Annotated in this window: 434 protein-coding genes, 7 tRNA genes, 7 pseudogenes and 1 riboswitch (2 of these 449 cut by a window edge); of the genes and pseudogenes, 202 read left to right on the top strand and 246 right to left on the bottom strand. The window is 66.2% G+C overall.

Annotated elements, in window-relative coordinates:
- On the bottom strand, positions 1–432 hold the 5' portion of the coding sequence (locus tag ABDC78_RS21315) for a TetR/AcrR family transcriptional regulator (RefSeq protein ID WP_347133183.1). It extends 63 nt beyond the left edge of the window; only the first 432 of its 495 coding nucleotides appear in the window; the start codon lies at positions 430–432; its stop codon lies beyond the left edge, outside the window.
- Between the two features lie 457 nt (positions 433–889).
- Between ABDC78_RS21315 and ABDC78_RS21310 the strand changes: the two genes are divergently transcribed.
- From ABDC78_RS21310 to ABDC78_RS21300, 3 genes are all read left to right on the top strand, one after another.
- Positions 890–2,002, top strand: a complete 1,113-nt coding sequence (locus tag ABDC78_RS21310) for a cupin domain-containing protein (protein WP_178361839.1) — start codon at positions 890–892, stop codon at positions 2,000–2,002.
- Between the two features lie 2 nt (positions 2,003–2,004).
- A complete protein-coding gene (locus ABDC78_RS21305; protein WP_347133528.1) occupies positions 2,005–2,970 on the top strand; it encodes a dihydrodipicolinate synthase family protein in 966 nt (321 codons plus the stop codon).
- Positions 2,971–3,242: 272 nt separating this feature from the next.
- The gene (locus tag ABDC78_RS21300; RefSeq protein ID WP_178361837.1) at positions 3,243–3,683 is read left to right on the top strand and encodes a hypothetical protein; all 441 of its coding nucleotides are present in this window, start codon (positions 3,243–3,245) and stop codon (positions 3,681–3,683) included.
- 87 nt (positions 3,684–3,770) lie between these two features.
- Here ABDC78_RS21300 and ABDC78_RS21295 read toward each other — a convergent pair whose 3' ends face one another.
- The 5 genes from ABDC78_RS21295 to ABDC78_RS21275 are packed head-to-tail and all read right to left on the bottom strand — an operon-like array spanning position 3,771 to position 7,932.
- A complete protein-coding gene (locus ABDC78_RS21295) occupies positions 3,771–5,231 on the bottom strand; it encodes an aldehyde dehydrogenase (RefSeq protein WP_178361836.1) in 1,461 nt (486 codons plus the stop codon).
- The gene (locus ABDC78_RS21290) at positions 5,228–5,425 is read right to left on the bottom strand and encodes a 4-oxalocrotonate tautomerase family protein (RefSeq protein WP_178361835.1); all 198 of its coding nucleotides are present in this window, start codon (positions 5,423–5,425) and stop codon (positions 5,228–5,230) included. Before ABDC78_RS21290 ends, ABDC78_RS21295 begins: the two co-directional genes overlap by 4 nt.
- A 4-nt stretch (positions 5,426–5,429) precedes the next feature.
- Entirely contained in the window at positions 5,430–6,215 is a 786-nt protein-coding gene (locus tag ABDC78_RS21285) for a fumarylacetoacetate hydrolase family protein (RefSeq protein ID WP_178361834.1), read from the bottom strand.
- Complete coding sequence (locus tag ABDC78_RS21280) at positions 6,212–7,006, bottom strand: 2-keto-4-pentenoate hydratase (protein ID WP_178361833.1); 795 nt, start codon at positions 7,004–7,006, stop codon at positions 6,212–6,214. The genes ABDC78_RS21285 and ABDC78_RS21280 overlap by 4 nt, the downstream gene beginning before the upstream one ends.
- Positions 7,006–7,932, bottom strand: a complete 927-nt coding sequence (locus tag ABDC78_RS21275; RefSeq protein WP_178361832.1) for a VOC family protein — start codon at positions 7,930–7,932, stop codon at positions 7,006–7,008. The genes ABDC78_RS21280 and ABDC78_RS21275 overlap by 1 nt, the downstream gene beginning before the upstream one ends.
- A gap of 351 nt (positions 7,933–8,283) precedes the next feature.
- Between ABDC78_RS21275 and ABDC78_RS21270 the strand changes: the two genes are divergently transcribed.
- The 3 genes from ABDC78_RS21270 (at position 8,284) to ABDC78_RS21260 (ending at position 11,458) form a co-directional block, all read left to right on the top strand.
- Entirely contained in the window at positions 8,284–9,777 is a 1,494-nt protein-coding gene (locus tag ABDC78_RS21270; RefSeq protein WP_178361831.1) for an aldehyde dehydrogenase family protein, read from the top strand.
- 96 nt (positions 9,778–9,873) lie between these two features.
- A complete protein-coding gene (locus tag ABDC78_RS21265; protein WP_178361958.1) occupies positions 9,874–10,449 on the top strand; it encodes a MarR family transcriptional regulator in 576 nt (191 codons plus the stop codon).
- Positions 10,394–11,458, top strand: coding sequence for an amidohydrolase family protein (locus ABDC78_RS21260; RefSeq protein WP_256736434.1), 1,065 nt, complete (start codon positions 10,394–10,396; stop codon positions 11,456–11,458). The genes ABDC78_RS21265 and ABDC78_RS21260 overlap by 56 nt, the downstream gene beginning before the upstream one ends.
- A 23-nt stretch (positions 11,459–11,481) precedes the next feature.
- On the opposite strand, the gene ABDC78_RS21255 is transcribed toward ABDC78_RS21260, so the two are convergent.
- The 9 genes from ABDC78_RS21255 to ABDC78_RS21215 all read right to left on the bottom strand — a co-directional run bounded on the left by ABDC78_RS21255 (position 11,482) and on the right by ABDC78_RS21215 (position 18,640).
- Positions 11,482–12,480 (bottom strand): 4,5-dihydroxyphthalate decarboxylase, encoded by a 999-nt coding sequence (locus ABDC78_RS21255; RefSeq protein WP_256736433.1) that lies wholly within the window; start codon positions 12,478–12,480, stop codon positions 11,482–11,484.
- Positions 12,477–13,262, bottom strand: coding sequence for an IclR family transcriptional regulator (locus ABDC78_RS21250; protein WP_178361829.1), 786 nt, complete (start codon positions 13,260–13,262; stop codon positions 12,477–12,479). Before ABDC78_RS21250 ends, ABDC78_RS21255 begins: the two co-directional genes overlap by 4 nt.
- Positions 13,263–13,269: 7 nt before the next feature.
- Positions 13,270–14,514: an FAD-dependent oxidoreductase gene (locus ABDC78_RS21245; protein WP_178361828.1), complete on the bottom strand. Its 1,245-nt coding sequence runs from the start codon at positions 14,512–14,514 to the stop codon at positions 13,270–13,272.
- Complete coding sequence (locus ABDC78_RS21240; protein ID WP_178361827.1) at positions 14,514–14,711, bottom strand: ferredoxin; 198 nt, start codon at positions 14,709–14,711, stop codon at positions 14,514–14,516. Before ABDC78_RS21240 ends, ABDC78_RS21245 begins: the two co-directional genes overlap by 1 nt.
- A 30-nt stretch (positions 14,712–14,741) precedes the next feature.
- Positions 14,742–15,548: a 3-(cis-5,6-dihydroxycyclohexa-1,3-dien-1-yl)propanoate dehydrogenase gene (gene hcaB / locus ABDC78_RS21235; protein WP_178361826.1), complete on the bottom strand. Its 807-nt coding sequence runs from the start codon at positions 15,546–15,548 to the stop codon at positions 14,742–14,744.
- Positions 15,545–15,856, bottom strand: a complete 312-nt coding sequence (locus ABDC78_RS21230) for a hypothetical protein (RefSeq protein ID WP_178361825.1) — start codon at positions 15,854–15,856, stop codon at positions 15,545–15,547. Before ABDC78_RS21230 ends, hcaB begins: the two co-directional genes overlap by 4 nt.
- A complete protein-coding gene (locus ABDC78_RS21225; RefSeq protein ID WP_178361824.1) occupies positions 15,853–16,440 on the bottom strand; it encodes a 3-phenylpropionate/cinnamic acid dioxygenase subunit beta in 588 nt (195 codons plus the stop codon). Before ABDC78_RS21225 ends, ABDC78_RS21230 begins: the two co-directional genes overlap by 4 nt.
- Complete coding sequence (locus ABDC78_RS21220) at positions 16,437–17,840, bottom strand: aromatic ring-hydroxylating dioxygenase subunit alpha (protein WP_178361823.1); 1,404 nt, start codon at positions 17,838–17,840, stop codon at positions 16,437–16,439. The genes ABDC78_RS21225 and ABDC78_RS21220 overlap by 4 nt, the downstream gene beginning before the upstream one ends.
- Before the next feature lie 293 nt (positions 17,841–18,133).
- Entirely contained in the window at positions 18,134–18,640 is a 507-nt protein-coding gene (locus ABDC78_RS21215; protein ID WP_178361822.1) for an Lrp/AsnC family transcriptional regulator, read from the bottom strand.
- 157 nt (positions 18,641–18,797) lie between these two features.
- Between ABDC78_RS21215 and ABDC78_RS21210 the strand changes: the two genes are divergently transcribed.
- The 3 genes from ABDC78_RS21210 to dmpG (ABDC78_RS21200) all read left to right on the top strand — a co-directional run bounded on the left by ABDC78_RS21210 (position 18,798) and on the right by dmpG (ABDC78_RS21200) (position 24,453).
- Positions 18,798–22,262 carry an indolepyruvate ferredoxin oxidoreductase family protein gene (locus ABDC78_RS21210; RefSeq protein ID WP_178361821.1) on the top strand — a complete coding sequence of 1,155 codons (3,465 nt, stop codon included), beginning with the start codon at positions 18,798–18,800 and terminating at the stop codon, positions 22,260–22,262.
- Between the two features lie 188 nt (positions 22,263–22,450).
- Positions 22,451–23,398, top strand: a complete 948-nt coding sequence (locus ABDC78_RS21205) for an acetaldehyde dehydrogenase (acetylating) (RefSeq protein ID WP_178361820.1) — start codon at positions 22,451–22,453, stop codon at positions 23,396–23,398.
- Positions 23,395–24,453: a 4-hydroxy-2-oxovalerate aldolase gene (gene dmpG, locus ABDC78_RS21200; protein WP_178361819.1), complete on the top strand. Its 1,059-nt coding sequence runs from the start codon at positions 23,395–23,397 to the stop codon at positions 24,451–24,453. The genes ABDC78_RS21205 and dmpG (ABDC78_RS21200) overlap by 4 nt, the downstream gene beginning before the upstream one ends.
- Before the next feature lie 255 nt (positions 24,454–24,708).
- Here dmpG (ABDC78_RS21200) and ABDC78_RS21195 read toward each other — a convergent pair.
- The 3 genes from ABDC78_RS21195 to ABDC78_RS21185 form a co-directional block, all read right to left on the bottom strand.
- A tRNA-Phe gene (locus ABDC78_RS21195) sits at positions 24,709–24,782 on the bottom strand.
- Between the two features lie 42 nt (positions 24,783–24,824).
- Positions 24,825–24,901 (bottom strand) — tRNA-Asp (locus ABDC78_RS21190).
- Positions 24,902–24,939: 38 nt separating this feature from the next.
- Positions 24,940–25,012, bottom strand: a tRNA-Glu gene (locus tag ABDC78_RS21185).
- Between the two features lie 135 nt (positions 25,013–25,147).
- Between ABDC78_RS21185 and ABDC78_RS21180 the strand changes: the two genes are divergently transcribed.
- Positions 25,148–25,220: transfer RNA gene (locus ABDC78_RS21180), tRNA-Lys, on the top strand.
- A gap of 26 nt (positions 25,221–25,246) precedes the next feature.
- Here the strand turns inward: ABDC78_RS21180 and ABDC78_RS21175 are convergent.
- Entirely contained in the window at positions 25,247–25,939 is a 693-nt protein-coding gene (locus ABDC78_RS21175; protein WP_347133182.1) for a hypothetical protein, read from the bottom strand.
- A 163-nt stretch (positions 25,940–26,102) separates the two neighbouring features.
- Positions 26,103–27,020, bottom strand: a complete 918-nt coding sequence (locus ABDC78_RS21170; protein ID WP_178361817.1) for a serine/threonine-protein kinase — start codon at positions 27,018–27,020, stop codon at positions 26,103–26,105.
- Positions 27,021–27,108: 88 nt separating this feature from the next.
- Between ABDC78_RS21170 and ABDC78_RS21165 the strand changes: the two genes are divergently transcribed.
- Entirely contained in the window at positions 27,109–27,486 is a 378-nt protein-coding gene (locus tag ABDC78_RS21165; protein ID WP_178361816.1) for a DUF2510 domain-containing protein, read from the top strand.
- A 7-nt stretch (positions 27,487–27,493) separates the two neighbouring features.
- Here ABDC78_RS21165 and ABDC78_RS21160 read toward each other — a convergent pair whose 3' ends face one another.
- Positions 27,494–28,150 (bottom strand): L,D-transpeptidase family protein, encoded by a 657-nt coding sequence (locus ABDC78_RS21160; RefSeq protein ID WP_347133180.1) that lies wholly within the window; start codon positions 28,148–28,150, stop codon positions 27,494–27,496.
- A gap of 14 nt (positions 28,151–28,164) precedes the next feature.
- Positions 28,165–29,190, bottom strand: a complete 1,026-nt coding sequence (locus tag ABDC78_RS21155; protein ID WP_178361815.1) for an oxygenase MpaB family protein — start codon at positions 29,188–29,190, stop codon at positions 28,165–28,167.
- A gap of 80 nt (positions 29,191–29,270) precedes the next feature.
- Here ABDC78_RS21155 and ABDC78_RS21150 point away from each other — a divergent pair, with 80 nt between their 5' ends.
- From ABDC78_RS21150 to phoU, 5 genes are all read left to right on the top strand, one after another.
- Positions 29,271–29,894, top strand: coding sequence for a TetR/AcrR family transcriptional regulator (locus tag ABDC78_RS21150; RefSeq protein WP_178361814.1), 624 nt, complete (start codon positions 29,271–29,273; stop codon positions 29,892–29,894).
- A 63-nt stretch (positions 29,895–29,957) separates the two neighbouring features.
- The gene (locus tag ABDC78_RS21145; RefSeq protein ID WP_178361813.1) at positions 29,958–30,965 is read left to right on the top strand and encodes an acyl-ACP desaturase; all 1,008 of its coding nucleotides are present in this window, start codon (positions 29,958–29,960) and stop codon (positions 30,963–30,965) included.
- 77 nt (positions 30,966–31,042) lie between these two features.
- Positions 31,043–32,128, top strand: coding sequence for a tRNA dihydrouridine synthase DusB (gene dusB / locus ABDC78_RS21140; protein WP_347133179.1), 1,086 nt, complete (start codon positions 31,043–31,045; stop codon positions 32,126–32,128).
- A 226-nt stretch (positions 32,129–32,354) separates the two neighbouring features.
- On the top strand, positions 32,355–34,385 hold the full coding sequence (locus ABDC78_RS21135; RefSeq protein WP_178361811.1) for an LCP family protein: 2,031 nt from the start codon (positions 32,355–32,357) through the stop codon (positions 34,383–34,385).
- Positions 34,386–34,474: 89 nt separating this feature from the next.
- A complete protein-coding gene (gene phoU, locus ABDC78_RS21130; protein ID WP_178361810.1) occupies positions 34,475–35,143 on the top strand; it encodes a phosphate signaling complex protein PhoU in 669 nt (222 codons plus the stop codon).
- A gap of 66 nt (positions 35,144–35,209) precedes the next feature.
- Here phoU and pstB read toward each other — a convergent pair whose 3' ends face one another.
- From pstB to pstS, 4 genes are all read right to left on the bottom strand, one after another.
- Positions 35,210–35,980 (bottom strand): phosphate ABC transporter ATP-binding protein PstB, encoded by a 771-nt coding sequence (pstB, locus tag ABDC78_RS21125; RefSeq protein WP_178361809.1) that lies wholly within the window; start codon positions 35,978–35,980, stop codon positions 35,210–35,212.
- A 7-nt stretch (positions 35,981–35,987) separates the two neighbouring features.
- Entirely contained in the window at positions 35,988–36,890 is a 903-nt protein-coding gene (gene pstA / locus ABDC78_RS21120; RefSeq protein WP_178361808.1) for a phosphate ABC transporter permease PstA, read from the bottom strand.
- Complete coding sequence (gene pstC, locus ABDC78_RS21115) at positions 36,887–37,855, bottom strand: phosphate ABC transporter permease subunit PstC (protein ID WP_178361807.1); 969 nt, start codon at positions 37,853–37,855, stop codon at positions 36,887–36,889. Before pstC ends, pstA begins: the two co-directional genes overlap by 4 nt.
- Before the next feature lie 91 nt (positions 37,856–37,946).
- Entirely contained in the window at positions 37,947–39,077 is a 1,131-nt protein-coding gene (pstS, locus tag ABDC78_RS21110; RefSeq protein WP_178361806.1) for a phosphate ABC transporter substrate-binding protein PstS, read from the bottom strand.
- Positions 39,078–39,277: 200 nt separating this feature from the next.
- Between pstS and ABDC78_RS21105 the strand changes: the two genes are divergently transcribed.
- The 7 genes and pseudogenes from ABDC78_RS21105 (at position 39,278) to arsA (ending at position 44,745) form a co-directional block, all read left to right on the top strand.
- A complete protein-coding gene (locus ABDC78_RS21105; protein WP_178361805.1) occupies positions 39,278–39,955 on the top strand; it encodes a helix-turn-helix domain-containing protein in 678 nt (225 codons plus the stop codon).
- Positions 39,956–39,968: 13 nt separating this feature from the next.
- Complete coding sequence (locus ABDC78_RS21100; protein ID WP_178361804.1) at positions 39,969–40,646, top strand: arsenate reductase ArsC; 678 nt, start codon at positions 39,969–39,971, stop codon at positions 40,644–40,646.
- Positions 40,647–40,670: 24 nt separating this feature from the next.
- A complete protein-coding gene (locus ABDC78_RS21095; protein ID WP_178361803.1) occupies positions 40,671–41,054 on the top strand; it encodes a metalloregulator ArsR/SmtB family transcription factor in 384 nt (127 codons plus the stop codon).
- Positions 41,051–42,207, top strand: a pseudogene (gene arsB / locus ABDC78_RS21090) (ACR3 family arsenite efflux transporter); the annotation flags it as partial. The gene ABDC78_RS21095 and the pseudogene arsB, both read left to right, overlap by 4 nt.
- Positions 42,199–42,585, top strand: a complete 387-nt coding sequence (locus ABDC78_RS21085) for a low molecular weight phosphatase family protein (protein ID WP_218621465.1) — start codon at positions 42,199–42,201, stop codon at positions 42,583–42,585. The pseudogene arsB and the gene ABDC78_RS21085, both read left to right, overlap by 9 nt.
- Complete coding sequence (gene arsD / locus ABDC78_RS21080; protein WP_178361801.1) at positions 42,582–42,974, top strand: arsenite efflux transporter metallochaperone ArsD; 393 nt, start codon at positions 42,582–42,584, stop codon at positions 42,972–42,974. Before ABDC78_RS21085 ends, arsD begins: the two co-directional genes overlap by 4 nt.
- Positions 42,965–44,745, top strand: a pseudogene (arsA, locus tag ABDC78_RS21075) (arsenical pump-driving ATPase). The gene arsD and the pseudogene arsA overlap by 10 nt, the downstream one beginning before the upstream one ends.
- Before the next feature lie 54 nt (positions 44,746–44,799).
- On the opposite strand, the gene ABDC78_RS21070 reads toward arsA, so the two are convergent.
- Positions 44,800–45,174 carry a metalloregulator ArsR/SmtB family transcription factor gene (locus ABDC78_RS21070; RefSeq protein WP_347133178.1) on the bottom strand — a complete coding sequence of 125 codons (375 nt, stop codon included), beginning with the start codon at positions 45,172–45,174 and terminating at the stop codon, positions 44,800–44,802.
- Positions 45,175–45,242: 68 nt separating this feature from the next.
- Between ABDC78_RS21070 and ABDC78_RS21065 the strand changes: the two genes are divergently transcribed.
- Together ABDC78_RS21065 and ABDC78_RS21060 are read left to right on the top strand one after the other, a co-directional pair.
- On the top strand, positions 45,243–46,580 hold the full coding sequence (locus ABDC78_RS21065) for an NAD(P)-binding domain-containing protein (RefSeq protein ID WP_178361799.1): 1,338 nt from the start codon (positions 45,243–45,245) through the stop codon (positions 46,578–46,580).
- Positions 46,577–47,791: an MFS transporter gene (locus ABDC78_RS21060; RefSeq protein WP_178361798.1), complete on the top strand. Its 1,215-nt coding sequence runs from the start codon at positions 46,577–46,579 to the stop codon at positions 47,789–47,791. Before ABDC78_RS21065 ends, ABDC78_RS21060 begins: the two co-directional genes overlap by 4 nt.
- Positions 47,792–47,812: 21 nt before the next feature.
- On the opposite strand, the gene mshD is transcribed toward ABDC78_RS21060, so the two are convergent.
- Entirely contained in the window at positions 47,813–48,706 is an 894-nt protein-coding gene (gene mshD / locus ABDC78_RS21055) for a mycothiol synthase (RefSeq protein WP_178361797.1), read from the bottom strand.
- A complete protein-coding gene (locus ABDC78_RS21050) occupies positions 48,703–49,485 on the bottom strand; it encodes a response regulator transcription factor (RefSeq protein WP_178361796.1) in 783 nt (260 codons plus the stop codon). Before ABDC78_RS21050 ends, mshD begins: the two co-directional genes overlap by 4 nt.
- 160 nt (positions 49,486–49,645) lie before the next feature.
- Here ABDC78_RS21050 and lmeA point away from each other — a divergent pair, with 160 nt between their 5' ends.
- From lmeA to ABDC78_RS21010, 8 genes are all read left to right on the top strand, one after another.
- The gene (gene lmeA / locus ABDC78_RS21045) at positions 49,646–50,455 is read left to right on the top strand and encodes a mannan chain length control protein LmeA (RefSeq protein ID WP_347133176.1); all 810 of its coding nucleotides are present in this window, start codon (positions 49,646–49,648) and stop codon (positions 50,453–50,455) included.
- A complete protein-coding gene (locus ABDC78_RS21040) occupies positions 50,452–50,874 on the top strand; it encodes a thioredoxin family protein (protein WP_178361794.1) in 423 nt (140 codons plus the stop codon). The genes lmeA and ABDC78_RS21040 overlap by 4 nt, the downstream gene beginning before the upstream one ends.
- A gap of 209 nt (positions 50,875–51,083) precedes the next feature.
- Positions 51,084–51,557 (top strand): DUF4395 domain-containing protein, encoded by a 474-nt coding sequence (locus ABDC78_RS21035; protein ID WP_178361793.1) that lies wholly within the window; start codon positions 51,084–51,086, stop codon positions 51,555–51,557.
- 19 nt (positions 51,558–51,576) lie between these two features.
- Positions 51,577–52,410, top strand: a complete 834-nt coding sequence (locus ABDC78_RS21030) for a sulfurtransferase (protein WP_178361792.1) — start codon at positions 51,577–51,579, stop codon at positions 52,408–52,410.
- 1 nt (position 52,411) lies between these two features.
- Positions 52,412–52,714: a DUF1416 domain-containing protein gene (locus ABDC78_RS21025; protein ID WP_178361791.1), complete on the top strand. Its 303-nt coding sequence runs from the start codon at positions 52,412–52,414 to the stop codon at positions 52,712–52,714.
- A 217-nt stretch (positions 52,715–52,931) separates the two neighbouring features.
- On the top strand, positions 52,932–53,258 hold the full coding sequence (locus tag ABDC78_RS21020) for a DUF732 domain-containing protein (RefSeq protein ID WP_178361790.1): 327 nt from the start codon (positions 52,932–52,934) through the stop codon (positions 53,256–53,258).
- A gap of 160 nt (positions 53,259–53,418) precedes the next feature.
- A complete protein-coding gene (locus ABDC78_RS21015; protein ID WP_178361789.1) occupies positions 53,419–54,048 on the top strand; it encodes an FABP family protein in 630 nt (209 codons plus the stop codon).
- On the top strand, positions 54,048–54,353 hold the full coding sequence (locus ABDC78_RS21010; RefSeq protein ID WP_178361788.1) for a hypothetical protein: 306 nt from the start codon (positions 54,048–54,050) through the stop codon (positions 54,351–54,353). The genes ABDC78_RS21015 and ABDC78_RS21010 overlap by 1 nt, the downstream gene beginning before the upstream one ends.
- Before the next feature lie 256 nt (positions 54,354–54,609).
- On the opposite strand, the gene ABDC78_RS21005 is transcribed toward ABDC78_RS21010, so the two are convergent.
- Positions 54,610–55,485, bottom strand: a complete 876-nt coding sequence (locus ABDC78_RS21005; protein ID WP_178361787.1) for an aminodeoxychorismate lyase — start codon at positions 55,483–55,485, stop codon at positions 54,610–54,612.
- 51 nt (positions 55,486–55,536) lie between these two features.
- Between ABDC78_RS21005 and ABDC78_RS21000 the strand changes: the two genes are divergently transcribed.
- Positions 55,537–56,622 carry a folate-binding protein YgfZ gene (locus ABDC78_RS21000; protein ID WP_178361786.1) on the top strand — a complete coding sequence of 362 codons (1,086 nt, stop codon included), beginning with the start codon at positions 55,537–55,539 and terminating at the stop codon, positions 56,620–56,622.
- 131 nt (positions 56,623–56,753) lie between these two features.
- On the top strand, positions 56,754–56,939 hold the full coding sequence (locus ABDC78_RS20995) for a DUF3073 domain-containing protein (RefSeq protein ID WP_178361785.1): 186 nt from the start codon (positions 56,754–56,756) through the stop codon (positions 56,937–56,939).
- 15 nt (positions 56,940–56,954) lie between these two features.
- On the opposite strand, the gene purM is transcribed toward ABDC78_RS20995, so the two are convergent.
- Positions 56,955–58,028 (bottom strand): phosphoribosylformylglycinamidine cyclo-ligase, encoded by a 1,074-nt coding sequence (purM, locus tag ABDC78_RS20990; protein WP_178361784.1) that lies wholly within the window; start codon positions 58,026–58,028, stop codon positions 56,955–56,957.
- 162 nt (positions 58,029–58,190) lie between these two features.
- Between purM and ABDC78_RS20985 the strand changes: the two genes are divergently transcribed.
- Entirely contained in the window at positions 58,191–59,165 is a 975-nt protein-coding gene (locus ABDC78_RS20985) for an NAD(P)H-binding protein (RefSeq protein WP_178361783.1), read from the top strand.
- Positions 59,166–59,180: 15 nt separating this feature from the next.
- Here ABDC78_RS20985 and purF read toward each other — a convergent pair whose 3' ends face one another.
- Positions 59,181–60,713: an amidophosphoribosyltransferase gene (gene purF, locus ABDC78_RS20980; RefSeq protein WP_178361782.1), complete on the bottom strand. Its 1,533-nt coding sequence runs from the start codon at positions 60,711–60,713 to the stop codon at positions 59,181–59,183.
- Between the two features lie 135 nt (positions 60,714–60,848).
- On the opposite strand from purF, the gene ABDC78_RS20975 reads away from it, so the two are divergent.
- Positions 60,849–62,168 (top strand): DoxX family protein, encoded by a 1,320-nt coding sequence (locus tag ABDC78_RS20975; RefSeq protein ID WP_178361781.1) that lies wholly within the window; start codon positions 60,849–60,851, stop codon positions 62,166–62,168.
- Positions 62,169–62,181: 13 nt separating this feature from the next.
- On the opposite strand, the gene ABDC78_RS20970 is transcribed toward ABDC78_RS20975, so the two are convergent.
- Positions 62,182–62,574 carry a sterol carrier family protein gene (locus ABDC78_RS20970; RefSeq protein WP_178361780.1) on the bottom strand — a complete coding sequence of 131 codons (393 nt, stop codon included), beginning with the start codon at positions 62,572–62,574 and terminating at the stop codon, positions 62,182–62,184.
- Positions 62,575–62,590: 16 nt separating this feature from the next.
- Between ABDC78_RS20970 and ABDC78_RS20965 the strand changes: the two genes are divergently transcribed.
- The gene (locus ABDC78_RS20965) at positions 62,591–63,796 is read left to right on the top strand and encodes an MCE family protein (protein ID WP_178361779.1); all 1,206 of its coding nucleotides are present in this window, start codon (positions 62,591–62,593) and stop codon (positions 63,794–63,796) included.
- 41 nt (positions 63,797–63,837) lie between these two features.
- Positions 63,838–64,266, top strand: a complete 429-nt coding sequence (locus ABDC78_RS20960; protein ID WP_178361778.1) for a PPOX class F420-dependent oxidoreductase — start codon at positions 63,838–63,840, stop codon at positions 64,264–64,266.
- On the opposite strand, the gene ABDC78_RS20955 is transcribed toward ABDC78_RS20960, so the two are convergent.
- The 5 genes from ABDC78_RS20955 to ABDC78_RS20935 are packed head-to-tail and all read right to left on the bottom strand — an operon-like array spanning position 64,196 to position 70,555.
- Positions 64,196–64,888 (bottom strand): CPBP family intramembrane glutamic endopeptidase, encoded by a 693-nt coding sequence (locus tag ABDC78_RS20955; protein ID WP_178361777.1) that lies wholly within the window; start codon positions 64,886–64,888, stop codon positions 64,196–64,198. The two genes, ABDC78_RS20960 and ABDC78_RS20955, sit on opposite strands and share 71 nt — an antisense overlap.
- Positions 64,888–66,600 (bottom strand): alpha/beta hydrolase, encoded by a 1,713-nt coding sequence (locus ABDC78_RS20950; protein ID WP_178361776.1) that lies wholly within the window; start codon positions 66,598–66,600, stop codon positions 64,888–64,890. The genes ABDC78_RS20955 and ABDC78_RS20950 overlap by 1 nt, the downstream gene beginning before the upstream one ends.
- Entirely contained in the window at positions 66,597–68,909 is a 2,313-nt protein-coding gene (purL, locus tag ABDC78_RS20945) for a phosphoribosylformylglycinamidine synthase subunit PurL (protein WP_178361775.1), read from the bottom strand. The genes ABDC78_RS20950 and purL overlap by 4 nt, the downstream gene beginning before the upstream one ends.
- 26 nt (positions 68,910–68,935) lie before the next feature.
- Positions 68,936–69,283 (bottom strand): VOC family protein, encoded by a 348-nt coding sequence (locus tag ABDC78_RS20940; protein ID WP_178361774.1) that lies wholly within the window; start codon positions 69,281–69,283, stop codon positions 68,936–68,938.
- Between the two features lie 15 nt (positions 69,284–69,298).
- On the bottom strand, positions 69,299–70,555 hold the full coding sequence (locus tag ABDC78_RS20935) for a M18 family aminopeptidase (protein ID WP_178361773.1): 1,257 nt from the start codon (positions 70,553–70,555) through the stop codon (positions 69,299–69,301).
- Positions 70,556–70,605: 50 nt separating this feature from the next.
- Here ABDC78_RS20935 and ABDC78_RS20930 point away from each other — a divergent pair, with 50 nt between their 5' ends.
- Entirely contained in the window at positions 70,606–71,634 is a 1,029-nt protein-coding gene (locus ABDC78_RS20930; RefSeq protein WP_178361772.1) for a Dyp-type peroxidase, read from the top strand.
- On the top strand, positions 71,631–72,428 hold the full coding sequence (locus ABDC78_RS20925; RefSeq protein WP_178361771.1) for a family 1 encapsulin nanocompartment shell protein: 798 nt from the start codon (positions 71,631–71,633) through the stop codon (positions 72,426–72,428). Before ABDC78_RS20930 ends, ABDC78_RS20925 begins: the two co-directional genes overlap by 4 nt.
- A gap of 173 nt (positions 72,429–72,601) precedes the next feature.
- On the opposite strand, the gene purQ is transcribed toward ABDC78_RS20925, so the two are convergent.
- From purQ to ABDC78_RS20910, 3 genes are read right to left on the bottom strand one after another with little or no spacing between them, the layout of a single operon-like run.
- Positions 72,602–73,276: a phosphoribosylformylglycinamidine synthase subunit PurQ gene (purQ, locus tag ABDC78_RS20920; protein WP_178361770.1), complete on the bottom strand. Its 675-nt coding sequence runs from the start codon at positions 73,274–73,276 to the stop codon at positions 72,602–72,604.
- Positions 73,273–73,524 carry a phosphoribosylformylglycinamidine synthase subunit PurS gene (purS, locus tag ABDC78_RS20915; RefSeq protein ID WP_178361769.1) on the bottom strand — a complete coding sequence of 84 codons (252 nt, stop codon included), beginning with the start codon at positions 73,522–73,524 and terminating at the stop codon, positions 73,273–73,275. Before purS ends, purQ begins: the two co-directional genes overlap by 4 nt.
- A gap of 35 nt (positions 73,525–73,559) precedes the next feature.
- Positions 73,560–74,222 carry an ATPase gene (locus ABDC78_RS20910; protein WP_178361768.1) on the bottom strand — a complete coding sequence of 221 codons (663 nt, stop codon included), beginning with the start codon at positions 74,220–74,222 and terminating at the stop codon, positions 73,560–73,562.
- A 34-nt stretch (positions 74,223–74,256) separates the two neighbouring features.
- Between ABDC78_RS20910 and ABDC78_RS20905 the strand changes: the two genes are divergently transcribed.
- The gene (locus tag ABDC78_RS20905; RefSeq protein WP_178361767.1) at positions 74,257–74,922 is read left to right on the top strand and encodes an MBL fold metallo-hydrolase; all 666 of its coding nucleotides are present in this window, start codon (positions 74,257–74,259) and stop codon (positions 74,920–74,922) included.
- Between the two features lie 4 nt (positions 74,923–74,926).
- Here the strand turns inward: ABDC78_RS20905 and ABDC78_RS20900 are convergent, their stop codons facing one another.
- From ABDC78_RS20900 to ABDC78_RS20880, 5 genes are all read right to left on the bottom strand, one after another.
- A complete protein-coding gene (locus ABDC78_RS20900) occupies positions 74,927–76,558 on the bottom strand; it encodes an FAD-binding dehydrogenase (protein WP_178361766.1) in 1,632 nt (543 codons plus the stop codon).
- 25 nt (positions 76,559–76,583) lie between these two features.
- Complete coding sequence (locus ABDC78_RS20895; protein ID WP_178361765.1) at positions 76,584–77,288, bottom strand: DUF2334 domain-containing protein; 705 nt, start codon at positions 77,286–77,288, stop codon at positions 76,584–76,586.
- Between the two features lie 67 nt (positions 77,289–77,355).
- Entirely contained in the window at positions 77,356–77,853 is a 498-nt protein-coding gene (locus tag ABDC78_RS20890; protein ID WP_178361764.1) for a glutathione peroxidase, read from the bottom strand.
- Between the two features lie 49 nt (positions 77,854–77,902).
- Entirely contained in the window at positions 77,903–80,011 is a 2,109-nt protein-coding gene (locus ABDC78_RS20885; RefSeq protein ID WP_178361763.1) for a S9 family peptidase, read from the bottom strand.
- Complete coding sequence (locus ABDC78_RS20880) at positions 80,008–80,901, bottom strand: phosphoribosylaminoimidazolesuccinocarboxamide synthase (RefSeq protein WP_178361762.1); 894 nt, start codon at positions 80,899–80,901, stop codon at positions 80,008–80,010. Before ABDC78_RS20880 ends, ABDC78_RS20885 begins: the two co-directional genes overlap by 4 nt.
- A gap of 40 nt (positions 80,902–80,941) precedes the next feature.
- Here ABDC78_RS20880 and ABDC78_RS20875 point away from each other — a divergent pair, with 40 nt between their 5' ends.
- Positions 80,942–81,574: a hypothetical protein gene (locus ABDC78_RS20875; RefSeq protein WP_178361761.1), complete on the top strand. Its 633-nt coding sequence runs from the start codon at positions 80,942–80,944 to the stop codon at positions 81,572–81,574.
- An 83-nt stretch (positions 81,575–81,657) separates the two neighbouring features.
- On the opposite strand, the gene ABDC78_RS20870 is transcribed toward ABDC78_RS20875, so the two are convergent.
- The 3 genes from ABDC78_RS20870 to purB are packed head-to-tail and all read right to left on the bottom strand — an operon-like array spanning position 81,658 to position 84,892.
- A complete protein-coding gene (locus ABDC78_RS20870) occupies positions 81,658–82,230 on the bottom strand; it encodes a DUF1707 domain-containing protein (protein ID WP_178361760.1) in 573 nt (190 codons plus the stop codon).
- A 20-nt stretch (positions 82,231–82,250) separates the two neighbouring features.
- The gene (locus ABDC78_RS20865) at positions 82,251–83,477 is read right to left on the bottom strand and encodes a cytochrome P450 (protein ID WP_178361759.1); all 1,227 of its coding nucleotides are present in this window, start codon (positions 83,475–83,477) and stop codon (positions 82,251–82,253) included.
- Positions 83,474–84,892 carry an adenylosuccinate lyase gene (gene purB, locus ABDC78_RS20860; protein WP_178361758.1) on the bottom strand — a complete coding sequence of 473 codons (1,419 nt, stop codon included), beginning with the start codon at positions 84,890–84,892 and terminating at the stop codon, positions 83,474–83,476. Before purB ends, ABDC78_RS20865 begins: the two co-directional genes overlap by 4 nt.
- A gap of 53 nt (positions 84,893–84,945) precedes the next feature.
- On the opposite strand from purB, the gene relZ reads away from it, so the two are divergent.
- Complete coding sequence (relZ, locus tag ABDC78_RS20855) at positions 84,946–86,670, top strand: bifunctional ribonuclease/(p)ppGpp synthase (protein ID WP_178361757.1); 1,725 nt, start codon at positions 84,946–84,948, stop codon at positions 86,668–86,670.
- On the opposite strand, the gene ABDC78_RS20850 is transcribed toward relZ, so the two are convergent.
- From ABDC78_RS20850 to ABDC78_RS20840, 3 genes are read right to left on the bottom strand one after another with little or no spacing between them, the layout of a single operon-like run.
- Complete coding sequence (locus ABDC78_RS20850) at positions 86,667–88,109, bottom strand: APC family permease (RefSeq protein ID WP_178361756.1); 1,443 nt, start codon at positions 88,107–88,109, stop codon at positions 86,667–86,669. The genes relZ and ABDC78_RS20850 overlap by 4 nt on opposite strands.
- Positions 88,110–88,150: 41 nt before the next feature.
- A complete protein-coding gene (locus ABDC78_RS20845) occupies positions 88,151–89,143 on the bottom strand; it encodes an SDR family NAD(P)-dependent oxidoreductase (protein ID WP_347133174.1) in 993 nt (330 codons plus the stop codon).
- A gap of 34 nt (positions 89,144–89,177) precedes the next feature.
- The gene (locus tag ABDC78_RS20840) at positions 89,178–89,786 is read right to left on the bottom strand and encodes a TetR family transcriptional regulator (RefSeq protein WP_178361755.1); all 609 of its coding nucleotides are present in this window, start codon (positions 89,784–89,786) and stop codon (positions 89,178–89,180) included.
- A 75-nt stretch (positions 89,787–89,861) separates the two neighbouring features.
- On the opposite strand from ABDC78_RS20840, the gene ABDC78_RS20835 reads away from it, so the two are divergent.
- Complete coding sequence (locus ABDC78_RS20835) at positions 89,862–90,716, top strand: alpha/beta hydrolase (protein ID WP_306172953.1); 855 nt, start codon at positions 89,862–89,864, stop codon at positions 90,714–90,716.
- Here ABDC78_RS20835 and purD read toward each other — a convergent pair.
- On the bottom strand, positions 90,713–91,981 hold the full coding sequence (gene purD, locus ABDC78_RS20830) for a phosphoribosylamine--glycine ligase (protein WP_178361753.1): 1,269 nt from the start codon (positions 91,979–91,981) through the stop codon (positions 90,713–90,715). The genes ABDC78_RS20835 and purD overlap by 4 nt on opposite strands.
- Positions 91,982–92,097: 116 nt before the next feature.
- Here purD and ABDC78_RS20825 point away from each other — a divergent pair, with 116 nt between their 5' ends.
- Together ABDC78_RS20825 and ABDC78_RS20820 are read left to right on the top strand one after the other, a co-directional pair.
- On the top strand, positions 92,098–93,330 hold the full coding sequence (locus ABDC78_RS20825; protein WP_178361752.1) for a cytochrome P450: 1,233 nt from the start codon (positions 92,098–92,100) through the stop codon (positions 93,328–93,330).
- Between the two features lie 29 nt (positions 93,331–93,359).
- Positions 93,360–93,953 (top strand): TetR/AcrR family transcriptional regulator, encoded by a 594-nt coding sequence (locus ABDC78_RS20820; RefSeq protein ID WP_178361751.1) that lies wholly within the window; start codon positions 93,360–93,362, stop codon positions 93,951–93,953.
- A gap of 78 nt (positions 93,954–94,031) precedes the next feature.
- Here ABDC78_RS20820 and ABDC78_RS20815 read toward each other — a convergent pair whose 3' ends face one another.
- The 5 genes from ABDC78_RS20815 to ABDC78_RS20795 are packed head-to-tail and all read right to left on the bottom strand — an operon-like array spanning position 94,032 to position 98,818.
- The gene (locus ABDC78_RS20815) at positions 94,032–95,258 is read right to left on the bottom strand and encodes a hypothetical protein (protein ID WP_178361750.1); all 1,227 of its coding nucleotides are present in this window, start codon (positions 95,256–95,258) and stop codon (positions 94,032–94,034) included.
- Positions 95,248–95,688, bottom strand: a complete 441-nt coding sequence (locus ABDC78_RS20810) for a carboxymuconolactone decarboxylase family protein (RefSeq protein WP_178361749.1) — start codon at positions 95,686–95,688, stop codon at positions 95,248–95,250. The genes ABDC78_RS20815 and ABDC78_RS20810 overlap by 11 nt, the downstream gene beginning before the upstream one ends.
- 14 nt (positions 95,689–95,702) lie before the next feature.
- Positions 95,703–96,572: an NAD(P)-dependent oxidoreductase gene (locus tag ABDC78_RS20805; RefSeq protein ID WP_178361748.1), complete on the bottom strand. Its 870-nt coding sequence runs from the start codon at positions 96,570–96,572 to the stop codon at positions 95,703–95,705.
- Between the two features lie 2 nt (positions 96,573–96,574).
- On the bottom strand, positions 96,575–97,336 hold the full coding sequence (locus ABDC78_RS20800) for an SDR family oxidoreductase (RefSeq protein WP_178361747.1): 762 nt from the start codon (positions 97,334–97,336) through the stop codon (positions 96,575–96,577).
- Positions 97,337–97,348: 12 nt separating this feature from the next.
- A complete protein-coding gene (locus tag ABDC78_RS20795) occupies positions 97,349–98,818 on the bottom strand; it encodes an aldehyde dehydrogenase (RefSeq protein ID WP_178361746.1) in 1,470 nt (489 codons plus the stop codon).
- Positions 98,819–98,992: 174 nt separating this feature from the next.
- Here ABDC78_RS20795 and ABDC78_RS20790 point away from each other — a divergent pair, with 174 nt between their 5' ends.
- The 9 genes from ABDC78_RS20790 to ABDC78_RS20750 all read left to right on the top strand — a co-directional run bounded on the left by ABDC78_RS20790 (position 98,993) and on the right by ABDC78_RS20750 (position 106,374).
- The gene (locus ABDC78_RS20790; protein ID WP_178361745.1) at positions 98,993–99,589 is read left to right on the top strand and encodes a TetR/AcrR family transcriptional regulator; all 597 of its coding nucleotides are present in this window, start codon (positions 98,993–98,995) and stop codon (positions 99,587–99,589) included.
- Positions 99,586–100,806, top strand: coding sequence for a cytochrome P450 (locus ABDC78_RS20785; RefSeq protein WP_178361744.1), 1,221 nt, complete (start codon positions 99,586–99,588; stop codon positions 100,804–100,806). Before ABDC78_RS20790 ends, ABDC78_RS20785 begins: the two co-directional genes overlap by 4 nt.
- Positions 100,807–100,816: 10 nt before the next feature.
- Positions 100,817–101,641 (top strand): SDR family oxidoreductase, encoded by an 825-nt coding sequence (locus ABDC78_RS20780; RefSeq protein ID WP_178361743.1) that lies wholly within the window; start codon positions 100,817–100,819, stop codon positions 101,639–101,641.
- Positions 101,641–103,002: a cytochrome P450 gene (locus ABDC78_RS20775; protein WP_178361742.1), complete on the top strand. Its 1,362-nt coding sequence runs from the start codon at positions 101,641–101,643 to the stop codon at positions 103,000–103,002. The genes ABDC78_RS20780 and ABDC78_RS20775 overlap by 1 nt, the downstream gene beginning before the upstream one ends.
- Positions 103,003–103,007: 5 nt before the next feature.
- Complete coding sequence (locus tag ABDC78_RS20770) at positions 103,008–103,217, top strand: ferredoxin (protein WP_178361741.1); 210 nt, start codon at positions 103,008–103,010, stop codon at positions 103,215–103,217.
- A 2-nt stretch (positions 103,218–103,219) separates the two neighbouring features.
- Positions 103,220–103,759, top strand: coding sequence for a nuclear transport factor 2 family protein (locus tag ABDC78_RS20765; protein WP_178361740.1), 540 nt, complete (start codon positions 103,220–103,222; stop codon positions 103,757–103,759).
- Positions 103,760–103,850: 91 nt separating this feature from the next.
- Positions 103,851–104,978, top strand: coding sequence for an NDMA-dependent alcohol dehydrogenase (locus ABDC78_RS20760; RefSeq protein ID WP_178361739.1), 1,128 nt, complete (start codon positions 103,851–103,853; stop codon positions 104,976–104,978).
- A gap of 90 nt (positions 104,979–105,068) precedes the next feature.
- A complete protein-coding gene (locus tag ABDC78_RS20755; RefSeq protein WP_178361738.1) occupies positions 105,069–105,500 on the top strand; it encodes a nuclear transport factor 2 family protein in 432 nt (143 codons plus the stop codon).
- A 67-nt stretch (positions 105,501–105,567) separates the two neighbouring features.
- Positions 105,568–106,374 carry an SDR family oxidoreductase gene (locus tag ABDC78_RS20750; protein ID WP_218621396.1) on the top strand — a complete coding sequence of 269 codons (807 nt, stop codon included), beginning with the start codon at positions 105,568–105,570 and terminating at the stop codon, positions 106,372–106,374.
- Here the strand turns inward: ABDC78_RS20750 and ABDC78_RS20745 are convergent.
- Positions 106,355–107,275 carry a TIGR03619 family F420-dependent LLM class oxidoreductase gene (locus ABDC78_RS20745; protein ID WP_178361737.1) on the bottom strand — a complete coding sequence of 307 codons (921 nt, stop codon included), beginning with the start codon at positions 107,273–107,275 and terminating at the stop codon, positions 106,355–106,357. The two genes, ABDC78_RS20750 and ABDC78_RS20745, sit on opposite strands and share 20 nt — an antisense overlap.
- Before the next feature lie 94 nt (positions 107,276–107,369).
- Between ABDC78_RS20745 and ABDC78_RS20740 the strand changes: the two genes are divergently transcribed.
- Complete coding sequence (locus ABDC78_RS20740; RefSeq protein WP_178361736.1) at positions 107,370–108,017, top strand: TetR/AcrR family transcriptional regulator; 648 nt, start codon at positions 107,370–107,372, stop codon at positions 108,015–108,017.
- A 129-nt stretch (positions 108,018–108,146) separates the two neighbouring features.
- Positions 108,147–109,631 carry an aldehyde dehydrogenase family protein gene (locus ABDC78_RS20735; RefSeq protein ID WP_178361735.1) on the top strand — a complete coding sequence of 495 codons (1,485 nt, stop codon included), beginning with the start codon at positions 108,147–108,149 and terminating at the stop codon, positions 109,629–109,631.
- A 22-nt stretch (positions 109,632–109,653) separates the two neighbouring features.
- Here ABDC78_RS20735 and ABDC78_RS20730 read toward each other — a convergent pair whose 3' ends face one another.
- A complete protein-coding gene (locus ABDC78_RS20730; RefSeq protein WP_178361734.1) occupies positions 109,654–111,312 on the bottom strand; it encodes a long-chain-fatty-acid--CoA ligase in 1,659 nt (552 codons plus the stop codon).
- A 188-nt stretch (positions 111,313–111,500) separates the two neighbouring features.
- Here ABDC78_RS20730 and ABDC78_RS20725 point away from each other — a divergent pair, with 188 nt between their 5' ends.
- Both ABDC78_RS20725 and ABDC78_RS20720 read left to right on the top strand, forming a co-directional pair.
- Positions 111,501–111,791 (top strand): hypothetical protein, encoded by a 291-nt coding sequence (locus ABDC78_RS20725; RefSeq protein WP_178361733.1) that lies wholly within the window; start codon positions 111,501–111,503, stop codon positions 111,789–111,791.
- Positions 111,792–111,818: 27 nt separating this feature from the next.
- Positions 111,819–112,223 (top strand): HIT family protein, encoded by a 405-nt coding sequence (locus ABDC78_RS20720; RefSeq protein WP_178361732.1) that lies wholly within the window; start codon positions 111,819–111,821, stop codon positions 112,221–112,223.
- Here ABDC78_RS20720 and ABDC78_RS20715 read toward each other — a convergent pair.
- Positions 112,195–113,661, bottom strand: a complete 1,467-nt coding sequence (locus ABDC78_RS20715) for a HAMP domain-containing sensor histidine kinase (RefSeq protein WP_178361731.1) — start codon at positions 113,659–113,661, stop codon at positions 112,195–112,197. The genes ABDC78_RS20720 and ABDC78_RS20715 overlap by 29 nt on opposite strands.
- A 33-nt stretch (positions 113,662–113,694) precedes the next feature.
- Positions 113,695–114,411 (bottom strand): response regulator transcription factor, encoded by a 717-nt coding sequence (locus tag ABDC78_RS20710; protein ID WP_178361730.1) that lies wholly within the window; start codon positions 114,409–114,411, stop codon positions 113,695–113,697.
- A gap of 96 nt (positions 114,412–114,507) precedes the next feature.
- Between ABDC78_RS20710 and ABDC78_RS20705 the strand changes: the two genes are divergently transcribed.
- The 6 genes from ABDC78_RS20705 (at position 114,508) to ABDC78_RS20680 (ending at position 119,221) form a co-directional block, all read left to right on the top strand.
- Positions 114,508–115,254 carry a hypothetical protein gene (locus tag ABDC78_RS20705; protein WP_178361729.1) on the top strand — a complete coding sequence of 249 codons (747 nt, stop codon included), beginning with the start codon at positions 114,508–114,510 and terminating at the stop codon, positions 115,252–115,254.
- 10 nt (positions 115,255–115,264) lie between these two features.
- Positions 115,265–115,339, top strand: a tRNA-Thr gene (locus ABDC78_RS20700).
- Positions 115,340–115,387: 48 nt separating this feature from the next.
- Positions 115,388–115,792, top strand: a complete 405-nt coding sequence (locus ABDC78_RS20695) for an HNH endonuclease (protein WP_178361728.1) — start codon at positions 115,388–115,390, stop codon at positions 115,790–115,792.
- Between the two features lie 121 nt (positions 115,793–115,913).
- Positions 115,914–116,507 carry a PE-PPE domain-containing protein gene (locus ABDC78_RS20690; RefSeq protein WP_178361727.1) on the top strand — a complete coding sequence of 198 codons (594 nt, stop codon included), beginning with the start codon at positions 115,914–115,916 and terminating at the stop codon, positions 116,505–116,507.
- Between the two features lie 22 nt (positions 116,508–116,529).
- Positions 116,530–116,889 (top strand): hypothetical protein, encoded by a 360-nt coding sequence (locus ABDC78_RS20685; RefSeq protein WP_178361726.1) that lies wholly within the window; start codon positions 116,530–116,532, stop codon positions 116,887–116,889.
- A gap of 175 nt (positions 116,890–117,064) precedes the next feature.
- Entirely contained in the window at positions 117,065–119,221 is a 2,157-nt protein-coding gene (locus ABDC78_RS20680) for a DUF4185 domain-containing protein (protein ID WP_178361725.1), read from the top strand.
- Positions 119,222–119,248: 27 nt separating this feature from the next.
- Here the strand turns inward: ABDC78_RS20680 and ABDC78_RS20675 are convergent, their stop codons facing one another.
- Positions 119,249–119,911 carry a M15 family metallopeptidase gene (locus tag ABDC78_RS20675; protein WP_178361724.1) on the bottom strand — a complete coding sequence of 221 codons (663 nt, stop codon included), beginning with the start codon at positions 119,909–119,911 and terminating at the stop codon, positions 119,249–119,251.
- A gap of 50 nt (positions 119,912–119,961) precedes the next feature.
- Here ABDC78_RS20675 and ABDC78_RS20670 point away from each other — a divergent pair, with 50 nt between their 5' ends.
- From ABDC78_RS20670 to ABDC78_RS20650, 5 genes are all read left to right on the top strand, one after another.
- Positions 119,962–121,083 carry an XdhC family protein gene (locus ABDC78_RS20670; protein WP_178361723.1) on the top strand — a complete coding sequence of 374 codons (1,122 nt, stop codon included), beginning with the start codon at positions 119,962–119,964 and terminating at the stop codon, positions 121,081–121,083.
- Between the two features lie 103 nt (positions 121,084–121,186).
- A complete protein-coding gene (locus ABDC78_RS20665) occupies positions 121,187–123,511 on the top strand; it encodes a xanthine dehydrogenase family protein molybdopterin-binding subunit (protein ID WP_178361722.1) in 2,325 nt (774 codons plus the stop codon).
- Positions 123,512–123,513: 2 nt separating this feature from the next.
- Positions 123,514–124,212 (top strand): SRPBCC family protein, encoded by a 699-nt coding sequence (locus tag ABDC78_RS20660; RefSeq protein ID WP_178361721.1) that lies wholly within the window; start codon positions 123,514–123,516, stop codon positions 124,210–124,212.
- A gap of 10 nt (positions 124,213–124,222) precedes the next feature.
- On the top strand, positions 124,223–125,098 hold the full coding sequence (locus tag ABDC78_RS20655; RefSeq protein WP_178361720.1) for a xanthine dehydrogenase family protein subunit M: 876 nt from the start codon (positions 124,223–124,225) through the stop codon (positions 125,096–125,098).
- Positions 125,091–125,573 (top strand): (2Fe-2S)-binding protein, encoded by a 483-nt coding sequence (locus ABDC78_RS20650; protein ID WP_178361719.1) that lies wholly within the window; start codon positions 125,091–125,093, stop codon positions 125,571–125,573. Before ABDC78_RS20655 ends, ABDC78_RS20650 begins: the two co-directional genes overlap by 8 nt.
- A 26-nt stretch (positions 125,574–125,599) precedes the next feature.
- Here ABDC78_RS20650 and ABDC78_RS20645 read toward each other — a convergent pair whose 3' ends face one another.
- The 3 genes from ABDC78_RS20645 to ABDC78_RS20635 form a co-directional block, all read right to left on the bottom strand.
- A complete protein-coding gene (locus ABDC78_RS20645; protein WP_178361718.1) occupies positions 125,600–127,294 on the bottom strand; it encodes an HNH endonuclease signature motif containing protein in 1,695 nt (564 codons plus the stop codon).
- Between the two features lie 115 nt (positions 127,295–127,409).
- Entirely contained in the window at positions 127,410–128,252 is an 843-nt protein-coding gene (locus ABDC78_RS20640) for an SDR family oxidoreductase (protein ID WP_178361717.1), read from the bottom strand.
- 53 nt (positions 128,253–128,305) lie between these two features.
- Positions 128,306–129,202, bottom strand: a complete 897-nt coding sequence (locus tag ABDC78_RS20635; RefSeq protein WP_178361716.1) for an enoyl-CoA hydratase — start codon at positions 129,200–129,202, stop codon at positions 128,306–128,308.
- Between the two features lie 78 nt (positions 129,203–129,280).
- Between ABDC78_RS20635 and ABDC78_RS20630 the strand changes: the two genes are divergently transcribed.
- Positions 129,281–129,448 carry a hypothetical protein gene (locus tag ABDC78_RS20630; protein ID WP_178361715.1) on the top strand — a complete coding sequence of 56 codons (168 nt, stop codon included), beginning with the start codon at positions 129,281–129,283 and terminating at the stop codon, positions 129,446–129,448.
- Positions 129,448–130,932 carry a trehalose-6-phosphate synthase gene (locus ABDC78_RS20625; RefSeq protein WP_178361714.1) on the top strand — a complete coding sequence of 495 codons (1,485 nt, stop codon included), beginning with the start codon at positions 129,448–129,450 and terminating at the stop codon, positions 130,930–130,932. The genes ABDC78_RS20630 and ABDC78_RS20625 overlap by 1 nt, the downstream gene beginning before the upstream one ends.
- 7 nt (positions 130,933–130,939) lie before the next feature.
- On the opposite strand, the gene ABDC78_RS20620 is transcribed toward ABDC78_RS20625, so the two are convergent.
- From ABDC78_RS20620 to ABDC78_RS20565, 12 genes are all read right to left on the bottom strand, one after another.
- Complete coding sequence (locus ABDC78_RS20620; protein WP_178361713.1) at positions 130,940–131,428, bottom strand: mammalian cell entry protein; 489 nt, start codon at positions 131,426–131,428, stop codon at positions 130,940–130,942.
- A complete protein-coding gene (locus ABDC78_RS20615; protein ID WP_178361712.1) occupies positions 131,428–132,105 on the bottom strand; it encodes a mammalian cell entry protein in 678 nt (225 codons plus the stop codon). The genes ABDC78_RS20620 and ABDC78_RS20615 overlap by 1 nt, the downstream gene beginning before the upstream one ends.
- A complete protein-coding gene (locus ABDC78_RS20610; protein ID WP_178361711.1) occupies positions 132,105–133,823 on the bottom strand; it encodes an MCE family protein in 1,719 nt (572 codons plus the stop codon). The genes ABDC78_RS20615 and ABDC78_RS20610 overlap by 1 nt, the downstream gene beginning before the upstream one ends.
- Positions 133,823–135,019 (bottom strand): MCE family protein, encoded by a 1,197-nt coding sequence (locus tag ABDC78_RS20605; protein WP_178361710.1) that lies wholly within the window; start codon positions 135,017–135,019, stop codon positions 133,823–133,825. Before ABDC78_RS20605 ends, ABDC78_RS20610 begins: the two co-directional genes overlap by 1 nt.
- The gene (locus ABDC78_RS20600; RefSeq protein ID WP_178361709.1) at positions 135,016–136,461 is read right to left on the bottom strand and encodes an MCE family protein; all 1,446 of its coding nucleotides are present in this window, start codon (positions 136,459–136,461) and stop codon (positions 135,016–135,018) included. The genes ABDC78_RS20605 and ABDC78_RS20600 overlap by 4 nt, the downstream gene beginning before the upstream one ends.
- The gene (locus ABDC78_RS20595; protein WP_178361708.1) at positions 136,458–137,504 is read right to left on the bottom strand and encodes an MCE family protein; all 1,047 of its coding nucleotides are present in this window, start codon (positions 137,502–137,504) and stop codon (positions 136,458–136,460) included. The genes ABDC78_RS20600 and ABDC78_RS20595 overlap by 4 nt, the downstream gene beginning before the upstream one ends.
- Positions 137,497–138,531, bottom strand: coding sequence for an MCE family protein (locus ABDC78_RS20590; RefSeq protein WP_178361707.1), 1,035 nt, complete (start codon positions 138,529–138,531; stop codon positions 137,497–137,499). Before ABDC78_RS20590 ends, ABDC78_RS20595 begins: the two co-directional genes overlap by 8 nt.
- Positions 138,531–139,721, bottom strand: coding sequence for an MCE family protein (locus ABDC78_RS20585; protein WP_347133172.1), 1,191 nt, complete (start codon positions 139,719–139,721; stop codon positions 138,531–138,533). The genes ABDC78_RS20590 and ABDC78_RS20585 overlap by 1 nt, the downstream gene beginning before the upstream one ends.
- Positions 139,722–139,734: 13 nt before the next feature.
- Positions 139,735–140,589 (bottom strand): ABC transporter permease, encoded by an 855-nt coding sequence (locus tag ABDC78_RS20580; RefSeq protein ID WP_178361705.1) that lies wholly within the window; start codon positions 140,587–140,589, stop codon positions 139,735–139,737.
- Positions 140,589–141,350: an ABC transporter permease gene (locus tag ABDC78_RS20575; protein WP_178361704.1), complete on the bottom strand. Its 762-nt coding sequence runs from the start codon at positions 141,348–141,350 to the stop codon at positions 140,589–140,591. Before ABDC78_RS20575 ends, ABDC78_RS20580 begins: the two co-directional genes overlap by 1 nt.
- A 263-nt stretch (positions 141,351–141,613) precedes the next feature.
- Positions 141,614–142,546 (bottom strand): 3-oxoacyl-ACP reductase, encoded by a 933-nt coding sequence (locus ABDC78_RS20570; RefSeq protein ID WP_178361703.1) that lies wholly within the window; start codon positions 142,544–142,546, stop codon positions 141,614–141,616.
- 13 nt (positions 142,547–142,559) lie between these two features.
- Positions 142,560–142,751, bottom strand: a complete 192-nt coding sequence (locus ABDC78_RS20565) for a ferredoxin (RefSeq protein WP_178361702.1) — start codon at positions 142,749–142,751, stop codon at positions 142,560–142,562.
- A gap of 126 nt (positions 142,752–142,877) precedes the next feature.
- Between ABDC78_RS20565 and ABDC78_RS20560 the strand changes: the two genes are divergently transcribed.
- The 7 genes from ABDC78_RS20560 (at position 142,878) to ABDC78_RS20530 (ending at position 151,973) form a co-directional block, all read left to right on the top strand.
- Positions 142,878–144,056, top strand: a complete 1,179-nt coding sequence (locus ABDC78_RS20560) for an acyl-CoA dehydrogenase family protein (RefSeq protein WP_178361701.1) — start codon at positions 142,878–142,880, stop codon at positions 144,054–144,056.
- 19 nt (positions 144,057–144,075) lie between these two features.
- A complete protein-coding gene (locus ABDC78_RS20555) occupies positions 144,076–145,179 on the top strand; it encodes an acyl-CoA dehydrogenase family protein (protein WP_178361700.1) in 1,104 nt (367 codons plus the stop codon).
- A 14-nt stretch (positions 145,180–145,193) separates the two neighbouring features.
- Entirely contained in the window at positions 145,194–146,723 is a 1,530-nt protein-coding gene (gene fadD17 / locus ABDC78_RS20550; RefSeq protein ID WP_178361699.1) for a long-chain-fatty-acid--CoA ligase FadD17, read from the top strand.
- A 20-nt stretch (positions 146,724–146,743) separates the two neighbouring features.
- Positions 146,744–148,384: an AMP-binding protein gene (locus tag ABDC78_RS20545; RefSeq protein WP_218621441.1), complete on the top strand. Its 1,641-nt coding sequence runs from the start codon at positions 146,744–146,746 to the stop codon at positions 148,382–148,384.
- The gene (locus tag ABDC78_RS20540; protein ID WP_178361697.1) at positions 148,377–150,029 is read left to right on the top strand and encodes an FAD-binding protein; all 1,653 of its coding nucleotides are present in this window, start codon (positions 148,377–148,379) and stop codon (positions 150,027–150,029) included. Before ABDC78_RS20545 ends, ABDC78_RS20540 begins: the two co-directional genes overlap by 8 nt.
- A gap of 43 nt (positions 150,030–150,072) precedes the next feature.
- A complete protein-coding gene (locus ABDC78_RS20535) occupies positions 150,073–151,161 on the top strand; it encodes a Rieske 2Fe-2S domain-containing protein (protein ID WP_178361952.1) in 1,089 nt (362 codons plus the stop codon).
- 83 nt (positions 151,162–151,244) lie between these two features.
- Complete coding sequence (locus ABDC78_RS20530; RefSeq protein ID WP_178361696.1) at positions 151,245–151,973, top strand: LpqN/LpqT family lipoprotein; 729 nt, start codon at positions 151,245–151,247, stop codon at positions 151,971–151,973.
- A gap of 12 nt (positions 151,974–151,985) precedes the next feature.
- On the opposite strand, the gene ABDC78_RS20525 is transcribed toward ABDC78_RS20530, so the two are convergent.
- Positions 151,986–153,542, bottom strand: coding sequence for an acetolactate synthase large subunit (locus tag ABDC78_RS20525; RefSeq protein WP_178361695.1), 1,557 nt, complete (start codon positions 153,540–153,542; stop codon positions 151,986–151,988).
- A gap of 49 nt (positions 153,543–153,591) precedes the next feature.
- Between ABDC78_RS20525 and ABDC78_RS20520 the strand changes: the two genes are divergently transcribed.
- Positions 153,592–154,701 (top strand): DNA alkylation repair protein, encoded by a 1,110-nt coding sequence (locus ABDC78_RS20520; RefSeq protein WP_178361694.1) that lies wholly within the window; start codon positions 153,592–153,594, stop codon positions 154,699–154,701.
- Here the strand turns inward: ABDC78_RS20520 and ABDC78_RS20515 are convergent.
- Positions 154,698–155,819: a nitronate monooxygenase family protein gene (locus ABDC78_RS20515; RefSeq protein ID WP_178361693.1), complete on the bottom strand. Its 1,122-nt coding sequence runs from the start codon at positions 155,817–155,819 to the stop codon at positions 154,698–154,700. The two genes, ABDC78_RS20520 and ABDC78_RS20515, sit on opposite strands and share 4 nt — an antisense overlap.
- Before the next feature lie 3 nt (positions 155,820–155,822).
- Positions 155,823–157,481, bottom strand: a complete 1,659-nt coding sequence (locus ABDC78_RS20510; RefSeq protein ID WP_178361692.1) for an acyl-CoA synthetase — start codon at positions 157,479–157,481, stop codon at positions 155,823–155,825.
- 68 nt (positions 157,482–157,549) lie between these two features.
- Between ABDC78_RS20510 and ABDC78_RS20505 the strand changes: the two genes are divergently transcribed.
- Positions 157,550–158,350, top strand: a complete 801-nt coding sequence (locus ABDC78_RS20505) for a crotonase/enoyl-CoA hydratase family protein (protein WP_178361691.1) — start codon at positions 157,550–157,552, stop codon at positions 158,348–158,350.
- Between the two features lie 73 nt (positions 158,351–158,423).
- Here ABDC78_RS20505 and ABDC78_RS20500 read toward each other — a convergent pair whose 3' ends face one another.
- The 3 genes from ABDC78_RS20500 to ABDC78_RS20490 all read right to left on the bottom strand — a co-directional run bounded on the left by ABDC78_RS20500 (position 158,424) and on the right by ABDC78_RS20490 (position 161,480).
- Positions 158,424–159,656, bottom strand: a complete 1,233-nt coding sequence (locus ABDC78_RS20500) for a cytochrome P450 (RefSeq protein ID WP_178361690.1) — start codon at positions 159,654–159,656, stop codon at positions 158,424–158,426.
- 20 nt (positions 159,657–159,676) lie between these two features.
- Positions 159,677–160,360, bottom strand: a complete 684-nt coding sequence (locus ABDC78_RS20495; protein WP_178361951.1) for an acetoacetate decarboxylase family protein — start codon at positions 160,358–160,360, stop codon at positions 159,677–159,679.
- An 88-nt stretch (positions 160,361–160,448) separates the two neighbouring features.
- Positions 160,449–161,480, bottom strand: a complete 1,032-nt coding sequence (locus tag ABDC78_RS20490) for an LLM class F420-dependent oxidoreductase (protein WP_178361689.1) — start codon at positions 161,478–161,480, stop codon at positions 160,449–160,451.
- Between the two features lie 70 nt (positions 161,481–161,550).
- Between ABDC78_RS20490 and ABDC78_RS20485 the strand changes: the two genes are divergently transcribed.
- The 4 genes from ABDC78_RS20485 to ABDC78_RS20470 are packed head-to-tail and all read left to right on the top strand — an operon-like array spanning position 161,551 to position 165,700.
- A complete protein-coding gene (locus tag ABDC78_RS20485) occupies positions 161,551–162,543 on the top strand; it encodes an OB-fold nucleic acid binding domain-containing protein (protein WP_178361688.1) in 993 nt (330 codons plus the stop codon).
- Between the two features lie 15 nt (positions 162,544–162,558).
- Positions 162,559–163,623, top strand: coding sequence for a thiolase domain-containing protein (locus tag ABDC78_RS20480; protein ID WP_178361687.1), 1,065 nt, complete (start codon positions 162,559–162,561; stop codon positions 163,621–163,623).
- Positions 163,624–163,625: 2 nt separating this feature from the next.
- Positions 163,626–164,819, top strand: a complete 1,194-nt coding sequence (locus ABDC78_RS20475) for a thiolase domain-containing protein (protein ID WP_178361686.1) — start codon at positions 163,626–163,628, stop codon at positions 164,817–164,819.
- Positions 164,819–165,700: a TIGR03619 family F420-dependent LLM class oxidoreductase gene (locus ABDC78_RS20470; RefSeq protein WP_178361950.1), complete on the top strand. Its 882-nt coding sequence runs from the start codon at positions 164,819–164,821 to the stop codon at positions 165,698–165,700. Before ABDC78_RS20475 ends, ABDC78_RS20470 begins: the two co-directional genes overlap by 1 nt.
- Here ABDC78_RS20470 and ABDC78_RS20465 read toward each other — a convergent pair.
- Entirely contained in the window at positions 165,697–166,296 is a 600-nt protein-coding gene (locus ABDC78_RS20465) for a TetR/AcrR family transcriptional regulator (RefSeq protein WP_178361685.1), read from the bottom strand. The two genes, ABDC78_RS20470 and ABDC78_RS20465, sit on opposite strands and share 4 nt — an antisense overlap.
- 92 nt (positions 166,297–166,388) lie before the next feature.
- Between ABDC78_RS20465 and ABDC78_RS20460 the strand changes: the two genes are divergently transcribed.
- Positions 166,389–167,393 (top strand): SDR family NAD(P)-dependent oxidoreductase, encoded by a 1,005-nt coding sequence (locus ABDC78_RS20460; protein WP_178361684.1) that lies wholly within the window; start codon positions 166,389–166,391, stop codon positions 167,391–167,393.
- 71 nt (positions 167,394–167,464) lie between these two features.
- Here the strand turns inward: ABDC78_RS20460 and ABDC78_RS20455 are convergent, their stop codons facing one another.
- Positions 167,465–168,064: a TetR/AcrR family transcriptional regulator gene (locus ABDC78_RS20455; protein ID WP_178361683.1), complete on the bottom strand. Its 600-nt coding sequence runs from the start codon at positions 168,062–168,064 to the stop codon at positions 167,465–167,467.
- 4 nt (positions 168,065–168,068) lie between these two features.
- Positions 168,069–169,301, bottom strand: a complete 1,233-nt coding sequence (locus ABDC78_RS20450) for an MFS transporter (RefSeq protein WP_256736461.1) — start codon at positions 169,299–169,301, stop codon at positions 168,069–168,071.
- 251 nt (positions 169,302–169,552) lie between these two features.
- Here ABDC78_RS20450 and ABDC78_RS20445 point away from each other — a divergent pair, with 251 nt between their 5' ends.
- The 3 genes from ABDC78_RS20445 to ABDC78_RS20435 all read left to right on the top strand — a co-directional run bounded on the left by ABDC78_RS20445 (position 169,553) and on the right by ABDC78_RS20435 (position 172,469).
- Entirely contained in the window at positions 169,553–170,728 is a 1,176-nt protein-coding gene (locus ABDC78_RS20445) for a 3-ketosteroid-9-alpha-hydroxylase subunit A (protein WP_178361682.1), read from the top strand.
- Position 170,729: 1 nt separating this feature from the next.
- Positions 170,730–171,197 carry a hypothetical protein gene (locus tag ABDC78_RS20440; protein ID WP_178361681.1) on the top strand — a complete coding sequence of 156 codons (468 nt, stop codon included), beginning with the start codon at positions 170,730–170,732 and terminating at the stop codon, positions 171,195–171,197.
- Between the two features lie 75 nt (positions 171,198–171,272).
- Positions 171,273–172,469 (top strand): serine/threonine-protein kinase, encoded by a 1,197-nt coding sequence (locus tag ABDC78_RS20435; protein ID WP_347133170.1) that lies wholly within the window; start codon positions 171,273–171,275, stop codon positions 172,467–172,469.
- An 11-nt stretch (positions 172,470–172,480) separates the two neighbouring features.
- Here the strand turns inward: ABDC78_RS20435 and ABDC78_RS20430 are convergent, their stop codons facing one another.
- Genes ABDC78_RS20430 through ABDC78_RS20420 form a run of 3 tightly spaced genes read right to left on the bottom strand, consistent with a single transcriptional unit; the run spans position 172,481 to position 175,532 of the window.
- A complete protein-coding gene (locus ABDC78_RS20430) occupies positions 172,481–173,623 on the bottom strand; it encodes a sulfotransferase (protein WP_178361680.1) in 1,143 nt (380 codons plus the stop codon).
- Positions 173,620–174,402: an SDR family oxidoreductase gene (locus tag ABDC78_RS20425; RefSeq protein ID WP_178361679.1), complete on the bottom strand. Its 783-nt coding sequence runs from the start codon at positions 174,400–174,402 to the stop codon at positions 173,620–173,622. Before ABDC78_RS20425 ends, ABDC78_RS20430 begins: the two co-directional genes overlap by 4 nt.
- A gap of 2 nt (positions 174,403–174,404) precedes the next feature.
- Positions 174,405–175,532 carry a hypothetical protein gene (locus ABDC78_RS20420; RefSeq protein WP_178361678.1) on the bottom strand — a complete coding sequence of 376 codons (1,128 nt, stop codon included), beginning with the start codon at positions 175,530–175,532 and terminating at the stop codon, positions 174,405–174,407.
- Positions 175,533–175,615: 83 nt separating this feature from the next.
- On the opposite strand from ABDC78_RS20420, the gene ABDC78_RS20415 reads away from it, so the two are divergent.
- Positions 175,616–176,539: a helix-turn-helix domain-containing protein gene (locus ABDC78_RS20415; RefSeq protein WP_178361677.1), complete on the top strand. Its 924-nt coding sequence runs from the start codon at positions 175,616–175,618 to the stop codon at positions 176,537–176,539.
- 14 nt (positions 176,540–176,553) lie between these two features.
- Here ABDC78_RS20415 and ABDC78_RS20410 read toward each other — a convergent pair whose 3' ends face one another.
- The 5 genes from ABDC78_RS20410 to ABDC78_RS20390 form a co-directional block, all read right to left on the bottom strand.
- On the bottom strand, positions 176,554–178,644 hold the full coding sequence (locus tag ABDC78_RS20410; protein WP_178361676.1) for a RecQ family ATP-dependent DNA helicase: 2,091 nt from the start codon (positions 178,642–178,644) through the stop codon (positions 176,554–176,556).
- A gap of 118 nt (positions 178,645–178,762) precedes the next feature.
- Entirely contained in the window at positions 178,763–180,367 is a 1,605-nt protein-coding gene (locus ABDC78_RS20405; RefSeq protein ID WP_178361675.1) for an AMP-dependent synthetase/ligase, read from the bottom strand.
- A gap of 62 nt (positions 180,368–180,429) precedes the next feature.
- Positions 180,430–181,491, bottom strand: a complete 1,062-nt coding sequence (gene dmpG / locus ABDC78_RS20400; RefSeq protein ID WP_178361674.1) for a 4-hydroxy-2-oxovalerate aldolase — start codon at positions 181,489–181,491, stop codon at positions 180,430–180,432.
- The gene (locus tag ABDC78_RS20395; protein WP_178361673.1) at positions 181,488–182,408 is read right to left on the bottom strand and encodes an acetaldehyde dehydrogenase (acetylating); all 921 of its coding nucleotides are present in this window, start codon (positions 182,406–182,408) and stop codon (positions 181,488–181,490) included. Before ABDC78_RS20395 ends, dmpG (ABDC78_RS20400) begins: the two co-directional genes overlap by 4 nt.
- Positions 182,409–182,432: 24 nt before the next feature.
- A complete protein-coding gene (locus ABDC78_RS20390) occupies positions 182,433–183,218 on the bottom strand; it encodes a 2-keto-4-pentenoate hydratase (RefSeq protein WP_178361672.1) in 786 nt (261 codons plus the stop codon).
- A gap of 84 nt (positions 183,219–183,302) precedes the next feature.
- Between ABDC78_RS20390 and kstD the strand changes: the two genes are divergently transcribed.
- Positions 183,303–185,015: a 3-oxosteroid 1-dehydrogenase gene (kstD, locus tag ABDC78_RS20385; protein WP_178361671.1), complete on the top strand. Its 1,713-nt coding sequence runs from the start codon at positions 183,303–183,305 to the stop codon at positions 185,013–185,015.
- Positions 185,016–185,018: 3 nt separating this feature from the next.
- Complete coding sequence (locus tag ABDC78_RS20380; RefSeq protein ID WP_178361670.1) at positions 185,019–185,891, top strand: MaoC family dehydratase; 873 nt, start codon at positions 185,019–185,021, stop codon at positions 185,889–185,891.
- Positions 185,892–185,922: 31 nt separating this feature from the next.
- Here ABDC78_RS20380 and ABDC78_RS20375 read toward each other — a convergent pair whose 3' ends face one another.
- From ABDC78_RS20375 to ABDC78_RS20345, 7 genes are all read right to left on the bottom strand, one after another.
- The gene (locus ABDC78_RS20375) at positions 185,923–187,170 is read right to left on the bottom strand and encodes a hypothetical protein (RefSeq protein ID WP_178361669.1); all 1,248 of its coding nucleotides are present in this window, start codon (positions 187,168–187,170) and stop codon (positions 185,923–185,925) included.
- A gap of 637 nt (positions 187,171–187,807) precedes the next feature.
- Positions 187,808–188,749, bottom strand: a complete 942-nt coding sequence (locus ABDC78_RS20370) for an NAD-dependent epimerase/dehydratase family protein (RefSeq protein ID WP_178361668.1) — start codon at positions 188,747–188,749, stop codon at positions 187,808–187,810.
- Positions 188,750–188,956: 207 nt separating this feature from the next.
- Positions 188,957–189,610, bottom strand: a complete 654-nt coding sequence (locus tag ABDC78_RS20365; protein WP_178361667.1) for a GNAT family N-acetyltransferase — start codon at positions 189,608–189,610, stop codon at positions 188,957–188,959.
- 132 nt (positions 189,611–189,742) lie between these two features.
- Entirely contained in the window at positions 189,743–190,906 is a 1,164-nt protein-coding gene (locus tag ABDC78_RS20360) for a glycosyltransferase family 4 protein (protein WP_178361666.1), read from the bottom strand.
- 9 nt (positions 190,907–190,915) lie between these two features.
- Complete coding sequence (locus ABDC78_RS20355; protein WP_178361665.1) at positions 190,916–191,926, bottom strand: ATP-grasp domain-containing protein; 1,011 nt, start codon at positions 191,924–191,926, stop codon at positions 190,916–190,918.
- Positions 191,927–191,938: 12 nt separating this feature from the next.
- Positions 191,939–193,228, bottom strand: coding sequence for a hypothetical protein (locus ABDC78_RS20350; protein ID WP_178361664.1), 1,290 nt, complete (start codon positions 193,226–193,228; stop codon positions 191,939–191,941).
- A gap of 20 nt (positions 193,229–193,248) precedes the next feature.
- Positions 193,249–193,881: a sugar transferase gene (locus ABDC78_RS20345; protein WP_178361663.1), complete on the bottom strand. Its 633-nt coding sequence runs from the start codon at positions 193,879–193,881 to the stop codon at positions 193,249–193,251.
- A 370-nt stretch (positions 193,882–194,251) separates the two neighbouring features.
- Between ABDC78_RS20345 and ABDC78_RS20340 the strand changes: the two genes are divergently transcribed.
- The 4 genes from ABDC78_RS20340 (at position 194,252) to ABDC78_RS20325 (ending at position 198,864) form a co-directional block, all read left to right on the top strand.
- The gene (locus ABDC78_RS20340) at positions 194,252–194,851 is read left to right on the top strand and encodes a VanZ family protein (protein ID WP_178361662.1); all 600 of its coding nucleotides are present in this window, start codon (positions 194,252–194,254) and stop codon (positions 194,849–194,851) included.
- Between the two features lie 126 nt (positions 194,852–194,977).
- Positions 194,978–196,063, top strand: a complete 1,086-nt coding sequence (locus ABDC78_RS20335; protein WP_178361661.1) for a GNAT family N-acetyltransferase — start codon at positions 194,978–194,980, stop codon at positions 196,061–196,063.
- Between the two features lie 407 nt (positions 196,064–196,470).
- Entirely contained in the window at positions 196,471–198,033 is a 1,563-nt protein-coding gene (locus ABDC78_RS20330) for a polysaccharide biosynthesis tyrosine autokinase (RefSeq protein WP_178361660.1), read from the top strand.
- Positions 198,034–198,063: 30 nt separating this feature from the next.
- Positions 198,064–198,864, top strand: a complete 801-nt coding sequence (locus ABDC78_RS20325; protein ID WP_178361659.1) for a PIG-L family deacetylase — start codon at positions 198,064–198,066, stop codon at positions 198,862–198,864.
- Between the two features lies 1 nt (position 198,865).
- On the opposite strand, the gene ABDC78_RS20320 is transcribed toward ABDC78_RS20325, so the two are convergent.
- The 12 genes from ABDC78_RS20320 to ABDC78_RS20265 form a co-directional block, all read right to left on the bottom strand.
- Positions 198,866–200,050, bottom strand: a complete 1,185-nt coding sequence (locus ABDC78_RS20320) for a hypothetical protein (RefSeq protein ID WP_347133169.1) — start codon at positions 200,048–200,050, stop codon at positions 198,866–198,868.
- A gap of 944 nt (positions 200,051–200,994) precedes the next feature.
- On the bottom strand, positions 200,995–201,864 hold the full coding sequence (locus tag ABDC78_RS20315; protein ID WP_178361657.1) for a glycosyltransferase family A protein: 870 nt from the start codon (positions 201,862–201,864) through the stop codon (positions 200,995–200,997).
- Positions 201,865–201,871: 7 nt separating this feature from the next.
- Positions 201,872–202,903 (bottom strand): glycosyltransferase family 4 protein, encoded by a 1,032-nt coding sequence (locus tag ABDC78_RS20310; RefSeq protein ID WP_178361656.1) that lies wholly within the window; start codon positions 202,901–202,903, stop codon positions 201,872–201,874.
- Positions 202,900–204,342, bottom strand: coding sequence for an O-antigen polymerase (locus tag ABDC78_RS20305; protein WP_178361655.1), 1,443 nt, complete (start codon positions 204,340–204,342; stop codon positions 202,900–202,902). The genes ABDC78_RS20310 and ABDC78_RS20305 overlap by 4 nt, the downstream gene beginning before the upstream one ends.
- Before the next feature lie 5 nt (positions 204,343–204,347).
- The gene (locus ABDC78_RS20300) at positions 204,348–205,676 is read right to left on the bottom strand and encodes an oligosaccharide flippase family protein (protein ID WP_178361654.1); all 1,329 of its coding nucleotides are present in this window, start codon (positions 205,674–205,676) and stop codon (positions 204,348–204,350) included.
- Positions 205,677–205,695: 19 nt separating this feature from the next.
- The gene (locus tag ABDC78_RS20295) at positions 205,696–206,829 is read right to left on the bottom strand and encodes a glycosyltransferase family 4 protein (protein ID WP_178361653.1); all 1,134 of its coding nucleotides are present in this window, start codon (positions 206,827–206,829) and stop codon (positions 205,696–205,698) included.
- A gap of 4 nt (positions 206,830–206,833) precedes the next feature.
- Positions 206,834–207,985 carry an aminotransferase class I/II-fold pyridoxal phosphate-dependent enzyme gene (locus tag ABDC78_RS20290; RefSeq protein ID WP_178361652.1) on the bottom strand — a complete coding sequence of 384 codons (1,152 nt, stop codon included), beginning with the start codon at positions 207,983–207,985 and terminating at the stop codon, positions 206,834–206,836.
- Positions 207,985–209,886, bottom strand: a complete 1,902-nt coding sequence (locus ABDC78_RS20285) for a nucleoside-diphosphate sugar epimerase/dehydratase (RefSeq protein ID WP_178361651.1) — start codon at positions 209,884–209,886, stop codon at positions 207,985–207,987. The genes ABDC78_RS20290 and ABDC78_RS20285 overlap by 1 nt, the downstream gene beginning before the upstream one ends.
- Before the next feature lie 190 nt (positions 209,887–210,076).
- Entirely contained in the window at positions 210,077–211,066 is a 990-nt protein-coding gene (locus ABDC78_RS20280; RefSeq protein ID WP_178361650.1) for an NAD-dependent epimerase/dehydratase family protein, read from the bottom strand.
- Positions 211,067–211,093: 27 nt separating this feature from the next.
- Positions 211,094–212,878 (bottom strand): glutamine--fructose-6-phosphate transaminase (isomerizing), encoded by a 1,785-nt coding sequence (gene glmS / locus ABDC78_RS20275; protein ID WP_178361649.1) that lies wholly within the window; start codon positions 212,876–212,878, stop codon positions 211,094–211,096.
- Positions 212,879–213,485: 607 nt separating this feature from the next.
- Positions 213,486–213,956: a hypothetical protein gene (locus tag ABDC78_RS20270; RefSeq protein WP_178361648.1), complete on the bottom strand. Its 471-nt coding sequence runs from the start codon at positions 213,954–213,956 to the stop codon at positions 213,486–213,488.
- Between the two features lie 142 nt (positions 213,957–214,098).
- On the bottom strand, positions 214,099–215,391 hold the full coding sequence (locus tag ABDC78_RS20265; RefSeq protein ID WP_347133168.1) for a hypothetical protein: 1,293 nt from the start codon (positions 215,389–215,391) through the stop codon (positions 214,099–214,101).
- Positions 215,392–215,754: 363 nt separating this feature from the next.
- On the opposite strand from ABDC78_RS20265, the gene ABDC78_RS20260 reads away from it, so the two are divergent.
- The gene (locus ABDC78_RS20260) at positions 215,755–217,128 is read left to right on the top strand and encodes a glutamate-1-semialdehyde 2,1-aminomutase (protein WP_178361947.1); all 1,374 of its coding nucleotides are present in this window, start codon (positions 215,755–215,757) and stop codon (positions 217,126–217,128) included.
- Here the strand turns inward: ABDC78_RS20260 and ABDC78_RS20255 are convergent.
- On the bottom strand, positions 217,088–218,197 hold the full coding sequence (locus ABDC78_RS20255) for a transferase (protein ID WP_178361646.1): 1,110 nt from the start codon (positions 218,195–218,197) through the stop codon (positions 217,088–217,090). The genes ABDC78_RS20260 and ABDC78_RS20255 overlap by 41 nt on opposite strands.
- Before the next feature lie 14 nt (positions 218,198–218,211).
- Between ABDC78_RS20255 and rfbC the strand changes: the two genes are divergently transcribed.
- Entirely contained in the window at positions 218,212–218,763 is a 552-nt protein-coding gene (gene rfbC, locus ABDC78_RS20250) for a dTDP-4-dehydrorhamnose 3,5-epimerase (protein WP_178361645.1), read from the top strand.
- A gap of 16 nt (positions 218,764–218,779) precedes the next feature.
- Here rfbC and ABDC78_RS20245 read toward each other — a convergent pair whose 3' ends face one another.
- From ABDC78_RS20245 to ABDC78_RS20230, 4 genes are read right to left on the bottom strand one after another with little or no spacing between them, the layout of a single operon-like run.
- Positions 218,780–220,006 (bottom strand): class I SAM-dependent methyltransferase, encoded by a 1,227-nt coding sequence (locus ABDC78_RS20245; protein ID WP_178361946.1) that lies wholly within the window; start codon positions 220,004–220,006, stop codon positions 218,780–218,782.
- A 7-nt stretch (positions 220,007–220,013) separates the two neighbouring features.
- Positions 220,014–221,081 (bottom strand): SDR family oxidoreductase, encoded by a 1,068-nt coding sequence (locus ABDC78_RS20240; RefSeq protein WP_178361644.1) that lies wholly within the window; start codon positions 221,079–221,081, stop codon positions 220,014–220,016.
- 10 nt (positions 221,082–221,091) lie between these two features.
- Positions 221,092–221,721 carry a PIG-L family deacetylase gene (locus ABDC78_RS20235; RefSeq protein WP_178361945.1) on the bottom strand — a complete coding sequence of 210 codons (630 nt, stop codon included), beginning with the start codon at positions 221,719–221,721 and terminating at the stop codon, positions 221,092–221,094.
- Between the two features lie 14 nt (positions 221,722–221,735).
- Entirely contained in the window at positions 221,736–222,524 is a 789-nt protein-coding gene (locus ABDC78_RS20230; protein ID WP_178361643.1) for a glucose-1-phosphate cytidylyltransferase, read from the bottom strand.
- A 566-nt stretch (positions 222,525–223,090) separates the two neighbouring features.
- Between ABDC78_RS20230 and ABDC78_RS20225 the strand changes: the two genes are divergently transcribed.
- Positions 223,091–223,978 carry an MPT63 family protein gene (locus tag ABDC78_RS20225; RefSeq protein WP_178361642.1) on the top strand — a complete coding sequence of 296 codons (888 nt, stop codon included), beginning with the start codon at positions 223,091–223,093 and terminating at the stop codon, positions 223,976–223,978.
- 12 nt (positions 223,979–223,990) lie between these two features.
- Here the strand turns inward: ABDC78_RS20225 and ABDC78_RS20220 are convergent, their stop codons facing one another.
- The 8 genes from ABDC78_RS20220 to ABDC78_RS20185 form a co-directional block, all read right to left on the bottom strand.
- Positions 223,991–224,125: a hypothetical protein gene (locus tag ABDC78_RS20220; RefSeq protein ID WP_256736428.1), complete on the bottom strand. Its 135-nt coding sequence runs from the start codon at positions 224,123–224,125 to the stop codon at positions 223,991–223,993.
- 383 nt (positions 224,126–224,508) lie between these two features.
- Positions 224,509–224,637: a hypothetical protein gene (locus tag ABDC78_RS20215; protein ID WP_256736427.1), complete on the bottom strand. Its 129-nt coding sequence runs from the start codon at positions 224,635–224,637 to the stop codon at positions 224,509–224,511.
- Between the two features lie 54 nt (positions 224,638–224,691).
- Positions 224,692–224,937 carry a hypothetical protein gene (locus ABDC78_RS20210; protein WP_256736426.1) on the bottom strand — a complete coding sequence of 82 codons (246 nt, stop codon included), beginning with the start codon at positions 224,935–224,937 and terminating at the stop codon, positions 224,692–224,694.
- A gap of 239 nt (positions 224,938–225,176) precedes the next feature.
- A complete protein-coding gene (locus ABDC78_RS20205) occupies positions 225,177–225,608 on the bottom strand; it encodes a nitroreductase family deazaflavin-dependent oxidoreductase (RefSeq protein ID WP_178361944.1) in 432 nt (143 codons plus the stop codon).
- Positions 225,609–225,736: 128 nt separating this feature from the next.
- Complete coding sequence (locus ABDC78_RS20200; RefSeq protein WP_256736425.1) at positions 225,737–225,868, bottom strand: hypothetical protein; 132 nt, start codon at positions 225,866–225,868, stop codon at positions 225,737–225,739.
- A 77-nt stretch (positions 225,869–225,945) separates the two neighbouring features.
- Positions 225,946–226,998, bottom strand: coding sequence for a trypsin-like peptidase domain-containing protein (locus ABDC78_RS20195; RefSeq protein ID WP_178361640.1), 1,053 nt, complete (start codon positions 226,996–226,998; stop codon positions 225,946–225,948).
- Positions 226,995–227,516, bottom strand: a complete 522-nt coding sequence (locus tag ABDC78_RS20190) for a general stress protein (protein ID WP_178361639.1) — start codon at positions 227,514–227,516, stop codon at positions 226,995–226,997. The genes ABDC78_RS20195 and ABDC78_RS20190 overlap by 4 nt, the downstream gene beginning before the upstream one ends.
- A 435-nt stretch (positions 227,517–227,951) precedes the next feature.
- Complete coding sequence (locus ABDC78_RS20185; protein WP_178361638.1) at positions 227,952–228,569, bottom strand: DUF2254 family protein; 618 nt, start codon at positions 228,567–228,569, stop codon at positions 227,952–227,954.
- A 451-nt stretch (positions 228,570–229,020) separates the two neighbouring features.
- Between ABDC78_RS20185 and ABDC78_RS20180 the strand changes: the two are divergent.
- The 7 genes and pseudogenes from ABDC78_RS20180 to narI all read left to right on the top strand — a co-directional run.
- Positions 229,021–229,306: pseudogene (locus ABDC78_RS20180) on the top strand (transposase); the annotation flags it as partial.
- A gap of 217 nt (positions 229,307–229,523) precedes the next feature.
- A complete protein-coding gene (locus tag ABDC78_RS20175) occupies positions 229,524–231,173 on the top strand; it encodes a GAF domain-containing protein (RefSeq protein WP_178361637.1) in 1,650 nt (549 codons plus the stop codon).
- Between the two features lie 472 nt (positions 231,174–231,645).
- Entirely contained in the window at positions 231,646–232,830 is a 1,185-nt protein-coding gene (locus tag ABDC78_RS20170; protein ID WP_347133527.1) for a nitrate/nitrite transporter, read from the top strand.
- Positions 232,827–236,525: a nitrate reductase subunit alpha gene (locus ABDC78_RS20165; RefSeq protein WP_178361636.1), complete on the top strand. Its 3,699-nt coding sequence runs from the start codon at positions 232,827–232,829 to the stop codon at positions 236,523–236,525. Before ABDC78_RS20170 ends, ABDC78_RS20165 begins: the two co-directional genes overlap by 4 nt.
- Positions 236,525–238,168: a nitrate reductase subunit beta gene (gene narH, locus ABDC78_RS20160; RefSeq protein ID WP_178361635.1), complete on the top strand. Its 1,644-nt coding sequence runs from the start codon at positions 236,525–236,527 to the stop codon at positions 238,166–238,168. The genes ABDC78_RS20165 and narH overlap by 1 nt, the downstream gene beginning before the upstream one ends.
- The gene (gene narJ, locus ABDC78_RS20155; RefSeq protein ID WP_178361634.1) at positions 238,165–238,827 is read left to right on the top strand and encodes a nitrate reductase molybdenum cofactor assembly chaperone; all 663 of its coding nucleotides are present in this window, start codon (positions 238,165–238,167) and stop codon (positions 238,825–238,827) included. Before narH ends, narJ begins: the two co-directional genes overlap by 4 nt.
- Positions 238,823–239,560 (top strand): annotated as a pseudogene (gene narI / locus ABDC78_RS20150) (respiratory nitrate reductase subunit gamma); the annotation flags it as partial. The gene narJ and the pseudogene narI, both read left to right, overlap by 5 nt.
- A gap of 222 nt (positions 239,561–239,782) precedes the next feature.
- On the opposite strand, the pseudogene ABDC78_RS20145 reads toward narI, so the two are convergent.
- Both ABDC78_RS20145 and ABDC78_RS20140 read right to left on the bottom strand, forming a co-directional pair.
- Positions 239,783–239,970, bottom strand: a pseudogene (locus tag ABDC78_RS20145) (hypothetical protein); the annotation flags it as partial.
- A 122-nt stretch (positions 239,971–240,092) separates the two neighbouring features.
- Positions 240,093–240,479 (bottom strand): annotated as a pseudogene (locus ABDC78_RS20140) (group III truncated hemoglobin); the annotation flags it as partial.
- A gap of 200 nt (positions 240,480–240,679) precedes the next feature.
- On the opposite strand from ABDC78_RS20140, the gene fdxA reads away from it, so the two are divergent.
- The 4 genes from fdxA to ABDC78_RS20120 are packed head-to-tail and all read left to right on the top strand — an operon-like array spanning position 240,680 to position 242,436.
- Positions 240,680–241,024 carry a ferredoxin gene (fdxA, locus tag ABDC78_RS20135; protein ID WP_178361632.1) on the top strand — a complete coding sequence of 115 codons (345 nt, stop codon included), beginning with the start codon at positions 240,680–240,682 and terminating at the stop codon, positions 241,022–241,024.
- Positions 241,021–241,653, top strand: coding sequence for a helix-turn-helix domain-containing protein (locus tag ABDC78_RS20130; protein ID WP_178361631.1), 633 nt, complete (start codon positions 241,021–241,023; stop codon positions 241,651–241,653). The genes fdxA and ABDC78_RS20130 overlap by 4 nt, the downstream gene beginning before the upstream one ends.
- Positions 241,650–242,075 (top strand): hypothetical protein, encoded by a 426-nt coding sequence (locus tag ABDC78_RS20125; protein ID WP_178361630.1) that lies wholly within the window; start codon positions 241,650–241,652, stop codon positions 242,073–242,075. Before ABDC78_RS20130 ends, ABDC78_RS20125 begins: the two co-directional genes overlap by 4 nt.
- Positions 242,076–242,094: 19 nt before the next feature.
- The gene (locus ABDC78_RS20120; RefSeq protein ID WP_178361629.1) at positions 242,095–242,436 is read left to right on the top strand and encodes a cupin domain-containing protein; all 342 of its coding nucleotides are present in this window, start codon (positions 242,095–242,097) and stop codon (positions 242,434–242,436) included.
- A gap of 46 nt (positions 242,437–242,482) precedes the next feature.
- Here ABDC78_RS20120 and ABDC78_RS20115 read toward each other — a convergent pair whose 3' ends face one another.
- The 17 genes from ABDC78_RS20115 to ABDC78_RS20035 all read right to left on the bottom strand — a co-directional run bounded on the left by ABDC78_RS20115 (position 242,483) and on the right by ABDC78_RS20035 (position 262,009).
- Positions 242,483–242,926, bottom strand: a complete 444-nt coding sequence (locus ABDC78_RS20115) for a hemerythrin domain-containing protein (RefSeq protein ID WP_256736424.1) — start codon at positions 242,924–242,926, stop codon at positions 242,483–242,485.
- A gap of 1,173 nt (positions 242,927–244,099) precedes the next feature.
- Positions 244,100–244,498 carry a hypothetical protein gene (locus ABDC78_RS20110; protein ID WP_256736423.1) on the bottom strand — a complete coding sequence of 133 codons (399 nt, stop codon included), beginning with the start codon at positions 244,496–244,498 and terminating at the stop codon, positions 244,100–244,102.
- A 5-nt stretch (positions 244,499–244,503) separates the two neighbouring features.
- Positions 244,504–244,869: a hypothetical protein gene (locus ABDC78_RS20105; protein WP_256736422.1), complete on the bottom strand. Its 366-nt coding sequence runs from the start codon at positions 244,867–244,869 to the stop codon at positions 244,504–244,506.
- Between the two features lie 163 nt (positions 244,870–245,032).
- Positions 245,033–246,649, bottom strand: coding sequence for a site-specific integrase (locus tag ABDC78_RS20100; protein WP_256736421.1), 1,617 nt, complete (start codon positions 246,647–246,649; stop codon positions 245,033–245,035).
- Positions 246,646–248,361: a hypothetical protein gene (locus ABDC78_RS20095; RefSeq protein ID WP_347133167.1), complete on the bottom strand. Its 1,716-nt coding sequence runs from the start codon at positions 248,359–248,361 to the stop codon at positions 246,646–246,648. Before ABDC78_RS20095 ends, ABDC78_RS20100 begins: the two co-directional genes overlap by 4 nt.
- A 65-nt stretch (positions 248,362–248,426) precedes the next feature.
- A complete protein-coding gene (locus ABDC78_RS20090; RefSeq protein ID WP_178361626.1) occupies positions 248,427–249,935 on the bottom strand; it encodes a site-specific integrase in 1,509 nt (502 codons plus the stop codon).
- A gap of 39 nt (positions 249,936–249,974) precedes the next feature.
- Positions 249,975–250,550 (bottom strand): hypothetical protein, encoded by a 576-nt coding sequence (locus ABDC78_RS20085; RefSeq protein ID WP_178361625.1) that lies wholly within the window; start codon positions 250,548–250,550, stop codon positions 249,975–249,977.
- Positions 250,551–250,812: 262 nt separating this feature from the next.
- Positions 250,813–251,631 (bottom strand): glycosyltransferase, encoded by an 819-nt coding sequence (locus ABDC78_RS20080; RefSeq protein ID WP_178361624.1) that lies wholly within the window; start codon positions 251,629–251,631, stop codon positions 250,813–250,815.
- Positions 251,628–253,055, bottom strand: a complete 1,428-nt coding sequence (locus tag ABDC78_RS20075; RefSeq protein ID WP_178361623.1) for a glycosyltransferase family 2 protein — start codon at positions 253,053–253,055, stop codon at positions 251,628–251,630. Before ABDC78_RS20075 ends, ABDC78_RS20080 begins: the two co-directional genes overlap by 4 nt.
- 170 nt (positions 253,056–253,225) lie before the next feature.
- On the bottom strand, positions 253,226–253,981 hold the full coding sequence (locus tag ABDC78_RS20070) for a response regulator transcription factor (RefSeq protein WP_347133166.1): 756 nt from the start codon (positions 253,979–253,981) through the stop codon (positions 253,226–253,228).
- 508 nt (positions 253,982–254,489) lie between these two features.
- The gene (locus ABDC78_RS20065) at positions 254,490–255,008 is read right to left on the bottom strand and encodes a response regulator transcription factor (RefSeq protein ID WP_347133165.1); all 519 of its coding nucleotides are present in this window, start codon (positions 255,006–255,008) and stop codon (positions 254,490–254,492) included.
- A gap of 969 nt (positions 255,009–255,977) precedes the next feature.
- Positions 255,978–257,144: a lipid-transfer protein gene (locus ABDC78_RS20060; protein WP_178361622.1), complete on the bottom strand. Its 1,167-nt coding sequence runs from the start codon at positions 257,142–257,144 to the stop codon at positions 255,978–255,980.
- Positions 257,141–257,548: a MaoC family dehydratase gene (locus ABDC78_RS20055; RefSeq protein WP_178361621.1), complete on the bottom strand. Its 408-nt coding sequence runs from the start codon at positions 257,546–257,548 to the stop codon at positions 257,141–257,143. Before ABDC78_RS20055 ends, ABDC78_RS20060 begins: the two co-directional genes overlap by 4 nt.
- On the bottom strand, positions 257,545–258,519 hold the full coding sequence (locus tag ABDC78_RS20050; protein WP_178361620.1) for a bifunctional MaoC family dehydratase N-terminal/OB-fold nucleic acid binding domain-containing protein: 975 nt from the start codon (positions 258,517–258,519) through the stop codon (positions 257,545–257,547). Before ABDC78_RS20050 ends, ABDC78_RS20055 begins: the two co-directional genes overlap by 4 nt.
- Positions 258,520–258,547: 28 nt before the next feature.
- Positions 258,548–259,711 (bottom strand): acyl-CoA dehydrogenase FadE29, encoded by a 1,164-nt coding sequence (gene fadE29, locus ABDC78_RS20045; RefSeq protein WP_178361619.1) that lies wholly within the window; start codon positions 259,709–259,711, stop codon positions 258,548–258,550.
- Between the two features lie 29 nt (positions 259,712–259,740).
- Complete coding sequence (locus ABDC78_RS20040) at positions 259,741–260,742, bottom strand: acyl-CoA dehydrogenase family protein (RefSeq protein WP_178361618.1); 1,002 nt, start codon at positions 260,740–260,742, stop codon at positions 259,741–259,743.
- A 37-nt stretch (positions 260,743–260,779) separates the two neighbouring features.
- On the bottom strand, positions 260,780–262,009 hold the full coding sequence (locus ABDC78_RS20035; RefSeq protein WP_178361617.1) for a cytochrome P450: 1,230 nt from the start codon (positions 262,007–262,009) through the stop codon (positions 260,780–260,782).
- A gap of 141 nt (positions 262,010–262,150) precedes the next feature.
- Between ABDC78_RS20035 and ABDC78_RS20030 the strand changes: the two genes are divergently transcribed.
- From ABDC78_RS20030 to ABDC78_RS20010, 5 genes are read left to right on the top strand one after another with little or no spacing between them, the layout of a single operon-like run.
- Positions 262,151–263,314: a steroid 3-ketoacyl-CoA thiolase gene (locus ABDC78_RS20030; protein WP_178361616.1), complete on the top strand. Its 1,164-nt coding sequence runs from the start codon at positions 262,151–262,153 to the stop codon at positions 263,312–263,314.
- The gene (locus ABDC78_RS20025; protein ID WP_178361615.1) at positions 263,314–263,712 is read left to right on the top strand and encodes a hypothetical protein; all 399 of its coding nucleotides are present in this window, start codon (positions 263,314–263,316) and stop codon (positions 263,710–263,712) included. Before ABDC78_RS20030 ends, ABDC78_RS20025 begins: the two co-directional genes overlap by 1 nt.
- A gap of 9 nt (positions 263,713–263,721) precedes the next feature.
- Positions 263,722–264,222 carry a nitroreductase family deazaflavin-dependent oxidoreductase gene (locus ABDC78_RS20020; RefSeq protein WP_178361614.1) on the top strand — a complete coding sequence of 167 codons (501 nt, stop codon included), beginning with the start codon at positions 263,722–263,724 and terminating at the stop codon, positions 264,220–264,222.
- A gap of 54 nt (positions 264,223–264,276) precedes the next feature.
- On the top strand, positions 264,277–264,735 hold the full coding sequence (locus tag ABDC78_RS20015) for a nitroreductase family deazaflavin-dependent oxidoreductase (RefSeq protein ID WP_178361613.1): 459 nt from the start codon (positions 264,277–264,279) through the stop codon (positions 264,733–264,735).
- 59 nt (positions 264,736–264,794) lie between these two features.
- Positions 264,795–265,466: a hypothetical protein gene (locus ABDC78_RS20010; RefSeq protein WP_178361939.1), complete on the top strand. Its 672-nt coding sequence runs from the start codon at positions 264,795–264,797 to the stop codon at positions 265,464–265,466.
- 20 nt (positions 265,467–265,486) lie between these two features.
- Here the strand turns inward: ABDC78_RS20010 and ABDC78_RS20005 are convergent, their stop codons facing one another.
- Together ABDC78_RS20005 and ABDC78_RS20000 are read right to left on the bottom strand one after the other, a co-directional pair.
- Positions 265,487–266,392 (bottom strand): SDR family oxidoreductase, encoded by a 906-nt coding sequence (locus tag ABDC78_RS20005; protein WP_178361612.1) that lies wholly within the window; start codon positions 266,390–266,392, stop codon positions 265,487–265,489.
- A 29-nt stretch (positions 266,393–266,421) separates the two neighbouring features.
- Positions 266,422–267,210, bottom strand: coding sequence for an SDR family oxidoreductase (locus ABDC78_RS20000; RefSeq protein WP_178361611.1), 789 nt, complete (start codon positions 267,208–267,210; stop codon positions 266,422–266,424).
- Positions 267,211–267,277: 67 nt separating this feature from the next.
- Between ABDC78_RS20000 and echA20 the strand changes: the two genes are divergently transcribed.
- From echA20 to ABDC78_RS19975, 5 genes are read left to right on the top strand one after another with little or no spacing between them, the layout of a single operon-like run.
- Entirely contained in the window at positions 267,278–268,033 is a 756-nt protein-coding gene (gene echA20, locus ABDC78_RS19995; RefSeq protein ID WP_178361610.1) for a (7aS)-7a-methyl-1,5-dioxo-2,3,5,6,7,7a-hexahydro-1H-indene-carboxyl-CoA hydrolase, read from the top strand.
- A gap of 1 nt (position 268,034) precedes the next feature.
- Positions 268,035–268,934 (top strand): cholesterol ring-cleaving hydrolase subunit IpdA, encoded by a 900-nt coding sequence (ipdA, locus tag ABDC78_RS19990; RefSeq protein WP_178361609.1) that lies wholly within the window; start codon positions 268,035–268,037, stop codon positions 268,932–268,934.
- Positions 268,931–269,695, top strand: a complete 765-nt coding sequence (gene ipdB, locus ABDC78_RS19985; protein ID WP_178361608.1) for a cholesterol ring-cleaving hydrolase subunit IpdB — start codon at positions 268,931–268,933, stop codon at positions 269,693–269,695. The genes ipdA and ipdB overlap by 4 nt, the downstream gene beginning before the upstream one ends.
- Positions 269,692–270,762, top strand: coding sequence for a (3aS,4S,5R,7aS)-5-hydroxy-7a-methyl-1-oxo-octahydro-1H-indene-4-carboxyl-CoA dehydrogenase (gene ipdC, locus ABDC78_RS19980; protein WP_178361607.1), 1,071 nt, complete (start codon positions 269,692–269,694; stop codon positions 270,760–270,762). Before ipdB ends, ipdC begins: the two co-directional genes overlap by 4 nt.
- A 45-nt stretch (positions 270,763–270,807) precedes the next feature.
- Positions 270,808–271,920, top strand: a complete 1,113-nt coding sequence (locus ABDC78_RS19975) for an NDMA-dependent alcohol dehydrogenase (RefSeq protein ID WP_178361606.1) — start codon at positions 270,808–270,810, stop codon at positions 271,918–271,920.
- A 72-nt stretch (positions 271,921–271,992) separates the two neighbouring features.
- Here ABDC78_RS19975 and fadA6 read toward each other — a convergent pair whose 3' ends face one another.
- From fadA6 to ipdE1, 4 genes are read right to left on the bottom strand one after another with little or no spacing between them, the layout of a single operon-like run.
- The gene (gene fadA6, locus ABDC78_RS19970) at positions 271,993–273,147 is read right to left on the bottom strand and encodes a steroid 3-ketoacyl-CoA thiolase FadA6 (RefSeq protein WP_178361605.1); all 1,155 of its coding nucleotides are present in this window, start codon (positions 273,145–273,147) and stop codon (positions 271,993–271,995) included.
- A gap of 2 nt (positions 273,148–273,149) precedes the next feature.
- Positions 273,150–273,758, bottom strand: a complete 609-nt coding sequence (gene kstR2 / locus ABDC78_RS19965) for a TetR family transcriptional regulator KstR2 (protein WP_178361604.1) — start codon at positions 273,756–273,758, stop codon at positions 273,150–273,152.
- Entirely contained in the window at positions 273,755–274,543 is a 789-nt protein-coding gene (gene ipdF / locus ABDC78_RS19960; RefSeq protein WP_178361603.1) for a (5R,7aS)-5-hydroxy-7a-methyl-1-oxo-2,3,5,6,7,7a-hexahydro-1H-indene-carboxyl-CoA reductase, read from the bottom strand. The genes kstR2 and ipdF overlap by 4 nt, the downstream gene beginning before the upstream one ends.
- Positions 274,540–275,691: an acyl-CoA dehydrogenase IpdE1 gene (ipdE1, locus tag ABDC78_RS19955; RefSeq protein WP_178361602.1), complete on the bottom strand. Its 1,152-nt coding sequence runs from the start codon at positions 275,689–275,691 to the stop codon at positions 274,540–274,542. Before ipdE1 ends, ipdF begins: the two co-directional genes overlap by 4 nt.
- Positions 275,692–275,739: 48 nt before the next feature.
- On the opposite strand from ipdE1, the gene fadD3 reads away from it, so the two are divergent.
- Genes fadD3 through ABDC78_RS19930 form a run of 5 tightly spaced genes read left to right on the top strand, consistent with a single transcriptional unit; the run spans position 275,740 to position 281,517 of the window.
- Positions 275,740–277,287 carry a 3-((3aS,4S,7aS)-7a-methyl-1,5-dioxo-octahydro-1H-inden-4-yl)propanoate--CoA ligase FadD3 gene (gene fadD3 / locus ABDC78_RS19950; protein WP_178361601.1) on the top strand — a complete coding sequence of 516 codons (1,548 nt, stop codon included), beginning with the start codon at positions 275,740–275,742 and terminating at the stop codon, positions 277,285–277,287.
- A 1-nt stretch (position 277,288) separates the two neighbouring features.
- On the top strand, positions 277,289–278,413 hold the full coding sequence (locus tag ABDC78_RS19945; protein ID WP_178361600.1) for an acyl-CoA dehydrogenase family protein: 1,125 nt from the start codon (positions 277,289–277,291) through the stop codon (positions 278,411–278,413).
- A 7-nt stretch (positions 278,414–278,420) separates the two neighbouring features.
- Positions 278,421–279,380 (top strand): acyl-CoA dehydrogenase family protein, encoded by a 960-nt coding sequence (locus ABDC78_RS19940; RefSeq protein WP_178361599.1) that lies wholly within the window; start codon positions 278,421–278,423, stop codon positions 279,378–279,380.
- 31 nt (positions 279,381–279,411) lie between these two features.
- A complete protein-coding gene (locus ABDC78_RS19935) occupies positions 279,412–280,353 on the top strand; it encodes an acyl-CoA dehydrogenase family protein (protein ID WP_178361598.1) in 942 nt (313 codons plus the stop codon).
- A gap of 51 nt (positions 280,354–280,404) precedes the next feature.
- A complete protein-coding gene (locus ABDC78_RS19930) occupies positions 280,405–281,517 on the top strand; it encodes a pyridoxal phosphate-dependent aminotransferase (RefSeq protein WP_218621419.1) in 1,113 nt (370 codons plus the stop codon).
- Positions 281,518–281,525: 8 nt separating this feature from the next.
- Here the strand turns inward: ABDC78_RS19930 and ABDC78_RS19925 are convergent, their stop codons facing one another.
- The 4 genes from ABDC78_RS19925 to xylA form a co-directional block, all read right to left on the bottom strand.
- Complete coding sequence (locus ABDC78_RS19925) at positions 281,526–282,821, bottom strand: ABC transporter permease (RefSeq protein WP_178361596.1); 1,296 nt, start codon at positions 282,819–282,821, stop codon at positions 281,526–281,528.
- Positions 282,822–282,841: 20 nt separating this feature from the next.
- The gene (locus tag ABDC78_RS19920) at positions 282,842–283,627 is read right to left on the bottom strand and encodes an ATP-binding cassette domain-containing protein (protein WP_178361595.1); all 786 of its coding nucleotides are present in this window, start codon (positions 283,625–283,627) and stop codon (positions 282,842–282,844) included.
- Positions 283,628–283,632: 5 nt separating this feature from the next.
- Complete coding sequence (locus ABDC78_RS19915) at positions 283,633–284,712, bottom strand: substrate-binding domain-containing protein (protein ID WP_178361594.1); 1,080 nt, start codon at positions 284,710–284,712, stop codon at positions 283,633–283,635.
- A gap of 118 nt (positions 284,713–284,830) precedes the next feature.
- The gene (gene xylA / locus ABDC78_RS19910; protein ID WP_178361593.1) at positions 284,831–286,054 is read right to left on the bottom strand and encodes a xylose isomerase; all 1,224 of its coding nucleotides are present in this window, start codon (positions 286,052–286,054) and stop codon (positions 284,831–284,833) included.
- Positions 286,055–286,224: 170 nt separating this feature from the next.
- On the opposite strand from xylA, the gene ABDC78_RS19905 reads away from it, so the two are divergent.
- Genes ABDC78_RS19905 through ABDC78_RS19895 form a run of 3 tightly spaced genes read left to right on the top strand, consistent with a single transcriptional unit; the run spans position 286,225 to position 290,077 of the window.
- Positions 286,225–287,364, top strand: coding sequence for an ROK family transcriptional regulator (locus ABDC78_RS19905; RefSeq protein ID WP_347133162.1), 1,140 nt, complete (start codon positions 286,225–286,227; stop codon positions 287,362–287,364).
- A 1-nt stretch (position 287,365) separates the two neighbouring features.
- A complete protein-coding gene (locus ABDC78_RS19900; protein WP_178361591.1) occupies positions 287,366–288,760 on the top strand; it encodes an FGGY family carbohydrate kinase in 1,395 nt (464 codons plus the stop codon).
- A 33-nt stretch (positions 288,761–288,793) separates the two neighbouring features.
- Positions 288,794–290,077 carry a DUF222 domain-containing protein gene (locus tag ABDC78_RS19895; RefSeq protein ID WP_178361590.1) on the top strand — a complete coding sequence of 428 codons (1,284 nt, stop codon included), beginning with the start codon at positions 288,794–288,796 and terminating at the stop codon, positions 290,075–290,077.
- On the opposite strand, the gene ABDC78_RS19890 is transcribed toward ABDC78_RS19895, so the two are convergent.
- Genes ABDC78_RS19890 through ABDC78_RS19880 form a run of 3 tightly spaced genes read right to left on the bottom strand, consistent with a single transcriptional unit; the run spans position 290,058 to position 294,092 of the window.
- The gene (locus tag ABDC78_RS19890; protein ID WP_347133161.1) at positions 290,058–291,950 is read right to left on the bottom strand and encodes an acetoacetate--CoA ligase; all 1,893 of its coding nucleotides are present in this window, start codon (positions 291,948–291,950) and stop codon (positions 290,058–290,060) included. The genes ABDC78_RS19895 and ABDC78_RS19890 overlap by 20 nt on opposite strands.
- Before the next feature lie 28 nt (positions 291,951–291,978).
- Complete coding sequence (locus ABDC78_RS19885; protein WP_178361588.1) at positions 291,979–292,725, bottom strand: 3-hydroxybutyrate dehydrogenase; 747 nt, start codon at positions 292,723–292,725, stop codon at positions 291,979–291,981.
- Positions 292,722–294,092 (bottom strand): MFS transporter, encoded by a 1,371-nt coding sequence (locus ABDC78_RS19880; RefSeq protein ID WP_347133160.1) that lies wholly within the window; start codon positions 294,090–294,092, stop codon positions 292,722–292,724. The genes ABDC78_RS19885 and ABDC78_RS19880 overlap by 4 nt, the downstream gene beginning before the upstream one ends.
- 106 nt (positions 294,093–294,198) lie before the next feature.
- Here ABDC78_RS19880 and ABDC78_RS19875 point away from each other — a divergent pair, with 106 nt between their 5' ends.
- Positions 294,199–295,110, top strand: coding sequence for a LysR family transcriptional regulator (locus tag ABDC78_RS19875; protein ID WP_256736413.1), 912 nt, complete (start codon positions 294,199–294,201; stop codon positions 295,108–295,110).
- 38 nt (positions 295,111–295,148) lie between these two features.
- A complete protein-coding gene (locus tag ABDC78_RS19870) occupies positions 295,149–295,916 on the top strand; it encodes an alpha/beta fold hydrolase (RefSeq protein ID WP_178361585.1) in 768 nt (255 codons plus the stop codon).
- Here the strand turns inward: ABDC78_RS19870 and hsaB are convergent.
- The 4 genes from hsaB to hsaA all read right to left on the bottom strand — a co-directional run bounded on the left by hsaB (position 295,911) and on the right by hsaA (position 299,510).
- Entirely contained in the window at positions 295,911–296,435 is a 525-nt protein-coding gene (gene hsaB / locus ABDC78_RS19865; RefSeq protein ID WP_178361938.1) for a 3-hydroxy-9,10-secoandrosta-1,3,5(10)-triene-9,17-dione monooxygenase reductase subunit, read from the bottom strand. The two genes, ABDC78_RS19870 and hsaB, sit on opposite strands and share 6 nt — an antisense overlap.
- 76 nt (positions 296,436–296,511) lie before the next feature.
- The gene (gene hsaC, locus ABDC78_RS19860; protein ID WP_178361584.1) at positions 296,512–297,411 is read right to left on the bottom strand and encodes an iron-dependent extradiol dioxygenase HsaC; all 900 of its coding nucleotides are present in this window, start codon (positions 297,409–297,411) and stop codon (positions 296,512–296,514) included.
- The gene (gene hsaD / locus ABDC78_RS19855) at positions 297,408–298,313 is read right to left on the bottom strand and encodes a 4,5:9,10-diseco-3-hydroxy-5,9,17-trioxoandrosta-1(10),2-diene-4-oate hydrolase (RefSeq protein WP_178361583.1); all 906 of its coding nucleotides are present in this window, start codon (positions 298,311–298,313) and stop codon (positions 297,408–297,410) included. Before hsaD ends, hsaC begins: the two co-directional genes overlap by 4 nt.
- A gap of 12 nt (positions 298,314–298,325) precedes the next feature.
- Positions 298,326–299,510 carry a 3-hydroxy-9,10-secoandrosta-1,3,5(10)-triene-9,17-dione monooxygenase oxygenase subunit gene (gene hsaA / locus ABDC78_RS19850; protein WP_178361582.1) on the bottom strand — a complete coding sequence of 395 codons (1,185 nt, stop codon included), beginning with the start codon at positions 299,508–299,510 and terminating at the stop codon, positions 298,326–298,328.
- A gap of 180 nt (positions 299,511–299,690) precedes the next feature.
- On the opposite strand from hsaA, the gene ABDC78_RS19845 reads away from it, so the two are divergent.
- Positions 299,691–300,749 carry a ferredoxin--NADP reductase gene (locus ABDC78_RS19845; protein WP_178361581.1) on the top strand — a complete coding sequence of 353 codons (1,059 nt, stop codon included), beginning with the start codon at positions 299,691–299,693 and terminating at the stop codon, positions 300,747–300,749.
- 36 nt (positions 300,750–300,785) lie between these two features.
- Positions 300,786–301,331, top strand: coding sequence for a hypothetical protein (locus ABDC78_RS19840; protein WP_178361580.1), 546 nt, complete (start codon positions 300,786–300,788; stop codon positions 301,329–301,331).
- A 10-nt stretch (positions 301,332–301,341) separates the two neighbouring features.
- On the opposite strand, the gene ABDC78_RS19835 is transcribed toward ABDC78_RS19840, so the two are convergent.
- Positions 301,342–303,465 (bottom strand): acyl-CoA dehydrogenase, encoded by a 2,124-nt coding sequence (locus ABDC78_RS19835; RefSeq protein WP_178361579.1) that lies wholly within the window; start codon positions 303,463–303,465, stop codon positions 301,342–301,344.
- A 290-nt stretch (positions 303,466–303,755) separates the two neighbouring features.
- On the opposite strand from ABDC78_RS19835, the gene kstR reads away from it, so the two are divergent.
- Positions 303,756–304,370: a cholesterol catabolism transcriptional regulator KstR gene (gene kstR / locus ABDC78_RS19830; RefSeq protein ID WP_347133526.1), complete on the top strand. Its 615-nt coding sequence runs from the start codon at positions 303,756–303,758 to the stop codon at positions 304,368–304,370.
- Between the two features lie 3 nt (positions 304,371–304,373).
- Entirely contained in the window at positions 304,374–305,138 is a 765-nt protein-coding gene (gene otsB / locus ABDC78_RS19825; protein WP_178361577.1) for a trehalose-phosphatase, read from the top strand.
- 25 nt (positions 305,139–305,163) lie between these two features.
- Here otsB and ABDC78_RS19820 read toward each other — a convergent pair whose 3' ends face one another.
- Genes ABDC78_RS19820 through ABDC78_RS19805 form a run of 4 tightly spaced genes read right to left on the bottom strand, consistent with a single transcriptional unit; the run spans position 305,164 to position 308,950 of the window.
- Positions 305,164–306,264: a LacI family DNA-binding transcriptional regulator gene (locus ABDC78_RS19820; protein WP_178361576.1), complete on the bottom strand. Its 1,101-nt coding sequence runs from the start codon at positions 306,262–306,264 to the stop codon at positions 305,164–305,166.
- Positions 306,209–307,153 (bottom strand): metal ABC transporter permease, encoded by a 945-nt coding sequence (locus ABDC78_RS19815; protein WP_178361575.1) that lies wholly within the window; start codon positions 307,151–307,153, stop codon positions 306,209–306,211. Before ABDC78_RS19815 ends, ABDC78_RS19820 begins: the two co-directional genes overlap by 56 nt.
- On the bottom strand, positions 307,153–307,935 hold the full coding sequence (locus ABDC78_RS19810; protein ID WP_178361574.1) for an ABC transporter ATP-binding protein: 783 nt from the start codon (positions 307,933–307,935) through the stop codon (positions 307,153–307,155). The genes ABDC78_RS19815 and ABDC78_RS19810 overlap by 1 nt, the downstream gene beginning before the upstream one ends.
- Positions 307,922–308,950: a zinc ABC transporter substrate-binding protein gene (locus ABDC78_RS19805; RefSeq protein ID WP_347133159.1), complete on the bottom strand. Its 1,029-nt coding sequence runs from the start codon at positions 308,948–308,950 to the stop codon at positions 307,922–307,924. The genes ABDC78_RS19810 and ABDC78_RS19805 overlap by 14 nt, the downstream gene beginning before the upstream one ends.
- A gap of 87 nt (positions 308,951–309,037) precedes the next feature.
- Here ABDC78_RS19805 and ABDC78_RS19800 point away from each other — a divergent pair, with 87 nt between their 5' ends.
- Positions 309,038–310,183 carry a GTP-binding protein gene (locus tag ABDC78_RS19800; RefSeq protein WP_178361573.1) on the top strand — a complete coding sequence of 382 codons (1,146 nt, stop codon included), beginning with the start codon at positions 309,038–309,040 and terminating at the stop codon, positions 310,181–310,183.
- Between the two features lie 468 nt (positions 310,184–310,651).
- Here the strand turns inward: ABDC78_RS19800 and aztD are convergent, their stop codons facing one another.
- From aztD to aztB, 3 genes are read right to left on the bottom strand one after another with little or no spacing between them, the layout of a single operon-like run.
- Complete coding sequence (gene aztD, locus ABDC78_RS19795; RefSeq protein ID WP_178361572.1) at positions 310,652–311,854, bottom strand: zinc metallochaperone AztD; 1,203 nt, start codon at positions 311,852–311,854, stop codon at positions 310,652–310,654.
- Between the two features lie 37 nt (positions 311,855–311,891).
- Positions 311,892–312,755 carry a zinc ABC transporter substrate-binding protein AztC gene (aztC, locus tag ABDC78_RS19790; RefSeq protein WP_347133525.1) on the bottom strand — a complete coding sequence of 288 codons (864 nt, stop codon included), beginning with the start codon at positions 312,753–312,755 and terminating at the stop codon, positions 311,892–311,894.
- Between the two features lie 38 nt (positions 312,756–312,793).
- Positions 312,794–314,788: a zinc ABC transporter permease AztB gene (aztB, locus tag ABDC78_RS19785; protein ID WP_256736412.1), complete on the bottom strand. Its 1,995-nt coding sequence runs from the start codon at positions 314,786–314,788 to the stop codon at positions 312,794–312,796.
- A 20-nt stretch (positions 314,789–314,808) separates the two neighbouring features.
- On the opposite strand from aztB, the gene aztA reads away from it, so the two are divergent.
- A complete protein-coding gene (gene aztA, locus ABDC78_RS19780; protein WP_178361570.1) occupies positions 314,809–315,477 on the top strand; it encodes a zinc ABC transporter ATP-binding protein AztA in 669 nt (222 codons plus the stop codon).
- Here the strand turns inward: aztA and ABDC78_RS19775 are convergent.
- Positions 315,470–315,829, bottom strand: coding sequence for a hypothetical protein (locus ABDC78_RS19775; RefSeq protein ID WP_178361569.1), 360 nt, complete (start codon positions 315,827–315,829; stop codon positions 315,470–315,472). The genes aztA and ABDC78_RS19775 overlap by 8 nt on opposite strands.
- Positions 315,830–315,890: 61 nt before the next feature.
- Between ABDC78_RS19775 and ABDC78_RS19770 the strand changes: the two genes are divergently transcribed.
- Positions 315,891–316,658: a 5-oxoprolinase subunit PxpA gene (locus ABDC78_RS19770; protein ID WP_178361568.1), complete on the top strand. Its 768-nt coding sequence runs from the start codon at positions 315,891–315,893 to the stop codon at positions 316,656–316,658.
- A gap of 14 nt (positions 316,659–316,672) precedes the next feature.
- On the opposite strand, the gene ABDC78_RS19765 is transcribed toward ABDC78_RS19770, so the two are convergent.
- Complete coding sequence (locus ABDC78_RS19765) at positions 316,673–317,005, bottom strand: ArsR family transcriptional regulator (RefSeq protein ID WP_178361567.1); 333 nt, start codon at positions 317,003–317,005, stop codon at positions 316,673–316,675.
- A gap of 103 nt (positions 317,006–317,108) precedes the next feature.
- On the opposite strand from ABDC78_RS19765, the gene ABDC78_RS19760 reads away from it, so the two are divergent.
- From ABDC78_RS19760 to ABDC78_RS19750, 3 genes are read left to right on the top strand one after another with little or no spacing between them, the layout of a single operon-like run.
- Positions 317,109–318,311, top strand: coding sequence for an MFS transporter (locus ABDC78_RS19760; protein WP_178361566.1), 1,203 nt, complete (start codon positions 317,109–317,111; stop codon positions 318,309–318,311).
- Positions 318,312–318,320: 9 nt separating this feature from the next.
- Positions 318,321–319,235, top strand: a complete 915-nt coding sequence (locus ABDC78_RS19755) for an MBL fold metallo-hydrolase (RefSeq protein ID WP_178361565.1) — start codon at positions 318,321–318,323, stop codon at positions 319,233–319,235.
- The gene (locus tag ABDC78_RS19750) at positions 319,226–320,476 is read left to right on the top strand and encodes an SLC13 family permease (RefSeq protein ID WP_178361564.1); all 1,251 of its coding nucleotides are present in this window, start codon (positions 319,226–319,228) and stop codon (positions 320,474–320,476) included. The genes ABDC78_RS19755 and ABDC78_RS19750 overlap by 10 nt, the downstream gene beginning before the upstream one ends.
- On the opposite strand, the gene rlmB is transcribed toward ABDC78_RS19750, so the two are convergent.
- From rlmB to ABDC78_RS19730, 4 genes are read right to left on the bottom strand one after another with little or no spacing between them, the layout of a single operon-like run.
- Complete coding sequence (gene rlmB, locus ABDC78_RS19745) at positions 320,473–321,414, bottom strand: 23S rRNA (guanosine(2251)-2'-O)-methyltransferase RlmB (protein ID WP_178361563.1); 942 nt, start codon at positions 321,412–321,414, stop codon at positions 320,473–320,475. The two genes, ABDC78_RS19750 and rlmB, sit on opposite strands and share 4 nt — an antisense overlap.
- A complete protein-coding gene (cysS, locus tag ABDC78_RS19740) occupies positions 321,414–322,829 on the bottom strand; it encodes a cysteine--tRNA ligase (RefSeq protein ID WP_347133156.1) in 1,416 nt (471 codons plus the stop codon). The genes rlmB and cysS overlap by 1 nt, the downstream gene beginning before the upstream one ends.
- A 23-nt stretch (positions 322,830–322,852) precedes the next feature.
- Positions 322,853–323,353 carry a 2-C-methyl-D-erythritol 2,4-cyclodiphosphate synthase gene (gene ispF / locus ABDC78_RS19735; protein WP_256736411.1) on the bottom strand — a complete coding sequence of 167 codons (501 nt, stop codon included), beginning with the start codon at positions 323,351–323,353 and terminating at the stop codon, positions 322,853–322,855.
- Positions 323,354–323,358: 5 nt separating this feature from the next.
- Complete coding sequence (locus tag ABDC78_RS19730; RefSeq protein WP_178361561.1) at positions 323,359–323,847, bottom strand: CarD family transcriptional regulator; 489 nt, start codon at positions 323,845–323,847, stop codon at positions 323,359–323,361.
- A gap of 305 nt (positions 323,848–324,152) precedes the next feature.
- Here ABDC78_RS19730 and ABDC78_RS19725 point away from each other — a divergent pair, with 305 nt between their 5' ends.
- The 3 genes from ABDC78_RS19725 (at position 324,153) to disA (ending at position 327,381) form a co-directional block, all read left to right on the top strand.
- Positions 324,153–324,755: a hypothetical protein gene (locus ABDC78_RS19725; protein WP_347133155.1), complete on the top strand. Its 603-nt coding sequence runs from the start codon at positions 324,153–324,155 to the stop codon at positions 324,753–324,755.
- A 77-nt stretch (positions 324,756–324,832) separates the two neighbouring features.
- A complete protein-coding gene (gene radA / locus ABDC78_RS19720; RefSeq protein ID WP_178361560.1) occupies positions 324,833–326,221 on the top strand; it encodes a DNA repair protein RadA in 1,389 nt (462 codons plus the stop codon).
- A 77-nt stretch (positions 326,222–326,298) separates the two neighbouring features.
- Positions 326,299–327,381, top strand: a complete 1,083-nt coding sequence (gene disA, locus ABDC78_RS19715) for a DNA integrity scanning diadenylate cyclase DisA (protein ID WP_347133524.1) — start codon at positions 326,299–326,301, stop codon at positions 327,379–327,381.
- Positions 327,382–327,390: 9 nt separating this feature from the next.
- On the opposite strand, the gene ABDC78_RS19710 is transcribed toward disA, so the two are convergent.
- Together ABDC78_RS19710 and ABDC78_RS19705 are read right to left on the bottom strand one after the other, a co-directional pair.
- Positions 327,391–328,164 (bottom strand): hypothetical protein, encoded by a 774-nt coding sequence (locus tag ABDC78_RS19710; protein ID WP_347133154.1) that lies wholly within the window; start codon positions 328,162–328,164, stop codon positions 327,391–327,393.
- Positions 328,165–328,223: 59 nt separating this feature from the next.
- Positions 328,224–328,844 carry a carbonic anhydrase gene (locus ABDC78_RS19705; protein WP_178361557.1) on the bottom strand — a complete coding sequence of 207 codons (621 nt, stop codon included), beginning with the start codon at positions 328,842–328,844 and terminating at the stop codon, positions 328,224–328,226.
- On the opposite strand from ABDC78_RS19705, the gene ABDC78_RS19700 reads away from it, so the two are divergent.
- Entirely contained in the window at positions 328,843–329,742 is a 900-nt protein-coding gene (locus ABDC78_RS19700; protein ID WP_347133153.1) for an A/G-specific adenine glycosylase, read from the top strand. The two genes, ABDC78_RS19705 and ABDC78_RS19700, sit on opposite strands and share 2 nt — an antisense overlap.
- A 99-nt stretch (positions 329,743–329,841) precedes the next feature.
- On the opposite strand, the gene ABDC78_RS19695 is transcribed toward ABDC78_RS19700, so the two are convergent.
- Positions 329,842–330,825 carry a helix-turn-helix domain-containing protein gene (locus ABDC78_RS19695; protein WP_178361556.1) on the bottom strand — a complete coding sequence of 328 codons (984 nt, stop codon included), beginning with the start codon at positions 330,823–330,825 and terminating at the stop codon, positions 329,842–329,844.
- 72 nt (positions 330,826–330,897) lie between these two features.
- Between ABDC78_RS19695 and ABDC78_RS19690 the strand changes: the two genes are divergently transcribed.
- The gene (locus tag ABDC78_RS19690; protein WP_178361555.1) at positions 330,898–331,149 is read left to right on the top strand and encodes a hypothetical protein; all 252 of its coding nucleotides are present in this window, start codon (positions 330,898–330,900) and stop codon (positions 331,147–331,149) included.
- On the opposite strand, the gene ABDC78_RS19685 is transcribed toward ABDC78_RS19690, so the two are convergent.
- A complete protein-coding gene (locus ABDC78_RS19685; RefSeq protein ID WP_178361554.1) occupies positions 331,123–331,902 on the bottom strand; it encodes an alpha/beta hydrolase in 780 nt (259 codons plus the stop codon). The genes ABDC78_RS19690 and ABDC78_RS19685 overlap by 27 nt on opposite strands.
- A 9-nt stretch (positions 331,903–331,911) precedes the next feature.
- Between ABDC78_RS19685 and mhuD the strand changes: the two genes are divergently transcribed.
- The 6 genes from mhuD to ABDC78_RS19655 all read left to right on the top strand — a co-directional run bounded on the left by mhuD (position 331,912) and on the right by ABDC78_RS19655 (position 336,548).
- A complete protein-coding gene (gene mhuD, locus ABDC78_RS19680; protein WP_178361553.1) occupies positions 331,912–332,271 on the top strand; it encodes a mycobilin-forming heme oxygenase MhuD in 360 nt (119 codons plus the stop codon).
- Positions 332,246–333,613: a serine hydrolase gene (locus ABDC78_RS19675; protein WP_178361932.1), complete on the top strand. Its 1,368-nt coding sequence runs from the start codon at positions 332,246–332,248 to the stop codon at positions 333,611–333,613. The genes mhuD and ABDC78_RS19675 overlap by 26 nt, the downstream gene beginning before the upstream one ends.
- 31 nt (positions 333,614–333,644) lie before the next feature.
- Positions 333,645–333,848, top strand: a riboswitch (cobalamin riboswitch).
- Between the two features lie 39 nt (positions 333,849–333,887).
- A complete protein-coding gene (locus ABDC78_RS19670; RefSeq protein WP_178361552.1) occupies positions 333,888–334,601 on the top strand; it encodes an energy-coupling factor ABC transporter permease in 714 nt (237 codons plus the stop codon).
- A 1-nt stretch (position 334,602) separates the two neighbouring features.
- On the top strand, positions 334,603–335,004 hold the full coding sequence (locus tag ABDC78_RS19665) for an energy-coupling factor ABC transporter substrate-binding protein (protein ID WP_178361551.1): 402 nt from the start codon (positions 334,603–334,605) through the stop codon (positions 335,002–335,004).
- 9 nt (positions 335,005–335,013) lie between these two features.
- Positions 335,014–335,760: a CbiQ family ECF transporter T component gene (locus ABDC78_RS19660; RefSeq protein WP_178361550.1), complete on the top strand. Its 747-nt coding sequence runs from the start codon at positions 335,014–335,016 to the stop codon at positions 335,758–335,760.
- Positions 335,757–336,548 carry an ABC transporter ATP-binding protein gene (locus ABDC78_RS19655; protein WP_178361549.1) on the top strand — a complete coding sequence of 264 codons (792 nt, stop codon included), beginning with the start codon at positions 335,757–335,759 and terminating at the stop codon, positions 336,546–336,548. Before ABDC78_RS19660 ends, ABDC78_RS19655 begins: the two co-directional genes overlap by 4 nt.
- A 79-nt stretch (positions 336,549–336,627) precedes the next feature.
- Here the strand turns inward: ABDC78_RS19655 and clpC1 are convergent, their stop codons facing one another.
- The 3 genes from clpC1 to lysS all read right to left on the bottom strand — a co-directional run bounded on the left by clpC1 (position 336,628) and on the right by lysS (position 341,397).
- On the bottom strand, positions 336,628–339,165 hold the full coding sequence (clpC1, locus tag ABDC78_RS19650; protein ID WP_178361548.1) for an ATP-dependent protease ATP-binding subunit ClpC: 2,538 nt from the start codon (positions 339,163–339,165) through the stop codon (positions 336,628–336,630).
- A gap of 287 nt (positions 339,166–339,452) precedes the next feature.
- Positions 339,453–339,794 (bottom strand): histone-like nucleoid-structuring protein Lsr2, encoded by a 342-nt coding sequence (gene lsr2, locus ABDC78_RS19645; protein WP_178361547.1) that lies wholly within the window; start codon positions 339,792–339,794, stop codon positions 339,453–339,455.
- A gap of 112 nt (positions 339,795–339,906) precedes the next feature.
- Positions 339,907–341,397, bottom strand: coding sequence for a lysine--tRNA ligase (gene lysS / locus ABDC78_RS19640; protein WP_178361931.1), 1,491 nt, complete (start codon positions 341,395–341,397; stop codon positions 339,907–339,909).
- Between the two features lie 71 nt (positions 341,398–341,468).
- Here lysS and ABDC78_RS19635 point away from each other — a divergent pair, with 71 nt between their 5' ends.
- Positions 341,469–342,731: an alanine racemase gene (locus ABDC78_RS19635; protein WP_178361546.1), complete on the top strand. Its 1,263-nt coding sequence runs from the start codon at positions 341,469–341,471 to the stop codon at positions 342,729–342,731.
- Between the two features lie 13 nt (positions 342,732–342,744).
- Here ABDC78_RS19635 and ABDC78_RS19630 read toward each other — a convergent pair whose 3' ends face one another.
- The 11 genes from ABDC78_RS19630 to ftsH all read right to left on the bottom strand — a co-directional run bounded on the left by ABDC78_RS19630 (position 342,745) and on the right by ftsH (position 352,573).
- Positions 342,745–343,563 carry a type III pantothenate kinase gene (locus ABDC78_RS19630; RefSeq protein WP_178361545.1) on the bottom strand — a complete coding sequence of 273 codons (819 nt, stop codon included), beginning with the start codon at positions 343,561–343,563 and terminating at the stop codon, positions 342,745–342,747.
- 4 nt (positions 343,564–343,567) lie between these two features.
- Entirely contained in the window at positions 343,568–343,975 is a 408-nt protein-coding gene (gene panD, locus ABDC78_RS19625) for an aspartate 1-decarboxylase (protein WP_178361544.1), read from the bottom strand.
- The gene (gene panC, locus ABDC78_RS19620; RefSeq protein ID WP_178361543.1) at positions 343,975–344,919 is read right to left on the bottom strand and encodes a pantoate--beta-alanine ligase; all 945 of its coding nucleotides are present in this window, start codon (positions 344,917–344,919) and stop codon (positions 343,975–343,977) included. Before panC ends, panD begins: the two co-directional genes overlap by 1 nt.
- Positions 344,913–345,863, bottom strand: a complete 951-nt coding sequence (locus ABDC78_RS19615) for a DUF2520 domain-containing protein (RefSeq protein WP_178361542.1) — start codon at positions 345,861–345,863, stop codon at positions 344,913–344,915. Before ABDC78_RS19615 ends, panC begins: the two co-directional genes overlap by 7 nt.
- A gap of 77 nt (positions 345,864–345,940) precedes the next feature.
- The gene (locus ABDC78_RS19610; protein ID WP_347133152.1) at positions 345,941–347,218 is read right to left on the bottom strand and encodes a DUF6779 domain-containing protein; all 1,278 of its coding nucleotides are present in this window, start codon (positions 347,216–347,218) and stop codon (positions 345,941–345,943) included.
- A gap of 78 nt (positions 347,219–347,296) precedes the next feature.
- Positions 347,297–347,773, bottom strand: coding sequence for a DUF3180 domain-containing protein (locus tag ABDC78_RS19605; RefSeq protein WP_178359409.1), 477 nt, complete (start codon positions 347,771–347,773; stop codon positions 347,297–347,299).
- Between the two features lie 7 nt (positions 347,774–347,780).
- Positions 347,781–348,308, bottom strand: a complete 528-nt coding sequence (folK, locus tag ABDC78_RS19600) for a 2-amino-4-hydroxy-6-hydroxymethyldihydropteridine diphosphokinase (protein ID WP_178359410.1) — start codon at positions 348,306–348,308, stop codon at positions 347,781–347,783.
- The gene (gene folB, locus ABDC78_RS19595) at positions 348,305–348,685 is read right to left on the bottom strand and encodes a dihydroneopterin aldolase (RefSeq protein WP_178359411.1); all 381 of its coding nucleotides are present in this window, start codon (positions 348,683–348,685) and stop codon (positions 348,305–348,307) included. The genes folK and folB overlap by 4 nt, the downstream gene beginning before the upstream one ends.
- Before the next feature lie 3 nt (positions 348,686–348,688).
- Positions 348,689–349,492 (bottom strand): dihydropteroate synthase, encoded by an 804-nt coding sequence (gene folP, locus ABDC78_RS19590; RefSeq protein WP_178359456.1) that lies wholly within the window; start codon positions 349,490–349,492, stop codon positions 348,689–348,691.
- Between the two features lie 74 nt (positions 349,493–349,566).
- A complete protein-coding gene (folE, locus tag ABDC78_RS19585) occupies positions 349,567–350,178 on the bottom strand; it encodes a GTP cyclohydrolase I FolE (RefSeq protein WP_178359412.1) in 612 nt (203 codons plus the stop codon).
- 31 nt (positions 350,179–350,209) lie between these two features.
- A complete protein-coding gene (gene ftsH, locus ABDC78_RS19580; RefSeq protein WP_178359413.1) occupies positions 350,210–352,573 on the bottom strand; it encodes an ATP-dependent zinc metalloprotease FtsH in 2,364 nt (787 codons plus the stop codon).
- A 232-nt stretch (positions 352,574–352,805) separates the two neighbouring features.
- Here ftsH and ABDC78_RS19575 point away from each other — a divergent pair, with 232 nt between their 5' ends.
- On the top strand, positions 352,806–353,738 hold the full coding sequence (locus ABDC78_RS19575; RefSeq protein ID WP_178359457.1) for an alpha/beta hydrolase: 933 nt from the start codon (positions 352,806–352,808) through the stop codon (positions 353,736–353,738).
- 57 nt (positions 353,739–353,795) lie between these two features.
- Positions 353,796–354,494, top strand: coding sequence for an SIMPL domain-containing protein (locus ABDC78_RS19570; protein ID WP_178359458.1), 699 nt, complete (start codon positions 353,796–353,798; stop codon positions 354,492–354,494).
- 7 nt (positions 354,495–354,501) lie between these two features.
- Here the strand turns inward: ABDC78_RS19570 and ABDC78_RS19565 are convergent, their stop codons facing one another.
- The 5 genes from ABDC78_RS19565 to dacB are packed head-to-tail and all read right to left on the bottom strand — an operon-like array spanning position 354,502 to position 360,771.
- Complete coding sequence (locus ABDC78_RS19565; RefSeq protein ID WP_178359414.1) at positions 354,502–356,727, bottom strand: molybdopterin-dependent oxidoreductase; 2,226 nt, start codon at positions 356,725–356,727, stop codon at positions 354,502–354,504.
- A gap of 18 nt (positions 356,728–356,745) precedes the next feature.
- Positions 356,746–357,372 (bottom strand): hypoxanthine phosphoribosyltransferase, encoded by a 627-nt coding sequence (hpt, locus tag ABDC78_RS19560; protein WP_178359459.1) that lies wholly within the window; start codon positions 357,370–357,372, stop codon positions 356,746–356,748.
- Entirely contained in the window at positions 357,369–358,355 is a 987-nt protein-coding gene (tilS, locus tag ABDC78_RS19555) for a tRNA lysidine(34) synthetase TilS (RefSeq protein ID WP_178359415.1), read from the bottom strand. The genes hpt and tilS overlap by 4 nt, the downstream gene beginning before the upstream one ends.
- Positions 358,334–359,401 (bottom strand): zinc-dependent metalloprotease, encoded by a 1,068-nt coding sequence (locus tag ABDC78_RS19550; protein WP_178359416.1) that lies wholly within the window; start codon positions 359,399–359,401, stop codon positions 358,334–358,336. Before ABDC78_RS19550 ends, tilS begins: the two co-directional genes overlap by 22 nt.
- Positions 359,398–360,771: a D-alanyl-D-alanine carboxypeptidase/D-alanyl-D-alanine-endopeptidase gene (gene dacB / locus ABDC78_RS19545; RefSeq protein ID WP_178359417.1), complete on the bottom strand. Its 1,374-nt coding sequence runs from the start codon at positions 360,769–360,771 to the stop codon at positions 359,398–359,400. The genes ABDC78_RS19550 and dacB overlap by 4 nt, the downstream gene beginning before the upstream one ends.
- A gap of 112 nt (positions 360,772–360,883) precedes the next feature.
- On the opposite strand from dacB, the gene ABDC78_RS19540 reads away from it, so the two are divergent.
- The 4 genes from ABDC78_RS19540 to ABDC78_RS19525 all read left to right on the top strand — a co-directional run bounded on the left by ABDC78_RS19540 (position 360,884) and on the right by ABDC78_RS19525 (position 364,219).
- Entirely contained in the window at positions 360,884–361,369 is a 486-nt protein-coding gene (locus ABDC78_RS19540) for an inorganic diphosphatase (protein WP_178359418.1), read from the top strand.
- Between the two features lie 93 nt (positions 361,370–361,462).
- Positions 361,463–361,984 carry a 2-oxo-4-hydroxy-4-carboxy-5-ureidoimidazoline decarboxylase gene (locus ABDC78_RS19535; RefSeq protein ID WP_178359419.1) on the top strand — a complete coding sequence of 174 codons (522 nt, stop codon included), beginning with the start codon at positions 361,463–361,465 and terminating at the stop codon, positions 361,982–361,984.
- A 25-nt stretch (positions 361,985–362,009) separates the two neighbouring features.
- Entirely contained in the window at positions 362,010–363,053 is a 1,044-nt protein-coding gene (alc, locus tag ABDC78_RS19530; protein WP_178359420.1) for an allantoicase, read from the top strand.
- Positions 363,050–364,219 carry a serine hydrolase domain-containing protein gene (locus ABDC78_RS19525; RefSeq protein WP_178359421.1) on the top strand — a complete coding sequence of 390 codons (1,170 nt, stop codon included), beginning with the start codon at positions 363,050–363,052 and terminating at the stop codon, positions 364,217–364,219. Before alc ends, ABDC78_RS19525 begins: the two co-directional genes overlap by 4 nt.
- 6 nt (positions 364,220–364,225) lie before the next feature.
- Here ABDC78_RS19525 and ABDC78_RS19520 read toward each other — a convergent pair whose 3' ends face one another.
- A complete protein-coding gene (locus tag ABDC78_RS19520) occupies positions 364,226–365,263 on the bottom strand; it encodes a TerC family protein (RefSeq protein WP_178359422.1) in 1,038 nt (345 codons plus the stop codon).
- Between the two features lie 229 nt (positions 365,264–365,492).
- On the opposite strand from ABDC78_RS19520, the gene ABDC78_RS19515 reads away from it, so the two are divergent.
- Genes ABDC78_RS19515 through ABDC78_RS19490 form a run of 6 tightly spaced genes read left to right on the top strand, consistent with a single transcriptional unit; the run spans position 365,493 to position 375,209 of the window.
- Positions 365,493–369,431, top strand: coding sequence for a Pls/PosA family non-ribosomal peptide synthetase (locus ABDC78_RS19515; protein WP_178359423.1), 3,939 nt, complete (start codon positions 365,493–365,495; stop codon positions 369,429–369,431).
- Complete coding sequence (locus ABDC78_RS19510; RefSeq protein WP_178359424.1) at positions 369,428–370,774, top strand: M1 family metallopeptidase; 1,347 nt, start codon at positions 369,428–369,430, stop codon at positions 370,772–370,774. The genes ABDC78_RS19515 and ABDC78_RS19510 overlap by 4 nt, the downstream gene beginning before the upstream one ends.
- Positions 370,771–372,021, top strand: coding sequence for a hypothetical protein (locus ABDC78_RS19505; RefSeq protein ID WP_178359425.1), 1,251 nt, complete (start codon positions 370,771–370,773; stop codon positions 372,019–372,021). Before ABDC78_RS19510 ends, ABDC78_RS19505 begins: the two co-directional genes overlap by 4 nt.
- Before the next feature lie 45 nt (positions 372,022–372,066).
- A complete protein-coding gene (gene galE, locus ABDC78_RS19500; RefSeq protein WP_178359426.1) occupies positions 372,067–373,047 on the top strand; it encodes a UDP-glucose 4-epimerase GalE in 981 nt (326 codons plus the stop codon).
- The gene (locus ABDC78_RS19495) at positions 373,044–374,810 is read left to right on the top strand and encodes a hypothetical protein (protein WP_178359427.1); all 1,767 of its coding nucleotides are present in this window, start codon (positions 373,044–373,046) and stop codon (positions 374,808–374,810) included. The genes galE and ABDC78_RS19495 overlap by 4 nt, the downstream gene beginning before the upstream one ends.
- Positions 374,811–374,837: 27 nt before the next feature.
- Positions 374,838–375,209 carry a carboxymuconolactone decarboxylase family protein gene (locus tag ABDC78_RS19490; RefSeq protein ID WP_178359428.1) on the top strand — a complete coding sequence of 124 codons (372 nt, stop codon included), beginning with the start codon at positions 374,838–374,840 and terminating at the stop codon, positions 375,207–375,209.
- 23 nt (positions 375,210–375,232) lie between these two features.
- Here ABDC78_RS19490 and ABDC78_RS19485 read toward each other — a convergent pair.
- Together ABDC78_RS19485 and ABDC78_RS19480 are read right to left on the bottom strand one after the other, a co-directional pair.
- A tRNA-Thr gene (locus tag ABDC78_RS19485) sits at positions 375,233–375,305 on the bottom strand.
- A gap of 76 nt (positions 375,306–375,381) precedes the next feature.
- Complete coding sequence (locus ABDC78_RS19480; protein ID WP_178359429.1) at positions 375,382–376,608, bottom strand: DNA polymerase III subunit delta'; 1,227 nt, start codon at positions 376,606–376,608, stop codon at positions 375,382–375,384.
- 82 nt (positions 376,609–376,690) lie between these two features.
- On the opposite strand from ABDC78_RS19480, the gene ABDC78_RS19475 reads away from it, so the two are divergent.
- Entirely contained in the window at positions 376,691–378,274 is a 1,584-nt protein-coding gene (locus tag ABDC78_RS19475) for an adenylate/guanylate cyclase domain-containing protein (protein ID WP_178359430.1), read from the top strand.
- On the opposite strand, the gene topA is transcribed toward ABDC78_RS19475, so the two are convergent.
- The 3 genes from topA to ABDC78_RS19460 all read right to left on the bottom strand — a co-directional run bounded on the left by topA (position 378,271) and on the right by ABDC78_RS19460 (position 382,124).
- On the bottom strand, positions 378,271–381,099 hold the full coding sequence (gene topA / locus ABDC78_RS19470) for a type I DNA topoisomerase (RefSeq protein ID WP_178359431.1): 2,829 nt from the start codon (positions 381,097–381,099) through the stop codon (positions 378,271–378,273). The genes ABDC78_RS19475 and topA overlap by 4 nt on opposite strands.
- Positions 381,100–381,232: 133 nt before the next feature.
- Positions 381,233–381,823, bottom strand: coding sequence for a hypothetical protein (locus tag ABDC78_RS19465; protein ID WP_178359432.1), 591 nt, complete (start codon positions 381,821–381,823; stop codon positions 381,233–381,235).
- A 97-nt stretch (positions 381,824–381,920) separates the two neighbouring features.
- On the bottom strand, positions 381,921–382,124 hold the full coding sequence (locus ABDC78_RS19460) for a cold-shock protein (protein ID WP_006243848.1): 204 nt from the start codon (positions 382,122–382,124) through the stop codon (positions 381,921–381,923).
- 308 nt (positions 382,125–382,432) lie between these two features.
- Between ABDC78_RS19460 and ABDC78_RS19455 the strand changes: the two genes are divergently transcribed.
- Together ABDC78_RS19455 and ABDC78_RS19450 are read left to right on the top strand one after the other, a co-directional pair.
- Positions 382,433–384,769, top strand: coding sequence for a DEAD/DEAH box helicase (locus tag ABDC78_RS19455; RefSeq protein WP_347133523.1), 2,337 nt, complete (start codon positions 382,433–382,435; stop codon positions 384,767–384,769).
- A gap of 291 nt (positions 384,770–385,060) precedes the next feature.
- The gene (locus ABDC78_RS19450) at positions 385,061–386,140 is read left to right on the top strand and encodes a PAS domain-containing protein (RefSeq protein ID WP_178359434.1); all 1,080 of its coding nucleotides are present in this window, start codon (positions 385,061–385,063) and stop codon (positions 386,138–386,140) included.
- Here the strand turns inward: ABDC78_RS19450 and ABDC78_RS19445 are convergent.
- From ABDC78_RS19445 to ssd, 7 genes are read right to left on the bottom strand one after another with little or no spacing between them, the layout of a single operon-like run.
- Positions 386,137–386,472, bottom strand: a complete 336-nt coding sequence (locus ABDC78_RS19445) for an Rv3654c family TadE-like protein (protein ID WP_347133151.1) — start codon at positions 386,470–386,472, stop codon at positions 386,137–386,139. The genes ABDC78_RS19450 and ABDC78_RS19445 overlap by 4 nt on opposite strands.
- A 19-nt stretch (positions 386,473–386,491) precedes the next feature.
- The gene (locus ABDC78_RS19440) at positions 386,492–386,806 is read right to left on the bottom strand and encodes a TadE family type IV pilus minor pilin (protein ID WP_178359436.1); all 315 of its coding nucleotides are present in this window, start codon (positions 386,804–386,806) and stop codon (positions 386,492–386,494) included.
- Positions 386,807–386,820: 14 nt separating this feature from the next.
- A complete protein-coding gene (locus tag ABDC78_RS19435; RefSeq protein ID WP_178359437.1) occupies positions 386,821–387,024 on the bottom strand; it encodes a DUF4244 domain-containing protein in 204 nt (67 codons plus the stop codon).
- A 22-nt stretch (positions 387,025–387,046) separates the two neighbouring features.
- On the bottom strand, positions 387,047–387,619 hold the full coding sequence (locus ABDC78_RS19430) for a type II secretion system F family protein (protein ID WP_178359438.1): 573 nt from the start codon (positions 387,617–387,619) through the stop codon (positions 387,047–387,049).
- Positions 387,616–388,401, bottom strand: coding sequence for a type II secretion system F family protein (locus ABDC78_RS19425; RefSeq protein WP_178359439.1), 786 nt, complete (start codon positions 388,399–388,401; stop codon positions 387,616–387,618). The genes ABDC78_RS19430 and ABDC78_RS19425 overlap by 4 nt, the downstream gene beginning before the upstream one ends.
- On the bottom strand, positions 388,398–389,576 hold the full coding sequence (locus tag ABDC78_RS19420) for a TadA family conjugal transfer-associated ATPase (RefSeq protein WP_178359440.1): 1,179 nt from the start codon (positions 389,574–389,576) through the stop codon (positions 388,398–388,400). Before ABDC78_RS19420 ends, ABDC78_RS19425 begins: the two co-directional genes overlap by 4 nt.
- Positions 389,573–390,670, bottom strand: a complete 1,098-nt coding sequence (gene ssd, locus ABDC78_RS19415) for a septum site-determining protein Ssd (protein ID WP_218620852.1) — start codon at positions 390,668–390,670, stop codon at positions 389,573–389,575. The genes ABDC78_RS19420 and ssd overlap by 4 nt, the downstream gene beginning before the upstream one ends.
- Positions 390,671–391,159: 489 nt before the next feature.
- Here ssd and ABDC78_RS19410 point away from each other — a divergent pair, with 489 nt between their 5' ends.
- Positions 391,160–391,948: an HAD-IB family hydrolase gene (locus ABDC78_RS19410; protein ID WP_347133522.1), complete on the top strand. Its 789-nt coding sequence runs from the start codon at positions 391,160–391,162 to the stop codon at positions 391,946–391,948.
- Positions 391,949–392,389: 441 nt separating this feature from the next.
- Here the strand turns inward: ABDC78_RS19410 and ABDC78_RS19405 are convergent, their stop codons facing one another.
- Positions 392,390–393,172, bottom strand: coding sequence for an oxidoreductase (locus ABDC78_RS19405; RefSeq protein WP_178359442.1), 783 nt, complete (start codon positions 393,170–393,172; stop codon positions 392,390–392,392).
- Positions 393,173–393,312: 140 nt separating this feature from the next.
- Here ABDC78_RS19405 and acs point away from each other — a divergent pair, with 140 nt between their 5' ends.
- The gene (gene acs, locus ABDC78_RS19400; RefSeq protein ID WP_178359443.1) at positions 393,313–395,274 is read left to right on the top strand and encodes an acetate--CoA ligase; all 1,962 of its coding nucleotides are present in this window, start codon (positions 393,313–393,315) and stop codon (positions 395,272–395,274) included.
- A gap of 22 nt (positions 395,275–395,296) precedes the next feature.
- On the opposite strand, the gene ABDC78_RS19395 is transcribed toward acs, so the two are convergent.
- On the bottom strand, positions 395,297–395,965 hold the full coding sequence (locus ABDC78_RS19395) for a S1 family peptidase (protein WP_178359461.1): 669 nt from the start codon (positions 395,963–395,965) through the stop codon (positions 395,297–395,299).
- 178 nt (positions 395,966–396,143) lie between these two features.
- On the opposite strand from ABDC78_RS19395, the gene ABDC78_RS19390 reads away from it, so the two are divergent.
- Both ABDC78_RS19390 and ABDC78_RS19385 read left to right on the top strand, forming a co-directional pair.
- A complete protein-coding gene (locus ABDC78_RS19390) occupies positions 396,144–396,674 on the top strand; it encodes a phage holin family protein (protein ID WP_178359444.1) in 531 nt (176 codons plus the stop codon).
- Positions 396,674–397,633, top strand: coding sequence for an alpha/beta hydrolase (locus ABDC78_RS19385; RefSeq protein WP_178359445.1), 960 nt, complete (start codon positions 396,674–396,676; stop codon positions 397,631–397,633). Before ABDC78_RS19390 ends, ABDC78_RS19385 begins: the two co-directional genes overlap by 1 nt.
- Here ABDC78_RS19385 and marP read toward each other — a convergent pair.
- From marP to nth, 4 genes are read right to left on the bottom strand one after another with little or no spacing between them, the layout of a single operon-like run.
- On the bottom strand, positions 397,630–398,817 hold the full coding sequence (gene marP, locus ABDC78_RS19380; protein ID WP_178359446.1) for an acid resistance serine protease MarP: 1,188 nt from the start codon (positions 398,815–398,817) through the stop codon (positions 397,630–397,632). The two genes, ABDC78_RS19385 and marP, sit on opposite strands and share 4 nt — an antisense overlap.
- Positions 398,814–399,614, bottom strand: a complete 801-nt coding sequence (locus ABDC78_RS19375; RefSeq protein ID WP_178359447.1) for a CoA pyrophosphatase — start codon at positions 399,612–399,614, stop codon at positions 398,814–398,816. The genes marP and ABDC78_RS19375 overlap by 4 nt, the downstream gene beginning before the upstream one ends.
- 2 nt (positions 399,615–399,616) lie before the next feature.
- Entirely contained in the window at positions 399,617–400,273 is a 657-nt protein-coding gene (locus ABDC78_RS19370) for a TlpA disulfide reductase family protein (protein WP_178359448.1), read from the bottom strand.
- A gap of 19 nt (positions 400,274–400,292) precedes the next feature.
- Positions 400,293–400,973 carry an endonuclease III gene (gene nth / locus ABDC78_RS19365; RefSeq protein WP_347133521.1) on the bottom strand — a complete coding sequence of 227 codons (681 nt, stop codon included), beginning with the start codon at positions 400,971–400,973 and terminating at the stop codon, positions 400,293–400,295.
- 294 nt (positions 400,974–401,267) lie between these two features.
- Between nth and ABDC78_RS19360 the strand changes: the two genes are divergently transcribed.
- Together ABDC78_RS19360 and crp are read left to right on the top strand one after the other, a co-directional pair.
- On the top strand, positions 401,268–401,561 hold the full coding sequence (locus ABDC78_RS19360; protein ID WP_218620866.1) for a hypothetical protein: 294 nt from the start codon (positions 401,268–401,270) through the stop codon (positions 401,559–401,561).
- Between the two features lie 103 nt (positions 401,562–401,664).
- Positions 401,665–402,339, top strand: a complete 675-nt coding sequence (gene crp / locus ABDC78_RS19355) for a cAMP-activated global transcriptional regulator CRP (protein WP_003931718.1) — start codon at positions 401,665–401,667, stop codon at positions 402,337–402,339.
- A 37-nt stretch (positions 402,340–402,376) separates the two neighbouring features.
- On the opposite strand, the gene ABDC78_RS19350 is transcribed toward crp, so the two are convergent.
- The 3 genes from ABDC78_RS19350 to ABDC78_RS19340 are packed head-to-tail and all read right to left on the bottom strand — an operon-like array spanning position 402,377 to position 403,825.
- Positions 402,377–403,189, bottom strand: a complete 813-nt coding sequence (locus tag ABDC78_RS19350; protein WP_178359450.1) for an MBL fold metallo-hydrolase — start codon at positions 403,187–403,189, stop codon at positions 402,377–402,379.
- A gap of 19 nt (positions 403,190–403,208) precedes the next feature.
- Positions 403,209–403,667 (bottom strand): RidA family protein, encoded by a 459-nt coding sequence (locus ABDC78_RS19345; RefSeq protein WP_178359451.1) that lies wholly within the window; start codon positions 403,665–403,667, stop codon positions 403,209–403,211.
- Positions 403,664–403,825: a DUF4177 domain-containing protein gene (locus tag ABDC78_RS19340; protein ID WP_014817956.1), complete on the bottom strand. Its 162-nt coding sequence runs from the start codon at positions 403,823–403,825 to the stop codon at positions 403,664–403,666. The genes ABDC78_RS19345 and ABDC78_RS19340 overlap by 4 nt, the downstream gene beginning before the upstream one ends.
- 45 nt (positions 403,826–403,870) lie before the next feature.
- Here ABDC78_RS19340 and ABDC78_RS19335 point away from each other — a divergent pair, with 45 nt between their 5' ends.
- Positions 403,871–404,914, top strand: a complete 1,044-nt coding sequence (locus ABDC78_RS19335; RefSeq protein ID WP_218620869.1) for an ArsA family ATPase — start codon at positions 403,871–403,873, stop codon at positions 404,912–404,914.
- A 16-nt stretch (positions 404,915–404,930) separates the two neighbouring features.
- Positions 404,931–406,061 (top strand): ArsA family ATPase, encoded by a 1,131-nt coding sequence (locus ABDC78_RS19330; RefSeq protein ID WP_178359453.1) that lies wholly within the window; start codon positions 404,931–404,933, stop codon positions 406,059–406,061.
- Positions 406,062–406,083: 22 nt separating this feature from the next.
- On the opposite strand, the gene ABDC78_RS19325 is transcribed toward ABDC78_RS19330, so the two are convergent.
- Positions 406,084–406,440, bottom strand: coding sequence for a WhiB family transcriptional regulator (locus ABDC78_RS19325; RefSeq protein WP_178359454.1), 357 nt, complete (start codon positions 406,438–406,440; stop codon positions 406,084–406,086).
- Between the two features lie 300 nt (positions 406,441–406,740).
- Here ABDC78_RS19325 and ponA2 point away from each other — a divergent pair, with 300 nt between their 5' ends.
- From ponA2 to ABDC78_RS19305, 4 genes are all read left to right on the top strand, one after another.
- Complete coding sequence (ponA2, locus tag ABDC78_RS19320; protein ID WP_347133150.1) at positions 406,741–409,197, top strand: transglycosylase/D,D-transpeptidase PonA2; 2,457 nt, start codon at positions 406,741–406,743, stop codon at positions 409,195–409,197.
- A 61-nt stretch (positions 409,198–409,258) separates the two neighbouring features.
- A complete protein-coding gene (locus ABDC78_RS19315; protein WP_178357489.1) occupies positions 409,259–410,233 on the top strand; it encodes a metallophosphoesterase in 975 nt (324 codons plus the stop codon).
- Positions 410,230–411,333, top strand: a complete 1,104-nt coding sequence (locus ABDC78_RS19310; protein ID WP_178357488.1) for a PLP-dependent cysteine synthase family protein — start codon at positions 410,230–410,232, stop codon at positions 411,331–411,333. Before ABDC78_RS19315 ends, ABDC78_RS19310 begins: the two co-directional genes overlap by 4 nt.
- 243 nt (positions 411,334–411,576) lie before the next feature.
- A tRNA-Pro gene (locus ABDC78_RS19305) sits at positions 411,577–411,650 on the top strand.
- A gap of 52 nt (positions 411,651–411,702) precedes the next feature.
- Here ABDC78_RS19305 and ABDC78_RS19300 read toward each other — a convergent pair.
- Positions 411,703–412,872, bottom strand: a complete 1,170-nt coding sequence (locus tag ABDC78_RS19300; RefSeq protein ID WP_067992226.1) for a site-specific integrase — start codon at positions 412,870–412,872, stop codon at positions 411,703–411,705.
- A gap of 168 nt (positions 412,873–413,040) precedes the next feature.
- Here ABDC78_RS19300 and ABDC78_RS19295 point away from each other — a divergent pair, with 168 nt between their 5' ends.
- The 6 genes from ABDC78_RS19295 (at position 413,041) to ABDC78_RS19270 (ending at position 418,174) form a co-directional block, all read left to right on the top strand.
- The gene (locus ABDC78_RS19295) at positions 413,041–413,238 is read left to right on the top strand and encodes a helix-turn-helix domain-containing protein (protein WP_062657835.1); all 198 of its coding nucleotides are present in this window, start codon (positions 413,041–413,043) and stop codon (positions 413,236–413,238) included.
- A 133-nt stretch (positions 413,239–413,371) separates the two neighbouring features.
- Positions 413,372–414,955 carry an ATP-binding protein gene (locus tag ABDC78_RS19290; protein WP_067992223.1) on the top strand — a complete coding sequence of 528 codons (1,584 nt, stop codon included), beginning with the start codon at positions 413,372–413,374 and terminating at the stop codon, positions 414,953–414,955.
- Between the two features lie 78 nt (positions 414,956–415,033).
- A complete protein-coding gene (locus tag ABDC78_RS19285; protein ID WP_131822210.1) occupies positions 415,034–415,492 on the top strand; it encodes a transposase in 459 nt (152 codons plus the stop codon).
- Between the two features lie 218 nt (positions 415,493–415,710).
- Positions 415,711–416,547, top strand: coding sequence for a TIGR04255 family protein (locus tag ABDC78_RS19280; protein ID WP_070953156.1), 837 nt, complete (start codon positions 415,711–415,713; stop codon positions 416,545–416,547).
- Positions 416,544–417,296, top strand: coding sequence for a hypothetical protein (locus tag ABDC78_RS19275; RefSeq protein ID WP_043985060.1), 753 nt, complete (start codon positions 416,544–416,546; stop codon positions 417,294–417,296). Before ABDC78_RS19280 ends, ABDC78_RS19275 begins: the two co-directional genes overlap by 4 nt.
- Positions 417,297–417,379: 83 nt before the next feature.
- The gene (locus ABDC78_RS19270; protein ID WP_070953155.1) at positions 417,380–418,174 is read left to right on the top strand and encodes a hypothetical protein; all 795 of its coding nucleotides are present in this window, start codon (positions 417,380–417,382) and stop codon (positions 418,172–418,174) included.
- Positions 418,175–418,482: 308 nt separating this feature from the next.
- On the opposite strand, the gene ABDC78_RS19265 is transcribed toward ABDC78_RS19270, so the two are convergent.
- Positions 418,483–419,280: a hypothetical protein gene (locus ABDC78_RS19265; RefSeq protein ID WP_067992214.1), complete on the bottom strand. Its 798-nt coding sequence runs from the start codon at positions 419,278–419,280 to the stop codon at positions 418,483–418,485.
- A gap of 485 nt (positions 419,281–419,765) precedes the next feature.
- Positions 419,766–420,452, bottom strand: coding sequence for a TetR/AcrR family transcriptional regulator (locus ABDC78_RS19260; RefSeq protein WP_067992211.1), 687 nt, complete (start codon positions 420,450–420,452; stop codon positions 419,766–419,768).
- A 101-nt stretch (positions 420,453–420,553) separates the two neighbouring features.
- Between ABDC78_RS19260 and ABDC78_RS19255 the strand changes: the two genes are divergently transcribed.
- The 3 genes from ABDC78_RS19255 (at position 420,554) to ABDC78_RS19245 (ending at position 422,274) form a co-directional block, all read left to right on the top strand.
- Positions 420,554–421,066, top strand: a complete 513-nt coding sequence (locus tag ABDC78_RS19255) for a PaaI family thioesterase (RefSeq protein WP_068001992.1) — start codon at positions 420,554–420,556, stop codon at positions 421,064–421,066.
- Positions 421,063–421,734, top strand: a complete 672-nt coding sequence (locus tag ABDC78_RS19250; RefSeq protein WP_067992207.1) for a TetR family transcriptional regulator — start codon at positions 421,063–421,065, stop codon at positions 421,732–421,734. The genes ABDC78_RS19255 and ABDC78_RS19250 overlap by 4 nt, the downstream gene beginning before the upstream one ends.
- Before the next feature lie 75 nt (positions 421,735–421,809).
- Positions 421,810–422,274, top strand: a complete 465-nt coding sequence (locus ABDC78_RS19245; protein ID WP_062655118.1) for a DUF6188 family protein — start codon at positions 421,810–421,812, stop codon at positions 422,272–422,274.
- Between the two features lie 47 nt (positions 422,275–422,321).
- Here the strand turns inward: ABDC78_RS19245 and ABDC78_RS19240 are convergent, their stop codons facing one another.
- Positions 422,322–423,371 (bottom strand): LLM class flavin-dependent oxidoreductase, encoded by a 1,050-nt coding sequence (locus ABDC78_RS19240; RefSeq protein WP_062655119.1) that lies wholly within the window; start codon positions 423,369–423,371, stop codon positions 422,322–422,324.
- Positions 423,372–423,552: 181 nt separating this feature from the next.
- Positions 423,553–423,867: a hypothetical protein gene (locus ABDC78_RS19235; RefSeq protein WP_043985053.1), complete on the bottom strand. Its 315-nt coding sequence runs from the start codon at positions 423,865–423,867 to the stop codon at positions 423,553–423,555.
- Between the two features lie 36 nt (positions 423,868–423,903).
- On the opposite strand from ABDC78_RS19235, the gene ABDC78_RS19230 reads away from it, so the two are divergent.
- Positions 423,904–424,137 (top strand): hypothetical protein, encoded by a 234-nt coding sequence (locus ABDC78_RS19230; RefSeq protein ID WP_162291742.1) that lies wholly within the window; start codon positions 423,904–423,906, stop codon positions 424,135–424,137.
- Between the two features lie 224 nt (positions 424,138–424,361).
- Here ABDC78_RS19230 and ABDC78_RS19225 read toward each other — a convergent pair whose 3' ends face one another.
- From ABDC78_RS19225 to ABDC78_RS19190, 8 genes are all read right to left on the bottom strand, one after another.
- On the bottom strand, positions 424,362–425,030 hold the full coding sequence (locus ABDC78_RS19225) for a transglutaminase-like domain-containing protein (protein WP_043985051.1): 669 nt from the start codon (positions 425,028–425,030) through the stop codon (positions 424,362–424,364).
- Complete coding sequence (locus ABDC78_RS19220; protein WP_067992202.1) at positions 425,027–426,127, bottom strand: BtrH N-terminal domain-containing protein; 1,101 nt, start codon at positions 426,125–426,127, stop codon at positions 425,027–425,029. Before ABDC78_RS19220 ends, ABDC78_RS19225 begins: the two co-directional genes overlap by 4 nt.
- 270 nt (positions 426,128–426,397) lie before the next feature.
- Complete coding sequence (locus ABDC78_RS19215) at positions 426,398–427,504, bottom strand: NDMA-dependent alcohol dehydrogenase (protein WP_067992199.1); 1,107 nt, start codon at positions 427,502–427,504, stop codon at positions 426,398–426,400.
- A 45-nt stretch (positions 427,505–427,549) separates the two neighbouring features.
- Positions 427,550–429,166 carry a fatty acid--CoA ligase gene (locus ABDC78_RS19210; protein WP_078290122.1) on the bottom strand — a complete coding sequence of 539 codons (1,617 nt, stop codon included), beginning with the start codon at positions 429,164–429,166 and terminating at the stop codon, positions 427,550–427,552.
- Between the two features lie 48 nt (positions 429,167–429,214).
- Entirely contained in the window at positions 429,215–429,625 is a 411-nt protein-coding gene (locus ABDC78_RS19205; protein ID WP_067992196.1) for an SCP2 sterol-binding domain-containing protein, read from the bottom strand.
- A 265-nt stretch (positions 429,626–429,890) separates the two neighbouring features.
- Positions 429,891–431,093 carry an FAD-dependent oxidoreductase gene (locus ABDC78_RS19200; protein ID WP_067992193.1) on the bottom strand — a complete coding sequence of 401 codons (1,203 nt, stop codon included), beginning with the start codon at positions 431,091–431,093 and terminating at the stop codon, positions 429,891–429,893.
- On the bottom strand, positions 431,090–432,481 hold the full coding sequence (locus ABDC78_RS19195) for a cytochrome P450 (RefSeq protein WP_011895434.1): 1,392 nt from the start codon (positions 432,479–432,481) through the stop codon (positions 431,090–431,092). The genes ABDC78_RS19200 and ABDC78_RS19195 overlap by 4 nt, the downstream gene beginning before the upstream one ends.
- 22 nt (positions 432,482–432,503) lie before the next feature.
- Positions 432,504–432,824: a 2Fe-2S iron-sulfur cluster-binding protein gene (locus ABDC78_RS19190; RefSeq protein ID WP_011895435.1), complete on the bottom strand. Its 321-nt coding sequence runs from the start codon at positions 432,822–432,824 to the stop codon at positions 432,504–432,506.
- A 122-nt stretch (positions 432,825–432,946) separates the two neighbouring features.
- Here ABDC78_RS19190 and ABDC78_RS19185 point away from each other — a divergent pair, with 122 nt between their 5' ends.
- From ABDC78_RS19185 to ABDC78_RS19155, 7 genes are all read left to right on the top strand, one after another.
- Positions 432,947–433,960, top strand: a complete 1,014-nt coding sequence (locus tag ABDC78_RS19185) for a helix-turn-helix transcriptional regulator (protein ID WP_041800299.1) — start codon at positions 432,947–432,949, stop codon at positions 433,958–433,960.
- Positions 433,961–434,181: 221 nt separating this feature from the next.
- Positions 434,182–435,690: a carboxylesterase/lipase family protein gene (locus ABDC78_RS19180; RefSeq protein WP_067992190.1), complete on the top strand. Its 1,509-nt coding sequence runs from the start codon at positions 434,182–434,184 to the stop codon at positions 435,688–435,690.
- Positions 435,691–436,076: 386 nt separating this feature from the next.
- Positions 436,077–436,844 carry an enoyl-CoA hydratase-related protein gene (locus ABDC78_RS19175; protein WP_011895438.1) on the top strand — a complete coding sequence of 256 codons (768 nt, stop codon included), beginning with the start codon at positions 436,077–436,079 and terminating at the stop codon, positions 436,842–436,844.
- Between the two features lie 2 nt (positions 436,845–436,846).
- Entirely contained in the window at positions 436,847–437,659 is an 813-nt protein-coding gene (locus ABDC78_RS19170) for a TIGR03084 family metal-binding protein (RefSeq protein WP_011895439.1), read from the top strand.
- Positions 437,656–439,392, top strand: coding sequence for an acyclic terpene utilization AtuA family protein (locus tag ABDC78_RS19165; protein WP_067992188.1), 1,737 nt, complete (start codon positions 437,656–437,658; stop codon positions 439,390–439,392). The genes ABDC78_RS19170 and ABDC78_RS19165 overlap by 4 nt, the downstream gene beginning before the upstream one ends.
- Positions 439,393–439,805: 413 nt before the next feature.
- A complete protein-coding gene (locus tag ABDC78_RS19160) occupies positions 439,806–440,468 on the top strand; it encodes a TetR/AcrR family transcriptional regulator (RefSeq protein ID WP_011895441.1) in 663 nt (220 codons plus the stop codon).
- The gene (locus tag ABDC78_RS19155; RefSeq protein ID WP_078281695.1) at positions 440,428–440,772 is read left to right on the top strand and encodes an adenylate cyclase regulatory domain-containing protein; all 345 of its coding nucleotides are present in this window, start codon (positions 440,428–440,430) and stop codon (positions 440,770–440,772) included. Before ABDC78_RS19160 ends, ABDC78_RS19155 begins: the two co-directional genes overlap by 41 nt.
- Before the next feature lie 604 nt (positions 440,773–441,376).
- Here the strand turns inward: ABDC78_RS19155 and ABDC78_RS19150 are convergent.
- Complete coding sequence (locus tag ABDC78_RS19150) at positions 441,377–442,522, bottom strand: acyl-CoA dehydrogenase family protein (protein WP_011895443.1); 1,146 nt, start codon at positions 442,520–442,522, stop codon at positions 441,377–441,379.
- 143 nt (positions 442,523–442,665) lie between these two features.
- Between ABDC78_RS19150 and ABDC78_RS19145 the strand changes: the two genes are divergently transcribed.
- Positions 442,666–443,343, top strand: a complete 678-nt coding sequence (locus ABDC78_RS19145) for a TetR/AcrR family transcriptional regulator (protein ID WP_225397498.1) — start codon at positions 442,666–442,668, stop codon at positions 443,341–443,343.
- 53 nt (positions 443,344–443,396) lie between these two features.
- Here ABDC78_RS19145 and ABDC78_RS19140 read toward each other — a convergent pair whose 3' ends face one another.
- The 8 genes and pseudogenes from ABDC78_RS19140 to ABDC78_RS19105 form a co-directional block, all read right to left on the bottom strand.
- Complete coding sequence (locus tag ABDC78_RS19140; RefSeq protein ID WP_109558230.1) at positions 443,397–444,197, bottom strand: SDR family NAD(P)-dependent oxidoreductase; 801 nt, start codon at positions 444,195–444,197, stop codon at positions 443,397–443,399.
- Positions 444,198–444,360: 163 nt separating this feature from the next.
- Positions 444,361–445,146, bottom strand: a pseudogene (locus ABDC78_RS19135) (cytochrome P450); the annotation flags it as partial.
- A 271-nt stretch (positions 445,147–445,417) separates the two neighbouring features.
- Positions 445,418–447,007: an NAD(P)/FAD-dependent oxidoreductase gene (locus ABDC78_RS19130; RefSeq protein ID WP_068001988.1), complete on the bottom strand. Its 1,590-nt coding sequence runs from the start codon at positions 447,005–447,007 to the stop codon at positions 445,418–445,420.
- A 62-nt stretch (positions 447,008–447,069) separates the two neighbouring features.
- Positions 447,070–448,032, bottom strand: a complete 963-nt coding sequence (locus ABDC78_RS19125; RefSeq protein ID WP_067992185.1) for an alpha/beta hydrolase — start codon at positions 448,030–448,032, stop codon at positions 447,070–447,072.
- Positions 448,029–449,543 (bottom strand): NAD(P)/FAD-dependent oxidoreductase, encoded by a 1,515-nt coding sequence (locus ABDC78_RS19120; protein WP_041800854.1) that lies wholly within the window; start codon positions 449,541–449,543, stop codon positions 448,029–448,031. The genes ABDC78_RS19125 and ABDC78_RS19120 overlap by 4 nt, the downstream gene beginning before the upstream one ends.
- A 71-nt stretch (positions 449,544–449,614) precedes the next feature.
- The gene (locus ABDC78_RS19115) at positions 449,615–451,285 is read right to left on the bottom strand and encodes an NAD(P)/FAD-dependent oxidoreductase (RefSeq protein ID WP_011895450.1); all 1,671 of its coding nucleotides are present in this window, start codon (positions 451,283–451,285) and stop codon (positions 449,615–449,617) included.
- On the bottom strand, positions 451,282–452,205 hold the full coding sequence (locus ABDC78_RS19110; protein ID WP_011895451.1) for a hypothetical protein: 924 nt from the start codon (positions 452,203–452,205) through the stop codon (positions 451,282–451,284). Before ABDC78_RS19110 ends, ABDC78_RS19115 begins: the two co-directional genes overlap by 4 nt.
- A gap of 31 nt (positions 452,206–452,236) precedes the next feature.
- Positions 452,237–453,073 (bottom strand): SDR family NAD(P)-dependent oxidoreductase, encoded by an 837-nt coding sequence (locus ABDC78_RS19105; protein WP_011895452.1) that lies wholly within the window; start codon positions 453,071–453,073, stop codon positions 452,237–452,239.
- 141 nt (positions 453,074–453,214) lie between these two features.
- Here ABDC78_RS19105 and ABDC78_RS19100 point away from each other — a divergent pair, with 141 nt between their 5' ends.
- Positions 453,215–453,856 carry a TetR/AcrR family transcriptional regulator gene (locus ABDC78_RS19100; protein ID WP_085981139.1) on the top strand — a complete coding sequence of 214 codons (642 nt, stop codon included), beginning with the start codon at positions 453,215–453,217 and terminating at the stop codon, positions 453,854–453,856.
- A 147-nt stretch (positions 453,857–454,003) separates the two neighbouring features.
- Here the strand turns inward: ABDC78_RS19100 and ABDC78_RS19095 are convergent, their stop codons facing one another.
- On the bottom strand, positions 454,004–455,131 hold the full coding sequence (locus tag ABDC78_RS19095) for an acyl-CoA dehydrogenase family protein (protein ID WP_041800858.1): 1,128 nt from the start codon (positions 455,129–455,131) through the stop codon (positions 454,004–454,006).
- A 178-nt stretch (positions 455,132–455,309) separates the two neighbouring features.
- Between ABDC78_RS19095 and ABDC78_RS19090 the strand changes: the two genes are divergently transcribed.
- The 3 genes in view from ABDC78_RS19090 to ABDC78_RS19080 are tightly spaced (at most 58 nt apart) and all read left to right on the top strand, a layout consistent with a single transcriptional unit that may run on beyond the window.
- Positions 455,310–456,911: a carboxyl transferase domain-containing protein gene (locus ABDC78_RS19090; RefSeq protein ID WP_067992181.1), complete on the top strand. Its 1,602-nt coding sequence runs from the start codon at positions 455,310–455,312 to the stop codon at positions 456,909–456,911.
- A gap of 5 nt (positions 456,912–456,916) precedes the next feature.
- Entirely contained in the window at positions 456,917–458,932 is a 2,016-nt protein-coding gene (locus ABDC78_RS19085) for a biotin carboxylase N-terminal domain-containing protein (protein WP_172527842.1), read from the top strand.
- 58 nt (positions 458,933–458,990) lie between these two features.
- Positions 458,991–459,190 carry the start of an acyl-CoA dehydrogenase family protein gene (locus ABDC78_RS19080; protein ID WP_067992172.1) on the top strand. It continues 955 nt past the right edge of the window, so 200 of the gene's 1,155 nt are visible here — the first part of the coding sequence; it begins with the start codon at positions 458,991–458,993; the stop codon falls past the right edge of the window.

The following is a 459,190-nucleotide window of genomic DNA, read 5'->3' as shown; positions in this document are numbered from 1 at the left end:
CACGTCGGCCAGATCGGGGGTCGGCAACACGTACGCCGACATCACGATGCGAAGGATCAGGTCACAGAGCTGACCACTGGTGACACCCATGGACCGAACGGCACGGGTCATGTTCAGAGCCGGCGCCAGCAGCTCGTCCAGCAGGCAGACGAACTCCGGAAAGATCTGCTGCAAGAAGTCCACGCCGAAGCCCGGTTCAAGGGCGATCACCTGCACGATTTCCGGATGTGCGCGGCCCACGTCGGCCATCGCTTCCACGACCACCCGGACACGTACGTCGAGTTCGGGCCGTTCTTCCACGGCGTTGACGATTCCGTCTTCAAACAGCTTCACGACTCGTACGCCTACCGCATTCAGCAAGTCCTGCTTCTTACTGAAGTAGTGATACAGCGTTCCGCGGGCGATCCCCGCCTCAGCGCTGACGTCGGTCATTGACAGCCTTCTGGCCCCGCTGCGTGCCAGCGTCGTAGTGGTCGCGTCGAATATGCGCGCAAGCGTGTCCTGGTTTGCCGCCATCAGTGCCTCCTGTGCCTTCCCACTCAGCAGAGCGTATTCCCGCCGTGCAGAAGAAGACGTGGAATCGACAACATTATCCATATTTGTTCGAAACCAGTCAGGACGTCTCGATTGGAGTCGCAATCGTCCGTCCGCGCAGCACCAAAACCTGGGCGACAAACGTTACGATTTAGACAGAATCATTGTTAAGTGTCTTGTCGTGCGCTGCGGCCGGTGCTAGCGTCGGCGCTGCGTCGTCATCACGGGGAAGCGGTCCCGCGGGCCCGAGGCATCGATACTCGAGGCCGCCGTGGACCGATCGGTTGACCAGCGACGACGGGGGTCGAGCGTGACTGCCCCGACTGCCACGGTTTCTTCACGAGGACAAGGGATTATGACGACTACACAGGAGTCCGTTTCGGATCTGGCACTGTTCGACAAGAAGCTCGACGAACTGCACCTTCGTGGCCAGTGGCAGTACGACGCGCAGTTGGTCCAGCTCACCGACGGCCCTGTCCCGGCGGGTGTGCCGTTCCGTTGGTCATGGCAACTCGCGGATCGCGCGCTGACCGAGATGTGCGCGGCGGTGTCCGGCGAAACCGCCCGCAGGAACTTCACTTTCATCAACCCGGCTCCTGACGTCAACGGCACGTCGCAGACCTTGGCAATGGGCATGCAGATCACCCTTCCCGGCGAGATAGCCCCGGCGCACCGGCACTCCATCAACGCCTTGCGCTTCGTCGTGGACGGTAGCCCCGACCTGTTCACCGCGGTCGACGGGGAGAAACTTCCCATGGAAGACGGTGACCTGGTCATCACGCCGGCCTACTCTTGGCACGATCACCACAACGAAAGCGATAAACGCGGCGTCTGGCTTGACATCCTCGATGTGCCGCTCATGGGTTATCTACGCCAAATGTTCTTCGAACCGTTCGGTGGGCGCACACAGCCATTGCATGAAGATGCTGCGTCCTGCACGAGCAGTCGCGCCGCCCATGTGCGCCCCGCGTGGGAAGCTCGACAGAGCTTGCGGATTCCATTCCGGTACCCGTGGAGCGAGGTTCGGGCCGCCTTGGGCATACATCGTCACAGTGGCGGCAGCCCGTTCGACGGTGTCATCCTGCACTACGCCCACCCAATCAGCGGCGGACCGACGCTTCCCACCATCGACTGCTTCGCACAGCTGCTCCGTCCAGGGCTGCGCACCGAACGCCACCGCCACACTTCCAGCGCGGTCTACTACGTCGTGGAAGGCGAAGGCACCACAGTTGTCGGCGACGAAGAAATCGACTGGTCTGTCGGCGACTCGTTTGTAGTGCCCAACTGGATGTGGCACGCCCACATGAACCGGTCCTCCGACGTCGACGCCGTGCTCTTCTCCGCAACCGACGCTCCGGTGCTTCAGGCGCTCGGAATGTACCGCGAGGAGCCCCACCGCTCATTCGGTACCCAGCCGTATCCCACCGTGCCCGGCGATCTCGCATCACCGGCGAAGACACGGGCTTGACCGTGGCGATCACCCGTGCGGACATCAGAGGGATCGTGGGCATCGTGCCGACGCCTGCGACCAACGACGCCGATGACTGGCGTTGCCTGAACAGCGTCAATGTCGTTGAGACCGAGAAGATGATCGAGCAGGTCGTCGACGCCGGGATCGAGATCGTGATGACCACCGGAACGTTCGGTGAGTGTGCGTCGCTTACTCATCATGAATGGCTTCAGTTCTCGGCCTGCGTCGCCGAGACGATCCGGGGCCGGGCGGCGTTCTTCGCCGGCGTGACGACTTTGAACACCCGCGACACAATCGCGCGGGGTCGCGAGGCGATCGACGCCGGCGCCGACGGACTCTTCGTCGGTCGTCCCATGTGGCTGCCGCTCGATGACTCCGGCGTCGTGCGCTTCTATCGCGATATCACCGAGGCATTGCCCGGGGTTCCGGTAGTGATCTATGACAACCCCGCCGCGTTCAAGGGCAAGATCAGCGTCGACGCGTACCAGCAGCTTGCCGATGCGCCCGAGATCATTGCGACCAAGCACGCAGGCGGACCGACTCTGGAGGGCGACATCGAGGCCTTCGGCGACAAGGTTGCCGTGCTGCCCCTCGATAGCGACTGGGTCCGCGTTGCCAAACGCTTCCCGGACAGGGCCACGGCGTGCTGGTCGGGGAACGTCGCCTGCGCGCCCTCCCCGTTGGCCTCACTCTCGCGCGCCGTGCTGTCGCAGGACTGGGCACAGGCGGATGACATCTCCGAGCAAGTGAACTGGGCGTTGGCCCCGCAATTCGGCGGTGACATGTCGCGCTTCATGGATTACAGCATTCCGGTCGGGCGTGGGCGGTTCCGCGGAGCGGGCTTGATCGACTGCGGGCCCAGCCGGCCGCCATATACCGATGCACCGGCCGACATGGTCGCTGGCGGTGAGGAAACCGGCCGCCGGTGGGCCGCACTGGAACAGAAGTACCGCGGCTTCCGCTGAGCTGACCGAGTTGTGTGACCGACAGTGGCCGGTCACGGTGGGCCTAGGTGTTTTGTAGCATCCTTCGTAGGGAGTCTGGATGAGTGCTGCCTATCCAGAAGCGACGGCGCGGGCGGAGGTGGGCGGTGATGCCCTCGAAGAGATCGCCGACGCGGCGCTGTGGCTGTGCACCGCGATTGTCCATCACGCCGACCGGGTCCGGCCGAACCCAAGAGCTATGAAAGTTGTTGGGCACCAGGCATCGTGCGTGTCATGGCGTCTAAGAGACCGAGGTGAGTGAAGCCATCAGCACACCGCAGCAGGGCGGTTGGGGTGGCGGATACCGATTAGCCAGAGCCCACAAACAGCCGGTACGTCAAACCGATGTGGCATGGGCCTTGGCGCAAGCCGTCAGCGACCGACTCGACCCGGTCCACCGCGCCCAGATCTACGCCACCTTGGGCGCCGGTGAAACGTTCGACACGATAGTCGAGCTGCTGCGTATCGCGGTGCACTGCAACATCGAGCTGGCCCCCGAACTCGTTGCCGACCTGAGGAGTTGGCACAGCGGGTACCGCGGGACCGATGACGAAGCCGGCCTCGCCGCGTTCATCGCCGCACTCAGCGGCCCCGATGCAACCACCGATACCGCACCGTTTCCTGCTGCCTGGGACCCGGCGAGCAGCCCACAATCGGCACACCCCTTCAGCGACCGCCCGATGAGGCAGACGTGATCCGCGCTGCACCACCTCGGGCGAGGTGACCGTCGAGCAGTGTGGATGCGTGGAGCGGTCCAGGAGCCGAATACTAAGACAACTCAGTCACTGTTGACGTGAGGCGGTGGCGATGTCACTGATCGCCATCACAATCGCTTTCGGCTCGGTGAAGAACTCACGGCTGAATGTGCCACCCTCCCGGCCGATTCCGGAATCGCCCACCCCGCCAAACGGTGCCCGAAGGTCACGAACGAAGAAGCAGTTCGCCCACACGGTGCCCGCGTTCAGCGCGGCTGCCACGCGGTGGGCCCGGGAAAGATTCTCGGTGAACAACATCGCGTTCAGCCCATACGGCGTGTTGTTGGCTAAAGCGACGGCGTCCGCTTCGGTGTCGAAGGGCGCGACGACCGCAACTGGGCCGAATATCTCTTCACGGCAGAGCCGCGCGGTAGCAGGTAGATCGGTCACGATCGTCGGGCGGATGAGCCACCCCTCCCCCGGACCACCCGTGCGCATGGTGCCCCCATCGGCGGCGATACCCTCGACGTAGGAGCGGACCTTTCGCCAATGTTCTTCCGACGCCAGTGGACCGAGCTGGGTGCCAACGAGCTTGGGGTCACCGGCGATCAGTGATTCGGCGGCACTGACAAAACGTGCCAAGAACTCATCGTAGATTTCCCGCTGGACGTACAACCGGCTACCGGCGAGACACACCTGCCCGGCGTTGGAGAAGATCGCGCGGATCGACCAGCTCACCGCGCTGTCGAGGTCGGCGTCGGCGAAGACCAGATTGGCGCCCTTCCCGCCCAGTTCCAGGCTCACCGGGGTCAGGTGTGCCGCCGCCGCGGCGGCGATGGTTCTGCCCGTACCCGTTTCGCCGGTGAAGGTGATCCTGTCGACTCGGGGATCGCCGGTGAGGGCGGATCCCACAGAGCCGGGGCCATACCCGTGCACGACATTCAGGACCCCATCGGGCATTCCGGCCTGCAAAGCAAGTCGTGCAAGGATGGTCGCCGACGCGGGAGTGTCCTCGGCAGGTTTGAGGACGACGGTGTTCCCCCACGCGAGTGCCGGTGCGACCTTCCACGTCTCGAGCATCAGCGGGAAGTTCCACGGCGCGATCGCGGCGACGACACCCGCCGGCTCGAATCTGGTGTAGGCGTGGTGACCGCTGTCCATCGGCAGTGCCTCACCGACTGAGAGCCGCGCATGGTCGGCGAAGAACCGGAAATTCTGTGCCGACCGCGGCACGTCGTTGCCACGGGTGTCGGTGATCGGCTTTCCCATATCGGTGGTGTCAGCCAGGGCGAGTTCGTCGCGGTGCTCCATGATCAGATCCGCGAGGCGGTGCAGAATTGCGCCCCGCTCAGCCAAACCCATTCGTGGCCAAGGGCCTTCGTCGAAGGCGCGGCGCGCGGCGGTTACGGCCCGGGCGGCCTCCTCAGCGCCGCCGAGGGCCACCTTGGCCCACGGCTGGCGGGTCCACGGATCGACGGTGTCGAAGCACGCCAGACTGGCCGACTCGGCCTCTTCACCATCGATGACGTGAGGTATGAGCTCAGTCATGAACCCTTGTTCCGCTCCGCGATGGTCACGTCACCGGCGGCCCAGTGTGTATCGGGAACTTCGCGCAGTACCACCCGGATTGTGGAGCGGGAGGCGCCCAGTGCCGTCTCGACGGCTTCGGTCAGCTCGCTGATCAGCGTGCGTAACTGGTGCGGCGCGCGGCCCTGGACCAGCGTGACTTCGACTAACGGCATGGCGTTACTTCCCTCCGTGGACGACGAGCGAACCAAGGTTCGAAAAATGCATCCTCACAACGGCCTTCGAGTTGAGCGCAACCGCGTCCGTCATCCCGCCGGTAAGCACAATCCAGCCGCGCTCGATCGCCATACCGCGGTCGGCGAGCACGTTCGCCGCCAATGCCAGCGCCTCGGCGGGGTGTCCCTGAACCGCGGCTCCTGTGGCGCTGTCGACGATGACGCCGTCGACTTCGACCAGGCACGCCTCCAGTGAGAGGTCCAGTTCCTCCGGCGGCAAACCAATCGGACCGGTCACATATCGCCCCGATGAGGCGTTGTCAGCGACGACGTCAGGCAAGGTGAACCTAAAATCGCTGTAGCGGGAATCAATGATCTCCATGCCCGCGTAGACGTGCCCTACCGCTGACATCGCCTGTGCCGCTGTCACACCGGGACCACGCAACCGGTTTTTCATGACGAAGACGAGTTCCGGCTCGACGCGGGGATGAATCAGTGCCCCCTCCTGCAACGGCGCCCCGGCGGGCAGCGTCATCGCATCGGTCAGCCACGCGACCAGGGGCGACGAGATACCCATTCGCTGCTGCTTGGCTCGTGACGTCAGGCCGAGCTTTACACCGACGACGGTTTCACCACGCTCAACTCGACGGCACAACGTCTCGTCCTGAACCGCGTAGGCCGTTCGCAAATCGAGGTCAGGCCAATCGTCGGTGATCGGGTTGCGGGCAGTTCGCGTGTCCTCGGCGTCGAGCAGCTCGGTCGCCGCTCGGTCAACTGTCCATGTGTTCATGACTTTCCTTCGGCGAAACGTGCGGTGACGTGCCCGAGTTGAGCGAACTGCGCGGTCCAGACATCGCCCGGCCGCACCGCTTGTGCCGCGGTCACCGAACCCGGCAGCACGACGTCGCCGGCACTCAGATGGTCGTTCTGCTGACCCAGTGTGTTGGCCAACCATGCCAGCGATATCACTGGCGAGCCGAGCGCCGCCCCACCGGCACCCGTCGCAACCACCTCGCCGTTGCAGTACAGGTTGCAGCCGAGGAGCCGAAGGTCCGCGTCGGTGGGTCGAACAGGATGCCCGCCGAGCACAACCCCACCGGACGAGGCATTGTCGGCGATCGTATCCGCGATGCTGATACGCCAGTCGGCGATGCGGCTGTCGATGATCTCCAGTGCCGGCAGCACGAAGTCCACTGCAGCCACGGCCTCGGCGATTGTCACGCCGGGACCGGCGAGGTCGCGCTTGAGTATGAGGGCGATCTCCGGCTCGACACGCGGCTGCAAGAAAGCCGTCACTGCGATGGGATCGGACTCCGAGTAGAACATCTCGTCATGCAGAACACCGAAATCCGGTTGACTCACTCCCATCTGACGTTGCATGGCCGCCGAGGTCAGGCCCACTTTGTGGCCCTTGATGGTGCGGCCTCCGGCCGTCCACCGGTCGACCTGTGCTCGCTGGATGGCAAAGCCCTCCGCAACGGTCAAGTCAGGGATTCGGTCGGTCAGCGGGGCGATCGGGCGGCGCGTCCCATAAGCCGCAAGCAGGTCCTCGGCCATCTGACGGCACTCTTCGGTACGCATCACACGCTGGGCTCAGGCGCAACGACGGAAAGCGGTGCAGTCGAGCGGGCGGCGAGTTGAGCCTGGGAGACGGTACGCTGGGTCGGCCCCAACCACATATCGATCGAGCCCGGCTCTGCAAGGTCGAACATGCGCGGAGTCCACGCGTCGTCGTCGATCAACTGGACCCCGAATGAGTACTCGTAGGTCAGGTTGTCCGGCCCGAGGAAGTAGATGAAGATGGCCGTCGACGTCGGGTGCCGGCCTGGCCCATGCAGAATCTGAACTTCGTTCTGTTGCAGGAATCTCCAGTTGCGCATCACATCGTCGAGAGTCTCAACTTGGAAGTTGATGTGGCAGAAACCCGGCCCGGCGTCGTTCTGGAAGAACGCCAGCTTGTGATGGACGGGGTCGATTCGCATCAGGCAGGCGCCGTCACCGATCCAGTCGGACACCTTGGCGCTGAACACCGTGGACCAGAAGGCGTGCGCGGCCCGTACATCGGGAGCGTCGAGGCACAGGTGACCAAACTCCGCGATCCCTGCGGCGGGTCGACCGAAGTTGATCGGACGGGCCAGAGTGCTCTGGCCGGAGACCAGTTCGACGTGGTTGCCGAACGGGTCGTCGAAGGCGATGAAGTTGCGAACATGCCGGTGCCGCGCTTCCTCTTCGGAGCCACGCGTTACCGTGCAGCCGTACTGCTGCAACTCGACTTCGGCTGACTCCAGCGCGGCATCATCTCGCAATGAGAACGCCGATGCGAGGACGCCGGGCTGGTCGGATTCAATCAGCGCCAGGCAGTGATGACGGCCGTCGGCCCGCAAGTAGGTGACATCGTGTTCCTGCACTATCGGATCCAGCCCCACGATGTCCACCGCGAAGCTGGTCGCACGCTGGAGATCCGTCACCCCCGATCGCACGTAAGCGATGTCCTGCAGTTCGATCATCTCCGGCCTTCCTGGACCTACCGACGGAACTCGATACGCACTACCGCGCCGCGCGTGCGCCATCCGGTAATTACTTATGTGCATGAACTATATTGCGTACTACCCCTTCGGGTCAAAGCCCTCTTTGTGTTCTTGCTGAGACGCCGGGCGCAATGGGCAACCGCTGGGCGGATTCGTCGGTCTTATTCTGCGCAACAGCTCATTACGTGGCCCGGGCGTCATCGCGCCGCGGGCATAGTAGCGTCCAGATTGGTTGTCCCACTGAAATATTTCGGAAGATGAAGTTTCCGGCGAAGTTGGGCGCTAGAGTTGGATCGGACGAGTAATACTTCAGGAAGTGAGCATCTGCACGTGCAATCCTCTCTCGATAGCAACAAGACGGATGTCGCGGCCCTGCTTGACCGTGACTGGCGGATGTTGATCGGGGGCGATCGCGTCGCCGCCGGTGACGACGCGACAATGGAGATCACCGCCCCGCACGACGGCTCCACGATCGCCCGCGTGCCTGCCGCCAGCCCCGCCGACGTCGACGCGGCTGTCGCGGCCGCCACCGCGGCGTTCCCGCAATGGCGCGACACCACGTTGCTCGAGCGCGCTGAGATGATCAGGTCGTTCGCGCAGAGGCTGCGTTCCCGTGCAACCGATTTCGGCCTGCTCGACGCTGTCGACACCGGCAATCCCGTGACAGCCATGATCGGCGACGTCATGATGGCGGCCCGGTGGCTCGACTACCACGCAGCGGTGGCGTTCAGCATCACCGGCGACACCCTTCCGTCAATGACGCGCAGCTGGCTGATGACCCGCAAAGAACCGTACGGCGCGGTCGGGCGGATCATTCCCTACAACCACCCGATCCTGTTCGCTGCCGCCAAAGTGGGCGCCCCGCTGATCACCGGCAACACCCTGGTTCTCAAGGTGCCTGATCAGGCTCCGCTGTCTTCGCTGTTGATGGCCGAATTGGTACTCGAGTCGTTTCCCCCCGGCGTCGTCAACATCATCTCGGGAAGCGGCGCGGTGGCCGGTGACGCCCTGGTTCGGCACCCCGGCGTCAAGCGCATCGCACTCATCGGCAGCGTCCCCACTGGCCAGAAGGTGATGGCTGCGGCGGCCGAAGCCGGCATCAAACACGTCACGCTGGAACTCGGCGGCAAGAACGCGATGATCGTCTGCCCGGATGCCGACCCGAGCGCCGTCATCGAGGGCGCGGCTTTCGGCATGAATTGTCATTGGAGCCAGGGGCAGTCCTGTGGATCGACGACCCGTCTCTTTCTTCACGAGTCGCTTCATGATCAGGTGGTCTCTGGTCTGGTCGAGCGACTGAAATCGATCAGGATCGGCCATCCGCTGGAGCCGGCGACCGAGATGGGTTGCCTGGTGTCCCAAGCGCAGTTCGACAAAGTGAACCACTACATCGACGTCGCGAAACGGGAGGGGGCCAGGCTGGTCACCGGCGGCCGACGGCCCCCGGGAAGCGAATTCGAGGCAGGCTTTTATGTCGAGCCGACGGTCTTCGCCGACGTCGACATGTCGATGACCGTTGCGCGCGAGGAGATTTTCGGCCCGGTCTTGTCAGTGCTGCGATTCACCGATCTCGACGACGCCGTCGCTCAGGCCAACGAGTTACCATACGGTCTGACCGGTGCTGTCTGGAGCAACGACATCACCACCGCGGTCTCGGTGGCAGACCGGCTCGACACCGGCTATGTGTGGATCAACGGCAGCGGCAGCCACTTTCTCGGTGCGCCGTTCGGTGGTCACAAGAACAGTGGCACGGGCACCGAAGAGGGAGTCGAGGAATTGGAGAGTTACCTCCAGACCAAGACCGTCAACATTCCCTTCCGCTGACTTGCACGCTCCTCCCGACAAAGCGACAAATTGGTTGATGTCGATACTGTACGGAGCCAGACAATCCACCATCTTGATCTATCGGGAGGCGACCCTATGCCGCGACGGCCCCGAAACCCACCCTCCATCGCCGAGCAGATCGCGAGAGCGGCCGACCGGGAGGGTCCGGAGTTCGACACCGCTGTCCTCGGACTGACGCTGGCGCTCTTCCGTACCGCGACCGCCTTTGAACGCGCTCACGTCAGCGAACTACTGCCGCACGACCTGAACATTAGCCAGCTCAATATCCTCACGGTGCTCGACCGCGCCCCTGAGCCGCTGACGATGGGGGCGCTGGGTCAGGCGGTGTCCGTGCTGCCGGCTAACCTGACCGGTGTCGTGGACGGGCTGGCACGGCGGGGATACGTCGAACGCATTACAAATCCCGAAGACCGTCGATCGTTTCTGGTCCGCATCGGTAAACCCGGCCGCAATTTCCTGCGCAAGTTTCTGCCCGGACATTGGACATACCTACAGACCCTGATGAGCGATTTGACACCCCCGCAGAAACGTCAGCTGCAGAGGTTGCTCAACAAGTTCATGGATTCGATCGAACAGAACTGCCAGCCCGTCGCCAATGGCGCTGAGGTCAACCGCCCCCGGCCAAGGCGCCAGGGTGACGTGTCTTCATGAGACTGTCCGTATCAGACCAGGCCATGTTGTGATCGACCTGCACACCCACGGGCTACCCCGCTCCCTTCCCAACTTCGGCCGACGCATCGCGGGTTCGTGGCCTGAACTGGTGCACACCGGACCGTGTAGCGCCGACATCATGCTCGGCGACCGGCACTTTCGGTCGGTGACAGAGCAATGCTGGAACCTGGAGCGACGGCTCGCCGACATGGAGACCGACGGCGTTGCGCGACAAGTTATTTCACCTATACCGATCACTTTTTCTTACGATCTGGGCACTGATGGCGTGGCCGATTTGGCACGCGTGCAGAACGAATGGATCGCCGATGCCGTTCGCGCATATCCGACACGGTTCAGCGGACTGGGCACAGTCCCGTTGCAGGACCCGGACCGGGCCGCGGAGATGGTCGTCGAAATCCGGCAGGATCTCCGCCTCGCCGGCGTGGAGATCGGCTCGAATGTGTGCGGAGCCAATCTCGACGACCGCGCACTGGATCCCTTCTTCGCCGCCTGTGCCGAACACGGCGCGCTGGTCTTCGTGCATCCGTGGCAGGTGCTGGGTTCGGATCGCCTCAGGAAGTACGGTCTCACCGAATCCATCGGAATGGGCGCTGAGACAGCGACGGCCGCAGCGTCATTGGTGATAGGCGGCGTCTTGGACCGCCATCCCGAACTCGATATCCTGCTCGCTCACGGCGGCGGTGCGTTCCTGGCGCTACTGCCGAGAATCGAGCGATTCTGGGAGAACTCGTTGACAGCAACGGACCGCGGCGACGGCCCATCGAGTTACGCCGATCGCTTCTATTACGATTCGCTGCTCTTCGACGCGGATGCGGTCGCGGCTCTGGTCGGGCGCGTCGGGGCCGATCGGGTAGTGGTCGGCACCGATTATCCGTTCGCCATCGCTGAGCGCCCAGCCGGGGCGGCCCTGCTGAGCGCGGGCCTACCCGAGGCGGTCGTTTCATCGGTCAGCGTGGTGACAGCCGAGAGAATCCTCGGACTCGCCTGAGCGACAACGGCCTTCCTGCGCGCCTACACCCGCGCTGCGCTGATCGTCGAAGGTACGAACACATCCTCGAGTCGCAACGGGCGTTTGCTGAACCCCTGCTCGTGCGCGTACGCCAGCAATGCGTGCAGGGCAGCGGCGTTGTGGCCGACGCCGCCGCGAAAGGGATCGCCGAGAAGATCCTGTTCTCCTTCCGCGTAGGAGGACTCCCATATCAGGCTGGTAGTGCAGACTGCGGTGTCGATGAGCTCCGGCTGCACGGGCTTGCGGGCCGTTTCGAACGCATCGACGAGATTGTTGGCCACCCAGGGGTGAGCGTTGAGGACCGAACGTTTGATGACCACCACATGCATGATGGGAACGACCTGCGTCACGTCGAAATAGGCGCGCTCCGCCGCACGGAAGTCGGGCCACAACCGTCGAATCCGCGGATCGCCCTGCATGAACGCCTGTGGCGTACGCGCAGTGATCAGCGCGTCCAACTCACCGCGAATCAGTTGGGCGCTGAGGGTGTCCTCGTCGCCGATGTGGGAGACGTCGAAATGGCGGGGAGGTGTTACCGGCGCCTTCTCCTGGCGGCCTGGCTGTTCGAGACCACCCGTACGCCAACGGATCGACGCAAGATCGACTCCGTGATGTTCGCCGAGGATGCCCCGCATCCACAACGAGGCGGTCATGCTCCATTCGGGGGTCCCGACGGCACCACCGTTGAGGTCGGCCGCCTCGACCACATTCGCGCCGGCGCGGACGTACACGCTGGAATGCCGGAAGAGCCGCGACGGGAATATCGGGAGCGCAACGAAGGGACGATCGGGATCGTCGACTGTGGACAGGTATGCACCCATCGAATACTCAGCCACGTCGAATTCGCCGTACTTGCCCTGGCGCCAGAAGAGGTCTTCGATCGCGTGGTGCAAGTAGCGGATTCGTATGCCTTCAGGGGCGACCTCGCCGGTATAGAGGCGACGCGTTCTGTCGTAGAGTTCGCCACCGTAGGTCAATTCGAGACGCTCCGCACCGTTCATGGGAGCAATGCCTCGATCTCATCGGTAGCCGCGTTCAGCTCGCTGAGCACTGTTCTGCGCAAGCTCCTGGTCATTCGGCTGACCGGCACCGAGGCGTTGAGGGCATACGCTCCGCTGCGCAGCGGTACCGCGATAGAGATCACGCCCACCTCGCCCTCTTCGTTGCTGATGGCGTACCCGCGCCTGCGTACGTCGGCCAGCTCGGCGTTGAGTCCCGCCCTCGACGCGATGGAGTTCCGCGTCATCTGCACCAGATCCGGCTGGGGATAGAGCCGGTCGAGCTCCTCGGGCCCGAGCGCAGACAGCAGTGCCTTGCCGGTGGACGTGCAGTGTGCGGGCATCGCCACGCCCAGACGATTGGATACCCGCAGCGCCTGCGGACTTTCGATGGACGCGACGAAGTCGACCTCGGCGCCTTCGAGCCGTCCCAGATGCACGGTCTCCCGCAGACCGGCGTTCAGCTTCTCCAAGACCGGCCGGGCCCGGTCGCCGACATCGAGCCGGCGCAGCACGCTGAAGGCGAGCAGATCCAGGCCCGGTCCTGCACGGTAGGCCTTGGTTTTCGGATCCTGGCGGATCAGTCCGCGGTAGGACAGCATGGCGAGCAGCCGGTGCGCCGTCGAACTGGCGAGGCCGAAGTAAGCACTCACGTCGGTGAGCCGCAACTCATTCCGTGTTGCGAGGAGCATGACTATCTGCAAGGCGTTGTCGACCGACTCCACCGGGTACTGGGGTGTCGGCCCGTATGCCCGGGTGACAATCGGTTCTGCTTGCATCGTCATCAGGCGATCACCCTCCGGCTGCGTGCGCGGTGGTGAGCCGCGGTAGGCTTTCCACTTCCGACAGGCAGTCAGCGACGGTCGTTCCCGCGCCGATCATCCGGCGGCACATCATCAGGGCCTTCGGCCAGTTCACGGTGACGGCTGCCGTCAAGATACCGGCTTGATCGCCGAACACTGCTGCGCCCTGAGGCCTTTCGGCGTTCAGGTCGCCGACGATCCGATCAAGCACCGCACGGTGGGGCCGCCCGGCGATCTGAATCTTCCAGTCGTACTGGTCGCTCCAGACGTATTCGGTCGGCGCATAGGAACGTAGTTCGTCGGGGTGGCAGATGTTGTGGGCTACACAGGCAGCCTGCTCGGCGGCATTGGTCCAGTGTTCTACACGGACGTCTTCCTGATGCCCGGGATGGTGCCAGCGCGCCACGTCACCGACAGCAAAGACGCCCGGATGCCCTACCGCACGGCAGAATTCGTCGCATACCACGCCATCGTCTATCAATAGTCCCGAGGAGGACAGCCAGCCGTCGTTGGGAATGGCGCCAATACCGACGACCACTGTCGCAGCGGGCAACGTCTCTTTGCTGGTGAGGGTGACGCGCAGGGCCCCCTCGCGTCCGTCGACCGACTCGACACCGACGCCGAACCGCGTATGCACCCCGTGCCGCGCGTGCACGCCGGTGAGTATGGCTCCGATTTCAGCCCCGACGATCCGGCCGATCGGCGCGGTGAGCGGATCGACGATGGTCACGTCCCGCCCCGCAGCGTGCGCGGTCGCGGCTACCTCGGCGCCGATGAACCCGCCGCCCACGACTACCACCGGCCCGGCGACCGCCAGCGCACGCGCCAGTTCACGGCTGTCGTCCAGTGTCCGCACGAGATGGACGCCGGAGGTCACCGGCCACGGGGACGGTCGCGCATCAGCGCCCGTGGCCACGACCAGGGCGTCAAATGCGACGCGCGCGCCGTCGGCGAGAATCACCGCTCGACCAGCAAGGTCCAACTGCTCAGCCGCGTTGCCGAGGCGCAGTTCGATGTCGGCCTCGTCGGCTTGCTCGGCAGTGAGCATCGTCAGCCGGCTCTGGTCCCACGAGCCTGCGAGGAACTGCTTCGACAGGGGTGGCTTGTCGTAGGGCAGACTGCATTCACTGCCTATCAACACGATCCGGCCGCCGAAGCCCTGAGAGCGCAGCGCCTTGGCGGTGCGCACCCCGCCGACGGACGACCCCACAATGACGACGGTTAGTCCGGACATCAGTCGACCTCGATGCTCAAGGCGTTCACGGGACAGCTGCGCACCGCGTCCTCGATTCGTGAGCGCTCGCCCTCTGCGAAGGTGTCCCGCAACAGCACCACCACGCCCTCGTCGTCGACGTCGAAGGTGTCCGCGGCGCCGGTCACACAGTTGCCGTAGCCCTGGCACGACGGGTAGTCAGCGTGGAGTCTGGGCATGATGTTCTCTCTCTTTCGTGCGGAGCGGACTCAACTGCGCTTCCTCGGCGCCGCTGCGACGCTCATGCCTCCGTCGGGGTGGATGACGTCCCCGGTGATGCCGCGGGCACGATGCGATGCCAGGAACACGTAACTCCACGCGTGGTCCTGCGCGGACAACGCGACCTGCAGGGGAACGCGCGCGGCCATCTCTTCGGCACGGCCGGGCACTTTCGAGATGCTGCGATCTGCCATGTCCAGACCGGCCAGGCCCCGAAGGTCGGTCCCCAGCGTTGCGCCCGGGGCAACACCGTTGACTCTGATCTGGGGCGCCAGGTCGTGAGACAGCGCGGTGACCAGTCCGCGGACGGCGAATTTGGAAGCGACGTAGAGCACTCCGCCTCGCCCCGCGTAGTACCCGGACGTGGACTCGGTCAGCACGATGACCGGCCGCGCAGATTCCCGCAGCGCGGGAAGCGCCGCCTTGACCGAATGCAGATGGCTTCTGACGTTGACGCGGAAAATCTCGTCGAATGCCTCGTCAAGGACGTCCACGTCGATCTCTTCGATGCTGCGATAGAAGTCGAACACCCCGACGCAGTTGACAAGCACGTCCAGACCACCGAACGCTTCAACCGTGGCGGCGACGGCCTCGTCATTGGCCGCACGGAAGCTTCCGTCGCCACAGACCACGGGAACATCGGGATGCTGGGCGCTCAGCGCCGAGCACTTCTGCTCATCGCGTTCCAGAACGGCCACGCGCGCACCCTCATCGAGAAAGGCATCCACCACCGCCCTGCCGATCCCCGACCCGGCGCCCACGAGAAGAGCCCGCCGGCCGGTGAGCCAGCCCGTCACCACGACTCCGAGGCGGACTCACCGGGCCGCTCGTCTACCAGGGATCCGAAGGGGTGCCCGATCATCGCCGAGAAAGTCGCGGTCGACTGCCACGTGAGGGCCTCGACTTCGAGAGGGCACAGCGCCACCCACTGCCCAGACTTCTGGGATTCGATCAGCAGCCGCGAGCCGTTGCGGGTGTCGACCCGGGTGAGGCGCACCTCACTGAACTCGTTCCCGATCGTGATCGACTCGCCGACAACGTGTCTGAGCAGATGATTGCGCGCCACGCTCGCGGGGTCCGTCTGCTCACCCTCGGGCGGCGTCACAGAAATATCGCCAAATTCTGCATGCGGATGACCGACTCATCGACGGAGATGATGCGACGGGCCAGCCGCCACTGGTCGCCTTCGAGCCGCAGCAGGTCCTCCCGACCCGCGGACAGAAAGGCACCCTCCCGCACATCGCCTCTGCTGCGGAACAGCAGGGTGGCGGACTCGACGATCAGGTGGTCCGGATCGTCGGTGGCGAAGGTGCGCACGTTCGACAGATGGTGGCGCAGCCGGGACGGCGGATCCTCGGTCCAGGCGTGTTCGGTGAGGAAGCGGGCCACCCGGCGAGACAACGAGTACTTGTCTTCATCGAAATGCGCCATGCCGGGCGAGGTGTCGTAGCCGGCGGCCAGCGCCGTCGTGACCCTGACCGGCATCAGATAGTGGATGTCCTCGCAGAGACTCTCGAGCCACTCCGAATACGACTGCGCGTCCAGCAGATAGGTCTCGTCCACCAGCCACTGGTGGGCGAGCAGGTGTCGCTCGTCGTCGAACCGCAGCGTCTTGCCCGTCCGCGTGACGCGCGATGCCGACCCCCCGAGGCGGGACCGACTGGAGTGGGTGTCGTGGGCAATGTTCATACGCGCGTCACCGTCCCTTGGTCGCCGTTGACCATCGCGCCGCCGGACGGCTCGGGACGTAACGTATCGGTAGAACCGGCCTCCAGATCATCGGCCCAGCGACGCAGCAACTCTCGCTGATTGAACTCGCTGTAACCCTGACGGGCGATACCGGGGCCGCTGAAGCGGTCGGCAAGCAGTGGAGGCGCCACCTCCGAGTCATCGGCGAGCAGACCCATCCGGCTGTTGAGCAGTAACCGCCGCGCCATCGAGCCAGCCGCGGTGTTGGTCAACGACACCCAGTTCTCGACATCGTCCTGTTCGAACATGCCGGTGCTACCGAAGCACATGAGATAGGCCTTGTAGGACAGCGCCTTGAACTCTTCCGGGGCTCCGGCGTCCACGGCGAACCAGGACAGCACCTCGGTCTCGTCTTCGCTGATCGGCTGCCACTGCCGCAGCGTGATGAACGGCAGCACGTTGTCGCTGTCGGCGACCTTCGGCCAGTTGTGCACGAAAGACAGGTTGGGATAAAGCGTTGCGGCACTGAACATGAAGCCGTCGGTGCCGACAATGGCGAGCTGCTCCGGCGACCAGCTCTGCTTCATCCTCTCGATCATCGGGTCCGGATAGCCGACGTAACGAAGCCGCTCCTCCAGCGATCCGTCAGGCAGTTTGTAAGTGGTTCCGCCGCCATTGCCGGCCCAGTACAGCGCACCCTCTTTGCGCTTCTGCGCGTTAGGCTCGCGAAAGAGTCCGATCTCCACCACCGAAGTGTGCGTTTGGGGCGTGTGGTACATGTCGCCGGCGAAGTTCTCGGCACCGATCTTCCAGTTCGCCTTGATCCGCCACCGTTGTGGTCCATGCAACTCGATGCCACTCGAGCTCTGCCGCGTGTAGAAGTCGAGGTAGAACTTGAAGTCCCCCAGGTAATCCTCCAGCGGTGGCGCCTGGGCGTTCAGGCTCAGAAAAATCATGCCGTTGTAGATTGCGATGTTCGGAGCCGGCAGCAGCCGTTGTCCCTTGCGGGCAAATCCTTCCTCGCCGCCGTAAGCATCCTGATGGAACGGCAACCCCACAATCCTGCCGTCGTTGCGGTAGGACCAGCCGTGATACGGACAACGGAAGTGTGAGGCATTGCCCATCTCCGCTCGGCATACCTGCATGCCGCGATGCAGACACATGTTGAAATGCGCGCAGACAGTGCCATTCTCGTCGCGGGTGATGATGAACGAGTCCTCGAGGATCCGCCGCACGACATAGTCTCCCGGCTGTGCGATCTCTGATTCGTGGCCGACGAATACCCACGCCTGGGCGAAGATGTGCCGCTTTTCCAGCTCATAGATCTCCCGGTCGTTGTAGATATGGGCCGGGATCATGCCTCGGCGAACGTCGTCGAGTACCCTGGACTGGTCGGTCATGACACCTTTCTTCTGCACCGCGGTGAGGACCCCTGGTAGCAGAACGGTCTGCAGACAGAGATGAACCGCAATTTGAGCCGGATCCTGTGATCGGGAGCTACGTCGGACAACCCAACGACGGACTCGATACCCATGAGTGTCGTACTCTCCGTTCGTTGGACCCAAGGTACGAATCACGTCAGGTCAGCTGGCGAGACGTCTAGTAGAGATAATACAGATATCATCATATATGTTCAACAGATCGACGTCGGCCGATGCGCGGAAGACGCAAACAGCCCCAGATTCCCAGGGGCTCATTCCTTCGGTGTCGGCGTCGACCGTCCCCACCCTGCGTTGCGAGTCATGTTCTTGAGCAGCGGCATCGGCCGAAAGGTCAACGGAGTGGTGAGAGCCAGTGTCGTCGTCGAGTGCACAACACCCGGAATGGCGACCACCTGCTCGATCAACTGCTGCAGTCCCGCCTGCGTCTCGGTGGCGACGCGCACGAGGAGATCCTCGCGCCCTGTCGTCGCGTGTATCTCCAGCACGTGAGGTATCCCGATGAGAGCTTCCACGATCGAGCCGAGACGACCCTGTTGCACCTCGAGTCCGACGAAGGCCTGCGTGGCGATTCCGGCTTGCGCGAGGTCGAGTTCGGGGCGGTAGCCGGCGACCAGCCCGCTCTCCTCCAACCGCTTCAGGCGCGATTGCACGGTGTTGCGCGAGATGCCCAGCCGCGACGCCAGTTCCACGACTCCGATCCGCGCGTCGCGTGCAAGCATCTCGAGCAGGTCGACGTCGAGCCGGTCGATGCTGAACATTCGAGTCACCTCACCAAGTTGCCATACCCGCACAAGTGAACCATCAGTTCAGTTAAAACGAGATTAGTTGACCTGAAATCGATTAGGAACCAACCTGTTAGGGATTCGGACCCGGGTGCCATCGGGCATCTCACCAACCACATGGCGGTGCATCACGATGACAGATCTTCGTTCAGCCGGGCCTGACCGCGACCTCAACGCGCGGTACCGGGCGTCCTCGGGACCGGTTCTGCTCACCGGAGTTCAGGCGATCGCTCGACTGATGGTCGAACAGCACGAACGGGATACCCGCGAGGGACGCCACGTCGCGACCTTCGTCTCGGGATACCAGGGCAGCCCGCTCGGCGGACTCGATCAGCTGTTGGCCAGCCTGCCCGAGCTCGAATCCGAGCATCATGTCCGCCTCCTGCCCGGGATGAACGAAGAACTCGCCGCGACGTCGGTGTGGGGAAGCCAGAACGACCTGCCCTCGGGCAGCCGTAACTACGACGGGGTGATCGGCGTCTGGTATGGGAAGGGCCCTGGGCTCGACCGCGCCAGCGACGCCCTGCGTCACGGGGCGATGTACGGGGCAAACCCTGCTGGCGGTGCACTGGCCCTGGTCGGTGACGATCCCGGTGCGAAGTCCTCGTCTCTCCCGGTCGCCAGTGAGCGGTCTCTGGCGGCCTTGTCGATGCCGATCCTGTTCCCCCGCAACGCCGAAGAGATCATCACGTTCGGCATGTACGGCATCGCGTTGTCGCGCGCATCGGGATGCTGGCCTGCCATGAAGATCGTCGCCGACGTCGCAGACGGCCTGTGGACGCTGGACCGCGACTTCTCCGACTTCGACATCGCCGTCCCCACCATTGATTGGGACGGCCGACCCTGGACCTACCGCCAACGCATTTGCTCCGCTCCACCGGACAGCCTGCTCGCGGAGGCGGACCTGTACGGCCCTCGCTGGGCGATGGTGCGAGCGTTCAATGCGGCCAACGACATCGACCGTATCGAGGTTGATCCCGCGCAGGCATGGCTGGGCATCGTCGCCGTCGGCACGGCCTATGACACAGTGCGCGAGACACTGGTCGACCTGGGGTTGACTGATCGTGATCTGACCCGATCAGGCATCCGAATCCTGCGCATCGGTATGCCCTATCCCCTTGACCCACAGATGGTCTCCCGCCTGGGCGACGGCGTCGAGCAGATATTGGTCGTCGAGGACAAATCGGCGTTCGTCGAGACGCAGCTCAAGGAGATTCTTTACGGCCGCCGTGCTGCGCCCGAGGTCCTGGGGAAGCACGCGGCCGACGGGAGCACGCTAATCCCCCCGGACGGCGAACTCACCACCGCCCGCCTGCTCGCACCGCTTCGCGCGGTGTTGAAGGACAGGCTGACGCTGGCACCCGCCCCCCTGCCCACGCTCGACCTGACGGTGCTGCCCACCACCCGAACCGCGTACTTCTGCTCCGGCTGCCCCCACAACCGCTCCACCGCGGTGCCGGACGGATCACTGGCCGGGGGCGGAATCGGCTGTCACACGCTGGTCACGATGTCCTCGCGGACAGATTCTGCGGTCACTGCCCTCACCCAGATGGGTGGCGAAGGCGCGCAATGGATCGGCCAGGCGCCGTTCACCGATGTCAAACATATCTTCCAGAACATCGGCGATGGAACGTATTTCCATTCCGGGCAGCTCGCGGTCCAGGCGTGTGCCGCCGCCGGTGTGAACATCACCTACAAAATCCTCTACAACGGCGCTGTCGCGATGACGGGAGCCCAGGACGTCGAGGCAGGGCTGACGGTTCCCGAACTCACCCACAAGCTCGTCGCCGACGGTGTGTCGAGAGTCATCGTCTGCGCCGACGAACCTGAGCGACACAAGGGCGCGGTCTTCGCCGACGGAGTGCTGCTGTGGCCCCGCGACCGCCTCGATGAGGCGCAGCGTCTCCTGCGTGACACCGTAGGTGTCACGGCACTGATCTACGACCAGCAGTGCGCGGCAGAAGCGCGCCGCAAGCGTAAGCGGGGAATGCTGCCGCCCCGGCGCACCCGGGTGGTGATCAACGAGGCCGTCTGCGAAGGCTGCGGCGATTGCGGCGTCAAGAGTAACTGTCTGTCGGTCCAGCCGGTCGAAACAGAACTGGGCCGCAAGACGCGAATTGACCAGAGCACGTGCAATACCGACTACTCCTGCCTGGACGGCAACTGTCCGTCGTTCGTGACTGTGGAACTGCCCGCGACAAGGGACCCCTCCACTGAGCCCGAGCGAGCGATCCCGCCATATTTGCCCGACCCCGAGGTGGCGCCTATCTCGGGTGTCTACAGCGTCTTCCTGGCCGGAATCGGCGGAACGGGGATCGTAACCGTCAATCAGGTGCTGGCAATGGCCGCGCTGCGCAGCGGCTTCTACGCCGAGGGCCTGGACCAGACCGGCCTGAGCCAGAAGGCCGGACCGGTCACCTCGCACCTGCGGCTCAGCACCGAACCCGTTCCCACCTCCAACCGGATCAGCGCCGGGACCGCCGATTGCATCCTGGCCTTCGACCTGCTCACCGCCGTCGATGCCAAGAACGTCAGCTACGGCAACCGGGATCGCACCGTCACAATCGCCTCGACCAGCAGGACGCCCACCGGCGACATGGTTTATGACGCAGCCGTCGAGTACCCGAGCGATGACTCACTGCTGTCCAGCTTGGATGTCCGGAGTCGTTCACTGGTGTCCTTCGACGCGCTGGCGGCCGCCGAACGACTCTTCGGCAACACCACCACCGCGAACTTTCTCCTGGTCGGTGCGGCGTATCAGGCGGGAGCACTCCCCGTGGCGGCCGCCGCGATCGAGGACGCGATTTCGATCAACGGGGTTGCCGTGCAAGCGAACCAGGTGGCATTCCAGTGGGGTCGGGTAGCCGTGGCACTCCCTGAGGTATTCCGAACTGCTACGGCAGACCCAGCCGACGAACGAACGCCTCAAGTGCCGAGCCATCTCTTCACGACGAGCCCGGTAACGGGCGCCGTGCGTGAACTTCTGGAACGGCGGGCGGCAGATCTGGTTGCGTACCAGGACGACCACACGGCTGTTCGCCTGATCAAGCTGGCGGAGCGTGCGTGGGATGAGGAGCGCAGCCTCACCCACCGCACCGACCTGTCCGAAGCCATAACCCGGAACTTCTTCAAGCTCATCGCATACAAGGACGAGTACGAGGTCGCACGGATGCTCACCGACCCAGATTTCCTCGCATCGGTGCGAGCACAGGTCCCCGGCGGAAAGAACCTCACCTTCAAGCTACATCCGCCGGTATTGAAGGCCCTCGGACGCAAGAAGAAGATCAGCATGGGTCCACGTAGCCACGTAGCGCTTCGACTGCTGGCGAAGGCCAAGAAACTCAGGGGAACGCATCTAGACCCCTTCGGGTACACCGAGATGCGACGGATTGAACGTCAGTTGATCATCCACTACGAAGCAACCATCAACGACCTTCTGTCGTCGCTGACACTCGACTCCTACGAATGGGCACTGGCCGTCGCCTCAGCCCCCGACCTGATTCGCGGCTACGAAGAAGTCAAGGTGCGTAATCTTGGCACTTACCTATCACGCCTCGAAGAACTTGGAATCGCCACCGACCTGGTGCCGCGGCCGTGACGTGTTGCCGGCCGCTTGTCGGCGCACTGGGCCCGCGCGCAGCGACGTATCTCGGCGATCCCGCGCAGCCAAGCGATCATCCGCAGGCTCGTGTGTCCTGCAACGCCGGCGGCTTCTATCCGGAGATGCAGTGGGTGATGGCTGAACCAGTTCATCTCGACACTGCCCGCCAAATCAGAGGAGAACTCGTGCCTGACAAGGCTGGACGGAAATTGCAGGTTGCGATTGTGGGATCGGGCAACATCAGTACCGATCTGCTGTACAAGTTGTTGCGTTCGGAGTGGCTGGAGCCGCGGTGGATGATCGGGATCGACCCGGAGAGTGAGGGTTTGGCCCGGGCCCGCAAGCTGGGTTTGGAGACCTCGCATGAGGGTGTGGACTGGTTGCTGGCCCGTGACGAGTTGCCGGACATGGTTTTCGAGGCCACGAGTGCGTATGTGCATCGTGACGCCGCGCCCCGGTATGCCGAGGCGGGTATCCGTGCGATCGATCTGACTCCCGCTGCGGTGGGTCCGGGGGTGATCCCGCCGGCGAATCTGCGAGAGCACCTCGATGCCCCGAACGTCAACATGGTGACCTGTGGTGGGCAGGCGACGATCCCGATGGTCTACGCAGTGAGTCGCGCGGTCGCCGCACAAGGCGCAGCGGTGCCGTATGCCGAGATCGTGGCGTCGGTGTCCTCGGCGTCGGCGGGTCCGGGGACGCGGGCCAACATCGACGAGTTCACCAAGACCACCAGCGCGGGGGTGCAGCACATCGGCGGTGCGGCCCGGGGTAAGGCGATCATCATCCTGAACCCCGCGGATCCGCCGATGATCATGCGCGACACCATCTTCTGCGCGATTCCCGAGGATGCCGACCAGGACGCGATCACCGCATCGATCAAGGATGTGGTGGCGCAGGTGCAGACCTATGTGCCGGGTTACCGGTTGCTCAACGAGCCCCAGTTCGATCCGCCGTCGGTCAACTCCGGGGGGCACGCGGTGGTCACCACGTTCGTCGAGGTGGAGGGTGCCGGCGACTATCTGCCGCCGTACGCGGGAAACCTCGACATCATGACCGCGGCGGCGGCGAAGGTGGGCGAAGAGATCGCCCGCGAGTCGCTGTCGGTCAACGTTGCGGGAGGTCAGGCATGAGCACCGACGAGATCTATTTCGACCCGATGTGGGACATCCGGATGACGGATACGTCGCTGCGTGACGGCAGCCACCACAAGCGCCACCAGTTCACCGCCGAGGAGGTCGGGGCGATCGTCGCCGCGCTCGACACCGCCGGTGTGCCGGTCATCGAGGTCACCCACGGTGACGGTCTGGGCGGGTCGAGCTTCAACTACGGGTTCTCCAAGACCCCGGAGCAGGAGCTGATCAAGCTGGCGGCCGAGACCGCCAAGGAGGCCAAGATTGCCTTCCTGATGCTGCCCGGTGTGGGTACCAAGGAAGACATCAAGGAGGCGCAGAACAACGGTGGTTCGATCTGTCGGATCGCCACGCACTGCACCGAGGCCGACGTGTCGATCCAGCATTTCGGGTTGGCCCGTGAGCTCGGTCTGGAGACCGTCGGGTTTCTGATGATGAGCCACACGATCCCGCCGGAGAAGCTCGCCGCTCAGGCGCGCATCATGGCCGATGCCGGCTGCCAGTGCGTCTACGTTGTCGATTCGGCGGGGGCCCTGGTTCTCGAGGGTGTCGCGGATCGGGTGTCGGCACTGGTCGCAGAACTCGGAGAGGACGCTCAAGTGGGCTTCCACGGCCACGAGAACCTCGGGCTGGGGGTGGCGAACTCGATCGAGGCCGTCCGCGCCGGCGCCAAGCAGATCGACGGCTCGTGTCGGCGGTTCGGGGCCGGTGCGGGAAATGCGCCGGTGGAGGCGCTCATCGGGGTGTTCGACAAGATCGGCGTCAAGACCGGTATCGACTTCTTCGAGATCGCCGATGCCGCCGAAGAGGTCGTCGCGCCCGCGATGCCCGCCGAGTGTCTGCTGGACCGCAACGCGTTGATCATGGGTTACTCGGGGGTCTACTCGAGCTTCCTCAAGCACGCCATCCGCCAGTCCGAGCGCTACGGGGTGCCCGCCCACAAGCTGTTGCACCGCGCCGGGCAGCGCAAGCTGATCGGCGGCCAGGAGGATCAGCTGATCGACATCGCCCTGGAGATCAAACGAGAAATGGACGCCGCGACGACGGCCGGGTGACCGCCATTCAGGCGCACCGTAGTACCGGCATTACTTGTCCCAACTTCACGCCATGCTCGATCCACCCCTTCTGCATCATGGAACACGGCTGGATGCGCGATCCATAGAAGTAAGGGCGCCCTCCACACCGGCACAGACTTCGGATCTAGAGGCCAACGCGACGATTCGTGACCCCGTACATCTCGCACGAAGGTGGACCCTCGCTAAAAACGTCGAGTGTGACGTTCGATGTCATGGCTGAAACACCCTCTGCTGTGGCCAGGGCCGGGATCGAACCGGCGACCTTCCGCTTTTCAGGCGGACGCTCGTACCAACTGAGCTACCTGGCCGGACGGCACCGATCACTTCAACCACGAAGTGCCTCGCCGCAATGGCGACCCTGACGGGACTCGAACCCGCGACCTCCGCCGTGACAGGGCGGCGCGCTAACCAACTGCGCCACAGGGCCTTACTGTGCAACTCCCCCACCGATCGGGTCGCTGCGAGTACCCCCTACGGGATTCGAACCCGTGCTACCGCCGTGAAAGGGCGGCGTCCTAGGCCACTAGACGAAGGGGGCCAGGCCGAATCTCTTCGGGGCACTCACAACATCCATCTCGTTGGGAGCTTCGATAGCTTAGGGTACTGACACCCAAATCCTCAAACGAGCCGGGCGCCGCTATCCTTTGCAGAGCCTTTCCGCATCCACCCATACGCCCCTATAGCTCAGTTGGTAGAGCTACGGACTTTTAATCCGCAGGTCGCAGGTTCGAGCCCTGCTGGGGGCACCGCAGACGCCGTGCGCGGCGAACGCTCAGCGGAAGTAGAGCTCGTCGCCGTCCGGGTAGCCGCCACCGGTGGTCGTGATGTGCACGTGGTCGTAGTGCCCGTATCCGCCGGATCGCCCGCCTCCGGGCGTGTAGTACGCGCCCCGCCAGATCGCGTCCTGGATCCCGAACCGCTGGGCGTTGGCCATCACGTAAGCGACGATCTGGTTCCCGAGGGCGATGCCCGCCTGCGACGTCGGATTGGGGATCATCACGTCGAGCGCCAAGCCGTCGGGATGCCACCGCAGCGCGTCCTGGCGCACCCCGCCGATGTTGTTGATCTCCGGGAACACGGCGCTGACGCTGCGGGCCGTCAGGATCGTCCTGACCTGGAGGCCGTGCTCCGGCGCGACCCCGGCCGGAAGCGTGCGGCTGACGACGCGCCACCGGGATGCGGACACCAGCGACACGTCCTGCGGCGCCGTGCTCGCACTGGCCTGGACGATGGTCCGGGCCGGGTCCTGCAGGACGGGCGGCGACGCGACGACCTCGACGCAGCAGGGCGGGGTCGACTCTTCGACGACGACAGGCGCCTGCTCCGCGACGGGGGCCACTTCGGCGGCCTCGAGAGGAGGCCCTGCGTCGCCCCTGACGACAAGAAACAGAGCGGCGGGTGCGAGAACCGAGGCCACGAAGACAGACTTGTGACGTCGCTCGTCAGCTAGTGAGTGCCGGCCCACGCCAAGCAACATAACCGGAAACGGTGGAAAGTACAGCACCGGTCGAGAAAATAGAACACGGCGCGCTGATCGTTACCCGACCGGTACCCGTCGGTTAGCGAAGGTATACGTCAACTCGCCGGCCTCGAGTAGCAACGGCGTTTATGCAGGTCAGGGGTAGGAGTCATCCGACGGCGATCAGCAACGCCAGCACTGTCAGCACGCCCAGAATCCCCAGAACCGCCGCGATGGTCCACGCTGCGCCGTCACGGCGTGGTTGGCGCACAGTTCCGTCCAACCCGTCCAGGCTGGCGAGCATCTGCCCGGCGCTGTGGAAACGCCACCGCGGGTCGCGTGCCATCGATCGCTCGATGGTCAGCGCCAGCGCCGGATCGATATCCGGCCGCAGCGTGGTGAGCGGCGTCAGGTGTCCCGCCGCGATCGCATCGGCCAGTCCGCACAGGTTCGCCTGGGGGTAGGCCCTGCGTGCCGTCAGCGCCTCGTAGGCGACGACGCCGAGCGAATACAGGTCGTCGCCGGCCGTCGCCGGCCGTCCCGCGATCCGGTCGGCGGGGAGGTAGGCCATGGTCCCGAAGATGCGGTTGGTGAGCGTCTGCGGCGTGTCCGCGCTCTTGGCGACGCCGAAGTCGGCGATCTTCGCCGCACCCGACGGAGTGAACAGGATGTTGGCCGGTTTGATGTCGCGGTGCAGCACGCCGCGGGAGTGCGCCGCGCCGAGTGCGGACAAAACGTCTCTCATGATCGCGCGGACCTGCTGGGTGGACAGCGGTCCGCCACGTGCCAGTACGTCGGCCAGATTCTGCCCGGGAAGGCGCTCCAGGACGATGTACGGCCTTCCGTCGTGGACGCCCGAGTCGTGCACGGCCACCACGTGCGGGTGGTTCAGCCGGGCGGCAGCGTGCGCCTCGGTCGCGAATCGACGTCTGCTGTCGGACTGGATGCCCAGCGACGGGTACAGCAGTTTGACCGCCACCGGTCGCCTCAGCCGGATGTCCCAGCCGTCGCGCACTTCCGCCATACCGCCGCGGCCGAGGACACCTCGAAGCTCGTAGCGTCCGCCCAGAATCTCCGGCGCCTGCATGACCTCAAACTAGCCGCCGAGGCAGAAAGGCAAACCTCGGCGAACGTCCACGGGCCCCGGAACTCCCCGAAATCGTATGATCGAGAGCGTGCTCTACCAGCCTGTTCTCCGACCGTTCTGGCGCCGCCACACGGTGATGACAGCGCTCGCGCTCGCGATGGCGTCGTGGTGGCTTTGGCAAGGGTGGTACGAGGCGCTCGCAGTGACGGCCGTCGGCGGGCTGGTGATCGCCGGCCAACGGCACCGGCGCACCGTGGCGGTGCGCGACGCAGGCCTGCGGGCTCGCGCCGAGTACGAGCACCGGCTCAGCCTCGCGGGAGACCCTCGCGGGGTGTTCGGCCGATACCCGCCGGTGCAGCCGGGCTGGTATCCCGATCCCGGCGCCGCCATCGGGGCTCGCCAGAACCGTTACCAGTTGCGCTATTTCGACGGCTCGGTGTGGACGCCCCACGCAGTATCGCGCTAGCCGCCACCTAGACGGGCGGGCCCTCGATGCCGACGCCGATCGTGATGTGCGGGTGCGCCGTCGGGTCCAGCCACCGCAGTATCGAGCGCATCTGATCCCGTCCGACCGCCACACATCCCCAGGTGGGTTCACCGTCGGACACATGCAGGAAGATGCCCGCGGAACGGCCGGGTATCCGCTGCGGGTTGTGCTCGATGAGGACCGCATAGTCGTAGATCGGTCCCGAATCGAAGAGGTTCTCAGCGTCCCGGGAATCGATCTCGGCGGCACGGACATGCGTGTTGTAGGTGGGCGAGTCGACGTCCTCGTCCCACCAGTCCGCGTCGGTCGTCTGGAAGTAAGGCATGCGGGTACCGGGATTGGGCTCTCTGCCGAAAGCCTGACCGAGCGGGAACGTGCCCACCGGGGTACGGAACACGTCATCGGCGGGAGCCCCGAGACCGAGCTCGCCGAAGTCGGCAGGCGTCGGGCCCAGAACGACCCGCCACTGAGAACCGGAGCGTTCGTAGGCGGTGAGGCTTCCCGTGGGCGACTCGGCGACGGGAGCACTGACGACGATCATCTGCCCAGGCCGGGAATCCGGCTGCCCCACTGCCGGACTCGCCAATGCGGTGCCCGCGATCAACAGAACCGGTCCGACGCCTCTGGCGAGCTTGCTCAGCACCACCCGAACGTAGCTCAGCGGTAGACCTTCGGGCTGTAGTAGTGCGGGTCGTCCCGGTACTCGACGGGCGGGAGGTTGCGCGCGGGGGTTTCCACGAGCGGCGCGTCAGCCGGCAACCGCCCGTGCGCGCGATCCCAGGCCGAACGCTTTCGGGGATGCATCAGCATCCGTTTGGGCAGCAGCCTGGTCACCCGGAACACCACCCGGCCGAAGAGCCGGTGCAGCCGTTCCTGGCGCGGCGACCACGTCAGGCCCATCAGCTCGCGAACCGGCGGGTCGAACAATCCGACCGTGGTGAAGTTGAAGAATCGTTGCAGCGCCATGACATTGAGCCGCCACATCCAGTCGGGCATCCATTCCAGCGACGGATGCTTGGTCATGGTGGACAGGTCGAGTACCTCGCGCGCGGCCCAATTGTTCTCCAGGACATTGCGGCACATGTGATCCCAGTACTCCTGGAATTCCTCCCAGGTCTTCGGCACCGGCCGCATGCTCATGCCGTACATCCGGTACCACTCGACGTGCTCGTCGAAGAGTTGTCGCTTCTGCGCCTCGGTGAGGCCACCGCCGAGCCATTCCGCGGCGAGCAGCGTCGACTTGAAGAACGTGGCGTGCGCCCAGTAGAAGACCTCGGGGTTCAGCGCGCTGTACCTGCGGCCCTGGTCGTCGACGCCTTTGATGCCGATGTGATAGTCGCGGACCTGGGCCCCGGTCTTCGGCGCCCGATCGCCGTCGAACACCACACCGCCTATCGGATACACCGATCGATAGAGTCGCTGCATCCGCTCGAGGAAGAAGATCGAGTGCTGCGCGACGGCCGCTCCGAGTTGCGGATGCATGTTCTGCATGGACCCGGCCCACGGTCCCTGCAACATGCCCGTCCACTGACCGAAGTACTTCCAGGTCAGCGACTCCGGACCGAGAGGCGCGGGCAGCGAGTCGTACCCTCCCGGCGCTGCGGGGCAACCGACTGCCGCCGCCGCAGATCCGGCATCGGATGCGCTGGTCACAGGGCACGAGGCCGACGTATCTTGAGTCACCAGGTGATCTCTCCGTAAAGGTGTCTTGTCGCCGCACGATATTTTGACTACGAACGTTGTCAACAGAGCTTAGGAGTGATGTGCCGTCCGGTCAACGACGCGGCAGATGGTCGGGTGTCCCACTGCAGGATCGCCAGGCCCTTCGCCGCGGCGAGCTGATCACCGCCGGGGTCGCGCTGCTGGGAAATCGCGGCGGCCCGACGCTGACGGTGCGCGCGGTCTGCCGGGCGGCAGGCTTGACCGAGCGCTACTTCTACGAGAGCTTCGCCGACCGGGACGAGTACGTCGCGGCGGTGTACGACGACGTGTGCAACACCGCGATGGCGACGCTGATGGAATCCGGCAGCCCGCGAGACGCCGTCGAGCGATTTGTGGCGCTCATGGTCGATGACCCCGCGCGCGGCCGGGTACTGCTGCTCGCCCCCGAGGCCGAACCGGTGCTGGCACGTTCGGGCGCCGAGTGGATGCCGAACTTCATCGACCTCCTCCAGCAGAAGCTCACCCGGATCACCGACCCCACCGCCCAGGCGATGATTGCGACGGGCCTGATCGGGGCACTCAGCGCACTGTTCACGGCCTATCTCGACGGTCGCCTGGCCGCCACTCGGGAGCAGTTCATCGACCACTGTGTTGAGCTACTGCTCAGCCGGGCGGGCGACAGAACGCCCGCCGACCTCGGCATGAGCCGCGGCGCGGTAACTTGATGTGACCGGGATACACAGATATATTGACTGCACCCATCAGGTACAGATGAACCGGGAGGTGTCGTGCCGAAAGACCTGACCGACCTGCAGCTGCTGACCGAGCTCGAACCCGTCGTCGAGCAGAACGTCAACCGCCACATGCGGATGCGCAAGGACTGGAATCCGCACGACTACATCCCGTGGTCCGACGGCAAGAACTACTACGCCCTCGGGGGCCAGGACTGGGATCCGGAGCAGTCGAAGCTCTCCGAAGTCGCCCGCACGGCGATGATCACCAACCTGCTCACCGAGGACAACCTGCCGTCCTACCACCGCGAGATCGCGATGAACTTCGGCATGGACGGACCGTGGGGTTTCTGGGTCAACCGGTGGACGGCCGAGGAGAACCGGCACGGCATCGCGCTGCGCGACTACCTCGTCGTCACCCGCGCAGTCGACCCCGTCGAACTCGAACAGCTGCGCATCGAGCAGATGACCCGCGGCTTCAGCCCCGGCCAGAACGACCAGATCGAAGCCGACCTGTTCGCCGACAGTCTCTTCGATTCGGTCATCTACGTGACGTTCCAGGAGCTCGCCACCCGAGTCTCGCACCGCAACACCGGCAAGGCCTGTGAGGATCCCGTCGCCGACCAGTTGCTGCAGCGGGTCTCGGCCGACGAGAACCTGCACATGATCTTCTACCGCGACGTCACCGAGGCGGGCTTCGAGATCGCCCCCGACCAGGCGATGAAGTCGCTGCACAAGGTGCTCCGCAACTTCAAGATGCCCGGATACACCATCCCGGACTTCCGCCGCAGGGCCGTCACGATCGCCTCCGGCGGTGTCTACGACCCGCGGATCCACCTCGACGACATCGTGATGCCGGTGCTCAAGAAGTGGCGCATCTTCGAGCGCGAGGACTTCAACGGCGAATCCGCCCGGATGCGCGACGACCTCGGCGTCCTGGTCGACGAACTGCAGGAGGCCGTCGACAAGTTCGAGGTCGCCAAGCAGCGACGCCTCGAGCGGTTGGCCCAGATGGCGGAGAAGAAGGCCGCCAAGGCTCAGCTGGTCGGATCATCAACCTCGTAACCACCGCTCCCCGACCGGCCCGATCTGCGTTGCGGATCGGGCCGATCGCGTTGCGCAGCCCCGTCGTACTCGCCCCCATGGCCGGGGTGACGAATGTCGCATTCCGCACGCTGTGTCGCGAACTGGAGTTGGCCCGGGCCGGCACGGTGAGCGGGCTGTACGTGTGCGAGATGGTCACCGCCCGCGCCCTCGTCGAACGCCACCCCGTGACGATGCACATGACAACGTTCGCGCCGGAGGAGTCCCCGCGGTCACTGCAGCTCTACACCGTCGACCCGGAGAACACCTACGCGGCGGCCAAGATGATCGCCGACGAGGGCTTGGCCGACCACATCGACATGAACTTCGGCTGCCCCGTACCGAAGGTCACCAGACGCGGCGGCGGAGCGGCGCTGCCGTTCAAGCGACGGTTGTTCGGCCAGATCGTGGCGGCTGCGGTACGCGCCACCGAGGGCACCGGCATTCCCGTCACGGTGAAGTTCCGCATCGGCATCGACGACGACCACCACACCCACCTCGATGCCGGGCGGATCGCGGCGCAGGAAGGGGCGGCTGCAGTGGCCCTGCACGCCCGCACTGCCGCGCAGCGGTACTCCGGCACCGCCGACTGGGAACAGATCGCTGCGTTGAAAGCCCACGTCACCGATGTTCCGGTTCTCGGAAACGGTGATATCTTCGACGCCCGAGACGCGCTGGACATGATGGCCGCGACGGATTGCGACGGCGTCGTGATCGGCCGGGGTTGTCTCGGGCGGCCGTGGCTTTTCGCCGAACTGTCCGCCGCGTTCACCGGGGTACCGGCGCACACCCCGCCCACGCTCGGCGAGGTCGCGACGATCATCCGTAGGCACGGCGAGCTCCTCGCGGCACATTTCGGAGAGGACAAGGGAATGCGGGACATCCGCAAGCACGTGGCGTGGTACCTGCACGGGTTCCCCGCGGGAGCCGACCTGCGTCGGTCGATGGCGCTGGTCAAGACGATCTCCGAGCTCGACGATCTCCTCGGGGAGCTGGACCCCGACGTACCGTTCCCGCCGGCCGCCGCAGGACCTCGCGGACGGCAGGGTTCCCCCGGGTCGGTGACTCTCCCCGAGGGCTGGCTCGATGATCCCGACGACTGCACGGTGCCCGTCGGGGCCGATGTCATGCACTCGGGCGGCTGAGCTGAACGGTGTCGAGACAGTGTCGAAAGAGTTCCGAGACACCATCGACCCCTTAGTCCGGCTAGCCGTTTCACAGGTTGTCTCAGTACGATGAGGGTTCACATGCCTGTCTCCGGTCGCGGAGCGGGCGCGAGTGCTCTAGACAGTTAACAGGCATTCGGCGCTGTCGGCGCCGAGGTGCGACGACGCACGAACGCCGTTGGGAAGCTGGAAGGCCGGTACGAACATGAGTGACGGCGGTAACGCCACTCCTGGCCGCCCCCTCCCCGGCGACGACGGCAGGGCCGGCGACAAGGCTGACCCTGACTGGCTTACCCGATCGCGGCAGCCGATGCCAGGCGCCGCGCCGTGGGAGCGTGCAAACGATCCGCACCGGTCCGGCGATGCAGGAGGCGAAGCCGGACCACCCGAACCGGTCACTGTCGCCGACCTGATCGCGAAGATCAAGGGCGACGCCCCACTCTCGGAACCGAGACGCCACCGCGCCGAACCGGAGCCCGAAGACGAACCTGAAGACCTAGCCGAACCCGACGGCCTGGCCGAACCCGAAGACCTGGCCGAACCCGAGCCGTATCCCGACCTGGACGACCTCGACACCGCCGTTCTGCCCGTGGTGGCGTCGCCGGTCTCGGAGATCCCCGTCCTCGCCGGCCCGCGGGTGTCCCCCGCGCGCGCTGCCCCCGTCCAACGCAGCCATCACCGCAGCGTGGTGGTGGGCCGGGTGGCCGCGGCGCTGATCGCCGTTCTCGCGCTCGCGCTGACAGGCGGCGCCTGGCAGTGGCAGTCATCCAAGAACAACCTGCTCAATCGGGTCTCGGCGCTCGACCCGGATTCCCGCGACATCGTGGACCCGAATGCGCAGTTCGGCGACGAGAACTTCCTCATCGTCGGCGTCGACAGCCGCTTCGGCGACAACCTCGAGATGGGCGCAGGCACCACCGAGGACGCGGCCGGCTCGCGGTCGGACACCATCATGCTGGTCAACATCCCCGCCAACCGTGAACGTGTTGTCGCCGTGTCGTTCCCGCGAGACCTCGAGATCGACCCCATGCAGTGCGAACCGTGGAACCCCGAAACCCGCGAGTACGGCCCGATCATGGACGAAGAATCGCCGATGTACGGCATGGAGACGGTCCACACCGAATACAAGCTCAACTCGGCCTTTGCCGTCGGCGGGCCCAAATGTCTGGTCAAGGTGGTCCAGAAGCTGTCGGGGCTGCACGTCAACCGCTTTATGGCCGTCGACTTCGCCGGCTTCTCCAAGATGGTCGACGCCCTCGGCGGTGTCGAGGTGTGCAGCACCACGCCGATCGAGGATTACGAGCTCGGCACGGTGCTACCCGTCGCCGGACGCCAGGTCGTCGACGGCCACACCGCGCTGAACTACGTACGCGCCCGGCAGGTGACCACCGAGGTGAACGGCGACTACGGCCGGATCAAACGCCAGCAGCTGTTCCTGTCGTCGCTGCTGCGCTCGTTGATCTCCAGCGAGACCTTCTTCTCGCTGTCCAAGCTCAACAATGTGGTCAACATGTTCATCGGCGACAGCTATGTCGACAACCTCGACACCAAGGACCTCGTGAACCTCGGCCAGTCCGTGCAGGGCGTGTCCGCAGGCCGCATCACCTTCGTGACCGTGCCGACGGTCGGGTACGCCGACGAGTGGGGCAACGAAATCCCGCGCACCGACGACATGCGCGCGCTGTTCGCGGCGATCATCAACGACGATCCCCTCCCCGAGGAACGCAACGCGGACAACTCCCCGGTGCCGGGCACCGAGACGCTGGCCAGTCCCGGCGACCCCAACTCCGACGATCCCGCCTCCGACGGCGGTGAGGTCGTCGACGCCGTCGCCACCGATCCCCAGGCCGTCACAGTGCAGGTCTCCAACGCGACCGCCGAAAGCGGTCTTGCCGCCACTGCGGCGGACTCGTTGCAGACGCACGGCTTCAACGTCACCGCGCCTGACGACTACCCGGGCCCGCTGACGGAGACGACGGTGTTCTTCTCGTCGGGCAACGAAGAAGCGGCTGCCACCGTCGCCTCGTCGTTTGCGAACCCGACCATCGAACGGGTCAACGGGATGGGCGACGTGGTGCAGGTGGTGCTCGGCAGCGACTTCAACTCCGTTGCCGCCCCCACCCCCAGCGGATCCCCCGTGCAGGTTCGGGTGCTCCAGGGCTCCAGCAGCACCACGTCGACTGAATTGCCCGAGGATCTGACGGTCACCAACGCCGCCGACACTACGTGCGAGTAGTGCCGGCATCGTTTGGGCAGGTGGCATTCACCTTTCGTTCACCCACCAGCTCGTGACGAACGGGCAGGTCAGACCGTAGGCTGGTCTCCATGCGAACCGCGTACCACGAACAACTTGATGCCCTGAGCAGCCAACTCGGCGAGATGTGCGGCTTGGCCGGGCTCGCCATGGAGCGGGCCACCCAGGCCCTGCTGCAGGCTGATCTGGCGCTTGCCGAGCAGGTGATCACCGATCACGAGAAGATCGCCGCGATGAGCGTGCGCGCCGAGGAGAGCGCCTTCGTTCTGCTCGCGCTGCAGGCGCCGGTGGCCGGGGATCTGCGGTCCGTCGTGAGTTCCATCCAGATCGTCGCCGACGTCGACCGGATGGGCGCGCTGGCACTGCACGTCGCCAAGATCGCCCGCCGCCGCCACCCTCAGCATGCGCTGCCGGAGGAGGTCAACGGGTACTTCGCCGAAATGGGCCGGCTCGCAGTCGAACTCGGACAGAGCGCCCAAGAGGTGCTGATCTCCCGGGACCCGGAGAAGGCCGCCCGGATCCGTGAAGAAGACGATGCGATGGACGATCTGCACCGGCACCTGTTCTCGGTGCTGATGGACCGCGAATGGAAGCACGGCGTCGCCGCCGCCGTCGACATCACGCTGCTGGGCAGGTTCTACGAACGCTTCGCCGACCACGCGGTCGAGGTGGCCCGTCGCGTCATCTTCCAGGTCACCGGCAGCAACCCCGACGAAACGGAGCTGCCGCTACCTCGTTGAGCCACAACGTCATACGAAAGAACCCCCCGGGAGATCCCGGGGGGTTCCTTCGTTGCGGGTACGGACCTAGCCGAACCGACCGGAGATGTAGTCCTCGGTGGCCTTCTGGGTCGGGTTGGAGAAGATCTTCTCGGTTTCGTCGATCTCGACGAGGCGGCCGGGCTTGCCGGTGGCCTCGAGGTTGAAGAACGCCGTCTGATCGCTGACACGCGCCGCCTGCTGCATGTTGTGCGTGACGATGACGATCGTGTAATCCTGCTTCAGTTCTGAGATCAGGTCCTCGATCGCCAGTGTCGAGATCGGGTCGAGCGCCGAGCACGGCTCGTCCATCAGCAGCACGTCAGGCTGCACGGCGATGGCGCGGGCGATGCACAGTCGCTGCTGCTGACCGCCGGACAGACCGCCGCCGGGCTTGTCCAACCGGTCCTTGACCTCGTTCCACAGGTTGGCGCCCTTGAGGGACCGCTCGGCGACCTCGTCGAGGTTCTTGCGTGCCCCCTGCAGCTTCAGCCCGGCTACCACGTTGTCGCGAATCGACATGGTGGGGAACGGGTTCGGCCGCTGGAACACCATGCCGATCGTCTTGCGGACACTCACCGGGTCGATGCCGGAGGCGTAGATGTCCTCGCCGTCCAGCAGCACCGAACCCTCCACCCGGGCACCGGGCAGCACCTCGTGCATCCGGTTCAGCGTGCGCAGCACGGTCGACTTACCGCAGCCCGACGGGCCGATGAACGCCGTGACACTGCGCGGCGTGACCGACAAACCCACGTCGGCGACGGCGTGGAACGAACCGTAGTAGATGTTGAGATCTTTGAGATCCAGCCGCTTGGCCATGAGGCTCCTAAACTCTGTTCCGCGTCAGATAACGGTTGACGAATGCCGCGGCGATGTACAGCGCCGCGATGATCACGATCAGGGTCAGCGCAGCGCCCCACACGCGCAACACACCGGCAGCTTCCGGGTTGACCAACTCGGTGAAGATCAGCAGGGGCAACGACGCCATGTTGCCCTCGAAGGCGTCCATGTTGATGGACCGGCTGTAACCGACCAGCACCAGCACCGGAGCCGTCTCACCCATCACCCTGGCCAGCGCCAGCAGGATGCCACTGATCATGCCCGGCAGTGCGGTGGGGACGACGACCCGAACGATGGTCTTCCATTTCGGAATACCCAAGGCGTAGGACGCTTCCCGCAACTCGTCGGGGACGAGTTTCAGCATCTCCTCGGTGTTGCGGACGACGACGGGCAGCATCAGCAACACCAGGGCCAGCGATACCGCGAAGGCGCTCTGCTCGAAGCCCAGGGTCGAGATCCACAGCGCGAAGATGAAGAGTGCCGCCACGATCGACGGCACGCCGGCGAGGATGTCGACCATGAACGTGGTGACCTTGGCGAACCGGCCGCGACCGTATTCGACGAGGTACACCGCGGCCATGACGCCCAATGGCACCGACAGGACCGCAGCGATCGCGGCCTGGATGAGAGTGCCGTAGATCGCGTGGTAGACGCCACCGGCCATCTGCTCCGGCAGCACGCCGGACAGCGAGTTCGTCCACCACGTCGACGAGGTAATCGCGGTGATGCCCTTGGCCAGAACCGTGTAGATCAGCCAGACCAACGGGATCATCGCGATCACGAACGACGCGGTGAACAGTGTTGTCGCAAGGCCGTTCTTGAACTTGCGGTTGGCGCTGACCGGGTGGAAGGTGGGTCCCTTCACTGCCTGGTCGAGTGTTGCCGTCATCCTCCACTAACCCTTCCGCCGGCCGCTGCACGAGCCAGCGCGTTGACGACGAACGTCAGCGCGAACAGCACGAAGCCGGCGGCGATGTAAGCACCTGTCGGCAGCGGAGAGCTGAATTCAGCTGCCGCCGAGGCGATCTTGGATGCGAACGTGTAGCCGCCGTCGAACAGCGACCAGGAACCGGCCTGCGCGGCGGTGCGCAGGATGATCAGGATGGCGATCGTCTCACCGAGCGCGCGGCCCAGGCCCAGCATCGACGCAGCGATCATGCCGCTACGGCCGTACGGGAACACCGTCATCCGGATGACTTCCCACTTGGTCGCGCCGAGGGCCTGAGCGGCCTCCACGTGACCGCGCGGAGTGAGGGCAAAAACCTCACGGGTGACCGAGGTGATGATCGGCAGGATCATCACCGCGAGCACGATTCCCGCGGTGAAGATGGTTCCGCCGCCCGCCAGGGACACGTTGCCCTCCGAGAACAGGAAGAACCACCCCAGGCTGTCGTTGAGGAAGGTCGCCACGGGTGTCAACCAGGGGGCGAGCACGAAGATGCCCCACAGGCCGAAGACGATGGAGGGCACCGCCGCCAGGAGATCGACCAGCATCGCGAAGGGCCGCGCCAACTGCTTGGGCGCGTAGTTGGTCAAAAAGGCCGCGATGCCGATCGCGATGGGTACGGCGATGACCAGCGCGAACAACGAACTGAGCACCGTGACCATGAACAGATCACGGATGCCGAAGCGCAGGTTGGTGGAGTCGCTGGTGAGGAACTCGGTGCTGAACAGGAAGTTGGCCTGGTTGGCCTGCAGCGACGGGATCGCCTTGATGATGAGGAACAGCGCCATCAGCGCGATGGCGCCGATGATGGTGGCCCCGGCGGCGATCGCGATGGACTTGAAGACGGTGTCGCCCCAACGTCCGCCGCCCTGCCTCAACGCAGACCCCTTTCCAGTTGTGGTTGGCATGTCGGGAGTATCCCCGCCCCGCGGGGGGCTCGCCGGTTTAACCGACGAGCCCACCGCGGTCGAGTCTGGAGTCAGAGCCATGGGTTGGTGACTAGGCCGTCGCGTTGATGGAGTCGACGGCCTCGGTCAGGCGGGTCTTGAACGCCTCGGGCACCGGGATGTAGCCGTTGTCCTCGAGACCGGTCTGACCGTTGCCGAGAGCCGAGTGCATGAACGCCTTGACCGCGGTGGCGACCTCGGGGTCCGGGTACTCCGAGCACACGATCTCGTACGCGGCGAGCACGATCGGGTACGAACCCGGTTCGGTCGGCATGTAGAACGACGTGGTGTCGAGCACCAGGTCGTTGCCCTCACCCTTGAACTTCACTCCGTCGATCGCCTTACCGGCGGTCTCCGTGCTCAGTTCGACCGGCTCCGGTCCCGCCGAGGTGATGATCTGGGCGATGGACAGGTTCTGCGCCTTGGCGAACGACCACTCGTTGTAGGTGATCGATCCCGGGGTGCTCGCGATGGCCGCCGAGGTGCCCTCGTTGCCCTTGGCGCCTTCGCCGACGCCGCCGGCGAACGACTTGCCCGCGCCCTTGCCCCATGCGCCGTCGGAGGCCGCATCGAGGTACTGCTGGAAGTTGTCGGTGGTGCCCGACTCGTCGCTGCGGAAGATCACATTGATCGGTTGAGCGGGCAGGGTCACGCCCTCGTTCAGTGCCGCGATCTCGGGGGCGTCCCATGTGGTGACGGTGCCGTTGAAGATCTTGCCCAGGGTCGGGCCGTCGAGCGCCAGGGTGTCCACACCCTCGAGGTTGTAGGTCATGGCGATGGGTCCGAACACTGCGGGAAGGTTCCATGCCGGATTGCCACCGCAACGCTCCATGGCGCGGTCGACCTCACCCTTCTCGGCGTTCAGCGGCGAATCCGAGCCGCCGAAGTCGGTCTGTCCGCCGAGGAACTCCGAGACACCCGCGCCGGATCCGCTGGAGGTGTAGTTCAGGGTGTATCCGGGGCAGTCCTGCTCGTAGGCGTTGATGAACCGCGTCATCGCGTTGGCCTGCGCGGACGAACCACTGGCCTTCAGCGACTCCTTGCCGCCGCAGTCCCCGGCCGGCTCCGAGCCGCCCTCGCCGGATCCCGTAGCTGCGGTGTTGTTGTCGCTGCCGCACGCAGACAGCAGCAGAGCGCCGGCGGCCAGCAGGCTCACTGCGGCACCAGTTCGTTTGGCCTTCACAAAGCTCCTTCAATACGCGTTCGGGTAGGCACGCATGTCGCGCCGAGCAGAACTCTCGCTGCTCGGCTGTGAACCTAAGGGCTGCTCGTGAATCGACGCCCTACGGATGGTGAACGGAAGGTGAACCAGAAAGGGGGGTGAGGCGACGAAACCGCAGCAGAGGTTGACGACGATCAGATATCTCAGTACTCATTGAGTCAATGTCTATTGAGGTAAAACCAGACGACGCACAGCGGGTCGCCGTCTTCGCCGCGCTCGCGGACCGGGCACGTCTGGCGATCGTCGATCACCTGCTGCTGGCCGACGCGTCGCCGTCGGAGTTGCGCACGGTGCTGAACATGCAGTCCAACCTGCTCGCCCATCACCTGGGCGTGCTCAAGCGGGCGGGTGTTGTTCGCCAGTCCCGCTCCGAGGCCGACGGGCGACGGTTCTATCTACGGCTCGATCACCACGCCCTCGAGAGCCTTGTCCCCACGGCCGAACGCGGCGCTGCACGCGTGGTGTTCGTCTGCACCCAGAACTCCGCCCGCAGCCAACTCGCCGCGGCGATCTGGAACCGACACAGCGAAGTGCCCGCCACCTCCGCCGGCACCCGCCCGGCGGCGCGCATCCATCCCGGTGCCGTGTCGGCCGCCCGCCGCCACCACCTGCACCTGCGCCCGCAGACCCCGCGCCATCTCGGCGATGTCCTGAACTCCGGCGATCTCGTCATCGCCGTCTGCGATAGCGCGCACGAGGAACTCCCGACCGAACTCACTCGCCTGCACTGGTCGGTGGCCGACCCCGCGCGCACCGAGAGGGCCGGCGCCTTCGATACCGCCGTCGACGACCTCAGCGAACGAATCCACCATCTTGTGCCCACCGTGAAGACCGCCTGACAAGGAGAACAGCATGACCGACAACATCGCCCCCGAGGCCCATCCGCACCTTCGACACGACCTGTCCATCGACCAGCGCCTGGCGATGACGTCCGCCGCAACCCAGCTGGAGAAGGAGTTCGACGGCATCTACGGCGTCGAGACCATCGAACGCTTCCTGCATTCGTCCTACGATCAGTTCGCCGGGCACGCCAAGATTCCGAACTTCCTACCCCTGCTCGCCGAACGCTTTGCCCGGCAACGCCTTCGGGCGCTGGCCAAGGTGGAGGGCAAGCATCACGACGGAAAGCCGACCGTGCTGTTCCTGTGCACCCACAACGCCGGACGGTCACAGATGGCAATGGGCTTCTTCACCCAGATGGCCGGCGACGCCGCCGTTGCCTGGTCAGGCGGCTCCGAACCGGGCCACGAGGTCAACCCCGCGGCAGTCGCGGCGATGGCCGAGCGTGGTATCGACATCTCTCGCGAATACCCCAAGCCGTGGACCGATGAGATCGTGCGCGCCGCCGACGTGATCATCACGATGGGGTGCGGCGACGCCTGCCCGGTGTTCCCCGGGCTCCGCTACGAAGAGTGGAAGCTCGACGATCCCGCCGGTCAGAGCGTCGACGACGTCAGGCCGATCCGCGACGAGATCGAACAACGGGTACGCACACTCCTGACCGAACTCGGGGTCTCGGTCGCAGGATGATTCGATATCTGTCAATATAGACGGATGTCGAAATCATCCCTGCTGCTGCGCGCCGGCGACTCCATCGGCCTTGCCGCACTCGACGAGGACACGTCCGACCGCCTCGCCCGGATGTTCAAGGCGCTGGGCGACCCGGTGCGCCTGCGCCTGTTGAGCCTGATCGCCGGCAACCCCGGCGGGGAGGCGTGCGTCTGCGACATCTCCACCACGTTCAACCTGACCCAGCCGACGATTTCCCACCATCTCAAAGTGCTTCGATCCGCCGGAATCCTCGCCAGTGAGCGGCGCGGCTCCTGGGTTTACTACCGGGCGATTCCCGAAGCACTGCAGCAGCTTTCGCTGATCCTTCAGATCGACGAGGGCGAAGCCACCCCATCCGATGCCTGTGTCGAGGAGACCGTGTCATGAGCAGCCCCACCACCACCGACGATGCTGCGGTCGTCAAGAAACTGTCCGCGCTGGACCGGATGCTGCCGGTCTGGATCGGCATCGCCATGGTCGCCGGCCTGCTGCTCGGCAGACTCGTCCCGGGACTCGGCAACGCGCTGAGCGCCGTTGAGATCGACGGCATTTCGCTCCCGATCGCCATCGGACTGCTGGTGATGATGTACCCGGTCCTGGCCAAGGTCCGCTACGACCGCCTCGACTCGGTGACCGGGGACCGCAGACTGCTGTTGTCGTCACTGGTTCTGAACTGGCTGTTCGGTCCGGCGTTGATGTTCGCCTTGGCGTGGCTGATGCTTCCGGACCTTCCCGAATACCGCACCGGCCTGATCATCGTCGGCCTCGCGCGTTGCATCGCGATGGTGATCATCTGGAACGATCTCGCGTGCGGCGACCGCGAGGCCGCGGCCGTGCTGGTCGCGATCAACTCGGTGTTCCAGGTCTTCATGTTCGCGGTCCTGGGCTGGTTCTATCTCTCGGTGCTCCCCGGTTGGCTCGGCCTGGAGCAGACCACCATCGACACCTCGGTATGGCAGATCGCCAAGTCGGTGCTGATCTTCCTCGGCATTCCGTTGTTGGCGGGCTACCTCACCCGCCGGTTCGGGGAGAAGGCCAAGGGCCGGGAGTGGTACGAGAGCACGTTTCTGCCCAGGATCGGCCCGTGGGCGCTCTACGGCCTGCTCTTCACCATCGTCATCCTCTTCGCGCTGCAGGGCGATCAGATCATCTCGAGCCCCTGGGATGTCGCGCGGATCGCGCTGCCACTGCTGGCCTACTTCGCCATCATGTGGGGCGGTGGCTTCCTCCTCGGTGCCGCGATCGGCCTGGGCTACGAGCGCACCACCACGTTGGCGTTCACCGCCGCAGGCAACAACTTCGAGTTGGCGATCGCGGTCGCCATCGCCACCTACGGCGTGACGTCCGGACAGGCACTGGCCGGAGTCGTCGGCCCGCTCATCGAGGTGCCCGTACTGGTAGCCCTGGTGTACGTGTCGCTGGCGCTGCGCGGCCGCTTCGCCTCCCGCACACCCGCGGCAGTCGAGGAGACGAAGTGACGCGCAGACCGTCGGTGCTGTTCGTCTGCGCGAAGAACGGCGGCAAGTCGCAGATGGCGGCCGGGCTGATGCGCCAGCTCGCCGGCGACCGGGTCGATGTGCACTCCGCCGGCACCAAACCGGGAACAGCAGTCAACGCGCTGTCGGCGGAAAGCCTCGGCGAGCTCGGGATCGACATCAGCGATCAAACACCCAAACCTGTTGATCCACAACTGGTTGCGGATGTCGACGTGGTCGTGATCCTGGGTCGGGAAGCTCAGCTGGACCCAGTCCCCGGCACCGAATTCCAGAACTGGGACACCGACGAACCGTCCGAGCGCGGCATAGACGGCATCGAGCGGATGCGGCTGGTGCGCGACGACATCGCCGCCCGGGTCCGCCGGCTTGCCGACCAGCTCAGCACCCCGTCGTCGACACCATCGGAGGAGCCCGTTCAATGAGCAAGGTCGAGGTATTCGAACCCGCGCTGTGTTGCGCGACGGGGGTCTGCGGCGAGGATGTCGACCAGCAATTGGTGATGTTCTCAGCGGATCTCGACTTCGTCGCCAGCCGCGGCGGCGACGTCGCCCGCTACAACCTGGCGAGTGAACCGGGCACGTTCGCCGAGAACCACACAGTGCGGGCGTTTCTGCAGGTTGCCGGCTCCGAAGGATTGCCGTTGATCCTGGTCGACGGCATCACCGCGATGACGGGGCGCTATCCCGACCGCAACCAACTGGCCGCTTGGGCCGGTGTTGAACCGGCAGTCGCAACAAATCTGCTGGAGGATACGACTTCCGGCGACAGCTGCTGCAGCAGCGACAGTCCCGACACCTCCGGCTGCTGCTGACACTCGTGAAGTTCCTGGACACACCGCCCCGCTTTCTGTTCTTCACCGGCAAGGGCGGGGTGGGCAAGACCTCGATCGCTTGCGCCGCCGCGATCCACCTGGCCCGCCAGGGGAAACGGTTCTGCTGGTCAGCACAGACCCGGCGTCCAATATCGGCCAGGTCTTCGGGATGTCGATAGGCAACACCATCACCACGATCCAAGCGGTGGAGAAGTTGTCCGCGTTGGAGATCGACCCTGATCAGGCGGCCGAGGCATATCGCGAGCGAATCATCGGCCCGGTTCGCGGCCTGCTACCCGACAAGGAACTGCAGTCGATCGCCGAACAACTCTCCGGTTCGTGCACCACCGAGATCGCATCGTTCAACGAATTCACCGAACTGCTCACCGACTCCGACGGCCCGATGGAGCAGTTCGACCATGTGCTCTTCGACACCGCGCCCACCGGACACACCATCCGACTGCTCCAACTGCCAGGCTCTTGGACGGATTTCCTCAACGAAGGTAAGGGCGACGCGTCGTGTCTCGGCCCGCTGTCCGGACTCGACAAACAGCGTGACCTCTACGCCGGCGCGGTCGCCGCCCTGTCCGACCCGCTACGCACCCGCCTCGTGCTCGTAGCCCGTGCGCAGCGGTCGACGCTCACCGAGATCGCCCGCACACACACTGAATTGGCAGCAATCGGTCTGACGCACCAGTACGTGGTGATCAACGGAGTCCTGCCCGCCCCCGCCGAGCCCGCAGACCCGCTCGCCGAGGCGATCTACACGCGCGAGCAACAAGCCATCGCTGCCCTACCCGACGAATTGCACTTGCTGCCAACCGATCAGGTGGATCTCAAGGCCGCCAACATCGTAGGGCTGGAGACGCTCACCACGTTGTTCGATGCGGACCCGGGGACGCCCACTGACAACGAGGAGGCGCCGACGGACGACTCCGCCGCCCCGCTGACGACCCTGATCGATGAACTCGCCAGCGGCGACCACGGATTGATCGTGTGCATGGGCAAGGGCGGCGTCGGAAAGACCACCGTCGCCGCAGCGATCGCCGTCGCCCTGGCCGACCGCGGGCATCAGGTGCATCTGACCACCACCGACCCCGCCGGGCATCTCACCGATACGCTGCACGGCACCCTGGAGAACCTGCACGTGTCGAGCATCGACCCGGCCGAGGCGACACGCGCCTACCGAGACCATGTTCTCGCCACGAAGGGCCGTGCGCTCGACCAACAGGGCCGGTCGATGCTCGAAGAGGATCTCCGCTCACCGTGCACCGAGGAAGTCGCAGTGTTCCAAGCCTTCTCACGGGTGATAAGCGAGTCTCGGCACAAATTTGTCGTAGTCGACACCGCACCGACCGGACATACGCTGCTGCTGCTCGACGCCACCGGGTCCTACCACCGCGAGGTCGCCCGGCAATTCGGCGACCGACAGTTCACCACGCCGCTGATGCGCCTGCAGGATCCCGACCTCACCAAGGTCATCGTCGTCACTCTGGCCGAGACCACACCGGTTCTCGAAGCCGCCGGCCTCCAGGAAGAACTCGAACGGGCCGGGATTCACCCCTGGGCGTGGGTGATCAACAATTCGCTCGCCGCCGCCCGTCCGGCATCCCCGCTGCTGCGTCGACGGGCCGCCGCCGAGCGGCCACAGATCGACAAGGTGAGATCCGATCTCGCCGATCGGCTTGCCGTGGTACCTCTACTGCCGACCGAGCCGGTGGGCATCCCCGCGCTGGAACGGCTCACCGGATCGGGAGCCGTTGCGCCGTGACCGGCGCCCGGGCCTGCTTTTACCGCCCCACCACGGCGTCGTTTCCCAGACGATCTATCGTCTGGGCGCGATCAAGGCCGCAAGGCGTTCCAGCGCAGCATCATTGACGCGGTAGTACGCCCACTTGCCGCGTTGTTCGCGCTCGACGAGCCCGGCTCCGACAAGCAACTTCATGTGGTGTGACACGGTCGGCTGACTGAGGCCGAGTGGCACCGTCAGGTCACACACACACGCCTCGCCGGCATCGCTGGCAGCGATCAGTGACAACAGCTTGACCCGGGCCGGATCGGCCATCGCCTTGAAGACGGCAGCGAGTTGGTCGGCCGCCACATCGGCCAGGATTCCACCGGTCACCGGGGAGCAACACGCCTCTACTCCACGAACGGGCGCAAGAGTCACGGGGCTGGCCATGACGCCATCATGCCACACGCATTGACAAACTTCGATGCGTGGAGCATGGTGCGATAGATCGAAGTTCATCGATACGAGGAGTCAGGATGTCTGAGTTGCCTGTTGTTGTCATCGGCGCCGGCCCCCAGGGGTTGGCCGCGGCCGCGCACCTGCTGGAGCGCGGGTTGCAACCCGTGGTTCTCGAGTCGGGCGCCGTTCCCGGCGCCGCGGTGGCACAGTGGTCAAACGTGCGCACGTTCTCCCCGTGGCCGGAACTGGTCGATGCGGCGGCGACCCGGTTGCTCGCACCACTCGGGTGGTCCGCACCCCCGACCGGTTACCCCACCGGCGGCGAGTGGATCAGTGGCTACCTGACGCCACTGGCCGACGCACTGGGTGATCGTGTCCGCTACCGCACCCGGGTGACCGGGGTGTCGCGACAAGGGCACGACCGAGTGCTGAGCAAAGACCGCGAGGACGCGCCGTTCGTGGTGCACGTCGTCGACCAGGATGGGCGCGAATCGACACTGGCGGCCCGCGCGGTCGTCGACGCCTCCGGCACCTGGGAACATCCGAATCCCGCTGGTGCCGACGGACTCCCAGCGCTCGGCGAGCGGGATGCCGCCGCCGCGGGTGTCCTGTCGTACACGCCGCCGTCACCCGGGGACTCGATTGCGTGGGCGGACGGACACGTCGTGATCGTCGGCAGCGGTCACTCGGCGATGACGGCGGTCATCGAGTTGGCCGAGGTGGCCCGTCAGCACCCCGCGACCCGCATCACCTGGGTCCTTCGTCGCGGCACGATCGGAGACACGTTCGGCGGCGGGGAGTCGGATGCTCTGCCGCAGCGAGGCGCGCTGGGCACCCGCGCCCACGCCGCGGTGGACGCAGGTCTGGTGCAGATGGTCACCGGGTTCCGAACCGAGCGCATCGCCGTGGAGGGCGGTAGGGCGACGGTCATCGCCGAGGACGGACGAGCAATCGCGCCCGCCGACCATGTGGTGGCGCTGACCGGCTTCCGCCCGGACCTGTCGTTCCTGTCCGAGCTGCGCCTGGAACTCGATCCCATCCTGCAGGCGCCGATCAAACTGGCGCCCGAGATCGACCCCAACATCCATTCGTGCGGGAGCGTGCCCCCGCACGGCGCCGCCGAGCTGGCCCATCCCGAGGAGCCGGGCCTGTTCGTCGTCGGGATGAAGTCCTACGGTCGGGCCCCGACGTTCCTCGCGCTGGCCGGCTACGAACAGGTGCGCAGCGTGGCGGCCGAGCTCGCCGGCGATCACAGCGGCGCCCGGCGGGTCGAGCTGGTGCTGCCCGAAACCGGAGTGTGCAGCGGCGCCGGCCTGTCTGACGCATCTGCCGAGTCGACTCAGGGCGGCTCCGGCGCACCCGCCACAGCCGAAGCGCCGCCGCTATCGTTGGCGCGCAATCCGATTGACGCATGACGCAGGTCCACAGGGAGAGCACGGCCGCAGCCCACGGAGTGGGGCTGCGTGCTGTGCTGCTCACCCTGTGTGTCACGGAGATCACCAGTTGGGGAGTGCTCTACTACGCGTTCGCCGTCCTCTCGCCGAGTATCAGCGGCGAAACCGGCTGGTCCGCCTCCGCCGTGACCGCAGCGTTCTCCGCCGGCCTGGTGATCGCCGCACTGTTCGGCATCGTGGTCGGACGCTGGCTGGACCGGTACGGCCCACGTTGGATCATGACTGCGGGTTCAGTGTTGGGCGCGGTCGCGCTGTGCGCTGTGGCGACAGCCCCGAACTACTGGTGCTTTCTAGCCGCCTGGATCGTCGCCGGCATCGCCATGAGCAGCGTCTTCTACGCGCCGGCTTTTGCCGCGTTGACACGCTGGTATGACCACCGGGCGATCGGGGCGCTGACCGCCCTGACATTGGTCGCCGGCCTGGCCAGCACCGTCTTCGCGCCGCTGACCGCCGTGCTCTCTGATCACATGGACTGGCGCACAACCTATTTGGCACTGGCAGCCCTGCTCGCCATCATCACGATCCCCGCTCACGCCCTCGGCCTGCGACGCAGTTGGCCGTCGATCCAGTCTCGACACCCGGTCCCGTCGCCTACGACGACGGCGCGCAGCCGTCCGTTCGTGGCGCTCACCGCCGCCTACGCCATCGCCGCATGTGCGTCCTACGCCGTCATCGTGAATCTCGTTCCCCTGATGAACGAACGCGGCATCAGCACCGGTGCCGCGGCGATTGCCCTCGGACTGGGGGGTGCGGGCCAGGTACTGGGAAGGTTGGGTTACCGCGCGCTGGTCCGGCAGGTCGCGGTGGTGCCGCGAACCATCGCGGTCATGGCCGTAGTGGCCGTCACCACCGTGTTGATCGGCGTCTTCACCTCGCTCACTGTGCTCGTCATCGTCACCGTCGCCGCGGGGATGGCGCGCGGGGTGATGACGCTGTTGCAGGCCACGGCGGTCACCGAACGCTGGGGCATGACCCACTACGGCCATCTCAGTGGGATTCTGTCCGCTCCGGTCATGCTCGCCACCGCGCTCGGTCCGTTCATCGGCGCGGCGCTGGCCGGCCTACTCGGCGGCTACGCCGCGATGTTCGTGCTGCTCGGCGGAATCGCGGCGGTAGCGGCACTGCTGGCCGCCGGCACCGGTGTGGGGCAGGCGCGGTTCCCGGTTCACTAGACGGCACGCGCAGACCGCTGACTACGGGTCTGTGTTCACCCCGGCATAGGCGGTGTCGGTGCTGTAGACCGTGAAGCCCAGACGTTCATAGGTGCGCACGGCGGCGGTGTTGTCGGACTCGACGTAGAGCATCACGGTGGGCTCGGCCGCGTCCGCGAGTTGCTGCGCCAGCCACGTCATTCCGACCGCCGTCAACGTGCGCCCCAGCCCCATGCCCTGAGCGGCAGGGTCCACTCCGACGACGTAGACCTCACCGATGCCGGGCTTGTCGGCGTGCAGCTTGGTCCAGTGGAAACCGAGCAGCCTCTCCCCGGTCTCATCGAAAGCAAGGAACAGACCCTCGGGGTCGAACCACGGCTCGCCCCGACGCTCGGCGATCTCGGTCTCGGTCCAGCCGCCCTGCTCGGGATGCCAGGAGAAGGCCGCATTGTTGACCCGCAGGATCTCGGCATCGTCGGCGGGACCGGCATAAGTGCGCAGGTGCACCCCGTCGGCCGCGTCGACATCCGGCACATCCAGAAGTGGGCGTCGCATCTGCAGCAACCGACGCACCGGACCCAGCCCGAGAGACGCAGCGGCCGCCTCCGCCGCAGGCAGCGTCCCATGCGCCCAGAACCGGATCCGCCCGCCCGTCCTGTCCAGCGCCGCACGGATCAACGACCTGCCGGCACCCTGCCTGCGGGCGTCGGGAGCCACCACCAGTTCGGCCATCTCCGGCGTCAGATTCAGATATCCGATGATCGCACCGGTAGTCCCGATGGCAACCAGATGTTGGGTGCGTTCATGGTCCAGCTCACGCAACACCTGCTCGCCTACGGGTGGGACGCCGTCGAAATCTGTTGCCGCACTGATGATGTCACGAATTTCCTGCTGCTCCGCCGCCGACAGCTGCGGTCGCCAGGCGATACGACTCACTTACTGTGCAGGTGCTCGGCCAACGGGACCGGGACCCCATCGGGGGCATCCCCGTACTCGTCGTCGTCCGGATCGTCGGGAAGTTCCGATTCCTGGGCGGACGGGCGACCCCGCGCCGGCCTCACGGCCTTGTATCCGACGTTGCGGACGGTACCGATCAGCGACTCGTACTCGGGTCCGAGTTTGGCGCGCAGGCGCCGCACATGCACGTCGACGGTGCGGGTACCGCCGAAGAAGTCGTATCCCCACACCTCCTGGAGGAGCTGGGCCCGGGTGAACACCCGCCCGGCGTGCTGCGCCAGGTACTTCAGGAGCTCGAATTCCTTGTAGGTCAGGTCCAGCGGGCGTCCGCGCAGCCTCGCGGTGTAGGTGCCCTCGTCGATCACGAGCTCACCGAGGCTGATCTTTCCGAGGTTCTCCTGGTTGGCCGCGCCGCCGCGACGTCCGACCAGCAACCGGAGTCGGGCGTCGATCTCGGCAGGGCCGGTGCCCGGCAGCAGGATCTCGTCCAGACCCCATTCGACGCTGACGGCGACCAGGCCGCCTTCGTTGACCACGGCGACCACCGGAACCGACGAACCCGTCGTCCCCAGCAACCGGCAGAGGCCGCGCGCAGCCGCCAGGTCGGTGCGCGCATCGACGATCGCCACATCCGCCGTACCGGCCTCCAACAGAGAGGACACTTCCGTCGGCGCCGTGCGCACATTGTGAGCCAGCAGCGACAACGAGGGCAGCACCGACTCGGGATGTGGGTCGACTGTCAATAGCAGTAGATCCAACTGGCCCTCCAACAAATTGTGGAGATCTCGCCCGGACAACCCTGTCGCGCGGTGACTTCCCAGATTCATGCCTGACACACGGCCGTTACCCGACCGATGGTTCCATAACGATAGCGTGCCACCTGCAGGTAAGCCTCGCCGAACCGAATACCGTCGCGTCGTGGGCAACAATGTCGGGGTGCACAAGCTCGCGATCGGTGCCCTGGCGACTCTCACCGCCGTCGTCGTCGGTGCTGTCGGCACGGACTTCGGTGCGGCCATTTACGCCGAGTATCGCCTGGCCAGAAGCGTACGGACCGCCGCCGATCTGGACTGGGACCCCTCGGTGGCGATCCTGGGTTTCCCGTTCGGACCGCAGGCGATGCGCCGGCACTACGACGAGGTCGAGATCAAGGCCAGTGGCGTTGATCACCCGGTCACCGGCAAGGCGTCACTGGAGGCGACCATGCATTCCATCGATCTCGGCGACGGATCCTGGCTGATCCCTCCGGATGCGACGCTGGTGGTAGGCAAGGTGGAAAGCCGGATCATCATCGACTCCACTCACCTCGGCAGGTTCATGGAAATCCCCGATCTGCTCGTCGAGGCACCGACCGTGGAGACCAACGACTCCACCGGCGGAACCACGGAGTCCGGCATCTCGAGCAATCGCGGGCTGGTCTTCACCGGCACGCCGAGGAAGGTCGGGTTCGATTCGAAGGTCAGCATCGCCGTCGACCTGTCCATCACCGATGCCACCACCCTGGTCATGACGGCCACCGGGCTGCTCACGGGGCCGGGGACCGCCGACCAGGAGGTGCCCGAAGACCAGCTGCCCGCGGTGTTGTCGGCTTTCTCCGCCAGCCTCCCGGGGCAGAAGCTGCCCTTCGGAATCGCACCGACAAGCGAGGGGGCGCGGGGCTCGGATGTGATCATCGAGGGCATCGCCGAGGGAGTAACCCTCGAGCTCGACGAGTTCAGGCAATCATGAGCTCGTCCTGGATTCTGGTGGTCGCCGTGCTGATCGGGGCCTTCGGCCTGGCATTCGTGATCGGCAGGCTGCTGACGCTGCGTGCCGGGCTGATCAAAGGCGCAGCCGATTATCCCCGGATGGACCCCGACGAACTGGGATTGTCACGCACCGGACCGACCGTCCTGCATTTCAGCGCGGACTGGTGCGGTCCCTGCGCGGGTGTGCGCCGGGTCGTCGACCAGGTGTGCGCCGACCTGCCGGGCGTGGCGCACGTGGAGGTCGACCTCGACGCCAATCCAGAGGCGGCGCGCAAGCTTTCGGTGCTGTCGCTGCCGACGACGTTCATCTTCGATTCCGACGGTCAGGCGCGCTACCGCGCCTCCGGGGTGCCGACCGCCGCTGACCTGCGCGCGGCCCTCGAACCGCTGTTGGCTTGATCACCCGTTCATTGGGTAAGCTGTCCACCGTGTCAGCCCGCCTCGAGCTCTTGCTCACCAAGCGCCGCGCAGTCGATCTGTGCCGCGTTGCGGGTTGTTGCTGTTGTTGTTGCAGCTGCTGAGTCGCCGCGTATCTCTGCGCGCCGCACTCTGCGAGTGGCCCCGGAGGGCTGCCGCGTCCAGCCTTTCCCCACAACAGGAGCACAGTTTTGTCCAGCACCGTCAGTACCCGTCCCGGTAACGCGCAGCCTGCACAGGTGGACGTGCGGGGACCCCGCTTCGCCGCTTGGGTCACGACTGGTGTCCTCGTCGTCGCCCTGCTCATCTCCACCGCCAGCGCGGCCGGCGCAGCGCTGCTCCTGGCCGCACAGGCAGTGGTTTTTGCCATCGGCGCCGTGCGCGGGCCCCGGCAGCATCCCTACGGCTTCGTATTCGCCACGGTCATCGCCCCGCGGCTGGGACCCGTCACCGAACGGGAACCCGCCGCTCCGCTGAGGTTCGCCCAGTTGGTCGGCCTCGTGTTCGCGGTGGTCGGCGTCATCGGTTTCTCCAGCGGTCTCGTTCTGCTGGGTCTGGCCGCCACGGGCCTTGCGCTCGCGGCGGCGTTCCTCAATGCAGCCTTCGGCGTCTGCCTCGGCTGCCAGCTCTACCCGCTCGTCGCACGGCTGACTCCCACCCATTAGCAATCGAAAGGATCTATCCATGGCACGCTCCGACGTCCTGGTCACAGCCGACTGGGCCGAGAGCAATCTCGAGGCGCCGAATACCGTTTTCGTCGAGGTCGACGAAGACACCAGCGCCTACGACACCGGTCACATCCCCGGCGCGATCAAGCTGGACTGGAAGACCGATCTGCAGGATCAGGTCAAGCGCGATTTCGTCGACGCCGGGCAGTTCTCCAAGCTGCTCTCCGAGCGCGGCATCGCCAACGACGACACCGTTGTTCTCTACGGCGGCAACAACAACTGGTTCGCCGCGTACGCGTACTGGTACTTCAAGCTCTACGGCCACCAGGACGTGAAACTGCTCGACGGTGGGCGCAAGAAGTGGGAGCTCGATGCCCGCCCCCTGTCCAAAGACGCGGTGACCCGCCCCGGGACCAGCTACACCGCCAAGGATCCCGACAACACCATCCGTGCGTTCCGCGACGAGGTCATCGCCGCGATCGGCAGCAAGAACCTGGTCGACGTGCGCTCCCCCGACGAGTTCTCCGGCAAGATCCTGGCGCCGGCGCACCTGCCGCAGGAGCAGAGCCAGCGCCCCGGCCACATCCCCAGCGCGATCAACGTGCCGTGGAGCAAGGCCGCCAACGAGGACGGCACCTTCAAGTCCGACGAGGATCTCGCCAAGCTCTACGCCGAGGCCGGCCTGGACGGCCAGAAGGAGACCATCGCCTACTGCCGCATCGGTGAGCGCTCGTCGCACACCTGGTTCGTGCTGCAGGAGCTGCTGGGACACACCAACGTCAAGAACTACGACGGCAGTTGGACCGAATACGGCTCCCTGGTGGGGGCCCCGATCGAGTTGGGAAGTTGATATGTGCTCTGCACCGAAGCAAGGACTGACGTTGCCCGCCGGCGTCGACCTCGAGAAGGAGACGGTGATCACCGGTCGCGTCATCGACGGATCGGGTCAGGGTGTGGGAGGCGCGTTCGTGCGTCTGCTGGACGGCTCTGACGAGTTCACCGCCGAGGTGGTCGCATCGGCCACCGGCGACTTCCGTTTCTTTGCCGCGCCCGGGACGTGGACGCTGCGCGCCCTGTCCTCGGTAGGCAACGGAGACGCCAGCGTGGCACCGTCGGGCGCGGGAATCCACGAGGTCGACGTCAAGGTCGCCTGAGGTCGACGTCAAGGTCGCCTGAGTCAGGCAATCAGGCGGCCTGACGATCAGGTCGGGTCTGAGTTCACAGGGGCGTAACTGGGCGTTGCCCTGATCTTGCTGTGAAAACGCTGCAAGATTAGCTGTCGTCGGCGAAAATATGGTGGACCCCGCGCTGCTGGGCGCGGGTCATCCACATCCGCTGCGCGGCCCGCCGCGTTACCGCTAGGACCCGACCATGAAGCTCACCATCGCCTGCGCCGCGACAGCGGCGTTCGCCGCAGTCGCTCTGGTAACTGCACCCGCGGCCCTCGCGGATCCGGAGGGAGACTTCCTCACGGTGATCTCCGACGGCGGAATCACCTGGCCATCAGACAAGACGGCGCAGGTCATCGAGACCGGGTACGCGGTCTGCCAGGACTGGGACAACGGCGCCACCCTGATGCAGGAGGTCACCGACCTGACCGGGGCGACAGGCTGGTCCACCGATCAGGCCGCGACGTTCATCGGCGCCGCCACCGGCGCATTCTGCCCCGAGTACGAGTACATCTTCGACGCTGCCTGACGACACCTCTTCCGGCTTCGACGGCCGCCGGGAGATCTGTTGTCGCGGCGACTAGACTCCGTGCCGTGATCCTGTTCTTCGAGATCCTGCTTGTCGCGGCCGTGGTGGTCATCACCTGGTTCGCGCTGTACGCGGTGTACCGGCTCGTCACCGACGAGTCGTGACGTCTGGCGACGAAGCGGTCGCGGCAGCTGCAGAGCGAGCCAGAGAAACCGCTGCCCGCAACATTCCGGCGTTCGACGATCTTCCGCTGTCCGCCGACACGGCGAACCTGAGGAAGGGCGCGAACCTCGACGACGCCCTGCTGGCGCTGTTGCCTCTGGTGGGCGTCTGGCGAGGCGAGGGCGAAGGCCACCGCGCCCACGGTGACTTCCGGTTCGGTCAGCAGATCGTCGTGTCCCACGACGGTGGCGACTACCTCAATTGGGAAGCGCGGTCCTGGAAGCTGAACGACGACGGCGAGTACGACGGACCCGATCTCCGGGAGACCGGCTTCTGGCGATTCGTCGACGACCCGGCCGACCCGGGTGAGACGCAGGCCATCGAGTTGCTGCTGGCGCACTCCGCCGGTTACGTCGAGTTGTTCTACGGCCGGCCACTCAACCAGTCGTCCTGGGAGCTGGTCACCGACGCGCTGGCCCGGAGCAAGTCCGGCATGCTCGTCGGCGGAGCCAAACGGCTCTACGGCATCGTCGAGGGTGGTGACCTGGCCTACGTCGAGGAACGAGTCGACGCCGACGGCGGGCTGGTGCCCCACCTGTCCGCCAGACTGACCAGGTTCGTCGGCTAGTGCGCACGGTCAAAACAGTCGCCGCGCTTGCCGCGGTGGGGATCACCGTCGCCTGCTCGGCACCGGCCGAGGCCCCGGACGGAACGTCCCCTGATGAACCGTCTCCTGATGGAACGACGTCGGAGTCGACACCGACCTCGGTGGTGCCCAGCGTCGGTCACGGCTCCCTCGCGTACTGCCTGGGTCAGCACGGGATGCCCGCACCTCCTGGGCCCGCCACCGGCCCGCCTCCTGGCGTCGACCCTGCGAAATGGGAACAGGCGATGGCGGAGTGTTCATCGCTGGCGCCGGGCCCCGCCGGCTGATCGAGGACAGCAACCGGACCCAGACATGGAGCGACCCCCGAGCCTTGGTTCCTGGTCGGACAAGACCGAGGGGCTCGGGGGCCGGGTGACTGCGGGGATTTCGCCAGCGCGCACAGGTGCGTCAACGACTTCCCGGCGCTGCTAGCTCGCAGCCACCTCACATGTCCATAAGTCAATCAAGTTCTCGGACCACCTCCCTTCTTGTGTACCAGCGACCGTACCCGCGCTTCGTCAGCGCGACAAGGGAATTAAGCGTTCAGCGATCACTCAGGATTGCGGCGTCGATCAGTCCGCCGATCTCGCCGGCCAACGGCGCCGGGGCGAGGGCCGCGCCGTCGAGCGTGTGCACCCGGGCCGCCAGCGTGATGCTCGATACAAGCCAGACTCCTTGGGCGGCAAGTAGATCGGCTGGCCTAAGAGCCTGGTAATCGCAGTCGTAGCCCTTGTTGCGGGCCACCTCGAACAGGGCCTGCTGGGTGGTTCCGCGCAGGATCGGATACCACGGCGGCGGGGTCAGCAGGCAGATTCTGCCGTCGGGCGACGAGGTCGCGACGACCACGGTCGAGCGCGGCCCTTCGAGGATGTGGCCGTCGGTGCTGACGAATATGACGTCACCGGCGCCGTGGCGCTCGGCGTGCCGCAGTGCGGCCATGTTCACCGCGTACGACAGCGTCTTGGCACCCGCGAGCAACCATGGCATCGCGTCGATCCCATCGGCCGACAGACCACGGTCCAGCGTCAGCGCTGCCAACCCGTTGCGCCTGACGTCGGCGACCCTGCCGGGCACCGGGCCGATCGTGGCGTAGGCGGTGCCGGTTGCGTCCGTGCCGCTTTCCCGACCTCGGCTGTACACCAATCTCAGGACGCCTTCGTCGCCGCCGTCGGCCAGCCACCGTTCCACGGCTTTCGCCACCGCAGAACGCCACCGCGGCAGGTCGGGGTCGGGTAGGTCGAGCAGGTGCGCGGAGTGGGTCAGCCGCGACAGGTGGGCTTCGAGCAGGCACGGTCCGCCGTCGCGGACCAGCAGCGTCTCGAAGATGCCGTCGCCGCGCACGGCCGCCAGATCGTCGGCGTGAAGCAACGGCGTCTGCGGATCGTGCACGCGCCCGTCGAGGGTGACCACCACTGCCATGGGCTGACAGCGTAGCCCCGCCCGCTGCCCGACTGACCGTAGAGTCGAAGGATGGCTACGACCACTTCCGGGGTACCGGTTCCCACCCCCGGACCCGACGCCGGCGCCGTCTGGCACTACGGCGACCCACTCGGCGAACAGCGGTCCGCGGCGGAGACCGCCGTCGTCGTCGACCGCTCGCACCGGGCGGTGCTGTCCCTGTCCGGCGCCGAACGCAAATCCTGGCTGCACAGCCTCACCACACAGCACGTCAGCGAGCTTCCCGACGGCACGGTCACCCAGAATCTGAGCCTCGACGGCCAGGGCCGTGTGGAGGATCACTGGCTCCAGACCCAGCTCGACGGTGTCACAGTGCTCGACACCGAGCCGTGGCGAGGGGAGCCGCTGCTGGCCTACCTGCGCAAGATGGTGTTCTGGGCCGATGTCAGCGTCGAGCCCGCCGACCTGGCGGTGCTTTCCCTGCTCGGACCGCACCTCGCCGACACGCCGGTCCTCGACGCGCTCGGCGTGGCGGCGTTGCCCGCGGAGGGCACCGCGGTGGCTCTCGCCGATGGCGGGTTTGTGCGCCGTGTTCCTGGCTCAGGCATCGAGGTCGACGTGGTCGTGCCCCGGGATCAGGTGGCCGGCCGAATCGAGCGCCTGGTCGCCGCAGGCGTGCGACGGGCCGGCGTGTGGGCGTACGAAGCGCACCGCGTCGCACAGCGTCGGCCCCGTCTCGGCATCGACACCGACGAGCGGACGATCCCCCACGAGGTGGGTTGGATCGGACCCGCGGTGCATCTTGACAAGGGTTGCTACCGCGGCCAGGAAACCGTGGCGCGAGTCCACAACCTGGGCAAACCGCCCCGGATGCTGGTGCTTCTGCACCTGGACGGCGATGGCGATCGACCATCGCCGGGAGACCCGCTGCAAGCCGGTGGCCGCACGGTGGGCCGCCTGGGCACTGTCGTCGACCACGTCGACGAAGGAGTGATCGCCCTGGCCCTGCTCAAGCGCGGGATGCCGGCGGATCTGGCACTCAACACCGGCGGTGAGGTCGAGGTGACGGCGGCCATCGATCCGGACTCGATGCCTGCCACCGACGCGGTCGGTGCAGGCCGACTGGCGGTGGAAAGACTGCGTGGCGGCGCCCGCTGAGCGACCGTCGACCAGGGTCTGCCAGCGGTACGCCGGAGGGCACGGTAAAGTGTTGGCAGGACAATAAACACACTCAGATCGGAGCCGCCTGTTAATTGGGCCGCTCCGTTATTGCGCGAGGGGGTTCCCCCATGGGCCGCGGCCGGGCAAAGGCAAAGCAGACCAAGGTTGCACGTGATCTCAAATACAGTTCACCGCAGACCGACTTCGAGCGGCTACAGCGCGAGCTGTCTGGCTCGCCGGACGAGGACCGCCTCAACGGCAGCGACGTGCCGTCCGACGATGGCTGGACCGACGACGACGACTGGCGCCGCTAGTCCGTAGGGGTTCCCTCAGAATCTGGGATGCTGACCCACGAGCGATGCTCGTGAGCCGTCTTTGCTGCCCTTCTCGATGGTTCCCAGGGTCCAGCACTTCAGGTGGCGGGCAGTCAGCACGGCCAACGCGCGATCGGTGTCCTCCGGCGCGACGACGGCCACCATCCCCACACCCATGTTGAACGTCTTCTCCATTTCGGCACGCTCGATGCGTCCGCGCTGGGCGATCATGCCGAACACCGGGGCGGGCGTCCACGTGCCACGGTCGAGTTCGGCGACCAGCCCGTGCGGGATGACCCGTTCGAGGTTGCCCGCCAATCCACCGCCGGTGACGTGGCAGAACGTCCTGACCTGCGTCTCGGCGGCCAACGCCAGACAGTCCTTGGTGTAGATCCGCGTCGGCTCGAGCAACTCCTCGCCCAGGGTGCGCCCGAACTCCTCCACATGCCCGGCCAGGTTCATGTGATCGATCTCGAGCAGCACGTGGCGGGCCAACGAGTACCCGTTGGAGTGCAGTCCGGTGGATTCCATCGCGATGATCACATCGCCGGGCCTGACGCGGTCAGGTCCCAGCACGTCGTCGGCCTCGACGACGCCGACGCCAGTGGCCGAGATGTCGTAGTGGTCGGGGGCCATCAGCCCGGGATGCTCGGCCGTCTCGCCACCCAGCAGCGCACAGCCGGCCAGGACGCAACCGTCGGCGATGCCGGACACGATCTCGGCGACGCGTTCGGGGACTGTCCGCCCGACCGCGATGTAGTCCTGCAGGAACAACGGCTCGGCACCGCACACCACGAGGTCGTCGACGACCATCGCGACAAGATCGATGCCGACCGTGTCGTGCTTGTCCATGGCCTGGGCGACCGCCAGCTTCGTCCCGACCCCGTCTGTCGAGGAGGCCAGCAGCGGTTCGCGGTAGTCGCCGCGCAGCGCGAACATCCCCGCGAACCCGCCCAGCCCACCACGTACCTCGGGCCTGGTGGCCTTCTTCGCTAGCGGCTTGAAGAGTTCGACGGCGCGGTCACCTGCTTCGATGTCCACCCCTGCCGACGCATAGGAAATGCCGTGTTGTTCGGCGCGCTCGGTCATCGTGTGCAAGGTTACTCTGCGATTTAGCAGCGAACCGAGGCCACGGTGGGTTGCACTGAGACAACCTGCCGGGCGCGGGTTTGCCGGAGTCGGGAAACGGACATCCGACGGCAGCAGGTCTCCGAATACCCGGCGACAGAGTTGACGACATTGGAGGCCCCGGTGCCCGCTGAACAGATTCGATGCCTGGTGACAGGCGCCACTGGTTACATCGGCGGCAGACTCGTGCCGGCGCTGCTCGAGCGTGGCCACCAGGTACGGGCGATGGCCCGCACCCCGGCCAAACTCGACGATGCGCCGTGGCGGGACCAGGCCGAGGTGGTGCGCGGCGACTTGACCAAACCCGACTCGCTGACCGCGGCGTTCGAGGGTACCGACGTCATCTACTACCTGGTGCACTCGATGGGAACGTCGAAGGACTTCGTCGCCGAGGAGAAGCGCGCCGCGCAGAACGTGGCCGCCGCGGCGAAGGCTGCCGGGGTGCGTCGCGTCGTCTACCTCAGCGGGCTGCACCCCGAGGGTGAACTGTCACCCCACCTGGCGTCCCGTGCGGCTGTCGGGGACATCCTCATCGCATCCGGCGTCGAGACCGTCGTGTTGCAGGCGGGCATCGTCGTCGGCGCCGGTTCCGCGTCGTTCGAGATGATCCGTCATCTCACCGACCGACTGCCCGTCATGACCACCCCGAAATGGGTGCACAACAAGATTCAGCCCATCTCGATCGACGACATCCTCTATTACCTGATCGAGGCCGCAACGGCGCCGGTGCCGAAATCGCGGACCTGGGATGTCGGCGGCCCCGACGTGCTCGAGTACGGCGACGCCATGCAGGTCTACGCCGACGTGGCCGGGCTGAGTAAGCGCCTCATCGTGGCCATTCCGTTCCTGACCCCGGCTATCGCCAGCTGGTGGGTGGGGTTGGTGACTCCCATTCCGCTGGGCCTTGCGCGCCCACTGGTCGCCTCGCTGGAATGTGATGCGATCGCCCACGAAGACGACATCGATTCCGTCATCCCGCCGCCCGCCCAAGGCCTGACCGGATATCGGGACTCGGTGGTGCTGGCTCTCAAGGGCGAGAATCAGCCGAAGGTCGGCCGTCGTTCTGTGATGCGCTGGAGTCCCACCGCGACGCAGTGACCTCCGCCGGGGGCGTCAGGGTCGACGCAGCGCCGAGGCGTTGTCGTTCTCGATCTGCAGCGGGATGCCGGTGCGGGCCGCGGTTTCGAGCATGTGCTCGATGACGTTCTTGCCCAGTGCGGTCTCGCCCGGCAGTTCGATCGGATAGTTGCCGTCGAAACACGCCGAGCACAGCCGCGACGCCGGCTGCTCGGTCGCGGCGATCATGCCCTGCCGACTGATGTAGCTCAGCGTGTCGGCACCGATCGCCCGGCGGACGCCGTCGAGCATCTCGCTCTCGTCGGCCGAGTTGCTCGCGGCGTTGGCGATGAGTTCGGCAGGCGTGGCGAAGTCGATGCCGTAGAAGCAGGGCCATTTGACCGGCGGTGAGGCGATCCGGACATGCACCTCCACGGCACCGGCCTCACGCAGCATCCGGATCAGGGCGCGCTGGGTGTTGCCTCGCACGATCGAATCGTCGACGACGATCAGGCGCTTGCCTCGGATGACTTCCTTGAGCGGGTTGAGCTTGAGCCGGATACCCAACTGGCGGATCGTCTGGGACGGCTGGATGAAGGTGCGCCCGACGTAGGCGTTTTTCATCAGACCCTGCCCGTACGGGATTCCCGAGCCCTGGGCGTAACCGACCGCCGCCGGAGTGCCGGACTCGGGGACACCGATCACCAGGTCGGCGTCGACGGGCGCCTCCACGGCCAGCCTGCGTCCGATCTCCACGCGGGTGGCGTGCACCGACCTGCCGGCCAGCGTGCTGTCCGGCCGGGCGAGGTAGACGTACTCGAAGACACACCCTTTGGGGGTTGGGTTGGCGAAGCGGGTCGAGCGCACGCCGTCGGCGTCGATCGCGAGCAGTTCACCCGGCTCGATGTCACGGACGAACGCCGCGCCGACGATGTCGAGCGCCGCGGTCTCCGATGCCACCACCCACCCGCGGTCGAGCCGGCCCAGCGACAGCGGCCGCACGCCGTGGGGGTCACGGGCTGCGTAGAGGGTGTTCTCGTCCATGAAGGTCAGACAGAACGCGCCGCGCACGGTCGGGAGGAGTTCGAGAGCGGCCTGTTCGAGCGACGAGTCCGCTGCACCGTGCGCCAGCAGCGCTCCAAGAATGTCGGAATCGGTGGTGGCGGCGACGGCGCCACGATTGCCCATCAGCCCCTCGTCGCGAGCACGGGCCGCGAGTTCGGCGGTGTTGACGAGATTTCCGTTGTGGCCCAGCGCAACCCCGGTGCCCGCGGCGGTGTTGCGGAACACCGGCTGAGCGTTCTCCCAGGTGGTCGAGCCCGTCGTGGAGTAGCGACAGTGCCCGACGGCGACGTGACCCGGCATCGCGGCCAACGTCTGCTCGTCGAACACCTGGCTCACCAGGCCCAGATCCTTGAACACCAGGACCTGCGAACCGTCGGCGACCGCGATACCCGCGGCTTCCTGCCCCCTGTGCTGTAGGGCATAGAGGCCGTAATACGTGAGTTTCGCCACCTCTTCGCCGGGTGCCCACACTCCGAATACGCCGCATTCTTCTTTGGGATCGTTCTCGGGGGGCTCGACGGTCACAATGGCTGCTCCCTGGGGGCTGTGGGTGACGCTCGTCAGTCTACGGTGAACACCGACCGAAGACGGAATCGAATGGCGGTGTCGGTCCACGGGTTCAACGTCGAGATCGCCGCGAACATTTCTCGGAGGAGTCGCGTGCACCCGGGTCCGGCCGAAACACAGCAGTGGTGGCACCCCGCAACCCGCATCATCTTCCGCTTCGGGGTCGTCTACCTCGGGCTGTTCTGCCTCACGTTCGCCCAGATCACGTTCGTCTACGCCGGGATCGCCGCGTTGTGGCTGCCGCAGAACGCGGTGCTGTGGCAGATGATCACGCTGGAACCGGTCACCCGCTGGGTGGGCCGGACGGTTTTCGGGGTTGATACCGCGCTGCAACCGTTCTCCGGCAGCGGCGACCAGGCAGCCATCTGGGTGTTGGTCTTCTGTCTGTTCGTCGTGGCCGTCGTCGCCACGGCGGCCTGGTCGGTGCTCGACCGCAACCGGGCCTCTTACCCGCGCCTGGCGGCCTGGTTCACGGTGTTCCTGCGGCTGTGTCTGGGCGGCCAGATGTTGTTCTACGGGTTCGCGAAGGTCATCCCGACGCAGATGCCGTCACCGCCGCTGGCCGCACTGCTCGAACCGTTCGGCAACCTGAGCCCGATGGCGGTGCTCTGGCTGCAGGTCGGCACGTCTCATCCCTACGAGATCGTGTTGGGGTCTGTGGAGGTACTGGCCGGGGTACTGCTGTTCCTACCGCGAACCGCGACCGCCGGCGCGTTGTTGAGCGTGGGCGCCACCGCCCAGATCTTCCTGCTGAACATGACCTACGACGTACCGGTGAAGATCCTGTCGTCGCACCTGCTGCTCATCAGCGTGGTGCTGCTGGCACCACAGGCACGACGCCTGGCAGGCGCTCTGGCCGGCCGGGCGACCGACTCCGAGGCGCGTCGCCCCCTCTTCGAATCGGCGCGGCACAACCGCATCGCGGCGGCCGTGCAGGTGGCCCTCGGCCTGTGGGTGCTGGCCGGATGCCTCATCCTCAACGTTCAACTGTGGCAGGAAGTCGGCGACGGGCGAGAAAAACCGGACCTGTACGGCATCTGGTCGGTCAGCGAGTTCACCGTCGACGACACCCCCCGCCCGCCGCTGATCACCGATGAGACCCGTTGGCAACGGCTCGTTTTCGATGCGCCGCAGGTGGTGACCTACCAGCGGATGAACGGTGAGCTGGTCGATGTCGCGGCGTCGATGGAGGGCGACACGCTGACGCTGACCGACCTGTCGGCCCCGCCGGGAGAACCACCTGCACCGTGGGCGACGATGACCGTCGACCGGCAGAGCCCGGACACGCTGCGCCTGGAGGGCACCCTCGACGGCAGTCCGGTGACGATCGCGTTAAAGCGCCAACCGCTCGACGACTTCACACTGCGCAGCCGCGGGTTCAACTGGGTGCAGGACCAACCCTATTTCGGTTGAGGCGGCCCGCGGGTCAGTCGGATAGTCCGACGATCGGCAGCAGGTCGGCGATCTCTCCGGCCCGCCCGCCCGACATCTGCAACGCGCCCACCGAGGCGGCGTCGGTGACGGACAGCAGCCCCGTCGCCAGCAGCAGCCAGGTGCGCGGGTCGGCTTCGACCACGTTCGGCGGGTTGCCGCGGGTGTGCGTCAGCCCCGAGATGCACTGGACGGCGACAAACGGTGGCACCCTCACCTCGACGGCCGCTCCCGGCGCCAGCAGCGGCAGGGTTCTCGCGGTGGCCCGCACGGCTTCGGCCAGTTCGGTACGGCTCGGCGGGGACGCGCTTTCGTCGCGCAGCCAGCCCGCCACGGCCAGCACTGCGGCGCGGGTCTTTTCCGGATCGGCACTACGGCGGACGGCCATAATCTAGGGTCTCAAAGTGTCTGTCGACCGCGACGACCCGCCGTACAAAGTGGTGGGGGCGCTTTTCCTGGCGATCACCGTCGTCGCGGGCACCCTGCTCTTTCTACAGTTCCGCGGGCACTTCGCGACGACAACCGAATTGACGCTGCTGGCTGCGCGGGCGGGTCTGGTGGTGGAACCGGGGGCCAAGGTCACCTACAACGGGGTCGAGATCGGCAAGGTCACCCGGATCGCGCAGGTCGAGTCCGACGACACCCCCGCAGCCAGGTTGACTCTCGATGTCGATCCGGAGTATCTGCGGTTCATTCCCGCGAATGCGGTCTTCGAGGTTCGCGCGACGACCGTCTTCGGCAACAAGTACGTGTCGGTGAGCTCACCGGAAACTCCTGTAGCGCAGCGGATCTCGAGCGACGACGTGATCGACGTCGCGGGCGTGACGACCGAGTTCAACACATTGTTCGAGACCGTCACCGCGATCGCCGAGCAGGTCGATCCGATCAAGCTGAACCAGACTCTGAGCGCCGCGGCCGAGGCGCTGACCGGCCTGGGCGACAGGTTCGGCGAATCGCTGGTCGACGGCAACCGGATTCTTGAGGACCTGAATCCGAGAATGCCCCGGTTGCGCTACGACATCGAGCAGGTGGCGGCCCTGGCGGACGTCTACGCGAGCGCGTCTCCCGACCTCTTCGACGGACTCGACCGTGCCGTCGAGACGGCGCGCACGCTCACCGAGCATCGCGGCGACATCGACGCCGCGCTGATGGCCGCACTGGGTTTCGCCGAGGGCGCGACTCCCACCGTCGAGGAGGCGGGGCCCTACCTGATTCGTGGTCCCGCGGATCTGATCCCGACCTCGAAACTGCTGGACGACTATCGCGGCATGATCCTGTGCACCACCAGGAACTACGCCGAGGTCGGCCCCGAGATCTCCCGCGTCTTCGGCGGCGACAACGGCTACTCGCTGCGTTCGGCCGGCACCGTCTTCGGCGCGGGCAATCCCTACGTCTACCCCGACAACCTGCCGCGGATCAACGCCAGGGGCGGTCCGGAGGGCCGGCCGGGTTGCTGGCAGAAGGTCACCCGCGATCTGTGGCCGATGCCCTATCTGGTGATGGACACCGGGTACAGCATCGCCCCCTACAACCACGTGGGTATCCCCCAACCGATGCTGGTCGACTACGTATGGGGCAGGCAGGTCGGCGAGCCGACCATCAACCCGTGACCCTTGACCTCAATCGCGATTGAGGTTCTACCGTCTGCGGTATGACCTTCACATCCTTCGAGATCGACTTCATGAAGCAGGCCGATGTCGGCAGACTGGCCACGATCCAGCCCGACGGCACGCCGCAGAACAGCCCGGTCGGGTTCACCTTCAACGAGCAACTCGGCACCATCGACATCGCCGGCTATCAGATGTCACGCAGCCGCAAGTTCCGCAACCTCGCGCGAAACGACAAGGTGGCGTTCGTCATCGACGACATCCCGTCCCGCGACCCGTGGCGGGTGCGGTGCCTGGAGATACGCGGCACCGCCGTGCAGGCCCTGCTCGACGACCCGCCGCGCGAACCGAACGGGGACCCACTCGACGCCGCCATCATCCGCATCACTCCTCGACGGGTGATCAGCTTCGGAATCGACGACCAGACGACCGAACCGCACCAGCTGGTCGCGCACGTCCGCAACGTCGCCTGACCTCTTCCCCACCCCGACGCTGCACCATCAGCGCGGCGATCGCGCCGGCCTCGTTGACAGCGAGGTGGGCGAGCATCGGTGCGGCAAGGCTGCCCGACTTCGCGTAGAGCCGGCCGAAGATCCAGCCTGCGGCACCGGTGACCAGGATCGTGCCGGGCAGCGACTCACCCGTCGCGCGGGCGTCCGGCAGGTGGGACAGGCCGAACGCCGCCGCGGCGAACAGCTGCCCGCGGGACTCGCCGAACGCCCGCGTCGCGGTAGATCCCAGCGCCGCCCGGTAGGCCGCCTCCTCGGCCCACACCGTGCCGATCGGGATACGCAGCAGCAGCCATCGACCCGTCGGCGCCGGCAGCGTGCGTTCGGCCATGCCGTCTCGCACCGGCGAAATCGCTGTTCCCGCAGCAACAGCGAGCACCACAGGGGCCGCGGCAGCCGCCCCCCACCGCAGGCCGGCCCACAGTGTCGGTGGCCGCAGGCCCAGCGATGCACCGCTGACCGACGACATCGCGACGCCGAACAGCGCGTGTGGAAGCGGATGCCACCGAGCCGGGATCCGCGGCGCCGCCACGCTCCATCCCAATAGCGCCGCCGCCAATGCGCCCGCCCGCAGCTTGTCCCGCACTATGCGGCGGACTCGTTCTGCTGCAACGCTCCTCGGATCCGCTCGGTGTCCGACGGCGTCCAACCCGGAGGTGCGGCGACGCCTGCCCATCCGTCGAGGATGAAGTCGCCGTAGTTGTGCCCGTGGCCGTCGGGCACCGAAGCGGCATTTGTCATGTCCGCTGCGACCTGCCAGAACGTGATGATGGGATACCACCGCATCGATGCGGTCCGGTCGCGCCCCGGCGGCTCGGCGAGCCAATCCGGACGGGTGAACAGCAGTTCCGGCGACCACCAGACGATCGGATCCGAAGCATGCTGCAGGAAGAGCACTCTGGTGCCGTCCCACGGATCGGCGGTGTCCCTGGCGATCTGAGCGGCGTCGTTTCCCTGGGAGAACCGTACGGTGCGGCCGTCGTCGTAGCGCGGTTCCACTTCGGGGGTGCCCGGGTCGCGGCGCGCCGTGATTGCCTGCCACAGCGGGCTGGCGTTGGGCGGGCCGACCCAGAGCACCGAGGAGAAACCCATCCGCGAGATGTCCGGCAACCAGTCGAATGCCCCCTGGCCGGCCATCGAGCCGAGGCTCTCCCCGTACAGCAGCAGGCGGGGACGCTCGTCCTCCGGCAACTGGACCCATCGGTCGTGGATCGCGTCGATCATCATCCGGCCCGAGTCCATCGACTTCTGCTGGTCGCCCAGGAACGAGATCCAGCTCGGCAGATACGAATACTGCGATCCGACGATCGCGGTGTCGCCGTTGTACATCATCTCCAGCGACCTCGCCGCGATCGGGTTCACCCATCCGGTCCCCGTGGTCGGCACGATGACCAGCACCTCGCGCTCGAAGGCGCCGCTGCGCTCGAGTTCGCTGAGCAACACGGCCATGCGAGCTTCGTCGGTGTCGGCCGTCTGCAGGCCGACGTACACCCGGATCGGTTCCTCGGCGGGCCGGCCGTTGAGGCGGGTCAGCTCCTCGGCGCCTGGACCGCCGGCGACGAAGTTCCTCCCCTGGTAGCCCAGCGATTCCCACGATGCGAAAGACTCCGGGCTGCCGGATCTTTCGGGTTCATCGGGCTGGATCACACCCTCCCTGGTGGTGGTGTTCTGCGGTTGGAACACCCGGTTGGCCCCGGCCAGGAAGCCCCGCACCAGGACGCCGTTGACCAGCGTGATCACCAACACCACGACGATGCCCGTGCCGATGAACAGCGCCACCTCGTCGGACAGTCGCCAGCGGCGGATGAAAACACGTGCCATCGTCTTGATGAGGTCCAGCAGCAGCCGACTCGCCGCCACGCAGACCCCTGCAACCACTGCTGCCAGGACGAGAGTGCGCAGATAGCCGGCCGTGCCCGGCCCTTCGACACCCATCAGCGCGGAGACCTGCCGTTGCCAGGCGGCCGCCGGGATCACGATCAGCGCACAGGCCCCCACCGACATCACGACTGCGATTGCCTTGAGCGCGTAGGACACCCGGGCGGGCGGCGGCCACCACCGCCGACGCGCCAGCAGGAAACGACCGATCATCGTGGACACGAACACCCCGATGCCGTATCCGATGGCGGCGGTGACGCCGCCGATCAGGCCCTGGAACAGCCAGTCCCTGGGCAGCAGCGACGGTGTCATCGACAGGCAGAAGAACAGTGCGCCGAACACGGCGCCGGTGAAATCCAATCGCACCAGGCGCCACGCCCACAGGTAGACGGGGTTTTCCTTGTGGGTCTGCGAAGTCACCCGAACAACCCGGGCAGCACGCCCTCCGACGTGCTCCGTAACTCCTCCAAGGTGACCGCGAACTGGCCCTGCACCTCGACGGCCGCCTGGCCCCCGTCGGGCCCCTGGTCGACGACACCGATCCGGGTGGCCGGTAATCCGCGGGCCTGGCACATCGCGGTGAACCTGCTCTCCTCGGTGCGGGGCACCGCGACGAGCACCCGCCCGGAGGATTCGGAGAACAGGAACACGAACGGGTCGACCGACTCGGGAAGCACGATGCGGCAACCGGTTTCGCCGGTGAGCGCAGCCTCGACCACTGCCTGGATCAGACCGCCCTCGGACAGATCGTGGGCGGCGGAGACAAGACCGTCGCGCGACGCGGCAGTCAGCACGTCGGCCAGCAGTCGTTCCCGTTCCAGATCCACGGCAGGCGGCAGGCCGCCGAGATGCTCGGCGGTGACCTGAGCCCAGATCGAACCGTCGAACTCGTCGCGGGTGTCGCCGAGAAGGATCAAGGTCTCGCCGGGTTCGTTGCCGAGGCCGGTGGGGATGCGCCGCTTCACATCGTCGATGACGCCGAGCACGCCGACGACCGGGGTGGGCAGGATCGCCGTGGTTCCGGTCTGGTTGTAGAAGCTGACGTTCCCGCCGGTGACCGGAATGCCCAGTGTCGCAGCACCATCGGCCAGCCCGCGGACCGCCTGCGAGAACTGCCACATCACGCCCGGGTCCTCGGGTGAACCGAAGTTCAGGCAATTGGTGACCGCGATCGGGGTGGCGCCGGTGACGGCGACGTTCCGGTACGCCTCCGACAGGGCAAGCTGGGCTCCCGTGTACGGGTCGAGCGCCGTGTACCGACCCGAGGCGTCGGTGGAGATCGCGATACCGCGCCCGGTCTCCTCGTCGACGCGGAGCACGCCGCCGTCGGCGTTCTCGGCCAGCACGGTGTTGCCTCGGACATAGCGGTCGTACTGTTCGGTGATGAACGCCCGGCTGCACAGATGTGGGCTGCCGACCATCGCGAGCAACGTCGCGCGCAGTTCGTCCCCACTCGACGGCCGGGGAATCGACGCCGATGTGTCGGCGTTGAGTGCGTCCTGGGTGTCGGGTCGCCGAACTGGCCGTTCGTACACCGGCCCCTCGTGGGCGACCGTGCGCGGCGGCACGTCGACGACGGTTTCGCCGTGCCAGGTGATCTCCAGCCGATCTCCGTCGGTGACCTCACCGATGACCGTGGCCAGCACATCCCACTTGCGGCACACCGCCATGAAAGCATCGACGTTGTCCGGCGTGACGACGGCGCACATCCGTTCCTGCGATTCGCTCGACAGGATCTCGGCCGGCGTCATGTTGGCCGCCCGAAGCGGCACAGTCTCCAGCGCAACCTTCATGCCGCCATCGCCCGCAGCCGCCAGTTCCGAAGTAGCGCAAGCCAATCCGGCGCCACCGAGATCCTGGATACCGACCACGAGGTCGGCGGCGTACAACTCCAGGCAGCACTCGATGAGGACCTTCTCGGTGAACGGGTCACCGACCTGGACGGACGGCAGCTTCTTGCGGCCCGCTCCACCCCCGCCCTCGTCGCCGCCGAACGTCTCCGACGCCAGCACCGACACCCCGCCGATGCCGTCCAGACCGGTGCGGGCTCCGAACAGGATGATCTTGTTGCCGGTCCCCGACGCGAACGCCAAGTGCAGGTCCTCTTTGCGGAGCACACCCACGCACAGCGCGTTCACCAGCGGATTTCCCGCATAGCACGCGTCGAAGACCGTCTCACCACCGATGTTGGGCAGGCCGAGGGAGTTCCCGTATCCGCCGACGCCTCGCACCACGCCGTCGAGGACGCGCCTGGTGTCCGGCGCATCGGCGGCGCCGAAGCGCAACTGGTCCATCACGGCCACCGGCCGGGCACCCATCGCCATGATGTCGCGGACGATCCCGCCGACGCCGGTGGCGGCACCCTGGTAGGGCTCGATGTAGGACGGATGGTTGTGCGACTCCACCTTGAAGGTGGCCGCCCACCCGTCGCCGATGTCGACGACGCCGGCGTTTTCGCCGATGCCTGCGAGCATCGCCGTGCGCATCTCCTCGGTGGTCGTCTCGCCGAAGTAGCGCAGATGCACCTTCGACGATTTGTAGGAGCAGTGCTCGCTCCACATCACCGAGTACATCGCAAGCTCGGCATCGGTGGGCCGACGGCCGAGGATCTCGCGGATCCGTTCGTACTCGTCGTCCTTGAGCCCCAGCTCCCGGAAGGGCTGCGGCTGCTCGGGAGTAGCGGCTGCCCGCTCGACGGTGTCTACCTCTTGGGTCAACCCAGACGTCACCGAGACAGTCTAGCCAGCGCGGGAGGTCAGCCTCCGGCGACGCAGAAGGCGTTGCCCTCCGGGTCGGCCAGCACGACCCACTCGAACTCAGGCCCGAAGCTGTTCCGGCCGGTCTCCCGCGCCCCCAGACCGACGAGGCGGGCCACCTCGGCCTCTTTGTCGGCGGAGTGGAAGTCCAGGTGCACCTTGTTCTTGCCGGGCGTCGGGTCGGGCACCCGCTGAAAGCCCAGCGCCGGGCGTCCCTCGCTGGTGACCATGACGAATTCGCCTGGCGCCACGGCGTTCACATCTCCGCCGGCAGCCTTGGCCCACCAGTCGGCCAGCCCGTCGGGATCAACACAATCGAAGGTGATCATCTCAACTTTCAGTGTCATACCGCCGACCCTAAGTCAGCCGGGTGACAGAAACGCCTGAAGTGCCGACGAATAGGCGGCGACATCGGCGGCGCCCATCACCTCACGCGCCGAGTGCATCGCCAGCTGGGCCGCCCCGACGTCGACGGTCGGTATTCCGGTTCCCGCCGCGGTCATCGGACCGATCGTCGATCCACACGGCAGGTCGGCGCGGTGCTCGTAGCGCTGCAGTGCAACGCCCGCCTGCTCGCAGGCCAGCGCGAACGCCGCCGCGGTGCGACCGTCGGTGGCGTAGCGCAGGTTGGGCTGCACTTTCAGCACCGGACCTGCATTGACCTCGATCAGGTGGCCGGGTTCGTGGCGTTCCGGATAGTTCGGATGGGTGGCGTGCGCCATGTCCCCCGAAGCGACCATCGATTCCGGCAGTCGTCGCAGGAAGTCTTCGCGCCCGCCGCCCTCGGCCAGCGTGATCCGCTCCAGCACCGTCGGCAGCAGGTCGGATTGTGCGCCATGGTCGGACTGTGATCCGACCTCCTCGTGGTCGAAGAGCACCAGCACCGGCGTGATGGCACCCGGTGCCGCCGCCAGGAAACCCTCCAGACCGGCATAGCACGTCGCCTGGTTGTCCAGTCGTGGCGCGCTGACCAGCTCACCGTCGACCCCGGCCAACCGCGACGGGTTGATGTCGTGTGTCATCAGATCGGCGCCCAGCACGTCTTCGACGTCCACGTCGGCCCGCGCCGCGACATAGGTCAGGAACGACCGGGACCCGCTGCCCACGCCCCACACGGCGTTGACGTGTCGTTGGGGGTTCAGCTCCACGCCCTTGCGGTCCTCGCTGAGATGAATCGCCAATTGCGGTACCCGCAGGATCGGCTCGTCGATCCTGATCAGGTGGTGTTCGATGCCGCTGCCACTACGGACCGAGAGCCTGCCGCTGAGACCGAGGTCGCGGTCCAGCCACGAGTTCAGCCACGCCCCCCCGTAGGGCTGCAGGGCCACGATCTGCCAGCCGGCGACGAACCGGTCCGGGTGCTGTTTGACCCTCAGGTTGGGGCTGTCGGTGTGGGCGCCGACGACACGAAAGGGCACCCCCTTCTCGCCGCCGGAGCGCCAGGCGATCAGCGAACCGGCCCGAACCACGAAGTGGTCACCGGACGCGGGCCACGGGTCGCTCTCGGACAGTTCGGTGAACCCGGCGGCGAGCAATCGGTCGGCGGCGCTTCGGCACACGTGGAACGGGGACGGCGACGAATCGATGAACTCACAAAGGCCATGGGGGCTAGCTGCCATCTCTTCATCTTCACGGGTCTGATCCGCAGCCGTGGCACTAGGGTCGGTGTGTGCCCGATCTTGATCCGCAGCCGGTTCTCGCGCCGCTGACTCCCGCGGCGATCTTCCTGGTGGCGACCATCGATGACGACGGCGAGCGGTCCGTCCACGATGCGCTGGGCGACATCGCAGGGCTGGTGCGGGCCATCGGATTCCGCGATCCGACGAAACGGCTCTCCGTCGTGACGTCGATCGGGTCCGACGCGTGGGACCGGTTGTTCGCCGGGCCCCGCCCCGCTGAACTGCACCCGTTCGTCGAACTCGACGGCGGCCGCCACCGCGCCCCATCGACGCCGGGCGACCTGCTGTTCCACATCCGCGCCGAGTCGATGGACGTCTGTTTCGAGCTGGCCACCAGACTGGTCGGCGCGCTGGACACGATCACCGTCGTCGACGAGACACACGGATTCCGGTTCTTCGACAACCGCGACCTGCTGGGTTTCGTTGACGGCACCGAGAATCCCGACGGCCCGCTTGCCGACAGTGCCACCCGGATCGGCGAGGAGGATCCCGACTTCTCCGGCGGCTGCTACGTGCACGTGCAGAAGTACGTGCACGACATGGGTTCCTGGAACTCGCTGTCGACCGAGGAGCAGGAAAGAGTCATCGGGCGCACCAAGCTCGACGACATCGAGCTCGACGACGATGCGAAGCCCCTGAATTCCCACCTGGCCCTCAACGTCATCGAGGACGAGGACGGCACCGAGCTCAAGATCGTGCGGCACAACATGCCGTTCGGCGAGGTCGGCACGGGCGAGTTCGGTACGTACTTCATCGGCTATTCGCGCACCGCAGCGGTGACCGAACGGATGCTGACCAACATGTTCGTCGGCGACCCGCCGGGCAACACCGACCGGGTACTGGACTTCTCCACCGCCGTCACCGGCTCGATGTTCTTCACCCCGACCACGGATTTCCTCAACAACCCTCCGCCGCTTCCGGATTCAGCGGCGGCGGAATCGCCGGCGGTCGCGCCGGTGACGACGGACAGCTATGACGGATCGCTCGGGATCGGCAGTCTGAAAGGACAACCTCAATGAACAACCTGTACCGCGAACTGGCCCCGATCACCGACGTCGCGTGGGCGGAGATCGAGCAGGAAGCCACCCGTACCTTCAAGCGCCACATCGCGGGCCGCCGGGTGGTCGACGTCAGCGAACCTGGAGGCCCCGTCACCGCGGCGGTGAGTACCGGCCACCTGATCGATGTCGCCGCACCCGGCGACGGCGTGGTCGCCCACCTGCGTGATGCGCGGCCGCTGGTCAGGCTGCGGGTGCCGTTCACGGTGAACCGGATCGACATCGACGACGTCGAGCGCGGGTCGCAGGATTCGGATTGGGACCCGGTCAAGGACGCCGCCAAGAAGCTGGCGTTCATCGAGGATCGGGCGATCTTCGAGGGATACGAGGCGGCCCACATCGGTGGCATCCGCAAGGCGAGTTCGTGCCCCAGTCTGGCGCTGCCCGAAGACCCGCGCGAGATCCCCGACGTGATCAGCCAGGCACTCTCGGAACTGCGACTGGCCGGCGTCGACGGCCCGTACAGCGTGCTGCTGTCGGCGGACATCTACACGCAGGTCAGCGAAACCACCGCGAACGGCTATCCCATCCGCGAACACCTCAACCGACTGGTCGACGGTGACATCATCTGGGCGCCGGCCATCGACGGAGCATTCGTATTATCCACCCGCGGAGGCGATTTCGACCTGCAGCTGGGCACCGACGTGTGCATCGGCTACCTGTCCCACGACGCCGAGACCGTGCAGCTCTACCTGCAGGAGACAATGACGTTCCTGTGTTACACCGCCGAGGCGGCAGTCGCGCTGCGGGCCTGACACCCAGGCCCGCAAGCCTGACGCCTCTCCCCGCGAACGCGCGTGTTTGCACGCCGACGCGCCGCAATTGCTGGCATTTCGCGCGCGCTCGCAGTCGGCCATCGTGACGTTCAGCCCACACGCCTTGGGCCGCAACGGGTTCAAGAGACCAGCCTGCCCCTAGGGCGGGGACGTCAGGACACCAGAACTGCGTCCAGGGCGGAGTAGAAGATGCCGAGCCCGTCGTCGGACGGGCCGGTCAGGGCTTCGGTGGCGTGCTCGGGGTGTGGCATCAGGCCGACGACGCGACCGTCGGCCGAGCTGATGCCGGCGATCGCGCGCATCGAGCCGTTGATGTTGTCGCGGTAGCGGAAGACCACCCGGCCTTCGCCCTCGAGTTCGTCGAGCACGGCCTCGCTCGCGACATAACGTCCCTCACCCGACTTCAGCGGCACCAGCAGGTCGGCACCCTGCTCATACCGCGAGGTCCACGCCGAGGTGTTGGACGCGACCTCAAGCCACACGTCGCGGCACACGAAGTGCAGGCCCGCGTTACGCGTCAGCGCACCGGGCAGCAGACCGGCCTCGCAGAGCACCTGAAAGCCGTTGCAGATCCCCAGCACCGGCATGCCACGGCCGGCAGCGGCGACGACCTCACCCATCACCGGGGCGAACCTCGCGATGGCTCCGCAACGCAGGTAGTCGCCGTAGGAGAAACCGCCGGGGACCACCACCGCGTCGACGCCCTTGAGGTCGGCGTCGGCGTGCCACAGGTTCACCGCTTCGGCGCCGGCCAGTCGCACCGCACGCGCGGCGTCGATGTCGTCGAGGGTGCCCGGGAACGTGATGACGCCCACACGGGCGTTCATGCGGTTCCCCCGGGTAGTTCCCTGCTGACGGTCCAGTCCTCGATGACGGTGTTCGCCAGCAACGATTCGGCGATCTCGGCGAGCTTCTCGTCGTCGATGCTGTCGTCGACTTCAAGCTCGAATCGCTTGCCCTGCCGCACATCTGAGACTCCGTCGAAGCCGAGGCGGCCGAGTGCCCCGACGATCGCCTGCCCCTGCGGGTCGAGGATCTCGGTCTTCGGCATGACGTGTACCACCACTTTTGCCACGCGCTCACTCTACCTGCGGCGGCGGCGGCCTCGCGTCACCGGCATGAGCCCAGGTAAGCGGCGCACAGCGGCGCTGCCATCGCATCAAAAACCTGGGTGTCGGGCACCGCAGACCACTCGACGGCGCTGGGCAGCGTCGACCACAGCGCCACCTCGACCAGGGAACCGTTGCGCGGGTCCGCCACCAGGTAGGCGTGCATGACCCGGCGGCCGCCGTCGCTGATCACCGTCGCAAGCCGCTCCGCATCGCTGCTGGTGATCGACGGTGACACCGCGGGCGCGGTGAGGTGGCACAGCGCCAGCGCCATCCGGGCCTTCTCCAGCGTCTCCAGGGCGATCGGACCCCCGGCCGTGACGGGGCCCCGCCAGTGCAGAACCTGCACCCGCAGGTTCCACTGCCCGTCGGGATTGCTCACCTCGGCGCGGGCGGCCACCACGTAGTCCCGGGGATCGTCGGCCACGGTCGGACTCGCACACCACCCCTCGAACCCGAACCGGGGTGCGGGCGCGTCGACGGCCAGCGCTGCCAGGCCGGGCCAGCGGTAGACCGGGTACAGCGGGAGGGAACTGGACTCGATCCACGCGGCATCGGGGATCGAGTCACAGAAGGGCGGACAAATCCCCGGCACGGAGCGGGCGGTGCCCGGGACCACCACGAGTCCGCAGACCGCCGCCACCACCGCGAGCATCAATCTCACGTGCACCTAACCCCCTGCACGCCAGAATATAGGCATGCAGCTCACACACTTCGGACATTCATGCCTGTTGGCCAGCTTTCCGGGAGCACCGGACGACGGCATCGGCGGTGCGACGACGGTGTTGTTCGACCCGGGCAACTTCTCCCACGGCTTCGAGGGAATCACGGGTCTGTCGGCGATCCTGATCACCCACCAACACCCCGACCACGCCGACACCGAGCGACTGCCCGCCCTCATCGAGGCCAACCCGCAGGCCGCCCTCTACGCAGACCCGCAGACAGCAGCTCAGCTGGGCGCACCGTGGCAGGCGGTTCAGGTCGGCGACACTCTGTCCGTCGGACATCTGACGGTGCGGGGTGTCGGTGGCCAGCATGCGGTCATCCATCCGGAGATCCCGATCATCGACAACATCTCGTATCTCGTCGGCGACGGTAAGCATCCGGCAAAGCTGATGCACCCCGGCGATGCGCTGTTCGTCCCCGGCGAGCCCGTGGACGTGCTGGCCACGCCTGCCGCGGCGCCGTGGATGAAGATCTCAGAGGCCGTCGACTACCTGCGTGCGGTCGCGCCGACCCACGCGGTGCCGATCCACCAGGCGATCGTGGACCCGATCGCCCGCCCCATCTACTACGGCCGACTGTCGGAGATGACCGACACCGACTTCCAGGTCCTCGAACCGGAGAGCGGCACGCAGTTCTAGCCGATCAGCCGACGTCGCGGGCGGCCGCCCGACCGGCCGCCCGGCCCGAGAACACGCACCCACCGAGGAACGTCCCCTCCAGCGAGCGGTAGCCGTGCACGCCGCCACCGCCGAAACCGGCGGCCTCGCCGGCGGCGTACAGGCCTGGCAACACCTCGCCGTCGCTGCGCAACACCCGCGAGTCCAGGTCGGTTTCCAAGCCGCCCAACGACTTCCGGGTCAAGATGTGTAACTTCACCGCGATCAGCGGTCCTGCTTTGGGGTCCGTCAGCCGGTGCGGGGCGACGACTCGGCTGATGCGGTCGGCCAGGTAGCCACGGGCGGCGCGGATCGCGGTGATCTGGCTGTCCTTGGTGAACCGGTTGGCGACCTCGCGATCCCGTGCGGTGACCTCCGCTTCGACCGCGGCGAAATCCAGCGGCTCGACGTCGGGGACCGCGTTCATCGCCACGACCAGATCCCGCAGGGTGTCTGCGGTGACGAAGTCCACGCCCTTGTCGACGAAGGCGTGCACCGGCGCGGGGCCATTCCTGCCCCGCTCCAGGACTCCGCGGACACTGCGACCCGTCAGATCGGGGTTCTGCTCCTGGCCGGACAGACCGAACTCCTTGTCGATGATGCGCGAGTTCAGCACGAACCAGGTGTAGTCGTGGCCGGTCTTGGCGATGTACTCCAGCGTCCCGAGGGTGTCGAACCCGGGGTACAGCGGCGCGGGCAGTCGCCTGCCGGTGGCGTCCAGCCACAGCGACGACGGCCCGGGCAGGATGCGGATGCCGTGCATCGGCCAGATCGGGTCGTAGTTGGTGATGCCCTCCGTGTAGTGCCACATCCGGTCGCTGTTGATCAGGTTCCCGCCGGCTGTTGCCGAGATGTCGAGCATCCGGCCGTCCACGTGGGCGGGGACCCCGCTGAGCAGTTGTTCGGGGACCCGCCCCATGCGGGCCGGCCAGTTCTTGCGGACCAGGTCGTGGTTGCCGCCGATCCCACCGCTGGCGACGACGACCGCTTGCGCGCGAAATTCGAAGTCCCCTGTGGTTTTTCGTGACGACGTGACACCTCGCGCAGCGGTGGACGGTTCCAGCACCGCCCCGCGCACCCCGACGACCGCCCCGCCCTCGACGATGAGTTCGTCGACGCGGTGCCGGTGGGCGAAGCGCACCCCGGCCAGTCGACGCGCGAAGATGTCGACCAGGGCCGGCCCGGTGCCCCAGGTGACGTGGAATCGCGGCACCGAGTTGCCGTGTCCGCGGGCGTCGTAACCGCCCCGCTCGGCCCATCCCACCAATGCGAACGTCTGCAGGCCCCGGTCGCGCAACCAACTGCGTTTCTCTCCGGCGGCGAAGTCGACGTAGGCGTGCGCCCACTGCCTGGGCCAGTGGTCTTCGGGCCGGTCGAACCCGGCGGTGCCCAGCCAGTCCTGCAGCGCGAGTTCGTGGCTGTCGCGGATACCCAGGCGGCGCTGCTCGGGGCTGTCGACGAAGAACAACCCGCCGAACGACCAGAACGCCTGACCACCGATGTTGGCTTCGTTCTCCTGGTCGACGATCAGGACACGACGGCCCCGTTCGACCAGCTCGCAGGCGGCCACCAGCCCCGCCAGTCCGGCACCCACCACGATGACATCAGCGTCAGCCATGGGCCCAATCTACGACCGGCGGCTGCTACGCGGCGTCAGACAGCGCAGTTGCGGCCCGCCACTCGTAGACGGTGGGTACGCACGAGTGCATCAGCGCCAGATCGACCGCGTCGAGCATCGCCTGCCGGGCCCCCGGACGGCGCAGGTGCCGGGCGCCGACAGCCACCCTGACGACGCCCCCGCGTCGAGCCGTGCGCTCAGCCGACAGCACCAGAGTGCGACACCACCACGGCTCCGCGAGGAAGCCTTCCCCGATGCCCAGCACGCGGGTCCGCACGGTGCTCTGGCGAACCAGGTCGGTGATTCCGGCCAGACCGGCCAGCAGGCGGAACCCGTTGCGGGGCAGTACCGTGACTGCCCCCTGGGAGATGTTCCAGCCCGGTGCGGCGAAAAGTCGGGTACGCAGACCGAGGTGCTCGAGGGTCCGGTCGGCGGCCATCAACCGCAGGTTCGCCTCATGGGCCGGCAGTGCGGCGAACTCGCCGCGCCGCGCCTTGGTGGCAGCCTCGTCGAAGCCGTTCAGTACGATCGCGTCTCCGTGGGCGCGCCGGTCGACCAGCCAGCCAACCGTGGCTGCGTCGCGGTCGAGTCGGTACCCACCCTTGAGGCGCGGCGCCACCAGGAACGATCCGGGGACACCCCGGGCGTCGAGTTGGGCGCTGAAGGCGGCGACGTCGGGAAGCGTGCGGTCGCTGACCCCGGATATCGACACGATCAGTTGTCCTGCCACACCCGCAGTGTCGCAATGGCAGGTGTCCAGACGGTGGACAACACTGCGCCCCCAGGTGACGGTTCGTTTAGCGCGGCAAGACGGCCTCGATCGCCGACACCACCTCGGGCGCGTCGGGCGTGGTGCTCGGCCGGAACCTCGTGATCTCGGTTGCGCCCGGGGCCAGCAGGAACTTCTCGAAGTTCCACTGCACGTCGCCGGCCTCACCCTGATCGTCGGGGGTTCTGGTGAGCTCGGCGTAGAGCGGATGCCGGTCCGGGCCGTTGACCTCGGTCTTGGCCAGCAGCGGGAAGGTGACCCCGTAGGTCGTCGAGCAGAAGGTCTGAATCTCCTCTGCCGTGCCGGGCTCCTGACCCATGAACTGATTGCACGGCACCCCGATCACCGTCAGGCCGCGGCCGCTGTAGTCCCTCGCCAGCTGTTCCAGGGCGGCGTACTGCGGGGTCAGCCCGCACTTGGAGGCGACGTTGACGATCAGCGCCGCCCCGTCGGCCAGCTCAGCGAGCGTGGTGGACCGGCCGTCCAGTGTGGTGAGCGCGATGTCGGTGATCGGTGTGTCGGTCATGACCGCGACCGTACCCGCGGCTCAGTTCGCGACGAACCGGGATCCCTGGTCATCGATGGCCGTCCACACCAGCCCTGTCGAGCAGCCATGCGTACTGGAACGCGGCCTCCTTCCAGCGTTCGTACCGGCCGCTGATGCCCCCGTGTCCGGCGTTCATCTCCGTCTTGAGCAGCACCTTGGCTGCGTCGTTACCCGGGTCGACCTGGGCGTGACGCAGCGCGGCAACCCATTTCGCCGGCTCGACGTAGTACACCCTGGTGTCGTTGAGCGATGTCATGGCCAGGATCTCGGGATAATTCTTGGCTTCGACGTTCTCGTAGGGCGAATAGGACTTCATGTAGCGGTAGACGTCGGGGTCCTCCAGTGGGTTTCCCCACTCGTCCCACTCGGTGACGGTCAACGGCAGCGACGGATCCAGGATGGTGGTCAGCGGATCCACGAACGGAACTGCGGCCAGGATTCCGGCGAACAGTTCGGGCGCCAGGTTGGCCACCGCGCCCATCAGCAGACCGCCGGCACTGCCTCCGTAGGCCACCAGGTTCTCCGGTTTGGTCACGTCGTTTCCGACGAGATGGGCTGCCACCGCGATGAAGTCGGTGAACGTGTTCCGCTTCTCCAGCATCTTGCCGTGCTCGTACCACGGCCTGCCGAGTTCGCCGCCGCCGCGCACATGGGCGACGGCAAAAACCATTCCGCGATCGAGCAGGGACAACCGCGCGATGGAGAACCTGGGATCCTCGCACGACTCATAGGCGCCGTAGCCGTAGAGCAGCACCGGCGCCGGGTATCGCAGGCCGGCCCGGTGGATGATCGAGATCGGAATCCGCGCGCCGTCGGGCGCCACCGCCCAGTCGCGTTTCTCGACGTAGTCCTCCGCGCGGTAGTCACCCAGCACGGGTTGCTCCCGCAGCAGAGTTCGATCACCGGAGGACAGGTCGAGGTCGTAGATGCGTACCGGGGTGACGAACGACGTCGCGCCGATGCGCAGTTTCGGCGCGCTCCAGTTCGGGTTCGCCGACAGGCCCACCGACATCAGTTCCGACTCGAAGGTGACGTCCTCGGCGTTGCCGTAGCCCGATTCGGTCAATGGCCACAACTGGATTCGGGGCAGCGCGGCTTTGCGATAGCTGACCACCAGGTGGTCGGCGAACGCGTCGACCGAGTCCAGTCGCACATCGGCGCGATGGTGGATCAGCGTGCGCAGCGAGGTGGGCTCGTCGACCGGGGCCTCGACGAGAGTGAAGTTCTCCGCTCCGTCGTTGTGCAGGATCAGAAATTTGTCCTGCCCGCCGATGACCGCGTGGTCGACCGAGTACTCGATACCCTCGCGTCGCGGCCACACAGTGGCAAACTCGGCCTGCGGGTCCGTGGCGTCGCCGTAGCGGAGTTCGGAGGTGACCGCACTGCCGGCGGCGATGATGACGTACTTGTTGCTGCGGGTCCGGCCGACAGCGACCCAGAATCGTTCGTCCGCTTCGTGATGAACGCGTTCAGACGGTTGTCCGGCCCCCAACCGGTGCCGCCACACGGTGTCCGGGCGCCACGCGTCGTCGACGGTGACGTAGTAGACGGTGCGGTTGTCGGCGGCCCACGTCGCGCCGGCGCCGACGTCGACGATCTCGTCGTCGTAGCGCCGGCCGGTCTCGAGGTCCTTGAATCGCAACGTGTATCGCTCGTCACCCTTGACGTCGACCGAATAGGCAAGGGTCTTGCCGTCGACACTGACCGTCGCCGCGCCGAGTGAGAAGAACTCGTGCCCTGCGGCCTCGACGTTCTCGTCCAGCAGCACCTGCTCGCCGGGGATCTCGGTGTGCTCGTCGAACTGCGGCGGCGTCCAGTCTTCGGGATCGGCGACCGGGCAACGGCATTGGACGCCGTACTGCTTGCCTTGGAAGCTGCGACCGTAGTACCACCAGTCTCCCCGGCGGGTGGGCACCGAGAGATCGGTCTCCTTGGTCCTGGCCTTGATCTCGTCGAAGATCTTCTGCCGCAGAGGCTCCAGATCCGCGGTCACGTGCTCGGTGTAGGCGTTCTCGGCCTCGAGGTGGTCGATCACCTCCTGGCTGGACTTGTCTCGCAGCCACTCGTAGGGATCGATGAACAGGTCGCCGTGGTACTCCCGGCGGTGCTCCACCCGCTTCGCGGTGGGTGACTTCACGCGGACACTCCGATCCAGTCGTCGAACCTCAGGCCCGAGATACGTTCGTAGGCTTCGATGTAGCGCGCTCGGGTCGCCTCGACGATCTCCGCCGGGAGCGCGGGTGGCGCGACGTCGGCGCTACGGTCCCACCCCGACTCGGGTCCGGTCAGCCAATTGCGGACGAACTGTTTGTCGAAGCTGTTCTGGACGACACCTTCGACGTAGTCCGCCGCGCGCCAGTAGCGGGAGGAGTCGGGGGTGAAGACCTCGTCGGCGAGCTTCAGTTCGCCGGCCCCGTCGACGCCGAATTCGAATTTGGTGTCGGCGAGGATGATGCCCTTGGTCAGCGCGTGCTCGGCACCCTGGCGGTAGGTCTGCAGGGTGCGCTCGCGCAGTTGTTCGGCCCGGGTGGCCCCGACGAGGTCGATGACGTCGTCGAAGGTGATGTTCTCGTCGTGCTGACCGAGTTCGGCCTTGCTCGCCGGGGTGAACAACGGTTCGGGGAATCTGCTGGCCTCGGTCAACCCGGGCGGCAGCGCGATGCCGCACACCGCGCCGGTCTTCTGGTAGTCGATCAGCCCCGACCCGGTGAGGTAACCGCGGGCGACCGCCTCCACCGGCAGCATCTCCAACTGCTCGACGACCAGGGCCCGGCCCAGCACCTCGGCCGGGATGCGCTCGTCGTCGGGCGGGCCCGCCAGATGGTTGGGCGAGTCCACATGACCGAAGAAGAACACGCTCATGGCCGTCAGGACGCGGCCCTTGTCGGGAATCGCCGAATCCAGGATGTAGTCGTAGGCAGAGATCCGGTCGGAGGCGACGAAGAGCAGGTGCCCGCTGTCGACCCGGTAGAGCTCACGAACCTTGCCGCTGGCCAGATGCTGGTAGTCGGACAGAGCGGGGCGCATCCGGCCAGCCTAACGGCCCCGGTGTGTTGTGATCGAACACATGAAATCGCGGTGGGTCCCCTACGCCACAACACCCGGTCGGCTGATGACACAGCTGTTCAGCGACGCGGTGGTGATCGCGTGGACAGCCATCTGGGTGTTCGTCGGCATCGCGGTGCACTCCGCGGTGGCCACGATCGCCGAGTTCGGCTTCCAGGTGGAGAGCGGAGCCAACGGGGTGGCGGGCAATCTCGACTCCGCAGGCAACAGCGCCGACGACATCCCGCTGATCGGCGACTCGCTGGCCAGCCCGCTGTCCGCAGCCGGCGACGCCGCCCGCGAGATCGCTGGCGCCGGGCAGACGCTGGGGGTGACGGCGGGATGGCTGGCCTGGCTGCTGGCGCTGGCTGTGGCCGCTCCGCCGATCCTGGCGTTGATGATGCCGTGGCTGTTTCTGCGGGTGCGGTTCTTCCGGCGCAAGTGGACCGCCGTGACGCTGGCGTCGACAGCCGCCGGCGAACAGTTGTTGGCGCTGCGGGCGTTGGCCAACCGGCCACTGGCCAAACTCGCCGCGGTGGACCCCGATCCGGTGGGCGCCTGGCGCAACCTGGATCCGATTGCGATCCGCGGACTGGCCGCCCTGGAGTTGCGGTCATCGGGCATCCGCGCGGCGGGAATCCGCTGGGGCGCCTGACCGATCCTCCGCCGGAATTGCGTTCCAGCCGGCCCGTCCTCGCAGTTCCGCTGCTGGAATGCAATTCCGGCGGGGCGACCGGCTCAGCCGAGCAGCCGCTTGAGTTTGGTACCGAACGAATGGCGGGCGGTCAGCGAACCGAACCGGACCTTGCCCCGCACGACGACGTGCAGACGCGGCGACGGCGGACTCGTCGTCACCTTCACCGACGCGGAGGACCCGATGTTGACGACACCGTTGAGGTCGGCGGTCGCACCGTCGGGCAGGATCAGGTCGGTCGAGCTGAAGTAATCGTCGATCTCGATCTCCACCACCGGGCTGTGCAGCAGCGCGGACGTGAAATCAAGTGTCGTCGAGCACATCCGGGTGTTCAGCCGCAGCCGGGGCGGCACTGTCCACTGACCTTTGCGGGTGATGCTGGACATCCAGCTGCCCAGGACTTCGGGTGGCGCCGGCGCGGCCTGGCGGCGAACATGGGGCAGGTCGGCGATCACGGTGTCCAGTTCCCGGCGGGTTCGCGCGGAGAGCACGACGGTGACCCGCTCGGTGTACTCGTCGAGCGTGAGCATCCCCTGACCGACGGCCTGTTCGAGAATCTGGGTCACTGCGGCCCGATCGGCGTCCGATGCCCTGAAATCCGGTTGTCCAGCGTCCATATGGCTCCAGGGTAGGCGGCTCACGCCCCCAGTTCGACCACCAGGTGTCGGATCCCGGTGTGCCGATTGCTGCGCGTCCACTCCACCGACTCGGCGAGCTGCACCGATGTGAAACGGCCGAGCAGTTCCTCGAACAGCACCCTGAGCTCGAGACGAGCCAGGTTCGCGCCCAGGCAGTAGTGCACGCCCTGGCCGAAACCCAAGTGCGGGTTCGGCTTGCGGGTGATGTCGAAGCGGTCCGGCTCGGCGAAGGCGGCGCCGTCCCGATTGGCCGACCCCTCCCACACCAGTACCTTCTGACCTGGCTCGACGGTGTGTCCGCCCAGCGACGCGGTCTGGGTGACGGTGCGCCGCTTCGACGGTGACGGTGAGGTCCACCGGACCATCTCCTCGATGGCTGTCGGCAGCAGTCCGGGGTCGGCACGCAACGAGTCGAACGATCCGGGCTGTTCGATCAGTGCCAGCAGCCCACCGGCGATCGAGTTGCGGGTGGTCTCCGCGCCCGCACTGAACAGCAGGTTGAAGAACAGGTAGCTCTCGACGTCCGAGAGCGCGGGATCATCGGAGTTGACCACTACTGACAGCATGTCGTCGCTGGGCCGCGCCCGTTTGGCGGCGATCAACTCCTGGCCGTATGCGTACATCCGCGAGCCGGCCTCCTCTACGGACAGCCGGGTGATGGACGCCTTGCGCGAGCCACCGAAGTCGAAGCTGGGCTCGATCGCCTCGAAGAGCCAATGTCGTTCGGACTCAGGTACTCCCAGCAGGATACAGATCATCTGCATCGGCACCTCGGCGGCCACATCGGTGACGAAGTCGAAAGGGACGCCGGGTTCGACGTCGTCGAGCAGCCGCCTCGCCCGGTCGCGCAGATCGTCCTCGACGCGACTGATCATCCGTGGCGTCAGACCCGAACTGACCAGGCGGCGCACTGCGGAGTGCCGCGGATCGTCCATCATGTTCAGCAACTGCCCCGCGATGGACAGATCCTGCAACAGCGTGCCCCCGAAGGGTCGCCCGCCGCCTGTCACCGACGAGAAGGTCTGCGGATCACGGAGCACCGCAAGGGTTTCCGGGTAGGTAGCGACCGACCAGAAACCCTCGCCGTCGGGTGTGTGCTCGGTGGGCTCGTGCCAGTAGACCGGTGCTTGGTGGCGGTGCAACGCGAACAGGTCGTGCGGGAAGCCGCCGGCGAAGTTGTCCAGATCGGTGAAGTCGATCCGGGCCAACTCGGCGGCGCGGGTCACAGAATCGCGCCCGAGGTGTACTTCGCGGCGTCCGGAAAACGCCCGATCAGATCATCGACGGCGGCGACCACGCGGTCGACCTGGTCACCCGCCGCGCCGGTGAAGACCTGCTTGTCGGCGAGCGCGGCGTCGAGCGCCACCCGATCCAGCGGCAGTCGGGGGTCGGCGGCGAGCCGGTCCAGCAGATCGGGCTCGGCGCCCCGTTCACGCATCGCCAGCGCCACCGCGACCGCATGCTCCTTGATGACCTCGTGGGCGGTCTCCCGGCCGACCCCCGCCCGCACCGCGGCGATGAGGATCCGGGTGGTCGCCAGAAACGGCAGGTAGCGGTCGAGCTCGCGCTGGATCACCGCGGGATAGGCGCCGAACTCGTCGAGCACCGTCAGGAAGGTCTCGGTCTGGCCGTCGAGGGCGAAGAACGCGTCCGGCAGCGCGACCCGTCGCACCACCGAGCAGAACACGTCGCCCTCGTTCCACTGCGCACCCGCGAGTTCGGCTGCCATGGAACCGTATCCGCGCAGCACGACCTGAAGACCGTTGACCCGTTCGCAGCTGCGGGTGTTCATCTTGTGCGGCATCGCCGACGAGCCGACCTGCCCGGGGGCGAACCCCTCGGTGACCAGTTCGTGTCCGGCCATCAGCCTGATGGTGTGCGCCAGCGACGACGGGCCCGCGCCGAGCTGCACCAGCGCCGAGACGACGTCGTGGTCCAACGAACGCGGATAGACCTGCCCGACGCTGGTGAAGATCTCGCTGAAGCCCAGGAACTGCGCGACGCGCCGCTCGAGGTCGGCCAGGCGCGCGGTGTCTCCGTCGAACAGGTCCAGCATGTCCTGCGCAGTCCCCATCGGACCCTTGATGCCGCGCAGCGGGTAGCGGTCGACGAGCTCACTGACACGATGCAGCGCGACCAGCATTTCCTCCGCTGCCGACGCGAATCGTTTGCCCAGGGTCGTGGCCTGCGCGGCGACGTTGTGGCTGCGACCGGCCATCACGAGGTCGCGGTAGAGCGCTGCCCGCTCGGCGAGGCGGGCGACCACGGCGACGCTGTGGGCACGCACGAGCTGCAGTGACTGCCGGATCTGCAGTTGTTCGACGTTCTCGGTGAGGTCCCGGCTGGTCATGCCCTTGTGCACGTGCTCGTGGCCGGCGAGCGCGTTGAATTCCTCGATGCGCGCCTTGACGTCGTGTCGCAGCACCCGCTCCCGCGCGGCGATCGACTCCAGGTCGACGTTGTCGACCACACGCTCGTAGTCGCCGAGCACCGCCTCCGGCACGTCGATTCCGAGCTCGGACTGGGCACGCAGCACCGCAAGCCACAGCCGCCGCTCCGTGACGATCTTGGCCTGCGGCGACCAGATCGCCACCATCTCGTCGCTGGCGTAGCGATTGGCCAACACGTTCGGGATTGTCACGAAGACAGAGCTTACGTGGCCTGAGTTCGCCCCGGATCGTGCAGAGTGGACGGATGCACTTCGTCGGACTCGACCTCGCGTGGGGCGAGAGGAATCAGACCGGGGTCGCGGTCGTCGACCCCGACGGGCGGCTCCTGTACGTCGGGGCGGCGCAGGATGACGAGAGCATCACGGCTGCGATCGCCCCGTACGTCGACGGCGACTGCCTGGTCGCCATCGATGCGCCGCTGATCGTCAGGAACCCGACGGGCCACCGGTCCTGCGAGAAGGAACTCAACCGCGACTTCCAGCGATTCGATGCGGGCGCCCGCCCGGCCTACACGGACAAGCCGGAGTTCAAGCATCCCCGGGGAGCGCGCATCGCCACCGCCCTCGGATTGGACATGGATCCGGGCTCGACGTCGAACCGGCGCGCGATCGAGGTGTACCCGCACCCGGCAAGCGTGGTGCTGTTCGCGCTGGAGAAGACGTTGAAGTACAAGCGTGGCGCCTTCGAGGACCGGCAGCGCGCGCTGCTGCAGTTGATGACCCACATCGAGGAACTCGACGAGGCGACACCGAGGCTTCGTGTGAACCGCAGTGTGTCCTGGGTCGAGTTGCGCAAGCGGGTACAGGCTGCGACCCGGCCCGGCCAACTCGACCGCGACGAGGATCCCGTCGACGCGGTGCTCTGCGCCTACATCGGGTTGTTCTGGTACCAGCGGCCCGAGGACGTGGCGATCTACGGCGACTACGAAACCGGCTACATCGTCACCCCGGCGCTGCCCGCCGAGCGCCGGTCACGAGTCCCCAGGGAACGCAAGGCGATTCCGCCTGCGGCGCCCTCCCCGGCGGTGGCCGAGTACGCGGCCAGACGCCCCGGACTCACTGCGGCCACCGACCAGTACCTCGGGCTGGTCACAGGTCTGCTCGACGAGGCGGGCATCAACTACCTGTCGATCGCGGCGCGCACCAAGAGTGTCGATTCCTTTGCCGCCAAAGCAGATCGGCGCACCGCCGACGGAACGCTGCTCTACACCGAGCCGCTGGTGGAGATCACCGACCAGATCGGGTTGCGTGTCATCACCTACCTCCGCGAGGATGTCGGCGCCGTCGCCAACCTGCTCGCCGAGGAGATGCGGTTGCTCGACGATCGCGACATGGGTCAGGAGACTGCCCGCGAGGGCCGTTGGGGTTACGCCAGTCGACACCTGCTGATCGGTGTGGAAGGGGTGCAGCAGCCGGCGTCGATCCAGGTGCGCACCGTGCTTCAGCACGCGTGGGCGGAGTTCGAGCACGAGATCCGTTACAAGGGTTCGATACCGAAGGCGCACGCGCCGGATCTGGACCGCCGGTTCACGCTGGCGGCCGGCCTGCTCGAGTTGGCGGACCGGGAGTTCTCCGCGATCCGCGAACGTCTGCGCACGTCGACCCCCGACGCCAGCCTCCCGGAGCCGGGAAGCGACCCGCGGATTCCGACGCCGGTGCTCGCCACCTACCTCGGGAACCGGTTTCCCGACGCCGGCTGGTCCCGCACTGATCACTACGCCTGGATCTCGGGTCTGCTGTTGAGCTTGGGCATCGACTCCCTCGATGCGTTGGAGTCGACGCTGAGCGGCGTGGACACCAGTGCGGTCAACACCGCGATGGACTACCGCTTCCCCGCCGGCGCAGTCCGCCGTCTCGACGACGCGCTGCTGGCGCTGTTCGGTCAGCGATATCTGGAGCTGGACGGCAACGCACACCGGGTCGCCCTGCTGGACAACCGGTTACAGCGACTACAGGACGGCCTGACCTAGTCGTCGGAGGGGCCGGCTCCCAGCTTGGTCGGGTCGGTGATGTGTCCGTCACGGATGCCGAGTTGTTTGTTGATCGCCTGGGTGATGAAGAACAGCACCACGCCGATGACCACCAGTCCCCCGGCCACGATGTACTGCTGGGCAGGCCGTCCCGACAGCGGAGTGACCAGATACAGCGACGCCAGGAAACCGACGACCGGCAGCGCGGTCGGTGTCTTGAAGTGCCCACCGGCTGCTTGCACGTCGCGTCGCAGCACCAGCACCGCGACGTTGACCACCGCGAACACCGCGAGCAACAACAGCGACGTGGTGCCGCCCAGCACCGAGATCGCGTCACTGCTCGCGAACGTCGAGACGTAGATGATCAGGCCGAACGCGATCACCGTGGTGAACAGGATCGCCACCCACGGCGACCGACGCGTGGGGTGTACCGAACCGAGCACCTGCGGAAGCACCCGTTGGCGGGCCATGCCGTAGATCAATCGGCTGGCCATCAGCATGTTGATCAACGCGGTGTTCGACACCGCGAACATCGTGATGAACGGCAGGATGTCGTCGATCGGCAGGCTGGGAGCTCCTGCTTTGACCACCTCGACGAGCGGGGTGTCGCTCTCCTGGAGCTGGCCGACCGGCACCAGGGCCACCGCCACGATCGACACCAGGATGTAGACCACGCCCGCGATCCCCAGACCGCTCAACAGGATCTTGGGGAACGTGTTGACGGGATCCTTGGTCTCCTCGGCCATGTTCACCGAGTCCTCGAAGCCCACCATCGCGAAGAACGCCAGCGACGTGGCAGCCGTGACCGCGAGGAAGGTGCTCTTGTCCTCACCGGTCTCGAAGGCGACGACGCGTGAGAAGTCGACGTCCGCGGCGCCGGTGAACGCCCAGAATCCGACCATGATGACCACGATCAGGCCGGTGATCTCGACGATGGTCAGGACGACGTTGAGCTTGACGCTCTCGCCGACGCCGCGATAGTTGATCGCCGCGAGACCACCCATGAACATCAAAGCCAGTGCCGCGACCGCGAGTTTCGGCGCGTCGTAGTCGATACCTTCGAAGAAGTTCGCCGCGAATGCCCTGGAAGCCGTTGAGGCTGAGGTGATTCCGGAGCACATGACGATGAATGCGACGAGGAAGGTGACGAAGTGGATGCCAAAGGCCTTGTGGGCGTAGAGCGCTGCGCCCGCCGCCTGCGGGTACTTGGTGACCAGCTCGAGATAACTGAACGCAGTGATGGTGGCGATGACGAAGGCGATGAGGAACGGAAGCCACGCCGCCCCACCGACTTCACCGGCCACGTCGCCGAGCAGTGCGTAGACACCGGTGCCCAGAATGTCGCCGACGACAAAGAGCAGCAGTAGTCCGGGACCCATCACCCGCTTCAACTCGGGCTGTTGGTCACCGACCTTCCCGCCGGTTCCTGACTCCGTCATCGCGCCTCCCCTTACTCGTCGCTGGAATCACCCATCATCGATCAGTCGGGTTGGCTCTGCAGTGTCAACCGCGAAACCTCGTCGAGGAAGTCCGCGACCTCCTCGGGATCGTCACGACGTTGCCAGCCGAACGTCGTCGGACGTTGCATCCGGTCGTGCCAGAAGTGCCCGCCCGATGATTCGGGTCTGGTCGCCACCAACCACACGGCGGTGTCCGCTCCATCGGCCGCATCACGCAGCAGGGGCCGGGTGACGCGGCGGAAGGCCGGTAACGCCTCTGCCACTCCCGGGGTTTCCACCCATCCCGGGTGGGTGCTCTCGACACGAACACCGGTGCCGGCCAAGCGGCGGGCCCACTCCGCGGCCAGCACCACCTGCATCCGTTTGGTGCGCGCATACACCCGCACGCCGTCGTAGTCACCGTCTCGGGACTCGAGGTCGGCGGCGCGCAACGGCGTCGTGTACATGCCGCCCGACGACATGAAGACCACCGAGGAGCCGTGCGCGTTGCGCAGTAGCGGCAGCAACTGCTCGGTCATCACGTGCGGGCCGAGCACATGGCATGCGAGTTGGGTCTCGTGGCCCTGCGGGGTCTCGGTGCGCGTCTTGGGCATCACCCCGGCGTTGTGCACCAGACCGTGCAACGCGTCGATTCGTGAGCGCAGGTCGGCGGTCCATGCCCGCACCGCGTCGAGATCGGAGACGTCGCAAACCTCCTCGACCACCGACCCCCCGGCGGCCCCCGGCACCGTCTTGCGGATCGCTTCGGAGCTACGCGTGACCTTCTGCGCGTCGCGCCCGAGCAGGTGGACGGTGGCGCCGAGTCGGGCGAACGACCCTGCCATCGCCTCGCCGATGCCCGCGGTCGCACCGGTGACCACGACCCTCTTGCCTGCCATCGCCTCCAGCGGCGGGTCGGCAGGCCACCAGAGGCGGCGGAGCTGCGAGCCGACCTTGGTGTAACCCAGTACCACGGACCGGTCCAGCGCGGTGTCTGCCGCAGTGGCCAGAAGCCGGCTGATCGTCACCCCCACGGAGATAACCCCGGACCGGAAAAAGCAAACGCCATCAGTCGAACGGCGCGAGCACGTCGATGACGTCGATCAGGGTGGCCCTGGCCGTCGCCCGGGGGCCGTCGCCGTCCCCGACCAGCGCAGCCACCACCGCGCCGTCCACTGCGCACACCAGAGCGGTCAGCAGTTCGGCACGCACGGACCTGCCCGAGCGTTCCACGACCTCGACCACGGCATCGGTCCGTTGGGCGAGGATGCGCCGTTGGATGTCGCGCAGGCCGGGTTGCCGTGCGCAGGCGATGTAGCGCTCGTATCGCGAGATCAGTTGTTCGGTAACACGTTCCGGACTCTCGCCGACCAACAGATCGACGAGGACCTCGGCAGTGGACTCGGCGCCGCGGCGCCGCCGGGACAGCACAGCGACCCGGTCGCGCAACTCCGTCGCCTCCCGCGTACCGACGTGTTCCACCGCTTTGGCGATGAGGTCTTCGAGCGAGGAGAAGTAGTAGGTCGTCGACGCCAGCGGGAGCCCGGCCCGACGCGCGACGGCACGGTGCCGCACCGCGTCGAAACCTCCTTCGCAGAGCAGGTCGGCAGCTGCGCTGACCAGCGCATACCGCCGACGTTCTCCCTTAGGAGTGACTGCTGCCGTCACCCATAGCATCGTGCCAGTCAGGGGGTTTCGGCATCGCGGTTTCGCCTAATCGGCAGCCATTGCCCACGCCGGCGCAATGGCATGATGGCGCGCATGCCAGCCATCAACCGTCGCGCCCTTCTGACCATCGGTGTGCGCACTGGCGTCGCGGCAGCGGCCGGAGTCGCCGGGGTGTCCGTATTCGGCGCCTCTGTGGCCGCAGGCGCACCGCCCGCACCACCAGTCCCGGCCCCGACCTACGAAAGCGGTTCCTTCGCGTCCGCGGCCCGCGGCGGCGCGACGACCAACTGGATCATCACCCGCCCGCCCGGGCAGACCGCGCCACTGCGGCCGGTGATCCTGTTGCACGGTAAGGACTCCAACGCGCAGACGGTGATGTCGATGGGAGCCGAGCGGTTCCTGGCGGATGCGGTGCGAGCCGGCGTGCCTCCGTTCGCGCTCGCCGCGGTCGACGGGGGCAACGGGTACTGGCACCGGCGCGCCTCGGGTGAAGACTCGGGCGCGATGGTCCTCGACGAGTTCCTCCCACTGCTGGGCGCGCAGGGCCTCGACACCTCCCGGGTGGGTTTCCTGGGATGGTCCATGGGTGGTTACGGCGCCATGCTCCTGGGCTCGCGACTGGGGGCCGGACGCACGGCCGCGATCTGCGCGGTCAGCCCTGCGCTGTGGACATCGCCGGGGGCCGCGGCGCCGGGAGCCTTCGACGGTGACGAGGACTACGCCGCCAACAGTGTGTGGGGTCTGGCCGCGCTCAACGGGATTCCGCTGCGCATCGACTGCGGAGACGACGACCCGTTCCGTGCCGCGACGCAACAGTTCATCGACCAGCTCGCAACGCCACCGGCCGGGGGCTTCTCTCCCGGCGGCCACGACGCGTCGTACTGGTCGTCCCAACTCACCGACGAGTTGATGTGGGCGGCACCGCTGCTGACGACTTAGAGCGAGATTCGCCCCTCCGCCGCCGCGAGACCGATATCGCTGCGAAAATGGCTGCCGGGCAACCGAATCGAGCCGATCCGCGCATAGGCCATCTCGCGCGCGGCCGCCAGGTCCGGACCGGTGCCCACCACCGACAGCACACGGCCACCGGAGGACACGATGGCGTCGTCCTCGCGGCGGGCGGTGCCGGCATGCAGCACGCCCTCGGCATCCGCTCCATGGATCACGTCGCCGACGCGCGGACGGCCCGGATAGTTCTCTGCAGCGACCACCACCGTCACCGCCGCACCGTCGTGCCACTGCAGCGCAGGCTGGCCGGCGAGTTCGCCGGTGGCAGCGGCCCGCAGCAGCTGACCCAGTGGGGACTCCAGCAGCGCGAGCACCGCCTGGGTTTCCGGATCGCCGAAGCGACAGTTGAATTCGACGACGGCGGGCCCCTTGGACGTGATCGCCAGCCCGGCGTAGAGCAGGCCGGAGAATGAGCTGCCGCGCTTGACCAGTTCGGCGGCAACCGGGGTGACCAACTCGTCGACGATGCGCCGGGTCATCTCGTCGGACAACCACGGCAGTGGCGTGTAGGCGCCCATGCCGCCGGTGTTGGGTCCGCTGTCGCCGTCACCGACTCGTTTGAAGTCCTGGGCCGGCAACAGCGGAACCACTGTCTCACCGTCGACGACGCAGAACAGCGACACCTCGGGTCCGTCGAGGAACGATTCGAGGAGCACCGGGTGACCGGCGTCGAGAAGGCTCGCCGCGTGTGCGCGGGCGGCGTCACGATCTGCGGTGACCACCACACCTTTGCCTGCGGCCAGCCCGTCGTCCTTCACCACCCACGCGGGATCTCCCGCGTGGGGCCCGAAGCGGTCCAGGGCGGAGTCGAGGTGGGCCGGGTTGTCGACGATCTCGCTGACGGCGGTCCGCACACCGGCCGCGGTCATCACGTCCTTGGCGAACGACTTCGAGCCTTCGATGCGCGCTGCGTCCTTCGTCGGGCCGAAGCAGGCGATGCCCGCCTCTCGCACCGCGTCGGCGACGCCGAGCACCAGCGGCACCTCGGGGCCGATGATCACGAGGTCGGCACCGATGCGTCGGGCCAGGGCGACCACGGCCGCCCCCGACGTCACGTCGAGCTCGTACTGGTCGGCGACCGCTGCTGTGCCTGCATTGCCGGGAGCTATGGAAAGTCCGTCGACCTCCGGGTCTCGGCGCAGCGCAAGCAGCAGCGCGTGTTCACGGGCTCCGGATCCGACCACCAGGACGTGCACAGATGCCCACCCTAGTGCCATCACGCCCGGCAGGACCCACGTCCTCGGCCATACAGTGCAGCGGCGCAGTGTATGGTCGAGCGAAAGTGCCGTACGTCACACGCGAAGGACAGAACATGACCACCGCCCCCAGCTGCCCGTTCCTGCCCCAGGGGTATGACTTCACCGACCCGGATGTGCTGCTCAAGGGCATTCCCGTCACCGAGTTCGCGGAATTGCGCAAGACCGCACCGGTCTGGTGGAACGCACAGGCCGAGTCGATCTTCGACGACGGCGGCTACTGGGTGGTCACCCGGCACGCGGACATCAAGTCGATCTCACGGGACGGCGCGCTGTGGTCCACCAATCGCAAGGGGGCGGTGATGCGCCTGCCCGACGGTGTCACCGCCGAGCAACTCGACCTGACCAAGGCCCTGCTGATCAACCACGACGCCCCCGAGCACACCAGGTTGCGCAAGATCGTCTCGCGGCTCTTCACCCCCAGGGCGATCGCGGCGCTCGAGGAGCGCCTGGCTGTTGCGGCGCGTGACATCGTGCGGGCCGCGGCCGAGAAGGACGCCGGCAATTTTGTCGACGACATCGCGGTGGGACTGCCGCTGCAGGCCATCGCCGATCTCATCGGCGTGCCCGAGGCCGACCGCGAGAAGCTGTTCCACTGGACCAACTGCATCATGAACACCGACGATCCCGACTTCGACTCCGACCCCACCGTCGCCAACGCCGAGTTGATGGGTTACGCCTACAACATGGCCGAGGAGCGGCGCCGCTGCCCCGCCGACGACATCGTCACCAGGCTCATCCAGGCGGACATCGACGGTGAAGCGATGGGTGATGTCGAGTTCGCGTTCTTCGTGATCCTGTTGGCGGTCGCCGGAAACGAAACCACCCGCAACGCGATGACGCACGGGATGAACGCGTTCCTCGAGAACCCCGATCAGTGGGAACTGTTCAAGCGGGATCGGCCGGACACCGCGGTCGAGGAGATCATCCGCTGGGCCACCCCGGTGCACTGTTTCCAGCGCACGGCCCTCGCCGATGTCGAGCTCGGCGATGTCACGGTCGCCGAGGGGCAGCGGGTCGGCTTGTTCTACAGCTCGGCGAACTTCGATGACGAGGTCTTCGACCGTCCATTCGAGTTTGACATCCTGCGCAACCCCAACCCCCACTTGGCTTTCGGTGGCAACGGCGCGCACTTCTGCATCGGCGCCAACCTCGCCCGGATGGAGATCAAACTGATGTTCAACGAGCTCGCCGATCAGATTCCCGACATCACGAAGCTGTCCGAGCCGCTGCGGCTGCGGTCGGGCTGGATCAACGGCGTCAAGGATCTACAGGTCGCCTACCGTTGACGCCGCCACGGGTGGCCTAAGGTTCCTTGGTGCGCACCCACGGTTGGTCAGGGGCCAAGCCCGCCTCGGATGAGGAGGCGATCGCCAGGATTCTCGGTGCCGCGGGCAAGGCGATCGAGGACCACGGTGCGGATTTCAGCATCTCCGATGTGGCCCGCACCGTCGGGGTCACCCGCCAGACGGTGTACCGCTACTTCTCCAGCACCGAGGCATTGCTCGTCGCCGCGGCGGTGCACGCCGTCGACGGCTTCCTGGCCAGGCTGACCGAGCATCTGGCCGGGATCGGGGACCCTGCCGACGCTGTCACCGAAGCTCTTGCGACGGCGCTGGAGTGGCTGCCGAGAGAGAAGTACATCGGACTGCTCCTGGTGCCCGGCGGGGCCAGGCACGTCGAATCGGTCACCTCCGACATCGCCCTGCGGTTCGGGCGGGACATGGTCGGACGGCTCGACGTCGAGTGGGAGGCGGCCGGCTTCGCCGATGCGGACCTCGACGAGCTCGCCGAGCATCTGCTGCGGATCCTGCAGTCGTTCGTGATCGATCCGGGCCGCCCGCCACGCCGCGGCGATGAACTTCGCGCCTACCTGCGCCGCTGGGTGGGCGGCGCTCTGCTACCCCGGTGAGCGACGCCGAATGCACGGTTTCTGATGACTTTCCGACCAGATCCATCAGAAACCGTACGCTCGGCGAACATTGCCGCGTCAGACCACGGTCAGCGGCAACGACTTCCGATCCTCGAACACCCAGGACGCGCCACCGCTGAACTCGGTCACCTGGACCTCGGACAGCTTCTTGGCCGCCGTGTCGGTCTCGATGACCCGCACGGTCCAGTCCGACTCGGTGCCGGAGACCTCGGCACGCAGGTGGGGGTCGACCGCCTGCACGATCGCCTGCAGCGGCAGGTCGGCGACCGGCGATACCAACGTGATCCAGGAGTCGTCCTCGTAGGCCGGTGAGCGCCGTACATGCACGAAGTCGGGGTCCACGTCGGCGTACACGTAGGCGGCCGGGTTCAGCAGCGGATGCAGTTCGAGGACCCGCAGCGCGCCCTCGGGACCGCCGGGAAGCCTCAGCGCCTTGTGGATTCGCTCCGCCGCCACCCCTGCGATGCCGATCAACTGCTTGGTGCGGATGGAACGCGCCAGCGCCGCATCGTCTTTCGCACGCTTCTGCACCGCCAACGTGAACGACAGCACCAACAGGTGCATCTGCAGGCACACCTCATCGGCGATGCGTACCAGGGCCGAATGCGAGAACGCGCCGAAGTCCACGTCGGCCAACAGCTCTCCCGAATAATTGGACATGCCTTCGTCATTCGGGTCGATCGGGTCGAGTTCGCACGAGTGTGCGTGGCTGGCCGCGACGACGTCCATCGCCGGGATGAACGGCACCTCCGGATACGATTCGTCGATGATCACCGTCCACCGGCAGTGCGGGTGCTGATCCGACGGTGTCCTCGGCGGCCGGTGGATGGGCCGCACCTGAACCTTGCGGTTGGTGGCCAGCGCCGTGGCGTCGAACGTCGGGTCCTCGATGTCATGGCACATGCCGTGGACGTATTCCTCGCCCATCGGTTCGACGTCGAGCAACGCGCCACAGTGATTCAGGTAGAACTCACCGTGCCACCGGTCGTGGACGATGTAGCGGAAGTCCATGAACTGCGGTGGGGCGCCGATGTCGAGCTGCAGGCCCTTGAACAGGGTGAAGATGTCGACGCCCTCGTACTCGAGCGCCTTCTGCATCCGCTTGGTGTACAGCGGACTGGAGGCCGCCCACTCCTCGATGGCGACCTGCAACATCTCGTCCCGACCCCACGCGCTGATGCAGTGGGCCATTCCCGACCGGTCGATGAGCTGACCGATCAGGAGCAGCTCGGGCACCAGCGTGGCGAGTTCGTCGCGCGACAGCGCGGCATACCTACTCATCATCGAGCTTGCTCCCGGAGTGCATCTTCAACGCCGCGTTGACGTTGCCCTTCTTGTCTTCGCCGGCACCGCGCTCGGCATCCTTCTTCCTCTTGCCCGCCACCTTGGTGACCACCCCGTCGAGCTTGGAGCCCAGGGGAAAGCCAAGGTACTGGGTCAGGAAGATCGCCATCTCCTTGAGTTCCTCGACAGTGAGCTCCTCGTTGGCCAGCGCCGCATTGACCTGGATCTCCGCCAGCTCCGAGATTCCGAGTGCGGTCACGCAGGTCAACGTCATCATCCGCTTCTCGCGCATCGACAGACCCGGCCGGCTCCAGATGGTGCCGAAGAGATGGTCCGCGGTGAGCGCGAAGTAGTCCCCCGGCATGTCCGGCATCTCCCAGCCATAAACCTCGTTCATCTTCTCGAGGCCTTTGCGGCGCAGCTCGTCCATAACTCGATTCCTTCCTAACCGTCGTCGCCGGCTGAGGTGGTGTGCGGTACGCCGAGCCCGGCGGCCAGGTTCTGCAGCGCGATCTCGGCCAGAGGCAGGTCGACCCCCGTCGCCTTGCCGAGCCCGAGCGCCAGCTTCAGGTCCTTTTCGGCCAACCCGCGGGTGTGGACGAACATGTCGTACACGAAGTGGTCGGGCTGCAGCGGTGCGGTGTCGTCGCGGACCATGATCGCCCCGGGTCCGCCACTCTGGGCGTCACTGTGCCGCACCACCCGTCCCAGCTTCTGCAGGTCGATGCCCGCGGCCTCCGCCAGGTTCTGCGCCTCGCACGCCGCGGCGAAACCGATGAACGTCAGCATGTTCCGTGCCAGCTTCATCCGGGTTCCCGCTCCCGGCTCGCCGGCACGGACCACCATCGACGCCCACTGCTTGAACACCGGCTTGACCTTGTCGTAGGCGTCCTCGTCGGCGCCGACCATGACGGCCAGCTCGCCTTTCTCGGCCGCTCCGGCACCACCGCTGACCGGAGCATCCACAATGTGAATACCCTTCGGCCCCAGCTGCTCAGCAAGCTCGCCAGCGGTATCGGGCTCGATCGTCGAGTGGATCGCGATGACGGTGCCGGGCTTGGCGTGATCGGCGAGCCGGCCCACGACGTCGCGCACCTGCGCGTCGGTCAGCACCGTGACGCTGATGACGTCGGCGTCGGCAACATCAGCGACACTGTCGGCCAGCGTTGCGCCGAGTTCGGCCAGAGGCGTCATGGACTCGGTGCGCACATCGAACACGATGAGACCGCCGGGCCAGTCGGCGAGCCGTTTTGCCATCGGCGCGCCCTGATTCCCCAGGCCGATGTAGCCGAGCTTGAGGTCATCGTTCTTCATGGTCACCGGATGATCTGTCCGCCGTCGACATTGAATATCTGCCCGGTCACCCACTTGGCCTGATCTGAGAGCAGGAACAGACACATGCCGGTGAGATCGTCCACTTCACCCATGCGCGACAACGGAATACCCTTCACGATGTCGGCGACCATCTCCTGCGGGGTGGTGGTGCGGTTGGCCTCGGTGTCGATCGGGCCGGGCGCGATCGCGTTGACCCGGATGTTCTGCCCGCCGAGTTCGGTGGCCAACTGCTGGGTCAGACCGTTGATGCCGACCTTCGCCAGACCGTAGAAGTTCGAGTACAACCATGCCGCGGTCGAGGACTGGTTGACGATCGCCCCACCGCCGCGCTTGGCCATCTTGCGGTACACCGCCCTGGTGCACACCAACGCGCCGTCCATGTTCACGCTCATGAACTTCTTGTAGTAGTCCCAGTCCACGGTGATGAGGAAGTCGAGCTTCATCCCGCCGAAGATCGCCGCGTTGTTGACCAGGTAGTCGATGCCGCCGAACTCCGAAAGTGTCTGCGCCGCCATCTCCTTGGCAGAATCGGGATCGGAGACGTCGACGTGGGCGGCCACCGCGTTGCCTCCCTCTCCCTTGATGCCGTCGACGACCTTCTGGGCACCCTCGGTGTTGATGTCAGCAACGACGACCGCGGCACCCTCGCGCGCGAGCGCCTCGGCATAGGCCTGCCCGATTCCACCACCGGCGCCGGTGACGATGGCCACCTTGTCCTTGAACTGATCCCCATACAGACCCATTGATGACTCCTCTTAGTTCGCTGCCGTGGCAATCGCTTTGATCTCGAGGTACTCCTCGAAACCCGCGAGCCCCATTTCCCGGCCGATGCCGGATTGCTTGTAGCCGCCGAACGGCATGTCCGCCGAGTACCACACGCCGCCGTTGATGTTCACCGTGCCGACGCGCAACCGCGCTGCCACCGCATTCGCGCGCTCGAGGTCGGGCGAGAACACGGTGCCGGACAGACCGTAGGGCGAGTCGTTGGCGATCCGGACCGCGTCGTCGTCACCGTCGTGAGCGATCACCGTCAGCACCGGACCGAAGATCTCTTCGCGGGCCACCTTGGCGTTGTTGTCGAGTCCGGCGATCACCGTCGGCTCGATGAAGAAGCCGGTGTCACGATCGGCGGGACGGCCGCCGCCACAGGCGAATCGGCCACCTTCGGCGATCGCGGAATCCAGGTAGGCCTGAATCCGATCACGCTGCAGGGCCGAGATGACCGGCCCGCAGATCGTGCCCGACTTCGTCGGATCACCCGGCTTGAGACCACCCATCGTGGCCGCGGCCGCCTCGACCGCCTCGTCGTAGCGAGCCCGGGGCACCACCAGACGGGTGGTGATCGCGCAACCCTGTCCGGCGTGCATCGATGCCGTGAACGCCGCCATCGAGCAGGCACCCCCGAGATCGGCGTCGTCGAGGACGAGGAACGCCGACTTGCCGCCCAACTCGAGGAACACCTTCTTCAGGGTGGCGGCGCCGTCGGCCATCACCGCTCGACCTGTCGCGGTCGAACCGGTGAACGAAACCATGTCCACGCGAGCGTCTTTCGACAGCAGAGCCCCGACGCCGTGGTCGCTGGAGGTGATGATGTTGAGCACCCCGGCCGGGATGTCGGTGTGTTCGGTGACGAACTCACCGAGCACCGCGGCGCACCACGGGGTGTCCGGAGCCGGCTTGAGCACCACGGTGTTGCCCGCGGCCAGAGCCGGACCGATCTTGGCGAGATTGATCTGGTGGGGGAAGTTCCACGGGGTGATCGCGCCGACCACGCCGATCGCCTCTCGGGCGACGGTCCGCTGCGTCTTGATGCCCATGGGCGACGCGATGCCCAGATCGGTTCGCCACTGGTAGCTCTCAGCGGTGTCGGCGGAGAACGAGAGGTCGGCGACCGGTCCCTCGAGCTGGGCCGCCGCGGTGAGCATCTTCGGGGCGCCCACTTCGGCGATGGTCAGCTCTCGCAGCTCTTCGACGTGTTTGGTCATCGCCTCCTGGAGCTGGCGGATGCAACGCACTCGCAGCTCGGTGTCGGTCGACCAGTCCGTCTCGTCGAAGGCGCGGCGTGCAGCCCCGATCGCGGCGCTCATGTCCTCGACGCTCGCATCGGCGGCGACCCCGAGCGTCTCCTCGGTGGCGGGATTGACGGTGGAAAAGGTGCCCGAGCTGCCGGCGACGAGCTTGCCGTCGATGAGCAGCCGGCTCTCGCGATCGGTCAGGATTGCCATCCGACCTCCTGTCTGTGGTTCCTGGACAGCTGTCCGACTGAATTCCTCCGAACGATAGCCCCAGACCCGCGGAGGAGGCAAGGACGGGCTTCGGGGGGCGCCGATACACTACCTTGAACTGGCCTTTCGCGGATACGCTTGCCTACGGACCGTCGCGTCCGATAACTTGGACATGTGTCCAGTGATGCAGCCGCCGCACTCGCAGCTCAGGCGCAGCCGAATCCCCGCAATCGACGACAGGAAGAGACTTTCCGCAAAGTCCTGTCGGCCGGCGTCGAGATGCTGCGTGAGTCGTCGTATGCAGATCTGACGGTGCGCGCGGTCGCCGCCAGGGCCAAGGTCGCCCCGGCCACCGCCTACACCTACTTCTCGTCGAAGAACCACCTGATCGCTGAGGTCTACCTGGACCTCATGCGGCAGGTCGAGTACTTCACCGACGTCAACGACAGCAGGGCCACCCGCGTGGAGAAGACCCTTCGCAGCATGGCCCTCACGCTTGCCGACGATCCCGAGGTCGCTGCGGCATGCACGACGGCACTGCTCTCCGGCAACGATGCCGCGGTGCGCGCCGTTCGCGAGCGGATCGGCAGCGAGATCCACCGCCGAATTCGCGCGGCCGTCGGCCCTGACGCGGATCCACGCACGCTGGCCGCGTTGGAGATGACATTCTTCGGCGCGCTGGTCAACGCCGGAAGTGGGGCGTTCACCTATCACCAGATCGCCGATCGCCTGAGCTACGTGGTCGGCCTCATCGTCGGGGAGGACCGATGACCACCAACAGCGGCGCCGTGAGCGACGTCATTCTCGATCCCTACGACTACGACTTCCACGAGGACCCCTACCCGTACTACCAGCGGCTGCGCGACGAGGCACCGCTGTACCGGAACGAGGAGCTCGGGTTCTGGGCGGTGTCGCGCCATCGGGATGTGTTGCAGGGCTTCCGCAACAGCACCACACTGTCCAACCGCGAGGGCGTATCCCTGGATCCGGTCTCTCGCGGACCGCACGCCTCCAAGACGATGTCGTTTCTGGCGATGGACGATCCGGACCATCTCCGGCTGCGCACGCTGGTGTCCAAGGGGTTCACCCCCCGCCGGATCCGTGAACTGGAGCCCCGGGTCACCGAGATCGCGGTGCAGCATCTCGACGTGATGATCGAGAAGGCCAACAGCGGCGTCGTTGATTATGTCGGTGAGTTCGCGGGCAAGCTGCCGATGGATGTCATCTCCGAACTGATGGGTGTCCCGCAGGCCGACCGCGACCAGGTCCGCGCCTGGGCCGACGGCGTGATGCACCGCGAGGACGGGGTCAACGACGTGCCCGCCGCGGCCATCGAGGCCTCGCTGAACCTGATCGTCTACTACCAGGACATGGTGGCAGACCGCCGCAAGAAACTCACCGACGATCTGACCTCGGCGCTGTTGGAAGCCGAGATCGACGGTGACCGGCTCACCGATGAGGAGATCATCGGGTTCATGTTCCTGATGGTGATCGCCGGCAACGAGACGACCACCAAATTGCTTGCCAACGCCGCGTTCTGGGGACACAAGAATCCGGACCAGCTCGCCCCGGTCTACCAGGACGAGGCCCGGATTCCGTTGTGGGTCGAGGAGACCCTGCGCTACGACACCTCCAGCCAGATCCTGGCCCGCATGGTCTCCGGGGAGCTCACCCTGTACGACACCACCATCCCCGACGGTGACGTGCTGCTACTTCTTCCGGGCTCCGCGCACCGCGACGAGCGGGTCTTCGAGAACCCCGACGACTTCGTCATCGGGCGTGAGATCGGTTCCAAGTTGATGAGTTTCGGTAGTGGCGCACACTTCTGCCTGGGCGCGCACCTCGCCCGGATGGAGGCGCGAGTGGCCCTTGCCGAGTTGTTCAAGCGAATCCGCGGCTACGAGGTCGACGAGGCCAACTCGGTCCGCGTCCACTCCAGCAACGTGCGCGGATTCGCCCATCTACCGATGTCCCTCCAGGTCCGCTGAAAGGACGCAGATGCCTCGTTTTGAACCCCTCCCAGGCCGCCGACCCGCCCTGGTCGCCGGCGCCTCCTCCGGGATCGGCGCGGCGACCGCGATCGACCTTGCCTCCCATGGCTTTCCGGTCGCCCTCGGCGCCCGTCGGGTGGAGAAGTGTCAGGAACTCGTCGACCAGATCCGCGCCGAGGGCGGCGAAGCCATCGCGGTGCACCTCGACGTCACCGATCCGGACTCGGTCAAGGCCTGCGTCGAGCAGACGACCTCGGAACTGGGCGATATCGAGGTGCTGGTCGCCGGCGCGGGTGACACGTACTTCGGCAAGCTCGACTCGATCAGCACCGAGCAGTTCGAGTCGCAGATCCAGATCCACCTGATCGGCGCCAACCGGGTGGCCGGTGCCGTGCTGCCGGGCATGATCGAACGCCAGCGTGGCGACTTGATCTTCGTGGGATCCGATGTGGCACTGCGCCAGCGGCCGCACATGGGCGCGTACGGGGCAGCCAAGGCAGCGCTCGTCGCGATGGTCACCAACTTCCAGATGGAACTCGAGGGCACCGGTGTCCGGGCCTCGATCGTGCATCCGGGACCGACCAAGACGTCGATGGGCTGGAGCCTGCCTGCCGAACTGATCGGCCCCGCCCTCGAGGATTGGGCGAAGTGGGGCCAGGCCCGGCACGACTACTTCCTACGGGCGGCCGATCTGGCGCGGGCCATCACGTTCGTCGCCGAGACGCCACGTGGTGGGTTCATCGCCAACATGGAGCTCCAACCCGAGGCCCCGCTGAACACCGCCCCGGCTGAGCGACAGAAGCTGACCCTGAACGAGGAGAACCTGAGCTGATGACGATCACAAAAGAGGTCTCCCGCGTTTCCGGCGGCCAAGAAGAACACGGCCACCTCGAGGAGTTCCGCACCGACCCGATCGGCCTGATGAAGCGGATCCGCGAGGAGTGCGGGGATGTCGGCTGGTTCCAGCTGGCCGGCAAGCAGGTAGTCATGCTGTCCGGATCCGAGGCCAACGAGTTCTTCTTCCGCTCCAGTGACGCTGAACTGAACCAGGCCGAGGCCTATCCCTTCATGACACCGATCTTCGGTGAGGGCGTGGTGTTCGACGCCGACCCCGAGCGTCGGGCGGAGATGCTGCACAACACCGCACTACGCGGTGAGCAGATGAAGGGTCACGCGGCGACCATCGAGAACGAGGTCAAGAAGATCATCGCCGACTGGGGCGACGAAGGCGAGATCGAACTGCTCGACTTCTTCTCCGAGCTGACGATCTACACCTCGACGGCCTGCCTGATCGGACTGAAGTTCCGCGAGCAGCTCGATCGCCGGTTTGCCGAGTACTACCACCAACTGGAGCGTGGCACCGATCCGCTCTGCTACGTCGACCCCTATCTCGACATCGAGAGCTTCCGCATCCGCGACGAGTCACGCGTGAAACTCGTTGCGCTGGTGCAGGAGATCATGGACGGGCGAATCGCCAACCCGCCCAAGGGCAAAGAGGATCGTGACCTGCTCGACGTGCTGGTCTCGATCAAGGACGACGAGGGCAACTCCCGGTTCACTGCCAACGAAGTCACCGGCATGTTCATCTCACTGATGTTCGCCGGGCACCACACCAGCTCGGGTACCTCGTCGTGGACATTGATCGAGTTGCTCCGCAACCCCGAGGTGTACGCGCAGGTTCAGCAGGAACTCGACGAGCTCTACGCCGATGGCCAGGAGGTGAGTTTCCATGCGCTGCGCCAGATTCCGAAGCTCGACAATTCGCTCAAGGAGACGTTGCGCCTCCATCCACCGCTGATCATCCTGATGCGCGTCGCGCAGGACGAGTTCGAGGTGGCGGGCTTCCCGATTCACAAGGGACAGTTCGTCGCCGCATCGCCGGCGATCTCGAATCGAATCGCCGAGGACTTTCCCAACCCGGACGACTTCGACCCCGACCGTTACCAGAAGCCACGTCAGGAAGACCTCGCCAACAGGTGGACGTGGATCCCTTTCGGCGCGGGTAAGCATCGCTGTGTCGGAGCGGCTTTCGCCCAGATGCAGATCAAGGCGATCTTCTCGGTCTTGTTGCGCGAGTACGAGTTCGAGATGTCTCAGCCCGCCGACAGCTACCGCAATGACCACTCCAAGATGGTCGTGCAGCTGGCGCAGCCGGCGAAGGTGCGCTATCGCAGGCGAGTCGAAAAGGACTGACCCCCATGGGTTGCTACCGCGTAGAACTCGACGAAGACCTGTGCCAGGGCCACGCCATGTGCGAACTGGAAGCACCGGATGTGTTCCGGGTGCCCAAGCGCGGCGTCGTCGAGATCCTCGACTCCGAACCACCCGACGAGATCCGTGAGGATGTCGAGCGGGCGATCGAGATGTGTCCCACCCAAGCAATTTCCGTGACCGAGAAGGAGACCTGACAATGGCGTCGAGACAAGAACTGGAAGACTGGGTCGAGCGCTGGCTGAAGGCCAACCGCGATGCCGAGGCGGCCGGCGACTGGAAGCCGATGGCGGACTTCTACACCGAAGACGCCACCTACGGCTGGAACATCGGCCCCAAGGAAGACGTCATGTGCATCGGTCGCGACGAGATCCGCGACGTCGCGCTGGGCCTGGAGATGGAGGGCCTGGAGAACTGGGTCTACGAGTACCAGAAGACGCTGATCGACGAGAAGCAGAACGAGATCGTCGGCTTCTGGAAGCAGATCGCCAACAAGAGCGACGGCACCCGCGACGAGATCTACGGCATCGGCGGCAGCTGGTTCCGGCTCAACGATCAGTTGCTCATCGAGTGGCAGCGGGACTTCTTCGACTTCGGGCACGTGCAGAAGGCGTTCGTGAAGCTGATCGAGTCCGGAGACCTCACGCCCACCATGCAGAAACGCATCGAGCGGTCGATGGCCGGGGAGAAGCTGCCCGGCTACTACCCGCTCGGTGAGGCCCCCACCCCGATCTGGTAGCTCCCACCCAAGCGGTTGCTTGGGGGGTACGTGATGTGGCTAACTAGAGCCTCTAGTCTTGAGCCACGGGCTCTAGTCGAAAGCAGGAGATATGAAGACCAAAGGCGCTCTGATCTGGGATTTCAACCAGCCGTGGTCGATCGAGGAGATCGAGATCGGTGATCCCGTCAAGGACGAGGTGAAGATCCAGATGGAAGCGTCGGGCATGTGCCATTCCGACCACCACCTGGTCACCGGCGACATTCCGATGGCAGGTTTCCCGGTGCTCGGCGGACACGAAGGCGCAGGCGTCGTGACCGAGGTCGGGCCCGGTGTGGAGAACGTCGCGGTCGGCGACCACGTCGTGCTGTCGTTCATCCCGTCGTGCGGTGAGTGTCCGACGTGTCAGAGCGGTAAGCGCAACCTGTGCGACCTGGGCGCACTGCTGCTGACCGGCACCGCCGTGTCGGATGGAACCCATCGCGTGACGGCCAACGGCAAGCCGGTCATCCCGATGACCCTGCTGGGCACGTTCAGCCCCTACATGGTCGTCCACAAGAGCTCGGTCGTGAAGATCGACCCGTCCATCCCGTTCGAGGTCGCCTGCCTGGTCGGGTGCGGCGTGACCACCGGCTACGGCTCGGCAGTCCGCAGCGCGGACGTCCGCCCGGGCGACGACGTCGCCATCGCCGGCATCGGCGGTGTCGGAATGGGAGCCCTGCAGGGTGCGTTGACCGCAGGCGCGCGCAACATCTTCGCGATCGACCCGGTCGAGTGGAAGCGCGATCAGGCACTGAAGTTCGGTGCGACGCATGCCTACCCCGATCTCGCCACGGCGATGATGGGCATCGCCGAGGTCACCCACGGACAGATGGCCAGCAAGACCATCATCACCACCGGTGAGCTCAAGGGCGAGGACATCGACAACTACCTCAACATGACCGCGAAGGGCGGCACCTGCGTCGTCACCGCAGTGGCCAATATGATGGAGTCGACCGTCACCTTGAACCTGGCCATGTTGACCCTGCTGCAGAAGAACCTGCAGGGCACCATCTTCGGTGGCGGCAACCCCCACCACGACATCCCGCAGCTGCTGTCGATGTACAAGGCCGGTCGGCTCAACCTCGACGATATGGTCACCCGGCAGTACAAGCTGGAGCAGATCAACGAGGGCTACCAGGACATGCTCGAGGGCAAGAACATCCGTGGCGTGATCCGCTACACCGCCGCTGATCGGTAGTTCCCCAAACCCTCCGCGGAATTGCATTCCAGCAGCGAAAGTTCGAGTGGAGCTCTGCTGGAATGCAATTCCGGCGAAAGAAGGAGTCACATGACGGAAACGGCTGAGCTGGCACCGGTTGTCGCCGCATCACAGAAGTCCTGGCAGTGCGTGCAGTCCGGTGACCGGGAGGGCTGGCTGGCGCTGATGTCCGACGACATTGTCGTCGAGGATCCGATCGGGGAGGCCGTCACCAACCCCGACGGCACCGGAGTGCGCGGCAAGGAAGCCCTCGCGGCCTTCTACGACGCCAACATCGGCCCTAACCGACTCCGTATCACCGCCGAAGAGACGTTCCCGTCGAGCAGTCCGACGGAGATCGCCTACATCCTGGTGCTGGAGACCACGTTCCCGAACGGATTCGTGGCGACCGTCCGGGGCGTGTTCACCTACCGGGTCGACGACGCCGGGCTGATCACCAACCTGCGCGGCTACTGGAACATGGACGCGATGGCGTTCACGCAGAACGAGAGCACGGATTAACCCAGGGCCCTCGGGGGCGCTCGCGGGCCGCGGTGCCGTTGTCGTCGGCGGCAGTCGCGGGGTCGGCTTGGCGGTCTCCGAACTGCTGGCCGGTCTCGGCGCCGGGGTCGTGGTCAACGGCCGCGATGAAGAGGCGGCCGCGCAAGCGGCGCAACACATCCCAGGCGCGGTCTGCCATCCCGGATCCCCCGCCGACCCAGCGGTCGCCGACGCGTTGGTCCAGACGTGTGCGCGCGAGTTCGGCCGCATCGACATCGTGATCAACTGCGCGGGCACCGCTGAGCCGGCCGGGTCGTCGATTCTGACCGTCACGTCCGAACAGTTCCACGACCTGCTCGACGCCCACCTGAGCACCGCGTTCGAGATGTGCCGCGCCGCAGCGCCGCGGATGGCGGAACAGCGCTCGGGCGCCATCGTCAACACCAGCTCGTTCGCCTACCTCGGCGACTACGGGGGCACCGGATATCCGGCGGGCAAGGGTGCGGTGAACGGCCTGACCCTCGCCGTCGCCGCTGAGCTCAAGGAGTACGGGGTGCGGGCCAACGTGGTGTGCCCCGGGGCGAAGACACGGCTCTCCACGGGACCCGACTACGAGTCGCACATCGCCGAGCTCAACCGTCGCGGCCTGCTCGACGAGGTGAGCACCCAGGGCGCGCTCGACGCCGCGCCGCCGGAGTATGTGGCACCCACGTATGCCTACCTCGTCAGCGATCTCGCCGAGCACGTGACGGGCCAGATCTTCATCGCCGCAGGCGGTTTCGTTGGCCGGTTCGACCGCCCGACACCGGCGATCATCGCCTACCGGGACCACCACGACTCACCGCCGTGGTCGATCGAGGAGATCGCCGCGAAGTTCAGGGCACTTGCGGTTTGATGACCTCGATCACCCACTGCGCGTAGTCGAGGTATTCGTCGACGCCGCCGACAGGCGGAATCGGCACCGCGCTGACCGTGACTCCCTGCTCGCCCAGCCAACTCAGGCGGTCGACGATCTCTGTCTCGCTCATTCCGGGACGACCGTCGGGGTCGTCCTGCACGACGTGGCCTTCGCCCACTCGTCTCGTGCCGAGTCCGTGCACGACATCGAAGGGGCGTCCGTCGTAGTGGGGCTGGGATTTGATGAAGTCCACCCGGTCTGCGATCTTCTCCGGCGGCGTGAGGAACGACCACCATCCGGAGGCGAACTTCGCGGCCCTGCGCAACGCCGCGTCGGCATCGCCACCTATCCAGATGGGGAGGTGCGGTTTCTGGACCGGCTTGGGCTCGAACGCCATTTCCCCGAAGGAGACGTACTTCCCGTCGAAGTGCGGGGAGTCGCTGGTCCACAGTTCCTTGATCACCGCGAGATATTCATCCGCCATGGCGCCGCGTTCGCGAAACGGAACACCGAGCGCCTCGAACTCGCCCTCGAGCCACCCCACGCCGAACGTGACCATCATCCTGCCGCTGCTCATCCAGTCGGCGGTGGCCAGCGCTTTGGCCAAGACGATCGGATGCTGCAGCGGCAGCACGGTGATGCACGAGTTGAGCCGTATCCGTTCGGTCGCACCGGCGAGATACGCCTGGGCAACCGTGGACTGCAGGTAGTGCGGTCCCGACAACTCGACATGTTCGACCGGGATGACAAAGTGTTCCGGCACGGCGATCATGTCGTAACCCCACGCATCCGCGCACTTGGCCATCCGGGTCTGGTCTGCGCCCGTCACCGATCCCTCCCACGGCTGCGACATCGCTTTGAGCCGGAGCATGTGGGGAAGGTTGAAGACGAGTTGCATACAGCGACTCCGATGTCGTGGCGCCCGGAGCACTCTCGGGATCCACCCGACTCTATTGCGATAGAGCGACAGAAGGCAACCGTTAAACTTCACCGTGACCACGCGACGGAGTCCGAACCCAGTACAGCGTCGTCGAACTCTGTGCGACGTCGCGATCCGCCTGCTTGCCGAGGGCGGACTGAAGAACGCCACCCACCTGAGGATCGATCGTGCCGCCGCACTTCCGGACGGGACCACGTCGTTCTACTTCCGGACAAGCTCTGCACTGCTGCGCGCTGTTGCCGAACGGGTCGCCGAACTGGACCTCAAGGATCTGACGGCCGCAACCCGCGAAGCCCGCGACGCGTCTCGGCCTTCGGGGTTGGCTGCCCTGGTCGCGCGATCGGCGACCGGAGTGCGTCTTGTCCGAACGAAGGCGCGCAATGAGCTCGGCCTACAGGCCGCACGCGATCCCGTGCTCGCCGAGGCTCTCCGTGGCTACACCGAGGTGTTCTCCGCCCTGATCCGCGACGCGGTCGTGCAGCTCCAGCCGCCGGGGAGCAAGACCGATTCAGCGGTGGTCGACGCTCAGACGTACGCGGTCACGACATTCGTCGGCGGCGTCATGCTCTCCCTGGCGACGGCGAACCGTTCAGTCCAGACCGCCGTCGAACTGGACTTCTACATCTCCGCCATCGTCAGGGGAGTCGGGACGGAGTTTGCGGGGGCAACCCACAGGAATCGTGCGATCAAGCGCGGGTGATCGTCCGCAGTCTTTGTGGGAATGCCAGCGCTCGGAACTGCAACATTGCTGTATCTCAACACAAGTGGTGCTTTTTCGGTCTCTATGACATTAGAGTCGATGGAACACGACGCCGAGTGAGGGATAGCGATGACCACTGCACAGCCTGAGAACGGCCCGCTCGCGGGCGAGCCGCGGATGTTGATCGACGGCGAGCTGCAACTCACGGAGAGCGGCGCGATGTTCGGCGTCGAGCATCCAGCCACCGAACAGCAGGCCGGAGACGCGACCGACGCGACGGTGGCCGACATGGAGCGCGCGATCGGCGCAGCGCGGCGCGCATTCGACCGCACCGAATGGTCGCGTGATGCCGGATTCCGCTTTCACTGCCTCAGCCAGTTGCACGAGGCGCTGGACCGCAACAAGGAGCGACTGCGCCGGGTCCTGATCACCGAGGTGGGCTGTCCTGTCTCCGTGACCGGGAGCCAGATCGAGAGCCCGATCGACGAGGTCAAGCACTGGGCCGAACACGGCCGGGACTTCGAGCACCTGGTCGACACCGGGGTGCACGACACCCAGCTGGGGCCCGCCCGACGGAAACTGCACTACGAGCCTGTCGGCGTGGTCGGGGCGATCACTCCGTGGAACGTGCCGTTCTATCTCAACATCGCCGAGACCGTCCCCGCGTTGATGGCCGGCAATACCGTGGTACTCAAGCCAGCGCAGCTGACTCCGTGGTCCGGAAGCGAGCTGGGGCGCATCGTCGCCGAGGAGACCGACATCCCCGCCGGCGTCTTCAACGTGGTGACCGCGAACGCCAACGAGGTCGGCGCCGCGCTGTCGGCAGATCCGCGGGTCGACATGATCACCTTCACCGGATCGACGGCCACCGGGCGGGCGATCCTTGCCGCCGGGGCACCGACCATCAAGAAGACCCTGCTCGAACTCGGTGGTAAGTCTGCCCACATCGTGCTCGATGATGCCGATTTCAGTGCGTCACTGCCGCTTGCGGCGATGATGGCATGCGTGATGTCCGGTCAGAGCTGCATCCTGCCCAGCCGGATTCTGCTGCCGCGCAAACGTTATGACGAAGGGCTGGCTATCCTGCAGGCCAGTATGGAGAACTTCCCGGTGGGCGATCCGTGGGTTGCGGGCAACATGCAGGGACCACAGATCAGTGAGACACAGCGCAAGAAGGTTCTCGGGTTGATCCAGTCCGGCATCGCGTCAGGGGCACGAGTGGTCACCGGTGGCGGTATCCCGGAGACCCTGCCTGTCGGGTACTACGTTCAGCCGACGCTGTTGGCCGATGTCGATCCCGATTCCCAGGTGGCACAGGAGGAGATCTTTGGTCCCGTGCTCACAGTCACGCCCTACGACACCGACGACGAGGCGGTCGCGATCGCCAACAACACCATCTACGGCTTGTCGGGAGAGGTGAGTAGCGCTGATGTGGACCGGGCCTTTGCGGTGGCCGAACGGATGCGCACCGGCAACGTGACCATCAACGGCAAGTCCCACTTCGGCGTCAACAGCCCGTTCGGTGGTACCAGACAATCCGGACTGGGCTACCGCAATGGCGCGCAGGGCTACACCGAGTACCTCCACATCAAGACGATCGGAATGCCTGCCTGACCCAGCACGTTATCGGGACTGGTCACTCACGTTGTGCAGCGCTGGGCAATCGGTGGTCCCTGTACTGCTTGCGAAGCTCGAGCTTGAGCACCTTGCCGGTCGCGGTGTGCGGCAACTCGTCGACGAACACGACGTCGTCGGGCAGCCACCACTTGGCGACCTGGCCGGCGAGGTACTCGAGCACTTCCTCACGGGTGGCGTTGTGCCCGTTGCGCAGCACCGCGATGAGCAGCGGACGCTCCTGCCACTTCGGATGTGCCACCCCGATCACGGCGGCCTCAGCGATCGCCGGGTGGCCCAGGGCGGCGTTCTCCAGGTCGATCGAACTGACCCATTCACCGCCGGACTTGATGACGTCCTTGGCCCGGTCGACCAACTGCAGGTAACCATCGGGGTCGATCGTGGCGACGTCCCCGGTCGGAAAGAACCCTTCGGCGTCGAGTTTGTCGCCGCCCTCGCCCCGGTAGTAGCCGCTGGCGATCCACGGACCACGCACCCACACCTCACCGAAAGCCTTTCCGTCCCAGGGCAGTCTGTTGCCGTCGTCGTCGACGATCTTCAGTTCCACCCCCCAGATGCCCCGGCCCTGCTTCAGCTTGATCCGGGTGTGCTCCTGCTCGGAGAGCCCTTCGTGTTTGGGCAGCAGCCTGCCGATCACACACAGCGGGCTCGTCTCGGTCATCCCCCAGCCCTGCATCGACACGGCGCCGAAGTCGCGGTCGAACCGCTCGATCATCGACTGCGGGAGAGCCGCTCCACCGGTGCCGGCGATGCGCAGTCCGAGTTCGTGCGGGTCGATCTCGGGGTGCTCGTCGAGATAGGCGAACAGCATCATCCACACCGTCGGCACACCTTGGCTCTGGTTGACACCCTCGGATTTCATCAGGTCGTAGACCGACGCGCCGTCCAGGTGCGGTCCGGGCATCACGAGCTTCGCGCCGACCATCGCCGCGGTGTACGGAGTCCCCCATGCATTGGCGTGGAACATGGGAACCACCAACAGGATCCTGGATCCGCTGTGGATGTCGATCGCATCTCGCGCCGCGGTCATCAGCGTGTGCAACATCGTCGAACGATGCGAGTAGAGAACACCTTTCGGGTTTCCGGTGGTACCTGAGGTGTAACACAGCGACGACGCGCTGCGCTCGTCGAATTCGGGCCAGTCGTAGTGCGTGGACTGCTTACCGATGAGCTCGTCCCAGCACAGCAGACGATCCGCGGGAATGCCGGGGATGTCGGGCATGTGCTCGCGGTCGGTCATCACGACGAACGTCTCCACCGACTCGAGCTGGGGCGCGAGCTGACCGACCAGCGGCGCGAAGGTGCTGTCGAAAAACAGCACCCGATCCTCGGCATGGCCGACGATGTAGACGATCTGTTCCGGGAACAGCCGCGGGTTGACGGTGTGCATGACCGCCCCCGAACCCGAGACCCCGAAGTACAGCGCCAGGTGGCGATCACTGTTCCAGGCCAGGGTGGCGACCCGGTCCCCCTCGGTGATACCGAGTTCGGCCAGAGCATTGGCCACCTGCCTGGACTGCTCTGCGACCTGCGACCACGTCGTGCGGCGGGTGTGCCCCTCCGCGGTCCGGGACACGATCTCGGTGTCGGCGTGAAACGCCGCGGCGTGCTCGACGAGCGAGGAGATCATCAGCGGCCGGTCCTGCATCAATCCCAGCATCCAGCCAGGTTATAGAGGCGCCACCGGCTTGTCGGCGAGTTGTCGAAAACGTCGGGTGCTCAGCGGCTTTCACTCCTCCCGCCGCCGCCATCACAAAGGCCGCAAAAATCGCATGCCCGGGCGGTAGCATCGGGTCGGCCGTATCTGCCACCCACGTATGCGCGGCGACGCTGTGACGGGAGACAACCATGAAGCGCTCCGTGGTCGCGGGATTGACCACCCTGTTGACGGCGGTGGGGTTGTTCGCCTCCGCGCCGCAGGCGGGTGCCGGGTGCCTGTACGGAGGACCCGTCATCAGCAAGTGCGACGGACCCGTCCAGCCCGACGGCACCTGGGAACGCTGTGTGGCAGCCGCCAAGATGATCCCCCGCGGCGCCAGCTCGTACCTGGTGCCTGAACGGCGCTGCGGCCTGATGGGTCCAGGCCTGCCGGCCGGGGATCTCGCCTTCGCCGACCCACCGGTGCACATCGCCGACTGACCCACGCCGCTGAGTAGCGTGGGCGCCATGGCGACCGTCTTCACAAAAATCATCAACGGGGAGATCCCCGGCCGATTCGTCTACTCCGACGACGAGGTCGTGGCGTTCCTGACGATCGAGCCGATGACGCAGGGCCACACGCTGGTCGTGCCCCGGGCCGAGATCGATCAGTGGCAGAACCTCGAGCCAGCCGTGTTCGGCAAGGTCATGGAGGTCTCCCAGCTGATCGGCAAAGCGGTCTGCCAGGCGTTTTCCGCCGACCGCGCCGGCGTCATCATCGCCGGCCTCGAGGTGCCGCATCTGCACGTGCACGTTTTTCCCGCGCGCGACCTGTCGGACTTCGGCTTCGCCAACGTCGACCGCAACCCGTCGGCGGAGTCACTCGACGAAGCGCAGACCAAGATCAAGGCTGCGCTGGCGCAGCTGCTCTGACCGGAGCCACCGCGTCGGCGAACCGCGGCAGCTGGACCCGGAACCGGCACCCCTGACCAGGCGCGGTGCTCACGCTGACGCTGCCGCCGTGCGCATACACCAGCGAGTCGACGATCGACAGGCCCAGACCGGTGCCACCACTGGCCCGCGCTCTGGACGAGTCGGCGCGGTAGAACCGCTCGAAGATGCGCTGCGCGTCGTCCGGACCCATCCCCGGTCCCTCGTCGCACACCTCGAGCACACTGCTGTCCCCGTCGGTGCCCACACGCACCGTGACACCTGCGTTCTCCGGGGTGTGCTGCAGCGCATTGGCCACCAGGTTGCTCAGCACCTGGCGCAGCCTGGCCTCGTCGCCCAGCACTTCGGGCGTGCCGGGCCCGTCGAAGACCTCGACCCGGATCCTGCGCTGCGGCGCGATCGACTGGGCGTCGTGCACCGCATCGGTGGCCAGCGTGAGCAGGTCCACCCGATTGTGTTCCAGCGGGCGCTGGGCGTCGAGCTGAGCCAACAGCAGCAGATCCTCCACCAGCAGACCCATCCGGCGCGACTCGCTCTCGATACGGCTCATCAGCATCTCGACGTCGCGGGCGGCGCCCTGCCGGTACAGCTCGGCAAACCCGCGGATCGTCGTCAACGGCGTCCGCAGCTCGTGACTGGCGTCGGTGATGAACCTGCGCATCCGTTCCTCGGAGGTGCGGGCCTGATCTGCCGACGATTCCGAGGACGCCATCGCACGCTGGATCTGGGCGAGCATGCCGTTGAGCGCCAGGGACAGCCGGCCGACTTCGGTCCGCGGGTCGCGTTCAGGTACCCGACGGTCCAGTTGGCCCGCGGCGATCGCGGCCGCTGTCTGCTCGACCTCCGCCAGCGGGCGCAGGCTGCGGTGCACCACGGCGTAGCCCGCAACGCCGAGCACGAGCAGGACCGCCGTACCGATACCCGCCTGCGCGTAGACCAGCGACCGCATCGTCGACTTCACATCGGACAGGTCGATGGCCACCGTCGTGAGCTCGCCGCGCAACCCCCGCACCGTCATCGCGCGCCACTGGACGTCGGAGTGATCAACCGATCCGACTGTCACCGGTACCGGTCCGACGTCGTTGTCCGCGGGAAGCATGGGTTCGGCGACACGATCGTTGACGGCCATCCAGACGTGACCGTCCGGGTCGATGCCGCGGACGTAGAAGTCCGACGGCGGACGCGCGGGGTTGGGATCGTCGATGGGGGTGGTGGGCAGCCGTCTCGGCACCTGCGCCCACCCCCGGGAGGCATCGAGCAGGGTGTCGTCGACCCGGTTCATCAGGCTGTGCTGCAAGATCGTGGTGACCGCGACGCCCGAGGCCAGCAGACCGCACGCCACCAGCACCAGCGTGGCAGCCACCAGCGCCACCCGCAGCGGGACACCCCGCCCCTTCCGACGCCTGACCTGACCAGTCACGCTCCTATTGTCGGCTTATCGGAGCTCGTCGGCTCACCGCGGTTCCCGCAGGACGTATCCGACCCCGCGCAGCGTGTGCAGCAGACGCTTGTCGCCGGTGTCGACCTTGCGCCTCAGGTAGGAGACATACGACTCCACGACGTTCACGTCGCCGCCGAAGTCGTAACGCCACACGTGGTCGAGGATCTTCGGCTTGGAGAGCACCGTGCCCGCGTTGATGATGAAGTACCGCAGCAGCGTGAACTCGGTCGGCGACAGCGAAACCGGCTCGCCCGCCTTCCACACCTCATGGGTGTCCTCGTCGAGTTCGATGTCGGCGAACGTCAGCCGCGACGTCCGAGGCTCGTCGTGGCTCCGACCGGTACGCCGCAGGATCACCCGCAGCCTGGCCACCACCTCTTCGAGGCTGAACGGCTTCGTCACGTAGTCGTCGCCGCCCAGCGTCAGGCCGGCGATCTTGTCCTGCAGCGTGTCGCGCGCCGTCAGGAACAGCGCCGGGCAGTCGATACCGTCGGCCCGCAGCCGGCGCAACAGCCCGAAGCCGTCCATGCCGGGCATCATCACGTCGAGGATCACCGCATCCGGTCGGATCTCGCGTGCCTTGTCGAGCGCGGCGGCTCCGTTGGAGGCGGTGTGGACCTCGAAGCCCTGGAATTTGAGGCTCACCGAGAGCAACTCGACGATGTTGACCTCATCGTCGACCACCAGTACGCGCGCCTCGGGAACATTCTCCGGAATGGGCATAGCCATGACCCACAATCTCCTCCAGTTGGCTGGAGAATATCCTGCTCGCCAGCTGTGCACTTCCTGTGAGTTTGTTCTTGGCGGAGTCCCTAGACTGGGCAAATGAACCTCGGCAAAGCCCTGACGGACCTCGCTTTCACACCGGTGAGGGTCGGCCTGGCCGTCGCGGAAGCTGGCCTCGGCGTGGCCAAGGGCGGCGTCGACGTCGCCTACCGCACACTGGGCGAACCCCAGGACGGGGTGAAACCGGGCAGTCCGTCGTTCGCGCACCTGCTCGGAATCGACGACGCGGTGGAGCGGGCGAACCGGCTGGCCCGGTTGATGGACGAGGATCAGCCGCTCGGGCGCGCACTGGCCCCGGACGGCGCACTCGACCGGCTGCTCAGGCCGGGGGGCGTGGTGGATCGGCTGACCGCGCCCGGCGGCGCACTCGACCGGCTCACCGAGGAGGACAGCGGCCTGATGCGCGCCATCGAACCCGGCGGGCTGGTGGACCAACTGCTCGCCGAGGAAGGCTTGATCGACCGGCTGCTCGCCGAGGACGGCGTGGCAGATCGACTGTTCGCCGAAGGCGGCGTCGTCGACACGCTCACCGCGCGCAACGGACCGCTCGAGCAGCTCGCGACGGTCGCGGACACGCTGAACCGCCTCACACCCGGACTGGAAGCGCTGGAGCCGACCATCGAGGCGCTGCGGGAAGCGGTGATCGTGCTCAGTCAGGTGGTCAACCCACTGAGCAACATCGCCGACCGGATTCCGTTTCCGGGCCGCCGCCCCCGCACCCGTCCGATCAATCGCCCGGTGACGCCGCAGCGGGTTATCAACGTCGACGACGAGCCGATAGGCTAGGGCCGCTTAAGCCTCCTTAGCTCAGCGGTAGAGCAACGCACTTGTAATGCGTAGGTCATCGGTTCAATCCCGATAGGAGGCTCCAGGATCCGACGACTGCCGGTTGTCGGAGGCAGGTCGTAGCGTCACCCGTGTGAGACAGTGTCGCGGCTGTGGCTCGCCCCTCGCGAAGCGCAGCCAGAAGATCTACTGCAGCAACGCGTGTCAGGCGTCGTTCAGGCGCAAGGCCGTTACCCAACGTTGGCTGGACTCCGGTGAGGCCCGCATGGACGGCCACCAGGGGCATTACATCCGGCTGCATCTCGCCGCCGCCCAGTCGGGCTGCTGTGCGATCTGCGGCCGAACCGGCATGTGGCTGGACCAACCCCTCGCCCTGGTGGTGGACCACATCGACGGCAACCCGGAGAACAATCGACGGGAGAACCTGCGGCTCATCTGCCCGAACTGCGACTCGCAGCTACCGACGTACAAGAGCCGCAACCGCGGCAACGGGCGTCACTACCGCAGGCAGCGATACGCCGACGGTCAGTCCTTCTGAAGACGACATCCCAGCGGCAAGGCTGGCCATCCGCTTCGAATCTCTTGCTATGCAAGAGTTTTCAATTCGGCAACGGTAGGCAGGACACGCCGCAGAGGTAGGATCGAGCGGTGAGCTCCCTGTGAGCACCGTCCTCACCCTCGGCGGCCTGAACTACGGCACCGCCGACCGCGTGGGCAAGGCGCTGTCCGGTTACGCGTCGAAGGCCGACCGGGTGATCGTGACGTATCCGCAGTCCGCGTCGCCGAAGTCCATTCCCGCGGGGGTCGAGGCGCTCGATCTCGCCCTCCGATCTGCCCTCTCGAACGCGTCAGGTCCGATCGATGTCGTCGCGCACAGCCAGGGCGCCGAGGTGGTCTCCGAATGGCTCGAGCAGCACGCGCGACGACCGGACGCTGCGCCGGCCGACCGGCTGCGATTCATCCTTCTCGGCAACCCGCGTCGCCGGTTCGGCGGCACCGGAACGCGGGGACTCGACGGCGAACCGCTGCGCCGCACCCCGGACGACACCCAGTACACCGTGCTCGACATCGCCCGCGCCCACGACGGCTGGTGCAACGGAGATGGCTGGCCCGCCGAAAAGCTCACCATGGCGAAGAAGGCGCGTCTGCTCGGCGGCCGGTTCATCGACCACCTCGACTACAGCGACGTGAACATCGACACCGCACAGGTGCGGGCGCGCGTCGGCAATACGACATACTTGGTCGCGCCGTGACCAGTCCGACCGAGGAGGATCGATGGCCGAAGCGGGACTGTGGGTGGCGTGGGGAGTTCCGACACGTGGCCGTGAGCGCAAGGCACTGGCACTGCTGATCGAGACCCAGGACTTCCTGTCGGGCCTCCAGGAGCAGGGACGGATCGAGCGCTTCGACCGCGTCGTCCTCAAGCCGCAGAACATCGAGCTCGGCGGCTTCTTCTTGGTTCACGGTTCCGACGAGCAGATCGACGCGCTTCGCCGCGACGAGGATTTTGAGCTGTGGCTCCAACGTGTGCAGCTCGTCGCCGACCAGGTCGGCATCGTCGACGCGTGGCTCGGCGACGGCATTGCCGAGGCTGTCGGACTTTACGAGAAGGCGCTGGAGACACTCGACGAGTAGGCCCGGATTTGTTTGCTGCAATCCACTTCCCACGGCCTGGAAGTCTCGAAACCAAAGGTCACAGTAACAATACGAAAGCTGTGACGATGTAACTTTTTGCCGCCCGTTCGCACGTCGATGCGATTGAATGTCCACGACGACGGGGGTCTCACAGGGCTGGATTCGAAGGGGTTTCATGGGTGCCGCAACGTACGTCGGTCGAGTGGGCGGTCTAGCCGTCGCGTTGGGCGTCGGATCAGCAGTCTTTGCAGGACAAGGCGTGGCGTGGGCCGACGACACCGATTCGTCGCCGTCAAAATCGACGACCTCAGCAACGTCGAACGACGACACCGGGGACCGCACCTCATCGGGCAAACGGGACGACGCCAAGGAATCCGCCGACACCGACGACGACGCTGAGTCTGACGACGACGCGGACGAGGACGCGGACGAGGACGCGGACGAGGACGCGGACGCGGACGACGCTGAGCCTGACGATGACGAACCCGACGAGGACGAGGACACCGAGCCGGAACTCGAGGACACCGACGAAGCCGCTCCCGATGAGAGCGCGGTCGATCCCGATGACGACCCGGAGCCTGAAGACCCTGCCCCCGTCGACGAGGCCGAACCGGAGCCCAAGGCGCAGCCCGACGGCGGCGCCGCCCCTCAAACCGACACCGACACTCCGGCGACACCTGCCGCGACCAAGCGATCACAACCCGCCGCGGCGGAGCAATCCGCTTCCGAGAAGTCCACGACCACAACCGTCGAGACCTCGGGAGACCCGGCCGTGGTGCCGAAGGAGCCGGCCAAGGTCGCGGTGTTCGCAAGCGCCGGCACCCTGGCCAACTCCAGCCCGGCCGCAGTGTCGCCGACGGTGGCAGCCCTGCTGTCCACCCCGTCGCCCACCACGTCCACGCCGAAGCCGAACCTGTTCACCGCGGTGGTGAACGTCGTCAACAGCATGCTGGACTGGGCTCGCCAGAAAGCCGACGCCACCCCCGAGAGCGCCCCGCAGCCGCCGTTCCTATGGGCACTGATGTCGTTCGCCCGGCGCGAGCTCGAGAACCTGTTCGTGTCGCGCAGCACCGTCAGTGCGGCCCAGGCCAGCGTCGTCGCTCCCACCAGCCTGGCCCTGACGACCGCCGAGGCCACCACCGCCGCGGCGTGGGTGCCCTACTCGCCGTGGCTGAACCCTCAGGTCAGCCCCTCGACGAACTTCGTCAGCTGGGTGACCGGGAAGAACGTCTACAACGACGAGACGATGGCCAATACGCTGGCGCGGTACCAGATCTACGGAACCGACGTCGGTGTCATGTGGGACAACGGAATTCCCGACGATCCGGCCACTCCCTGGAACGAGAACCAGGTGTTGATCGCCGTCGGCGACAGCTTCGGCTCCGCCAATATGAGCGGCAGGTGGATCTACAACACGTTGTTCCGCAGTTCGGACGACGACCTGTCCGACGGCATGACCATCCCGGACGGGGAATGGTTCAACGGCAACATGTTCGGCGGTGCCCCGCTGTCCGGACCCACGCAGGCACGGCCGATCATCAACCGCCCGTCGTGGTTGCCCAACTCGGTGACACTCATTCCCACCGCGGGTATCTCACTGTCGACGCCCGACACCGAGTTCGGCGCCACCCAGTACGTCAGCTTCATGTCGGTGTCGAACTGGGGCTCGGCAGGTCGGTGGAGCACCAACTACTCGGCCATCGCCTACTCGACGGACAACGGTGAGAACTTCACCATCGCGCCCGAAAGTGTGCGGTACAACTCCATTTTCAGCGGCAACCGGAACTTCCAGCAGTCTGCGTTCGTCAAGGGCGACGACGGCTACGTCTATTCCTACGGCACCCCGAACGGCCGGCAGGGCGCTGCGTACATCTCGCGGGTGGCCGAGGCGGACATCCTCGACGTGTCCAAGTACGAGTACTACAAGAAGGCATCGTCGGGCTGGTTCGGAAGCAGTCCCGCCAGGTGGGTCAAGGGCAGCCCGTCGTCGGCCTCGGCGATCATCGGCAAGTCCGGCGGAGCGTGCGGCCAGACCAAACCCGGTTACACCGTCAGCGAGATGTCGGTGCAGTACAACGACTATCTGCAGAAGTACATCGTGCTGTACGGAGATCAGTCCAACAACATCGTCATGCGCACCTCCGACACCCCCGAGGGTGAATGGTCGGAGGCGACGGTGCTGATGGGTCAGCAGACCGGTGGGATCTATGCGCCGATGATGCATCCCTGGTCACCGTCGACCGTGGGCACCGGTTCGGATCTCTACTGGAATCTGTCGCTGTGGTCGGAGTACAACATCATGCTGATGCGCACCGATCTCACCAAGCTCTGAGCGCCGAGCGACCGTGACCGTGCGGCCCTAGTCGACCGGCACGTCGAGGATCGGCCGCGCCAGGTCGGCTCCGGGTCCGTCGAAGTGCCACCACTCGCCGGAGTAGACCGCCAGGCCTCCCGCGGCCATCGCGTCCGCCAGCCGTGCGCGGTTCGCTCGGGCCGCGTCCCCGACCCCGTCGGTGGCGTCGGCACGGCCGCGGGGTGAGAAGTCGTCGAATCCGGTGCCCATGTCCACCAGCCCGGTCGGGCCGGCGAGCGTCACGTCGACGGATCTGCCTGCCTCGTGGCTGCGGGCGGACGGCCCGGGGCGGGCGACCCAGGCGGGGTCGGGCACCGCCTCGAACATCGCCACCTGCACGGCGTGGGGCCGGTAGCAGTCCCAGAACACCAGCCGTTCGCCGCCGTCCCGCAACACGGTCGCCGCGGTGACCAGTCCCGGGCCCAGCGACTCGTGCACCAGGCAGCGGGCACCGGGCGGGTACAACGGCGCACCGACGAAGTTGTCCGGTGTCGCGTACCGCAGGTCGATCACCGCGTCGGGGACCACGGTGCGCACGTCGACGAATCCAGCCGCGCGGGCCGCGTCGGAAACCGGTGATACCGGAGATGCCGACGCCACCTGTGCCGGCGCGGTGGCGGCCCCAATGACCAAGCAGCACAGCGCGACAATCCGGTGAACGGCACCCATCGGTGTCACTGTAGACGTCGGCGGCACGGGCGAGCGCATACACTGCGCTGGTGCGCGACGTGCTCGACGAGTTGCTGGCGGTCTGGCGGGCCGGCGGCACCGCGGGGCTGTCCACAGTGGTCCGGACGATGAAATCCGCGCCGCGCCCGCCCGGTGCCGCGATGGTGGTCTCCCCCGACGGCAGCGTGGCGGGGTCGGTGTCCGGAGGCTGCGCGGAGGCTACCGTCTACGAGGTCTCCAACGACGTGGTGGCCGCCGGCCGACCCGAACTCCAGAGCTACGGGGTCAGCGACGACGACGCCTTCTCGGTGGGACTGACCTGCGGCGGCACCATCGAGGTGTTCACAGAACCGGTGTCGCGCAACACTTTTCCGCAGTTGGAGGCTATCGCCGACGACATCGCCGCCCATCGCGCAGTGGCCGTAGCGACCGTCGTCGAACATCCCGACTCGCGCCGGGTGGGCCTGCGACTGATCGTCGGGACCGATTCGACACAGGGTTCGCTGGGTTCGGCACGGGCCGACGACGCGGTCGCCGACGATGCCCGCGGGTTGCTGGCCGCGGGCCGTTCGGCCGCGCTGTCGTACGGACCCGACGGCGAGCGTCAGGACGCGGGTATGGAGGTCTTCGTCGCCAGTTACGCACCGCGGCCGCGGATGCTGATCTTCGGCGCGATCGACTTCGCCGCCGCCCTCGCCCAGCAGGCCGCGTTCCTGGGGTACCGGGTCACCGTGTGCGACGCCCGCCCGGTGTTCGCGACGGACGCCCGCTTCCCGGCCGCCGAGGACGTCGTCGTCGAATGGCCGGACCGCTATCTCACCGCCCAGGCCGGACTGGGCAGGATCGATGAGCGCACCGCGATCTGCGTGCTGACCCACGACCCCAAGTTCGACGTGCCCGTCCTCGAGGTGGCGTTGCGCCTGCCAGCGGTCGGGTACATCGGGGTGATGGGGTCCCGCCGCACCCACGACGACCGGATGGGCAGGTTGCGCGAGGCCGGACTCACCGACGCAGAACTGGGCCGACTCGCCAGCCCGATCGGCCTCGACCTCGGTGCCCGGACGCCCGAGGAGACGGCCGTGTCGATCGCCGCGGAGATCATCGCCCGCCGCTGGGGCGGGGGCGGCCGGCCGCTGATGGACATCGGCGGCCGCATCCACCACGACGCCTGAGGCCCTCGTGACACATTGATGCCCTCGTGAGACATCAATGGTGGAAATGTCGCTCTCGGATGCGATAACGTCACTCTTCAAGCCCTCAGGAGAGTGATTCGTCGTGACCGAGACCGTGCAATCCGTCACCCCGCGCTACGCGGGAACCAGGGCCCCTCGTATCGAGGACAAGAGGCTTCTCACTGGTCACGGCACGTTTGTCGACGATGTCCAACGGCCCGGCATGGTGCACGCGTGCTTCGTCCGCAGCCCGTTCGCCCGCGCGACCATCAACGGGATCGACGCGTCGGCGGCGCTGGCGCTGCCCGGTGTGCACGCGGTGTTCACCGCCGCGGACCTCAACCCGGACGTCAAGGAGGCCTGGCACGCGGTCGCAGGCAAGGACATCCCCGACACCCCTCGTCCGCCGCTGGCCGAAGGCGAGGTCAAGTTCGTCGGTGACCCGGTCGCCCTCGTCATCGCCGACAGCCGCTACCTCGCCGAGGACGCGGTCGACCTCGTCGACGTCGACTACACCCCCCTGCCCGCACTCGCGGATTTCCGCAACGCGCCCGATTCAGATGTGGTCGTCCACGAGGCCTACCCCGACAACGTGGCCGGCGGGATGGGCGGCGCCCCGCCCGACGAAGAGGTCTTCGCCAACGCCGCCCACGTCGTCGAGGAACGCATCTACCAGCAGATGTATGTCCCCGTGCCGATGGAAACGCGCGGCATGGTCGCCGAATGGACGTCCACCACGGGCGAACTGACCGTCTGGGCGTCGACGCAGACACCACACGAACTGCGCGCGTTCGCCGCCCGCCTGCTCGGGATTCCGGCCCAGGGTGTCCGGGTGATCATGCGCGACACCGGCGGCGCCTTCGGTCAGAAGGTGGTGCCGATGCGTGAGGACATGTGCATCCTGCTCGCCGCCCGCAAGGTACCCGCCGCGCTGAAGTGGATCGAGGACCGGCGGGAGAACCTGATGTCGGCCGGCCAGTCCCGCCACGTCGACGGCAAGGTCCGGATGGCCTTCGACGCCGACGGCAAGATCCTGGCCGCCGACATCGACTTCATCCAGGACGTCGGCTCCTACCCCACGCCCTACCCGGTACTCACCACCGCCGCGATCGGCATGTTCTTCCCCGGGCCGTACCGGGTGCCCAAGGCGAGCTTCAACTACAAGACGGTGTTCTCCAACACCCCGGGTCTGCACGCCTACCGCGGCCCCTGGCAGTACGAAACCCTCACCCGCGAAATGCTTCTCGACTGCGCCGCGCGCAAGATGGGGATGGACCCCGTCGAGGTGCGCCGGATCAACATCCTGCGCGGCGACGAGATGCCGTTCTTCAATCCCAACGGCATGCCGTACGACAACTGCGCCCCCGCAGACACGTTCGAGCAGGCCGTGAAGATCCTCGACCACGAGGGTTTCCGCAAGGAACAGGCCGAGGCGCTCGAAGAAGGGCGCTACCTCGGTCTGGGTTTCTCGGCCTACATCGAACCCACGGGTGCGGCGACGGGCAATCTCGCCACCGAGGGTGCCACCATTCGGATGGAGTCGACCGGCAAGGTCAACGTCTACGTCAACGGCGGGTCGGCCGGCAACAGCATCGAGACCACCGTCGTGCAGCTCACCGCAGATGTGTTGGGCGCCAACATCGATGACGTGTCGACGATCCAGGGCGACACCGCGGTGACCCCGTACGGGGCGGGTACGCAGGGTAGCCGCAGCGCACCGATGACCGCCGGCGCGGTGCACGAGGCCGGCGCCATCCTGCGCGGCCAGATCATCACGATCGCGGCCGGCATGCTCGGCGTCGAGTCCGCCGACATCGAACTCTCCGATTCCCGGGCCGCCGTCCGTACCGATCCTGACAAGAGCGTCAGCTTCGCCGACATCGCCTACCGCTCCTACTACGAGCCCATGATGCTGGGCGGCGTCTCCCCCACGCTGGAGGCCACGGCGCGGTTCAACTCGTCGGCGATGATCCACTGGGCCAACGCAACCCACGTCTGCACGTGCGAAGTCGACGTGGAGACCGGACAGGTGACGCTGACCCGCTACATCGTCAGCGAGGACGTCGGACCGATGATCAACCCGAACGTCGTCGAGGGGCAGGTCGCGGGCGGAACGGTTCAGGGCATCGGGGGCGCGCTGCTCGAGCACCTCGCCTACGACGACGCAGGCAACCCGGTGGCATCGACGTTCGTGGACTACCTGCTGCCGACGGCCACCGAGGTGCCCCCCATCGAGTTCGGCCACGTGGAGATCCCCGGCCCCGGCATCGGGGGCTACAAGGGCGCCGGCGAGGGTGGCGCCATCGGGTCGCCGCCTGCTGTCATCAACGCCATCAACGACGCGCTCGCTCCGCTCGGCGTGACGGTCACCCAACTGCCGGCCAGCCCCGCCGCAATCGTCGCGTTGCTCGAAGGAAAGGACCACTAGAGGTGGAACTGAACAACGAATTCCGGGTCGCGGTCCCCGCCGCGAAAGTCTGGGAGGTGTTCACCGATGTCGAGCGCGTGGCCCCCTGCCTTCCCGGTGCCACCCTGCTCTCGGTCGACGGTGACGCGTTCAACGGTGCGGTCAAGGTCAAGGTCGGCCCTATCACGGTGTCCTACAAAGGCATTGCCACCTATCAGGAGAAGGATGTCGCCGCGCGGCGGATAGTGCTCAAAGCCGAGGGCAAGGAGACCCGCGGCAACGGCACCGCCGCGGCGACCGTCACCGCGCAACTGAAGGACGAGGGCGGGTCGACGCATGTGGGCATCGTCACCGACCTGGCGATCTCGGGTAAGGCGGCGCAGTTCGGACGCGGCGTCCTGGCCGACGTGTCGGGGAACCTGATCGCGCAGTTCGCCCGGAGCCTCGAAGCCGAACTGCTCGGCGGGTCGGTACCGGCGGCCAAGGCGTCCGAGAACGGTTCCGCTGCAGCGACTCCACTGGCCGCGGTGCCGGACGCCGGCGACTCCGTCGACCTGCTGAAGGTGGTCGCGGTCCCGATGGCGAAGCGGTTCGCGCCGGTTCTTGTCGCGGCCGCCGCCGCAGGCGCCGTCGGGTTTGTGGTCGGCCGCCGAAAGCGCAAGACCCCGGCCGGAGTTCTCGCCGACGACCTGCAGGCCGCTCTGATCCGACTGCTGTCGTGAGGGCTCACCCATGAAAGCCGCAGAGTTCGCCTACCACCGACCCGACACGGTCGCCGACGCGGTGTCGCTTCTCGACGAGTACGGCGACGACGCGAAGATCCTCGCGGGCGGTCAGAGCCTGGTGCCGATGCTGGCGATGCGCCTGACGCACTTCGAGAATCTGGTCGACATCTCGCGGGTCGAGGAACTGAAGAACATCGAACTGCGCGCCGACTCGGTGTGGATCGGCGCGGGCACACCGCACGCGCTGGTGGGCATGGATGACGAAGTGGCGGAATCGGTTCCGCTGCTGACGCTGTCCACACCCCACATCGGGCACTTCCAGATCCGGACCCGCGGCACGTTGGGGGGCGCGATCGCACACGCCGACCCCGCCGCGGAGTACGCCGCGGTCGCCCTGACCCTCGACGCCACCATCGAGGCGGTCTCGCCCCGCGGGTCGCGGCAGATCCCGGCAGCGGACTTCTTCACCGGCCTGTGGGAAACCGCGTTGGCCTCCGATGAGATCCTCACCGCGGTCGCGTTCCCGGTGTGGTCGGGTCGCTGCGGTTCCTCGGTCCAGGAGTTCGCGCGCCGGCACGGCGACTTCGCCATCGCCGGCGCGACGGTGGCGGTCGAACTCGACGATCAGGACAGGGTCGTTCGGTGCGGGATCGGACTGCTCGGCCTGGGCTCGACGCCGGAGCGGGGCACCCCGGCGGAGGAGGCGGTCGTCGGGAGGTCCGTCACCGACATCACCGCCGAGGAACTGGGCCGACTGGCCATGTCGGGGCTCCACGACGTCCCCGCCGACCTGCAGGGGTCGGCGGCGTACCGCACCCGGGTCGGCGCCACGATGGTGGCGCGGGCCTGGACCGAGGCAACCACGGAGGCCCGCAATGCATGAGCTACCTGTCGACGTCTCGGTCAACGGCCGGCGTCACGGTCACACCGTCGCACCGCGGCTGACGCTGGCGGACTTCCTGCGCGAGAAGTGCGGGCTCACCGGAACACACCTCGGCTGCGAGCACGGCGCGTGTGGCGCGTGCACCGTGCTGCTGGACGGCCAGGCCGTGCGATCCTGTCTGATCTTCGCCGTCCAGGCCGACGGCCAGGAGGTCACGACTGTCGAGGGGATCGCCGACGACGACGGCGGGCTCTCCCCCGTCCAGGCCGCGATGCGCGAGTGCCACGGTCTGCAGTGCGGGTTCTGCACACCGGGGTTCGTCACCAGCATCACTGCGCTGCTGCGAGACAACCCGGCACCCACCGATGAGGAGATCCGCGAGGGCCTGTCGGGCAACATCTGCCGGTGCACCGGCTATCAGAGCATCGTCAATGCGGTGAAGCTCGCGGCCGAGAAGACCAGCCGAGGCTCCTGACAGGCAGGCGGCCCTAATCCATCGCATCAGAAAGGTGGGGGGTCGTCGCCGTAGTCGGGTTGGTATCCGGGTGGGCGTGACAGGGACAGGCCCAGGTAGTCGATCGGGTCGTGATCCGGCGTCTGCTTCCGGTTTTGTTTCTGTGCTCGCTTGGCGGCGCGTTCGGCGGCGGCGGCTTGGGCTGCGGCCAGGTCGAGTTCGCGTTGGATCGCGTTGAGGTGCCGTTCACGGGTGATGCGGTACTCGCGGGCCTGCTCGCGGCTTCGGATGCGGGTGGGCATCTTGCGGCCCCGCTCCGCGCTCAGGGCCGGTGCTGACGGCGCGTCCTCCAGTGGTGCGGTGGTGGTGTTCCATCGGGGGAACAGCAGCGCCGAGAACGGTTTAGTGGTGTAGGTCCGCCCAGTCGGGGTGGTGATGTGCACGCTGCCGTCGGGCTCCTGGCGATCGGTCCAGCCCGGCCAAAAAGTCTTCAACAAATGGTGGAATCTGCAGTAGCACTTCATGTTTGAAGGATGAGTCGGCCCGTACGGATAGGGGCGGGTGTGATCGATGTCGCCGTGTACCGCGGGCCGGTCACAACCGGGCATCCGGCAGGTCAGATCCCGAGCGCGCACGAAGCGGTCCAGCGCCGCCGAGGGCCGATAGCCCTCGACGCCCGCCACGTCCTCCAGGCCGCCGACAAACCTGACCTTCGCGCCGCGGGCGATCAGATCGGCCAACAACGCCGCGGGCACAATCGCATTACGCATCGCCGGGATCACCCCCGCCGTCCGAGGCTTGGCCCCCACGGGAGCCGACTCAGACGCGGGCTCGGTCTCGGAAGCGGGCTGGGGTTGAGTCCATGGGAGGCCCGTGGTGGGCCGTTCCTGGCCGTGGAGACCGGGATCGAGCGACGCGTCCACCGACCCCTGTTCGGCGAACACATGGATCGACACACTCGAGGCCCGCCCGTCATCGACGCCCCGCGCGGCGCAGTCCGGGTTGTCGCAGCCACACGCCAACACAAACGACCCGGCACCCACCGCGCCCACCGCATCGGCACGACGCTGATTTAACGTGCGCGGATCGTCCTCACAAACCCCGGCCAACATCAACGCCAGCCGCTCCTCCCACACCGCCGCATCAGTGATCGACAAACTGCCATACACCGCCGCAGTGCCCGCCTGATCATCACGCTTACCGATCGTGAACGACCGCCCCCGCACCCGCGCCCGCACCCGACGCACCGCATCCGGGTCGTACTTGTCGATCCAGAACTCGATGGCCGTCTCGAGCTTGGCCGCCGACAACGCCCCCCACGCCGACGCCCGCTGCGAGAGCTCGGCATCCAACGCCGCCCACACCGCCGCATCGCGCACCAGCCCGGTATGCCACACAATCCGCCACACCACCCCCGCCGACACCTCACCGGCCAGGAATCGCGCCCCCAACCGCGGCAGCCGATCCCGCAGGGTCGTCGCGGTGTCCATCAACCCCAACGCCCGGCCATGAGAAATCGTCAGCGCACACGCCAACTCCGCGGCCGCCGCATCGGTGTCATCACAAGCCCCCCGCGGGTGCACCGCACGCTCACCGGCGCGGCGCGCCCACTCCGCGACCGCCGCCAGCTTGCGCGCCTCGGCCACCGCCGCCGCAGACGACCACCCCGCGATCCCCGCCACCAGATCGGCATCAGAAAGCCCACGTAGCCCTCCCAACCCCGGCAGCGAATCATCGAACATACATTCGATGCTAGATCAATCCAGGCCCTCAGGCTCGGTGGCAGCCCGCGCCCTGTGGATAACTACAGCTACCGAAATACCCTGTGGATAACTCCGGCGGCGGCCGAAAAACGTGCTAGTCCGCAACGACCCCGCGCAACCCGTCGGCGCCGAACAACGGCTCGAGCATCCCGGACAAATCCGGGCCGCGCCGCAGTCCGTGCCCGCCGTCGACGTTGATCACCTGGCCGGTGATGAATCCCGCTGCATCGCTGAGCAGGAAGACCGCCAGGTTCGCCACGTCCTCGATCTCCCCGACCCGGGGCAGCGGTGTGCAGGCGCGGTAGTCCTCACTGATCGCCGGGGACTCCATGATCGGCGCGACCATGTCCGTGCGCGTCAGGCCCGGCCGGATGCCGTTGACCCGCACCGAGGAGGCGCCCAGTTCGTCGGCGGCCACCATCATCAGGTGATCGAGCGCCGCCTTGCTCGGGCCATAGGCACCGAACCACCGGTGGGTGTTGCTCGACGCGATCGACGAGATGCCGACGAACGAGCCACCGCCGCCGCGGACCATCTCGCGCGCGGCGTGCTTGAGCACGTACATCGTGCCGTTGACGTTGAGGTCGACGGTGTTTCGCCACGCTGCGGAGTCGATCTGGGTGATCGGGCCGATCGTCTCGGAACCGCCGGCGCTGTGGACGACACCGTCGAGTCGGCCGTGCCAGGCGGTGGTCGCTTCGACCAGCCGCGCCGCCTCGTCCTCGTTCGTCACATCCGCCGGTTCGTAGCGCACCTGCCCGGCACCCTCGCCGGCCTGCGCGGTGATCTCGTCGGCGGCGGCCGCCAGTTTGTCGGCATTACGACCGGCCAGCATGGCGTTGCCGCCGGAAGCGACCACGGCGATCGCAACACCCTTGCCGATCCCGCTGCCTCCACCGGTGATCAGGAATGTTCGATCCGCTAACGAGAGCAGCACTGGGAATCCTCCGGAAGGTGAGCCGTATAACTGGAACAGGTTCTAGTTATACGTCACGGTTCGTCGCGGCGGGACAGCTTCGGCGCTCCCAGGGTGCGCCAGTCCGGCACATTGGGCGGCAGGCCCACCGGATACCGGTTCTCGTTGTGGGCCGCCCAGTGGGCGTGGCCGAGCTCGTGGATGTGGAATGCGTGACGCAGCGCCTCGGCGAAACCCATCGCGTCGCTGGCGGCGTTCACCGAATCCTTGACCAGCAGTGCGGCCATGGTGGGTCGCTCGGCGATGCGGCGGGCGAACTCGAGGGTCTTGTCCTCCAGGTCGGCGCGGGCGAACACCTTCGACACCATGCCCAACCGGTAGGCCTCGTCGGCGTCGATCGCATCCCCGGTCAACAGCAGCTCTTTCGCCTTGCGCGCGCCGAACTCCCACGGGTGGGCGTAGTACTCGACCCCGGGCATCCCCATCCGGACCGCGACGACGTCGCTGAACTTGGCGTCGTCGGCCGCCACGATCAGGTCACACGCCCAGATCAGCATCAACCCCGCCGAGATGGCGTTGCCCTGGACCTGGGCGATGGTGATCTTGCGCAGATCCCGCCAACGGCTGGTGTTGTTGAAGAAGTAGTGCCACTCCTGCAGGTAGGTCTTCTCGGCGACGGCATCCCTGGTGGCGCCGTTGCAGGTGAACGTCGGGTGCTGGTCGGGTCCGGGCGCCCGTTCGGCGAGCGCCTGCTCCGAGCCGAGGTCGTGGCCTGCCGAGAAGTTCTTGCCCCGCGCGGCGAGGATCACCACCCGAACTGTGTCGTCGGCCTCGGCCCGCCCGAACGCCTCGTCGAGCTGGACCAGAAGGGTCCGCGACTGGGCGTTCTGCGCGTCGGGCCGATTGAGCCAGATCCGCGCGATGCGCCCGTCGTCGAGGGTTTCGTATGTCACCTGTTCGGGGTCCGTCACCTCCAGCACATTACGGTCGACCTGGGGACAACGGCCCAGGTGGTCGGCCGAACACCTGGAGTTGGCTACAGTTGACGGATGCCCGCGAAATCAGATTCCACCGAACTCGGCGATGTCGAGCCTATCGGCGACAGCACCGAGCGCCAGGCCCGCCGCGTCGTCGCCGCCTATGCGGTTGATGCCGACGAGTGCCGGGTCTTCCTTTCGATGCTCGGTATCGGACCGGCCAAGCTCGCCGACGCGTAATGACACCCGAGAGCGGCCCCGAGGCCAGCTCCGGGACTTCAGGGTCTGCTCCGGCTACGGCGTCGGCGGACTTCGTCGTGGTGGCCAACAGGCTGCCCATCGACATGGTGAAACAGCCTGACGGCACCATCGAGTGGAAGCAGAGCCCCGGCGGCCTGGTCACCGCGCTGGAGCCGCTGCTGCGCAAGCGCCACGGGGCCTGGATCGGTTGGCCCGGCGTGCCCGAAGAGCCCGGCGACGCCGAGATCGAGACGATCGAGCAGGACGGCATGTCGCTGGTCCCGGTGCGGCTGAGCGCCGATGACGTCGCGCTGTACTACGAGGGGTTCTCCAACGCCACGCTGTGGCCGCTCTACCACGACGTGATCGTCAAGCCCATCTATCACCGGCAGTGGTGGGACCGCTACGTCGAGGTGAACCGGCGCTTCGCCGAGGCGACCGCACGCACTGCCGCCCAGGGCGCCACCGTATGGATCCAGGACTACCAGCTGCAGCTGGTGCCGAAGATGCTGCGCATGCTGCGCCCCGACCTGACCATCGGGTTCTTCCTGCACATCCCGTTTCCCCCGGTCGAGCTGTTCATGCAGATGCCCTGGCGTTCGGAGATCATCGACGGCCTGCTGGGGGCTGACCTCGTCGGGTTCCATCTGCCCGGCGGTGCGCAGAACTTCCTCATCCTGGCGCGCCGGCTGGCCGGCGCGAACACCTCCCGGGCGTCAGTGGGTGTGCGGTCGCGCTTCGGCGAGGTCCACGTCGGGTTCCGGACCGTCAAGGTCGGCGCCTTCCCCATCTCGATCGACTCGGGCGAGCTCGACCAGCAGGCCCGCACCAAGAAGATCCGGCAGCGGGCCGGTGAGATCCGCGCCGAACTGGGAAACCCCCGCAAGATCCTGTTGGGCGTGGACCGCCTGGACTACACCAAGGGCATCGACGTGCGGCTGAACGCGTTCTCCGAGCTGCTCGAAGAGGGCCGGGTGAACCCCGCGGACACCGTGCTGGTCCAACTGGCCACCCCGAGCCGCGAGCGCGTCGAGAGCTACAAAGCCATGCGCGAGGACATCGAACGCCAGGTCGGCCACATCAACGGCGAATTCGGGGAGGTGGGCCACCCGGTCGTGCACTACCTGCACCGGCCCATCCCGCGCGAGGACCTCATCGGGTTCTTCGTCGCCGCCGACGTCATGCTCGTCACCCCGCTTCGTGACGGCATGAACCTCGTCGCCAAGGAGTACGTGGCCTGCCGCAGCGATCTCGGCGGGGCGCTGGTGCTCAGCGAGTTCACCGGTGCCGCCGCGGAACTGCGTCAGGCCTATCTGACCAACCCGCACCACCCGCAGGGGGTCAAGGACGCCATCGAGGCGGCACTCAATCAGACTCCCGAGGAGGGCAGACGCCGGATGCGCGCGCTGCGCCGCCAGGTGCTCGCCCACGACGTCGACCGTTGGGCGCGGTCGTTTCTCGAGGCGTTGGCCAAATCGGAGTGATCTAGATCTAGATCGGGGTGATGTAGTTGATCAGCCAGTCGCCGTCGATCTTCTGGTAGTCGACGCGCAGCCTGCTCCCATCGTAGATCGGCTGGTCGCGGTTCGTCTTTTCCGAGACCGTCCGGTTGATGTACACCATCACCGCTGCCGAATTACGATGCGCCTCCATCACTCCGACACCGACCACGTTGGCTTGGCTCACGAGTTCACGCTGTCGAGCCTGAGGAATGATGTCCGATCTCGCCCGGTCCTCGAACTCTTTGCGGTACGCGGGCGTGAGCAGCCTGTACGCATCGGTGAGGTTGCCCTCCACAGTCTTGTAGTCGTACGTGAAGACCATCGGAATCTGCTGTTGCGCAAGCGGTCCGAGTTCCTCGCGCGCCGCCTGCTCACCGAGCGTCTCCACCCGCTGCCAGTACAGGCCGCCTGTGATTGCTGCCAGGCTCACCAAGGCAACGACAACCAGACCGACGATGCCGCTGATGATCCAACGCATCAGTTTCCCCCGTTGGGGTAGTTGAGGTCGTGGGCCGTCATCCGCCCGTCATCACCCTCCATCACGATGATCCGCAGTCGATAGGGCTGAGAGGGCCTGTTGTTGCCGTTTATGTCGCTGGCTGTAACCCGCGCCGACACCAACACCGCTGCGGTATTGCTGATGTCGTCGATGCTTTCGATCGCCGCTCCGTTGATCACCGTCTCCGAACTGCCACCGGTGTCACGGAAGATCGCCTTGAGGTTCTCGACGTTGTTGGTCTGACTGAACATGTCGCGTAACGGCCCACTGGTGCTTTCGTAGAAGCGGTCCACACTCTCGTCGATGGTGTCCTGCTTGAAACTGAACATGTTCACCACGGTTTGTGTGGCGGCGTCGACGAACCGCTGGTTACGGGCTTGCAGTGCTTCTGCGTCTTGTCGCTGTGCACCGAGTACCGCCACCGCAGCGATCAGACCACCGGCCATCACCAACCCGAACACCGCAGCGACGACAACGACCATGCGATGGTTCGGTCGACGCCGCGGCGGAGGCCGCACCTCACGCGTTTTCGGAGCGGATCTGACCGCCACCGGATCAGCTGTCGCAATGCGCACGACGGCCTGCGCCGGCACACTGCTGGTTGGCCCGGCGGGGCGGGAGGCGCGGCGGCGCACTGGTTTTCCCGTGGGTGACATCAGGCAATCTCCGGATAAAGCATCAAGTCCACCCAGTTCTCCTGCGGCCGCATGTCGCTGACGCCGGGCGCGTAGACCCCGGTTCCGCCGGCCGGGTCGACGAAGACGCCGGTGTGCTGGTCATACATTCCATATGAGGCCGTGCTGGCCTGAGGCAGGTCCGGTGCCGCAGGTGGCGACGCGGGTGCCGCGGGCGGCGGGTTGGTCGCCCAACCCGGCGGCACCGCGGGCGGAGGCCACGCATCCGGGTAGGGAGCCGGCGGGATCCATGCCGTCAGCGGGGGTGGCGGTGGGCCATCGTTCGGCGGAGGGATGTACGGCCATGGTTGGTGCGGCGCAGGTCCTGGACCGGTTTGAACCCCGGGCGGCACCAGCCCGGGCGGGACAGGATATCCCGGGTCCGGATCATTCTCCGGCGGTATGTAGGGAAACTTGTTTGGCGGCAGTATATTTCGCCCGTCCTCAGGTGTGTCGTCCTCCCTGACGTCCATCGGCGTGCCGATCGGTACCGGCGGTCCACGCCATGGGCTGTTGCCGATCGGGACGTAGCCGCGCGGGTCGCGACACAGCTGGATCGTCGGAGCACGCTTGCCGGGGAATTCCTGACACGGGTAATTTCTCGCCCCACGCACCACCATCGGATCGTTCTGTGCCACTTTGCAGTACAAGTCCGTGGGCAAGTCACGCAATGTCGTGTCACCGGGCGTGCGAATCTCCGTCGGAGGGAGGAATCCCGTATTGCACGGCGGCGGATCGTTGATCGAGATCTTGAAATCCTGCTTACCGCCCTCATCCGCGGGAAGCTGTCCGCCGATTGTGAGCAGCGAGGCCTGCAAGGCAGGAAAGATGACAAGCGCCTGTTCGATCGACTTGCGGTAGATGACGCCGACCCGACCGGCGTTGGCCAGGTTGGCCGCCAGCACCGGGAACGACGGGCGAATGCCGGAGAAGGTGTCGCTGGCTACCGCAGCCGCGTCCGGGGCGGTCTGGAGCAGCGATCGAAGTTCCGGATCCGCGCCCCTCACTTCGCTGGTGAGGCGCGCCAATCCGTCGGCCAACGACCGGATGTCGTCGCCGCTTCGAATCTGCGCCTCCAGGAACGGACCAGCTTGGTCTATCAGCGAGGAAGTCTGCGGCCAACTCTCGTTGGCCTCGTCGACCAGTACCCGCACCGACTGGATCAACCGCGCCAGTTCGGCGCCCGAGCCGTTGAAGGCTTTGAACGATTCCCTCAGGAGGTCTTCGAGCCGGGTGTTATCGAGGCTGCTCACCAGCTGGTCTGCCTCGCGCAGCAGCTCAGCCACCTCCTGTGGAATCGCAGTTCGCTCCTCCGGGATCACGGCGCCGTTCTCGAGCGTCGTCGGCGAGGGATCGGCGGTGGGAACAAAATCGACGTACTGCTCTCCGATCGCGGAGACGCTCTTGACGGTGGCAGTGGAGTTGGCCGGGATCTTGACGTCGCTGTCGATCCGCATCTGCGCGGCCACGCCGTCGTCGGTCAAACGCACCCACTCGACGCGCCCGGCTTGTACGCCGCGGAAGGTGACATTCGCATTCTCGTAAAGTCCACCGCCTGCGATGAAATTGGCGGTGACGTCATATGTACCGACGCCGAGCCGGTCGGGAACACGGATGTAGAGCAGAGCGATTGCGCCGACGGAGAGCACGGTCACGACCGCGAAGACCCACAACTGGATTTGCGTTGTTCGAGTGAACATTATTCCGGCGGCACCTCCTGACCCGACGCGGTTCCCGCCGGGATCTTGAACGGATCAGCTGCCTGCCCAGACAGATTCGCCATCTCTCCGGTCAAGAATTCGGGCGGATTCACGACTTCGGCAAGCCGCTTCATGTTCGGATCGAAGAACGACGTCGTGAAGATGGTCTCGCCGAGTCGTCGGATCGTGAGATCGAATGTCGCAAACACGTTGAAGTAGTCGCCGCGGGCGACTCGGTGCAGGTTCTTGCCCGGGAATGGGAATGTAGCCAGGCTGTCGAGGCTGGACACGAAATCCGAGCGGCTGTCGTTGAGCGGTTTGATGACCGCGTACAGGTCGATGAGGTCCTCGGCGAAATCGTCCTTGGTTTCGGCCAAGACGCGCGACGCGACGGTGCCCAGCCGTTGCAGCGCGGCAAAAGCATCTACGATCTGGGCTCGATTCTCGTTGAGCACACGTAGTGCTGCGGGCAACGTGTCCAGCGCGCGGCCCAAACTGTCTTTGTTGCGCGCAAGTATTCCGGCGAAGCGGTTCAAGCCCTCTGCGGCTGCGATGATGTCTTCTGTCTGGCGATTCAAGGACGTGGCCAGCTCGGCGAGCCGCGGGATCAGCCCGGCGAACTGCCCCTCACGGCCGGCAACCGCAGTGGAGAGCTCTTGCGTGATGTCCTGCAGCGCACCGAGATTGCCCTTGTTGACGACCACCCCAAGAGCGGACAGCACTTCCTCTGTCGTGGGATAGCGGCTGCCCTGGCTCAACGGAATCTGGATACCATCCCGCAGCTCGCCGACAGGCGGTTCGGTAAGCGGGGAGGCCAGCTCGACGTGCTGCGATCCCAACAGCGACGTCTGCGCCACCTTCACGGTCGCGTTGGCCGGCAGATCGACGTGGGATTCCAGCGAGAGTTCGACGGCCGCATAGAAGGTGCCGTCCGGTTTCTGGACGGCCTCGATACCCGACACGCTTCCGACGGTGACGTCGTCGACCATCACCGGTGAGTTCTGCGGCAGCGTGGCCACATCAGGCACTTCTACCGTGATGGTGAACGCACCTTTGCCGTGACCCGCAGTGCCCGGCATGTTCACCGAGTTCAGTCCGCCGAACTGGCAGCCCGCAACCAGAGCCGCGCCGGAGCCCAGGACCAGGGTGCGGCGGGCTGCGCGACCAGCCCTGACTCGCGATGACACGCGTGTCATGACCCACCTCCTGGTTGCTGTGGAAGTGCCGGCTGCAGACCCGGGACGGCAGCTTCGGCGGGGAGCGGACCGGGCGCCGGCGGCGCAGGCGCAGCGGCCGGCCCAGGACCCGGTGGTGGACCAGTCGGTGGAATCGCCGGGCCGAGTGTGTACGGCTGTGCAGGAGGCGGCGGACCGGGAACCGGATTCTCCGGCAGAAGCAACGCACTGGGATCACCCTCATTGCCGACACGAGGCGGGAACCGTCCCTCAGCCGGTATCCATTCCAGATACGGGATATAGGTCTGTGCCTTCGCCTCGGTCGCAGGGGTGTCGTAAATGACCTGACCCTTGTACGCGGTGATCGTATTGATGCCGTGGGCCATGATCGGCGGATAGTTCACCGCCAGGCGTTTGAGCACAGGAGCCATCCGCTGACGACAGATCTCGTTCCGCTTGTCGTAGTCGGGCATCCCTGCGGCCTCGAAACTCCCGCAGATGAACTGCACGGGGTTGGCGAACTCAGGTAGGCCCAGCAGCCCGTTGGCCGTGCCCTGGGCAGGGTTGTAGATGTTGTAGAAGTTGGCCATCGCGTTCGGCAAGACATGCAAGATCTGCTCGACGTCGTCGGTCTGTGTGGTGAGGATGCTGGTCAGGTCGGTCAGCCTGTCGACGCTACCGATCAGCGTCTCGTTGTGCTCGCCGAGGAATCCCCGAACGTCGGACAGAGCTTGGTTGAGACTGCCCACCGTGTCATCCAATCCCACGGAACTGTCGGCCAAGACCTGCGACACCGACGCCAGGTGCCCACTGAATTGGACGATTTGCTCATTGCTCCTGGACAGCGCGTCGACCAGGATGTGGAGATTTTTCACAGTGTCGAAGAGGTCGGTGCTGGAGTCACCCAGTCTTCCGGCAGTCTGTGACAGCTCCCGTAGGGCTTGCCGGAAGGAATCGCCGTTGCCGTCGAAGGTGTCGGCGGCCTGGTTCACGAACTGGCTGAGCGGCCCCTGAACCTGGCCGGTTGACGGTCCGAGAGTTTGACTCAGCCTGGTCAGCTCGGTCTTGACATCGTCCCACTCCACCGGCACCGCCGTGCGACTCAACTCGATGCTGTCGCCATCCGTCATCGCCGGACCTTGTCGATAAGCGGGCGTGAGCTGAATGAACCTTGCAGACACGAGGTTTGGCGCCATCATCACTGCACGGGCGTCGGCGGGCAGCTTGACGTCATCCTGGATCCGCATGGTGATTCTCACAGCGTCGGCCTGCGGTGAGATCGATTCGATCGAACCCACCGGTACACCGACGATGCGAACTTCGTCGCCCGGATACAAACCCGACGCCGAACTGAAGTACCCGACCACGGTGTAGCTGGAGACCCGCGGCCACACCACGTACGCCCCACCGATCAGACCGACCAGCAGCGCGCCTATGACGCCAAAACGCATCCATCGGCTCATGGGGACTTAGGCCTTATGATCAACCGCTCGTTGATGAATCCACGTAACAGGTCAGACAGGCTGTCCGGGATCTTGCCCGGCTGGAAGTAGAGGTCCAGCAGCAGACCAGTCTGCGTGTTGTTCGGTATCGCATTGGGCAGGTTGACCATGAAGCCCGAAGCGGATCCGACCGACTCGCCGAGCGCAGTGGCGTACGGCGGCAGGCGCTTCAACGCCTCACTGATGTGCTCGCGACGTTCGAGCAGATTGTCCAACACCGCATTCAACTTCGTCAACGCGGGACCGAATTCCCGGCGATTATCGGCCACGAATCCCGAAAGCTGCTCGGAGACATCATCGATGCCCGCGATCAGCGTACTGAGTGCGATCCGCCGCTCGTCGAGTGCGGCGAAGAGTTGGTTGCCGTCAGTGACAAGTGTGTTCACCTGGCCGGCCCTGTCCGCGAGCATCCCGATCACCGACTTCGCACGTGCCAGCAGCTGACCCAGCGCTTCGTCGTTGGCATTGATACTGCGCGACAGCGTGGCAACCCCATCGAGCGTGCGGCGCAGTTCGGGCGTCGCGTCGCGAAATGAGTCCGTCAGTACCGTCAACGCCTGAGTCAGCTGGTCTTTGTCGAGCGCAGCGGAATTCTGACCGAGATCCTGCAGTGCCAAATTCAACGTGTACGGAACTGTGGTGCGGCTCAGGGGAATAGACGTTACAGATCCACCGCCTTGCGGCACGATACCCAGCGACCTCGCCCCCAGAACTGTGTCCGTCCGGATCGACACCAGCGTCTGATCGCCCAATCTGTGCTTCCGGTTCACGGTGAACGTCACACGCGCGGCGTCGCCGGCGAGGCCGACATCGGTCACACTGCCGACCGTGATACCGGAGATGTTCACGTCGTTACCCGGCGAGATACCGCTGGCATCGGCGAAGTACGCCTCGTAGGTTTTCCCCTGCGGATAGAACGGCAGCGAACTGTAGCCGAATGCGACGAACAAGACGCATACCACCATGACGATGCCGAAGAAGCCCGCCCGTAATGTTCTATCCATTGTCAGAGCACCTGCCCTTCGAAAGATCGGGCACGCCACCGATCGGCAGGAAGATGTCGCTACCCGCCGGCCCGTTGAATTTGAGCGTCGTAGCGCATATGTAGTAGTTGAAGTAGGAACCGTAGGCTCCGAGCGAGTTGAGCCGCAGGTAGTTTTCGGCCAGCGGTTCGATGACCTGGTTGACCTCGGCCTTGCGGTTGTCGAACTCGGTCGCGAGCGGGCGGAGGTTCTCGAGGACGCCCTGCAGCGGTCGTCGCGAATCAGCCAGCATCTCGGTCAGATCTGTCGCCGTTGAGGCCAGCGGCGGTATCGCCCCCGCGATCGGGTCACGACCCGCCGCAAGCCCGCTGACGAGCTGCTGCAGTTCGTCCACGCTCGAATCGAACTCGGCACTTTTCGCGTCGATGGTCCCCAGCACCTCGTTGAGGTTGTTGATCACCTCGGAGATCACCTGGTAGCGATCGCCCAGTGCCTGACTGAAAGTTCCGCTCTCGGAAAGCAACCTGGACAGTGCGCCACCCTCGCCCTGAAGCAACTCGAGGATGGCGCCACTTATCTGATTGACCTGCTCCCCGTCCAGCCCCTTCACCACCGGGCGCAGACCACCGAGCAGCGCGTCGAGGTCCAGAGCCGGCTGGGTCTGCTCGATGGCGATCATCCCGCCCGAGGGCAGCTTCCTCAGCTCGCCGGGACCGGATGTGATTTCCATGAAGCGGTCGCCGACGAGGTTCTCATAGCGAATCAAGGCTCGCGTCGACGTGTACAACTGATATTTCTTGTCCAGGCTGAACGCCACATCGACGGTGTTGTCGGCGTTCAACGTCACCCCGTCGACAGTGCCCACCGGCACGCCGGCGATTCGGACGTCGGTACCGCCCTCCAGGCGTGACGCGTCGCTGAATGTGGCGTGATAACGGTTGCTCGAGGCGAACCGGAACTCGCCGAAAACCACCACCAGACCGGCGGACACGATCAGCATCACCACGACGAAGATGCCGACCTTCACCGGCAATGCCCGCTGCCCCATCAGAAGTCGTCGCGTTCTGCGAAGGCACCGTTGAACAGGAACTGGAACGTCGACGGGGCGTCGACCTGAACCTCGGTGAACGGCTCGTACGGAATGAGCGCGTTGTCCGTGACGAGGAACGGCGACCTGAAGAACGAGCCGCCGTACTGCTTACTGGGAAGGTTCGGAAGTCCCCGGCAGTTGGGCCCGCCCGACGCATTCACGATCGGAAGGCTCTCCGGATAGGTGTAGGACGGCACGCCCAGCACGAAGCTGGAACTGACCATCGCGCCGGGCTTCTTGCCGCCGACGATCTCTGCTCCCCGCTGGGCTCCTATCGCCACACCCTGCACAATGCAGCCGAGCACCGGTGAGTACTCACCCAGGACCGCCAGCGGCGCTCTCAACCGGTTGATGGCAGCGATGTAATCGTCAGCCCCCGGTTCCAGCGTGTCGGCACCCTCGTTGGCCAACCCGATCGCCGCGAGCAGTGTCGCGTTCAAGTTCTCCTGCTCGTCTACCACCGTGTCGCTGATCGTCGGCACATTGTCGATCACCGTCACCAGGTCGGGACCTGCATCGCCGTAGATGTTCGTCACTGTTGCGAGCTGTGAGACGACGGACTCGACCGTCGGCAACTTCGGGTTCAACTGCGCCAGTAGCTGATTGAGTCCTGCTGCGGTGGCCCCGAAATCGTCACCATGACCGCGCAAGCCCTCCGCCAGGGCCGACATGGTCGCGTTGAGGTGGGTCGGATTGACCTTGTTCAACACGTCGATCAGGGTCTGGAACAACGTATTGGCTTCCAACTGCACCGCGTCGGCCTGGACGTTGGCCCCTGCTCGCAACGGGGTGTCGGAGGGTTGTTCCGGCGCAAGGAATTCCACCGACTTCGCACCGAACACCGTCGTGCTCGCGATACGCACCGGCGCGTTGGAGGGAACATAGCGCATCTCGTCGCGGTTGATGGCAAGCGTCAACTTCGCCCGATCACCGGAGTACGCGATGTCCTCCACCTTGCCGATTTGAATACCGCGGTACTTGACCTTGGCATCTCGGTCCATGACCAGGCCGGCTCGCGGAGAGGTCACTGTCACGGTGTCAGTCCGGGTGAAAGCAGCGGTGTAGGCGAGATAGGTCAACAGCGAGAACGCGGCGACTATTGTCGCCAGGACTGCGGCGGCGATTCTGATCGCGGTTGTTCTCGGCACGGCGCTGTCCTTTCTATCCCGACAGGTTGAAATTACCGGTGGCGCCATACACGCCAAGGGAAATGAACAATGTGATGACGACGACGACGATCAGCGACGTCCGAACCGCCTTGCCCACCGCGACGCCGACGCCGACTGGGCCGCCCGAGGCGTTGTATCCGTAGTAGGTGTGGACCAGCATGACCGCGATCGCCATCACGATCGCCTGAGCGAACGACCACAGGAGGTCGGTCGGTATCAGGAACGTATTGAAGTAGTGATCGTAGAGACCAGCAGATTGTCCGTTGACATAGACGGTGATGGTGCGCGCAGAGAAGAACGCCGCCAACGTGGCAAGAGAGTACAGCGGGATGATTGCGACCAACCCGGCGACGATCCGGGTTGACACCATGTAGGACATCGAATGCACGGCCATCGATTCGACAGCGTCGATCTCCTCGGAGATGCGCATCGCGCCCAACTGGGCAGTGGTGCCGGCGCCGATGGTGGCGGCGAGCGCGATGCCCGCGATGATCGGCGCCACTATGCGCACGTTGAGGTATGCACTCAGGAATCCGGTGAGCGCTTCGATGCCGATGTTGCCCAGAGACTCGTAACCCTGCACGGCGATGACGCCGCCCGAAGCCAACGTGAGGAACGCCGCCACGCCGACGGTACCGCCGATGAGGACCAGCGCACCGGTGCCCAGTGTCATCTCCGCGATCAGCCGAAACGTTTCTCTGCGATACCGCCGTACCGCGTTCGGGATGTATCGGATCGATTCGCCGTAGAACAGCGCCTGCTCCCCGAATGAGTCGACGGCACGGGGTAGCCGCCCCAATGCCCGCCGCAGGCGAAGCGTGGCGTCGTAGCTTCCCAGCTGACTCATCAGCTCAGAACCCGAACGCCGATGGCGGTCATCAGCACATTGATCACGAACAGACAGATGAAGGCGTAGATGACGGTTTCGTTGACGGCTTCTCCGACGCCCTTGGGTCCGCCTTTCACGGTGAGGCCACGGTAACAACCCACGAGTCCCGCCATCAGACCGAACAGCAAAGCCTTGACTGCCGAGATGATGAGCTCGCCCAGACCGGTGAGAATGGTCAGGCCACTGATGAAAGCCCCTGGGTTGACTCCCTGGAGGAGCACGGAGAAAACATATCCTCCGCTCAGACCGATCAGGATGACAAAGCCGTTGAGCAACACCGCCACGACCGTCGATGCCAGTACGCGGGGCACCACGAGACGTTGGATCGGGTCGATGCCCAGCACCCGCATGGCGTCGATCTCCTCGCGGATGGTCCGCGCGCCGAGGTCGGCGCATATCGCGGTCGCCCCTGCGCCGGCGACCACGAGCACGGTGGTTATCGGACCGAGCTGAGTCACGGTCCCGAAAGCAGTACCCGACCCGGAAAGGTCGGCGGCGCCTATCTCGCGAAGAAGGATGTTGAGAGTGAATGCGACCAGGACTGTGAACGGGATGGAGATCAACAGCGTCGGCAGCAGCGATACGCGTGCGATCATCCACGTCTGCTCGAGGAACTCGCGAAACTGGAATGGGCGGCGAAAGATCTTCGAGAACGTCTCCGTGGACATCTGGACGAATCCGCCCACGGCCCGGGTGGGTGCCGCAAGCTGTTCGATCAACCTCGGCTCCGTTCTCGGTGCGGGATGACCCGCGAGACTACCCGCTGGCGAAGAGATCGCCACCGGCTTTCGACGCTGACCCTCCACCTCACTACTGAACACACCTCTGAGTGGGCTGGATCATATTAACTAGAACACGTTCGCAGTGTCAAAGAACGGAAAAACCCCGTCAAAATGTTACATTTACGCAGTTCAAAGCCTCTGTGACCTAGGTCATTGTAGAACGTGTTCTAATTGGCGACGGTCGCTGACAACCGAGACTGTCAGTCTCGATCCCCGAGGCCCATGGCGGCCGAGAAGCTCTTCTCGGGATCCCGGCCAGCAAAGTAGTCCCGGACGGTGTCGGACAGGTCGGCCGGATCCCACGCGTCACCTGCGGCACTGAACTGCGTTTCGGCGGTCGGCGCCGCGATGAGCGTCACCGTCGGACCATAGACGATGAACAGTTGGCCGTTGACCGCTTCAGAAGCAGGAGAGGCCAGGAATCGCACCAGGTTCACGACGTGTTCGGGGGACAGCGGATCCACCCCGCCGTCAGGCAGCTCGGGCGCATCACCGAACACGCCGGCCGTCATGGCGGTGCGGGCCCGCGGAGCGATAGCATTCGCACGCACTCCGAAACGCCCGAGCGCACGGGCAGCCGACAGCGTCAACGCGGTGATGCCGGCCTTGGCGGCGCCGTAGTTGGGCTGGCCGATCGGCCCGGACAGGCCGGCCTCCGACGAGGTGTTGATGATCCGGCCGTACACCTGACCATCACCTGCCTTCGCCTTCGACCGCCAGTAGGTGGCGGCGTTGCGCGTCAACAGGAAGTGGCCCCGCAGGTGCACCGCGATGACCGAGTCCCACTCCTCGTCGGTCATGTTGAACAGGATCCGGTCGCGCGTGATGCCCGCGTTGTTGACCACGATCGCGAGACCTCCGAGCCCGTCGGCCGTCTCGACCAACTCGTCGGCGGTGGCCCGTTCGCTGATGTCACCCGCGACCGCGATGCCCTTGGCGCCGGCCGCGGCGATCTCCTCGAGAACGTCGGATTCGTTCAGCGCCGGGGCGATGTCGTTGACGACGACCGAGGCACCGGCCTGTGCGAGGCCGATGGCCTCTGCGCGCCCCAGGCCCGCGGCGGCACCGGTCACCACGGCGACGTGACCGGACAGATCTGTCTGGGTCCCCCGGAGGGACGAAGAATTGGTCAAAGTATGAATACCTCTAGTCGTGGCGGATCAGAGCGGCGCGGGGACATTCGGCGATGGACTGCTCGGCCAGCGCCTCTTCCTCGGCAGGGACCGGGTCGAGCTTCACCACCGCGTAGTCCTCGTCATCCAGCTCGTACAAGTCCGGAGCTATTCCTACACAGACCGCGTTGCCCTCGCAACGGTCACGGTCCACTTCCACTCGCATGACATCCTCCTGCCCGTAGTCTGACACCACCCTGGACCCCAAGACTAGAACGTGTTACAACCGGGAAAGACCTTAGGTATCCCTGGGTACCGTCACCAAGGCTCGCAGAGAAGTGAGGACCGCGCGATGCGAATCGGCTACACCCCCGAACAGGAGGAGTTGCGCCGCGAACTGCGCGCGTACTTCACCAAGCTCATGACACCCGAGCGCGCCGAAGCGCTGGCGTCCAGCGACGGCGAGATGGGCCGCGGCAGCGTGTACCGCGACACCGTCGCCCAGATGGGCAAGGACGGCTGGCTGACGCTGTCCTGGCCCGAGGAGTTCGGCGGCCAGGGTCGCCCGCCGATGGACGGGCTGATCTTCAACGACGAGGCGTCGATCGCCAACGTGCCGGTGCCGTTTCTGACCATCAACAGCGTTGCACCGACGATCATGGCGTTCGGCACCGAGGAGCAGAAGAGGTTCTTCCTGCCCAAGATCGCCGCGGGCGAACTGCACTTCTCGATCGGCTATTCGGAGCCGGGTGCGGGCACCGATCTGGCGGCACTGCGCACCACCGCGGTCCGTGACGGGGACGACTACGTCATCAACGGGCAGAAGATGTGGACCAGCCTGATCGCCTACGCCGACTATGTCTGGCTGGCGGTGCGCACCAACCAGGAAGCCAAGAAACACCGCGGCATCTCCATGCTGATCGTGCCGACCACGGCCGAGGGCTTCTCCTGGACACCCGTGCACACGATGTCGGGTGTCGACACCAGCGCCACCTACTACCAGGACGTCAGGGTTCCGACCTCGGCCCTGGTGGGCGAAGAGAACGCGGGCTGGAAGCTGGTCACCAACCAGCTCAACCACGAACGGGTGGCGCTGGTTTCGGCCCAGCCGATCTTCTCGGCGCTCGACGGGGTCCGCGAGTGGGCACAGAACACCAAGGACGCCCACGGCAACCGCCTGATCGACTCGCAGTGGGTCCAGCTCAACCTGGCCCGTGTGCACGCCAAGGCCGAGGTGCTCAAGCTGATCAACTGGGAGCTCGCATCCAGCGACGCCGCCCCGTCCCCGGCCGACGCGTCGGCGGCGAAGGTCTACGGCACCGAGTTGGCCACCGAGGCCTATCGGCTGCTGATGGAGGTGCTGGGCACGGCGGCGACGCTGCGCACCGATTCGCCCGGTGCGCTGTTGCGTGGCCGCGTGGAACGTATGCACCGGTCCTGCCTGATCCTCACGTTCGGCGGCGGCACCAACGAGATCCAGCGGGACATCATCGGCATGGTCGCTCTCGGCCTGCCCCGGGTCAACCGCTAACGGCAAGAGGAGATTTCGCATGGACTTTTTGAAACCAGAAGCGGTAGAGGATCTCTCCGGGCTGGTCCGCACCATCACCGAGGCGGTGTGCACGCCGGAACACCAGCGCGAGCTCGACGGTGCCGAACACCGCTTCGACACAGCGCTGTGGTCCAAGCTCGTCGACGCCGACGTGCTGTCGGCCGCATCCCCGGAATCGTTGGGCGGCGGAGGATTCGGCGTACTGGAGCAAGCCGCCGTGCTCGAGGCCCTCGGCAGGCAACTCGCCGCCGTGCCGTATCTGGAGTCGGTCGTGGTGGCCGCGGGCGCCCTGGCGACCTTCGGCTCCGAGGAGCTGCAGCAGCAGTGGGCGGTGCCCGCCGTCACCGGTCAGAAGATCCTCACCGTTGCACTGGCCGGCGAGATGGGCGACGGCCCGGTCCGCGCTCAAGCCCGCGACGGCGGCTACCGATTGACCGGCACCCGCACCCTGGTGCCCTACGGGCCGGTGGCCGACGCGTTCCTGGTTCCCACCGAGACCGACTCGGGCACACTGGTCTTCGTGATCGCCGCGGATGATCCAGGCGTCACAGCCACGTCGTTGAGCACCACCGGACACGGCTGCGTCGGGCATCTGGAACTGCGCGATGTCGAGGTCGACGAGCAGCGCGCCGTCGGGTCCGACGGCGCGGCGGTGGTCGGCTGGCTGGAAACCCGTCAGCTGCTGGGCCTGTCTGCCTTCCAGTTGGGCGTGCTGGACCGGGCGCTGGAGCTCACCGCGCTGTACGCGCGCGAACGCGAACAGTTCGACAGGCCGATCGGCAGCTTCCAGGCGGTCTCCTCGCGCCTGGCCGACGGCTACATCGACATCAAGGGGCTGCGGTTGACATTGACCCAGGCCGCGTGGCGGTTGTCAGAGGACCACCCCGCCGACATCGATGTGCGGTCGGCGGCGTTCTGGGCGGCCGAGGCAGGTCACCGCGTGGCCCACACGACGGTGCACGTGCACGGTGGCGTCGGAATCGACACCGATCACCCGGTGCACCGGTACTTCCTGGCGGCCAAGCAGTCCGAGTTCGCGGTGGGCAGCGCCACCGGGCAGCTGCTGGCGATCGGTCGCGAACTGGCCGACACACCGGCCTGATTCGCGCTCCCACGGTGGCCACCCCCCTCTCACCGACCGTTCCGGGGTTGTTGACATCCCTGGTCGACGTCGACGATCGGGGTGTCCACTCCGTCGGCACCGGTGACTGCGGGGAGCCATCGGCGACCTTCGTGAGCTGGCGCAACCACATTCAGGACGGCGCCGACCTCGCCGCGGCGCTGCGGGCACGGTTGGACCCCGGCGCGCCCCCGCACGTCGGGGTGCTGCTGGGTAACACCCCGTTCTTCTGCACGGTGCTGGTGGCCGCCGCGCTGTCGGGGATCGTGCCGGTCGGACTGAACCCGACGCGTCGGGGCGCTGCGCTGCAGCGCGACATCGAGCACGCCGACTGTCAGCTCGTGCTGGCCGACGAACCAGTCGACGGCATGACCGCTGTCGACGTCGAATCACCGGATTTCGCCGCGGAACTCGCTTCGTTCGAGGGCACACCGGTCGACTTCCGTACCGCCGATCCCGACGACCTGTTCATGTTGATCTTCACCTCGGGCACCAGCGGCGATCCGAAGGCCGTGCGCTGTACCCACGAGAAGGTGGCGTTCCCCGGCGCCATGCTCTCGCAGCGCTTCGGGCTCGGTCCCGCCGACACGTGTTATCTGTCGATGCCGCTGTTCCACTCCAACGCGATCATGGCGGGGTGGGCGCCGGCCGTGGCTGCGGGGGCGTCGATCGCATTGCGCCGCAAGTTCTCCGCATCGCAGTTCATTCCGGACGTCAGGCGCTTCGGCGCGACGTATGCCAACTATGTCGGCAAACCGTTGTCATACATCCTGGCCACCCCCGAGCGCCCAAACGACGCCGAGAACCCGTTGAAGGTGGCCTACGGCAACGAGGGTGCGCCGCGGGACCTGACCCGGTTCGCGCGGCGGTTCGGGGTGCAGGTCGTCGACGGGTTCGGGTCCAGCGAGGGCGGGGTCTCCATCGCCCGCACTCCAGACACTCCTGACGGTGCCCTGGGTCCGCTGGTGGGCGGGGTGACGATCCTCGATGTCGAGACCGGCGCCGAATGCCCGCCCGGAATCGTCGGTGAACTCGTCAACACCGAGGGGTCCGGCCAGTTCCGCGGCTACTACAAAGATCCTGCCGCAGAGGCCGATCGGATGCGTGGCGGCGTCTACCACAGCGGCGACCTCGCGTACCGCGACGAAGACGGTTTCGCCTATTTCGCCGGCCGACTGGGCGATTGGATGCGTGTCGACGGAGAGAACCTCGGCACCGCACCGATCGAGCGGATTCTGATGCGCTTCCCCGGAATCACCGAGGCTGCGGTCTATCCGATTCCGGATCCGTCGGTGGGTGATCAAGTGATGGCCGCGCTGGTCCTGCCTGACGACACCACCTTCGACGCCGGGGCCTTCACCGAATTCCTGCGCGGGCAGGACGATCTCGATATCAAACAATGGCCGGCGTTCGTCCGTGTCGGGACCGCCCTGCCGCGCACCCAGACCTTCAAGGTCCTCAAGCGGCAACTGTCCGCGGAGGCCACCGATTGCCCCGACCCCGTCTACCCGATCGCCCGGCCGTGACAGCCGCGGATATCGCGACCATGCTGCTCGACCGTGTCGGAGACCAGCACCCGGGATTGCGGAGCCGTGACCGCACCTGGACATGGGACGAGGTGGTGGGTGAGTCGGCAGCGCGGGCGGCGCTGGCACGCACGCTGCGCGACGAGACATTCTCCGCGGCGCCCTTTCACATCGGCGTGCTGCTGGACAATGTGCCGGACTTCGTGTTCTGGCTCGGCGGGGCCGCATTGGCCGGGGCGACCGTCGTCGGGCTCAATCCCACCCGCGGCGCGGACGACCTGGCCGCCGACATCCGGCATGCGGACTGCCAATTGATCGTGACCGACACATCCGGCATGGAGCGGCTGCGCGATCTCGACCACGGCCTCGAGGCTGCCCGGTTCCTGGTCGTCGACGAAACCGGGTACCGGCAGCGCGTCGAGGCAAGCCGCACCGAACCGGCCGCCGCGGCGGATGTCGACATGCGGTCGCTGTTCCTCTTGCTCTTCACCTCGGGGACCACGGGGACTTCCAAAGCAGTGAAGTGCAGTCAGGGCCGATTGGCCCGCATCGCCTCTGCGGCGACGGACAAGTTCGGCCATCACCGCGGGGACGTCGACTACTGCTGCATGCCGCTGTTCCACGGCAACGCGATCATGGCGCTGTGGGCACCGGCGCTCGCCAACGGTGCCACCGTATGTCTGGCCCCGACGTTCTCGGCGTCCCGATTCCTGCCGGATGTACGGCTTTTCGGCGCCACGTTCTTCACCTACGTTGGCAAGGCACTGGCGTACCTGATGGCGACTCCCGAGCTGCCCGACGACGCAGACAACACCCTGACACGAGGATTCGGCACCGAGGCCTCACCTGAGGACCAGAACGAGTTCCGCCGCCGGTTCGGCGCAGAACTCTTCGAGGGGTACGGCTCGAGCGAGGGCGGTGCGGTGGCCGCACCCGACCCGGCGGCGCCGGAGGGCGCCCTGGGCCGACCGGCGCATCCCGATGTCGTGATCGTCGACCCCGAGTCCCTGACGCCCTGCCCGGCGGCAGTTCTCGACGCGCAGGGGCGGGTGCTCAACCCCGACGAGAGCATCGGCGAGATCGTCGATCGGCGTGGCGCCCGGGATTTCGAGGGCTATTACCGCAACGACGCCGCAGACGCCGAGCGGGTGCGCAACGGCTGGTACTGGTCCGGTGATCTCGGCTACCTCGACTCCGACGGCTTCCTGTACTTCGCCGGGAGGCGCGGCGACTGGATCCGGGTGGACGGCGAGAACACCTCGGCGCTGACCGTCGAACGTGTCGTCCGGCGCCATCCCGGGGTGATCACCGCAGGGGTCTACGGTGTGCCGGACCCGCGGTCGGGCGATCAGGTGATGGCCGCCGTCGAAGTCGCCGACCCGGCAGCATTCGACGTCGATCACTTTGCGGCATTTCTGGAGGCTCAGGATGATCTGGGCGCCAAGGGGATTCCCCGTCTGCTCCGGGTGTCGGCCGACTTGCCGGCCACCGGTTCGAACAAGGTCCTCAAACGTGATCTGCAGGCCCAGCGCTGGCACACCGACGAACCGGTGTACCGCTGGGTCGGTCGCGGGAGACCGGTGTACCGGCGGATGACCGACGAGGACCGCCGCGCCCTGGACGCGGAGTTCGCCCAGCACGGAAGGAAGCCCCATGCCTGAGGCGGATGAGCGCTTGCGCGAAGACCATGAGCCGGATGAGCGCTTGCGCGAAGACCATGAGCCGGATGAGCGCTTGCGCGAAGACCATGATTGGGACGAGGTGACCGATGTGTTGGTCGCCGGGTCCGGCGCGGGCGGGGCCACCGCGGCCTACACCGCCGCGCGGGAAGGACTCGAGGTGATCCTGGTGGAGGCCACCGAGAGGTTCGGCGGCACCACTGCGTATTCGGGTGGCGGCGGAATGTGGTTCCCGTGCAACCCGGTGCTGCTGCGCGCGGGCACCGACGACCGCATCGACGACGCGCTCGAGTACTACACCTCGGTGGTCGGCGACCGCACACCGCGCGCCCTCCAGGAAACCTACGTCCGCAGCGGTGCGCCGCTGATCGAGTACCTCGAATCCGATGAGCTGCTGAAGTTCACGCTGCTGCCGTGGCCCGACTACTTCGGCAAGGCCCCGAAGGCACGCGCCGACGGGATGCGGCACATCGCCGCCAAAGCCCTCAGGGTGTCGGTCGCTCCCGATCTGGCCGAACTCATCCGCGGGCCCCTGGACTCCGACCGCCTCGGACATCCGCGACCCCAGGACTACTTCGTCGGCGGCCGCGCGCTGATCGCCCGGTTCCTGGCCGCGACGCGGCGATATCCGAACACCTCGGCCCGGTTGAACACCGCATTGACCGAGTTGGTCGTCGCCGACGGGGTTGTCGTCGGGGCCGTCGTCGAAACGGCCGGGGAGCGCCGGAGGATCCGCGCACGCCGCGGTGTGCTGCTGGCGGCCGGTGGTTTCGAGCACAACGACGACATGCGCGCGAGGTTCGGCGTGCCGGGCGCCTCCCGAGACACCATGGGGCCGTGGGGAAATCAGGGCCTGGCCCACCTCGCCGCGATGGCTGTGGGCGCTGACAGCGACCTGATGGACCAGGCGTGGTGGTCGCCGGGCCTGACACACCCGGACGGGACGTCGGCGTTCTCCCTGTGGTTCACCGGTGGCATCTTCGTCGACGACGACGGGAAACGGTTCGTCAACGAATCGGCGGCCTACGACCGGCTCGGCCGGGCGGTGCTGACGGCGATCGCCGACGGACGGGTGACCCTGCCGTACTGGATGATCTACGACGACAGTGGCGATGGTGCTGGTGGAGTTCCACCGGTCAAAGCCACCAACGTCTCGATGGTGGAACCGGAGAAGTACGTCGCCGCCGGCCTGTGGCGCACGGCCGACACTCTGGAAGAACTCGCCGCCGAGATCGGCGTGCCACCGCAGAACCTCGTGGAGACGGTGACGCGGTTCAACGATTCTGTCCGGCGCGGTATCGACGAGGACTTCGGGCGCGGCGACGAACCCTACGACCGTGCTTTCTCCGGCGGTGCGCCACCGTTGTACCCGATCACAAAGGGGCCGTTCCACGCGGCCGCGTTCGGCGTCTCGGATCTGGGCACCAAAGGTGGGCTGCGCACCGATACCGCCGCGCGGGTGCTCGATCAGGCGGACAATGTGATCGTCGGCCTCTATGCGGCGGGCAACACCATGGCGGCACCCAGCGGAACCGCCTATCCCGGCGGCGGCAACCCGATCGGCACGAGCATGGTCTTCAGCCACCTCGCCGTGCGGAACATGGCAGAAGGAGCACACCGTGAATAGAGCAGCGCCCGAATCCGTGCGGGAGATCGACACCGGCGCGGCGATGACGCGCTTCGCCCGCGGCTGGCACTGCCTCGGGTTGGCCGACACATTCCGGGACGGTCAACCGCACGGCATCAACGCGTTCGACACCAAGCTGGTCGTCTTCGCCGACTCCGACGGCGCCCTGAAAGTTCTCGACGGGTACTGCCGGCACATGGGCGGCGATCTGTCCCAGGGTTCTGTCAAGGGTGACCAGGTGGCGTGCCCGTTCCACGACTGGCGCTGGGGCGGCGACGGCAAGTGCACCCTGGTTCCGTATGCGAAACGCACCCCGCGGCTGGCCCGCACCAGGGCGTGGTCGACCACCGAGGTGAACGGCCAGTTGCTGGTCTGGCACGATCCCGAGGGCTCCACTCCCCCAGCGGAACTGACCCCGCCGACGATCGAGGGATTCGACGAGGGCCGGTGGTCGCCGTGGCAGTGGAGCTCGATCCTCATCGAGGGGTCGCACTGCCGCGAGATCGTGGACAACAACGTCGACATGGCGCACTTCTTCTACATCCACAAGGCCTACCCGACGTACTTCAAGAACGTCATCGAGGGCCACACCGCGAGCCAGTTCATGGAGTCCAAGCCCCGGCCCGACTTCACGCCCAACTTCGAGAAGCTCTGGGAGGGAACCTATCTGCGGTCGGAGGCTACCTATTTCGGACCGGCCTACATGATCAACTGGCTGCACAACGATCTCGCTCCGGGGTTCACCGTCGAAGTGGCCCTGATCAACTGCCACTATCCGGTCAGCCACAGCTCGTTCGTGCTGCAGTGGGGCGTCGCCGTCCAGGAGATGCCCGGGTTGCCCGCCGACAAGGCCGCCAAGCTCGCCGCGACGATGAACCGCAGCTTCGGCGAAGGTTTCCTCGACGACGTCGAGATCTGGAAGAACAAGACCCGCATCGACAATCCGTTGCTCACCGAGGAGGACGGGCCGGTCTACCAGCACCGCCGGTGGTACGAGCAGTTCTACGTCGACGCCGCCGATGTCACCGCCGACATGACCGACCGCTTCGAGCAGGAGGTCGACACCACCCACGCCAACGATCTGTGGCAGCAGGAGGTCGCCGAGAACCTGGCCGCCCGCAGCCGAAGTTGAGTACAAGTACCCATACAGCAAATTCCTGATCTTGATCTAGGCTTCGCTGAACACCCGAATGTCATCCCGACAGGAGTTCAGCCATGAAGCTCTCGGCCGTCACTCGGACCGCCGCGCTCGCCACAGCTCTGGCAGTCCTCGCCACGGGCTGCGGTTCGACCACCACGACCGGTTCGGGCACCACGGCATCGGAGTCGTCGGAGACCTCCACGTCGGAGACGACCACCACCAGTGCGGCGGCCGCACCGTCGACCGCCAGGATCGCCCCGCGGGAGGAGGCCCCGGAAGGTCCGGCCCCGACGATCGCCGACTACATCGTTGCCAACGGCATCCAGGAGACCCCGGTCAGTCCGGGCGATCCGAACGCGCCGTTCATCGACCTGCCCTTCCCGGAAGGCTGGCAGGACGCCGGCCCCGAGACTCCCGAATGGGCCTACGGCGCCATCTATTACGACGGACCCGGGGCCGAGGAGTACACGCCGAGCATCGTCGCGCTGGTGTCCAGGCTCGACGGCGATGTGGATCCGCAGGCGATCCTCGACCACGCGCCGGGCGAATTGACCAACCTGCCCGGCTGGAGCCCGATGAGCAACGGCCGGGAGAGCACACTCAGCGGCTTCCCGGCATTCCAACTCGGTGGCACCTGGGAGCAGGACGGCCTGGCGAAGATCATCGCGCAGAAGACCGTCGTGATCCCGCGCAGCGACGCGGTGTACGTGTTGCAGCTCAATGCCGACGGCCTGGAGAGTCAGATGGACATCGTCGCCACCGCTACGAACATCATCGACGACGACACCGTCATCACGCCCTGAGCGGACGGCCGGTCAGCCGGCGAGCGACCCGACCACTGCGTCGATCAGATGCGGCCCCGGCTCGGTCAGGGCTTCGATGAGCGCGGCCGCCAACTCATCAGCGGTGGTGGCCCGCCGGGCGGGAACGCCCATGCCTTGGGCGATCTTGACGAAATCGATTGCCGGACCTCCGAGATCGAGCAGCTCCAACGCCCGGGGGCCCGGTGGTTGCGCGCTCACCGCGCCGACACGCTGCAACTCGATCCGCAGGATGTCGTAGGCGCCGTTGTTGAAGATCACCGTCGTGACGTCGAGATTCTCCCGGGCCTGGGTCCACAACCCGGCGATGGTGTACATCGCCGAACCGTCGGCCTGCAGCGACAGCACCGGCCGATCCGGAGCGGCGATCGCGGCACCCACTGCCGCGGGGATCCCGTAGCCGATCGCGCCACCGGTCAACGTCAACACGTCATGGGCCGGCGCGCCCGCCGTCGATGTCGCGAGTCCCACGCCGCCGGTGTTGGATTCGTCGACGATGATCGCGGCCTCGGGCAGCAGCGCGCCGATCACCGCTGCGGCGGCGAACGCATTGAGGTCGCCGGTGGGCCGGTCAGGCCGCACCGCCGCGGCACTCACGGCGGTGGCGCCAGGCGCCAGCTCGTCGGCGAGCTGCTCGAGTGCAGCTGCGGCGCCGGCATATTCGGCGAGCACGTGCACGTCGCAACCGTCGGGCACCAGGTCGCTGGGCTTGCCGGGATAGGCGAAGAACGACACCGGCGAGGTCGCGCCGGCCAGGATCAGGTGTGCCACCCCTTCCAGCTGCTCTTGAGCCGCCTCGGCGAAGTACGCCAACCGCTCGATGGCGGGTACTCCCGCTCCCCGCTCCAGACGCGCCGGGAAGGTTTCGCACAGCAGCCGCGCACCTGTCGCCTCAGCCACCCGAGATGCCGCCGCCAGCCCCGGTTTCCGGGTCGCGTCGCCGCCGACCAGGATGACCGTCGGAGCGCCGGAGCGCAGCGTGTCGGCCGCAGCACGGAGCGCGTCGTCGGTCACGGTCGGCACGGTGGGCAGCGTGGCGGCGGGGGCGGTGCGACCACCGTCGTTCCAGGACACGTCGGCGGGCAGGATCAACGTCGACACCAGACCGGCCCGGCTGGCGGTGATCGCATCGCAGGCGTCGGCGGCGAGGTCGGCGGTGCGCATCGTGCGGCGCACCCACCCGGACACGGTGCCGGCCACCGCATCGATATCGGATTCCAACGGGGCGTCGTAGGCCTTGTGATACGTCGCGTGATCGCCGACGACGACGACCATCGGGGTGTGCGCCCGACGGGCGTTGTGCAGGTTCGCCAGGCCGTTGCCCAGGCCGGGCCCCAGGTGCAGGAGCACCGCCGCCGGCTTGCCGGCCATCCGCGCGTACCCGTCGGCGGCTCCGGTGGCCACCCCCTCGAACAGGGCCAGGACACCACGCATCTGCGGGACCCCGTCCAGTGCGGCCACGAAGTGCATCTCCGAGGTGCCCGGGTTGGCGAAGCACGTGTCCACGCCATTGGCGACCAGCGTGCTCAGCAGAGCATGTGCACCGTTCACAGCAGCCAACCTACGCCGACGCGTCGGACCCGGTGGCTAGCATCGCTGCATGCCGTTGGCCGAGGAACTGATCAATGAAAGCACCGCAACGGCTCTCGTGGTGGCCATCGAGGCGGCCGCCCCGGCAAACCCCCTGACCGCCCTGCGGACCGCGGCCACCGGGCTGGGGCCGCTGCCGTTGCGCGGGCGTGCCGACCTGCTCCGTGATGCGCTGCTGGCCGATGTCCCTGGTGACTTCGCGACGCTGGCCGCGGTGGTGCGTTCGGCTCGGGACGGTACGGCGCCGTTCAGTGGCTGGATGATCTGGCCGGTGTCGACCGCGGTCGCCGACCGGGCTGTGCTGGACGGCGGTCACCGGGCCTTCGATGACGCGATGGCTCTGCTGGCTGATCTGACCGGACGGTTGACCGCTGAGTTCGCCATCCGGACCCTTCTGCGTCATGACCCCGATCGTGCGCTGGAGATCATCGCGGCGTGGACCACCTCGCCCGATGCGGCGATCCGCAGATTGGCCTCCGAGGGGACCCGGCCGTACCTGCCGTGGGCGGTTCGGGTTCCGCAACTCGGCGCCAGGACCGCCGCCACGATCTCGATCCTCGACGCGCTCTACCGCGACCCCGATCCCGTGGTGCGCCGTTCGGTGGCCAACCACCTCAACGACCTCAGCCGTGAGCATGCCGACCTCGTGGTCGACACCGCGCGGCGCTGGCTCGCGGCCCCGACGCCCGACGGCAGCACACCCGCGGTGGTACGCCACGGGCTTCGCACCCTGGTCAAGCGCGGGCACCCGGTCGCGCTGGAATTGCTCGGGTTCCCCTCGGTCACCGTCGCGATCGACGGACCCGTGCTGGAGGAGGCGACAGTGCCCTTCGGCGGGCGTCTCAGGTTCTCGGCCACCATCGGCAACGATGGTGACGAGCCCGCACGGTTGGCGATCGACTACGCCGTCCACCACCGCAAGGCCAACGGCGGCCAGGCGGCGAAGGTGTTCAAGCTGACCACCCGGACGCTGGCCCCGGGCGAACGGGTCACGATCACCAAGGAACACTCGCTGCGGCCCATCACCACCCGGCGTTACTACCCGGGGTTACACGCCGTCGACATCCGGGTCAACGGAATCGCTTCCACCCGAACCGATTTCGAGCTGCTGCCGGACTAATCCTCGCGGATGCCGTCAAGCCGCTTGGTTGCTTCCTCGAAGCCGCTGGCCAGTTCGGCGACGATGTCGGCGACCGGACGGATCTCGTTCATCCGGCCGACGATCTGACCCACCGGCATGGCGACGGCGCTCGGGTCCTTCGCCTCGTTCATCCGCTGATGGGCCTCGCTGACCAGGATGTTCTGCAGCGGCATCGGCAGCGGCTCGGGTGCGCCCTCGGCGTCCCAGGCTTCGGTCCAGCGCGACTTCAGCAGCCGCGCAGGCTTTCCGGTGTAGATCCGCCGGCGCACCGTGTCGCTGGATGTCGCGGCGAGCATGGCCTCCTGGATCACCGATGCGCCGCCCGCGGTGCGCACCCCGAGGTCGTACTCGGCCGCGGTCAGGAATGCCGACCCCATCCACACACCCTGAGTTCCGAGCGCGAGCGCAGCGGCGACCTGACGACCGGTACCGATGCCGCCTGCGGCGAGCACCGACGCCCTGCCGGCGACCGCGTCGACGATCTCCGGCCACAGGACCATCGACCCGATCTCGCCGGTGTGCCCACCGGCCTCGTGGCCCTGCGCGACGACGATGTCCACGCCGTTCTCGACATGGCGCAGTGCGTGTTTGGCCGAGCCCGCCAGAGCGGCCACCGGGACGCCTGCCTCGTGGGCCTGGTCGATGACGTCCTTGGGCGGTGAGCCCAGCGCGTTGGCGATCAGCTTGATGGGATGCCGCAGCGCCACCTCGACGTGGCTGCGCGCCACCGAATGCAGCCATCCGAGAACACCTTCGGACTTCGCTTCGTCGTCGGGCAGCGGCGGTACCCCGAGGTCGGCGAGAGTCTTCTCGACGAAGTCGCGGTGCGTCTGCGGGATGAGCTTGTTGATGTCGACGCTGGTGCCCTCGGTGGGCACCTTGGCCGGCATCACGATGTCGACGCCGTACGGCTTACCGTCGGTGTTGGCATCCATCCACTGCAGGACGTTCTCGAGGTCGTCGGCATCGTTGAAGCGGACGCAGCCCAGCACACCCAACCCGCCGGCCTTGGTGACCGCCGCGGCCACCTTCTCCGACGGCGTGAAGACGAAGATCGGGTACTCGATGCCGAAGCGCTCGCAGAGTTCGGTTCTCATTTCCTATTTCACCCCAGCGTGTTTGGCGTGCACATCGTCGGCCGGCCGCTCTTCGGTGGTGTCCTTGGCCCAGCGGTAGTCGGGCTTGCCGGCGGGCGAACGCTTGACCTCGTCGACGTACCAGAGACTGCGCGGCACCTTGTAGCCGGCGATCTCCTTGCGCACGAAGGCATCCAGCTCGGCGAGCGTCGGCCGCACGCCTTCCCTGGGATGCACTACCGCGGCGACATGCTGACCGAAGCGCGGGTCCGGCACACCGACGACGAGCGCGTCGAACACATCGGGGTGGCCCTTGAGCGCGGCTTCGACTTCTTCGGGGTAGATCTTCTCCCCGCCGCTGTTGATCGACACCGAACCGCGGCCCAGCATCGTCACGCTGCCGTCGGCCTCGACCTCGGCGTAGTCACCCGGGATCGCATACCGCACACCGTTGATCGTCTTGAAGGTCTCGGCGGTCTTCTTCTCGTCCTTGAAATAGCCCACCGGGATGTGGCCGCGCTTGGCGATGATGCCGCGCACACCCGAACCCGGAACCACCTCGTTGCCGTCCTCGTCGAGGACGACGGTGTTCTTGTCGATCGTGACGCGGGGACCACCGGTGTGCGACTGCCCTTTGGCCACGATGCTGGTGCCGCCGAAGCCGGTCTCCGAGGACCCGATGGAGTCGGTGATGATCCGGTTGGGCAGCAGTTCGAGGAACTTCTCTTTGATGCTGGTGGAGAACAGTGCCGCGGTGCTCGCGAGCAGGAACAGCGACGACAGGTCGTATTCGTTTCCGGCGTCCTGATGGGCCAGTAGCGCATCCAGCAGCGGCCGCGCCATCGCGTCACCGGTGAAGAACAGCAGGTTCACCTTGTGCGTGGCGATGGTGCGCCAGACCTCGTCGGCGTCGAACTCGGGCACCAGCACCACGGTCTGGCCGGAGAACAACGACATCCAGGTGGCGGACTGGGTGGCGCCGTGGATCATCGGCGGGATCGGATACCGGACCATCGGCCCGCTGGCGGCAGCCTGCTTGGCCAGGTCGTACTCGTCGGCGATCGGCTCGCCGGTGGCAAAGTCGGTGCCGCCGAACAACACCCGGTAGATGTCCTCGTGGCGCCACATCACGCCCTTGGGGAAACCGGTGGTGCCGCCGGTGTACAGCAGGTAGATGTCGTCCTCGCTGCGCGGGCCGAAGTCGCGCTCAGGCGAACCCTGCTCGAGGGCCGAGTAGAACTCGACGCCGCCGTATTGAAGGAAATCGCCGGCTGAGTCTTCTGTGCCGTCCTCGACGACGAGGATGGTCTTGACGTTCGGTGTCTCGGGCAGCACGTTGGCCACCCGGTCGGCGTACCGGCGCTCGTGCACCAACGCCACCATGTCGGAGTTGTCGAAGAGGTACTTGAGCTCACCCTCGACGTAGCGGAAGTTGACGTTGACCAGGATGGCACCGGCTTTGACGATGCCGAGCATCGCGATGACGATCTCGATGCGGTTGCGGCAGTACAGGCCGACCTTGTCGTCCTTCTTGACGCCCTGGTCGATGAGGTAGTGGGCCAGCCGGTTGGCCTTCTCCTCCAACTGGGCGTAGGTCAACTGTTCGTCGCCACCGATGAGGGCGATGCGATCGGGCACAGCGTCGATGCAGTGTTCGGCAAGATCCGCGATATTCAGGGCCACAGCTCTAAACTAGAACGTGTTACATTTCCAGACAAGTCTGTGGCACCGACGCTGGAAGGCGGATACTCGTGGCGGAACCCCAGAAGGGCCCCGACGCCCTCATTGAGCAGCGCGGACACACGTTGATCCTGACGCTGAACCGGCCCGAGGCGCGCAACGCACTTTCCACTGAGATGCTCTCGATAATGGTCGATGCGTGGAACCGCGTCGACGAGGATCCCGAGATCCGCACCTGCATCCTGACCGGCGCCGGTGGCTACTTCTGCGCGGGCATGGACCTCAAGACCGCCACCAAGGCGCCGCCCGGGGACTCGTTCAAGAGCGGCGCCTTCGACCCGACCAAGATCGAGGGTCTGCTGAAGGGCCGGCGTCTGACCAAGCCGCTGATCGCGGCCGTCGAGGGTCCCGCGATCGCCGGCGGCACCGAGATCCTGCAGGGCACCGATATCCGCGTCGCCGGAGAGAGCGCGAAGTTCGGCATCTCCGAAGCCAAGTGGAGCCTGTACCCGATGGGCGGGTCCGCGGTGCGACTGCCCCGCCAGATCCCGTACACGATCGCCTGCGACCTGTTGCTGACCGGCCGTCACATCACAGCGGCCGAGGCCCTGCAGTACGGGTTGATCGGCTATGTGGTGCCCGACGGCACGGCGCTGGAGAAGGCCCTCGAGATCGCCGACGTGATCAACAACAACGGTCCGCTGGCCGTGCAGGCCATCCTGAAGACCATCCGCGAGGCCGAGGGCATGCACGAGTTGGACGCGTTCAAGCCCGACACCGCCAACGGCATCCCGGTGTTCCTGTCCGACGACGCCAAGGAGGGCCCGCGGGCCTTCAAGGAGAAGCGCGCCCCGAACTTCCAGATGAAGTAGAACTCCGCCGAAACTGTATTCCACGCGGCCCATGTGGCCTCGAAACCGCGTGGAATACCGTTTCGGCGGAAGGTCAGTCCAGCACCCGCGCCGTCGGCGTGAACACCACCGGCATGGCCTCGGGACCGCTGACGAAGTTGGCCGGTCGCAGCGGCACATCCGCGCCCTCGGCCAGTCGCAGGTCGGGCAGCCGCTGGAGCACCTTGGTGGTCATCCGGGACAGCTCGAGACGGGCCAGCTGATTGCCCAGACAGAAGTGGGTGCCGAATCCGAACGCCAAGTGGTTGTTCGGATTCCGGTCGATCCGGAAGTTCTCGGGATCGCCGAAGACGCTCTCGTCGAAGTTGGCCGACTCGAACATCAGCATGATCTTCTCGTCCTTGCGCAGCTCGGTTCCGTGGAACTCGGTGTCGTCGGTGAGCACCCTGCACATGTTCTTCACCGGAGAGGTCCAGCGCAGCATCTCCTCGATGGCGCCCGGCAGCTTGTCAGGATCCGCGACCAGCGCGTCCCACTGGTCGCGGTGCCGCAGCAGCTGCTCGGTACCGCCGGAGAGCGTGTGTCGGGTGGTCTCGTCGCCGCCGATCAGGATCAGCAGCGTCTCGAAGACGATCTCGTCGTCGGACATCCGCTGCCCCTCGACCTCCGAGTTCACCAGAACGGAGAACAGGTCGTCGGTCGGCTCGGCGCGCCGCTTGGCGATCACCTCCATCGTGAACGCGGTGTACGCGGCGAAGGTGTCCATCAGCTTCTGCACCGTCTGCTCGTCGACGTGCGAGCTGAGCCCGCCCACGAGGTCATCGGACCACTTCAGCAGCATGTCGCGCTCGTCGGGTATGACGCCCAGCATGTCCCCGATCACCGCCATGGGCAGCGGTGCGGCGATGTCACGGACGAAGTCGCATTCACCGCGTTCGCACACGGCGTCGATCAGGGTGTCGCACAGCGTCTCGATCGACGACAGCCTGTCCATCACTCGCTTACGGGTGAAGCCGGCGTTGACGAGCTTGCGCCGCAACAGGTGTGCCGGATCGTCCATGTCGATCATGTAGGGCATGCCGGGCTGATCCGGGCGGATACCGCCTGCACTGGAGAACAGTTCCGGGTTGCGTTCGGCGTCGAGCACCGCCTGGTGGCTGGTGGCCGCGGCCAGGCCGTTGCGGTCCCGGAACACGGGCTGGTTGGCCCGCATCCACGTGTAGGCCTCGCGTGCCGCGGGGCCGTCAGCGTAGAAGCGGCCGTCAGCGAGGTCGACATCCGGATGGGCACCGAGACCGGCTTCGACAGACGGGGACGTGGACGTCATAACACTCCTGGGGTTGATGCTCACTGGGAAATCACGCGGGCGTTGGCGAAGGTCATGTCCACGTTGGCAGCCGAACTGGACATCAGCGCGCGTTTGGGCAGACCCAGCGAGGCCAGTTCGGCCGCGTAGGGGTGGTCGCCGAGACGGAGCTTCACCCCGCCGGGCCGGTAGCGCACCCCGGTGAGCAGCATCTCGCCGGCGGTTTCGCGGGTGACGCCGTCCAGATGCGAGTACGTGTTGTGCACCTGCCTGCTCGACGTGAAGGTCGACGGCACCGGCAGGCCGGGCTGGAATTCCATGCTCACGGCCAGCTTTCCGTCGATGCTCACGTCGAACCCGAACGAACGGCCCTTTCGGATGGTGAAATCGGCCAGCACCTTCGGGTAGCCCCAGATCGTCCGGCCGGCCTCCAGCGTGAAGGACTGGTCGACGGGAAGGTGGTGGACGAATGCCCCGGCCGACTGCAGCGCAGACAACCCACTCGCGGTAGACCCCGGAGGATTGACCATCACGTTGGTGCCGTACTCGTAGTACTGGCCGAGGTCGGTGTCCTCGTAGCGCATCAGCATCAACACCACCAACGCGCGCCCTCTGGCGAACCGACACACCTGCAGGCCGCTGTGGTCGACCATCCGCTGCGCCGCGTCGGCGTCGACGACGAACATCGCGGTGTGCTGATAGGCGGTGCGCACCTGGACCGGCATGGTGAGAACGGAGCCGGCAATGGTGTGTTGCGAGAGGTCGGTCACACCGTCAATCTAGAACGTGTTCTAGACACCCTGCAAGAACTGTCTACACAAGACCCGCAAGATCGCGGATCTGGTCGGACGAGCGGGCACCCACCACCATCATGGTGACGCCCGCCGCCTCCCACGCCTTGATCTGCTCCTGTACGTAGGCAAGATCGCCCACGATCGCGGAATCGTCGACCAACTCGTCGGGGATGACCGTGGCTGCCTCGTCTTTGCGGTCGTTGCGGAAGAGCTTGGTGACGTCGTCGACGACCTCGGAATAGCCCATCCGGCGGTAGACATCGGCGTGGAAGTTGGTGTCCTCGGCGCCCATCCCGCCCATGTAGAGCGCAAGATGCGGCTTCATCATCTCCATGACCGCCGGGCGATCGTCGGTGACGACGACCTGCGCGGTCGCGCAGATCTCGAACGTCTCCCGGGTACGCCGCGCACCCGGACGCGCGAAACCCTCGTCGAGCCACTCGTTGTACATCCCCGCGATGCGCGGCGAGTAGAAGATCGGCAGCCAGCCGTCACAGATCTCGGCCGCGAGGGCGACGTTCTTGGGCCCCTCGGCGCCGAGCATCACCGGGATGTCGGCGCGCCGCGGATGCGTGATCGGTTTGAGGTTCTTACCCAGGCCGGTGGTGCCCTCGCCGGTCAGCGGCAGCGGATAGTGCGGGCCGTCGCTGTGGACCGGGGCTTCCCGGGCCCACACCTGACGAAGGATGTCGACGTACTCGCGGGTGCGGGCCAGCGGCTTGGGGAACTTCTGCCCGTACCAGCCCTCGACGACCTGCGGCCCGGACACGCCGAGACCGAGGATGTGGCGACCGCCGGACAGATGGTCCAGCGTCAGCGCCGCCATCGCGCACGCGGTCGGGGTGCGGGCGGAGAGTTGGATCACCGAGGTGCCCAACCGCATCCGCGTCGTCTCGCGTCCCCACCACGCCAGCGGCGTATAGGCATCCGAGCCCCACGCCTCGGCGGTGAACACGGTGTCGAAGCCGACCTCCTCGGCCGTGGCGACCAGTTCCGCGTGGTTGGTGGGCGGCTGCGCACCCCAATATCCCAACTGAAGACCCAGCTTCACAGCACCCGTCCTTTCGGGCCGCCCGGCCCGCTCCTTGAAACCAAACTTAGAACCTGTTCTACTCGATGCCGTGACCACCAGCCAAAGCAGCCCGGTGCAGATCGATCCCCATGAGCCGCCACTTTCGGCGCCACTGAGGCTGTCATTCGACTACACCCGTTCAGTAGGACCACTCCTCGGCGAGTTCTTCACCGCTCTGCGCGAGCGACGCATTGTCGGGGTGCGCGGGTCGGATGGCCGCGTCCACGTTCCGCCCGCTGAGTATGACCCCGTCACCTACGAAGCCCTGACCGAGGTCGTCCCGGTGGCCGCCGTCGGCACGGTGCTGTCGTGGACGTGGCAGTCCGAGCCACTGGAGGGTCAGCCACTGGATCGTCCGTTCGCCTGGGCGCTGATCCTGCTCGACGGGGCCGACACCCCCATGCTGCACGCCGTCGATGCGGGTTCATCGGATGCCATCAGCACCGGCGCGCGGGTGCATGCGCACTGGGCGGACGAGACGGTCGGTGCGATCACCGACATCGCGTACTTCGCCCTCGGCGACGAGGAAGAGGACGTCCCTCCCCCGGCGGAAGGACTCGACCCGGTGACCCTCCAGGTCTCGCCGAGCAGCATCGAGATCCAGCACACGGCGTCGCGTCCGGAGAGCGCCTTCCTGCGCGCGCTGGAGAACGGCAAGCTCCTGGGTGGCCGGACAGGCGCTGGCGGCAAGGTGTACTTCCCTGCGCGGGAAGCGGATCCGGCGACGGGCCAGCAGCTCGACGAGTTCATCGAGCTCTCCGACGCGGGCACGGTCACGACGTTCGCGATCATCAACATCCCCTTCGCCGGGCAGCGGATCAAGCCGCCCTACGTCGCGGCCTACGTGCTGCTCGACGGCGCGGACATCCCGGTGCTGCACCTTGTCGCGGATATCGCCGCCGACGAGGTCCGGATGGGAATGCGGGTGAAAGCCGTGTGGAAACCCCGCGAAGAGTGGGGTCTCGGTATCGACAACATCGAGTACTTCCGGCCGACGGGTGAGCCCGACGCCGACTACGACACCTACAAGAAGCACCTGTAAAGGGACACGAGACTCATGGCTTTGGGAGAAGAAGTTGCCGTCGTCGGGTTCGCGCACGCACCACATGTGCGACGCACCGACGGGACCACCAATGGCGTCGAGATGTTGATGCCGTGTTTCGCAGAGATCTACGCCGAGCTGGGACTCAAACAGACCGACATCGGCTTCTGGTGCTCGGGTTCGTCGGATTACCTTGCCGGCCGGGCATTCTCGTTCATCTCCGCCATCGACTCCATCGGTGCGGTGCCACCGATCAACGAGTCTCACGTGGAGATGGACGCAGCCTGGGCCCTGTACGAGGCCTACATCAAGCTGCTGACCGGTGAGATCGACACCGCACTGGTGTACGGCTTCGGCAAGTCCTCGGCGGGCATTCTGCGCCGGGTTCTGGCGCTGCAGACCGATCCCTACACCGTCGCCCCGCTGTGGCCCGACTCGGTCAGCATGGCCGGCCTGCAGGCCCGGTTCGGGCTGGACTCGGGTAAGTGGACCGCCGAGCAGATGGCCCAGGTGGCGCTCGACGCCATGGCGGCCGCCCCGCGGACGGACTCGGTGGAACCGGCAAGCAGCATCGAGGAACTGCTGGAACGGCCGTATTTCGCAGATCCGTTGCGCCGCCACGACATCGCGCCGATCACCGATGGCGCCTCGGCGATCGTGCTGGCCTCCGGAGACCGCGCCCGCGAGTTGCGGGAGCGCCCGGCCTGGATCACCGGGATCGAGCACCGGATCGAAACGCCCGTACTCGGCGCCCGCGACCTGACGACGTCACCGTCCACGGCGGCCTCGGCGCGCGCCGCCACCGGTGGGGACGCCTCCTCCATCGAGATCGCCGAGATCTATGCCCCGTTCAGCCATCAGCAGCTGATCCTCAAAGAGGCGATCGGGCTCAACGGATCCACCCGGATCAACCCATCCGGCGGAGTGCTCGCCGCCAACCCGATGTTCTCTGCGGGTCTGGAGCGGATCGGCTTCGCCGCCCGACACATCTTCGAGGGCAACGCTTCCCGCGTTCTGGCTCATGCCACCAGCGGGCCTGTGCTGCAACAGAACCTGGTCGCCGTGCTGGAGGGGAAGTAGCCATGAGCAAGAAGCTCGCTGCAGTTCTGGGCACCGGCCAGACGAAATACGTCGCCAAGCGCAAGGACGTGTCGATGAACGGCCTGGTGCGCGAGGCCATCGATCGCGCCCTGGTCGACGCCGGCGTCACGATGGCCGACATCGATGCGGTCGTGGTGGGCAAGGCCCCCGACTTCTTCGAGGGCGTGATGATGCCCGAGTTGTTCATGGCCGACGCCACCGGCGCGACCGGCAAGCCGCTGATCCGGGTGCACACCGCCGGTTCCGTGGGTGGCTCGACGGCGATCGTGGCCGCCAGCCTGGTCCAGTCCGGCAAGTACCGCCGCGTGCTGACGATGGCGTGGGAGAAACAGTCCGAATCCAATGCGATGTGGGCGCTGAGCATTCCGGTGCCGTTCACCAAACCCGTCGGCGCCGGCGCGGGTGGCTACTTCGCACCGCACATTCGCGCCTACATCCGCCGCTCCGGTGCGCCGACGCACATCGGCGCGATGGTGGCGGTGAAGGACCGACTCAACGGCACCCGGAATCCACTGGCACATCTGCATCAGCCCGACATCACGCTGGAGAAGGTGATGGAGTCCCCGATGCTGTGGGACCCCATCCGCTACGACGAGACATGTCCCTCGTCGGACGGGGCGGCCGCGATGGTCATCGGCGACGAACAGAGTGCCGACGCCCGGGTCGCGGACGGCCATCCCGTCGCGTGGATCCACGCGACAGCACTGCGCACCGAACCCTTGGCCTACTCGGGCCGAGATCAGGTCAACCCGCAGGCGAGCCGCGATGCAGCGGCGGCGCTGTGGAAGGCGGCCGGGATCACCAGCCCCATCGACGAGATCGACGTCGCGGAGGTGTACGTCCCGTTCTCCTGGTACGAGCCGATGTGGTTGGAGAGCCTCGGGTTTGCACCGGAGGGCGAGGGCTGGAAGCTCACCGAGTCCGGGGAGACCGCGATGGACGGCCGCATTCCGTTCAACCCGTCGGGCGGAGTGCTGTCGTCGAACCCGATCGGCGCCTCGGGCATGATCCGCTTCGCGGAGTCGGCCATCCAGGTGATGGGCAAGGGCGGCGAGCACCAGGTCGAGGGCGCACGGAAGGCGCTCGGCCACGCCTACGGCGGTGGCGCGCAGTACTACTCGATGTGGGTCGTCGGAGCCGACAAGCCAGTCGATAAGCCCGTCGCCGCCTCATGATGCAGTACACCTGCAGCGTCGCCATGGGTCCGGTCGACCAACTCGTCGAGATCGCCAGGACCGCAGAGGAAGTCGGCTTCGACAACATCGCGCTGCCCGACTCGCTGTTCTACATGGAGAAGCAGGCCGCCGACTATCCGTACACACCGGACGGCTCCCGGATGTGGAACGAGGACACCCCGTGGGTCGACCCGCTGATCGCCGCGGGTGCGATGGGTGCGGTGACCTCCACGCTGCGCTTCTACACCAATGTGATGAAGCTCGGTTCCCGCAACCCGTTGCTACTGGCAAGACAGGTGGGCTCGGTGGCGAACCTGACCGGGAACCGGTTCGGGTTCGGCGTCGGGATCGGCTGGGCACCTGAGGAATTCGAATGGTGCGGAGTGCCCTATGCCAAGCGCGGTAAGCGGGTCGACGAGATGATCGAGGTGATCAAACTCGTCCTGGGTGGCGGCATGGTGGAATTCCACGGCGATTTCTACGATTTCGACCGACTGCAGATGGGCCCGGCACCGAGTGCACCCGTGCCGTTTTATGTCGGCGGGCACACCGACGTCGCACTCAAGCGCGCAGCGCGGGTGGGTGACGGCTGGACCAGCGCGATGATGACCCGCGACCAGCTGGCCGAGACGATCGGGAAGATCAATGCGCTGCGCGCCGAGTTCGGAAGAGCGGAGCAGCCGTTCGAGTTCCAGGCGGTGTGCATCGACAAGTTCGGCGTCGACGGCCACCGCGAACTGGCCGAGGCGGGCGTCACCGACAACATCGTCATCCCGTGGGTCTTCGACGGCCTGGGCTTCGACGCCCCGATCGAGAAGAAGAAGGACTCACTGAAACGGTTCGCCGACACCTACATCCACTCTGGCTGGCAGGACAGCTAGTCGCCGGCGGACCGGTAACGCAGGCCGTCGAGGAGCAGGTTCACCATCCGGTCGGCGTGACCCGACGACTCGGCGTCGGCAGGCATGCACAGGTTGCCCACCGCACGGAGGAGATCGCCCGGCGCGACGTCGGCGCGAATCTTGCCTGCTGTCGCCGCGGCATCGAGCAGCGATCTCAGCGCAGGTTCCATGCGTTGATCGAAGTAGCCGGGCAGCGAGTCGAACGCCGAATCGCCAGAGTGCAACGCGGCAGCCAACCCTCGCTTGGTGGCGATCAGCGTCGTATAGCGGCGCAGCCACCTCGCCAGCGCTTCGTCCGGTTCGTAGGTGGTCCCGAGGCGGTCGGCCGCGCCGGCACACGCATCGATCTCCTTCTGGAACACCGCGACGATGAGATCGGAGCGTTGCGGGAAGTGCCGGTAGAGCGTCCCGACGCCGACGCCCGCTCGCGAGGCGATCTCCCGGACCGGCGCGTCGACGCCGGATTCGGCGAACACCGCCGTGGCGGCGTCGACCACCGCCTCGATGTTGCGCTGGGCGTCAGCCCGCACCCGACGCGGCGGATCGGCGTCACCTGCCGCTGACCGATCGCCCATTCGCCCTTCCCTTGACTAACCGGAACTAGGTTCCATATCGTTACGGAACAATGTTCCGGTTATCCGTCGTCCCGACATCGAGGAGGGTAAGCATGTCCCCTGAGACCTTGCACAACAACCAGCATCCACTGGGGTCGGGATTTTCCGCGGCCGCCACGGCGGACGAGGTCCTCGACGGCATCAGCCTGGAGGGCCTCAACGCGGTGGTGACCGGTGGACACTCGGGCATCGGCCTGCAGACGACGCGCGCCTTGAGCAGAGCCGGTGCCTCGGTTCTCGTCGGCGCTCGAGACCCCGCTCGCGCGGCGGCCGCGGTCGGCGGTTACGACCGTGTCGAGGTCGGCCGGCTGGACCTGCTCGATCCGACCTCGATCGCCGACTTCGCCACCGGGTGGCTCGACACCGGCCGACCGGTGCACATCCTGGTCAACTGCGCAGGAATGACCCCACCTGCCCAACGGATAGTCGACGGTCGCGGTTACGAAGCCCAGTTCGTGACGAATCACCTCGGCCATTTCCAGCTGGCAGTGGATCTGTACCCGGCGCTGCGGGCCGCAGGGGGCTCCCGGGTGGTCAGCGTGACCTCCGGCGCCCACCGGCTGTCCGACATCCATTGGGAGGACGTGCATTTTGTCACCGGATACGACGCAGGGACCGCGTACGCACAGTCGAAGACGGCCAATGTCCTGTTTGCCGTGGAGCTGGACCGTCGGTGGTCCGGCGACGGCATCCGGGGCTACGCCCCGCACCCTGGAGTGGTGGTCGGCACGAACCTCAACGGCTCGGTCGGCGAGGACGCGCTTCGGGCGATGGGTCTGATAGACGAGGCGGGACAGCCGCTCATCATTCCCGAGCACGGCCGCAAGACCGCCGCGCAGGGAGCGGCCACCATCGTCTTCGCCGCGGCCAGTCCGCTGTTGGCGGATATCGGTGGGGTTTACCTGAAGGACAGCGACGTCTCCCCCGTGGACGCCGAGGACCGACCGATGACCAACAGTCCCGACCTGGACATCCCGGCCGAGGTGGCGCCCCACGCCATCAACGGGCACTCGGCGCGGCGGCTCTGGGAGCTCAGCGAACAACTCCTCACCGGGTGACGGTCCTCTGTGCCGGAATTGCATTCCAGCAGGCCGTTTCTCGAGAAATCTCTGTTGGAATGCAATTCCGGCTAGATCGGCGTCCGGCAGCCGTGCCACACCGTGTGTACCAGTCGCACGACCGCGTCGTCGTCGAGCGGTGCCATCCCGAACACCAGCCGGTAGTACGGCGGTGACACCAGGGCGTCGACGGCCACCTCGACGTCGACGTCGGCAGGCAGTTCGCCGCTGCCGACGGCTTCGCGCATCGTGGCGGCGACCGCGGCGCGGCGCGGGACGATCCACTGTTCGAGCAGCGCCCGCTCGATGGCGGGATCCGAGGGGGATGCCCCGATCACGTTGCGCAGCAGTGGGCCGACAGCAGGATCGGCCAGTAGCGAGTTCAGCGCGCAGACGTGATGGGTGATCGCCTGCACCGAGGTGCTGCCCGGCGGGCGGGTGATCGACGCGCGCACCGAGTCGAGCAGGCCCTCCAGCACGATCGCCGACGCCGACGGCCACCACTTGTAGATCGTGGTGCGGCTGACCTCGGCTCGTTTGGCGATGGCGTCGACCGTCGCCGCGGCGGGCCCGCCGGCCAGCGCGAGGTCAGCGGCCGCCTTCAGGACGGCGCCGCGCACAGCCTCGCTGCGCGGGCGGCCGCGGCGATTCGTGTCCTGCCCGTCGACCACGGGCTCAGCTTATTGCCGGTCGGCGCGTCGCCCCCACGAGTACGACGACCAGGCACCCGACCGCTGCGAGCGCACCGAAGCCGAACATCACCGGATAGGTGAACGCGGCCCAGTTCTGCGACAGAAAAGCCAACGCCGCGGGCATGGCGAAGCCGAGGTAGCTCAGGCTGTAGAAGACCGCGGTCAGCCCGGCGAGGTCATCGGGCCCGGCGATGCGCTGGATCTCCTGGAGGCCGGCCAGCAGCGCCATCCCGTACCCGGCACCGAGCATCGCGGCAGCGACCAGGGCCGCCCAGATCGTCAACACCGATGCCGCCCAGGCGGCGGACCCCATGCCGAGGGCGAGCAGCACCAGACCGGCCAGCACCGCGCGCAGACCTCCGTTGCCGAGTCGTCGTCCCAGGTGTTGGACGGTGAAGCCGACCCCGAGGGTGACGACACACATCAACGCCGAGAACGCGATCGGCGCGCCGGACACCCGGTCGGTCATCAGCGCGGGCAGCACCGCGTACGCCGAAGCGCCCGCGCCGAACACCCACGGAGCGACGGGGAGCACCACCACCAGAAACCACCGGCGATGAAAGTCCGTGGAAATGGCATTCCACGAGCTTTGCAAAGAGGGCCAGAAGCGAAAGCTCGAGTGTTGCCCTGCTGGAACACGATTCCGGCGGGGTGTCCGGGTCTCGGGTGCGGTCAGCAGCAGCGCGGCGGCCGTCAGAGCCAGCACGATGTTGATCGCGTAGGCCAGGACCGTGGGGGCGGGTGCCCACTCGGCGAGCACCCCGGCCACCCCGGCACCCAGGCCGAACCCGGCCGTGAGGCTCATCGCCGCGCGCCGGGCCCCGGCATCACCGTCGTCCCACGGAGGGCTGGACAGTTCCTTGATCCAGCTTCCGCCCACAGCCATCGCCAGCCCGAGTGCGATTCCGCTGAACACCCGTCCCACCGCAAGCGTCAGCGCGGAATCGGCGCCCAGCGCAAGAATCGTCGAACCGAGTGCTGCCAGGACCGGCGCGGGAAGCATCAAGGGGCGGCGTCCGAACCGGTCCGACATGGGTCCACCGATGAGCAACGCGGGCACGATGCCGAGTACATAGGCGAACAGCAGCAGGTCGACCGTCAGTGGGGAGAACCCGCCACTGGACCGGTACATCACCAGCAGTGGCGTGAACTCGTTGCCACCCCAGGCGATAGCACAGGTCGCGGCGCCAACGGCGAGCCAGCGCCTCGGCCGCAGACCGGCTGCCGCCCCGGCCGTCTGCCGGGCGGTCAGCGCCGTCACGACGTCACTCCCGAATTACTGCACACGATGTCCACTATATATGCCTGCGAGATCGGGTCGGGACCAGGCGCCCGGAGCGGGTACCCACCCGCAAGTGCGTGTTGTTGGCAACAATTTCCGCAGGTGAACGCCGATCGGATTGCGCCGACAGGCACAAAAACTGTAACGTGTTCTAATTCGAGACCCATACAAGCGGGAGGCCCACCGTGAGTACTGACACATCCGCGGGAACCGCGGGTATCCGCGAGATCGACACCGGCGCGCTCCCCGACCGGTACGCCCGGGGCTGGCACTGCCTCGGCCCGGTCAAGGACTACCTCGACGGCAAGCCGCACGGCATCGAGATCTTCGGCACCATGCTCGTCGTCTTCGCCGACTCCCAGGGCGAGGTCAAGGTTCTGGACGGCTACTGCCGCCACATGGGCGGAAACCTCTCCCAGGGGACCGTCAAGGGGGACGAGGTGGCCTGCCCGTTCCACGACTGGCGCTGGGGCGGCGACGGTAAGTGCAAGCTGGTGCCGTACGCAAAACGCACGCCGCGGCTGGCCCGGACCCGTTCGTGGGAGACCGACGTGCGCGGAGGCCTGCTGTTCGTCTGGCACGACCATGAGGGCAACCCACCGCAGCCGGAGGTCCGGATCCCCGAGATCCCCGAGGCCGCCGACGACGAGTGGACCGAGTGGCGGTGGAACACGATGCTCATCGAGGGCTCCAACTGCCGCGAGATCATCGACAACGTCACCGATATGGCCCACTTCTTCTACATCCACTACGGGCTGCCGACGTACTTCAAGAACGTCTTCGAAGGACACATCGCCAGCCAGTACCTGCACAACGTCGGACGGCCGGACATCGACGACATGGGCACCACCTATGGTGAAGCCCACCTCGACTCGGAGGCCTCCTACTTCGGGCCGTCGTTCATGATCAACTGGCTGCACAACAACTACGGCGGCTTCAAGGCGGAGTCCATCCTGATCAACTGTCACTACCCGGTCAGCCAGGACTCGTTCATGCTGCAGTGGGGCGTGATCGTCGAGAAGCCCAAGGGGCTCGACGAGAAGACCACCGACAAACTCGCCAGGGTGTTCACCGAGGGTGTCAGCAAGGGCTTCCTGCAGGACGTCGAGATCTGGAAACACAAGACCCGCATCGACAACCCGCTGCTGGTCGAGGAGGACGGCGCTGTGTACCAAATGCGTCGCTGGTACCAGCAGTTCTATGTCGACGTAGCCGACGTCGCCCCCGAGATGACCGACCGCTTCGAGATGGAGGTCGACACCACCGCGGCCAACGAGAAGTGGCATGTCGAGGTCGAGGAGAACCTCAGGCGCCAGGCCGCCGACAAGGAAGCCGCGGAGCACCCCTCTCAGGTCTCCTGACATGAGCCAGGACCGGCGACCGCCGGACGTCGATCGGCTGGCCCGGTCGATGTTGCTGCTGCACGGGGGACACGACGACGACCACGACCACGGGTCGGTCGCCGACGATCAGCGCACCGGTTCGTGGCGCAAGGCACCGGATTTCGCCTCCGACCCCGACCGTGCCGCCGCGGTGCAGGACGCCACCAGACGCGACCGTGAGCGCTACCTGACCTCCGGGCTGGTGTCGATCGACTGTCGCTTCTGCCATGTCGCCGTCTCGGTCAAGAAGTTGGGTCCGGCGCACACCGCGGTGCAATGGAACTCCGAGGCCACCCAGCGATGTGCGCACTTCGCCGAGATCCGCGAGGCCGGCGGTGACCCGGCCAGGTCCCGGTCCTGCCCCAGGTTGGCCGACAGCGTCAAACACGCGATCGCCGAGGGTTGCCTCGAGGAGTACTCCAGCGCCCCCTCCCCCGGCGACGGCTGAGCGCGTTTACGATCTCCCCGCAGCGGCAATCCGCCGCGTCGGGTCGGGGAAGGCAGTGCGGGAGGTGCATGCGCTGTGCTGATCAACGGTCGGTTCCGGGTGGGCGACGTCCTCGGCGCCGGCGGAATGGCCGAAGTCCGGGACGGATGGGACACCCGTCTCGGTCGGCCTGTCGCTGTCAAGCTGCTGCATCCGTTGCTCGGGGCGCAGCCGGACATGCGCGCACGATTCCACGCCGAGGCACGCGCCGCCGCGGCGCTCAACCACCCCAACATCGTGTCCGTCTTCGACAGCGGCGAGCACGACGGCGTCCCGTTCATCGTGATGGAACGACTGCCGGGCACTTCGATCGCCGACGAAATGGCCCGGGGACCGATGACGTTGGGCCGGGTGCGCAGCGTTCTCGACGACGTTCTCGGCGCACTTGGTGCCGCCCACAGCGCCGGGATTCTGCACCGCGACATCAAACCCGGCAACATCCTGCATGCCACATCGGGCGGTGCGGTCAAGCTCGCCGACTTCGGGATTGCCAAGGCGATGGATGCGGGGGCCACCCACACCAGGACCGGCCAGGTGCTCGGCACCATGGCCTACCTCAGCCCCGAACGCATCGCCGGTGCACCCGCGTCCGTCACAGACGACCTGTACGCAGTGGGTGTGGTCGGCTACGAGGCGCTCACGGGTCGTCCGCGATTCAGCCACGACAACGCCGGCGCGCTGGCACACGCGATCATGACCGCTACGCCACCACCGGTTTCGCTCCTGAGACCCGACACCGAACCGGAACTGGCCGCCGTCATCGAGCGTGCCGTGGCGCCGACACCCCGAGACCGGTTCGCCTCAACGGCAGACATGCTCACGGCTCTTCATGGACCGGCTCTCCAGGAGCGGGCGACTCCCGGGGGGCCGACGCACACCAGGGTGCTCGAGACACCGCTGCCGTATCAACCGGCCTCGCTCGCCTACGTCAGCCCACCTCCCCGCAGGGCGGGACGCCGGACGAAGATCCTCGCCGGTGTCGGCGCCGCCGTCGTCGCGGCCGTGACGGCGGTCATCGTCGTCGCTGCGTCCCAATCACCGATGACACCAACGGTCTCCGTGCCCGAACGTGACCCCGTCACAACCAGTTCGGCATCGACCACGCCGCCGCCACCTGCCAGCACACCGCCGCCGGTACCCGCTCCGGCCCCGGCGCCTGCCGAGAACTTAAACCGTGGCAACGGGAATGGGAATGGAAACGGCAAGAAGGACAAGAAGCAGAACGACGATTAGCCGCGGATCCGCTACAACCCCGCGAAGCGCGCCTTGACCTGCTCGTCGGTCAATCCGTAATCCGAAAGTGAATACGTGTGTTTGGGCGCTCGCGGACCCTTCTGGCTCTCGGTATGGCTGTCGGTGATCGCCTGCCGGGCGGCATCGGTGAAGTCGATGCCGAAATGGCGGTAGATGCCCTCGACACTGGCGATCGGATCCTTGATGAAGTCGAAGTAGTCCACGTCGCAGAACTGCGCCGGATCATGCTTGGCCCGTTCGGTGTTGAACAACTCGAGCCCCCGCGACCAGGTCTCCATCGAGTCGGCGCCGATGACATCCCCGACGAAGGTGTTCGACCAGCCCTCCGTGGTGTGCTGGGCCAGTGAGCACATCGAGGCCATGATGGTCTCGGCGGGTCGGTGGCACTGCACCACCAGCGCATCGGGGTATACCGCGAAGATCGCGTCGAGTGCGAACAGGTGACTGGGATTCTTGAGCACCCAGCGCTTCTCCGGTTCGTTGAGCCCGATCAGTTGGAGGTTCTTCCGGTGCCGCTTGTACGACTTGGTCCAGTCCTGTTGCGACAGCCACCGCGAATAGGTGGGCAGGTGCGCGAGCGTCTCGTATGAGACCGAGTGCAGGGACTGGCGTAACAACTGCCAGCACTCCTCCACCTCGTCGGCGGTCATGTAGTGCAACCCGGTGTAGCCCGGGTTCTCCTCGTGCGCCTTGGCGAACTGGGCGTCGATCTGCTGGAAAACCGGGTTCTGAGACCAGGTTTCACGCGGTGGCCGCGGTTGCGGAAACTCAGCCAGCCACAGTTCCAGACCCTGGTGCCGCGGATCGGCGGTGAGCAGACGATGAATCACCGTGGTGCCGGTGCGCGGCAGTCCGGTCACGAAGATCGGGCGTTCGATGCCGACCTCGGTGTGCTGGGGATACTGCTTGAACGCGGCCTCGGACACCAGCCGGGCCACCAGGGCGTTGCGCGTGAAGAACCGGTGCATCTTGCTGCCGATCTCGGTCAGATCGGCGTCGCGGGCGAACGAGTCCAGCAACACCTCGAGCGCTTCGCGGTAGTTGTCGTCGTCACTGCCGAAGTCGTCGAGGCCGCACGCCTTGGTGGCCGAGGCGTGCAGATCCTCGACGGTGCCCACGTTGGTTCGCGTCATGCCTTGTATTCCCCGCAGTTCACGTCGAGGGCCTGCCCGGTGATGCCGCTGGACAGGTCGCTGGCCATGAACAGGATGGCCGAGGCCACCTCATTCTCGGTCGGCAACCGCTTCAGATCGGAGGCGGCGGCCGTGGCCTTGTAGATCTCGTCGACGGTCGTGCCGTACTTGCCGGCCTGGTGGTTGAAGTAGCTTTCCAGCGTGCCACCCCAGATATAGCCGGGCAGAATCGAATTCACCCGGATGCCCTGGTCCCCCAACTCGGTGGCCAACGACTGCGACATGGCCAGAAGCGCCGACTTCGCCATCTTGTACGCGCCGTACTTGGCCTGCGAGTGCCGCACCACCATGGAGTTCACGTTGACGACGGAACCGTTCGCCTCGGCAAGGGCGGGCGTGAAGGCCTGGATCAACCGCAGCGCGCCGAACACCGTCAACTCGATGGCGTCGCGCATGTGGTCGAAGGTGGTGTTGGCCAACGGCCTCATCGACGGCACCCGAAAGGCGTTGTTGATCAGCACGTCGACCCTGCCGTAGGCCTTCAGCGACTCGTCGACGAGGTTGTCCACCTGCGCCTCGTCGGTGATGTCGGTGCCCACCGACAGTGCCCGCCGACCGAGGCCGGTGACCTGCTCGGCGACCTCCTCGAGTCGCTCGACGGTACGGGCTGCCAGCACCAGATCGGCACCCTCCTCCGCGCACCGCCGTGCCAGCGTCGTACCCAGCGCAGGTCCGACGCCGCTGATGACAACGACCTTGTCCTCGAGCAGTCCAGCCATCGCTACCCCACCATTCTTTCGCCAATTTGCCTCTGCCGGAGTGCGATCCGCGCCCGCCAGTCGTCTTCGGAGATCTTGTTGGTCTCGTAGTGCGGCAGCGCCGCGGCGACGTCGTCGAAGTCGACGAGATCGACGGTCGGGCCGTCGGCTTCGGTGAGCTCGCGCGATACCCGCTGCCAGCGGAACTGCAGGAAGCCCTTGCGGTGGCCCAGTGTCTCCACCCAGTTGGTCACGCCCGGGTTCCTGTCCGACACCACGATGCGGATCTTGCCGTCCGGATCAGCCTGGGCCTGAGTGCCGTTCAGCGATGTCTGGTGGTTGATGTAGTCCAGCGAGATGTACCACAGGCTCCCGAGTTGGAACCCCAGATAGGGTGCGTCGGTGACCGGCAGCGTGATGATCAACGCCTGGTCCTCGGCCAGGTCGAACTGTCCGGCAGACGAGTACTGGGTCGCCAGACCTCCGGGCGTCAGTCGCGGTGACACCATGGTGTTGGCAGGGCGCTCGGTGTAGAACCACTGCGGAAACTGCAACCAGGTCTTGACGCGCTGCACCAACTGCTTACCCGCCACGGCGTAGCGCTTCTTGATGAGTTCGTCGGTCAGCGGCGGCGGTGCGGTGCCCGCGGTGTCGGTCCGCGCGATCGCGAAGGTTCCGCGCTGGGCGGACCAGTCGTTGTACACCTCGCGGATGACGAGTTGTGACGGACCGGGAGGTGTGAAGCGCCACTCGAAGGTCCCGTCGGCGGCGATGTCGAGCTTGCGGTCGTCGAAGGCCGTCTCGCTGTCGGGCACATTGTCATCGGTGTACTCGCCGCCCAGCAGTTGGAAGCTGACGTCGGTGGTGGTGCCGCGTTTCCCGGTGACGACGTACTCGTGGCCGGGTGCCACCCGGGTGCCGAAGTACATCGTGTCCGGATTGTCCAGGCCCATCTTGGTGAAGGGACCGGTGCCGCTGTGCAGGAACGGGTGGTCGCGGTCGTAGTCGAACGCCACATGAGTGCAGGCCGCGATGCAGCCTGCCAGGTACTGCAGACCCTCGAGCAGGTCGGCTTCGGTCTCGATGAAGGGCGCAGCGGCAACGAGGCCCTCGGCCTCGGCGATCGCGTCGGCCAGCGGCTGTGAATACACGCCTCGAAACTAGAACGCGTTCTAGCAAGAGTCAACATATCGACCGGCTCGTTCCATATATGGAACGAAGGTAGTCTGCACACGTGCCACCCGAAGCCGCCGGACGCGCCTCCCCGCCCACCGAACGTGTGGTGGCAATCCTGGAATACCTGGCCGGCCGACCCGAGGAACGGCTGGGTGTCTCGGAACTGGCGCGCCGGCTCGGGCTGAGCAAGCCGACCTGTCTGGGAATCGCGACCTCGCTGACCGAGGCCGGCTACCTGGTCCGCGACGCTGCCGACAAGACCTACCGCCTGGGGCCGTCGTTGATCACGCTCGGACACCGCGCGCAGGAGTCGCTGCGGGTCAGCCCGGCCGCGCGCGAGGAACTGCGCCGGCTGTCGGAGAGGTTCGGCGTCTCCGCAGGGCTCTCGGCCGTGATCGACGACCGCATCACGCTGCTGGACCTCGTGGCACCGGCCGGCGCACCACCCGGCGTCGACGTCGGCCAGAGCTACCCGTTCGCGCCGCCGGTCGGGTTGATGTTCGTGCTGTGGGACGACGAGGCGGTGCGCAACTGGCTGGCGATGGAACCGACGGTGCCGCTGCACGCGTCGCGCACCGATCCCGACCGGCTGCACCGCGTGATCGAACGATGCCGCGCCGACGGCTACCTGGTCGAGCGCCTCACCCCCGGAGGCCGCAGGCTGTACTCACTGCTGGCAGGGATGTCGACCACGATGCCCGACGAGCTGCGGGCACTGCTCGGCGAGTTGGTCTCCGACATCGGCGAGCGGGTGTACCTGCGCGAGGAGAAGCCCGGCCGCCGACGTCATGACATCAGCGTCATCTCCGCACCCGTGTTCGATCACTACGGACGCCAGGTGATGGTGGCCTCGATGCGCATCGGGAAGGCGTTGACGGACAACGAGATCCGCGAGCACGCCAAGGCGTTGATCGGCACCGCCGACGCGGTCAGCGCCCAACTGGGTGGCGCAGCACCAGCCCAAGGACGGGTCGACCCTTAGGAATCGACAGCCGATCAGCTGACGGCTGCAACCACCAATGGCAACACCTCGGGCGCACCGGCCTGCCGCACGATCCGCCCAGCCATGGTCAGCGTCCACCCGGTGTCGGTCATGTCGTCCACCAGCAGAACCGGCCCACTCAGCTCGGGCAGTTCGGGCGGATCCCAGGAACCTGTCAGTGCCGCAACACGATACGCCGAGTTGGCAGCCGTCACGGGCCGCCGCTCGACGGAGTAGCCGAGCGTCCCGAGATGCTCCAGCCTCCCGAGTTCGGCGAGCCTGCGCGCCAACGAGCCGATGAGCAGCGGATGGCTTTCGGAGGCCATCGCCATGACGGCCGTCGGCCTGGTCTTCCAGTCCCACGCGGCAAGCACGTCGACCGCGCCGCGCACCACGTCGTCGGGAGCCTCGGCGTCAGGGCCGTCGAGAACCGCACGCAACCTCGCCCCCCATCCCAGATCGGTGAGCCGCCCGATGGCCCGCCCCGCGGCCGGGCCGTCGGTGATCTTCCCGCTGAGCGAGACGCCGAGTTTCGCCAGACCGGAGGGCCACTGCCGGCGTGCGGTGATCTCGACGCCGGGCCGCATCAGGCGCGCCCGGGCCGCCTCGGCTTCCGACTCGTCGACGCCCGGGTCGTAACTCGAACCCGTGCAGTTGTCGCACCGCCCGCATCTCGCGCCGTCGGCCAGTTCGGGGTCGTTGAGCTGGCCGCGCAGGAACGACATCCGGCACTGGTCGGTGTCGAGGTAGTCCAGCATTGCCTGCTGCTCGCGTTTGCGGGCCTCGTCCAGCCGGCGATAGCGCTCCTCGTCGTAATCCCATTCGCGACCGGTACCGATCCAACCGCCCTTGACCCTGCGTACCGCCCCGTCGACATCGAGCACCTTCAGCACCATCTCCAGGCGCGTCCTGTTGAGATCGACCAACGGCTCGAGCGCCGGAGTGGATTGCGGGCGTTCGGGGTCGAGTGCCCGAATGACATTGCGCACCATCGCTTCTGAAGGGAAGGCGACAGAGGCGAAGTATCGCCACACGTCGCGGTCCTCGGCGCCCGGCAGCAGTATCACCTCGGCACTCTCGGTGGCGCGCCCCGCACGGCCGACCTGCTGGTAGTACGCGATCGGCGAGGCGGGCGCGCCCAGGTGGACCACGAACCCGAGATCGGGCTTGTCGAAACCCATCCCGAGCGCCGAGGTGGCGATCAGCGCCTTCACCCGGTTGTCCCGCAGGTCATGCTCGAGTTGCTCGCGCTCGGCGGTCTCGGTTGCTCCGGTGTAGGCGGCCACCACATGCCCGCGGTCGCGCAGCATCGCCGCGACATCGTTCGCCTGGGCCACGGTGAGTGTGTAGACGATGCCCGAACCGGGAAGCGAGTTCATCTGCGCGGCAAGCCATGCCGTGCGTTGGGCCGGATTCCCCGCCTTGACCACCGAAAGGCGCAGCGACTCCCGGTCCAGGCCGCCTCGCAGGACCAGGGCGTCGCCGCCCACCTCGGCGCCGCTGACCCCCAGCTGGCTGCGCACATCGTCGACGACGCGGTCGTTGGCGGTCGCTGTCGTCGCAAGCACCGGGATGTCATTGCCCAGCTCCGCGATCAGCGTGCGGATGCGGCGGTAGTCGGGCCGGAAGTCGTGCCCCCAGTCGGAGACGCAATGCGCCTCGTCGATCACGACCAGGCCTGCATCACGGGCCAGCGCCGGCAGCACGTCATCGCGGAAATCGGGATTGTTGAGGCGCTCGGGGCTGACGAGCAGCACGTCGAGTTCGCCGCCACGAACCCGGTCGTGGATCTCCGACCAGTCGGCGATGTTGCTCGAGTTGATGGTCGCCGCCCGCACCCCTGCCCGGTCGGCGGCCTCGACCTGATTTCGCATCAGCGCCAGCAGCGGCGACACGATGACCGTCGGACCGCGCCCCTCGCCGCGCAACAGTTTGGCGGCGATGAAGTACACCGCCGACTTGCCCCACCCGGTGCGTTGGACGACCAGTGCGCGGCGGCGACCCACCACCAACGCCTCGATGGCCGTCCACTGGTCGTCGCGCAGGCGGGCGTCGGGTCCGGCCAGTTGTTCGAGGATCGCCTGGGCCTGCGCTCGTGTCGCCATGGCCCCATCGTGCCCGGTGGGTGTGACTACCCGGTCGGGTGGCTCAGGTTCGGGCGTCCGCGCCAGAGCATGCGAGTCGACGGACCCGCCACCCCGTCTTCGACGACTGGCGAGGCGGTCATGAATAGAGAGCGTCGATCAGCACCGAGTACCTGTCGGCGATGGGGCGCCGTTTGAGCTTCATCGTGGGCGTGAGTTCGTCGCCTCCGGGCAGCCATTCCTCTGGCAGCACTGTGAACCGCTTGACTTGCTCCACCCTGGAAAGATGGGTGTTGGCGAGGTCGACCTCGCGCTGTACCGCCGCGACGACGGCGGGATCGGTCGGATCGGCACCGGCCTCCGGGTCGAGCACCAGCAGGGCGACGATGTAGGGCCGGGCGTCACCGAACACGCAGGCCTGCCCGATCAGTGGACCGGCGGCCTTGAGTTTCGACTCGATGTTCACCGGCGACATGTTCTTGCCCGCGGAGTTGATGATCAGTTCCTTCTTGCGGTCGATGATCCAGACGTAGCCGTCCTCATCGATGCGCGCGACGTCGCCGGTGTGCAACCAGCCCTCGGAGTCCATCGCCTCGGCAGTCTTCTGCGGGTTGTTGCGGTAGCCGGCCATCACGTTGGGACCGCGGCACAGCAGTTCATCGTCTTCGGCCAGTTTGATCTCCATCCCAGGCAGCGGACGGCCGACCGAACCGAGTCGCACGGTCCCTGGCCGGTTCAGCGCACCGATGGCCGATGTCTCACTCATGCCCCAGGCCTCGCAGATCTCGATGCCGAGATCCCCGAAGAAATCCAACACGTCGCGCGTCGTAGGTGCTGCGCCGATGACGAACAGTTCACACCTGTCGAAACCGAGCGCCGAACGTACCCTGGCCGGGTCATCGAGCGGGCCGAATGCCCCGGACTGCAGCGCCGACTTCAGTTTCTCCCATACGCGGGGAACTCCGCCCCAGAACGTCGGGCGGACCACCGTGGCGGTCGGGATGGCATCGGCCATGACCCCGACGTCGGTGATGGTCCCCCCGTACGTCATCAGCCCGCTGTAGTGCGAGAACCAGCGATCGGCGATATGTGCCTGTGGCAGGTAGCTGATGATCTGGCCGCCCGAGCGCATTCCCCATGCCTCGTGGAGGCCGCACAACAGCGCGACCATGTTGGCGTGGGTGAGCTCGACACCCTTGGGCGGGCCGGTGGTTCCTGAGGTGTAGATCAGCGTGAGCAGGTCGCCGGGTTGCACCGCTGCCGCGGTCGCCGCGAGGTCGAAGGGCTCGCCTGCCCGCAGGAAGGTCGACCACGACGCATCGTCGTCGACCACGATCAGGTGCGGCAGTTCGAGGTCGTAGGCGGCCACCGCCGCGAGCGCCGGGGCGAACTGCCGTTCGGTGAACACCACCCGCGCCCCTGCGTCGCCCAGGACGTAGGCGAGTTGCTCGGGCGGCGACGTGTTGTACACGCTGAACGGGACAGCACCCATCAACATCGCCGCGCCGTCGATCACGTGGAACTCCGGCCGGTTGGTGAGCATCATCCCAACGGAGTCGCCGGGCGAAATCCCCAGTGCTGCAAGGGCAGCTGCCACCTCGGTCATGCGGCCTGGCAACTCGCGATAGCGGATCGTCACCGTGTCGTCGGGGGTCCGCAATGCGACCGCGTCGCCGCACGCCGCGATGGTGCGGAGGAACGACTGTGCCATGGTGGGTGCGCCGAGCCCGGGAGGTTCCGCCATGACGCCAGTGTGCAGGCAATACTCAACGGCGGATGCAGTAACCGCCTACTGCATTTTCACGACTAGGCCGTCGCAATTGCCTCGGCGTCCATCTCGCGCTTGATCTCCAGGGCGATGTCGATCAGCTGATCCTCCTGGCCGCCGATCAGCTTGCGCTGCCCGGCGCGGTGCAGCAGCTTGTGGGCGGGCACCCCGTAGCGCTCGGACTGACGGATGGCGTGCTTGAGGAAGCTCGAGTAGACCCCCGAGTAACCCATGATCAACGCGTTGCGGTCCAGCAGACACTCGGCGGGCATCGCCGGCGCGACGACCTCTTCGGCGGCATCGGCGATCTCGAAGAAGTCGATACCGGTCTTGACGCCGATCTTGTCGAACACCCCGATGAGCGCCTCCACCGGCGCATTACCCGCACCGGCCCCGAACCGCCGACACGAGCCGTCGATCTGCTTGGCGCCGGCGCGGACGGCCTCGATCGAGTTCGCGACCCCCAGCCCGAGGTTCTCGTGGCCGTGGAAGCCCACTTGAGCGTCATCACCGAGTTCGGCGACCAGCGCCGCCACCCGGTCGGCGACGCCCTCGAGAACCAGGGCTCCCGCCGAATCGACCACGTAGACACACTGACAGCCGGCATCGGCCATGATGCGCGCCTGGGCGGCCAGCTTCTCCGGCGGGATCGTGTGGCTCATCATCAGGAACCCGACGGTCTCCAGACCGAGCTCTCGGGCCAACCCGAAATGCTGGATCGACACGTCGGCCTCGGTGCAGTGCGTGGCGATCCGACAGATCGACCCGCCGTTGTTCTGCGCCTCCTTGATGTCTTCCTTGGTACCCACACCGGGCAGCATCAGGAAGGCGATCTTGGCTTCTTTGGCGGTCTCGGCCGCCAACTTGATCAGCTCCTGCTCCGGGGTCTTGGAGAACCCGTAGTTGAAGCTCGACCCGCCGAGACCGTCACCATGGGTGACCTCGATGACCGGCACACCGGCGGTGTCGAGCGCGGCGACGATCGCCCCGACCTCCTCGGCGGTGAACTGGTGGCGCTTGTGGTGGCTGCCGTCACGCAACGACGTATCCGTCATCCGGATGTCCCACATCGGGTCGAAATAAATTTCGTCGGTGCTCATGCCTGACCTCCCGCAACGTTGACCGACAGCGACTCGCGGGCGATCTCTTCGCCCACCTTCGCCGCCGCCGCGGTCATGATGTCGAGGTTTCCCGCGTACGGCGGCAGATAGTCGCCGGCACCCTCCACCTCGACGAACGTGGTGACCACCGCGTGCCCGCCGGAGTTGACCGACGGCGGATCGAACTGGGGCTCGTTGAGCAACCGGTAACCCGGCACATAGGTCTGCACCTGCGCCACCACATCCTTTATCGATGCGGTGATCGCGTCCTGGTCGGCATCCTCGGGAATCGCGCAGAAGATGGTGTCGCGCATGATCATCGGCGGATCCGCGGGGTTCAGGATGATGATCGCCTTACCCCGGGCCGCACCGCCGATGTGCTGCACCCCCGCGCTGGTGGTCTTGGTGAACTCGTCGATGTTGGCCCGGGTACCCGGTCCCGCCGACGCCGAGGACACCGATGCGACGATCTCGGCATATGGCACGTCCACCACCCGGCTCACCGCGTAGACCATCGGGATGGTGGCCTGCCCGCCACAGGTCACCATGTTCACGTTCGGCGCATCCAGGTGCTCGCGCAGGTTCGCCGGCGGGATGACCCCCGGGCCCACCGCAGCCGGGGTCAGATCGATCGCGCGGATCCCCGCCTCGGCGTACCGCGGCGCAGCGTCGCGGTGGACGTAGGCGCTCGTGGCCTCGAACACCATGTCCGGCTTCTCGTCGAGGTTCAGCAGCCAGTCCACACCCTCGTGCGACGTCTCCAACCCCAGCTTTCGCGCCCGCGCCAACCCCTCGCTGTCCGGGTCGATCCCGATCATCCACCGCGGTTCCAGCCAATCGGAACGCAGCAACTTGTACAGCAGGTCGGTACTGATGTTGCCCGATCCCACAATCGCCACCGTCGCCTTGTCAGGCATGACACTCCCTACTGTTCTCGAACGTCACTCGAAATCGAGTCGTACTGAACCTAATCCGGCGAAGTCGGCGACGAAACGGCTCCCGGGCGGTGCATCTATCGCACGCGTGCAGGAACCGGGCAACACGATGTCGCCGGCCTTCAGCCGGACCCCGAAAGCCTCGACCTTGCGCGCCAGCCATGCGACCGCGGTCACCGGATTCCCCAGTACCGCGTCACTGCGGCCCTCGGCGACCACCTCGCCGTTGTTGGTCAGCACCGCGTCGATGTTCTTGATGTCTATGTCCTTGGGCGAAACGCGAGCCTCACCGAGCACCCAGCCTGCGGACGAGGCGTTGTCGGCGATCGTGTCGCACAGCTTGATCTGCCAGTTGGTGATCCGGGTGTCGATCAGTTCGATCGAGGGCGCGAACGCGGCGGTCGCGGCGAGCACGTCGTCCTCGGTGCAGCCGGCGCCGGGCAGATCGTCGGCGAGCACGAACCCGACCTCGACCTCGACCCGCGGATACAGAAAACGATCCGAACGGACCGGCGTGTCTTCGAAGACCTGCATGTCGTCGAGCAGATGGCCGTAGTCGGGCTCGTCGACGTTCATCATCTTCTGCATGGCCTCCGACGAGAGGCCGACCTTGTGTCCGATCACCCGGGCGCCCTCGGCCACTTTCTGCCGGATGTTGATCAGCTGGATCTCATAGGCGTCGACCACATCGATGTCGGGGTTCGCGTCCGTCAGCGGCGCGATCGGAACGCGGCTGCGCTCAGCCTGGGCAAGGTCGGCGGCGAGTCGGGCACGGACCTCGGAACTGAGCATTTCTGCTATGTCCTCTCATGGATTTCCTGCCTCGCCTACCGGGACAGTTGTTCGAAGGCGGGGCAATTCTATAACGTGTTCTACATGACTGGACAGCAGTATGACGTCGTCGTGGTAGGTAGTGGCGCCGCGGGCATGGTCGCCGCGCTCACCGCCGCCCATCAGGGTCTGTCAACAGTAGTCGTCGAGAAGGCCCCGCACTATGGTGGTTCCACTGCGCGGTCAGGTGGCGGCGTCTGGATCCCGAACAACGAGATCCTCGAGCGTGACGGGGTCAAGGACAACCCCGCTGCCGCCGCCGAGTACCTGCACTCCATCATCGGCGACGTCGTCCCGGCCGAGAAGATCGACACATACCTGCAGCGCGGCCCCGAGATGCTTTCGTTCGTGATCAAGCATTCACCGCTGAAGCTGTGCTGGGTGCCGAACTACTCCGACTACTACCCCGAGAGCCCGGGCGGTAAGGCATCGGGCCGGTCGGTGGAACCCAAGCCGTTCAATGCCAACAAGCTCGGTGCCGACCTGGCCGGCCTCGAACCGCCGTACGGCAAGGTTCCGATGAACATGGTCGTTCTGCAGCAGGACTACGTCCGGCTCAACCAACTCAAGCGCCATCCGCGTGGCGTGTTGCGCAGCCTCAAGGTCGGTGTGCGGGCCACCTGGGGCAAGGTCACCGGCAAGAACCTGGTCGGCATGGGCCGCGCTCTAATAGCGCCGCTGCGCATCGGCCTGCAGAAGGCCGGAGTTCCGGTCCTGCTGAACACTGCCCTGACCGACCTCTATGTCGAGGACGGCGTGGTGCGTGGCGTTTACGTCCGCGACACCACGGGTCCGGAAAGTGCCGAACCGCAGCTCATCCGGGTCCGGCGCGGCGTCATCCTCGGAAGTGGCGGATTCGAGCACAACGAACAGATGCGAGTGAAGTACCAGCGCGCCCCGATCACCACGGAGTGGACGGTGGGCGCCAAAGCCAATACCGGCGACGGAATCCTGGCCGCCGAAAAGCTCGGAGCCGCCCTCGACGTCATGGAGGACGCGTGGTGGGGGCCGACGGTGCCACTGGTCGACGCACCCTGGTTCGCGCTGTCCGAGCGCAACTCTCCGGGGTCGATCATCGTCAACATGTCCGGCAATCGGTTCATGAACGAATCGATGCCCTATGTCGAGGCCTGCCACCACATGTACGGCGGTCAGTACGGGCAGGGGCCGGGCCCGGGTGAGAACATCCCGGCCTGGCTGGTATTCGACCAGCAGTACCGTGACCGGTATATCTTCGCGGGATTGCAACCAGGACAACGTATTCCGAGGAAGTGGATGGAGTCCGGCGTGATCGTCTCGGCCCCGACACTCAAGGAGTTGGCAACCAAGACCGGCCTGCCCGCCGATGCCTTCAGAGCCACCGTGGAACGTTTCAACGGTTTTGCACGCACTGGCGTCGACGAGGACTTCAAGCGCGGCGAGAGCGCCTACGACCGCTACTACGGCGACCCGACGAACAAGCCGAACCCGAATCTCGGCGAGATCAACCACGGGCCGTTCTACGCGGCCAAGATGGTGCCTGGCGATCTGGGCACGAAGGGCGGCGTCGTCACCGATGTTCACGGGCGTGCCCTTCGCGACGACGGCTCGGTCATCCAGGGTCTCTACGCCGCGGGCAATGTCAGCGCGCCCGTGATGGGCCACACGTACCCCGGACCCGGGGGCACCATCGGCCCGGCGATGACGTTCGGCTACCTCGCGGCGCTGCACGTGGCCGGAGCCGCCCCGGCGGCGACATCAGACATCGGGAAGGCGTGAATCGTGCCCATCAACCTCGACGAAGCCATCGGCGCTGCACTGGAACCCGTCGAATTTTCCTGGGCCAGCAGCGATATCCAGCTCTATCACCTGGGACTGGGAGCCGGCGGCGACCCGATGGACACCCGTGAGCTGCGTTATCTGACCGACGACACCCCACAGGTGCTCCCGACGTTCGGCAATGTCGCGCAGAGCTTCCACCTGACCGATCCCCCGGCGGTGAAGTTCCCCGGTATCGACATCGAGCTGAGCCGGGTGCTGCACGCGAGCGAGGCCGTGACGGTGCCCGGGCCGGTCCCACCGTCGGGCACCGGCACCGCGATCACCCGGTTCACCGAGATCTGGGACAAGGGCAAGGCGGCGGTCATCTGGTCGGAGACGACCGTCACCGCTCCCGACGGCGCCCTGCTGTGGACCCAGAAGCGGTCCATCTTCGCCCGCGGCGAAGGCGGCTTCGGCGGCGACCGCGGACCGTCGGGGTCTTCGGCCACCCCGGTCCGGGCACCCGACTTCGAACTGACCGTGCCGACCTCTCCCCAGCAGGCGCTGCTGTACCGGATGTGCGGCGACCGCAACCCGCTGCATTCAGATCCGGAGTTCGCCGCCGCCGCCGGATTCCCGCGACCGATCCTGCACGGACTGTGCACCTACGGCATGACCTGTAAGGCGTTGGTGGACAACCTGCTCGACGGCGATACCGGCGCGCTCGCGTCCTACGGTGCCCGGATGGCGGGCGTGGTCTTCCCCGGCGAAACCCTGCGGGTGAGCGTCTGGAAGGACGCCGATACCCCCGAGGGCGGCTTCAGCGCCGTAGTGACCGTGCCGGACCGCGACAATGCAGTGGCGCTGGCCGGCGTCGAATTCGTCCCGGCCTGAACCACGCCCGGGTCCGCGCCGCAGCGCGCGGTCAAGGGCTCGCCGCGCCTTCGGAAGACGTCCCGCCCCCCTCGTCGCCGCTCGTCGAAGGAGGTTCAGCTCCGTCGTCTGATTCAGCAGGACTCTCCGCGCCGGCAGCGGGGGTCGACGGGGACTCGGGTTCGGGGGAATTCGTTGTAGGCGAATTGTCGGTGGTCTGCTGCACCGATGTCTCGCCCGGGTCGAGCTCGTTGCCTGATTCGATGACCTCGAGCGACGTGGGTGGCGTAACGGTCGATTCCGCCACTGAGTCAACAACGTTCGCCACGGGTGCCAGAGGGGATGGCAACGGTTCCTCGGCGGTGGACACCATAATGCGAGCAACGGACACAGGTTCCGGCACCGGCACCGGCACCGGTGGCGGCGCTGGTGGTGGTGGCGGTGGTGGTGGTGGTGGTGCAATGCTCGGCGCGAACCCGAAGGCAGACAACGCCATGCCGGTAAGCATGCCGAACTGCGACGCCAACATCGTTGGATCGCCCGGCGAAGTCGGGGCGGACACCAGTGACACGGCATTTCCCGGGTCGCTGTCGTCGACCGACGCCTGCACAGCATAAGCGAGATCGCTGCCCACCGTGATGATCTGAATGTGCTGGGACGTGTCCGCTACGGAGGTCACGGTGATTCTGTCCAGCTCGGTCTTGACCGCCGCCATATCGGTGGTTCCCAGGAGGACGGTGTCCAACATCATGTTCAACGCTGACAGATCAGGATGTGCCATCAACTCGGCCAACATGGAATCCGGCAGCCTGAGCAATGCCCGGATCTTCGCCTCCAAGGCGACCGAATCCAATTCGCCTGCTTGTGAATACAACAGGAGCAGCAGAGCCTGAAGCTTCGACCTCAGCGGCGCCATCGTGATTCCCACCGCCGCAATCGGATACTGGTGCATCGGCCGGTGCCACGTCGGACCAGAACTGACCAGCTCGGCACTCATCGAGTGCAAGGAAGTGACCCTGAGGAAATCGCGCGACTTGTCGGGACCACCCTCCCGTGCCGACGGAACGCCGGCCGCAGGGGGCGACGCCAGTGCCGGGAGCGTAACGCTGTGGCCCGGCTTGTCGGTGGATGGGAAGAGCGCCCACGCATTCACTGCGATCGCCATAGTGGTGACAAGAACTAGACAGGCGCGGCCGTCTTGAATGGCTATGCGGTCCGCCCCGAGATGCGGCCGGGTCACGACCTTGCGGATCGTCTCCGAGAGCGATGAACGCCATACATGGCATTGATCGGTGATCACTCGCCCTCCCTCACCTCACACCGCTGTTCCGAGCCTTCGGTGCACTCGTTCTCGGCAGTACCCCGAGAGCCCCCCACGGCGTCGGGTTCGGTACTGCTGCGCTACAGCATATTTTTTTGCCAGATGTATGTCAACGGACTTGGAGACAACATCTGGCAAACACAACTGCGGTCGACACGGTTTTCCGCGCAGGACCCCGGCGGGTTGGCCGAACGGTGCGGACCGCTGGGACCACTCAAGGCCGAATTGCCGGCCTTCGGAACTCGAACACGCAGTTTGAAGCCGATTAACGGACCGGATGTCAGTCCAGGATTAGTCCGTGTTCGAGCCATTGGCGGGACCGTTAACCTCGGAGATGAAGCCTTCGACGAAGTCGTCAACCTGGGACAGAAGCAATATACAGCAAATTACTAAACAAACTAAGGACGGTTTCTTCTGAATTGCTGTACATCCGCACCGCTACGCGACCTCGAGACACGATTCCCAGGCCGGCGCGGCTGCCGGACCGATCAGTTGATCGACGTCAAGCCGTTCCGAGTCTCGAAACATTTGCTGACATCTGCATAGCTTCCGAGCACAGCAAGTTGAGGCTGTCGTGAGCCATCGACGCCTGCTTGTGCCGCACACCAGGCAATCGTCAGGGTTGCCGATTCCGGAAGTATTCGACCGTCCGTCGGACACCTTCATTCAAGTCGACGACCGGTCGCCACTGCAGCACCTCTTCAGCGACGCTGATGTCCAAACAGGATCGCTTCAGGTCACCGAGACGCGCCGCGTGGAATTCGGGAGTGTCCGCGGCGCCGACAGCCTCGGCGACCACAGTGTGGAGCTGCCGATCTGAGGTCTCCACACCGGTTCCGACGTTGAAACGTCGGCCGTTCCCGGCGTCCCCTGACGCCTTGACGAAGGCGTCCACGACATCCTCGACGAATACATAGTCGCGGGTGTTCGTGCCGTCACCGAAGACCCTGGTTGATTTCCCGGACAACAGCGCCTCGGCGAAGATCGCGACGACACCGGCTTCGCCGTGTGGGTTCTGTCGAGGACCGTAGATGTTCGATGGAGCTATGTGTGTGCATTCCAGACCGTACAAGCGCCGGAACATGTTGAGGTACAACTCGCCTGCCACTTTGCCCGCCGCATAGGGCGAAGCTGGATCGGTGGGTGCCACCTCGCTGATCGGGAACATCTCGACGGCACCGTAGATGGAGCCACCGGAACTTGTGTGCACGATCTTGCGGGTACCGGCCTTGCGGGCTGCCTCGGCCAGCCGCACAGTACCGAGGACGTTGACCGAGCAGTCGAATGCCGGATCCGACACCGACTGCCGAACATCGATCTGCGCCGCGAGGTGAAAGACCACCTCTGGAATGTGCTGCGCAAGGATCGAATCCAGGTCGGAATCCACGATGTCGGCTTCGACGAGGGAGAAGCTGATGTCGTCGGCCAAGTGCTCGAGATTGGTCGCCCGCCCGGAGGCGAAGTTGTCTAGACCCACGACACTGTGCCCATCGGCAACGAGTCGATCGACTAGCGTCGACCCGACGAATCCGGCAGCCCCGGTGACCAGTGCTCGCATCGGCCTGAGAATACCCACCTGTGGGTGCAAAGACTCGGCTACTCGTCTAACTCGTCACCCAAACCCTCTCGGCGGCGCAACGGTCACCCGTGATCCGGGTCGGTGGGCGACGAATTCATCCTGAGCACAACAGGTTGTCAGGTCGACGCCGCGCCACGGGAAGGGTGAGGCGGCTCGCGACCCTTTCCGAGCAGGGCGGAGTGGTGTTCAGGCAAGAGGCTGGAAGCGGACACGCGGCCGGAACAGGGTCCAGCTTTCCCGGCGATTGACATAAGGGGCGAACCCGGCTCTCTCGCAACCCTTCAGCGACGCAATGTTGTCATTACTGACAAAGGTGATCACGTGCTGCACACCGAGGTCGCGCGCTTGTTCCGCGATCAGGGCCATAGCGTGCGCCATGATCCCCTTTCCGCGATGGCCGTCCCCCGTGTAGGCGGCCTCCAGTAGCGCTTCGCCTGGTTTGAGCTCGGGGAACAACCCTGGCCAGAACGCCTGGATGCGTGCGTTGTCGCGCGCCTCGATCAGCCATTGCATGTAGCACCCCGTGCCCTCGGAATCCACAGCGATCCAACACGTTGGAATGTCGGCCCTCAGGAGCTCGCGCCGGGAATCACGCTCAGCCGCCTCCTGTGGCGGGAGGTCGGGATCTTCCGCTATGAACGCGAGGTCGTCGTCGGGCCGTAACCGCCGCACAGTGACCGGGATCTTTGCCGGGGGTGCGGCGAAGGGCACACTCACGTCTCGACGCAGCCCGACTGCATCGCGGCGCCAGTAGAGCCGGACTCGGATGCCCTCCAACACTCTGCGGCGTCCGGTGCTGGAGCGGATCAGTCGAATGCCGTCGCTCACCATCGAAGTCATCCCGTGAGAGTAACTCCGACAGCTGCCCTACCGCAGTCACACTTGCAAACAATCGACTCCGCGAGTGAGAAACTCCGAGGCGCTCCATACAGCCGGGGAATCACTTTGTTGCTTCCGCAAATAGTCTGCGGCTCAGATGTATTCGTGCAATCTCAGCAGCCGGGTGTATTCGGTGTACAGCGCGTCCCAGATGTCCTCCGGCCGAAACTCTCGCAGCACTCGTTCGCGCCCGGCCACACCATGCCGACGCCGCAGATCCGGATCGAGCAGGTAACCGCGAATCGCTTCGGTCAGGACGGCTGAATCGCGAGGCGGTACCAGAGTTCCTGTCACACCGTCCTGCACGGCATCCACACACCCAGCGACCGAGGAGGCGACGACCGGCAGCTCCATCGCAGCGGCTTCGATCGCCACCTCGCCGAATCCCTCTCGGTACGTAGGCAGCACCACCACATCCATCGCCGCGTACAGCGGTGGCGTGTCGGTTTGCATGCCAGTCAGGTGAATGCGCGAGTCAGTGCGTAGCAGCTCCTCCGCCTCGGGAGGTAACGGATCCTGCGGCTCAAGGGGGCCGACCACCAAGAGGTGCAACTGTCGGCGCTCCGCGGAAAGGGTCTGCCACGACTCGACCAGCTGGACAAGCCCTTTGTCACGGACCACCCGGCCCACGAAGCCGATGACTTCCGCCTCGAGCGGGATGCCATATCTTGTGCGGGTGGCGGCACGCACTGAGCCGACGAGAAACGCTGGGTTGAAAACTGTTTCGGCATCGACGCCTTTGATGCTGCCGTGGTGGAGAACCTTGATCTTGTCCGGCTGGCACAAACCCTCCGCCAACGCGACCGAACGGAGCGAGGCGCTGACACAGAGCACCTGGTCCGCCAGCAGGCACGAGACCCTCTCGGTCCACCGCAGCAGCTGCCGTTTGAGCCCCGTAGCCGTCATGAGCGGCAAGCCGTGCAGGTGGTAGACCCGCACCGGTACCCTCGCCAACCAGGCCCCCAGCATGCCGAGTAGCCCGGCTTTGGGCGTGTGGGCGTTGACGATGTCGGGCCGTACCTCGCGCAGCCAGCGCCACAGCCGGGCGGTGGTAGCCAGATCGCGCAGCGGCGTGATACGCCGCGCCATTGCCAGGCCGTGGACCGGGATGTCCTCGTCTGTGGCGAACTGGTCGAGCATCTCGCCCGGCGAGGACAGTGCCCACACATCTACGCCCCGCGCCTTTAGGTAGCCGACCTGCCCGTGGAAGAACGCGAGCGAATCGGGCACCGTGGTGACGTGGACGAGACGAACCATGTCTACTCCTCAGTTCATAGTCACCAGCCGATCGGTTTTGGCGGTGGTCACCCCTGGACGCGGATGCAACCAGCGCGGGTCGTGCGCTGTGCCGGACGCCCATGCCACGAGTGCCGCCGGTAGGTCGGCGCCGGCCGCGTGGGAGAACGGGTAGCCGCCACCGAAGCGCGGGTTGAGCTCCAGCACATACAGCTGATCTTCGGTCTGAAAGACGTCACAGTCGAGATTGCCTGTGTGGCCGAGCTGTTGGCCGATGACGGCACCTAGCCGATCAAATTCGTGGCTGTCGACGGTGACGGCACGGTCCGTCTCGCCAGCGCGCATCGCGAGCTTGCGGCGGGCAAAGGTGGCGACATGGTGGCCGCCCAAGTCGTTCACGACGTCGAGACTGAACTCCTGGCCCGGCAGGCGTTGCTGGATCAAAACGGCGTGGTCCAGATCGCGGGAACTCGCCTCGGCGAGAACGGTACTTGCCAGCTGATGCTTGATCAGCTGGTACGCCGGCGCCAGATCTTCGGCCCGCTCGACGTACACGATGCCGATGGAGGCGCTGCCCCAGCGTGGCTTGACCACGAGCGGGAATGCGATCTTCCGCTGATGGAGGGCCGTTTGTGCCTCGCGCACCGTGAGATAGGTGCTCGGGCTGGCAATACCGCAACTCTTCAGAAAGCGGGTCGTCGCCCACTTGTCGAAGCAGGTATCGATGACGTCGGGCGACGACACCAACGCGAGCGTTCCTCCGACGCCGAACCGTTCGCGATTGCGGGCGAGCAGGGGGAGCTCCACATCGTTCAGTGGCACCAGAACCTGGACCGCCTGGGCGTGACAGAGCTCGAGCATGTGCTCGATGTACCCGGGATGAGTGACCGGGGGCACGACGAAGGAGCGATCAGCTTCTTGCAGTGCCGGAGCGTCCTTGCTGCAGTCGGCGGCGTACACCTGCCCGCCCCCGTCAAGCGCGGCTCGGAAGAACTCCACCAGGTAGTTCCGGCGGCCGGCACATGTCAACAGCACGTTCATCGATGCGCGTCCTCACACCGCGCCTGGCGGTCTCGGTGGTAGTGCCGGTTCCGGCTGGTTCGGAAAGATGAAGGCGCCGAACAGGTCATCCCAACATTCCGCGCGGCGCGCCACCTCAACGGAGTTCTTGTCGTCGAGAACGAGAATGGCCGGTGCCGGGCGGATGAACGGCGGCTTCATGACGACGGTGTAGGCGCCCACGTTCTGGAATACGACATAGTCCCCCGGTCGGACCCGCTGACGGTAGCCGCGCTGCAGACAGTCATGCTCCATACAGGTGTAGCCCACGATGTCGGCCGGGCGCTCGCCGTGTGATTCGTCTGGGAGGTCGGCGGCACTCACCACGGTCATCGGGAGCTGCTTGCCATGAAGGGTCGGCTTGATGTTGTGGATGCTGCCCGCGACCAGAGCGAGCTCGCGGGTGCGGACCCGCTTTCGTGCAACGACTTTGGCCACAAAACACATCACGTCGGAGGTGAGCGCGGATCCCGGCTCCAGGATCAGTTCCGGCCCGTCGGCACCGGGGTAGGCAGCAGCGACCTCGGAAGCAATTGCGGCGGAGTACTCCCCGTAGCTCGGGACCGGGCCTGGAAACTGGCTTCGCAGTTCCGGGCTCATCTTGCTGAAGTAGCCGCCTCCGACATCGATGAAGTGCGGCGGCTGGCGCGGGAAGCAACTCGCGGACAACTCGAGCAGGCGGCGGGTGCGCCGAACATAGGACTCGACGCTGCGATGTCCGCTGGAGAAGTGGCAGTGGAGCCCCGCCACGACGCAATTATCAATGCTCTCAAGTCGTTTGAGCGCCTCGTACAGATCGCCGCCGGCTCCGGCATCGAACCCGAATCTCGAGGAATGGTGGTCCTCGAGTTCGAAATTGCACCGCAACCCGACCTTCAACTCGGCTTGCGGATGACGGCGGCCGATGGCTTCGATCAGGTCCACCTCGTAGTAGGCATCGAGGTTGACGACAGATCCGGCCAGTAGAGCTCGCTCCAGGTCGTGCTCACTTTTGTAGGGACCATTGAATATGATCTGCCTCGGATCGACACCGACACGCAGCGCCACGTCGTACTCCATGCTCGAGACGACCTCAGCGTAGCCGCCCATCCGGTCAACCTCCCAGCACAGTCGAGGGATGTAGTTCGTCTTGTAGGAGTACGCGATTCGGCTTCGCGGATAGATGACCCGAAATGCGTCGAGAAATTCCTCGTAGTTCTTTCGAAACGCTTGGACATCGAGCAGGAAGAACGCTTCGCCGAAGTCGCACTCGAGCTCATTCAGCGTCTTCCACGAAAGTTGCACGTGAGTTCTCCTACATCGTCTTATGTCTGACGGCCGGTGACTTTGCGTGTCACGTTTTGCCGGGGTTCCGAACCGGTGAAGTCAGGCATCGTCGCGTGTCCCTGCTGTGTGATGCCATCACGGCTGAGCGTCTTCCAAATCGTCAAGACAACAATCTTCAGGTCGACACGGCACGATGCGTGGTCGACATACCAGACGTCCAGCGCGAACTTTTCTTCCCAGCTCAACGCGTTGCGGCCGTTGACCTGAGCCCAACCGGTGATCCCCGGGCGTACCTCATGCCGACGCGCCTGCACCGGCGTGTAGAGCGGCAGGTACGCCATCAAAAGCGGCCGTGGTCCGACCAGACTCATATCGCCACGGAGCACGTTCCAGAGTTCCGGCAACTCGTCGAGACTCGTGGCGCGCAATGCTTGCCCAAGGCGCGTCAGGCGCTGTTCATCTGGCAGCGTGCGACCCGCAGCGTCAGTCGCCTCGCGCATGGTGCGGAACTTAATCATGCGGAACGGAACGCCGTCGCGGCCTGGCCGCACCTGGGTGAACAGCACCGGGCTTCCCAGGCGGATCTGCACCACGCAGGCGATCACCAGCATCGGCACGGCCAAGATCAAGAGTGCTACGGCGGCGCCGACGACGTCGACCGCGCGCTTCATCACAAGAACCTGAGGGGCGGCAAGAACGCCCAGCCGACCGCGCGAACGTCGCACTTCTTGTCAGCGATCCGAGTTGTCATGCGTACTTGATCCCTCCCACCGGAGACAACGCAAGACGAAGGTCTGCCGACCCGCGCAAATCCGCCCCCACGACGTACGGTACTACGCCGGCACGTGAGCGCGCTTGCATTCTCAGCTAACGACACCATCTGGAGGACATCTCGTTAGCCATGACTCTCCCCCTATACGCCATCCGACAGTTATCCTCGACGGGTTGTCGGCGGCATGTGCATGGCGCCGCCACCGAGTCTCGACCATCGTGTGCTGGCCCGGCTCTGATCGAGTAGGAAGACCAGAACAGAATGTCACTGTGGAGGACTCGCAGATATCGCTTTCAACGGGCGCTCGGGCACCGCTCACGGTGATCGCTCCGGCCGGCGAGTCCTTCAGTATCCTCACGAGCGTCCTGCCGTGGTTCCTCCCCGGGCTGGCCATCACGATCGCGATCGCACTCGCGCTTGCCGGCCGTGTGGCACGGCGCCTATGCACCCGCAGGTCGATCGCGTTCCTTCTCCTCATGGGGGTGGGTGTCGCAATCTCGGCGACGATCCCACCGGACTCCGATGGTTTCATCGGTGAAACGTCGGCGTTTGGCCGCTGCGATTTCGGGCGCACAGGATTCGCATCACTGTCCCACTACCTATACCTCGGCGAGACCAGCCTCAATGTAATCCTGTTCGTACCGCTGGGCCTGGCGGTCGGACTCGTCGATCGATCACCGGCAACGGCATGGTTGCTGTTGGCTGTCCTTGCCTTGCCGCCATCCATCGAGGCAATCCAATCGCTGGCACCGATGCTCGGACGCGGTTGCCAGAGTGGGGATGTCGTCGACAACCTCTGCGGGCTCGGCATCGGACTCGCGCTGGGCGTAATGCTGTCAGTCATTCGAGCACACCGGACCACACGCTGACCCGCTCGCCCTGGGCGACTGGTCAGTCGGGACGCGGTTCCGCACTCACCGATCGACTTCCAGCGGTGCCGCCGCCTTCGACCGAACAGCGCGAAAGTTCGGGTGTGCCCGGTTAGGCTGATCTGCGTGGCCTGGAAATTGGTCGATTTCGGGAAGCTGGATGCGGCGGAACTCAATTCGTGGCAGCAGGTGCGCGCGGCAGATCCATCGCTGGACAGCCCGTTCTTTCACCCGTCCTTCGCGACGGCGGTGCACACGGTATTCGGTGACGTCCAGGTAGCCACCCACGACCACGAGGAACGGCTGTGGTACCCCGTTCAAGTGACCCGGCGCGTGGCGCGGCCCGTCGGCTGGCCGGCGGCCGACTTTCAAGGTCCAGTCGCGGCCCCGGGCGTCCGTGTCGACCCGCTGGAAATGGTACGGACGATCGGGTTGCGCGCCTTCACGTTTGACAATCTCTTGGAGCAGCGCACCGAGTTCGCGCCGTGGGTCGAGGGGCGCTATCCGTCGCCGTTCATGGACACCACAGGCGGTCTGGACGCCTACCTGTCGCGGGTCAGCAAGGCGGGCCGGGACAAGATGTCGCGGGTACGCCGGCGAACGGACAGGGCCGCTCGCGAACTGGGGGAAGTGCGCCTGGTGTGGGACGCCCAGGACCCGGACCTGCTGGATCGGCTCATCGAGATCAAGCGGGCGCAGTATGCGAAGACCGGCGCGCTCGACTTCTTCGCCTTGCCAGGCCGCCGGGAGCTCATGCACCGCCTGCTGACGACCAGGGTGGAGGGCTTCGGAGGAACGCTGTCCGCAATCTATGCCGACGAGACGCTGCTGGCCGCACATTTCGGGCTTCGCGACCGCGGCGTGCTGCATTGGTGGTTCCCGGTGTTCGAGCCGTCGCAAGCGGAATTTGCGCCCGGGTGGATCCTGCTGCGCGAGTTGATCAAAATGGCCCCGGAAAACGGGTTGAACCGCATCGACCTGGGTCGTGGCGAGGAAGACTACAAACGCCGCGCGATGACCGGTTCGGTAGCGGTATGCGAGGGCGAGGTGCCTGCGGACATGATCCGCCGCCGGATGAGGCTGGCGCGACGCGCTGCCCTCGAAGGCCTCAAGTCATCACCACTGGGGCCGTCGTTGCGCGCGGCGAAGGACCGGGTGTTGCGCGCGCGCGGGGGGCGCGGCGCAGGCCGCCTGCCCCGGCCGGCGGCCTGAAGTCTGGTGAGCACGGCACCCTGCGGGGGTTGCTCATGCCTAGCAAAGTCGGCTCCTCCCACCTCGGCGATCGCTGACCGAGTCGTCGCCCGGTCCAACCGGGAAAACATTGCCATGACTACACCTGGCGACTTGTTGACGGCGCGGGCGCAGTGCGACGTGCGCGGCCCGTCATGTAGTTGCCGACAGGTGTCGGAACCCCTACCCTCGTCCATCCAGAGGACGGGAAGTAGCTGCGCTAATTTTTGCGAAGGACAACATATATCCGGTTGAGCTGGCGCCTTATTCGGAAAATGACGATCCGGATGGCCAACCAAATCGACGGCCTCGCAAGTTTTTCTTGTCAAGAGCATTGGCCGATGTTAGCGTGACGAAGTCACGGGAGCATGCCAAGTTCTACGTCGCCTATGGCTAATTATCTTGTCATTGCTGTCTTTGCAGAAGCGGTCGCAGCGATCGAGTCGGTGAAGACGGAAGGGGGATCTCAATTGTCTATGCGTGAGAACCTGCAGCTTCTGAGTCACGGGAAATGGTGGATCGCTGCCGGCCTGGTCTTCGGGATGCTGGCGGGTCAATGGATTGCACTGACCACCGTCCCCTCTTACGTCGCGAGCACCACGCTGTACTTCTCCGCAATCGAAGGTGGCGGCGAACCCGGCCAGGTGTATCAAGGGGCCCTGCTTGCTGAGCAGAAGGCCCGCGCCTACGCCCAGTTGATGCTCAGTGGGCGTGTCCTCGACGAGGTCGCCAACGACACGACCGGCCCTTGCCAACCCGGTTGCGGCCCAATCGATGCGAGCGCAATCACCGTTCAATCCAGCGCCGGAAACCCGACGTTGGTCGTCAAGGTCACCGATTCGTCCCCGGAACGCGCCGCGATGGTGGCCAACACCCTCGCCGAGAAGACCTCCATCCTCGTCGAAGAGCTTGAGCGACCACGCGATCGACGACTCTCGACGGTCACGACATTGCGGGTGGTCGCCCCCGCTGAGGTGCCAACGACGCCGTCATCTCCCAACCTCAAGCTCGATGTCGTCGTGGGCGGGCTGGTCGGCACCTTCCTCGGGCTCATGGCTGCCCTCATCCGGCGCAACCTCGACAAGTCGGTGCGCACCCGGGAAGATCTGGAGGAACTCACGGGGCTGACCCTGCTCGGGACCATCCCAGACGACAAGCGGTCGCGGAGCGCAAGCATCCTTCCTGATGAACCGCGGGGGCAGATCGCGGAAGCTGTGCGCCAACTACGGGTAAACCTTCGTTCGGCCGGTTTGGGTAGCAGCTGCAGAAGCATGCTCGTGACGAGCGCGGTTGCAGGGGAGGGAAAGACACAAATCGTGTGCAACCTCGCCGCCGCGATCGGTCTGGAGGGCGACCGGGTCCTTCTCATCGATGCAAACCTGCGCCAGCCCCGCGTCGGCAATTTCCTTCGCGTAGATCCGCCGCTCGGCCTCAGCACAGTCCTTCATGGCGATTGCCGGCTGGAAGAGGCAGTCCAGTCGTGGCGGGGCGGCCTGTTCGATCTCCTCACGAGTGGGCCGATACCGGAAAACCCGAGCGAGCTACTCGGTTCAATCGAATTGATGCTCAATGAAGTCGAGAGTCGTTACGACGTGATCTTGATCGACTCGCCGGCATTGTTGCCGGTGGCCGATGCGAGTGTGCTCGCTCGCGCGTGCGACGCCGCGTTGCTCGTCGTCAAGCACGGCCGTACTTCTGCTTCAGACGTCAACGATGCTCTCGCAGCTCTGCGAGCGGTATCGGCACGTGTGCTCGGCTGTGCGTTCTCGGCAGGGCCAAAGCGGAAGCGGGCGTTGCCTGCCACGGATCCGGAACTCCAGGGCCAACCTACGAGATCACAAGTTCGGCAAGAGGTTCCGGTGCACACCGCGACCAGCCCGAATGGCCAGCAGAGCGACGAAGGCACTCACGGACGTCTTGCCAATAGTGACCGCATACCGAAGGTGCCGTAAGCAGTTCAGGAACTGTATGGTCTTTTGATAATGAACTTTCAGAATGCCATTCTAGTCGTCGCCCATCCTGACGACGAAATCCTCTGGTTCAGTTCGATATTGAGCCACTGTAAAGGTGTTCTGGTCTGCTTCGGCGCATCGTTCACTTCTCAACAGCGTTGGGACAGCGGCAGGAGCGCCCTGATGGAAGAGTATCCTCTTACCAAGGTCAGATTCTTGAAGTTGAGAGAGTCCGACGCATTCGCGACCGCCGACTGGGGCAACCCGAAGCAGGTCGATTCAGGGCTGGAGCTACCGCGGGGCCGAAGCTCGGTCTATGAGAAGAACGCAACGAGACTCCTGCGTGTTCTCGAGGGGGAGCTGACCCACGAATCTTTGGTAGTCACACACAACCCGTGGGGCGAGTACGGACATGAAGAACATGTCCAAGTCTTTCGAACGCTGGCGAGACTAAAGCAAAAGATCGGATTCGATCTCTATGTGAACAGTTATGTGAGTAACAAGAGTATCCAACTGATGTCGAAGTGTGCACATTCATTGGATGGCAATCCCTCTATGCGCCAGACCGATAAGGCTCTGGCTCACAGACTGAGGGCCCTGTATCTGGAAAACGACTGCTGGACCTGGATCGTCGACTACGACTGGCCTACGTATGAGTCGTTCTATCGTGTCATCGAGCCAGTCGACGAGACCGTGCCGGGAACCCGGGCCAGCGTCCCTCTGAATTACATTCCTGGTAATTTCAATCAGAGCCCACTACGCAAGCTCGCCAGCAAGGCTCTACCCACAACGGTGAAGTCGCTGATCAAACACGTTTCCCCAGGCGAGTAGGTCAACGTCCCGGTTGTATCCCGTACACGCGCACGCCGAACGGGGGGACGGTCGCATCCACGACGACCTCCTCTGCACCCACAAGGCTCTCTACCGGCGCGTCGGCCGTCCACTCGTTGACGTGCGCGGATCCGGCATCGGTGCGAAAACGTAACCTGCCCTGCCACGTTGACCCTCCGACATCGGTATTGATCAACGTCACGACGGTGGATGTGCCGACCTTGTTCACGAGATATTGCAGCGGCGGCCCTTCCACCCTGACTGTCGCGACATCGGCCTGTCGTTCGTCGAGGAGCCTCAGGCCGGACGCCAGTAAGTCCCTTCCCGTCGCGTCGAGCAGTCGGTCCGCCGTCGTCAGGTAGACCGAGCCGGCACCGAGCTTGTGGCCGATGATGGCCGGCGACCCGTCGGTCGTCGTCGCAACGATTTCGGCATCTCTTCCCGGTACGATCCGCACATAATTGAAGGGGCTCTCTGGAATGACCGTGCCGTCAGACCACAGAACACCGTCGGCGGGTCGTCGCTCGGCTGAAATCTGAACACCAGTCAACGGATCAGGGCCTGGTACAAGCTGACTCGCGTTCACGACGACCGTGCCGCCGCGCCGCACATACTCCGTGAGGTCTGCGTGCAGATCCGGAGCAGTGGGCCCGCTGTTCGCGAGGACCACGATCCGGTAGCGGAGCAGCGTGTCGAGCCGCGCCCGGTCGGTGATCACGTCGATCGACTCACCCCACCGCGTGCTTCCCATCGGCTCCCAGATCCGCGGGTCGGCGTCCCCTGCCGCCAAAGCCCGGCGATAGGCGGCCTGGGTGGCCTGCGTATCCAACGTCCCGTCGGGACCGGCAACCCGCCACGGGGCGTTCGGCACAATGGTTCCCCAAGATCTGTAGCCGGGGTACGCAACCTCGAGCAGTCCGCTGAGCATGCGATCACCCTGCGTGTAGGGGTTCTTGCGATACCACTTGTGTGGGTACTGGTCGAATTCGCCGAACTGCGGCTCGTAGCCGGAGAAATGGTCCTGCAGGATGGCCATCGGTACCTCGGGGATGCCGCGGTCCGGATGCCGGCGCATGCTGAAATCGGCAAAGTCACCCACCACTACACCGAGGGGGTTGCGGCCCCTCTCCGCTGCTCCGTATCCGTACACGGCTGCCTCGTTGAGGATCACATCGGCGCCGGCCATGAAGGCCGCATACATACTCCGTTCGAACACCGACGGAGACCAGCCGGTCACAAGTCGACCGTTGTCGTCGAACGTGGTCGGACCGCCATTCCAGTAACGATATGTCGAGATGTCGATTCCCCATTGGCGGCCGTCGTTCTGTCGCGCTGCGCCTCGGACCATTGCGAGACCGGGGCTCATCCCACTGACCTCGTCAATGTTTCGCTCGAGCAGAACAACATCGGATCCGAGGTCGTACGCGTACTGGGGGCAGAACGCATAGACGCACACCGACATCCACTTGTACCCGCGTTGCTGAGCGGACTGCTCCAGATACGGCCGAAGGGCTTTTGCGTCGAGGTAGAAGCTTGACCATGTTGCATACGCCTGGTCGTCGGGAAGGCCCCCGAGGTTCGGGCGGTCCCGCGCCCAGCACCCCCCACCCTGGTCGAACTCCGGCATGCCGAGGCGCCACGCCGCCGATTGCGCCGTGACCCCGAGTTCGCGCAGCGTGGTCGCGGCGTCCGAATCGGCAGTGTCCGGATAGCATGCCGCCACGTTCGCTTCAGCGGGGATGGCAATGTATGCGAACGGGCGAACGTTCCCCTCCACGATTCGACGTTCCCCCACATCTAGAACTGGATGCAGCGCAGCGCCATTGGCAAGCCCTTCACTCAACCGTCGGTCCAGAAGTGGCCCGCCCTGGCCGTATACCTCAGTCAGCAGAGCGAAGGACCCCGTCGGGAAAGCGGGTGTCAATCGTGGTGCCGGCTGATCAGGAGGAGACGGGGACGGAGACGTCGACGAATCGCATGCGGTGAGTGCGAGCGCTAGTGCGACCGCAAGCAGCCGACCGGCCCTGTCCGCCCGACCACGCCATCTGCCCATCACGACGCGAGCGCGGCGTCGCGTAGTCACCGAGCACCGAAGTGTCCGAAACCCGCAGTGGCCGAACGAATTTTCAATCATGAGTCAGTGAACCTCGACCAGATCACCTTCCAGTTGGCGAGCTCGGACGGGGACGGGTCCTGATTGCGGCGGCCGAGCACAAGATCCTGCCGACGCACCAGAACGGCCATGGTGTCTCGAACACCCTTCGCGATCTGTCCGGCCGCACCGACCAAACTCCACAGCACCCGGCGGTCCCGGGTGCCGTAGTGCAGCAGGAAGATTACCTGGTGCAGTCGCGATTGGACACTACTGCGCAGCTTGATCCGATCCTCCCGATACCCGAGCAGCACATCGGGGATGCTCGCGTAGCGACTCGACGTGTGCCCGCGCAAGAGCACCTCCCAGTCCTCGCAGCGGCGGGCGCGCGGGTCGTAAGGGAACTTGTGGAACCACGAACGTCGGCCCATCCAGGTGGGGTGTGCCAATGGAATGCCATTCAGCAATGGGTTCGAAGTGAGTTCCTCGTGGCACCCGGTCAGAGAACGGGAACCACGCGCAGTCCCATCGGACGTGAAGACCATCAACGCCGCTCCGACCAAGTCGACCTCTGGATTGTCCCGTAGGAAGCTGAGCTGGGTCTCCAGTCGGTGTGGATAACAGATGTCGTCGCCATCCATCCGGGCGATGATGGGCGCACGACATTGCCGCACACCCTCGTTCAGGCGAGCCGGAAGCCCGAGCACGCGGCCGTCGACGAAGGGCCGGATCCGCTCGTCACGATCTGCCCATGCCCGCAACCGCTGCACGGTTTCGTCGGTGGACCCGTCATCCAAGACAACGAGTTCCCATTCCATGCACGTCTGCGCCACGATCGAGCAGATCGCTGGGTCGATGGTGCGCTGCACATTTCGGACCGGCATGACGATGCTGACGACGGGTTCCATGCCTTGGTCATCCCCTCGTTGCCCGAATTGGCCCCTCGGCCGTGTCATCGGACCGGAGAAGCGATTTGTACAACTCCAGATGGCGGTCGATCATCGTCTCCACCGCATACTCCCGCCGGATCTCGCGTGCCCGGGCGTGCGTCGTGTCAAGGTAGCTTCGGTAGTTGGAGATCACTCTCGATATGGCTGCGGCCAGAGCGATATCGCTTCCCGGCGGAACCAGCACGCCGGCGTTCCCAACCTGCTCCGGGATACCTCCCACCGCGCTGGCCACCACCGGCGTGTGCGCAAGCAGCGCCTCGGTGACCACACTCGGAAGTGCTTCCGTGAGGCTCGGAAGCAGCAGCAAATCAGCGCGGCGATACTCCTCCTGCATTCCCGCGGCGTCCCGGCTGCCGACGAACGTCACGATGTCGTCGATCGACAATTGCCTGGCGAGGGCCCGCAGTGGTGTCAGTTGCTCGCAGTTGTGGTACACCAATCGCAAGGCGACGGAGATCTCGGGCCGGATCATCGCCAGCGCACGCAGCAGCACGTCGAGAGCTTTGAGCGGAATCAGCTGACCGACGAAGAGGAGCCGCCACGGTCCGTTCTGCCGCGGCGATGCCGGCGACGGTGAAACCTCCGGTGCGTCAATACCATTGCGGATCACCACGACGCGTCCGCGGGCCTCTCGGCGTACCTGATCGGCCTCCTGGTGCGACAACGCCACGCAGGCGTCGGCTGCCCGCTCGATGAGCCAGAGCGCGCCGGCCCGCTTGGCCGAAAGGATTCGCCGCTCGCCGTGCATGGTGAAGACGATGGGAGTGGAGCGTACGGCCCGGCAGATTGCCAGTCCCGGAACGCTTTTGGCCAGATGGTGGATGTGCACGAGGTCGATCCCGCTCAACGAGTGGCGCCAGCTGTGCGGCGCCACCACCACATCAACTCCTCGCGTGCGGAGCCCTGCCTCGAGCGTCATCTCCGGCGTCGGGTTGATACTGCGTCGATACTCCTCGTCACGGGCGAATACGCCGCCGACGATAAGGACTCTCATCATCGGACCTCCACAGGACGGGAACCGGACAGAAGACGCGAACGGGCCAGATACACGGCGGCGTGAAACGCGAAAATCGGCCAGAAGAAATAGATCACGATCTGCGCGAGTACCGCGATCGAGTTGATGACGAGCAACGCCACCCACGCTCCGCAATACGACCAGCTGTACGACGACAGTGGATCGGGCGCAGCCGCGACACGCTCGTCGAACCTGCGTACCGCAAAACCGAGCAGAAAGTAGCCGACGACGAGCCCGGGCACACCGAAGTTCCAGTAGAGTTCGGCGCCGAATCCGAGGATCTGGTCGTGGATGTCGGGTTGGCCGTATATCAGTTCGTTGTACACAGTGGATCCACTGCCATCTCGGAAGGGCTTTCCGAGCACCGGCAAGGTGTGCAAGGTCGAGTTGATGATCGACTGGTCGTGCCGTGTGCCGGTTCGATCCACCTCCTGAACGATCACGGCCCAGAACTGCGGGCCATTGCCGTAGACCTGTAAATTGTCGGTAATCGAGCTGCCCGGCCCGTCCAACCCGGCGTCTGCCGGGTTGACTGCGCCCCCCTGCGTGCCTGAGTAGACCGTCCGGTATGCCCCGAACATGGAGCCAAGCGCGACGATGATCGCCAGGAGTGCCACGATTCGCGCCGGTGACTGCCGTCGCCCGAAGCAGCTGTAGGCCGTGACGAGGGCCAGTAGGGGAACCACTACGGCCGCGCGATTGTAGTTGTAGGTCGCCGACGCGACGATGGCGACGACGATCAGCGCCATCTCGAGAGGCCGCAGCGGTGCGCCGGGACGACGGCGGGCGATCCGTGCAGCCCACAGAACGATCACGCCGTATGCCAGGAACGGTCGCAAGAACTGCGCGGCTGCGCTGCCCAATGTGGCCGGGCCGTGCTCGAAGATGTCGCCGTACCCACTGAAATAGGCGACGAGCGCCCCAGGGGACCGGAACTCCAGCGCAAACCCCGCCGCGCCGAGCGCGACGAAGCAGACTGCTATTGCTTTCGCGAGCCCGGGCTGGACTAGAAGAGGTTCTGGCCGAACGGGTTTGGCCCACGCGACGTAACCGACCGCGTAGCAGGTGTATGCCAACGCCTGCAACATGAGGGCGGTGTTGACGTACTGGTCGGCCGGGACGAAGCGGAGCGTCCCGAGAAAGGGTCCGGACAGCACCAACACCGTCGGAATGACGACGAGTTGGAGGAAGAACAGGATCGTTGCAACATTTCCCGGTCCGAGGGCACGGTCACGGTTCCACCGGGCGCGGGGGACCAGCAGTTGGATGAGGAGAAACGTGGCCAGCGATATCGGCACGGCCGGGTATCGGGTCGCATGGCCTGCTTGCTGAAGGGCCAACGCCCAGATGATCGCCGCCACGCAGACGGCCGCGACGGCGGGTCCGGCCTGTGGCTCGCGACGGATGTCAAGGTTCTTCACCGCGTTCACAAGCGTTCCCCCGCAGGAGACCGGGCAGCCAGTGCGATCGGCAGCAGCACAAGGCAACTCACGACGTAGGCGGCGAGATAGGCCGCGGCCAGCCCCACGCCCGCCAGTGGAGGAACCAGAGCGACGGCACAGGCAGCCAGGGTCGCCGCCAGTACCAGATCGCTCCATACCCACAGGGAGAGACGACCTTCAGCGAGAGCACGGCCGCCGAGCAGATTGTTCAGCGCCGACGGAACGGTAGCGACCGCGAGGATGACGAGAACCCCCGACGCCACTGAATACTCCGCGCCTTGCAGGCCCATGAGCGGGGCGGCGAACGCAATGAGACCGATGCAGGTAACCGTCGAGAATGCCAGCGTCAGAACGCTATACCGGACGAACAGCGTCCGACCGTCCGCATCCCGGCCCGTCGCCCGGAGCCGGCCGAGCATCGGCAGCAACACAGAACACATCGTCACCGGCACGAAGAGGGCCATGGAGTGCCACCGCATAGCCACTGCGAAGGTGCCGACGTGCGCAAGACCGTCTGGTTGCCTACTCAGCAACACCTGCCCGAGCCACAGCGCCGGTTGCAGCGAAACGCTCGCGACCAACGCCGGCAACGCCACCCGGAGCAGCGGTTTGGCCTCGGTGACGAACTCGGTGTACCCGAAGCGGGCCAGGGAACGGGGCCCGCGGGCCGACCGGACCAACCGGAGCCCCAGGACGCACGCCAACGCTTCGGCGGCAGCCAGCGCCCACAGCGGCGCCGCCGGACCGGACGTGCTGAGAAGAACGATGACCAACAACCCACCGGACAAGGTTCCGTGAGCGGCGCGGAACAATCCCACCAGGTCGAACCTCTCCAACGAGGCCAACAGGGCCGCCAGGACCTCCCCCAGTGGGGTGGTGAGTATGAGAATCGACGCGACGGCCAGGAGCGGTGCGACTTGAGGCTGGTCCAGGATCCCGACGGAGATCCACGCGCTGCCCAGGGCGCTGATGATCATGAGTAGGAGGCCTACGAATAGGGTCATCGCCAGCGTGAGATCTATCAATCGATCGCGGCGGACGGCATCGATCTCGCGCGCCTCGGCGACCAGCTTCTGGGCGGCGATTGGCAGCCCGAGGGCACTCACCGAGGCGACGGCAAGCACGGTCGACAGCGCCAGCGACAAGCCACCGAACTGCTCGCTGCCCAGGTACCTGGCCGCGAGCAGCAGCGCGCCGACGTTGGCGACCCTGCCGATGAACGTCCCGACGAGCGCCCAACTGCCGCCGAGCAGTGCGGTGCGCATCGTCGTGTCGCGAAGCGGTCGGATCAGGAAGGTCAGGGGCCGCGTCACGCGGACCACTCCGCGTCGATCATCGCTTCAGTACTTCGCGGTACAGCGTCTCGGCCCGGTCGGCGATGGCGGCCCAGGTGAACTTGCTCGCCTCGCGAGGTGCGGCCGCAGCCAGCCTGGCCAGAGTGACGCGGTCGCCGCACAGCGCAATCAATTCCTCGGCCAGAGCCTCCGCGTCCCCCGGCTGCACAAGAACACCAGCCGAAGTTGAGACCACCTCAGGCAGGCCGCCGAGGTTGGAGCAGACGACGGGCGTACCAGAGGACAACGCTTCTGCGGCAGCCATACCGAACATCTCGTCCTGGCGGGTGGGCATCGCGCAGATATCGAGAGACCGCATCACGTCGGCGACCTCGTCCTCAGGAACGGGGCCGAGCCAGCGACCGCCCAGACGCTCGATCCGATCCGTCAGCGGTGTGGATCGAGTCTGGCCGAAAAAGTCCGTTGGGCCAGCGACCAGCAACGCGGCCTCGGGATGTGCCATCTTCACTTTCCGGTACGCCTCGGCGAGTGTGTCGGACCCCTTCTGCTCGCAGATGCGGCCGACGTATCCGATCACCAGTCGGTCATTCAGGTCATACCGCTGCCGAGCAGCCAGACGTCGCGAGTCGTCTGGGCTGAACTGCTCGACGTTGACGCCGTTGTGGAGCACCCGGAAGTCCGCGAGCGGTATCGACCAGTACTCGGCAGCTCGCTGGGCACAGAATTCCGAGACGGGCATGAGAACGTCGAACGACTTCAGAGCTCGCCGGTACGCCGCTCTCGCGCCCCGACGTTCGGACCCGCGGTAACGGAAGTAGTCGAATGTGAGCACCTTCGCGGCGGGGATCCCCGCGAGCAAGACCGCCGCGGTCGAGCTGTTGTGGACGTGGATGACGTCTGGGGCGAATTTCTTGATCCCGGACCGGGCCCGCAGCAGCAGTTCCATGTCGCGCAGCGGGCGACGCGTGCGGCACCCGACGTCGAGAATCGGGACCTCCCGCGCCGTGCCACCTGATCGAGGCTCGTCACCGTCCGGAGCGAGAGACACCACCAGTACATCGTCGCCGCGACACAGCTGTGCCGCCGCCAGCTCGACCATTCGGCGCTCTACGGCACCACCGAAGGCGTACCCGACAGGCAATGCAGCCGGCCCGATATGAGCGATCCTCATCCGATCATCCCCGGGCTCGCCGGCGGGGACGTGCGGACAGGAAAGACCCGATGGCCGCGTGGACTCGGTCGACGTCGGCAGTAGACAGCGCAGAACCACTCGGCAGGGCGAGACCGGTAGCGAACAGCCGATCAGCGTCTCCACGAAGAAACGTGCGCGCATCGGCAAAAACGGGTTGTTGATGCATCGGCTTCCACAACCGACGGCTCTCGATGTCGGCAGCCTGCAGAACGGCTTCGAGCTCTTCCCGCTTCCACCGGGCAGCGACCTGATCAACCAGAATTGCGGTGAGCCAGCAGTTGTCGCCCGCATCGCATTCCCGCTGGAAGATCGTCACGCCGTCGGTGCCGGCGAAGAGCCTGCTGTAGGTCTCGCGCAATTTTCGGCGGCGGGCGATCATCTCGTCCAACCGCTCCAGCTGCGCGAGCCCGAGCGCGGCGAGAATATTGCTCAACCGATAGTTGTAGCCGATCTCGGTGTGTTCGTAGTGTGAGACCGGTTGCCGCGCCTGCGTGCTCAGATACCTGACCCGCTCGACGAACTGTTCGTCATCGCTGAGCAGTGCACCACCGCCGCTCGTCGAAATCACCTTGTTGCCGTTGAAGCTGAGAATCGCGGCGGCCCCGAACGAACCGGCAGGCCGGCCCGCGTGGCTGGCCCCGAGAGCCTCTGCGGCATCCGAGAGCAGTGGAACCTCTGCGCTTCGACAGATGTCTTCGAGCTCGGCGTAGTCGGCGCAATGTCCCAGTAGGTCCACCGCAATAACCGCCGCGACGTGTTCACCGGCCCGCTGCAAGGAGCGCACGGCGTCCTCGACAAGGAGTGGATCCAGATTGCCGAACACAGGATCACAGTCCACGAAAACAGGTGTGGCGCCGGTGTAAACGACAGCGTTTGCCGTTGCTGCGAACGTCATGGTGGGGACGATCACCACCGACTGAGGCCCTGCTCCCAGCTCGAGCAGCCCTAGATGAAGGGCCGCGGTACCGGAACTCAGAGCCACTGCGTACCGCCGCCCGCACCGTTCGGCGAGTGCCTCCTCGAACGCGTCCACCATCGGCCCCAGCGGCGCTACCCACCCGGACCGCAGTGCGGCGACGCACAGTTCTTCTTCCCTCGCCGAGACATCGGGTGCGGAAAGGTGGATTCTCTTCATCACACCGCGTGCCTCTGCACTCCGAGACCCACCGGTGTCGGATCGGCTACTGGCGGTAGGCATTCCTCGAGCGCGACCGGCGCGCTGGCCACCGCACCCGCTTCTGCTGCCATCCAGCGCATGGCACTACCGTGATCGATGAACCGGTCAAGGACGGCCTGTCCGTCGACCAGTGCCAGTGGCGGGACAGACACGTGTGCCACCAACGGGTGCGAGCGACGGTGGCCGCCGCCTTCTCCGGGTCCGAAGAGTTCTTCGTGCAACTTCTCCCCCGGGCGCAGCCCCGTGTAGACGATTTTGACGTCGTCGCGCCCAGCGCGATCGACAAGCAGCCGAGCCACGTCGGCGATCTTCACTGGGGCTCCCATGTCGAGGACCAAGGCCTCGCCTCGGCCGCCAACCGCAGCGGCTTGCAGCACCAGTTGGCATGCCTCGGGGATGGTCATGAAGAACCGAGTCACGTCGGGATCAGTAACCGTCACCGGTCCGCCTTCCTCGATCTGGCGGGAGAACGCCTCGAGTACCGAGCCGCGGGAGCCGAGGACGTTGCCGAATCGCACACTGAGAAATCGTCCCTGTGACTGGGTCGCGACAGCTGCAGTCAGACGTTCGCTGACACGCTTGCTGTATCCCAGGACGCTGATCGGGCCCGCCGCCTTGTCGGTCGAGATGTTGACAAACGTATCGACGCCCAGTTCGCCGGCTGCACAGAGGACATTCCAGCTACCGACGACGTTGGTCATCCACGCTTCAAGCGGATACTTCTCAAGCAGCGGTAGGTGTTTCAACGCCGCCGCGTGGATCACGACCTCCGGCCGGCACGCCTCGAATACCCGTCTCATCGCGGATCGATCGCGGATATCAGCCAGTACGGTGTCGTCACCGTCGAGCAAGGCGCGACCGTAGACCGAAAGCTGGGTTGCATGCAATGCCGACTCGTCGCGATCCAGCATGATCAATGCCGCGGGCGCGAATCGGTGGATCTGTCGACACATCTCCGAACCTATGGAGCCTCCCGCCCCCGTAACCAGGACGCGGCGACCTGTGATCTGGGCGGCGATCACGTCCTCGTCCAGATGAGCCGGTGATCTGCCGAGCAGGTCGCCGAGCTGCAGGTCTCGTACATCCCGAGCCGGCCGTGCGCTGCGTATCAGTTGAGTTGCGGCGGGGACGATCAAGGCGCCGATGCCCAGTAGCGCTGCTTCCGACGAGACATCCCTGATCAGTTCGGGATCCGGGTCAGCGATTGCAATGACAACTGCATCCGCCTCGAAACGGGCTGCAACAGCCGCCAAGTCGTGTCGAGTACCCCGCACCTGCACCCCCGCTACATGGAGGTGGCGCCTTCTGGGGTCGTCGTCGAGCAGGGCGACGATCTCGTAGGGCATGCGTTCGTCCAACTGCATCTGTCGTGCCAGGTTCTGGCCTGTGCGACCGGCTCCCAGGACGACGACCTTGCGTCGGCTGGTTTCACCAGTGTGGTGTGACGGTGACAGCTTGCGGGCCAGCCAGCGAACAGTGCACATCCCGCCGAGTGCGAAGGTACCGGCGAGCAACGGAACGCTGCGCGGAACCAGATATGGCTCAGCCAGACCGAAGGTCAGCAGCAACACCCCGGACGAAATCGCCGCGACTGTCGCGAGTGCAGCGCATTCGTCGAAGCTCGCCAGCACGTAGCGACGTCGATAGATTCCCATTGCACCACCGACAGCTCCGTTCGTGATCATGGCTGCGACGGCGAGCATCACGGTGGGAACTATCCGCACCTCAGTGATGTCGAAGTCGAATCGCACCCAGGCTGCAGCCCAGACGGCTATGCACCACATCGCGGTGTCCGGGATCCAACACCGCGACGCGGAGACCACCTGAGCGGTGCCGACCGCACGTTCAAGGTAACTCACTTGCTCGTCCCCTGTTGAACGAGAGGCACAGGCGGCTGGCGCCGCAGGCCGGTGCTCCCGGCGAGACTGATCCGACGTATGCCTGCGTCGATCCAGTCGGGCGCTGCCAGCGGCGCGCTGAGTGGGCGGATGACGCTGAAAGACCGCCTATATGCCGTTGCGTCCATTCGAGACAACATCTGATTCTCCATCAGGCACCGATGAGTGCGGTCGGCTCGGGCTCGGGCTCGAGCGTCGTCCGCAGCCACAGAACTGTGCGCCTGATGCCCTCGGGCAGGCCGAACTTCGGTTTCCAGCCGAGTTCCCGGCCGGCCGCAGTCACACCCGCGCTGCACAGCGTCTCGGTTTCGCGCACCGAGGCGAGGTCTGGCTGCACCAGAACGTCCAACGCGGCGGACATCACTGCCAGTACATCGGTGACTGCAGTATGCTTCCCGGTGCCGATGACATAGCTCCCTGTGGTGGCGACCGTGACTTTCGCTGCGCGCACGAATGCCTCGACGACGTCATCGATGTAGACGAAATCATCTGTGATGAAGTAATTGCGGTCGACGGTCATCGGTTGTCCGGTAAGGATCGAAGCGCCGAAGCGAGCGATCACACCGCCGGGTCCGTGCGGATTCTGGCGGGGGCCGTAGACGCTGGGCAGTGCCAGACAGATGGATTCCAGACCGTACATCTCGGCGTAGGCGCGCATGTACATCTCGCCCGCCAGCTTCGCTACGAGGTACGGTGAAAGCGGATTCAACGTTCTGGGAACGTCGTCCGGGCCATGGGCCACCGTGTCGTGATTCGGCAGGTGGACCCCGGCATAGACCATCCTGCGGATGCCCGCACGCCGGCTCGCTTCGCACACATTCAGGGTGCCCAAGACATTGCTGCGGGCATCGAAGTACGGGTCCTCGATAGACGTCTGGGGATCGACGTGGGCCGCGAGGTGAATGACTACGTCGGGATTGCACCCCACCACGATCCCGAGAAAGTCCGGCGCCTGAATATCGTTGTGCAGGAATGTAAATCGCCCTGGCCAAAGTGCATTGGACCTGAATGCCTGGGAAAGATTCGCGAGCACGCCGGTGCTGAGGTTGTCCACCCCGATCACCTGGTGACCGTCGACGAGCAGTCCGTCGATCAGATTCGATCCGATGAAACCGGCAGCGCCGGTAACCAAGAACCTCATGATGCACTGTCCCGTCGGCTCATCCGATCACTCCACAGTCACTGACTTGGCCAGGTTTCTCGGCTTGTCGACGTCATTGCCGCGAGCCAGCGCCAGCGTGCGGGCGAGGATCTGCGTCGGAATCACGCTGTCGACGGGGCCCCAAGGGCCGATTGACCTCCGCCGCAGCGGAATCGCACTGCCGGACGGACCGATCCCAACGATGCGACCGCCCCTGGCGGAAACTTCTGCGACGTTCGCGGCGAGCTTGGGGTCACCGTTGTCGATGACGATCACCGGAGTTCCCTCTGCGACCAACGCAAGTGGTCCGTGCTTGAGTTCACCCGCGGGGTAGTGCTCGGCCCACCGATACGTCAGTTCCTTCAGCTTGAGCGCACCTTCCGCCGCGTAGGGCAGACCCGATCCGCGCGCGATGAACAAGAAGCCGCTAGCTTCGGCCAACTCCTCGGCGATCGGTGGCACCAGACACCTCGCGGCCGTACCGGCGGCGCTGAGCTGCTCCGGCAGCTGATTCAGCTCGCCCATCAATTCCGAGGCATCGATCGCGGACAATCGTTTGGTCGCCACGAGGGCCGACATCGTGAGCGCTGCGCCGGCGATGACCTGACATACGAACGTCTTGGTCGCCGCGACGCCAATCTCCGGACCAGCGGCACAGCTGATAAACGCATCGGCACGACGTGCCAGGGTCGAGTACGGGTTGTTGGTGAGCGCAAGCACCGGACCGTCGCTGCGCCGGCCCTCGAGAGCTCGCAACACGTCTGCGGTTTCACCGGACTGGCTGATCGCCAGACACAACGTGCCAGGCTCAACGATCTCATCTGCGGCCTCGCTCGCCACCGTGAGCGTGACAGCCACACCGCCGAGGCGTCGAGCAAGATTGGCGATCACATACCCCGCGTTCAGGGATGTGCCGCAACCCAGGATCTGAAGCCGTTCGAACGGCGGAAGGCCGCACTCCGTCCACAGCGTAGCGTTTACCACCTTGCCGCCGATATCGTCCAGGACTCGTGCAGCGGCAGCCGGCTGTTCGTCGATCTCCTTGGCCATATAGTCGACATAGCCGTTGAGATCGGTGTCGACGCCACGCCAGGCGCACCTGGCCATCACGGGGGCAGCTGCGTGATCGCCGAGACTGCGGTGTTCGCCGACACCGTTGAGCTCCAACACATCACCGTCCTGAAGCACCCGGAACTCATCTACCCATTCGGCGATGGCAGCGATGTCGCTCGTCGCGAAATCGCCATGGCTGGTGTGCGCGACGAGCAGCGGCGAGCGGTTGGCAGCGACGACCAAGCGGCCGGTGCCCTCTTCGATAACCGCTATCGCCCAGGAGCCGACGACTTCGGCGAGCGCGGCCTCTGTCGCGGCGAGGAGATCTCCGGTGACTTTCCGCTGATCTTCGATCAGGTGACACAGCACCTCACTGTCGACGGATGAGGCGAACTGATGCCCCGCAGCTTCCAACGACTGCCGTATCTGCTCAGCGTTCTCGATTATTCCGTTGTGCACCAGTGCAATCCGACCGGTGCAATCGATGTGCGGATGCGCATTGGCTTCGGTGACCGAACCGTGGGTGGCCCACCTGGTGTGTCCGATTCCCAACCCGTCGAGCGTCGGTCCAGACCAACCGCCGACCAGTTGATCGAGTGAACCGATACGTCCAACCGTGCGGAGGCGCGCGACACCACCACAGTCCGTGCGAACCGCCACTCCGACCGAGTCGTAGCCGCGGTATTCGAGCCGCCGTAGCGCGGCGAGCAAGTAGTCGACCGCGGGTGCATGGGTTCGGCACGCGATGATTCCGCACATCACGTACCATCCCGTTTTCTCAACGAGTGTGCCGTAGTCGATGTGTCCACTACTGGCCCCCCGGGATGAATTTGAGCGAACTCGCTTTACACGAATCACTATCGGTTGCCGTGGCGTGCCCGTATATGGGCCATCGGAGCCAACTTCGCCTGAACCGCGGTCTAGTCCTTCGGCCATTCCTGTCGAGGTGGATTCCCAAAACAGGTAGATGCCGCTGGGGTGCGACCGCCGTCTCTGAACTACTCGACAGGCTGTGAACCTGGTTCTTCGCTATGTGCGGACGTTTTCGACGCGACGCGCACCCTCGTTCGATCGGCCTAGTTCCAGCATCGCGAAGAATCAGGCCCTCTCCGAGTGCCGGAGCTAGATGAGACTCGGCGACCGCTGGTGAACGGCGCGGCTGACCGGCTGTTGCCGTGGACCTCCAGCATCGGCGTGGTTACCATGCGGAGGTCGACTCCGAAAGGTCCCGGTTCCGAGGCCGGAGCGGGTTCGACTTTCGAGCGTCGACCGTTGACGGTGTGCGCCGCACCTCACGACTGCGGCGGCCACATCACCCGTCGGCAAGCCAACGGTGCCGAGGGGCGGTCGTCCACCGGTCTTCAAGTCACGCGCAGAGTTCCCCGATGCGGGTCGCGCTGGTCTGGGCGTCGTTGAGGCGGGTCTGCTGGGCGGGGTCGTCACCGGGTGCACCCGCGAGTTGGCCCATCCCGATGTACTCGAGGTTGTTCGCAAACGAGCGCACCGCGTCGGCCAGTTCGGTGGACACCGCGTCGTCGAGGCGGGACAGCAGGAACTGGCCGCCGCCCAGGGTGGCCAGCCGGGCGTTGGCGGCGACCGCCTGGGTTGCCACCCGATCCGTGCCGAGATCGGCGTTGGTCTGCAGGGACACCGCATTGCGCACCATCTCGAACGCCTCACAGACCTGCGTCTTGGCCTCGGCGGTCTGCTCGTCGCTGACTGCGGAGACCTCTCCCGTGGACGGCGACCGCATCAGCCCCCACGCTGCAAGAGCGACGGCGACGACAGCGATGACGAGCGCGGCCGGGGCGAGCCAGCCTGGTGTGTTGTCGGACATGGGCCGACTATAACCCCCCGTCCATCCACCGACTGTCAGGCATGCGCGAAAATCGCTGAGCAACAAGGATATTGAGGGCACCACGACGACCGGGTGCGGGCGTCAATTTCGACGCCCACACCCGGCCGGTCAGAAGATGCGACTAGTCGCCGGCGGACTCGCTGTCAGAGTCAGACTCACTGTCGTCGGTCGCGGTCCCGTCGTCGCCGTCCTCGCCACGCTTGCCCAGGAATCCGCCCGGGCCACCCGAGCCACCGAAACCGGCAGTCGCGCCGTCTGGTTCAACGGAGAGTCCGTCGCCGCCGTCACCACCGTCACCTCCGGCACCACCGAAGAAGCCGCCGTCGCCGCCGTCACCACCATCACCACCGGTGCCTTCGTCGTACCCGTCGGCCAGACCGCCGTCGCCACCGTCACCGCCATTGCCGCCAGTTTCGGCCGAACCGCCGTCACCGCCGTCACCGCCGGTAGCGTCACCGTCCCCGGTGGTGGTGTCGCCACCGTCGCCGCCGTCACCGGCCTGCCCGACCGGCGCGTCACCACCGTCGCCGCCGTCACCGCCGACGCCGTCGGCACCCTCCCAGGCGTCACCGAATCCGCCCTCGCCGCCGTTACCACCGACGGCGCCGTAGAACGAGCCCTCACCGCCGTCGCCACCCGCGCCGCCGATCGCGGATTCGCCGTCGGCGTACGCCTCGCCCTCACCGCCGTCACCGCCGTCGCCACCGGTGCCGAACCCGGCCGCGCCACCGGCGCCGCCGGCGCCTCCGAGGGCAGTGCCGTTCTCCGAGTACGCGTCGCCGCCGTCACCGCCGCGGCCACCGTCACCCACCCAGTTGCCGCCCTCGCCGCCGCTTCCGCCGGCGCCGCCACGGGCGTTGTTCTCATTGGACTCGTCGATGTCCTCCGTCTCCGGATCGTCGACCACGTTGAGTTCATTGACGTCGTCGCCGCCGTTGCCGCCGAAGCCGCCCACACCGAAGAGGGAGCCGTCGCCGCCGTGGCCGCCGTTGGCGGCCGCAGACACCCGGACGCCGTCCACGTAAACCGCGTCGGCGCCGTCAGAGCCGTTACCGCCGTTGCCGAACCACGCTCCGGCGTTTCCGCCGCTCCCGCCGTTGGCGCCGTCACCACCGCTGCCGCCAAGGAATCCACCGTTCCCACCGTTGCAGGCGTCGCCGTTGCAGTCGGCTGCAGCGTCGAGACCGTTGCCGATCAGCCAGCCGCCATTGCCGATCATCGGCCGCAATGCTGACGCCTCCATCGTGGCACCGGACCGGTCGGACCCGGAAACCGCCATACCCCAAAGGGTGTACTCCTCTTCGTCATTGACCAGCTGCATCTCGAGCGAGGTCGGCTGAGCAGGCGTGTCGGTCTCGGTGAGCATCAGTGTGCCGATGCCCGCCATGGCGGCGCTGGTGACGCCTGCTGTCACTCCAGCCGCCAGGTAGGTGCGAATTTTTGTCGAACGTGTTGTCGTCCGGGAATGTCGAGCCACAGGTACCCCCAAGGTGGTTTTACTAGGTAGCCCTCCCACTCAACTACCGAGGCTGATGGCAGATCAGCACCCAGCAACTTAGGACGCCTACCCTCCGCTTGTCCCACATTTCGCGAAACCGCCTCCTCTCACGTTCGTCCTACTGTCGCCTTCCGGCAAGAGGCAAGAAACGGCCCAAAATCTCCCCATCGTGCTACGAAAAGCGAATTAGGGTAAGTTTGCCATCAACCCATTTACATGGGCTTTCATCGACTTCTTACATCGCTGAAGAATGTGTGGCTATGAGAATTGGGGGCCGTGATGGTTCACGACACGTCGGTGCAGCTGAGTCCGACCGTGCGCTCCTTCACGCGCTCGGGCCAGCTTCAGGCTCGTCTGCACCGGGCGGTGCCGGGCGGCGCGCACACCTACGCCAGGGGAGCTGACCAGTACCCGGTCGACATGGCCCCGGTTCTGGTCCGCGGTGATGGCGCACGGGTGTGGGATGCCGACGGCAACGAGTACGTCGAGTACGGCATGGGTCTGCGATCCGTGGTGCTCGGGCACGGATACCGCCCGGTGGTGGACGCGGTCTGCGCGGCGATCGCCGAGGGCGTCAACTTCACCCGCCCGACGGAGTTGGAACTCCATGCGGCCGAGGACTTTCTCGAACTCGTGCCGGGAGCCGACATGGTCAAGTTCGCCAAGAACGGTTCGGATGCGACGACGGCGGCGATTCGACTGGCACGCGCAGCGACGGGCCGAGACAAGGTCGCCATCTGCCACCACCCGTTCTTCTCGACCGACGACTGGTTCATGGGGACCACCGAGATGTCCGCCGGCATTCCGGCGTCGGCGACCGAGCAGGCGCTGCGGTTTCACTACAACGACCTGGCGTCTCTTCGCTCGCTGTTCGCCGGGCATCCGGGGTCGATCGCTGCGGTGATCCTCGAGGCGGCCACCGCGATGGCCGAGCCGGAACCCGGGTTCCTCGAGGGCGTTCGGGAGCTGTGCGACCGCCACGGCGCGGTGTTGGTCTTCGACGAGATCATCACCGGATTCCGATGGTCGGTCCACGGCGCGCAGACGCTCTACGGCGTCGCCCCCGACCTGTCGTGCTGGGGCAAGGCCATCGGCAACGGCTTTCCGATCTCGGCGCTCGCCGGACGACGGGAACTGATGGAGCTGGGTGGTCTGAACACCGACCGGGACCGGGTGTTCCTGCTGTCGACCACCCACGGTGCCGAATCGACGGGTCTGGCGGCCTTCCGCGCCGTGGTGGCCGCCTACCGGGAATTCGACCCCATCGCTGCGATGGAGGAAGCCGGCCGACAGCTCGCCACCGGGGTGAACGACGCGGCCCGGGCACTCGGGATCGACGACTTCTTCGAGGTGACGGGCCGGCCCTCATGCCTGATCTACATCACGCGCGACGCCGACGGCCAGCCGTCACAGTCGTTCCGGACGTTGTTCATCCAGGAGATGCTGAGGGGCGGCGTCCTCGGACAGTCCTTCGTCACCTCGGCGGCGCACACGCCGGCCGACATCGACCAGACCATCGACTCCGTGACCCGGGCGCTGCACGTCTACCGCCGGGCGCTCGACGCACGCTCCGTCGACGGGCTTCTCGAGGGCGCGCCGGTGGCCCCGGCGATCAGGCGGTCGGCTCACCCACGCCGGCTGCAGCCACGGTAGGGCAGTCGATGCGCCACCGGCCGTCGAGATCGGGATAGCGCTGGGAAACCTCGCCGAGGAGATCAGGCAGAGTGAGCAGGACGTCGTCGGGCGAGGCCGCCACGAGCGCTTCGGGAGAGACGATCTCGACGTCGGTCCCCGGCATGCGACGCCCCTGTTTGGCCGGTGACGCGTCTGCGACTGCCCGCACCAACCGGCTGTCCACGCCCGCCAGGCAGAACAGCGCCACCGCACGCGACGATGCCCCGTAGGCGTACACCGCCCTGCCTGCCTCGTGTGCCGACTCGAGCCAGTCACGAAGAGCGCCGGCCTGAGCCAGGGCAGCCCCCTGAAGTCGCCCGACCACTGCGGGTTCGGCGATCCCGAAGCGTCGCTCGCGGTCCAGGATCGACGACGTGTGCGTGTCCGGCGTGCACTCGCCGTGCACGGCGGCGACCAGAACGGTGCCGCCGTACAGGTCGAACTCCCACGACGCGGCGATACTCATCCCGACACCGGCGAGCAGCCTGCGCAGCGCGGTCAGCGAGTAGTAGGCAAAGTGGCCGTGGCGCAGAGAGTTCCACTGATCCTGTTCGACGATGGTGAGCAGCGAATGGAACTGCAGCAGCAGTACCCCGCCCGGCGCGGTCGCCGCGCAGCGCCGGTGAAACGCGTTCAGCTGATCAGGGTCGTGCATGATCCCGAAGCAGTCGAGAACGACATCGGCGGTGTCGGCGGCGTCGAAGCCGCGTTCGGCGAGCAGCGGCAGCCAACTGCCGCCGTGCGGGCTGCCGAATTCGCGCACCGTGGCACCTCGCAGCCACCCGTCGCGCGCCACCCTGTCCACCGCGTCAGCGGCTTGCTCCCTGAGTGCCAAGGGCTCGATGCCGCGCGGTTCGTCGGCCTGTGTGTCGTCGTCGGCAAGCTGCGCCAAGGCGCACTGGGCGCACAAGTCCATTCGAAGTCCGTGCGATGACTCGGATTCCGTCACAGGTGATTCCGCCGGCGGAAAATAGTCCGCCGCGGCGACCCGACCCAGATCGAGCACACACCTCAGCTGTGAAGACCCGCATCCGCGGCAGCGATTCATGCCACAATCACCCGGTGCGGATCGAGACGACACGCCTCGCCGATGTACTGCTGCTCGTCAACGAACCCCACCGCGACGACCGCGGCTTCTTCACGCGGACCTTCGACGCGCAGGTGTTCGACGAGCATGTGGGTGCCGGTAAATCGGCGACTTTTGTGCAGGACTCCCAATCGCGCTCGGCTCAGGGGGTGCTGCGAGGCATGCACGGCAGATCGGGCCGCGGTGAAGCCAAACTCGTCCGGTGCGCACGCGGGGCGGTTCACGACGTACTGGTCGACATCCGAAGGCAATCGCCGACTTTCGGGATGCAGGAGGCTTTCCTTTTGGACGACAGTGCTTTTCGGCATCTGTACATCCCGCCCGGATTCCTGCACGGCTTCCAGGCGCTGACCCCACTCGCCGACGTCTGCTACCGGATCGACCGTCCACACGACAGCGCCGAGGACATCGCCGTCAATCCTCACGACGCCGACCTCGCCATCGCCTGGCCGCAGCAGGTGTCGAACATCTCGGCACGCGATGCCGGTGCAGGGAGCTGGCGGGAACTTCTGGATCGGCTCGACTGAGCACCGTGCGGGTGTGTCACCGACTGGCCAGGTGCATTTCGGGGAGCGGGAAATACAGCTGCCCACCCCACTCGGTGATGTAGCCGAGCTGCTCGGTCAGCTCCTGCTCGAGGTTCCACGGCAACGCAAGCACGACATCGGGGCGGTCCCCGGCGAGGACCGCGGGATCGTGGATCGGAATCCGGGTACCCGGGGTGAACCTGCCGTGTTTGTAGGGATTCCGGTCGACGATGTACTCGATGAGATCGGAGCGGATACCGGCGTAGTTCAGCAGGGTGTTGCCCTTACCCGGGGCCCCGTAGCCGACGACCCGCTTGCCGTCGGCGCGGCATTCGAGCAGGAACCTCAGCAACTCGTGGCGGATCGTTTCGGTGCGTTCTTTCAGCTGCAGGTAGCCATCGACCTCGTGCAGACCGGCTAGCGCCTCCGCGGCAAGCGCATCACGAACCCGTTGGCTCTGCGGACCGGCCACCGTCGCAGGACGCGCCCACAACCGGATCGAGCCACCGTGTGTGGGGATCAGGTCGACGTCGACGACAGCCAGATCCGCTGTGGCAAGTGCCCGCATCGCGGAAAGCACTGTGTAGTACTGGAAGTGCTCGTGGTAGATGGTGTCGAACTGGCCGTTGCTCACGAGTTCGAGGGCGTGATGCACTTCGATGCTGAGCCAACCGGTGTCGGCGACGAGCGTTCGCAGCGCCGCGGTGAATCCCAGCAGATCCGGGATGTGCGCGTAGACGTTGTTGGCGATGACGAGGTCTGCGGGTCCGCGCTCGGCCCTCACCCGGGCTGCCAGCGCCTCGTCGAGGAACGCCGTCTCGGTCGGCACGCCGCGTTCGCGGGCTGCCTCGCCGACATTCACCGACGGTTCGATGCCCAGGCACGGGATTCCCGCCGCGACCACATGCTGCAGCAGGTACCCGTCGTTGCTGGCGACCTCGATCACCAGCGAGTCAGGCCCCAGTTCAAGCCGCTGCGTCGCGTCGCCGACGAACGTCTTGGCGTGCTGCACCCAACTGTCGGAGAACGACGAGTAGTACGCGTACTCGGTGAATGTGTCTTCCGGGGTGATCAGCGCCGGGATCTGCAGCAGCAGGCAGTCCTCGCACAGCCGAAGGTGAAGCGGGAAGGTCGCTTCCGGCTCGTCGAGTTCTTCTCGGGTGAGGAACTTCTCGCAGGGTGGAGTCGCACCGAGGTCCAGCACGCTGCGTAACCGGTGTGCGCCACAGAGTCGGCACTGCATCATCGGGTCACACTCCTACCGAAGTGAGCACCGGGTCGGCCCAGAACAGCCGGCTGTCGAGTTGTCCGGTGTCGATCAGATGCTCGATCTGCTTCAGCCGCGTATGACCGCGCCCGTAGAACGTCTCACCGGTCAGCGCGATGGCTTCGAACACCCGATGCAGCTGAGCCGCTCCGGCCGCTACCCCCCATTGCGCACTGAACTGCGGGAACGTGCTGTGGATGCGTGAGAAGTCGACGCGGTAGCTGCGCTGGTCGGCGCTGGGTGGTCCGAAAGTCACCGCGCAGTCCGGGAATTCGGCACCGACGACCGACGCGATGTCCCGTACCGTCACGTTGTTCTCGTCACTGCCCACGTTGACGACCAGCCCGTGCACCGTGTCGCGCCCGGCGTCCAGGGCGCACCGGATGGCCTGCGCGATATCCAACCCGTGCACGAGTGGCCTCCAGGGGGTGCCGTCACTGGTCATCGCGATCCTGCGCTCGACCCATGCCAGGCCGCACAGATTGTTCAGCACGATGTCGAAGCGCATGCGCGGGGACGCGCCGAACGCGGTCGCGTTGCGAAGAAACGTCGGCGAGAAGCTGTCGTCGGCCATCGCGCTCAGGTCGCGCTCGACCATCACCTTGCACCTCGCGTACGCCGTCAGCGGGTTCAGCGGGCTCGCTTCGCTCACCGTACCGTCGGCCGCACCGTAGACGCTGCACGACGACATGTAGACGAAGCGTTGCACCCCGGCACGTTTGGCGCACTCGGCGAGATGCACACTTCCTCGGTGGTTGATGTCGTAGGTGACGTCACCGGTCAGCTCGCCCAGGGGGTCGTTGCTCAACTCGGCCATGTGCACGACGGCATCGAAGCCACGCAGATCCTCGACGTCCACCTCGCGGATGTCGCGCACCAGCGTGGCCGGTGTCCGGCCGTTTCGAGCGGCGCCGGCGAGCTGATCGGAGCACAACCATCCCGACTTGTAGTAGCCGGTGTCGAGCCCGACGACGTCGAAACCGAGGGCACCGAGGTAGGGCGCCACCAGAGCTCCGAGATAACCATCCGACCCGGTGATCAATACGCGCATTGTCATCCTTCTAGATCTCGACATTCACCTTGTCGGCGACGAAGGCCTCCGCGTAGCGGCTGCGGCACTGCACCCCGCGGATCCTCATCAACCCGAGGAAGGCTTCCTCGTCGAACCAGAACTTCCCCGTCTGCGACGGATAACTGCTGTGCAGCAGCGCCTGTTTCAGCTCGGCCACCTCGGGGGACACCGCCCGGTACACGTTGGGGGTCGGCAGATCGGACTCCCACTTGAGAATCTCGTAGCCCCAGTACATGTGGTCGCGGAACTCGGTGGGCATGAGCTCGGCGAGCATCCGGTGATCCTGGTGGGCGTCGTGACGTTGGGGACCGATCACCAGGTCGGGTTCACAGGATCGCCGGAACTCGGCCACGTGATCCTTGACCTCGCCCCAATGTCTAGGAAGGTTTCCGTCGGGCAGGTCGGCGACGGTCAACCGCACCTCCGCGGCACCACACATCGCGGCGAAGGCGTTCTTCTCCTCGACCTCACGTTCTGTGCCCGCACCGGTCATCACCAACGCGTGCACCACCATCGCCGGATTGCGCCGGGTCATCTGCAGCAGCGTCGCGCCGGCCCCGATCGCGATGTCGTCGCAGTGCGCTCCGACCACCGCCACCGTCGAGGGAGCGAGAGTCATCGGTGCGGAGGCGCTCACGCCACCGCCCTGTCCGATTCCCACAGCGCCCAGGGGCGGATTCCGTTGTTGTAGTCGCTGTCCAGCTCGGCCCGTTCCTTGAAGGTGTCCGCCGGCTTCCAGAACCCGTCATGGCGGTGCCCGATCAACTTGCCTGTCCCGGCCAGCGATTCGCAGGCGTCGCCGACCAGGTCACCGTTCTCGGGGATCAGATCGATGACGTCCTGGTGCAGGACGAAGTACCCGCCGTTGACCCCGACGGAGATGTCGGTCAGCGGCATCACCTCTTTGACCTCGCCCGTCGATGCAACGTTGACGCAATGGAAGGACGACTGCGGGGGCACGACGAGCATGGACGCGAGCGCCTCGGTGGAGATGGTGCGCTCGATCATCTCGTCGAGAGGAGCATCGGTGAGTACGTCGGCGTAGTTGGCGAGGAAATACGGGTCGGAGCCGAGGTACTTGCGCACCCGCCGCAGGCGTTCACCGATCGGCGACTCCATACCCGTGTCGGCGAAGGTGATGGTCCAATCGGCGATGTCGGAACCCATCAGGTGGACCTTGCCCCCGGTCAGCATGAAGTCGTTGGACAGCGTCTCGCTGTAGTTGAGGAAGTAGTCCTTGATCTTCTCGGCGCCGTACCCGAGGCAGAGGATGAACTCCTTGTGGCCGTGGTGTGCGTAGTACTGCATGACGTGCCACAGCAGCGGCCGCGGCCCCACCATCTGGAGCGGCTTGGGTATGACGTCACCCTCGGCGGTACGCATCCGCATGCCGTATCCGCCACAAAAGAGAACGACCTTCATGCTTGGCTCCTCGCACAGATGATGTGTTCCGCCCCCACGCGCCCCGCAAATTTTGTTCTGTCGACTGCCGAGACGACCTGAGGATCCTGCAACTGCTGGTTGTGGCGAAACTATCACTCGCACTTTCACCTGGCAACACAGATTCAGCAAAACTATGGCGATTGTTCCCTACGTCACACTCCGTACGGCGAGCCGAGGGCCGGGAGGCCCGGATCGAGGCAAATGACCGCGTCAAGCGGCATCCTTCGGTCACCTAACTCGAAATCGAGCGAGCTTGCCCGATCTCATATGTGTGCTGAATCGCCGATTTTGGCAACAACAAACGCCAGTTCCGGGAACGATCACCTACCCACTCGAAGATGGATCCACCGGTCGACCGTGGCCGTCACCGATGGCAAATGTGAGGGTGGACGGGCGCAGCGTCCGCGTCTGAGAAGTGACTGCCTGGTCGCGTCGCTCACCTGGCACTTCGGCGTGAGGTAGTGGGTCGACGGCTGTCAGCCATTTGTTATTTTTTCGCGGGGGAACACCTCGCTGCTCGCTCTGACGCATCCGGGAGGAATCACGTGAAGATCAAGCCTGCGCTCGGCGCTCTGTCGGTCGCCGCTGCAGCCGCCATCGGCGTCTCGGCACCGTCGGCATCGGCCGAGACCGAGGTCGAGTATCTGGGCCAGCCCGCCGAACTCGTTGACGGCAACGTCATCCAGCACTGGACCGTCACCGGCCTGAAGCCGAGCACCGACACGATCCCCTACCAGGCCGCGGGCACACTGTGGGAAGCCACCGCCACCGACGAGGCGATCGCCGGATCGGCGACACCCATCGTGTCCAACCTGAACGCCAGGGCCGGCAATGGTGAGACCTACCGTGTGCTGTTCGGTGTGGCCACACCTCAGGGCGTCAATCCGTCGACGCTGCCGCAAGGCGAGAAGACCACGGGCAAGATCTATTTCGACGTCACCGGCGAGCAGCCCGACAGCGTCGTCTACAACGCCGGGGGAACCGATCTCCTGCTCTGGGTCGAGCCACCGCCTGCCCCGGCCACCGATTCCGCCGCCGGCTCGTCGCCGGCACAGGTCTATGCCAGCCCCTCGGATTCCAGCGATGCTGCCGAGACCGCGACTCCCGCCACCCCGACCCCGACCCCGGGAGCGGAGCCTGCTGCGGCGACCCCGGCGCCGACCGCAGCCACGGCCACACCCGCACCGGCGGGGAGCTCGGGAACACCACTGCCCGAAGGCAGCTCGGGAACGCCGCTACCGGAAGGCAGCTCGGGCACCCCGCTGCCCGAAGGCGCCGGCCCGGCAGCGGAAGCAAGCCCTGCACCGGTCCCCGCCGCGGTGGCCCCGGAAGGCAGCTCGGGCACACCGATTGCCGAGGACAGTGCGGGCACGCCTGCACCTGCTGGTCCTACCCCCACGACCACCGTCGTGGCTCCTGCCCCGGCTGCCTGATCGGTCGGGGACTCAGGAGTGCGACGCCCACCAGTTGTACAGCTGGACCATGTTCGGCCCCTGCGGGCCTGACTGCACCTCGCTGAGCATCAGGTCGGCATCGGTACTCCACGCGACCGTCGGTCGGCTCTGCGTGAACCCGCACACCAACGTGCCAGCCTCCTGCTGTGGTGTCGCATTGCGGCGCCACGGTCCCGGCGTTCACTCGCCCATTCGACAGGTGTCGACATCGATCGTCGTCATCGCGGCTTGACTGGCGCAACCGGGAAGTGGCCGTGCGGTAAGCGTGAAGGCCATGCCGGGTGGTCATCGGCGCTCGGAACCGCTGACGAGGTCATTGTTCGAACACCACGAGAGCGCCGCTCAGTGTCACGAATCGCCACGCATTCAGCATTGGCGGCTGTGCGGCCCTGAGTTACTTATCGGATTCCTCAACTGCCTGTCTCGACTTCCGACCGTCGAACATGTCGGCGCCAATCGTTCCTAGTTGTAAAGCCCATGTGAGGGTTGTTGGTCGGTAGTTGCGGATTTCAGGCAGCGGCTGCCTTGACGGCATGCTCGGCGGCGACGTAGACGTCGTAGCGCTGGGCTTCGAGGGTCTGCACGGTGGAGAAATCGCGTCGACCGCGCGTGGCCCAGTGCGCAGCGCACCCGAACACCACCCTGGTAGCGATTGCGAGTGGTCGCCAGCCCGAATGGTCGAGGGGATGAGATCAGCGCCGGTCAGCCGGGGTGGCTGATATGGGCCACACCTCTGGGATCGAGCTGTACAGCCGCTGCTGAGCGAGCTGGTGCAGCATCTGGGGTAAGGCGCCAGGTGGCACCTGCCCGTCAAGGTCGGCGACCGCCTGCAGCACGGTGCCGGCCACCTGCCGCTTTGGCAGGATCCCGTCGAATTCTGCCATCAGCCGTTGGGCAACATTGTCCACCGATTCCGAGCCGTTCAGATATGTGGTCATCATTCCTTCCTATTCGAGCCGGATGTTCTTCCTCCATCTTGACCTCAGAACGCGCGAACCGACCTGACGGTTACTGGTCAACGCGATGGCGCTTTGGCGGCCACCGTCGTCTCGGGCTGCGGGTGAGCCTCTAGGACGAACTCCCGCCGATAGAGCAATCCACCACGCAGCCCACTGCGACGCCGACGACACACCTGGCGCTGAAGTCGGGGAGAGTTCGGTAGATTTTTGGTGCGTCGTCATTTCCGCCTCGCCGGTTCGAGGCGCAACTCGACTAACGGCAGCGCGGTGTTGGTGTCACTGATTCTGCTGCCGAGGGTTGCCTCGATCACGGACTTGAACCGTGCCCACGCGCGCGGATGTCGACGGATGTACGCGGCGAGCGCGCGGTCTGCTTCGTGCTGTTCGAGGACCCGTGCGGTGGCAGGGACCGGCGCGTGGCTGCGAATGTAGACCCGCACCCGCGGGTTGGCCTTGACGTTGCGGAACCATTGCGCTTTCTCGCCGAAACCGGAAGGGACGACGTAGGTATCGGGCGTGGGATGGTCGAAGGCCTCCAGCACGACATAGCGGGGTGCACCGGATTTGCGACCGATGTGTTCGAGCATCAGTATCCGTGAGCCCAGTAGTGCCCCGGCGCGGGCCTTGTATATCCAGACCGGAGCGCGCACGAGCGGGCGGAATCGCAGTAGGCACGCGCCACCGTTGGCGACCGTGTCGGCGAGTTTGGTGAACACGATGTGCCTCCATTTTCATTGGGTGGACATGTCAGGGCTCCCCGGGTGGTCCCGCGGCGATCTCACTCTCGTTGCCGCACAACCCAATTGCCATGCACCTCGACCAGCAGCTCGTCGTCGGCGCCGACGGGCTCGGGAAGCTGGGACACCGCAACCGTGCCCGGACGGCGGGGCGTCACCGTGAGTGCCTGCACAGCCAAATCCTCCTAACGTTCGTTGACGTTATGGTGCGCTGAGCGTCGGTAGTCCCATCCCGGTCAGCCATCCGCAGTCAGGTGGGCCGGGATCCGATCGTGACTTCTACTTGCTGGCGCTGATCACCGCGAACGAAAACCAGGGCAACCTGCTGCCCGGGTCGTGTCTGGCGTAACGCGCTCAACAGGTCCTCGACGCTGCCGACCGACTGACCGGCCATTTCCACGATGACATCGCCCGACTTGACCCCCGCGCGGGCGGCCGGTGCGCCGTCGTCGACCAAGAGTGCGACCGCACCCCGATCGACCTGAACGTCGAGTCGCTGTCGTATCGGGTCGGTGAGCCGTCCAGCAGAAACACCCAAGTAAGGATGGGTGGCCGTGCCATCGGCCAACAGTTGCTCGGCCACGTCCAGCACGGTGGCGGTGGGTATCGCGAACCCGATGGATACCGCTCCGGCCGCGGGCGGGATGTAGGCCTCGTTGATGCCGACCACCCGCCCCTGCGTATCCAGCAGCGCACCGCCGGAGTTGCCCGGTGAAATCGATGCGTCGGTTTGAATGAGGTCAACGAGTGAGTACGTCTGCGCGGCCGAGCCCGGGACATCGCGGTGCAGACCGGAAATGATGCCGGCGCTCACCGAATTCTGAAAGCCCAACGGGCTGCCGATGGCCAGAACCCGTTCGCCTGGGCGCGGGAGATCCTCGCGGAACTCCGCTACCGGTAGATCACCACGCTCGGTGCGCACCACCGCGACATTGGTCACCTCGTCGGTGCCGAGCACCTCCCCGGGCGATCGTGTGCCGTCGGCGAGGACGATCGACACCTTGCGTTGTTGACCGACCACGTGGGCGTTGGTGACGACGACGTCGGGCCGCAACACCACACCACTGCCCTGACCGCCGTCGGTCAGCACGGTAACGACACTGGGGCTGACCCGTTCGACCACCTCGACAAAGCCCGGCGCAGCCGACGACTCCTCGGCCACCGCAGTGGTCGTAGCGGTTGCGCTCGTGGTCGACGGGTCGCTCGCCTGATCCGGCGGATTGGCGCACGCGGACAACACGAGCGTCACCACCGCGACCACCACCGGGATTCCGGCGCGCCTGGTATGCGTTTCCGACGTCATCCAGCTTCTCGCTGAAGAGGCGGAGTGTCGTGCGCGTCGAGCAACTGGCGGGCACGTTCGACCACGGCCGCATCCGCAACGACGTCATAGTGCCGGGGCCGCAGCGCGCTGGAGGCTTGGAAGGCGCGGCGACCGCCCCGCAACGCATGAAGCATAAGACCCACCGCGGCGCCCACCGCGGCGCCGAACACGACTCCGTACAGGGCCAAGACGAGCCCGGTGATGATGGGTTGGAGCAGGTCGAACAGACCTAGAACCCAGCCGATCAAGGCGCCCGCTAGCGCGCCGGCGGCCGCGCCTCGCGCGGCGGCCACGCCGTAGTTCAGCCGGCCTTTGACCTCTTCGACAACTTGTAGCTCTGATCCGATGATGGCGATTCGTTCAATATCGAACTGCTGACTGGCGAGTCGGTCGACCGCGTGTTCGGCATCGCGGTACTGGGTGAAATTGCTGACAATCTGCCGTGGGGGCTCCTGCGGTGGCACCGTCGAAGCCGCCTGCGTTACTTGTTCAACCATTACCTGCTCCTTTCGAGTCTCTCGTGGTCCCGTCGTTCAGTTACCTAACCGGCGATTGCCTCACTGCTTGAGTAGCGATCCCATCGATCGTGAGTCGCGCCGGCGAAATCCACCAGCGCGCCGCACTTTCGTAGGGTGCAATGCTGTGCGCGCATCCAGCTGCAGTGGGTGTTCATGCACTGCGCGGATTGACATGGGGCATCGGGGTCACATCACGTTGACCTCGTTTTCACCAAAGCGGGCAACCCGCGTACCACAACTACTGCACCACTAGCCCCTGTGCGGACGCTGAGGACTGGATGTAATTGATCGAATCTTCTGCTGAGATGTTCTCAAACTGCTGAAACATGTTGTACGCCTTGCGATTAACGTCAGAGGCGGTTTCGTGAGCTTCGGTCATCGCCCCGCGGAAGCGGGGTATGGAGGGTTCGTGGGTCACCGCCCGGCTTCGTTGAGCGAGGACAAACTGTGTGGCGCGTCGTCGGCTTGACGACGTAGCTCGACGAGATCGCAGGTCTGGGGCGCGCTACGTTCGAACGCCTCGATGACGCGCCCGATGTGGGCGCTGAGTCGGGCCAGGACTGCGGGCTGCAAGCTGGCGGCACCGACCTGCTCGGCGAGTTCGAGCGTCCGTCGGAGCACCGTGGGGTGGGCGACGGCGTAGACGCGCATGGCGTCGAACAGCCTGTCCAGCAGGTCGGTGAGCACCACGCGGGGTGCCACCACGCGCAGCTGGCCGTTGTCGCCGTAGCGGTACGGGGATGGCGAGGATCGGCTCGCGAGCCGTGCCAGGCCGGCCGCCAGGTCGTCGAGGGCGTTGACGGCGGTGTAGGGGTCATTCGTGCCCGGCGAGAGGGCGCGCACGGCCATCTCCTCCAACACCAGGACTGCGAACTCGACGTCTTGGTCGGGGCTGCGCGCCTGGCCGACCGTGACGCAGTCATTGACGGCGCCCGACGCTTCGTGTCCGACACGGTCTGGTGGCCACAGCACGGCGATGGCGGTGCCATCGATGGCGTGGCTACCGGGCCGGATCAACAGCGATATCACCATGTCGTGGGACGTGGCTGTAGTGAGCAGCCGTTCTTCGTCGCTTCACCGCCCCGTGTGTTTGCGTGGCATCGACGCAACGGCGTTGGATCCGGAGGTTTCGTGCGTGAGTTTGGTGATCGGGCAGCTAGGGGTCACCGCCTGCAGCCGGCTGCCAAGCCTGGCCGATTGGCTCCGGAGTTAGCTAACTTAGCTAAGACACTGTCGCGGAGATCGACTGCGCCCCAGGACAGGGAGTTTCTCAGCGGCCAAGCTTTCCAGCGCGGCCACGCCGTCATACCTGCACATAGATTGGGTTGAAGCTGCACACCGCGTCGCCGACGACAAGCAAGCCCTCCGTCAGCAGTCGCGCTTTGTCGGTGCGACGCCAACGGCTGGAAGGGAAACGATGCTGCGCAGTCTCTGCAGCAGGTTCGGCTGCCGGGGTGTCCATCGACGGCGCCCCTGAAGCGCTGGTCCCGCCGTGGGCAACCTTGAGTCCTACGAGTTCTGGCGGGAGTTCGTCGCGTCGTTGAAAGCACGGGGACTGTCTGGGGTGTATGTGGTCATCGCGACGCCCACAGCGGTTTGAGAGCTGCTCTGGCACAACAGTTCACCAGCTCATTCGGGCAAGGGTAGGCGCCGGGCGCACTTCATGCGCAAACTGCACACCGCGGTCTCAGCTAAACACGCCCCGGCGCTGACGGCGGCGGTCCAGACCATTTTCGCCCACATCCGACCCCGAGGAGGTCGCCGCCCAGTGAGGCCGCGTCACCAAAACCGTGGGTTGATCAGACACCATGAGTTGAGTTGATGGGTGCAGTGGCTGGCTGGTGACGACGCTGCCGACACGCGGGACCAGCGGCGTAGGATCGCATCTACGGTGTGCCAAAGAGTTGAGTCGCGAAAGGTGTTGGGGGATGCCCGGCGAACGGGTCGGTGTTTTCTCGGCTGATCCAGGGCGGGCTGGTGGGCCGGATGCATGAACAGCTCGATGAGCTGCTGGCGTCGCGTGACCAGATGGAGCAGTTGCTGGCCCTCACCATCGAAATCGGCGCCGATCTTGATCTGGATGCCACGCTGGTCCGTATCGTCACCGCAGCCAGGCAGTTGACCGGCGCCCAGTATGGCGCGCTCGGGGTGCGTGACGCGGACGGCCGATTGATGTCGTTCGTGCACGCCGGTATGGACGCCGACACGGTGGCGCGGTTGGGTGATCTGCCGGCCGGTAAGGGTCTGTTGGGCGTGCTGTTGAATCAGACCGACATCGTGGGGCTGGGTGATTTGACCGCCCACCCCGCAGCGGTGGGGTTTCCCGAGCATCATCCTCCGATGCGCGCATTCCTGGGGGTGCCGATCATCATCCGCGAGGTGGTGTTCGGCAGTCTGTACCTCGGCGATGATCGGCCCGGCCAAGTGTTCAACGAGTCCCATGAGAACGCCGTGCGGGCGTTGGCCTCGGTGGCGGCGGTGGCCATCGACAACGCCCAACTGTTCCATCAGGTGTCCACCTCCGCGCGGTGGACCGCGGCCAGCCGCGAGATCATCACCGAGGTCCTCGCGGGCGGCGACTCCGGTAAGGCCGCGCTGTCGCTGATCGCCGACCGCGTCTGCGCGCTGACCGACGCTGAGCAGGCCATCGTGCTGCTGTCTGCCGACCCTGAGCTGCCGGCCGATCACCTCGACACCCTGACTGTCGCGGCCGCGGTGGGGGTCCACGCCGACGACGTGCACGGCCAGCAGGTGGTGGTGGACGGCTCGACCATCGGCACGGTGTTTCGCACCGGGACCCCGCTGATCACCGACGTATTCCGGCACCCGATCGCCGGGTTCACCGACCTCGGGCAGCGCCCCGCGATCGTGATGCCCCTGCGCGCGGGCACGATGGCTTGGGGGGTGATCGCGGCGGCCCGGAGCCCTCACCAGTCGCCGTTGGACACCCGTTACCTGGACTTGGCGGCCGACTTCGCCGGCCATGCTGCCCTGGCGTTGAGCCTGGCCGCCAGACGCGACCACGAACGCGAACGCACCGTGCTCGCCGATCGAGAACGCATCGCCCACGACCTGCACGATCACGTCATCCAGAAACTCTTCGCCGCCGGACTGGATCTGCAAGGCACCATCGCACGGACCCACTCACCGCCCATCGTTGACCGACTGACCCGCACCGTCGATGAACTCCAATCGACTATCGAGGACATCCGCAACACCATTTTCCGGCTGAACTCCGCAGCATGGACTGGGGAGGATTTCCGTCAACGCGTCCACACCGCGATCGCCGAGTTGACCGACGACCGCGACATCAGGACCACGGTGACACTGTCGGGACCGATGAGCGTCATCGGCGCCGAGTTAGCCCAGCACGCCGCGGCGATCCTCACCGAAGCCATCAGCAACACCGTGCGCCACTCCCGAGCCACCCGGCTGGCCGTCCACGTGGCTGTCGCCGATGAACTGGCCATCGACGTCATCGACAACGGCCGAGGCATCCCCGCCAACAACCAGCGCCGCAGCGGGCTGGCCAACATGGCCCGCCGCGCTGAAAAACTCTGCGGCACCTGCCACTTCACCACACCGGAGCAAGGCGGTACCCATGTACGCTTCACCGCCCCACTCACCGACCTCTAAACACCAAGCCTGCATCCGGATGGCGCGGTGGGCACGGTGCCATCGGCTCTAGGCGACACCGAAGTACGTCGATTCCGGGGGTCTGCTGACCTCATTCTTTTTTAGGGTTTTCCTTGGCTCCATACCGGGCACCCCTCCGTGTGCGGGTAGGGGTCTGCATCCGTGATGGCCGACATTTCCATCGAGTATCGGTGGGCGAGGTCATCTCGGGGGTGTGCTCACCAGGCGAATCGTCCAGGTAAGGCAATGTGAGCGATGAGCGGAGACCGGCGATGGCGAAGGGCGCTCAGAGGGACACGACGCCACCGGCGTATGGAACTTGGATGAGATGCGAGCCTGTCAGTTCAACTGCCCACGCGTGTACTGCTGGGCCACAACTTTTTTGGTCGAAGTGCTCATATCTTGATCTCCCAGTGGTTGTCTGGTGGATGTGAACACGGCGAGCACGCCGCACGCTGGCGCCAGCAGAAATGTGAACCTTGCGCTGGCCACGTGGGTCTCGGCGATCAACTTCTGGGCGTGGAACACGATCGGTCCGCTGTCCACCACCTATGCCGGCGACCTGTCGTTGAGCAGTACCGAGGCCTCCATGCTGGTCGCGACGCCGATTTTGGTCGGGTCCTTAGGCCGGATCGTAATCGGGTCGCTTACCGACCGGTTCGGTGGGCGGGCGATGTTCATCGCCGTGTCCGTTGCATCGATCGTGCCGGTGTTGGCGGTTGGGGCGGCAGGCACGGCTGGGTCCTATCCGCTGTTGCTAGTGTGTGGTTTCTTCCTGGGCATCGCCGGAACGATCTTCGCGGTCGGTATCCCGTTCGCGAATAGCTGGTTCGAGGCGTCGCGGCGCGGCTTTGCGACAGGCGTGTTCGGCATGGGAATGGTGGGCACTGCGTTGTCTGCGTTCTTCACGCCGCGGTTCGTGCGCTGGTTCGGCCTCTTTACTACTCACGTCATCATCGCGGTTGCGCTCGCGCTCACTGCGGTGGCGTGCGTCTTCGTGATGCGAAACTCTCCCAGTTTCAGTCCGAACACCGGGCCAGTGGTGCCGAAGCTGATTGCTGCCGCAAAACTGCCGGTCACCTGGGAGATGGCGTTCCTGTACGCGGTGGTGTTCGGGGGATTCGTGGCGTTCGCCAACTACCTGCCCACCTACATCAAGACGATCTACGGGTTCTCCGCGATCGATGCGGGCGCGCGCACCGCCGGTTTCGCACTGGCCGCCGTATTGGCCCGGCCTGTCGGCGGCGCGCTGGCCGACCGGATCGCACCCAAGTACGTCGTGTTGGCGTCGTTCGCGGGTACGGCGGTGATGGCGTTCGTCGCCGTGTTCCAGCCACCACCGGACGTGTGGTCGGCGGCGACATTCATCACGCTGGCGATCTTCCTGGGCATTGGCACCGGCGGTGTGTTCGCGTGGGTGGCCCGCCGAGCACCGGCCCAGTCCGTGGGGTCGATCACCGGAATCGTCGCCGCGGCGGGCGGGCTGGGCGGCTACTTCCCGCCGCTGGTGATGGGCGCGACGTACGACCCCGCGGGCAACAACTACACGGTCGGGCTGCTTCTTCTGGTGGCCACTGCGCTGGTCGCTCTCGGCTACACCGCGTTTCGGCTGCACGCACACGAACCGGCAACTCAGACGAAGGGGGCGACGATGTGACGGCGTCACCGCGCACCGGCGGGCCGATCGAGGAACTGCTCGAACGTAGCGGCCGGTTTTTCACCCCCGGCGAGTTCTCGGAAGACTTGCGTACCGTCACCCGGCGTGGCGGTCGCCAAGGCGACGTGTTCTACCGGGACCGGTGGAGTCATGACAAGGTGGTGCGCTCCACCCATGGGGTCAATTGCACGGGGTCGTGTTCGTGGAAGATCTACGTCAAGGATGGCATCATCACCTGGGAGACCCAGGAGACCGACTATCCCTCGGTCGGCCCGGACCGGCCCGAGTACGAGCCCCGCGGCTGCCCGCGCGGTGCGGCATTCTCCTGGTACACCTATTCGCCCACGAGGGTGCGATACCCCTATGCGCGCGGGGTGCTGGTGGAGATGTATCGCGAAGCCAAGGCCCGCCTGGGCGACCCGGTGCTGGCGTGGGCCGACATCCAGGCCGACGCCGGGCGGCGCCGCCGGTACCAGCAGGCCCGTGGGAAGGGCGGACTGGTGCGGGTGACGTGGGCCGAGGCGACGGAGATGATCGCCGCCGCGCATGTGCACACCATCAAGGAGTACGGGCCGGACCGGATCGCGGGCTTCTCGCCCATTCCCGCCATGTCGATGGTCAGCCACGCCGCGGGGTCCCGGTTCGTCGAACTGATCGGCGGGGCGATGACGTCGTTCTACGACTGGTACGCCGACCTGCCAGTCGCCTCGCCGCAGGTGTTCGGCGATCAGACCGACGTGCCGGAGTCCGGCGATTGGTGGGACGCGTCGTATCTGATGATGTGGGGCTCCAACGTTCCCGTGACCCGGACGCCGGACGCGCACTGGATGGCTGAGGTGCGCTATCGGGGCACCAAGGTGGTCACCGTTAGCCCCGACTATGCCGACAACACCAAGTTCGCCGACGAGTGGATGCCGTGCGCGGCGGGCACCGACGGCGCGTTGGCGATGGCGATGGGCCACGTGATCCTCTCGGAGTGCTTTGTCCACCAGCGTGTCCCGTTCTTCGTCGACTATGTCCGCCGCTACACCGACTTACCGTTCCTGGTCAAGCTGGAGGAGCGTGACGGCGCCCTCGTGGCCGGCAAGAACCTCACGGCAGCCGATCTGGGACAGGACGTGGAGAACGCGGCGTTCAAGCCGGTGCTGCTCAACGGAGCCACCGACGAGATCGCCGTGCCGCACGGGTCGCTGGGATTCCGCTACGGCGACGACGGCATCGGCAAGTGGAACCTCGACCTGGGCGACCTGGCGCCGGCGCTGACGGTCGCGCCGCAGCACAGAGAACACGCCGAGACCGCGCTGATCCAGCTGCCGCATTTCGACACCGTCGACGGGCATGGCGAGACTCTTGCGCGAGGGGTGCCGGTACGCCGGGTGGGCGAGCACCTGGTGTGCACAGTGTTCGACCTGATGCTGGCCCAATACGGAGTGTCCCGGCCCGGATTGCCCGGCGACTGGCCGACCGGCTACGAGGATCCCGACCAGCCCTACACCCCCGCATGGCAAGAGCCAATCACCGGAGTGTCTGCGGCGCAGGCGATCCGTATCGCCAAGGAGTTCGCCCGCAACGCCGAGGAGTCCGGTGGCCGGTCGATGATCATCATGGGTGCCGGTATCTGCCAGTGGTTCCACGGCGACGCCACCTACCGCGCCGTGCTGGCTCTGCTGCTGCTCACCGGGTCGATGGGCCGAAACGGCGGCGGCTGGGCGCATTACGTCGGCCAGGAGAAATGCCGACCGGTCACCGGATGGGCGACGATGGCGATGGCCACCGACTGGTCGCGGCCACCGCGCCAGATGGCCGGCACCTCGTACTGGTATGCCCACACCGACCAGTGGCGCTACGACGGCTACCGGGCCGACGCGCTGGCCAGCCCGCTGGGCCGGGGCCGGTTCCGCGACAAGCACACCATGGACGTGCTGACTTCCGCGGTGGCGATGGGCTGGAGCCCGTTCTTCCCGCAGTTCGACCGGTCCAGCCTCGCTGTCGCCGACGAGGCACGCGCCGCCGGCAAAGACATCCCGGCCTATGTGGCTGAACAACTTGGCTCCGGCGGCTTGAAGCTGGCCGTCACCGACCCCGACAATCCGGCGAACTGGCCGCGCATTCTCAGCGTGTGGCGGGCGAATCTGCTCGGCTCGTCGAGCAAGGGCAACGAATACTTCCTGCGCCACCTGCTGGGCACCATCTCGAACCTGCAAGCCCAGCCCACCTCGGAGGCGTTGCGGCCCAACGACGTCACGTGGACCGACCATATTCCGGAGGGCAAGCTCGACCTGCTGATGTCGATCGATTTCCGGATGACCTCGACAACGCTGCTCTCGGATGTGGTGCTACCCGCGGCGACCTGGTACGAGAAGGCCGACCTATCCAGTACCGACATGCATCCCTACGTGCATGCGTTCAGCCCCGCCATTGACCCACCGTGGGAAACCCGCTCAGACTATGACGCATTCGGAGCGATCGCCCGCTCGTTCAGCAACCTGGCTGCCAAACACCTGGGCACCCGCACCGATGTGGTCCTCGGCACCTTGCAGCACGACACCCCCGGCGCCATGGCTTATCCCGGTGGCACCCAGCATGATTGGCGCGTGACCGGCGAGGTACCGGTTCCGGGAAAGACCATGGGCCCAGTGGCGGTCGTGCAACGTGACTACGCAGCGATCGCAGAAAAATGGGCGGCACTGGGCCCGCTCGTCGACACACTCGGCGTCACCACCAAGGGCATCACCACCCACCCGACCAACGAAGTCGCCGAGCTGGGCGCCAAGTTCGGGGTCATGAATTCCGGTGCGGCGGAGGGGCGCCCGGCGATCACCACCGCGGAGCGGATGGCCGATGTCATCCTCGCGCTGTCAGGAACCTCCAACGGCCGCCTCGCGGTCGAGGGATTCCGCGAGCTGGAGAAGCGCACGGGACGACGATTGGTGCACCTTGCCGAGGGCAGCGAGGAGCGCCGCATCACCTATGCCGACACCCAGGCCCGCCCCGTCCCGGTGATCACCAGCCCGGAGTGGTCCGGCAGCGAGACCGGCGGTCGCCGCTACGCCCCGTTCACCGTGAACATCGAGGAGCTCAAGCCGTTTCACACACTGACCGGTCGGATGCATTTCTACGTCGACCACGACTGGCTGGAGGAGCTCGGCGAGCAGCTGCCCACCTACCGGCCACCGCTCGACATGTCCCGGCTGTTCGGTGAGCCCGCGCTGGGTGACGGCCGGCCCTCCGACGGGGTGGGTCTGACGGTGAGGTACCTGACGCCGCATTCGAAGTGGTCGATCCACTCCGAGTACCAGGACAACTTATTCATGCTCTCGCTGTCCCGCGGTGGGCCGACGATGTGGATGAGCCCGAGTGACGCTGCGAAGATCTCGGTGCGCGACAACGATTGGGTCGAGGCGGTCAACCGCAACGGGGTGGTGGTGTGCCGCGCGATCGTCTCGCACCGGATGCCCGACGGGGTGGTGTTCGTCTATCACGCGCAGGAACGCACCATCGACGTGCCGCTGACCGAGACCACCGGTACCCGCGGCGGTATCCACAATTCGCTGACCCGACTGCTGATCAAGCCCAGCCACCTGGCCGGCGGGTATGCGCAGAACACGTTCGCGTTCAACTATCTCGGCCCGACCGGGAACCAGCGCGACGAGGTGACGGTGGTCCGTCGCCGGTCGCAGGAGGTGACGTACTGATGAAGGTCATGGCGCAGATGGCGATGGTGATGAACCTCGACAAGTGCATAGGGTGTCACACCTGCTCGGTGACCTGCAAGCAGGCGTGGACCAACCGGGCAGGCACCGAGTACGTGTGGTTCAACAACGTCGAAACCCGCCCGGGACAGGGGTATCCACGCACCTACGAGGACCAGGAGCGCTGGCGCGGCGGCTGGATCCGCGACCGTAAGGGTCGGCTGCGGTTGCGCGACGGCGGCCGGATACACAAGCTGTTGCGGATCTTCTCCAACCCGAAGCTGCCGAGCATCGACGACTATTACGAGCCGTGGACCTACGACTACGAGAACCTGACGTCCGCACCGCTGGGCGATCACATGCCGGTGGCGCCGCCGCGAAGCCTGATCAGCGGGAAACCGATGAAGGTGTCGTGGTCGGCGAACTGGGACGACGACCTCGGCGGCTCTCCGGAGATCGTGCCGGGCGACCCGGTGCTCAAGCAGGTGAGCGAGCAGGTCCGTCTCGAACTCGAGCAGACCTTCATGTTCTACCTGCCGCGCATCTGCGAGCATTGCCTGAATCCGTCGTGTGTGTCCTCGTGTCCGTCGGGGGCGATGTACAAACGCACCGAGGATGGCATCGTCCTCGTCGACCAGGACCGCTGCCGGGGCTGGCGGATGTGTGTGTCCGGCTGCCCTTACAAGAAGGTGTATTTCAATCACAAGACCGGCAAAGCCGAGAAGTGCACCTTCTGCTACCCGCGCGTCGAGGTCGGACTGCCCACTGTTTGTGCCGAGACGTGTGTGGGGCGGTTGCGTTACATCGGCCTGGTGCTCTACGACGTGGACCGGGTGCTGGAGGCGGCATCGGTGGAGAACGACGCCGATCTGTACGAGGCGCAACGGCAGATCCTGCTCGACCCCGCCGACCCGGAGGTCATCGCCGGCGCCCGTGCCGAGGGGATCTCCGACGAGTGGATCGAGGCCGCCCAGCGATCACCGGTGTACGCCTTGATCAACACTTTTCGGGTGGCGCTGCCGCTGCACCCGGAGTACCGGACCATGCCGATGGTCTGGTACATCCCGCCGCTGTCGCCGGTGGTCGACGCGGTCAGCCGCGACGGACATGATGGCGAGGAGTTGGGCAACCTGTTCGGGGCGTTGGAGTCGCTGCGCATCCCGATCGCCTACCTGGCCGGGTTATTCACCGCCGGTGACACCGGCACCGTCGAGGCGGTGCTGCGCCGCCTGGCGGCGATGCGGTCGTACATGCGCGACATCAACCTGGGCCGCGAGACGCAGCCGCACATCCCGCAGTCGGTCGGGATGACGGAGGAACAGATGTACGACATGTACCGGCTGCTGGCGATCGCGAAATACGAAGAGCGCTACGTCATTCCCACCGCGTACGCCGATGAGGGCCACCACCTCGAGGAAACCGCGACCGAGTGTGCGCTGTCGTTCGACGGTGGACCCGGAATGTACGAGTCGGGTCCGTTCGGCGAGGCCAGCGGGGGCCCGGTGCCCGTGGCGGTGGAGACGTTCCATGCGCTCAAGCAGCGGCAGACCGATGAAGGCATGGCCGCCAACTCCGAGCGCCCGTCCCGGGTGAACCTGCTGAACTGGGACGGCAGAGGAGTGCCGACGGAAATGTTCCCGCGATGAGGCTGCTCAACCGTGCCCGCGGCACCACGGTGTCATTGCAGGATCGTCTGGTGTGGCAGTGCGCGTCCCTGCTGCTGGCCTATCCCGATGAACACCTGACCGAACGCCTACGCACTGTCGACGAACTGCGCGCACCCGCGGTGGGCCCGGCCGCCGGTCTGCTGGCTCGGACCGTCACCGCGTTGACGTCGACACCCCCGCTGCAGGCGGCGACCGCGTACGTCGAAACTTTCGACCTGCGGCGTCGCTCCACGATGTACCTGACCTACTGGACAGCGGGCGACACGCGCAACCGCGGCCGGGAGATGCATGCGTTCACCCAGGCATATCTCGATGCCGGCGTCCGCCCACCCGCCGACGAGGCTCCCGATCACCTTCCCGTTGTGCTCGAGTTCGCCGCGACCGTGGACCCGGCGGCGGGACGACGGTTGCTGATCGAGCACCGGGTGCCGATCGGGGTGCTGCACGACAGTCTGACCGAACGCGGATCGCCCTATGCCGACACCATCGCCGCGGTATGCGCGACGTTGCCCACCGGCGGTGAGCAGGATGCGCGACGCGCGCAACACCTGGCGCAGGTCGGACCGCCCACGGAATCGGTTGGACTGCAGCCCTTCACGTTGACCGTTCCGCCGCGGCGTGCCGAGGGAGGGGGGTGACGTGGCCACCGGCGAGATCTTCTGGAACACCGTGCCCTACGTCGTGCTGGCCATCGTTGTGGTCGGCACGTGGTGGCGTTACCGCTACGACAAATTCGGCTGGACCACGCGCTCGTCGCAGCTCTACGAGTCGAAGTTGCTGCGAATCGCCAGCCCGATGTTCCACTTCGGAATCCTGGTGGTCATCTTCGGTCACTTCATTGGTCTGGTTATCCCGCAGTCGTGGACCGACGCCGTGGGGCTGAGTCAGCATGCGTATCACGTCCAGGCGGTGACGCTGGGCTCGATCGCCGGCATCTCGACTCTGACGGGCATCGTGCTCCTGATCTACCGGCGGCGCACCACGGGCCCGGTGTTCATGGCCACGACGGCGAACGACAAGCTGATGTACGTCGTGCTCGTCCTCGCAATCGTTGCGGGACTGTGCGCGACGGCACTCGGGTCGGGCGTCGTCGGTGAGGAACACAACTACCGCGAAACTGTGTCGGTGTGGTTCCGGTCGATCTGGATCCTGCAGCCCCGTGGTGACCTGATGACGCAGGCGCCCTTGTATTTCCAGCTGCATGTGATGATCGGGCTGGTGCTGTTCGCGCTGTGGCCGTTCACTCGGTTGGTGCACGCCTTCAGCGCGCCGATCGGCTATCTGTTTCGGCCCTACATTGTCTACCGCAGTCGCGAGGTGGCAGCCAAAGACGAATTGGTGGGGTCGCACCCGCGGCGACGCGGCTGGTGACGCCCTCTGATCACATCGGCAACGAATTGCGGACGGACACCCCGCACCGCCGGTGTTGGCTCGTGCCCGGTCATGCGAAGGATCGGAGAGTTGGGCAACTCGCGGTCCAGCCGGACTTGGACGCGATAAGCCCACGCGCACGGCCATACGTTGAATGCCGGCAACTGGCAGGCTCAGTCACAACGGCGTGTCAGATCAAGTTTGGGGCGTTCATCGATCGCGGATGAAATCACCGAAGACCGTTTCGACATCGTTCTCGATCATCGCGTAGATGGTGGCCGCCAGGTCGTCGCGCGGCAGGCTGATGAAGCCGGCCCCCGCTCGATCAATGTCGGCTCGTGGCCGGTTCGGTGCGACCGGGGCGCGAGTGACGGGCCCGCCGCACCGGGTCCGCTGATCGCGATTCTCATGGCCTGAGCTCCTTCGACCGCCACATCGCGACATTGTCGATGACCCCTGAAGCGTTCTCGATACCAACCGCCGACTGGGGATGCATGTGCGGGGAGCAATGAGATGAGGCCACCGACGACACATCGAGTTGGCTGGCGTCGCCGCCTCGCAGACGCCGGTGAATGGACTTGGCGATTCTGGCGGCTTGGATCTTCGCGCGTTCCGCGACAGGACCTTGGTACATCTCGTCGACGGTGGCGTTCCACAGTTGCAGCCAGCGCACAAAGTGATTGACGCACAACGGATGGCGATCATCGAGCTGCCGATGAACGACCATCGCGTTGCCGTGGTAGAGCCCCGCGCGGAACAGGACGGTATCCCAGAAGTCGCACATCACCGCGAGATGCGACTCGAGCCCCCTAGCCCGTAACTCGGTGAACGGCTCGGCGAGAATGTCGTCGGCGAACACTTGCCCGTAGAAGCGCCGCAACAACTTCTCCACGTCTGCACGGTTGGCCAGATCCGTTATCGCTAAGGGTTCGTGGGCGAGTTCTGCCCCTCCCGGTCGAAGCACACGCTTCCCGAGGCGCGCCGTCAGCCAGTGGCCCTGCACCGCGGCGTCGTGGCGAGTGGTCAACGGTGGGGGCAGATCGGCGTCGGCCCTGTCGCGCTGCGACATTCATACCTCCCTCCATATTTTTACAAGTGATGTCGTATAAACTGTAGTTCATGACGTACGTGATTGGGAAGCCATGTGTGGACGTGATGGATCGGTCCTGCATCGAGGAGTGCCCGGTGGACTGCATCTACGAAGGCGGGCGCGCGTTGTACATCCACCCCGACGAATGCGTGGACTGCGGCGCGTGTGAGCCGGTGTGCCCGGTCGAGGCGATCTACTACGAGGATGACCTCCCCGAAGAACAGGTGCCTCATCTGGCCGACAACGCGGCGTTCTTTACCCGATCTCTGCCCGGCCGCGACAGCCCACTGGGCTCACCGGGCGGTGCGGCAAAAGTCGGCCCCCTCGGGGTGGACGCGCCACTGGTGGCGGGGCTGCCGAGGGCACAAGAGTGAGTCGCGAAGGTGTGCTGGCTGTTCTGAGGGGTGTGGCCAGCGCGTTGACGATCCCGCAGATCGCCGATGAGCTCGGCGTGCATCCGAATACGGTCCGGTTCCATCTGGACACCCTGGTCACCGAGGGCCGGGTCGAACGTGTCGAGCCCGACCGCGGGCGCCCGGGACGTCCGCCGCTGATGTTTCGCGCTGTGCGTGGGATGGACCCCGGCGGGACCCGACGCTACCGGGTACTCGCCGAGATCCTCACGTCGGCCCTCGCCGGGGACCGCAACGCCAGCGCCAAGGCACTCGAGGCGGGCCGGGCGTGGGCACGGCGGGTGACCGGCCCGACGCGAAAGGCGCCCGGCGCCCAACAGTCGATCACTCGGCTGGTCGAGTTGCTCGACGACCTCGGGTTCGCACCGCAACGACGGGAAGCGCACGGACAGGAGCAAATCGGGCTGCGTCATTGCCCGTTCCTGGAACTCGCGCAGGATCGCTCGGCGGTCGTCTGCCCGATCCACCTGGGGCTCATGCAGGGCGCGTTGGCGGCGTGGCGTGCACCGGTCACGGTTGAGCGGCTGGATCCGTTCGTGGAGCCGGACCTGTGTCTGGCCCACCTCGCATCGTCGGTGGTGGCATCGTGAGTCTTGCGTCGGCGTTCGCGGTCGCTCTCATTTTCGTGTGGCTGGGCATGGTGCTGGCCATCTCGTTCCTGGAGGCGCCGCTGAAGTTCCGGGCTCCGGGGGTAACGCTGCAGATGGGACTGGGCATCGGGCGCATGGTCTTTCGTGCGCTCAACACCGTCGAGTCGCTCCTTGCCGCCGCGATCCTGGTCGCCTTGTCGCTGAGTCGCCCCTCCGTCAGCGTCGGTGTGGTGTTCGTGATCGTCGTCGTCGCGCTGGTCGGCCAGCTGCTGGTCGTGCGACCGCGGTTGGCGCGCCGCTCCGATGCGGTGTTGGCGGGCGATGAGGGGTCTCGTTCGCGGGCGCATTACGCGTACGTTTGGCTCGAAGTGGTCAAGGTGATAGGCCTTGCCCTCGGCGGAATACTGTTACTGTCCGGCTGAACAGGAGAGACATCCCGAGATGGAATCGATTTCACTGATCGACATGGCCCATGAGAAGCTGACCGAGGCGCGCACGGCACATAGCGGCCGGGCTGCGCACACCATTCACGGTGGTCACGATCACGAATTGCGGCAGACGGTCATGGCGCTGGCGGCCGGGCGGGAGCTGGCTGAGCACGACAGCCCGGGTGAGGCGACACTTCAGGTGCTACACGGCCACGTCCGCCTGTACACGAAATCTGATGCGTGGGAAGGGACGACGGGTGATCACGTGACGATCCCGCCCGAGCGGCACGCGTTGACGGCCATTGAGGACTCGGTGATTCTGCTGACGGTCCTCGCGCAGCTTCCGCGCGCGTAACGACGCTGCGCGACACGTTCGTGGGGTCGGCCGGTGGTGCACTCAATCACCCGGCGATCATGTGTCGGCCTGGGTGCGCGTCATGCCATGCGTCGATCGATGCGTCCCACTCGTCGCCGTCCAGCGCGGTCAGCGAGGCGGGGAAGAGCCCGTCCTCCTCCTTGCTGATGTGTTCATACAGATCGGACACCGCCTCGCGGATGGCCTGCTGGCCGTCGGTTGAGGAGATGTCGACCGTGGCGAGCAATTCGGCCAACTCGCGGTGCTCGCGAACGAGTGGAGTGATGTGCTCGGCGTACATCTCCTCGCGCGCCATCACCCGAAACAGCCCGGTTTCCTCGCCGAGCCAGTGCGCGGCCAGTTCGGTCGCCATCTCAGCGAGCAGGTGCCCTGCCCGGGCCAGGTCCCCCCGATCGATGGCCCGCACCGCCTCGCCGCCGAAGTTGATGGCACGTTCGTGTTCGGCGATGTAGTCACGCAGTAGCGGCATTTCTCGACACCCGCAGTAGTGGCACATCACTTCCAAACGCTACGCGTCGGTCCGCCGGGGTGTCTGGACTCACCGGAGTCGGTGCAGGACGACATAGCGGCCATCGCGTCGACCAACAGCGAACGGACGCCCATTGGTGGAGGCCGTCCTGTGTATTTGTGCGCCGCATCGCCGTCGCCGTCGCCGACGCGACACCGGGTCGTTCCGGGCTGAGCCCTTATGCTCTTGACTTTGGCCTCGGTTGTTCTCGAAGTCATCGGCGACCTTGGCCCGCCGTCGCCGCGACGGGGGTTGGGCGTCGTTCATGCAGCGATTCCGTCGCACCGTCTCAGCGGTCGCAGGCGACCGCCGGCGAGCATCACGATAGTGCCGCTGGGATTGCGGAGGTCGGTGAGCCTGTAGTCGTTCTCATAGAGCGCTACGCCGCGAAGCGGACGGCAGCCGTGGGCTCCTTGCGGCAAGGGAAAAGAGGTGAAAACCGATGCTGGGTTGCGATTCGCGGCCTTGCTCCCCAGAGCGCCCCCCAACTCGCACAAGCGGGGATTCACCGTCGTCGTCCAAGTTGAGAATCCCGTACCCGTCAGCTCAGCGTGACCATCGCGAACCGGGATGTAGGCATCATTCCCGGCTGCCGACCAGGCGGTTTACGTCGCCGCTCATGGCGGACTTGGTCAGAGCCAGCACTCGGGCGGGGGCGAGTTGTCCGTTGGGTCGTGGTGACCCGGCGATGACGATGCCCGCGAGGGGTAGGGCAGTGAGGAAGCGTTGCAGCGCGGCGGTGGTCGGGTGGAGGGTGAAGCCGTGGAAGTGCGGGAAGTTCGCGAGGGAACGCGGCCGGTGCCGAGGACGTCGACTTCGAGGTGCACGAGGAGATCCATATCGACATAGCGTGGCTGGGTGACGGGTTTCGCGCACTTTCCAGCGACACAATATGGGCCGGAGTGACGCGCCGCTCGTAAGGCAGAGAAGTTGGCGCCGACACCTTCAGGATCTCATGTGCTCGGGGGGGTCCTCTCAATGGCGCTGAGCGCGCAGGCCGGGTGTGGAGAGATTCCGCGGGCGCGTTCGGGGCGACCGGCTGATATGTAGGGGAATTGGTCAAGAGGGCAGGGTGAAACGGCGGCCGCAGTCCAGTGTCGCCTGAACGTCTTGTGCCGGGGGACAATCAAACAGTCACCGCCCGGGGTGTTTGCGTGGCATCGAAACAACGACATTCGCTCCGGAGGTTTCGTGCGTGAGTTCAGTGATCACCGCTGAGAGCGTCCTGATCTTGCTTCGCAGTTGAGCATTCTCGGTAGTCAGTTCTTGGTTGTGATCGCGGGCCTGTGCCAGTTGTCGTTGCAGCGCCTTGACATTCGGGGTGACGGGTCCGCACCCGACCGTCACCTTGAACTCGTTGAGCAGATCGCTGTGATGTTCATAGAGTCGCTGTCGTGACACTCCCGACTCGTCAGCCAAGGCCACCACAGTGCGCGCGCCGTTGCTCTCCTCAGCTTTGTTGTCGCGGATGCGGTTGATGGCGGCCCGGACCCGTTGGCGTTCCTCATCGTTGCCTGCCGCGGCATCGCCCATCAGAGTCATTCGTCTTCTTCGCCCTCAGTTCGGACTGTCGTCGGCCGGCTGGATTCGTGTTCTGCGAGGGCCGTCCGGTGTTCGATTAGGCGGAACTGAATTCGTTGCCGCAGTGGTTCGGGGAGTGCGAGGGTTGACAGGTCGCGTTCGAGTGCTGTGACGTGCTGTCCAAGGTTGACTGCGTCGCGGTCGGTGCGGGCGGCGTTAACGCAGCCCAATCGGCATCGACTCCAAGAGGGTTCAGCGGAGCTGTCGGTAGGTTCCAGGCAGGCCGCGGTCGCGCGCCGGAACACGCAGGTTACGACCGCGCCGTGGTGGATCTGCAAGTCGGGATTCGATAGCGCCTGGTTGATCTGAGTCTTGGTGGTCACCGTCAAACCCGCAAATATGCTTGCCCTGGCGACTCGGGCCCGATATTCATCGGCAGCCGGACCGGAGACGTGCTCACCGTGTTCCAGTCGATGGTGATCGTCGTGGATGGTCTCAGCTCGGTGCAGGAACTGTTCGAAGGTGATGTCGTCGAGGAATCCCGCATCAGCTCCACCCACCGGCGTACCCTTGGATCATTTGTGCGTGCAGGTGGCCGTATTGCGTTGCGCCGGCGATTGTTCCACCTGGTCGCCGGACGATGTGCCAGGCCAGTGTGCGTCGCAGGCGCGGCACCTGGATTGCGCCGTGCGGGTCGGCGCCGATCAGCGGATGGCTGATTGCCGGGCCGATATCGCGGTTGAACCATTCGATGAAGCTGGTGATGTCAGTGTTGATGGAGCCGGGTGTTCTAGTCCGGGTAGCGCCGAAGCGAAATTGGTCCTCGGAGAACAGTTTGAAACCCGGAAAGAGTAGATCGCTCATCGTGATCTGCTCAAGAACGGCGACGGCATGGGCGGTTTCGTCGGTCACGACCCACGGGATCGTGGCCGGCGATCGGTCCCTGCGCTGCTCACCGGCCTTCAACTGGTGGCCCGACATGAGAGTCAAAGCCAGCTTGGAGTCCCTGCTGATGCATCCGCGTCGCAGGTTCAGTGCCTCGCCGGTCCGAACACCCGACAGGTAGGCGATCACGAGGAAACAGGCCGTCGTAACATGGCGAAGCAGTTCGATGAGTTCATTGGCAGAGACGGGGTTTTCACGCCAGGAGTGCGTGCCGATGGCGCTGAATGTGTTGGTGCGCAACATGTCCACGTCGATCGGCAGTCCGTGCTTCGCGATCAGGACCGACGTCTCTTTCATGCGTTTCAGTTCGGTGTGGTGCAGCCATCCCCCCACGGCCAGCCCCATCAGATCGACACTGGTCGTGTCGCCGGTGCGGATACCCGGAAGTGAGACATCGTTGCGGCCAAGGGCGGCAAGCAGGCATTCGAGTTGTGCCTTGGTGGTTTCGAACACCGACACCGTGCGAGTGGGAGCTCGACGAATGTCTGGCGCGATCTGATGGGCCAGATACCGCATCGCGAGAAGGTTGCGTGCTGCGGGAAGGAGATCGGCGGCGACTGTGTCGGTGACCATCAACGCCGCCGAGAGCAGCGGTTCCATGACATCGGGATGAATGCGCGGGGTCGTGTTCGGCTTGCCCCAGGATGACTCGTAGTGGGCGAGCCCGCGTGCACTCGCACCGCCCCACAGCGGGCCTGCGGGGAGTCGGCAATGCGCGGGCAGGGCATCCCGGTACAGGTGCAGACGCTTGACTGCCTGCAGCGCGGAGCGTTTGGATCCGGCGCTGACACCGCTGGTCTCGGTGACGTGGCGCAGATAGTTGTCGAGGCGTTCGGCGCTGACCTGGCCGAACGAGCTGACACCCCTTTCGGCCAGCCACATCGTGAACCGGCGTAACGGCACCAGCTCGCCCAAGATCGTCTTGATGTGCGGATAGAGCGATCGGGAACTCTCAAGGCGGGGTGGGTCGTCAACGATGTTGAGCAGGGCGAACAGGTAGAGCTTGCAGGCGTGGCGAAATGGCGTCGGAAACCCCTCCCAGTGCACTGCTTGTCCCGCGCTGTGGCGGTCCTCGATCGCTGCGGACAAATCCCACACCGGATCGCCGAATCGACATCGGGTCGCTTCGATGTGAAGCGTGCGGTCGATCAGGACCTCTGTTTCGGGGGCGACGTGGACACCTGCCACGACGTCGAGTACTTCCGCTGTGTGGGTCATGATGCTTCGAGGTTTCCGGTCAGCAGAAGGTTGACCGCCTGGTGATCGCTGTCGGTGATCTCGGCACGCGCGGCGGCCAGCTGGGCCGGCTCGTACTCGGCAAAGATGTCGTCCAATTGCGCGAGAGGACCCGCGTGCTCGGCGATCCACTGCCCGATGGGCATCTCTGTCCGCAGGCCGCGAAGCCGGTCAGCAACAACCAGTTGAACCGGTAGGTGGCGCGGGAAGGCGCGGGCGTTGCTGCAGTCGAGGCAGGCCATGAATGACTGGCGGCACTGTTTACCGTCGATCGGCGAGTGCTCGAAATCGGCGCACGTGCCCAGCACCGCGTCCTGGCCGGATCCGTTGTCCTGAGTGTCCGGCTGCACCGTCATTGAGCGTCGTGCCAGTGCTCGTGCGACCTGGTCATCGAGGGCCTCGGCGACGATCTGGAATCCCTCGTTGCGCACCGGGTCCATGCGACTCAGATAGCGAGCCAACGTGGCAGGGGTGTGGGATGTGGGCTTACGGACCTGCTCCAGGTAGGTCTTGCGCAGCCGATCCATACTGGTACCGAGGAACAACTCGTCATCCTCGGCATCACCGGTGAGCCACGGCGCCATCCACCGCCGTCGCGCATTCACTCCGGAGGCTGTGCTGCTGATTCCGTATCCGAAGAGTTTCTGCTCGACACTGTCAGGCTGGGCGCTGTAATAGATGAAGGCGTGCTGGGACCCGGTCAGCGCGCGGGCCGGTTCGGTCAGCTCCAGCAGCAACATGAAGACCCCGTACGCGGTCGTCAGCGACGTGTTGGCTACTGCTGCGCGCCGATTCTCCCCACCAAGTGGCCGCAGTTCGGGGCATAGCGCGGTCACCGGCACCGTCATGACCGACCGCTTCCCACGACGAGGCTTATTGGCGGTGACGAACACGATGCCGGGTTCATCGGGGCTGCTGGCGTGTCGGTGCGGCGCCGGCAGCGAGTCCAGCGTCGACAGGTTCAGACCGGTCAATCCGGCGAGCAGAACACCAAATGCCCATGCCTCGCCCGGACTCAGATGCAACAGCGACTGAAGATGGCATCCACCAGCTGCGGCGGCTACCCGCCGCGTCACGTAAGCCCTTGCACCCGAAGCAGTACGAGGGAAATCTCCCTCACGGGCGCAATGATCGAGCACTTCGGCCAGACTACGACCGGGGTCTGCGCGGGGGAGGTGATCGAACTGTCCCGCACGATAGTCGTCGACCATCTGCCAATGAGTCTTCAGCCGGGTACGCGCCCGCCGCACCATTCCCCGTGCAACGACAGTGATGCGGCGAAACTCCTCGGTGGAATAGGGCTGGCGTGCCGTGTTCGTCTTCGGGTGACGCACGCGCGTGAACGCCTGGCGCGCCTCATCGGAGACAACAGGACTACAACGCAGCAGAGTCTTCAGGCTATGCAACGGGCCAGGACCGCTGGGTACCCGACACGATAGGGCGAGCAGCCGGGCATCCGCGGCGGACAACTCAGCCAGTCCCTGCATTCCTGGCCGGTTTTCGGCGAGCCAGCAGCAGGCATGCCGGGCAGACTGCCACAGGGCCCCGGCACCTCTGATCCGCTTGGATACGCCCAGCACACCGGTGGCGTCCTCGAACGCGGACGAGAAATCGCGGCGGATCCCGTCAGTACCCGGCAGTGAACCGAAGTCGAAATCCTTCGACTGCGTGCCATCCTCGCTGACGAACGTCACGATCAACCCACGTCGCCGCGATACCGGTCGCCACGCCGGATCCGGCTGCACCGCACGGTGACCCGTCACGTTCGGACCGTCAACACACGGGGCTCGCCGCCGCCGACCGTTGCGACGAGACGCTCAAGGGATTGCCGATCATCGGCATCCATCAGCGCGATGAGCTCCTCCACCTGCAACGCCTGAAACGGCTCGAGATATACGCTGCGTGTCACCTCGGCACTGCGATGTCCCAGAAGTGTCGCCAGCAGAAACCACACATCGCCAAGCTGATTACGGAAGTCGCGCTGCTCCTGCTTGGTCAACATATCGGTACGGCGCCACGCCACGAACGTGGCGATGCAAAACCACCGCAGCGCAAAGGAATGCCTCAGCATGTGGGGCCGGCACCACAACGGCGTACCGCCCTCTTGCATAACAGCTTTCGCGACCCTCGTGTTTGCGCGGTCGAATGTCTTGTACCAGGAATGTTTGGGGCGAGGTGTCCCGTCGTGATTGAGCCACAGCCACATCGGTTCCAGGCCATCACGTCCCCGGCGGAACAACGTCATTCGTGTTGATGGCCCGAGTGCATCCAGCCGAACCGTACGACGCAATCCCTTCTCGTCGATGACCTTCAGCTGTCCATCCCGGCGAACCTGTTCAACGATCCAGCGATCGGCAACCTGTTCATAGCGGCCAGCACGTTGCGCACGGGCTACGGCAGTAGTGCGACTACCTTCCTGCAGATAGAAGTGGACTTGTTGGGCGACGCGGCGCCGCATCCAGAACGTCCGCCCGCTACCGCCCTTCGCGCAAGGAGACGCAACGCGCGAACGCAGGAGCCCCTCCGAGCCCGGCTCGGGCACCTCGATGGTCAGAATGCTGGCCCACTCGCCGATTCGTAAACCCGTACCGAACAACCCCTCCACGAACGCGACGTCGCGATCCTCAGTCGCTCCCAGCCAATCGTCACGCGGAACGCCCTCCATCGTGAAACCGCGCAACCCAAGGTTCCGCCACAACCGAAATGCCTGCGGGGTAAGCCACTTCACGTCAGCCCTGCGCATTCCCGACGGTAAGCTCTCCAACACGAAGTGGCCCCCAGCTACCGAAGACGTGGCAATCGCACGGGCCCGAACGGGATTGTCGATTCCGTGCTGCTCGGCCGCCCACGAGTAGAAACCGCGGATCGCCGCGCGATCAACACAGAAACCATTCGGACTCACGTGCTGAGGATTCTCCTTAGCCGACAAACGCCACTCCTTGAACGCAGCCAACTCCGATCGCGACGCCTGATCCCAGCGAACGCCCATCGCGTGCAGAAAATCCAGCCACACCTTCAACGACAAGGCGTAACGACGCAACGTCCCCGTTGCTCGTCCCCGCACCAGCGGATCACGCCAATAGGCGTTCACCAACGCATCGGCCCGGCCGCACGGATCAAGAAACAACGGAGTGCCATCACGCGCACCGTTTCGCTTAGCCCAGGCCTCGACATCACCCAACCCTGAAACCACGTCGTCCACCGGTACGAACCGCTGGCGGAAATCGTAGAAGTAGAGGGTCCAACCATCAGCCGAAGCGTCAGTCATCCCCAGACCCCTCCTACCTCACGACCACTGCCCCCATCATCACCGACGCACTTCCACAAACTGCTTCGACACGCCTGTCGGGCAGAGAACGGGAGACTGGATGTTGCCCGGGCAGTCCACCACCGACGACGTTTCGACGATCCCGTCGAACAGTGCGCGCAGCGAATCGGTGTCCCGCGCCAGGGTGTAGCTGGCCGTCAGTGGGCCGCCCGGGTCAGTGTTCTCCGTGCAACTGAACTGCGCCAGCGCATCTTTCGGCGGAACGACGACTTCACAGTCGTCGCCGTCGTACCCGTCGGGCAGCATCTCGAACAACCGTGCTTCGGACTGTTGCGACGATTGGGTCGTCGACGTGGGGGCCGGGTCGCCGCCGGTCGCCTCCGACTCCCCGGACGACGGCCAGAACGACCAGGCGATCACGCCCAGTCCCACGACAGCCACTGTCGCGACGGCCAGAAGCACGACAGGACGGCGATCATGCTGTACCGGTCGGGGATTCACCGACAGTGGCGCGTCGAATCGGCGGTCGGCGGCGCCCATTGTCCGTTCCCGGATGCTGTCGGCGTGTAGCGGGCCGGTGTCGCCGTCGTCGGGTTCTGGCTCGTGGGAGCTCATCTCGCCAAGCGTAGTGCGCATCGGAGTCCGGTGGCGCGAGGCGCACCCGCCAGACAAACGCTCGGAGTACCGACGTCGAGTCGACCAGCTAGGCAGTGTTCAACGGTGTACGCGTCCAGGCTGAAGCGTCCACGCGAGGCCGCCTGCCCTGATGCGGATCCTCTCCGGGTCTGTGCAGCGGGGAAGGCCGGTACACACCAAGGTGCCGCCATGCGGCCTGTCTCAGTGAGCCGATCACGAAGCCGATACCAGCGATCGCGACTCAGGCCGACAGTGCCAGGCCCGCGCGCACCGACGACCGATCACGCTGCACCGCTCCCGTGATCGACCCGGTGATTCCCGCCCGGATGGCGGATCGCAGGTGCGGCGGCACGATCGACCATCCCTGGCGGAGATCACCGGGACCGACGATCCGCCCGGTCGACTCGCCGGCCGAGTAACACCGCGACCGGAAGTACGGCCACGTGGCGCGCGACCGCGGTACTGCCCGCTGAACCACCGCAGCCGGCTCGAAGACAAATCGGTTCCCGTCCTGTCCGGGGCGTTCGTCCGATGCGTCGCACTGCAGTAGCACTTCACGCCGGAAGGACACACTGGTGCCGAGGAAACTGCGTACCGGAGTCCGCACCCCGGGCATGCCGCGGTAACTACAGCCGACCACCCAGTCGAATTCGGGTGGGAACCATGCCGGACGACCGGTGCACCACTGAGGTATCACCCGTCCGCCCACGCCCAGCACCTCCGGGTCGGAATACGTTGCGACGAGTGCCTCCAGCCAATGTGGCATTGCGAACGCATCGTCGTCGAGGACGGCCACGATGTCGGAGGTCGCTGCTGCGGCGGCGGTGTACCACCCGGCCCGTCGCCCCGTCCCGCCGGTGTCCGGGATCGCCATCACCCCGCGCAGTTCGAAGGACGCCCGGCGCAGCAGCGCGGGGTTGTCTCGGATGACGAGGATGATCTCCGCTGCCCCATAGGTCTGCTGCCGCACCGACGTCACGGCCCGCACCATCTCGTTCCACCGGTCCTCGGTGTCGACGCAGATCGCCACCGACACCGTCGGACCCGGAAGATGTGTCATCGGCGCCACCTCGCCTGCATGGGGCGCGGAGCGGCCACGGTCACCTCCGCCGGCGGACGGGACCCACGCCACCGGCTCACCAGATAAACCACCGGTCCGGCGAGAAGCCCGCGGCGCTCGATCCGAGTGAGATCGACTGGCAGCCCGGCATAGCCGCTCTGGTTGCGTCCCACGGAGACCTTGATCGCCCGGACCAGGGCCGCCGGGAACCGGCGCAGGCATGCCGCCCAGATCCCGGGCTCCCGCAACAGAACGCTGGTCATCGCCACGCCCAGGCCGACACCGTAGTCATAAGCCTGGTCGAGCAATCCGGCGACATCTCGGTCGTGGCGTCGCACGGCCACAGCTGAGGGTTGGTGTACCAGTTCGTGATCCAGAAGCACGCGCGCGAAGGCCGCCAGGTCGTCGCCTCCGTGTGCGGACGTGCCGATCCCGGTGGCTGGGTCGAATCCCCCGAGCGCGCGTAGTACAGCCGTGTCGAAGGCCATGTTGGCGCCGGAGCCCAGGCAGCGGGCAGAAGAGATGGACAGGGCCGCGCCGGGCCGGTGACGGGTGGTGCCGAAAACGGTCTGGGTGAAGGGTCTTCCGGCGCTGTCGTGGTGGTGGCGCAGCAATTGTGCCGCAGTCACCAACTCGGTGGGTGCGACGAGGCCGGTGACGCAGCCGACAGCGGCACTGGTGTGGAACCCTTCAGCAACAGCGGTGAGCCAATGCCGGTCGACGATCACGTCGTCGTGGACGAACGCGATGATCGACCCCGTCGCCTCGTGCAGACCGCGGTTGCGCGCCGCGGCCAGACCCCTGCTGTTCTCACGGACGTAACGGACATACTGGCAGTAGCCATTATTCACCAGAGTCGCAGTGGCCGAGGTGGCCGGCGCGCTGTCGACGACAACGACCTCGTAGTCGGGGTAGGTCAGATCGAGCAGCGCATCGAGACAGGTGCGCAACAACCGCGGACGGTCCCGGGTGGCAACCACCACGGTGACCCGCGGTGGATTCGCCAGGACCGTGCGGCGACGAGAGACACATCTCGGTGTCGAAGTCGGGGGGCCGGCAAGCTCCGTCCAGTCGCCCACCACCGGTAACCCGTCGGCGACCAGGTGAGCGTTGGCGGCATCCCGCATCGATGACCACACCGTCGAGGCATGTGTGAGCCACCGCAGATCACATGTGCTGTCGAGAATCACCGTGCCCAATGGGTGGGTGTGAAGCCGGACCAGCACAAAGACCGTCCGAGGATTGCCTTCATCGTCGATACGTTCCAGGACGTCCGGCGGTGCGCCCAGGTCGACCTCGACGCACACCGCCGGAAGATCGTCGAAGACGATGGGGCGAGTGACATCCCGCGTCGCCCCGCCCTGACGGGCACAGGCATCGAGGGGTTGCTGACGGGCGAGCGGTCCCGTCAGCAACCCGGTCATGACACCGCCGTCATCGTGTGCGGAGCCCCTGCACATCAGCGATCCCGCCCCAAAAACCCTGTCGCACTGCGGCGCGCCATGTTCGCCGGCGACCGCACTCCGCTACCCGGAGCCAACTCGATAGACACCAGTTCACTATCAGTTCCGACCCCGCCGTCGTATATGGGTCATCAGGGCCAATTTTGAGTAGACCGAGGTCTAGATCTCTCGTGGGCATCCAGGTCCACCCGCATGGCGTGAGACAGCGCCGCCGCTTCGGCACGTGTGCCGACACCGAGTTTGGTCAGAAGACTGTGCACATGGTTCTTGACCGTATGAACCGCGATGGACAGTTGCCCCGCAATATCCTGGTTCGACAGGCCCAGTTCCAGCATCCCGAGGATCTGGGCCTCTCGGGTCGTGAGACCTGGTTCCTTCGGCGTCACTTGACTCTGCGAGGCCAGCGCCGACAATCGCCGCAGCAGGATTGCCGAGATCTTCGGCGGGCAGGAGACTTTGCCGGATGCGGCATCCCTGACGAGCAGCAGAAGTTCTGCGAACGAATCGGACCGCAGATGGTACCCGGCCACTCCGGCTTCGGCGCAGGCGATGATGGCCGATTCGTCGTCTTCAGAGGTAGCCACAGCGATCACCGGCGCCTGGGGGGTCAGACTCGTCGACGCCCGCAGGATCAGGTGAAGGTCCCGGGTTGCCATGTTCAGCAGGACGACGCTGGGCTGGACGCCCTCCAGGACGCTTATCAGAGACGGAAGGTCCCACGCCACACGGATATCGGATATGCCATTGGCCCTGAGGTTGGTCGCGAGCGCCTCGCGGAAGAGCGCGCAGTCATCGATGATCAGCAGACTCGCATCGGAGGTGCCGCCCATGTCGGCCCGAGCGTTCGACACGCGCTCCTGCATACCGACGTTGGACTGCTGCAGCACAGTGCGCGATCCGCCCGCGTGGCCGCGGATCGGTGAGCCCAGGTTCCGCGCACGGCGCCGGCCGGTCCCATCACCACCGATGATGTCGGCCTCGTTCCAGTCCGATTCCGTCGATTGCCCGTCCCCACCCGGTTCCGGCACCTACCCACCCCGCTTTGACCGTATGCACAGAACCACACGAATGTCGTTGTTGCACGACACAGATTGCGCGCCCACCCCGGACTGCGGACACCATCAGCCGGACCCGCACAACCGAGAGGTCCACCGAGTAACGCGAGACCTGGGCCGGTCAGCAAAATCTCCCACATCCCGGGCACCAGCTTGCCGGCGCGGTGTGGAACCCCCGTACTCCTGGGAGGGGCTCATCGCCCCTCCGTGCTCGAGGTGTCCGCCAGAGCTAACTCATGTTGCACCGATCAACTATCAACTACGCTGTGGGTCAACGTATATGGACCGTTGGAGCGATTTTCAGCCCAGGTCCATGACTAGTTCCCGATGCCGCCTCTTCCTAACGGAAGGACCGCGAGACCGCCGCCGCCTCGGTCCGCGTGCTCACGCCGAGCTTGTTCAACACGCTGTGCACGTGATTCTTGACGGTGTGGAGCGTGATGCAGAGCCGGTCCGCGATGTCCCGGTTGGACAGGCCCATTTCGAGCATCTGCAGGATCTGCATCTCACGGGTGGTCAGAACCAGTTCCCTGGGACCTGGTGTCCGCTGCGCTGCCAGCGCCGAGAGTCTACTGAGCAAGATCGCGGAAACCTTCGGAGAGCAGGAGGACTCGCCCTCGACGATTTTCGAGATCAGACGCAGCAGTTGGTCGAGCGATTCATTGCGCAGGTGGTATCCAGCAACTCCGGCCTCGGCGCAGGCGATGATATCGGTCTCGTCATCTTCGCAGATTCCGACGACAATCACCCGTGCACCCGGGCAGGCCTCGCGCACAGCCCGGAGCAAAGTGATGCTGTCGCGAGTCACCATGCTCAACAACACCACTTCGGGCGGCATCGCAGCCAGCGCGTTGCGCATCGAGGGCAGGTCCCAGGCAACAGCGAGAGTCGACCCGCCCTGGCCCCCGAGGATCGCCGCAAGGTTCTCACGTTGAAGCGTGCAGTCGTCGATGATCAGAATCGTTGCGCCACGCACCCCGTCGACAGCGTCGGATTCGTTGGCGCTCAGCTGATCCGATTGTTCGAATGCTATCGACGGGGAGGCGGGTTGACCTCGCAGCTCCACTGGTTCACACATCGGCCGGAACCCCGACAGCACCATTGCCGTTGCCGGATGCGCGGCGGCCGGCATTCGGACACGACCCGACAGGGCCTGGCGCTGCTTTTGTTCCCGGTCAGCTGCAAGGAGCAGGGAGTCGGCGCGGAAAGTGCCCGTCAACGATCCCTCGGGCACTTTCCGGCCTCCGCCCGGCGCGGCGTCTGAGGGGATCGCACCGTGCCGAGGGTGTCCAGCGTTGTCGTCCGCTGTTTGAATCAGATGAGCCATTTGCCGCTCCACTCCATGTGTTGCCACTGCACACGGAGAGTTCAGAGATGTGGGAAAGCCGCTCCAGATGAAGAACGCCTGCGATCGTGATTTGTGCGCCGATTTTCTACAGCGCCGTCAAACACCGATCGCAATCCCCACAGACCCCCTCTGAGCAAACCGCCCAATGGCACCGCCCCTGTGCCACCGGCAACGAAAGCCCCGAAGCCCCCGAAGGCGGCACGCCATCAGTATGCTGATTTGCTAGATTCGCAGTCAAGCGTCAGTTTTTGTTTCCGATACGGTTGGTTCCGGTTGCAAGCATCCGGTTGGTACTGCTTCCGAGTTTCCTACAGCATATCGCCAGGTAGCACCATTTTATGGCGCTGTACAGCATTCATGCCATTTGACGATGGCGTTGACATTTACCATCGGTCAATACCCACGTCCGCGCCGGAATGTAGCCCCGAAATGATGACCGAGGGCTTCAACGCAGGAGTAAAAAATTTGCTGAAATCAGGCTCAGCCGAGAATCAGCCCCGATGTGGGGACTCCGGTGCCCGCGGTGACCAACACATGCTCGACGTCCGGCACCGGGTTGACCGAGGTTCCCCGCAGCTGACGCACCCCCTCGGCGATCCCGTTCATGCCGTGGATGTAGGCCTCGCCGAGCTGACCGCCGTGGGTGTTGATCGGCAGCCGGCCACCGACCTCGATCGCCCCGTCGGCGATGTAGTCCTTCGCCTCGCCCTGCCCGCAGAAACCGAGTTCTTCGAGCTGGATCAGCGTGAACGGAGTGAAATGGTCGTAGAGGATCGCGGTCTGGATGTCGGCGGGGCGCAGACCCGACTGCTGCCACAGCTGCCTGCCTACCAATCCCATTTCGGGCAGGCCCAGTTCGGGCCGGTAGTAGCTGACCATCGAGTACTGATCCGGACTCGAACCCTGCGAAGCGGCCTCGATGATCGCCGGACGATTCTTGAGATCCTTGGCCCGCTCCGGAGTCGTCACCACCAGGGCGACGCCGCCGTCGGTCTCCTGACAGCAATCGAGAAGACGCAACGGTTCGGCGATCCACCGCGAAGTCTGGTGATCGTCGATGGTGATCGGCTTGCCGTAGAAGTAGGCCTTCGGATTGTTCGCGGCATGCTTGCGGTCGGCCACCGAGACCACACCGAAATCCCTGCTGGTAGCGCCGGACAGATGCATGTACCGCTGCGCGATCATCGCGACTTGGGCTGCAGGCGTGGATAATCCGTGCGGATAGGAGAACGAGTTGTCGACGCCGGTGGAATCAGCGTTCTCCACCAGCCGCATCTGCACCTGACCGAAACGCATCCCTGACCGCTCGTTGAAGGCGCGGTAGGCCACCACACATTCCGCGACACCGGTCGCCACCGCGATCGCGGCCTGCTGGATCGTCGCGCAGGCCGCTCCGCCACCGTGATGGATCTTGGAGAAGAACTTCAGCTCGCCGATCCCGGTGGCGCGCGCCACGGCGACCTCGGTGTTCGAATCCATGGTGAACGTCACCATGCCGTCGACGTGTGCCGGGGTCAGTCCCGCATCGTCGAGCGCATCGAGCACGGCCTCAGACGCGAGCCGCAGTTCACTTCTGCCGGAGTTCTTGGAGAAATCCGTGGCACCGATACCGACGATCGCCGCCTTGCCGGACAGGCCGTCGCTCATGCGTTCTCCCCTCCGAAGACAAGTGTGGCGTTGGCGATGACGTGATCACCGAGGCTGTTGCTGCCCGTGATCTTCAAGGACACGACGTCACCCTCGACCGCGGTCACCTCGCCGGTGAACGTCACGGTGTCGTAGGCATACCAGGGCACACCGAGACGCAGTCCGATCGTCTTGATGACGGCGGTCGGGCCGGCCCAGTCGGTGATGAAACGCTGCACCAGACCGGTATCGGTGAGGATGTTGACGAAGATGTCCTTCGACCCCTTGGCCTGCGCCTTGTCCCGGTCGTGGTGCACATCCTGGTAATCGCGGGTGGCGATCGCCGTGGACACGATGAACGTCGGGTCACCGTAGAGTTTGAGCTCGGGCAGCTTGGTTCCGACCTCTGCCACCGGGGCGCTCATTTCACCGGCTCCCACGCATACAGAGTCCACGCCGGGCCGGAGTCTCCGTCGGGAAAGTCGATATACGTTGCGCTGACCGGCATCCCGATCTCGACGGTGGCGGGGTCCGCACCGCGAAGCTCGCCGAGCATCCGCACTCCTTCTTCGAGTTCGACCAGCGCGATGACAAACGGCAGCGTGCGGCCGGGAACCTTCGGGGCGTGGTGCACCACGAAGCTGAACACCGTGCCTCTGCCGCTGGCGACGACATAGTCCGTCGGTTCCGCGGGGTCCGCCCACAATGCCGGTACCGGCGGGTGTTGCAGGGTGCCGTCGTCACGCTTCTGGATACGAAGTTCGTGGGCGTTCACCCCATCCCAGAAGAACTTGGTGTCCTTCGACGACGCGGGCCGCATCATCGATTCGGCGGTCAGATCCTCCGGCACCGCGGTGGCGGTTGCCTCGTCGCGATCGGCGGGCCTGAACTTCATGATCCGCCAGAGCATCTCGGCCACCGGATTGTCTTCGTCATCGCCACAGTGCCATGTGATCTTCTGCGTGATGAAGAACCCTTCGCCGAGCGCCGTTCGCTTGGGACCGACGACGTCGGTCAGTTCGGCGGCGACGCTGACCTCCTCGCCGGGGCTCAGATAACGGTGATAGGTCTGCTCACAGTTGGTGGCCACCACACCGACATAGCCTGCCTCGTCGAACAATTCGAGGATCTTGCCCAGCGGGTCGTCATCGGGGCGGACACCACCGAGCCCCATCATCGTCCACACCTGGATCATCGCCGGCGGTGCAACCACGCCGGGGTGACCGGCCGACTTCGCGGCCGACTCGTCGGCGTAGATGGGGTTCTTGTCGCCCATCGCGTCCAGCCAGTGGTCGATCATCGGCTGATTCACCGGGTGGCGACCTGTGCGCGGCTTGCTCTTCCCCTCGGCCTTGACCCGTTCGGCGGCGGCCTTGATGTCCTCGACGCCCATCATGCTGCTCTGTTCTTCGCGCAGGCGCTCATCACCGCGGCACCCTGGGGACCTTGAGCCCCGCAGCGGCGATCATCTCCCGCATCACCTCGTTGACCCCTCCGCCGAACGTGATCACCAGGTTGCGCTTGGTCATCTTGTCCAGCCAGTCCAGCAGCTCACCGGTCTCCGGATCGGCCGGGTTGCCGTACTTGCCGACGATCTCCTCCGCCAACCGGCCGACATCCTGAATGCGTTCGGTGGAGAACACTTTGGTGGCCGCGGCGTCGGCGACCGCGATGGTCTCGCCCGACGCAGCCACCTGCCAGTTCAGCAGTTCGTTGACTCGCCAGATCGCTTTGATCTGGCCCAGTAGTCGCTGCACGTCTGCGTTGTCGATCGGCGTGACGCCGTCGGACCCCGGCTTGGACGCCCACTCGCGGACCTGGTCGTAGATGCCCGCAACGCGACCGGCCGGACCCAGACCGACACGCTCGTGGTTGAGCTGGGTGGTGATGAGCTTCCACCCGCCGTTCTCCTCGCCCACGACCATGTCGGCGGGAACCCGAACATCCTGGTAGTAGGACGCATTGGTGTGGTGGGCGCCGTCGGACAGGATGATCGGGGTCCAGGAGAAGCCGGGGTCCTTGGTGTCGACGATCAGGATGGAGATGCCCTTGTGCTTGGCCGCGTCCGGATCGGTGCGGCAGGCCAGCCAGATGTAGTCGGCGTCGTGGGCGCCCGTGGTCCACATCTTCTGACCGTTCACGATGAACTCGTCGCCGTGACGGACCGCGGTGGTTCGCAGCGCCGCGAGGTCGGTGCCGGCATCGGGTTCGGAGTAGCCGATGGCGAAATGAATGTCGCCCGAGAGGATTCCGGGGAGGAACTTCTTCTTCTGCTCCTCGGTGCCGTAGACCTGAAGCGTCGGGCCCACGGTCTGCAGGGTGACCAACGGCAGCGGGACGTCCGCCCGGTTCGCCTCGTTGACGAAGATCTGCTGTTCGATCGGCCCGAACCCCAGCCCGCCGTACTCCTTGGGCCAGCCGACCCCGAGCTTGCCGTCCGAGCCCATCCGCTTGATCACCGCGCGGTAGGCCTCGTTGTGACGGTTCGACTCCATCGCCTCGGCCTCTTCGGGCGTGATGAGAGTCGTGAAGTACTGCCGCAGTTCGGCTTGCAGCTGCCGCTGCTCGGGTGTCAGTTCGATGTACATTTAATTCTCCCGTCGCTTCGCTCGCCCCATCACGCTTCCACCAGGTCGAGGCGGTGTGTCGGACCGCCGAGCAGCCGGGACAGATCTTTGATCGACGAGTAGTAACGATCCATCGGATAGGTGATGTCCATCCCCATGCCGCCGTGCAGATGGTGGCAGGTGCGCATGGCGGGCGGGCCCTGCGACGTCAGCCAGTAGCCGAGAATCGCCAAATCGTCTTCAGCGTCAAGGCCTTCGGACAACCGCCATACGACCGAGTTGGCGACCAGGGAGATCGTCCGGGAGGCGATGTAGACCTCGGAGAGCTGGGCGGCGACCGTCTGGAACGTCGACAGCGGCCGGCCGAACTGTTCCCTGGTGGCGACGTAGTCCGCGGTCAGACGAAGCGCGCCGGCCACCAATCCGGAGGCGAAGGCACCGATGGCGGCCAGCGCCAGGTGGTTGGCCCGACGCGCCGTGGCGCCGTCGAGGACGTCGACGTCGGCCACCGCCACATCGACGAACGACACCACGAACTCGTCGGATCCGTTCGACGCCGGTGTCTTGGTGACCGTCAGTCCGTCGGCCTTGCCCGAGACCACCACCACGCCGCTGTCCGTGCTGACGATGACCCAGTCTGCTTGCCCCGCATAGCCGACCGCGATCTTCGTACCGCTGAGCTTTCCCTCGGCCAGGCGGACTCCGGGACGGTCCGGCAGCGACGTGCCCGGCTCGTTCAGCGCGAAGGTCAGCACCGAGCCCTTCGCCACACCGGAGAGATAACGTTGCTGCTGTTCCTCGGAGGCCAGATCGAGCAGCAACGCGGTGGCGCCGAGGGTGACCAGCGCGGGACTGACCGTGCCATGCCTGCCGATCTCCGTCAGCGCGGTGGCGATCTCGGCCAGACCGAGGCCGTCACCTCCGAGGCTTTCCGGCACGGCCAGCGCGGTCACACCGCCGGCGACGAGGGCATCCCAGCTGTTGTCACGATCGAGCACGGACGTGACCACATCGGCGACTGCCTGCTGACCTTCATCGGGACTGAAATCCACCCGAATCCTCCTTGATCCTGGGAAGTTTGAGCGTGTGTCAGGCGCTGGCGCCGGTGTAATCGACCTGCCAGTGCTTGATCCCGTTGAGCCAACCCGAACGTAGCCGCTCGGGCTCGCCTACGGGTTTCAGATCGGGCATGTGGTCGGCGACTGCGTTGAAGATGAGGTTGATCGTCATCCGCGCCAGGTTGGCGCCGATGCAGAAGTGGGCACCAGTTCCGCCGAAGCCGACGTGCGGGTTGGGGTCACGCAGGATGTTGAACTCGTGCGGGTTGTCGAAGACGTCCTCGTCGAAGTTTGCCGACCGGTAGGACATCACCAGGCGCTGGCCCTTCTTGATCTGCACGCCCGCCAGTTCGGTGTCCTCGTTGGCGGTGCGCTGGAATGCCGACACCGGTGTGGCCCAACGGATGATCTCGTCGGCCGTGGTGGTCGGCCGCTCCTTCTTGTAGAGCTCCCACTGATCCGGATTGTTCGCCAGCGCGATCATTCCGTGGGTGATCGAGTTGCGCGTGGTCTCGTTGCCCGCCACGGCGAGCATGATGACGAAGAATCCGAACTCGTCGTCGGAGAGCTTCTCCCCGTCGACGTCGGCCTGGATGAGCGTGGTGACGATGTCGTCGGTGGGGTTCTTGCCCCGCTCGTCGGCCATCGCCATCGCATACATGATCAGTTCCATCGACGACTGCGCCGGATCGACGTCGGCGAACTCGGGATCTTCGCCGCCGGTCATCTCGTTGGACCAGCGGAACAACTTGTCCCGATCATCCTGCGGGACACCGAGCAGGCCGGCGATGGCCTGCAGCGGCAGTTCGCACGACACCTGCTCGACGAAGTCGCCGCTGCCCTCGGCGGCGGCCGTCTTCGCGATGTTCTGCGCGCGCTGGGCGAGCTCGTCCTCGAGCCGCCCGATGGCGCGGGGCGTGAACCCGCGGGAGATGATCTTGCGCAGCCGGGTGTGATGCGGGGCGTCCATGTTGAGCATCACGCTGCGCTGCAACTCGACCGACTCGCGCGTCATCTCCTTGGGCCAGGTCGGGATCGCGCCGTTCTGCCAGCTGGAGAAGACGTCGCTGCGACGCGAGACCTCCTTGACGTCGGCGTGCTTGGTGACGAGCCAGTAGCCGTGGTCTTCGAAGCCTCCGGCGCCACCCGGAATGTCGACCCAGTGGATCGGCTCGGACTTGCGCAGCTCCGCCAACTCCTCGACGGGCAGGCCGACGAGGTTGATGTCAGGATCGAGGAAGTCGAAGTCAGCCGGGATCATCGTGGTCGCCTTTCTGAAGAAGCATGGGCGCTCCTAATTGCAACGTGTTCTAGTGCCAGTAAAACATGCCTTCACCGCAGATCAAAGGTGTGGGAGCATCGCCGCTTGTCAGGCTTATGAAACGTGTTCTAGCCTGACGCAATGGGTAACCCTGTCATCGTAGAAGCCACTCGCAGCCCCATCGGCAAGCGAAAAGGATGGCTTTCCGGCCTGCACGCCACCGAACTGCTCGGCGCCACCCAGCGGGCGGTGGTCGAGAAAGCGGGCATCGATCCCGGCCTGGTCGAACAGGTCATCGGTGGCTGTGTCACGCAGTTCGGCGAGCAGTCCAACAACATCACCCGGGTGGGCTGGCTGGTCGCCGGTCTGCCCGACCATGTCGGCGCGATGACGGTGGACTGCCAGTGCGGAAGCGGGCAACAGGCGAACGGGTTGATCGCCGGCCTGATCGCTGCGGGCGCCATCGACGTCGGCATCGCCTGCGGCATCGAGGCGATGAGCCGCGTCGGCCTCGGAGCCAACGCCGGCCCGGATCGCGGCATCATCCGGCCGGAGTCCTGGGATATCGACCTGCCCGACCAGTTCACCGCCGCCGAGCGGATCGCCAAGCGCCGTGGCATCACCCGCGAGGACATCGACCAGTTCGGCTTCGATTCGCAGCGCAAGGCCAAGCAGGCGTGGGCCGAGGGTCGCTTCGACCGCGAGATCAGCCCCATCGAGGCCCCTGTCCTCGACGAGAACAAGCAGCCGACCGCCGAGCGCGCGTTCGTCACGCGCGATCAGGGTCTGCGCGACACCACGCTGGAAGGTCTGGCATCGCTGAAGCCGGTGATGGAGGGCGCCATCCACACCGCGGGCACGTCGTCGCAGATCTCCGACGGCGCCGCTGCGGTGCTGTGGATGGACGAGGACAAAGCAAAAGCGCTGGGGCTCACGCCTCGGGCCCGGATCGTCAGCCAGGCCCTCGTCGGCGCCGAGCCCTACTACCACCTCGACGGCCCGGTGCAGTCGACGGCAAAGGTGCTGGAAAAGGCTGGGATGAAGATCGGTGACATCGACATCACCGAGATCAACGAGGCCTTCGCGTCGGTCGTGCTGTCGTGGGCCCGGGTGCACGAGCCCGACATGGACACCGTGAACGTCAACGGTGGCGCCATCGCGCTCGGTCATCCCGTAGGCAGCACCGGCAGCAGGCTCATCACCACGGCGCTGCACGAGTTGGAACGCACCGACAAGACGACCGCGCTGATCACCATGTGCGCCGGTGGCGCGTTGTCGACCGGCACCATCATCGAGCGGATCTAGTGGCCTCGCCGCAGACGATCACCGACGCCGACCGCATCGCGGCGGCCCAGGCCTACATCTCCGCGCTGGCCAGCCACGACGCCGACGGCGTGCCGTTCGCGCCCGGCTGCACCCGCGTCGAGGTCGGCCTCAAGACCGGCTTCTCGGGAGAGCACCTGCGCCGCAGCCTGAATCGCGGACCGCAGTACAAGGTCATCAAGGCAGTGACGGCGCCGGAGTTCACCGTTGACGGCGACACCGTGCGGGCCCGCTTCGAGCTGTCGACCAAGCCGCGGCTGGCGGGCCGCAGTGTGGGCGCGCGTATCGACGAGACGTTCCTGATTCCCGCCGACGACCCGTCCGGGCGCGCGCAGATCCACCACATCCGGGCGTCCATCCGCCCGTTCCTGGCCCGATAGGATCCCGTCATGACCAAGCCCCCGAAACCGCTGAGCCCCAAACAGGTCGAAGGACTCAACTCCAAAGCGGTCGGCGTCGGCATCAAGTGGATGTCGAAGTTCAACACCTGGGCGTTCAAAGCCACCGGAGGCCGTCTCGGCTCCAAATGGCGCGGCGGGTCCAACCGATTCAGCGCACCGCCGCCGGTCGGCATCCTGACCACCATCGGCCGCAAGTCCGGCGAACCGCGGGAGAGTCCGCTGCTGTTCCTGCGCGAAGGCGACCGGGTGGTGCTGGTCGCCTCGCAGGGCGGCCGCGCAACCAATCCCATGTGGTACTTGAACATTCAGGCCAATCCGCAGGTCACGTTCCAGATCAAGAACGAAGTGCTCAAGCTGATGGCCCGCGACGCGACCGACGCCGAGCGGGAGCAGTACTGGCCCCGACTCGACGCGATCTACCCGGACTTCGCCAACTACCGGACCTACACCGACCGCAAGATCCCGATCATCCTCTGCGATCCGGCCTGACGTTCGGGCGCTCGACACAGGTGGGCAGCCGGGTCGTCGGATTAGGATTCGACCATGGCCAACTCCCGCCCCAAGTACATGGACACCGCCGCCGGCGACTTCCTCGTGAAGTGGGTATCGCGGCTCAACACGTTCTTCTACCGGCGAGGCAACGGAACAGGACTGGGAAGCACCATCGGTGGCATCCCGGTCGCGTTGCTGATCACCACCGGCCGCAAAACCGGTCAGCCGCGGACCAGCCCGCTGTACTACCTCAGAGACGGTGACACGGTGGTTTTTGCGGCGTCCAAGGGCGGCAGCGACAAGCACCCCATGTGGTACCTCAACCTCAGGGCCGACCCGAAGGTGAAGGTCCAGATCAAGGACGAGACGCTCGATCTCGTCGCGCGTGAGGCCACCGAGGACGAACGGAACCTCTACTGGCCCAAACTAGTTGCGATGTATCCGAGCTACGACGAATACCAGTCCTGGACCGAGCGCAAGATCCCACTCGTGATCTGTGAGCCGGCGTGACCGCCGCGGCGCGGGCGGATCTGCACTTCTACTTCGACCCCGTCTGCCCCTTCGCCTGGATGACCAGCAAGTGGGTACGCATGGTCGCCGGACAACGCGACTATCAAGTGGACTGGCGGTTCATCTCGTTGCGAATCCTCAACGCCCACATCGACTACGCCTCGCATTTCCCACCCGAGTACGAGGCCGGCCACACCGCAGGACTCCGGCTGCTGCGGGTGGCCGCCCGGGTCCGCGCCGAACACGGTCGCGCTGCCGTCGGCCCGCTGTACGACGCGATCGGCACCCGCATCTTCGACACCAGCCGCGAGGTGGACCCGCTCTCGGCGTCCGACCAGGGCGCCCGGCAGGTTCTGGAACCGCTGCTCACCTCCGTAGGGCTCGCGCCCGACATGGCCGATGCGCTGGACGACGAATCGTTCGACGAACTCATCCGGGCCGAGACCGAGGAGGCGCTCGCGTTGACCGGACGCGACGTCGGTACCCCGATCCTGCACTTTCGGCCCCCGGACGGCACCGCGTTCTTCGGCCCCGTGATCAGCAGGCTGCCCAGCGAGGACGACGCCCTCACCCTGTGGGACCACGTCGTCGGTCTCGCATCGTTTCCCGGTTTCGCCGAGCTCAAGCGGTCACTGCGGGAACGTCCTCAGCTGGCCGGCTTCGGCGTCGACCCCGCGGAAGTGGGCAGGGAAGAGGACTGGCACGGGGGCAGCCGTCGCACCAAGAAGTAGGCCTGCTGCCGCTGCCGGGCTCAGGCGCCGTATACCGGCACCGGCGGCCGCGCCTTGGCGAGCAGATCGGTGACGACCGGGCCGAGTTCGGCGGGGTCCCACCTGGCGCCCTTGTCGATCTCCGGGCCGTGCGCCCAGCCCTCGGCGACCCGGATCTTGCCGCCCTCGACCTCGAAGACCTTGCCGGTGACGTCACGGGATTCGACGCTGCCCAGCCAGACCACCAGTGGTGAGATGTTCTCCGGCGCCATCGCGTCGAACGCGGCGTCCTGGGTCGACATCATCTCGGCGAACACCGTCTCTGTCATCCGGGTGCGTGCCGACGGCGCGATCGCGTTGACGGCCACCCCGTAGCGGCCCATCTCGGCGGAAGCCACCAATGTCAGGGCAGCGATGCCTGCCTTCGAGGCGCTGTAGTTGGCCTGTCCGACGCTACCCTGAAGTCCCGCACCGGAACTGGTGTTGATGATGCGGGCGTCCACGCTCTGGCCCGCCTTCGACTGCGCGCGCCAGTAGGCCGCCGCATGCTTCATCGTGGCGAAGTGGCCCTTGAGGTGGACCGCGGTGACGGCGTCGAACTCCTCCTCGCTGGTGTTGGCGAACATCCGGTCGCGCACGATGCCGGCGTTGTTCACCAAGATGTCGAGGGAGCCGAAACTGTCGACCGCGGTCTGGATCAGACCTTCGGCCTGCGACCAGTCTGCGACGTTGGCGCCACTGGTGACGGCTTCGCCACCGGCGGCGACGATTTCGTCGACGACGCTCTGTGCGGCGCTACCGCCACCGGCAGGTGACCCGTCCAGACCGACACCGATGTCGTTGACCACCACACGGGCGCCTTCCACGGCGAACGCCAGGGCGTGAGCCCGGCCGATCCCGCCACCGGCGCCCGTCACGATGGCCACGCGGCCGTCGAGAAGTCCCATGATCCGTGGTCTCCTTGCTTGTTGATGCGTTATTTGATGTCTGCGGTGGTGGTCGAGAGGTAGTGCGGCGGTTCCCCGCCACCGTGCACCTCGAGTGAGGCGCCACTGATGTATGCCGCCGCCGGTGAAGCGAGGAACGCTGTCGCCCAACCGATGTCAGCCGGCTTGGCGAGTCTGCCGAGCGGAACGTTCTTGGAGATCGCGGCGATGGAGTCGGCGTCGCCGTAGAACAGCTCCGACTGTTCGGTCTCGACCATCCCCACCACCACCGAGTTCACCCGGACCTTCGGTGCCCATTCGACCGCGAGCGTGGCGGTCATGTTCTCCACGCCCGCCTTCGCCGCGCCGTAGGCCACAGTGCCGGGCGTGGGTCGCCGCCCGCTGACACTGGTGATGTTGACGATCACGCCGCCGGAGTCCTGGGTCTGCATCACGGCATTGGCATGCGTCGAGACCGACAGCGCGCCAAGCAGGTTGAGCTCGATGATCTTGGTGCTGAACTTGGCCGAGGCGTCGGCGGCCAGAACGTAGGGCGAACCACCCGCGTTGTTGACGACCACATCGAGGCGCCCGTGGTCGGCCACGATCGCTGCGACCAGCGCCTTGACCGACTCGTCGTCGCGGATGTCGCACGGATGGAAGTCATAGGGCAGCCCCTCGACGGGTCGGCGCGCACACGTCACCACCGTGGCGCCCTGGTCGGCGAACACCTTGCTGATGCCTGCCCCGACGCCGCGAACACCTCCGGTGACGAGCACGACCCGACCGGTCAACGCTAAGCGGATGGCTTGAAGGTCACTGTCGACGGCGTCAGTCACTGTGCTAGCGTACCAAGCAAGTGCTTGCTTAGGTAGCCACCCCCAGGGTGTCAGCTCAGGAGTTCACATGACGATTGCGACCAAGACCGTGGAGCCGGGCATCGTCTCCGTCACCGTCGACTACCCACCCGTCAATGCGATCCCGTCGCGCGGATGGTTCGAACTCGGCGACGCCATCACCGCCGCGGGCCGTGACCACAGCACGCATGTGGTCATCCTTCGCGCCGAGGGACGCGGGTTCAACGCCGGCGTCGACATCAAGGAGATGCAGAACACCGAGGGCTTCGGTGCGCTCATCGACGCCAATCGCGGCTGCTTCCACGCGTTCCGGGCTGTCTACGAATGCGAAGTGCCGGTCGTGGCCGCGGTCAACGGCTTCTGTGTGGGCGGCGGCATCGGCCTCGTCGGCAACTCCGACGTCATCGTCGCCTCCGACGACGCGAAGTTCGGCCTCCCCGAGGTGGAACGCGGCGCGTTGGGCGCAGCCACCCACCTGTCCCGCCTGGTGCCGCAGCACATGATGCGTCGGTTGTTCTTCACGGCAGCGACTGTGGACGCCCAGACCCTGCACCACTTCGGCTCCGTGCACGAGGTGGTTCCGCGCGCCGATCTGGACGAGGCTGCGCTGCGCGTCGCCCGCGACATCGCCTCCAAGGACACCCGGGTGATCCGCGCCGCGAAGGAGGCGTTGAACTTCATCGACGTCCAACCGGTCAACGCCCGATACCGGATGGAACAGGGCTTCACGTTCGAGCTGAACCTGGCGGGTGTCTCCGATGAGCACCGTGACGCATTCGCGGGAACTGACAAGGGATCAAAATAGTATGGCAGACAAGAGAACAACTCTCGACGAGGCTGTCTCGTCGATCGAGAGCGGTATGACGATCGGGCTCGGCGGCTGGGGTTCCCGGCGCAAGCCGATGGCGTTCGTGCGCGCCTTGCTGCGCACCGACGTCACCGATCTCACGGTGGTCACCTACGGGGGGCCCGACCTGGGTCTGCTCTGCTCGGCGGGCAAGGTCAAGCGCGTCTACTACGGCTTCGTGTCGTTGGACTCCCCGCCGTTCTACGATCCGTGGTTCGCCAAGGCCCGCACCTCGGGTGCCCTCGAGGCCCGCGAGATGGACGAGGGCATGCTGCGCTGCGGTTTACAGGCAGCGGCGCAACGGTTGCCGTTCCTTCCGATTCGCGCCGGACTGGGTAGCGACGTCCGGGCGTTCTGGGGCGACGAGCTCAAGACGGTGCGTTCGCCCTACCCCACGGGTGAGGGTTACGAGGAGCTGGTCGCGATGCCGGCGCTGAGGTTGGACGCGGCGTTTGTGCACATGAATCTCGGTGACGCGAGGGGCAACGCGGCCTACACCGGCATCGACCCCTACTTCGACGACCTGTTCCTGATGGCCGCCGAGAGGCGTTACCTGTCGGTGGAGAGGGTGGTTCCCACCGAAGAGCTGGTGAAATCGGTTCCGCCACAGGCGCTGCTGATCAACCGCATGATGGTCGACACTGTGGTCGAGGCGCCCAACGGTGCCCACTTCACCCTGAACGAACCCGACTACCGGCGTGACGAGAAGTTCCAGCGTCACTACGCCGAGGCGGCCGGTTCCGACGACACGTGGGCCGCGTTCGTCGAGACCTACCTGTCCGGAAGCGAAGCCGACTACCAGGCGGCGGTGCGCAGTTTCGCCGCAGAGCAAGCCGCCGCGAAGGAAGCTGCCAAATGATCTCTGCGACCCGCGCCGAGGTGTGCGCCATCGCCTGTGCCGAACTCTTCCGCGATGCCGGCGAGATCATGGTCAGCCCGATGACCACCATCGTCTCGATCGGCGCCCGCCTGGCACGGCTGACCTTCTCCCCCGACATCGTGTTGTCCGACGGCGAAGCCCGTCTGATCGCCGACACTCCGGCCATCGGCGCCGCAGCCACGATGGAGGGCTGGATGCCGTTCGGCCGGGTCTTCGAAACGCTGGCCTGGGGCCGGCGCCATGTTGTCATGGGCGCCAACCAGATCGACCGTTACGGCAACCAGAACCTGTCGGCGTTCGGGCCGCTGCAGCACCCGACCCGCCAGATGTTCGGGGTGCGGGGCGCCCCCGGCAACACCATCAACCACGCCACCAGCTACTGGGTCGGCAATCACTCCAAACGGGTGTTCGGCGAGTCCGTCGACATCGTCTCGGGGATCGGCTGGGACAAGGTTCTTTTCAACAGCGACGGCAATCCCGTCAACCCCGCTTACCGCTTCGTGAACGTGTTCCGGGTGGTGACCAATCTCGGTGTCTTCGACTTCAACGGACCCGACCATCAGATGCGCGCATTGTCGCTGCATCCCGGCGTCGAAGCCGACCAGGTCGCCGACAACACCTCGTTCGAGGTCCACGGGCTGGACTCGGCGCAGACCAGTCGGCTGCCCTCGGGTGACGAGCAGAAGCTCCTCCGTGAGGTCATCGACCCGAAATCATTGCGCGACAAGGAAGTCAAGTGACTTCTCTGAAGACCCCGCTGACCGAACTCGTCGGCATCGAGCACCCCGTGGTCCAGACCGGCATGGGCTGGGTCGCCGGAGCGCGACTGGTGGCCGCTACGTCGAATGCCGGCGGTCTGGGCATCCTGGCGTCGGCGACGATGACACTCGACGAGCTCAGAACGGCGGTCGGCAAGGTCAAAGCCGCCACCGACAAACCCTTCGGCATCAACATGCGTGCCGACGCCGGCGACGCCGATCAGCGCGTCGACCTCCTGATCAGCGAAGGAGTCAAAGTCGCCTCCTTCGCCCTGGCACCCAAGCCGGAACTCATCGCCAAGCTCAAAGAGGCTGGTGTGGTGGTCATTCCGTCGGTCGGACTGGCCAAACATGCGAAGAAGGTCGCGGGCTGGGGCGCCGACGCCGTCATCGTGCAGGGCGGCGAGGGCGGCGGTCACACCGGACCGATCGCCACCACGCTGCTGCTGCCGTCGGTGCTCGACGCCGTCGCCGACACCGGGATGCCGGTGATCGCGGCGGGCGGCTTCTTCGACGGCCGGGGTCTGGCCGCCGCGCTGTCCTACGGGGCAGCGGGAGTCGCCATGGGAACGAGGTTCTTGCTGACGTCGGACTCCACCGTCCCCGACGCGGTCAAGCAGCGCTACCTGCAGGCGGCCCTCGACGGAACCGTCGTCTCCACCCGGGTCGACGGCATGCCGCACCGGGTGCTGCGCACCGGACTGGTGGAGAAGCTCGAGGGCGGCTCCCCGGTCCGGGGTCTCGCTGCCGCGGTGGGCAACGCCCAGAAGTTCAAGAAGATGTCCGGGATGACCTGGCGGTCGCTGGTCCGCGACGGTCTGGCGATGCGCCGTGGCAAGGAGCTGACCTGGTCACAGGTGGTGATGGCGGCCAACACCCCGATGCTGCTGAAGGCCGGCCTGGTCGAGGGCAACACCGAGGCCGGGGTGCTGGCATCGGGTCAGGTCGCCGGCATCATCGACGACCTGCCGACCTGCGCCGAGTTGATCGACTCGATCGTCGCCGACGCGGTCGAACACCTCCGATCAGCGGCCGGTCACATCCGCTAGCCGAATCGACCTCGGCGAGCGGAGCATGTTCCTAGACTCCGACGGATGAAGACCAACGCCGCGATTCTGTGGGAGTACGGCTCCGACTGGACCATCGAAGAGATCGACCTCGACCCACCCAAAGACGGCGAGGTGCTGGTGTCCTGGGAGGCCACCGGCCTGTGCCACTCCGACGAGCACATCCGCACCGGGGACCTGCCGGCGCCGCTTCCACTCGTGGGCGGCCACGAGGGTGCGGGCATCGTGCGGGAGGTCGGCCCGGGTGTCATCGGTCTGGCACCCGGCGACCACGTCGTCGCATCGTTCCTGCCGGCGTGCGGGCGGTGCCGGTTCTGTTCCACCGGCCATCAGAATCTCTGTGACCTCGGCGCGTTGATCATGGCCGGCACCCAACTCGACGGCACCTACCGGCGCCACGTCAACGGGCAGGACGTCGGCGTCATGGCGCTCGTCGGGACGTTCTCGCAATACGGCACCGTGCCCGAGGCGTCGATCGTCAAGATCGACGACGACATTCCCCTCTCGCGCGCCTGTCTGCTCGGGTGCGGCGTCACCACCGGATGGGGGTCCGCGGTGCACACCGCCGACGTGCGACCGGGCGACACGGTCGTCGTCATCGGCTTCGGTGGCATCGGCAGCGGAGCGGTCCAAGGCGCCAGACTGGCCGGTGCGGAGAAGATCGTCGTCGTCGAGCCGGTCGAAGCCAAGCGGGAGAAGGCTTTTCAGCTCGGCGCGACACACTTCGTCTCATCGCTGCCCGAAGCCACCGAACTGGTCGCAGAGCTGACCCGCGGCGTGATGGCCGACTCGGCGATCCTCACGATGGGCCTGCTCGAGGGCTCGATGCTCGAAGATGCCGCCAACATCGTCCGCAAGGGCGGCGCGATCGTGATGACGGCCCTGTCCACGCTGGCCGACAACTCGCCGACGTTGGGCCTGATGATGTTCACGCTGTTCCAGAAGAGACTTCTGGGCAGCCTCTACGGCGAGGCAAATCCCCGCGCCGACATCCCGCGACTGCTCAGCCTGTACCGCGAGGGCAAACTACTGCTCGACGAAACCGTGACGCACGAGTACAAACTCGCCGAGGTCAACGAGGGTTACGAGGACATGCGTGCCGGCCGTAACATCCGCGGCGTCATCGTCCACGACCACTGATTTCGCCGAAACTGTATTCCACGCGCCACTTTTGGTTGTTGTGTCGCGTGGAATACAGTTTCGGCGGTTGGGTCAGAGGCGTTCGATGATGGTGACGTTGGCGGTGCCGCCGCCCTCGCACATCGTCTGAAGACCGTAGCGGCCGCCGATACGCTCCAGCGTGTTCAGCATGGTGGTGAAGAGCTTTGCGCCGGTGGCACCGAGTGGGTGTCCGAGCGCGATCGCGCCGCCGCTCGGATTCACCTTCTCCGGATCCGCCTTGGTCTCCTTGAGCCAGGCCTGGACCACCGGTGCGAACGCCTCGTTGATCTCGACGGTGTCGATGTCGTCCATCGACAGCCCCGTCTTCTCCAGCGCATAGCGGGTCGCCGGGATCGGTCCGGTGAGCATGAAGACCGGATCCGCGCCGCGTGCGCTGATGTGATGGATGCGTGCCCGCGGCTTGAGGCCGTGCGCCTTCACTGCACTTTCGGAGGCGAGCAGTACCGCGCTGGCGCCGTCGGAGATCTGGCTGGCCATGGCCGCGGTCAGGCGACCACCCTCGACGAGGGTCTTGAGGCCGGCCATCTTCTCCAGCGAGGTGTCGCGCGGGCCCTCGTCGACACGGAACCCGTCGACCTCGAGGATCTCGTTGTCGAAATGCCCGGCGCGGATTGCGGCCTGCGCGCGTTGATGGCTGGTGAGCGCGTACTGCTCCATCTCCTCGCGGGACAGGTTCCACTTCTCGGCGATCATCTCCGAGCCGCGGAACTGGGAGATCTCCTGGTCGCCGTAGCGGTGCAGCCAGCTCTTCGATTCATTTGTCGGAGAGGTGAATCCGAACTGTTCGCCGACGATCATGGCCGAGCTGATCGGGATCTGGCTCATGTTCTGCATTCCGCCGGCCACGATCAGATCGGCTGTGCCCGACATGATCGCCTGCGCGCCGAAGGAGATGGCCTGCTGAGACGAACCGCACTGCCGGTCGACGGTGACACCGGGGACCTCTTCGGGGAATCCGGCTGCCAGCCAGGACAATCGGGCGATATTGCCGGCCTGCGGGCCGATCGCGTCGACACAGCCGGCGATGACGTCGTCCACTGCGCCGGGGTCGACGTCGACTCGCTCGAACAGGCCGCGCCAAGCGGCGGCGCCCAGGTCGACGGGGTGCATCCCGGCGAGCGATCCGTTGCGCTTGCCGATCGCGGTGCGCACCGCGTCGACGACGTATGCCTCTGACGCTGCCATGTTCAGACTCCTTCTGTCGTTATGCCACCGAGCACGATGGCGAGGTATTGCTTGCCGACCTGCTCAGCTGTCAGTGGTCCACCCGGCTGGTACCAGCGGACCGAGACCCAGGTGGTGTCGCGGATGAATCGGTACACCAGATCGACGTCGACGTCGGGGCGGAAGTAGCCCTCCTCGATGCCCTGGGTCAGCACCTCGACCCACATCTGGCGCTGTTCCCGGTTGCGCTCGTCCACATAGGCGAACCGCGGCTGCGAGGACAGATGTTTGGCCTCGTCCTGGTAGATGACCACCGCCGCGTGCTGGGTCTCGATGGCCTCGAACGATGCCATGAACAGACCCTTGAGACGTTGCACCGGATTCGGCTCCGTCGCGACGATCTCCTGGTAGCGGTGGAACAACCAGTCGAGAAATCCGCGCAGCACCTCGTCGACCATCTCCTCCTTCGACGAGAAGTGGTGGTAGAGGCTGCCGGACAGGATCCCCGCGGAGTCGGCGATGTCGCGCACGGTGGTGGCACGCATCCCGCGCTCGGCGAACATCGTCGCGGCGAGCGCCAGGAGCTCGTCGCGTCGGGTGTTGGCCGGGGCGGCCGGGCGCTCGGCCGTCATGGATGTTGGCTCGACACCGAGATCACTTCGCCGGTCAGGTAACTGGAGTACTCGCTGGCCAGGAACGCGATCGTGGCAGCGACCTCCCACGGCTCCGCAGCGCGGCCGAACGCCTCGCCCTCCGAGAGCCGGTCGAGCAGCTCGGAGCTGCTGGTCTTCTCGAGGAACTTGTGCCGCGCGATGCTCGGGGACACCCCATTGATCCGCACGCCGTATTCGACGGCTTCGATGGCGCTGCACCGGGTCAGTGCCATCACACCGGCCTTGGCGGCCGCATAGTGCGACTGCGAATGCTGCGCCCGCCACCCGAGCACGCTGGCGTTGTTGACGATGACGCCGCCGTGTGGTGCGTCACGGAAGTACCGCAACGCGGCGCGCGTCGCGCGCATCGTCGACGTCAGCGTCACGTCGAGCACGCGGTCCCATTCGTCGTCGGTCATGTCGACGACGGGCGTCTGGCCGCCGAGACCGGCGTTGTTGACCAGCACGTCGAGCCGGCCCATCGCAGCCACCGCATCGGTGATCAGTGCATCAACCGCGGCGGTCGACGTCACGTCACACACCACGGCTTCGACGCGGCCCAGACCGAGGCCGGCAAGCTGGTCCCGGGTCTCACCGAGGCGGCGCTCGTGAAAGTCGGAGACGACGACGTCGGCGCCTTCGGCAAGAGCCCGCCGGGCCACCGAGGATCCGATACCGGTGCCTGCGGCCGCGGTCACCAGGACGACCTTGTCGGTCAGCAGACCGTGTCCGTCGATCTCATTCGGCGGTACTGAAAGTGTCACGAGGGCTTCATCTCCCGGGGAAGGCCGAGCACCCGCTCGGCGAGAATGTTGCGCTGGATCTCGTTGGATCCGCCGTAGATGGTGTCCGAGCGGGAGAACAGGTACAGCCGCTGCCACTCGTCGAACTCGCCGCCGTCCAAGGTCAGCCCAGCCATGCCCTGCACGTCCATCGCGATCTCGCCGAGTTCGCGATGCCAGTTGGCCCACAACAACTTCGACACGTTATCTTGCCCCGGCTGTTCCACATCCATCGTCTTCAGCGCGTAGGCCCGCATCGTGTTCAGCCCGGTCCAGGACCGCGTCAATCGCTCCCGGATCAGCGGATCATCGGCCGCACCGGTGCGCTTGGCCAGCTCCACCAGGTTGGAATGCTCCCGGGCATAACGGATCTGCTGGCCCAGCGTCGACACGCCCCGCTCGAAAGTCAACGTCCCCATCGCGACCCGCCACCCGTCGCCCGGTTCCCCGACCACGAGGTCGGCGTCGGTGCGGGCGTTGTCGAAGAAGACTTCGTTGAACTCCGAGTCACCGGTCAGCTGGATGATCGGACGGATGTCGACTCCGGGCTGGTCGAGGGGCACCAGCAGATAGGACAGGCCGGCGTGCCGCTTGGAGCCCTTCTCGGAGCGGGCGATCACAAAGCACCACTGCGCCCAGTGAGCCAGCGAGGTCCACACCTTCTGCCCGTTGATCACCCACTGATCGCCGTCGAGCGTCGCGGTGGTGGAGACGTTGGCGAGGTCGCTGCCCGCGCCGGGCTCGGAGTAACCCTGCGACCACAGTTCGGTGACGTCGAGGATCTTGGGCAGGAAACGCTTCTGTTGCTCGGGAGTGCCGTAGGCGATGAGCGTTGGTCCGACCAGTTCCTCGCCCAGATGGTTGACCTTGTCGGGGGCGTTCGCCTTGGCGTATTCCTCGTAGAACGCGACCCGGTGCGCAACGGAGAGCCCACGGCCGCCGTGTTCTTCGGGCCAGCCCAGACAGGTCAGCCCGGCGGCTGCCAGATGCTGGTTCCATTCCCGACGTTCCTTGAACGCTTCGTGCTCGCGGCCGGGGCCACCGAGGCCCTTCAGCGCGGCGTACTCACCGACAAGATTCTCGGCAAGCCAGTCGCGGACCTCAGCCCTGAACTCCTGGACCTCTATCACCCCTGTAGGCTAACCTACCAAGCACTTGCTTTGTTAGAGGGAGCATCGATGACCCAGCTGAGGACCACTCCGGCGGTTCTCGACCGGATCACGGACGAGATTCCCGACCACCCCGCCGTGGTCACGCCGGACAGGACGTTGACGTTCGCCGAGCTGCGTGACGAGGTCCGGCACGCCGCCTCGGCGATGATCGACCTGGGCGTCGCGCCGGGCGACCGCGTCGCGATCTGGTCGCCGAACACCTGGCACTGGGTGGTGGCCAGCCTGGCCGTCCACTACGCCGGCGGTGTGCTCGTCCCGCTGAACACGCGCTACACCGCAAGCGAGGCCACAGATATCCTCACCCGCACCGAGGCCCCGCTGCTGTTCGCCTCAGGTGAGTTCCTCGGCTCGGACAAGGCCGCGAGCGTCAACCACCCCGAAGTCAGAGATGCCCTCCCCTCGCTGCGCCACGTCGTGCGGGTCCCGATCGAGAAGGCCGACGGCACGTGGGACGAGTTCGTCGCCCGGGGCGGCGACCTGACGGTCGTTGACGCCCGCGCCGCCGCCGTCACCCCCGACGACGTCTCCGACATCCTGTTCACCTCGGGGACCACGGGTCGCAGCAAGGGGGTGCGGTGCGCGCATCGCCAGTCCCTCGCCGCGTCTGCCGCCTGGGCCGCGTGCGGCCAGGTCACACGCGAGGACCGCTACCTGTGCATCAACCCGTTCTTCCACAACTTCGGCTACAAAGCCGGCATCCTGGCCTGCCTGCAGACCGGCGCAACCCTGTTCCCGCAGCTGACCTTTGACCCGCTGCAGGCGATGGGCGCCGTGGCCGAGCACCGGATCACCGTGCTGCCCGGTCCGCCCACGATCTACCAGACCCTGCTCGACCACCCCGACCGCGGCGGCTACGACCTGAGCTCGCTGCGATTCGCGGTCACCGGGGCAGCCACCATCCCCGTCGTACTGATCGAGCGCATGCAGACCGAACTCGACATCGACATCGTGCTGACCGCCTACGGCCTGACCGAGGCCAGCGGCTTCGGCACGATGTGCCGGGCCGAGGACGACGCGGTCACCGTGGCCACCACGTCGGGACGCCCGATCGCGGACTTCGAACTCCGGATCGGCGACCAGGCAGAGGTGCTGCTGCGCGGCCCCAACGTGATGCTGGGTTATCTCGACGACCCCGACGCCACTGCCGCCGCGATCGACGGCGACGGCTGGTTGCACACCGGCGATGTCGGCGAACTCGATGACGCCGGGAACCTCAAGATCACCGACCGGCTCAAGGACATGTACATCTGCGGCGGCTTCAACGTCTACCCCGCCGAGATCGAGCAGGTGCTGGCCCGTCTCGACGGAGTCGCGGAAGCGGCGGTGATCGGGGTCCCCGACGAGCGGCTCGGTGAGGTCGGCAAGGCTTTTGTGGTCACGCTGCCGGACGTCGAGCTCGACGAGAAGACCGTGATCGACCACACCCGAGAGCATCTCGCGAACTTCAAGACCCCACGGTCGGTGGTGTTCCTCGACGCGCTGCCGCGCAACCCCGGCGGCAAGGTCGTCAAACCGCAGCTCCGGCAACGACCCGAGAACACAGAAAGGGCCTGAGTTGGACCTCAACTTCGACGACGCCACCCTCGAGTTCCAGTCCGAGGTGCGCGACTTCCTCTCGGCGAACAAGGACTCGTTCCCGACGCAGTCCTACGACACCGCCGCAGGCTTCGAGCAGCACCGGCACTGGGACAAGGTGCTTTTTGACGCCGGGCTGTCGGTGATCACGTGGCCGGCCGAGTACGGCGGTCGTGACGCCACGCTGCTGCAGTGGATCGTCTACGAGGAGGAGTACTTTCGCGCCGGCGCCCCGGGACGCGCGAGCGCCAACGGCACGTCGATGTTGGCGCCGACCCTGTTCGCCCACGGGACTGCCGACCAACTGAAGCGGATCCTGCCGAAAATGGCCAGCGGCGAGGAAATCTGGGCGCAAGCCTGGTCGGAGCCGGAGTCCGGCAGCGACCTGGCGTCGCTGCGATCGACGGCGACCAAGACCGAGGGCGGCTGGCTTCTCAACGGCCAGAAGATCTGGAGCTCACGGGCGGTCTTCGGGGAGCGGGCTTTCGGCTTGTTCCGCTCCGATCCCGAAGCGCAGCGGCACAAGGGGCTGACGTACTTCATGTTCGACCTGAAGGCCGACGGCGTCACCGTGCGGCCGATCGCGCAGCTCGGCGGTGACACCGGATTCGGCGAGATCTTCCTCGACGACGTGTTCGTGCCCGACGACGACGTCATCGGCGGCGTACACGAGGGCTGGCGCGCGGCGATGAGCACGACCAGCAATGAACGCGGAATGTCGTTGCGCAGCCCCGCACGGTTCATCGCACCCGCCGAACGCCTGGTGGCCCAGTGGCGCGACAATCCCGATCCGGCTTTCACCGACCGCGTCGCCGACGCATGGATCAAGGCCCAGGCCTACCGGTTGCACACGTTCGGAACCGTCACCCGGGTGAGCAACGGTGGCGAACTGGGGGCGGAATCATCGGTGACCAAGGTCTTCTGGTCCGACCTCGACGTCGCCCTACACCAGACCGCGTTGGACCTGCGCGGCGCCGACGGTGACCTCGCCGACCCGGTGACCGACGGTCTGCTGTTCGCCCTCGGCGGCCCGATCTACGCCGGCACCAACGAGATCCAGCGCAACATCATCGCCGAACGACTCCTGGGCCTGCCCCGAAAGTAGACGATCAGTGAACTTTGAGATAGACGACCAGCAGCGTGACTTCGCGGCCAGCATCGACGCCGCGCTGGGCGCTGCCGACCTGCCCGGCGCCGTACGCGCCTGGGGTGCCGGCGACACCGCGCCCGGCCGCAAGGTGTGGGCACAACTGGCCGACCTCGGTGTGACGGCCCTGATGGTGCCCGAGAAGTTCGACGGCATCGAGGCACACCCCGCCGACCTCGTGGTGGCCATGGAGCGGCTCGGGCGCTGGGCAGTGCCGGGACCGGTGACCGAATCCATCGCGGTGGCACCGATTCTGCTGGCAGCCGACGAGCGCAGCGCCGCCCTGGCTTCCGGTGAGCTGATTGCGACGGTGGCGCTGCCGCCCACGGTCCCCCGCGCGGTTGACGCCGACACCGCGGGTCTGGTTCTGCTCGCCGAAGACGGACAGGTGCGCGACGGCGTGGCCGGTGAGGCGCACGAGTCGGTCGACCTCAGCCGAAAGCTGTTCGACGTCAATGCGTCCGGTGATCCGCAGTCGGCCGATGTCGACCGTGCTTTCGAGTTCGGCGCGCTGGCTACCGCAGCTCAGCTGGTCGGTGCAGGTCAGGCGATGTTGGATGCCGCCGTCGAATACGCCAAACAGCGCAGCCAATTCGGCACCGTCATCGGCACCTATCAGGCGATCAAGCACAAGCTCGCCGATGTGCTGATCGCGATCGAATTGGCGCGGCCACTGGTGTATGGAGCTGCGTTGGCACTGGCTGACGGGTCGGCCGATACCTCGCGCGACGTCAGCGCCGCCAAGGTCGCTGCGGCCGACGCCGCACTGCTCGCCGCGCGCTCGGCGCTGCAGACGCACGGTGCCATCGGATTCACCCAGGAGCATGACCTGTCCCTGCTTCTGGTCCGGGTGCAGGCGCTGCGGCCCGCGTGGGGTGACCCGACGTGGCACAGGCGCCGAGTATTGGAGGCACTGACAGCATGACGGTTCAGCGAGTAGCGAAGGCGGATCGCGCATGACAGAAGAGCGGGAACTGCTGCGCGACACCGTCGCCGCCCTGGTCGACAAGCACGCACCACCCGAAGCGGTTCGTGAGGCGATGGATTCGGAGCGCGGATACGACGAGTCGCTCTGGCAGATGCTGTGCGAGCAGGTCGGCGTCGCAGCCCTGGTGGTACCCGAGGAACTGGGCGGCGCCGGCGGCGAACTCGCCGATGCCGCGGTGGCGCTCGAGGAGCTGGGCAAGGCCCTGGTGCCCGCCCCCCTGCTGGGGACCACGCTGGCCGAGTGGGCGCTGCTGTCGGCCGACGAACCCGACGGCGAGACACTCGAGAAGCTGGCGGAGGGATCGTCGGTCGGTGCGGTCGTTTTCGACCCCGGCTACGTCGTGAACGGAGACGTCGCCGACGTGGTGATCGCCACCGACGGTGAGACCCTCACGCGCTGGCAGTCTTTCACCGCCGAACCGGCCACCTCGATGGATCCGACGCGCCGGTTGGCTCGAGTCCACGCAGGAGAGACCTCGCCGATGGGGCGGGACCCCGGGCTTGCGGACATCGCGGCGATCCTGCTGGCCGCCGAGCAGATCGGCGCCGCATCGCGGTGCCTGGACCTGACGGTGCAGTACACGAAGGACCGCGTCCAGTTCGGCAGGCCGATCGGTAGCTTCCAGGCGCTCAAGCACCGGATGGCCGACCTCTATGTCGCTGTGCAGTCGGCACGGGCGGTCGTCGACGAGGCCGTGGCGGACCCGAACCCGACGTCGGCCGCGCTCGCCCGGGTTGCCGCCAGCGAGGCGTTCTCGACCGTGGCCGCCGAGGCCGTCCAGTTGCACGGCGGCATCGCGATCACCTGGGAAAGCGACATCCAGTTGTACTTCAAGCGTGCCCACGGGAGCGCACAGCTTCTGGGGCCCGCCCGCGAGCACCTGCGTCGCCTCGAATCGCAGGTGTTCTAGCCTGAAGTCGTGACGGTTTCGCTGCGGGCAGGTATCCCACCGTTCTACGTGATGGATGTGTGGCTGGCCGCGGCAGAACGGCAGCGCACCCATGGCGACCTGGTGAACCTGTCCGCGGGCCAACCCAGCGCGGGAGCGCCCACCCCGGTTCGCGACGCGGCCGTCGCAGCGCTGGGCCGCAACCAACTCGGCTACACGGTGGCGTTGGGCAAACCGGAGCTACGGGCGGCGATCGCGGATACGTACTGGAACCGCCACGCGCTCGAGGTCGAACCGCGCGATGTCGTGGTGACCACCGGCTCGTCGGGCGGATTCCTGCTGGCGTTCCTCGCCTGCTTCGACGTCGGCGACCGGGTGGCGATCGCCAGCCCCGGCTACCCGTGTTACCGCAACATCCTGTCGGCGCTCGGGTGCGAGGTCGTCGAACTACCGTGCGGCCCCGACACGCGGTTCCAGCCCACGGTGCAGATGCTGGATGCGCTCGATCCACCGGTCGCCGGGGTGGTCGTGGCGAGTCCCGCGAACCCGACCGGGACGGTGATCCCACCCGAGGAACTCGCAGCGATCGCCACCTGGTGTGAGTCGTCGGGAGTCCGTCTCATCAGCGACGAGGTGTACCACGGGCTGGTGTACGACGGTTCGCCTGCGACCAGTTGCGCGTGGGAGACATCGCGGGAAGCCGTTGTGGTGAACAGCTTCTCGAAGTACTTCGCGATGACCGGGTGGCGGCTGGGCTGGCTGCTGGTGCCCGACGAGTTGAAGCGGGCCGTCGACTGCCTCACCGGTAACTTCACGATCTGCCCGCCGACGCTGTCCCAGGACGCAGCCATCGCGGCGTTCACCTCCGAATCGATCGCCGAGGCCGATTCGCTGCTCGACGGCTACTCCGCCAACCGGACGCTGCTGCTCGACGGACTGCGCGGGATCGGCATCGACCGACTGGCCCCGACCGACGGCGCCTTCTACGTCTACGCCGATGTCTCCCATCTCACCACCGATTCGCTCGCGTTCTGCTCGACGTTGTTGTCCGACACCGGGGTTGCGATCGCACCCGGGGTCGACTTCGACACTGTTCGCGGCGGGGCGTCCGTGCGGTTGTCGTTCGCGGGGCCGTCCGACGACATCACCGAAGCGGTTCGGCGGATCGGTTCGTGGTTGGGCTAGTGCTCGGGTCACCCCAGGCCGGTGGACGAGCGCCGTCGGCGCGAGATCGCATCCACGCTCGCCGCGAGTAGCAGCACGCCTCCGGTGACGAGGAAGTTGATGTAGGACGACTGATTCAACAGGCCGAGTCCGTTGGCGATCGTCGCGACCACGACCCCGCCGATCACCGCATCCACGGCTCGTCCCTTGCCGCCGAACAGACTGGTGCCACCGATGACGGCGGCGCCGACCGCGTACAGCAGGGTGTTGCCGGCACCCGAGGACGCCGATACCTTGCCGGCGTAGGACGCCGCGATGATCCCGCTCAACGCCGCCAGCGACGAGCATGCGATGAACACCGACACCCTGATGCGGTCGACCGAGATGCCCGCGCGCCGGGCCGCTTCGGCGTTACCGCCGACCGCGTAGATGTGTCTGCCGTAGGACGTGCGGTTGAGCACCAGGGTCAACACGATCAGCAGCACCAGGATGATGGGCAGCACATAGGGGATTCCGCGGATCTCCACGTTCGGGTTGACGCTGCGGTTGATGCTCAGCACGTAGGTCACCCCCAGGGTCACCACCGCGAGGCCGGCAACCCGGGCCACCACGATCCCGAACGGGGGGTGCGCCAGCCCGAGCTCCTTCTTGGTGCGATAGCGGTAGACCTCCAGCGCACCGAAACCGATGACCACCAACAGGGCGATGGTCCAGCCCGCGGTCACCGACAGGTTGTTGATGGTGATGCCACGAATGACGGGATCGTCGACGCGGACCGACCCGCCCTCACCGATGAGTTTGAGCGTGACCCCTTGTAGCCCAAGGAAGAACGCCAAGGTCACCACGAAGGACGGGATGCCGAGTTTGGCCCGCAGGGCACCGATCATCACGCCGATCAGCGCGCCGGTGGCGATGCCCGCCGCCATGGCAACCCACCAGGGCAGGCCGGTGTTGACGATGCTCAGGGCCATCGCACAGGCGGCCACGCCCCCCGCCACGCCCGCGGACAGGTCGATGTCCCCGAGCAGCAGGACGAAGACCAGTCCCATCGCCAGCACACAGATCGACCCGGCCTGGGTGACGAGGTTGGCAAGGTTGAGTGCCGACAGGAACCGGTCGTTGGCCAGGCCGAACACCACGAACAGCACAATGAGCCCGAGAACCGCAGGCAGCGACCCCATGTCGCCGCCGCGGACCCTGCGCAGATAGGTCCGCACGGCGTCGCCGAAACCCTCGTCCGCTCGGGCGTCGACGGCGAAGTCGGACTCGGCCAGCGCGCCCTCGGGTTGCGAACTGCCCCTCGATTGAGAGCTGACTGTGGTCATGGGAGTGTCCTTCACGTCCGTCACATCGACTCGGCGGCATCGGCCGGCGCCAGCCCGCGGTCGCCTGACCGCCCGGCGGTGATGAGTTCGACCACCTCGCTGTGGGTGACATCGGCGGCCTTGACGTCGGCAGCAACCCGGCCGAGGTACAGCGCGCAGATCCGATCGGCCACCTCGAGGACGTCAATCATGTTGTGGGAGATCAGCACAACACCCACACCCTGGTCGGCCAGCCGGCGCACGAGATCGATCACCTGGCGGGTCTGTGCGACACCGAGCGCCGCCGTGGGTTCGTCGAGCAGCACCACTTTGGAGTTCCACAGCACCGATTTGGCGATAGCCACGGTCTGGCGCTGGCCTCCGGAAAGGCTGGACACCGTCTGCCGCACCGACTTCACGGTCCGCACCGACAACGACTTCAGCGCATCGCGGGCCATCGTCTCCATGCGCGCTTCGTCGAGCATCCCGCGGTGCTTGAGCTCACGACCGAGGAACATGTTCTCGACGATGTCGAGGTTGTCGCACAGCGCGAGGTCCTGGTACACGACCTCCACACCGAGCGCCGACACGTCGTTGGGACCGTGCACGGTCACCGGGGATCCCTGGAACAGGTACGTCCCGGTGTCGATCGGATGGATCCCGGCGATCGCCTTCACCAGCGTCGACTTCCCCGCGCCGTTGTCACCGACCAGTGCGGTGACCTCGCCGGGATAGACCTGGAAGTCGATGTCGTGCAGCACGTGCACGACCCCGAAACTCTTGTTCACCCCCCGTAATTCGAGGATCGGTTCAACACTGGACGTCATGTCGTTCAGACTCCCGCCGCGGCGCACATCGCTTCGAACTGTCCCGCGCACACCTCGTCCTTGGACTGACCTCCGTCGGTGAACACGATGTCGACGGTGTCCTTCGTGATCGACTGCGGGGTCAGCAGCACCGAGGGCACGTCGCGGTTCCCCTGGTCATCCCGGGAAGTGCTGTTGGTCTCGGGCTGCTGCCCGGCCGCCAGCGCGATCGCGGCTTCGGCCAGCGCGCCGGCCTCCTCGGTGGCGGATTTGTACACGGTCATGCACTGCGTGCCGGCAAGGATGTTCTGCAGGCCCTCAACGGTCGCGTCCTGCCCGGTGACCGGCACCTGGCCCGCGCGCTGGTTCTTCTCCAGGATCGAGATGACCGACCCGGCAAGCCCGTCGTTGGCGGCGTACACGCCGTCGATCCTGCCGTCGGCCGCGGTGTTGAGCTGCTCGAAGATGGTGACCGCCTCGTCGTTGTCCCATTCCGGGACGGCCTGTTCGCCGACGATGGTGATGGTCGGGGTGGCGTCGACCACCGAGTGCGCGCCGGCGGAGAACAGCGTGGCGTTGTTGTCGGTCGGCGAACCGTTCAGGAAGACGACGTTGGCCGGATTGCCGCCGAGGCAGTCGACAAGGCCCTGGCCCTGCAGCTCACCGACTTTGGTGTTGTCGAACGACACGTAAACGTCAGCGGAGCCGCCGAGTGTCAGCCGGTCGTAGTCGATGGTCTTGACGCCCTGGGCGGCGGCCTTCTGCTGAATCGAGGCACCGCTGTCGGAGTCCAGGTTCACGATGGCCAGCACCGTGACACCGTCGGCGATCATGCCGTCGGCGATGGTGGCCATCTGGTCGGCCGAGCCCTCGGCATTCTGGATGGTGTACTCGACCCCGGCTTCCTCGAACGCGGCTTCCAGCGCCGGTCGGTCTTTGGACTCCCACCGGACCGAGGATTTGGTGTCGGGCAGGATGACGCCGATCTTTCCGCCTGCGCTCTGACCACTTCCGCTCCCCGAGTCGCTGCTGCTGCACCCGCTGAGGGTGAGACCGACGACAGTGGTCGTGAGTACGGCAGTGAGAAAGGTGCTCGTACGTTTCACGGAACTCGCCTCCAGATAGGTGGTGTGGATAGTGGCAGCACCGACGACCATCGCGGCCACGGGCTTTTGTAAACGTGAGCAACATATAACGTGACGCACGTCACGTCCAGCACCTCGCTCATCGAGCGCCCATCAGGTGCTCGAGGGCAAGCTGATTCAACTCCACAAACCCGAAACCCTTTGCACCGAAATAAGAGTCGGCATCAAAGTCCTCGTAGGCTGTCCGATCGGCCAGCAACTCGACGTAGGTTTCGCCCGGGTTCAGGGTCGGCGTGCGCAGTTCGGCCACCTTTGCCCGTGCCATCGCGGCGACGACTGCCGGGTCTGACCGGAATGCCGCCGCCCTGGCACGCAGCAGCAGATACATCCGCATGTTGGCCGCCGCCGATGCCCACACCCCGTCGGCGTCTTCGGTGCGACTGGGCTTGTAGTCGAAGTGCCGCGGTCCGTCGTAGGCCGGCCCGCCATCCGGGCCGCCGTGCTCGAGCAGATCCACCAACGCGAAGGCATTGGCCAGATCGCCGTGACCGAACACCAGGTCCTGGTCGAACTTGATGCCCCGCTGGCCGTTCAGGTCGATGTGGAAAAGCTTCTTGCTGTAGAGCGCTTGGGCGATGCCGTGCACGAAGTTCAATCCGGCCATCTGCTCGTGGCCCGTCTCGGGGTTGACGCCGACCATGTCCGGGTGAGCGAGGGTGTCGATGAACGCCAGCGCGTGCCCCACCGTTGGCAGCAGGATGTCACCGCGAGGCTCGTTGGGCTTGGGCTCGATCGCGAACCGGAGTCCGCTGCCCTGATCGATCACGTACTGGCACAACAGATCAAGTGCCTCGCGATAACGTTCCAGGGCAGCTTGGACGTCCTTGGCGGAGTCGTACTCGCCGCCTTCTCGCCCGCCCCACATCACGAAGGTCTGGGCACCGAGTTCGGCGGCCAGATCGAGGTTGCGGAGCACCTTGCGCAGGGCGAAGCGACGCACGGAACGGTCGTTGCTGGTGAACCCGCCGTCCTTGAAGACCGGCTGGGTGAACAGGTTGGTGGTGACCATCGGCACGACGAGACCCGCGTCGGCCAGTGCGGAAGTCAATCGGTCGATCGTCCGTCGCCGCTCCGTGTCGGAGCTGCCGAATGCGAACAGATCGTCATCGTGGAACGTCAGACCGTAGGCGCCCAACTCGGCCAGCCGCTCGACAGCCTCCACGGCGTCGAGCGCAGGCCGGGTGGCGACCCCGAACGGATCGTTGCCCGGCCAGCCGACCGTCCAGAGACCGAAGGAGAATTTGTCCGACGGTCGCGGCACGAGAGCCTCCGCTGCGGGAATGCTGGACTCCAGAACGGTCATCGGGTACTCCTCGAAACTCATGACACCCGGCGATGCGGGCCAAAACTGTGGCGAATGGTTTATTTTGTTCTCCGTGCGAACATAAGATGTGGCCTGCGCCACTGTCAAGGCCGAAGACGAGGGGAGCAGATGTGCCGGTGAGACGGACCGACAACCATCGGGTTGTTCGTGTGGGCACCAGTACCGACGACGTCCGGCGGCGCAATCTGTCCAGCGTCTTGACACTGGTGCACCGTCACCGTGCTCTCAGCCGCGCCGAGTTGACCCGCCACACCGGATTGTCGCGATCCACCACCAAGGATCTCGTCGAGGAGTTGGTGACCCGCGGCCTGGTGGCCGAATCGCCCGCACCGTCGGCATCGCAGGTCGGGCGGCCCAGCGCCATCGTGCGCCCCGGTCAGCGGGTGCTCGCGGTCGCGGTCACACCCGAGGTCGACGCCGTCACCGTGGGTGTGGTGGCGATGGGCGGTGCGGTTCTGGACGTGGTGCGGTGCCCGACCGACCGGGTTCCGACTGCGGCAGACACCGTGGACATCGCGGCCGCCGCGGTGGCTCGGATCCGGTGCGGCCTGCGTGACGGGCAGGCGGTGACAGCCATCGGAGTGGCGGTGCCGGGGCTGGTACACGGTCCGGAGTCGGCAGTGCAGCTGGCACCCAACCTCGACTGGCACGATGTCGAGATCGGTCAGATGCTCAGCGCAGCAACGGGTTTGCCGACCATTGCCGCCAATGACGCCAACGTCGGGGCCATAGCGGAGCACCTGTTCGGCAACCACCGCGACGCCGACCATCTGATCTACGTCAACGGCGGTCCCAGCGGTATCGGCGCCGGCTTTGTGGTCGGCGGTGATCTTCTCGAGGGTATTGCCGGTTATGCGGGCGAACTCGGGCACACCTACGTCGGCGGTGGCGAACAGTGCCACTGCGGCAGTGTCGGTTGCCTGGAGACCGAGGTCACCCTGGCACCGCTGACCGGCCTGCTCGCCGAACTCGACGGCGGCAGCAGTGAGCCACCCGGCCACAGCAGCGCGGAGCGCGACGTGCTCAACCGGCAGGCACGAGTGCTGGCCATCGCGCTGGGTAATGCGATCAACATGCTGAACCCACGGCTGATCGTGCTCGGCGGATTCCTGCGGGTGTTCCCGGCCTACGCCGCTGCGGTGCTCCGCGAAGAACTCGCGCGACGCACGATGGGTGCGCCGCGGGCCCTGGTGCAGGTGGTGCCAGCCACCCTCGGCGCCGACACGTTGTTCATCGGCGCGGCTGAACTCGCATTCGCGCCGGTCCTCGCCGATCCCGGAAGGTTCTGAGATGACACTTGTTGCGGGGATCGACTCCTCCACTCAGTCATGCAAGGTGCTGATCTGTGACGCGGACACCGGCCGGATCATCCGGTCGGCGTCGTCGCCTCACCCGGACGGCACCGAGGTCGATCCGAACCTCTGGTGGGATGCGTTGCAGCGCGCGGTCACCGCGGCGGGCGGTTTGGACGACGTGGCCGCCCTCTCCGTGGGAGCCCAACAGCACGGCATGGTGTGCCTCGATTCCGCCGGCCGCCTGGTCCGAGATGCTCTGCTGTGGAACGACACCCGGTCCGGCGACGCGGCCGATCAGCTGGTCGAGGAACTCGGCGGTCCCGCGGTGTGGGCGCAGCGCGTCGGCGTCGTGCCGGTCGCATCGATCACGCTGACAAAATTGCGTTGGCTGGCCGACAACGAACCGCACCGTGCCGACGCCACCGCGGCGGTGTGTCTTCCGCATGACTGGCTGACGTGGCGCCTGACGGGCTCCTCCGACATCGCCGACCTCAGCACCGACCGCAGCGACGCCAGTGGCACAGGCTACTTTTCGGCGGGCACCGACAGCTATCAGGACGATCTGCTCGATCTCGGCTTCAGAGGCCGAACTCCCCTCGTGCCGAGGGTGTTCGGACCGCACGACTCCCCGGGTAGCACACACCACGGAGCGATCCTGGGACCCGGCGCCGGTGACAATGCCTCTGCCGCATTGGGATTGAACGCAGGGACCGGCGACTGCGTGGTATCGCTGGGTACGTCGGGGGTCGCGAGTGCGGTCGGCCTGTCGGCTGCGCACGACCCGGAGGGCATCGTCGCCGGCTTCGCCGATGCGACCGGTCGCCAGCTCCCGCTGGCGTGCACTCTCAACGGAGCGCCGGTGCTGGCCGCGGTCGCAGGCATGCTGGGTGTCGATTTCGACGAGTTCGATCGCCTTGCGCTGTCAGCCCCCGCCGGTGCCGATGGCCTGGTCCTTGTCCCCTACTTCGAGGGCGAGCGCTCACCGAACCTGCCGCGAGCCTCCGGCGCCCTGCACGGAGTGACGCTCCGAAACCTCAACTCCGCGAACATCGCCCGCGCAGCGGTGGAGGGCTTGCTGTGCTCGATGGCCTACTGCATCGACAAGATCACCGGTCAGGGAGTCGACGTCGAGCGCATCATCCTGGTGGGCGGTGGGGCTCGATCGGAAGCCGTCCGGCGGATCGCGCCTGCCGTGTTCCAGCGGGCCGTCCACGTGCCGACGCCGGCCGAGTACGTGGCGCTGGGTGCCGCCAGGCAGGCGGCCTGGGTGCTCTCGGGGCACGACGCGCCACCGTCGTGGGACGTGGGGATATCCACCTGCTATGAGTCCGCAGCGACACCAGAGGTGGTGCTGCGCTACCAGGATGCGGCGCAGCTGACGCTGAGGTGACGGGATGTCGGTGGCGTGCTCTAGCCTGGTGTCATGTTCGAAAGTTTGTTCGACGTTGACCCCGGGGCGGGTGAGGCCGTCTTGCGGGCGCAGGTCGAGCACTTCGAGCGGCTGAAGTCGGCTGCTGCGGCGGCCCAAGCGCGGGCGACGGCGTTGTGGGCGCAGAAGCGCCGCGCCTCGGAGGAATTGGCCGGGGTGCCGAAGACCAAGCGGGGCAAAGGGTTGGCCTCGGAGGTGGCATTGGCGCGCCATGAGGCTCCGGTCAAAGGGAATCAGCATCTGGGTTTCGCGAATGCGCTGGTGCACGAGATGCCGCACACGTTGGCGGCGTTGGAGTGTGGGGTGCTCTCGGAGTGGCGGGCCACCCTGATCGTGCGCGAATCGGCGTGTCTGTCAGTCGAGCACCGCGGTGAGTTGGATGCCGAGTTGTGCGCGGATATGTCGCGGTTGGTGGGGTGGGGCAACAACCGGGTGGAGGCTGAGGCCAAGAAGATCGCGCTGCGTCTGGACGCAGCGGCGGTGGTGGAACGCGCTGCCCGCGCGGCTGGGGACCGGTGTGTGACGATCCGCCCGGCGCCGGACACCATGAGCTATGTGACTGTGCTGCTGCCGGTCGCTCAGGGGGTGGCGGTGTATGCGGCGTGCAAGCGCGCCGCGGACACGACTTTCGACGGGCGCTCGCGCGGGCAGGTGATGGCCGACACCGTCTACCAAAGGGTCACCGGACGCCCCGCGGACACGCCGGTGCCGGTGGCGTTGAATCTGGTGATGGCCGACACCACCCTGGTCGGCGATGATCAGGAATCGGCGTGGCTGGAAGGGTACGGGCCGATCCCGGCGGGGTTCGCGTGCACGCTGACCGGGGACGCGGTGGCCGACAAGGACACCAAAGCGACGCTGCGGCGGCTGTATCGTCATCCGCGTTCGGGGCAGTTGGTGGCGATGGAGTCGCGGTCCCGGATCTTCCCGAAAGGGTTGGCGGCGTTCATCGGGTTGCGCGATCAGAGGTGCCGGACCCCGTATTGTGATGCCCCGATCCGCCACCGCGACCATGCCACCCCGGTTCGGGCAGGAGGGGAGACCAGCGCCCACAACGGGTTGGGGGATTGTGCAGCCTGCAATTACACCAAGGACGCCCCCGGCTGGACCGTCACCACCAGCGAGGACAACGGTGCCCACGTCGCGCAGTTCAGCACCCCGACCGGAGCGACGTATCAGTCCACCGCCCCACCACTACCCGGCCCACCCATCCGACGAACGCTGAGCCTGCTCGAAGGCCGCCTCAGCATCGACCTCATCACCTTCGACGCTGCGTGACGTACCAGTCGAGCAGTTCGGGGTCGTCCACTGCGCTGCGCTCGACGACTTTGGCAGCGTCGCCGCCCTGGAACAGCTTCTTGATCGGCACTTCGAGTTTTTTGCCGGTGCGCGTGTGCGGAACGCCTGGGGCCACGATGATCTCGTCGGGCACGTGGCGCGGGGACACCTCGGTTCTGATGGTGTTGTTGATCCGGTCGCGCAACGCGTCGGTGAGTTCCACACCGTCGGCGAGGACCACGAACAACGGCATCCAGTAGCCGCCGTCGGGCTGTTCGGCGCCGATCACCAACGATTCGACGACCTCCGGCAGACTCTCGACCGCCTGATAGATGTCGGCGCTGCCCATCCGGATTCCATGCCTGTTGAGCGTGGAATCCGACCGACCGTGCACGACCACGCTGCCGTGCTCAGTGATCGTGATCCAGTCTCCGTGGCGCCATACGCCCGGATAATCCTCGAAATATGCTGCGCGGTAACGCTCCCCGTCGGGATCGTTCCAGAAGGAGACCGGCATCGACGGCATCGGCTTGGTGACGACGAGTTCGCCCACCTCGCCCCGCACCGGCTTGCCGGCCTCGTCCCACGCATCCAGCGCGACACCGAGGAACGGCGCCGACAGCTCACCGGGCCAGACTGGAACCGTCCGCACACCACCGATGAACGCCGACACCACATCGGTGCCGCCACTGATCGAGGCCACCTGGACATGCTCGCCCACATGGTCACGCAGCCACAGCGACGACGCCGGCGGCAGCGACGACCCGGTGATCCCGACCGTCTTCAACGCCGAGAGGTCGTGAGTTCCCTTCGGATCGGCGTCGGCCTTCATGCAGCCCAGCACGTAGCCGGGGCTGGTGCCGAGCACCGTCGCACCGACCCGCGCAGCGATCTCCCACAGCGCGTCCGGCCGGCCCGCCGACGGGCTGCCGTCGTAGCAGACGACGGTGGCACCGACGAGCAGCCCCGCGACCTGGAAGTTCCACATCATCCAGCTCGGGCTCGTGAACCAGAAGAAGGTGTCGTCACTCCTGATGTCGGATTGCAGCGCAACGGCTTTGAGATGTTCGAGCACCACGCCGCCGTGACCGTGAACGATGCCTTTGGGCAGCCCGGTCGTTCCTGACGAGAAGAGGATCCACAGTGGGTGATCGAACGGCACCGGTGCCGGGTCGAGATCGGCATCGCTGCGGGCGGCCAGATCGTCGACCGAGAACGTGGCCTTCAGCGTCGGCAACCCGGCACGAACCGCTGCGGCATCCTCGCTCCTGTCGCGATACTTTCCGCCGAAGGTGTACCCGTCTGCATACACCAGTGCCTTCGGCTCGAGCTGACCGAGCCGGTCCAGCGCTGCCTTCGCCGAATAGTCCTGGCCGCAGGCGCTCCACACCGCACCGACGGCGGCGGTGGCGAGGAAGGCGATCACCGCTTCCGGGATGTTGGGGAGATAGCCGACGACACGATCGCCGGGACCGATGCCGGCTGCCCGCAACGCTTCGGCGAACGCTGTGGTCCGTTCCGACAGCTCGGCCCAGGACAACTCGCGGTCGGGACCCTCTTCGCTGACGTAGATGATCGCCGGCCGGTCGGTGCGCGCGTGGCGGAAGATCTGGTCGACGTAGTTCAGCGTGGTGCCGGGAAACCACCGGGCGCCGGGCATCTCGCTGCCCTCGAGAACGGTCGGCCCACGATCACCGACCTCGAAGTAGTCCCACGCCGCGGCCCAGAAATCCTCGAGGTCGTCGACCGACCATCGCCACAGCGTGTGGTAGTCGGGGAATGTCGCCCCCGTGCGCTGTTGGGCGAATCGGGCGAAGTCGGTGACTCGTGCGTCGGCGATATCGCGCTCTGTGGGAACCCACTGGGGTTTCACGGGCGGTCCACCACCCGCGGGACTACCGTCAACGTGCACTCCATCCGCCATCCATCGTGTACGAAGCTCCTGTCACCATGCCAGCAGACGGTGATGCCAGCCAACACACCAGCGCCGCAACCTCCTCCGGCTCCACGAGTCGCTTCACCGCGCTCTCCTTGAGCAGGATCTCGGTCACCACCTGTTCTTCGCCGATTCCGTGCGTTTTCGCCTGATCGGCGATCTGCTTGGTCACCAACGGGGTACGAACATAACCCGGGTTGACACAATTGCTGGTGACGCTGTGCGGACCGCCCTCCAACGCCGTCACCTTGGACAGACCTTCGAGGCCGTGCTTGGCCGTGACGTAGGCGACCTTGAACGGGGACGCCCGTAGACCGTGGATCGACGAGACGTTGATGATGCGGCCGAACTCGCTGCGGTACATGTGCGGCAACGCCGCTCGGACCAACAGGAACGGCGCCTCCACCATGAGCGCCATCATCATCCGGAACCGCTCCGGCGGAAACTCGGCGATCTCATTGATGCTCTGCACTCCGGCGTTGTTGACCAGGATGTCGGTCTGCAGCTGCAACTCTTCGAGCGCCTGGACATCAAGAAGGTCTACCGCCCAGGCATTTCCGTCGATCTCCTGCGCCAGCGACTTCGCCGCGACGTCGTCGATGTCGGCGACCGTCACCGACGCGCCCCGGCGAGCCAACTCCCGTGCGCACGCCGCACCGATGCCGCTCGCACCGCCGGTCACCAGGGCGCTGCGGCCGCTCAGCTCGCTCACAGCACGCCGGCCTTGGCGAGCTGCTCACGGTCGGCGTCGTCGAGCGTCTTCAGGTCGAGACCGTTGGTCTCCCGATTGAACAGCGCGGCCACCAGGGTGATCGCTGCGGCGCCGGCGAGGTAGAAGGCGATCGGCAACCACGAGTCGAACCTGTCGAGCAGCCACGTCGCGATTGCCGGCGCGAGCGACCCGGCGACGATCGACGTCACCTGATAGCCAAGGGAGACACCGGAGTAGCGCATCCGGGTGGGGAACATCTCCGCCATGATGGCCGGCTGCGGGGCATACATCAGCGCGTGGATCATCAGACCGATGATGACGGCGGCCATGATCATCAGGTAGTTCGCGGTGTTCATCATCGGGAAGGCGAAGAACCCCCAGGTGCCCGCGAGAACGGCACCGACGATGTACACCGGCCGTCGTCCGTACCGATCGGACAGTCTGCCGACCTGCGGGATCACCAGGAAGTGCACCGCATGGGCAGCCAACAGGTACCACAGGATGTCACCGGTGTCCGCGCCGACATGGGTCGACAGGTACACGATCGAGAAGGTGACGACGAGGTAGTACATGATGTTCTCCGCGAAGCGCAGGCCCATGGCAGTGAAAACCCCACGGGGGTAACGCTTCAGCACCTCGAACACCCCGTAGGACACGGCCTTGGTCCGTTCGACCTCTTCCTGAGCTTCCAGGAAGATCGGCGCATCGGTGATCTTGGTGCGGATGTAGTACCCGATCACCACGACCACGGCAGACAGCCAGAACGCGACCCGCCAACCCCAGGACAGGAAGGACTCCTCCGACAACGTGGCGGTCAGTATCAGCAGCACCACCGTGGCGAGCATGTTGCCCACGGGCACGGCGGCCTGCGGCCAACTGGCCCAGAACGCGCGTTCCTTGTTCGGGCTGTGCTCGGCGACCAGAAGCACCGCGCCGCCCCACTCGCCGCCCACCGCGAAGCCCTGGAAGAACCGCAGCACGACCAGCAGAATCGGCGCCCAGATGCCGATCTGTCCGTAGGTCGGCAGGCAGCCCATCAGGAAGGTCACACCGCCGACGAGCAGGATCGCGAACTGCAGCAACTTCTTGCGGCCGTACTTGTCGCCGAAGTGCCCGAAGACGATGCCGCCCAGCGGGCGTGCGACGAATCCGACCGCGTAGGTCAGCAGCGCCGCGATCAGCGCGTTGGCCTCGCTGGTGCCCTGGGCGAAGAAGATCTTGTTGAACACCAGCGTCGCGGCAGTGGCGTAGAGGAAGAACTCGTACCACTCGACGACCGTGCCGGCCATCGACGCGACGACGACGCGTTTGAGGCCGGCGGTCACCGACCGAGGCTCGTCGGTCCCCGGCTCATGTTGTGTGCTCATGGGATTCCCTCCATTGTGACGCCGACCACAGACCCTGTGAGTATTCATGCAGCTACCCATTGCGGCAATGACCAAACCTGCAGTAACCATCTGCAAAAATGCACACATGGCCCTGATGCCTGAACGTCCCAGCCCCGACGACCTGCTCGTCCTGCTGGCGGTCGGCCGGACCGGGCGATACACCACGGCAGCCGAGGAACTCGGGCTCAACCACACCACGATCAGTCGCCGCATCGCCGCGCTCGAACGCGCGATGGGAGGGCGGGTACTGGCCAGGGTGGGCGGTGGGTGGGAACTCACCGAACTCGGGCGCGATGCACTGGCCGCCGCGGAGGTCGTCGAGTCCGCCGTTCGCTCGCTGGCTGTGGATTCCGCCGGCAGGCGGGCGCTCGAAGGCGTGGTGCGGATATCGGCGACCGACGGGTTCTCCGCCTACATCGCCGCTCCCGCCGCCGCGGCGGTGCAGCGCGAGCACCCCGAGGTGGCCGTGGAGATCGTCGCCGCAACCCGCCGTGCCACCCAACAACGTTCCGGGCTGGACGTCGAGATCGTGGTGGGTGAGCCGACGGTGCGCCGGGCGAAGGCGCTGCGACTCGGCGACTACTGCCTGGGTCTCTACGGTTCCCGGGACTACCTCGACATGCACGGCGCTCCCGCGAGCATCGCTGATCTGCAACGCTTTCCGCTTGTCTACTTCATCGACTCGATGCTGCAGGTCGACGACCTCGACCTGGCCACCAGCTTCGCCCCGGCGATGCGGGAGTCCGTCACGTCGACCAACGTGTTCGTGCACGTCGAAGCCACCAGGGCGGCAGCGGGCATCGGCCTGCTGCCGTGTTTCATGGCCGACCGCCATGACGACCTGGTCCGCGTTCTGGCCGAGCCGGTCTCGATCCGGCTGACCTATTGGTTGGTGACCCGCGCCGAGACGCTGCGCCGTCCGGAGGTCGCGGCGGTCATCGACGCGATCGGTGCACGCATGGAGGATCAGCGCGATGTCCTTCTCGGGCGGCGGTGAGCCTTGCACTCCGACCGCGCACCTGATGCAGTCATGGCATGCCGTTCATCGAGCACGAACGCGGTCGCGCGTACTACCGTCACTGGGCCGCTGCCGAACCGCGGGCGGCCATCATCTTCCTTCACGGATTCGGCGAGCACACCGGGCTGTATCACCGGTACGGGTTCGCACTCAACGCCGCCGGCATCGATCTGTGGGCCGTCGACCAGTTCGGGCACGGTCTGAGCCCCGGCACGCGCGGTGACTTTGGCCGCATCGAGGACAGTTCGGCGCTGGCGGACAGCCTCACCGAATTGGCCGAAACCGAAACTCCCGGCCTCCCGCTGCTGGCGCAGGGGCATTCGTTCGGTTCGATCGTGACGCTGTTCCGACTGCTCGACGGGCCGGATCGGTACCGTGCCGCGATCATCTCCGGCGCACCGCTGATCCCAATGCCCGAGCTGCTCGACGCCGACACGTCCTTCGACCTCGACCCGGCCTGGCTCTCGTCGGATCCGTTCTATCTGGACTCGCTGGCCAACGACCCGCTCGCCTTCGTCGACGCCGACAGCGTGGCACTGGCCCGCGAACTGGACAGAGCTTGGGACCGATTCGGCGCCGACCTGCCGTCACTCACCGTGCCGATACTGGCGGTGCACGGAGTCAACGACCCCATCGCCCCGATCGGCGCGGTGCGCGCCTATGCCGAACAGATCGACTCGCTCGAGTTGGTGGAGTTCGACGGTGCGCGCCACGACATCCTCAACGAAGCCGTCCACCGTGACGTCGCCGAGACAATCGTCGAGTTCGTGCAGTCGACGCTATAACCAGGTGTCGTCGGTGGTCGCGGTGAGGAACGCCTCGAGGTCGTTGCGCCAATCCGCCGGGGTCGTCTTGTCGGGCTCGATGCCCGTGTACTGGCCCTGGTAGAACAGCAGCGGTCGCGGCTTCTTCTTCGGGACGTCAGACAGCGAGTGCACCGCGCCGAAGACCACGAAGTGGTCGCCGCCGTCTGTCACCGAGTGCACTGTGCAGTCGATGTGCGCCAAGGTCCCCTCGATGATCGGCGACCCCAGTTTGGATGGCGACCAGTCCATTCCGGCGAACTTGTCGGGTTCCCGCGAGCCGAAACGGGCCGAGACGTCCTTCTGGTTCTCATGCAGGACGTTGACGCAGAACCTGCCGCTGGCCTCGATGGCCTGCCACGACCGAGACTGCTTCGTCGGGCAGAACAGCACCAATGGCGGCTCGAGCGACAATGCGGCGAACGATTGGCAGGCGAACCCCACCGGTACGCCCTCGTGCATCGTGGTGATCACTGTGATGCCCGTGCAGAACTGGCCCATCACGTTTCGGAAGGTGCGGGGGTCGATCGGAGGACTACCCACTAGCTAGATGTTTCCTCGCGCGAGCGCTCGCCAGTCACTTGAAGCCCACGCTGAAGTCATGCCCCCACAGTGAGACCGCGGTGCTCTCTCGGGCGACCCAGCTCGTGTCCTCCACTTCGAGTCCCTCACAGCCGAACTCGATGTCGAAGCCGCCGGGGGTCTTCATGTAGAAGGACAGCATCTTGTCGTTGACGTGCCTGCCGAGGGTCGCCGACATCTTGACCTTGCGACGCAGCGCGCGGTCCAGACACAGCCCGACATCGTCGGCGTTCTCCACTTCCACCATGAGATGGACTATTCCACTGGGGGTCTCACCCGGCATGAATGCCAGGCTGTGGTGGCGTGGGTTCACGCCCAGGAACCGCAACCACGCGGGCGGTGCGTCGGCGGGCCGGCCGACCAGTTGCGGAGGCAGACGCATCGAATCCCGGAGGCTGAAGCCCAGGACGTCGCGGTAGAAGTGCAGCGTCTCCATGTCGTCGCGGGTGGTGAGCACGACGTGTCCGAGACCCTGCTCCTCGGTGACGAACTTGTGCCCGTAGGGGCTGACCACACGCCGATGCTCGAGCGCGACTCCGTGGAACACCTCCAGCGCGTTGCCCGACGGGTCCAGAAAGGAGATCATCTCGTCGACGCGACGGTCGGCCAATTCGGTGGCCGTGGCCTCCTTGTAGGGCGTGCCCTCCATGTCCAGCCGGTTGCGGATCTCCTGCAGCCCAGCGGCATTCGGGGTTTCCCAACCGGATTCCAGAAGCCGGTCCCGCTCGCCCGGCACGATCACCAACCGGGCGGGGAATTCGTCCATCCGCAGGTAGAGAGCACCTTCGGTGGGACCACTGCCCTCGACCATGCCGAGCACCTTGAGCCCGTACTCGCGCCAGGCTCCGATGTCGGTGGTCTCGATGCGCAGATAACCAAGCGACCGAATGGTCACGATCGACCCTTCCCGGGAGCGTTCTCCAGAAAATCCACTGTCAGTTTGTTGAACTCGTCGAACTTCTCCAACTGCGCCCAGTGCCCGCACTGTCCGAAGACATGCAGTTGCACACGGGGAATCTGTTTGACGGCCACCAAGGCGCCGTCGAGCGGGTTGACGCGGTCCTCACGTCCCCAGATCAGCAGGACCGGCTGACGCAGCTTGTAGACGTCGCGCCACATCATGCCCAGCTCGAAGTCGGCGCCGGCAAACGATTTGCCCATCGCCTTGGTCGCGGCCAGAGACTCCGGCGTGCTGGCGATCTGGAACCGTTCCTCGACCAGCTCGGGGGTGATCAGGCTCTGGTCGAAAACCATGATCCGCAGGAACTTCTCGATGTTCTCGCGGGTCGGGTCCGCGGCGAACCGGCCGAGCAGCTTGACGCCCTCTGTCGGGTCGGGCGAGAAGAGGTTGACGCTCAGCCCGCCCGGACCCATCAACACAAGCCGACCGGCACGCTTCGGGTTGTCCAGCGCGAACCGCACTGCGGTGCCTCCGCCGAGCGAGTTGCCCACCAGCGCAGCACGTTCGATGCCGAGATGGTCGAACAGGTTCAGCAGCGCCGTCGAGCTGTAGCGGTTGTACTGCTCGTGTTCGGTGTGCTTGTCCGAGTGACCGTAGCCGGGCTGGTCGACGGCCAGCACGTGAAAGTGCTTGGCCAGCACCGGGATGTTGCGACCGAAATTCGACCAACTGGACGCGCCGGGACCGCCGCCGTGCAGCAGCACGACGGTCTGCTCGTTGCCGACGCCCGCCTCGTGGTAGTGCAACCGCATGTCCTCACGGACCTGCGCGTAACGGGACGTCGACTCGAAGGTGACCTCTTGCTGCTGGGCGGTTTCGGCTGCAAAGGATGTCATCAGGACGGCCAACTAAACCATCGTGTCCTGCGGTGGCAGGCCGAACTCGTTGTTGCCGAAGATCAGGTATGCCCGCTCCGGCTCGTTCGCGGCGTGCACTCGACCGGCGTGCGCATCGCGCCAGAACCGCTGCACAGGAGCATCGGTCTGCAGCGCTGTGGCACCGGCACTCTCGAACAGCAGGTCGATGGACGAGATCGCGCGAGCCGTGGCACGCACCTGGTCACGACGGGCCCGGGCGCGCAGTTCGAACGGGATCTCTTCGCCCGCCTTCAGCAACGCGTACTCGTCGGCGACGTTGCCGATCAGCTGCCGCCAGCCGGCGTCGATGTCGCTGGCCGCCTCGGCGATACGCACCTTCGCGAACGGATCGTCCTTGGACTTCTCTCCGGCGAAGGCGGCACGCACCCGCTTGCCCTGGTGCTCGACGTGGGCGTCGTACGCGCCGTAGGCCATTCCCATGATGGGGGCCGAGATGGTGGTGGGATGCATTGTGCCCCAGGGCATCTTGTAGACCGGAGCGGTGTTGTTCTCCAACCCTCCGGCGGTGCGGTCGTTCATCGCCTTGTAGGACAGGAACCGGTGCCTGGGCACGAACACGTCCTTGACGACGACGGTGTTGCTGCCGGTGGCCTTCAAACCGACCACGTGCCAGACGTCGTCGATGCGGTACTCGCTGCGAGGGATCAGGAAGCTGCCGAAATCGACCGGCCTGCCGTCCTTGATCACCGGACCGCCGAGGAACGCCCAGGTCGCGTGGTCGCAGCCGGAGGACCACTGCCACGCGCCGCTCACCAGGTATCCGCCGTCGACGACGGTGCCTGCACCCATCGGGGCGTAGGAGGACGACACCCGCACGGTCGAATCGCTGCCCCACACCTCGTCCTGCGCCTGCTGGTCAAAAAGCGCCAGGTGCCAGTTGTGCACGCCGATGATGGACGACACCCATCCGGTCGATCCGCACGCGCTGGCGATGCGGCGGACCGCTTCGTAGAACACGGTCGGGTCGCACTGCAGGCCGCCCCACTGCTCGGGCTGGAGGAGCTTGAAGAAGCCCACCTCGTCGAGTTCGCTGACGGTGTCGTCGGGAAGGCGGCGGAGTTCTTCGGCGGACTGGGCGCGCTTGGCGATCCGCGGCAGCAGATCGTCGATGCCGGCGAGGACCGCCTGCACGTCACGCTGTTCAATGGACGTCACGGAATTGCCTCCTGGAGACTGGGACCTGGCGATGAGTGCTTGCGCGAAGAACTGATCGTTAGGACAAAGATTAGAACACGTTACGATTTGTGTCGAGTAGCGCATTGCTGTGGTGGCTGGACCAGCGCACATGCATTTCTGTAACCTGTTCTAGTTATCGATGCGAGGGAGGGCCATCTAGTGACGGACGAGCCGCTCGGCAGCCACGTGCTCGAGCTCGAGGTGGCCGACGTCATCGAGGAGACCGCTGACGCCCGCTCGCTGGTGTTCAAGGCCCCCGACGGCGTCGCGATCGCCGCCGACCGACTGCGCCACGCACCCGGTCAGTTCCTGACGCTGCGGGTGCCCAGCGATCGAACGGGTTCGGTGGCCCGGTGTTACTCGCTGTGCAGCTCACCGTTCACCGGTGATCCGCTGACCGTCACGATCAAGCGCACCGTCGACGGCTACGCCTCCAACTGGCTGTGCGACAACGCCCACCCGGGCATGAGGATGCACGTACTTGCCCCGTCGGGCACCTTCGTGCCCAAGACGCTGGACACCGATTTCCTGCTGCTCGCCGCCGGTAGTGGGATCACGCCGATGATGGCGATCCTGAAGTCCGCGCTGACCGAGGGCGGCGGCAAGGTGACACTCGTCTACGCCAACCGCGACGAGAACTCCGTCATCTTCGCCACGACGCTGCGCGAACTGGCGGCGAAATACCCCGACCGGTTGACCGTCCTGCACTGGCTGGAGTCGGTGCAGGGTTTGCCCAGCGCGACCGCGCTGGCCGAACTCGTGGCCCCCTACAGCGCACGCGAAGCGTTCATCTGCGGTCCCGGACCGTTCATGGCGGCGACCGAGGAGGCGCTGAAGTCGGCGGGGACTCCGACCGACCGGGTGCACATCGAGGTGTTCAAGTCCCTGGAGTCCGACCCGTTCGCCACCGTGGTGATCGAGGAGGACGACAGCGACGAAGGCCCGGCCACCGCGGTCGTGACGCTGGACGGTGACACCCACGAAGTATCCTGGCCACGCAAGGCAAAGCTGCTCGACGTGCTGCTCGACCGAGGGCTGGACGCGCCGTTCTCGTGCCGCGAAGGACACTGCGGCGCGTGCGCGGTTCTGACCAAGTCCGGCGACGTCGAGATGGAGGTCAACGACGTCCTCGAGCAGCAGGACCTCGACGAGGGCTTGATCTTGGCCTGCCAGGCGCACCCGCGCTCCGATTCGGTAGAAGTCACCTACGACGAGTGAGCCTCGGGCTACCATTCGCGCCACCGGGAGGAACACGTGAAACGATTTGCTCGACTGTCCGCTATAGGTGCGACTGCGTGGTTGGCCCTCGCCCTCGTCACTCCCACCGCCACGTCCTCGGCGGCGGTCGACACCGCGGTCGCGTCGATCCCGGTGAACGCAGTCGACACACTCGAAGTCCACACCAGCGCGGACTGCGTGCGCGCCACCAATCAGTGCTTCTTCACCGCCAGGGCGAATCTGCTGACCCCCCAGGGCCCGATCGGTTTCCCCGACGACCTGTGGGCCCGCCAATCCACGACCCTTCGGTCGATGGACCGTGACGTCTACCTGGATTCCGATTTCGACGCAGCCAACACCCGGATGTTCAAATCCATTGGCCCCGTTGAGTTCACCACCATCTACTTCGGCGGCGGCCCGGTCGAGAAGTATCAGCTCCGTGGCACCACGTGGCCCACGGACTGGGCGACCGGCCAGCCCAAGCTGGACGCCGACTACATCGTCTGCTCGCAGATCCAGGTGGTGTACGCGGGCGTGAACCTCGCCTCGCCGCCCGCCTGCTCGCAGACGACGTTCAGCTAGCAGCAGTCCGTCAGCGCGGCAGGCCGAGCAGCCGTTCGCCCGCCATGGTCAGCAGGATCTGCTCGGTGCCGCCGGCGATGGTGAGGCACCGGGTGTTCAGGAAGTCGTGAACCTCGCTGTTGTCGACCGCACCGGCGCCCTCGGACAGATCCATCCGGAACTCGGCGAGTGCCTGCCGGTACCGCACGCCGATGAGCTTGCGCGCACTGGCCTGCGACCCGGGATCCTTGCCGCCCACCGCGAGCTGGGCGATGCGCTGGTCGAGCAACGAACCGACCTGCGCGGTGACGATCAGCGCGCCGAGCTGATCCTGTTGCGCGCCATCGGCTTCGAGCTCGGAGACCACACGCAGCAGCTCCTCCATCGGATTGCCCAGCGCGGTGCCCTGCGCCATCGCCACCCGCTCGTTGGCCAGCGTGGTGCGAGCCAACCGCCACCCGTCGTTGACCTGGCCGACCACCATCTCGTCGGGCACGAACACGTCGTCGAAGAACACCTCGTTGAACAGTTCGTCGCCGGTGATCTCGCGCAGCGGCCGGATCACGATGCCCGGCGACGTCATGTCGATCAGGAAGTAGGTGATGCCCTTGTGTTTCGGGGCATCGGGGTCGGTACGGGCCAGACACACCCCCCAGTGCGCCTTCTGCGCGGACGAGGTCCAGACCTTCTGCCCCGTGACCTTCCAACCGCCATCGGCGCGAACAGCTTTCGTCCGTAGCGCAGCCAGGTCGGACCCCGCGCCGGGCTCGCTGAAGAGCTGGCACCAGATCAACTCGCCACGCAGCGTCGCAGGGACGAACTGCTCGACCTGCTGCGGGCTGCCGTGCTCGAGGACCGTCGGCACCGCCCACCACCCGATCACCAGGTCGGGTCGCACGATCCCGGCCGCGGCCAACTCCTGATCGATCAGCAGCTGCTCGGCCGGGCCCGCCGCCCGTCCATGCGGTCGGGGCCAGTGCGGCGCCAGCAGGCCGGTCTCGGCAAGAGCGATCTGCCGCTTCTCCGCCGGCGTTGCGGCGACTTCGGCGACCGCAGAAGCGATCTCGGGCCTCAGATCGGCCACCGACGCCAGGTCGATCTGCAGGTTCCGCCGCACCCCCTGTTGCGTCAACGACGCCACCCGCCGCAGCCAATGTGACCGTCCACCCAGGAACTGCGAGATGCCATAGGCACGCCGGAGGTACAGGTGTGCGTCGTGCTCCCAGGTGATCCCGATGCCGCCGAGGACCTGGATGCAGTCCTTCGCGTTCGCCTTCGCCGCGTCGATCCCGACCGAGGCCGCCAACGCGGCGGCGATCGAGAGCTGCTCGTCGTCGGCTTCGCCCGCCGCGAGTGCCGCGTCGGCCGCCGCTACCGAGGCCTGCTCGGAGCGCAGCAACATCTCGGCACACATGTGCTTGATCGCCTGGAAGCTGCCGATGGGCTTGCCGAACTGCTCACGCACCTTCGCGTAGTCGGTCGCGGTCTCGAGCAGCCACCGGGCCAGGCCCGCCGCCTCGGCGGCCAGCACGGTCGCCGCGAGATCGACGACGCGCTGCGCGGACACCGGGAGCTCCTCGGCGGCAGCGTCGTCGAGAACCACCCGGGCCAACGGGCGCGAGAAGTCGGTGGCCTTGAGCGCCTCGACCGTCACACCGTCGGCGGTGGCGTCGACAAGAAGCCAGCGGTCCCCGGCGTTCAGCAGCAGCAGCCCGCCGGCGTCCGCGCCGAGCACCTGAGGAGCGCTCCCCGAGACGCGGCCGTCCGCGTACGACAACTCGGCGGTCAGCGCGACCCCGGCGGTGCGCCCGCCCGAGGCGAGCGCCTCGAGCAACTCGACGTGCGAACCGTCCAGCACCAGGGTGGCCAGCGCCGTCGTCGCCACCGGTCCGGGCACCAGCGCCGCCGCGGCTTCCTCCACCATCGCGCAGAGATCCGCGACGGTGCCGTCGGCGCCGCCGTGTTCCTCGGGCAGGGCGACACCGAAGATCCCTAGTTGAGCCAGGCCGTCGTACGCCGCCCGCCACCCGGCGGTATCCCCCTGCTCCACCTCGCGCGCGGCGTCGATCACGGCCGACCCGGAAGCCCAGCTACGGACCAGGTCGCGCGCGGCGGACTGCTCATCGGTGATGGTCGCGGTGGAATTCGAGGACACAGCCGACACCAGGACTCCTAGCGATTGAGGGAGAAGAGAGTGCTTCCCACTAGAACGTGTTCTAATAGTGCCAGCGTTCGACCGTCAAGTCGACCGCCATCACAGCAGGGCACGGCGGTGTGTTCCAGGACACCGAGGTGAGAAATTGGGGGCCGGTATGCGTATCGTTTTCGGCGAGTCCGCATCACGAAGGAGCCGCTCGACGCATGTCTGGGACGTCTGAGTTGTCTGCCGGCACGTCACCGACGCCGCCGCGCGGCGCCGGGTCGGACTCGCGACCGCGCCAGGTGATGAACGTCGCGGTGTTGACCGAGTCCGAACTGGGTTCCGAGGCTCAGCGCGAGCGGCGCAAACGCATCCTGGACGCCACGTTGGCGATCGCGTCGAAGGGTGGTTACGAAGCCGTCCAGATGCGGGCGGTGGCAGAGCGCGCCGACGTCGCGGTGGGAACGCTGTACCGGTACTTCCCGTCGAAGGTCCATCTGCTGGTCTCCGCGCTGGGCCGGGAGTTCGAGCGCATCGACGCCAAGACCGACCGGGCGGCCCTTTCCGCGGGGGCGACCGCCTACCAGCGGCTCAACATCATGGTCGGCAAGCTCAATCGGGCCATGCAGCGCAATCCGCTGCTCACCGAGGCGATGACGCGGGCGTTCGTCTTCGCCGACGCGTCGGCAGCCGGTGAGGTCGACCACGTCGGCAAGCTGATGGACTCGATGTTCGCGCGCGCGATGAGCGACGGCGAACCGACCGAGGACCAGTACCACATCGCCCGGGTCATCTCGGACGTGTGGCTGTCGAACCTGCTGGCATGGCTGACGCGGCGCGCCTCGGCCACCGACGTCAGCAAGCGGCTGGATCTGGCCGTGCGGTTGCTCATCGGAGACGGCGACCAGCCTAAGATCTGACGGGTGAGCGACCTGCCGCCCGAGTTGTCGAGGGCTCTGCATCTGGCCGCCAGGTCTCCCCGACTGCTGGTCACCTCGGATTTCGACGGCACTCTGTCGCCGATCGTCAACAACCCCGCCGATGCCAGGCCGCTGCCCGAAGCGGGCCGCGCGCTGATCGAACTGGCCGAACTTCCTGCCACCTCCGCTGCACTGATCTCCGGTCGCGCGCTCGGTGACCTTCGGGTGCTGTCGTCCATGCCGTCGTCGGTGCACCTGGTCGGTAGCCACGGTGCCGAGTTCGACTCGGGGTTCTCCCACCCGATCGACGTCGAGTTGCTGCAGACGATCACCGACGTGTTGACCACGATCGCGTCCGACAAGCCGGGAGTGACGGTCGAGACGAAACCGGCCAGCGTCGCTCTGCACGTCCGTAACGCCTCGCCGGCCGACGGTGACACAGCGCTGGCCGAGGCGTGGGACGCAGCGGCCGGATGGCAGGCGCACGCCACGACGGGCAAGGCAGTGCTCGAGTTCGCGGTGATCTCCACCGACAAGGGCGAGGCGATCAACATCCTCCGCGATCAGCACGACGCGACGGCGGTGGTCTTCTTCGGCGACGACGTGACCGACGAGAGGGCCTTCCGGCGACTGCGCGACGCCGACGTCGGGGTCAAGGTCGGATCGGGAGAGACGCTCGCCGGGTTCCGCATCGATTCCCCGGAGGACGTCGCCGCGGCGTTGACACACCTGCTCGGCATGCGACGCGATTTGTCAGATCAGCAATAACAGTTGGTGGCGCGTCGAAAGCGCGCTACGCCGGCGGGCCTGACGTTCGACCCCGAACCACCTCGGTTCCGAGCACCTCGATGACGGGAAGTCCCGACCGAGGCGGATTGTGCAACAGCGCGCCCGCGCGCCGGCCCTTCTCGATGCTGGGTTGCACGACGGTGGTCAGTCCGCGCTGCAGAGCGTCGGGGACACCGTCGAATCCGGTCACCGTCATCTGACCCGGCACGTAGATACCGCGAGCGCGCAGGTGATCCATCGCCGACAGCGCCAGCACATCGGCGGTGCACATCAGTGCGGTGATCCGAGGATTGGTCTCCAGTGCGACGTCGGCACCGGCACCGCCCGAACTGGGCAGGTGCTCGTAGCTCTCGACAACGGTCAAGGACTCCGGGTCGAGTCCCGCGGCGGACATCGCGTCGTAGACGCCGCGGATGCGCTCGTTCTGGACGTCGAACTGCGGCGTCTCGAGGCGCTGCGGGTCCGCCACGGCAGGCCCGGGTCCTCCGTGGGGCCAGTCGCGGCCGAGGCGCATCGTCAGCAACCCGATCTCCCGATGCCCCAGTTCCAGCACATGGTCGGCGAGGCTGCGCATCGCGGCGCGGTCGTCGATGCCGACCATGGAGGCCCCCGGAACGTTCCTGGGCTGGTCCACCACGACGACGGGCAGCTGACGCTGCAGCACAGCGGGAAGGTACGGATCGTCGTCGGAGGCGGAGTACACCACGAAGCCGTCGACCCCGGCGGCCAGCACCGCCGCCGACCCGTCGGAGACGCTCCGGTTCGGACCCACAGCGACCAACAGGAGGCCCTGGCCGGCTTCCTCACACGATTCGGCAAGGCCTGCAACAAAATCGAGCGCGGCCGGATCGCTGAAGCAATAATTGAGGGGTTCGGTGATCATCAGCCCCACCGCGCCGGCCCGGCGGGTGCGCAGCGAGCGGGCCACCGGGTCGGGGCCCGGGTAACCCAAGCGCTTGGCGGTCGACAGCACGCGGTCCCGCAACTCGGCAGACAGCTGGTCGGGCCGGTTGTACGCGTTGGACACCGTGGTGCGCGAAACCTTGAGCTCAGCTGCGAGAGATGCCAGGGTCGCTCGTCGTCGCGGCGCCGGACTCCTGGACATGCTCTGTGAGGTTAGTGGACTCAGCGGAGTGTGCCGCGGACCTACGGCCCGGGCGCGGCATCCGGCCACCCGCCCAGACCACGAACCAGACACCGCACGCGATCGTCACGATCACGAAACTCGGTGGCAGATCGAACATCGCCGACAGCACCAGCCCCGACCACACCGAGACCAGGCCGATGACCGCCGAAACGGCCATCGCGAGAACCGGACGGGCAGTCAGGATGAGCGCTGTGGCCGCCGGCGTGACGACCAGGGCGAACAACAGCAGCGTCCCCACCGCCTGGACGGCCATCGTGATGGTGATCCCCAGCAGCACCATGAAGGCGATCGACAGACCCCGTACCGGAACACCTTTGGCCTCCGCGACCTGGCTGTTGACCGACGCGAACAACAGCGGACGGAAGACGAACGCGATACAGGCAGCCGTGAGCACCAGCAGCGCCAGGAACGACAGCAGTTGATCCGACGTGATCGCCAGCAGGTTCCCGAACAGCACGTTGGTCAGGGTCGACGAGTTGCGGGTGGCCAGCGAGTTGAAGAACAGGCCGAGCCCGGTTGCGAACGCGAGCACCGTGCCCGTCGCGACGTCGCGCTCCGAGGCGCGCTTGCCCAGAGCCCCGATCACCAGGGCGCCGCCGACGCAGAACACGCCGAGCCCCAACGCCGCCGGCAGTCCGAGCAGCACGGCGCCGGTGGCACCGGGCAGCCCGATGTGTGCCAGTGCGTGCGCTGCGAACGACGAATTTCGCACGACGATGAAGTAGCCCATCAAACCCGCGGAGAGCGCGACGATGGTCCCACCGAGCCACGCGTTACGCATGAACGACGAGCCGAGGATCTGCTGCCAGTTGTCCTGATAACCGATGGCGAGCAGGGACTCGGTCATCACACGCCCCGCATGTAGAGCTCACCCTGCAAGGTGTGTGCCACCTTGATGGGTGTTCCGTACATATGGGTGAGCAGTTCGGAGTCCACCACCCGATCGATCGCGGCGTGGTGAGCATGGCCGTCCAGCAGGTAGATCGCACTGTCGAGGACTGCGAGCAGCGGGTTCAGATCGTGCGCCACCACGATGACGGTCACACCCAGTTCACGCTTGAGCCGGGCCAGCAGCGCCACGATCTCGTGCTGGTTGCGCAGGTCCAGCGACGCCAACGGCTCGTCGAGGATCAGCATCCGTGGTTTGGAGACGAGGGCGCCGGCCAGCGCGATCCGCTGGCGTTGGCCGCCGGAGAGTTCGGACAGTCGACGGTCGGCGATGTCACCGGCCTCGACCCATGTCAGAGCCTCGTCGACCCGCCGGCGGTCGTCGGCGCTGGGCCGGGCGAATCCCCAGCGCCGGCCGCTCAGCCCGAGCAGCACGGCATCCCGACCGCGGATCGCCTCACTGGCATTGACCTCGTAATGCTGTGGTACGTAACCGATTTCGTCGTTAAGCACACCGGGACGCTCGCCGTAGACCTGCACTGAACCGGTGGCGACCGGAAGCAGGCCGAGGATCACCTTGAGCAGGGTGGTCTTACCCGCGCCGTTGGATCCGATGACGGCGACGAACCGGCCCGCATCGACCTGCAGCGTCGACTCCGACCAGATGGTGCGGCCACCGCGCACGACACTGACGTCGGTGAACGTCAGCGCCGGATCAGCGGGCACGTCATGCACCGACACCGAGTGCCTCACCCAGAGAATCGAGTTGCGCGACCTGCCAGGTCTGGAGGGACTCCGTGTTGGGCGGCACCGTCTCGGTGACCTCCACCACCGGAACTCCGGCCTCCTCGGCCGCGGCCCGAATCTGTTCCGGTACCGAGCCTTCCGTCTGGGTGTTGTAGATCAGCACATCGACTCCGCGCTGGCCGAGTAGCCGAAGGAACGCATCGAGGTCGGCCGGCGTCGGCTCGGCCTCGTTGGCCGATGCCAACTGGTAGCCCTCCGGCGTCCGGTTCTGCAGCCCTAGAGCTGCAGCCATATCGTCGAAGACACTCTCGGTGGCCGCAAAGCTCTTGCCGGCGGCGCCGGCCTTGATGGTCGCGATGGCGTCAACGTAGGGCCTCATCACGTTCTCGAACGCGGTGTGTCGCTCCTCGAAGTAGCCTCTGGCGTCGGGCGCCAACTCGCTGAGCTGGGCGGTCACCGCTTCGGCGACGGAGTTCACCGTCGACGGGTTGTACCAGACGTGCGGGTTCGCCTCCCCGTCGTGATCGTGACCGGCCTCGCCCTCCTGGTCGTGCCCCGCCTCCCCTTCATGATCATGTCCCGCCTCCGCTTCGTGGGAGCCGCTCGACTCGACCGCGTTGATGACAGGGGCGTCCGGAGCCGACGTGGCGGCCAGTTTCGCCGCCCACTCGTCGTAGTGCCCGCCGTTGATCACCACGAGTTGGGCGCCGTCGAAGAGCACCGCGTCGGACGGTGCCGGCTCGTAGTCGTGGGGATCCACCGAGGAGCCGGCGAGCACTGTCGTCACGTTGGCACACGCTCCCCCGACCTGGGACACGATGTCGCCCCACTGGTCGACGCTGACAACGACGTCCACCGGGCTCGCCGGGCATTCGTCACCGGAGCCCGTCGTGGTTTGACTGGAAGCAGCCGGCTCGTCACTGCTGCCACACGCTGACAGCGCCAATGGCGCGGCAAGGACGAGCGACGCGACGAGCAGACCGAACCTGGGGGACGCCGAGATGATCACCCGGTAACGATAACCATTTCCAGTAGATCTTGCCTAAACGAGCAACAAGTTCGCGCTTTCTTATTGACAATGATTATCATTAAGCTCATGACCATCGCCTCCCCGCTGTTGCCCGTCACCGTCCTCTCCGGGTTCCTCGGCGCGGGCAAGACCACGCTGCTGAACCACATTCTTGCGAACCGGGACGGCCGGCGGGTCGCCGTGATCGTCAACGACATGAGTGAGGTGAACATCGACGCGGCACTCGTGGCCGGACAGGGACACCTCGATCGGACGGAGGAAAAGCTGGTCGAGCTCACCAACGGCTGCATCTGCTGCACGCTGCGTGAGGACCTCATCGAGGCGGTCGGCGCGCTTGCCCGTCAGGGCCGCTTCGACCAGTTGGTGATCGAGTCCACCGGCATCTCTGAACCGATGCCGGTCGCAGCCACCTTCGAGTGGGAGTTCGAGGACGGATTCCAGCTGGGGCAACTCGCCACACTCGACACCATGGTGACGGTCGTCGACGCCTCGACGTTCCTCACCGAACTCGCCAAGGGTGAGGCGCTGGCCGACCGGCGGATGGCTGCCGGCGAGGGGGATGCCAGGAGCATCGCCGATCTGCTCACCGACCAGGTCGAGTTCGCAGATGTGCTGCTGCTCAACAAGACCGATCTGGTCAAACCCCAGCAGCTCGGTGCCGTCGAGGCATTGCTGCGTCGCCTCAATCCCACCGCGAAGCTGATCAGGACCCGCGACGGGGTGGTCGATCTCGACCAGGTCCTCGCGACGGGGCTTTTCGATCCGATCGCCGCAGCTCAAACCCCTGGGTGGGATGAAGAGCTCGCCAACGGCCACACGCCGGAAACCGAGGAGTACGGAATCGGGTCGATGACCTTTCGCTCCGAGCGGCCGTTCCACCCGCAGCGGCTGTCGGATGCTCTCGACCAGGTTCGTGGGCTGTTGCGCAGCAAGGGATTCTGCTGGATAGCGACACGGCCGTCGATCGCAGCGATCTGGTCGCAGGCCGGGCCGAACATGGTCATCGAACCCGCTCAGTACTGGTCGACCACCGAGATAGCGCCGTCGCAGGAGATCGTGTTCATCGGCGTGCGACTCGACCGACCGCGGTTGACGGCACTACTGGAGTCCGCGGTGCTGACCGACGACGAGATGGCCCACGGTGAGGAGACGTGGATGAGATTCCCGGACCCCCTGCCGCAGTGGGGAGTTCCCCACGAGCACGGCGCCTGAAATGCCCTACCCCGAAACCGGTTTCACGAACCGGCCGTTCACCGTCGGACTGTGCACGGCGTGCGACTCGGAGTTGACAGACTCGTCGGTGCGGGAACTCCGTAGCGTCGTCCGCGGCTGCCCACATGGCGTGCTGATCGTGACCCAGTGCCAGCTAGGCCAATTGACCTGTGCTACCGGCGTTTCCGAAGGCGGTGTGATGATGATGCTGCAGCCGTGCACGGTCGATCGAGTTCCTGTCGCCTCAGTGGTGTGGGTGGGCCCGTTGAGAACGCGAGCTGATGTTGATGCCGCATGCACGTGGGTGGCCGCCGGCTCGTGGGATCGCCAGAACCTGCCGCTCGGTTTGCGGGCCGACCAGACCCTCACGAGGTCCAGCAACCAGAACTGACCTCTGGCCTCAATCCTGCAGGCGTCGCACTCGGCCGGTGGGCGGACACCACCCACCGGCCGAGTACGCCCTTCTACTCAGTGATGATCGTGACCTGCAGCGCCGCTGAGCTCATTGGGCGTCTGCTCCAGCGACCCGGACGCGGTCACCGCGCCGTCCTGCAGGTCCACCAGGTGAATCTGCTTGGCTGCAGGGTCACTGACGTACACAGCATCTTCGCGGGTGAAGACCGCGGGCCCCGGCTGCTGCCAGTCGTCGGGCTCCGACCACGGCTGGGTCACTTGAATCGAACGCACCGTGTCACCGGTCACCGGGTCGAAGACATATAGCTTGCCGTCGGTGCCGAGAATCAGCGCCTCGCCCTGGGGTCCCCGCCCGAGCGAGCGGAACCAGTAGCTCACCGACGGCGGCAGCGCGACGACCCTGAGCTGGTCGGTGGTGGTGTCGATCAGCGAAAACTGCTCCGGACGTTCGAGTTCGGCGTCCGGATCGATCTTCATATCACCGAGCACAACCGGCGAGTCCTCATGCCCGCGGGTATTGCCGATCCGACCGTATGGCGTCGGACTGGCGATCTTGGTGAACTCGCCGTTGGCGTACTCCAGAACCCCGTCCTCGCAGCCCAGCACCACCACCTCGTCAGCAGCGACCGTCTCACCGTGGATGCCCGGGCACTCCTCGCTGCGGGCGACCTCTTGATCACCCTGCATCGCGACGGCCCCGGTGCGGTTCTCCGAATCGCCGATGCTGTGCACCAGCGTTCCGTCACCGAGGATCACCGCGACCCCGTGGTGAGCTTCGGGCGTCGTGAAATTCTCCGTCTCCGGCATGCCGTTTTCCAGGTCGTGCGGGTCGAACGCCATGATCTCCCCCGACCCGTCGGCGAACAGCACCGTGCGCTCACCATGCGCCACAACGTGTCCGGCCTCGTCGGCCGGGAACGTATCGTCGGTCAACTGCCCGCCGGCAGCGTCCAGAATCCGAAAGCCGTCACTTGTGGTGACCAGCACGTGACTCTGGTCTCCAGCCGGGTTGACGCGCAGGAACCCCTCCAACGGAATGTCCTCCTGCACCTCGAGGGTTTCGCCATCGAGGATGTAAAGGCCCCCGTCATAGGTCGCCACCAGGGGTTCGTTGACCGGCGCGGACCGCGCCGGACTCTCCTGAGTCGTCTCGGCACCCTGCGTGCTCTCAGCATCGTTGCCACCCGAGCACGCCGCCAGGGCGACTACCGCACCCGAGGCCACACCGACGCGGTAAAGCCACCGCGATTTGGACATAATCTGCTCCCTCCGAGCTGATCAGAACGGCCTGCGCCTATCGCAGGCCGGTAACAATGGCTTCGATATTCGCACGCATCATGTCGAGATACGTTGCTCCCGAAGTCCCTGGTGGGCTTAGTGATTCGCTGTAGAGCGGCACGATCTGCACCTGGACTCCGGCGTCCTCGGCCAGTACCCGCGCCAGCCGTTCCGGCTGCGATGAATCCACGAAGATGGCCGGCACGCCGGCGCTTTCGATCGCGCCGACGAGCGATTGCAGGTCGGAGGAACTCGGAGCGGCCAAAGTGGTACCGCTGGGCACGATCGCGCCGATGACGGCGAAGCCGAACCGCTGCGCGAAGTAGCCGAGCACATGGTGATTGGTCACCAGCTTGCGCCGGTCGGCAGGAATCGTACTGAGTCGCTGCACCATCGACGCGTCGAGTTCGCGGAGCTCTTCGCGGTAGGCCTCAGCATTGCGCGACAGTGCATCTGCGTCGATACCTTCGACTTCGCCGACGATGGCTTCCTCGATGGCGTCGACGGCGGCGATCATCCGTTGTGGGTCGGTCCAGAAGTGCGGGTCCGGAACGCCCATGCTGTCGCCTTCCGCGTAGCGAATGGGATTGATGTGATCACCGACGGCAAGTGTCGGAATCCCCTGTTCAGCGGCGCTTTCCACATTGCGGATCACGTTCTCTTCCAGGCCGAGTCCGTTGTAGATGATCACACCTGCGCTCGACATCGCGGCAGCTTCCTGAGCGGAGACACCAAACGAATGCGGGTCGGCGTTCGGCTTCATCAAGACCCGAACCGCGGCGGAATCCCCGACGACATTGCGGACCACGTCTCCGAGAATGTTGGTGGTGACGACGATGTCGCCGCCGCCGGACGTCCCACCACATGCCGTCGACGCCACGGTGAGGAGAGCGACGATGCATATCAGTGCCCACCGTCTCACCGGCCGGTCTCCACCATCAACCCTGGAGCCACCTGCGTGCTCAAGGTCCGTGCGATGCGCAGCCCGTCGGCGTAGTCGATCTCGTACACCTCCCGGGCTTCGACGTTGTTGATGTAGGCGCGGTCGGAGTCGATATCGATCACCGGCTGAAGGCCATCGGTCGGAATGTCGCCGGGAAAGATCGGCACTCTGGCGGTCTCGGCTCGCGTGTTCACGTCGAACATGCCCAGCGTGCCGTCGCGGTGCAGCACCAGCACGGAGCCGTCACCGGCGGTGTTCACCGCAACCGCGTCCGGTACGGAGATCAAAACCCATGAGCGCTGCCGACTGTCGAGAACCCAGACGTGACCGTCTGCGACACCAGCGAATACATCTGCGCGGTCGCGATGGCTCATAGCCCGGGGCCGCTGCGTCGGGGCGTCGGCCGGAAAGGGCAGCTGGGTCACCGCAAGCTCACCACCGCCGCCGGTCACCCGCACCGCGCCGGTCTCGCAGCCGAACACCACCGCACGCCGGGTGGGCATCGACCAAGCGGGATTCGGGCACTTCCCGGACAACTCCGCGGGGCCGTCGTCGCCGATCACCTGCATGCCGCCACCATCGGCGACCGCCACCAACCTGCTGCCGTAGGGCACCACGGAGACGATGTCGTCACTCACAGCCAGCCCGGTCGGTGGTTCGACCGTCCGCTCACCGAGCGCTTCCCGATCAAGCAGTTCCACGCTGCCCGTGGTGCTTTCGACGGCAACAGCAGAGTTGCTCGCGCTCACCGAGGCCCCCGGTGCATCCAACGTGCCGACCACGGCGGGATCAGTGGCGAAGTAGTGATAGTGGTCGCCGTGGTCGAACGTCCACGCCCCGGCATCGACGATCGTGGTGCCATCTTCGGTACGCAGATAGGCGAATCGCCCGTCTCCGGTGAGCGAGGCGACCGGCCCGTAGGCGCCGACGGCCGTCTCGGTTTCGTCCACCGCGTCGTACACCGAGGTTTCGCCCGTGGCGGGGTCCACCAACACCAGTTTTGTCAGCGGCCCGTCGAGTTCGCGCGCGCCTTCTACGGACACGTCGTCGTGTCCGTCGGCCGACGGTTCTTCCGAAGGCGGCGGTGGCGTCCCTCCTCCGGCGCACCCTGCCACCAGACAGACCGAGGCGGCCGCGACCGAGACCTGTTTCCACTTTCTCCGAATGACCGACAGGAGGGTGGAGGCGAAGAACATCAGAACGGCGACGCCGGCGATCGTCGCGCCACCAGCCGTACCCGCGTGCCACGAGATGACAAGGCCCACATACACCGCAGCCGAACCCACGAGCGCGGCAAGCACCATCACCTGCGGTATCGAACGCGCCCACGTCAACGCGGTCGCCGCAGGTGCGACGAGCAATCCCAGCACCAACAGGGTTCCGACCACATGGAACGACGCGACCATCGCCACGGCCATCAGCACCGTGACGGCGGGGATCGCCAGCTGCGGCCGCAGGCCCAGGGTTGCGGCTTTGCGCGGATCGAAGGTCACCGCCACGAAGGCGCGGTGCCCGATGATCACCGCTGCGAGCGTCAGCAGTAAAGCTGCGCCGAGCACCACCGGATCGGTGGTGCGCACCGCGAGCACATCGCCGAACAGAAAAGCGGTGAGGTCGACGGCGAAGCTCTGCGAATGCGACACGACGATCACGCCGAGAGCGAGCATGCCGACCAGCAGAAGCCCGATGGCCGTATCCGACGACAACTTCGACGAGCGCCCGATCGCCGCGACGCCGACCGCCATCACCAGTGCCGCAACCAACCCACCGATCATCAGGCTGAGCCCCGTCAACGCCGCCAGCGCAACTCCCGGCAACATGCCGTGCGTCATTGCCTCACCAAGAAAAACGCTGCCCCGCAACAACACCCAGCAACCGACCAGAGCACAGAGGCAGGCCGCGATCACGCCGGCTGCCAGCGCTCGCAGGACGACATCCGCCTCGAACGGTTCGGTCAACCAGTGCATCATGTCGTACACTCTTAGCAGTAATGACAATCATTTTCAATAAACAGTGCTCCAGGCATTCCGGTGTCGATGTGGATGGCCTCGACTTCGGCTATCCCGGAACCGTGGTGTTCCGGGACCTGACGGTGTCCATGACGCCCGGCGCCGTCACCGTTCTTGCGGGATCGAACGGATCGGGGAAGTCGACGCTGCTGGGCCTGATAGCCCGGGTCCTACGACCCGACCGCGGCCAGATCCGCGTCGGTGCAGGCAGCGTCGCCTTCGCGGTGCAGCGCAGCACTGTCACCGACTCCTTTCCGATCACCGTCGCCGACGCCGTGATGATGGGTCGCTGGCGCCACCTCGGCCTGCTCCGTCGCCCCGGTGCCGACGACCGCGCCATCGTTTCGAAATGGCTGGACGCTCTCGGCCTGGCGCATCTGCGCGACCGCAGAATGGGCGAACTGTCGGGTGGCCAACGGCAACGCGTGCTGTTGGCGCAGGCGTTCGCTCAGGAGGCTTCGATCCTGCTGCTCGACGAACCCACCACCGGTCTCGACGCTGCAACGCGCGCCGTGGTGACCGCTCACCTGCGGGCGATCGCCGACTCCGGCGCGACAGTCATCGCCGCCACACACGATGCGGACGTGATTCGCGCAGCCGATTTCCGCATCGACCTCGACGTGGCCGGCCGGACCGATGCGGCTAGCTGAACACTGTGAGCGGGAGCGCGACGAGACCGCTCTGCGCGCGTACCGACAGCACATAACGGCCGTCGGACGGGGCCGAAATGCGCAATGGCGCCACCACAAAACCGATCTCGCCGCCGAGACTGGATTCAGGCACGTCAAAATCGTGCTCCGTCGACCCGCCCCCGGGGGTGGTGATCGTCAGGTTGACCGTCGGCGCCTTGTCGAAAGGCTGCGTCTGGGTGAGAACCACGAGGGTCACCGGGATGACACGATCGGGACCGATGCGATATGTGTCGACCACACCGCCGCGGACATCGAGTTTGTTGTCGGCGACCGACGCGGACTCGGCGAGCATGGCACCAGTGACGATCACCGCCCCAAAGTACCTGAACGCTCCGCGCCAAGGCACCGATCACCACAGCTAGGCTGGCGACGTGCCAGCACTTTCGGTCGACCTCAACGCTGATCTCGGCGAAAGCTTCGGCGTGTGGACACTCGGCGACGACGAGGCCATGCTGGACATCGTCACTTCGGCGAATGTGGCCTGTGGCTTTCACGCTGGAGACGCAGCCACCTTGGCGCGCACCTGCCGCGCAGCGGCCAGTCGCGGTATCCGTATCGGCGCACAGGTGAGCTACCGAGATCTCGCCGGCTTCGGCAGGCGCTTCATCGACGTCGATCCTGAAGAGCTGACCGCCGATATCGTCTACCAGATCGGTGCCCTGCAAGCGCTGGCGCGAGTCGCGGGATCAAACCTCAGCTATGTCAAACCCCATGGGGCGCTGTACAACGCCGTTGTCACACACCACCATCAGGCACGCGCGGTAGCAGAGGCGGTGCACTCGGTGGACCCCGCGCTACCGGTGCTCGGCCTGGCAGGGTCGGTGCTCTTCACCGAACTCGAGCGGCTGGGTCTGCGGACGGTACCCGAGGCATTCGCCGACCGCTCCTACCGACCCGACGGCCAACTGGTGTCCCGCCGCGAAAGCAATGCGGTGCTCAGCGACGTCGATGAGATCACCGACCGGGTCATCTCGATGGTCACAGAAGGTCAGGTTCGCGCGGTGGACGGCTCGATGATCCCGACCGAGGTCGAATCTGTTTGTGTGCATGGAGATTCACCAGGTGCGGTGCAGATCGCGACGGCCGTGCGCGAACGGCTGGTAGCAGCGGGTGTGACGCTCGGTCCGTTCAGCGGCTGACCGGGCCGAGGAGGCTACCGATCGGCTTCGATGTTGGCGCTGCGTACCACGCTGCCGAGCAGTCCGGGAATGGCCGCCTCGACGTCGTCGAGGCGCAGGCGCTGGTAGGTCAGGCCGTCGATGACCAGTCGTTCGATGACGCCCGCCTCACGCAGGATCCGGAAGTGATGAGTTGCCGTCGACTTGTTGATTCCGTCATACAGAGCGCCGCACTGCAGAGGTGAGCCCGCATTGAAGAGTCGCCGCACGACCTCGAGGCGAACAGGATCCTGAATCGCGCCCAGCACCTGCTGCACCGACCCGACCGACTGGGCAGCAGAGTCGGCGACGCGCACTTCGTCGGCCAAAAGGTGTCCTTCACCACGGGCGGTTTGATGATTGTCGAACCCAGCGTACTCTCGACAAGGTTCGATGTTCGTCGAACCTACTCGACCGGGGAGTGACACTGCGATGGTGGCGTTCGACCGTTCGCTCAACGACACGCAATGGTGGGCCTACCCACTTCTGCTGGTGTTGAGCGGCGTAGCGCTCGGGGTCTCCGGGATACCCGCGCCGCTCTACGGCGTCTACGAGGCGAACTGGCACCTCTCCCCTCTCGCCACCACCGTCGTCTTCGCGGTCTACGCCGTGGCGGCGCTCGCCGCAGTCCTGGTGTCCGGCAAGATCTCCGACGTGGTCGGCCGCAAGCCGGTGCTCCTCGGGGCGCTGGCGGCACTGCTGGTCGGCCTCGGCGTGTTCCTGATCGCCGACAGCATGGCGATGCTGCTGTTCGCGCGCGCCATCCACGGTGCCGCGGTCGGTTCCATCGTCGTGGCCGGAGCGGCGGCACTGCTGGACCTGCGACCGGATCACGGAGTGCGGTCGGGCCAACTCAGCGGTGTCAGCTTCAACATCGGGATGACGGTCGCGATCCTGGGCTCGGCGCTGCTGGCCCAGTACGCACCCCACCCACTGCGCACGCCCTACGCGGTGGTCGCGGTGATCTGCCTGATCGTCGGTGTCGGCCTGGTGGCGCTGCGCGAACCCCACACCGCACGCACCCGCGGTCCGATCCGGATCGCCAAACCTGCCGTGCCGCAAGAGATCCGTGGCGACTTCTGGTTCTCGGCGCTCGGTGTCATGGCGTCCTGGTCCGTGCTCGGGGTACTGCTGTCGCTGTACCCGTCGCTGGCCGCCAGGCAGACCCACATCGACAATCTCGTCTTCGGTGGCGGCGTCGTCGGCCTCACCGCGTTCGCCGCCGCACTCGCCCAGCTCGCCGCGACCCGGCTCCCGGCGAGATACTCGGCGATCATCGGTGACGTCGGAATGGCGGTGTCGCTGCTGCTGACGATTCCGGTGCTACTGAGCCATCAGTGGCAGCTGGTGTTCGTCGCCGCCGCGCTGCTCGGCGTGACGTTCGGCCTCGGCTTCGGCGGGTCGCTGCGGCACCTGTCCGACGTCGTGCCCGCCGACCGCCGTGGCGAGACGATGTCGGCCTTCTATCTGCTGGCGTACACCGCGATGGCCGTGCCCACGCTCATCGCGGGGTGGGCGGCGACGCAGTGGGATCTCGCCTCGGTGTTCCCATGGTTCGCGGGCACCGTCGCCGCTGCCTGCCTCGGCGCCGCCATCGCGGGGACGCACAGCGTCAGGGCGGCGCGCACACCCTAGGGTGGCTCCATGCGTCTGAAGCTCGGCCGGCCCGACCTGAGCGGCTACAGTTCTCATTTCGACCTACCCGAGGCCTCCCAGGCGACCCCGCTGTCGGTGGCGTGGGGAGGCGTCACGACGCTACTCGTCGACGACGGCAGCTCAGCGGTCATGACCGACGGATTCTTCTCCCGGCCAGGACTTCTCAGCGTCGCCGCACGTCCACTGGTCTCATCGCGCGCACGTATCGACTCAGCCCTGTCACAGCTCGGAGTGAACCGCCTCGACGCGGTGGTTCCCGTGCACACCCACTTCGACCATGCAATGGACTCCGCGGTGGTTGCCGGGTTGACCGGTGCCCGACTGCTCGGCGGTGCGTCCGCGGCCTTCATCGGGCGTGGCCACGGTGTTGATCGTGTCGACACCGTCGAGTCGGGCGAGCCGGTGACCGTGGGCAACTTCGACATCACGCTGATCGAGGGCAGCCACTGCCCGCCGGATCGCTTTCCCGGCGCGATCACAGCACCGGTCGTCCCCCCGGCCAAGGTGTCGGCGTACAGATGTGGCGAGGCATGGTCCATGCTTCTGGACCACCGACCCACCGGCCGGGCGCTGCTGATCGTCGGTAGCGCGGGCTTCGTGCCGGGCGCGCTGACCGGCCGGCGTGCCGACGTGGTCTACCTGGGAGTCGGGCAACTGGGACTCCAGCCGCAGAGCTACCTCACCGAGTACTGGACACAGACCGTGCGGATGGTCGGCGCCCGCAGGGTCGTACTGATCCACTGGGACGACTTCTTCCGCCCGCTGGACAAGCCGCTGCGCGCGATACCGTACGCCGTCGACGATCTGGACGTCTCGATGCGAGTGCTGACCCGGCTGGCCGCCGAGGACAGCGTGCAGTTGCACTTGCCCACGCTCTGGCAACGCGCCGATCCATGGAGCTGACGTTCGCGCTGCTGGCGCTCGTCGCGGTGCTCGGATTCGCACTGATCCGGCCGCACGGATGGCCCGAGGCGATCGTGGCGGTACCGGCGGCGGCGCTGGTCCTCGCCACCGGCGCGATCTCCTGGCCCGCGGCGACGGCCGAAGTGGGCCGGCTACTGCCGGTGGTGGGATTCCTCGCCGCGGTATTGGTCCTGGCGCGGCTGTGTGACGACGAGGGACTGTTCCGCGCAGCCGGCCTGATGATGGCCAGAGCCACCTCGGGTAGCCAGAACCGTTTTCTGGCTTCGGTATTCGCCATCGCCGCCGCGGTGACCGCGATCCTCAGCCTGGACGCCACCGTGGTGCTGCTGACACCGGTCGTGCTGGCCACCGCGCGCACCCTCGCCGTTCCGGCCCGACCGCACGCGTACGCGACCGCACATCTGGCCAACAGCGCGTCTCTTCTGCTGCCGGTGTCCAACCTCACCAACCTGCTGGCGTTCAGCGCTGCCGGGTTGACATTCGTGCACTTCGCCGCCGTGATGACGTTGCCCTGGCTTGCCGCCATTGCCGTCGAGTTCATCTTGCTACGTTGGCTTTTCGCCAAGGACCTGGCAGTGCACCCCCGCCGGGATGCGCCGGTGGAGCCGATCGAGGTGCCGAAGTTCGCCCTCAGCGTGCTCGGCCTGACCCTCGTCGGCTTCGCCGTCACGTCCCTTCTCGGCTTCTCACCGGCGTGGGCTGCGATGGCCGGAGCTCTGGTGCTGGGTGTCCGCGGCCTCGCCCGCGGCCACACGTCCGCCGGTCGGATCGTCGCCGCGCTCGACATCCCCTTCCTCGCCTTTGTGCTCTGCCTCGGCGTCGTGGTCGCCGCGGTGATGAACAGCGGGCTGGAATCGGTGATGCAGCAGGTGATTCCCGACGGACAGGGCCTGCTCGCGCTGCTCGGGATCGCCGCCGTGGCCGCGGTACTGTCCAATGTCGTCAACAACCTCCCAGCCGTGCTGGTGCTGCTGCCGCTGGTGACCGCAGCCGGTCCCGCCGCGGTGCTCGCGGTGCTGATCGGGGTGAACATCGGGCCGAACCTGACCTATGTGGGCTCGCTGGCCAACCTGCTGTGGCGAACAGTGGTGCGCCGCGACATGACCGACGGCAGTGCCGGTTTCGTCGAGTTCAGCCGGGTCGGGCTGTTCACCACACCCGCCGTGCTGGTCGCGGCCGTTCTCGGCTTGTGGGCGGGAGTCCAGATCTTCGGGATCTAGGTCCTGCGCTGCCGGGCGATCTCGGCGAGCACGACGCCGGCCGCGACCGACGCATTGAGCGACTCGGTGGGACCGGCCATCGGGATGGACACGATGGCATCGCAGTTCTCCCGCACCAGCCGCGACAATCCCTTGCCCTCCGACCCGACCACGACCACGATCGGTCCGTCGCCGGCGATCTCGTCGATCGCGGTGTCCCCGTCGGCATCGAGGCCGACAACCTGCAGACCTGAATCCGCCCACTGCTTGAGCGTACGATTCAGATTCGTCGCCCGCGCCACGGGCAACCGCGCCGCCGCCCCGGCGCTGGTGCGCCACGCCACCGCGGTCACCGACGCCGATCTGCGCTGCGGGATCAGCACGCCGTGTCCGCCGAACGCCGCGACCGACCGGACGATGGCCCCCAGGTTGCGCGGGTCGGAGATGTTGTCCAGCGCCACCAGAAGCGGCGGGGCCGCTTCACGTTTCGCCTCGGCGAGCAGGTCGTCAGGATGGGCATAGTTGTAGGGCGGCACCTGCAGGGCCAGGCCCTGGTGCATGCCGTTGGCCGCGATCCGATCCAGGTCGTGGCGAGGCACCTCGAGTATCGAGATCCCCTTGTCGGCCGCGATCTGCACAGCTTCGGTGAGCCGTTCATCGGAGTCGGTTCCCAGCGCCACGTACAGCGCGGTCGCCGGCGCTCCGGCGCGCAGGCACTCCAGAACCGGGTTCCGGCCGAGGACGATCTCGGTCTCATCGGTCTTCTTGTGCCTGCCCTGCTGCTTGCGGGCGGCCTGAGCGGCGCGCTTGCCCGCCGGGTGGTGGGGCCGCTGACTCGCCGGCGGTGTCGCGCCCTTGCCTTCCAGCCCACGACGCCGGACGCCGCCCGACCCGACCGTCGGCCCCTTCTTGGTACCGGACTTGCGCACCGCGCCTCGCCGCTGGGAATTGCCCGCCATTACTTGTCCGTCCCGTCCGACAGTGACCACTGCGGGCCGTCAGAGGTGTCGGTGACCTCGATGCCCGCCTCCTTGAGCCGGTCGCGGATCGCGTCGGCTTCCGCCCAGTCGCGGCTTGCCCTGGCCTCGGCACGCCTGCGTACCTCAGCCTGCACCAACACGTCGACCGCCGCCAGCGCTGCCGACGTCTCGTCGCGCGACTCCCAGCGTTCGTCGAGCGGATCGGCACCGAGGATCCCCATCATCGCCCTGATCGACATCGCCTGGGTCAACGCTGTCTCGTGGTCTCCGGCATCCAGAGCCCGATTGCCTTCAGCACGTGCGGCATGTACCTCGGCGAGCGCGGCGGGCACCGCAAGGTCGTCGTCCAGCGCCGCGCCGAACTTCGCCGTCCACTCCCCCGGTGCCACCGCCCCGACGCGGCTGCGCACCCGGTGCAGGAAATCCTCGATCCCGGCGTATGCCTTCGCCGCGTCCTGCAGGGCGTTCTCGGAGAACTCCAGCATCGACCGGTAATGCGCGCTGCCCAGGTAGTAACGCAGCTCTGCTGCGCGAACCCGTTGCAGCACAGCAGGTATCGCCAGGACATTGCCCAATGACTTGCTCATCTTCTCGCCACCCATGGTGACCCAGCCGTTGTGCAGCCAGAACCGCGCGAACCCGTCACCGGCAGCTTCGGCCTGCGCGATCTCGTTCTCGTGGTGCGGGAAGACCAGGTCCATCCCCCCAGCGTGGATGTCGAACTCTGCGCCGAGGTACGCCTCGCACATCGCGACGCATTCGGTATGCCAGCCCGGCCGACCGCGACCCCATGGCGTCGGCCACGACGGCTCGCCCGGTTTCGCGCCCTTCCACAGAGTGAAGTCGCGCTGATCCCGCTTGCCGGTCGCGACACCCTCACCCTGGTGGACGTCGTCGGGCCGGTGCCCGGAGAGCTTGCCGTAGTCGGGAAGTGTCGCGACGTCGAAGTACACATCGCCGTCCCCGGCATAGGCGTGTCCCCGATCGATCAGATTCGCGATCAGTTCCACCATCTGGGTGATGTGGCCGGTCGCCCTGGGCTCTGCCGACGGCGGGAGCACCCCCAGCGCGTCGTACGCAGCGGTGAACGCACGCTCGTAGGTCGCCGCCCATTCCCACCACGGCCGTCCCGCATCGGCGGCCTTGTGCAGGATCTTGTCGTCGATGTCGGTGACGTTGCGGATGAACGCGACGTCAAAACCCTTGGCGGTCAGCCAGCGGCGCAGTACGTCGAACGCCACGCCGCTGCGGACGTGGCCGATGTGAGGTAGGCCCTGCACCGTCGCACCGCACAGGTAGATCGAGACGTGGCCGGGCCGCAGTGGCGCAAAATCGCGCACACCGCCAGACAAGGTGTCATAGAGCCGCATCACTGATGCGGGGCGTTCGGTCACGACGGGCCAGCTTACCGGCCAGATCAGGCCTGTTCGTCATCGCCGACCACATCGGCTGTCAGGAGTGCGGTGGCGATCGCCGCCAGGCCCTCGCCACGGCCGGTCAGGCCGAGGCCGTCGGTGGTGGTCGCGGACACCGACACGGGAGCGTCCAGGAGATCGGAGAGCAGCTGTTGCGCCTCGGCGCGTCGCGGACCGATCTTCGGGCGGTTGCCGATGACCTGTACCGCGGCGTTGCCCACCCGCATGCCTGCACCGGTCACCAGTGAGTGCACATGCCGGAGCATGTCCACTCCACTGACCCCGCGCCACTCGGGACGGTCGGTCCCGAAGACCTCCCCGATGTCGCCCAGGCCTGCTGCGGACAACAGTGCGTCACACAGGGCGTGGGCGGCAACGTCGCCGTCGGAGTGGCCGGCGCAACCGTCGGCGTCTTCGAACAGCAAGCCCAACAGCCAGCACGGACGCTCGGCTTCGATGGGGTGTACGTCGGTGCCGAGCCCGATTCTCGGGATCGACATCATTGCCTTCAGGAGGCGGTGGCGAGTGCCTCGTCGAGAATGGTCGCAGCCTTCTCGTCTTCGACGTTCTCGGCGAGCGCGAGCTCGCCCACCAGGATCTGCCGGGCCTTGGCCAGCATCCGCTTCTCGCCGGCCGACAGCCCACGCTCCTGGTCACGACGCCAGAGATCACGGACAACCTCGGCAACCTTGTTCACGTCGCCGGAAGCAAGCTTCTCGAGATTGGCCTTGTACCGGCGTGACCAGTTGGTCGGCTCTTCGGTGTGCGGAGCGCGCAGCACCTGGAAGACCTTGTCGAGGCCCTCCTGTCCGACGACATCGCGCACACCCACGTACTCGGCATTGTCAGCGGGTACCCGAACGGTGAGATCTCCCTGGGCGACCTTCAGGACGAGGTATTCCCTCTGCTCGCCCTTGATGGTCCGGGTTTCGATCGCCTCGATCAACGCAGCACCGTGGTGTGGATAGACGACGGTGTCTCCGACCTTAAAAATCATCAGTTTCGAGCCCCTTTCACCCCTCGATGTTAACACGGGCCGCCAAGGGGTGCGGATCAACTATGCAGGTCAGGGGCACAGAAGGTGCGGACCAGGGGTTGACATGCCACCGAATCCATGCAAGACCGGGGGTGTTTCGCGCCGGCGTCGCGGTAGCTGTCACGCAGTCGCCGACGTCCGGAACCGGCTGTCCGCGAGACGGTTCGCCCCTGCGCTACCGCGCGCACCGGTCACCTACTACTCTGCATAGTCGAACCCTAGTGACCGGCACGCATGTCGCCCCGTCGGCCGAGCAGGAGGCCCCAGTGAACCCCTTCGAACGGCGCACGCGTGCACACGGCAGGTCGGTCCCCGCTCTGGCGGCGTGCGGCGTGGCCGCGACCTTCCTGCTGAGCGCCTGCAGCGCCGGCCAGGTCGCCCAGACCGCCACCCAGGAACCCGCGATCAACGGCGTGAGCGCCCTGCTCGGCCCGATCGCACTGCGCAACATCCACCTGTACGCGGTCCAGACCACCGACTACGTCCAAGAGGGTCAGGATGTGGAGTTGGTCTTCGTCGCCGCCAATGCCTCGCCCGATGTTGCCGACGAACTCGTCTCGATCACCTCCGATGTCGGCACCGTGACGTTGTCCGGTGATACCGCTGTTCCGGTCAGCGGCTCGCTCAAGGTCGGGAAACCCGATGGCGAGCTCGCGGCGCTGGAGAACGTCGAGCCGGTGGACACCGCCCAGGCCACCGTGGCGCTGTCCGAGCCCATCACCAACGGACTGACGTACGACTTCACGTTCACCTTCGAGAAGGCCGGTGAGACGACGGTCGGCGTGCCGATCTCCGCGGGCGAGGCACCGCGTCGTGACCATCCGGTCGAATCCGGCCATTCCGGCGGGTCCTCGGGCGGCGGCCACTGAGGCCAACCCGCAGCGTCGACGCCCGACACGGCGCCGATCGCTGAGGTTCTGTCGGCCCCGGCGGTTACGGTCACCGCGTGACCCGGGCAAGTTCGAAAACGCGTTCGCAGTACCGCTGTTCGGAGTGCCACCACGTCACCGCGAAGTGGGTCGGCCGCTGCCCCGACTGTGGCACCTGGGGCACCGTCGACGAGGTCACTCTGACGGCGGGCACCGCGTCGGCGACCAGGCGGGCGGTCACACCCACCTCGCCCGCGGTGCCGATCAGCTCGATCGATCCCGGAGCCACCCGCCACTTCCACACCGGCGTGAGCGAATTGGACCGCGTTCTCGGTGGTGGCCTGGTGCCCGGATCGGTCACGCTCCTGGCAGGCGACCCGGGGGTCGGCAAGTCCACGCTGCTGCTCGAGGTCGCCCACCGATGGGCGCAGACGGGTCGGCGGGCGCTGTATCTGTCCGGGGAGGAGTCGGCGGGCCAGATCCGATTGCGGGCCGAGCGCACCGGTTGCTCGCACGACGAGGTCTACCTGGCCGCCGAGTCGGACCTGCAGACTGCTCTCGGCCACATCGAGGCCGTGCAGCCTTCACTTGTCGTCGTGGACTCCGTGCAGACGATGTCCACCGCCGAGGTCGACGGCGTCACCGGTGGGGTCACCCAGGTCCGGGCGGTGACCACCGCGCTGACGATGACGGCGAAGACCTCAGGCGTGGCGATACTGCTCGTCGGACACGTCACCAAGGACGGTGCCATCGCCGGGCCCCGCTCGCTGGAACACCTCGTCGACGTCGTGCTGCATTTCGAGGGTGATCGCTCCTCGGCACTGCGCATGGTGCGCGGTGTCAAGAACCGCTTCGGCGCCGCCGACGAGGTGGGTTGTTTTCTGTTGCACGACAACGGAATCGAGTGTGTATCCGATCCCTCCGGCCTGTTCCTCGACCAACGACCCAAGGCGGTGTCGGGCACCGCCGTGACGGTGACGCTCGACGGCAAGCGCCCGATGATCGGCGAGGTGCAGGCGCTGATCGGCTCACCGGCCAGCGGTAGCCCACGACGCGCGGTCAGCGGCATCGACTCCTCACGCGCCGCGATGATCACCGCGGTGCTGGAGAAACGGGCCAGGCTCCCGGTCGGAGCCAACGACATCTATCTGTCCACGGTGGGTGGCATGCGGTTGACCGACTCGTCGTCGGACCTCGCTGTGGCGCTGGCGATCGCGTCCGCCTTCACCGACCTGGCGATGCCGACGACAGCGGTGGCGATCGGTGAGGTCGGGCTGGCCGGGGACCTGCGGCGGGTGACCGGCATGGACCGCCGGCTGGCCGAAGCCGCCCGCCTCGGGTTCACCGTCGCGGTGGTGCCCGCCGGGGTGACCACCGCGCCGCCCGGGCTGCGGGTGGTTTCCGCCGACGACATCACCTCGGCGTTGCAGGCTCTGCGCCGGATCAGCCAGAATGGCGCGAACTGACATATGTCGGGGCAGATCGACGATCGATTCGTGGGGAACACATGGCCGTGAAGTCGACCGGACGGACGGGTCGAACGGTGGTGCAACTGGCCCGGCCGACGCTGCGGGAGACCATCGCCAGGCTGGCGCCCGGAACCGCACTGCGCGACGGCCTGGAGCGGATCCTGCGCGGCAGAACCGGCGCCTTGATAGTCATCGGTTACGACGACAGCGTCGAGACCATCTGCGACGGCGGGTTCTCGCTGGACGTCCGCTACGCGCCCACCCGGCTGCGCGAGCTGTCGAAGATGGACGGTGCGGTGGTGCTCTCCAGCGACGGGAGCCGGATCCTGCGGGCCAACGTCCAGCTGGTGCCCGACCCGTCCATCCCCACCGAGGAGTCCGGAACCAGGCACCGCTCCGCGGAGCGCACGGCGATCCAGACCGGATATCCGGTGATCTCGGTCAGCCACTCGATGAGCATCGTCACCGTCTACGTGGCCGGCGAGCGCCACGTGGTGCCCGAGTCGGCGACGATCCTGTCCCGCGCCAACCAGACCATCGACACCCTGGAGCGCTACAAGACCCGCCTCGAAGAGGTCGGCAGGCAACTCTCGACCGCCGAGATCGAGGACTTCGTGACGCTGCGCGACGTGATGACGGTGGTCCAGCGCCTGGAGATGGTGCGACGGATCAGCCTGGAGCTCGACTCCGACGTCGTCGAGTTGGGCACCGACGGGCGGCAGCTCAAACTGCAGCTCGACGAGCTGGTCGGTGACAACGACACCGACCGCGAGCTGATCGTGCGTGACTACCACGCCAATCCCGAGCCGCCGACGGCCGCTCAGGTCAGCGCGACCCTCGACGAACTCGACGGATTGTCCGACGGGGAGCTGCTCGACTTCACCACGCTGGCAAGGGTGTTCGGTTATCCGTCGACCGCCGAGGCCCAGGATTCGGCGATGGCGTCGCGCGGTTATCGCGCCATGGCGGGCATCCCGAGACTGCAGTTCGCGCACGTGGATCTGCTCGTGCGCTCCTTCGGCTCACTTCAGGGGCTGCTCGCGGCCAGCGCCAGCGATCTGCAGTCGGTGGAGGGCATCGGCTCGATGTGGGCGCGCCACATTCGAGAGGGTCTCTCTCAGCTCGCCGAGTCCACGATCGCCGACCGGCTGGCGTAGGGCTTCCGGTCAGCCGACCGGACCGGGAGTTCCCAGGTGCGGGGCCCCCTCGACCGGTACCTGACCCGGCTGGAGAGCCGAATCCGCGAGGGTGAACGGCACCGTCGCAGAGCGCAGGTTGCCCAGCTGGACTACCAGGTTGTAGGTGCCCGCCCCGATGGGCTGGCGCGGCAGCGGACAGTTGGGAGCCGAGCTCATCCCGGTCCAGGTCACCTCAGTCGTGACCTGCTCACCGGGCTGGAAGGTCTTGATCAACGTCTCGTTGGACGGCGCGCAGTCCAGGTTCGACCACAGCCGCTGGTTGTCCAGTGAGTACACATACGCGGCGAGGACGGCCGCGCCGACGTCGCGCTGGCAGGCGACCAGGCCGATGTTGGTGACGACCATCGTGAACTTCGGCTGATCGCCGACGACGTACTGCGGCACGTTGGTGATGCCCTTGACCGCCAGCGTGGAGTCCGGGCAGTCGTCCCCCTCCTGCAGGATCGGGGGCGGCACGACGGCAGCGGTCGGCGTCGGAGTCGGCGGCGGAGCATCCTGGGCCGGCGGCTGGACAGGCGATTTGACCTCGGGGTTCTCCCCCGGCAGCGGCGTGGGCGCGGCTGCTTCCTGGGCGGACGACTCGTTCGCGGTCGGCTGCTCGGAGCTGGTGCTGTTCATCACGACAACTGCGACGATCGCGGCGATCACCCCGATGACGAGCACACCGAGGCCGAGCGCCAGCGCCCTGCGTCGCCAGTAGATCTGGGTGGGCAGCGGGCCCTGCGGTTCTAGATCCAGCACATGTTCACGGTAAGGCCAGGTCACGCCGGGTCGTTCGAGGTTGCCCGGCGTGTCGCGCCTCAGCCTTCGCCGATCTCACCGATATGGTCGCGCAGCACCACCTGTCCGTCGGCCAGGTGGTAGGTCAGGCCGACGATGGCCAGGTCCCCCGAGCGCACCGCCTCGGCGATCGCCGTCGACCTGCTCAGCAGCTGTTTGCCGGTCTCGGTCACGTGCCTGGCCTCGAATTCGTCGATGCGGTTGAGGCCGTCGCGACGGCCCGACAGGATCGAGGGGATGACCCGCTCCACCACGTCGCGGACATAACCGCCAGGCACCTCACCGCTGTCGAGGGCAGCCAGGGTCGCGCCGACGGCGCCGCAGCTGTCGTGGCCCAGGACCGCGATCAGCGGGACCTTCAGGACGGTGACGGCGTACTCGATGGAGCCGAGCACCGAACTGTCGACCACGTGCCCGGCGGTGCGCACCACGAACATGTCGCCGAGGCCCTGGTCGAAGATGATCTCGGCGGCCACCCGGCTGTCGGCGCATCCGAAGACCACGGCGGTGGGTTTCTGGGCCGCTGCCAGGCTCGCCCGGTGCTCGATGCTCTGGCTGGGATGCTCGGCCTTACCGGCGACGAACCGCTCGTTACCCTCTCTGAGTGCTTTCCAAGCGGTCAACGGGCTTGTGTTGGGCATGGCCGTCATTCTGCCCGAGCGGGCCTCGATGATCGATTCGGGTGAACTGCTCGGCTGGTACGCCCATGCCCAGCGGGATCTGCCGTGGCGGCGTCCCGGGGTCTCCGCGTGGCAGATCCTGGTCAGTGAGTTCATGCTGCAGCAGACCCCGGTGGCACGGGTGGAACCGATCTGGCTGGACTGGATCGCCCGCTGGCCCACCCCGTCGGCGACTGCGGCCGCGAGCGCGGCCGACGTCCTGCGGGCATGGGGGAAGCTCGGCTATCCGCGGCGGGCCAAACGGTTGCACGAATGCGCGACGATGATCGCCGTCGAGCACGCGGATGTGGTTCCCGACGACGTCGACACCCTGCTCTCCCTGCCCGGCGTGGGAACCTACACAGCCCGCGCCGTCGCGTGTTTCGCTTACGGGCAACGGGTCCCGGTCGTCGACACGAACGTCCGGCGGGTGATCGCCCGGGCGGTGCACGGCCGCGAGGATGCGGGCTCGCCGTCGCCCCGCGACCTAGACGACGTCGCCAGGCTGCTCCCCGATGACGACACCGCACCGCAGTTCTCGGTCGCCGTGATGGAACTCGGTGCGACGGTGTGCACGGCCCGCGCACCGCGGTGCGGAGTGTGCCCGCTGAGTCACTGCACGTGGCGATCGCTGGGGTTCCCGGCGGGAACCGGCACCCCCCGCCGGACGCAACGGTATGCCGGCACCGATCGTCAGGTGCGTGGTCGGCTGCTCGATGTGTTGCGCGGCAATACTTTTCCCGTCAGCCGCGCCGAGCTCGATCTGGCGTGGACCACCGACACCGCCCAGCGGGACCGCGCGCTCGATTCACTGCTCGTCGACGGGTTGGTGGAGCAGACCGCAGACGGCCGGTTCGCGCTGGCCGGCGAGGCCGACTGACGGTCATGACGGTCATTGTGGACAGCACCCGCGGGTGTTAGCGGCTCCGGGTCACCGAGACGTGGGCAGCGCGCCGATCATGTTGCGCTCCAACATGTGTCAGGCAGTCGCGACGGCATCTGCCATGTCGACCCCGACGGAGTTGAACCGTCGCCGGTAGTCCGACGGCGTGACGCCGATGACCCGGCGGAAGTGGTGACGCAGCAGCGTCGCGGTGCCGAACCCTGACTGTTCGGCGATCCGGTCGACGTCCAGCGTCGTCTCCTCGAGCAACCGACGGGCGAACAGCACCCGCTGGTCGGTCACCCACTGCATCGGTGTCCGTCCCGTCTCCTCGACGAAGCGGCGCGCAAACGTCCGCGCCGACATGTGCGCACGCCGGGACAGCGTGGCCACCGTGTGCGGCTTCTCCAGGTTGGTCAGGATCCAGTCGAGGTGGGGCGCGAACCTCTCCGAACACCGCAACGGGATCGGCTGCTCGATGTACTGGCGCTGACCGCCGTCGCGTTGCGGCGGAACCACCATCCTTCGGGCGATCTTGTTGGTCACCTCGCTGCCCAGTTCGCGACGGACCAGGTGCAGACACGCGTCGATTCCCGCTGCCGTGCCCGCGCTGGTGATCAGGTTCCCGTCGTCGACGAACAACACGTTGCGGTCCACCTTCGCCGTCGGATACATCGCTGCGAGTGCATCGGCGTGCATCCAATGGGTGGTGCAGGGGCGTCCATCGAGTAGGCCGGCGGCGCCTGCGACGAACGCGCCCGAGCACACCGTGAGGATGATCGACCCGGACGCGGCGGCCCGACGGATGGCCTCGAGGGCCTCCTCGGAGTAGCTGCCGCCACCGATGGCGGGGATGGCGACCAGATCGGCGCCGATCAGGTCGTCGAGTCCGTGATCGGGGATGATCGTCGCCCCGACCGACGTCCGCAACGGTTTGCCCGGTTCGGGTCCACAGACCTTGAATTCGAAGTTGGGGACCCCGTCGGCGGACCGATCTATGCCGAATACCTCGCAGATGACGCCGAACTCGAAAACCGCAAGCCCGTCGAGCACCAGCGCGGACACACTCTTCAGTGACATGGCAGCATCTTATCGAAGAGTGTCGCTTCTGCCACTGTTGGCATGATGTTATCTGACCGCACTATTACTGCCATGAGTACCGCATTGATCGCCTTGATCCTTCTCTCGCCATTCGCTCTCGCGGCGCTGCTCGCCCGGACGGCTCACAGCTCGGGCTCGCTCCGACTGCACCTCGACCAGTTCCGGATCTCCGCCCCGATGAGCGGCCCGCTGTTCGAGGATCGTGGCTACTACCGTGCCCAACCCGACCCGGACGCCATCCGCACTCGCTTCGAGCAGCAGCCGTCGTGGCCGAGCTCAGGCGCCGCGGGTGACCGTCGATAGAAACGTCTCGACCGCCCCCCGATATTTCCCCGGCGCGTCGTCGTGGATCAGGTGCCCGGCGCCGGGCACCTGCAGATAGGTCGTCGCGGACCCGGTGTCGGCCATGGACTGCATCTGTCCCGGCGGAGTGACCGAGTTCCCGGCCTCCAGCAACAGGGTGGGCACCGACACCGACTGCCACTGGCTCCAGTAGTCGCGAGTCCCCCACTCAGCGGCGATCTCGATCCAGCGGGCCGGGTCGCCGTGCAGGCGCCAACCCGTGGCGGTGCGGTCGAAGGCCTCGAGGAAATACTGGCCTGCCACCGGACCGAATTCGTCGTACACCTGCTGCGCGGTGCTGAACTCCACGGGTAACGCATGCACCCACGGTTCCCACGGCCCGGTGGTCCGTCCCCGGAAGTCGGGAGCCATGTCCTCGACGACGACGGCGGCGACCATCTCCGGACACCGCGCAGCCAGACACCAGGAGTGCAGCGCCCCCATCGAATGCCCGACCAGGATGGCGGGCCTGCCGAGCGCCTCGACCGCGTCGCCGAGATCAGCGACGAAACGCTCGGTCGAGATGGGAAATCCGTCGTCCACCCCTCGGCCGCGGTGCCACGGCGCGTCGTAGGTGAAGACCTCGCCCCACCGGGCCAACCACGGCAGCTGACGCGACCAGGTGCTGCCCCGGCCCATCAGCCCGTGCACCAGCACCAGCGGCGGGCCGGACCCGCCGTGACCGGTCAGCAGAACGCCGGGATCGGAATCCATGGCCTCATCATGCCCAGAGCAGGCGGTAGCCTGATCACCGTGCCTAGCCAAAATCCCGTCGTGAAGATCAATGCGATCGAGGTTCCGCCCGACGCCGGTCCGGAACTGGAAAAGCGGTTCGCCCACCGCGCACACGCCGTCGACAACCAGCCCGGCTTCCTCGGCTTCCAATTGTTGCGGCCGGTCAAAGGCGAAAACCGCTACTTCGTGGTCACTCAGTGGGAATCCGACGAAGCGTTCCAGGCATGGGCGGCCGGGCCCGCCGCCGAAGCCCATGCCGGTCAGCGCGCAAATCCGGTCGCCACTGGCGCATCACTGTTGGAGTTCGAAGTTGTACTCGACGTTGCGGGGACCGACGCCTCGGCGTGAGGCAGACCGGGCTCGGCACCGAGCGACCACGCTGACGGTCGCGCTCGTCCTCGTCGCAGCCCTGGCCTGCGGATGTGCCACGTCGCGACCTGCGCCCACCGACGCCGCCCACGGCGTGCCCATCCAGATCAACACACCTCAGGGTCTGCGCGCCAAGCAGACCATGGACATGCTCAACAGCGACTGGCCGATCGGCGAGAACGGCGTGCGCACGCTGGCCGCTCCGCAGGCCGTCGAACATGTCGGCGTCACGCTGGACCGGATGTGGTGGGATCGGCCGTTCACCGTCACCAACGTCGACATCGGGGCCGGGCACGCCACGTTGGACGTGCTCACCTCCTACGACGTGCCCCAGACCATCGAGCTGCACACCGATGACACCACCGGGATGGTCGATCGCTTCCAGGTGTCACTCGTGCCGCCGGTGATCGATGACTGGAGCGACATCGACGCCGAGCTGACCAGGTCCGGCGCGCGGTACTCGTATCAGATCGCGAAGGTGACCGACGGCCGGTGCACCAAGGTGGCCGGCACCAACACCGACCTGTCGCTGCCTCTGGCGTCGATCTTCAAACTGTATGTGCTGCTCGCCGTCGCCGATGCGGTGAAAGCGGGCACGGTGCAGTGGTCCGACCCGCTGACGATCACCGAGGAAGCCAAGGCAGTCGGCTCACCGGAACTCGACGACCTGCCCCCCGGCTCCACGGTCACTGTCCGCGACGCCGCGCAGCAGATGATCTCGGCGAGCGACAACATGGCGACGGATCTGCTGATCGCCCGGCTGGGACCCGGCGCCATCGAGCGCGCGCTGGTTGCCGCCGGCCACCACGACCCCGCGAGCATGACGCCGTTCCCGACCATGCACGAACTGTTCTCGGTCGGCTGGGGTGAACCCGACCTTCGCGAGCAGTGGAAGCAGGCGTCGCCGCAGGGCCGCGCGCAACTGCTCCAGCAGACGAACTCCCGCCCCTACGAACCGGATCCGCACCGCACCCACACGCCGGCATCGGGCATCGGCGCCGAGTGGTACGGCAGCGCCGCCGACATCTGCCGCCTGCACGCCGCGCTCCAGACGGCGGCGGTGGGCGAGGCCGCGCCGGTCAGAGACATCCTGTCGGCGGTCCGCGGAATCGACCTCGACCAGCAGGAGTGGCCCTACGTCGGAGCCAAGGCGGGCAACCTGCCCGGCGATCTGACCTTCAGCTGGTACGCCGTCGACCGCGCCGGACAGCCCTGGGTGGTGAGCCTGCAGGCGAACTGGCCGGAGTACCGCAGCCAGACCGCGGCCGCGTGGCTGATGTCGATCGTCACCCAGGCGTTCACCCTGATCCCGAAGCCCTGATCCCGAAGCCCCGGGTCAGCCTCGCCCGGAGGTACACTCCGTCTGCTGCGGTGTACGGGAACCCGGTGTGAAACCGGGGCGGCCCTCGCCACTGTGAACGGGAAGTCAGTGTCCACCCATGCCACTGCTTGCGCCTCCGGCGCGAGTGGGAAGGCGGACACCGGCGTACCGGCCCACCTCAGGTGGTCCGGTGGACCCGTGAGCCAGGAGACCGACCGCGGCACCGATTGACAATGCCTACGAGGTGCTGGGCGGAAAGGTACACGTCAGAATCATGCATATTGCAGAGGGGTTCCTACCCCCGGTGCACGCGGTGGCCTGGACCATCGCGGCCGCGCCATTCGTCGTCTACGGGGCCAGGCAGGTCGTTGTCACCGTCAAGACCCATCCGTCCTCAGGCCCGCTGCTCGCCGCGGTCGGCGCGTTCTCGTTTGTCATGTCTGCGATCAAACTGCCCTCGGTAACCGGGTCGAGTTCGCACCCCACAGGGACCGGACTCGGGACCGCCATTTTCAAACCGCCGGTGATGGCCTTTCTGGGGACGATCGTCCTGCTGTTCCAGGCGCTGTTACTCGCACACGGCGGCATCACCACGCTCGGCGCGAACGCGTTCTCGATGGCGATCGCAGGGCCCTGGGCCGGCTTCGCGGTGTTCTTCTTTCTCCGCAGGGTCGGGGTCGGGGTGCTGCCCGCGGTGTTCGCGCTGGCCTTCGTCGCCGACCTCGTGACCTACATCGTCACGAGTATCCAACTGGCACTGGCATTTCCGTCCTCGGTGGGCGGCTTCTGGGAGAGCCTCGCCGAGTTCATGGGCGTCTTCGCGATCACCCAGGTCCCGTTGGCGATCGTCGAGGGACTCATCACCGTCGTCGTCGTCCGCGTGCTGATGCAGGTCGCCTCGTCGGAGCTTCTGAGCCTGGGCTTCCTCAAGAACAAGGAAATGCCGGCCGGCGACGAGCACCGCATCGGCGATCGTGAGGGGGTCTGACATGAGCACCCGAGATGACAAACCACGCTCGGAAGGGCGCACCACGGTCCTGCTGGCGATCTCACTTCTGGTCCTCGCCGTCGCGATCACCGTCGGATCGCTGTTCTACGGTTACGCCGCCGACGCCGACGCCGAGTTCGGCGGCGCCGACGGGCAGGCAGAAGAGGTGATCACCGAAATCAACGAGGACTACGAGCCGTGGTTCTCCCCGCTAGTCGGCGAGCTACCGGGCGAGGTCGAGTCCGGCCTGTTCGCGCTCCAGGCCGGACTCGGTGGCATCATCCTCGGCGGCGGGATCGGGTGGTATGCAGGCCGCAACCGTGGACGTAAGGAGTCGATCCCCCCGATCGCGGCCCCTGCACCGTCGGCCCGAGCCGCCGAGGGGGAACGCGGCGGCGACTGAGCCGCACCCGTGAACCCCCTCGAAATCAGCGCGGCCCACAACCGGTGGTCGACCGACCCTGCCGTGGAGAAGGTCTGCCTCTACGGAGGGCTGCTCCTGTGTGCGATGGTGCTGCCACCGCGCACCGGGGCGCCCCTCGTGCTTCTCGCAACGGTGGTGGCGACGCTCGCCTACGCCCGGGTGTCGGCGCGCCTGTTCCTGCTCGCGCTGCTGGGCCCGGTCCTGTTCATCGCGCTGGGATCGGTGCCGATCGCGGTGAGCCTGCACGGCGGGCCGCATCTGGAGCCCGGCGGTGTGGACCTCGCCGTCGACACCGTGCTGCGGGCGATCGCCGCGTCGGCCGCGACCATCGGCCTGGCGGTGACGACACTGATGGCAGACCTGCTCGACCTGGCTCGCCGGGCGGGTGTGCCCGCCTCGCTGTGCCATGTCGCCGACCTGACGTACCGACTCGTCGGCATCTTCGTGCAATCGGCCCGTGCATGCAGGGAGGCGGTCGGGCTGCGCCTCGGCATGAGGGACGCGCGGGGTGCCGTCGCCGTGATCGGCGCTCAATCCGCGCTGATCTTCGTTCGTGCCACCGACCGCGCCCGGGCCATGTCGGAAGCGATGTCGCTGCGCGCGGAACCCGGCATGACCGCAGTGCTCACCGACGACCGACGGGCGCGCCCGGCCCGGCTCGCCGGGACCGCTGCGCTGCTCGGCGTGATCTCGGTGACGGCGACTTTGACCTGGAGGACCTGGAGTGGTGCGTGACTGACGAACCCGAGGTCCTCGGATTGGAAGAGGTCGGGTTCGCGTTCCCGCGGGGGCCGAGGATCTTCGACAGTGTGGACCTGTCGCTGCGGCCGGGCCAGCGGATCGTGTTGCTGGGGGCCAACGGCTCCGGCAAGACGACGCTGCTTCGGATCCTCGTCGGTCTCACGAAGCCGACCACCGGCACGCTCCGGCTCGACGGGACGGCGCTCACCGGCTCCCGGGCAGACCGGACCCGCCTGCGCACCCGGGTGCAGATGGTGCTCCAGGAACCGGACGACCAGATCGTCGCCGCGACGGTGCGCGCGGACGTTTCGTTCGGGCCGACGAACCTCGGCCTACCCCGCACAGAGGTGGTGGCCCGGGTAGACGACGCGATGGCCGCACTGGACATCGTCGAGCTTGCGGACCGGACCCCCAACCACTTGTCCTTCGGTCAGCGCAAGCGGGTGTCGATCGCCGGTGCGGTGGCCATGCGCCCGCGCGTACTGCTCCTCGACGAGGCGACCGCGGGGCTCGACCCGCAGGCGGTCGAGGATCTGCTGGGCACACTCAGCGCGCTGTCGGAGGCGGGAACCGCGGTCGTGCTGGCCACCCACGACGTCGACGTCGCATGGGCCTGGTCGCACGAGACCGTCATCCTGGGCGGCCGGGGGGTGCGCCGCGGGCGCACTCATGACCTGCTCTGCGATGCCGAACTGCTCGCCGGTGCCCGCCTGACCGTTCCGTGGGGCGCGGCGGTGTCGCGCAGATTGAACCGGACGGTGCTACGACCCGACGAGGTGTGACCACCTGACATACCGAGGCCGCTGACATGCACAAAGGCGGCCACCCTCGCAGGTGACCGCCTCCGTGCTGTCGTAGGGGTTACTCAGCTGCTCCCGGCGTACCGGCCTGCAACGCCAGATCCGGCTCGACGCTCGCGGCAGCCTTGCTGTTGCCGACGAACGTGAACACCGCATCCTCGCCGGCACCTTCGCCGTCCCAGTTCTCGACGTCGACGGTGACCATCTGGCCGGGACCGATCTCCTCGAAGAGGATCTTCTCGGAGAGTTGGTCCTCGATCTCGCGCTGGATCGTCCGACGCAGCGGGCGGGCACCGAGCACCGGATCGAACCCACGCTTGGCCAGCAGCGACTTGGCCTTGTCGGTGAGCTCCATCGTCATGTCCTTGGCCTTGAGCTGCTTGGACACCCGGCCGATCATCAGGTCGACCATCTGCACGATCTGATCGGTCGTCAGCTGGTGGAACACGATGATGTCGTCGATACGGTTCAGGAACTCCGGGCGGAAATGTTTCTTCAGCTCGTCGTTGACCTTCTGCTTCATCCGCTCGTAGTTGTTCTCGCCACCACCCTGGGTGAACCCGAGGCCGACGGCCTTCGAGATATCGGATGTCCCCAGGTTCGAGGTGAAGATCAGCACGGTGTTCTTGAAGTCGACCGTGCGGCCCTGGCCGTCGGTCAGACGACCGTCCTCGAGAACCTGCAACAGGCTGTTGTAGATCTCCTGGTGGGCCTTCTCGATCTCGTCGAAGAGAACGACCGAGAACGGCTTGCGACGCACCTTCTCGGTGAGCTGACCGCCCTCCTCGTAGCCGACGTAGCCCGGAGGGGCACCGAACAGCCGCGACGCGGTGAAGCGGTCGTGGAACTCGCCCATGTCGATCTGGATGAGCGCGTCGTCGTCACCGAACAGGAAGTTGGCCAGCGCCTTGGACAGCTCGGTCTTACCGACGCCGGACGGGCCGGCGAAGATGAACGAACCCGACGGGCGCTTGGGATCCTTCAGCCCGGCGCGGGTACGCCGGATCGCCTTGGAGACGGCCTTGACGGCATCCTCCTGGCCGATGATCCGCTTGTGCAGCTCGTCCTCCATGCGCAGCAGCCGAGTGGTCTCCTCCTCGGTCAGCTTGAACACCGGGATGCCGGTCCAGTTGCCCAGCACCTCTGCGATCTGCTCGTCGTCGACTTCCGCGACCACGTCGAGATCACCTGAGCGCCACTGCTTCTCACGCTCCGCACGCTGAGCGACGAGGGTCTTCTCGCGGTCCCGCAGACTGGCGGCCTTCTCGAAGTCCTGCGCGTCGATCGCGGACTCCTTCTCCCGGCGCGCATCGGCGATCTTCTCGTCGAACTCACGCAGGTCCGGCGGCGCGGTCATCCGGCGGATCCGCATCCGGGCACCGGCCTCGTCGATCAGGTCGATCGCCTTGTCCGGCAGGAACCGGTCGTTGATGTAGCGGTCTGCCAGGGTGGCAGCCGCGACCATCGCGCCGTCGGTGATCGAGACCCGGTGATGGGCCTCGTAGCGATCGCGCAGACCCTTGAGGATCTCGATGGTGTGTTCCACCGTCGGCTCGCCGACCTGAACCGGCTGGAACCGCCGCTCGAGGGCGGCGTCCTTCTCGATGTACTTGCGGTACTCGTCGAGGGTGGTGGCACCGATGGTCTGCAGCTCGCCGCGGGCCAACTTCGGCTTCAGGATCGAGGCCGCGTCGATCGCGCCCTCGGCGGCACCCGCGCCGACGAGCGTGTGCAGCTCGTCGATGAACAGGATGATGTCGCCGCGGGTGTTGATCTCCTTGAGCACCTTCTTCAGGCGCTCCTCGAAGTCACCGCGATAGCGGCTGCCTGCGACCAGCGAACCGAGGTCCAGCGTGTAGAGCTGCTTGTCCTTCAGCGTCTCCGGCACCTCGCCGTGCACGATGGCCTGCGCCAGGCCCTCGACCACGGCGGTCTTGCCGACCCCGGGCTCGCCGATCAGCACCGGATTGTTCTTGGTGCGGCGGCTCAGGACCTGCATGACCCGCTCGATTTCCTTCTCGCGGCCGATGACGGGGTCGAGCTTGCCCTCCATCGCGGCGGCGGTCAGGTTGCGGCCGAACTGGTCGAGCACCAGCGACGTGGACGGGTTACCCGCCTCGCCGCCGCGCCCACCGGTTCCGGCTTCGGCGGTCTCCTTGCCCTGGTAGCCGCTCAGCAGCTGGATCACCTGCTGACGCACCCGCGTCAGCTCGGCGCCGAGCTTGACCAGCACCTGCGCGGCGACACCCTCACCCTCGCGGATCAGGCCGAGCAGGATGTGCTCGGTGCCGATGTAGTTGTGGCCGAGCTGCAGCGCCTCACGCAGGCTCAGCTCGAGGACCTTCTTGGCCCGCGGCGTGAAAGGAATGTGGCCGGACGGAGCCTGCTGCCCCTGGCCGATGATCTCCTCGACCTGGCTGCGCACCCCCTCCAGCGAGATGCCCAACGACTCGAGTGACTTGGCGGCTACGCCTTCACCCTCGTGGATGAGGCCCAGCAGGATGTGCTCGGTGCCGATGTAGTTGTGGTTGAGCATCCTGGCTTCTTCTTGCGCCAACACGACAACCCGACGTGCACGGTCGGTGAATCTTTCGAACATCCGTGGTTACCTGCTCTCCATCGCATAGGTAGGTGCCCGCACTCGGCGTTTGCGAACCAGTGCTATGCACCTGCCGTCCACTCTAATGGGCGGCAGCCCCGGGTGCCCCGCCTGGAGGTCCCACCCGACGAAGATCGGGAGCGACGAACCGACGCGTGCAGTGCCCGTACACCCGGTGCTGTCACATGCAACGCAGGGCGGAGGCGATTCGTTTCCGCTGTGCAGCCCCGAACGCTTCGCCATCAGCGAACGGTGGTTCCGCTCCGAAGTGTGCAGGCAATCGCCGACTAGGTTGCTGCGTGAAAGGCGTCGATGACGTCAGCGGGGATTCTGCCGCGCGTCGAGACGTTGTGACCGTTGCGGCGGGCCCAGTCCCTGATTGCCGCACTCTGTTCGCGATCGATCGCCGCGCGCCCCCTGCCGGTCCCGACCGAACGGCCTCGCCGCCTGCCACCGACACGGCGACCGGCGTCCACCCAGTTCTTCAGATCGCTGCGGAGTTTGGCTGCGTTCTTGGCCGAGAGGTCGATCTCATAGGTCACCCCGTCGAGACCGAATTCGACCGTCTCGTCGGCAGCACCTTCGCCATCAAAATCGTCTACCAACGTGACGGTGACCTTCTTGGCCATTTACCCCACAGCCCTTCTCTACGCGCTCAATTCCCGGGTTCGACACCCAAACCCCCCGATCCAATGTGCCACACGGCGGCTGTCCATTCAACAACGCAGGAATCGTGGCGCTTCAGTTGCCGTGGCGACGAACAATGGGAAACAAAACCGTCTCCCTAATCGACAGACCTGTCAACGCCATCAGGAGGCGATCGATCCCCATTCCGGTACCCGTTGTGGGCGGCATCGCATACTCGAGTGCAGCCAGGAAATCGTCGTCGAGCAGCATTGCCTCGTCATCACCGGCGGCCGCGGCCCGCGCCTGGGCCTCGAATCTTTCCCGCTGAATGACCGGATCGATCAACTCGGAATATCCGGTCGCGAGTTCGATGTGCCGGACATAAAGATCCCATTTCTCGGTGACGCCGTCGATGCTGCGATGCGAGCGTGTCAGCGGGGTGGTTTCGACCGGGAAGTCGCGCACGAACGTCGGCGCCCAGAGCTTGTCACCGACGGTGAATTCCCAAAGTTCCTCGACGAGTTTTCCGTGCCCATAACCGCGGTCGCGGGGAATCTCGACACCCAAGCCGTCGGCAATCTGCCAAAGCCTGTCCACCCCCGTCTGCGGAGTGACCTCTTCGCCGAGCGCATCCGACAATGACGGGTACATCTGAATGGTGTCCCATTCGCCGTCGAGATCGTAGACGGTGCCATCGGGCAGCGGTACCTGACGCGTTCCGATGGCCTCATCGGCGACCTCCTGAATTAGGTCACGGGTGATGGTCGCAGAATCGTCGTACGTGCCGTAGGCCTGATATGTCTCCAGCATCGAGAATTCCGGTGAATGGGTCGAATCCGCACCCTCGTTTCTGAACACCCGATTCAACTCGAAAACCCTGTCCAACCCGCCGACGACGCACCGCTTCAAAAACAATTCCGGTGCGATGCGCAGAAACAGATCGGCGTCGAGTGCATTGGAGTGCGTGACGAACGGGCGCGCGGCCGCACCGCCCGCCAGGGTCTGCAGGATCGGCGTCTCGACCTCGAGGAATCCGCGTCGCTCCAGCGCCGAGCGCACCGCGCGCACGACCGCCACCCGCTGCCGGGCGACGGTACGTGCCTCGGGCCGCACGATCAGATCGACGTAGCGCTGCCGGACCCGGGTCTCCTCGCTCATCTCCTTGTGAGCGACCGGCAACGGTCTCAGCGCCTTGGAGGCCATTTGCCAGGAGTCGGCAAGCACAGAGAGTTCACCACGACGGGAGCTGATCACGTCGCCGTGGACGAACACGATGTCGCCGAGGTCGACGTCGGCCTTCCAGGCATCCAGCGATTCCTGCCCGACCCGATCCAGGCTGATCATCACCTGCAGCTGCGCCCCGTCGCCCTCCTGCAGCGTCGCGAAGCAGAGCTTGCCGGAGTTGCGGGCGAAGATCACTCGACCGGCGACGCCGACCTGCTCACCCGTCTCGGTGTCGGCCGGCAGGTCAGGGTGAGCCTGGCGCACCTCGGCCAGGCTGTGGGTCCGTGCCACCTCGGCGGGATAGGGCTCACGCCCCTCGGCGAGCAGCCGCTCGCGCTTGGCCTGCCGGATCCGGAACTGCTCGGGAACATCGTCGTGGATCTCGTCACGGGGGTCGCCGGCATCTGGGCGGGAATCGGGGGGTGTCACGACGTGCCAGCTTAAATGAACAGATGGCTGTGCCGAACAAAGCGCTGATGAACCGGGCGGCGGTCCGCGCGCTCGCCGACCAGCCGCTCGACTGGAGCTTCAAGGGCGTCCCGACACAGTGGTGGGGCCGGACCCCGGCGCAGATCGTCGCGTCGGCACCCGAGCTGGTCACCGCCGGCGCTTTCGGGCCGGTGTGCGTCCTGCACGCAGACGCGCTGACCCACAACCTCGCCGTGATGGCGACCTGGTGCCGGGAGCGCGGGGTGCAGCTCGCCCCGCACGGCAAAACCCACATGTCGCCGCAGCTGGCGGCCCGCCAGATCGACGCGGGCGCCTGCGCGATCACCGTGGCCACCGTCGGCCAGGCCGCGGTGTACCGCGCGTTCGGCGTGGGTGATCTGGTGCTGGCCAACGAGCTTGTCGACGAGGCCGGGCTGGCGTGGCTGGCGGCCGAACTGGAGCGCGACCGGGATCTGCGGTTCGTGTGCTGGGTGGACTCGGTCCGCGGCGTCGAGCTGATGACCTCGGCGCTGGCCGGCGCACCGCGAGCCGTGGACGTGTGCGTGGAGCTGGGAATGCCGGGCGGACGGACAGGGTGCCGCTCACGCGAGCAGGTCGACGAGGTCGCCCGCGCCGCGGCGGCCTCATCCCGGCTGCGGCTGGTCGGGGTCGCCGGCTACGAGGCGTCGCGTGGCCACGAGGTGACACCTGACGGGCTTCTTGCCGTCACCGGGTACCTGTCCGAGATGCGGGCGGCCACCCTGCGGCTCGCCCCGTTGTTCGAGACCGACAGCGTGCTGGTCAGCGCAGGCGGCAGCAGCTACTTCGACGCCGTCGCCGACGTGCTGACAGGCTGGCCGGGCGCCCTGTCGGTGCGCACCGTGCTGCGCAGCGGCTGCTATCTGACCCACGATCACGGTCTGTACGCACGCACCTCACCGCTGACCCGCGACGGCCGGACCGGCCTGCGCCCCGCCCTCGAAATTCGCGCGCAGGTGATCTCCCGACCGGAGGACGGACTGGCGATCCTGACGATGGGCCGACGTGACGTCGCGTTCGACCAGGGGCTGCCGATCCCGCTGGAGATGCCCGGCGGGGCGGTCACCACACTCAACGACCAGCACGCTTTCCTGACACTGGCTCCGGGCGACCGCTCCCGCGCACCGGTCGGGGCGTGGCTGCGGTTCGGGATCTCGCACCCGTGCACCGTGTTCGACAAGTGGCGGGTGATTCCGGTGCTGGACGCCGACGGCCACGTGGTCGACCTGATCCGCACATTCTTCTAGCGCGGCCACGGCCTCAGCGGGCCTGGCGCAACTTCCCCCGCTGACCATCGCGGTTGCGCTCGAACACCAGTCGCAGTCCGTCCAGCGTCAGATGGCGGTCGTAGTGCTCGACGCTGCGCACGTCGTCGAGCACCATCGGCGCGCCGTGTCCGGTCGCGACGACGGCGACATCGTCGTGGGCCCCGAACCCGTCGACGTCCTCGCGCACCCGCTTCACCAGACCGTCGACGAGCCCGGCGAATCCGAACACCGCGCCCGCCTGCATGCATTCGACGGTGTTCTTGCCGACGACCGAACGGGGCCTGGTCAGTTCGACGCGTCGCAGAGCCGCCGAGCGGGCCGCCGCGGCGTCGGAGGACACCTGCACGCCGGGTGCGATGGCCCCGCCGAGGAACTCCCCCTTGGCCGACACCACGTCCACACAGATCGACGAACCGAAGTCCACCACGATGGCCGCCGTCTGGAATCTGTGATACGCCGCAAGGCAATTGACAATGCGGTCGGCACCCACCTCCTTGGGGTTGTCGACCAGCAGCGGGATACCCGTGCGGACCCCGGGTTCGATCAGCACATGGGGTACCGACGGCCAGTACTGCTCGAGCATCAGGCGCACCTCATGCAACACCGACGGCACCGTCGACAGACCCGCGGCGCCGGTGAGGTGCTCGGCGTCGTCACCGATCAGGCCGTCGATGGTGAGCGCCAGTTCGTCGGCAGTCACCTCGGCTTCGGTACGAATACGCCAGTGGTGGAACACCTTTGCGTGATCGCCGGCCCCCGAGATCAGACCGACGACGGTGTGGGTGTTGCGGACGTCTATCGCGAGGAGCACGCCATCACCTCGGCGACATCAGGCCGGAGGCGTCCGCAGGCACCCGCGCGGGATCGTCACCGAGGTCGATCTGCCTGTTGTCGGCGTCGACAAAAACCACCCGCGGCCGATACGCCCGGGCTTCGGCATCCTCCATGGTCCCGTAGGCGATCAGAATCACCAGATCGCCGGGATGTATCAGATGCGCTGCGGCGCCGTTGATCCCGATCACACCGCTACCCGGCTCACCGGTGATCACATACGTGACCAATCGCGCGCCATTGTCGACGTCGACGATGGTCACCTGCTCACCTTCGAGCAGATCGGCCGCAGCCATCAGGTCGGCGTCCACAGTCACCGATCCGACGTAGTGCAGATCGGCCTGAGTGACGGTGGCGCGGTGGATCTTCGACTTCAGCATGGTTCGTAACATCAGTTCCTCCAGGGCAATTCATGGCTCTCGGTGGACGCGACGCGCGGATGACCGTCGATGCCGGCCGCCGCGCCGATGTCGATCGCGATGTTGTCGAGGAGGCGGGTACGCCCGAGCCTGGCCGCAATCAGCATCCGGCCCGCTCCCTCCGCAGGTGCCGGCCCCAGCATCGGGTCACGAACCTCCAGGTAGTCGACCTGCAGGGCGGGCACCTCGTCGAGCACCGCCCGGGCAGCGTCCAGTGCGGCCGACACCCCCATCGACGCCGTGTACCTCCCCGCGAGCAACGCCGCCGACAGTGCGCCCGCCTGCTCGCGTTCGTCGGGATCGAGGTAGCGGTTCCGCGACGACATCGCCAGGCCGTCGGACTCCCGCACGATGGGCACGCCGACGACCGCGACGTCGAGGTTCAGGTCGATGACCATCTGCCGGATCAGCGTCAACTGCTGGTAGTCCTTCTCGCCGAAGAAGGCGCGGTCCGGAGCCACAGCGTTGAGCAGTTTCAGGACCACGGTGAGCATCCCCGCAAAATGTGTTGGCCGCGAGGCCCCTTCGAGTTCCGCGCCGAGCGCACCCGGCACCACGGTGGTGCGGGCTCCGTCGGGGTACATGTCGTCCGCCGTCGGGGTGAACACGATCTCGACCCCCTCGGCGCGCAGCGCGGCCAGGTCGTCGTCGAGGGTGCGCGGATATGCGTCGAGGTCCTCACCGGCGCCGAATTGCAACGGGTTGACGAAGATCGACACCACCACGACGGCACCCTGTACCCGTTTGGCGGCACGGATCAACGTCAGATGTCCCTCGTGCAGGGCGCCCATCGTCGGTACCAACATGATGCGGCGCCCGGTGGCCCGCAACGCCCGGGTCACCTCGAATACCTCGCGCGGTCGCGAGAACACGTTGAGCTGACCGGCGCTGAACTTCGGGGAGTTGCGGGTCACCATGGCCGTCCTGCTTCCGTCAGCACCTCGAACACCGCATCCGGGGCGTTCGCACGTTGCGCCGTGCGCCACGAGTTCATCCGGTACGCCTGCGCGAGATCAGGATTCACCTCGGTCAACGCCTGAAGATGACCCGCGACGGCGGCGGCGTCGCCACGGGCCACCGGACCGGTCAGAGCAGCCTGGCCGCGCTGCAGCGCGTTGTCCAGCGACGCGCGGGCCAGTGGGCCGATGATCCGCTCGGCGATCCCCCCGGGTGTGTCACCGACGAGCTCCTGGCCCAGCAGCTCCTGGCCCTGCAGTGCCGTCCGCAGCGCCTCGACCGCGTCGAGCATCAGGGTCACGACGTGATTGCTCGAATGCGCCAACGCCGCGTGGTAGAGGGTGCGGGCGTCCTCGCGGACGCGGAACGGCTCGCCACCGATCTCGAGCACCAGCGACTGGGCCACGGCGTATCCGATCTCGTCGGCGGCGGTGATACCGAAACACGTGCCGCGCAGCCGGTCGATGTCCTCGTCCGACCCGGCGAACGTCATCGCCGGGTGGATCGCCAGCGCGATGCATCCCTGCTCGGCCAACGGCGCCAGCACACCGATCCCGTTGGCGCCCGAAGTGTGCACGACAATGGTGTTCGCGCGCACCGCCCCGGTGGCGGCCAGACCGGCCACCAGCGCCGGCAACTCAGCATCGGGAACGGCCAGCAGCAGCAGCTCGGCCCGGCCGGCCACCTCGTCGACCGGGAGCACCGGGGTGTCGGGGAGCCATCGCTGGGCGCGCTGCCGGGAGGCATTAGAGACCGCGCTGCAGCCGACGACGACGTGCTCTGCGCGTTCCAGTGCGTGCCCGAGAGCGGTGCCCACGCGCCCGGCGGAGATCACGCCGATCGTGAGCCGGGCGGGACGGAGTCCGTCGTGCGGGGCGCTCCCGCCGGCGGGGGGCTGCAGCATCGCAGGCGACCTCGCAGATTCTGATCGTTCGTTCCGGTCCCGCAGTGCGGGTACCGGACGGTCGCTACGACATTAGCTCAATCCTCGCGACGCCTGCGTCCACCGCCTCCGGACGGCGACGCCTGCAGTCGCGCCATCAACTCGGCGACCGACTGTCCTCCGGTGTGGGCGCCGCCGTCGGAATCCTCCGGCTCGTCCTGGCCGGCGGGCGGGGGCGGGGGCGTCGTCGCCTGGGGGTTCTCCTGGGGGCCGCCGTAGTGCCTACCGCGAGGCGGTTCGGGCGGCAGTGGCGGTTCGGACGGCGGTGGTGGCGGTGGGCTCGACGATGGTGGCGGTGGGCTCGACGATGGTGGCGGTGAGCCGGCATCGGGTGCCCGCCGTCTGCCCACGTATTCGTCGTGGGTGCCCTCCACGCTGCCGTTGGCTCTCGGTGGCGCCACCCAGTTGCTGCCTGGCGCGCCGGGCGGAATCCACTGTCCCTCAGCAGGAGCCGGCTGCCAGTTGGTCGTCGCCGGTGTCGGTTCGGGCGCACGCGGGCGCGGCGCAGGCGGGGGCAGCCACGGGTAGTGCGGCTCGGGCGGGGCGCTCTGCGGCGGCGGTGGTGGCGGGGGTGGCGGCGATGGGCGCTGACGTGCGGACGCCTCGTCGGCCCGATGGGTCCTGCCCGGAGCCTGCTCGGAGAACCTGCGGTGGACGCCCCCCGCGTCGTCGACCGCCGACACCCGGTCGTCCTCGGGAGGATGCGGTTCGGCCGGAACGTCGATGATCGGGCTCTCCTCGGTGTCGGGGGCGTGGGCGTCGTCCTCGTCGACCTCTTCGGTGTCGATCCGACTGCTGCTGACCCGTCCCGCTGTGTCCGCGCCGGCCCATTCACCGAAGACCCGGCCGCTGGTCCTGTCGGTTTCGATCGCCTGCCGATGGGACAGGTCGGTGTCGAACAGGAACTCCAGATTCGCCCGCAGCGCGGCCAATTCGGCTCGCAGCGCCGACACCTCGTCGGACGATTGTGAGCGCAGTTCCGAGGCGAGCTCGCGGCGCAACTGGGTCTCGACGGCGAGCTCGTACTCCCGCCGTGCCGAGATCTCACGGTCCAGCTGCAGATCGTACACCAGCTTGAGATCCCGCACCTTCGCCTGGTCGCTGTCGCTCTGCCTGCGGTAGATCACCGACACGAACGCGGCCACGACCGCAGCCCACAGCGCCAGGATGACGGCAAGCTTCAGCAACTCGACACGATTGGTGAAAACCAGCGCCGAACTCGCCCCGATCGCAAGCACCAGCAACACCGTCATCAGGATCCAACCCGGCCGACGGGCGCCGCGCCGAATGCGCGCGCCGCGGGTCGGATCGGTCATGGGCCGACTGTACCCGCCACAGGTCACCTAGCGTGTCGACCCCGGACGGCGATTCGGCGGGTGGACCGGCGAATTCGGTCAGCCGGGCGCCGAATCGGCGTTCTCCGGCGGCTCGTCGGGCGACCTGCAGCAATGCTGTAACCAGAGGGCCGCGACGACCAGCGCGAGCGCACACAACCCGGCGACCACGGCGCCCGGCATGTCCTCGGCGGCCACCCGCAACGTGCTGCGTCGCGGCAGCAGGTAGACCACCACGGCCAGCCACCACCCGAGCACGACACTGCCCATCCACGCCGACGCCTTGGCGATCAGCACCGACCGCGCCACCGCGATCGGATGCAGCCGGCCCGCACCGACCCCGATCGCGCCCTCACCGATCCTGGCCCGGACGTAGACCCCCCAACCTGCGAGCGCAACGGCGACACCCAGCAGCGACACCCCTGTCCACCCGGTGATCGGCGGGAAGTACCGATAGGTGGCGCGCACCAGCAGATACCCCACCACCGCGGTGCCCGCCACCGCGACAACCAGATCGCGCCTACTGGTCGGCCCCATCAGCCGATCAACTGCCGTCGCCCAGGCGCAACGCCTGCCCCGTCAGCCGGACCCCGGCGCGCTCCGCGGGGTCCACGTCGTCGAGGAGGTGCGCGATGCTGCTCACCCGGCCGGCGACGGTCAACGTGGCCTGCGGATCGACTGCCAACCACGGCGCAAGCACGAACGCCCGGACGTGCGCGTACGGGTGGGGCAGGGTCAGGACGTCGTCATGCACCGTCACCTCACCGTCGGAGTCGCGGCAGCTGACCAGGTCCACATCAAGCGTCCTGGGTCCCCAGCGCTGCGCCCGGACCCGCTGCGCCGCATCCTCGAGCTGGTGGGCGCGACGCAGCCAACCGTGCGGATTCAACTCCGGATCATCGCCGAGGACAACGGCATTGAGAAAGGGTCCCTGATCGACGCCACCCCATGCATCGGTCTCGTACACCGGTGACACCGCCACCACCGTGCCGTCGAGGCCGTCCACCACCGACTGCAACCGCGCCAACCGGTCACCGAGGTTCGAACCGATGGACAACACCACTGCCGTCACGGGGCTCCCTTACCGCCACGGCGTGACCGGCGGGCCGTCACGGCGACGTCGGCGAACTCCAGCGGGATGGGCGCGCCCGGCTTGTGAACCACCACCTCCACAGCGTGCACCCGCTGGTCGGCCATCACGTCGTCGGCGATCTCCCCCGCGACGGTCTCGATCAGCTGTCGTGGCGGCCCGGCGACGACGGCGGCGGCGCGCTGTGCCAGCGCGCCGTAGTCCATGGTGTCGGCGAGGTCGTCGCTGGCAGCCGCGGCCTCCAGGTCGATCCATACCGTGATGTCCACGATGAAGTCCTGGCCGTCGCGGCGCTCATGCTCGAAGACACCGTGGTTGCCACGAACCTTCAACCCCCGCAACTCGATTCGATCAGCCACCGATCAACCCCCTGCCGTGCGCCACGCCGTGACCACGGCGAGCGCGTCTGCCGATGCACGGACGTCGTGCACCCGGACACCCCACACCCGATGCCACCCCGCCAGCGCCGAGATCACCGCGGTGGCCGTCTCCCGACCGGACGGCGGCCTGGGATCGCCGTCCGGCCCGGCCAGCAGAGAGCCCAGGAACCGTTTCCGGGAGGCACCGACCAGAATCGGGATCCCGGTCGCGACGAACTCGGGCAGCGCACTGAGCAGCGCCCAATTGTGCTGTGCGGTCTTGGCGAATCCGAGTCCGGGATCGATGATCAACTTGGCCGGGTCCACCCCGGCGCGCACTGCGGCATCCACGCCGGCCATCAGTTCGTCACGGACCTCCCCGACCACGTCGCCGTAGACGGGCACGTCGTGCGGTCGGTCACTGCCCACCGACCGCCAGTGCATCAACACCCAGGGCACCCCGGCATCGGCGACCACTCTCGCCATGTCCGGGTCCGCCCTGCCACCGGACACGTCGTTGACGAGCGTCGCGCCGTTCTCCAGCGCCGCGCTCGCGACACCCGCGTGCATGGTGTCGATGCTGATCGTGATCCCTTGCTGGGCAAGTTCTTTGACGACGGGAAGCACCCGGGACGTCTCGACCTCAGGTGCCACCCGGGTGGCACCCGGACGCGTCGACTCACCACCGATGTCGACGATGGCGGCGCCTTGGGCGACGAGTTCGACACCATGTGCGATCGCACGATCGCGGTCGAGGAACAGGCCCCCGTCGGAGAACGAGTCATCGGTGACGTTGACGACCCCCATCACCTTCACGTGCGTCACCGCCTGGGTCTGATGGCCGGCAGATCCCCCGTCGCTTCGCTCGCCCCGGTCGAAATTCACCTTCTCAGGATCAGATCCAGAGCCTCGGCCCGAGAGGCGTTGTCGTGCTTGAACTGTCCGCGCACCGCGGACGTGGTCGTCGTCGCACCGGGCTTGCGCACCCCCCGCATGGCCATGCACAGGTGCTCGGCCTCGATCACCACGATGGCACCGCGCGGGTCGAGCTTGCGCATCAACGCGTCGGCGATCTGCGCGGTCAGCCGTTCCTGGACCTGTGGCCGCTTGGCGTAGAGATCCACCAGGCGGGCGATCTTGGACAGGCCGGTGACCCGGCCGTCGATCCCCGGGATGTAGCCGACGTGGGCCACCCCGTGGAACGCCACCAGGTGGTGCTCGCAGGTGGAGTACATCGGGATCTCTTTGACCAACACCAATTCGTCGTGCTGTTCGTCGAAGGTGGTGTTCAGCACGGTATCCGGATCGGTGTACAGGCCCGCGAACATCTCGCGGTATGCGCGGGCCACCCGGGCCGGTGTGTCCGCCAGACCATGCCGGTCGGGATCCTCACCGACCGCGATCAGCAACTCGCGAACGGCCCGCTCGGCGCGCTCCTGATCGAACTCATGGCTGGTCAGCGTGGCCGAATCATTGTTGTGCGACCGCGTCATCGAAGTCTCCGTTTCGGATATCGGCCAGGGACTAACCGCGGTTCGGCGGATCAGCCCGATCTCTGTGCTTGCCACTCTCGTGATCGGGCTCGCCCTTCGGGCCGGGCGCAGGCGCACCGCCCTCTGGACCGGGTTGCCCCGGCTGCGGGTACGGCTGCTGATACGGCGGATAACCCGGGTACGGAGCCGGGGTCTGCGGACCGCCCTGCCATCCCGCCGGCGGGGGCGGGGGGTACCAGTACCCCTGAGGCTGCGGCTGCTGCTGCGGCTGCGGTGGCGCCCCGTGCGGCGGCGGCCATCCGGGCGCGTGCCAGCCGGCCGGCGCACCGTAATCGGGCTGCGTCGGCCCGTTGCCCGACGCACCGTTGCCACCCGCGCCGTTCGTGCCGTTCTTGGGGGCCGCTTCGGCGGCCGCCTTCGACGCCTGCGCGATCGCAGTCTTGAAGGCGGGCTCGGGAACCGGCTTGGGCCACGGCTCGCCGCGCTCGATTGCCAGCTCACCGGGCGTCTTGATGGGCGGCTTGTCCGACGGCACCCGGCCACCGAAGTCGTCGAACATGGTCAGACGCGGCCGCTTCTTCACGTCACCGAAGATCGCCTGCAGTTCGACGCGGTGCAGCGTCTCCTTCTCCAGCAACTCGCCGGCCAGGATGTCCAGGACGTCGCGGTATTCGGTCAGGATCTCCCACGCCTCGGTGTGGGCGGCCTCGATGAGCTTGCGGACCTCGTCGTCGATGATCTGGGCGACCTCGTGGCTGTAGTCGGCCTGGGTGCCCATCGTGCGGCCGAGGAACGGGTCGCCGTGCTCGGTGCCGTACCGGACGGCACCGAGCTTGGAGCTCATGCCGTACTCGGTGACCATCGCCCGGGCGATCTTGGTGGCCTGGTCGATGTCAGAGGACGCGCCGGTGGTGGGCTCGCGGAACACGAGTTCCTCGGCGGCGCGGCCGCCCATGGCGAAGACCAGGCGCGCGATCATCTCCGAGCGCGTCATCAGACCCTTGTCGTCCTCGGGGACAGCCATGGCGTGTCCACCGGTGCGTCCACGGGCCAGGATCGTCACCTTGTAGATCGGCTCGATGTCGGGCATCGCCCAGGCCGCCAACGTGTGCCCGCCCTCGTGGTAGGCGGTGATCTTCTTCTCGTGCTCGCTGATGATGCGGCCCTTGCGGCGCGGCCCACCGACGACCCGGTCGACGGCCTCTTCGAGGGCCGCGCCGGTGATGACGGTGCCGTTCTCGCGTGCCGTGAGTAGAGCAGCCTCGTTGATGACGTTGGCCAGGTCGGCACCGGACATGCCGACCGTGCGCTTGGCCAGGCCGTCGAGATCGGCGTCCTCGGCGATCGGTTTGCCCTGCGAGTGGACCTTCAGCACTGCGCGGCGGCCGGCGAGATCGGGGCTGGACACCGGGATCTGTCGGTCGAAGCGGCCCGGGCGCAACAGCGCCGGATCGAGGATGTCGGGTCGGTTGGTGGCCGCGATCAGAATGACGCCCTGGCGTTCGCCGAAGCCGTCCATCTCGACGAGCAGCTGGTTGAGCGTCTGCTCGCGTTCGTCGTGGCCGCCGCCCATACCGGCGCCGCGCTGCCTACCGACCGCGTCGATCTCGTCGACGAAGATGATGCACGGGCTGTTCTGCTTGGCCTGCTCGAACATGTCGCGCACCCGGGAGGCGCCGACACCGACGAACATCTCGACAAAATCCGAGCCGGAGATCGTGAAGAACGGAACCCCGGCCTCACCGGCGACCGCGCGCGCCAGCAGCGTCTTGCCGGTGCCGGGAGGGCCGTAGAGCAGCACGCCCTTGGGGATCTTGGCGCCGAGCGCCTGATAGCGGGTCGGGTTCTGCAGGAAGTCCTTGATCTCGTAGAGCTCCTCGACCGCTTCGTCGACGCCGGCGACGTCGGCGAACGTGGTCTTCGGCATGTCCTTGGAGAGCTGTTTGGCCTTCGACTTGCCGAAGCCGAACCCCATCCGCCCACCGGACTGCATCCGGGAGAACATCACGAAGAGGAAGACCAGCAGCAGCAGCGGCAGCATGTAGATCAGCAGCGTGCCGAGCATGCTGCTCTGGTTGACGACGGTGTTGACCTTCGCGTTCTTGGCTTCCAGCGCCTCGAACAGCGTGACCCCGTACCCCGTGGGGTACTTGCTGATGATCTGGGTGTTGCCCGATGTGTCGTCGTTGCCGCTCTTCAGCTCGAGGCGCACCTGCTGTTCGCGGTCGTCGATCTGGGCTTCGTTGACGTTGTCGGCCTCGATCTGTGCGATGGCGACCGACGTGGGGACAGCTTCGTGCCCGCGGGTGTCGTCGCTGAAATAGAAGAAGGACCACCCGAGCAGCAACACGACGGCGATCACCGTGAGCGTGCGGATCACATTTTTTCGGTTCATTGATACCTACGCCGACAGCGCACCGCCGGCCAAATCCTTCCAATACGCACAGCTGGAGTAGTCAAGGCTACCGCTAGACCAACGTCTGGCAGTTCCCGGAGTTCACGGAGGGAACCATCAGGCCTGAGCCCGGAGTTGCTCGGGCACCGAACGTGCATTCCCTGTCACGATTCTGCGGTGACCTCGACACTGCGGGCACGTTCGGCGAAAGTATGGGGTCGTGCGGACGCGGATGGTGCAGACGAACGGGGTTTCGCTGCGGGTGACCGAGGCAGGCGAGCCGGGCGCGCCCGTGGTGGTGCTCTGCCACGGGTTCCCTGAGCTGGCGTTCACCTGGCGACATCAGGTGCAGGCGCTGGCCGAGGCGGGCTATCACGTGCTGGCCCCCGACCAGCGCGGCTACGGCGGCTCGCAGACCCCCGAAGATGTCGACGCCTACGCCGTCACCGACCTCAGCGCGGACGTCGTCGGGTTACTCGACGACGTCGGCGCCGAGCGCGCGGCGCTGGTCGGCCACGACTTCGGCGCCGTGGTGGCGTGGACCGCGCCGCTGCTGCACCCCGACCGCTTCGCCGCGGTCGCCGGCCTGAGCCTGCCTCCGGTGCCGCGTCCGAAGGTGCCCACGACGCAGGCATTCCGCAAGGTCTTCGGGGACCGGTTCATGTACATCCTGTACTTCCAGGAGCAGGGCCCCGCCGATGCCGAACTCAACCGGGATCCGGCGACGACGTTCCGGCGGTTGTTCGCGCTGACGACGACGGGCGAGGAGATGGTCGGCGCGGCCGGGCCGCAGGGGTTCCTCGACCGCATCCCGGAGCCGGGTGGCCTTCCGGACTGGCTCAGCCCGGCCGACTTCGGGGTCTACGTCGAGGAGTTCACCCGCCACGGGTTCACCGGCCCGCTGAACTGGTACCGCTGTTTCGACCGCAACTGGGAGCTGACGGCCGAGCCACCGGCCGCGACGATCGAGGCGCCCGCGCTGTTCATCGGCGGCACCGCCGACGCCACGCTGGCCTACACCCCGCGGCACCGCGCCCGCGAGGTCGTCTCCGGTGAGTACCGCGAGCTGATGATCGAGGGGGCCGGCCACTGGCTGACCGAGGAGCGCCCGCACGACATCAGCCGCGCGCTGCTCGACTTCTTCGCGGATTCGTTTCCCCGATGACCTAGGGTGCCAGGAATGTCGATCGCACCGGGAGTGAAGACGGCCAGGACCAAGCTCATGTGCCTCGCCGCGACGGGCGCCGCAGCCGTTGCGCTGACCGCGTGTGATGCCCAGCCGGGCCCGACGCTGACCCCCGATGCCGACACCCGCCAGGTGACGGTCGTCGGCGCCGGGCAGGTCCAGGGCTCACCCGACACGCTGACCGTGAACGCGTCGATGGAGTTCCTGGCACCCGACGCCACCGGCGCGATGAACCAGACCAACGAGCGTCAGCAGGCCGTCATCGACGCGCTCGTCGAACTCGGTATCGACCGCAACGACCTGGCCACCACGCAGGCCGACCTGCAGCCGCAGTACGGCGCCGACGACACCACCATCGCCGCCTACCGCGCCACCAACTCGATCAACGTGACGATCCGCGACCTCGACCTGGCCTCGGACGCGATCGGCCTGATCGTCAGCACCGGCGGCAACGCCACCCGGATCAACTCGATCAGCTACTCCATCGAGGACGATTCGCAGTTGGTGCGCGACGCCAGGGCCCGGGCGTTCGAGGACGCCAAGGACCGCGCCGAACAGTACGCAGAGCTCTCGGGCCTCGATCTCGGCAGCGTCATCTCGATCTCGGAGACGGGCGGCCCGACACCGCCGATCCCGATGCAGGCGCCGCGGGGAATGATGGAGGCCGCGGTGCCGCTCGAGCCGGGTCAGCAGACGGTCGGCTTCTCGGTGACCGTCATCTGGGAACTGACCTGATCTGGCACTATGCCGGGCTCACCGCCGGTTCGACCACGACGGGGATTCCGTTGAGCACCGCGGTGCCCGAGAGCGGGTCCACCGCCGCCCCGTCGTTCAGCTGGTTGACGTTGACGCCGGGCTGACCGGCGGCGAGCTTCTGCCCGGTTCCGTCCCGGTCGTGTCCCCAGCCGTGCGGCAGCGACAGCACCCCGCGGCGGATGTCTTCGGTGACCTCGATCGGCACCACCAATTCGCCGCCGGAACCTTTGACGACGGCAGTGTCGGACAGCCCGAGTTCGGCGGCGTCGTCGGGATGGATCCGCAGGGTGCACCGGTTCGTGCCGCCCGCCAGAGCGGGCAGGTTGTGCATCCAGCTGTTGTTGGACCGCAGGTGCCGGCGACCGATCAGGACGAACCCGCCGCTGCGATGGCCCAGCGAGTCACGCAGGCGCTGCGCGTCGGCGATCAGCTGGGACGGCGCGAGCTCGATCAGGCCCGAGGGGGTGCGCAGCAGATCGGGCAGTCGCGGCTGCAGCGGCCCCAGGTCGATGCCGTGCGGTGCCGCTTTGAGGCGTTGCAGGGTCAGACCGTCCGGCCGGGCACCGAAGGCGTCGCCGTAGGCCCCGACGCGGAGCATCATGTCGAGACGGCGCTCGTAGCCCGGGCCGTCGTCGAGCATGGCGGTCAACTCGCCGACGTCGCGTCCGGCCACCGGTGACGCCGCGTCGGCGGTCTCCTTGGCCAGGGTGGTGGCGATGACCTGCTCGTCGACGAGCGCAGGGTCGGCATCGACTCCGATTCCGTAGAGCACCAAGGCGATTCGCGACAGGATCTCGGCTTCGTCGGGACGACCCTGCAACGCCAGCACAGGTGGTGAATAGCGGGCGTTGTTGCGGACCGCGACGTTGTTCAGGGCGAAGTCGAAGTGCGGGCTGCGCGACGGCGGCGGGGGCGGCAGGACGACGTCGGCGTGGCGGGTGGTCTCGTTGAGGTACGGGTCGACCGAAATCATGAAGCCGACGCCGGCCAGCGCCCTGTCGAGTCGATCGCCGTCCGGGGCGGAGAGCACCGGGTTTCCCGCGATGGTGATCATCGCTTTGATCTGCCCCTCGCCCGGAGTCTCGATCTCCTCGGCCAGCGCCACGACGGGAAATTCCGAGAGCACCTCGGGATGACCGGAGACCCGGCTGTGCCACCGGCCGGTGGAGAACCCGCGGCCCGGGCGGTGCCCTCGGGGTGCCGGGGCCACCGGCGAGAGCGGGAACATCGCGCCGCCGGGCCGATCCAGATTCCCGGTGAGGATGTTGACGACGTCCACCAGCCAGCTGCCCAGCGTGCCGAACTCGACCGTGGAGGTGCCCATCCGGCCGTAGACGACGGCGGTGGGCGCGGCGGCGAGTTCCCGGGCGAGGGTGCGGATCTCGTCGGCTTCGATCCCGCAGTGCGCCGCGACGATCTCCGGGGTGAAATCCCGGGCGACGTCGCGGACCTCGTCCAGACCGGCCACATAGTCGGCCAACGCCCCGAGCGTCACCAGATCCTCGTCGAACAGCACGTTGACGACGGCACCCAGCAGTGCGGCGTCGGTGCCGGGTCGCGGCGCCAGGTGCCGGTCGGCGAGTTCGGCGGTGCGGGTGCGGGCGGGGTCGATCACGACGAGCGTGCCCCCGCGCTTGCGCAGCTTGCGTAGCTTGCCGCCGAAGTCGGCGGCGGTGGCCAGGCTGCCGTTGGACACCAGCGGGTTCGCCCCGATGACCACCAGATAGTCGGTGCGGTCGAGGTCGGGCACCGTGAACGCGACGGGGCTGCCGAACATCAGGCCCAGCGAGACGTGCTTGGGCATCTGGTCCAGCGTGCTGGCCGAGTAGACCTGGTGGGTGCCGACCCCGCGGACGATGAGCGGCGGGTAGAGCGCTCCGGCGACGGTGTGCGCGTTGGGATTACCGAGATACACCCCGACCGAGGATCCGCCGTGGTCACGGACGACCGCGCCGAGGCCGTCGGCGACGGCGGCGAACGCCTCGTCCCACGTCGCCTCGGTCAGGACGCCGTCCCGACGGATCAGTGGCGCGCTCAGGCGGTCCGGATCGTTGTCGAGCTCGGCGAAACTTGCACCCTTCGGGCAGATGAAGCCCGAACTGAAGACGTCGTCGTGGTCACCTCGCGCACCGGTCACCCGCCCGTCGTCGATCGTCAACGTCAGGCCGCAGGTCGCTTCGCACAGTGGACAGATCCGGAGGGCGGTGGTCATCTCCGCATTCTGCGCCGCCTAGTGGTCTTCGTACACCCTCGGGTCGAGGGTGCCGATGTAGGGCAGGTCGCGGTAGCGCTCCGCATAATCGAGGCCGTAGCCGACGACGAACTCGTTGGGGATGTCGAACCCGATGAAGTCGATGTCGAGATCGACGCGGACGGCATCGGGTTTACGCAGCAGCGTGCATACCTTCAGTGACCGGGGATGGCGAGTGGCGAGGTTGCGCAGCAACCACTTCAGCGTCAGCCCGGAGTCGACGATGTCCTCGACGATCAGCACGTCCCGGTCGTTGATGTCCCGGTCGAGGTCCTTGAGGATGCGCACCACACCCGACGACGACGTGGACGAGCCATAGGAGCTGACAGCCATGAACTCCAACTGGGTGGGCAACGGGATCGCCCTGGCCAGATCCGTGACGAACATGACCGCGCCCTTGAGCACCGTGATGAGGAGCAGATCCTGCCCTGAGGATCCGTCCTGGTAATGAGCGCCTACGAGCGCTGCGAGTTCGGCGGTCTTGGCTTGGATCTGATCTTCGGACAACAACACCGACTTGATGTCCCCGGGATACAAGTCCGCGGTATGCGCAGGCACGTGCACAGCGTGCCATGCGGTGGCCGGGATGACCAACGCGAGCCTCAGACCGCCTCTCGGTACAGCACCAGCATGTCCTTGCGACGGCCCGCGAACAGCCGCATCCGGGGAGCGGCGCCGGGCACCGCCACCCCGCCCTGGCCCCGCCACGCGGTGACCAGAGCGTCCACGGCCCGCAACTGGACGTCGGTCAGCCCGACGGCCCCGCCGGCGAGAAGCCAGCCCCTGATCACCCTGCGCCGAACCGCGTCCGGCAGCGGGGCGAGCGCGGCAGTGGGCAGGGGGGCGATCGATGTGGTGGGCACGTCACCGACCTCGACGATCCCGGAGAGCGCGTCGGCGGCCATGCCGTCGAGGGTGTCGGTGTCCTCACGCAACGCGGTCGCCGTGCGCGCCAGCGCCTCGGCCACCCCGCCGCCGAGGACATCCTCCAGCAGCGGCAGCACCTCGCCGCGCAGTCGCACCCTGGTGAAGCGCCGGTCGGAGTTGTGCGGATCCTGCCACGCGCTCAGCCCCAGTTCGGCGCACACCAGGTGGGTCAGGTCGCGCCGCACGCCGAGCAGCGGGCGGCACCACGGCGGGTCATACGGTTTCATGCCGGCGATCGAGCGGGCCCCAGAGCCCCGGCCCAGCCCCAGCAGCACCGTCTCGGCCTGGTCGTCGAGTGTGTGCGCCAGCAGTACCGGCGCACCGCCGCGGGCCGCCTCCAGCGCCCGGTAGCGTGCTGACCGGGCCGCGGCCTCCGGGCCTCCCGTCGTGCCCACGTCGACACGGAGCACCTCTGCGGCAACACAACCCAGCGCAAGCGCCTGATCGCGCGCGGTGGTGGCGACCGACGCCGAGCCGGGCTGCAGCCCGTGGTCGACGATCAGCGCGGTGGTGGGCAGCACCTCCGCCGCGGCGGCCGTCAGCGCCAGCGAGTCGGGTCCGCCCGACAGCGCGACGCACCATCGGTCCGAGCCTGCCGCGTGGTCACCGGCGAAGCGCGCGACCACCCTTCGCAGCTCGGCTACAGCACGCGGTCGATCCACCGCTGTGGCTCATCGATTTCGCTTGGCAGCGGCAGGGTTTCGGCATCCGACCAGACGGCGTTGAACCGCTGCATGCCCACCTTCGCCACGACGTCGTCCACGAAGGCCTTGCCGCGGGTGTACTGGTTCATCTTCGCGTCGATGCCCATCAGCGCGCGCATCAACCGCTGCAAGGGGGGCTGTTTGCGCTGTCGGCGTTCGTCGAACCGGCGCCTGATCGTCGCGACCGACGGCACCACGGCGGGTCCGACCGCATCCATCACATGCTCGGCATGGCCTTCCAGCAGCGTGCCCAGCACCAGGAGCTTGTCGAGCGCCGCCCGCTGCGGCTCGGACTGCACCGCCCGGAGCAACCCGAGAACACCTGAATCCGACTGTGGGTCATCGTCTTTGGAACCGTCCCGCAGTCCACGCACGTACCCGGCGAGCCGGCCGACGACCTGCGTCACGTCTTCGCCGGCGTCCTCGGTCAACACCGCCAGCGCACCCGTCATGTGGTCGGCCAACCACGGGTTGGCGCGGAACTGCACCCGGTGGGTCACCTCGTGCAGGCACACCCACATCCGGAAGTCCGCGGGGTTCACGCGCAGCTGTCGTTCGACCGCAATCACGTTGGGATACACCAGCAGTAGCTCGCCACCGCCTGTAGCGAACGGGTCGTACTGGCCGAGTATGCCCGAGGACACGAACGCCAGCACCGCCCCGGTCTGGGCTCCCGCGATGCGGCCGGTGACCGCCCTTGGCTTGACGTCGCCGTCGTGGCCGCCGCCGGTCATGGCCCGCATCGACCGGGCTGCGGCGCCGATCCACTCCGGTCGGTTGACGACCCGCGCCTCCTGGATCTCGCCGCCCTCGATGAGCCCGGTCACCTCGCGGACCGGCAGTTCGGACCTGCGGGCGGACTCGGCGAGCTGCTCGATCGCCTGCCTGCGGGTGTAGTCGGTGGCGGCGGGTTCCGGGCGGGCCAGCTTCCCCCCGAGCGTCGCGGCCAGCTTCCAGTCGACGGCACGGCCGACGGAGAAGCCGGACCCGTTCTGCTGGCTCATGTGCGGCATCCGCATGAGCGCAGCACCGCGGCGAACGCATCGAGTGAGGTGCGGCCGGTCGGACCGGCGTCGTTGGACAGCAGAGCGAAGGTGAGCACCCGCCCACTCTCGTCGGTGACGATTCCGGCCAGCGTGTTGGTACCGGTCAGCGAGCCTGTCTTGGCCCGCAGGTAGCCCAGGGCGGCGCGACCCTGCTCGGTGTCGTGATAGCGGTAGGACAGCGTGCCGCTGCCCCCGGCTATCGGCAGCAGGTCGACCAGGGGGCGCAGGTCGGGCTGGGCGTCGCCGGCCGCGGCGTTGACGAGTTCGTCGAGGGTTCTGGCGGTCAGCCGGTCATCCACCGAAAGCCCGCTCGAGTCGAACAGCCGCGCTCCGGAGATGTTGATGCCGGCGTCGTCGAGGGTGCTCAGCACGGCCCGGGCGGCACCGTCGAAGCTGCGGGGCTGGTCGAGGTGGGCGGCGACCTCGCGGCCGATGGACTCCGCCATCACGTTGTCGGACAGGTTGACCATGTCGCGCAGTCGCTGCATCAGCGGCGGCGACTGCACCGAGGCGATCTCCGTCCCGCCGCCCGCCGCCCTCGGCAGCACCGTCACCCTCGCCGGGTCGATGCGCAAGGCCACCGCCAGGGCCCGGCCGGCATCCAGCGCAGGCGTCTTGGACCGCCGCGACTCCACGGTCACCGGCTGGGTGCGGCCGCCGTCGAGCATCACCGCCTCCATCGGCGCGATGTCCCCGCCGTCGATGTCCAGCGGATCCCAGCCCACGGCCATCGACGGCCCGGTATAGGCGCTGACATCCACCTGCACGGTGTTGACGGCGGTGCCGCTGCGCCGCACCTGATCGGCCAGATCGGAGATCCGCGCCGCATCCCGGTACCAGGTGTCCTCGTCGTCCGATGCCGCCGACAGCGTCTGATCACCACCGCCCACCAGCACCACCACTCCGGGCGAGGTGCTGCGCACCCGCGTGGTCAACCGGTCGTCGCGGTCGAGCGTCAGCAACGCCGCCGCAGCGGTCAGCAGCTTGTTCGTCGACGCCGGCTGCATCGGTACGTCGGCACCCTGGGCCCAGATCTCCCGGCCCGTCAGCGCGTCGGTGATGCGCCCGGTGAACATGCCCAGATTGGGGTCGGCCAGTACCGGCGCCAGGGCCGCGGCCAGCCCGTCTGCGGTCGGCGCGTCCGCGGTGTCGGGCACCGGCACCACAGCCGGTTGGGCGGTGGCCGGCGCAGGCGCGGGCTCCACGGCCAGTTCATCGGACCGCCCCGCGGTCAACAGTGCAGCCGCCGCCACGACGACGACAACCAGCAGCAGTACCGCCACCCCCACCACCACGTGGGTGGATCGCCGCCACCGAGTGGGACGCATGTATCTCCTGCTCTCGATCGACTACCCGAGCCACCCCTGTAGAGCAGGGTATCGCTCGTTTAGTGTTAACCCGCGTCGCCAGCAGGCGACCCTGAGCCGAAGGAGTCCCCCGGTGCAGTTCGATGTCCTCATCGAGATCCAGAAGGGATCGCGCAACAAGTATGAGGTGGACCACGACAGCGGGAAGGTGAAGCTGGACCGCTATCTGTTCACGGCGATGGGATACCCGACGGACTACGGCTACATCGAGGACACCCTCGGCGAGGACGGCGATCCGCTGGACGCGCTGGTCCTGCTGCCCGAACCGGTCTTCCCGGGATGCATCGTCGAGGCCCGCCCGGTCGGCATGTTCCGGATGACCGACGAGAAGGGCGGCGACGACAAAGTGCTGTGCGTGCTCGCCGACCCGCGGTGGGACCACATCACCGATATCGGCGACATCTCGTCGTTCGAACTCGACGCCATCAAGCACTTCTTCGTGCACTACAAGGACCTCGAACCCGGCAAGTTCGTCGAAGCCGCCGACTGGGTGGGTCGTGCCGAGGCCGAGGCCGAGGTGTTGCGCTCGGTCGAGCGGTTCAAGACCGAGGGCCACTGATCCGGCCGGTTTGAGACTCAGGTCACCGCGGGAATTTGCGTGCCTGTAACACGACGTAACGCAGCTGTCCCTTCGGCCTTCGATCATGGCGTTGTGCTGTTGCATCAGGGACTGGGGCTGGACGCGTTCAACGCGATGCCGATGCGCCGCGCCGTGCACGCCGTCTACGAGTGCTGCTACAGCGTCCCGCTGGCCGCCGATCTGGTGCGGGCCCGCCCCTTCGACACCTACGAGCAGCTGTACCGCTGTGCCGACTCGCTGCTGTTCGGGCTGAGCGAGGAGTCCGTCGACTCCATCCTGGAGGCCTACCCGGACGTCGGCCGGCGGCCGGGCAGCGAGAAGTCGCAGGCCGAGCAGTGCGCCATCACCGACGAGCGCCCCGAGATGATGGCCGAGTTGGCGGCGGCGTCGAAGACCTACCTGCAGCATTTCGGCTTCGGGTTCGTGATGTTCATCAACGGCTACCGCGCCGACGACGTGCTCGCCACGCTGCGCGACCGGTTGCACAACGACCACGAGACCGAGCGCAAGATCGTCCGCAACGAGCTGGCCCGCATCAACCGAACCCGACTCGAGCGCATGCTCGGCCCCGAGGGCGGCTACGACAACTGGTGACCGGCTGCTCGCCTAGGCTTTGCCGGTGAGCACTCCACCGACAAGACCCGCCGGACACTCCCACTTCCTCTCCCTTCCCGATCTCGCCGCCCGATCCGCGGGTGGAGCGGTGCTGTGGGCCAACGACGATGTGTTCGCCGAAAAAGAGAACCTGATCAAACCGGGCGCGCCGGAGTATCAGCCGGCCACGTTCGGCCACAAGGGTCAGATCTACGACGGGTGGGAGACCCGTCGGCGCCGCGGCGCCACAAGCGATTCGCACGACTGCGCGATCGTCCGGCTCGGTGTCCCGGGCATCATCCGCGGCGTGGTGGTGGACACCGCGTGGTTCACCGGAAACTATCCGCCCGAGATCTCGGTCGAGGCCGCCTTCGTGGAGGGGTACCCCACCCCCGAGGAGTTGGCGCACGACGTGCAGTGGACCACCATCGTCGAGCGGCGGGCGGTCAACGGCGACACCCGCAATCCGTTCGCCGTCGAATCGCCCCGGCGCTGGACCCATGTGCGGCTGGCCATCTACCCCGACGGCGGCGTGGCGCGGCTCCGGGTGCACGGCGAAGGGCTGCTGGACCCGCGCTTCACCGAGCTTCCGCTGGACCTGGCCGCTTTGGAGAACGGCGGCCGAATCACCGCCTGTTCCAACATGTTCTACAGTTCGCCGAACAATCTGCTGCTGCCCGGCGCGGCCAGAACCATGGGTGAGGGGTGGGAGACCTCACGACGGCGTGATGCCGGAAACGACTGGGTCCAGGTACGTTTGGCGGGTCAGGGTGTACTGGCGGCCGCCGAGCTGGACACGTCGTACTTCATCGGCAATGCGCCCGGCTCCGCCCGGCTGCGGGGCCGCGACGGCGACGGCGAGTGGTTCGACCTGGTGCCGCTCACCGATCTGCAACCAGACACCAAGCACCGGTTCCTGATCGAGCCGTCTACCGGCTCCGCCCATCCCGTCACCGAGGTGCGCCTCGACATCCACCCCGACGGCGGTATGGCACGGCTGCGGCTGTTCGGCCGACTGACCTCCGAAGGTCTGCGACGGCTGACCGAGCGGTGGGAAGCCAGCGCATGACCGACGACGTCGGCGAGACCGTTCGAGGCCGGTGGGATTCCCGGTTCGACCCCCTCGCCGAAGCGCTGGCCGACGAGCTGGCGCGCGGCGAGGAACTCGGCGCATCGATCGCCGTGGACATCGACGGTGAGCTGGTCGCCGACATCTGGGGCGGGCACGCCGATCGGGCGCAGACATCACCCTGGCAGCAGGACACGATCGTCAACTTCTGGTCCTGCACCAAGACCCTCACCTCGTTGGCCGCGTTGATTCTCGTCGACCGAGGTGTGCTGGACCCGTTCGCCCCGGTCGCCTCGTACTGGCCGGAGTTCGCGGCCAACGGCAAGCAGGACATCGCGGTCCGCCATCTGCTCTCGCACACCTCGGGGGTCTCCGGCTGGGAGGCGCCGTTCACCGTGGACGACGTCTACGACTGGGAGAAGGCGAGCTCGCACCTCGCGCGGCAGGCACCCTGGTGGCCGCCGGGAACGGCGTCGGGTTATCACGCCCTGCCCTTCGGCCACCTGATCGGCGAGATCCTGCGCCGGATCACCGGCCGATCGCTCAAGGAATTCGTCCGCACCGAGATCGCCGAACCGCTCGGCGCCGATGTCCAGATCGGTGCGGTGCCCGAAGACACCGGGCGCATCGCCGAACTGGTCCCGCCGCCGCCGCGCGATCTCGGCCTGGCCAGACTGGCCCCCGACCACCCGGCCGTCAAGACGTTCGCCGCCTTTCCGCCGGGCGCCTCCGGCGTCGCGCTGGCCGAGACCAAGCAGTGGCGCGATGCCGACATCGGGGGCGCCAACGGTCACGGAAACGCACGCGGACTCGTCCGGGCGCTGTCACCGATCTCGTTGAGCGGCAGGGCGAACGGCGTCCAGCTGCTCTCCCCCGACACCATCGACATGATCTTCACCGAGCAGGCCGCCGGCGTCGACCAGGTGCTGTTCGTCCCGCTGCGGTTCGGGATCGGTTTCGGACTGTCCTCACCCGAGACCATCAAGGCGGTCCCCGACGGCAGGGCCTGCTGGTGGGGCGGCTGGGGCGGGTCGCTCGTGGTCATGGACACCGAGCGACGCGCCACCTATGCCTACGTCATGAACAAGATGGGTCCGGGGACGACGGGCAACGCCCGCACCAACCGCTATGCACGGCTGATCAACAACGCTGTCGCGTCGGCCTGAGCCCGCTCAGCGCGACGGATCCTCCCGCGGATCGGTGGTGAGGTCGGCCGCCTCGACCTCCGTCGCTTCACCGTTCTTGCGGACATCGTGAACCCGGGTCTTGTAGAGGCTGGCCACCGTCGTGATCAGCAGCGTGACGATGATGACGCCGAGACTGGCCAGCGTCGGGATCTCCGGCACCGGCACGTGCTCGCCACCGTTGATGAACGGCAGTTCGTTCTCGTGCAGCGCGTGCAGCAACAGCTTGATGCCGATGAAGCCGAGGATGAACGCCAGGCCCTGTGACAGGTACACCAGCCGCTTGAGCAGGTCGCCGAGCAGGAAGTACAGCTGCCGCAGGCCCATCAGCGCGAACACGTTGGCGGTGAACACCAGGTAGGGCTCGCGGGTAAGCCCGTAGATGGCCGGGATGGAGTCCAGCGCGAACAACAGGTCGGTGGTGCCCAGCGCGACGATGACCAGGAACATCGGGGTCATCACCCGCGTGCCGTTCTCCTTGACCCACAGCCGCAGGCCGTCCCACTGGTCGGTGAACTTCAAGTGCCGCTGGGCGAACCTGACCACCGAGTTGTCGGCGTCGTCGTCGTGTTCGGTGTCCCGGACGAGCTTGATCGCGGTGTAGATCAGGAACGCACCGAACAGGTAGAACACCCAGGAGAACTGGTTGATGGCCACGGCGCCGATCGCGATGAAGATGCCGCGGAAGATCAGCGCCAGGATGATGCCGACCAGCAGCGCCTGCTGCTGGTAGATCCGTGGCACCTTGAAGCTGGCCATGATGATCAGGAAGATGAACAGGTTGTCCACCGACAGGCTGTACTCGGTGAGCCACCCGGCGAAGAACTCGATCCCGAACTGGCTGCCGTGGTAGAACCACGTCCACAGCCCGAAGGCGACGGCGAGGCCGATGTAGACCGTCAGCGCGGTCCCGGTCTCACGCCGCGACGGCTCGTGTGGCCTCCGGCCGAATATCAAGACATCGACAAGCAGGATGCCGATCGTCACGGCGAGCGTGATGCCCCACTCGAGTCCACTTACGTTCATCAAACCTCCGGTCGTCACTCAACGCCGGAGGTCTCTTCCGCCAACCGTCGGCCCGCGGGTCGATAGTAGGCCCGCAGCACCGGTCGTCCTAGGACGGACGACGAGATGACGACACAGCGGCGAAGGAATACTCCCCTCCAAGCGGATCATTGTGCCAGTCAGGTCTCGAAGACGCGAAACGAAGCACCGACCGACGCGAACAACCCCGTGCGCTGAGTAGTTTGTACCCGTGACAGCACCGGATCCAACCCCCGAGATCCCCCGTGAATTCCTGCTGTCGGCGCAGGCATCAGAGCCACGCACCCTGATCGACATCCTCTACGACACCGCGCGCCGCCATCCCGATGCGACAGCACTCGACGACGGCACCGTCCAACTCACCTACGCGGAGCTGATCTCCGACGTCGAGGACAGCGTCTCGTGGCTGGCCGCGCGCGGCATCGGCCGTGGTGACCGGATCGGCATCCGGATGCCCTCGGGCAGCTACGCGCTGTACGTCGCGATCCTGGCGACACTGGCGACCGGAGCCGCCTACGTCCCGGTCGACGCCGACGACCCCGCCGAACGCGCCGAGTTGGTGTTCACCGAAGCGGAGGTGGTCGCGGTGATCACCGAGCAGGGGTTGGTGCGCGGACCGGGTTCGTCGCGGGGATGGCGGGCAGCGCCGCCGCTGAGTCGCGACGATGCGTGGGTCATCTTCACCTCCGGGTCGACAGGCACCCCGAAGGGGGTCGCCGTGTCCCACCGCAACGCGGCGGCCTTCGTCGACGCCGAGGCACGGATGTTCCTGCAGGACAACCCGATCGGCCCCGGAGACCGGGTGCTGGCGGGGTTGTCGGTGGCTTTCGACGCCTCCTGCGAGGAGATGTGGCTGGCGTGGCGTCACGGCGCGTGTCTGGTGCCGGCGCCGCGGTCGTTGGTGCGCAGCGGCATGGACCTGGGTCCCTGGCTGGTGTCGCGCGACATCACCGTCGTGTCCACGGTGCCCACGCTGGCGTCGCTGTGGCCGGCGGAGGCGCTGGAGGCGGTCCGGCTGCTGATCTTCGGCGGCGAAGCCTGCCCGCCGGAACTGGCGGAACGGCTCGCGGTGGAAGGCCGCGAGGTGTGGAACACCTACGGCCCGACCGAGGCGACCGTCGTCGCCTGCGCGGCCCGCTTGGACGGGCACAGCCCGGTGAGCATCGGCCTGCCGCTGCCGGGATGGGACCTGGCCGTCGTCGGCAAGGACGGCGCACCGGTGCGCTTCGGCGAGGTCGGCGAACTCGTGATCGGCGGCGTCGGCCTGGCCCGCTACCTCGACCCGGAGAAGGACGCCGAGAAGTACGCGGCTATGCCTTCTCTGAGCCATCAGGGGCATTGGAGCCGTGCCTACCGCAGCGGCGACCTGGTGCGGTTGGAGCCCGACGGGCTGTACTTCGTCGGGCGCGCCGACGATCAGGTCAAGGTGGGCGGGCGGCGCATCGAACTGGGCGAGGTGGACACCGCGCTGGTGCATCTGCCGGGTGTCAGCGGCGCCGCCGCCGCGGTGCGGAAATCGGCGAGCGGCACCCCGCTGCTGGTGGGCTACGTCGTCGTCGCTCCGGGCGCCGAGCAGTCCTTCGACCTCGCCGCGGCCCGCGAACGGCTCTCCGAGGCGCTTCCGGCCGCCCTGGTTCCCCGGCTGGTCGTCGTCGACGAGCTCCCCACCCGGACATCGGGGAAAGTCGACCGCGACGCGCTGCCGTGGCCGGTCGGCCCGGCCGCGGACGATGCACCCGAGTTCGGCGGGACCCTCGGCTGGCTGGCCGGGCACTGGCGTGATGTGCTCGGCGCGCCGGTCGACGGGCCCGAGGCGGACTTCTTCGCCCTCGGCGGCGGATCGCTGTCGGCGGCTCAACTGATCGCGGTGCTGCGGCAGCAGTATCCGCAGATGACGGTCGCCGAGCTGTACGACCATCCCCGATTGGGCTCGCTGGCCGGCTACCTCGACGAACTCGCTCCCCCGCCGGCGGTCGAGACGCGCGTCGTGAAGCCGGTCCCGCGCCTGACCCAGGCCGCCCAGGTCGCGTTGACGGTGCCACTGGCCACGCTGACCGGCCTGCAATGGGTGGTGTGGCTGGCCATCGCCAACAACGTCGCCGACGCGCTGTCGCTGGTGCCGTGGACGCGGCCGATCGGCTGGTGGTGGATCGTGGCCGGCTTCCTGCTGTTCGTCACCCCGTTCGGCCGCATGGGCATCGCCGTGTTCGGGGCACGCACCCTCGTCGGCAACCTGGCACCGGGCACCTACCGCCGCGGCGGATCGGTTCACCTGCGGGTGTGGCTGGCCGAGCGGTTGGCCGAGGCAAGCGGCGCCGAGAACATGTCCGGAGCGCCGTGGCTGGTCTACTACGCCCGCGCGCTGGGAAACAGCGTCGGCAACGGGGTGGACCTGCACTCCTCGCCGCCGGTGACCGGAATGCTGACGCTGGGTCACCGCTGTTCGATCGAACCCGAGGTCGATCTGAGCGGCCACTGGATCGACGGAGACCAGTTCCACGTCGGCCCCGTCACCGTCGGCAACGACGCCACGGTCGGTGCCCGGACGACGTTGCTCCCCGGTTCGGTCATCGGCAAGAACGCCGACGTCGCGCCCGGTTCCGGCGTCGTTGGGAAGGTGAAGAACAGGCAGTACTGGAAGGGCTCACCGGCGGTGAAGTCCGGCAAGGCCAAGCATCCGTGGCCCGACCACCGGCCGCCGAACGCGCCGGCGTGGGTCGCGATGTACGGCCTGACCTCGATGCTGCTGGGCGCGTTGCCGCTGGCCGCGCTGGCGGCCGGGCTCGCGGTCATCGGCTGGGGGGTGCGCGGCACCCCCTCGGTGAGCGCGGCGGTGCTTCCGGCGCTGGCATGGACCGTGCCCGCGACGCTGGCGGCGGTGCTGGTCTACGCGGTGCTGACGGTGGTGGGGGTGCGAGTGCTCGCGATCGGCCTGCATGAGGGCTACCACCCCGTCCGCAGCCGATCGGGCTGGCAGTTGTGGGCCACCGAGCGCCTCATGGACGCCGCCCGCAATTATCTGTTCCCGCTGTATGCCAGCCTGCTCACCCCGTGGTGGCTGCGAGTGCTCGGAGCGCAGGTGGGCAGCGGCACCGAGATCTCGACCGCGCTGCTGATCCCCAAGTTCACCGTCATCGAGGACGGCGCGTTCCTCGCCGACGACACGATGGTGGCGTCCTACGAACTCGGCGGCGGCTGGATCCACGTCGCCCGCGCGACGATCGGCAAGCGGGCGTTCCTGGGCAACTCGGGAATCACCCAACCCGGACGGCGGGTGCCCGACGACGGACTGGTCGCCGTTCTCTCGGCGACACCGCACAAGGCCAAGGCCGGCTCGTCCTGGCTGGGCAGCCCGCCGGTGCGGTTGCGTCGCCGCCCGACGGCCGCCGACGCGCTGCGCACGTTCCACCCGACACCTCGGCTGAAGGCGTTGCGCGCCACGGTGGAGACCTTCCGGTTCGTCCCGGTGGTGGTGACGTTCGCGATCGGTGTCGCGGTGCTGCTGGCTCTGCAGGCCTCGGCGGTGACGGTCGGCTGGGGCTGGGCGGCAGTGCTCGCCGGGCTGGTCCTGCTGGCTGCGGGGGCGGTGGCGGGGACTGTCGCGGTGATCGCCAAATGGCTTGTCGTGGGGCGGATCACCGCGGTCGAGCATCCACTGTGGTCACCGTTCGTCTGGCGCAACGAGGTGTCGGACACATTTGTCGAAACCGTCGCCGCGCCGTGGTTCGCCAGGGCCGCAGCGGGTACCCCGGTGATGAATTTGTGGCTGCGGGGGCTTGGCGCGACGATCGGACGTGGTGTGTGGTGTGAGACGTACTGGCTTCCCGAGGCGGACCTCGTGACGCTGGAGGACAGTGCCACCGTCAACCGCGGGTGCGTCGTCCAGACCCACCTGTTCCACGACCGCATCATGCGGATGGACACCGTGGTCCTCGAAAACGGCGCCACGCTCGGGCCGCACTGCGTCGCGCTGCCCGCGGCCCGGATCGGCGCCGGGGCCACCATCGGACCCGCGTCGCTGGTGATGCGAGGTGACGAAGTGCCGCCGTCGACGCGGTGGCAGGGCAACCCGATCGCGCCCTGGAATCCACTCCGCAAGAAGCGGGCCGACGCGTCGAACACCAAGCCCAAGAAGCCCGAGGCCGCGTGACGGGACGCAAACGGGTCGCCAAGAAGAGCGGGCCTCCGGTCATCGACCCGTACCTGCCCGAGGCCGGCAATTTCGGCTACCGGGTGTCCCGCTACGAACTCGAACTCGAGTACAAGGTCGCGATCAACCGACTCGCCGGATCGGCCACCATCACCGCCGTCACCCTGGCCGAGCTGAAGACCTTCACCCTCGACCTGTCGAACGCCCTTGCGGTGTCGAAGGTGACGGTGAACGGCAAGCGACCCTCGCAGTTCCGAAGCCAGGCAGGCAAGCTGCACATCACCCTCGGTGAGCGGTTGCCGGCCGGCGCCGCGATGACCGTGACGGTGCGCTACGGCGGCACCCCCCGACCCATTCGATCCCATTGGGGTGCCGTCGGTTTCGAGGAACTCACCGAAGGCGCGCTCGTCGCCGGGCAGCCCAACGGCGCGGCGTCCTGGTTCCCCTGCGATGACCATCCCAGCGCCAAGGCCAGCTTCCGAATCCAGATCAGCACGGAGACTGTGTACTTTGCCGTCGCCAACGGCAAGCTGCTGTCCCGCCGGGCACGCGCCGGAATGACCACCTGGATCTACGAGCAGGCCGAACCCACGTCGACGTACCTGGTCACCCTGCAGATCGGCGTGTACGAACGCCACCGGATGTCGAAGAACGGCGTCGAGATCTTCTCGGTGCTGCCCGACCGGCTGCGCGCCGACTTCGAACACGACTTCGGCCGCCAACCCCAGATGATGAAACTGTTCGAGAAACTGTTCGGACCCTATCCGCTGGCGACGGGTTACACCGTGGTGGTGACCGACGATGACCTGGAGATCCCGCTCGAGGCGCAGGGTATCTCCATCTTCGGCGCCAATCACTGTGGTGGACAGCGCAGTTCGGAGCGCCTGATCGCGCACGAGTTGGCCCACCAGTGGTTCGGGAACTCGGTCACCGCGCAACGCTGGCGCCACATCTGGCTGCACGAGGGCTTCGCCTGCTACGCCGAGTGGCTGTGGTCCGAACACTGCGGCGAGCGCACCGCACATCAGTGGGCACTGCACTATCACCAGCGGCTGAAGAACTCTGCGCAGAACCTGGTGCTCGCCGACCCCGGGCCGCGCGACATGTTCGACGACCGGGTGTACAAGCGCGGCGCACTCACCCTGCACGCGCTGCGCATGCGAATCGGTGACGCCAGTTTCTTTGCGCTGCTCCAGGAGTGGACCACACGCTACCGGCACGGCACGGTGGTGACCGACGACTTCACCGGCATGGCCGCGCACTATGCCGAGGATTCGCTGCGTCCGCTGTGGGACGCGTGGCTGTACTCACCGAAGGTTCCGTCGCTGGACGTGTGGGCGTGACCGACGCGACTGCCGCGCCTTCGGGGGCGGTGACCCGCAGCAGCATGGTCCGGGTCGGGGCGGCGACGGCACTGACCGCACTGTGCGGCTACGCGGTGCTCTACCTGGCCGCACGCGATCTCGAGCCGGCGGGCTTCTCGGTGTTCGGGGTGTTCTGGGGCGCGTTCGGGCTCGCCAGCGGAGCCGCGTTCGGGTTGCTCCAGGAGACGACGCGCGAAGTCCGCTCCGCTGCTCACACCGAGCCAACGGGAGAGCGCACCCACCCGATCCGGGTGGGTGCCGCGATCGGGCTGACGGCCGCGGCGTTGATCGCCGCGACGTCTCCGCTGTGGTCGGCGCACGTCTTCGTCGAAGACCGGCTTCTCAGCGTCGCGCTGCTGAGCGTCGGGTTGGCCGGGTTCTGTCTGCACACCACGCTGCTCGGCGCCCTCGCCGGGGTCAACCGCTGGTCGGAGTACGGCGCGCTGATGGTCACCGACGCCGTGCTGCGGGTCGCGGTGGCCGCGGCCACCTTCGTCGTGGGCTGGGGGCTCGGCGGGTATCTGTGGGCCACCGTCGCCGGCGCGATCGCATGGCTGCTGATGCTTCTCGCCTCGCCGGGCACCCGGGCCGCCGCGGGGTTGCTCACCTCGGGCGGCACCGTGACCTTCCTGCGCGGCACCGGGCACTCGATCGCCGCGGCGGGCGCCAGCGCGGTTCTGGTGATGGGGTTTCCGGTGCTGCTGAAGATCACCTCCGGGGGTGACCTCGGCGCGACCGGCGGCGTGGTGATCCTCGCCGTGACGCTGACCCGGGCGCCGCTGCTGGTGCCGCTGACCGCCATGCAGGGCAATCTGATCGCCCATTTCGTCGACCAACGCTCCCATCGCCTGCGGGCTCTGGTGGCGCCGGCGGCGCTGGTCGGCGCGCTCGGCGCCGTCGGCGTCGCACTCGCGGCGGCATTCGGGCCGTGGCTGCTGCGGGAGGCCTTCGGTGCCGAGTACGTCGCCGACGGTGCGCTGCTGGCCTGGTTCACCGCCGCAGCGGTGGCGATCGCGTTTCTGACGCTGACCGGCGCGGCGACGGTGGCCGCCGCTCTGCACCGGGCCTACGCGGCCGGCTGGCTGTGCGCCACGGTCGCCTCTGCGCTGCTGCTGCTTCTGCCTCTCGAACTCGAGGTCCGCACCGTCGTCGCGCTGCTGTGCGGGCCGCTGCTGGGCATCGTGGTGCACCTGGGCGCTCTCGCCCGAGTGCCCACCGCTGCCTAGCAGCCGAATACGCTGCAAGGCTGCGGTCGAAGTAAAGGAGATGACATGAGCTGGCTGGTGACCGGTGGCGCCGGGTACATCGGGTCACACGTGGCCCGCGCCCTGCTCGACGCCGACCTGCAGGTGGTGGTGATCGACGACCTGTCCAGCGGAATCGAGGAGTTCGTACCTGACGGCGCGGCGTTCGTGCGTGGCACCCTGCTCGACAGGGCGCTGATCGAGGACACCCTGCAGCGGTTCGGGGTGGACGGGGTCATCCACGTGGCGGGCTACAAGTACGCCGGCGAATCGGTCAAGCGGCCGCTGCACACCTACGAGCAGAACGTCACCGCCACGGTCAACCTGCTGCAGGCGATGGAATCCGCGGGCGTCGACAAGGTGGTGTTCTCCTCGAGCGCCGCCACGTACGGCACACCGGATGTCGAGATCGTCGACGAGACAACGCCCACGACACCCGAATCACCCTACGGGGAAACGAAACTGATCGGTGAGTGGCTGCTGCGCGACGCGGGTCGTGCCACCGGCCTGCGGCACACCAGCCTGCGGTACTTCAACGTCGTCGGATCGGGCGACGACCAGTTGTACGACGTCAGCCCCCACAACCTGTTCCCGAAGGTGTTCGACATGCTCTATCGCGGCGCCACGCCGAGCATCAACGGCGACGACTATCCGACTCCCGACGGCACCTGCGTGCGCGACTACATCCACGTCTCCGACCTGGCACTGGCGCATGTCGCTGCGGCACAGCGACTCCGGGACGGGCTGGCGACCGAACCGGTGTACAACCTCGGCAGCGGGGCCGGCACGTCGGTGCGGGAGATCATGACCGCGATCCGCGAGGTCACCGAGTTCGACTTCGAGCCGCGGATCATGCCGCGGCGACCGGGTGACCCGGCGCGCATCGTGGCCGCCGGTGACCTCGCCGCCCGCGATCTCGGCTGGTCGATGCGTCACTCGCTCGAGGACATGGTCGCCTCGGCGTGGACTGCCCGCCGGCGCGCCGGAGACGCCTACCCCCGCTCGTGAGGTCCTGGGTCGCCCGCACCGCCGCAGCGCTCATCGCGCTGCATCTTGTCGTCCGGGTGGTGCTGGCGTTCGGCGGCTACTTCTACTGGGACGATCTGATCCTCGTCGGCCGGGCGGGAACCCAGAGCCTGCTGTCACCGGCGTACCTCTTCGACGACCACGACGGCCATGTGATGCCCGGCGCCTTCCTGGTAGCGGGGGTCATCACCCGGCTGGCCCCGCTGGACTGGGTGGGTCCCGCGATCAGCCTGGTGGTACTGACCCTGCTGGCCTCGCTGGCCTTGCTCCGGGCGTTGCACGTGATCCTCGGCTGGCGCCCGGTGTTGTTGGTGCCCTTGACCTTCGCGCTGTTCACACCGTTGGCCGTGCCGGGTTTCGCATGGTGGGCGGCGGCGTTGAACTCGCTTCCGATGCTGGCCGCGATGGCCTGGGTGTGCGCCGACGCGATCCAGCTGACGCGCACCGGAAACTGGCGTTACGTGCTGACCGGCGCGCTGGCGTATTTCGGCGGGCTGCTGTTCTTCGAGAAGGCGGCGATCATCCCGTTCGTCGCGTTCACCGTCACCGCGCTCTACTGGCACGTGACGGGGAGCGGATCGATCCGGACCGTCTGGCGGCGCGGCGCCCGGCTGTGGCTGACGTGTTTGGCGCTCACCGCCGCCTGGATCGGCGTGTATCTACTGGTGGTCGACCAGCAGCGGTGGAGCTTCGATCTGTCGATGACATGGGATCTGTTGTGGCGCTCCGTCACTCACGGCATCGTGCCCGGCCTGGTCGGCGGGCCGTGGGATTGGCAGCGGTGGGCGCCGGCCTCGCCGTGGGCGACCCCGCCCGCATCGGTGATGGTGCTCGGCTGGGTCGCACTGGCGGGCATCGTCGCGCTCACGCTGTACCGCAAGAAGCGCATCGGCCCGGTGTGGCTGGCCGCGCTGGGGTACGCCGTCGCCTGCCAGGTGCCGATCTACCTCATGCGCTCATCACAGTTCACCGCGCTCGAGCTCGCTCAGACACTGCGCTATCTGCCCGATCTCGTGGTCGTGCTGGCGCTTCTGGCGGCGGTCGGCCTGTGCGCACCGAACCGGGAGGAGTCGCGGGGGCTGGACTCGTCGACGGCGAGATCGCTGACGACCGCGGGCCTCGCGGTGGCGTTCGTCGCGAGCAGCCTGTACTCGACGGCGACGTTCCTCAGCAGTTGGCGCGACAACCCCGCACAGCCGTATCTGCAGAACGCCCGCACCGCCCTGGCGGTCGCCGATGCCACCTCCGACGCGCCGATGTTGGACCAGGAGGTCGATCCGCTGGTGCTGCAGCGGGTGGCGTGGCCGGAGAACCTGACCAGCCACATGTTCGCCCTGCTCGACGACCGTCCTGAATTCACCTCTGCGACAACTGATCTACGCATGCTCGACGCTGCGGGCAAGCTCGCGGACGCGAAGGTGACCTGGGTCCGTTCCATCCGCCCCGGGCCGGGTCCGCAGTGCGGATACCTGGTGCAGCCCGACTTCCCGGTGCGCATGCCACTGGACGGACCGCTGCTGCCCGCTGACTGGACTGCAGAGATCAACTACCTGGCCAACAGTGACGGCTCGCTGATGCTGTCGCTGGCCGACGGCGACGAGGTCAAGGTTCCGGTCCGGCCCGGGCTGAACCGCGTCTACGTACGACTGCCCGGTGCGGGAGATGCGATCACCGTGCGCGCCGGCACCGCAGCGCTGTCGGTGTGTGTCGCAGCGGGTCCCGTCGGTTTTGTGGCGCCGCAGTAGCGACGGGCACTGTGTCACCCTGGTGGCATGACCGATATGCGCGCCAAGGGTTACGACGTTTTCCGCGAACTGCTGCCGGGTGTCCTCCCCGAAGGTGACGACGTCGGCATCCGCGACGGCAAGTTCGGCGACGAACTGCTCGAGATCGGCGTCGACAACGTCTTCGGCGCGCTGTGGGGCCGGGAGGGTCTGAGCCGCCGGGACCGCAGTCTGGTCACACTCGGCATCCTGATCGCGCTGCGCGCCACCGACGAACTCAAGTCCCACGTCCGGATCGCGCGCACCAACGGGCTGACGGAAGACGAGATCGCCGAGGTCATCTACCACTCGAGCGGCTATGCAGGGTTCCCGGCGGCCAACTCGGCGTGCACGGCGGCCCGTGAAGTGCTGGAGGACTGAGGCCTGTCTCCGCGGAAAAACGGAGCCGCCTGGGGGAATCGAACCCCCGACCTTCTCATTACGAGTGAGACGCTCTACCGACTGAGCTAAGGCGGCGTGCCGGCTATTCGACGGCGGCCCGAGTCTACGGCAGGGTCCGCCGACGACCCAAGTTGATGCCGGTCGCGGACTGTCAGCCGCGCAGCGCCTGCCCGACGGTGCCGACCATGGCGTCGACCGCGAATTTGGGTTTGACGTTGATCGCGAGGGCTTCGCGGCATTCCAGCACCGCCTCGATACAGCGCAGCAGCTTGTCCGGAGGTGCATGTGCCGCCATCGCGGCGACCTTCTCGGCCATGTCGGGGTGGTTGGGCGCCACCTCCCCCGCGCCCGCCGAAACCAGCAGGGCATCACGGAAGTACGTCGCGAGGTCGATCAGGGCGCGGTCGAGTGCATCCCGCGACGCCCGGGTCTGGCGCGACTTCTGGCGCTTCTCGAGGTCCTTGATCGCCGCGGCGGCGCCGCGGATCGCCCCGGCGGTGCCCTTCCCGGTACCGCCTGCGCCCAGCGCAGTGCGCAACTCGTCCGCCTCGGCGTCGTTGCGATCTCCGGTCAGCGCCTTGGCCTCTGCCTCTGCCGTGGCCACCAGTTCCTCGGCGGCGGCGTAGGCCCGCGACGGCGTCGCCGCATCCCGCGCGAGGCTCAGCGCCCGCTGCCTTCTCTGCCGTGCCTGCTCGTCGGTGGCCAGCCGTCTGGCCCGCCCGACATGCCCTCCGCTGACCGACGCCGCCCACACCGCGTCCTTCTCCGGCAGTCCGTCGGATTCGATCAGCACCCCGGCGATCGCCGCCACCGGCGGGGTCACCAGCGCGACGTGCCGGCACCGCGACCTCAGCGTGATCGAGATGTCCTCCGGGTCCACCGACGGGGCGCACAGCAGGAACACCGTCGACGGCGGCGGCTCCTCGACCACTTTGAGCAGGGCGTTGGCGGCGCCCTCGGTGAGCCGGTCGGCGTCCTCGATCACCACGATCTGCCAGCGGCCGGTTCCGGGCCGCCGTGACGCGATCTGCACGATGGTCCGCATCGCATCGACGCCGATGGACAGTCCCTCCGGGATGATCCGGCGCACGTCGGCGTGGGTACCGGCCATCGTGGTGGTGCAGGCCCGGCACTCCCCGCAACCGGGCGGGCCGGCGGCGGTGCACTGCAGCGCAGCGGCGAAGCACAGGGCGGCCACCGACCTGCCCGAGCCCGGCGGCCCGGTGATCAGCCACGCATGGGTCATCGACCGGGATGCGACTTCGATCTCGCCGGCGGCCCCCGTGTGAGCCGAATCACCGCGTGCAGCCCGGGCCGCGTGGATCAGTTCCGACTCCACTGCGTCCTGGCCCACCAGACGCGCAAAAACACCTGCCATCGCCGATAACAGTAGTGCTGCGAACCGACACGTCCGTCCCAGAGGCCCCTTCCGCGTCAGCTGCGCCCGATACGGTATCCGGATGGCCGCCGAACCGATCGAGGTCGGGCGAATCAGTGCATTCGTCCGCTGGGTCGCACGCACCCCGTGGCCGGTGTTCACCCTCGGCATGCTGCAGGCCGACATCATCGGCGCCCTGCTGGTCCTCGGCTTCCTGCGTTTCGGCCTGCCTCCCGAGGACCGCATCCAGCTGCAGGATCTGCCCACCTTCAACCTGGTGGTCTTCCTGGGTTTCCTGTTCGTGTCGTTCACCGTCGCGTCGTATCTGAGCCTGCGGTTGCTGATCCCGGTGATGCGCTGGCAGCGCCGCGACATGCTGCTCGGCGAGCGGGACCCGGCCGAGACCGAAGTGGCCCGCATCCGGGCGCTGAAGATGCCGTTCTACCGCTCGCTGATCAACGTCTCGAACTGGCTGCTGGGGTCGGTGGTGTTCATCGTCGCCAGCTGGCCGGTGGCCAGCAAGTCCGCACCGGTGGTGGCCGTCGCCACCGGTCTGGGCGCCACCGCCACCGCCATCATCGGCTACCTGCAGTCCGAGCGGGTGTTGCGACCGGTGGCCGTGGCCGCGCTGCGCGGCGGGGTCCCGGAGAACTTCCGCGCCCCGGGCGTCATCCTGCGCCAGGTGATGACCTGGGTGCTCTCGACAGGTGTGCCCGTCCTGACCATCGTGCTCGCGCTGGTGGCCAGCAAGTTCTCGATCCTCACCGCACCCGCCGAACGACTCACCACGACGATCCTGCTGCTGGCGATCGCTGCACTGGTGATCGGGCTGGCCAGCACCGTGCTGGTCGCGATGTCCATCGCCGACCCGCTGCGGCAGCTGCGCTGGGCCCTCGGTGAGGTGCAGCGCGGCAACTACAACGCCCACATGCAGATCTACGACGCCAGCGAGCTCGGGCTGCTCCAGGCCGGATTCAACGACATGGTGCGCGACCTGGCCGAACGGCAGCGGCTACGCGACCTGTTCGGCCGCTACGTGGGTGAGGACGTCGCGCGCCGCGCGTTGGAACGGGGTACCGAGCTCGGCGGCCAGGAGCGCGACGTGGCCGTGCTGTTCGTCGACCTGGTCGGGTCGACCCAGCTGGCGGCGACCCGACCGGCCGCCGACGTCGTCAGCCTGCTCAACGAGTTCTTCCGGGTCGTCGTCGACACCGTCAACCGCCACGGCGGGTTCGTCAACAAGTTCCAGGGTGACGCCGCGCTGGCCATCTTCGGGGCTCCGATCGAGCATCCCGACGCCTCCGGTGCGGCGCTGGCGGCCTCCCGCGAGTTGCACGACGACCTCATCGAGGTGCTCGGGGAGACCGACTTCGGCATCGGGGTGTCCGCCGGCCGGGCGATCGCCGGCCACATCGGGGCGTTGGCACGATTCGAGTACACGGTGATCGGTGACCCCGTGAACGAGGCTGCCCGGCTCACCGAGCTGGCGAAGCTGGAACCCGGCCACGTGCTGGCCTCGGCGATCGCGGTCAGCGGCGCGCTCGACGCGGAGGCTCTCTGCTGGGACGTCGGGGAGACCGTCGAGCTGCGGGGCCGCACGGCACCGACGCAGCTGGCCCGCCCGGTCAACCTGGTGACCGCCGACGAGGTCAGACTGTCGCGCTAGGCCTTCTTCGCGGCTTTCTTCGCAGCGGCCTTCTTCGCCGGCGCTTTCTTGGCCGCCTTCTTGGCCGGCGCCTTCTTCGCGGCCTTCTTCACCGGACCACGGGCCCGACGGTCGGCGAGCAGTTCGGACGCCCGCTCGTCGGTGATCGACATGACATCGTCACCCTTGCGCAGGCTGGCGTTGGTTTCGCCATCGGTCACGTAGGGACCGAAGCGCCCGTCCTTGATGACCATCGGCTTGCCGCTCGCCTGGTCGTTGCCCAGCTCGCGCAGCGGCGGGGTGGCCGCCCCCTGCCTGCCGCGCCGCTTGGGCTCGGCGTAGATCTTCAGCGCCTCGTCGAGAGTGATGGTGAACATCTGCTCTTCGGTGGTCAGCGAACGAGAATCGGTGCCGCGCTTCAGATATGGGCCGTAGCGACCGTTCTGCGCGGTGATCTCCTCGTTGTTGGCCGGGTCGACGCCGACCACCCGCGGCAACGACAGCAGCTTCAGCGCATCCTCGAGGGTCACCGTCTCGAGGTCCATCGTGCGCAGCAGCGAACCGGTGCGCGGCTTGGGCCCGGTCGGCTTCTTGCCCTTCTTCGCGGGGGTTCCCGCCGTGCCGTCGTCGTCCTCCGGTGGCGCGGGCAGCACCTCGGTGACGTACGGGCCGTAGCGCCCGTCCTTGGCGACGATCTCGTGCCCGGTTTCGGGATCCACACCCAGCGAGCGACCCTCTTGCGGTGTGGCGAAAGCCTTTTCGGCCAGCTCGAGCGTCAGCTCGTCGGGTGTCAGATCATCGCTGAGGTTGGCCCGCTGCGGGGTCAACTCCCCGTCGTCACCGACGATCATCCGCTCGAGGTACGGGCCGTTGCGCCCGACGCGGACGTTGACCGCACGTCCTTCGGAGTCGTCGAAGAGCTTGATGGAGTTGACCAGTCGGGCGTCGATCTCCTCGAGGTTGCCGCCGACGAGCTTCTTGAGCCCGCCCGCACGCGCGATCGAGCCCTCGACGCCGTGGTCGCCACCGAAGTAGAAGTTGTTGAGCCAGTTGGACCTTCGCTCGTTGCCGGAGGCGATCTGGTCCAGTTCGTCTTCCATCGCGGCGGTGAAGTCGTAGTCGACCAGCCGGGCGAAGTGCTGCTCGAGCAGGCCGATGACGGCGAACGCCACCCAGGACGGGACCAGCGCACTGCCCTTCTTGTGCACGTAGCCGCGGTCCTGGATGGTCTTGATGATCGACGAGTACGTCGAGGGCCTGCCGATGCCGAAGTCTTCGAGCGTCTTGATCAGCGACGCTTCGGTGTACCGGGCGGGTGGGCTGGTGGTGTGCCCGTCGGCGGTCAGGTCCTTGGCGTCGACACGCTGCCCCTGCGTCAGGTTGGGCAGTCGACTCTCGGCGTCGTCGGCCTCTCCGCCGGCCTGATCGTCGAGGCTCTCCACGTAAGCCTTGAGGAATCCGGCGAAGGTGATGGTGCGGCCGCTGGCGTTGAACACGACCTGTTCGCCTGAGCTGGCGGAGCCGGCGATCCGCAGCGACAGCGTCGTGCCGCGGGCATCGGCCATCTGCGACGCGACGGTGCGCTGCCAGATCAGCTCGTAGAGCCGGAACTCGTCGGTGTCGAGCGCCGAGTGCAACTGACCCGGGGTCTGGAACACATCACCCGACGGCCGGATGGCCTCGTGTGCCTCCTGGGCGTTCTTGACCTTACGGGTGTACTGCCGCGGCGTCGGATGCACGTACTCCTCGCCGTAGAGCTGGCGAGCCTGGTTGCGCGCGGCATCGATGGCCGACTGCGACAGTGTCGTCGAGTCGGTACGCATGTAGGTGATGTAGCCGTTCTCGTAGAGCCGCTGCGCGATGCTCATCGTCCGTTCCGACGAGAACCGCAGCTTCCGGCCGGCCTCCTGCTGCAGCGTCGAGGTCATGAACGGCGCATAGGGCCTGCGGGTGTAGGGCTTCTGCTCGACCGACGACACCTGCATCTGCGCCCCGCGCAGACCGGTGGCCAGGGCACCCGCGGCCGCCTCGTCGAGGACGAGCACCTCGTCGGGCTTCTTGACCACACCGAGCGAGTCGAAGTCGCGACCGGAGGCCACGCGACGACCGTCGACGGTGTTGAGCTTGGCGGTGAACCGGGGAGGAGACGCCTGCGCATCCGAGACGCTGGCGTCCAGTTCTGCGGTGACATCCCAGTAGCCCGCGCTGCGGAACGCCATCCGCTCGCGTTCACGCTGCACGATGATGCGGGTCGCGACGGACTGCACCCGCCCGGCCGAGAGCTTCGGTGCGACCTTCTTCCACAGCACCGGGCTGACCTCGTAGCCGTAGAGACGGTCGAGGATGCGACGGGTCTCCTGGGCATCGACCAGGTCGTTGTCCAGATCCCGCGGATCGTCGGCGGCAGCGCGGATCGCCGGTTCGGTGATCTCGTGGAACACCATTCGCTTGACCGGGATCCGCGGTTTGAGCGTCTCCAGCAGATGCCAGGCGATCGCCTCGCCCTCACGGTCACCGTCTGTGGCCAGGTAGAGCTCGTCGACGTTCTTGAGCAGGTCCTTCAGCTCGGCGACGGTGCTCTTCTTCTCGGGGCTGATGATGTAGAGCGGTTCGAAGTCGGCATCGACGTTGACCCCGAGGCGCGCCCACGGCTCCGACTTGAACTTGGCAGGGACGTCCGCGGCGGCCCTGGGCAGGTCACGGATGTGCCCGCGGGATGACTCGACGATGTAGTTGGAGCCCAGGTAGCCCGCGATTTTGCGCGCTTTGGTGGGCGACTCGACAATGACGAGTCGCCGCACAGCACCATTGCTACCGCTCCCGCTTCCGCGGTCCCCGTCAGCCACCTATGTATAGCTCCACTTCTTTATTGCCCGCGGACGTCGCATCCTTCGATGAGCCGCCCCGGCAACTGACAATTTCGCACCCCCGGCCTGCCGACGCAAACTGGCCCCCGCGCCTCCGACCGCCCCGCGGCCGCTAGGTCCGCGGCCATTGCGACAACGGTTCGGCGCCTTCCGGAGGTTCCCCCACGTTCTCTACCAGGCGCGACAGCCGCCGCCGACCGCTGATCCGCAGTGCCGGACGGGTCCCGCGGGTCCCGATCAGCGTAGGCGCAATCCCGACCCTCATCATGGCCGACGCGAGCGGCGAATGTGTATCGGGTGCGTGCGGGTCCAATCCGAGCAGGTATCGGTCGGACTCCGGCGCCCCGGCCGCCAACGTCCACGCTCGGAGTTCCCGTGGCCCCGGCAGCCACTGAGGGGGCACCGTCTTGACGGCGCCCCTGGTCCACTGGCCGGCGATCGGGACCAGGCGGGCATCCAGCGCTGTGCGGACCAGCGGCGTGTCCTCGTCGGTCCGGGCGATCTCGGGTTCCAGCCCCGCGTCGGCGATCATCTCGGCCAGCGCGTTGGCCCGCCACAGCGCGTCCACCACCACCGACAACCGCGCGGTCTGCTCGCGCGACCCCCCGGCGAGCACCACCTGCCCCTGCGCAGCCAGGATTCCCGTCAGGTCGGCGATGGCCGGCGGCACCGACTCAGCCGAGAAGAAGGACAGCTGGCTCACACCAGTGACATTAAGGCAGCAGGAGTGAGAACACCCCCGCGCCTTCCGGGTGGATGACGCGGGGGTGATTAAAGAGGTCTTGGTTGGCGCGCTTCGGTCAGACGGCCCGAACGCCGGTGGCCTGGGGGCCCTTGGGGCTCTGGCCGACCTCGAACTCGACCTTCTGGTTCTCTTCCAGGGTGCGGAAGCCGCTGCCCTGAATCTCCGTGTAATGGACGAACACGTCAGCAGAGCCGTCTTCGGGAGCAATGAACCCGAAGCCCTTTTCCGCGTTGAACCACTTCACAGTTCCCTGTGGCATCTCTCGTAATTTCCTTCTCTTCAACCGGGAGCGGTCCACCGACTTCCGGTGTACCGGGCCCGTTCCGACCGCCATACCTTCGTGGAGTGCTCGGAACTCGACCCGACGTACAACCTCGCAGGAACCGCGACCGCAACGTCGATCCTGCGAGTGCTTGTACACGAACACAGAAGCTGCGACCGCGACAAGTCAATCACGTTCGGGGCTGCTGCGACAGTCTAGGAGAGATCACGTAGTGAACAATTCACATAGGACGAGTGCGCTGCGCCCCATCCAGACGTCCCGGGAGGTCCCAGGTGGCAGATCCGGTGTCGGAATTCGGCCGCGAGCTGCTCGCATGCGCGGTCGAGGGCACCGGCGCGGACGAACATCCCGTACGCCATGTCGCGGACCTGCCACCGCGGCGCGCCAGCACCCGGGCCTGGCCGCCGTGGGCTGACCCAGATGTGGTGCGCGCCTTCCGGGATCGGGGGGTCGAGGCGCCGTGGTCACACCAGCTCGAAGCCGCCCAGCTGGCGCGGGACGGACGTCATGTCGTCCTGAGCACGGGCACCGCGTCGGGCAAATCCCTGGCCTATCAGCTCCCGATATTGACGGCACTGAAAGAGAACCCGCGTACCCGCGTCCTCTATCTGTCGCCGACCAAGGCACTCGGGCACGACCAGCTGCGCTCGGCCGCATCGCTGACCTCGGCGGTGCCCGGACTCGCCGACGTCGCACCGACCCCCTACGACGGTGACAGCCCGACGGAGGTGCGGCGCTTCGCACGGGAACGATCGCGATGGATCTTCTCCAATCCCGACATGATCCACCTCTCAATGCTGCGCAACCACGCGCGCTGGGCGGTCTTCCTGCGCAATCTCCACTATGTCGTGGTCGACGAATGCCATTACTACCGAGGCATTTTCGGGTCCAACGTGGCGATGGTGCTGCGCCGGTTGTTACGCCTGTGCGCCCGCTACTCGGCGACCGGCGCGGACAGTTCCGGACCCACCGTGATCTTCGCCAGCGCAACCACCGCGCAACCCGCCGTCACCGCATCGGAGTTGATCGGCCAGACGGTCGCCGAAGTCACCGAGGACGGGTCGCCCCAGGGGGCACGAACGGTCGCACTGTGGGAACCGGCGCTCATGGCGGACCTCGTCGGGGAGAACGGCGCACCGGTGCGGCGATCGGCCGGTGCCGAAGCAGCGCGGGTGATGGCGGATCTGATCGCCGAGGGGGCGCGGATGCTCACGTTCGTGCGCTCACGCCGGGGCGCTGAACTGACCGCACTGGGCGCCCGGACACGGCTGACCGAGACCGCCCCGGACCTCGCGGACCGGGTGGCCTCCTACCGTGCCGGTTACCTCGCCGAGGACCGACGCCGGCTCGAACAGGCGCTGGCCGACGGCGAACTGCGCGGGGTGGCGACGACCAACGCGTTGGAATTGGGTGTGGACATCGCAGGTCTGGACGCCGTGGTGCTGGCCGGCTTCCCCGGCACCGTCGCGTCGTTCTGGCAGCAGGCCGGGCGCGCCGGTCGCCGCGGCCAGGGAGCCCTCGTCGTGCTGATCGCCCGCGACGACCCTCTCGACACCTACCTCGTGCACCACCCGGCAGCGCTGCTCGACAAGCCCATCGAACGCGTCGTCATCGATCCGGGCAATCCGTATGTGCTTGGCCCCCAGCTTCTTTGCGCCGCCACCGAGCTCCCGCTGACCGACGCGGAGGTGCGCATGTGGGATGCGGAAGCGGTCGCGGGGGCCTTGATCGACGACGGGCTGCTGCGGCGCCGACCGAGCGGCTACTTCCCCACCCCCGGGGTCGATCCGCACGCGGGGGTGGACATCCGGGGCGCCACCGGTGGTCAGATCGCGATCCTGGAGGTCGGCACGGGCCGCATGTTGGGCAGCACCGGCGCCGGTCAGGCGCCCGCGCAGGTCCACCCCGGCGCGGTGTATCTGCACCAGGGTGAGAGCTACGTGGTCGATTCGCTCGACTTCGAGGACGGCGTCGCCTTCGTCCACGGCGAGGACCCCGGTTACACGACCTTTGCCAGGGAGCTGACCGACATCAGTGTCACCGGCCAGGGCGAACGGGTTGACCACGGGCCGGTCACGGTGGGTCTGGTTCCGGTGTCGGTCACCAACACCGTCACCGGATATCTGCGCCGCCGACTCAGCGGTGAGGTGATCGACTTCGTCGAACTCGACATGCCGGCGCGCACCCTCGAGACGATGGCGGTGATGTGCACCATCACCCCGGAAGCGCTACAGAACAGCGGCATCGACCCGCTGCGGGTACCGGGATCACTGCACGCCGCCGAACATGCCGCCATCGGCCTGCTGCCGTTGGTCGCCAGCTGCGACCGCGGCGACATCGGCGGGGTGTCCACCGCGATCGGCCCGGTCGGTGGCCTGCCGACGATATTCGTCTACGACGGTCATCCTGGTGGCGCGGGTTTTGCGGCCCGCGGATTCCGCACCATCACCACCTGGTGGGACGCAACGGCGTCGGCGATCGAGGCCTGCGACTGCCCGATGGGCTGCCCGTCGTGTGTCCAGTCCCCCAAATGCGGAAACGGCAACGACCCGCTGGACAAAGACGGCGCCGTCAGGGTGTTACGGCTGGTGATGGACGCGCTCGCAGACCCGAGACCCTGAATCCCTGCGGCGATCGACCCCTCGACGAACGCCCACGGATGCGGCGGTACGAAGGCCCAGCTGAAAGACCGCGGCATGGCACGAAACACGGCGGCAACCAGGCTGGACTGCGGGATGCGTTTCCGACCCCGCAAACCAGGCTTGGAGGGAAATTACCTTGTGAAAGCGTCGGCTGCAACAAGCTGCTGAGCAGGTCCGACGGTACGCGTGCGTACTCGGCAGCGGGGGAATGCGAATTCCGTTGCGCCGCGTTTCACGGGCGGTTATCTACCCGTCGGTAAGATTTCTGTCATGACCCACGACTGGGTGCTCGTGGAGACACTGGGCAGTGAGCCTGCCGTCGTCGCCGAAGGCGCACACACCAAGAATCTGATACCGATCAGCGCGTACCTCCGACGTGATCCGAACCTGATGGCCATCCAGACTGCGATCGGTGAAACTGTGCGGGCCGGTAAAGGACTGAGCAGCATCACGCCCAAGAACCACCGGGTGATCCGTACCGAGGTCGTCCAGATGTCCGACGGCCGGATCCACGGGGTCCAGATCTGGGTCGGCGCGCCCGATGAGGAACCGCCGCCACGGCCGGTGGTCGGCGCTCTGATCTGGGATCTCACCCGGGGCACCGCAACCGACACCCCGGAGTCGTTGTCGATCGGGGGATGGGATCCGGCCAAGGAGTCCACCCAGGGGCGGGCGTTTGCCGACGACCTTCCCCGCCGCGACCTGAACCCCAACGAGGCCGAGGTCATCGGCATGGTGATCAAACCCGAGGACGGGGTGACGATCTGCAATACCTGGGACGTCACCGACTACCGGGGCGAGCGGATCACGGTGGGTTTTGTCGCCCGGTCGCTGCCGGAGGATCCCGACGACGACAAGGTGCGGTTGATCTGCCGGGCGATGAACTGGCGCAGCGTGCAGGAGGGTCCGGGCATCCAGGAGGACCTGCTGGGCCAGCGGATCCTCGACAGCATGGCCGAACCCGGCGTCCACCGCGCGCTGGTCGACCCGAGGCACTGGTCGTTGCTGAAGTGGCTCGACGATCCCGTGCCGTTCTTCGACTGGCGCGCAGGCATTGTCGGCGACCGGGCTCATCCCGACGATCAGGCCACGCTCGCCGCGATGGCCGCAGAGTTCGAGACCGGCACCACCTCCGGGGTGCTGCGGATGGTGGCGCACCATGGCGGGTGGATCCCGGTCCACGTCAGGGTGCACCGTGTCGAACTCGACAAGGGCGTCTATGCCGGCCTGGCAGCGTTTCGGTTGCCCACCGGGGAAGAACTCGCCGTCGCTGGTTTTGTGGAATCCGAAGAGCCGACCCGCGGCACTCGCAAGCCACGCCCACGCAGGGAGAGGGCGACTAAGACCTAGTCGTCCCGGGAGACTCGGCTCCCCGCGGGACCCGCCCTGGCCACTGCCCGGGCCGGTTCCATCTCGGCCGGCCCGAGCGATCGCGAAGCCTCCACCGTGACAACGACATCGAGCCCGTCCACCCTGCATGCCACCGCGACCGTGCCCATCGCACGCGCCAGCGACGAGGCCTGTCCGCAGGCGATGTGAGCGCCCGCCGGCAGGCCCGCCGCACCCGCGAGGGCGGCAAGGTCTGCTGCAGCCTGCGCCCGGTGCCGGGCGATGACCGCCGCGCCGACATACGCTCCGCCCACGGTCACCGCCAGCAACGCGGCGACCATCACGGCCGCCATCAGACTGACCGATCCTCGCTCACCCTGCAGCCGGCTCGAGCAGTGCGACGGCATCGGCCCTGATCGGGATCCCCGGCAGCAGAATCGATTTTGCGGTGACGACCGCGACGACATGGTCACCGTCGTGGCGTAGCTCCAGTACTGAACCCGCCGGGGCGACCCTGCGCGCCGCCCGGTCGGCACCGTCGCCGTCACCGCGTGCAGCCAGGCGCGCGGCCTCCCGCGCGGCGTCGACGCAGCGCACCTGCATGGAGACCGCGGTGAGGCCAGCGGTGCACATGACGAGGACGGCCACCAGCGCGAGAACGGCGAAAGCCGCTTCCACAGTGACCATTCCGGATTCACCACCTAGACGTTGGTGTTGAGCGCCCGGCTGATGATGTTGGTCAGCGCACCGACGATGGAATCCCCGGTGACAACGGTGTAGAGGATTGCACCGAACGCCGCTGCGGCCACGGTGCCGATCGCATACTCGACGGTGGACATGCCGTCGTCGGCCACCGCGAGGACCACCAGGCGGCTGCGCAGGTCCCGAAAGCGTTGTCTCATCATGGATTATCTCCTTCATTTTCGGTCACAGCACCCCAGAGCGCAGGACTTCGCCGGCCAGTCCGGCAACAACGGGCAGGATGCCCAGGCACAGGAATGCAGGCAGATAGCAGAGCCCGAGGGGCCCGGCGATCAACACCGAGGCGCGCTCAGCCTTCGCGGTCGCCCCATCGGCCGCATCACCACGCAATTGAACGGCGAGATCCTCGATTCCCTGGGCCAGCGCCACGCCCGAGGACGCGGATCGACGCGCCATCCTCAGGAACGCCTGCATGTGCTTGTCCGCCTGCTCCACCGGACTCGACCATGCCGTGGCGGGGTCGGCCCCCAGTGCCAGCAGATCGGCGGCACGGCCGAGCAGTGCCGCCATGTGAACCGGAGCGGACTCGGCCACTCCTGCCGCAGCGCTCGACACCGCCATCCCGGAGCGCAGGCACGCGGCGAGCACATCCAGGCTCGCCGCCACAGCGAGCGCGTCGTCGGCCTCCTGGCGAGGCGCACGGTGGCCCACCGGGTGCGCATCGACCTGGAGCCTGGCTGTCGATGCGCCGGGCAGAATGAGAACGGAAGCAGCAAGAAGCACTGCCGCCCAGATCATGTCAGCACTCGCGAGATGATCCGGTCCGACCAGAGCAGACCGCAGCAGATCAGTCCGCAGCCGACAATCAGCAGCCACCCGCCCGGCCCCGCACCGAACAGGAAGTTCAGCGGGTCGGCCCCGATCATCTGGCCGAGCAGCACACCGAGCAGCGGCAGCCCGGCGAGGATCGCCGCGGTCGCGCGAGCGCCGGCCATACCGGCCTCCACGCGCCCGTGGAATCGTTCGCGCTCGACGATGTCGCGCTGGGCGGTCTGCATCAGCGTCGCGATCGGCAGCCCATGTGTCTGGGCCAACTGCCAGCACACCGCCAACCTGTCCCAGTGCCCCGGCGAGGTCGATCGCTGCGCCTCGGCGCGCAGTCCGGCCGCCACGTCGGCTCCCAGAGCGGCGCGGGCACCGACTGCGCTCAGCGACCGGGCGACGCCTCCGTTCGACTCGTCGGCCGCGACGCCGATCGCAGCGACCGGGTGCGCGCCGACCCGCAGCTCGCCCACCAGCACATCAAGCGCACCCTGCAGGTCGGCTGCCTCCCGGCGGCGGGCACGCGCGCGAAGCGCGAGGCGGCGACGTGCAAGCAGCGTGGTGACCACCAGGCCGAGCGCGAGCACGACGGCCCCCGGAACCCACAGCAGCATCACAGCGCACCCGGCCACGGCACTCAACGCCACCGGAGGCCGGCGACGGTGGCGCTGCGGCTGCAGAAGCACCCGCGTGCGCCACCGGGCCGCATCAGGGTTGACCAGCACGGCCAGCGCGAGTGCCAGCGCCGCGCCGGTCATCGCCCACCCCTGGCGCGGATCAAGGTGTCCAGCGCAGCAGCGCCGGGGCCGAATCCGTCGCCTCTGCTCCAACAGGGCAGCACATTCACCAGACCGTTCTCACCGCGCTGCAACAGCCCCACCTCGCTGAGGCAGCGGCGACCCGCGCGGTCACGGGTGACGTGCAGAACCACCTGGATCGCGGCGGCGAGTTGGCTGTGCAATGCCGCGCGACCGAGTCCACCGAGTGCGGCCAGCGCTTCGAACCGGGCCGGCACCTCTGCCGGGTTGTTGGCGTGGACCGTGCCGGCACCACCGTCGTGTCCGGTGTTCAGCGCGGCCAGCAGGTCGACGACCTCGGCCCCGCGGACCTCGCCGATGACGATCCGGTCGGGTCGCATCCGCAATGCCTGCTTGACGAGGTCGCGCACGGTCACCTCACCGACCCCCTCGACGTTGGCGAAGCGGGCGACCAACTTGACCAGGTGCGGATGCCGGGGCGCCAGCTCGGCGGCGTCCTCCACGCACACGACCCGCTCGCGGGCTGCCACCGCACCGAGCATGGCTGCCAGCAGAGTCGTCTTGCCTGCCCCGGTGCCGCCGGAGACGATGAAGGCCAGCCGGGCGGCGATGATGTCGCGCAACAACTTTCCTGCCTCGATGTCGATCGCCCCGCTGTCAACCAGCGCATCGAGACCCTGGGTCGCCGGCCGCAGCACCCGAAGTGACAGGCACGTGCCGCCCGCCGCGATCGGGGGCAGCACGGCGTGGAATCGGACTGTCGGCGTTGCGCCCGTGTGGTCTGTCGTCCACTGGCCGAGGTGCCCGTCCACCCACGGTTGAGCCTCGTCGAGGCGGCGCCCCGCGCTCAACGCCAGCCGCTGCGCGAGGCGGCGGACGGCGGCTTCGTCAGCGAATCGGATCGAGCTTCGTCGCAAACCGTCGCCGTCGTCGACCCAGACGGCGTCCGGGGCCGTCACCAACACGTCGGTGGTACCGGGGGCACACAGCAGCGGCTCCAGGATTCCCGCGCCGACGAGTTCGGTCTGCAGTTCACGCAGATTGGTCAGCACCTCGGTGTCACCGAGCACACCACCGGACTCCGCCCGGATGGCGGCGGCCACGACGCTGGGCCGCAACGGGACCCCCTCGGCCGCCAGTCGCTCACGGACGCGATCGATCAGCGACGCGCTCATGCCGCAGGTTCCGTTGCGTGCACCAGCTGCGGATTCTGGCTAAGCACGTCGAGGACCTTGCGAGCCGCGCCGCCCAGCGGCGAACGCCTACCGAGCCTCAGCCCGCCGCGCTCGAGCTGAGGCTGCAGGCCCGGTTCCGGGCGCATCGACGCCAGTACCGGCAGCCCGACGATCCGGCCGACATCGACCGAACTGAGGCCGCCCGGGGACGGTCCCCGCACCACCACGCCGGCGTTCGGGTTGCTGCCCGCGGCCCACTGCGCGACTGCGGCGGAGGCCGCGCAGGAACGCAGGTCGGCCGTGGTCACCAGCACCATCAGATCCGCAGCGGCCAAGGCGGTCTCGGCGGCAGGCGTCGGTTGTCGGGCCACATCGCACACCACCGTCACCCCCGCGCGACTTCCGGCGTCGATCACCGCCCCGAGCGCGAGCGGGCCGACTTCGTTGCTGGCGGGACCACCAGACAACATCCGACTGCCCGACAGCACGCTGACCCCGGCGCGTCCGGGCAGCGCGTCACGCAGTGCCGGAAAGCTCAGCCGACCCCCGGCCGACGAGAGATCGGGCCAGCGCAGCCCCGGCTCGGTCTCGCTTCCGAGCACCAGATCGAGCCCACCGCCCCACGGATCGCCGTCCACCAGGAGTGCCTGCGAGGTCGACTGGGCCAGTGCAGTGGCGAACACCGATGCCCCGGCCCCGCCCCGACCTGCAAGAACGGCCACGACGGCGCCACGTCCGGCGGCCTCCAGCGACGCTTCCGTGGCGTCGGAGAGGGCCGCCATCAACTCGCGGTCGTGTGTGGGCAAAATCACAACTTTTTGCGCGCCGACAGCAACAGCGGCCTCCCACTCGGCCGGACCAGGGGCTGAGCGGCTGACCAGCAGGACCCGGCCGCGGCGGGGCAGCCCACGTTTCGCGCAGCGCCGGGCGGCGTCGGCGTCCAGAAGAATCGCCGCCGCGCTCGTCCACACCCTGCGACTCGAAGGATCACTGGTCCGCACGACATTCAGGCCCGCAGCAGCGACAACACGATCGATGTCCGCGTTGAGCGCCGGGTCGGCGATCACGGTCAGAATCCCTGCGGCGGTCGTCATGGCTCCAGCGTCGGCGTCCGCGGACGGTCGGGAAAGAGCGCGGTCGCAAACTGTGGATCAAACCGAATTTGGGGACAAATCACCCGACTGCATCTGTGACGAAAATGACGTTCCGCAACTTTTTGGACTTCGGGATATCTATCCGCTTTGCGAAAACACCCCACAAAAGGGACGACCCCCGCCAGGGGGGGAGGAGGCGGAGGTCGTCGTGTATCAGCCCCGGGGGGTCGGGCTGATGCACACCCGGCCGAAGCCGAGTGATTCCCACTATACACACGGCGGAGTGGGCTGGCGCAAGTACCGAAACGCCGGGAAGTCGCCTCCGACCGGGAAAAATAACAGTCACAGACACGTGTCGTGAACTGCCATTTTGTACGATCCGCCGCAATTTGTTACGCACATCCCCCCTATGCTGGCGTTGTGACCTCACCCGACCCGGCGGCAAGGGGTAGCGCAGCGCCCGACAACCCCGCTTCATCGGATCGCCCCGTGCGCACTGCGGCGTTCTTCGATCTTGACAAAACCGTGATCGCAAAATCGAGCACCCTGGCTTTCAGCAAACCGTTCTTGAGCCAAGGGCTAATCAATCGGCGCGCAGTTCTGAAGTCGTCGTACGCCCAATTCCTCTTTCTGATGTCGGGCGCCGACCACGACCAGATGGACCGGATGCGCTCATACCTGACGAACATGTGCACCGGGTGGGACGTCGAACAGGTCAAGTCGATCGTGGGCGAGACACTGCACGACATCGTGGATCCGCTGGTCTTCGCCGAGGCCGCCGAACTCATCGCCGACCACAAACTGTGCGGTCGCGATGTCGTCGTGGTGTCGGCGTCCGGGGAGGAGATCGTGGCACCGATCGCCCGCGCGCTCGGTGCCACCCATGCGATGGCCACCCGGATGGTCGTCGAGGACGGCAAGTACACGGGCGAGATCGCGTTCTACTGCTACGGGGAGGGCAAGGTCGAGGCCATCCGTGCACTGGCCGCGCGTGAGGGTTACGCACTCGAGCATTGCTACGCCTACTCCGACTCGGTCACCGACCTGCCGATGCTCGAAGCCGTGGGCCATCCCACGGTGGTGAACCCGGATCGCGCGCTGCGCAAGGAAGCCGGCTCGCGCGGATGGCCCGTACAGACGTTCTCCAAGCCGGTGTCGCTGCGGGACCGGCTGCCCGCGCCCTCGGGTGCCGCCGTCGCCACCACGGCGGCCGTCGGCGTGAGCGCGCTCGCGGCCGGCGCGCTCACCTACACGCTGCTCCGCCGTTTCGCGTTCTGACGGGTGCCTTCGGCGCAGTTGCCAGCGCCCCGGGCGTAACGATCGGGGATCACGGGCCAATTGGCCCTTGCTGTGACTGGGGTCACGTAGTACAAAGGAAGCACGGAAGCCGGGTGAGGCCAAGGTCGAGCCGGAAGAGAAGGTTCGATCTCCCGATCTCGGTTCCCCAGCACGGGTCCCGGAACCCACGCGGAGCACATACCGCGAAATAGGTAGAAGCGTTGCGGGCCTGCGGAATTGCGAAAACCGAACGATATGTCAGCCCTTTGGGTGGGGTCCACAGTCGTAGCGATTCGCAAGAACGCCGAGGCCACCCACGCAACCCCAACGAGCACGCTTGGTAACCGGAATCCGTGCTAGCGGGCGGCGAACCGAAGTACTTTCGAATTACTTCGGGGCGTCGCCCGCTTCATGCTTTGCTGGCGGCGCTCCGTTGCCGGGTCATGCAGTCGTCGAGGTGGCGATGGACAACGCCTCCCGCGCCCCGGCGCGCAGTGCTTCGTTGCTGAGCACCAACCACGCCGCGAGGCCCTCGGGGGTGCCCGACGCGAAGCCCCGCGCCGCGGCCCGGTAGTCGCCGGAGCGACTCATCCAGTGCACTTCGGGAACGCCGAGACCGTGCGGGTCCAGCCCGCTGGCGATGGTCACCAACCGCGACACCGCGCGGGCCACCACACCGTCGGCGCTGCCGAACGGCGCCAGCGTGAGCAGTTCCCCGTGCACCACGCCGGCCAGAACCGTCGCCGGTACCCGCGTCTGGCCGGTCACCACGTCGGCGAGCAACTCGAGTCGGCGTCCCACACCGACGTCGGCGCGCGGCCGTCCCAGTTCCGCACCATCAACCAGATCCGTAGCCGCCAGCGAGTGCAGCCTGGCGATGGCCTGCAGCGGCGCGCGCCGCCACACACCGACGAGGGCACCTTCACCACCTTCGAGAGCTTCGGCCACCCTGAGCGCACCGGCGAGGACCGGATCCCGGCGGGCTTCCTCGGATCCGTCAGTGGAGAACTGCAGGGGTCCGCCGTCGAGCACCGAGGATGCCCGCGCGGCCCGCAGGGAAGCCTCGGCTGCTGTCTTCGGCCAGCCGCGCAGGTTGGTGCGATGCCGATGTGCCTTGCCCAGCGCCTCGCGCGCCTCATCACCGGCCTGCGCGACCCCGGGTAGCTGCGCCAGAGGGGCCAGCGGGTCTCCGCCGGCGGAGTGCTTCGAGGTACCGGCCGTCACACCCGCCCACGCTAGCCGACCGCGCGGACGCTACCGCTGGACCCGCGATTTGTGACGCTCGTCGCTCGAACGATGCCGCCTGCAGCCCCGCGTGTGAGTTGCCGACGACGATGCAACCTCGGGTGACTACCCTCACAGTCATGACCGAGACGCCAGTGGAAGCCCAGACTTCCTATCCTCCGTCCGCTGAATTCGCCGCCGAGGCCAATGCGACCGAGGCGATGTACGACCAGGCGGAGTCAGACCGGTTGGAGTTCTGGGCAACCCAGGCAAACCGCCTGAGCTGGGAGACCCCGTTCACGGAGGTGCTCGACTGGTCTGAGGCCCCCTTCGCCAAGTGGTTCGTCGGCGGCAAGCTCAACGTGGCCTACAACTGCGTGGACCGCCATGTCGAGGCCGGCAACGGCGACCGGGTCGCGATCCACTGGGAGGGCGAACCGGTCGGCGACGCCCGCGACATCACCTACGCCCAACTCCAGGACGAGGTCTGCCAGGCTGCCAACACTCTCGCCGGGCTGGGGCTGGAATCCGGCGACCGGGTCGCCATCTACATGCCGATGGTGCCTGAGGCCATCATCGCGATGCTGGCCTGCGCGCGACTGGGCGCCATGCACTCGGTGGTGTTCGCCGGGTTCTCCGCCTCGGCGCTGAAGGCACGGATCGACGATGCCCAGGCCAAGTTGGTCATCACCTCCGACGGGCAGTTCCGCCGCGGCAAGCCGGCTCCGTTGAAGCCCGGGGTGGACGAGGCGATCGAGGGCCTCGGTGACGACAGCCCGGTCGAACACGTACTCGTGGTGCGGCGCACCGGAATCGACGTGCCGTGGACCGAGGGGCGCGACCTGTGGTGGGACGAGACCGTCCCGAAGGCCTCGACCGAGCACACCCCCGAAGCGTTCGATTCCGAGCACCCGCTCTACCTGCTGTACACCTCGGGCACCACCGGAAAGCCCAAGGGCATCATGCACACCTCCGGTGGCTACCTGACCCAGGCCTCCTACACCCACTACAACGTGTTCGACGTCAAGCCGGACAAGGACGTGTACTGGTGCACCGCCGACATCGGCTGGGTCACCGGGCACACCTACATCGTCTACGGGCCGCTGTCGAACGGCGTCACCCAGGTCGTCTACGAGGGAACGCCGGCCTCGCCCGATGAGCACCGGCACTTCCAGGTGATCGAAAAGTACGGTGTCACAATCTATTACACCGCCCCCACCGTCGTGCGCACATTCATGAAGTGGGGTCGGCAGCTACCCGCCGAGCACGACCTGTCCAGCCTGCGGCTCCTCGGGTCGGTCGGCGAGCCGATCAACCCCGAGGCGTGGCGCTGGTACCGGATGGCCTTCGGTGGCGAGAAGACGCCGATCGTCGACACCTGGTGGCAGACCGAGACCGGCGCAGCGATGATCTCGCCGCTGCCCGGGGTGACCGCCTGCAAGCCCGGCTCGGCGATGCGTCCACTGCCGGGCATCTCCGCCAAGATCGTCGACGATGACGGCAACGAACTCGAGCCCAGCCCCGATCACGGCGAGCATGTCACCGGTTACCTGGTCCTCGACAAGCCGTGGCCGGCGATGCTGCGCGGCATCTGGGGTGATCCGGAGCGGTTCAAGGAGACCTACTGGTCGCGGTTCGCCAAGCAGGGCTGGTATTTCGCCGGTGACGGCGCCCGGTACGGCAGTGACGGCGAGATCTGGATTCTCGGACGTATCGACGACGTCATGAACATCTCCGGACACCGGATCTCCACTGCCGAGGTGGAATCCGCCCTCGTCGGCCACTCCGGGGTGGCCGAGGCCGCTGTCGTCGGTGCCACCGACGAGCAGACCGGTCAGGCCATCTGTGCGTTTGTCATCCTCAAGTCCAGTGCCCACGGCGGCGCCGAGAACATGGTCGACGAACTGCGCGCCGAGGTGGCGCGCGAGATCTCGCCGATCGCCAAACCGCGGGAGATCCACGTGGTGCCGGAACTGCCGAAGACCCGCAGCGGCAAGATCATGCGCCGGTTGCTACGTGACGTGGCCGAGGGCCGCGAACTCGGTGACACCTCGACCCTGGTCGACCCCAGCGTGTTCGAGGCGATCCGCGCCAGCAAGTAGCCGCCCGGGGTTCCTCTGACGGTTACGCGGCGCCGACCGGCACGAAGCCGCTGCCCGGCCGGCCCTTGGCGGTGATGTCGGCAAGCTGGGTGTTGAACGACATGGTCACCGCCGGGGTGTGCAGCGGGATGAACTTGATGACGCACGTCGGCAGCTCTTCGGAGAACGCCCCGTGGATCATGCCGACCAGCCGGTTGTTGACCGTGACAGGCGCTCCGGAGTCCCCGGGTTGGCCGCAGACCTGGTTGACAATGGTGCCGGGCTGCTCGCCGGGACCCCAGGTGACACCACACGAGTAACCGGTGGTGCGTCCGAGCTTGCAGGCGACGTCACCGAAGGTGGGGTCCGGGCCGAGCCCGTCGATGCGGAAGCCGTTCACGGAGCTGACCGGGGTGACCTTGGCCGGGTCGAACTGGATGACCGCGTAGTCCAGACCGTCGTTGCCGGCGACCATGGTGCCGACGACGCCGGCGTTCTCGGCTCCCTCGGCGGCCACCACCGCGCCCGGACCACCGCAGTGCGCGGAGGTGAAACCGATCAGGCTGCCGCGGTTGTCGGTGCCGATGGCGGTCAACGTGCACAGGGTCTCGCCGTCGACGACAAGGCCGGAGCCACCGCCGAGGGTCACCGGGGCGTCGGCGTGGGCGGGAGCGGCGACACCCGCCATCAGCACCGCGGTCGCCACCACCATCACGGCACGAAGCAGACGCAGGACACCAGGCTGGCCGCTGGTCCTCAAGAGACAACCCCAATCGACAAGCCCGACCCGCCGTACTGGAACCCGCGCAGTCTATCGTCACCGCGGAATCGTTTAGCGCGACGCCACGTGGCAACATGAACCGCGATATCAAACCGCGACCTGACAGCAGATGGGGAAGGAAGCCTCCGTGAGCGACCGCAAGAACGGCGTGCCGACCACCGTGACCTCGATACCGCTGGTGGACCCCCATGCGGTGAAGCCCGATCCGTCGATCGGCGATCTGGTCAAGGATGCGACGTCACAGGTGTCGACCCTGGTGCGCGCCGAGGTGGAGTTGGCCAAGGCGGAGATCACCCGTGACGTCAAGAAGGGCCTGACGGGCAGCGTCTTCTTCATCCTGGCGCTGGTGGTGCTGTTCTACTCGACGTTCTTCTTCTTCTTCTTCTTAGCGGAGTTGTTGGACAGTTGGCTGTGGCGCTGGGCGGCGTTCCTCATCGTGTTCGGGATCATGGTCGTGGTGACCGGGGTCCTGGCGCTGATCGGCTATCTGAAGGTGCGAAGGATTCGTGGCCCGCAGAAGACGATCGAGTCGGTCAAGGAGATCCCCGAAGCGCTGAGCCCCGGACACGACCGGGCCGCCAAAGCATTGGCCACCACCGACGGTAAGCCGGCGTCGACCGCTGACCCGTCAGGCTGGTAATGGCCCCGCCCGATCCGTCGGTGGTACGCATCGGCGGGCCGTGGCGCCATTTGGACGTGCACGCCAACGGGATTCGGTTCCACGTGGTCGAGGCCGAGCGCCGGACGAACCCCGATGACCGGTCGACTGCGCTGACGGACCGGCCACTGGTCATCCTGCTGCACGGCTTCGGCTCGTTCTGGTGGTCCTGGCGACACCAGTTGAAGGGTCTGACCGGCGCCCGAGTGGTGGCCGTCGACCTGCGCGGATACGGCAGCAGCGACAAACCTCCCCGTGGCTACGACGGGTGGACGCTGGCCGGGGACACGGCGGGACTGGTCCGCGCCCTGGGACACACCTCGGCCACCCTGGTGGGTCACGCCGACGGAGGCCTTGTCTGCTGGGCGACCGCGGTGCTGCACCCCAGGGCGGTCCACGCGATCGCGGTGGTCAGCTCTCCGCACCCCGCTGCGCTACGCACCTCCGTGTTGCGGCGGCGTGACCAGGGCAGGGCGTTGCTGCCGTGGATGTTGCGCTATCAGATGCCCGTATGGCCGGAACGCGCGCTGACCCGGCACGGCGGCGCCGAGCTCGAGCGGCTGGTGCGTAGTCGCGCCAGTGCCAAATGGCTGGCGAGCGAGGACTTCTCGGAGACCATCGGGCACCTGCGGCAGGCCATCCAGATTCCGTCGGCGGCTCACTCGGCGCTGGAGTATCAGCGTTGGGCGGTACGCAGCCAGCTGCGAAACGAGGGACGGCGCTTCATGCAGTCGATGAAGCGGCCGCTGTCGGTTCCCCTGCTGCATCTGCGCGGCGACGCCGACCCCTACGTGCTGGCGGATCCGGTGCGCCGAACTCAGCGGTACGCACCGCACGGGCGGTACGTGTCGATCGGTGGCGCCGGCCACTTCGCGCACGAGGAGGCGCCCGACGCCGTCAACGAGCAGCTGTCCCGGTTCCTGACGCAGGTCTACGGCTAGCTGATGCAGGTGCCGGTGGGCACCCGTTCCACATTGCCCACCCTGGCCATCTGCCGTGCCACCTCTTCGGCGGTCAGCACGAACCCGGTGTCGACGTCGTCGACGGCGGCGCCGAAGACCACACCGAGCACCTTGCCGCCGCGATTGATCATCGGGCCACCCGAATTGCCTTGTCGCACAGTCCCTCTGATCGTGTAGACCTCGCGGGTGACCGTGGTGGTGCGATAGATGTCGGGACCGTTGAGCTCGATGATCTCCCGGACGCGCGACGGCGTGGCCGTGAACTCTCCGCCGCCGGGATACCCCATCACGATGCCGTCGGTGCCCGGAGGGGCCTCGCCCTCGGCGAACTGCAGCGGCGCCGACGGCAGGTTGGGCACGTCGAGGATCGAGATGTCGGCGTCGGGATCGTAGGAGACCACGCCGGCGTCGTAGGTCTGACCGTCGACCTCGACGGTCACGCTCTCCGAACCGGCGACGACGTGGGCGTTGGACATCACCCGGTTCGGGGCGACGACGAACCCACTGCCCTCGAGCACTTTCTGGCAGCTCTGCGCGACACCGCGGACCTTCACCACGCTCGGCCGCGTCGTGCCGACCACTGCCGATTCGCTCAGCGACGCGTCGGGCGGATCGATCGCGGCGACCTCGGTGGGGCCGAACGGTTTGAGGACGTCGTGCAGCCCGGCGGTGTCCCACAGGGCGGAGAGCCGATTGGGCACCGATCGGAGCCAACTCGGCGCCACCGCGTCGACCTCGGCGATCACCTTCGAACCGCGGACCGCGGCGGCGAGGTTGGGCTGCGGAGAGGACGTCAGCGCAGTGCCCAGCAGCCAGGAGGCCGTCAGCACCAGAACCAGTTGCAGCGCCACGCCGACCACCGAGTCGAAGATGCGCAGGGTGGGGTTGCGGATCGCGCCGCGCACCGCCCTGCCGAGCACCACACCGGCGATCTCACCGATGACGACCAGCGCCAGGATCAGGAACAGCGTCACGAACAGCTTGGTCCGGGGTCCGCTGATGTGGTCGACCACGTGCGGGGCGAGCAGCACCCCCGCGACCGCGCCGAGGACCACCCCGACCAGGGCCAGCAGCGATCCGGGCGCACCTGACCGCCAGCCCGAGACGGCGGCGATGAACGCAACGGCGAGGATGGCTATGTCCAGCCATTGTGACGATGTCATAGTTGGGCATCACCGTAGCTGCCCTCGGCGTCCAGCAGCGCCATTGCGTCGCTGAGTTCCCGCACGTCGTCGGTGTCCCACGGGGTGGACCACCCCGCGACGTCGAGCATCGCCGCGATGACCTGCCCGGTGAATCCCCACACGAGCATCTCGTTGAGCAGGAACGCCGGCCCGGCCATTCGGCGGGTGTTCTCGCTGCGATACACCATGATCCGGTTCTCCGGATTGACGAATGCCCGCACCGGGACCCGCGCGACCAATGCGGTCTCGGACGCGTCGACGACGGCCACCGGACCTGGATCCGCCGAGTACGCGAGCACGGGCACGACATGAAAGCCCGATGGCGGGATGAACATCCGTTCCAGGGTTGCCAGCGGATGCAGCCGGCCCACGTCGATGCCGGTCTCCTCGGTGGCCTCCCGCAGTGCCGTGCCCACGGGTCCGCCGTCCCCGGGATCTGCTGCCCCGCCTGGGAAGGCCGCCTGTCCGGCGTGGTGGCGCAGCGTCGACGCCCGCACGGTGACGAGCAGATCGGCGTCCTCGGGCAGGGTTCCGGGCGCGCCGTCGGGCGGCCCGGAGAACAGCACCAGCACCGCGGCGTCGCGGCGGGTCCCCGACATCGCCGCGGTGGTGTTGGCGGCGGTCAGTGCAGCAAGAACCTCGGCAGGCACCCGGCGGCGGTAGGCGCGCCTGACGGCCTCAGGCTGATCGACGAGCGGGGTCAGCCAGGGCGGCGCGGCGGCGGGATACAGCTCGCCTGCGCCGTCGGCCCGACCAGCCTCATCCGTCCTCGCCAATTTCAGCCCACTCCCAACGTCGGGTCGACCGCTTCGGCGATTTCGTCGGCGGTGGCGAAGGACCGAGGCAGAATCTCGGCAACGCTACCGTCCGCGCGCAGAACCACGGTTGCCGGCATGACGTTGGGTACCTGCAACGCTGCGGCGACCGACCGACGGCCGTCCTGCAGGGTCGGCAACCGCACACCCAGTTCGGCGAGGCGGAGCAGGGCCGCGGTCTCGTTCTCGTCCTGGTGCACCGTCAGCACCGTCACCTCAGGTCCGACGCGGCGCTGATACTCGGCCATCGCGGGGAGTTCGTCGGTGCACGGCCCGCACCAGTAGGCCCACAGGTTCAGCACGACCGGACGGCCCGCGAGAGCCCGGGCGACATCGACCTGGGTGCCGTCGCCCGCGCACTCCAGCACGATGCCCCGCAGGGCCTCGGGCCCGGCGCCCGAGCCGGGTCCCGGACACGGCGCCAGGTCGGCCCGCGCCCGGGGGCCCGCAAGAGCCTGGGCGGTGTCGGCGTCGCGGCGGTCACGTGCCGAGACGGTGCCCGGCGACGACGAACTCGCGCCGGGGTCGCCGCCCGGGGCGGTCAGCTCCGACCAGAGCGCCGCGCTCAGCGCGACGACGACCACCAACGCGACGATGCTCCAGCGGGCCGACGCGCTCATCAGGACGGGTTTCAGGCGCCTAGAGCCCGGCGAGCGCGAGCAGGTGCTCGGTCTCGGGGCCCTTGACCAGGGGTGCGGCCACCGACGGGTCGGTGGGACCTTCGCCGAAGGACGGACAGTCCTTGGCCAGCACACACACGCCGCACGCCGGCTTGCGGGCGTGGCACACCCGCCGGCCGTGGAAGATCACCCGGTGGCTGAGCAGGGTCCACTCGCTGCGCTCGATGAGTTCGCCGACGGCGTGCTCGACCTTCACCGGATCTTCCAGTGAGGTCCAGCGCCAGCGACGGACCAGCCTCCCAAAATGGGTGTCGACGGTGATGCCGGGAACGTCGAAGGCGTTGCCGAGGATCACGTTGGCGGTCTTGCGGCCGACCCCGGGAAGCGTGACGAGTTCGTCGAGGGTCCTGGGGACCTCACCGTCGAACCGGGCCACCAACTCCTCGCCGAGCCGGATCAGTGAGTTGGCCTTGTTGCGGAAGAAGCCGGTGGGCCGGATCAGCTCTTCGAGTTCGGCACGGTCCGCCTGGGCGTAGTCGAGTGCGGTGCGGTACTTCGCGAACAACGCCGGGGTGGTCAGGTTGACGCGTTTGTCGGTGCTCTGCGCCGACAGGATCGTCGCGACCGCGAGCTCGAGCGGGTCGGTGAAGTCGAGCTCGCAATAGACATGCGGAAAAGCCTGCGCCAGAGTGCGGTTCATCCGGCGCGCACGCCGGACAAGGCCCAGCCGGGTTTCTTCGTCCCACTTGGCGCCCGACGTGCGGGCCGGCGCGCGCCGGACCCGTTTCTCACCGCCCGCGCCGCGCGCCGACGCCTGACCCACAGTCACCACCCCAGCCTACTGAGAAGGAACGACGCGCTACTGAGAAGGTGCGACGCGCCGAGGATCGGATCGGTTCTTAACGACGGCTGTTCGTGATCCTGCCGAGACCTTGGCCGTGTTTACTTCAGCCTTGTGTCGTGGTTGCTCGTTGCGCTGATCCCGGGGTTGCTGATGCTCGCGACCTTCGGGCTCGAGCGCGTCGAATCGAGCCTCGCCGCAGACACCCTGTCGGCAACCGACGTCGCCGAGTTCCTCGACCAAGCCGAGGCAGGCGACGTCGACACCCTTGCCCGTGACGGGATGGGACGCGCGCTGCACAGCCTTCATCAGCGGCTCGGCGAGCGGGACTCGGCGACCGCCGGGCTCGTCGAGCACATCCCCGCGCCGCGTTTGCCGACCCCCCAGTACTTCCATCACCACGCAAATACTGAGTTTCAGCAGACCCGGCACGCCAATCCTGTGTAGCGTGGGCAGGTCACGAAAAGGCATACCTCTAGACTGATCTCACGATCCAACTCGAGGCCGGCTCGTGCCTGTCTGATCACCTAACAGCTACAAGAGGGGCAACGTGGACGAGATCCTGGCCAGGGCCGGAATCTTCCAGGGGGTGGAACCCAGCGCCGTTTCCGCGCTGACCAAACAGCTACAGCCAGTGGACTTTCCCCGCGGGCACACGGTGTTCGCCGAGGGCGAGCCCGGGGACCGGCTGTACATCATCATCTCCGGGAAGGTGAAGATCGGCCGTCGCTCACCCGACGGTCGCGAGAACCTCCTCACGATCATGGGCCCGTCCGACATGTTCGGTGAGCTCTCGATCTTCGACCCGGGACCCCGGACCTCGAGTGCCACCACCATCACCGAGGTGCGCGCCGTGTCCATGGACCGCGAGGCGTTACGGGCGTGGATCGCTGACCGCCCCGAGATCGCCGAGCAGCTGCTGCGGGTGCTCGCCCGCCGGTTGCGGCGCACCAACAACAACCTCGCCGACCTCATCTTCACCGACGTTCCCGGCCGCGTCGCCAAGCAGCTGTTGCAGCTCGCTCAGCGTTTCGGCACGCAGGAGGGCGGCGCGTTGCGGGTCACGCACGACCTGACGCAGGAAGAGATCGCGCAGTTGGTCGGAGCGTCCCGCGAGACGGTCAACAAGGCCCTCGCCGACTTCGCCCACCGCGGTTGGATCCGCCTGGAGGGCAAGAGCGTGCTGATCTCGGATTCCGAACGCCTGGCGCGCCGAGCGAGGTAACGAGCGAGAATCCGGCGCCGAGCGAGGTAACGCAGTCTCAGCGGCGCAGGTAGTCCAACTGTGCCTGCACGCTCCATTCCGCTGCGTCCCAGAGCTTTTCGTCGACGTCGGTGTAGACATGCTCGACCACCTCGCGAGAGCTGGCGCCGTCGCCGAGATCGCGCAGCGCGCCGCGCACCTGGTCGAGTCGCTCCTCGCGATGCGCCAGATACGTCTCGCTGATCGCCACCATGTCGTCGAGTTCGGGGCCGTGCCCGGGGAGCACCGTCCAGTGCCCCAGGCCCCGGAGCCGGCGCAGCGATTCCAGATAGTCACCGAGGTCGCCGTCCTCGTTGTCGATGACGGTCGTACCGCGACCGAGGATGGTGTCTGCGGTCAGCACAGCACCCGTCCCGTCGCCGCGCCCGCCCCGGACGCCGTCGACGAGGAAGGACACCGAGTCCGCGGTGTGACCGGGGGTCGCCATCACCGTGATCCGCACACCGGCCGCGTCGATCAACTCACCGTCGGCGAGGGGTCCGCCCAGGCCGCGGAGGAACCCGCTGCCCACCGACCGGACCACAGCCCCCGTCATGTCCACGATCCGGTCGATACCGCCGGTGTGGTCGGAGTGGCGGTGGCTGATCAGCACCAGCGGAATCGGCCCCAGCGCGGCGAGGCGCTCGATGTGCTCGTCCTCCTCATCGGGGCCCGGGTCGACGACAACCATCTCGTCGCTGCCCGGTCCGCGCAGGACCCAGGTGTTGGTGCCTTCGAGCGTCATCAACCCCGGGTTGTCACACAGCAGCACCGACGCGGTTTCGGTGACCGGTCGGAGCACCCCGTAGGCGGGGTGCTCGAGAGGGGTCACGCGACCCCTGGCCGACGGGTCACGCCACCTCGAAGATCACTTCGACCTCTACCGGCGCGTTCAGCGGCAGTTCGGACACCCCGACCGCAGATCGGGCGTGCGCGCCGGCGTCTCCGAACACGTCGCCGAACAGCTCGGACGCGCCGTTGATCACACCGGGCTGGCCGCCGAAGCCGGGCGCGGAGGCCACGAAGCCCACGACCTTGACCACCCGCACCACCGAGTCGATACCCGTCAGCGAGTCGACGGCGGCAAGGGCGTTCAACGCGCACTGGCGGGCCAGTGCCTTGGCCTCGTCGGCGGACACCTCGGACCCGACCTTGCCGGCCATCGGCAGCTTTCCGTCGGTCATCGGCAGCTGACCGGCGGTGTAGACGAGGTTCCCGGTGCGCACGGCGGGTACGTAGGCAGCCACCGGCGCGACCACCGGCGGGATCGTGATGCTCAGCTCGGCGAGCCGGGCCGACCATCCGCTCATTTGGGGCGCTTGAGGTAGGCGACGTGCTGCTCCCCGGTCGGACCGGGCAGGACCGAGACCAGCTCCCAGCCGTCCTCACCCCACTGGTCCAGGATCTGTTTGGTGGCGTGTGTCAGTAGTGGGACGGTCGCGTACTCCCAGCGGGTCGGTTCGCTCATGCGGCTGAGCTTATCCGGCGGCCGACACGCTATGGCTAGCATGCACTGGTGGCTACCACATCAACCGGGACAGCGGACGGTTCCAAGCCGGTCGGCTGGCCGTCCCGCCTGAACAAGGCGCGGCTTCACTTCGTCACCGGCAAAGGCGGCACCGGGAAATCGACGATCGCCGCGTCGCTCGCCCTGGCGCTGGCCGCGGGTGGGCGCAAGGTGCTTCTGGTCGAAGTCGAAGGGCGCCAGGGTATTGCGCAGCTCTTCGACGTGCCGCCGCTGCCCTACGAGGAGGTCAAGATCGCGACCGCCGAGGGCGGCGGTCAGGTCAACGCGCTGGCCATCGATACCGAGGCGGCGTTCCTCGAGTACCTCGACATGTTCTACAACCTGGGGCTGGCCGGGCGGGCGATGCGCCGCATCGGTGCCGTGGAGTTCGCGACGACGATCGCTCCCGGGCTACGTGACGTGCTGCTCACGGGCAAGATCAAGGAGATCGTGACGCGGACGAAGGCCGACGTGAAGGCCAAGCAGAGCGTTTACGACGCCGTGGTGGTCGACGCGCCGCCGACCGGGCGCATCGCCCGCTTCCTCGACGTCACCAAGGCGGTCTCCGACCTCGCCAAGGGCGGACCGGTGCACTCCCAGGCCGAGGGCGTGGTCAAACTTCTGCACTCCGATCTGACGACGATCCACCTGGTGACGCTGCTGGAGTCGTTGCCGATCCAGGAGACGATCGAGGCGATCGGCGAGCTTCGGCAGATGGAACTGCCGATCGGCAGTGTGATCGTCAACCGGAACATCCCGGCGTTCCTGTCCCCCGAGGACCTCGCGAAGGCGGCCGAGGGTGACATCGACGCCGATGCGGTGCGGGCCGGCCTGAGCAGTGTCGGAGTCACGCTGTCCGACACCGATTTTGCCGGCCTGCTCACCGAGACGATCCAGCACGCGACACGTGTAGCGGCCCGGACCGAGAGCGCCGAGCAACTCGTCGAGATCGATGTCGCGCGCCTCGAGTTGCCGGCCCTGACCGACGGGGTCGACCTGGGCAGCCTGTACGAACTGGCCGAAGCGCTCGCCCAGCAGGGCGTGCGGTAACCGGAGGATGGTCCCGATGAGTCACACCCCGCCGGCCCTGGACATGGCCTCGGTCCTACGAGACAGGTCGAACCGGGTGGTCGTCTGCTGCGGTGCGGGCGGTGTCGGCAAGACCACGACCGCCGCCGCGATGGCCCTGCGCGCCGCCGAGTACGGCCGCACCGTCGTCGTGCTCACCATCGACCCGGCCAAGCGGCTCGCCCAGGCTCTGGGGATCAGGGATCTCGGGAACAACCCGCAGCGGGTGCCGTTGGCTCCCGAGGTGACCGGCGAACTGCACGCCATGATGCTCGACATGCGCCGCACCTTCGACGAGATGGTGGTGCAGTACTCCGGATCCGGCACCGCGGACGCCATCTTGGACAACCAGTTCTATCAGACGGTGGCCACCTCACTTGCCGGCACGCAGGAGTACATGGCCATGGAGAAGCTGGGTCAGCTTCTGGCAGAGGACAAATGGGACCTGATCGTGGTGGACACCCCGCCCTCACGCAATGCGCTGGACTTCCTGGATGCACCGAAGCGGTTGGGCAGCTTCATGGACAGCAGGTTGTGGCGGTTGCTGTTGGCCCCCGGTCGCGGCATCGGCCGCCTGGTCACCGGCGCCGTCGGGTTGGCGATGAAGGGCATGTCGACGATCCTGGGTTCGCAGATGCTCTCCGATGCGGCCGGGTTCGTCCAGTCCCTCGATGCCACGTTCGGTGGCTTCCGGGAGAAGGCCGACCGCACCTACGAATTGCTCAAGCGCCGCGGCACCCAGTTCGTCGTCGTATCGGCGGCTGAACCCGATGCGCTGCGGGAGGCGTCCTTCTTCGTCGACCGGTTGTCGACCGAACACATGCCGCTGGCCGGGTTGATCCTCAACCGCACACATCCCACGCTGTGCACGCTGCAACCCGACAAAGCCGCCGAAGCGGCAGAAGAGTTGGCGAAAACCGATCCCGGTTCCCTGGCGGTGGGCGCACTGCAGATCCACGCCGACCGCGCGTCAACTGCAAAACGGGAGGTTCGGTTGCTCTCGCGATTCACCGGAGCAAACCCACATGTCGCCATCGTCGGGGTGCCGTCGCTACCTTTCGACGTGTCCGACCTCGAGGCATTGAGGGCGATCGCCGACCAGATCACCGGCGATACGTCAGCGGCGTAGAACGAATCAGCCGCAGGTCAGGTCAGCCCGCTGTGCGGTGCTTGCGCTGTGCGGAGAAGAACTCGGACCAGGAGACCACTTCGGGATGCTGCTTGAGCAGCGCCCGGCGCTGACGCTCGGTCATTCCACCCCAGACGCCGAACTCCACCCGATTGTCCAGCGCGTCGGCACCACACTCGGCGATCACCGGGCAGTGCCTGCAGATCACGGCGGCTTTGCGCTGAGCGGCGCCGCGGACGAACAACTCGTCCGGGTCCGCCTGGCGACACCGGGCCTGCGAAACCCAGGCAATACGCGCTTCCGCCTCCGCGCCCTGCACAATGGAGGTGGCTGTCGGATTGACGGTGGCCGTGCGAGCGGCGGGCTGATTACCTGACACCTGCGTTCCCCTTCGTTGTGGCCGCGCCCCGACAACGCAGACATCTATCTACATCGGCGTCAATCACAAAGTGCGATCTGCGCCACACTGCGAGTGTCAGGTGTGACCTGTATCGCACTGTGTGCTCAACTTAGGTGGTCAGGACCGTTCTGCGCAATACGTTCGTGACCACTTTTTTGGGACGACCGTGCCGTCAGGCCGGTACAGTGCCGGACCTCGGCGTTTGACAGGGGCTGCCGGGAGTTCATCTGGGGCTGAGCGTGGATTACGGGACTCCGAGTCGTCGCTACTCTGTAACCCATGCCGGAGGACGCCCCGACTCGACCGCCCGTTGCGGTCACGATCATCAAGCTCGCCTGGTGCTGTCTGTTGGCCAGCGTGGTGGCCGCCGCGCTGATGTTCCCGGCCGTCGGCGGGTTCGGGCTGGTGTCTAACCGCGCCTCCGATGTGGTTGCCAACGGTTCGGCGCAACTGGTCGAGGGCGAGGCACCCCAGGTGTCGACGATGGTCGATGCCAGGGGCAACACCATCGCGTGGCTGTACAGCCAGCGCCGGTTCGAGGTGCCCAGCGATCAGATCGCCAACACGATGAAATTGGCGATCGTCTCGATCGAGGACAAGAGGTTCGCCGATCACAACGGCGTGGACTGGCAGGGAACTCTGACCGGTCTCTCGGGATACCTGTCCGGCAACCTCGACACCCGCGGCGGTTCGACCATCGAGCAGCAGTACGTGAAGAACTACCAACTGCTCGTCGTCGCCCAGACCGACGCAGAGCGGCGGGCGGCGATCGAGACGACCCCGGCTCGCAAGCTGCGGGAGATCCGGATGGCGCTGACGCTGGACAAGACGTTCACCAAGCCGGAAATCCTGACGCGGTACCTCAACCTGGTGTCGTTCGGCAATGGCGCGTTCGGGGTCCAGGATGCGGCGCAGACCTACTTCGGCGTCAACGCCTCCGAGTTGAACTGGCAGCAGGCCGCACTTCTGGCCGGCATGGTGCAGTCGACGAGCACGCTGAACCCCTACACCAATCCCGACGGCGCCTTGGCACGGCGAAACGTGGTGCTGGACACCATGATCGAGAACCTGCCGGAGTACGCCGACGAGCTTCGCGAGGCCAGCCAGCAGCCGCTGGGAGTCCTGCCACAGCCCCAAGAGCTCCCCCGCGGCTGCATCGCCGCCGGCGACCGCGCGTTCTTCTGCGACTACGCGCTGGACTACCTGGCGCGCGCGGGAATCAGCAAGGATCAGGTGGCCAAGGGCGGTTACCTGATCAGGACCACGCTGGACCCCGACGTGCAGGCCACGGTGAAGTCGGCGATCAACGAGTACGCCGACCCCGATCTCAACGGTGTCGCCAGCGTGATGAGCGTGATCCGACCCGGCAAGGAATCCCACCCGGTGCTCGCCATGGCCAGCAATCGCACCTACGGCCTGAACCTCGATGCGGGCGAGACCATGCAGCCGCAGCCCTTCACACTGGCCGGTAACGGAGCGGGGTCGGTGTTCAAGGTCTTCACGACCGCGGCCGCCATGGAGATGGGGATGGGCATCAACGCCCAACTGGACGCTCCGTCGAGATTCGAGGCCAAGGGGCTGGGCAGTGGCGGTGCGCGCGGCTGCCCGCCGGCGACGTGGTGTGTGCAGAACGCCGGCAACTACCGGGGTTCGATGAACATCACCGACGCGCTCGCGACCTCACCGAACACCGCATTCGCGAAGCTGATCGCCCAGGTCGGGGTGCAGCGCACCGTGGACATGGCGGTGCGGCTCGGGCTGCGGTCCTACGCGCTGCCGGGCACCGCCCGCGACTACGACCCGGAGAGCAACGAGAGCCTCGCCGACTTCGTGAAACGGCAGAACCTGGGGTCGTTCACGTTGGGACCGATCGAGGTCAACGCACTGGAGCTGTCCAATGTGGCGGCGACGCTGGCCTCCGGTGGCACGTGGTGTCCGCCCAACCCCATCGAGCAGGTCGTCGACCGCAACGGCGAAGAGGTCGCGGTCACCACCGAGACCTGTGAGCAGGCCGTTCCCGAGGGCCTTGCCAACACTCTGTCCGTGGCGATGAGCGAGGACGACAGGGGCGCAGGCACTGCCGCGTCCGCCGCCGGTTCGGCCGGCTGGAGCCTGCCGATGTCGGGCAAGACGGGAACCACCGAAGCCAACAGGTCGTCGGCGTTCCTGGGGTTCACCAACCAGCTCGCAGCGGCCAGCTACATCTACGACGACTCCACCAACCCGAGCGAGCTGTGCTCGTTCCCGCTGCGCCAGTGCGGCAGCGGGAATCTGTTCGGTGGCAACGAACCGGCCCGGACGTGGTTCACCGCGATGATGCCGATCGCCACCAACTTCGGCGAGGTCACCCTGCCGCCGACCGATCCGCGTTACGTCGACGGCGCCCCCGGTTCCCGGGTGCCCAGCGTCGCCGGGATGAACCAGGACACCGCACGGCAGCGTCTGCGGGACGCCGGCTTCACCGTCGCTGATCAGGCCACACCGGTCAACAGCGGATCGTCGTACGGAACCGTCGTCGGGACGTCCCCGAGCGGCCAGACGGTGCCGGGCTCGATCGTCACGATCCAGATCTCCAACGGGATCGCGCCCGCACCTCCACCGCCGCCGCCCGGCGCCCCACCGCCCGGTCTGCCGCCGCCCCCGGTGGGGCAGACCGTCATCGAGATACCGGGCCTGCCACCGATCACGGTGCCGGTCCTCGGTCCGCCACCGCCGCCCCCGCCGCCGCCCGGGTGATCTGGGGCCCTGGCCGGGCCGACGATGGGTCGCGTGGGACCAGTGGCAGTAAGCTGCGTACATGGCAGCTGCGCTCTCTGGCTCACCCGGCACGGTCCTCAAGACCACCGCCGCCGCCTCCGTCGGCACCCTCGTAGCGGGGATCGGATACGCCTCACTGATCGAGCGAAACGCGTTTGTCGTCCGTGAGGCCACCATGCCGGTGCTCTCGCCGGGATCGTCGCCGCTGAAGGTGCTGCACATCAGCGACATCCACATGCGGCCGTCCCAGCGTCGCAAGCAGGCGTGGCTTCGTGAGCTGGCCGGCTGGAATCCCGACTTCGTCGTCAACACCGGCGACAACCTGTCCCACCAGCGGGCGGTCCCCGCGGTGGTGCAGGCCCTCGGCGATCTGCTGTCGGTTCCCGGGGTGTTCGTCTTCGGCAGCAATGACTACTTCGCTCCGAAGCTGAAGAACCCGGCCAACTACCTGATCAAGCCGAGCCACCGGATCCACGGGGAGCCGCTGCCGTGGCAGGACCTGCGCGCGGCGTTCACCGAGCGCGGCTGGCTGGACATGACACATACCCGGCGCGACCTGGAGGTCGCGGGCCTGCACATCGCCGCGGCAGGCGTCGACGACCCGCACCTGAAGCGGGACCGATATGACACTGTCGCCGGGCCCGCGAACGCCGCCGCGAACCTGACGCTGGGCCTGACGCACTCGCCCGAGCCGCGCGTGCTGGACCGTTTCGCCGCCGACGGCTATCAGCTCGTGATGGCAGGTCACACTCACGGCGGTCAGCTGTGTGTGCCGTTCTACGGCGCGATCGTCACCAACTGCGAACTCGACCGGTCGCGGGCCAAGGGCCCGTCCCAGTGGGGCGCGCACACCCAGCTGCATGTGTCCGCCGGCATCGGCACCTCCCCCTTCGCGCCGCTGCGGTTCTGCTGCCGCCCGGAGGCGACCATGCTGACGTTGATCGCCGCCCCCACCGGGGGCTCGGATGCCAAGACGCGGGCGGGACAGTCACATCCGGCCGTATCGGCGCGGTGAGCGCGTCGGCCTCATCTGCCTGTTGCCAGTCCCGTGCGTGGGTGGACAGTGCGGTACGACTGATCGAGGCCGACGCCAGGCGCAGCGCTGACACCCACCTGCTGCGCTATCCCCTGCCCACGAGCTGGTCCACCGACGTCGACCTCGCGCTGTATCTCAAGGACGAGACCACCCACATCACCGGCAGCCTCAAACATCGGCTGGCACGCTCGCTGTTCCTTTATGCGCTGTGCAACGGGTGGATCAGTGAGAACACCACCGTCATCGAGGCGTCGTCGGGTTCGACCGCCGTCTCGGAGGCGTACTTCGCGGCGATGCTCGGACTGCCGTTCATCGCGGTGATGCCTGCGACGACGAGTGCGACGAAGATCGCGCTGATCGAATCCCAAGGCGGCCGTTGCCATTTCGTCACCGAGTCGGCGCAGGTCTACGCGGAGGCCCAGCGGCTCGCCGCCGAGACAGGCGGCCACTACCTTGATCAGTTCACCAACGCCGAGCGTGCCACCGACTGGCGGGGCAACAACAACATCGCCGAGTCGATCTTCGATCAGATGGGCCAGGAGACGCACCCGGTGCCGGACTGGATCGTCGTCGGAGCCGGCACCGGCGGCACCAGCGCCACTATCGGCCGCTACATCCGCTATCGGCGCCACCCGACCCGGCTATGTGTCGTGGATCCCGAGAACTCGGCGTTCTTCCCGTCGTACGCCAGCGGAGACAGCCAGGTCGTCACGGGAAGATCATCACGCATCGAGGGCATCGGCAGACCGCGCGTCGAACCGTCATTCCTGCCTGATGTCGTCGACCGCATGCTGTCGGTACCCGACGCTGCGTCCGTCGCCGCCGCCCATCACGTGGGTCGCGTGCTCGGTCGCCGCGTCGGACCGTCCACGGGAACAAATATCTGGGGTGCCTTCGAACTGCTGGCCGAGATGGCCGCACAGGGCCGCAGCGGTTCGGTGGTCACACTGCTGGCCGACAGCGGCGACCGTTACGCCGATACCTATTTCAGCGAGGAATGGCTGACCAGCCACGGGCTCGACCCGTCCGAGTCCGCCGAGGTGCTGTCCGAATTCGAACGGTCCGGCCGCTGGGCCTGACCATCGGTTCCGCGCGCCAGCGGGCCGTCGGAGGTCAGGAACAACCACAGTGCCGCCAGCGCGAAGAAACCCAGGTAGATCGATGCGCCCAACCCAGTCATGTCACGCCCCGTTTCCATCGAGATCTGTTTCTCAGTGTGCATAACGCCACCGACAACGCAGATCCTTCCCGCGGCGTGTCGCAGGCCAGATGGGCGTTTGGCTTGAACCCCGCGCAGTGCGATACGCTGTCGTGGCTTCACGCGGGGTGTGGCGCAGCTTGGTAGCGTGCTTCGTTCGGGACGAAGAGGTCGTGGGTTCGAATCCCGCCACCCCGACTGGTGTGTTCGCAGGTAGAGGCCCTGACCGGGAATTCTGGTCGGGGCCTTCTTACTTCCCAGTCCGCAGCTGGTCCGCAGTGGATTCCAAAGACCGCATCCGCGCCGCATCTAGTGCAACCGAAACCTGCTCCAGGTCGTCCGGGAACAAGTCTGCATAGGTGTCCAGGGTCAGGACTGCGGACGCGTGCCCGAGCATCGTCTGGACGGCCTTGACGTTGGCCCCCGCGCTGATCGACAGCGACGCCGCCGTGTGGCGAAGGTCGTGCGGTGTCACGGTGGGGTACGCCGGGTCTGCTGCCTGGAGACGTTGGACGGCCACGTTGAAGACCCGCGGCCGCCACGTCGACACTCGCAGCAGTGCTCCTCCTGGCGATGTGAACACCAAGTCCTCACGCCGCTTACCCATCATGAGCACGGCCAGCGGCTCGGCCAGGAACGCCGGGAACGGCACCGAGCGACGTTCGTGGGATTTCGGCGACGACCACACCACACGTCCCTTCACCTCGGCGACCGCCTCACGGATATTCACCCTGCGACGCAGCATGTCGAATGACTCCACCCGCAGCGCTGCCATCTCGCCCCAGCGCAACCCGGTGTAGGCCAGAAATCGAACAACGATGGCGTACTCGCCGACCTCGCGGGCCAGAAGTTCCACCTGCCGGTGCGTCAGGTAGCCCCGTGCTCGGTGCTGTCGTCGCGGCGACTTCACTCCCATACACGGATTGCGGGGGATCCGTCGATCGTCGACGGCCATCTCCAGAATCTGTCTCAGGACGCTAAGCGCATTCTCGATGGTGGCCGGTTTGGCTCCACCCGCCGCCAATTGCTGCACCCACGCCCTGATATCCGACGATTGCACGTCGGCTACTGCGACCGCGGCCCACCGGCCTTCGACGTAGCCCGACCATGCGAACGCGCGTGTCGCAACCGTCGTCTCCTTCAAATGGCCCTGGGTACCAAGCCACTTGGCGTGCAATTCACGGACGGTAATGCGCCCGGCTTTTGGCGCGACATAGGTTCCTATCGTCTGCGCGGCTGTGATCTCGTTGAGAAAGGCCTGAGCGTCCACCTTGCGGTCGAACGAACGGGTGTTCTCACCGCCTTGATCATCGACATACCGGGCCAACCATCGGCGCCCTTTGCCATTGCGCGCGGCAGGGGTCCCGTCCGATCGACGCCACCTGTCCTCGACGCCGGCGCGGCGGTTTCGTCGCTGCATGTGAGCCACCTCCGTTGGGTGCCAGATTCCCACCGACCACCGACAGCCGACGAAATCGTTCGACTGGAGCCAATTTATAGGCGAAGTTGAGGGTACTGGTGGACAAATGCAGGGCGCCACCACCACCGTTGGATTCGTTGACAGAACCCACTATTGAGGAGCAGCTACATGGATCTACTGAGTGCCAAACAGGTTTCAGACATCATCGGCATTCCCGTTGGAACTCTCCGCTACTGGCGCCACTGCGACATCGGACCGGCCAGTTTCACCTTGGGCCGCCGAGTCGTCTACCGGCGCGACGAAGTGCTGCGATGGATCTCGGAGCAAGAAAGCGCAACCCGGCGCGGAGGCGGAGACGCCGCGTGAACCGCACCCACGAAAAAGACCCCGGGGCCTAGCCGAGGTCTTTGTTCGAACCACCTGATCATCCGACACGGAAGTTCCACATGAGAATAGCTCGTCAACGCAGCCTGCATAAGCACCGTATGCAGGAAATCCTATGAGCGACAACACCGAGACGGACAAGAAGTCGGTAGCCGCACGCTTGGTCAGCATGGCACAGGAACGCTACCTGCTCGGGCTCTCAGAAGAGGGCGAGCCGTTCGGCGCTGACCGCGACCGCCCGCACTTGGTGATGCTGCTCCGCGCCGGCAAGGCCGGTCTACGCGCCGACCTCGCCGCACGGTACTTCGCCGAAACCGGCGCGGTCGCCGGCGGCCAGGCGCTGACTGACGCCACCCTGATCCTCGAAGGTTTGGCTGCCACGAAGCCGCCCGAACGCCTCAACCTCCGCGTCGCTGACGATGACGGCACCATTTACATCGACACCGGACGGCCCGATGTCCAGACGATTCGTATCCGACAGGGCCGGTGGACGCTCACCGAACGGGCACCTGTGCGCTTTCTGCGTACCAAGTTGACCGGGGCGATGCCGCTGCCGGCTCAGGGCGGGAATGTCGAGAAGCTCTGGGATTTCGTCAACGTCGACTTTGAAGACCGACCGGTCCTCCTTGCTGCCCTCGTTGCCGCTCTTGTCCAGACGGACGTCCCCCACCCGATCTTGGCGCTGTTCGCCGAGCAGGGCAGCGCCAAGAGCACAACCACGCGCATGCTGGTCGATCTCATCGACCCGTCACCGGTCCCCCTGCGGCAGGCACCGCGTGACGCCGACTCGTGGGTCACTGCAGCCTCCGGTTCGTGGGTCGTTGCCTTGGACAACCTGTCGACTATCTCGCCGTGGTTGTCGGATTCTCTGTGCCGCGCCGCCACCGGCGACGGCAACGTCAAACGGGCGTTGTACACAGACTCCGATCTCGCAGTCATCAAATTTCGGCGGTGCGTCATCATCAACGGCATCGACGTCGGAGCAGTGCGGCCCGACCTCGCGGAGCGACTGGCGACTGTCGACCTGCGACGCATTGATCGCCACATGCGACAACCGGAAGCCACGATGCGACAACAGTGGCGCACGGCTCTACCAGGGATTTTGGGCGGGCTTCTCGATCTGGCCGCCGTCGTCCATCAACGGCTGGAAACCATTTCGGTCGACGTGTCGCCACGGATGGCGGACTTCAGTCGCACGCTGGCGGCCGTTGACGAGATTCTGTCGACCCATGGCTTCCGGCGTTACCTGTCACGCGCCAATCAACTCTCCGAAGACAGCCTGTCCGCCGACCCGTTCATCGAACAGCTACGGCTGCACATCCGGGAACCGCTCGTCGCAAAGTCCGGAGGCGACCTGCTGGCGACAGTCACGCCAACCGGCGACACCTGGCGCAGGCCGAAGGAGTGGCCCCGGAACGGGCGGGATGTCACGGCCGTCCTACGACGGCACGCACCCGCGCTACGGAGTCTGGGTTGGGCGATCGAAGACGATGGCGCTCGAAATCATCGGAATGTCCTGTTGTGGACCGTCTACCCGCCCTACAAAGATGTGTCGGCCAAACAACACTCGCAATCCTCGCGTCCCTCGCGCATTTCGGCTCCGCGGGAGCAGTCGTCCTCTGTTCAAGAGCTGCCCGCGCACCGCCAGACTGTCCCGAAGGGTCATTCAGCCGACGATCTAGACGTCGAGGCGTCGTGACCGCGCTTGTCGGGCTAGCGGCGTCGGCACCATCGGGCAGAATCTGGACCAGGTCCCTCAACGGGAGGAGTGGTCTTCGTGAGCACGCAATTCGACGCGATCGTCCAGGCGGTCATCCACGACTGGCCTGACTACGGGTGGTCAGGCCAGTTGGAGGCGGCCATCAAGCAGCTGTATCTGTCAGATCTTTCTTATCCAGCAACATGGTCCAGCGAACGCCGCGAGGAGTTCGCAGAGCGCCACGCCGGCGACGATGCGCTTCTTCTCACCACCTCGTTGGACGATCTCATCGATACCGTCACAGATCGCTATGCGCGCGATCACGGAGTTCTCCCCCATCGTGACGATGCGACCCTGCTTCTCGAAGCGGCGCGACGAGACGCAATCGACGAACTGGAGCTCCGCTTCGTGGCTGACCTACCTGCCGAGATCGCCGCGTTGACAGCCCACGGTGTTGGAAGGGCAAATGGCTCTCTGACGGCGTGCGGGCCGGCCCAACGGCGGCAGAGCAGCACACTGCGCCTAAGCCGTCCTTAGGTAGGTTCCGTTTTGCGGCGGCACCATCCGCTTCGAAATGGCCTTTCGCACTCCCGTGTCGACAGACGAGATGCGATCGAGCGGCGCATAGATCCCTTGAAGCCGCGTTCGCTATTTCCGGACCGGGGGCCGCTGCCTCTCCTGCTCCTCATCTCTGACGATAGCGCCTACACTTGTCGGTAGGTGCATCTAAGGTGCATCTCTATGGACAGGACAGTATGACCATCGATCCACACACACTTCGCCCAGCTGAGGACGTTCCATTGGGGGGGCTGCCCTCGGCCGATCCGACCCTGCTCGGAAACGCTCCCCTCGAAGTCGCAGTGATCGAGATCCGGTATACCGCCCGTACCGACGAGATCACACCGGAGGTCGCCGCTGCTTTCCGGGACGACCTTGTGGAGAACACGGGGGTGGACTTCCCGAGCATTCAACCCACCGTCCAACAGCAGATGAGGATCGACTTCGGGGCCAACGGCGTTTCCCAGGTGGCAGCGGAGTCCAGTGGGTGGCAAATTGCTTCCGCGGACGGAGCACACGTCACGCTCATGCCCGACATCCTGATCATGCAGGTCAACCGCTACGAGCGGTGGCGTACCAGCATGAAGGCTCCGCTAACCGTTCTGGTCGAATCTCTCGGACGGTTAGTCAAGCCATCGTTGGTGCACCGCATCGGTCTGCGGTACGTCGACCGCTTCCATGACAGTGGGTTCAACTCTGCAGAGGCTTGGCGTGGCCGGATCGACGACACCCTTCTGGGCCCTGTGCTTAACCCAGTGTTCGGCGGCAGTGTTCGAGGTGCTCAACAGCAGGTGGAGATCCGGCTTGATGATCATCACGGCGCGTTGCTGCGGCATGGACCAGTTCGCGATGATTCGGGCAAGTGCGTGCAGTATCTACTCGATACGGACGTGTTCCGCCACTCCTCATTCACGTTCGACGTGCGAGAGGTCGTCATCTCAGCGGAGCGGCTGAACCGCACTTCGTTGTCACTTTTTCAGGCGTCGGTTACCGATACCTACCTGAAAGAGCTTCGAGAAGGGAGCGCGAAATGACGATCATGGAGCAGCAGCCGACCGGCTCCCGCGTGCTCCGGTCACCTTCCTGGGCCCGAGCACAAAAGGGCCTGTACCCGGCCCCTTGCGAGGACGGACTCTGGTCCAGCACGTTCGTGGAGATGAGTTCATCGCCGGGGTTGCGGGATGTCGTCGCGCATTTCTCTGGAGCCCTCGACCCGTGCGGATGGGATCAGGTTCGCGTCGAAGTTTTCAAGAGTCTCGACGGGCAGATGAACCTTCCGGGCTCGGCGCTGTGGTTGACGATGCCGTATACATTCATCGATACGGTGCTGTCCGACGAGCAACAGGTCGACGAGACGGTCGATGTTCTTGATGCCTTCGAACGAATCCGAGCCGAACTGGGCCTAACGCAGAAGGAGATGTTCAAGGCCACCGGCATCAACAAGCGCACGTTCCACTCGTGGGCGGCAAAGCCCCCCGCCAGCCGGCCCCGTGTAGCCAGCTTGGGTGGACTGTGGGAGTTGGCGGACGCCGTCGACGACCTCCGCAGCACACTGGACCAGCCGATGAACAGGTGGCTGCGTGCCGACAAGAAGCGAGCCTCCGCACTACTCGACGGCCGGTTCGACGACCTCGTTGACCTGGCTGTGGATCGGACGCCGTTCCCTCGGCGAGAGATCGGCACTTCGGTATACGAGGGGATCGCCGAACACGTCGAGACACCGATCATTCGAACCGGTGGTCCGGTGGTGACCGAGAACGTCGAGGACGGATTCGCCCGGTGACTATTGATCGACTCCTGCCGGAGCGATGGCCCCCGCACACGCTTCTCGCTCTGGAGCGGTGGCGGCAAGGGCATCTTCTCCCGATGGATCGCGGCGCATGGATCGTCCCAGCGTGGGTAGACGACCCTGTAACCGGAGAACCCGCTGCCGATGGAGCGTTGGGTGAGGTGCGTGCTCGGTCAGCACCATTGAGTGACAGCGGGTATGCCGCGGTGGTGTCACAGACCTGCGACATTGCGGGCGGTCCCGGGATGCGGCATCCGCTGGTGCAGGCATGCCCGGTACGCGACATCTCAGTCTTTTCGACGGAGAAGGTCCAGCAGATCAAAGACCATCAGCTCTCCGACTACGTCTGGCTAAGTGAGCCTCCGGTTCCTGGAGCGGTTTGGGCCGTGGACCTGCGCGCGATCGTTCCGGTCAGCAAGGGTTTGCTCGCTGCGCAGGAACCGGTCGTGGGGTTCGCCTCGATTGAGGACGAGCTCATTCTCGGACAGCGCCTTGCCAGCAAACTTGGCCGGCCTGCTGTGCACGATGCGCTTGCCGGTCCGGTATTCGAAGCTCTGCGCAAACTCATTTCGAAGGCGAAGAAGTCGCAGGACTGGTGCGATGACGTCGAACAGCTTCGTTTGGAGATCGTCGAGGGGACCACACTGTATCCGAAGCGTGTGCGACTACTCGTGCTGACAGACGTCCGCTTCGGACCGTCGGAGAAGAAACCGCTTCGCGACGAATGGAAGTCCCATCGGAAGTCATTGAACGCCGCCGGGATTACTTGGGAACCAATCCATTTCCTCACGGTCGACAAATGCCCCGTGCGACTCTATCGCGCGTCGGTACCCATCGAAGCGCCGACTCTCGAGCGCGGACGGTTTGCATAGACCCACTCGGGGTGTCCGCCTCACCAATCGCACAGCTGATTTCGGACAGGGTGGCCCCACGTACCTATCGAAGCACGCCGCGGTCCGCTCCCGGCCGGATCGCGGAGTCAGAAGGCAGGTTACGAGCGACTGCGCTCACTGGCGACGGATCCGCCCTAGGGCGCTCGGCAACGCCGATGCCGATGTTGCGCAGGACGCACATCGATTGCCTGGCGGGTTATCTGCCACGTGACCCAGGTTACGCAGCGCGCATCACGCGGGCACAACGGGCGTTGACGACCAGATGATCGATACGGTTGCTGAGCCGTTCAGGCGCGATACGGATAAACAGCTTTGGCGAGATCACGCGCCGCCGTCAGAGTCGCTCGGTCGAGGTCCTTGTGCCGTGCCCGTTCCGTGAGCCTCGCTAGCAGCGTGCACAGCGCCCGCTCGTCCCGGGAGGCAATGTCTGCGGCGTCGAGCGCGCTGACAGGGACAGGAGCCGGTGAATCTTCAGGCGTCAGGGCGAGGTCGGTCGCGGAACCGGCCCTCGGCACCTCGACGACGCGGATCGGCGTTCCGTGGCGCTCGGCAGCCATGCGTGCAGCAGATGAGTCGCGCCGACACGTGTCCGAGCAGTAGAGCCGGCAGCGTCCGCGACGTGGCCTGTCTTCAGGATCCATCATCAACACATCGCATCGCACGCACCGCGGCCACTCCGTGTCCACACGAGCGTCGCGCCATGCATCAGCGCGCGCAGCCGGTTGCTTCTTAACGGCTTTCGCCGCCTTGCTGCGCAGCAGCGCGCGTATCTCTCTGACATCAACACCGACCAGCTCGGCGATAGCCGCCAACGTCGCGCCACGTTCCCGCATGTCCTTGATCGATGCACAGGCTTCCGCGTAATAGCGGCTGCGCCTGCGCTGCGCCTCCGCCTCCGCTTGCTGGCGAGACTGCGCGACGCGACGGGCCTGCCATTCGTCCACATCCTGCAGGCGTCCGATCAACGCCCGAACGGCGGTCGCGTCATCGGCGTTGGCACGGTCCTGCTGCGCTCGCACTTCGTTCGCTCGGCGTTGCGCCTCGACGGCGCGACGACGCGCCTCCAGTTTCGACACAGCAGTCATGTCGACAACCTACGAAGCAACACGAGGTTTCGTCCACGACCACAGCCACATTCGTCTCAGTTCCGCGCGTCGCTCAGCGTCACTTCCGATGGCGCGCCCCGGCCGCTGTCGTCACTGCCGAGTAACCCGCCCCGCTTGCCACCAAGCCATCCCTGCCAGCCAGTTCCTCCAATTCCGACACACCTCTTGCACTCTGGGGCCAGCACGATCACTTTTCGTCGGACGATAAACACGCATCGATCCGCAATGCCATTGACGAAAGTGCTACGGGGTCTCAACGCGAGCAACCGCACTGCGAACGCTGAGGCGGTTCACGTCGCCTGGCCCGACATAGTCGTCGTGGGCATGCCTGCGATCTGCGTGCACGGCCCCTAGCGAGTGACGGCGAACATTTCGCCGGTGCCATCGCCGACGTGACTGGAGTGCAGAGGAAAGTTCGAAGACCAGCCAGACTGGGCGCAGTGAAACTCGTTGCCGCTAGAGGGCTATGCGAGCGGTCGCCCTGCATGCAGACTGGCGGCCTTCACGCGCTTGGTCTCGCCATCGTCGCTCTTGCAGTGGGCGGCGAGAAAGCCATCGACGAGGTTCTCGCAGTCGTCGTGAGTGATGCCGCGAATCCCGGTCATCCGGGCAAACGCCAGTGGGCCGACCAGTTGGCACAGCGCCAGTTCTCGGTCGAAGTTCTCCAACTCGGCTTGCGCCGTCGGGCTAGAGAGTATGGCGTCGAACGGTTGCCGGTACTGGTCGACGACTCGGGCCCGCAACGCGCCGGATGTGTGTCGATCATCGGCTTCGTTCGTCGGGCCGGTGGGACCAAGGGACAGCCATGCCAGCGTCGTGACATGCAGTGGCGCGTCGTTGAAAAGAGCGGCTTGGCGGCTTAGCAATTCGATCAACTGGTCACGCAGAGGGCCGCTGGTCGGTACCGGAGTCGCCACCTGGGGAAGCAAGCGTTCGAACGTGGCTGCGAGCAGGTGCGACGAACTTTGGAAATGGCGGTAAAGCGTGGTTCTGGCCACTTTGGACGCTTTGGTGACGGCATCGATCGTGACGGCTTCCACGCCGCCAGTGCTCAGAAGGGTCGCGGCTGCATCCAGCAGTCGATTTCGAGACCGGATTCGCCGCGGGTCCACGTCATCGTCAGGGACCGGCGCTGGCTGACTGTCGCTCACTCATTCACCTCGGCGGTCGATTTCACGCGATGCTGTCCTGGCAGTCTAGCAGTGTGGTACTAACGGTATCGAAGCGAAACCGATAGTATTGGAGCGTGATTGTGCCGGAAAGCGCGTCGCTGCCGAAGCGGTTACCTTCGCACACGACAACGTGCATGGGTTGCGGCCCCGACAATCCCCACGGACTGCAGTTGGTGGTGCACCGCCGCGGCGACGCGGTGTACTCCGACGTGATTTTCGACGAGCGCCACATCGGGGCTCCTGGGCTGGCCCATGGCGGAGCAGTTGCGGCGGCGTGCGATGACGTCTTGGGATTCACATTGTGGATCGCCGGCACACCAGCGGTGACTCGCAGCCTGACAGTGGAGTATCTGCGGCCGGTACCTCTGCATCAACCCCACAGGATCACCGCCCACATCCGGTGCCGCGAAGGACGGGCTCTGCACGTCATGGCGACGGGCACTGATTCCGATGGGGCCAACCGCTTCACCGCCACTGCGGTATTTGTCGCGGTCAGCCAGGATCACTTCGCTGCGCACGGCGACGTCAGTGCTTTTGGCGGCCTTCTCGAACAGTTCTCACGTCACGGCGGCCTCGACGACGGGCGACCATGACGCTCCCCCTTTCTCGCAGCCATGGCAAAACCCGACCGCTGGAGGCAAAATCAGCCGGCGGCCGGACGCGGACCGCTGTAGCGCCCGCCTCGCATTCATCCACCCAGCGCCGGGAAGCGATTCTGGACGCGGCCCTGCTCGTGGCCACGTCAGGTGGCTATGAGGCGGTTCAGATGCGGTCGGTCGCCGAGCGGGCCGGTATCGCCGTCGGCACGCTCTACCGCCACTTCCCGGCGAAGACCAACTTGTTGGTGGCGGCGCTATCGCGCGAGTTTCGCCGACTCGACTCGGCTGACGACTGGGCTAGCGGTGACGGCACGCCATTGGAACGGCTCGAACGTCTCACCACACACCTACATGACCGCTGGCAGCGCGATCCCTGGCTGACATCAGCCATGACACGAGCGTTCGCCGTTGCAGACACCCGGGCAGCCGCAGAACTAGACTGCGCCGCCGCCGAAATTCAGACCCTGCTGGCCCGCACGCTCAGGGGCGGCGAACCGACTCCAGCCGATTTACACATCGCCGCGATCATCTCCGACGTGTGGCTGGCCAACCTCGTGGCCTTTTGTGGCCACCGAGCGTCGGCCGCCGATACTCGCGAACGCATCGACCTGGCCACTCGGCGCGTGGTGACCAGCCGCGCACGACCCGCGGAAACCGCATAACGATACTAGTAGTATCGCAGCGCTACCTGAAGTACCCTTAGGGCGAGGCTCGATGACGCGGCGAAGGAGAGTGCCATGTATACCCAATGGATCGAAAATTGTGTCGTGCAACGCGTCTCCGTGCGCGACGGCCTGGTCCTGGACCTGGACGACTACAACGAGATTGTCATCTCGTGCCCCTTGCTGCTGACACTGCCTGCGGTCGACCCGTATCCCGCAGAAGCGGTACGCATCGATCCACTCAAGATCGCGACTGACGAACGCCCGTTGTTGAACCTCGCCGGCGCGGTGTGCACTCAGGCCTGGTCCGGCGACGATGGAGGGCTACACCTGAGGTTCTCGCGTGGACACAGCATCGACGTCGACCCCGATTCCGAGGAAACGGCATGGGAGTTGTACGGCAAGCGCCACGGCTACATGGCATGCCTACCCCGGGGGCGGGTACGCGTGGTCCGCCACGACCTCCCCGACAGCGACGACGCCAACATCCTCAACAACGCCGCACAACCGTCGGCGGGGTCGGCGCGACAGACGCACTAAATGCGACCGCGGACGGGGACGGGTCAACTTCGGCGGCAATGCGTGGATCAGATTGAACGTGGACCGGACTGCCCTGGCGACATCGAGGCGGGCGAGCATTCCCGAATGATGCTGTCGAGGTTTTGCTGCACGCGCTCGGGAGCGATGCCAACCGATGGTGAATACAGCATGATGTGGTCGAGGACGCCGTCGTAGCGTCTCAGCTGTTCACGGACCTCGTGTGCCGTCCCCGCGACGCCCATGGTGTCGATCATCTCCTCGGACACCGCGGCGAACATCGCCGGGAAATCGCGCTGGGCGAATGCTTCCCGGATGGTTCGGCCTTCGCTGGCGAAGCCGTTCACATCAAGTACCGTCTCGTAGGATTTGACCGAGGAGTAGAACGCAATCTGCTGCGCCAGTTCGCGCCTGGCGACCTCGGCGTCGTCGTGGATGGCGCACATCACCATGGAAATGATTTCCACGTCATTGGGGTCGCGGCCGGTGTGCGCGGCACCCCTGGCGATAGCGGGCCGGACGATCTCCTCGACGTAGGTGGTGGTGAACAGGGGATGTCCGGCCAGCCCGTCGGCCACCCGCCCGGCCGCCTCGCACATCCGAGGCCGGACACCGGCGGTGACGATCGGGATCGGCCGGCTGGAGGGTCCCACGTCGCCGGTCGGCGTGAGATTCATTCTGTAAAAACGACCCTCGTGATGGATCGGGCCTTCATGCAGGTTCCATATCCGGCGCAGCAGCATCACGAGTTCTTCCATCCGCAGCGCGGGCGCGGAGGTGTCGGGCACGCCGTGCCAGTCGCTCATCATCCGCTTGGTGCCGTTGCCGATGCCCAGCACCAGCCGTCCGTTGGAGAGTTCGTCGAGATCACGCGCCTCGGTGGCCAGCACCAGGGGGCTTCGGCCGACGCCGTAGAGAATGGAGGAACCGATCCGGCAGTTCTGTGTGCAGTTGGCCATCGCGGCCATGGAGATCGAACCCGACCGGGAGTAGAACTCCGAGGCCCATACGGCGTCGAACCCGGCCGCATCGGCGGCGTGTGCGGTCTGGGCCAGTGACTTCAAATCCGCGCCGAGAACCGACAGGCCGTAGGTGCTCATGACCGGTCTCCTGTGCGCGGGCGCGGGCCGTCGAATACGACGGCGCTGACCCGTGGCCGCCGTCTGGTGGAGGTGATCCTCGGCGACCAGGTACATGAGTGCGTTGATGATGTTTGCGTCGAGCGGGGTAAGAGACGTGGAACGCGCGCGGCCAGCCGTGCGCCACCTCCAAGGCTGGTGCTCAGCATCTTCCCTCCCTGGGTGACCGCACAATGCAGGGTGTCGAAGTCGCCTTCTGTATGGAACTAGTGAAGTGCGCCATCGTGACGACGACGAATAACCCTGAGGCGGACGCGACTAGCTGACCGGTAGTCTCCTCGCGCAATTCTGTCCGGACTTCGAGTTTCCGGCCGGTCTTGGACACCAGCTCCGCGCTGACCTCGTAGGGGACCCCCAGCAACACCGGCGCGTAGAACTCGGTATCGAACCTGCGGGTGACGGCCATCTCACCGACGACGTACAGCAACATGCCCACCATGTCGTCGAGTACGGTCATGACTGCGCCGCCATGTGCGATACCGGGTGCGCCGCGATGTCTGCCGTCGAAGATATGCCTGGCACCCACCCCGTCGCCATGCCGACGCGCTCGCAGGCGATGACCGTGCGGATTGTCTGTGCCGCAACCAAGGCACCACGGGTGGTGCGCATCAAGGTAGTCGCCGTCGGCGGCGACAGCACGATCCTGAAAGCTATGCCACCATGCGATGGCCGAATCTTCTTCCGCTTGCTCTTCGATGACGAAACCCTCCTAAATAGACCCTCGTAGCGCGTGGTTCACCACACGACTGAAGAATTGCGCCGGCGTCGACTGGGCTGATCGCCGGTAGATATGTATGTAGGACTCGTTAGCCCGCCGAGATCATCGCTGCGACACACCTTCCGATTAGGACACTGTCGGCTATCTGGTCCTGCCCGTAATCCCTTGGACTGCAGTGTATTCATAGCCGGCCAGATCGCGTCACAATGAACTGGCACACAGTCCGCAGCGCCTCACAACTCCTGGGAGAAGGCGTCACGCTGGGCTCCAGCGCCAGCCATGAGCGGGCCGTACCGGTGATGCAACTCTGTAACGATGTCGGTGAAGGGGAGATCGTGGTACCAACCGCGGTCGTTGAGGTACTCCATGTGTTGGCTTCCCCCACCGTCGTAGGCATGGAGGAGCGCATCGGTGTGGCCGTCGAAGTCGATCGGAGGTACACCGAATCGCGCGCAGAGCTCGGCATTGAACGCCGGAGTGGCCTTCACCCAGCGGTTGTTGAGTTGTAATTCGCTATATCCGTGGTAGACGAACACGTCGGTACCTCCCATCCGGGCACGCAATGTGGTGGTCTGCAGATGGTTGCGCACGTCCGCGAATCCGAGCCGGGCCGGAATGCCCGCCGCACGAGCTGCCGCGGTCAGCAGCACCGCCTTCGGTATGCAATACGCCCTCGACGCTGTCGCTACATAGCTCGCCCGATAATGCTCGGGATCGTCGTCGGTGCTATAGGGATCGTACCAAATCCTGTCCCGCACAGCGGTGAAGATCAACCTCGCCTTCTGCACAGGGTCACGAACGTCACCGACCGCGTCCTCGGTGAAGCGCTGTACATCGTCGTGCTGCCAATCGAGGAACCCAGTTGTCTCCAGGAAACTCGATTCGTTTGAAGTGTCGCTCACAGATAGCCTTTCAGATAAGCCTCGAGGCCGGTATCGACAGTGCCAACGGATCGACTGGCCGTTTCGAGGGCTTCGACGAGGCGTGTTTCGGAGTCCGGGATCGTCGCGGCGATTTTGGCCGCAGCGAGACTACGACTCCGTAGCGATGTGCCGGCATCGGTGGCTGCGGCCGCAAGCTCAGACCACGCTTGGGAAGCGTGTCGGGCCGCGGCCGCCGCTTCGGCTGCGGCGGCGTCCCCGAGGAGATCGGCGATATTCTGGCAACCTTGTGCTTGCAGCATACGAAAGAGCCCGCCACCGGTTCCGGCTTTCTCGATGAACGCCCCGAGCCCGAACAATGCCGCGGTCAGGGCGTCGTCATCAAACACCGTTGGCCAATGCCGTACGTCATCGGCGAACTCCTGCACACCCTTCAAACCGGAGGCCTCGACTTCAGCTGCCTCGATGCGCAGTAGCGGCGCACCTACGGCACCGCCGCGCATGAAAGCTGCGCTCGCGGCTAATGCAGTGGCGGCAATCGGCCCAAGGTCGGGCACTCGCTCCGGCCAGTCGACGTGATATGTGGTGTGCCGGGTCGGTGTAGGGAACCCTACCGAGGACCGCGCCCGGCGCAGGTCGTCATAAGCCACCGTTTGGGTGGTCTCGCGGTCATTATCGACCACATAGGCAACCCCTTGTTCGTCATCATATCCGGTGATGACGATGTCGTGACGGCTCATGTGCAATCGGACGCGCAGGTAAGGAAGTTCGCCGATGTCAGCCCAGACCATGACGGGTCGGCCCTTGTCGACTTCGTCGGTAACAAATGACCATCCCACGTCTGCGTCATCGGTCGATCGCACTACGCAGTTTGCACCAACTCGGGAGAGGTAGTCTTTTTCCAGGTCGCTTCCTCGTCCTACCAGGTAGATCTGGGGAAACAATTGCGTAGAGCGGACGTACGAGAAGTCCAAGGCTCCGCCGAGGGTGAAGACCAATCCTTCACTGAGTGTTTCTGTCCCCCATCCTAGTTGTGCCCATTCAGTAAGGTCACGCAGCGCACCGGAACCACAGTGCCCTCCTCTCCTGTGGGGATAGGGAATTTCAATCCTCGCCATCGCCGCTTCCTCTCTTGTCCAATAGCACTGTTAAGACTCATCGAAAGCTACGTTCCATCAAGGCGTCGCGGCTGGCGGTAGGTGCCAGAACTGGTCGACCGCAGCCAATCTCACCCGCGCAGCTCGACCGCCTATGACTATGGGAAACATTGCTTTCGATCGCTATCCGCATCAAAGCGTCAACGGTGAGAGCCCCTGACCCGCAGCATCGCCATCGTTGTACTGAGCTCGCTTGGTGCCGTTTTGCGCTTCCCTGCTTTCGGTGCTCTGTCAGAATCGGATGAGTCCTCGGATGTTGCGGCCTGACCGCATGTCGTCGTAGCCCTCATTGATCTCATCGAGGGTGTACTCACGGGTGATCAGCTCGTCGAGTTTGAGTTGTCCGGAGTTGTAGAGTTCGACGAGCCGCGGGATGTCGTGGGCGGCGTTGGACGAGCCGTAGAGGGCACCGCGGATCTGCTTTTCATACAGCGTTAATTCCAGCAGCGAGCCCGACATCGACGTGTCTTCGGGGTGTCCGATCGCGGTAATGACCACACGGCCGCGTTTACCGACCAGTGATAGCGCCTCAGCGGTGTAGGCCCCTTCGGCGACGTCGGTGGTCAAGACGCAGACGTCGGCGAGTTTGCCACGGGTGATGTCGCTGATCAGTGACCAGGCCTCATCGATGGTGGCAACGGCATGCGTCGCGCCGAAACCGCCAGCTTGTTCGCGCTTGAACTCCACTGGGTCGACAGCCACGATGGTCAACGCGCCAGCGATGCGGGCGCCTTGGATCGCATTCATGCCGATGCCGCCGGCGCCGATCACGACCACGGTATCCCCGGCGCGCACGTCACCGGTGCGTACCGCCGAGCCGTAACCGGTCGTGACACCGCAACCGATCAAGGCCGCCTTGTCCAACGGTGTCCCGTGGTCAACCTTGACCAAGGAGGCCTTCGGCACCACGGTGTATTCCGAGAACGTGCCCAGCAAGCACATCTGGCCGACATCCTCGCCGCGGGCATGGAAGCGGTAGGTGCCGTCGATCTGGGGTCCCATCATGATCGCCGCACCCATGTCGCACAGGTTTCCCATCCCGCGCGCGCAGTAAGAGCAGTGCCCGCAAGACGGCAGGAACGTCAGGATGACCGAATCGCCCTCGGCCAGGTCCTCGACACCTGCACCCACCTCGACCACGGTGCCGGCGCCTTCATGACCACCGACGACGGGCAGCGGAAACGGCAGATCACCGGTCACCAGGTGTTCGTCTGAATGGCACAACCCGCTGGCGGTCAACCGGACCAGCACTTCATCCGCACCGGGCGGATCCAGCTCGATCTCATCAACCTCCCACTTCTCTCCCAAGCCCCAGAGCACGGCAGCGCGTGTTTTCATGTGTGTCCTCTCCTCAACGTCGGTGCTTCCGTAGCAGTGGATGGTTCACGCCAGCGTCTCGACGGCGAGCTCACCGTCGGCATGCTGGCGGCGCAGCTTCTTCTTGTCGAACTTGCCAGTAGACGTCAACGGAACGTCGGCGACGAACGCCCACCGTTCCGGTAGCCACCACTTGGCCACCCGTGCACGCAGGAACTCAGTCAACTCCGCAGCGGTGGCGGTGCAGTCAGCGGCCAGGACCACCACTGCCAGCGGCCGTTCCTGCCACTTGTCGTCGGGCACTCCAATCACCGTGGCGGTGCGTACTGCAGGGTGAGCGGCCAACTCGTTCTCCAATTCCACCGAGGAGATCCACTCCCCTCCAGACTTGATCACGTCTTTGGCGCGGTCGGTGAGAGTGATGAACGCATCGGCGCTGATGGTCCCGACATCCCCGGTGCATAACCAACCGTCCGGCGACACCGCCGGACTGTCATGCTCGTAATAGGACTGAGTGATCCACGGGCCGCGGATCTGAATCTCCCCCACCGACAGTCCGTCCCAAGGTTGTTCTGCACCGCTGTCATCAACGATGCGCGCCTGCACACCGGCCACTACCCTGCCTTGGGTTCCCCGCAGGTAAAGGGACCTCTCCGGGGTGTCGGTGTTCCGCGGCAGAGCGACCGCAGCCAGCGGGGAGGTCTCAGTCATCCCCCAGGCCTGCACGATTCGGATGCCCAGTTCGTCATAGGCAGTCATCAACGACCTCGGAACCGCCGAACCACCGCACGCCACCATCTCCAGCGAACTCACGTCGTGGCCGGGATTGTCGCGCAGGTAGTGCAAGACATCGGTCCAGATCGTCGGCACAGCGCCCGCCATCGTGGGCCGGGCCGCCTCGATCATCTCCACCAATGGCCCCGCCTGCAGGAAACGGTCAGGCAGCAGAAGCTGCGCCCCCGCCATCATCGCCGCATACGGCAACCCCCAGGCATTAGCGTGGAACATCGGAACGATCGCCAACACCGTGTCGTCATGACCGATGCCCAAGGCGTTCGAGGTGCACGCCGATTGAGAGTGCAACCACGTCGAACGGTGGCTGTAGACAACGCCTTTCGGGTGCCCGGTAGTACCGCTCGTGTAGCACATCGCTGCGGCCGACTGCTCGTCGACGTCGGGCCAGTCGAACGTGCTCGGCTGGGCTGCCACCACATCGTCGTAGCGAAGGACGTCCTTTCCGCAGCCCTGCACTGCGGTAAGATCACCCGTGCCGGTCACCAGCACCGTGCGCACCGAGGTCATCGACGGCAACGCCGCCGCCAACAGGTTCAGCACCGTACCGTCGACGATGATCACCTGATCTTCGGCATGATTGGCGATCCACGTCAGCTGTTCAGGTGGCAGCCGCAGATTCAACGTATGTAGCACCGCACCCATCGACGGCACCGCCGCGTAACAGTCCAGGTGCTCCTGGTTGCTCCACTGCAGCGTCGCGACACGCTCGTCTCCACAAATGCCTATCTCGCGCAACGCATTCGCCAACCGCGCCGCACGCTGCCCCAACTCATGATACGACACCCCAGAGATCTGTTGGGGTCCGCGTGCGGTCAACACCTCGCGATCGCCATGGACTGCCGCAGCATGGGCCACGATCGCGGGCACCGTCAACGCAACGTCCTGCATCGTGCTCCTCATCGAGAGCCCGCCCGACAACCCTTGATGAGGCGACGGTCACGCATCGATGAGGTCCTGCCGATCCTGACTCTGCAGCATCAACCGGTACTCGGGGAACAGATTCTTGGCCTGCGGAATCAACTTGATCAACTTCGGCACCGGGCCCTTTGCGCGCACCGTCCCCTTGGCCATCGCCATCGTCAGGTTCACCTTGCCCAGCCAGAACTTGTTTCCAGTGTCCGCCGACATGAACAACTCCACGTTGGGCACCGCGGTACTGGCCGCTCCGGTCTCCACCACCTTCTTCGGCATGTCCACCGTTACCACCGCGTCCGGATCGGTGTAGTGCACCCGTAACACCACACCCGAATTTGCGAGCTTGTCCGCCAGTCCCTCCTTCTCCAAGCCCCGTTGAAAGATCCCACCCAAGAAGGCATAGACCTCGTCCTCGTCCTTGAATACCGCCACCGTCAATCTCCACCAATCTCGTTGTCAGAACAGAACAGTCGCGAGCATCGACTCAAGACGATGCTCCCCCCGCAAAAATCGTCACGCCTGTTGGCGACCTCCACTAGCTTCTGATGCGCTGCGGTAACACCGCCGAGGTGCCCGGCGGCATCCGCTAGCCAGTCCCCGCGGCCAGCGGAGTTGGATGGCGGTTCTCGCTGACGTTCGTCTCCGACACACGCGTCGCAATCGCAGTCGCCGTCCCATCGCCCATGCAGCCATGACCTCAGACCGAGCCGGCGAGCATGAGTTCGGCCCGTTCGACGGGGACCTGCTGCGTAATGACCCGCTTGCTGAACATGAAGTCGCGGGGGCGATTGATGCAGTCGGCGGCGATGAGCTCGCCGGCACGCAGGTAGAAGCAGGTGAAGTCGCGGTCGCGGGTCGGGTCGCCGCTGAGGACCACCTCGTCGTACCCGGTGTTGAGACCCGCGATCTGGAGCTTGAGGTCGTATTGATCTGACCAAAACCAAGGCAGCGCTGATATCTTCTTGGACTTCCCGCACAAAGTCGCCGCCGCGACTTTGGCCTGCTCGGCCGCACTGGGCACGGACTCCAGACGTATACGGCGGCCGTAACGAGCCATGTCGTGGCTGACGCAGTCCCCGGCGGCCATGATGGCGGAGTCGCTGGTCTGGGCTTGGTCGTCGATCACGACGCCGTTGTCGACGACCAAGCCCGCGGCAGCGGCGAGCTCGGTGTTCGGCTCAACGCCGATGCCGACAATGACGAGGTCGGCGGAAATCGATTCGCCACCGGCCAGGACTACTTCGCCGACTTTGCCGTCGCCAGACAGAGCCTCGACCCGCGCGCCCGTCTGGATGTTGACGCCCGCCTCCCGGTGGATCCGGTCGAAGAACGCCGATACCTCCGGGGCGGTCACCCGTTCGAGGACGCGCTCCGTCGCCTCGAGCACGGTGACCTCTAGACCCAACGCACGCAAGGAGGCAGCCGTCTCCAATCCGATGTAACCGCCGCCGATGATCACGGCTCGACGCCCCGGTCTGGTGGCGTCTCGGATCATCTCGACGTCCGCCGCGGTGCGTAGGTAGAAGACTCCGGCCAGGTCGGCGCCTGGGGTGGAGAGCCGACGGGGGCGCGCGCCCGTGCACAGCGCGAGCCTGTCGTAGGGCAGCACCTCGCCGGTGCTCAGCGAGAGGTGACCCGCTGCGCGATCGATTGCCTCCACCGTCGCATCCAGAACTTCGATTCGCAGCTTTGTGTAAAACTCGGCGCTGCGGATCGCGAGCTTGTCGACTGTGCAGTTCCCGGCCAGATATGCCTTCGACAGCGGAGGGCGTTGGTAGGGCGCTGCCGATTCATTGCCGACGAGGACGATCTCGCCGTCCCATCCTTCTTGACGAAGGCTGGCCGCCAGTTGGGCGCCCGCGTGGCTGGCGCCCACGATGACCGCTCGATGCAAAGTCATGCGCCGGCTTTCGGGGTGAGGCGGACCATCAGCTTGCTGATTCCCCTGACGAAGTTGGATTGCACGTATTCGGGCTCACCAATGACCTCGATCTTCTCGAAACGAGGAAGCAGCTCCTCCCACAGGATCCGCAACTGCATCTCGGCCAACCGGTTGCCCATACAGCGGTGGACGCCGAACCCGAAAGAGATGTGGTTGCGGGCGTTGTCCCGGTCGATGATGAAGTCGTCGGGCCGATCGAATACGCGCTCATCGCGGTTTCCCGATGCGTACCACATCACGACCTTGTCACCCTTGCGAATGAACTGACCATTCAGCATGGTGTCGGCCTTGGCGATCCGGCGCATGTAGGCGAGTGGCGTCTGCCATCGGATAATCTCGGAGTTCATGTTGGGGATCAGGTCGGGATTTGCTTTCAGCTTCTCGAACTGGTCCGGGTAGCGGTTCAACGCGAGAACGCCGCCGCTCATCGAGTTCCGGGTCGTGTCGTTGCCTCCGACGATCAGCAGCAGAAGGTTGCCCAAGAACTCCATCGGCCGGTCGATCAGGTCTTTGGTGCTTTCATTGCTCTGCAGCATGGTGATCAGATCGAACCCAGGCTCTTCTCCGGCACCGGTCCGGGCCGCCTTGTCGTGCCAGTGCCGGCTGAGATCTCGGGCCATGGCGCGCATGCCGACGAACGTCTCGTCAAGGTCCGAGGGACCGCCGTTGGTTTGCTCCATCGAGGTTGCCAGATCCGACCACTCGACAAGCTTGCGACGCTGCTCGTACGGAAAGTCCAGCAGGGTCGCAAGCATTCGAGCGGTCAGCTCGATCGAGACGTCGTGAACCCAGTCGAACGGCTGATCCACGGGGAGGTTATCCAGCACCTCCCTTACGCGCGAGCGAATCAGACCCTCCATTTCCCGTAGGTTCTTGGGTGCGACCACCCCTTGGACAGCCGCCCGCTGCAGGTCGTGGCGTGGTGGATCCATCGCGATGAACATCTTGATATCCAGGAAGCGGGGCGGCACCCCGATGACGATCAATGGCTCAGCGGAGAAGACCTCATGATTCTTGTCGACGGCCACGATGTCGGCATGCCGGGTGACGGACCAAAACGGGCCGAAGGCACTGTGCCGCTGATAATGGACCGGAGCTTCGTTACGCAGGCGCTCGTAGTATGACTGCCAGCGCCCCTGGCGATAGAGAAAAGGATTGCTGAGATCGATGTCGGCGAGTTCGACCTCCTCGGCCGGCGGAATAGGACGCTCTACAAAGAGTTTCTTCCCGTTCGTACCGGTCACCCAACGCCGAGTTTTGTCGTAGGCGTGTGCACCTTGAATCTGCAGGTCGATCGGGATGGTCGCCTGAACTTTCTCGGCGACCTTTTCAGAGATTTTTACCATGTTTGACCACTTCCCTTCGTCGTCACATCTGGAACTCCGGCAGATGGACGATCAAGCCGTCCCATGCCTCGGAGGCCGTCATCTGGCAGGACAGCCGAGAGGTCGGCTGACGCTCGGGGTTCATCGCGAGCATCTCCTCTTCGCCGACGCCGGAGGAGCCGACCTGATCGGACCACTGCGGATCGACGACGACGTGGCAGGTACCGCACGCCGCTTCGCCTCCGCAGTCGCCGTCGATGCCAGGCACTGCATTGTTGGTCGCGACCTGCATGAGTGACTGGCCTTCATCGAGAGGCACCTGGTGCTTGTCGCCGTCGTGGGAGACAAAAGTGACAACGGCCATTACCGACTCCTCTTAAGTTGCCCTGAATGTGAATACTTGTTAACAGGATTGTCCAATCCGAGCGCTTCCGCTATGTTTGCGCGGATCAGGAACTTGTGGATTGGGCTCAGGGGGCACGATCGGTGAAGTTCAGCAACGCCGGTGTGCCTCCGGTCGCGTTCGTGCAAATGCTGGAGAGCCAGGCACTCGACCCGGACGCCGTCGCGCGGCTTCGCACCATCATGGCGCGCGAGGGAACCGACGAGGCGACGCTGATGCAGCACGATGTCCAGGCGCCACTGCGGTGGTTTCGCGATCTGTACCCCGATCTAGACGTCGACCGGGCAACCCTGCTCGGCTTCTCGTTTGCAGGACAGGCACAGTTGACATCTTTCGGCCCGTTGAGCGTCCCGCTGGTCAGCGCAGGCTCGGTAGCCGAGATCGTCGAGCTGCTCACCTATCTACCGTTGATCACCACGGCGATCAATGCACAATTCCGTCCAAACGACCAAGGTCTCACCGTCGGGCTCTGGGGGCACACAGGCGATCGGGCCCTGGACTGCTTAGCAGTCACATATACCGGCTCGGCGTTGTTACGACTGCTGGACATGCTCGTCAGTGACGCGCTGACCGTCACGCTCCACTTGAGTTGGTCAGCGCCGGTCTCCCTGAACAAACTCGCGGCAGAGATGGTACTAGCCGGGCGCCTGTTCTTTGACGCACCGATGTCCTACCTTCATGTTCCCGTCAACGCGCTCAATGAAGTGTGCCGGTTCTCCGATCCCCTTGCGTATCGACTCGCCGTCGCCGAGCTGAGGCGGACCCTCGACGAGCAGAGCGGAGCCACGTCCTTCTCCAAGAAGGTGAGACGGTTGTTGGACGAGGATCCCGGACAGCGAAGTTGCCAGCGGGTCGCAGACGAACTCTCGGTATCCACCAGCACACTCAAACGCCGGCTCGCCGAAGAGGGCACCACGTTTCGCGAGTTGCGCCAGTCGTGTCTGCGGGAGAGCGCGATGATGCTGTTAATCACCCGATCAATGTCGGCAAGCCAGATCGCGACCGAGCTCGGATACGGCGATCTTGCTAACTTCTCACACGCCTTCAAGCGATGGACCGGCCGCTCTCCGAGCGAGTACCGACGCTCACAACGCTGAGGATGTCCCCGCACGCCCGGAGATAGCCGGTCATGGGTAGCTTCTTCTTCTGAAAAGAAGTAACCGGTGCTTAAGAATCAGCCACGACGTCACCGAACGGCCGTGGAGGCCGCTGACCGAAGTCGAGTGAGTCATCAGTAGCAGGCCAAACCGTGCCCGACACGGCGACTGAACGGCAGAGCCGGGCGCTGGTGTGAATAGTCATTCGCTATTGTCGATACATGCCAGCGAAGACAGTCCGCACCGAACTCACCTCGGGCGCCATCGAAGGATTCACGCGGGACGGCGTCAATCGCTGGCGTTCCATTCCCTACGCCAAGCCACCAGTCGGCGCGCTGCGGTTCAAGGCTCCCCAGCCGGTCGAAGCGTGGGACGGCGTCCGACCCTGCCACCGATTCCGCTACTGCGCTCCACAGCCCCGCCGATACACCATCGTCGGTCCGGGCAAGTTCCAGCCCATGAGCGAGGACTGCCTCACCCTCAATGTCGTTGCACCCGACGGCGGCTCGGACCGACCTCTGCCCGTGATGTTCTTCATTCACGGCGGGGCGTACTTCCTGGGCAGTTCCGCGACACCGATCTATGATGGCGCGTCGCTTGCCCGCAGCGGTTGCGTGTACGTATCGGCAAACTACCGCCTCGGCGCGCTAGGGGCTGTCGACCTGTCGTCGCTGTCCACCGCAGACATCCATATTGACGACAACCTCTACTTGCGTGACCTCGTGTCGGCGCTCAGGTGGGTACGCGAGAACATCGCGGCATTCGGCGGCGATCCCGATAACGTGACGATCTTCGGAGAGAGCGCGGGCGCGCACGCCGTTACCACTTTGCTGGCCGTGCCAGCGGCGAAAGGGCTTTTCGCACAGGCTATCTCACAAAGTCCGGCCGGCGCGCTATCCCGCTCCCAGGAGCTGGCCGCGGAGTTCGCCGCCAAGTTCGCATCCATTCTCTGCGCCGACGAGCGGGAGCCCGCCCGCCTCCTGTTGGCGGCGCGTCCGGCTCAACTGGTGAATGCATTCGATCGCTTGCTCACCACGAGTGCATCGGACCTTGCTGGCGGTTACCCGGTGGGATGCACATTCGGAACCGACTATCTACCGTCCGAGCCCATTCAAGCGATGCGCGACGGCAAGGCGTACCGTGTGCCGCTGATCGTCGGTACGAACGCCGACGAGGGCCGGTTGTTCACTCGCTTCCTCAAACTCCTCCCGACGAACGAAGCCAAGATCGAAGCGTTACTAGCGGGAGCGGAACCCACCTGTCGCGAGCGAATTACTGCTGCCTATCCCGAATATCCGGCCCCCGATGCCTGTATCCGACTGGGGGCCGACTTCACATTCGGATCGACACTGTGGCAGCTCGCGGATTCCCACAGTCGGCACGCCCCCACATATCTGTACCGCTATGACTTCGCCCCGCGAACTCTGCAATGGGCCGGGCTGGGTGCCACCCATGCGACGGAGCTTCTTGCGGTGTTCGACGCCTACCGCACGCCGCTCGGTCGGCTACTCAGCGCCGGAGCCGATCGCCGCTCGGCCCTACGCGTGAGCGACGACATGCAAGGGCGCTGGGATGCTTTCGCACGCACCGGAGTTCCAGGAGACGGCTGGCCGCGCTACACCAGCGACGCCCGTCCGGTCCTCGTCTTCGATCGCGCTTCGCGAGTGGACAACGACCCCCACGCCGACCGCCGGAAAGCATGGGAAGGTTTTCAAGTCCTCGGACGCTGACGAGCGGTTCCCCGCGGCGACGCATGCGTTCACAGCATTTGGCACCGATTGTTTCTGGGAGCCAAGGGTGAAACGGTGGCAAGGAGCACCTCCGGCGTGCCAATCCCAAAAGGCCGAAGAGGGCCACATTCTTGCCGAGGACTTGACGTACGAATGCAACCCCGTGTTGCGGCCTTGGGATCCGATCTCGTCAATCGCTCGAACCGAATGCGGCCGACGAGGTGGCGAACCCAACATTTACGGAGCTGGCCACGCCGGTCGGGTTGCGCCGCCGGACGCAACGCGTTCGCTCACCAACTGGTCCTCGCGACATTCTGCCGGGTAACGTACTGCGAGTGAACGAGCCCTCACATCGGGAGGGCGGGTGCCGATCAGGACGGGGATTGATGAGCGAGGAAGCGATCACCTACGAGGTCGTCGACGGGGTGGCCTGGTTGACGATCAATCGCCCCGAGGCACGGAACGCGCTCAACGGGGCGGTCCGGCAGGGACTGTTCCACAGCGTTCACCGCTTCAACGCCGACGACTCCGCCAAGGTTCTGGTGCTGACCGGGGCAGGCGATAAGGCGTTCTGCGCCGGAGGGGACCTTAAAGAGATGGCGGAGACGGCGCTCACGGTTCCGCCGCCAGACTTCGCGCCGCAATTCGGGCGCAACATCCAGGTCGCCAAGCCGACCATCGCCGCGGTGAACGGCGTCGCCTTCGCCGGCGGATTCCTACTGGCCCAGCAGTGCGACCTCGTCATCGCAGCCGAGCACGCCAGGTTCGCGGTCAGCGAGGTCAAGGTAGGCCGCGGCTCGCCATGGGCTGTCCCGCTGTCGTGGCTGCTGCCGCCGCGGATTGCGCTGCAGATTTTGATGACCGGCGACCCGATCACTGCCGAGCGCGCCCGCGAGGTAGGCATGGTGAACGAGGTCGTGCCCGCAGCGGAGCTGCGGGTACGAGTTCAGGAGATCGCCCTGCGGATCGCTTCCAACGCACCGCTGTCCGTACTCGCGGCAAAAAAGACCGTATACCTCTCCGCAGCGCACCACCTGACGGAGGCCTACGCCCACGCCGACCAGATATGGGAGCCGGTGTACCTCAGCGCCGACGCGCTAGAGGGTCCCGCCGCGTTCCGCGAGAAGCGCACACCGGTTTGGAAGGGACGTTAGACGTGGCCGTGCCGATGGAGTCCTTGATCACCGACATCGGGGCGGAAACGGCCGAGCTGTGGTCACTGATCGCCGAGCTGCCCGAGGGGCAAGCCGGGTGGGACGCGCCCACCCCCGCGGCAGGCTGGGCGGTCCGCGATCAGATCAGCCATCTTGCGTTCTTCGACGACGCCGCGGTGCGCTCAGCCACCGACCCCGAAGGGTTCACGGCCGAGGTGCTGCCCATGCTCGCCGACGGCCGGATCTCCCCGGACACCATCGCCGAGCGCTACCGGCCGATGCCGACAGCGGAGCTGCTGTCCTGGTTCGACGGCGCGCGCCGCGCCCTCGTCGCTGCCTTCGCAGCGATCGACCCCTCGATGCGGGTGCCGTGGTTCGGCCTCCCCATGAGCGCGGCTTCCTCGCTGACCGCGCGGATCATGGAGACCTGGGCGCACGGTCAGGACATCGCCGACGCGCTGGGAGTGACCCGTGTGCCCTCGGCCCGGTTGCGCCACGTCGCCCACATCGGCGTGGGAGCGCGGGCGTTCAGCTACATGGCCAACGGCCTGGAGGTGCCCGAGGAACCCGTCCGTGTCGAGCTCACCGCACCGGGGGGCACGCTGTGGACCTGGGGCCCCGACGGCGTGCCCAACCGGGTCACCGGCACTGCGCACGACTTCTGCCTGCTCGTCACCCAGCGCAGGCATCGCGACGACACCGCACTGCACGTCACCGGTCCGCTCGCCGACCAGTGGCTCTCCATCGCGCAGGCCTTCGCCGGACCTCCCGGTGGCGGGCGCACCGCAGGACAGTTCGACGGAGGTGTGTCGTGAGGGACCCGGTACGCATCGGAAATTGCTCGGGCTTCTACGGCGACCGGATCGCCGCGGCGCGGGAGATGGTCGAGGGCGGGACGGGCGAGCAGAGCATCGACGTGCTGTGCGGGGACTACCTCGCTGAACTGACGATGCTCATCCTGGCGAAGGCCCAGGCGAAGGATCCGGCGGGCGGTTACGCGCGCACGTTCCTGACCCAGATGGAGCAGGTGTTGGGCACCTGTTCCGACCGCGGTATCAAGATCGTGGCCAACGCCGGTGGGCTCAACCCGGCCGGGCTGGCCGTCAGATTGCGCGAGCTTGCGGACCGGCTCGGTATCACCGTCCGGATCGCCCACATCGAAGGTGACGACTTGCGCGGGAACCTCTCCGCGATCACCCCTGCGGTCGGTGAGGTCAAGCCGGTCTCGGCCAACGCCTACCTCGGGGGTTGGGGTATCGCCGAAGCGCTGGGTGCGGGCGCCGACGTCGTCGTCACCGGACGGGTGACAGACGCCTCGCTGGTCGTCGGCCCGGCCGCCTGGTGGCACGGGTGGGAGCGCACCGACTGGGACCGGCTCGCCGGTGCCGTCGTGGCCGGCCACGTCATCGAATGCGGACCACAGGCCACGGGCGGCAACTACGCCTTCCTCGACGAGATCACCGACCGTCGCTACCCGGGCTTCCCGATCGCGGAGGTGGCGGCCGACGGCTCGTCGGTGATCACCAAGCACGCCGACACCGGGGGGCTGGTGTCGGTCGGTACGGTCACCTCCCAGCTGCTCTACGAGATCGCCGAGCCGGCCTATCTGGGGCCCGACGTGGTGACTCACTTCGACACGATCTCGCTGGCCCAGCAGGCCGAGCACCGGGTGGCGATCACGGGTGTCACCGGCAGCCCGCCACCGGAGACGCTCAAGGTGGCGCTGAACGAGGTCGGGGGCTACCGGAACACCATGACGATGGTGCTCACCGGCTTGGACCTGGAGGCGAAAGCCGCGTTCGCGCAGCAGCAGCTGTTCGACATCCTCGGCGGCCGGGGATCCTTCGCCGAGGTCGACGTCCGGTTTCTGCGTTTCGACACACCGGACGCCCCCACCAACGACCAGGCGTGCGCGCACTTGCGGATCACGGTCAAGGACACCGACCCGCGCAAGGTCGGCCGGGCGTTCTCGAGCGCAATCATGGAGATCGCTCTGGCCGGGTATGCCGGCTTCCACACCACCACGCCACCCACGTCGGAGTCAGTGTTCGGCGTGTATCGCCCAGCGACCGTGCCCCGGTCGAGCGTGACGCAGGTCGTGGTGCTGCCCAACGGTGAGCGCCGGAGGATCGCCGATCCGCCGACCGGTAGCGTGCCGGCCGCGAAGGTCCGGGGCAGCGCGGCAGCCGCGCCGCCGACCGAGCCGACATGCCGCGCGCCGCTGGGCGCGGTTCTGGGCGCGCGGTCCGGCGACAAGGGCGGCAACGCCAATATTGGTCTCTGGGCCCGCGACGACGCCGGCTATGCCTGGGTGCGCGAGCACTTAACCGTCGAGCGACTGCGCGGGCTGCTCGGCCCGGAGGCTGCGCAGCTGCGCATAGAGCGATTCGAGCTGCCCAACCTGCGTGCGCTCAACGTTGTGGTGCACGGGCTGCTGGGGGAAGGCGTGGCATCCTCGACCCGGCCGGATGCCCAGGCGAAGGGCTTGTGCGAGTACCTGCGCTCCCGCATCGTGGACATACCGCAATCCCTTGTCGGCGCGACCTGACAAATCCCGAATTTGGAGTAGCCGGGCCACTCTGTCGACGTATCGCCAATCAAGTCGCCGTCCTCTGCCTGCTGCTTGACGTAGCCCCTTTGCCAAAGCCGTGTTGCCGAACGATGTGATGACGATCGGATGACGCCAACAGCGTCCGGCAGACGGAGAGATGGCTTTGTCCAGTTCCTTGCCGAACTGGACATCCAAAGAGGGCGCAGCGATCTGCCCACGCGGTTGCCGATCTTGGCCAATGAGCGGGCACATCCACGAATGGGGATCACACGCGCAGGCGCCAGCCACCTGCCACTGGGCGTCTACATTTCAACTCAACCTGGGATTGTGAGCAGGTGTTAACGTTCGTAGTGTAGCTCCCGGCGCTGCAGTGCTGCGCGAGCCCTGGTTGCGAGCGAAGGAAGGTAGTAGTGAACAAGGTGGTCGTTGCCGGACGTACCCGGGTCGGCGGCGAACGTCGGGAACGGATTCTCGCCTCTGCCACCGAGTTGATTGCCGAGCGGGGCTACCACGCTGTCTCCATGGCCGACATCGGCGTTGCATCAGGGGTTGTCGGGCCGGCCATCTATCGCCATTTCAACAGTAAGAGCGATCTACTGGCGGCCCTCTTCGAGCGAGTGGTGGACAAACTCCTTAAGCGTGCGACGGCGATCGTCGAGCAGTCCCGCGACGAGGCGGAGGCGCTGACCCTGCTGGTGTCAGACCAAGTCGCCTTGGTAATGGATCAACGCGAGCTGGCAATGGTGTATTACCGCGAAGTGCACAATCTGTCGGATCAGCACCAGAGCCGGTTGCGCCGAAAGCAGCGACTCTATCTAGAAGAGTGGGTACACCTCGTCGGAGAATTGCGGCCCGCGGTCGATGAGATTGAACTTCGGGCGATGGTTCATGGAGCGATCGGAGCCATTCAATCGATCTTGCACTACCGCGGCACTGGCCTGGCTCCCGAACAGACCTCTGCGCTGCTCGTTGCGATGGGTCACGCCGTGCTCGGCGTCCCCGCGTCGAGTCACCAGGTGCGCGGCGTGAACACTGAACCATCCTGTCCGCGTCCCGGTACGCCGCAGCACTAAGCAGGTCCAGGGTGTCAGCAACACACGAAGACGACCTCGCTCAGTATGTCTGCACGACGGTCTTGAGGGCGACAGCCGCCAGGAAAGGACTCATCTAATTGCCTGGCTGCATGCCCAGGGCTTCACGATTGATCAAAGCCGACTGGTGGCCCCAACCCCTCTCCTTCTTCCTACAAGCCGCGTACTGGGTGATGAGGGACGGTACGTCTCTCTGCGCGAGCTGAGCACGGAAACCGGAATCCAGACGAAACAGTCGCCATATTGCGGGCCCTCACGGAAGGCATCGGGCAGGCCACGGAGATGATGCGTGGCTTCGCGCGCTGAACATGTTGAAAGCTTCAGCCCGACGATTTGGAGAGGCTCGCGAATCGACTCGCGACTGCTGCGCGCGAGGCTGCCAACCCACCGGTTGAGATTCGTGAAACCCTCGGGGCGCGGTCATGCTGGTCTCATCACGACCGACGCCGCTGGTGACGACGATGCTGGACCTGATCGACAGCGCGTCAGCAAATGACCTGCCTTCCTTGAGGATTGGCGTGGCGTCCGGGTCAGCGGTCTCGCGCGCGGGCGACTGGTTCGGCAACCCCGTGAACCTGGCCAGCCGAGTGAGCGCGGCGGCGCGGCCAGGCGCAGTGTTGGTGGGACTCCACGCGGGTGATCGTCGACGACGCAGGCCTCCGGTGGTCGTCCGCCGGCGCATATCGTCTGAAGGGCGTCAGCAGCAAGGTCAACCTGTCTCGGGCGCGGCGCGCCCAGGCCGGCCGAGTAAGGCCCCCGTTTGAAGCGAGCTCGCCGGGTATCCGCCTAGTGAACAGTGACCGCCTAATGAACAGTCACCACCGACTTGATAAGCGAACGCCACCTCGCTATCGCGGCCCCTCGTAACCAATCTAGCGGTCGAATTCGATCTAAAGCGACCGAGCAATGATCTCCTTCATAATCTCGTTTGTCCCACCGTAGATCTTCTGAACGCGAGCATCGGCCCACATCCTGCCGATGGGATACTCGGTCATATAGCCGTAGCCGCCGTGGAGCTGCAAGCAGTCATCAAGGGCGACCATCGCACGCTCAGTAGTCCACCATTTCGCCATCGCGACGGTGGGGATGTCGAGTTCACCGCGCAGATGGCGGGCGACGCAGTCGTCGATGAAAACGCGGCTGATGTGGGCGTCGGTGGCGACCTCGGCGAGCTTGAACTTGGTGTTTTGGAAGGCGAAGACGGGCTTGCCGAAGGCATGCCGATCTTTGGTGTATTCCACAGTGAACTCGAGCGCTGTTTCTAGTACTGTCACTGCACCAAGCGCAAGGATCAATCGCTCTTGGGGAAGTTGCTGCATCAACTGAATGAACCCCTGGCCTTCAGTCGTACCCAGGAGGTTCTCAACCGGAATGTGCACATCTTCGAAATAGAGCTCGGAGGTGTCCTGTCCGCGCTGACCGACCTTGTCCAACACCCGACCCCGCCGAAAGCCCGGTCGATCGCCTTCGACCAAAACCAACGAGATTCCGTTCGCTCCGGCACTGGGGTCGGTCTTCGCAACGACGATGATGAGGTCGGCCTGAGCGCCGTTGGTGATGAACGTTTTGGAACCGTTGACAACGTATTCGTCTCCAACGCGCGATGCCTTGGTCGTGACAGATTGGAGATCGGAGCCAGTGCCCGGCTCCGTCATCGCAATCGCGCCAACCATCTCACCAGTTGCCAGTCTGGGAAGAAAGCGTTCCTTCTGCTCATCGGTGCCGTACTCGAGCAGGTAGTGGGCGACGATTCCACTATGAAGCGGCGCGCCCCATGCCGAATCGCCGATGCGGGCCTGTTCCTCAATCAAGACTGCTTCGTGAGCGAACGTTCCCCCACCTCCGCCGTACTGCTCGGGGATTGACATGCACAGCAACCCAAGATCACCCGCCCGGGTCCACAGGTCCCGATCCACGTGGTGCTGCTCGATGAAGCGGGCACTGTGCGGCGCGACCTCCTTCTCACAGAACGTACGTGCCAAATCCCGCAGTGCGTCGAGGTCGTCGTCCATCCAGCTAGAGCGGTTGGCTGCCATTACAAAGTCCTCACTGTGTTTGCTTGCGCACCGATCCCGCAATGGTCTCGCTTCGCCTGTGGGTACATGGTGTACCACGAATCGCACGCCGGGTACAACACGTACCCAGAACTTTCCAGAGCGCGGGGCGTTACGGTGACATCGTGGAGCGACAGCACTGGGTGGACACCACAGCGGTACGCCGCGCGGCCAGTAGGTTGCCGGGCCGTGAACTACGTCGTGAACAGATCATCGAAGCGGCGCTCAGCGCAATCGAAGAGAACGGGCCCCACGCACTCACGGGCCAAATCGCAGACAAGGCCGGTTTGGGACGCACACACTTCTACCGCCACTTCGCAAGTAAAGAAGAACTCGATCTTGCCGTGGCTCGTCACGTCCACCGCGAACTCACTGCGAAGATTCGCCTAACTCTGGATGTCCAGGGATCGCCGCTAGACGTGATACGCGCGCCGGTCACTCAGCACGTCATGTGGGCTGACGAACACCCCAACCTCTATCGGTTCCTGGTGAACCGACACTATCGGCGCAGCACCGAGAAGACCGCGCCCGGCAGCAGCGCATTCGCCTCTGAACTCGCCGTCGCGGGTGCCCGTTACTTTCCTCGCTACGGCGAGGACTCAGAGGCGGCAGACCGCAATGTCGCCGCCATCATGGGCTTGATGGACGCTTCGGTCCTATGGTGGCTGGACCATCGCGACTCCACTCGTGACGAACTCGTCATTCGGTTGACACGGCAAACCTGGTTGATAATCAATGACAGGCTGCAGGAACTGGGATTCCAGCTTGATCCCCACTTACCACTCTGCGAACCGAAAACCTGACCAGGTACAATTCGAGCCTCCCCACGCTAAACCCTCCGTCTTCGACACCGCCATCAACGATGATTGCGTTGGCGCCGCTCACCGACGCCGCGCATCAACGCGAAAGCTTTCAATCCAAGCGACGGCGCAGCATCGCTAGTGCGCGCAACTACGCCACGCCACCGAGGAACTACCCGGAATATCTGGCGACTCTCCAGCAACTCGAGTCCCGCGCGGGCCACGGCCGCAGCATCCATTGGACGCGGTCCGGCGAACAGAAGCGCCGCCCCAGGGTCGGCAACCCGGTCGGTGACCATTTTCGTACTTACCACGTCAGGGCATAGCGCCCGTGCGTGGATTGGCAATCCCGCATGGTCAAGGTCGCCCTGCAGCGATGTGGTGAACGACAATACGGCCGCTTTGGTTGCTGCGTACATCGCTAATCCAGGGATGGGCGCCAGAGCCGAGAGGGACGCGATGTTGAGGATCGCGCCCCCACCCGCGCCCATAGCGACAACTGCCGCGTGTGAGCCGGCAACGACACCTCGTACATTGACATCGAGGATCGACGCAATCTCGGCATCGCTGTGACTCCAGCTGTTACCCGCGAGTAGGATCCCAGCGTTGTTTACCCACACCGCCAGAGGGCCAGCGGCTAAAGCCTGAGCAGCGACTTCCCGATGACCCGACGGATCTCGTACGTCGTGCGTGGCGCTCCAAGCGCCACCGCCGACCTCGGTGGCAGCGCGCTCCGCTGCGTCGCCATCCACATCCGTGAGCAAAACCTTGTGACCGGCAGCGGCGAGTTGTCTCGCGATCTCCAGACCAATCCCTCGACCTGCTCCTGTGACGACGGCTGTTGATGGTTCTAGCATGACCATCCTTTCCGGCAGTTTGCGTAGGTTTGCCGACTACGGTTCGCCGGGGTTTGTTGAGGATCTCCGAGGCCACTTGGAGGACTGCGTCGATTCCGCCGGCGCCCTGTAAGGGCGATGTGCTCGGCTAAGCACTCAAAAGTCTCGTGGAATGACCTAGATATCATCGGCGACACAACGTAATAGGTAGGCCGTCGACAGGGAACAGGCAGGGACGTATTGTCCCACCGAACGCGGTAGCCGTCATCCAGACTCCAGGTGAATTCCCGCAGCATCTCGTGCAGTATTGCCTTCACCTCCAAGGTGCCGAAGTGCATCCCGATGCGCTTGTGCGCGCCTCCTCCGAACGGAAGCCAGGCGAAGCGGTGGGCCTGATCCTCGCGCCGTGGCGGCTCGAGTCGCGTTGGGTCAAACCGGTCCGGCTCGGTCGACACTGTGGGCGCAAAGTGGTTGACCGCAGGCGTGATGACGACGAGCACTCCGGAGGGGACGTAGTAGCCATCAATTAGGGTGTCGGTCACCGTCTTACGCATAACCAACGGTACCGGTGCAACTAGTCTGAGCGACTCCTTGATGACCAAGTCCATCGCCGTAAGCCCCTCCAGGTCCTCAATGTCCGACAGATCGTCGCCTAGACGGTCAGACTCAGCACGAAGTCGATCCTGCCATTCAGGATTCTTCGCCAAGAAGTACGCCACAGCGGCAGTGGTGATCGTTGACGTGTCATGAGCGGCCATCATCAGAAAGATCATTTGATTTATGCTGTCCGCATCAGTGAAGCGTTCGCCGTCCTGGCGCGCGCCTCACATAGCGCGGCGAGTAAATCACCATTCTGCCCCGAGCGTGCCGCCGGTAAGTTCCGGGCGAAGGCCAACGAGAGGCAATCCCTGATCGCCGATAACTGGCTTCAATCCGCTACCGGTCGGCGGCGCGGCAAGTTCGCGAACCGGCCATCGTCGACTCACTCCTGGATAGCGCGCTCGACGCGCTGCGGGAGGGGATTCAGTAGTACCGACAACAGCCGGTCACGGGACTTGCTTGCCGAACCGGACGGCGATTTGGTCATCGAGTGCCCCCTTGATGTTGTTTCTCGCATTATCGGAAGGATTTCACCCATCGTTTACACCGGTGACCACCCTGTCAACGGCGGTCACAGTTGCCGCTCGAATGTCAGCGACTCCCCGCCGTCCTCGGATACCCGTCACTGAACAGAGCCGCCACTAGTCGACGCTATCGGCCCCGCTTGGGGCATAGGGCATGTCGGCCAGATGGGTGTTGGCCGGCTCGGGTGTCCCCCTGCGCGACGAGTTCGCGGGCGCGGGACGCGACAGGACGTAAGCGCGCCGCTTCGGCCTGCGCGCACGAAGGCGATACAAGAAGGTCGGGCTGGGCCAGTTGGTAGAGATCGACCCCCGCGCCGAGCGATACCAGCTCGTGCACATAGTCCACACGGATCTGTCCAGGCGGCGACTCAACCGGTCGTTGAAGCGCTTCTCCACATCGGCACGGACCTCGATAACACTTCCTGGATGGGCACGGAGAACCTTCATCAACCTGACGATGTGTCGGGCCTGCGATTCGAGCATGTAGACGATGGACCCGGATCCCACGTTGGTGTTGGGCCCGTACATCATGAGGAAATTCGGAAACTCTGGCACCGATAGGCCGTAGTAGGCGTGCGCGCCATCCGCCCACACGTCCGACAATTTCCGGTCCGAGCGGCCGTAGACCTCCATCGGGGAAAGAAACTCGGTGGCACTGAAGCCAGTGCCGTAGATGATCACGTCGGCGGCGTGGAAGTCGCCGTTCACCGTGCGGATTCCGCCAGGTTCTACTGCCCGGATATCGTCGGTGACCAATGAAACGTTGGGACGTGCGAGCGCGGGGTAATAGTCGCTGGAGAACAGAATCCTCTTGCACCCGGGCGCATAGTCCGGCGTCAGGTGGGAACGCAGCCGGGCATCCGACACCTGGCGACCTAGGTGCCGGAGGGCGATGACTCCCAAGACTCGCGCTACTGGCTTCGCGTCGACGAGTGCCAACGCCAAGAACTCGAATATCGTCCAAATCATCAGACGTTCGCTGAGCCGCAGAATGGGCAACTTGCGCAGCAGTTGGTGATGCCGCCCACCGTACTGACGGTCGAATTTGGGCAGCACCCATGGGGCTGACCGTTGGAAAACGTCCAAGTGCTCAGCGCCTGCGGCGACCACCGGGACGAACTGCACCGAACTAGCGCCGGTGCCGACGACCGCAAGCCGCTTGCCGCTGAGATTCAGATCGTGGTCCCAATTCGCGGAATGAAACGACGGGCCCGCGAAGCCCGAGATTCCAGGAATATCAGGAACTGAGGGTCGGGACAGCTGGCCCACGGCCGAAATGACGACATCGCACTCCAATTCCTGACTGGTAGTCGTGGTCAGACGCCATGTGTTCGTGCGCTCATCGAAGGCCGCCTTAGCGATTTCGGTTTTGGTCCGAAGGAGGGACAGCAAACCACTTTCGTCGGCGACGCGGCGAAGGTAGGCGAGGATATCGCCTTGTTCTGCGTAACGCCGACCCCACCTGGGATTCGGCGCCGAGGAGATCGAGTACAACTGCGACGGGACGTCACAGGCCGCCCCTGGGTAGGTGTTCTCCCGCCAGACTCCCCCGACACCATCGCCCTTTTCGACAATGAGGACCCTGTCGAACCCTGCGCGTTTGAGGCGAAGTGCAAGGGTAATTCCGGCGAAGCCAGCGCCGATGATGACGATCGAGGGGTTACCAGGGGGATTGTCCTGGGTTGGTTCACGTTTCACGGGTTTCATCGTTAGCTCATACAACCTTCGTGCTGGGGCGCCTCGTGGTCAAGGCGTGCGCAGGGACGCTGTCAACGGACGGTGGCCGAAGTAGCCAAGAACTCGCCACCGAGCCTGAGGGCCTCACGTGCTTCTGGCAGTAGGCGAAACATCGCCTGGAAGACATGGATCTGGCCGCGGAAAACTTGCAACTGCGAGGAGACCCCTGCAGTTTGCAGACGTTTGGCAAAGACTCTGGAGTCGTCGAGCAACATCTCTCGTCCGCCGACCTGAATCAAAGTTGGTGGCATGTCCGTGAGATCAGCATCGAGCACGCTTATCCTCGGGTCGGCTGGATCGGCGCCCGCCACGTACAGACCAATTGTTCTCGACGCAGAGATGGCGGACGCAAAGGGGTCCCGTCTGCGCAGATCACGGTCCATCGCGAGTTGGCATGTCAAATCCAGCACCGGCGACATCAGCAGCATGGCATCCGGCGTCGGCAGTCGATGTTCCCGAGCGCCAAGCGCCGTCGCCGCAGCAAGCTGGCCGCCTGCGGAATCGCCGGCGAGCGCCACCGTGCCAGAAGACGCGGTGATCGCGCTTCCCTCTGTCAACCATCGATAGGCGATCAGTGCATCATCTGCGGCCGCCGGGAAGGGATATTTCGGGACCAATCGATAGCGCACGGCAAATACCGGCCTGCGGGCGGCCGCGGACAGTTCGCTGATGAGGCCACGGTGGGTCTCGGGAGAGCACATAGAAAATGCGCCGCCGTGTATATAAAGAATCGGCGGAGCATCCGAGGCCACGTTGGCCGCCTTGACCCAGTCGCCTCGCACACGTTCACCGGCGAAGGGCGTGTCTACCTTCTCGACACTGATTGCGCGCCTTGGCCGCGACACCACGAGTGTTCCCCGTAGCACGCGGTCCATGACCGCGAAGCCATGGTCGTTGGCCGGAATCACTTGCGTGAGAGGTCGAAGAACGCCTCGCGCCGTTGCCGCGACCAGGTGGCTCGCCATGCTCGGATTCGGCCTGGCAGGTGAACTCATCCGGCGGTGTCCACCTTCTGTGGGGCAGTGTCCGCCTTTTTCGCCGGTCGCCGTTCGAAACGGTAGTCGGCCAAGTCGAATCGTCGACTGCGCCAGATCGACTCGACCGTCGTCGTGGGACGCAGAGGCACGTCCCCATGCTTGTCGAAGTAATAGCTGTTCGCGCCCGCGCAGCTGTCCTGCCAGAAGACCTGCGTATGCCGCCGTGCCAGCATCTCCGCGAAGAAGCGTTGATTCGCCTCCTCGCGTACCTCGACGTAGTTCGAGTCGGCCGTCCTGGCATGCCGGAGGCAACGGAGAATGTGACCCGCCTGTGCCTCGATGAGTGCGAAGTAGGACGACCCGTTGTATCCGTACGGGCCAAACACTGAGAAATGGTTCGGGAATCCTGGCACGCTGACTCCCTCATATGCCTGGAGTCGGTTCTCGTCCCACCACTGTGCCTGGTCTCGGCCGGCGACACCTCTGAGCGAGTAGGTGGGCATGCTGTCCGATTCCATGACCTTGAATCCCGTTGCCAGGACGAGCACGTCGATCTCGTGTCTGACGCCATCGGCCGTAATTACCGCGGTCTCATCCACCCGGGTGATGGGGTTGGTTTCAAGAAGGACGTTCTCGCGGTTGAACGTCTTCAAATATTCGTTGTGAAAGCTTGGTCGCTTGCAGCCCAGCGCGTAACGCGGCGTCAGCTTCTCCCGAACGACCGGGTCGGTGACCTGCCGACGCATATAGCTGATCGCTGCACGCTCGATCGCCGACGCCAGCGGTATGGCGGTATGGAAGTGCGCTGCGACGGGAAAGGTGAGTTCGACAAAGGCCTGGCTGGCTCCCCGCGCGGCGATCTGCGCTCCGGGTGCGAGCCGGAGAAGAGCACTCAGCGGGCGGGGCACCGCGAAGTCGAATTTCGGCAGACACCATATCGGGGTGCGCTGAAAGACGGTGAGTGTGTCCACGTCCTTGGCTATCGAGGGGATCAGTTGCACCGCCGAGGCGCCCGTCCCGATGACGGCGACCCTCTTTCCGGTGAGGGTCTGCTGGTGGTCCCAGCGCGACGTGTGCATCGTGACCCCGCCGAAGTCCCCGACCCCCGGTATGTCCGGCGATTTTGGTCGCGTGAGAACCCCGGAGGCATTGATGACGAACCTCGCTGTCAGTTCCTCGTCCGTCGAGGTAAACAAACGCCACAATGTCGATTCTTCGTCGAACTCAGCCCTCACAACCGTGACTCCGAAGCGGATGCGCGACGCGAGGCCATATTTTTTCACGCAATGCTTCGCGTAGTTCTTCAGTTCGATCCCCGGCGCATAGGTACGGGACCACGACGGGCGTTTCTCAAAGGAGAATTGGTAACTATATGACGGAATGTCTACTGCAATCCCCGGGTAGGTATTCCAGTACCAGGTTCCACCCACCCCTTGGGCCTCATCAACGATGAGGAAGTCCGAGAAACCTTCCTTCAGCAGCTTGATGCCCACTCCGATCCCGGAGAATCCAGCTCCGATGACCAATATCTCGTGGGTGGGGACCTCGTACGTAGGGGCTCCGGAGGTGGGGGCATTCTCGTCGCCCGCAACATGGACACTCAAGCGTCTTTCCTCACTCTCGAGGCTGCGCGCTTAGGCGGTACCTTCCCGACGCCCACGTCCAGGATGTCGGCTTTGACGTCAGACCGCGTTGGCAGGGCGCCTGCGCTTTTTCGGCCCTGGGCTACCTTGGCCTTGCGGCCCTGGGCAACCTTGGCCACATTCGAGCCGTTTTGGGCGTGTTCGGTTGGGTGGTGCTCAGTTCGTGCGGTTGTCGGGGTCGTTACATAATCACCCATGTCGACCTTGGACAGTGCGCGCTTGAACTGGGTGGCGAAACCGGGGTACATGGTGCCGTTGTATCCGTCATTCGTGAGGTACCAGCTCTTGCAACCCGAATTCCAAGTCGTACTTCCCAACCGCTGCTGTACCTCGCCGTGGTAATTATTTTGCCGATCTTCGCGGACCTCGAGCGTACTGAGATCATTCGCGATGATCGCGCCGATGGCTTTGACGATGTAGTTGATCTCGGCCTCCATGTACACGAGGGCCGAGTTATGGCCGGGCCCTGAATTTGGTCCGAAGGTGAAGAAAAGATTGGGATAGCCTGCGACGGTGACGCTCCGGTACGCATAGGCGCCCTGGGACCACTCGTCGGAGAGCTCACGACCATGCGCGCCTCGGATGGGAAAAGGTGTGCCAGCCTTGCATACATCGAAGCCGGTGGCGAAGACGATGCAGTCCAGTTCGTGTTCGATGCCATCTGCGGTCCGTATGCCATTCGGCGACAGGGTCGCGATCGGCCATGAGACGAGCTTGCAGTTGTCGCGCTGAAGAGCGGGGTAGTAATCGCTGCTCATCAGCATCCGTTTGCAGCCGGCACGGAAGTTCGGCGTCAGCTGGCGCCTGAGCCAAGTATCCGATACCTGCCTCCGCAAATTCGCCTTCGCCAGTAGCTGGATGCCAGTGGTGACCGGGGTATCCCAGACCATGCCGACGGCCATGAGCTCGTGGCCCCAAAACCACGCCTGCCGTCCGACGTTCTGCACGCGAGGCAAGCGACGAAACGCCGTCCGCACCCACTGCGGATGGGAGAAGTCGGGCCGAGGGAGGACCCAGCCGGGGGTGCGTTGGAAGACCTTGACCGACCGCGCAGTCTTCACCAGTTCGGGAATGATCTGAACAGCGCTGGCTCCGGTGCCGATCACGGCGACACGTTTGTCGCTCATGTCGTAGTCGTGATCCCAACGCGCACTGTGGATCTTGTGACCATCGAAGGTGTCCAGTCCGCGGATGTCCGGCAGGCTCGCATTCGCCAGCGGCCCACTGGCCATCACTGCGGTGCGCGCCGTGAACTGCGAGCCGTCAGCTGTCTGCGCCGTCCACAGTGCGCTTTCCTCGTCGAACTCCAGACCGGTGACGTTCACTCCGAACCGGATGAAACGCGACAGCGAGTACTTGTCGACCATCGTCTTGATGTAGCCGAGGATCTCGGCGCTGCCCGAATACGCGCGGGACCAGTCCGGATTTTGCTCGAACCCGTAGGAATAGAGCAGCGACGGGATGTCGCACGCCGCGCCGGGATAGGTGTTGTCCCGCCAGGTACCACCCACCTCGTCGGCACGTTCAAGGACAACGAAATCGTCGATACCCTGTTGTAGCAACCGGATTGCGGTTCCCAGGCCGGCGAAACCCGCACCGACGATCAAGACGGTCGTGGTGTCGCTCATCTGGCCACCGGTTCGTAGGTCAGCTCTTCTGTCCACGTCGGTGACTTACCGAGCACCTCGGTGGGGAAGTGGTCGATCGCGGTACCCAGCCGCTGCGAAATGAAATGCAATGGCTGAGAACGCTTGATGCTGGCGGACATGTGAGCCTTCAAGATGTGGTAGCCCGGAACGCGGCGCGTGAACTCACTACGATCTCCGACGTTCTCGTACCGCATCACCGCGTTGTAGAGCTTCTCCTCCGACAATCCCATGGCGTTGAGATTGGTCAACATCCTGGTGAGCAACGGCACGTAGAGGACGCCGCCGAGAAGGATTCTCGGGTCGATGAGCGCCCCCATCGTCTGAGTCGCATGAATGCGCATGGGGCTGGCGCCGAGGTCGTTCAGAACCTGGAATCCCACTGCCAAGTGCCGCGATTCGTCGTTGTTGACCTTGTTGAAGACCTCGGCGCAGAGCGGATCCTGCACCTCGTCGAGAAGGAACTTGAGCAATGCTCCGTCGAGCGCAGTCTCCAAGGCTGGGATCGCCGCTCCGATCACCGTCAGCGGGAGGGCCTCGGCGTATCGGTCGATCCACTCGATGACCAGTCGAATATTCTTGTTCGGCACCGGGATTTCCCCTTCCTCGAGCATCCCCCACCGCTGCATGAGCGCCAGCTCCGCGTTGGCGTGCCGCTGCTCCTCGGCATGGAAATACCGGTAGATGTCACCTAGAGCCTCGAACGGCGCTTTCGGCGCCATGGCGGCGAACGCGCGTGCACCGACGTGTTCTATCCACACCACGTCAGCCATGAACTGCTTCAGTTCGGGCCGCTGCTCATCAGTGATTTTATCGGCGCCCGGCGCATCCCAATCGATGTCGGCCAGCGCCCACTGCCGATTCTTGATCGTCTCGAGCATATCGCTGTATTTGAATGCCATTGGAGTCTCCTTTGTCTTTGTCTGGAATGACTTAGCGCGCGATTCGCTCAACCAAACCGAGCGCACGGGTATACGTGGCAGGCACTGCCCGCTTAAATAACCAGAGAATCTTCGCGTCGACTTGGGGTAGGACGTGCAACTGACCGCGATCGTTCGCGTCCAACGTTTTGCGCGCCACCGATTCCGCCGACACGCCGGTCCACTTCATCAAATTCGTTGCCAGCTTGGCGGCCGACTCCTCAATACCAGGGTTATCGACGATGTTGGTCTTGACAAATGTCGGGCACAGTACAGTCACCGCCACACCAGTACCACTCAGCTCGGCCGCCAAAGTCTCGGATAGCGAGAGCACGCCGGCCTTGCTGACGTTATAGGCACCCATCCGGGGCGCTGCTCCAAAACTTGCAGCCGATGCGACGTTGATAATTCCCCCGCTGCCCTTCGCACGAAGTCGCGGTACGAAGATCTCGCAGCCGTAAATCACTCCCCACAAGTTGACTGAAAGTGTCGCTTCCCAGTCCCGCTTGGGCGTCGCGCCGATGACATTGCCACCGATTCCGATGCCCGCGTTGTTGATCACCAGGCTGGCTGCCGCGCCGAACCACTTCTCGGCGCTGTCGGCGAGTTCGCGGACCTGCTCTTCGTCCGTGACATCGCATGCGATGTCGAGCCCCTCGCCGCCGGCTTGGACGACGAGCCCGACCGTCTCCTTGGCACGCACCGGGTCGATGTCGGCACACACCACTCGTCCACCTCTACGGGCGAGCTCCACCGCGAAGGCACGGCCAATTCCGCTGCCCGCTCCCGTTACGACCGCGTTGGCGCGGCGGCTCAGGCGAGGCGGTCTGTCCCACCTCAAGATATCCATCACTACTGAATCCTTTGCAGATTACGGCGACGCCTGACCTGTGAGACAAGCCGGCCTGCAGCCATCTGGTGGCGGCGAACACAATTGTGGTCGCCTGCCACCAGTTTGATGCGGCGCTCCTGCCTTTGTCAAGATGTATTCGTGCGGACAAAGGCAGCAAGGTGGGGCGGGCGTACTGGCGCCGAACGACGGGCTGACCGGCGGCGGCGCCTAGTGAACGCGGCGACGGAGATCTGGACGGAAAGCGGATGGGCTGCCGTGACAATGCGTGGGGTCTGCTCCAGAGCCGCGCTGAACGACCGATATTTCTACGAGGAGTTCAAGACGCGCGATGAGTTGCTCGTAGCAGCGTGGGACAACGTGCGGGACGAGATGCTCGGCGAGGTTTCGGCAACATTTGCCGAACGCGTCGGTCAACCACCGATCGAAACCATTCGCGCCGCAATCTCGATCGTTGTTCTCCGCATCGCGCAGGATGCCGGGCGAGCACAGATCCTGCTGACACAGCACGTCGGCAGTTCAACATTGCAAGATCGCCGAGCGGTGGCCTTGCAGGAAGCAACCCAGCTCGTCATGGCCGCCAGCAAGCCGCATCTGAAGCCTGACGCAGACGAAATGGCTCTGCGTATGGACACGTTTGTAGCGGTCGGCGGCTTCGTCGAACTGATCAGCGCTTGGCACGCAGGACTACTGGTCGATGTAAGTCAGGTCGACATCGTCGAACATACGAGTAGACTTGCTGAGACGCTGGCTCGCCGCTACGTGGTTGATAAGTTTGGCTAGCTGGTACTCCGGAGGCAATTTCCCGGTGGCGGAGGCTGCATTGGCCGCAGGGGTCGTGACACACCGTTGACTTACCTTAGAAACGGTGGAAGGTCCGTCTCGTCGACCTGCCAAGCCGACGCTCCTGCTGTCGAATGGCGGCTTCACTCAGAGGCCAATCTGCTTGGCGATGATCTCCTTCATGATTTCGGTGGTGCCGCCCCCGATACCCAGGATGCGCGAATCGCGATAGTGCCTTTCGACCTCGGTCTCGCGTAGGTAGCCCATGCCACCGTATAGTTGGACGGCCGTGTCAACGGCGAGCGCGCAGGCCTCTACGGCTTGGTTCTTGGCCATCGAGACCATCCGCACGTCGGTGTCTCCGGCGACGATGCGGTCCACAGCGGCACGGGTGTACGTACGGGCGACGTCGACGGCCGTCGCGATATCGACGATCTTGTGCCGCACCACCTGTCGGGTGGATAGCGGTCGACCGAAGGTTTCGCGCTTCTTCACCCAATCCAGCGTCAGGTCGAGGCAGCGCTGGGCCGTGGCGTAGCACTGGACGGCGATGAAAGCACGTTCGACCTGGAACTGTTGCATGATCTGCAGGAATCCGCTGCCTTCGGGGCCAACCAGATTGACCACCGGCACGCGCACGTCGGTGAATCCGAGTTCGGCGGTATCGGAGCACAGCCAGCCCATCTTCTTCAGTGCCCGCGAGACCAAGAAACCCGTGGCGCCACGCTCCACCACGAGCAGAGAAATCCCCGACGGGCCCGGGCCGCCGGTACGCACGGCGGTGGTCACGAAATCGGCGCGGACACCCGAGGTGATGAACAGCTTCGCACCGTTGACCACGTAGTGGTCGCCGTCGCGCCGTGCGGTAGTGCGGATGCCGGCGACGTCAGAACCGGTGTCGGGTTCGGTGATGCCAAGGCTGCCGATCTTCTCCCCGGCCAGGGTCGGCGCCACGAAGCTGCGGATCTGCTCGGGATCGCCCTGCGCGGCCATATGGGGCACTGCGATGTGATGCGTAAGTAGGCTGGCCAGTAAGCCCGACGAGCCGCCGGCCTCCATCACGGCCTCGGTGAGCAGCACCAGGTCGCGCAGGTCACCGCCGGAGCCACCGATCTCTTCGGCGAACCCGATGCCCAGCAACCCCGCTGCGGCTGCGCGGCGGTGGAGTTCTCTAGGGAGCTCTCCGGCGTCCTCCCAGTCTTGCAGGTGAGGAACGATCTCCTTCTGGGTGAACGACATCGCGAGGTTGCGCAACGAGATGCGCTCGGGCGTCATCCACGGGTCGGCTGCGGCCGCCTCCGCTTCCCGCTGATCCGGCTGTTTCATGTGAGTTGCTCCTGCTGTGATCACTCGGGGACGGCACGATTGCCACGTCGACCCCATTGTCGTCGAATGTTAATGACCGATAACGTAGCGTGTCAGGAGATCGACGTTGATGTCACCTGGAGGAAAGTTGATTGACGTCCTGCCCGACCGGGTCGACACCCGCGCGCCGGTATACCTCGAGAATCGCGAGGGACTCATCGCGCAGCTCCATGCGCTCGCCGAACAGCTGGCGCTGGCCAACGGTGGCGGCGGCGAGAAGTACGTCGCCCGGCACCGTAGCCGCGGCAAGATGCTGGCTCGGGAGCGCGTCGAGCTGCTCATCGACCCCGACACGGCCTTCCTGGAACTCTGTCCGTTCGCGGCGTGGGGCACGAAGTTTCCGGTGGGCGGCAGCGTTGTGGTCGGCATCGGCATCGTCGAAGGCGTCGAGTCGATGATCATCGCGCACGACCCGACCGTGCGCGGCGGAGCCTCGAACCCCTACACCTTCCGAAAAGTGTTCCGGGGCATGGCAGTCGCCCGCGAGAACCGGCTGCCCATCATCAACGTCGTCGAGTCGGGCGGGGCGGACCTGCCCACGCAGGCCGAGATCTTCGTGCCCGGGGGCCAGCTATTCAACGACCTCACCCAGCACAGCGCGCAGGGCCTGCCGACACTGGCGCTGGTATTCGGTAACTCGACGGCAGGCGGCGCGTACATCCCCGGCATGTGTGATTACGTGGTGATGGTCCGCAACCGGTCCAAGGTCTTCCTCGGTGGTCCGCCGCTGGTGAAGATGGCGACCGGCGAAGTGTCCGACGACGAGTCGCTCGGCGGCGCCGACATGCACGCCCGCACCTCCGGGCTGGCCGACTACATGGCCGAGGACGAGCAGGACGCCATCCGGATCGGGCGGCGCATCATGGCCAGACTGAACTGGCGCAAGCTCGGGCCCGGCCCGACACAGCCACCGACCCCCCCGCTGCGAGACCCCGACCAACTCCTCGGGATCGCTTCGGTGGACCCGAAGGTTCCCTTCGACCCACGTGATGTCATCGCCCGAATCGTGGACGGGTCCGCCTTCGACGAGTTCAAGCCGCTATACGGCACCTCGCTGGTCACCGGTTGGGCCTCGATCCACGGATACCCGGTAGGGATCCTTGCCAACGCGCGCGGAATCCTGTTCAGCGAGGAGGCGGAGAAGGCCGCCCAGTTTATTCAGCTGGCGAACCAGATCGACACGCCACTGGTGTTTCTGCAGAACACCACCGGCTACATGGTCGGCGCGGAGTACGAGCAGGGTGGCATCATCAAGGACGGCGCGAAGATGATCAACGCCGTCTCCAACAGCGCTGTCCCACACCTGACGATCGTGATGGGCGCGTCCTACGGTGCGGGCAATTACGGGATGTGCGGGCGGTCCTACTTTCCCCGCTTCCTGTTCACCTGGCCCAACTCGCGTTCGGCCGTCATGGGCCCGGCCCAGCTCGCGGGCGTGCTGTCGATCGTGGCCCGCGAGTCGGCCGCCGACCGGGGGCTCCCGTTCGACGAGGAGGCCGACGCCCAGATGCGCGCTGCCGTCGAGGGCCAGATCGAGCGTGAGTCGTTGGCGCTGGCCAACAGCGGCAGGCTCTACGACGACGGGATCATCGACCCGCGCGACACCCGTACCGTTCTCGGGTTCTGCCTTTCCGTGGTCCACAACAGCGAGATCCGTGGCCAGCGTGGCTACGGCGTGTTCCGGATGTGATGGCGATGCCCGTGATCAAGAAGCTGCTGGTGGCCAACCGGGGAGAGATCGCCCGACGCGTGTTTCGCACCTGTCGCGAACTCGGCATCGCGACCGTCGCCGTGTACTCCGACGCCGACGCCGACGCCTGGCACGTGGACGATGCCGACGAGGCCGTCCGGCTACCGGGTTCCTCGCCGGCGGAGACCTACCTCGACGGTGACCGGGTGATCGCCGCCGCCCTCCTCACCGGCGCCGACGCCGTGCATCCCGGCTACGGCTTCATGTCGGAGAACGCCGGCTTCGCGCGGGCCTGCGCCGACGCCGGGCTCGTGTTCGTCGGCCCGCCGCCGGATGCCATCGACGCGATGGGTTCCAAGCTGACGGCCAAGGCGATGATGGCCGATGCGGGCGTGCCGGTTCTCCCGGGCGGCGACGCGACCGGCCTGGACCCCGACAAGCTGCGCAAGCTCGGCGCCGAGATCGGCTACCCGCTGCTGGTCAAGGCGAGCGCGGGTGGCGGCGGGCGCGGCATGCGGGTTGTCGAGTCGGCCGACGACCTCGACGGAGCCGTGGCCTCGGCCTCGCGCGAGGCGATGTCGGCGTTCTCGGACGGCACGGTGTTCCTCGAGCGGTACGTGCAGCGTCCCCGCCACGTTGAGATCCAGCTGTTGGCCGACATGCACGGCACGGTTGTCTCGCTGTTCGAGCGGGAGTGCTCGGTGCAGCGCCGCCACCAAAAGGTCATCGAGGAGGCGCCCTCGCCCGTCGTCGACGACGACCTGCGCGCCCGGATGGGCGCGGCGGCGGTCGCGGCGGCACAGGCCGTGGGTTACGTCGGGGCCGGAACGGTCGAGTTCGTCCTCGACGCGAACGGCGGCGATGACGACGGGACGTTCGCCTTCCTGGAGATGAACACCCGGCTGCAGGTCGAGCACCCGGTCACCGAACTCGTCACCGGGCTCGACCTCGTGCGCCTGCAGTTGCTGGTGGCGATGGGTCGGCCACTGCCTGCCGAGGTGAGCAAGCCGCGGATCACCGGCCACGCGGTCGAGGCCCGGCTCTACGCCGAGGACCCCACGAAGGGCTACCTGCCGCAGACCGGAACGCTGCGCACGATGCAGATCCCCGACCACGTCGGGGTCCGGGTGGACTCCGGCGTGCGCGACGGCTCGGTGGTCAGCCACCACTATGACGCCATGCTGGCCAAGGTGATCGCCTGGGCGCCCACCCGCGCCGAGGCGCTCGGCGCGCTGTCCGCCGCGCTCGCCGGCGCCCGGATCCACGGACTCACCACCAACCGGGATCTGCTGGTTCGCGTTCTGCGCCACGACGAGTTCGCCGGACGCGGCACCGACACCGGGTTCCTCGACCGCCACGACGTGGCCGACCTCGGCGCAGCCCTCATCGACCGCGACGGGGAGGGCTTGCACGCCATCGCGGCCACACTCGCCCAGGTCGCGGGACGCCGCGCGGCGGCCCCCGTCCAGCCGACGCTGCCTGCCGGGTGGCGCAACAACCCGTCCCAACTGCAGTCCACCGGATGGCTGACCGCCGACGGCCGCGAGCGTCGGGTGGGCTATGCGCTGCTCCGCGACGGCGTCGAGGTCGAAGTCGACGGCAAACCGGTCGAGGACGTCAGGGTGCTCGTGCAGCGGCCGGACCGGGTGGTCCTGGAGACCGGCGGGGTACGGCGCGGCTACGACGTCGTCCTCGACGGCGACATCGCCTACGTTGACAGCCCTGCCGGGTCCACTGCGTTCACCCAGGTACCGCGGTTCCTGGACCCCAGCACGCTCAAGCCGGCGGGCTCGCTGACGGCGCCTATGCCGGGTTCGGTGATCCGGCTGCCCGTCGCCGCGGGCGACGTCGTGACGGCCGGGCAGGCCTTGGTCGTGGTGGAGGCGATGAAGATGGAACACACCATCGCCAGCCCGATCGACGGGATCGTCGCCGAACTCTCGGTCGAGGTGGGTCAGCAGGTGTCCACCGGCGATGCCCTCGCGGTGGTCGGAGCGGCCGACAGTGCAGACGAGGATTGAGCACCATCAGACCCGTCACCGGCCCCGGTGGCGGGTGACTTCGAAGTAGGAGAGCGGTATGGAACTGCACGAGACCGAGGAACGGCGAGCGCTGCGCAAGGCCGTGTCCGAGATCGCCAAGGACTTCGGGCACGACTACTACGTGGCCAAGTCGCTCGGCGGGGAGAAGAGTTCGGAACTCTGGCAGGCCGTGGGCAAGCAGGGGTTCCTCGGGGTCAACATCGCCGAGCAGTACGGCGGCGGTGGCGGCGGCATCTA

It is taken from the genome of Mycobacterium sp. DL, assembly GCF_039729195.1.
Classification (GTDB): domain Bacteria; phylum Actinomycetota; class Actinomycetes; order Mycobacteriales; family Mycobacteriaceae; genus Mycobacterium; species Mycobacterium hippocampi_A.
Note: the sequence above shows the minus strand (reverse complement) of the source record. Positions and strands in the feature narration are given on the sequence as shown.

Coding starts and splice junctions, on each gene's coding strand:
- ABDC78_RS21040 (WP_178361794.1), top strand. CDS start 50,452: ATGAGCTCGTCCTGGATTCTGGTGGTCGCCGTGCTGATCGGGGCCTTC.
- ABDC78_RS20235 (WP_178361945.1), bottom strand. CDS start 221,721: ATGACTCTCGCTCCCTCGACGGTGGCGGTGGTCGGAGCGCACTGCGAC.
- ABDC78_RS21030 (WP_178361792.1), top strand. CDS start 51,577: ATGGCACGCTCCGACGTCCTGGTCACAGCCGACTGGGCCGAGAGCAAT.
- arsD (WP_178361801.1), top strand. CDS start 42,582: ATGAGCAAGGTCGAGGTATTCGAACCCGCGCTGTGTTGCGCGACGGGG.
- ABDC78_RS21170 (WP_178361817.1), bottom strand. CDS start 27,020: ATGCAGGCGCCGGAGATTCTGGGCGGACGCTACGAGCTTCGAGGTGTC.
- ABDC78_RS20395 (WP_178361673.1), bottom strand. CDS start 182,408: ATGCCTGACAAGGCGACGGTGGCGATTGTGGGATCGGGCAACATCAGT.
- ABDC78_RS20325 (WP_178361659.1), top strand. CDS start 198,064: ATGAACTTTCAGAATGCCATTCTAGTCGTCGCCCATCCTGACGACGAA.
- ABDC78_RS20075 (WP_178361623.1), bottom strand. CDS start 253,055: ATGACCGGGTTGCTGACGGGACCGCTCGCCCGTCAGCAACCCCTCGAT.
- ABDC78_RS21095 (WP_178361803.1), top strand. CDS start 40,671: ATGTCGAAATCATCCCTGCTGCTGCGCGCCGGCGACTCCATCGGCCTT.
- xylA (WP_178361593.1), bottom strand. CDS start 286,054: ATGACCGTTCTGGAGTCCAGCATTCCCGCAGCGGAGGCTCTCGTGCCG.
- ABDC78_RS20720 (WP_178361732.1), top strand. CDS start 111,819: ATGGCGACCGTCTTCACAAAAATCATCAACGGGGAGATCCCCGGCCGA.
- ABDC78_RS20500 (WP_178361690.1), bottom strand. CDS start 159,656: ATGACGTCCACGTCCCCGTCTGTCGAAGCCGGTCTCGGTGCCCATCCG.
- ABDC78_RS20365 (WP_178361667.1), bottom strand. CDS start 189,610: ATGACTTCGATGGTGAGCGACGGCATTCGACTGATCCGCTCCAGCACC.
- ABDC78_RS20755 (WP_178361738.1), top strand. CDS start 105,069: ATGACGGAAACGGCTGAGCTGGCACCGGTTGTCGCCGCATCACAGAAG.
- ABDC78_RS20030 (WP_178361616.1), top strand. CDS start 262,151: ATGGGTAACCCTGTCATCGTAGAAGCCACTCGCAGCCCCATCGGCAAG.
- ABDC78_RS21105 (WP_178361805.1), top strand. CDS start 39,278: ATGTCTATTGAGGTAAAACCAGACGACGCACAGCGGGTCGCCGTCTTC.
- ponA2 (WP_347133150.1), top strand. CDS start 406,741: ATGCCGGAGGACGCCCCGACTCGACCGCCCGTTGCGGTCACGATCATC.
- ABDC78_RS21020 (WP_178361790.1), top strand. CDS start 52,932: ATGAAGCTCACCATCGCCTGCGCCGCGACAGCGGCGTTCGCCGCAGTC.
- ABDC78_RS19895 (WP_178361590.1), top strand. CDS start 288,794: ATGTTCGAAAGTTTGTTCGACGTTGACCCCGGGGCGGGTGAGGCCGTC.
- ABDC78_RS19385 (WP_178359445.1), top strand. CDS start 396,674: ATGGCCCCGCCCGATCCGTCGGTGGTACGCATCGGCGGGCCGTGGCGC.
- purM (WP_178361784.1), bottom strand. CDS start 58,028: ATGACCGAGCGCGCCGAACAACACGGCATTTCCTATGCGTCGGCAGGG.
- ABDC78_RS19265 (WP_067992214.1), bottom strand. CDS start 419,280: ATGACTGCTGTGTCGAAACTGGAGGCGCGTCGTCGCGCCGTCGAGGCG.
- ABDC78_RS20680 (WP_178361725.1), top strand. CDS start 117,065: ATGGGTGCCGCAACGTACGTCGGTCGAGTGGGCGGTCTAGCCGTCGCG.
- ABDC78_RS19395 (WP_178359461.1), bottom strand. CDS start 395,965: ATGGTGGTGGCGACCGCGGTGCTGATGGCGGGTGTCGCCGCTCCCGCC.
- ABDC78_RS21005 (WP_178361787.1), bottom strand. CDS start 55,485: ATGGCAGTGGTGGTCACCCTCGACGGGCGCGTGCACGATCCGCAGACG.
- ABDC78_RS19690 (WP_178361555.1), top strand. CDS start 330,898: ATGAGTACCGCATTGATCGCCTTGATCCTTCTCTCGCCATTCGCTCTC.
- ABDC78_RS20360 (WP_178361666.1), bottom strand. CDS start 190,906: ATGGTTCGTCTCGTCCACGTCACCACGGTGCCCGATTCGCTCGCGTTC.
- ABDC78_RS20795 (WP_178361746.1), bottom strand. CDS start 98,818: ATGGCAATCCTGACCGATCGCGAGAGCCGGCTGCTCATCGACGGCAAG.
- ABDC78_RS20730 (WP_178361734.1), bottom strand. CDS start 111,312: ATGCTGGGATTGATGCAGGACCGGCCGCTGATGATCTCCTCGCTCGTC.
- nth (WP_347133521.1), bottom strand. CDS start 400,973: ATGAACCGCACTCTGGCGCAGGCTTTTCCGCATGTCTATTGCGAGCTC.
- ABDC78_RS19565 (WP_178359414.1), bottom strand. CDS start 356,727: ATGACCACCGCCCTCCGGATCTGTCCACTGTGCGAAGCGACCTGCGGC.
- ABDC78_RS19700 (WP_347133153.1), top strand. CDS start 328,843: ATGGCCGTCATTCTGCCCGAGCGGGCCTCGATGATCGATTCGGGTGAA.
- ABDC78_RS20840 (WP_178361755.1), bottom strand. CDS start 89,786: ATGCTATGGGTGACGGCAGCAGTCACTCCTAAGGGAGAACGTCGGCGG.
- ABDC78_RS19820 (WP_178361576.1), bottom strand. CDS start 306,264: ATGTCCAGGAGTCCGGCGCCGCGACGACGAGCGACCCTGGCATCTCTC.
- ABDC78_RS19425 (WP_178359439.1), bottom strand. CDS start 388,401: ATGACCGGCGCGGCGCTGGCACTCGCGCTGGCCGTGCTGGTCAACCCT.
- panD (WP_178361544.1), bottom strand. CDS start 343,975: ATGTTACGAACCATGCTGAAGTCGAAGATCCACCGCGCCACCGTCACT.
- mhuD (WP_178361553.1), top strand. CDS start 331,912: ATGCCCAGAGCAGGCGGTAGCCTGATCACCGTGCCTAGCCAAAATCCC.
- ABDC78_RS20255 (WP_178361646.1), bottom strand. CDS start 218,197: ATGAATCGCTGCCGCGGATGCGGGTCTTCACAGCTGAGGTGTGTGCTC.
- ABDC78_RS20900 (WP_178361766.1), bottom strand. CDS start 76,558: ATGGCTGACGCTGATGTCATCGTGGTGGGTGCCGGACTGGCGGGGCTG.
- ABDC78_RS19750 (WP_178361564.1), top strand. CDS start 319,226: ATGGAGCTGACGTTCGCGCTGCTGGCGCTCGTCGCGGTGCTCGGATTC.
- ABDC78_RS20545 (WP_218621441.1), top strand. CDS start 146,744: ATGCTGCTCGACCGTGTCGGAGACCAGCACCCGGGATTGCGGAGCCGT.
- ABDC78_RS19315 (WP_178357489.1), top strand. CDS start 409,259: ATGGCAGCTGCGCTCTCTGGCTCACCCGGCACGGTCCTCAAGACCACC.
- ABDC78_RS21290 (WP_178361835.1), bottom strand. CDS start 5,425: ATGCCGTTAGTCGAAGTCACGCTGGTCCAGGGCCGCGCGCCGCACCAG.
- ABDC78_RS20355 (WP_178361665.1), bottom strand. CDS start 191,926: ATGAACGTGCTGTTGACATGTGCCGGCCGCCGGAACTACCTGGTGGAG.
- ABDC78_RS19195 (WP_011895434.1), bottom strand. CDS start 432,481: ATGGTAAAAATCTCTGAAAAGGTCGCCGAGAAAGTTCAGGCGACCATC.
- pstA (WP_178361808.1), bottom strand. CDS start 36,890: ATGACGGCAACACTCGACCAGGCAGTGAAGGGACCCACCTTCCACCCG.
- ABDC78_RS19615 (WP_178361542.1), bottom strand. CDS start 345,863: ATGCTGCAGCCCCCCGCCGGCGGGAGCGCCCCGCACGACGGACTCCGT.
- kstD (WP_178361671.1), top strand. CDS start 183,303: ATGACTGGACAGCAGTATGACGTCGTCGTGGTAGGTAGTGGCGCCGCG.
- lsr2 (WP_178361547.1), bottom strand. CDS start 339,794: ATGGCCAAGAAGGTCACCGTCACGTTGGTAGACGATTTTGATGGCGAA.
- ABDC78_RS20880 (WP_178361762.1), bottom strand. CDS start 80,901: ATGCGCCCCGCTCTGTCCGACTACCAGCATCTGGCCAGCGGCAAGGTT.
- ABDC78_RS20115 (WP_256736424.1), bottom strand. CDS start 242,926: ATGCCGCTACTGCGTGACTACATCGCCGAACACGAACGTGCCATCAAC.
- ABDC78_RS20120 (WP_178361629.1), top strand. CDS start 242,095: ATGGAATCGATTTCACTGATCGACATGGCCCATGAGAAGCTGACCGAG.
- ABDC78_RS20020 (WP_178361614.1), top strand. CDS start 263,722: ATGACCAAGCCCCCGAAACCGCTGAGCCCCAAACAGGTCGAAGGACTC.
- ispF (WP_256736411.1), bottom strand. CDS start 323,353: ATGATGTCGATCCCGAGAATCGGGCTCGGCACCGACGTACACCCCATC.
- ABDC78_RS19245 (WP_062655118.1), top strand. CDS start 421,810: ATGTATACCCAATGGATCGAAAATTGTGTCGTGCAACGCGTCTCCGTG.
- ABDC78_RS21220 (WP_178361823.1), bottom strand. CDS start 17,840: ATGACCGACCAGTCCAGGGTACTCGACGACGTTCGCCGAGGCATGATC.
- ABDC78_RS20425 (WP_178361679.1), bottom strand. CDS start 174,402: ATGGCTGGACTGCTCGAGGACAAGGTCGTTGTCATCAGCGGCGTCGGA.
- ABDC78_RS20060 (WP_178361622.1), bottom strand. CDS start 257,144: ATGAGCGACGGCCTGTCCGGCAAGGCGGCGATCGTCGGTATCGGTGCC.
- ABDC78_RS20725 (WP_178361733.1), top strand. CDS start 111,501: ATGAAGCGCTCCGTGGTCGCGGGATTGACCACCCTGTTGACGGCGGTG.
- ABDC78_RS19220 (WP_067992202.1), bottom strand. CDS start 426,127: ATGGCGAGGATTGAAATTCCCTATCCCCACAGGAGAGGAGGGCACTGT.
- ABDC78_RS19125 (WP_067992185.1), bottom strand. CDS start 448,032: ATGAGTTCACCTGCCAGGCCGAATCCGAGCATGGCGAGCCACCTGGTC.
- ABDC78_RS20245 (WP_178361946.1), bottom strand. CDS start 220,006: ATGCAGTGCCGACTCTGTGGCGCACACCGGTTACGCAGCGTGCTGGAC.
- clpC1 (WP_178361548.1), bottom strand. CDS start 339,165: ATGTTCGAAAGATTCACCGACCGTGCACGTCGGGTTGTCGTGTTGGCG.
- ABDC78_RS20475 (WP_178361686.1), top strand. CDS start 163,626: ATGAGCAAGAAGCTCGCTGCAGTTCTGGGCACCGGCCAGACGAAATAC.
- ABDC78_RS20835 (WP_306172953.1), top strand. CDS start 89,862: ATGGCGCGCATGCCAGCCATCAACCGTCGCGCCCTTCTGACCATCGGT.
- ABDC78_RS20430 (WP_178361680.1), bottom strand. CDS start 173,623: ATGACGCGAACCAACGTGGGCACCGTCGAGGATCTGCACGCCTCGGCC.
- ABDC78_RS21060 (WP_178361798.1), top strand. CDS start 46,577: ATGACGCAGGTCCACAGGGAGAGCACGGCCGCAGCCCACGGAGTGGGG.
- ABDC78_RS21065 (WP_178361799.1), top strand. CDS start 45,243: ATGTCTGAGTTGCCTGTTGTTGTCATCGGCGCCGGCCCCCAGGGGTTG.
- aztB (WP_256736412.1), bottom strand. CDS start 314,788: ATGATGCACTGGTTGACCGAACCGTTCGAGGCGGATGTCGTCCTGCGA.
- ABDC78_RS20605 (WP_178361710.1), bottom strand. CDS start 135,019: ATGACACGCGTGTCATCGCGAGTCAGGGCTGGTCGCGCAGCCCGCCGC.
- ABDC78_RS20825 (WP_178361752.1), top strand. CDS start 92,098: ATGACCACCGCCCCCAGCTGCCCGTTCCTGCCCCAGGGGTATGACTTC.
- ABDC78_RS20675 (WP_178361724.1), bottom strand. CDS start 119,911: ATGGGTGCCGTTCACCGGATTGTCGCGCTGTGCTGCTTGGTCATTGGG.
- ABDC78_RS19280 (WP_070953156.1), top strand. CDS start 415,711: ATGACCATCGATCCACACACACTTCGCCCAGCTGAGGACGTTCCATTG.
- narH (WP_178361635.1), top strand. CDS start 236,525: ATGAAGGTCATGGCGCAGATGGCGATGGTGATGAACCTCGACAAGTGC.
- fadD3 (WP_178361601.1), top strand. CDS start 275,740: ATGACCCAGCTGAGGACCACTCCGGCGGTTCTCGACCGGATCACGGAC.
- ABDC78_RS20765 (WP_178361740.1), top strand. CDS start 103,220: ATGGCGTCGAGACAAGAACTGGAAGACTGGGTCGAGCGCTGGCTGAAG.
- ABDC78_RS21255 (WP_256736433.1), bottom strand. CDS start 12,480: ATGAACGGTGCGGAGCGTCTCGAATTGACCTACGGTGGCGAACTCTAC.
- folP (WP_178359456.1), bottom strand. CDS start 349,492: ATGGGGGTCGTCAACGTCACCGATGACTCGTTCTCCGACGGGGGCCTG.
- marP (WP_178359446.1), bottom strand. CDS start 398,817: ATGACATCGTCACAATGGCTGGACATAGCCATCCTCGCCGTTGCGTTC.
- ABDC78_RS20600 (WP_178361709.1), bottom strand. CDS start 136,461: ATGAGCCGATGGATGCGTTTTGGCGTCATAGGCGCGCTGCTGGTCGGT.
- ABDC78_RS19815 (WP_178361575.1), bottom strand. CDS start 307,153: ATGACCGAGTCCCTGCTCGCCATCGGTTATCAGGACAACTGGCAGCAG.
- ABDC78_RS20290 (WP_178361652.1), bottom strand. CDS start 207,985: ATGAAGAGAATCCACCTTTCCGCACCCGATGTCTCGGCGAGGGAAGAA.
- ABDC78_RS20260 (WP_178361947.1), top strand. CDS start 215,755: ATGGTTCACGACACGTCGGTGCAGCTGAGTCCGACCGTGCGCTCCTTC.
- ABDC78_RS19250 (WP_067992207.1), top strand. CDS start 421,063: ATGACGCTCCCCCTTTCTCGCAGCCATGGCAAAACCCGACCGCTGGAG.
- ABDC78_RS20565 (WP_178361702.1), bottom strand. CDS start 142,751: ATGCGAGTGGAAGTGGACCGTGACCGTTGCGAGGGCAACGCGGTCTGT.
- ABDC78_RS20620 (WP_178361713.1), bottom strand. CDS start 131,428: ATGCGTTGGATCATCAGCGGCATCGTCGGTCTGGTTGTCGTTGCCTTG.
- kstR (WP_347133526.1), top strand. CDS start 303,756: ATGAACGTCGCGGTGTTGACCGAGTCCGAACTGGGTTCCGAGGCTCAG.
- ABDC78_RS20230 (WP_178361643.1), bottom strand. CDS start 222,524: ATGAAGGTCGTTCTCTTTTGTGGCGGATACGGCATGCGGATGCGTACC.
- folE (WP_178359412.1), bottom strand. CDS start 350,178: ATGACGCGGTCGCACAACAATGATTCGGCCACGCTGACCAGCCATGAG.
- ABDC78_RS20280 (WP_178361650.1), bottom strand. CDS start 211,066: ATGAGGTTCTTGGTTACCGGCGCTGCCGGTTTCATCGGATCGAATCTG.
- ABDC78_RS19525 (WP_178359421.1), top strand. CDS start 363,050: ATGACCGACGACGTCGGCGAGACCGTTCGAGGCCGGTGGGATTCCCGG.
- ABDC78_RS20785 (WP_178361744.1), top strand. CDS start 99,586: ATGACCACCAACAGCGGCGCCGTGAGCGACGTCATTCTCGATCCCTAC.
- ABDC78_RS19295 (WP_062657835.1), top strand. CDS start 413,041: ATGGATCTACTGAGTGCCAAACAGGTTTCAGACATCATCGGCATTCCC.
- narJ (WP_178361634.1), top strand. CDS start 238,165: ATGAGGCTGCTCAACCGTGCCCGCGGCACCACGGTGTCATTGCAGGAT.
- dmpG (WP_178361819.1), top strand. CDS start 23,395: ATGAGCACCGACGAGATCTATTTCGACCCGATGTGGGACATCCGGATG.
- ABDC78_RS21135 (WP_178361811.1), top strand. CDS start 32,355: ATGAGTGACGGCGGTAACGCCACTCCTGGCCGCCCCCTCCCCGGCGAC.
- ABDC78_RS19635 (WP_178361546.1), top strand. CDS start 341,469: ATGGCTGTGCCGAACAAAGCGCTGATGAACCGGGCGGCGGTCCGCGCG.
- ABDC78_RS19300 (WP_067992226.1), bottom strand. CDS start 412,872: ATGCAGCGACGAAACCGCCGCGCCGGCGTCGAGGACAGGTGGCGTCGA.
- ABDC78_RS19705 (WP_178361557.1), bottom strand. CDS start 328,844: ATGCCCAACACAAGCCCGTTGACCGCTTGGAAAGCACTCAGAGAGGGT.
- ABDC78_RS20630 (WP_178361715.1), top strand. CDS start 129,281: ATGCCCGCGAAATCAGATTCCACCGAACTCGGCGATGTCGAGCCTATC.
- ABDC78_RS20370 (WP_178361668.1), bottom strand. CDS start 188,749: ATGCGAGCACTGGTCACCGGGGCTGCCGGATTCGTCGGGTCGACGCTA.
- ABDC78_RS19200 (WP_067992193.1), bottom strand. CDS start 431,093: ATGACTTTGCATCGAGCGGTCATCGTGGGCGCCAGCCACGCGGGCGCC.
- ABDC78_RS20705 (WP_178361729.1), top strand. CDS start 114,508: ATGAACCTCGGCAAAGCCCTGACGGACCTCGCTTTCACACCGGTGAGG.
- ABDC78_RS20210 (WP_256736426.1), bottom strand. CDS start 224,937: ATGACCACATATCTGAACGGCTCGGAATCGGTGGACAATGTTGCCCAA.
- ABDC78_RS19230 (WP_162291742.1), top strand. CDS start 423,904: ATGTCTGCCGTCGAAGATATGCCTGGCACCCACCCCGTCGCCATGCCG.
- ABDC78_RS19920 (WP_178361595.1), bottom strand. CDS start 283,627: ATGACGTCCAGTGTTGAACCGATCCTCGAATTACGGGGGGTGAACAAG.
- ABDC78_RS19610 (WP_347133152.1), bottom strand. CDS start 347,218: ATGACCGATCCGACCCGCGGCGCGCGCATTCGGCGCGGCGCCCGTCGG.
- ABDC78_RS19800 (WP_178361573.1), top strand. CDS start 309,038: ATGACCATCGCCTCCCCGCTGTTGCCCGTCACCGTCCTCTCCGGGTTC.
- ABDC78_RS21260 (WP_256736434.1), top strand. CDS start 10,394: ATGGCGCTGAGGTCAACCGCCCCCGGCCAAGGCGCCAGGGTGACGTGT.
- ABDC78_RS21250 (WP_178361829.1), bottom strand. CDS start 13,262: ATGACGATGCAAGCAGAACCGATTGTCACCCGGGCATACGGGCCGACA.
- ABDC78_RS20760 (WP_178361739.1), top strand. CDS start 103,851: ATGAAGACCAAAGGCGCTCTGATCTGGGATTTCAACCAGCCGTGGTCG.
- ABDC78_RS20035 (WP_178361617.1), bottom strand. CDS start 262,009: ATGATCCCGGCTGACTTCGACTTCCTCGATCCTGACATCAACCTCGTC.
- ABDC78_RS19450 (WP_178359434.1), top strand. CDS start 385,061: ATGACCCACGACTGGGTGCTCGTGGAGACACTGGGCAGTGAGCCTGCC.
- ABDC78_RS19925 (WP_178361596.1), bottom strand. CDS start 282,821: ATGACCACAGTCAGCTCTCAATCGAGGGGCAGTTCGCAACCCGAGGGC.
- ABDC78_RS20800 (WP_178361747.1), bottom strand. CDS start 97,336: ATGGGTCTGTATGGGGATCAGTTCAAGGACAAGGTGGCCATCGTCACC.
- ABDC78_RS20775 (WP_178361742.1), top strand. CDS start 101,641: ATGACGATCACAAAAGAGGTCTCCCGCGTTTCCGGCGGCCAAGAAGAA.
- ABDC78_RS21240 (WP_178361827.1), bottom strand. CDS start 14,711: ATGCCCAGACTCCACGCTGACTACCCGTCGTGCCAGGGCTACGGCAAC.
- ABDC78_RS20390 (WP_178361672.1), bottom strand. CDS start 183,218: ATGCTCAGTTCCGAGGTCCGTGCCCGACTCGCCGCCGACCTTGCCCAG.
- ABDC78_RS21285 (WP_178361834.1), bottom strand. CDS start 6,215: ATGAACACATGGACAGTTGACCGAGCGGCGACCGAGCTGCTCGACGCC.
- ABDC78_RS20935 (WP_178361773.1), bottom strand. CDS start 70,555: ATGGCAGCTAGCCCCCATGGCCTTTGTGAGTTCATCGATTCGTCGCCG.
- ABDC78_RS20810 (WP_178361749.1), bottom strand. CDS start 95,688: ATGGACGAGCTGCGCCGCAAAGGCCTCGAGAAGATGAACGAGGTTTAT.
- ABDC78_RS20345 (WP_178361663.1), bottom strand. CDS start 193,881: ATGAAGCGCGCGGTCGACGTCGTCGGCGCCGCCGTAGCACTCTTGATC.
- ABDC78_RS20815 (WP_178361750.1), bottom strand. CDS start 95,258: ATGATGAGTAGGTATGCCGCGCTGTCGCGCGACGAACTCGCCACGCTG.
- ABDC78_RS20195 (WP_178361640.1), bottom strand. CDS start 226,998: ATGACGTCGGAAACGCATACCAGGCGCGCCGGAATCCCGGTGGTGGTC.
- ABDC78_RS19340 (WP_014817956.1), bottom strand. CDS start 403,825: ATGAGCGAACCGACCCGCTGGGAGTACGCGACCGTCCCACTACTGACA.
- ABDC78_RS19880 (WP_347133160.1), bottom strand. CDS start 294,092: ATGAGCACACAACATGAGCCGGGGACCGACGAGCCTCGGTCGGTGACC.
- ABDC78_RS20005 (WP_178361612.1), bottom strand. CDS start 266,392: ATGGGACTTCTCGACGGCCGCGTGGCCATCGTGACGGGCGCCGGTGGC.
- ABDC78_RS20590 (WP_178361707.1), bottom strand. CDS start 138,531: ATGGGGCAGCGGGCATTGCCGGTGAAGGTCGGCATCTTCGTCGTGGTG.
- ABDC78_RS20470 (WP_178361950.1), top strand. CDS start 164,819: ATGCAGTACACCTGCAGCGTCGCCATGGGTCCGGTCGACCAACTCGTC.
- ABDC78_RS20315 (WP_178361657.1), bottom strand. CDS start 201,864: ATGGAACCCGTCGTCAGCATCGTCATGCCGGTCCGAAATGTGCAGCGC.
- ABDC78_RS19210 (WP_078290122.1), bottom strand. CDS start 429,166: ATGCAGGACGTTGCGTTGACGGTGCCCGCGATCGTGGCCCATGCTGCG.
- ABDC78_RS20735 (WP_178361735.1), top strand. CDS start 108,147: ATGACCACTGCACAGCCTGAGAACGGCCCGCTCGCGGGCGAGCCGCGG.
- ABDC78_RS19240 (WP_062655119.1), bottom strand. CDS start 423,371: ATGAGCACCTACGGCCTGTCGGTTCTCGGCGCGGATTTGAAGTCACTG.
- ABDC78_RS20465 (WP_178361685.1), bottom strand. CDS start 166,296: ATGGGCGATCGGTCAGCGGCAGGTGACGCCGATCCGCCGCGTCGGGTG.
- ABDC78_RS20185 (WP_178361638.1), bottom strand. CDS start 228,569: ATGGTGATATCGCTGTTGATCCGGCCCGGTAGCCACGCCATCGATGGC.
- phoU (WP_178361810.1), top strand. CDS start 34,475: ATGCGAACCGCGTACCACGAACAACTTGATGCCCTGAGCAGCCAACTC.
- ABDC78_RS20555 (WP_178361700.1), top strand. CDS start 144,076: ATGGACTTTTTGAAACCAGAAGCGGTAGAGGATCTCTCCGGGCTGGTC.
- ABDC78_RS20460 (WP_178361684.1), top strand. CDS start 166,389: ATGTCCCCTGAGACCTTGCACAACAACCAGCATCCACTGGGGTCGGGA.
- ABDC78_RS20780 (WP_178361743.1), top strand. CDS start 100,817: ATGCCTCGTTTTGAACCCCTCCCAGGCCGCCGACCCGCCCTGGTCGCC.
- ABDC78_RS21280 (WP_178361833.1), bottom strand. CDS start 7,006: ATGCGTACCGAAGAGTGCCGTCAGATGGCCGAGGACCTGCTTGCGGCT.
- ABDC78_RS19290 (WP_067992223.1), top strand. CDS start 413,372: ATGAGCGACAACACCGAGACGGACAAGAAGTCGGTAGCCGCACGCTTG.
- ABDC78_RS19550 (WP_178359416.1), bottom strand. CDS start 359,401: ATGAGCCAGCAGAACGGGTCCGGCTTCTCCGTCGGCCGTGCCGTCGAC.
- ipdA (WP_178361609.1), top strand. CDS start 268,035: ATGGCAGACAAGAGAACAACTCTCGACGAGGCTGTCTCGTCGATCGAG.
- ABDC78_RS20560 (WP_178361701.1), top strand. CDS start 142,878: ATGCGAATCGGCTACACCCCCGAACAGGAGGAGTTGCGCCGCGAACTG.
- ABDC78_RS19420 (WP_178359440.1), bottom strand. CDS start 389,576: ATGAGCGCGTCGCTGATCGATCGCGTCCGTGAGCGACTGGCGGCCGAG.
- pstC (WP_178361807.1), bottom strand. CDS start 37,855: ATGCCAACCACAACTGGAAAGGGGTCTGCGTTGAGGCAGGGCGGCGGA.
- ABDC78_RS19085 (WP_172527842.1), top strand. CDS start 456,917: ATGCCCGTGATCAAGAAGCTGCTGGTGGCCAACCGGGGAGAGATCGCC.
- ABDC78_RS19570 (WP_178359458.1), top strand. CDS start 353,796: ATGTGCCTCGCCGCGACGGGCGCCGCAGCCGTTGCGCTGACCGCGTGT.
- ABDC78_RS19975 (WP_178361606.1), top strand. CDS start 270,808: ATGAAGACCAACGCCGCGATTCTGTGGGAGTACGGCTCCGACTGGACC.
- acs (WP_178359443.1), top strand. CDS start 393,313: ATGACCGAGACGCCAGTGGAAGCCCAGACTTCCTATCCTCCGTCCGCT.
- dacB (WP_178359417.1), bottom strand. CDS start 360,771: ATGCGTCCCACTCGGTGGCGGCGATCCACCCACGTGGTGGTGGGGGTG.
- ABDC78_RS19755 (WP_178361565.1), top strand. CDS start 318,321: ATGCGTCTGAAGCTCGGCCGGCCCGACCTGAGCGGCTACAGTTCTCAT.
- relZ (WP_178361757.1), top strand. CDS start 84,946: ATGCACTTCGTCGGACTCGACCTCGCGTGGGGCGAGAGGAATCAGACC.
- ABDC78_RS19760 (WP_178361566.1), top strand. CDS start 317,109: ATGGTGGCGTTCGACCGTTCGCTCAACGACACGCAATGGTGGGCCTAC.
- ABDC78_RS19115 (WP_011895450.1), bottom strand. CDS start 451,285: ATGAGCGACACCACGACCGTCTTGATCGTCGGTGCGGGTTTCGCCGGC.
- ABDC78_RS20655 (WP_178361720.1), top strand. CDS start 124,223: ATGAAAGCCGCAGAGTTCGCCTACCACCGACCCGACACGGTCGCCGAC.
- ABDC78_RS20100 (WP_256736421.1), bottom strand. CDS start 246,649: ATGACCCACACAGCGGAAGTACTCGACGTCGTGGCAGGTGTCCACGTC.
- ABDC78_RS20110 (WP_256736423.1), bottom strand. CDS start 244,498: ATGGGCGATGCCGCGGCAGGCAACGATGAGGAACGCCAACGGGTCCGG.
- fadA6 (WP_178361605.1), bottom strand. CDS start 273,147: ATGGCAGCGTCAGAGGCATACGTCGTCGACGCGGTGCGCACCGCGATC.
- rlmB (WP_178361563.1), bottom strand. CDS start 321,414: ATGGCGGGCAATTCCCAGCGGCGAGGCGCGGTGCGCAAGTCCGGTACC.
- ABDC78_RS20870 (WP_178361760.1), bottom strand. CDS start 82,230: ATGGACGCTGGACAACCGGATTTCAGGGCATCGGACGCCGATCGGGCC.
- ABDC78_RS19665 (WP_178361551.1), top strand. CDS start 334,603: ATGAGCACCCGAGATGACAAACCACGCTCGGAAGGGCGCACCACGGTC.
- ABDC78_RS19870 (WP_178361585.1), top strand. CDS start 295,149: ATGCCGTTCATCGAGCACGAACGCGGTCGCGCGTACTACCGTCACTGG.
- ABDC78_RS21295 (WP_178361836.1), bottom strand. CDS start 5,231: ATGACTGAGCTCATACCTCACGTCATCGATGGTGAAGAGGCCGAGTCG.
- ABDC78_RS20770 (WP_178361741.1), top strand. CDS start 103,008: ATGGGTTGCTACCGCGTAGAACTCGACGAAGACCTGTGCCAGGGCCAC.
- ABDC78_RS20010 (WP_178361939.1), top strand. CDS start 264,795: ATGACCAGCAAGTGGGTACGCATGGTCGCCGGACAACGCGACTATCAA.
- ABDC78_RS20850 (WP_178361756.1), bottom strand. CDS start 88,109: ATGACGGAGTCAGGAACCGGCGGGAAGGTCGGTGACCAACAGCCCGAG.
- ABDC78_RS20495 (WP_178361951.1), bottom strand. CDS start 160,360: ATGCCGGTCCAGGTGCGCACCGCCTATCAGCACACCGCGATGTTCGTC.
- ABDC78_RS20240 (WP_178361644.1), bottom strand. CDS start 221,081: ATGCGCGTATTGATCACCGGGTCGGATGGTTATCTCGGAGCTCTGGTG.
- ABDC78_RS19730 (WP_178361561.1), bottom strand. CDS start 323,847: ATGATTTTTAAGGTCGGAGACACCGTCGTCTATCCACACCACGGTGCT.
- ABDC78_RS20940 (WP_178361774.1), bottom strand. CDS start 69,283: ATGACACTGAAAGTTGAGATGATCACCTTCGATTGTGTTGATCCCGAC.
- hsaB (WP_178361938.1), bottom strand. CDS start 296,435: ATGGGCCAGTTCTGCACGGGCATCACAGTGATCACCACGATGCACGAG.
- ABDC78_RS21310 (WP_178361839.1), top strand. CDS start 890: ATGACGACTACACAGGAGTCCGTTTCGGATCTGGCACTGTTCGACAAG.
- ABDC78_RS20650 (WP_178361719.1), top strand. CDS start 125,091: ATGCATGAGCTACCTGTCGACGTCTCGGTCAACGGCCGGCGTCACGGT.
- ABDC78_RS20615 (WP_178361712.1), bottom strand. CDS start 132,105: ATGTCACCCACGGGAAAACCAGTGCGCCGCCGCGCCTCCCGCCCCGCC.
- ABDC78_RS20090 (WP_178361626.1), bottom strand. CDS start 249,935: ATGACTGACGCTTCGGCTGATGGTTGGACCCTCTACTTCTACGATTTC.
- ABDC78_RS19345 (WP_178359451.1), bottom strand. CDS start 403,667: ATGAGCGGATGGTCGGCCCGGCTCGCCGAGCTGAGCATCACGATCCCG.
- ABDC78_RS19430 (WP_178359438.1), bottom strand. CDS start 387,619: ATGATCTGGGCGGCAGTGCTTCTTGCTGCTTCCGTTCTCATTCTGCCC.
- ABDC78_RS20515 (WP_178361693.1), bottom strand. CDS start 155,819: ATGAGAACCGAACTCTGCGAGCGCTTCGGCATCGAGTACCCGATCTTC.
- ABDC78_RS20540 (WP_178361697.1), top strand. CDS start 148,377: ATGCCTGAGGCGGATGAGCGCTTGCGCGAAGACCATGAGCCGGATGAG.
- ABDC78_RS21000 (WP_178361786.1), top strand. CDS start 55,537: ATGGCTACGACCACTTCCGGGGTACCGGTTCCCACCCCCGGACCCGAC.
- ABDC78_RS20055 (WP_178361621.1), bottom strand. CDS start 257,548: ATGAGCGCCCCGGTGGCAGAGGTCGGAACCAAGCTGCCCGAGCTCAAA.
- ABDC78_RS19875 (WP_256736413.1), top strand. CDS start 294,199: ATGGCCCTGATGCCTGAACGTCCCAGCCCCGACGACCTGCTCGTCCTG.
- ABDC78_RS19435 (WP_178359437.1), bottom strand. CDS start 387,024: ATGATGAGACAACGCTTTCGGGACCTGCGCAGCCGCCTGGTGGTCCTC.
- kstR2 (WP_178361604.1), bottom strand. CDS start 273,758: ATGACGGCCGAGCGCCCGGCCGCCCCGGCCAACACCCGACGCGACGAG.
- ABDC78_RS20440 (WP_178361681.1), top strand. CDS start 170,730: ATGAGCCAGGACCGGCGACCGCCGGACGTCGATCGGCTGGCCCGGTCG.
- galE (WP_178359426.1), top strand. CDS start 372,067: ATGAGCTGGCTGGTGACCGGTGGCGCCGGGTACATCGGGTCACACGTG.
- ftsH (WP_178359413.1), bottom strand. CDS start 352,573: ATGAACCGAAAAAATGTGATCCGCACGCTCACGGTGATCGCCGTCGTG.
- dmpG (WP_178361674.1), bottom strand. CDS start 181,491: ATGAGCACCGACGAAATTTATTTCGACCCGATGTGGGACATCCGGATG.
- ABDC78_RS19390 (WP_178359444.1), top strand. CDS start 396,144: ATGGGGAAGGAAGCCTCCGTGAGCGACCGCAAGAACGGCGTGCCGACC.
- ssd (WP_218620852.1), bottom strand. CDS start 390,670: ATGACGACCGCCGCAGGGATTCTGACCGTGATCGCCGACCCGGCGCTC.
- ABDC78_RS19900 (WP_178361591.1), top strand. CDS start 287,366: ATGACACTTGTTGCGGGGATCGACTCCTCCACTCAGTCATGCAAGGTG.
- ABDC78_RS20175 (WP_178361637.1), top strand. CDS start 229,524: ATGCATGAACAGCTCGATGAGCTGCTGGCGTCGCGTGACCAGATGGAG.
- ABDC78_RS20875 (WP_178361761.1), top strand. CDS start 80,942: ATGAAATCGCGGTGGGTCCCCTACGCCACAACACCCGGTCGGCTGATG.
- ABDC78_RS19685 (WP_178361554.1), bottom strand. CDS start 331,902: ATGGATTCCGATCCCGGCGTTCTGCTGACCGGTCACGGCGGGTCCGGC.
- ABDC78_RS20320 (WP_347133169.1), bottom strand. CDS start 200,050: ATGGCCGGCGCCGATGTGATCCTCAACGAGGCAGCCGTGTACGGATAC.
- ABDC78_RS19140 (WP_109558230.1), bottom strand. CDS start 444,197: ATGCTAGAACCATCAACAGCCGTCGTCACAGGAGCAGGTCGAGGGATT.
- ABDC78_RS21025 (WP_178361791.1), top strand. CDS start 52,412: ATGTGCTCTGCACCGAAGCAAGGACTGACGTTGCCCGCCGGCGTCGAC.
- ABDC78_RS19930 (WP_218621419.1), top strand. CDS start 280,405: ATGGATGTGTGGCTGGCCGCGGCAGAACGGCAGCGCACCCATGGCGAC.
- ABDC78_RS21085 (WP_218621465.1), top strand. CDS start 42,199: ATGGCGGCCGGGCTGATGCGCCAGCTCGCCGGCGACCGGGTCGATGTG.
- purQ (WP_178361770.1), bottom strand. CDS start 73,276: ATGAACGCCCGTGTGGGCGTCATCACGTTCCCGGGCACCCTCGACGAC.
- ABDC78_RS19475 (WP_178359430.1), top strand. CDS start 376,691: ATGGCCGCCGAACCGATCGAGGTCGGGCGAATCAGTGCATTCGTCCGC.
- ABDC78_RS21100 (WP_178361804.1), top strand. CDS start 39,969: ATGACCGACAACATCGCCCCCGAGGCCCATCCGCACCTTCGACACGAC.
- ABDC78_RS20085 (WP_178361625.1), bottom strand. CDS start 250,550: ATGAGCTCCCACGAGCCAGAACCCGACGACGGCGACACCGGCCCGCTA.
- ABDC78_RS19130 (WP_068001988.1), bottom strand. CDS start 447,007: ATGAAACCCGTGAAACGTGAACCAACCCAGGACAATCCCCCTGGTAAC.
- ABDC78_RS19370 (WP_178359448.1), bottom strand. CDS start 400,273: ATGAGCGCGTCGGCCCGCTGGAGCATCGTCGCGTTGGTGGTCGTCGTC.
- ABDC78_RS21275 (WP_178361832.1), bottom strand. CDS start 7,932: ATGATCGAACTGCAGGACATCGCTTACGTGCGATCGGGGGTGACGGAT.
- ABDC78_RS20065 (WP_347133165.1), bottom strand. CDS start 255,008: ATGCGCAACGCGCTGGCTGCGATGCCGCCCGAAGTGGTGTTGTTGAGC.
- aztD (WP_178361572.1), bottom strand. CDS start 311,854: ATGTCCAAATCGCGGTGGCTTTACCGCGTCGGTGTGGCCTCGGGTGCG.
- ABDC78_RS20905 (WP_178361767.1), top strand. CDS start 74,257: ATGCAGCTCACACACTTCGGACATTCATGCCTGTTGGCCAGCTTTCCG.
- ABDC78_RS20050 (WP_178361620.1), bottom strand. CDS start 258,519: ATGATGGGCGTCGAGGACATCAAGGCCGCCGCCGAACGGGTCAAGGCC.
- ABDC78_RS20190 (WP_178361639.1), bottom strand. CDS start 227,516: ATGGTTGAACAAGTAACGCAGGCGGCTTCGACGGTGCCACCGCAGGAG.
- ABDC78_RS19460 (WP_006243848.1), bottom strand. CDS start 382,124: ATGCCACAGGGAACTGTGAAGTGGTTCAACGCGGAAAAGGGCTTCGGG.
- echA20 (WP_178361610.1), top strand. CDS start 267,278: ATGACGATTGCGACCAAGACCGTGGAGCCGGGCATCGTCTCCGTCACC.
- ABDC78_RS19330 (WP_178359453.1), top strand. CDS start 404,931: ATGAGTCACACCCCGCCGGCCCTGGACATGGCCTCGGTCCTACGAGAC.
- ABDC78_RS21215 (WP_178361822.1), bottom strand. CDS start 18,640: ATGTTCAGCATCGACCGGCTCGACGTCGACCTGCTCGAGATGCTTGCA.
- ABDC78_RS20805 (WP_178361748.1), bottom strand. CDS start 96,572: ATGAAGAACGATGACCTCAAGCTCGGCTACATCGGCCTGGGGAATCAG.
- ABDC78_RS20970 (WP_178361780.1), bottom strand. CDS start 62,574: ATGGCCGTCCGCCGTAGTGCCGATCCGGAAAAGACCCGCGCCGCAGTG.
- ABDC78_RS20530 (WP_178361696.1), top strand. CDS start 151,245: ATGAAGCTCTCGGCCGTCACTCGGACCGCCGCGCTCGCCACAGCTCTG.
- ABDC78_RS20580 (WP_178361705.1), bottom strand. CDS start 140,589: ATGAGTCAGCTGGGAAGCTACGACGCCACGCTTCGCCTGCGGCGGGCA.
- ABDC78_RS19270 (WP_070953155.1), top strand. CDS start 417,380: ATGGATCGCGGCGCATGGATCGTCCCAGCGTGGGTAGACGACCCTGTA.
- ipdB (WP_178361608.1), top strand. CDS start 268,931: ATGATCTCTGCGACCCGCGCCGAGGTGTGCGCCATCGCCTGTGCCGAA.
- ABDC78_RS19480 (WP_178359429.1), bottom strand. CDS start 376,608: ATGGCAGGTGTTTTTGCGCGTCTGGTGGGCCAGGACGCAGTGGAGTCG.
- ABDC78_RS19150 (WP_011895443.1), bottom strand. CDS start 442,522: ATGGCAGCCAACCGCTCTAGCTGGATGGACGACGACCTCGACGCACTG.
- fdxA (WP_178361632.1), top strand. CDS start 240,680: ATGACGTACGTGATTGGGAAGCCATGTGTGGACGTGATGGATCGGTCC.
- ABDC78_RS20745 (WP_178361737.1), bottom strand. CDS start 107,275: ATGCAACTCGTCTTCAACCTTCCCCACATGCTCCGGCTCAAAGCGATG.
- ABDC78_RS19440 (WP_178359436.1), bottom strand. CDS start 386,806: ATGGTCACTGTGGAAGCGGCTTTCGCCGTTCTCGCGCTGGTGGCCGTC.
- ABDC78_RS20995 (WP_178361785.1), top strand. CDS start 56,754: ATGGGCCGCGGCCGGGCAAAGGCAAAGCAGACCAAGGTTGCACGTGAT.
- ABDC78_RS21210 (WP_178361821.1), top strand. CDS start 18,798: ATGACAGATCTTCGTTCAGCCGGGCCTGACCGCGACCTCAACGCGCGG.
- ABDC78_RS19520 (WP_178359422.1), bottom strand. CDS start 365,263: ATGAACGTAAGTGGACTCGAGTGGGGCATCACGCTCGCCGTGACGATC.
- ABDC78_RS20310 (WP_178361656.1), bottom strand. CDS start 202,903: ATGATGAGAGTCCTTATCGTCGGCGGCGTATTCGCCCGTGACGAGGAG.
- ABDC78_RS20410 (WP_178361676.1), bottom strand. CDS start 178,644: ATGGCGACACGAGCGCAGGCCCAGGCGATCCTCGAACAACTGGCCGGA.
- ABDC78_RS19605 (WP_178359409.1), bottom strand. CDS start 347,773: ATGGGGCCGACCAGTAGGCGCGATCTGGTTGTCGCGGTGGCGGGCACC.
- ABDC78_RS19095 (WP_041800858.1), bottom strand. CDS start 455,131: ATGACGCCCGAGCGCATCTCGTTGCGCAACCTCGCGATGTCGTTCACC.
- ABDC78_RS21265 (WP_178361958.1), top strand. CDS start 9,874: ATGCCGCGACGGCCCCGAAACCCACCCTCCATCGCCGAGCAGATCGCG.
- pstB (WP_178361809.1), bottom strand. CDS start 35,980: ATGGCCAAGCGGCTGGATCTCAAAGATCTCAACATCTACTACGGTTCG.
- ABDC78_RS20645 (WP_178361718.1), bottom strand. CDS start 127,294: ATGTTCGATGATTCGCTGCCGGGGTTGGGAGGGCTACGTGGGCTTTCT.
- panC (WP_178361543.1), bottom strand. CDS start 344,919: ATGGTGACCCGCAACTCCCCGAAGTTCAGCGCCGGTCAGCTCAACGTG.
- ABDC78_RS20610 (WP_178361711.1), bottom strand. CDS start 133,823: ATGTTCACTCGAACAACGCAAATCCAGTTGTGGGTCTTCGCGGTCGTG.
- ABDC78_RS20535 (WP_178361952.1), top strand. CDS start 150,073: ATGACGCGCTTCGCCCGCGGCTGGCACTGCCTCGGGTTGGCCGACACA.
- ABDC78_RS20015 (WP_178361613.1), top strand. CDS start 264,277: ATGGCCAACTCCCGCCCCAAGTACATGGACACCGCCGCCGGCGACTTC.
- ABDC78_RS21225 (WP_178361824.1), bottom strand. CDS start 16,440: ATGAACATTGCCCACGACACCCACTCCAGTCGGTCCCGCCTCGGGGGG.
- ABDC78_RS20625 (WP_178361714.1), top strand. CDS start 129,448: ATGACACCCGAGAGCGGCCCCGAGGCCAGCTCCGGGACTTCAGGGTCT.
- ABDC78_RS20295 (WP_178361653.1), bottom strand. CDS start 206,829: ATGAGGATCGCTCATATCGGGCCGGCTGCATTGCCTGTCGGGTACGCC.
- ABDC78_RS19180 (WP_067992190.1), top strand. CDS start 434,182: ATGCCAGCGAAGACAGTCCGCACCGAACTCACCTCGGGCGCCATCGAA.
- ABDC78_RS20960 (WP_178361778.1), top strand. CDS start 63,838: ATGACCTTCACATCCTTCGAGATCGACTTCATGAAGCAGGCCGATGTC.
- ABDC78_RS19275 (WP_043985060.1), top strand. CDS start 416,544: ATGACGATCATGGAGCAGCAGCCGACCGGCTCCCGCGTGCTCCGGTCA.
- hsaD (WP_178361583.1), bottom strand. CDS start 298,313: ATGACATCCTTTGCAGCCGAAACCGCCCAGCAGCAAGAGGTCACCTTC.
- ABDC78_RS20330 (WP_178361660.1), top strand. CDS start 196,471: ATGGCTAATTATCTTGTCATTGCTGTCTTTGCAGAAGCGGTCGCAGCG.
- ABDC78_RS19110 (WP_011895451.1), bottom strand. CDS start 452,205: ATGGCATTCAAATACAGCGATATGCTCGAGACGATCAAGAATCGGCAG.
- ABDC78_RS20520 (WP_178361694.1), top strand. CDS start 153,592: ATGCCGTTGGCCGAGGAACTGATCAATGAAAGCACCGCAACGGCTCTC.
- ABDC78_RS20925 (WP_178361771.1), top strand. CDS start 71,631: ATGAACAACCTGTACCGCGAACTGGCCCCGATCACCGACGTCGCGTGG.
- ABDC78_RS19215 (WP_067992199.1), bottom strand. CDS start 427,504: ATGAAAACACGCGCTGCCGTGCTCTGGGGCTTGGGAGAGAAGTGGGAG.
- ABDC78_RS19175 (WP_011895438.1), top strand. CDS start 436,077: ATGAGCGAGGAAGCGATCACCTACGAGGTCGTCGACGGGGTGGCCTGG.
- ABDC78_RS20405 (WP_178361675.1), bottom strand. CDS start 180,367: ATGGCGGAACCTCCCGGGCTCGGCGCACCCACCATGGCACAGTCGTTC.
- ABDC78_RS19490 (WP_178359428.1), top strand. CDS start 374,838: ATGACCGATATGCGCGCCAAGGGTTACGACGTTTTCCGCGAACTGCTG.
- ABDC78_RS20080 (WP_178361624.1), bottom strand. CDS start 251,631: ATGACACATCTTCCGGGTCCGACGGTGTCGGTGGCGATCTGCGTCGAC.
- ABDC78_RS20595 (WP_178361708.1), bottom strand. CDS start 137,504: ATGGATAGAACATTACGGGCGGGCTTCTTCGGCATCGTCATGGTGGTA.
- ABDC78_RS19935 (WP_178361598.1), top strand. CDS start 279,412: ATGACAGAAGAGCGGGAACTGCTGCGCGACACCGTCGCCGCCCTGGTC.
- ABDC78_RS20710 (WP_178361730.1), bottom strand. CDS start 114,411: ATGGCTATGCCCATTCCGGAGAATGTTCCCGAGGCGCGCGTACTGGTG.
- ABDC78_RS19575 (WP_178359457.1), top strand. CDS start 352,806: ATGGTGCAGACGAACGGGGTTTCGCTGCGGGTGACCGAGGCAGGCGAG.
- ABDC78_RS19235 (WP_043985053.1), bottom strand. CDS start 423,867: ATGACCGTACTCGACGACATGGTGGGCATGTTGCTGTACGTCGTCGGT.
- ABDC78_RS20890 (WP_178361764.1), bottom strand. CDS start 77,853: ATGACCGACACACCGATCACCGACATCGCGCTCACCACACTGGACGGC.
- ABDC78_RS20270 (WP_178361648.1), bottom strand. CDS start 213,956: ATGTCCGACAACACACCAGGCTGGCTCGCCCCGGCCGCGCTCGTCATC.
- ABDC78_RS19105 (WP_011895452.1), bottom strand. CDS start 453,073: ATGGATATCTTGAGGTGGGACAGACCGCCTCGCCTGAGCCGCCGCGCC.
- ABDC78_RS19695 (WP_178361556.1), bottom strand. CDS start 330,825: ATGTCACTGAAGAGTGTGTCCGCGCTGGTGCTCGACGGGCTTGCGGTT.
- ABDC78_RS20480 (WP_178361687.1), top strand. CDS start 162,559: ATGGCTTTGGGAGAAGAAGTTGCCGTCGTCGGGTTCGCGCACGCACCA.
- ABDC78_RS19360 (WP_218620866.1), top strand. CDS start 401,268: ATGCTCGCGACCTTCGGGCTCGAGCGCGTCGAATCGAGCCTCGCCGCA.
- ABDC78_RS19190 (WP_011895435.1), bottom strand. CDS start 432,824: ATGGCCGTTGTCACTTTTGTCTCCCACGACGGCGACAAGCACCAGGTG.
- ABDC78_RS20685 (WP_178361726.1), top strand. CDS start 116,530: ATGGCCGAAGCGGGACTGTGGGTGGCGTGGGGAGTTCCGACACGTGGC.
- aztA (WP_178361570.1), top strand. CDS start 314,809: ATGACAATCATTTTCAATAAACAGTGCTCCAGGCATTCCGGTGTCGAT.
- fadE29 (WP_178361619.1), bottom strand. CDS start 259,711: ATGTACATCGAACTGACACCCGAGCAGCGGCAGCTGCAAGCCGAACTG.
- ABDC78_RS21245 (WP_178361828.1), bottom strand. CDS start 14,514: ATGTCCGGACTAACCGTCGTCATTGTGGGGTCGTCCGTCGGCGGGGTG.
- dusB (WP_347133179.1), top strand. CDS start 31,043: ATGGCCGGGGTGACGAATGTCGCATTCCGCACGCTGTGTCGCGAACTG.
- ABDC78_RS19670 (WP_178361552.1), top strand. CDS start 333,888: ATGCATATTGCAGAGGGGTTCCTACCCCCGGTGCACGCGGTGGCCTGG.
- ABDC78_RS19445 (WP_347133151.1), bottom strand. CDS start 386,472: ATGGCGGCCGTGATGGTCGCCGCGTTGCTGGCGGTGACCGTGGGCGGA.
- glmS (WP_178361649.1), bottom strand. CDS start 212,878: ATGTGCGGAATCATCGCGTGCCGAACCCATGCACCCGCGGTCGACTAC.